The sequence below is a fragment of the Inhella gelatinilytica genome (assembly GCF_016093295.1).
Classification (GTDB): domain Bacteria; phylum Pseudomonadota; class Gammaproteobacteria; order Burkholderiales; family Burkholderiaceae_C; genus Inhella; species Inhella gelatinilytica.
On sequence record NZ_JAEDAL010000002.1, the window covers coordinates 225,179 to 644,753 of the forward strand.

General features: G+C 64.9%; 389 protein-coding genes, 6 tRNA genes, 1 other RNA gene and 1 pseudogene (1 of these 397 only partly in view). 199 read left to right on the forward strand and 198 right to left on the reverse strand.

What is annotated here, in order from left to right:
- The 3 genes in view from purH to dusB are tightly spaced (at most 54 nt apart) and all read right to left on the reverse strand, a layout consistent with a single transcriptional unit that may run on beyond the window.
- A protein-coding gene (gene purH, locus I7X43_RS05920) for a bifunctional phosphoribosylaminoimidazolecarboxamide formyltransferase/IMP cyclohydrolase (protein WP_198100000.1) crosses the window boundary here: on the reverse strand, nucleotides 1–500 show its start. It extends 1,075 nt beyond the left edge of the window; only the first 500 of its 1,575 coding nucleotides appear in the window; its start codon is at nucleotides 498–500; the stop codon falls past the left edge of the window.
- Between the two features lie 54 nt (nucleotides 501–554).
- Nucleotides 555–788 carry a Fis family transcriptional regulator gene (locus tag I7X43_RS05925; RefSeq protein ID WP_198100001.1) on the reverse strand — a complete coding sequence of 78 codons (234 nt, stop codon included), beginning with the start codon at nucleotides 786–788 and terminating at the stop codon, nucleotides 555–557.
- 26 nt (nucleotides 789–814) lie between these two features.
- Nucleotides 815–1,882 carry a tRNA dihydrouridine synthase DusB gene (dusB, locus tag I7X43_RS05930; protein WP_198100002.1) on the reverse strand — a complete coding sequence of 356 codons (1,068 nt, stop codon included), beginning with the start codon at nucleotides 1,880–1,882 and terminating at the stop codon, nucleotides 815–817.
- Nucleotides 1,883–1,970: 88 nt separating this feature from the next.
- Between dusB and I7X43_RS05935 the strand changes: the two genes are divergently transcribed.
- On the forward strand, nucleotides 1,971–2,471 hold the full coding sequence (locus tag I7X43_RS05935) for a YqaA family protein (RefSeq protein ID WP_198100003.1): 501 nt from the start codon (nucleotides 1,971–1,973) through the stop codon (nucleotides 2,469–2,471).
- A 22-nt stretch (nucleotides 2,472–2,493) separates the two neighbouring features.
- On the opposite strand, the gene I7X43_RS05940 is transcribed toward I7X43_RS05935, so the two are convergent.
- On the reverse strand, nucleotides 2,494–3,714 hold the full coding sequence (locus I7X43_RS05940; protein WP_198100004.1) for a TIGR03862 family flavoprotein: 1,221 nt from the start codon (nucleotides 3,712–3,714) through the stop codon (nucleotides 2,494–2,496).
- 111 nt (nucleotides 3,715–3,825) lie between these two features.
- On the opposite strand from I7X43_RS05940, the gene I7X43_RS05945 reads away from it, so the two are divergent.
- A complete protein-coding gene (locus tag I7X43_RS05945) occupies nucleotides 3,826–5,307 on the forward strand; it encodes a carboxypeptidase M32 (protein WP_198100005.1) in 1,482 nt (493 codons plus the stop codon).
- 64 nt (nucleotides 5,308–5,371) lie between these two features.
- On the opposite strand, the gene I7X43_RS05950 is transcribed toward I7X43_RS05945, so the two are convergent.
- From I7X43_RS05950 to I7X43_RS05960, 3 genes are all read right to left on the reverse strand, one after another.
- Nucleotides 5,372–6,256 (reverse strand): amino acid ABC transporter substrate-binding protein, encoded by an 885-nt coding sequence (locus I7X43_RS05950; protein WP_198100006.1) that lies wholly within the window; start codon nucleotides 6,254–6,256, stop codon nucleotides 5,372–5,374.
- Nucleotides 6,257–6,381: 125 nt separating this feature from the next.
- The gene (locus I7X43_RS05955; protein ID WP_198100007.1) at nucleotides 6,382–7,620 is read right to left on the reverse strand and encodes a patatin-like phospholipase family protein; all 1,239 of its coding nucleotides are present in this window, start codon (nucleotides 7,618–7,620) and stop codon (nucleotides 6,382–6,384) included.
- Nucleotides 7,621–7,760: 140 nt separating this feature from the next.
- The gene (locus I7X43_RS05960; protein ID WP_246480211.1) at nucleotides 7,761–8,447 is read right to left on the reverse strand and encodes a phasin family protein; all 687 of its coding nucleotides are present in this window, start codon (nucleotides 8,445–8,447) and stop codon (nucleotides 7,761–7,763) included.
- Between the two features lie 248 nt (nucleotides 8,448–8,695).
- Between I7X43_RS05960 and I7X43_RS05965 the strand changes: the two genes are divergently transcribed.
- The gene (locus tag I7X43_RS05965) at nucleotides 8,696–10,726 is read left to right on the forward strand and encodes an SDR family oxidoreductase (protein ID WP_198100009.1); all 2,031 of its coding nucleotides are present in this window, start codon (nucleotides 8,696–8,698) and stop codon (nucleotides 10,724–10,726) included.
- 65 nt (nucleotides 10,727–10,791) lie between these two features.
- On the forward strand, nucleotides 10,792–11,598 hold the full coding sequence (locus I7X43_RS05970; protein WP_198100010.1) for a substrate-binding periplasmic protein: 807 nt from the start codon (nucleotides 10,792–10,794) through the stop codon (nucleotides 11,596–11,598).
- A 19-nt stretch (nucleotides 11,599–11,617) separates the two neighbouring features.
- On the opposite strand, the gene I7X43_RS05975 is transcribed toward I7X43_RS05970, so the two are convergent.
- Entirely contained in the window at nucleotides 11,618–11,833 is a 216-nt protein-coding gene (locus tag I7X43_RS05975; RefSeq protein ID WP_198100011.1) for a SlyX family protein, read from the reverse strand.
- A gap of 49 nt (nucleotides 11,834–11,882) precedes the next feature.
- Here I7X43_RS05975 and I7X43_RS05980 point away from each other — a divergent pair, with 49 nt between their 5' ends.
- Genes I7X43_RS05980 through I7X43_RS16380 form a run of 5 tightly spaced genes read left to right on the forward strand, consistent with a single transcriptional unit; the run spans nucleotide 11,883 to nucleotide 14,578 of the window.
- Nucleotides 11,883–12,143, forward strand: a complete 261-nt coding sequence (locus I7X43_RS05980; protein WP_198100012.1) for a MoaD/ThiS family protein — start codon at nucleotides 11,883–11,885, stop codon at nucleotides 12,141–12,143.
- A 13-nt stretch (nucleotides 12,144–12,156) separates the two neighbouring features.
- A complete protein-coding gene (locus tag I7X43_RS05985) occupies nucleotides 12,157–13,242 on the forward strand; it encodes a WD40/YVTN/BNR-like repeat-containing protein (RefSeq protein ID WP_198100013.1) in 1,086 nt (361 codons plus the stop codon).
- 8 nt (nucleotides 13,243–13,250) lie between these two features.
- Complete coding sequence (locus I7X43_RS05990) at nucleotides 13,251–13,574, forward strand: TfoX/Sxy family protein (protein ID WP_198100014.1); 324 nt, start codon at nucleotides 13,251–13,253, stop codon at nucleotides 13,572–13,574.
- A 55-nt stretch (nucleotides 13,575–13,629) separates the two neighbouring features.
- Nucleotides 13,630–14,163, forward strand: a complete 534-nt coding sequence (locus I7X43_RS05995; RefSeq protein ID WP_198100015.1) for a GNAT family N-acetyltransferase — start codon at nucleotides 13,630–13,632, stop codon at nucleotides 14,161–14,163.
- A 52-nt stretch (nucleotides 14,164–14,215) separates the two neighbouring features.
- A complete protein-coding gene (locus I7X43_RS16380) occupies nucleotides 14,216–14,578 on the forward strand; it encodes a hypothetical protein (protein WP_246480213.1) in 363 nt (120 codons plus the stop codon).
- Here the strand turns inward: I7X43_RS16380 and I7X43_RS06005 are convergent, their stop codons facing one another.
- From I7X43_RS06005 to gspG, 13 genes are all read right to left on the reverse strand, one after another.
- Nucleotides 14,579–15,178 (reverse strand): UPF0149 family protein, encoded by a 600-nt coding sequence (locus I7X43_RS06005; protein WP_198100016.1) that lies wholly within the window; start codon nucleotides 15,176–15,178, stop codon nucleotides 14,579–14,581.
- Between the two features lie 10 nt (nucleotides 15,179–15,188).
- Entirely contained in the window at nucleotides 15,189–15,980 is a 792-nt protein-coding gene (locus I7X43_RS06010; protein WP_198100017.1) for a type IV pili methyl-accepting chemotaxis transducer N-terminal domain-containing protein, read from the reverse strand.
- Between the two features lie 100 nt (nucleotides 15,981–16,080).
- Complete coding sequence (gene gspF / locus I7X43_RS06015) at nucleotides 16,081–17,295, reverse strand: type II secretion system inner membrane protein GspF (protein ID WP_198100018.1); 1,215 nt, start codon at nucleotides 17,293–17,295, stop codon at nucleotides 16,081–16,083.
- A 19-nt stretch (nucleotides 17,296–17,314) separates the two neighbouring features.
- Nucleotides 17,315–18,736: a type II secretion system ATPase GspE gene (gene gspE, locus I7X43_RS06020; RefSeq protein WP_198100019.1), complete on the reverse strand. Its 1,422-nt coding sequence runs from the start codon at nucleotides 18,734–18,736 to the stop codon at nucleotides 17,315–17,317.
- 164 nt (nucleotides 18,737–18,900) lie between these two features.
- Nucleotides 18,901–21,027: a type II secretion system secretin GspD gene (gene gspD / locus I7X43_RS06025; RefSeq protein ID WP_198100020.1), complete on the reverse strand. Its 2,127-nt coding sequence runs from the start codon at nucleotides 21,025–21,027 to the stop codon at nucleotides 18,901–18,903.
- Nucleotides 21,024–21,866 carry a type II secretion system protein N gene (gene gspN, locus I7X43_RS06030; protein WP_246480215.1) on the reverse strand — a complete coding sequence of 281 codons (843 nt, stop codon included), beginning with the start codon at nucleotides 21,864–21,866 and terminating at the stop codon, nucleotides 21,024–21,026. The genes gspD and gspN overlap by 4 nt, the downstream gene beginning before the upstream one ends.
- The gene (gspM, locus tag I7X43_RS06035; RefSeq protein WP_198100021.1) at nucleotides 21,863–22,393 is read right to left on the reverse strand and encodes a type II secretion system protein GspM; all 531 of its coding nucleotides are present in this window, start codon (nucleotides 22,391–22,393) and stop codon (nucleotides 21,863–21,865) included. Before gspM ends, gspN begins: the two co-directional genes overlap by 4 nt.
- Nucleotides 22,390–23,604 (reverse strand): type II secretion system protein GspL, encoded by a 1,215-nt coding sequence (gspL, locus tag I7X43_RS06040; protein WP_198100022.1) that lies wholly within the window; start codon nucleotides 23,602–23,604, stop codon nucleotides 22,390–22,392. The genes gspM and gspL overlap by 4 nt, the downstream gene beginning before the upstream one ends.
- Nucleotides 23,605–23,632: 28 nt before the next feature.
- Nucleotides 23,633–24,649, reverse strand: coding sequence for a type II secretion system minor pseudopilin GspK (gspK, locus tag I7X43_RS06045; RefSeq protein ID WP_198100023.1), 1,017 nt, complete (start codon nucleotides 24,647–24,649; stop codon nucleotides 23,633–23,635).
- An 8-nt stretch (nucleotides 24,650–24,657) separates the two neighbouring features.
- Nucleotides 24,658–25,272, reverse strand: a complete 615-nt coding sequence (locus tag I7X43_RS06050; RefSeq protein ID WP_198100024.1) for a PulJ/GspJ family protein — start codon at nucleotides 25,270–25,272, stop codon at nucleotides 24,658–24,660.
- Nucleotides 25,269–25,631, reverse strand: coding sequence for a type II secretion system minor pseudopilin GspI (gspI, locus tag I7X43_RS06055; RefSeq protein ID WP_198100025.1), 363 nt, complete (start codon nucleotides 25,629–25,631; stop codon nucleotides 25,269–25,271). The genes I7X43_RS06050 and gspI overlap by 4 nt, the downstream gene beginning before the upstream one ends.
- Nucleotides 25,628–26,095 carry a prepilin-type N-terminal cleavage/methylation domain-containing protein gene (locus I7X43_RS06060; protein ID WP_198100026.1) on the reverse strand — a complete coding sequence of 156 codons (468 nt, stop codon included), beginning with the start codon at nucleotides 26,093–26,095 and terminating at the stop codon, nucleotides 25,628–25,630. Before I7X43_RS06060 ends, gspI begins: the two co-directional genes overlap by 4 nt.
- A 7-nt stretch (nucleotides 26,096–26,102) precedes the next feature.
- Nucleotides 26,103–26,537 carry a type II secretion system major pseudopilin GspG gene (gene gspG, locus I7X43_RS06065; RefSeq protein ID WP_198100027.1) on the reverse strand — a complete coding sequence of 145 codons (435 nt, stop codon included), beginning with the start codon at nucleotides 26,535–26,537 and terminating at the stop codon, nucleotides 26,103–26,105.
- A 57-nt stretch (nucleotides 26,538–26,594) separates the two neighbouring features.
- Here gspG and I7X43_RS06070 point away from each other — a divergent pair, with 57 nt between their 5' ends.
- Nucleotides 26,595–27,233 (forward strand): hypothetical protein, encoded by a 639-nt coding sequence (locus tag I7X43_RS06070; RefSeq protein ID WP_198100028.1) that lies wholly within the window; start codon nucleotides 26,595–26,597, stop codon nucleotides 27,231–27,233.
- Nucleotide 27,234: 1 nt separating this feature from the next.
- Here I7X43_RS06070 and ilvA read toward each other — a convergent pair whose 3' ends face one another.
- Entirely contained in the window at nucleotides 27,235–28,770 is a 1,536-nt protein-coding gene (ilvA, locus tag I7X43_RS06075; RefSeq protein ID WP_198100029.1) for a threonine ammonia-lyase, biosynthetic, read from the reverse strand.
- A 56-nt stretch (nucleotides 28,771–28,826) separates the two neighbouring features.
- Between ilvA and I7X43_RS06080 the strand changes: the two genes are divergently transcribed.
- The 7 genes from I7X43_RS06080 to I7X43_RS06110 all read left to right on the forward strand — a co-directional run bounded on the left by I7X43_RS06080 (nucleotide 28,827) and on the right by I7X43_RS06110 (nucleotide 35,555).
- Entirely contained in the window at nucleotides 28,827–29,252 is a 426-nt protein-coding gene (locus tag I7X43_RS06080) for an OsmC family protein (protein WP_198100030.1), read from the forward strand.
- 112 nt (nucleotides 29,253–29,364) lie between these two features.
- Complete coding sequence (locus I7X43_RS06085; RefSeq protein WP_198100031.1) at nucleotides 29,365–30,366, forward strand: porin; 1,002 nt, start codon at nucleotides 29,365–29,367, stop codon at nucleotides 30,364–30,366.
- 169 nt (nucleotides 30,367–30,535) lie between these two features.
- Nucleotides 30,536–31,600 carry a porin gene (locus I7X43_RS06090; RefSeq protein WP_198100032.1) on the forward strand — a complete coding sequence of 355 codons (1,065 nt, stop codon included), beginning with the start codon at nucleotides 30,536–30,538 and terminating at the stop codon, nucleotides 31,598–31,600.
- Nucleotides 31,601–31,668: 68 nt separating this feature from the next.
- Nucleotides 31,669–32,643 (forward strand): ABC transporter permease, encoded by a 975-nt coding sequence (locus I7X43_RS06095; protein WP_198100033.1) that lies wholly within the window; start codon nucleotides 31,669–31,671, stop codon nucleotides 32,641–32,643.
- Between the two features lie 7 nt (nucleotides 32,644–32,650).
- Nucleotides 32,651–33,580, forward strand: a complete 930-nt coding sequence (locus I7X43_RS06100; RefSeq protein ID WP_198100034.1) for an ABC transporter permease — start codon at nucleotides 32,651–32,653, stop codon at nucleotides 33,578–33,580.
- Nucleotides 33,580–34,566, forward strand: coding sequence for an ABC transporter ATP-binding protein (locus I7X43_RS06105; RefSeq protein ID WP_198100035.1), 987 nt, complete (start codon nucleotides 33,580–33,582; stop codon nucleotides 34,564–34,566). Before I7X43_RS06100 ends, I7X43_RS06105 begins: the two co-directional genes overlap by 1 nt.
- A complete protein-coding gene (locus I7X43_RS06110; RefSeq protein ID WP_198100036.1) occupies nucleotides 34,563–35,555 on the forward strand; it encodes an ABC transporter ATP-binding protein in 993 nt (330 codons plus the stop codon). The genes I7X43_RS06105 and I7X43_RS06110 overlap by 4 nt, the downstream gene beginning before the upstream one ends.
- On the opposite strand, the gene lptM is transcribed toward I7X43_RS06110, so the two are convergent.
- Complete coding sequence (lptM, locus tag I7X43_RS16615) at nucleotides 35,552–35,719, reverse strand: LPS translocon maturation chaperone LptM (RefSeq protein ID WP_375140383.1); 168 nt, start codon at nucleotides 35,717–35,719, stop codon at nucleotides 35,552–35,554. The two genes, I7X43_RS06110 and lptM, sit on opposite strands and share 4 nt — an antisense overlap.
- A 26-nt stretch (nucleotides 35,720–35,745) precedes the next feature.
- On the opposite strand from lptM, the gene cyaY reads away from it, so the two are divergent.
- Complete coding sequence (gene cyaY, locus I7X43_RS06120) at nucleotides 35,746–36,078, forward strand: iron donor protein CyaY (protein ID WP_198100038.1); 333 nt, start codon at nucleotides 35,746–35,748, stop codon at nucleotides 36,076–36,078.
- Here cyaY and I7X43_RS06125 read toward each other — a convergent pair.
- On the reverse strand, nucleotides 36,065–38,413 hold the full coding sequence (locus tag I7X43_RS06125; protein ID WP_198100039.1) for a penicillin-binding protein 1A: 2,349 nt from the start codon (nucleotides 38,411–38,413) through the stop codon (nucleotides 36,065–36,067). The two genes, cyaY and I7X43_RS06125, sit on opposite strands and share 14 nt — an antisense overlap.
- A 202-nt stretch (nucleotides 38,414–38,615) precedes the next feature.
- Between I7X43_RS06125 and I7X43_RS06130 the strand changes: the two genes are divergently transcribed.
- The 18 genes from I7X43_RS06130 (at nucleotide 38,616) to I7X43_RS06215 (ending at nucleotide 61,120) form a co-directional block, all read left to right on the forward strand.
- Nucleotides 38,616–39,695 (forward strand): pilus assembly protein PilM, encoded by a 1,080-nt coding sequence (locus I7X43_RS06130; RefSeq protein WP_198100040.1) that lies wholly within the window; start codon nucleotides 38,616–38,618, stop codon nucleotides 39,693–39,695.
- Nucleotides 39,692–40,297, forward strand: coding sequence for a PilN domain-containing protein (locus I7X43_RS06135; RefSeq protein WP_198100041.1), 606 nt, complete (start codon nucleotides 39,692–39,694; stop codon nucleotides 40,295–40,297). Before I7X43_RS06130 ends, I7X43_RS06135 begins: the two co-directional genes overlap by 4 nt.
- 1 nt (nucleotide 40,298) lies before the next feature.
- Nucleotides 40,299–40,991, forward strand: coding sequence for a type IV pilus inner membrane component PilO (locus I7X43_RS06140; RefSeq protein WP_198100042.1), 693 nt, complete (start codon nucleotides 40,299–40,301; stop codon nucleotides 40,989–40,991).
- The gene (locus I7X43_RS06145; protein WP_198100043.1) at nucleotides 40,988–41,518 is read left to right on the forward strand and encodes a pilus assembly protein PilP; all 531 of its coding nucleotides are present in this window, start codon (nucleotides 40,988–40,990) and stop codon (nucleotides 41,516–41,518) included. The genes I7X43_RS06140 and I7X43_RS06145 overlap by 4 nt, the downstream gene beginning before the upstream one ends.
- Complete coding sequence (locus tag I7X43_RS06150; protein ID WP_198100044.1) at nucleotides 41,515–43,671, forward strand: type IV pilus secretin PilQ; 2,157 nt, start codon at nucleotides 41,515–41,517, stop codon at nucleotides 43,669–43,671. The genes I7X43_RS06145 and I7X43_RS06150 overlap by 4 nt, the downstream gene beginning before the upstream one ends.
- A 15-nt stretch (nucleotides 43,672–43,686) precedes the next feature.
- Nucleotides 43,687–47,151 carry a hypothetical protein gene (locus I7X43_RS06155; RefSeq protein ID WP_198100045.1) on the forward strand — a complete coding sequence of 1,155 codons (3,465 nt, stop codon included), beginning with the start codon at nucleotides 43,687–43,689 and terminating at the stop codon, nucleotides 47,149–47,151.
- A complete protein-coding gene (locus I7X43_RS06160; RefSeq protein ID WP_310737529.1) occupies nucleotides 47,148–47,690 on the forward strand; it encodes a shikimate kinase in 543 nt (180 codons plus the stop codon). The genes I7X43_RS06155 and I7X43_RS06160 overlap by 4 nt, the downstream gene beginning before the upstream one ends.
- 62 nt (nucleotides 47,691–47,752) lie before the next feature.
- Nucleotides 47,753–48,844, forward strand: a complete 1,092-nt coding sequence (gene aroB, locus I7X43_RS06165) for a 3-dehydroquinate synthase (RefSeq protein WP_198100369.1) — start codon at nucleotides 47,753–47,755, stop codon at nucleotides 48,842–48,844.
- Between the two features lies 1 nt (nucleotide 48,845).
- Nucleotides 48,846–49,970 carry a deoxyguanosinetriphosphate triphosphohydrolase gene (locus I7X43_RS06170; protein WP_198100047.1) on the forward strand — a complete coding sequence of 375 codons (1,125 nt, stop codon included), beginning with the start codon at nucleotides 48,846–48,848 and terminating at the stop codon, nucleotides 49,968–49,970.
- 55 nt (nucleotides 49,971–50,025) lie between these two features.
- Nucleotides 50,026–50,718, forward strand: a complete 693-nt coding sequence (locus tag I7X43_RS06175; RefSeq protein ID WP_198100048.1) for an REP-associated tyrosine transposase — start codon at nucleotides 50,026–50,028, stop codon at nucleotides 50,716–50,718.
- Between the two features lie 109 nt (nucleotides 50,719–50,827).
- Entirely contained in the window at nucleotides 50,828–55,627 is a 4,800-nt protein-coding gene (locus tag I7X43_RS06180) for a glutamate synthase-related protein (RefSeq protein ID WP_198100049.1), read from the forward strand.
- Nucleotides 55,628–55,647: 20 nt separating this feature from the next.
- Nucleotides 55,648–57,132 carry a glutamate synthase subunit beta gene (locus I7X43_RS06185; RefSeq protein WP_198100050.1) on the forward strand — a complete coding sequence of 495 codons (1,485 nt, stop codon included), beginning with the start codon at nucleotides 55,648–55,650 and terminating at the stop codon, nucleotides 57,130–57,132.
- Nucleotides 57,133–57,227: 95 nt separating this feature from the next.
- Nucleotides 57,228–58,052, forward strand: coding sequence for an ABC transporter ATP-binding protein (locus tag I7X43_RS06190; protein ID WP_198100051.1), 825 nt, complete (start codon nucleotides 57,228–57,230; stop codon nucleotides 58,050–58,052).
- Nucleotides 58,049–58,834, forward strand: a complete 786-nt coding sequence (gene mlaE / locus I7X43_RS06195) for a lipid asymmetry maintenance ABC transporter permease subunit MlaE (protein ID WP_198100052.1) — start codon at nucleotides 58,049–58,051, stop codon at nucleotides 58,832–58,834. Before I7X43_RS06190 ends, mlaE begins: the two co-directional genes overlap by 4 nt.
- A 17-nt stretch (nucleotides 58,835–58,851) precedes the next feature.
- A complete protein-coding gene (mlaD, locus tag I7X43_RS06200) occupies nucleotides 58,852–59,325 on the forward strand; it encodes an outer membrane lipid asymmetry maintenance protein MlaD (RefSeq protein ID WP_198100053.1) in 474 nt (157 codons plus the stop codon).
- Nucleotides 59,322–60,071: an MlaA family lipoprotein gene (locus I7X43_RS06205; RefSeq protein WP_198100054.1), complete on the forward strand. Its 750-nt coding sequence runs from the start codon at nucleotides 59,322–59,324 to the stop codon at nucleotides 60,069–60,071. Before mlaD ends, I7X43_RS06205 begins: the two co-directional genes overlap by 4 nt.
- An 88-nt stretch (nucleotides 60,072–60,159) precedes the next feature.
- Nucleotides 60,160–60,798, forward strand: a complete 639-nt coding sequence (locus tag I7X43_RS06210; protein ID WP_246480216.1) for an MlaC/ttg2D family ABC transporter substrate-binding protein — start codon at nucleotides 60,160–60,162, stop codon at nucleotides 60,796–60,798.
- A gap of 7 nt (nucleotides 60,799–60,805) precedes the next feature.
- Nucleotides 60,806–61,120 carry an STAS domain-containing protein gene (locus I7X43_RS06215; RefSeq protein WP_198100055.1) on the forward strand — a complete coding sequence of 105 codons (315 nt, stop codon included), beginning with the start codon at nucleotides 60,806–60,808 and terminating at the stop codon, nucleotides 61,118–61,120.
- A 21-nt stretch (nucleotides 61,121–61,141) separates the two neighbouring features.
- Here I7X43_RS06215 and I7X43_RS06220 read toward each other — a convergent pair whose 3' ends face one another.
- The 3 genes from I7X43_RS06220 to I7X43_RS06230 form a co-directional block, all read right to left on the reverse strand.
- Nucleotides 61,142–62,008, reverse strand: a complete 867-nt coding sequence (locus I7X43_RS06220) for a MurR/RpiR family transcriptional regulator (RefSeq protein WP_198100056.1) — start codon at nucleotides 62,006–62,008, stop codon at nucleotides 61,142–61,144.
- Nucleotides 62,008–63,462 carry a glucose-6-phosphate dehydrogenase gene (zwf, locus tag I7X43_RS06225; RefSeq protein ID WP_198100057.1) on the reverse strand — a complete coding sequence of 485 codons (1,455 nt, stop codon included), beginning with the start codon at nucleotides 63,460–63,462 and terminating at the stop codon, nucleotides 62,008–62,010. Before zwf ends, I7X43_RS06220 begins: the two co-directional genes overlap by 1 nt.
- 137 nt (nucleotides 63,463–63,599) lie before the next feature.
- A complete protein-coding gene (locus I7X43_RS06230; protein WP_198100058.1) occupies nucleotides 63,600–65,159 on the reverse strand; it encodes a S8 family serine peptidase in 1,560 nt (519 codons plus the stop codon).
- 240 nt (nucleotides 65,160–65,399) lie between these two features.
- Between I7X43_RS06230 and tal the strand changes: the two genes are divergently transcribed.
- The 3 genes from tal to I7X43_RS06245 are packed head-to-tail and all read left to right on the forward strand — an operon-like array spanning nucleotide 65,400 to nucleotide 68,573.
- Nucleotides 65,400–66,338: a transaldolase gene (gene tal / locus I7X43_RS06235; RefSeq protein WP_198100059.1), complete on the forward strand. Its 939-nt coding sequence runs from the start codon at nucleotides 65,400–65,402 to the stop codon at nucleotides 66,336–66,338.
- Between the two features lie 2 nt (nucleotides 66,339–66,340).
- Nucleotides 66,341–67,945, forward strand: coding sequence for a glucose-6-phosphate isomerase (gene pgi / locus I7X43_RS06240; protein WP_198100371.1), 1,605 nt, complete (start codon nucleotides 66,341–66,343; stop codon nucleotides 67,943–67,945).
- Between the two features lies 1 nt (nucleotide 67,946).
- Nucleotides 67,947–68,573, forward strand: a complete 627-nt coding sequence (locus I7X43_RS06245) for an HAD family hydrolase (protein WP_375140384.1) — start codon at nucleotides 67,947–67,949, stop codon at nucleotides 68,571–68,573.
- A 3-nt stretch (nucleotides 68,574–68,576) separates the two neighbouring features.
- Here the strand turns inward: I7X43_RS06245 and I7X43_RS06250 are convergent, their stop codons facing one another.
- The 8 genes from I7X43_RS06250 to I7X43_RS06285 form a co-directional block, all read right to left on the reverse strand.
- Nucleotides 68,577–68,786, reverse strand: coding sequence for a DNA gyrase inhibitor YacG (locus I7X43_RS06250; RefSeq protein WP_198100061.1), 210 nt, complete (start codon nucleotides 68,784–68,786; stop codon nucleotides 68,577–68,579).
- Nucleotides 68,783–69,535: a cell division protein ZapD gene (zapD, locus tag I7X43_RS06255; protein ID WP_198100062.1), complete on the reverse strand. Its 753-nt coding sequence runs from the start codon at nucleotides 69,533–69,535 to the stop codon at nucleotides 68,783–68,785. Before zapD ends, I7X43_RS06250 begins: the two co-directional genes overlap by 4 nt.
- Nucleotides 69,536–69,549: 14 nt before the next feature.
- Nucleotides 69,550–70,152, reverse strand: coding sequence for a dephospho-CoA kinase (coaE, locus tag I7X43_RS06260; protein WP_198100063.1), 603 nt, complete (start codon nucleotides 70,150–70,152; stop codon nucleotides 69,550–69,552).
- Between the two features lie 4 nt (nucleotides 70,153–70,156).
- The gene (locus I7X43_RS06265; protein WP_198100064.1) at nucleotides 70,157–71,086 is read right to left on the reverse strand and encodes a prepilin peptidase; all 930 of its coding nucleotides are present in this window, start codon (nucleotides 71,084–71,086) and stop codon (nucleotides 70,157–70,159) included.
- Nucleotides 71,087–72,301 carry a type II secretion system F family protein gene (locus I7X43_RS06270; protein WP_198100372.1) on the reverse strand — a complete coding sequence of 405 codons (1,215 nt, stop codon included), beginning with the start codon at nucleotides 72,299–72,301 and terminating at the stop codon, nucleotides 71,087–71,089. It lies immediately after the preceding gene.
- Between the two features lie 33 nt (nucleotides 72,302–72,334).
- Entirely contained in the window at nucleotides 72,335–74,059 is a 1,725-nt protein-coding gene (gene pilB, locus I7X43_RS06275) for a type IV-A pilus assembly ATPase PilB (protein WP_198100065.1), read from the reverse strand.
- A 109-nt stretch (nucleotides 74,060–74,168) separates the two neighbouring features.
- Nucleotides 74,169–74,245, reverse strand: a tRNA-Pro gene (locus tag I7X43_RS06280).
- A 43-nt stretch (nucleotides 74,246–74,288) separates the two neighbouring features.
- Nucleotides 74,289–75,218 carry a polyprenyl synthetase family protein gene (locus tag I7X43_RS06285; RefSeq protein ID WP_198100373.1) on the reverse strand — a complete coding sequence of 310 codons (930 nt, stop codon included), beginning with the start codon at nucleotides 75,216–75,218 and terminating at the stop codon, nucleotides 74,289–74,291.
- A 201-nt stretch (nucleotides 75,219–75,419) separates the two neighbouring features.
- On the opposite strand from I7X43_RS06285, the gene rplU reads away from it, so the two are divergent.
- The 4 genes from rplU (at nucleotide 75,420) to proB (ending at nucleotide 78,346) form a co-directional block, all read left to right on the forward strand.
- The gene (gene rplU / locus I7X43_RS06290) at nucleotides 75,420–75,731 is read left to right on the forward strand and encodes a 50S ribosomal protein L21 (protein WP_198100066.1); all 312 of its coding nucleotides are present in this window, start codon (nucleotides 75,420–75,422) and stop codon (nucleotides 75,729–75,731) included.
- Between the two features lie 26 nt (nucleotides 75,732–75,757).
- On the forward strand, nucleotides 75,758–76,015 hold the full coding sequence (gene rpmA, locus I7X43_RS06295) for a 50S ribosomal protein L27 (protein WP_198100067.1): 258 nt from the start codon (nucleotides 75,758–75,760) through the stop codon (nucleotides 76,013–76,015).
- Nucleotides 76,016–76,151: 136 nt separating this feature from the next.
- Complete coding sequence (cgtA, locus tag I7X43_RS06300) at nucleotides 76,152–77,204, forward strand: Obg family GTPase CgtA (RefSeq protein ID WP_198100068.1); 1,053 nt, start codon at nucleotides 76,152–76,154, stop codon at nucleotides 77,202–77,204.
- On the forward strand, nucleotides 77,201–78,346 hold the full coding sequence (proB, locus tag I7X43_RS06305) for a glutamate 5-kinase (RefSeq protein WP_198100069.1): 1,146 nt from the start codon (nucleotides 77,201–77,203) through the stop codon (nucleotides 78,344–78,346). Before cgtA ends, proB begins: the two co-directional genes overlap by 4 nt.
- Here the strand turns inward: proB and I7X43_RS06310 are convergent.
- Nucleotides 78,294–78,956, reverse strand: coding sequence for an RNA pyrophosphohydrolase (locus I7X43_RS06310; protein WP_198100070.1), 663 nt, complete (start codon nucleotides 78,954–78,956; stop codon nucleotides 78,294–78,296). The genes proB and I7X43_RS06310 overlap by 53 nt on opposite strands.
- 135 nt (nucleotides 78,957–79,091) lie before the next feature.
- Between I7X43_RS06310 and I7X43_RS06315 the strand changes: the two genes are divergently transcribed.
- The 3 genes from I7X43_RS06315 to I7X43_RS06325 are packed head-to-tail and all read left to right on the forward strand — an operon-like array spanning nucleotide 79,092 to nucleotide 82,527.
- A complete protein-coding gene (locus I7X43_RS06315; protein WP_198100071.1) occupies nucleotides 79,092–80,834 on the forward strand; it encodes a proline--tRNA ligase in 1,743 nt (580 codons plus the stop codon).
- Entirely contained in the window at nucleotides 80,831–81,919 is a 1,089-nt protein-coding gene (locus I7X43_RS06320; protein ID WP_198100072.1) for a DUF418 domain-containing protein, read from the forward strand. The genes I7X43_RS06315 and I7X43_RS06320 overlap by 4 nt, the downstream gene beginning before the upstream one ends.
- Nucleotides 81,916–82,527, forward strand: a complete 612-nt coding sequence (locus tag I7X43_RS06325) for a lytic transglycosylase domain-containing protein (RefSeq protein WP_198100073.1) — start codon at nucleotides 81,916–81,918, stop codon at nucleotides 82,525–82,527. Before I7X43_RS06320 ends, I7X43_RS06325 begins: the two co-directional genes overlap by 4 nt.
- Here I7X43_RS06325 and I7X43_RS06330 read toward each other — a convergent pair.
- The 6 genes from I7X43_RS06330 to hemA all read right to left on the reverse strand — a co-directional run bounded on the left by I7X43_RS06330 (nucleotide 82,524) and on the right by hemA (nucleotide 87,211).
- On the reverse strand, nucleotides 82,524–83,105 hold the full coding sequence (locus I7X43_RS06330; protein ID WP_198100074.1) for a UbiX family flavin prenyltransferase: 582 nt from the start codon (nucleotides 83,103–83,105) through the stop codon (nucleotides 82,524–82,526). The genes I7X43_RS06325 and I7X43_RS06330 overlap by 4 nt on opposite strands.
- Nucleotides 83,102–83,413 carry a Grx4 family monothiol glutaredoxin gene (grxD, locus tag I7X43_RS06335; protein WP_198100075.1) on the reverse strand — a complete coding sequence of 104 codons (312 nt, stop codon included), beginning with the start codon at nucleotides 83,411–83,413 and terminating at the stop codon, nucleotides 83,102–83,104. The genes I7X43_RS06330 and grxD overlap by 4 nt, the downstream gene beginning before the upstream one ends.
- A 44-nt stretch (nucleotides 83,414–83,457) precedes the next feature.
- Nucleotides 83,458–83,937, reverse strand: coding sequence for a hypothetical protein (locus I7X43_RS06340; RefSeq protein WP_198100076.1), 480 nt, complete (start codon nucleotides 83,935–83,937; stop codon nucleotides 83,458–83,460).
- A gap of 87 nt (nucleotides 83,938–84,024) precedes the next feature.
- Nucleotides 84,025–84,846 carry a peptide chain release factor N(5)-glutamine methyltransferase gene (gene prmC, locus I7X43_RS06345; protein WP_198100077.1) on the reverse strand — a complete coding sequence of 274 codons (822 nt, stop codon included), beginning with the start codon at nucleotides 84,844–84,846 and terminating at the stop codon, nucleotides 84,025–84,027.
- Entirely contained in the window at nucleotides 84,843–85,928 is a 1,086-nt protein-coding gene (prfA, locus tag I7X43_RS06350) for a peptide chain release factor 1 (RefSeq protein ID WP_198100078.1), read from the reverse strand. Before prfA ends, prmC begins: the two co-directional genes overlap by 4 nt.
- Nucleotides 85,929–85,933: 5 nt before the next feature.
- Nucleotides 85,934–87,211: a glutamyl-tRNA reductase gene (gene hemA, locus I7X43_RS06355; protein ID WP_198100079.1), complete on the reverse strand. Its 1,278-nt coding sequence runs from the start codon at nucleotides 87,209–87,211 to the stop codon at nucleotides 85,934–85,936.
- Between the two features lie 141 nt (nucleotides 87,212–87,352).
- Between hemA and I7X43_RS06360 the strand changes: the two genes are divergently transcribed.
- The 5 genes from I7X43_RS06360 (at nucleotide 87,353) to I7X43_RS06380 (ending at nucleotide 93,219) form a co-directional block, all read left to right on the forward strand.
- Entirely contained in the window at nucleotides 87,353–90,667 is a 3,315-nt protein-coding gene (locus I7X43_RS06360) for a S41 family peptidase (protein WP_198100080.1), read from the forward strand.
- Nucleotides 90,668–90,753: 86 nt separating this feature from the next.
- Complete coding sequence (locus tag I7X43_RS06365; protein ID WP_198100081.1) at nucleotides 90,754–91,665, forward strand: J domain-containing protein; 912 nt, start codon at nucleotides 90,754–90,756, stop codon at nucleotides 91,663–91,665.
- Nucleotides 91,666–91,751: 86 nt separating this feature from the next.
- Complete coding sequence (locus tag I7X43_RS06370; RefSeq protein ID WP_198100082.1) at nucleotides 91,752–92,018, forward strand: hypothetical protein; 267 nt, start codon at nucleotides 91,752–91,754, stop codon at nucleotides 92,016–92,018.
- A complete protein-coding gene (locus tag I7X43_RS06375; protein ID WP_198100083.1) occupies nucleotides 92,015–92,911 on the forward strand; it encodes a J domain-containing protein in 897 nt (298 codons plus the stop codon). Before I7X43_RS06370 ends, I7X43_RS06375 begins: the two co-directional genes overlap by 4 nt.
- A 32-nt stretch (nucleotides 92,912–92,943) precedes the next feature.
- A complete protein-coding gene (locus I7X43_RS06380; protein ID WP_198100084.1) occupies nucleotides 92,944–93,219 on the forward strand; it encodes a hypothetical protein in 276 nt (91 codons plus the stop codon).
- Here I7X43_RS06380 and I7X43_RS06385 read toward each other — a convergent pair.
- The 4 genes from I7X43_RS06385 to I7X43_RS06400 all read right to left on the reverse strand — a co-directional run bounded on the left by I7X43_RS06385 (nucleotide 93,205) and on the right by I7X43_RS06400 (nucleotide 98,496).
- Nucleotides 93,205–94,800: an amidase gene (locus tag I7X43_RS06385; RefSeq protein ID WP_246480217.1), complete on the reverse strand. Its 1,596-nt coding sequence runs from the start codon at nucleotides 94,798–94,800 to the stop codon at nucleotides 93,205–93,207. The genes I7X43_RS06380 and I7X43_RS06385 overlap by 15 nt on opposite strands.
- 165 nt (nucleotides 94,801–94,965) lie before the next feature.
- Entirely contained in the window at nucleotides 94,966–96,576 is a 1,611-nt protein-coding gene (locus I7X43_RS06390) for a GMC family oxidoreductase (RefSeq protein ID WP_198100085.1), read from the reverse strand.
- 7 nt (nucleotides 96,577–96,583) lie between these two features.
- Entirely contained in the window at nucleotides 96,584–97,081 is a 498-nt protein-coding gene (locus I7X43_RS06395; RefSeq protein WP_198100086.1) for a hypothetical protein, read from the reverse strand.
- Complete coding sequence (locus I7X43_RS06400; protein ID WP_198100087.1) at nucleotides 97,081–98,496, reverse strand: coniferyl aldehyde dehydrogenase; 1,416 nt, start codon at nucleotides 98,494–98,496, stop codon at nucleotides 97,081–97,083. Before I7X43_RS06400 ends, I7X43_RS06395 begins: the two co-directional genes overlap by 1 nt.
- Nucleotides 98,497–98,610: 114 nt before the next feature.
- Between I7X43_RS06400 and I7X43_RS06405 the strand changes: the two genes are divergently transcribed.
- Complete coding sequence (locus I7X43_RS06405; protein WP_198100088.1) at nucleotides 98,611–99,651, forward strand: 6-phosphofructokinase; 1,041 nt, start codon at nucleotides 98,611–98,613, stop codon at nucleotides 99,649–99,651.
- Between the two features lie 11 nt (nucleotides 99,652–99,662).
- Here the strand turns inward: I7X43_RS06405 and I7X43_RS06410 are convergent, their stop codons facing one another.
- Nucleotides 99,663–100,181: a hypothetical protein gene (locus tag I7X43_RS06410; protein ID WP_198100089.1), complete on the reverse strand. Its 519-nt coding sequence runs from the start codon at nucleotides 100,179–100,181 to the stop codon at nucleotides 99,663–99,665.
- A 96-nt stretch (nucleotides 100,182–100,277) separates the two neighbouring features.
- Nucleotides 100,278–101,000 (reverse strand): Crp/Fnr family transcriptional regulator, encoded by a 723-nt coding sequence (locus tag I7X43_RS06415; protein ID WP_198100090.1) that lies wholly within the window; start codon nucleotides 100,998–101,000, stop codon nucleotides 100,278–100,280.
- 218 nt (nucleotides 101,001–101,218) lie between these two features.
- On the opposite strand from I7X43_RS06415, the gene I7X43_RS06420 reads away from it, so the two are divergent.
- From I7X43_RS06420 to I7X43_RS06460, 9 genes are all read left to right on the forward strand, one after another.
- Nucleotides 101,219–103,153 (forward strand): AMP-dependent synthetase/ligase, encoded by a 1,935-nt coding sequence (locus tag I7X43_RS06420; RefSeq protein WP_198100091.1) that lies wholly within the window; start codon nucleotides 101,219–101,221, stop codon nucleotides 103,151–103,153.
- Nucleotides 103,154–103,211: 58 nt separating this feature from the next.
- Nucleotides 103,212–103,994, forward strand: coding sequence for an ABC transporter ATP-binding protein (locus I7X43_RS06425; RefSeq protein ID WP_198100092.1), 783 nt, complete (start codon nucleotides 103,212–103,214; stop codon nucleotides 103,992–103,994).
- 83 nt (nucleotides 103,995–104,077) lie between these two features.
- Nucleotides 104,078–105,007, forward strand: coding sequence for a branched-chain amino acid ABC transporter permease (locus I7X43_RS06430; RefSeq protein ID WP_198100093.1), 930 nt, complete (start codon nucleotides 104,078–104,080; stop codon nucleotides 105,005–105,007).
- A gap of 9 nt (nucleotides 105,008–105,016) precedes the next feature.
- Nucleotides 105,017–106,093: a branched-chain amino acid ABC transporter permease gene (locus I7X43_RS06435; protein WP_198100094.1), complete on the forward strand. Its 1,077-nt coding sequence runs from the start codon at nucleotides 105,017–105,019 to the stop codon at nucleotides 106,091–106,093.
- Nucleotides 106,094–106,112: 19 nt separating this feature from the next.
- Nucleotides 106,113–107,432 (forward strand): ABC transporter substrate-binding protein, encoded by a 1,320-nt coding sequence (locus I7X43_RS06440; protein ID WP_198100095.1) that lies wholly within the window; start codon nucleotides 106,113–106,115, stop codon nucleotides 107,430–107,432.
- Nucleotides 107,433–107,447: 15 nt separating this feature from the next.
- Nucleotides 107,448–108,254, forward strand: coding sequence for an ABC transporter ATP-binding protein (locus I7X43_RS06445; protein ID WP_198100096.1), 807 nt, complete (start codon nucleotides 107,448–107,450; stop codon nucleotides 108,252–108,254).
- Nucleotides 108,255–108,264: 10 nt separating this feature from the next.
- Nucleotides 108,265–108,573 carry a hypothetical protein gene (locus I7X43_RS06450; protein ID WP_198100097.1) on the forward strand — a complete coding sequence of 103 codons (309 nt, stop codon included), beginning with the start codon at nucleotides 108,265–108,267 and terminating at the stop codon, nucleotides 108,571–108,573.
- A 28-nt stretch (nucleotides 108,574–108,601) separates the two neighbouring features.
- Nucleotides 108,602–109,825: a phenylacetate--CoA ligase family protein gene (locus I7X43_RS06455; RefSeq protein ID WP_198100098.1), complete on the forward strand. Its 1,224-nt coding sequence runs from the start codon at nucleotides 108,602–108,604 to the stop codon at nucleotides 109,823–109,825.
- Between the two features lie 201 nt (nucleotides 109,826–110,026).
- A complete protein-coding gene (locus I7X43_RS06460; RefSeq protein WP_198100099.1) occupies nucleotides 110,027–110,752 on the forward strand; it encodes a substrate-binding periplasmic protein in 726 nt (241 codons plus the stop codon).
- Here the strand turns inward: I7X43_RS06460 and I7X43_RS06465 are convergent.
- Together I7X43_RS06465 and I7X43_RS06470 are read right to left on the reverse strand one after the other, a co-directional pair.
- Nucleotides 110,749–111,780, reverse strand: a complete 1,032-nt coding sequence (locus tag I7X43_RS06465; RefSeq protein WP_198100100.1) for a GGDEF domain-containing protein — start codon at nucleotides 111,778–111,780, stop codon at nucleotides 110,749–110,751. The genes I7X43_RS06460 and I7X43_RS06465 overlap by 4 nt on opposite strands.
- 41 nt (nucleotides 111,781–111,821) lie before the next feature.
- A complete protein-coding gene (locus tag I7X43_RS06470) occupies nucleotides 111,822–112,355 on the reverse strand; it encodes an NUDIX hydrolase (RefSeq protein WP_198100101.1) in 534 nt (177 codons plus the stop codon).
- Nucleotides 112,356–112,370: 15 nt separating this feature from the next.
- On the opposite strand from I7X43_RS06470, the gene maiA reads away from it, so the two are divergent.
- Nucleotides 112,371–113,021, forward strand: a complete 651-nt coding sequence (gene maiA, locus I7X43_RS06475) for a maleylacetoacetate isomerase (RefSeq protein ID WP_246480218.1) — start codon at nucleotides 112,371–112,373, stop codon at nucleotides 113,019–113,021.
- Nucleotides 113,011–113,769: a purine nucleoside phosphorylase YfiH/LACC1 family protein gene (locus I7X43_RS06480; RefSeq protein ID WP_198100102.1), complete on the forward strand. Its 759-nt coding sequence runs from the start codon at nucleotides 113,011–113,013 to the stop codon at nucleotides 113,767–113,769. The genes maiA and I7X43_RS06480 overlap by 11 nt, the downstream gene beginning before the upstream one ends.
- Here I7X43_RS06480 and I7X43_RS06485 read toward each other — a convergent pair.
- Nucleotides 113,698–113,940 carry a hypothetical protein gene (locus I7X43_RS06485; protein ID WP_198100400.1) on the reverse strand — a complete coding sequence of 81 codons (243 nt, stop codon included), beginning with the start codon at nucleotides 113,938–113,940 and terminating at the stop codon, nucleotides 113,698–113,700. The genes I7X43_RS06480 and I7X43_RS06485 overlap by 72 nt on opposite strands.
- A 50-nt stretch (nucleotides 113,941–113,990) precedes the next feature.
- Between I7X43_RS06485 and phaC the strand changes: the two genes are divergently transcribed.
- From phaC to ntrC, 14 genes are all read left to right on the forward strand, one after another.
- The gene (phaC, locus tag I7X43_RS06490; RefSeq protein WP_246480219.1) at nucleotides 113,991–115,664 is read left to right on the forward strand and encodes a class I poly(R)-hydroxyalkanoic acid synthase; all 1,674 of its coding nucleotides are present in this window, start codon (nucleotides 113,991–113,993) and stop codon (nucleotides 115,662–115,664) included.
- A gap of 92 nt (nucleotides 115,665–115,756) precedes the next feature.
- On the forward strand, nucleotides 115,757–116,494 hold the full coding sequence (gene phbB, locus I7X43_RS06495; protein ID WP_198100104.1) for an acetoacetyl-CoA reductase: 738 nt from the start codon (nucleotides 115,757–115,759) through the stop codon (nucleotides 116,492–116,494).
- A 154-nt stretch (nucleotides 116,495–116,648) separates the two neighbouring features.
- Nucleotides 116,649–117,635 carry a GGDEF domain-containing response regulator gene (locus tag I7X43_RS06500; protein ID WP_198100105.1) on the forward strand — a complete coding sequence of 329 codons (987 nt, stop codon included), beginning with the start codon at nucleotides 116,649–116,651 and terminating at the stop codon, nucleotides 117,633–117,635.
- Nucleotides 117,632–120,034, forward strand: a complete 2,403-nt coding sequence (locus I7X43_RS06505; RefSeq protein ID WP_198100106.1) for a sensor histidine kinase — start codon at nucleotides 117,632–117,634, stop codon at nucleotides 120,032–120,034. The genes I7X43_RS06500 and I7X43_RS06505 overlap by 4 nt, the downstream gene beginning before the upstream one ends.
- Before the next feature lie 48 nt (nucleotides 120,035–120,082).
- Nucleotides 120,083–120,895: a TIGR00266 family protein gene (locus I7X43_RS06510; RefSeq protein ID WP_198100107.1), complete on the forward strand. Its 813-nt coding sequence runs from the start codon at nucleotides 120,083–120,085 to the stop codon at nucleotides 120,893–120,895.
- 43 nt (nucleotides 120,896–120,938) lie between these two features.
- Nucleotides 120,939–121,928 (forward strand): YncE family protein, encoded by a 990-nt coding sequence (locus I7X43_RS06515; protein WP_198100376.1) that lies wholly within the window; start codon nucleotides 120,939–120,941, stop codon nucleotides 121,926–121,928.
- Nucleotides 121,925–122,686, forward strand: coding sequence for a polysaccharide deacetylase family protein (locus I7X43_RS06520; RefSeq protein WP_198100108.1), 762 nt, complete (start codon nucleotides 121,925–121,927; stop codon nucleotides 122,684–122,686). The genes I7X43_RS06515 and I7X43_RS06520 overlap by 4 nt, the downstream gene beginning before the upstream one ends.
- On the forward strand, nucleotides 122,683–123,651 hold the full coding sequence (locus I7X43_RS06525) for a sterol desaturase family protein (protein ID WP_375140387.1): 969 nt from the start codon (nucleotides 122,683–122,685) through the stop codon (nucleotides 123,649–123,651). The genes I7X43_RS06520 and I7X43_RS06525 overlap by 4 nt, the downstream gene beginning before the upstream one ends.
- Entirely contained in the window at nucleotides 123,651–124,493 is an 843-nt protein-coding gene (locus I7X43_RS06530) for an EI24 domain-containing protein (RefSeq protein WP_198100110.1), read from the forward strand. The genes I7X43_RS06525 and I7X43_RS06530 overlap by 1 nt, the downstream gene beginning before the upstream one ends.
- On the forward strand, nucleotides 124,494–125,297 hold the full coding sequence (locus I7X43_RS06535; RefSeq protein WP_198100111.1) for a competence/damage-inducible protein A: 804 nt from the start codon (nucleotides 124,494–124,496) through the stop codon (nucleotides 125,295–125,297).
- A 151-nt stretch (nucleotides 125,298–125,448) separates the two neighbouring features.
- Nucleotides 125,449–126,867 (forward strand): type I glutamate--ammonia ligase, encoded by a 1,419-nt coding sequence (gene glnA / locus I7X43_RS06540; protein WP_198100112.1) that lies wholly within the window; start codon nucleotides 125,449–125,451, stop codon nucleotides 126,865–126,867.
- A 71-nt stretch (nucleotides 126,868–126,938) separates the two neighbouring features.
- Nucleotides 126,939–127,397 (forward strand): hypothetical protein, encoded by a 459-nt coding sequence (locus I7X43_RS06545; protein WP_198100113.1) that lies wholly within the window; start codon nucleotides 126,939–126,941, stop codon nucleotides 127,395–127,397.
- Nucleotides 127,394–128,455, forward strand: a complete 1,062-nt coding sequence (gene glnL / locus I7X43_RS06550; protein WP_198100114.1) for a nitrogen regulation protein NR(II) — start codon at nucleotides 127,394–127,396, stop codon at nucleotides 128,453–128,455. The genes I7X43_RS06545 and glnL overlap by 4 nt, the downstream gene beginning before the upstream one ends.
- Complete coding sequence (gene ntrC / locus I7X43_RS06555) at nucleotides 128,455–129,975, forward strand: nitrogen regulation protein NR(I) (protein WP_198100115.1); 1,521 nt, start codon at nucleotides 128,455–128,457, stop codon at nucleotides 129,973–129,975. The genes glnL and ntrC overlap by 1 nt, the downstream gene beginning before the upstream one ends.
- Here ntrC and I7X43_RS06560 read toward each other — a convergent pair.
- Complete coding sequence (locus I7X43_RS06560) at nucleotides 129,972–130,937, reverse strand: MBL fold metallo-hydrolase (protein ID WP_198100116.1); 966 nt, start codon at nucleotides 130,935–130,937, stop codon at nucleotides 129,972–129,974. The two genes, ntrC and I7X43_RS06560, sit on opposite strands and share 4 nt — an antisense overlap.
- 16 nt (nucleotides 130,938–130,953) lie before the next feature.
- Here I7X43_RS06560 and I7X43_RS06565 point away from each other — a divergent pair, with 16 nt between their 5' ends.
- Entirely contained in the window at nucleotides 130,954–131,481 is a 528-nt protein-coding gene (locus I7X43_RS06565; protein ID WP_198100117.1) for a peptide deformylase, read from the forward strand.
- Nucleotides 131,482–131,554: 73 nt separating this feature from the next.
- Nucleotides 131,555–133,597 (forward strand): DUF6600 domain-containing protein, encoded by a 2,043-nt coding sequence (locus I7X43_RS06570; protein WP_198100118.1) that lies wholly within the window; start codon nucleotides 131,555–131,557, stop codon nucleotides 133,595–133,597.
- On the opposite strand, the gene I7X43_RS06575 is transcribed toward I7X43_RS06570, so the two are convergent.
- Nucleotides 133,598–134,230, reverse strand: a complete 633-nt coding sequence (locus I7X43_RS06575; protein ID WP_198100119.1) for an arylesterase — start codon at nucleotides 134,228–134,230, stop codon at nucleotides 133,598–133,600.
- On the opposite strand from I7X43_RS06575, the gene I7X43_RS06580 reads away from it, so the two are divergent.
- A complete protein-coding gene (locus tag I7X43_RS06580; RefSeq protein ID WP_198100120.1) occupies nucleotides 134,229–134,906 on the forward strand; it encodes an ABC transporter ATP-binding protein in 678 nt (225 codons plus the stop codon). The genes I7X43_RS06575 and I7X43_RS06580 overlap by 2 nt on opposite strands.
- A gap of 67 nt (nucleotides 134,907–134,973) precedes the next feature.
- Here the strand turns inward: I7X43_RS06580 and I7X43_RS06585 are convergent, their stop codons facing one another.
- Genes I7X43_RS06585 through msrB form a run of 4 tightly spaced genes read right to left on the reverse strand, consistent with a single transcriptional unit; the run spans nucleotide 134,974 to nucleotide 137,161 of the window.
- Entirely contained in the window at nucleotides 134,974–135,750 is a 777-nt protein-coding gene (locus I7X43_RS06585) for a peptidylprolyl isomerase (protein WP_198100121.1), read from the reverse strand.
- A gap of 59 nt (nucleotides 135,751–135,809) precedes the next feature.
- On the reverse strand, nucleotides 135,810–136,070 hold the full coding sequence (locus I7X43_RS06590; protein WP_198100122.1) for a BolA family protein: 261 nt from the start codon (nucleotides 136,068–136,070) through the stop codon (nucleotides 135,810–135,812).
- Nucleotides 136,067–136,699: a septation protein A gene (locus tag I7X43_RS06595; protein ID WP_198100123.1), complete on the reverse strand. Its 633-nt coding sequence runs from the start codon at nucleotides 136,697–136,699 to the stop codon at nucleotides 136,067–136,069. The genes I7X43_RS06590 and I7X43_RS06595 overlap by 4 nt, the downstream gene beginning before the upstream one ends.
- 48 nt (nucleotides 136,700–136,747) lie before the next feature.
- The gene (gene msrB, locus I7X43_RS06600) at nucleotides 136,748–137,161 is read right to left on the reverse strand and encodes a peptide-methionine (R)-S-oxide reductase MsrB (RefSeq protein WP_198100124.1); all 414 of its coding nucleotides are present in this window, start codon (nucleotides 137,159–137,161) and stop codon (nucleotides 136,748–136,750) included.
- Between the two features lie 639 nt (nucleotides 137,162–137,800).
- Here msrB and I7X43_RS06605 point away from each other — a divergent pair.
- From I7X43_RS06605 to I7X43_RS06615, 3 genes are all read left to right on the forward strand, one after another.
- Entirely contained in the window at nucleotides 137,801–139,564 is a 1,764-nt protein-coding gene (locus I7X43_RS06605; protein WP_198100125.1) for a S8 family peptidase, read from the forward strand.
- Nucleotides 139,565–139,659: 95 nt separating this feature from the next.
- Complete coding sequence (ubiE, locus tag I7X43_RS06610; protein ID WP_198100126.1) at nucleotides 139,660–140,394, forward strand: bifunctional demethylmenaquinone methyltransferase/2-methoxy-6-polyprenyl-1,4-benzoquinol methylase UbiE; 735 nt, start codon at nucleotides 139,660–139,662, stop codon at nucleotides 140,392–140,394.
- Nucleotides 140,388–141,284 carry a peptidyl-prolyl cis-trans isomerase gene (locus I7X43_RS06615; protein WP_198100127.1) on the forward strand — a complete coding sequence of 299 codons (897 nt, stop codon included), beginning with the start codon at nucleotides 140,388–140,390 and terminating at the stop codon, nucleotides 141,282–141,284. The genes ubiE and I7X43_RS06615 overlap by 7 nt, the downstream gene beginning before the upstream one ends.
- A gap of 6 nt (nucleotides 141,285–141,290) precedes the next feature.
- On the opposite strand, the gene rfbC is transcribed toward I7X43_RS06615, so the two are convergent.
- From rfbC to rfbB, 4 genes are read right to left on the reverse strand one after another with little or no spacing between them, the layout of a single operon-like run.
- The gene (rfbC, locus tag I7X43_RS06620; protein WP_198100128.1) at nucleotides 141,291–141,842 is read right to left on the reverse strand and encodes a dTDP-4-dehydrorhamnose 3,5-epimerase; all 552 of its coding nucleotides are present in this window, start codon (nucleotides 141,840–141,842) and stop codon (nucleotides 141,291–141,293) included.
- Complete coding sequence (gene rfbA / locus I7X43_RS06625; protein WP_198100129.1) at nucleotides 141,839–142,723, reverse strand: glucose-1-phosphate thymidylyltransferase RfbA; 885 nt, start codon at nucleotides 142,721–142,723, stop codon at nucleotides 141,839–141,841. Before rfbA ends, rfbC begins: the two co-directional genes overlap by 4 nt.
- Entirely contained in the window at nucleotides 142,720–143,595 is an 876-nt protein-coding gene (gene rfbD / locus I7X43_RS06630; RefSeq protein WP_198100130.1) for a dTDP-4-dehydrorhamnose reductase, read from the reverse strand. The genes rfbA and rfbD overlap by 4 nt, the downstream gene beginning before the upstream one ends.
- On the reverse strand, nucleotides 143,595–144,650 hold the full coding sequence (rfbB, locus tag I7X43_RS06635; RefSeq protein ID WP_198100131.1) for a dTDP-glucose 4,6-dehydratase: 1,056 nt from the start codon (nucleotides 144,648–144,650) through the stop codon (nucleotides 143,595–143,597). The genes rfbD and rfbB overlap by 1 nt, the downstream gene beginning before the upstream one ends.
- An 89-nt stretch (nucleotides 144,651–144,739) precedes the next feature.
- Between rfbB and I7X43_RS06640 the strand changes: the two genes are divergently transcribed.
- The 12 genes from I7X43_RS06640 (at nucleotide 144,740) to clsB (ending at nucleotide 158,130) form a co-directional block, all read left to right on the forward strand.
- A complete protein-coding gene (locus I7X43_RS06640; protein ID WP_198100132.1) occupies nucleotides 144,740–145,228 on the forward strand; it encodes a hypothetical protein in 489 nt (162 codons plus the stop codon).
- On the forward strand, nucleotides 145,228–146,784 hold the full coding sequence (gene ubiB / locus I7X43_RS06645) for a ubiquinone biosynthesis regulatory protein kinase UbiB (RefSeq protein WP_198100133.1): 1,557 nt from the start codon (nucleotides 145,228–145,230) through the stop codon (nucleotides 146,782–146,784). The genes I7X43_RS06640 and ubiB overlap by 1 nt, the downstream gene beginning before the upstream one ends.
- A gap of 103 nt (nucleotides 146,785–146,887) precedes the next feature.
- Nucleotides 146,888–148,351, forward strand: a complete 1,464-nt coding sequence (locus I7X43_RS06650; RefSeq protein ID WP_198100134.1) for a high affinity choline transporter 1 — start codon at nucleotides 146,888–146,890, stop codon at nucleotides 148,349–148,351.
- A gap of 32 nt (nucleotides 148,352–148,383) precedes the next feature.
- Entirely contained in the window at nucleotides 148,384–148,668 is a 285-nt protein-coding gene (locus tag I7X43_RS06655) for an FmdB family zinc ribbon protein (protein ID WP_198100135.1), read from the forward strand.
- Between the two features lie 17 nt (nucleotides 148,669–148,685).
- Nucleotides 148,686–149,357, forward strand: a complete 672-nt coding sequence (locus I7X43_RS06660) for a DUF502 domain-containing protein (RefSeq protein ID WP_198100377.1) — start codon at nucleotides 148,686–148,688, stop codon at nucleotides 149,355–149,357.
- A 92-nt stretch (nucleotides 149,358–149,449) separates the two neighbouring features.
- Nucleotides 149,450–151,243, forward strand: coding sequence for an aspartate--tRNA ligase (gene aspS / locus I7X43_RS06665; protein WP_198100136.1), 1,794 nt, complete (start codon nucleotides 149,450–149,452; stop codon nucleotides 151,241–151,243).
- A 64-nt stretch (nucleotides 151,244–151,307) separates the two neighbouring features.
- On the forward strand, nucleotides 151,308–152,099 hold the full coding sequence (locus I7X43_RS06670; RefSeq protein WP_198100137.1) for a CsgG/HfaB family protein: 792 nt from the start codon (nucleotides 151,308–151,310) through the stop codon (nucleotides 152,097–152,099).
- A 20-nt stretch (nucleotides 152,100–152,119) separates the two neighbouring features.
- Nucleotides 152,120–152,590 carry a dihydroneopterin triphosphate diphosphatase gene (nudB, locus tag I7X43_RS06675; RefSeq protein WP_198100138.1) on the forward strand — a complete coding sequence of 157 codons (471 nt, stop codon included), beginning with the start codon at nucleotides 152,120–152,122 and terminating at the stop codon, nucleotides 152,588–152,590.
- 98 nt (nucleotides 152,591–152,688) lie between these two features.
- Nucleotides 152,689–155,199 (forward strand): ATP-binding protein, encoded by a 2,511-nt coding sequence (locus tag I7X43_RS06680; protein WP_198100139.1) that lies wholly within the window; start codon nucleotides 152,689–152,691, stop codon nucleotides 155,197–155,199.
- Between the two features lie 26 nt (nucleotides 155,200–155,225).
- Nucleotides 155,226–156,161 carry a diguanylate cyclase gene (locus tag I7X43_RS06685; RefSeq protein WP_198100140.1) on the forward strand — a complete coding sequence of 312 codons (936 nt, stop codon included), beginning with the start codon at nucleotides 155,226–155,228 and terminating at the stop codon, nucleotides 156,159–156,161.
- Nucleotides 156,158–156,901: an endonuclease/exonuclease/phosphatase family protein gene (locus I7X43_RS06690; RefSeq protein ID WP_198100141.1), complete on the forward strand. Its 744-nt coding sequence runs from the start codon at nucleotides 156,158–156,160 to the stop codon at nucleotides 156,899–156,901. The genes I7X43_RS06685 and I7X43_RS06690 overlap by 4 nt, the downstream gene beginning before the upstream one ends.
- Nucleotides 156,898–158,130, forward strand: coding sequence for a cardiolipin synthase ClsB (clsB, locus tag I7X43_RS06695; RefSeq protein ID WP_198100142.1), 1,233 nt, complete (start codon nucleotides 156,898–156,900; stop codon nucleotides 158,128–158,130). Before I7X43_RS06690 ends, clsB begins: the two co-directional genes overlap by 4 nt.
- On the opposite strand, the gene I7X43_RS06700 is transcribed toward clsB, so the two are convergent.
- Genes I7X43_RS06700 through soxR form a run of 4 tightly spaced genes read right to left on the reverse strand, consistent with a single transcriptional unit; the run spans nucleotide 158,124 to nucleotide 161,021 of the window.
- Nucleotides 158,124–159,455 (reverse strand): sensor domain-containing diguanylate cyclase, encoded by a 1,332-nt coding sequence (locus I7X43_RS06700; RefSeq protein WP_198100143.1) that lies wholly within the window; start codon nucleotides 159,453–159,455, stop codon nucleotides 158,124–158,126. The genes clsB and I7X43_RS06700 overlap by 7 nt on opposite strands.
- Nucleotides 159,455–160,093, reverse strand: a complete 639-nt coding sequence (locus I7X43_RS06705; protein ID WP_198100144.1) for a chemotaxis protein CheC — start codon at nucleotides 160,091–160,093, stop codon at nucleotides 159,455–159,457. Before I7X43_RS06705 ends, I7X43_RS06700 begins: the two co-directional genes overlap by 1 nt.
- Nucleotides 160,090–160,452: a response regulator gene (locus I7X43_RS06710; protein WP_198100145.1), complete on the reverse strand. Its 363-nt coding sequence runs from the start codon at nucleotides 160,450–160,452 to the stop codon at nucleotides 160,090–160,092. The genes I7X43_RS06705 and I7X43_RS06710 overlap by 4 nt, the downstream gene beginning before the upstream one ends.
- A gap of 56 nt (nucleotides 160,453–160,508) precedes the next feature.
- A complete protein-coding gene (soxR, locus tag I7X43_RS06715) occupies nucleotides 160,509–161,021 on the reverse strand; it encodes a redox-sensitive transcriptional activator SoxR (RefSeq protein WP_198100146.1) in 513 nt (170 codons plus the stop codon).
- 101 nt (nucleotides 161,022–161,122) lie between these two features.
- Between soxR and I7X43_RS06720 the strand changes: the two genes are divergently transcribed.
- On the forward strand, nucleotides 161,123–162,190 hold the full coding sequence (locus I7X43_RS06720; RefSeq protein WP_198100147.1) for a questin oxidase family protein: 1,068 nt from the start codon (nucleotides 161,123–161,125) through the stop codon (nucleotides 162,188–162,190).
- Between the two features lie 34 nt (nucleotides 162,191–162,224).
- On the opposite strand, the gene hutH is transcribed toward I7X43_RS06720, so the two are convergent.
- Genes hutH through hutU form a run of 3 tightly spaced genes read right to left on the reverse strand, consistent with a single transcriptional unit; the run spans nucleotide 162,225 to nucleotide 166,229 of the window.
- Nucleotides 162,225–163,784 carry a histidine ammonia-lyase gene (gene hutH, locus I7X43_RS06725; protein ID WP_198100148.1) on the reverse strand — a complete coding sequence of 520 codons (1,560 nt, stop codon included), beginning with the start codon at nucleotides 163,782–163,784 and terminating at the stop codon, nucleotides 162,225–162,227.
- Between the two features lie 2 nt (nucleotides 163,785–163,786).
- Nucleotides 163,787–164,518 (reverse strand): type 2 periplasmic-binding domain-containing protein, encoded by a 732-nt coding sequence (locus I7X43_RS06730; RefSeq protein ID WP_198100149.1) that lies wholly within the window; start codon nucleotides 164,516–164,518, stop codon nucleotides 163,787–163,789.
- 37 nt (nucleotides 164,519–164,555) lie between these two features.
- Nucleotides 164,556–166,229, reverse strand: coding sequence for a urocanate hydratase (hutU, locus tag I7X43_RS06735; protein WP_198100150.1), 1,674 nt, complete (start codon nucleotides 166,227–166,229; stop codon nucleotides 164,556–164,558).
- Nucleotides 166,230–166,406: 177 nt separating this feature from the next.
- On the opposite strand from hutU, the gene hutC reads away from it, so the two are divergent.
- The 4 genes from hutC (at nucleotide 166,407) to hutF (ending at nucleotide 171,853) form a co-directional block, all read left to right on the forward strand.
- Nucleotides 166,407–167,096, forward strand: coding sequence for a histidine utilization transcriptional repressor HutC (hutC, locus tag I7X43_RS06740; protein ID WP_198100151.1), 690 nt, complete (start codon nucleotides 166,407–166,409; stop codon nucleotides 167,094–167,096).
- Nucleotides 167,093–168,307 carry an imidazolonepropionase gene (gene hutI, locus I7X43_RS06745; RefSeq protein ID WP_198100152.1) on the forward strand — a complete coding sequence of 405 codons (1,215 nt, stop codon included), beginning with the start codon at nucleotides 167,093–167,095 and terminating at the stop codon, nucleotides 168,305–168,307. Before hutC ends, hutI begins: the two co-directional genes overlap by 4 nt.
- Nucleotides 168,304–169,110: an N-formylglutamate deformylase gene (hutG, locus tag I7X43_RS06750; RefSeq protein ID WP_198100153.1), complete on the forward strand. Its 807-nt coding sequence runs from the start codon at nucleotides 168,304–168,306 to the stop codon at nucleotides 169,108–169,110. Before hutI ends, hutG begins: the two co-directional genes overlap by 4 nt.
- 1,429 nt (nucleotides 169,111–170,539) lie before the next feature.
- Nucleotides 170,540–171,853, forward strand: a complete 1,314-nt coding sequence (hutF, locus tag I7X43_RS06755) for a formimidoylglutamate deiminase (protein ID WP_246480220.1) — start codon at nucleotides 170,540–170,542, stop codon at nucleotides 171,851–171,853.
- A gap of 61 nt (nucleotides 171,854–171,914) precedes the next feature.
- On the opposite strand, the gene I7X43_RS16560 is transcribed toward hutF, so the two are convergent.
- The 7 genes from I7X43_RS16560 to I7X43_RS06790 all read right to left on the reverse strand — a co-directional run bounded on the left by I7X43_RS16560 (nucleotide 171,915) and on the right by I7X43_RS06790 (nucleotide 180,343).
- Entirely contained in the window at nucleotides 171,915–173,474 is a 1,560-nt protein-coding gene (locus I7X43_RS16560) for a methyl-accepting chemotaxis protein (RefSeq protein ID WP_198100154.1), read from the reverse strand.
- A gap of 97 nt (nucleotides 173,475–173,571) precedes the next feature.
- The gene (locus tag I7X43_RS06765) at nucleotides 173,572–175,029 is read right to left on the reverse strand and encodes a S10 family peptidase (protein WP_198100155.1); all 1,458 of its coding nucleotides are present in this window, start codon (nucleotides 175,027–175,029) and stop codon (nucleotides 173,572–173,574) included.
- Between the two features lie 13 nt (nucleotides 175,030–175,042).
- A complete protein-coding gene (gene rocF, locus I7X43_RS06770) occupies nucleotides 175,043–175,966 on the reverse strand; it encodes an arginase (protein WP_375140385.1) in 924 nt (307 codons plus the stop codon).
- Nucleotides 175,967–175,994: 28 nt separating this feature from the next.
- Nucleotides 175,995–176,879: an LOG family protein gene (locus I7X43_RS06775; protein ID WP_198100157.1), complete on the reverse strand. Its 885-nt coding sequence runs from the start codon at nucleotides 176,877–176,879 to the stop codon at nucleotides 175,995–175,997.
- 47 nt (nucleotides 176,880–176,926) lie between these two features.
- Nucleotides 176,927–177,697: a HesA/MoeB/ThiF family protein gene (locus I7X43_RS06780; protein ID WP_198100379.1), complete on the reverse strand. Its 771-nt coding sequence runs from the start codon at nucleotides 177,695–177,697 to the stop codon at nucleotides 176,927–176,929.
- Nucleotides 177,698–177,714: 17 nt separating this feature from the next.
- Nucleotides 177,715–179,151 carry a S41 family peptidase gene (locus I7X43_RS06785; protein WP_198100158.1) on the reverse strand — a complete coding sequence of 479 codons (1,437 nt, stop codon included), beginning with the start codon at nucleotides 179,149–179,151 and terminating at the stop codon, nucleotides 177,715–177,717.
- Nucleotides 179,152–179,266: 115 nt separating this feature from the next.
- Nucleotides 179,267–180,343, reverse strand: a complete 1,077-nt coding sequence (locus I7X43_RS06790; RefSeq protein ID WP_198100159.1) for an ABC transporter ATP-binding protein — start codon at nucleotides 180,341–180,343, stop codon at nucleotides 179,267–179,269.
- Nucleotides 180,344–180,392: 49 nt separating this feature from the next.
- Here I7X43_RS06790 and I7X43_RS06795 point away from each other — a divergent pair, with 49 nt between their 5' ends.
- Nucleotides 180,393–182,024 carry an ABC transporter permease gene (locus tag I7X43_RS06795; protein ID WP_198100160.1) on the forward strand — a complete coding sequence of 544 codons (1,632 nt, stop codon included), beginning with the start codon at nucleotides 180,393–180,395 and terminating at the stop codon, nucleotides 182,022–182,024.
- Nucleotides 182,025–182,045: 21 nt separating this feature from the next.
- Here I7X43_RS06795 and I7X43_RS06800 read toward each other — a convergent pair.
- The 3 genes from I7X43_RS06800 to I7X43_RS06810 form a co-directional block, all read right to left on the reverse strand.
- Nucleotides 182,046–182,120 (reverse strand) — tRNA-Arg (locus I7X43_RS06800).
- 85 nt (nucleotides 182,121–182,205) lie between these two features.
- Nucleotides 182,206–182,303, reverse strand: an RNA gene (gene ffs / locus I7X43_RS06805) — signal recognition particle sRNA small type.
- 39 nt (nucleotides 182,304–182,342) lie between these two features.
- Nucleotides 182,343–183,452, reverse strand: coding sequence for an AIR synthase related protein (locus tag I7X43_RS06810; protein ID WP_198100161.1), 1,110 nt, complete (start codon nucleotides 183,450–183,452; stop codon nucleotides 182,343–182,345).
- A gap of 119 nt (nucleotides 183,453–183,571) precedes the next feature.
- On the opposite strand from I7X43_RS06810, the gene I7X43_RS06815 reads away from it, so the two are divergent.
- Nucleotides 183,572–184,843, forward strand: coding sequence for an HD-GYP domain-containing protein (locus I7X43_RS06815; protein ID WP_246480222.1), 1,272 nt, complete (start codon nucleotides 183,572–183,574; stop codon nucleotides 184,841–184,843).
- A gap of 36 nt (nucleotides 184,844–184,879) precedes the next feature.
- Here the strand turns inward: I7X43_RS06815 and I7X43_RS06820 are convergent, their stop codons facing one another.
- Nucleotides 184,880–186,865 (reverse strand): S46 family peptidase, encoded by a 1,986-nt coding sequence (locus tag I7X43_RS06820; RefSeq protein WP_198100162.1) that lies wholly within the window; start codon nucleotides 186,863–186,865, stop codon nucleotides 184,880–184,882.
- 92 nt (nucleotides 186,866–186,957) lie between these two features.
- Between I7X43_RS06820 and dnaX the strand changes: the two genes are divergently transcribed.
- The 5 genes from dnaX (at nucleotide 186,958) to I7X43_RS06845 (ending at nucleotide 191,531) form a co-directional block, all read left to right on the forward strand.
- Nucleotides 186,958–188,919: a DNA polymerase III subunit gamma/tau gene (gene dnaX, locus I7X43_RS06825; protein ID WP_198100163.1), complete on the forward strand. Its 1,962-nt coding sequence runs from the start codon at nucleotides 186,958–186,960 to the stop codon at nucleotides 188,917–188,919.
- Between the two features lie 13 nt (nucleotides 188,920–188,932).
- On the forward strand, nucleotides 188,933–189,259 hold the full coding sequence (locus I7X43_RS06830; RefSeq protein ID WP_198100164.1) for a YbaB/EbfC family nucleoid-associated protein: 327 nt from the start codon (nucleotides 188,933–188,935) through the stop codon (nucleotides 189,257–189,259).
- Nucleotides 189,260–189,396: 137 nt separating this feature from the next.
- Nucleotides 189,397–189,978, forward strand: a complete 582-nt coding sequence (gene recR, locus I7X43_RS06835; protein ID WP_198100165.1) for a recombination mediator RecR — start codon at nucleotides 189,397–189,399, stop codon at nucleotides 189,976–189,978.
- Between the two features lies 1 nt (nucleotide 189,979).
- Nucleotides 189,980–191,074 (forward strand): hypothetical protein, encoded by a 1,095-nt coding sequence (locus I7X43_RS06840; protein WP_198100166.1) that lies wholly within the window; start codon nucleotides 189,980–189,982, stop codon nucleotides 191,072–191,074.
- Between the two features lie 64 nt (nucleotides 191,075–191,138).
- On the forward strand, nucleotides 191,139–191,531 hold the full coding sequence (locus I7X43_RS06845) for an MAPEG family protein (protein WP_198100167.1): 393 nt from the start codon (nucleotides 191,139–191,141) through the stop codon (nucleotides 191,529–191,531).
- Nucleotides 191,532–191,584: 53 nt separating this feature from the next.
- Here the strand turns inward: I7X43_RS06845 and I7X43_RS06850 are convergent, their stop codons facing one another.
- The 3 genes from I7X43_RS06850 to gloB are packed head-to-tail and all read right to left on the reverse strand — an operon-like array spanning nucleotide 191,585 to nucleotide 194,305.
- A complete protein-coding gene (locus tag I7X43_RS06850; protein ID WP_198100168.1) occupies nucleotides 191,585–191,887 on the reverse strand; it encodes a hypothetical protein in 303 nt (100 codons plus the stop codon).
- Between the two features lie 16 nt (nucleotides 191,888–191,903).
- Nucleotides 191,904–193,508: a transglycosylase SLT domain-containing protein gene (locus I7X43_RS06855; RefSeq protein WP_246480223.1), complete on the reverse strand. Its 1,605-nt coding sequence runs from the start codon at nucleotides 193,506–193,508 to the stop codon at nucleotides 191,904–191,906.
- Nucleotides 193,508–194,305 carry a hydroxyacylglutathione hydrolase gene (gene gloB, locus I7X43_RS06860; protein WP_198100169.1) on the reverse strand — a complete coding sequence of 266 codons (798 nt, stop codon included), beginning with the start codon at nucleotides 194,303–194,305 and terminating at the stop codon, nucleotides 193,508–193,510. The genes I7X43_RS06855 and gloB overlap by 1 nt, the downstream gene beginning before the upstream one ends.
- Nucleotides 194,306–194,345: 40 nt before the next feature.
- Between gloB and I7X43_RS06865 the strand changes: the two genes are divergently transcribed.
- The 5 genes from I7X43_RS06865 to dcd are packed head-to-tail and all read left to right on the forward strand — an operon-like array spanning nucleotide 194,346 to nucleotide 200,293.
- On the forward strand, nucleotides 194,346–195,041 hold the full coding sequence (locus I7X43_RS06865; protein WP_310737531.1) for a class I SAM-dependent methyltransferase: 696 nt from the start codon (nucleotides 194,346–194,348) through the stop codon (nucleotides 195,039–195,041).
- Entirely contained in the window at nucleotides 195,038–195,508 is a 471-nt protein-coding gene (gene rnhA, locus I7X43_RS06870) for a ribonuclease HI (RefSeq protein WP_198100171.1), read from the forward strand. Before I7X43_RS06865 ends, rnhA begins: the two co-directional genes overlap by 4 nt.
- A complete protein-coding gene (locus I7X43_RS06875) occupies nucleotides 195,509–196,636 on the forward strand; it encodes an efflux RND transporter periplasmic adaptor subunit (protein ID WP_198100172.1) in 1,128 nt (375 codons plus the stop codon).
- Between the two features lie 3 nt (nucleotides 196,637–196,639).
- Entirely contained in the window at nucleotides 196,640–199,693 is a 3,054-nt protein-coding gene (locus I7X43_RS06880) for an efflux RND transporter permease subunit (RefSeq protein ID WP_198100173.1), read from the forward strand.
- A gap of 33 nt (nucleotides 199,694–199,726) precedes the next feature.
- On the forward strand, nucleotides 199,727–200,293 hold the full coding sequence (dcd, locus tag I7X43_RS06885) for a dCTP deaminase (protein ID WP_198100174.1): 567 nt from the start codon (nucleotides 199,727–199,729) through the stop codon (nucleotides 200,291–200,293).
- A 33-nt stretch (nucleotides 200,294–200,326) separates the two neighbouring features.
- On the opposite strand, the gene I7X43_RS06890 is transcribed toward dcd, so the two are convergent.
- Nucleotides 200,327–202,210, reverse strand: coding sequence for a hypothetical protein (locus I7X43_RS06890; protein WP_198100175.1), 1,884 nt, complete (start codon nucleotides 202,208–202,210; stop codon nucleotides 200,327–200,329).
- Nucleotides 202,211–202,369: 159 nt separating this feature from the next.
- Here I7X43_RS06890 and I7X43_RS06895 point away from each other — a divergent pair, with 159 nt between their 5' ends.
- Nucleotides 202,370–202,693, forward strand: coding sequence for a hypothetical protein (locus I7X43_RS06895; RefSeq protein WP_198100176.1), 324 nt, complete (start codon nucleotides 202,370–202,372; stop codon nucleotides 202,691–202,693).
- Nucleotides 202,694–202,726: 33 nt separating this feature from the next.
- Here the strand turns inward: I7X43_RS06895 and I7X43_RS06900 are convergent, their stop codons facing one another.
- Nucleotides 202,727–203,197, reverse strand: coding sequence for a glutaredoxin family protein (locus I7X43_RS06900; RefSeq protein ID WP_198100177.1), 471 nt, complete (start codon nucleotides 203,195–203,197; stop codon nucleotides 202,727–202,729).
- Nucleotides 203,198–203,273: 76 nt separating this feature from the next.
- On the opposite strand from I7X43_RS06900, the gene I7X43_RS06905 reads away from it, so the two are divergent.
- The gene (locus tag I7X43_RS06905) at nucleotides 203,274–203,834 is read left to right on the forward strand and encodes a YaeQ family protein (protein ID WP_198100178.1); all 561 of its coding nucleotides are present in this window, start codon (nucleotides 203,274–203,276) and stop codon (nucleotides 203,832–203,834) included.
- Between the two features lie 13 nt (nucleotides 203,835–203,847).
- Here the strand turns inward: I7X43_RS06905 and I7X43_RS06910 are convergent, their stop codons facing one another.
- The 3 genes from I7X43_RS06910 to I7X43_RS06920 are packed head-to-tail and all read right to left on the reverse strand — an operon-like array spanning nucleotide 203,848 to nucleotide 206,619.
- Nucleotides 203,848–204,642, reverse strand: coding sequence for a DUF817 domain-containing protein (locus I7X43_RS06910; protein ID WP_310737532.1), 795 nt, complete (start codon nucleotides 204,640–204,642; stop codon nucleotides 203,848–203,850).
- Nucleotides 204,639–205,814 (reverse strand): alpha-hydroxy acid oxidase, encoded by a 1,176-nt coding sequence (locus tag I7X43_RS06915; RefSeq protein ID WP_198100179.1) that lies wholly within the window; start codon nucleotides 205,812–205,814, stop codon nucleotides 204,639–204,641. The genes I7X43_RS06910 and I7X43_RS06915 overlap by 4 nt, the downstream gene beginning before the upstream one ends.
- Nucleotides 205,815–205,821: 7 nt before the next feature.
- Nucleotides 205,822–206,619 carry a substrate-binding periplasmic protein gene (locus I7X43_RS06920; RefSeq protein WP_198100180.1) on the reverse strand — a complete coding sequence of 266 codons (798 nt, stop codon included), beginning with the start codon at nucleotides 206,617–206,619 and terminating at the stop codon, nucleotides 205,822–205,824.
- Nucleotides 206,620–206,646: 27 nt separating this feature from the next.
- Between I7X43_RS06920 and I7X43_RS06925 the strand changes: the two genes are divergently transcribed.
- On the forward strand, nucleotides 206,647–207,072 hold the full coding sequence (locus tag I7X43_RS06925) for a YbaN family protein (protein ID WP_198100181.1): 426 nt from the start codon (nucleotides 206,647–206,649) through the stop codon (nucleotides 207,070–207,072).
- Here I7X43_RS06925 and I7X43_RS06930 read toward each other — a convergent pair.
- The 4 genes from I7X43_RS06930 to I7X43_RS06945 form a co-directional block, all read right to left on the reverse strand.
- A complete protein-coding gene (locus tag I7X43_RS06930; RefSeq protein WP_198100182.1) occupies nucleotides 207,063–207,809 on the reverse strand; it encodes a substrate-binding periplasmic protein in 747 nt (248 codons plus the stop codon). The two genes, I7X43_RS06925 and I7X43_RS06930, sit on opposite strands and share 10 nt — an antisense overlap.
- The gene (gene serB, locus I7X43_RS06935; RefSeq protein WP_198100183.1) at nucleotides 207,806–208,507 is read right to left on the reverse strand and encodes a phosphoserine phosphatase SerB; all 702 of its coding nucleotides are present in this window, start codon (nucleotides 208,505–208,507) and stop codon (nucleotides 207,806–207,808) included. The genes I7X43_RS06930 and serB overlap by 4 nt, the downstream gene beginning before the upstream one ends.
- On the reverse strand, nucleotides 208,504–211,965 hold the full coding sequence (gene mfd, locus I7X43_RS06940) for a transcription-repair coupling factor (protein WP_198100184.1): 3,462 nt from the start codon (nucleotides 211,963–211,965) through the stop codon (nucleotides 208,504–208,506). Before mfd ends, serB begins: the two co-directional genes overlap by 4 nt.
- A 65-nt stretch (nucleotides 211,966–212,030) precedes the next feature.
- Entirely contained in the window at nucleotides 212,031–212,612 is a 582-nt protein-coding gene (locus tag I7X43_RS06945; protein ID WP_198100185.1) for a peroxidase-related enzyme, read from the reverse strand.
- Nucleotides 212,613–212,689: 77 nt separating this feature from the next.
- Between I7X43_RS06945 and tolB the strand changes: the two genes are divergently transcribed.
- The 6 genes from tolB to I7X43_RS06975 all read left to right on the forward strand — a co-directional run bounded on the left by tolB (nucleotide 212,690) and on the right by I7X43_RS06975 (nucleotide 216,384).
- Nucleotides 212,690–213,958 (forward strand): Tol-Pal system beta propeller repeat protein TolB, encoded by a 1,269-nt coding sequence (gene tolB / locus I7X43_RS06950; RefSeq protein ID WP_198100186.1) that lies wholly within the window; start codon nucleotides 212,690–212,692, stop codon nucleotides 213,956–213,958.
- A 92-nt stretch (nucleotides 213,959–214,050) separates the two neighbouring features.
- The gene (gene pal, locus I7X43_RS06955; RefSeq protein WP_198100187.1) at nucleotides 214,051–214,572 is read left to right on the forward strand and encodes a peptidoglycan-associated lipoprotein Pal; all 522 of its coding nucleotides are present in this window, start codon (nucleotides 214,051–214,053) and stop codon (nucleotides 214,570–214,572) included.
- Between the two features lie 2 nt (nucleotides 214,573–214,574).
- The gene (gene ybgF / locus I7X43_RS06960) at nucleotides 214,575–215,348 is read left to right on the forward strand and encodes a tol-pal system protein YbgF (protein WP_198100188.1); all 774 of its coding nucleotides are present in this window, start codon (nucleotides 214,575–214,577) and stop codon (nucleotides 215,346–215,348) included.
- 23 nt (nucleotides 215,349–215,371) lie between these two features.
- Complete coding sequence (locus tag I7X43_RS06965) at nucleotides 215,372–216,154, forward strand: tRNA threonylcarbamoyladenosine dehydratase (RefSeq protein WP_198100383.1); 783 nt, start codon at nucleotides 215,372–215,374, stop codon at nucleotides 216,152–216,154.
- A gap of 43 nt (nucleotides 216,155–216,197) precedes the next feature.
- Nucleotides 216,198–216,273 (forward strand) — tRNA-Lys (locus tag I7X43_RS06970).
- 35 nt (nucleotides 216,274–216,308) lie between these two features.
- A tRNA-Lys gene (locus I7X43_RS06975) sits at nucleotides 216,309–216,384 on the forward strand.
- 83 nt (nucleotides 216,385–216,467) lie between these two features.
- Here I7X43_RS06975 and I7X43_RS06980 read toward each other — a convergent pair.
- From I7X43_RS06980 to I7X43_RS07040, 13 genes are all read right to left on the reverse strand, one after another.
- Nucleotides 216,468–217,502 (reverse strand): S66 peptidase family protein, encoded by a 1,035-nt coding sequence (locus I7X43_RS06980; protein WP_198100189.1) that lies wholly within the window; start codon nucleotides 217,500–217,502, stop codon nucleotides 216,468–216,470.
- Nucleotides 217,499–218,128, reverse strand: a complete 630-nt coding sequence (locus I7X43_RS06985) for a M15 family metallopeptidase (protein ID WP_198100190.1) — start codon at nucleotides 218,126–218,128, stop codon at nucleotides 217,499–217,501. The genes I7X43_RS06980 and I7X43_RS06985 overlap by 4 nt, the downstream gene beginning before the upstream one ends.
- On the reverse strand, nucleotides 218,125–219,027 hold the full coding sequence (locus I7X43_RS06990; RefSeq protein WP_198100191.1) for a LysR family transcriptional regulator: 903 nt from the start codon (nucleotides 219,025–219,027) through the stop codon (nucleotides 218,125–218,127). The genes I7X43_RS06985 and I7X43_RS06990 overlap by 4 nt, the downstream gene beginning before the upstream one ends.
- Nucleotides 219,024–220,592, reverse strand: a complete 1,569-nt coding sequence (locus I7X43_RS06995; protein WP_198100192.1) for an ABC transporter substrate-binding protein — start codon at nucleotides 220,590–220,592, stop codon at nucleotides 219,024–219,026. The genes I7X43_RS06990 and I7X43_RS06995 overlap by 4 nt, the downstream gene beginning before the upstream one ends.
- Nucleotides 220,593–220,671: 79 nt before the next feature.
- A complete protein-coding gene (locus tag I7X43_RS07000; protein ID WP_198100193.1) occupies nucleotides 220,672–222,126 on the reverse strand; it encodes an NAD-dependent succinate-semialdehyde dehydrogenase in 1,455 nt (484 codons plus the stop codon).
- Nucleotides 222,123–223,430, reverse strand: a complete 1,308-nt coding sequence (gene gabT / locus I7X43_RS07005) for a 4-aminobutyrate--2-oxoglutarate transaminase (RefSeq protein ID WP_198100194.1) — start codon at nucleotides 223,428–223,430, stop codon at nucleotides 222,123–222,125. The genes I7X43_RS07000 and gabT overlap by 4 nt, the downstream gene beginning before the upstream one ends.
- 8 nt (nucleotides 223,431–223,438) lie before the next feature.
- Nucleotides 223,439–224,788 carry an NAD(P)/FAD-dependent oxidoreductase gene (locus I7X43_RS07010; RefSeq protein WP_246480266.1) on the reverse strand — a complete coding sequence of 450 codons (1,350 nt, stop codon included), beginning with the start codon at nucleotides 224,786–224,788 and terminating at the stop codon, nucleotides 223,439–223,441.
- Between the two features lie 117 nt (nucleotides 224,789–224,905).
- Nucleotides 224,906–225,250: a cupin domain-containing protein gene (locus I7X43_RS07015; RefSeq protein ID WP_198100196.1), complete on the reverse strand. Its 345-nt coding sequence runs from the start codon at nucleotides 225,248–225,250 to the stop codon at nucleotides 224,906–224,908.
- A 36-nt stretch (nucleotides 225,251–225,286) separates the two neighbouring features.
- The gene (locus tag I7X43_RS07020; RefSeq protein ID WP_198100197.1) at nucleotides 225,287–226,741 is read right to left on the reverse strand and encodes an aldehyde dehydrogenase family protein; all 1,455 of its coding nucleotides are present in this window, start codon (nucleotides 226,739–226,741) and stop codon (nucleotides 225,287–225,289) included.
- Nucleotides 226,738–227,694, reverse strand: coding sequence for an agmatinase (gene speB / locus I7X43_RS07025; RefSeq protein ID WP_198100198.1), 957 nt, complete (start codon nucleotides 227,692–227,694; stop codon nucleotides 226,738–226,740). The genes I7X43_RS07020 and speB overlap by 4 nt, the downstream gene beginning before the upstream one ends.
- A complete protein-coding gene (locus tag I7X43_RS07030) occupies nucleotides 227,687–229,183 on the reverse strand; it encodes a purine-cytosine permease family protein (RefSeq protein WP_198100199.1) in 1,497 nt (498 codons plus the stop codon). The genes speB and I7X43_RS07030 overlap by 8 nt, the downstream gene beginning before the upstream one ends.
- Nucleotides 229,180–230,466 carry a serine hydrolase domain-containing protein gene (locus tag I7X43_RS07035; protein ID WP_198100200.1) on the reverse strand — a complete coding sequence of 429 codons (1,287 nt, stop codon included), beginning with the start codon at nucleotides 230,464–230,466 and terminating at the stop codon, nucleotides 229,180–229,182. The genes I7X43_RS07030 and I7X43_RS07035 overlap by 4 nt, the downstream gene beginning before the upstream one ends.
- 2 nt (nucleotides 230,467–230,468) lie before the next feature.
- The gene (locus tag I7X43_RS07040; RefSeq protein WP_198100201.1) at nucleotides 230,469–232,865 is read right to left on the reverse strand and encodes a TonB-dependent receptor; all 2,397 of its coding nucleotides are present in this window, start codon (nucleotides 232,863–232,865) and stop codon (nucleotides 230,469–230,471) included.
- 230 nt (nucleotides 232,866–233,095) lie between these two features.
- Here I7X43_RS07040 and I7X43_RS07045 point away from each other — a divergent pair, with 230 nt between their 5' ends.
- Nucleotides 233,096–234,040, forward strand: a complete 945-nt coding sequence (locus tag I7X43_RS07045) for a LysR family transcriptional regulator (protein ID WP_198100202.1) — start codon at nucleotides 233,096–233,098, stop codon at nucleotides 234,038–234,040.
- Here I7X43_RS07045 and I7X43_RS07050 read toward each other — a convergent pair.
- On the reverse strand, nucleotides 234,037–234,948 hold the full coding sequence (locus tag I7X43_RS07050) for an alpha/beta hydrolase (protein WP_198100203.1): 912 nt from the start codon (nucleotides 234,946–234,948) through the stop codon (nucleotides 234,037–234,039). The two genes, I7X43_RS07045 and I7X43_RS07050, sit on opposite strands and share 4 nt — an antisense overlap.
- Nucleotides 234,945–236,045 (reverse strand): glycoside hydrolase family 10-like protein, encoded by a 1,101-nt coding sequence (locus I7X43_RS07055; protein ID WP_198100204.1) that lies wholly within the window; start codon nucleotides 236,043–236,045, stop codon nucleotides 234,945–234,947. Before I7X43_RS07055 ends, I7X43_RS07050 begins: the two co-directional genes overlap by 4 nt.
- 269 nt (nucleotides 236,046–236,314) lie before the next feature.
- On the opposite strand from I7X43_RS07055, the gene I7X43_RS07060 reads away from it, so the two are divergent.
- Nucleotides 236,315–239,161: a TonB-dependent receptor gene (locus I7X43_RS07060; RefSeq protein WP_198100205.1), complete on the forward strand. Its 2,847-nt coding sequence runs from the start codon at nucleotides 236,315–236,317 to the stop codon at nucleotides 239,159–239,161.
- Between the two features lie 103 nt (nucleotides 239,162–239,264).
- On the opposite strand, the gene I7X43_RS07065 is transcribed toward I7X43_RS07060, so the two are convergent.
- From I7X43_RS07065 to I7X43_RS07105, 9 genes are read right to left on the reverse strand one after another with little or no spacing between them, the layout of a single operon-like run.
- A complete protein-coding gene (locus tag I7X43_RS07065; protein WP_198100206.1) occupies nucleotides 239,265–240,128 on the reverse strand; it encodes an aldose 1-epimerase family protein in 864 nt (287 codons plus the stop codon).
- The gene (locus I7X43_RS07070) at nucleotides 240,125–241,153 is read right to left on the reverse strand and encodes an ABC transporter ATP-binding protein (RefSeq protein ID WP_198100207.1); all 1,029 of its coding nucleotides are present in this window, start codon (nucleotides 241,151–241,153) and stop codon (nucleotides 240,125–240,127) included. Before I7X43_RS07070 ends, I7X43_RS07065 begins: the two co-directional genes overlap by 4 nt.
- Nucleotides 241,150–242,664 carry an FAD-dependent oxidoreductase gene (locus I7X43_RS07075; protein WP_198100208.1) on the reverse strand — a complete coding sequence of 505 codons (1,515 nt, stop codon included), beginning with the start codon at nucleotides 242,662–242,664 and terminating at the stop codon, nucleotides 241,150–241,152. Before I7X43_RS07075 ends, I7X43_RS07070 begins: the two co-directional genes overlap by 4 nt.
- On the reverse strand, nucleotides 242,664–244,121 hold the full coding sequence (locus tag I7X43_RS07080; RefSeq protein ID WP_198100209.1) for a DUF4127 family protein: 1,458 nt from the start codon (nucleotides 244,119–244,121) through the stop codon (nucleotides 242,664–242,666). The genes I7X43_RS07075 and I7X43_RS07080 overlap by 1 nt, the downstream gene beginning before the upstream one ends.
- Nucleotides 244,118–246,646: a glycoside hydrolase family 38 N-terminal domain-containing protein gene (locus I7X43_RS07085; RefSeq protein WP_198100210.1), complete on the reverse strand. Its 2,529-nt coding sequence runs from the start codon at nucleotides 246,644–246,646 to the stop codon at nucleotides 244,118–244,120. The genes I7X43_RS07080 and I7X43_RS07085 overlap by 4 nt, the downstream gene beginning before the upstream one ends.
- On the reverse strand, nucleotides 246,643–247,467 hold the full coding sequence (locus I7X43_RS07090) for a carbohydrate ABC transporter permease (RefSeq protein ID WP_198100211.1): 825 nt from the start codon (nucleotides 247,465–247,467) through the stop codon (nucleotides 246,643–246,645). The genes I7X43_RS07085 and I7X43_RS07090 overlap by 4 nt, the downstream gene beginning before the upstream one ends.
- The gene (locus I7X43_RS07095) at nucleotides 247,464–248,324 is read right to left on the reverse strand and encodes a carbohydrate ABC transporter permease (RefSeq protein WP_198100212.1); all 861 of its coding nucleotides are present in this window, start codon (nucleotides 248,322–248,324) and stop codon (nucleotides 247,464–247,466) included. The genes I7X43_RS07090 and I7X43_RS07095 overlap by 4 nt, the downstream gene beginning before the upstream one ends.
- Nucleotides 248,321–249,184, reverse strand: a complete 864-nt coding sequence (locus tag I7X43_RS07100; protein WP_198100213.1) for an ROK family protein — start codon at nucleotides 249,182–249,184, stop codon at nucleotides 248,321–248,323. Before I7X43_RS07100 ends, I7X43_RS07095 begins: the two co-directional genes overlap by 4 nt.
- Nucleotides 249,181–250,338: an ABC transporter substrate-binding protein gene (locus I7X43_RS07105; RefSeq protein WP_198100214.1), complete on the reverse strand. Its 1,158-nt coding sequence runs from the start codon at nucleotides 250,336–250,338 to the stop codon at nucleotides 249,181–249,183. The genes I7X43_RS07100 and I7X43_RS07105 overlap by 4 nt, the downstream gene beginning before the upstream one ends.
- Nucleotides 250,339–250,557: 219 nt before the next feature.
- Here I7X43_RS07105 and I7X43_RS07110 point away from each other — a divergent pair, with 219 nt between their 5' ends.
- From I7X43_RS07110 to I7X43_RS07135, 6 genes are read left to right on the forward strand one after another with little or no spacing between them, the layout of a single operon-like run.
- Entirely contained in the window at nucleotides 250,558–251,292 is a 735-nt protein-coding gene (locus I7X43_RS07110) for a GntR family transcriptional regulator (RefSeq protein ID WP_198100215.1), read from the forward strand.
- On the forward strand, nucleotides 251,289–251,960 hold the full coding sequence (locus I7X43_RS07115) for an N-acetylmannosamine-6-phosphate 2-epimerase (protein WP_198100216.1): 672 nt from the start codon (nucleotides 251,289–251,291) through the stop codon (nucleotides 251,958–251,960). Before I7X43_RS07110 ends, I7X43_RS07115 begins: the two co-directional genes overlap by 4 nt.
- A complete protein-coding gene (locus tag I7X43_RS07120; RefSeq protein WP_198100217.1) occupies nucleotides 251,957–253,201 on the forward strand; it encodes an AGE family epimerase/isomerase in 1,245 nt (414 codons plus the stop codon). The genes I7X43_RS07115 and I7X43_RS07120 overlap by 4 nt, the downstream gene beginning before the upstream one ends.
- Entirely contained in the window at nucleotides 253,198–254,088 is an 891-nt protein-coding gene (locus I7X43_RS07125; RefSeq protein ID WP_198100218.1) for a carbohydrate kinase family protein, read from the forward strand. The genes I7X43_RS07120 and I7X43_RS07125 overlap by 4 nt, the downstream gene beginning before the upstream one ends.
- Nucleotides 254,076–254,900 (forward strand): phosphodiester glycosidase family protein, encoded by an 825-nt coding sequence (locus I7X43_RS07130; RefSeq protein WP_198100219.1) that lies wholly within the window; start codon nucleotides 254,076–254,078, stop codon nucleotides 254,898–254,900. Before I7X43_RS07125 ends, I7X43_RS07130 begins: the two co-directional genes overlap by 13 nt.
- Entirely contained in the window at nucleotides 254,897–256,207 is a 1,311-nt protein-coding gene (locus I7X43_RS07135) for a DUF5009 domain-containing protein (protein WP_198100220.1), read from the forward strand. The genes I7X43_RS07130 and I7X43_RS07135 overlap by 4 nt, the downstream gene beginning before the upstream one ends.
- A gap of 9 nt (nucleotides 256,208–256,216) precedes the next feature.
- Here I7X43_RS07135 and I7X43_RS07140 read toward each other — a convergent pair whose 3' ends face one another.
- The 11 genes from I7X43_RS07140 to I7X43_RS07190 all read right to left on the reverse strand — a co-directional run bounded on the left by I7X43_RS07140 (nucleotide 256,217) and on the right by I7X43_RS07190 (nucleotide 269,588).
- Nucleotides 256,217–257,176 carry a dipeptide ABC transporter ATP-binding protein gene (locus I7X43_RS07140; RefSeq protein ID WP_198100384.1) on the reverse strand — a complete coding sequence of 320 codons (960 nt, stop codon included), beginning with the start codon at nucleotides 257,174–257,176 and terminating at the stop codon, nucleotides 256,217–256,219.
- The gene (locus I7X43_RS07145) at nucleotides 257,176–258,135 is read right to left on the reverse strand and encodes an ABC transporter ATP-binding protein (protein WP_198100221.1); all 960 of its coding nucleotides are present in this window, start codon (nucleotides 258,133–258,135) and stop codon (nucleotides 257,176–257,178) included. Before I7X43_RS07145 ends, I7X43_RS07140 begins: the two co-directional genes overlap by 1 nt.
- On the reverse strand, nucleotides 258,132–258,998 hold the full coding sequence (locus I7X43_RS07150) for an ABC transporter permease subunit (RefSeq protein ID WP_198100222.1): 867 nt from the start codon (nucleotides 258,996–258,998) through the stop codon (nucleotides 258,132–258,134). The genes I7X43_RS07145 and I7X43_RS07150 overlap by 4 nt, the downstream gene beginning before the upstream one ends.
- Nucleotides 258,995–260,002, reverse strand: coding sequence for an ABC transporter permease (locus tag I7X43_RS07155; protein ID WP_198100223.1), 1,008 nt, complete (start codon nucleotides 260,000–260,002; stop codon nucleotides 258,995–258,997). Before I7X43_RS07155 ends, I7X43_RS07150 begins: the two co-directional genes overlap by 4 nt.
- A 9-nt stretch (nucleotides 260,003–260,011) precedes the next feature.
- Nucleotides 260,012–260,851 carry an N-acetylmuramoyl-L-alanine amidase gene (locus I7X43_RS07160; RefSeq protein ID WP_198100224.1) on the reverse strand — a complete coding sequence of 280 codons (840 nt, stop codon included), beginning with the start codon at nucleotides 260,849–260,851 and terminating at the stop codon, nucleotides 260,012–260,014.
- Nucleotides 260,848–261,783: an N-acetylglucosamine kinase gene (locus I7X43_RS07165; RefSeq protein WP_310737533.1), complete on the reverse strand. Its 936-nt coding sequence runs from the start codon at nucleotides 261,781–261,783 to the stop codon at nucleotides 260,848–260,850. The genes I7X43_RS07160 and I7X43_RS07165 overlap by 4 nt, the downstream gene beginning before the upstream one ends.
- Nucleotides 261,780–263,303 (reverse strand): glycoside hydrolase family 10-like protein, encoded by a 1,524-nt coding sequence (locus tag I7X43_RS07170; RefSeq protein WP_198100226.1) that lies wholly within the window; start codon nucleotides 263,301–263,303, stop codon nucleotides 261,780–261,782. The genes I7X43_RS07165 and I7X43_RS07170 overlap by 4 nt, the downstream gene beginning before the upstream one ends.
- On the reverse strand, nucleotides 263,300–264,433 hold the full coding sequence (locus I7X43_RS07175) for an acyltransferase family protein (protein WP_198100227.1): 1,134 nt from the start codon (nucleotides 264,431–264,433) through the stop codon (nucleotides 263,300–263,302). The genes I7X43_RS07170 and I7X43_RS07175 overlap by 4 nt, the downstream gene beginning before the upstream one ends.
- 25 nt (nucleotides 264,434–264,458) lie before the next feature.
- Nucleotides 264,459–265,721, reverse strand: a complete 1,263-nt coding sequence (locus I7X43_RS07180) for an MFS transporter (protein WP_310737534.1) — start codon at nucleotides 265,719–265,721, stop codon at nucleotides 264,459–264,461.
- Nucleotides 265,718–266,602 carry an N-acetylmuramic acid 6-phosphate etherase gene (gene murQ, locus I7X43_RS07185; RefSeq protein WP_198100228.1) on the reverse strand — a complete coding sequence of 295 codons (885 nt, stop codon included), beginning with the start codon at nucleotides 266,600–266,602 and terminating at the stop codon, nucleotides 265,718–265,720. Before murQ ends, I7X43_RS07180 begins: the two co-directional genes overlap by 4 nt.
- A gap of 142 nt (nucleotides 266,603–266,744) precedes the next feature.
- Nucleotides 266,745–269,588: a TonB-dependent receptor plug domain-containing protein gene (locus I7X43_RS07190; protein WP_198100229.1), complete on the reverse strand. Its 2,844-nt coding sequence runs from the start codon at nucleotides 269,586–269,588 to the stop codon at nucleotides 266,745–266,747.
- 218 nt (nucleotides 269,589–269,806) lie between these two features.
- Here I7X43_RS07190 and I7X43_RS07195 point away from each other — a divergent pair, with 218 nt between their 5' ends.
- Both I7X43_RS07195 and dacB read left to right on the forward strand, forming a co-directional pair.
- Complete coding sequence (locus I7X43_RS07195) at nucleotides 269,807–270,739, forward strand: ornithine cyclodeaminase family protein (protein WP_198100230.1); 933 nt, start codon at nucleotides 269,807–269,809, stop codon at nucleotides 270,737–270,739.
- 12 nt (nucleotides 270,740–270,751) lie between these two features.
- Nucleotides 270,752–272,221: a D-alanyl-D-alanine carboxypeptidase/D-alanyl-D-alanine endopeptidase gene (gene dacB / locus I7X43_RS07200; RefSeq protein ID WP_198100231.1), complete on the forward strand. Its 1,470-nt coding sequence runs from the start codon at nucleotides 270,752–270,754 to the stop codon at nucleotides 272,219–272,221.
- Between the two features lie 39 nt (nucleotides 272,222–272,260).
- Here the strand turns inward: dacB and I7X43_RS07205 are convergent, their stop codons facing one another.
- From I7X43_RS07205 to I7X43_RS07215, 3 genes are read right to left on the reverse strand one after another with little or no spacing between them, the layout of a single operon-like run.
- Nucleotides 272,261–273,160: a S66 peptidase family protein gene (locus I7X43_RS07205; protein ID WP_198100232.1), complete on the reverse strand. Its 900-nt coding sequence runs from the start codon at nucleotides 273,158–273,160 to the stop codon at nucleotides 272,261–272,263.
- The gene (locus I7X43_RS07210; RefSeq protein ID WP_198100233.1) at nucleotides 273,157–274,395 is read right to left on the reverse strand and encodes a serine hydrolase; all 1,239 of its coding nucleotides are present in this window, start codon (nucleotides 274,393–274,395) and stop codon (nucleotides 273,157–273,159) included. Before I7X43_RS07210 ends, I7X43_RS07205 begins: the two co-directional genes overlap by 4 nt.
- Nucleotides 274,392–275,642, reverse strand: a complete 1,251-nt coding sequence (locus I7X43_RS07215) for a D-amino acid dehydrogenase (protein ID WP_198100234.1) — start codon at nucleotides 275,640–275,642, stop codon at nucleotides 274,392–274,394. The genes I7X43_RS07210 and I7X43_RS07215 overlap by 4 nt, the downstream gene beginning before the upstream one ends.
- 162 nt (nucleotides 275,643–275,804) lie before the next feature.
- On the opposite strand from I7X43_RS07215, the gene I7X43_RS07220 reads away from it, so the two are divergent.
- From I7X43_RS07220 to I7X43_RS07235, 4 genes are all read left to right on the forward strand, one after another.
- Entirely contained in the window at nucleotides 275,805–276,767 is a 963-nt protein-coding gene (locus I7X43_RS07220) for a M14 family metallopeptidase (RefSeq protein ID WP_198100235.1), read from the forward strand.
- Nucleotides 276,768–276,798: 31 nt separating this feature from the next.
- Nucleotides 276,799–277,218: an Lrp/AsnC family transcriptional regulator gene (locus I7X43_RS07225; protein ID WP_198100236.1), complete on the forward strand. Its 420-nt coding sequence runs from the start codon at nucleotides 276,799–276,801 to the stop codon at nucleotides 277,216–277,218.
- Nucleotides 277,219–277,313: 95 nt separating this feature from the next.
- Nucleotides 277,314–277,565, forward strand: coding sequence for a hypothetical protein (locus tag I7X43_RS07230; RefSeq protein ID WP_246480224.1), 252 nt, complete (start codon nucleotides 277,314–277,316; stop codon nucleotides 277,563–277,565).
- Nucleotides 277,566–277,568: 3 nt separating this feature from the next.
- Nucleotides 277,569–277,949, forward strand: a complete 381-nt coding sequence (locus I7X43_RS07235; protein ID WP_198100237.1) for a type II toxin-antitoxin system death-on-curing family toxin — start codon at nucleotides 277,569–277,571, stop codon at nucleotides 277,947–277,949.
- 69 nt (nucleotides 277,950–278,018) lie between these two features.
- Here I7X43_RS07235 and I7X43_RS07240 read toward each other — a convergent pair whose 3' ends face one another.
- Complete coding sequence (locus I7X43_RS07240; RefSeq protein WP_198100238.1) at nucleotides 278,019–278,228, reverse strand: hypothetical protein; 210 nt, start codon at nucleotides 278,226–278,228, stop codon at nucleotides 278,019–278,021.
- Between the two features lie 172 nt (nucleotides 278,229–278,400).
- On the reverse strand, nucleotides 278,401–279,495 hold the full coding sequence (ocd, locus tag I7X43_RS07245; RefSeq protein ID WP_310737535.1) for an ornithine cyclodeaminase: 1,095 nt from the start codon (nucleotides 279,493–279,495) through the stop codon (nucleotides 278,401–278,403).
- A 234-nt stretch (nucleotides 279,496–279,729) separates the two neighbouring features.
- Here ocd and apbC point away from each other — a divergent pair, with 234 nt between their 5' ends.
- Nucleotides 279,730–280,797: an iron-sulfur cluster carrier protein ApbC gene (apbC, locus tag I7X43_RS07250; RefSeq protein WP_510602461.1), complete on the forward strand. Its 1,068-nt coding sequence runs from the start codon at nucleotides 279,730–279,732 to the stop codon at nucleotides 280,795–280,797.
- 62 nt (nucleotides 280,798–280,859) lie between these two features.
- On the opposite strand, the gene I7X43_RS07255 is transcribed toward apbC, so the two are convergent.
- A complete protein-coding gene (locus tag I7X43_RS07255) occupies nucleotides 280,860–281,213 on the reverse strand; it encodes an Mpo1-like protein (protein ID WP_198100240.1) in 354 nt (117 codons plus the stop codon).
- A 137-nt stretch (nucleotides 281,214–281,350) separates the two neighbouring features.
- Here I7X43_RS07255 and I7X43_RS07260 point away from each other — a divergent pair, with 137 nt between their 5' ends.
- The 3 genes from I7X43_RS07260 to I7X43_RS07270 all read left to right on the forward strand — a co-directional run bounded on the left by I7X43_RS07260 (nucleotide 281,351) and on the right by I7X43_RS07270 (nucleotide 283,545).
- Nucleotides 281,351–281,812 carry a molybdenum cofactor biosynthesis protein MoaE gene (locus tag I7X43_RS07260; protein ID WP_198100241.1) on the forward strand — a complete coding sequence of 154 codons (462 nt, stop codon included), beginning with the start codon at nucleotides 281,351–281,353 and terminating at the stop codon, nucleotides 281,810–281,812.
- Nucleotides 281,809–282,210, forward strand: a complete 402-nt coding sequence (crcB, locus tag I7X43_RS07265; protein WP_198100242.1) for a fluoride efflux transporter CrcB — start codon at nucleotides 281,809–281,811, stop codon at nucleotides 282,208–282,210. Before I7X43_RS07260 ends, crcB begins: the two co-directional genes overlap by 4 nt.
- Nucleotides 282,211–282,297: 87 nt before the next feature.
- Nucleotides 282,298–283,545, forward strand: a complete 1,248-nt coding sequence (locus I7X43_RS07270) for a spore maturation protein (protein WP_198100243.1) — start codon at nucleotides 282,298–282,300, stop codon at nucleotides 283,543–283,545.
- 26 nt (nucleotides 283,546–283,571) lie between these two features.
- Here I7X43_RS07270 and I7X43_RS07275 read toward each other — a convergent pair whose 3' ends face one another.
- Nucleotides 283,572–284,108 carry a hypothetical protein gene (locus I7X43_RS07275; RefSeq protein WP_198100244.1) on the reverse strand — a complete coding sequence of 179 codons (537 nt, stop codon included), beginning with the start codon at nucleotides 284,106–284,108 and terminating at the stop codon, nucleotides 283,572–283,574.
- An 82-nt stretch (nucleotides 284,109–284,190) separates the two neighbouring features.
- Between I7X43_RS07275 and clpB the strand changes: the two genes are divergently transcribed.
- The 4 genes from clpB to I7X43_RS07295 are packed head-to-tail and all read left to right on the forward strand — an operon-like array spanning nucleotide 284,191 to nucleotide 290,364.
- The gene (gene clpB / locus I7X43_RS07280) at nucleotides 284,191–286,782 is read left to right on the forward strand and encodes an ATP-dependent chaperone ClpB (protein WP_198100245.1); all 2,592 of its coding nucleotides are present in this window, start codon (nucleotides 284,191–284,193) and stop codon (nucleotides 286,780–286,782) included.
- A 2-nt stretch (nucleotides 286,783–286,784) separates the two neighbouring features.
- Nucleotides 286,785–287,474 carry a peptidylprolyl isomerase gene (locus I7X43_RS07285; RefSeq protein ID WP_198100246.1) on the forward strand — a complete coding sequence of 230 codons (690 nt, stop codon included), beginning with the start codon at nucleotides 286,785–286,787 and terminating at the stop codon, nucleotides 287,472–287,474.
- A 47-nt stretch (nucleotides 287,475–287,521) separates the two neighbouring features.
- Nucleotides 287,522–289,123, forward strand: a complete 1,602-nt coding sequence (gene nadB / locus I7X43_RS07290) for an L-aspartate oxidase (protein WP_198100247.1) — start codon at nucleotides 287,522–287,524, stop codon at nucleotides 289,121–289,123.
- A gap of 29 nt (nucleotides 289,124–289,152) precedes the next feature.
- A complete protein-coding gene (locus I7X43_RS07295; RefSeq protein WP_198100248.1) occupies nucleotides 289,153–290,364 on the forward strand; it encodes an MFS transporter in 1,212 nt (403 codons plus the stop codon).
- A gap of 18 nt (nucleotides 290,365–290,382) precedes the next feature.
- Here I7X43_RS07295 and I7X43_RS07300 read toward each other — a convergent pair whose 3' ends face one another.
- Complete coding sequence (locus I7X43_RS07300) at nucleotides 290,383–290,889, reverse strand: DUF4124 domain-containing protein (RefSeq protein ID WP_198100249.1); 507 nt, start codon at nucleotides 290,887–290,889, stop codon at nucleotides 290,383–290,385.
- A gap of 108 nt (nucleotides 290,890–290,997) precedes the next feature.
- On the opposite strand from I7X43_RS07300, the gene guaB reads away from it, so the two are divergent.
- The 3 genes from guaB to guaA all read left to right on the forward strand — a co-directional run bounded on the left by guaB (nucleotide 290,998) and on the right by guaA (nucleotide 295,384).
- On the forward strand, nucleotides 290,998–292,464 hold the full coding sequence (guaB, locus tag I7X43_RS07305) for an IMP dehydrogenase (RefSeq protein WP_198100250.1): 1,467 nt from the start codon (nucleotides 290,998–291,000) through the stop codon (nucleotides 292,462–292,464).
- 84 nt (nucleotides 292,465–292,548) lie between these two features.
- Entirely contained in the window at nucleotides 292,549–293,787 is a 1,239-nt protein-coding gene (locus I7X43_RS07310; protein WP_246480225.1) for an MFS transporter, read from the forward strand.
- Entirely contained in the window at nucleotides 293,780–295,384 is a 1,605-nt protein-coding gene (guaA, locus tag I7X43_RS07315; protein ID WP_198100251.1) for a glutamine-hydrolyzing GMP synthase, read from the forward strand. Before I7X43_RS07310 ends, guaA begins: the two co-directional genes overlap by 8 nt.
- A 95-nt stretch (nucleotides 295,385–295,479) precedes the next feature.
- On the opposite strand, the gene I7X43_RS07320 is transcribed toward guaA, so the two are convergent.
- Genes I7X43_RS07320 through I7X43_RS07330 form a run of 3 tightly spaced genes read right to left on the reverse strand, consistent with a single transcriptional unit; the run spans nucleotide 295,480 to nucleotide 300,915 of the window.
- Nucleotides 295,480–298,719 (reverse strand): error-prone DNA polymerase, encoded by a 3,240-nt coding sequence (locus I7X43_RS07320; protein ID WP_198100252.1) that lies wholly within the window; start codon nucleotides 298,717–298,719, stop codon nucleotides 295,480–295,482.
- Nucleotides 298,716–300,050, reverse strand: coding sequence for a Y-family DNA polymerase (locus tag I7X43_RS07325; RefSeq protein ID WP_246480226.1), 1,335 nt, complete (start codon nucleotides 300,048–300,050; stop codon nucleotides 298,716–298,718). The genes I7X43_RS07320 and I7X43_RS07325 overlap by 4 nt, the downstream gene beginning before the upstream one ends.
- Nucleotides 300,022–300,915, reverse strand: coding sequence for an ImuA family protein (locus tag I7X43_RS07330; RefSeq protein WP_198100253.1), 894 nt, complete (start codon nucleotides 300,913–300,915; stop codon nucleotides 300,022–300,024). Before I7X43_RS07330 ends, I7X43_RS07325 begins: the two co-directional genes overlap by 29 nt.
- A gap of 194 nt (nucleotides 300,916–301,109) precedes the next feature.
- Between I7X43_RS07330 and I7X43_RS07335 the strand changes: the two genes are divergently transcribed.
- Nucleotides 301,110–301,586 carry a hypothetical protein gene (locus I7X43_RS07335; RefSeq protein ID WP_198100254.1) on the forward strand — a complete coding sequence of 159 codons (477 nt, stop codon included), beginning with the start codon at nucleotides 301,110–301,112 and terminating at the stop codon, nucleotides 301,584–301,586.
- A gap of 6 nt (nucleotides 301,587–301,592) precedes the next feature.
- Here I7X43_RS07335 and I7X43_RS07340 read toward each other — a convergent pair whose 3' ends face one another.
- Nucleotides 301,593–301,802, reverse strand: coding sequence for a hypothetical protein (locus I7X43_RS07340; RefSeq protein WP_198100255.1), 210 nt, complete (start codon nucleotides 301,800–301,802; stop codon nucleotides 301,593–301,595).
- 72 nt (nucleotides 301,803–301,874) lie between these two features.
- A complete protein-coding gene (locus I7X43_RS07345; RefSeq protein WP_198100256.1) occupies nucleotides 301,875–305,387 on the reverse strand; it encodes a sensor histidine kinase in 3,513 nt (1,170 codons plus the stop codon).
- A 223-nt stretch (nucleotides 305,388–305,610) separates the two neighbouring features.
- Between I7X43_RS07345 and I7X43_RS07350 the strand changes: the two genes are divergently transcribed.
- The 3 genes from I7X43_RS07350 (at nucleotide 305,611) to I7X43_RS07360 (ending at nucleotide 308,030) form a co-directional block, all read left to right on the forward strand.
- Nucleotides 305,611–305,985, forward strand: a complete 375-nt coding sequence (locus I7X43_RS07350; protein ID WP_198100257.1) for a hypothetical protein — start codon at nucleotides 305,611–305,613, stop codon at nucleotides 305,983–305,985.
- A gap of 70 nt (nucleotides 305,986–306,055) precedes the next feature.
- The gene (locus I7X43_RS07355; RefSeq protein WP_198100258.1) at nucleotides 306,056–307,021 is read left to right on the forward strand and encodes a GGDEF domain-containing response regulator; all 966 of its coding nucleotides are present in this window, start codon (nucleotides 306,056–306,058) and stop codon (nucleotides 307,019–307,021) included.
- Nucleotides 307,022–307,046: 25 nt separating this feature from the next.
- Nucleotides 307,047–308,030 carry a GGDEF domain-containing response regulator gene (locus I7X43_RS07360; protein WP_198100259.1) on the forward strand — a complete coding sequence of 328 codons (984 nt, stop codon included), beginning with the start codon at nucleotides 307,047–307,049 and terminating at the stop codon, nucleotides 308,028–308,030.
- A gap of 33 nt (nucleotides 308,031–308,063) precedes the next feature.
- Here I7X43_RS07360 and I7X43_RS07365 read toward each other — a convergent pair whose 3' ends face one another.
- A complete protein-coding gene (locus I7X43_RS07365; protein WP_198100260.1) occupies nucleotides 308,064–311,741 on the reverse strand; it encodes an ExeM/NucH family extracellular endonuclease in 3,678 nt (1,225 codons plus the stop codon).
- A 237-nt stretch (nucleotides 311,742–311,978) separates the two neighbouring features.
- Between I7X43_RS07365 and truD the strand changes: the two genes are divergently transcribed.
- Nucleotides 311,979–313,016: a tRNA pseudouridine(13) synthase TruD gene (gene truD / locus I7X43_RS07370; protein WP_198100261.1), complete on the forward strand. Its 1,038-nt coding sequence runs from the start codon at nucleotides 311,979–311,981 to the stop codon at nucleotides 313,014–313,016.
- A 94-nt stretch (nucleotides 313,017–313,110) separates the two neighbouring features.
- Here the strand turns inward: truD and I7X43_RS07375 are convergent.
- From I7X43_RS07375 to prfB, 5 genes are all read right to left on the reverse strand, one after another.
- Nucleotides 313,111–313,186 (reverse strand) — tRNA-Thr (locus I7X43_RS07375).
- Nucleotides 313,187–313,217: 31 nt separating this feature from the next.
- Entirely contained in the window at nucleotides 313,218–314,240 is a 1,023-nt protein-coding gene (locus I7X43_RS07380; protein WP_198100262.1) for a class 1 fructose-bisphosphatase, read from the reverse strand.
- The gene (pepN, locus tag I7X43_RS07385; protein WP_198100263.1) at nucleotides 314,241–316,904 is read right to left on the reverse strand and encodes an aminopeptidase N; all 2,664 of its coding nucleotides are present in this window, start codon (nucleotides 316,902–316,904) and stop codon (nucleotides 314,241–314,243) included.
- Nucleotides 316,905–316,932: 28 nt separating this feature from the next.
- A complete protein-coding gene (locus I7X43_RS07390; protein ID WP_198100264.1) occupies nucleotides 316,933–317,370 on the reverse strand; it encodes an EamA family transporter in 438 nt (145 codons plus the stop codon).
- Between the two features lie 49 nt (nucleotides 317,371–317,419).
- Nucleotides 317,420–318,524, reverse strand: a protein-coding gene (gene prfB, locus I7X43_RS07395) for a peptide chain release factor 2 (RefSeq protein ID WP_198100265.1) whose coding sequence is annotated in 2 segments (ribosomal slippage) — nucleotides 317,420–318,442 and nucleotides 318,444–318,524 — 1,104 coding nt in all. Because the reading frame shifts where the segments join, the coding sequence is not laid out codon by codon here.
- A gap of 188 nt (nucleotides 318,525–318,712) precedes the next feature.
- On the opposite strand from prfB, the gene I7X43_RS07400 reads away from it, so the two are divergent.
- The 6 genes from I7X43_RS07400 to I7X43_RS07425 all read left to right on the forward strand — a co-directional run bounded on the left by I7X43_RS07400 (nucleotide 318,713) and on the right by I7X43_RS07425 (nucleotide 324,714).
- Entirely contained in the window at nucleotides 318,713–319,009 is a 297-nt protein-coding gene (locus tag I7X43_RS07400; protein ID WP_198100266.1) for a hypothetical protein, read from the forward strand.
- On the forward strand, nucleotides 319,000–319,560 hold the full coding sequence (locus I7X43_RS07405; protein ID WP_198100267.1) for a tetratricopeptide repeat protein: 561 nt from the start codon (nucleotides 319,000–319,002) through the stop codon (nucleotides 319,558–319,560). Before I7X43_RS07400 ends, I7X43_RS07405 begins: the two co-directional genes overlap by 10 nt.
- Nucleotides 319,561–319,616: 56 nt before the next feature.
- Nucleotides 319,617–319,874, forward strand: coding sequence for a DUF4212 domain-containing protein (locus tag I7X43_RS07410; RefSeq protein WP_198100268.1), 258 nt, complete (start codon nucleotides 319,617–319,619; stop codon nucleotides 319,872–319,874).
- A 1-nt stretch (nucleotide 319,875) separates the two neighbouring features.
- Entirely contained in the window at nucleotides 319,876–322,002 is a 2,127-nt protein-coding gene (locus I7X43_RS07415; protein ID WP_198100269.1) for a sodium:solute symporter family protein, read from the forward strand.
- Nucleotides 322,003–322,129: 127 nt separating this feature from the next.
- Entirely contained in the window at nucleotides 322,130–324,025 is a 1,896-nt protein-coding gene (locus I7X43_RS07420; RefSeq protein ID WP_198100270.1) for a DUF294 nucleotidyltransferase-like domain-containing protein, read from the forward strand.
- On the forward strand, nucleotides 324,022–324,714 hold the full coding sequence (locus I7X43_RS07425; protein WP_198100271.1) for a 3'-5' exonuclease: 693 nt from the start codon (nucleotides 324,022–324,024) through the stop codon (nucleotides 324,712–324,714). Before I7X43_RS07420 ends, I7X43_RS07425 begins: the two co-directional genes overlap by 4 nt.
- A 21-nt stretch (nucleotides 324,715–324,735) precedes the next feature.
- Here the strand turns inward: I7X43_RS07425 and I7X43_RS07430 are convergent, their stop codons facing one another.
- Entirely contained in the window at nucleotides 324,736–325,635 is a 900-nt protein-coding gene (locus I7X43_RS07430; protein ID WP_198100272.1) for an alpha/beta fold hydrolase, read from the reverse strand.
- Nucleotides 325,636–325,655: 20 nt separating this feature from the next.
- Complete coding sequence (locus I7X43_RS07435; protein ID WP_198100273.1) at nucleotides 325,656–326,336, reverse strand: hypothetical protein; 681 nt, start codon at nucleotides 326,334–326,336, stop codon at nucleotides 325,656–325,658.
- A 63-nt stretch (nucleotides 326,337–326,399) separates the two neighbouring features.
- On the opposite strand from I7X43_RS07435, the gene I7X43_RS07440 reads away from it, so the two are divergent.
- Genes I7X43_RS07440 through I7X43_RS07450 form a run of 3 tightly spaced genes read left to right on the forward strand, consistent with a single transcriptional unit; the run spans nucleotide 326,400 to nucleotide 327,886 of the window.
- Nucleotides 326,400–326,894, forward strand: coding sequence for an aminoacyl-tRNA deacylase (locus I7X43_RS07440; RefSeq protein WP_198100274.1), 495 nt, complete (start codon nucleotides 326,400–326,402; stop codon nucleotides 326,892–326,894).
- Between the two features lie 6 nt (nucleotides 326,895–326,900).
- Nucleotides 326,901–327,521, forward strand: a complete 621-nt coding sequence (gene plsY / locus I7X43_RS07445) for a glycerol-3-phosphate 1-O-acyltransferase PlsY (protein WP_198100275.1) — start codon at nucleotides 326,901–326,903, stop codon at nucleotides 327,519–327,521.
- A gap of 2 nt (nucleotides 327,522–327,523) precedes the next feature.
- A complete protein-coding gene (locus I7X43_RS07450; protein WP_198100276.1) occupies nucleotides 327,524–327,886 on the forward strand; it encodes a RidA family protein in 363 nt (120 codons plus the stop codon).
- 34 nt (nucleotides 327,887–327,920) lie between these two features.
- Here I7X43_RS07450 and I7X43_RS07455 read toward each other — a convergent pair whose 3' ends face one another.
- Genes I7X43_RS07455 through I7X43_RS07480 form a run of 6 tightly spaced genes read right to left on the reverse strand, consistent with a single transcriptional unit; the run spans nucleotide 327,921 to nucleotide 332,205 of the window.
- Nucleotides 327,921–328,544, reverse strand: coding sequence for an L-threonylcarbamoyladenylate synthase (locus tag I7X43_RS07455; protein WP_198100277.1), 624 nt, complete (start codon nucleotides 328,542–328,544; stop codon nucleotides 327,921–327,923).
- Nucleotides 328,545–328,548: 4 nt separating this feature from the next.
- The gene (locus I7X43_RS07460) at nucleotides 328,549–329,037 is read right to left on the reverse strand and encodes a TlpA family protein disulfide reductase (RefSeq protein ID WP_216860080.1); all 489 of its coding nucleotides are present in this window, start codon (nucleotides 329,035–329,037) and stop codon (nucleotides 328,549–328,551) included.
- A complete protein-coding gene (locus I7X43_RS07465) occupies nucleotides 329,034–329,930 on the reverse strand; it encodes a hypothetical protein (protein ID WP_198100278.1) in 897 nt (298 codons plus the stop codon). The genes I7X43_RS07460 and I7X43_RS07465 overlap by 4 nt, the downstream gene beginning before the upstream one ends.
- A gap of 12 nt (nucleotides 329,931–329,942) precedes the next feature.
- Nucleotides 329,943–330,863 carry an FAD:protein FMN transferase gene (locus I7X43_RS07470; RefSeq protein WP_198100279.1) on the reverse strand — a complete coding sequence of 307 codons (921 nt, stop codon included), beginning with the start codon at nucleotides 330,861–330,863 and terminating at the stop codon, nucleotides 329,943–329,945.
- 6 nt (nucleotides 330,864–330,869) lie between these two features.
- A complete protein-coding gene (locus tag I7X43_RS07475) occupies nucleotides 330,870–331,961 on the reverse strand; it encodes a DUF3570 domain-containing protein (protein ID WP_198100280.1) in 1,092 nt (363 codons plus the stop codon).
- Between the two features lie 7 nt (nucleotides 331,962–331,968).
- Nucleotides 331,969–332,205 (reverse strand): DUF4266 domain-containing protein, encoded by a 237-nt coding sequence (locus I7X43_RS07480; protein WP_198100281.1) that lies wholly within the window; start codon nucleotides 332,203–332,205, stop codon nucleotides 331,969–331,971.
- A gap of 65 nt (nucleotides 332,206–332,270) precedes the next feature.
- Here I7X43_RS07480 and I7X43_RS07485 point away from each other — a divergent pair, with 65 nt between their 5' ends.
- Nucleotides 332,271–332,996 carry a DUF3047 domain-containing protein gene (locus tag I7X43_RS07485; protein WP_198100282.1) on the forward strand — a complete coding sequence of 242 codons (726 nt, stop codon included), beginning with the start codon at nucleotides 332,271–332,273 and terminating at the stop codon, nucleotides 332,994–332,996.
- A gap of 36 nt (nucleotides 332,997–333,032) precedes the next feature.
- On the opposite strand, the gene I7X43_RS07490 is transcribed toward I7X43_RS07485, so the two are convergent.
- Complete coding sequence (locus I7X43_RS07490) at nucleotides 333,033–333,896, reverse strand: 3',5'-nucleoside bisphosphate phosphatase (protein ID WP_198100283.1); 864 nt, start codon at nucleotides 333,894–333,896, stop codon at nucleotides 333,033–333,035.
- 102 nt (nucleotides 333,897–333,998) lie between these two features.
- Here I7X43_RS07490 and I7X43_RS07495 point away from each other — a divergent pair, with 102 nt between their 5' ends.
- Complete coding sequence (locus I7X43_RS07495; RefSeq protein ID WP_246480229.1) at nucleotides 333,999–335,495, forward strand: methyl-accepting chemotaxis protein; 1,497 nt, start codon at nucleotides 333,999–334,001, stop codon at nucleotides 335,493–335,495.
- Here I7X43_RS07495 and recJ read toward each other — a convergent pair.
- Both recJ and I7X43_RS07505 read right to left on the reverse strand, forming a co-directional pair.
- Nucleotides 335,492–337,240, reverse strand: a complete 1,749-nt coding sequence (gene recJ / locus I7X43_RS07500; protein ID WP_198100284.1) for a single-stranded-DNA-specific exonuclease RecJ — start codon at nucleotides 337,238–337,240, stop codon at nucleotides 335,492–335,494. The two genes, I7X43_RS07495 and recJ, sit on opposite strands and share 4 nt — an antisense overlap.
- Nucleotides 337,237–338,106 (reverse strand): hypothetical protein, encoded by an 870-nt coding sequence (locus I7X43_RS07505; RefSeq protein ID WP_198100285.1) that lies wholly within the window; start codon nucleotides 338,104–338,106, stop codon nucleotides 337,237–337,239. Before I7X43_RS07505 ends, recJ begins: the two co-directional genes overlap by 4 nt.
- Before the next feature lie 69 nt (nucleotides 338,107–338,175).
- On the opposite strand from I7X43_RS07505, the gene I7X43_RS07510 reads away from it, so the two are divergent.
- Entirely contained in the window at nucleotides 338,176–338,943 is a 768-nt protein-coding gene (locus tag I7X43_RS07510; protein WP_198100286.1) for a ZIP family metal transporter, read from the forward strand.
- 43 nt (nucleotides 338,944–338,986) lie between these two features.
- Here I7X43_RS07510 and I7X43_RS07515 read toward each other — a convergent pair whose 3' ends face one another.
- From I7X43_RS07515 to I7X43_RS07530, 4 genes are all read right to left on the reverse strand, one after another.
- Nucleotides 338,987–339,421, reverse strand: coding sequence for a universal stress protein (locus I7X43_RS07515; protein ID WP_198100287.1), 435 nt, complete (start codon nucleotides 339,419–339,421; stop codon nucleotides 338,987–338,989).
- Nucleotides 339,422–339,485: 64 nt separating this feature from the next.
- Entirely contained in the window at nucleotides 339,486–340,343 is an 858-nt protein-coding gene (locus I7X43_RS07520; RefSeq protein ID WP_198100288.1) for a sulfurtransferase, read from the reverse strand.
- Nucleotides 340,336–341,286 (reverse strand): DMT family transporter, encoded by a 951-nt coding sequence (locus I7X43_RS07525; protein WP_246480231.1) that lies wholly within the window; start codon nucleotides 341,284–341,286, stop codon nucleotides 340,336–340,338. The genes I7X43_RS07520 and I7X43_RS07525 overlap by 8 nt, the downstream gene beginning before the upstream one ends.
- The gene (locus I7X43_RS07530; protein WP_198100289.1) at nucleotides 341,283–342,401 is read right to left on the reverse strand and encodes an aromatic ring-hydroxylating oxygenase subunit alpha; all 1,119 of its coding nucleotides are present in this window, start codon (nucleotides 342,399–342,401) and stop codon (nucleotides 341,283–341,285) included. The genes I7X43_RS07525 and I7X43_RS07530 overlap by 4 nt, the downstream gene beginning before the upstream one ends.
- Nucleotides 342,402–342,632: 231 nt before the next feature.
- Between I7X43_RS07530 and I7X43_RS07535 the strand changes: the two genes are divergently transcribed.
- Genes I7X43_RS07535 through folE2 form a run of 4 tightly spaced genes read left to right on the forward strand, consistent with a single transcriptional unit; the run spans nucleotide 342,633 to nucleotide 346,426 of the window.
- Nucleotides 342,633–342,869, forward strand: coding sequence for an exodeoxyribonuclease VII small subunit (locus tag I7X43_RS07535; protein ID WP_198100393.1), 237 nt, complete (start codon nucleotides 342,633–342,635; stop codon nucleotides 342,867–342,869).
- Nucleotides 342,866–343,750, forward strand: coding sequence for a polyprenyl synthetase family protein (locus tag I7X43_RS07540; protein WP_198100290.1), 885 nt, complete (start codon nucleotides 342,866–342,868; stop codon nucleotides 343,748–343,750). Before I7X43_RS07535 ends, I7X43_RS07540 begins: the two co-directional genes overlap by 4 nt.
- Before the next feature lie 2 nt (nucleotides 343,751–343,752).
- Nucleotides 343,753–345,621, forward strand: a complete 1,869-nt coding sequence (gene dxs / locus I7X43_RS07545; protein ID WP_198100291.1) for a 1-deoxy-D-xylulose-5-phosphate synthase — start codon at nucleotides 343,753–343,755, stop codon at nucleotides 345,619–345,621.
- Nucleotides 345,622–345,628: 7 nt separating this feature from the next.
- The gene (gene folE2, locus I7X43_RS07550; protein ID WP_198100292.1) at nucleotides 345,629–346,426 is read left to right on the forward strand and encodes a GTP cyclohydrolase FolE2; all 798 of its coding nucleotides are present in this window, start codon (nucleotides 345,629–345,631) and stop codon (nucleotides 346,424–346,426) included.
- Between the two features lie 9 nt (nucleotides 346,427–346,435).
- Here the strand turns inward: folE2 and I7X43_RS07555 are convergent, their stop codons facing one another.
- Nucleotides 346,436–347,074 (reverse strand): LuxR C-terminal-related transcriptional regulator, encoded by a 639-nt coding sequence (locus I7X43_RS07555; RefSeq protein ID WP_198100293.1) that lies wholly within the window; start codon nucleotides 347,072–347,074, stop codon nucleotides 346,436–346,438.
- Here I7X43_RS07555 and I7X43_RS07560 point away from each other — a divergent pair.
- The 5 genes from I7X43_RS07560 to I7X43_RS07580 all read left to right on the forward strand — a co-directional run bounded on the left by I7X43_RS07560 (nucleotide 347,058) and on the right by I7X43_RS07580 (nucleotide 354,607).
- On the forward strand, nucleotides 347,058–348,881 hold the full coding sequence (locus I7X43_RS07560) for a sensor histidine kinase (RefSeq protein WP_198100294.1): 1,824 nt from the start codon (nucleotides 347,058–347,060) through the stop codon (nucleotides 348,879–348,881). The two genes, I7X43_RS07555 and I7X43_RS07560, sit on opposite strands and share 17 nt — an antisense overlap.
- 82 nt (nucleotides 348,882–348,963) lie before the next feature.
- Nucleotides 348,964–350,118 (forward strand): glutamyl-tRNA reductase, encoded by a 1,155-nt coding sequence (locus I7X43_RS07565; protein WP_198100295.1) that lies wholly within the window; start codon nucleotides 348,964–348,966, stop codon nucleotides 350,116–350,118.
- 12 nt (nucleotides 350,119–350,130) lie between these two features.
- The gene (locus I7X43_RS07570) at nucleotides 350,131–352,629 is read left to right on the forward strand and encodes an RND transporter family protein (protein ID WP_198100296.1); all 2,499 of its coding nucleotides are present in this window, start codon (nucleotides 350,131–350,133) and stop codon (nucleotides 352,627–352,629) included.
- A complete protein-coding gene (locus I7X43_RS07575) occupies nucleotides 352,626–353,411 on the forward strand; it encodes an outer membrane lipoprotein-sorting protein (RefSeq protein WP_198100297.1) in 786 nt (261 codons plus the stop codon). Before I7X43_RS07570 ends, I7X43_RS07575 begins: the two co-directional genes overlap by 4 nt.
- A gap of 26 nt (nucleotides 353,412–353,437) precedes the next feature.
- Nucleotides 353,438–354,607 (forward strand): hypothetical protein, encoded by a 1,170-nt coding sequence (locus I7X43_RS07580; RefSeq protein WP_198100298.1) that lies wholly within the window; start codon nucleotides 353,438–353,440, stop codon nucleotides 354,605–354,607.
- On the opposite strand, the gene I7X43_RS07585 is transcribed toward I7X43_RS07580, so the two are convergent.
- Nucleotides 354,577–355,497 carry a LysR family transcriptional regulator gene (locus I7X43_RS07585; protein ID WP_198100299.1) on the reverse strand — a complete coding sequence of 307 codons (921 nt, stop codon included), beginning with the start codon at nucleotides 355,495–355,497 and terminating at the stop codon, nucleotides 354,577–354,579. The two genes, I7X43_RS07580 and I7X43_RS07585, sit on opposite strands and share 31 nt — an antisense overlap.
- An 81-nt stretch (nucleotides 355,498–355,578) precedes the next feature.
- On the opposite strand from I7X43_RS07585, the gene lysA reads away from it, so the two are divergent.
- The 5 genes from lysA (at nucleotide 355,579) to I7X43_RS07610 (ending at nucleotide 360,103) form a co-directional block, all read left to right on the forward strand.
- On the forward strand, nucleotides 355,579–356,850 hold the full coding sequence (lysA, locus tag I7X43_RS07590; protein WP_198100300.1) for a diaminopimelate decarboxylase: 1,272 nt from the start codon (nucleotides 355,579–355,581) through the stop codon (nucleotides 356,848–356,850).
- 99 nt (nucleotides 356,851–356,949) lie between these two features.
- The gene (gene ahpC, locus I7X43_RS07595) at nucleotides 356,950–357,513 is read left to right on the forward strand and encodes an alkyl hydroperoxide reductase subunit C (protein WP_198100301.1); all 564 of its coding nucleotides are present in this window, start codon (nucleotides 356,950–356,952) and stop codon (nucleotides 357,511–357,513) included.
- A gap of 207 nt (nucleotides 357,514–357,720) precedes the next feature.
- Nucleotides 357,721–359,286: an alkyl hydroperoxide reductase subunit F gene (gene ahpF, locus I7X43_RS07600; RefSeq protein WP_198100302.1), complete on the forward strand. Its 1,566-nt coding sequence runs from the start codon at nucleotides 357,721–357,723 to the stop codon at nucleotides 359,284–359,286.
- Nucleotides 359,287–359,392: 106 nt separating this feature from the next.
- Nucleotides 359,393–359,776 carry a hypothetical protein gene (locus tag I7X43_RS07605; protein WP_198100303.1) on the forward strand — a complete coding sequence of 128 codons (384 nt, stop codon included), beginning with the start codon at nucleotides 359,393–359,395 and terminating at the stop codon, nucleotides 359,774–359,776.
- A gap of 90 nt (nucleotides 359,777–359,866) precedes the next feature.
- Nucleotides 359,867–360,103: a hypothetical protein gene (locus I7X43_RS07610; RefSeq protein ID WP_198100304.1), complete on the forward strand. Its 237-nt coding sequence runs from the start codon at nucleotides 359,867–359,869 to the stop codon at nucleotides 360,101–360,103.
- Between the two features lie 26 nt (nucleotides 360,104–360,129).
- On the opposite strand, the gene I7X43_RS07615 is transcribed toward I7X43_RS07610, so the two are convergent.
- The 6 genes from I7X43_RS07615 to I7X43_RS07640 all read right to left on the reverse strand — a co-directional run bounded on the left by I7X43_RS07615 (nucleotide 360,130) and on the right by I7X43_RS07640 (nucleotide 367,687).
- The gene (locus I7X43_RS07615) at nucleotides 360,130–360,753 is read right to left on the reverse strand and encodes a gamma-glutamylcyclotransferase family protein (RefSeq protein ID WP_198100305.1); all 624 of its coding nucleotides are present in this window, start codon (nucleotides 360,751–360,753) and stop codon (nucleotides 360,130–360,132) included.
- Between the two features lie 13 nt (nucleotides 360,754–360,766).
- Complete coding sequence (locus I7X43_RS07620) at nucleotides 360,767–361,255, reverse strand: GNAT family N-acetyltransferase (protein ID WP_246480233.1); 489 nt, start codon at nucleotides 361,253–361,255, stop codon at nucleotides 360,767–360,769.
- The gene (locus tag I7X43_RS07625; RefSeq protein WP_198100306.1) at nucleotides 361,212–364,364 is read right to left on the reverse strand and encodes an efflux RND transporter permease subunit; all 3,153 of its coding nucleotides are present in this window, start codon (nucleotides 364,362–364,364) and stop codon (nucleotides 361,212–361,214) included. The genes I7X43_RS07620 and I7X43_RS07625 overlap by 44 nt, the downstream gene beginning before the upstream one ends.
- Nucleotides 364,361–365,866 carry an efflux RND transporter periplasmic adaptor subunit gene (locus I7X43_RS07630; protein ID WP_198100307.1) on the reverse strand — a complete coding sequence of 502 codons (1,506 nt, stop codon included), beginning with the start codon at nucleotides 365,864–365,866 and terminating at the stop codon, nucleotides 364,361–364,363. The genes I7X43_RS07625 and I7X43_RS07630 overlap by 4 nt, the downstream gene beginning before the upstream one ends.
- The gene (locus I7X43_RS07635) at nucleotides 365,863–367,155 is read right to left on the reverse strand and encodes a TolC family protein (protein WP_198100308.1); all 1,293 of its coding nucleotides are present in this window, start codon (nucleotides 367,153–367,155) and stop codon (nucleotides 365,863–365,865) included. Before I7X43_RS07635 ends, I7X43_RS07630 begins: the two co-directional genes overlap by 4 nt.
- Before the next feature lie 458 nt (nucleotides 367,156–367,613).
- Nucleotides 367,614–367,687 (reverse strand) — tRNA-Gly (locus tag I7X43_RS07640).
- A gap of 124 nt (nucleotides 367,688–367,811) precedes the next feature.
- On the opposite strand from I7X43_RS07640, the gene I7X43_RS07645 reads away from it, so the two are divergent.
- Entirely contained in the window at nucleotides 367,812–369,386 is a 1,575-nt protein-coding gene (locus tag I7X43_RS07645) for a glycerol-3-phosphate dehydrogenase/oxidase (protein ID WP_198100309.1), read from the forward strand.
- Between the two features lie 47 nt (nucleotides 369,387–369,433).
- On the forward strand, nucleotides 369,434–371,935 hold the full coding sequence (locus tag I7X43_RS07650) for an ABC transporter permease (protein ID WP_198100310.1): 2,502 nt from the start codon (nucleotides 369,434–369,436) through the stop codon (nucleotides 371,933–371,935).
- Nucleotides 371,936–371,953: 18 nt separating this feature from the next.
- Here the strand turns inward: I7X43_RS07650 and I7X43_RS07655 are convergent, their stop codons facing one another.
- The 6 genes from I7X43_RS07655 to I7X43_RS07680 form a co-directional block, all read right to left on the reverse strand.
- Nucleotides 371,954–373,765, reverse strand: coding sequence for a methyl-accepting chemotaxis protein (locus I7X43_RS07655; protein WP_198100311.1), 1,812 nt, complete (start codon nucleotides 373,763–373,765; stop codon nucleotides 371,954–371,956).
- 50 nt (nucleotides 373,766–373,815) lie between these two features.
- The gene (locus tag I7X43_RS07660) at nucleotides 373,816–376,002 is read right to left on the reverse strand and encodes a methyl-accepting chemotaxis protein (RefSeq protein WP_198100312.1); all 2,187 of its coding nucleotides are present in this window, start codon (nucleotides 376,000–376,002) and stop codon (nucleotides 373,816–373,818) included.
- Nucleotides 376,003–376,068: 66 nt separating this feature from the next.
- Nucleotides 376,069–376,572 carry a chemotaxis protein CheW gene (locus I7X43_RS07665; protein WP_198100395.1) on the reverse strand — a complete coding sequence of 168 codons (504 nt, stop codon included), beginning with the start codon at nucleotides 376,570–376,572 and terminating at the stop codon, nucleotides 376,069–376,071.
- A 31-nt stretch (nucleotides 376,573–376,603) separates the two neighbouring features.
- A complete protein-coding gene (locus I7X43_RS07670; RefSeq protein WP_198100313.1) occupies nucleotides 376,604–378,754 on the reverse strand; it encodes a chemotaxis protein CheW in 2,151 nt (716 codons plus the stop codon).
- Nucleotides 378,755–378,777: 23 nt separating this feature from the next.
- Nucleotides 378,778–379,140 carry a response regulator gene (locus I7X43_RS07675; protein WP_198100314.1) on the reverse strand — a complete coding sequence of 121 codons (363 nt, stop codon included), beginning with the start codon at nucleotides 379,138–379,140 and terminating at the stop codon, nucleotides 378,778–378,780.
- A gap of 25 nt (nucleotides 379,141–379,165) precedes the next feature.
- On the reverse strand, nucleotides 379,166–379,660 hold the full coding sequence (locus I7X43_RS07680; RefSeq protein WP_246480235.1) for a hypothetical protein: 495 nt from the start codon (nucleotides 379,658–379,660) through the stop codon (nucleotides 379,166–379,168).
- Between the two features lie 194 nt (nucleotides 379,661–379,854).
- Here I7X43_RS07680 and I7X43_RS07685 point away from each other — a divergent pair, with 194 nt between their 5' ends.
- From I7X43_RS07685 to I7X43_RS07705, 5 genes are read left to right on the forward strand one after another with little or no spacing between them, the layout of a single operon-like run.
- Nucleotides 379,855–381,006: a hybrid sensor histidine kinase/response regulator gene (locus tag I7X43_RS07685; RefSeq protein WP_198100315.1), complete on the forward strand. Its 1,152-nt coding sequence runs from the start codon at nucleotides 379,855–379,857 to the stop codon at nucleotides 381,004–381,006.
- Complete coding sequence (locus I7X43_RS07690; protein WP_198100316.1) at nucleotides 381,003–381,641, forward strand: response regulator; 639 nt, start codon at nucleotides 381,003–381,005, stop codon at nucleotides 381,639–381,641. Before I7X43_RS07685 ends, I7X43_RS07690 begins: the two co-directional genes overlap by 4 nt.
- A 5-nt stretch (nucleotides 381,642–381,646) precedes the next feature.
- Nucleotides 381,647–382,897 (forward strand): sensor domain-containing diguanylate cyclase, encoded by a 1,251-nt coding sequence (locus tag I7X43_RS07695; RefSeq protein WP_198100317.1) that lies wholly within the window; start codon nucleotides 381,647–381,649, stop codon nucleotides 382,895–382,897.
- A complete protein-coding gene (locus I7X43_RS07700; RefSeq protein ID WP_198100318.1) occupies nucleotides 382,884–384,845 on the forward strand; it encodes a TonB-dependent receptor plug domain-containing protein in 1,962 nt (653 codons plus the stop codon). Before I7X43_RS07695 ends, I7X43_RS07700 begins: the two co-directional genes overlap by 14 nt.
- Nucleotides 384,827–385,348, forward strand: a complete 522-nt coding sequence (locus I7X43_RS07705; protein WP_198100319.1) for a YfiR family protein — start codon at nucleotides 384,827–384,829, stop codon at nucleotides 385,346–385,348. Before I7X43_RS07700 ends, I7X43_RS07705 begins: the two co-directional genes overlap by 19 nt.
- On the opposite strand, the gene fliR is transcribed toward I7X43_RS07705, so the two are convergent.
- The 13 genes from fliR to fliF all read right to left on the reverse strand — a co-directional run bounded on the left by fliR (nucleotide 385,349) and on the right by fliF (nucleotide 397,103).
- Nucleotides 385,349–386,113 carry a flagellar biosynthetic protein FliR gene (gene fliR / locus I7X43_RS07710; protein WP_198100320.1) on the reverse strand — a complete coding sequence of 255 codons (765 nt, stop codon included), beginning with the start codon at nucleotides 386,111–386,113 and terminating at the stop codon, nucleotides 385,349–385,351.
- A gap of 64 nt (nucleotides 386,114–386,177) precedes the next feature.
- Nucleotides 386,178–386,447: a flagellar biosynthesis protein FliQ gene (gene fliQ, locus I7X43_RS07715; RefSeq protein ID WP_198100321.1), complete on the reverse strand. Its 270-nt coding sequence runs from the start codon at nucleotides 386,445–386,447 to the stop codon at nucleotides 386,178–386,180.
- Between the two features lie 7 nt (nucleotides 386,448–386,454).
- A complete protein-coding gene (gene fliP / locus I7X43_RS07720; RefSeq protein WP_198100322.1) occupies nucleotides 386,455–387,189 on the reverse strand; it encodes a flagellar type III secretion system pore protein FliP in 735 nt (244 codons plus the stop codon).
- On the reverse strand, nucleotides 387,186–387,515 hold the full coding sequence (locus I7X43_RS07725) for a FliO/MopB family protein (RefSeq protein ID WP_198100323.1): 330 nt from the start codon (nucleotides 387,513–387,515) through the stop codon (nucleotides 387,186–387,188). Before I7X43_RS07725 ends, fliP begins: the two co-directional genes overlap by 4 nt.
- Before the next feature lie 66 nt (nucleotides 387,516–387,581).
- A complete protein-coding gene (gene fliN, locus I7X43_RS07730; RefSeq protein ID WP_198100324.1) occupies nucleotides 387,582–388,034 on the reverse strand; it encodes a flagellar motor switch protein FliN in 453 nt (150 codons plus the stop codon).
- Complete coding sequence (gene fliM, locus I7X43_RS07735) at nucleotides 388,024–389,028, reverse strand: flagellar motor switch protein FliM (protein WP_198100325.1); 1,005 nt, start codon at nucleotides 389,026–389,028, stop codon at nucleotides 388,024–388,026. The genes fliN and fliM overlap by 11 nt, the downstream gene beginning before the upstream one ends.
- 12 nt (nucleotides 389,029–389,040) lie before the next feature.
- Nucleotides 389,041–389,643 carry a flagellar basal body-associated FliL family protein gene (locus I7X43_RS07740; RefSeq protein ID WP_198100326.1) on the reverse strand — a complete coding sequence of 201 codons (603 nt, stop codon included), beginning with the start codon at nucleotides 389,641–389,643 and terminating at the stop codon, nucleotides 389,041–389,043.
- Between the two features lie 93 nt (nucleotides 389,644–389,736).
- Entirely contained in the window at nucleotides 389,737–390,303 is a 567-nt protein-coding gene (locus tag I7X43_RS07745) for a flagellar hook-length control protein FliK (protein WP_216860081.1), read from the reverse strand.
- A gap of 1,441 nt (nucleotides 390,304–391,744) precedes the next feature.
- Entirely contained in the window at nucleotides 391,745–392,188 is a 444-nt protein-coding gene (gene fliJ, locus I7X43_RS07750; RefSeq protein ID WP_198100328.1) for a flagellar export protein FliJ, read from the reverse strand.
- Nucleotides 392,189–392,191: 3 nt separating this feature from the next.
- Entirely contained in the window at nucleotides 392,192–393,601 is a 1,410-nt protein-coding gene (gene fliI, locus I7X43_RS07755) for a flagellar protein export ATPase FliI (protein WP_198100329.1), read from the reverse strand.
- Nucleotides 393,598–394,380, reverse strand: coding sequence for a FliH/SctL family protein (locus tag I7X43_RS07760; protein WP_246480237.1), 783 nt, complete (start codon nucleotides 394,378–394,380; stop codon nucleotides 393,598–393,600). The genes fliI and I7X43_RS07760 overlap by 4 nt, the downstream gene beginning before the upstream one ends.
- Before the next feature lie 18 nt (nucleotides 394,381–394,398).
- On the reverse strand, nucleotides 394,399–395,394 hold the full coding sequence (fliG, locus tag I7X43_RS07765; protein WP_198100398.1) for a flagellar motor switch protein FliG: 996 nt from the start codon (nucleotides 395,392–395,394) through the stop codon (nucleotides 394,399–394,401).
- Nucleotides 395,395–395,399: 5 nt separating this feature from the next.
- Nucleotides 395,400–397,103, reverse strand: coding sequence for a flagellar basal-body MS-ring/collar protein FliF (gene fliF / locus I7X43_RS07770; RefSeq protein ID WP_198100330.1), 1,704 nt, complete (start codon nucleotides 397,101–397,103; stop codon nucleotides 395,400–395,402).
- A gap of 167 nt (nucleotides 397,104–397,270) precedes the next feature.
- On the opposite strand from fliF, the gene fliE reads away from it, so the two are divergent.
- Nucleotides 397,271–397,540 (forward strand): flagellar hook-basal body complex protein FliE, encoded by a 270-nt coding sequence (fliE, locus tag I7X43_RS07775; RefSeq protein ID WP_246480275.1) that lies wholly within the window; start codon nucleotides 397,271–397,273, stop codon nucleotides 397,538–397,540.
- Between the two features lie 5 nt (nucleotides 397,541–397,545).
- On the opposite strand, the gene I7X43_RS07780 is transcribed toward fliE, so the two are convergent.
- The 7 genes from I7X43_RS07780 to I7X43_RS07810 form a co-directional block, all read right to left on the reverse strand.
- Complete coding sequence (locus I7X43_RS07780; RefSeq protein WP_198100332.1) at nucleotides 397,546–398,250, reverse strand: flagellar brake protein; 705 nt, start codon at nucleotides 398,248–398,250, stop codon at nucleotides 397,546–397,548.
- Nucleotides 398,251–398,293: 43 nt separating this feature from the next.
- On the reverse strand, nucleotides 398,294–398,593 hold the full coding sequence (locus I7X43_RS07785; RefSeq protein WP_198100333.1) for a flagellar protein FliT: 300 nt from the start codon (nucleotides 398,591–398,593) through the stop codon (nucleotides 398,294–398,296).
- A gap of 19 nt (nucleotides 398,594–398,612) precedes the next feature.
- On the reverse strand, nucleotides 398,613–399,050 hold the full coding sequence (gene fliS, locus I7X43_RS07790; protein WP_198100334.1) for a flagellar export chaperone FliS: 438 nt from the start codon (nucleotides 399,048–399,050) through the stop codon (nucleotides 398,613–398,615).
- 173 nt (nucleotides 399,051–399,223) lie between these two features.
- Nucleotides 399,224–400,663 (reverse strand): flagellar filament capping protein FliD, encoded by a 1,440-nt coding sequence (gene fliD / locus I7X43_RS07795; RefSeq protein ID WP_198100335.1) that lies wholly within the window; start codon nucleotides 400,661–400,663, stop codon nucleotides 399,224–399,226.
- Between the two features lie 111 nt (nucleotides 400,664–400,774).
- On the reverse strand, nucleotides 400,775–401,641 hold the full coding sequence (locus I7X43_RS07800) for a flagellin N-terminal helical domain-containing protein (protein ID WP_198100336.1): 867 nt from the start codon (nucleotides 401,639–401,641) through the stop codon (nucleotides 400,775–400,777).
- 209 nt (nucleotides 401,642–401,850) lie between these two features.
- On the reverse strand, nucleotides 401,851–402,687 hold the full coding sequence (locus I7X43_RS07805; protein ID WP_198100337.1) for a flagellin N-terminal helical domain-containing protein: 837 nt from the start codon (nucleotides 402,685–402,687) through the stop codon (nucleotides 401,851–401,853).
- 285 nt (nucleotides 402,688–402,972) lie between these two features.
- Entirely contained in the window at nucleotides 402,973–403,806 is an 834-nt protein-coding gene (locus I7X43_RS07810) for a flagellin N-terminal helical domain-containing protein (RefSeq protein WP_198100338.1), read from the reverse strand.
- Nucleotides 403,807–404,222: 416 nt separating this feature from the next.
- On the opposite strand from I7X43_RS07810, the gene I7X43_RS07815 reads away from it, so the two are divergent.
- The 13 genes from I7X43_RS07815 (at nucleotide 404,223) to I7X43_RS07875 (ending at nucleotide 416,020) form a co-directional block, all read left to right on the forward strand.
- Entirely contained in the window at nucleotides 404,223–404,723 is a 501-nt protein-coding gene (locus I7X43_RS07815) for a tetratricopeptide repeat protein (protein WP_198100339.1), read from the forward strand.
- 164 nt (nucleotides 404,724–404,887) lie between these two features.
- The gene (gene flhD / locus I7X43_RS07820) at nucleotides 404,888–405,211 is read left to right on the forward strand and encodes a flagellar transcriptional regulator FlhD (RefSeq protein ID WP_198100399.1); all 324 of its coding nucleotides are present in this window, start codon (nucleotides 404,888–404,890) and stop codon (nucleotides 405,209–405,211) included.
- A 10-nt stretch (nucleotides 405,212–405,221) separates the two neighbouring features.
- Entirely contained in the window at nucleotides 405,222–405,758 is a 537-nt protein-coding gene (flhC, locus tag I7X43_RS07825; protein ID WP_198100340.1) for a flagellar transcriptional regulator FlhC, read from the forward strand.
- 147 nt (nucleotides 405,759–405,905) lie between these two features.
- On the forward strand, nucleotides 405,906–406,526 hold the full coding sequence (locus I7X43_RS07830) for a class I SAM-dependent methyltransferase (protein WP_198100341.1): 621 nt from the start codon (nucleotides 405,906–405,908) through the stop codon (nucleotides 406,524–406,526).
- Between the two features lie 83 nt (nucleotides 406,527–406,609).
- Nucleotides 406,610–407,467 (forward strand): flagellar motor stator protein MotA, encoded by an 858-nt coding sequence (gene motA / locus I7X43_RS07835; RefSeq protein ID WP_198100342.1) that lies wholly within the window; start codon nucleotides 406,610–406,612, stop codon nucleotides 407,465–407,467.
- 12 nt (nucleotides 407,468–407,479) lie between these two features.
- A complete protein-coding gene (motB, locus tag I7X43_RS07840; RefSeq protein ID WP_198100343.1) occupies nucleotides 407,480–408,397 on the forward strand; it encodes a flagellar motor protein MotB in 918 nt (305 codons plus the stop codon).
- Nucleotides 408,398–408,415: 18 nt separating this feature from the next.
- Entirely contained in the window at nucleotides 408,416–408,805 is a 390-nt protein-coding gene (gene cheY, locus I7X43_RS07845) for a chemotaxis response regulator CheY (RefSeq protein ID WP_198100344.1), read from the forward strand.
- A gap of 28 nt (nucleotides 408,806–408,833) precedes the next feature.
- A complete protein-coding gene (locus tag I7X43_RS07850; protein ID WP_198100345.1) occupies nucleotides 408,834–409,466 on the forward strand; it encodes a protein phosphatase CheZ in 633 nt (210 codons plus the stop codon).
- Nucleotides 409,467–409,625: 159 nt separating this feature from the next.
- A complete protein-coding gene (locus I7X43_RS07855) occupies nucleotides 409,626–410,789 on the forward strand; it encodes an EscU/YscU/HrcU family type III secretion system export apparatus switch protein (RefSeq protein WP_198100346.1) in 1,164 nt (387 codons plus the stop codon).
- The gene (flhA, locus tag I7X43_RS07860) at nucleotides 410,786–412,873 is read left to right on the forward strand and encodes a flagellar biosynthesis protein FlhA (protein WP_198100347.1); all 2,088 of its coding nucleotides are present in this window, start codon (nucleotides 410,786–410,788) and stop codon (nucleotides 412,871–412,873) included. The genes I7X43_RS07855 and flhA overlap by 4 nt, the downstream gene beginning before the upstream one ends.
- Complete coding sequence (flhF, locus tag I7X43_RS07865) at nucleotides 412,870–414,546, forward strand: flagellar biosynthesis GTPase FlhF (protein ID WP_198100348.1); 1,677 nt, start codon at nucleotides 412,870–412,872, stop codon at nucleotides 414,544–414,546. Before flhA ends, flhF begins: the two co-directional genes overlap by 4 nt.
- Before the next feature lie 8 nt (nucleotides 414,547–414,554).
- Nucleotides 414,555–415,307: a flagellar biosynthesis protein gene (locus I7X43_RS07870; RefSeq protein WP_198100349.1), complete on the forward strand. Its 753-nt coding sequence runs from the start codon at nucleotides 414,555–414,557 to the stop codon at nucleotides 415,305–415,307.
- Nucleotides 415,307–416,020, forward strand: a complete 714-nt coding sequence (locus I7X43_RS07875; RefSeq protein ID WP_198100350.1) for an RNA polymerase sigma factor FliA — start codon at nucleotides 415,307–415,309, stop codon at nucleotides 416,018–416,020. Before I7X43_RS07870 ends, I7X43_RS07875 begins: the two co-directional genes overlap by 1 nt.
- A gap of 58 nt (nucleotides 416,021–416,078) precedes the next feature.
- On the opposite strand, the gene I7X43_RS07880 is transcribed toward I7X43_RS07875, so the two are convergent.
- Both I7X43_RS07880 and I7X43_RS07885 read right to left on the reverse strand, forming a co-directional pair.
- On the reverse strand, nucleotides 416,079–416,603 hold the full coding sequence (locus I7X43_RS07880; RefSeq protein WP_198100351.1) for a SixA phosphatase family protein: 525 nt from the start codon (nucleotides 416,601–416,603) through the stop codon (nucleotides 416,079–416,081).
- Nucleotides 416,604–416,679: 76 nt separating this feature from the next.
- Nucleotides 416,680–417,057, reverse strand: a complete 378-nt coding sequence (locus I7X43_RS07885) for a DUF5329 family protein (protein ID WP_198100352.1) — start codon at nucleotides 417,055–417,057, stop codon at nucleotides 416,680–416,682.
- Between the two features lie 132 nt (nucleotides 417,058–417,189).
- Here I7X43_RS07885 and I7X43_RS07890 point away from each other — a divergent pair, with 132 nt between their 5' ends.
- Nucleotides 417,190–418,164, forward strand: coding sequence for an IS110 family RNA-guided transposase (locus I7X43_RS07890; protein ID WP_198100353.1), 975 nt, complete (start codon nucleotides 417,190–417,192; stop codon nucleotides 418,162–418,164).
- A 20-nt stretch (nucleotides 418,165–418,184) separates the two neighbouring features.
- On the opposite strand, the pseudogene I7X43_RS07895 reads toward I7X43_RS07890, so the two are convergent.
- Together I7X43_RS07895 and I7X43_RS07900 are read right to left on the reverse strand one after the other, a co-directional pair.
- Nucleotides 418,185–419,045: pseudogene (locus I7X43_RS07895) on the reverse strand (IS3 family transposase); the annotation flags it as partial.
- Nucleotides 419,003–419,320, reverse strand: a complete 318-nt coding sequence (locus I7X43_RS07900) for a DUF1153 domain-containing protein (RefSeq protein WP_198100354.1) — start codon at nucleotides 419,318–419,320, stop codon at nucleotides 419,003–419,005. The pseudogene I7X43_RS07895 and the gene I7X43_RS07900, both read right to left, overlap by 43 nt.
- Between the last annotated feature and the right edge of the window lie 255 nt (nucleotides 419,321–419,575).

The window sequence follows — 419,575 nt, forward strand, 5'->3', positions numbered from 1 at the left end:
CGCGTGGTGGCTTGCAGACCGCCGGCCTTGAGCTCCGCCAGCACCTGGGCGTACTGGGCGGCATCCGTCAGCACGGCGACGTCCTTCCAGTTCTTGGCGGCGCTGCGCACCATGGCAGGGCCACCGATGTCGATGTTTTCGATCGCGTCTTCCAGCGTGCAGCCTTCTTTTGCAACGGTGGCCTCAAACGGGTAGAGGTTGACGGCCAGGATATCGATGCGGGTGATGCCGTGCTTTTGCATGGCGGCCACGTGCTCGGGCACGTCGCTGCGCGCCAGCAGGCCGCCGTGGATCTTGGGGTGCAGTGTCTTGACGCGGCCGTCCATCATTTCGGGGAAGCCGGTGTGCTCGGCCACTTCGGTGACGGGCAGACCGTTGTCCATCAAGAGCTTGGCGGTGCCGCCGGTGGAGAGCAGTTTGCAGCCCAGGGCGTGCAGCCCTTGGGCGAATTCGAGGATGCCGGTCTTGTCGGAGACGGACAGCAGGGCGGTCAGGGCCATGGTGATGCGGATGAAGTTGAGGAAAGGGAAGGGGCGCGAGTGGCTTCGCGCGGCTTAGAGCAGTCCGTGATCGGCGAGTTTGCGGCGCAGGGTGTTGCGGTTGATGCCAAGCCATTCGGCGGCGCGGCTTTGGTTGCCATCGCAGCGGGCCATCACCACGTCGAGCAGGGGCTTTTCCACCAGCTTGACCACCATCTCGTGCAGCGAGTGCGGGGTCTCGCCGTCGAGGTCGCGAAAGTAGGCATCGAGGTTCTCGCGCACGCAAGCATCGAGGGGTTTGGGTGTCATCGGGTCTTCTTCTTGTGGGTTCGGGCTCAGGCGCACGCCCGCGCTGGCTCGGGGAGCAGGTCAGGGCTGAGGGGGGCCGTCTCGTTGGCCGCAGGCCAGCGCTCAAACTGCTGCCCCAGGCGATCCAGCGTGCTCTGAAGCCAGGCTTTTTGCGCGGCGCTGGTTTCCAATTGGTTCATCTGTTGGCGCAGGTCTTCGCCGGCGGGCAGGCTTTTGAGCGCCCAGCCAATGTGCTTGCGGGCGCTGCGGGTGCCGGTGAACTCGCCGTACAGGCTGTAGTGCTCGTCCAGGTGTTCGAGCAGCCACGCCAGCACCTCGGGCACGCGGGGCCGCTCACGGTGCTGACCGGTGGCCAGAAAGTGGAGGATGTCGCCAAAGATCCAAGGCTGCCCCTGCGCGGCGCGGCCGATCATCAGGGCGTCGGCGCCGGTGGCGGCCAGTACGGCCCGCGCCTTTTGCGGTGAGTCGATGTCCCCATTGGCGACGACCGGAATGGACAGGGCCTGTTTGACCGCTGCAATCGTGTCGTACTCCGCTTCGCCCCCGTAGCCCTGCTCCCGGGTGCGGCCATGGATGGTGAGCATTTGGATGCCTGCAGCTTCGGCCTTGCGGGCCAAGGAGAGCGCGTTTTTGTGGGCTTGGCACCAGCCGGTGCGCATCTTGAGCGTCACGGGCACAGCACCGGCCGCGTCCACCACCGCATCGACGATGGCCAGGGCCAGGCTTTCGTCCTGCATCAGCGCGGAGCCCGCCCACTTGGTGCAGACCTTCTTGGCTGGACAGCCCATGTTGATGTCAATGATCTGGGCCCCGCGCTCGATGTTGTAGCGCGTGGCCTCGGCCATCTGAGTGGGGTCCACGCCGGCGATCTGCACCGCGATCGGGGCTGATTCACCTTGATGGTCCGCGCGCCGGCTGGTCTTGAGGCTGTTCCACAGGGCCTTCTGGCTGGTCACCATCTCACTGACGGCGTGACCGGCCCCCAAGCGCTTGCACAGTTTGCGAAAGGGGCGGTCCGTCACCCCGGCCATGGGCGCCACGAACAGCCGGTTGGGCAGCGTGTGGGGGCCAAGGGAGAGCGGGGTGGAGAGCAAGGAAGGGCTGCCTAAAAAAAGGGCAACAGTTTACCTGGGTGCCTTTGGTTGCCTGGGCGCGGGCGGAGCCCGTCAGAATGCCGCCACCATGGAAGCTTGGTTCTTGTCCCAACTGCACGCCTTTTTGGCTTGGTTCGCCTTGCCCACGGTGGGCTTGCCGGCCGTGTTTTTGATCGCCCTGGTGTCCGCCACCTTGCTGCCGATGGGTTCGGAGCCGGTGGTGTTCGCCCTCGTCAAGGCCGATCCCAGCCTGTTCTGGCCCGCTGTCTTGGTGGCCACAGCCGGTAACACCCTCGGCGGGGGCATCAGTTGGGCCATGGGCTGGGGGGCTGAGCGCGGCTATGAGCGCTGGCGCCACCACGCGCCGCGCAACCCCCGCCTGCTGCAGTTGATGCAGCGGTTCGGGCCCAAGGCCTGTTTGTTGTCTTGGTTGCCTCTGGTGGGCGACCCGCTGTGTGCCGTCGCGGGCTGGCTGCGCCTGCCGTTTTGGCCTTGCCTGGTTTATATGGCCATAGGCAAGCTGGCCCGCTACGTGTTGATGACGGCGGTTTTGATGGGCTTGTTCCCGGGGGCGCTGTCCACGGGTTGAGCGCGCCTACGCGCAAGCGCGCCTACGCGCAAGCGCGCATCAACCCCGCGGCCGCGGCCCGTCCGGTGGCCAAGCTGGCCGTGAGCAGGTAGCCGCCGGTCGGGGCCTCCCAGTCCAGCATCTCGCCCGCTACGAAGATGCGTGGGCAGGACTTGAGTTGGTACCCCTCGTCCAGCGCGGCCCAGGCCACGCCCCCGGCGGTGCTGATGGCCTCGTCGATGGGGCGCGTTCGCACCAGGGTGAGGGGCAGGGCTTTGAGCGCTTCGGCCAAGCGCGTGGGGTCCTTCACCGCGGGGCCCAGCACTTCGTGCAGCAGGGCGGTCTTGAGCCCCTGCAGCTTGAATTGACTCTTGAGAAAACTCGCGAAGGATTTGCTGCCCACGCCCCGGTGGAGCAGGCTGCGCACCTTTTCGGGCGGGGTTTGCGGGAGCAGATCCAGGTGCAGCGTGGCCGTGCCGTCCCGGGCCAGGGCCTCGCGCAGCGGGCGGCTGGCGGCGTAGACCAAGCTGCCTTCGATGCCGGTGGCGGTCAGCACGAACTCACCCTGCTGGTCAAAGCCTTGGAAGGCGAGCCGAACCGGCTTGATGGGCTGGCCCGCGTGGTGCTGAACCAGGTAGTCGCTCCAACCGCCTTGCACATCAAAACCGCAGTTGGCGGGCTGCAGCGGCGCCACTGCCACGCCGCGTGCGGCGAGCCAGGGCACCCAGGCGCCATCTGACCCCAGGCGCGCCCAGCTGGCGCCGCCCAGGGCGAGGAGGGTGGGCTGGGCCGGCCATTCCACGGGACCCGCAGGGGTGTCAAAGCGCAGATCGCCGGTGTCGGTCCAGCCCCGCCAGCGGTGCCGCATGTGAAAACGCACGCCCTGTTCGCGCAACCGGTGCAACCACGCGCGAAGCAGGGGAGCTGCCTTCATGTCGGTGGGAAACACCCGGCCCGAGGTGCCGACAAAGGTGCTGATGCCCAAATCGGCGGCCCAGGCCCGCAGTGCGTCTGGCCCGAAAGCTTCCAGGGCCGGGTGAAGGGGCTGTGCTCGCGCGCCGAAACGGCTCAGAAAGCGCTCAAAAGGCTCGGAGTGCGTGAGGTTGAGCCCCCCGCGCCCTGCGAGCAGGAATTTGCGGCCCACCGAAGGCATCGCGTCAAAGAGATCCACGGTCCAGCCCGCGGCGCTGAGCACTTCAGCCGCGGCCAGGCCCGCGGGGCCACCGCCAATCACAACGGCGGAATGAGGGGAGGGGCACTGCATGCCTGCATCATCGCCGCGATACAGGCCGCCCATACGCTGCGGCTGGCGGTGACTTCTGCCGCGCCAGGGCGCTGCCCCGAGAATGCGGTTTTCGCCCTCTTGCGCTCCAACATGACTGCTTACACCGAACTGGTTCGCCGCTACCAACGCCTGCACAAGCTCTCGCACCTGCAGAGCATTGCGTCCTGGGACCAACAATCTTTCATGCCACCCAAGGGCAACGAGGCGCGTGCCGCGGCGATGGCGGAGATGGGCGGCTTGCTGCATGAACTGGCCACGGCCCCGGAACTGGCGGGCCTGCTCCAGCAAGCCGAAGGCGAGAGCCTGGGTGACTTCGAACGCGCCTCGGTGCGGGAGATGAAGCGCAGCTGGCGCGCCAGCAATGCCCTGCCGCAGGCCCTGGTGGAGCAACTCAGTCTGGCCACATCGCGCAGCGGCCACGCCTGGCGCGAGCAGCGCAAGGCCAACGATTGGGCCGGGCACCTGCCCAATTTGAAAGAGGTGGTGCGCCTGACGCGCGAAGCGGCGGCCTGCCTGAGCCAAGCCACGGGGCTGTCGAAGTACGACGCGCTGCTCGACCAGTACGAACCCGGCATGCGCAGCAGCGAGATTGCGCGCGTTTTCGGTGACCTGCGCCAGTGGTTGCCCGGCCTGATCAAGGCCGTGCAAACCCAGCAAGCGAACGAAACGGTCATCCAACCCGTGGGCCCCTTCCCCAAGGCGGCGCAGCGCGAGCTGGGCTTGGCGGCCATGAAGCTGATGGGCTTTGACTTCGAGGCGGGGCGTTTGGATGAAAGCGCCCACCCGTTTTGTGGCGGCGTGCCCGAGGATGTGCGCATGACCACGCGCTACAGCGAGGACGACGCCCTGCCCGCACTGATGGGGGTGATCCACGAGACGGGCCATGGCCGCTACGAGCAGAACCTGCCGCGCGAGTGGCTGGGCCTGCCGATCGCCAATGCACGTTCGATGGGCTTGCACGAAAGCCAGTCGCTGAGTTTCGAGATGCAGCTGGGCAGCCATCCGGGCTTTGCGCAGCAGCTGTCGCCCTTGCTGATGAAGCACCTGGGCGCCCAACCTGCGTGGGAGCCCGAAAACCTGCACAAGCTCCTGACCCGCGTGAAGCCCGGCTTCATTCGCGTCGATGCGGACGAGGTCACGTACCCCTGCCACGTGATTCTGCGGTTTGAAATCGAAAAGGCGCTGGTCGAGGGCGAGATCGAGTGCGAGGACATTCCCGACCTGTGGGCGACCAAGATGCAGGAGCTGCTCGGCATCGACACCGTGGGCAACTACCGCAACGGCTGCATGCAGGACGTGCACTGGCCCGAGGGCCTGATTGGCTATTTCCCCTGCTACACGCTGGGGGCCATGTATGCGGCCCAGTGGTTTGCCACCATGCGTCGCGACATCGCTGGGCTGGACGCTGGCATTGCCCGCGGCGAGCTGCAACCGGTGTTCGATTGGCTGCAGGCCAAGGTCTGGAGCCAGGGCTCGCGCTGGGAAACGCCGGAGCTGGTGCAACGCGCCAGCGGCGAAGCGCTCAACCCGGCGCACTTCCAGGCCCACTTGCGGGCGCGCTACCTCGGCTGAGACTGCGGAGCGGCCAACAAGAACGGGCGCCGCGGCGCCCGTTCTTGTTGTGGATTGAACCGCCTCAGTCCGCGATGGCCGACTTCGGGTTGCGCATCTGGGCGCGAAGCAGCAGGCCCGGCTCCAGTTTCAGGTTGACGTTGCGCGGCGGGATGGGGCTCTGGAACCAGCGCTCATAGATCTTCTGGTATTCGCCCGTGACAAAGATCCGACTCAGCTCTTTGTTCACGGCGCGCTGGAAGTCAGCGTCCCCTTTGCGAATCATCAGCGCGTAGGGTTCGACCGACAGCGGCTCGCCCACGATTTCCCAGGCTCGCGGGTTGCGGTCTTGGGCACGAATGCCCACCAGCAACACGTTCCCCAAGGCCCAGGCGTCAGCCTTCCCACTGTTGAGATGCGTGAAGGACTCCGCCTGGTCTTTGGCGTCGAGGGTCTTGTACGCCAACCCTTTGGTGAGCTTGTGTTGGCTCATCACCGCTTTGGCTGTGGTGCCTTGGGTGAAACTCACGGTGCGCTTGTTGATGTCCGGCCAGTCTTTGATGCCAGCGTTGACGCGGGTCATCATCTGCACGCCTGCAAAAAAGATGTGGTGGCTGAAGTTGACGTTGTCGCGGCGCGCCCGGGTGTCCGTGCTGGTGGCGCACTCCAAATCGATCTTGCCGCTGTTCACCGCCTTCTCGGCGTCGTTGGCCGCGACGGGGACGAAGCGCACATTGAGGTTGGCGAGCTTGAGTTCTTGCTTCAAGCCTTGTGCCACGGCGCGGCACAGGTCGATGGAAAGCCCCACCGGATCCCGCTGCCCAGGCACGTTGTAGGAAAACGGCATGGCGTTTTCGCGGTAGCCCACGGTGAGGGTTCCGCCTTGAATTCGAGAAAGGGTTTGCCCTTGAGCGGTGGCGATCAAGAGAAGTCCCAATCCACCGAGCACTTGTTTTTTCAACTCACGCATGTCCAGCCTTTTCCGTGACGGCGCTGCGCGGCGAATGTAGCGTCTCCAATCACCCCCCCAGGGAGGGGGTTGCCCCGATAAGAACCCGAATGTGAACTCTAAAAGGGCCCAGCCCTTTCGCCCCTTTAGGCATTGAGCGAGCCGGATTGCTCGATTCGGCTTTCCAGCAGGTTCAGGACCTGATCGAGTTGCAGGAGTGCGCGCTCGGTCGGGGTGTGGCTGGGGGTATCCCACACCCGCACCAGGACCTGCGTTGGATCCATCAGCCGGTCCACCTGCAGCGTCAGACCATGGCGGGCCAACACCGGCGCCAGTTTGGGGGCTCGGTGCAGCAGGTCGGCGCGGGTGGCTTGATAGGCGTGTTCGGCCAGCTCCCGGCGGTGACGGTAGCTGAACGTGTTGGCCAAAAAGAGCTCCGCGTCACGGTGATCGGGTTCGAAGAACACGATGTCTGTCTTCGGGTGGCTCTTGGTGTAGGCCTTCATCCCCAACTCCAGACGCGAATGGATCAGCGAGCGGAGCATTTGGCTCAGCACCACCGGCATGCCCCCATCAACGAGTTTGGGAATGCGCGGCTTGGCCCGCAGGTGCATGTCCCCGCCGCTCACCTCGTACGGCACGAGCGGGTTGACCATGAAGAGCAAGTCCAAGCCCTCTTCGAGCAACAGGCTGGCATGCACGGTCTTCTTGAGGGCGCCGTCCACCAAAAAATGGCCGTCGATCTCAACGGGGGGATACAGGCCCGGCAGCGCCGCGCTGGCCTGCACGGCGCGGCTGATGGGCACATGGTCCCAGCCCGGACGACCGAAGGCCACGGTTTCGCCCGAGTCCAAATCGGTGGCAACCAGCAGCAGGCGTTTCTTGAGGTCGCGGAAGTCGTCGCTGCGACCCGGACGCTGGAACATATCCCGCAACTGTCTCGCCAGTTGATCGCTGTTCAGCCAGCCCGTGGGCAGGGCCGCGCCGAGCAGCTCCAGCGCTCCCAGGGCCGACCGCTTCTCCACCAAGACGCGCCACAACGCCTCACCGGCCAAGGACGGCAGCTTGTGCAGGCGCCGGCTGAGTTCTTCCCAGTTCGGGTGCAGCAGGACCTTCGGGTCGAAGTGATCGGGGGCTGCGGAGCTGTTCTCAATGAAGCCCGCGCACAGCTGGGAGGGGGTAAGGCCGTTGGCCAAGCAAGAAGCAATGATGCCGCCCGCACTCACGCCGATGTAGCTGGTGCAGTCGGCGAAATCAAGGCCTTCGATGGACTGCTCCAGCGCGCACAGGGCACCGACCTCATAGATGGCACCCAAGGGTCCGCCGCCCGCCAAGGCCAAGCCGATACGGGGGGCAGGTTTGGAGCGTCGGCTTCGAGTCGTCATGAATGCACTGTAGAGCGTGGATGGTGGCCAAGGCCTAGTGACAAGACCTAAACGATAACGCCGTGAAACCGTCCCAGCGAAAGGGTGCGGTTTTCACGGCGCGGTCTGCCCTGCCCAGCTTGGAGTGCCGGGCAATGGACTTAGGCCTGCGGCGCGTCGGCGGCCGGTGCGGCCGTCGGCTTGGCGACCACCGCGGGCTTGGCTGCCTTCTTCACAGTCGCCTTCTTGGCCGGAGCGGCCTTGGCTTCTACGGCTTTCTTAGCCGGCGCGGGCTTGGCGGCCGCCTTCTTCAGCGGAGCCTTTTTGGCGGGCGCTTTGTCAGCGGCTGCCTTTTTGGGTTCTGCCTTGGCAACGGGTTTGGCCGCGGGCTTGGCTGCCGGCTTTTTGGCCACTGTTTGCTTGACCGGCGCGAACCCGACGGCCGTCGACAGTGCGTCGATGCGGGCGATCAGGGCCGAGATGTCCTTGCCGCTGGGCACGCCCAAGCTCTTCAAGGCGCGAGCCACGCGCTCTTCAAAAATCGATTCCAGCTTGTCCCAATGCTGGCCGGCCTTGGCGCCCACTTCCGTGGCCACGCCGGTCATCTTTTCAGCGACCGCGCCAAACTTCTTTTCAGCCAGCGTTTGGGTCTTTTGTTGCAGGGTCATGCCTTCTTTCACCAAGGTGTCAAAGACCTTGGTGCCTTCGCCTTGTGCCTTGCTAAAAGCGGCCAAACCGGCGGCCCAGATTTGCTGCGCCGAATCACGCACGCCTTGCGCCACGTGGCCGTCCAGCAGGGCGGCGGGGTTGAAGCCGTTCATCGGGGCTGCGGCTTTCTTGTTTGCCATCTTCTGCAGTTTCTTGACCATTGAAATCTCCTGACACGGGGGGATCGCCGCAGCACCTACCGCGACGCTGGGCTCACTATAGGCGGCGGCCCTGCGCTTGGGGGGGGCGCTTCCTAGTGTGGGGGCTCTATGCCAAAGCGAAGTTTCCCAGGGGGCAAACCGGGGGGAAACGCGGGCGCACAAGCGCCGTCCGGTGATGACAATGATCCGAAGGTCGAGCGGTTGCGTTCGCGGTACAGGAGGCCTTCATGCGGTATTTCGTAACGGGTGCGACGGGCTTCATCGGCAAGCGCTTGGTCAAGCGCTTGCTGGCCCGGCGGGGCAGCGTGGTGTACTTTTTGATCCGGGAGTCCAGTCGCGACAAACTGGAGTCGCTGTGGGCGTACTGGGGGGTGAGCAAGACGCGCGCCGTGCCAGTGTTTGGGGACCTGACGCGCAAGCGGCTGGGCGTGGAGGCCAGCGCGCTCAAATCTCTGAAAGGCCAGATTGATCACGCGTTTCACTTGGCCGCGGTCTACGACATGACGGCCGATGCGCAGAGCCAGCAAGCCGCCAACATTGAGGGCACCCGGCACTTCCTCGAATTGGCCCAAGCGGTGGAGGCGGGCCATGTTCACCATGTTTCCAGCATCGCCGCGGCGGGGCTCTACGAAGGGGTGTTTCGGGAGGATATGTTTGCGGAGGCCGAAGGGCTGGAGCATCCGTACTTTCAAACCAAACACGAGTCCGAAAAGCTCGTGCGCGACCACTGCAAACGCCCGTGGACGGTGTACCGACCCGCCATGGTGGTGGGGGACTCCCGAACCGGTGAGATGGACAAGATCGATGGCCCCTACTATTTTTTCAAGCCCATCCAGCGTTTGCGCCAGTGGCTGCCGCCCTGGTTTCCCATGGTGGGTTTGGAGGGCGGGCGGATCAACATCGTGCCGGTGGACTTCGTGGTCGCCGCCCTGGACCACCTCAGTCATCAGGTCAAGCGGGGGGGCGGGTGCTACCACCTGGTCGATCCCAAGGGCTATCGGGTGGGCGATGTTTTGGACATTTTGGGGCGGGCGGCCCATGCTCCCAAGATGAATGTTTTTGTAAACGCGGCACTGCTGGGCTTCATTCCGAACCCGATCCGCAAAGGCCTGCTGGCGCTGAGCCCCGTGCGTCGCGTGAAGGACGCCCTGTTGGATGACCTGGGGCTGCCCGAGGACTTGTTGCCGTTCATCAACTACCCCACGCGTTTTGATTGCCGCGAGACACTCAAGGCTCTGGAGGGCAGTGGCATTGAGTGCCCCGACTTGCACGATTACGCCTGGCGCCTGTGGGATTACTGGGAGCGGCATCTCGACCCGGATCTGCACATTGACCGCACGTTGCGCGGCACCGTGGCGGGCAAGGTGGTCCTGGTAACCGGGGGCAGTTCGGGGATCGGTTTGGCCGCTGCGAAGAAGTTCGCCGAGGCGGGTGCCATCACCGTGATTTGCGCGCGTGATGAGGACAAACTCAAGAGCGCTGTGGAGGAAATCGAAGCGACCGCCGGTCGGGGCGCCAAGGTGTTGGCCCGCAGTGCGGACATTGCCAGCGCTGAGAGTTGCGCGGAACTGATCGCCTGGCTCGACGCGGAGTTGGGCGGTGTGGACTTTTTAATCAACAACGCGGGCCGCTCGATCCGACGCGCCATTGAGAACAGCTACGACCGATTCCATGACTTCGAGCGCACCATGCAGCTCAACTACTTCGGTTGCTTGCGGGTCACGCTCGGTCTGCTGCCCGGCATGGTCAAGAAACGCAAGGGCCATGTGGTCAACATCAGCTCCATTGGCGTGCTCACCAATGCCCCGCGATTCTCAGCCTACGTGGCGAGCAAAGCCGCTTTGGATGCCTGGACCCGCTGTGCGGCCAGTGAGTACGCCGATCAAGGCGTGACCTTCACCACCATCAACATGCCCTTGGTGCGCACCCCCATGATCGCGCCCACCCAGATCTACAACAACGTTCCGACGCTCAGCCCCGAGCAGGCGGCCGACATGGTGGCCCAGGCTTGCATCCAAAAACCCGTTCGCATCGCCACGCGACTGGGCAAGACCGGCGAGGTGCTGCACGCGGTGGCGCCGCGCGTGGCGCAAATCGTCATGAACACCAGTTTCCGCATGTTCCCGGACAGCGATGCGGCCCGTGCTGAAGCCCCCGCGGGCCCGGTGTCCAAACTGAAGCGCTTTGCCAAGCCCAAGCCGCAGCTCAGCCCGGAAGCCATGGCCTTGCAACAGATGATGCGTGGCATTCATTTTTAGACCTGACGATGCGCCGGCATGTCTTAACGCTGGGCTTGGTGGCGAGCTGTGGTTGGGCCGGGTCAATGCCCCTGGGGCCCGGGAACTTGGGCCTGATTCGATTTCCCCGGCCGTCGCGCGAATTTGACCCTGCCACCTGGTACCCCCTTCAAGTGCTTCGGGCGGCACTGGAAAGCAGCCGATCGGTCTTCCAGTTGCTGCCCAGTGCTTCGGTGATGGTGCAGTCCCGTACGTTGCTCGAGTTGGCCAATGCCTCGGGGCTCATCGACGTGGGGTGGGGCATGACAAACCTGGAGCGTGAGCGGGCGCTGCTGCCGGTGCGAATCCCCCTGCACAAGGGGCTGTTTGGATGGCGGGTGTTGCTGGTTCGACCGGACAAGGCGGATGCCTTCTCCCAGGTCACCCGGTTGAGTGATTTGAGGCGATTCCGATTGGCCCAAGCGGCCCACTGGCCGGATACGGAAATTCTTCGTGCCAACGGTCTACCGGTCGTGACCTCGTCCCACTACGAGTCTTTGTTCGGGTTGCTGGTCCAGGGGAAAGTGGATGCATTTCCTCGATCAGTTGCCGAGGTGTGGCGGGAAGTGGGTCGGCGAGGGGAGGCGTTGGCGGTGGAGCCCACATTGGCGCTGCATTACCGGGCACCGATTTACTTTTTTGTGCGCCGAGATCGACCTGAACTGGCGGATGCTCTGGAAACCGGTCTGCGGGACATGCAACGCAGTGGTCGCTTCGAGAGGCTGTTCCAGCAGCAGCACGATGCGGATCTGCAACGATCTCAATTGGCAGCACGGCACATCATTGAGTTGGACAACCCGGGCTTGCCGCCCAAGACACCGGTTCACGAGGCCGATCTTTGGTTTCGACCGTAGCCGCACCCAGACGGCAGCATCAATAGTGTGGCGGTCGCTCGTCAGCCTGGGACCCAAGGCTGCTGGGCCGGTCTTGATCGCGCAGCTGCTGTCTCAGGGCCTGCAGCTCGCGTTGTAGGGCGTCGAGCTGGCGCTGCTGCTGCGCGACCACGGTGTTGAGCTGCTCCAGCAGGTCATCGGCAAAGCTGGCCTTGATCTCCAGCTCGGTGACGCGGGCTTCGGTGTCGGAAGTCATGCGGCATTGTCCTGCTTGTCTCAGCAAGAGAAAGCGCCGAGCATGCGGCATGCCCCAGATTGAGTTCACCCCCCAGCTGCGCCGCTTCACTGCCACCCCGAGTGTGGCTTGTGCGGCGCACAGCTTGGGGGCTGCGCTGGAGGCTGCCTTTGCCGTCAACCCGGCGCTGCGCGGCTACGTGCTGGACGACCAAGGGGCGTTGCGTTTTCATGTGGCGGTGTTCGTCGATGGGCGCCGCTGTTTGGACCTGAACCAGCCCTTGCAGCCCGACAGCCGCGTCCACGTGCTGCAGGCGCTCAGTGGCGGCTGAACTGGAGTGAGTCATGACACGAGACGACCGCGCCTGGGTGGCGACCCGCAAAGGCCTGTTTGAACTGCAGCGACAAGGCCCCGACGCCTGGTCGATCGCGCGGGTCAGCTTTCTGGCGGAGCCCGTCAGCATGGTCCTGCCCCCCGATGCCAGCGGCTTCATGCTCGCGGCGCTGAACCTCGGGCACTTTGGCGTCAAGCTGCACGGCAGCGACGACGCCGGGGCGAGCTGGCGGGAGCTGGCTTGCCCCGCCTACCCGGCGCAACCCGAGGAGCCGAAGCAACCCTTCCCCTGGAAGCTCGGTCTGATCTGGAGCCTGGAGCGCGCCGTGGACGGCAGCCTCTGGTGCGGAACCCTGCCCGGCGGCCTGTTCGTCTCACGCGACCGCGGCGCGAGTTGGCAACTGGTGGACCCCCTGTGGAACCTGCCGCAGCGCCTGGAGTGGTTCGGCGGCGGTTACCCCGAGCCCGGCATCCATTCCATTTGCCCGCACCCGCAGGACGCGAACGACCTGCTGGTCGGCATCAGCTGCGGCGGCGTCTGGCGCACGCGGGATGGCGGCGCCAGCTGGAGCGTGCACACCCAGGGCATGCGAGCCGACTTCATGCCGCCCGAGCGCCAGGGCGACCCCAACATTCAGGACCCGCACCGCGTGCAGCGCTGCGCCGCCGCCCCCGACGTGCTGTGGACCCAGCACCACTGCGGCATCTGGCGCAGCGCCGACCACGGGGCTCTGTGGCAGGAACTCAAGCCCGCGCCCTCCAGCTTTGGTTTTGCGGTCGCGGCCCACCCGCAGGACCCCAACACCGCCTGGTTTGCCCCGGCGGTTAAGGACGAGCGCCGCATACCGGTGGACGCCGCCCTCTGCGTCACCCGCACACGCGACGGCGGCCACAGCTTCGAGACCTTGCGCCACGGCCTGCCGCAGCAGCACTGCTACGACCTGGTCTACCGCCACGGCCTGGACGTGAGTGCCGATGGCACCAGCCTGCTGATGGGCAGCACCACCGGCAGCCTGTGGGCCAGTGGCGATGGCGGCGACCGCTGGCAAACTGTTTCGGCGCATTTGCCGCCGATTTATGCGGTCAGATTCGGATGAAGCGGCGCGTGAAAGAACTGGGGCTGAGTCACGAACCCATCGCCAACCCGGGCGGCGCGTTGCACGAGTTGGCGAACCTGGGGCCACGGTCCGCCCAGTGGTTGGTGGCCGCTGGCATTGATTCAGTTTCGGAATTGCGGCGCTTGGGGGCGGTTCATGCCTTCGTGCGCGTGAAGCGGGCCCAGCCCCGGGCGTCGCTGAACTTGCTGTGGGCGTTGGAAGGGGCGCTCACGGGTTTGAATTGGCGTGAAGTGGCGCGCGAGCACCGGACCAGCCTCTTGTTGGCCCTTGATACCGCACAAACCTTGGCGCGGACCGATCATGGCGAGTGAAGGAGCGTGGCCTCGCACGGGGGAACAGCCACGCGGCCCCTGGCTGGAAGTGAATGTGACTGATTTGCCTGCATTGCAGCGTTTCGTCGAAGCCAACCCCCTGTACTTCGAGGTGGTGGAAGGGTTAAAGCCCGGTCCTCAGGCGGCGCAGGATCTGTTTCACGACGCACCGCCGCCGGCCATGCCCTATCGGCAGCGCTGGGTGTTGGGCGTGCCCGATGAGCAGGGGGACTGGGTCGCGGTGGCCGAAATGGTGGCGGACCTGATGGCGGCGGGTGTTTGGCATCTGGGTCTGTTCATCGTTGCCACCGCGCGTCATGGTTCGGGTGACGCGCTGCGGTGGTATGCAGCGTTGGAGGCGTGGGCCCACGCCGCAGGGGCCGACTGGCTGCGATTGGGCGTGGTGCGGGGCAATGTGCGGGCTGAGCGGTTTTGGGAGCGCCGGGGCTACCACGAGCAGCGCGTCCGGTGTGGGCTGGTGATGGGCCAGTGCACCCAAGACGTCCGGGTGATGGTCAAACCCCTGACAGGGCGCCCAGGGTCCGAGTACCTGCGTCGGGTCCCCCGGGATCATCCCGACGCGCCCTGAGGCGTGGGCCGCTAGGCTCGCTCGCTTCCAACCCCCTGCCTGGAGATTTTTCATGTCCATTCGATTGCTGAAACTGGCGGCGCTGTACCTGGTGGTGGCCATCACCCTGGGGCTGGGCATGGGCATGACCGAGAAATTCACCCTCGCTCCGGTCCATGCCCATTTGGGCGTGCTTGGCTGGGTCACGCTGGCGCTGGCCGGCTTGATTTACACCCACTACCCGCAAGCGGCGGGCACCCGGTTGGCCCAGGTTCATTTTTGGCTGCACAACCTGGGGCTCCCGGTGTTCATGGGAGGGCTGGCGCTCTTCTTGTTGGGGAACACCTGGGCCGGCCCGCTGCTGGGCATCGGGTCGACGGTGGTGTGGTTGAGCCTGGTGCTCTTCGCGGTCAACCTGTGGCGATCGCTGCGTTGATCAGTTCGCCGCCAAGGCGAGCACGCACTCTGGCACACGGCGGCTGAGGGCATCCACTTCGGGCAGGTCGGCTCGGCGCTGCCGGTCGGCCTCCGACAACGCCTCGTCATCGGCCCCCAGGAATTGCACGGCCGCCATCAGCTCTTGCCAGGCCGCTTCACCCGTGCGTGCAGACCAGCCGGGCGCGTCGACGGCCATGCCCAAGAGGAAGCCGGCGCACCAGTCCGTTGCATCGACCCTTTCGCCGCGCTCGTCCTCCGCGAGGCTGAGGATGGGCTCCCAGCGCTCGGGGTGGTCGTGCAGATCGGCGTCCAGCGCTCGCAAATGGCGCAAGATGGCCAGCACCGCGCGCTTGCGCTGCTTGCCGCTGGCAAACGGATCGGGCGCGTCGCCACCCCAGATTGGGGGCATCCAAACCTCTGGCGCGACTTGCGCCACGGGTTGAGGGGCCAGCAGCAGGGCGCACAGGTATCCGTCCAGGGCCTCAATGTTCAGCGCGTCACCCCGGGGAAGGTCGGTCAGCGCGTCGTCCAACTCGCCCAGCTCTTCGTCGCTGAGGGGGTCAATCGGGCCGTTGGCTTGGTAGTGCGGCAGTTGCATGGGCAGGTCGTTAAAGCTTGGCGTAGAGCGACGTCACCCCGTCCATCAGTTGCAGGATGCGCTCGCTGGTGGTGAAGACCTCCCCCTGCGCACGGGCATCGGGTTGACCGGCTTTGAGCGAGCGAAGGGCGGCTTCGAAGAACGCATATTGTTGCTCGACCGCTTCCAGCTCGTGGCGAATCGTCTGCGTGTTTTCGCCGGCGGCCTTGAGCTGGGCGTGTGCAGCCTGAAACTCGGTTTGGGCCTGGGTCACCGCGCGGGTCAGCGTATCGCCTTGAACGCCCCAGCTCGCCCCCAGGTAGGCGGCGGCCATGCGCTGGCTCAGCATGCGTTGCCGGCCGGCCAAATTGACGAGGCGACCGACGGCTTTGCCGCTGAGCTGCTCCAGTTGCTCGGTGCCCTGGTGTGCCAGGGACAGGACCTTGCCACTGGCTGCGAGCAGCGCCTCAGCCCCCGCGCGGTTGGGGGCCGACCCCACCAGGGCCAGTTTGTAGGCACTCCACGCGCCGTCGAGCTCGCTGTACGTGGCGCGGGGGGCGCTGGCGGTGGCAAAGGCGCGCAACTCGACCAGTTGCCGATCAAACAGGGCCATTGAGTCGGCCAGCACCTTGTCGGCCTGTTCCTTGCGCACGTTTTGTCCAATGGCCAGCCAAGCCTTGGCGCAACGCTGACTCAGCATGCGCTGGCGGCCCGCCTTGTTGATGGCATCGTTCAGGTCGCGGACCTGGGCTTGGGCTGCAAAGGGCGCAACAAACAAGCCCGCCAGCGGCAGGGCGAAACAGTCACGGCGACGGACAAACATGGGGCCTCCCGGGCGTCTTGGGGTTCAAGAATCCCGGCGACTGTAGGAAGCCTCTCGGTTTTTGACCTTGACCCAGTTCGACCGAATTTGAGGCAAACCCTCAGCGCACGGAGCTTTGCAACTCGATGATGGGCTGCAGCACGGAGAGCACGATCAGCATGACCACGGCGCCCATCACCACGATGAGCAGCGGCTCCAGCAAGGTGGCCGCGGCCAAGGCGCGGCGTTGAACTTCGGCGCCCAATTGCTGACCGGCGCGGCTGAGCATCTCGGGTAGCTTGCCCGTTTGTTCACCCAAGCGGGCAAACATGGCCAACAGGCCCGGAAAGCGTTTCTTCGACCCGAGCGCGGCCCCCAGGGGCGCGCCTTCGCGAATTTGGATGAGTGCATCCAGGGCATCGGCGCGCATGGCACGGTTGGAGAGGGTTTCCGCGGCGGCCTGCAGGGCTTTGAGGATGGGCACTCCCGCGCCGGCCAACATGCCCAGCGTGGCAGCAAAGCGGGCCCCGTTGTAGCCGCGGGCCAAGCGACCGAAGAGGGGCAAACCGAGCCAGGCCGCATCGAAGCGGCGCCGAAAGGCCTCGTCGCGCAACGCCAGGGCCAAGAGGGCCCCGGCTCCCAGCAAGCCCAGCAGCAGCACCCAGCCCCATTGGCGCAAGAAGGCACTCAAGGCCAGCATGAAGACGGTCAAGGCCGGCAGGGCCTTCTTGGTGGTGACGAACGACTGGGCGATCTGCGGCACCACGTACGTGAGCAAGAACGTGACGATCACGACCGCAATCACGCTGACGATCGCGGGGTAGGCCATGGCGCCGATCACTTTGGCACGCAGGGCCTGACGCTCCTCCAAATCATCGGCCAGCGATTCCAAAACGCGGCCCAGCGCGCCGCTGGATTCCCCTGCGGCCACGACACCGCGGTACACGTCGTCAAATTCGTGGGGGGCTTGGCCCAGGGCGCGGGCGAAGCTGGAGCCCGCATTCACCTCAGCCTTGATTTGCGCCATCAACTCGCGCTGTTTGGGGTGCTCGCACTCGTCGGCCAGCGCGGTCAAGGCCCGCTCCAGTGGCAAACCCGCTCCCACCAACCCCGCCAGCTGACGGGTCCACACCGCCAAAGCGGCCCGGTTGAAGGCGCGGCGGCGCCATTGAAGGCCACCGGGTGAGTCTGCCACCTGGGTGACAACCTCGACCCCCAGCGGGGTCAACCCGCGTTCCCGCAACAGGGCGCGGGCGGCGCGCGGGTGGTCGGCCTCAATCAAGCCGGTTTGCATGCGGCCGTCGGCATCCAGGGCTTCAAACTTGTAGGCGGGCATGGTGGCGCGGCGATCCCGGTCAGTCGCGCGTGGCGCGCATCACTTCTTCCAGGCTCGTGATGCCGGCGCGGACCAGACGTTCGCCGTCTTCGCGCATCGAGTGCATGCCTTTGGCGCGGGCCGCGGCCCAGAGTTCCGACTCGGAGGCCTGGTTGTGAATCAGGGTGCGCACCTGGTCATCGGCGACCATCAGTTCATATACGCCGGTGCGGCCCTTGTAGCCCGTGTGGCCGCATTCCGGGCAGCCCACCGGGTGCCAGTGGCCCTGTTCGTCTTGCCGGCGGCAACTCGGGCACAGCTTGCGGACCAAGCGCTGGGCTTGGACCCCCAGCAAGCTGGAACTGAGCAAGAACGGCTCAACCCCCATGTCCGTCAGGCGGGTCACGGCCGAAGGCGCGTCATTGGTGTGCAGCGTGGCCAGCACCAGGTGACCGGTGAGTGAGGCCTGGATGGCGATCTGTGCGGTTTCAAAGTCGCGGATCTCGCCGATCATGATGGCGTCCGGGTCTTGCCGCAAGATGGCGCGCAGGGCCTTGGCAAACGTCAAATCGATCTTGGCGTTCACTTGGGTTTGGCCGATGCCGGGCAACTCGTACTCGATGGGGTCTTCCACCGTTAGCACGTTGGTGGTCGCGGTGTCGATGGTCTGCAGGGCGGCGTACAGCGACGTGGTCTTGCCCGAACCGGTGGGACCCGTCACGAGCACGATGCCGTGCGGCTGCGCGACCAGCTTCTTGAACTGATCCAGCACCGCACCATCCATGCCCAGCGACTCCAAATTGAACTTGGCGTCACTCTTGTCCAGCAGGCGCAGCACCGCCCGTTCGCCGTGCGCCGAGGGCAGGGTGGAGACTCGAACATCGATGGCGCGGCCGCCGATGCGCAGGGAAATGCGTCCGTCCTGGGGCAGGCGCTTTTCGGCAATGTCCAACTCCGCCATGATCTTCAGCCGGGAGATCAGGGCCGCATGCAGCGCGCGATTGGGCTGCACGACCTCTCGCAGCGAGCCGTCGACCCGGAAACGCACCGAACTGCTGCGTTCATAGGGCTCGATGTGGATGTCGCTCGCCCCGTCTTTGGCTGCTTGGGTCAGCAGCGCATTGAGCATGCGGATGATGGGTGCGTCGTTGGCGGCCTCCAGCAGGTCCTCGACGGCTGGCAGGTCTTGCAGCAGTCGGCTCAAATCCACCGCCGACTCCACTTCGCCCACCACAGCGGCGGCGCTGCTCTCGTTGCCGGCGTAGACCGCACTGACCCGGGCGCGCAGGGCCTCCGCCTCCTGCAGTTCGATCCGGTCCAGCGCGTAGAGCCGCTGCACCTCGGCCAGCGCCGCGGCGTCCAGCGGCGCAGCGGCACTCAGAACCAACTCGGAGCCCGTGTCCTCGAGCAGCAGGCCTTTGGCTTTGGCAAAGGCATAGGGCAAGGGGTAGCGAGTGGCCATATCAGTGGCTCCCGGACGCCCGAAGCCACTGAGCGCCTCCGTGGGGGGCTGAGGCCGGACTGGGATGGCCCTGTGGGCCAGGCCTGCCTGCCGAAGAGCCGGGACGCTGGACCGGCGCGGCCTGCAGGGTGGCGGGCGAGAGCGAGATTGGGGGTTGTTTCATATCAGGGCGCCACCGGGCCTGACAAGGGCTTGGTGGCGGCGGGGGGCAGAACGGGCGCGCCGGTATTCGGGAGCACGGCGCTGTCGCTCGGTTGGGCCTTTTGCTGGTGCGCTCGGATCCAGTCGTAGCGGTCCAAGCTGACGCCGGTGGCGTCCGCGGCCGTGCGCAGCACCGTGGGGCGCAAGAAGACCATCAAGTTGGTGCGGACGCGCTTGCGGTTCTCGCTCCTGAAAAGAGCCCCCACCAGGGGGACTTTGGACAAGCCCGGCACGCCATCCAGGCCGTCGGTGTACTCGTCTTTGATCAGGCCACCCAGCACCAGCATGCCGCCATCGTCCACCGTCACCGTGGTTTCGATGGTGTTTTTGTCGGTCACGGGGCCGGTACTGGTGGAGGCCCCGGGCACGACGGAGCTGTTTTCGTGGAACACCACCATGCGGATGGCGCCCCCTTCCCCGATTTGCGCCTTGACGCGCAGGGTCAAACCCACGTCTTTGCGCTCGATCGTTTGGAACGGGTTGATGGAACTGCCCGTCCCCGAACCGGCGTTGGCAAAACTGCCGGTCAGGAACGGCACGTTCTGGCCGACGTGAATCTTGGCTTCTTCGTTGTCTAGCGCCACCAAGTTGGGCGTGGCCAACACATTGGCGCCGGTTTCGGCCTCGAGGAAATTGGCCAGGGCCGCCAGGGTGAATTGCGCGCCCAGCTTGTGGGCAATGCCCAGATTCAGACCCGAGGGGATGGTCACCTGCGAGGTGTTGCCCGTGGCGACGGCGCCGATCAGGTTGACGATGTTGTTGCCGCCCGTGCCGTAGTTGGTGCCCACCAAGCCACCGGTGTTCTTGTCCGTCCCGAACAGGTTTTGCCACTGCACGCCGAACTGTGCCCCTTTGCTGGCATCCACTTTGACAATCATGGCCTCCACGTACACCTGAGCGCGGCGGCCGTCGAGTTGATCGATGACGCCCCGCATTTGGCGGTACAGCGGTTCAGGGGCCGTGATGATCAGGGAGTTGGTCGACGGGTCTGCCTGGATGAAGCCGCCGGTGCTGGGCTGTGCTGACGCGGCCACCGGCGCGGTGGCCGCTGCACTGGCGCCCGTGGTGTTGCCCGGGGCGTTGGAGACCGGCGCCATCGCGGTAGGGGCCCCGGGGATGGTCGTGGGGCCCACCACGGGGCTCACCCCTGTTGAGCTGCCGCTGGCGCTGCTCCCGGCGTTGGCAAAGGCCGCCCGGAGCACCTGCGCCAGTTTGGCGGCATCCGCATTTTTCAGATAAACGACATGAATGCCCCCGTTGGGTTGGGAGGCAGGTCGGTCCAGCTTGGCCACCAGCCCTTTGAGAGCCTCCAACTTGGCCGCGTTGGGCGCGCGCAGAATCAGGGCATTGCTGCGCGGGTCGGCCACCACCGTGGTGGCGGCCGGCGCGCCGGGCGCACCCGGCGTGGCCGTTCCTTCACCCAGCCGCTGCACCAGGGTGGCGATGTCACTGGCCACGGCATGGCGCAGGGGCACGATCTCCACATCGGTGCTGGGCGCGGTGTCCATGGCCGCAATGATCTTGGCCAGGCGCTTGAGGTTGTCGGCGTAGTCGGTGATGACCAGGCTGTTGTTGCCCGGGTTGGCGTTGATGGTGTTGTTGACGTTGATGAGCGGGCGCAACACCGCGACCAGGTTGTTGGCGTTTTCGTGGCGCAGCAGGAAGACCTGGGTGAGGATCTGATCGCCGCGGATCTTGAGCTCATCCACGGCAACCGTGGTGGCTTGCATCTTGGCGTCAGCTTCGGGCACCACCTTGTAGAGCCCGGCCACTTCGATCACGGAGAAACCCAAGCCCCGCAAGGCCGCCTGAAACTGGGCAAAGGCGTCGCTGGCTTTTAACGGCTGCTCCGCGTACAGCGTGATGGCGCCTTTGACCCGCGGATCCACCATCATGCTGCGCCCCAGCATGTTGCCCATGGCGCGCGCCACGGACTCGATTTCCGCGTTGACGAAGTTCAGGGCCACCAAGGTGTCCGGTTTCAGGGCTGGCGTGGGGTTGGCCAAGCTGGGGGCGGCCAGGCTCAAGGCCAAGCTGAGCAGCGAGGCCTGAAGCAGGGGCCGGGGCGTGCGCAGGGTTGCGTTCATCATGATCCGATCGTGATCACCGAGCGCTCGCCTTGGCGGCGCCCAATGATGTTGAGCAAGTTGTTCAAACTGGATTCGGCGCCGGGCGCGGCGCGGGCGTCGCCCTGGAAGCTCAAGTGCCCGGCCAGCCATTGGCCCGAACCTTGAAGCTGTAAAGCGCCGCTGAGTGTGCTGAGTTGAAGGAGTGCTGGGCCCTGTGCCGCTGATTGCACGGTCAACCGGTAGTCCCCCAGGGTGGGCAGCGGTGAAACGGCCGAGGCCATTTGCACGGCGTCCAGTTGCAAGGGGCCAACCCACTGCGTGCCCTGCCCGCTGCGCCACTGCAAGGCGGCACCCGGAGCACTGAGGCGCAGTTCGCCCTGCAGCAGCAGGGTGTTCCACGGGGTGCCCAAGCCTTTGAGCCAGATGGCCGGGATGCGCAGCAGGGGCTCGGGGCTGGCGGGCAGGCTCACGCGCCACTGGCGCCAACCGGGCCGAAATGCCAGGGGCACGAAGCCCGGCGTGTGACCGTCCAGTCGGATGCGCAGCCGGGGTCCGCCCTCCCAACCCCAGCGCCACGACAGGGCGCCGGGCAATTGAGAGGATTCCTGGCTGCCGGCGCCGCCGGTGAGGACGAGACGGGCCTCGCCCTGCCACAGGCTGCCTTGGGTTTCGCTCAGCAGCAGACGCTCCTGCGTGGCCTGACCCACCAGCGGGGCCATCCACGCGGCTGGGGCCTGCCACAACACGGCCAGCCCCGCCCCCAGCGCCAAGCCCAGGCCCGCGGCGCCACGGCTGCGCGCCCCCGCCTCGTTCGCTGGGGCGGGGGATTTGGGGGGCGGGCGCAGGGCCAGGGGGTTCAAGGCTGGCTGCCCAGTTGCAGCAGCAGGCTGCCGTTGTAGCCGCGTGGGCCTCGCTGAAGCTGGGCCTCGACGGGACGGGCGCGCGCGGTGCTGCGAAGGTCCGCCAAGTAGCGGCGCAGCGCTTCGCCCTCGACTTCGCGCAGCACCACGCGGGCTTGGCCACCTTGCAGCTCCACGGTGCTGCCGCTGCCCAATTGCTCGGTGGCCGCTTTGAGGGCTTGTTGAGCTTGCTCCGCCGGAACGGTCGGGCGGCTTCGCAGGACGGCCGCTTCCGCGGCTTGCTCCTGCATCGCCTGCAACTGATGCCGTAGCTGGGCTTGCTGGTTGGGTGCTTGGCGCAGGGTTTTGAAGGCCGGGTTGACGGCCACGCTGACCAGCAGCAACAGACCGAGGGCCGCCAGGGCCACTTGCAGCCCCAGGCGCTCCCGGGGTGCAAGCCGCTGCCAATGGGCTTGCAGGGTTTCAAACCCGGGACGGACCGCGGCGGGGACTGGCCAGCCCAGAAAGCGGAGGGGCGAGGCGTTCATGGTGCAGAGCGCGCTTTGCGCAGGGTGAGTCGTCCAGCCTCGGCGTTCAGGCTCCAGCCCATGCTGGCCAAGCGCTGGCGCATGAGCTCGACCTGAGCGTCGGCCCAACCGGTGGCCGGCCAGCTGAGCTGACCGCTCTCGAAGCTCAACGCTTCCGTGGGGCCGCGGTCTTCGGGCCACGCGGCGGTCGCGGCCGCCATCAGGGCTTCGAAGTCCTGATCCCCCAGCTGCCCGGTCTGGGCGCGGAGCAAATCCATCTCGCGTTGCATCTGCAGGGGCGCATCGGCCACGGCCAGTACCCGCGGAAAGGCCTGCTTGAGGGCCTGCGTTTGAGCGGCCTTCAGACGCTGGACTTCCTGGCGCTGCTGCCACGCCCAGGCGTTGAGCCCCACCAACTGCACGGCGATCAGCGCGGCTACGCCGAGTCGCACCCGCCGCCAGTGGGGTTGCGCGAAGCGATGCGCCCAGTGCCGCAAGCGGCTCAAGCCTTTGACCCGGGGGGCCAGGTCGAACTGCAGCAAGTTCCACCCACTGGCCAGCGCACCGACCAGTTGGGCTTCGCGCGGACTCAAGCTGACGGGTTGGCCGGTGAGCGCTTCCGCGGCAACCGCAGCCTCCGGTTCGGCACGCCAGGTCACCGGGGCGGGCCCTTGACCCTGCAGGGCGGACCAGCTGGCGGCCGGCAGGTGAAGAACGCCTCCGGCGTGGCTGAGCCGAACCAGGGGCTCCCCCGTTTCGCCGACGGTCACCACCGCTTCGACGTCCGCCGTGGGCCAAGCCAGCGGGCAGACCCGGTCTACGAAGCGCTGGGCCGACTCCAAAGCGGCCAGCGGCTGCGACAGGGTTTCGCGGGGTGTGACGCACACCCAGGTGGGTTCGCCGGCCAGCGCCCCGGGCTGCACGGCCAAGTGCAAGCCGTCCGGATCTTCCAGCAAGTGGTCTTCTAAAAGGCCACTCAATGCCGCCCGCCATCGATTGGGCGCGGTCTTGGGCAGGGTGGTGCGGTGAAAACTGCACTGCAAGGGGTGCGGGACCAAGACGGTTTCGTCGGCACGCGGCAGGTTGGCCAGGGTGCTGCGCCCCGTCTGAACGCCCTCCGGGGTGTGCAGCACCCAGGGCCATTCCCCGGCCGGCGAAGGGCCGGACGCAGGGGACGATGCACCGGACGCCAGCCGGGGGCGCAGGGGCAGGGGGATCAGCAGGGTGCTCATGAGCGCTCGGAAATCAGGGCCGCCGATTCTAGGGAGCGCTCAATCGCCCCAGCCCTGGGCTTTCACCGGGGCGGCCCGGCGTCAACGGTGTCAATCGCTCGCGCCACAGGGTGGTCACTTTGTTGTCTTTGCGCTGAACCAGCGAGCGCAGGGTCACGGTGCGGCCGTCCAGGCGCAGCTGCCCTGTCACCCAGAAGTGTTCGGTTCTCCACCCGATGCGCTCGCCCTTGATGGTCTTACTGTCGGTCTGCGCGTTGAATTGGTCTCGGACGTCACCATCGGTGGTCAACGGTTTGATGCGACGCCGTTGAACGACCCCTTCGGCGGTGGCCAGATCCACCTGGGCCACGGCCGCAATCACTTCGCGTGGGGCGGTATTGAGGTTGATGGCGACTTTGGGCTCTTTGCCCGGGGGGAGCATCACCACCCAGGCTTCGAGCGCTTGCACGGCAGAGGGCGGTAGCCCGACCCACCCCAACTGCTGGGCGGTGCGGGGGCGCAGGGCGGCTTCCGTCCCTTCCTCCTGGGCATCCACGCTCACGGCGCGGATCAATTGAACGAGGGCGGTTTCGATCAAATCAGATGGCACGCCGGCGGTTTGACACAGGCGGCGAAAGGTGTTGGCTTCCACGCCGTCAGGTTGCTCTCCCCGCAAGTTGCCCAGGTTGTAGCGGGCCTGCGCATCTTCAATGCGACCGGCCAGAAAGGCCTCGGGCCCGTCGTCGGCGGCCCCGCCGGGCCCGGCCAAAAAGCTGGACAGTCGGGCTTCGGCCAGCGGCACGGCCCACACCTCGCCCAGGTGGTCGGGCCCTTGTCCGCCATTGCTGCGCCCGTCTTCTTGCAGGATGAGGCGGGCCCAGTCCAGGGCGCCCAGCAGCACCCATTCCGCTTGCGCCCGCAAGCGGTCCGCCCCTTCCAGGGCAAGGGCCCGCTGTTGGCGCGCGACCAGCGCAGCGGCCAGGGTCGCCACCAGGGTGACCAGCACCAGGGCGGTGAGCAGCGCAGCGCCCCTTGTGCGGGCCGCGGTTTGCGTCCGGGTACTCATCCTGGCACTCATCCAGCCCCCACCAACACCTGGCGCAATACCGGGCCGCCGGGTTGATTGGGCCCGGGCAGGAAGTCCAATTGCATGCGGACGCCCGTGGGCAGGTCATTGGGGTTTTGCGCCCCGCCACCCCCCCCGGTTGACTGGGCATTGGTCCAGGCGTTGTTAAAGAAAAACGCCATTTGCCACCCTGCAACCCCTTCCAGGGCCACCAAAGACCGGGGGGCCAGGGTGAGCAGTTGTTGGCTGTCTTCCAAGACCTCGCGTAGGGCCTTCATCTGGGTTTGCGGGGCGGAGGCCCAGCGGTGGAGCTTGCCGTCGCCATGCCACCACACCACGATCTGAATGCCCTCGGGCGTGCGGCGGAACAGTCGCAGCGCCGCGCCATCAAAGCGCAGGGCGGGCAACAGGGCAGGGATCTCCTGGATGTTCTCCAGGTCCAGTTGCCATTGGGCCATGACGGTCTGCAACCGGGCCTGGGCCTCCAAGCGCGCCTGGGTGATGTCACGCGTGCGCAGCATGGCGTCCAGGGCGCGCCAGCCGAGGGCACTCATGAGGGCCATGATCAGCAGGGCGACCAAGACCTCGACCAAGGTGAAACCCCGAAGGCCGCTCCGGGTCATCCGTTGCGCCCCATCACCGTGGACAGCCGCAGCAGATTGGGCCGATCGGGCGTGCCCACCACGGCGTCCACCCGGCGGAAGTTGGGATTCGGCGTGGTTTGAACTTCCAGTCGCCCTTGAAATTCGCGCCCCATTTGCAGGCAATTAAAGGCGCTCTCTCCCGTGCCCGGAAACTGGCGGGTGAGTCGCAATTCGACCAAATGGTTCTCTGCACACCATTGCGCTGCGGTCATCAACTCGAATCGCTCGGCGTTGTCAGTGACTGCCCCCGCCGCGCGCATCCCGGCACCCAGCGCCACCGCCACGAGCGTGAGGGCCACCAGCACTTCAATGAGCGTAAAGCCTTGCTGCGATTTCACTGCGGAGCCTCTATCCACTCGCTGGCAAACGGTTTGAGCCCGTCCGTGGCAATTCGCAGTTGTCGATCTCCGCGTCGCAGCCGAACGGCTTGCGCGGGGATCAGGGGTTCGGGCCCCAAGATCAAAGCGGTCGCCTGGCCTTCAATCTGAACCACCGGCGGCTCGTCCGACCAGTGCCGGGGAAGGGTGACCGCGGGCGGCAAGCCCACGAATTTGAAATGGGCGCCATCGCTTTCCCCCAGGGGGCGAGCGCCATCGACCTGGGGTTGCCAGTGAACCGCCAGGGCGTTGGCCCGGGCTTCGGCGCGAGCGATTTCCAGCAAGGTGATCAAGCGTTCGCCTTCGCGCTCCAGTTGGGCCACGCCCGGGTCGCGCAGCGCCAGCGAAACGGCGGCTGTGGCAATGCCAATCAGGGTCATTACCACCAGCAGTTCAATCAGCGTAAAGCCGCGCGGGCGGCGCATGGCCAACTTACTGCCAAGAGCCGATGTCGGCGTTCAACTCTTCGCCGCCGGGCTGCCCGTCGGCACCGAGGCTGAAGACATCCACCTCGCCTTTCAGACCCGGGTTGGCAAATTGATAGGGATTGCCCCAGGGGTCGTTGGGCAATTTGTCCACATACGGACGCCAATTCTTGGGGGCAGGGCCCGACGTGGGTTTTTGCACCAGGGCCTGCAGGCCTTGTTCGGCGGTGGGGTAGCGCAGGTTGTCCAGCTTGTACATCTTCAGGCTCTGCATGAGCTGGGCGATGTCATTGCGGGCGGCGGTGACGCGGGCTTCGTCCGTGCGGCTCAGCACATTGGGCACCACAAGGGCCGCCAGCACCCCGATGATGGTGAGAACCACCAGCAGTTCGATCAGGGTAAAGCCGCGGGACAGGGAGCGCTGGGCAGAGAAAACACGCATATCAAAGGGACGGGGTCAAGCCCAGGAAGAGGGATCGGGTCATGATAATCCGGCCTCATGAATGAACGCATCGCTGCTTTCCTGGTGTGGGGCTTGGTGGGCCTGAGTGCCGGCACCTACGCCCTCAAGCTCTGGCCCCGAGCGCCCGGGGTGGCGGCGCCGCTGCCGGTGGCCGAGCGGGCGGGGCCCGTGTCGCTGGATCGGCTGCTGGGTGCGGCGGCGCCGGAGGCGACGGCGCCCAGCCTGCCGGCTGATGCGCGCTTCCAGTTGCTGGGGTTGGTCGCGGCGCGTGACGTGGCTCGACAGGCGGTGGAAGGCCTCGCGGTCTTGAGTCTGGACGGTCAACCGCCGCGGGCGATCCGGGTGGGGCAGCGCTTGGATGCGGAGTGGCAACTGATGAAGGTTGAGCCCCACGGCGTTCAGTTGGGCCGAGGCGGTGTGGCCCAGGTGCAGTTGCGCTTGGAGCCTCCGGCGGCCGCTGTGCCGGGCAGCTTGCCCCCGGCGCCGGCGCTGTCTCCGGTGATGCCGGAGGCGGCTCCAGCGGTGGGCATTCCCCCGTCCCCTGCGGCGCCTGAGCCGGTGGTGTCCGGCCAACCTGGAGCGCAAGGGGGGCTGGTGAATGGGGCACCAGCGGCAGGTCCCTTACCCGCCGACGCGCCGCCAGGCCGGCGTCACGACGCGAAAGCCCGCCTCTGATTCAGCGGAGAAAGAGCTGGTAGGCCGGGTTGTCGCTTTCATCCCGATAGGGGTAGCCCAGCCCGTCCAAGAACCGCCGGAAGGCGGTGCGTTCCCGCGTGGGCACTTGCACCCCAACCAACACCTTGCCGTAGTCCGCGCCCTGATTGCGGTAATGGAACAGACTGATGTTCCAGCTCGGGTGCATGGCGTCCAGAAAACGCATCAGGGCTCCTGGCCGTTCGGGGAATTCGCAGCGAACCAAGCGTTCGTCCTGTGCCAGGGGGCTGTGTCCGCCCACCAAGTGACGAAGGTGTTGCTTGGCCAGCTCGTCGTGCGTCAGGTCCAGCGCGTCGAACCCATGCTTGCGGAAGGTGTGGAGCAATCGCTCGGCGTCGTCGGGCCGGCTCAGACTGACGCCAACAAAGATGTGGGCTCGGGTCGGATCGGCCATGCGGTAGTTGAACTCGGTCACCGATCGCTTACCGATCAGCCCGCAAAACCGCTTAAAGCTGCCCCGCTCCTCGGGAATGGTCACAGCGAAAAGCGCCTCGCGCTGTTCCCCCACCTCCGCTCGCTCGGCCACGAAGCGCAAGCGATCGAAATTCATGTTGGCGCCACAGGTGATGGCGGCAAAGGTCTGGCCCTTGCAGCCGGTGCTGGCCACGTGGTGCTTGATCGCCGCCACCCCCATGGCTCCCGCGGGTTCGACGATGCTGCGGGTGTCTTCAAAGATGTCCTTGATGGCGGCGCAGACTGCATCGGTGTCGACGCAAATCCAGTCATCCACCAGGCTCTTGGCCACGCGCAGTGTCTCGGCGCCGACTTGCTTGACCGCCGTACCATCGGAAAACAAGCCCACGTCATCGAGCACCACGCGGCGCCCTGCGCGCACAGAACGCAGCATGGCGTCAGAGTCGGTCATTTGCACGCCGATGACGCGGGTTTCGGGTCGTATGGCCTTGACCACAGATGCCACGCCAGCAATCAGGCCCCCGCCGCCCACGGCGACGAAGACGGCATCCAAGGGGCCCTGGTGTTGCTGAAGGATTTCGAGACCCACCGTGCCTTGGCCGGCAATGACGTCCGGGTCATCGAAGGGGTGTACGAAGACCCAATCCTCTTGCGCTTGCAGCCGGACGGCCTCCTGGTAGGCATCGGAGTACGAATCGCCATGCAGAACCACCTCGCCGCCGAGCGCGGACACCGCTTCGCTTTTGACCCGCGGTGTGGTCACCGGCATGACGATGCGAGCTTTGCACCCGAGCTTGCGGGCGGCCAGCGCCACGCCCTGGGCGTGGTTGCCGGCGCTGGCGCAAATGACGCCGCGCGCGAGTTGCTCGGGGTTTAGCTGCGCCATCTTGTTGTAGGCCCCACGCAGCTTGAAGCTGAACACAGGCTGCTGGTCCTCGCGCTTGAGCAGGACCTTGTTGTCCAAGCGCCGGCTGAGCTTGCGCGCCCATTCCAACGGCGTCTGCTTGGCCACCTCGTACACGCGGGCGCGCAGCACGCGTTGCAAATAACTGTCTGCCGGGGGGGTCAACGCGGGGCGTGCCATGAGGTCTTTCCAATCAGCGAAGCGAACCCGAATGATGCCGGTTTAAGCTTCGCCAAATGGAATGCACTGTTCATTGGAATGGACCGGGCAGCATGAGTTTTCATGCTGCGACGGGGAGTGGTCACTGGGTCAGCATGGACGGCAGCCCCGAAGCGGGTGGCCGAAATCTGGCGCCCCGACCGATGGAAATGATGCTGGTGGGGGCCGGCGGCTGCAGCGCGTTTGATGTGGTGCTGATCTTGCAGCGGGGGCGCCACGCCGTCACCGGTTGCGATGTCAAGCTGCAAGGCGAACGGGCGACGACCGACCCCAAGGTGTTCACCGCCATCCATTTGCACTTCCGCGTGCTCGGGAAAGCGGTCCCGGCGGACGCGGTGGAGCGGGCGGTCAAGTTGTCGACGGAAAAATACTGTTCGGCCTTGGCCATGCTTGGGCATACCGCCCAACTGACGACCTCCTGGGAAGTGCAAGAGGCTGTTTGACGCGCCGTTGCCCGCAAGCAACGTGTCATGGAACTGTCATGGGGTTTGTATGGGCTTCTGCTCCAATTCTTCGCATCGGAGCGGTTTGCTCGTTTTTGTTAGGAGTTGATGAATGAAGAAGAACATCTTGACCCTGGCTGCACTGGGCTTGTTCTCGGGTTTGGTGGCGGCGCAGTCGTCTTCGGTGACGTTGTTCGGCAACATCGATGTGAGTGTTCGCAACATCAAGGGCGCGGGTTCGGCCACCTTGGTGCTGGACGAAGGGCGCGCCGCTTCGCGCATCGGTCTGCGTGGCGTTGAAGACCTGGGCGGTGGCATGAAAGCCAGCTTCCATTTGGAATCCGGCCTGAATCCGGACGACGGCACCAGCGGTTCGCCGTTTTGGGGCCGCCGTGCCACGGTCAGTTTATCGGGCGGGTTTGGTGAAGTCCGACTCGGCCGCCACAAGTGGGCTGACCGCCTGATCGTGGACGAATTTGATCCGATGGCCACCAGTGGTGCCGCCAACGTGACGCGTATCTTCTCGGGCCTGGGTTCGGCCACGGGTGTGATCAACCGTGCGGACAACCAAGTGGGCTATGTGCTTCCGCTGTCGGGTGGTTTTTACGGTGGGTTTGACTACGCGTTTGACGAATCCACTGCGCCGGGCAACAAAGGCGCCGTGGGGCGGATCGGCTACAAGTCCGGTGGACTGCACATTGCCGGCGCGTTTGGCGAGCATGGCGTGGGCACCAAATTGAAGAGCTCCACGGTGGGCGCAGCCTATGCCGTGGGCGACCTGTCCCTGACGGGCTTCTTCACCAAGAACAAATACGGCACGGCGGATCAGCGCATCTTCGGCATCGGCGGTGCGGTCAAGATGGGCTCGGGTCGCTTCGTGGTGTCCATTGCCAACGCCAGCGGCAGCGGGACCGACAAGGATGCCAAGTTGTTGGGCATGGGCTACGACTACAGCCTGTCCAAGCGCACCACGCTCTACACGACCCTGGCTCGCATCAACAACGACGGCACGGCCAAGTTCAGTGTGCAGGGCACGCGCTCCTCGGGTGTTGAGGCTCCGGCGGCCGGTGGCACTTCTCGTTCGTTTGACGTGGGTGTTCGCCACTCGTTCTGACCGGGTTGACGGATCCGGTGCAGGCCGCCCCGAGGGGCGGCCTTTTTCTTGATCTGTACGAAGGCTTCTGCACATCGCTGTTGGGGCGACGCGACAGCGCTGTCTGCCACTACAGACGCCTCGCCACAATACGCGGCAGTTTCAGTCCAACCCCATGGAGTTTTTCGACATGAAGAAGGCTTTGTTTGCTTTGTCCACGCTGGCCCTGGCCAGTGCCGGCGCGTTTGCTCAATCCAGCGTCAAGCTGTACGGAATCGTGGACGCCGCGGTGCGTATCGAAACCAATCAGGGCGCTGACAAGAGCTCGGTGACTTCGGTGATCCCCGGCGGTTTGTCGGAGAGTCGCATGGGTCTGGATATCACGGAAGACCTGGGTGGCGGGTATCGGGCCCTGGCCAATATGGAGCACCGCTTCCGCTCTGACGAAGGCGGCCAGGCCGCCACCGAGTTTTGGCGTCAAGCCTGGGTGGGTCTGTTGACCCCCATGGGCCGGGTCACTCTGGGTCGCCAGTACAACGTGCTGTTCGACTTGACGACGGGCAACCATGCCTCCTACCGCTATTCGCCCTACATCGAGAACTTCAAGCCGGAAATTGGCAACTTGCTGAGCGGCCGTCAGAGCAACATGCTCAAGTACGCGCTGACGGCGGGCGGCCTGACCGCTGAGCTGCAGTACAGCGCCAGCGAAAAGGGCACGGTGACGCTGGGCGAGAAGACGACCGGCGGTATGGCGCGTTATGTGATGGGCGGTTTCTCGGTGGGTGCTGGCGTGTTGAACAGCAAGACCACGTCGGGTAAAGATGCCAAGGCCACGGTGCTGGGTGCGTCCTACACCTCGGGTGGCCTCTACCTGAACGTGTCCCGCACCAAGAACAAGTTTGATGCGGCCTACGAATTGGGTAGCGCTTATGCGACGGCGTTCTTCAAAGGCGCCTCGCTGGTGAATGCGGCAACCGCTAAGGACCGCACGATGACCAGCTTCGGGGCCACCTATCAGATCACTCCGCAGTTCAATCTGGGCGCCCAGTACTACGACGTGTCGCAGAACCACTATGGCGCACCCAAGACGGACTACAAGCTGTACTCCATGGTGGGTGACTACGCACTGAGCAAGCGCACGGACTGGTATGTGGAGTACGACCGTGTGAGCATGAGCTCGACCAGCACGATGATTTTTGCCAACGGCGCTCGCAGCCGTAACGGCTACATGACGGGCGTGCGCCACCGTTTCTGATCGGCTTTCTGGCATGATGCGCGGCCGCCTTTGGGCGGCCGTGTTGTTTTTGGATTGCGACGCCGACGATGCTGGTTTTCATCCTTCGCCGATTGATGCAGGCCCTGCTGGTTATGTTGACGGTGGCCTTGATCGCCTTCAGCCTGTTCCAGTTTGTGGGGGACCCGCTGACCAACATGCTGGGTCAAGATGCGACGCCGGAGCAGCGCGAGCAACTGCGCCGCGATCTGGGCCTAGACCGCAGCTTTGCGGTGCAGTTTGTGCACTTTGTCGGCAATGCTGCGCAAGGTGAGTTCGGCTTGTCCCTGCGACAGGGCCGCAAGGTGTCGACCCTGATTGGCGAGGCGTTGCCAGCCACACTGGAGTTGGCGGTTTGTGCGGCGCTGTTGGCGCTGATGGTTGGCGTACCGCTGGGGGTGTACACCGCGTTGAAGCGCGGCAAGGCGCTCTCCCAAGCCATCATGGCGATCTCTTTGGTCGGCGTCTCCCTGCCTAATTTCTTGATGGGCGTGCTTCTGATGATGGTCTTCGCTGTCGGTTTGCAGTGGCTACCGAGTAATGGCCGTGGGGAAGTCCTGCAACTGGGGTTTTGGAGCACGGGTCTGCACAGTTGGGACAGTGCGCGGTACTTGATTCTCCCGGCGGTGACCTTGTCTCTGTTCCAGCTGACCTTGGTGATGCGGCTGGTGCGGGCGGAAATGCTGGAAGTCCTGCGAACGGACTACATCAAATTCGCCCGGGCCAGAGGCTTGGCGGACCGGGTGATCCACTTCCGGCATGCCTTGCGCAACACCCTGGTGCCGGTCATCACGATCGTGGGGCTGCAATTGGGCTCGCTGATTGCCTTCGCCATCGTGACCGAAACGGTCTTCCAGTGGCCCGGTATGGGTCTGCTGTTCATTCAGGCCGTGCAGTTCGCCGACATCCCGGTGATGGCGGCCTACCTTTGCCTGATTTCGCTAATTTTTGTCGTCATCAACCTGGTGGTTGATTTGCTGTACTTCCTGGTGGACCCGCGCCTGCGAGCGCAGGGCGCCCATTGACCCGATCATGAGCGCAGCGAAATCTGAAAGCAGCCGCTGGCAGCGTTTCTTTGCCAGCGATTTGTGGTGGTCCTACACCCGATCACCCGTCACCCTGGGCGCGAGTGCCGTGCTCGCGATTTGCGTGTTTTGCGCCGTTTTTGCCCCGTGGGTCGCGCCGCACAATCCCCTGGATTTGGCCTCGATTGTGCTGATGGACGCCACCCTGCCGCCGGTGTGGATGCCCGAGGGGAGTTCGCAGTACTGGTTGGGCACAGACGGCCAAGGGCGCGACATCCTGTCGGCGCTGTTCTATGGAGCGCGGATTTCACTCTTTATCGGATTGGCGTCGGTCGCGCTGTCGCTGTCGATGGGCGTCACCCTGGGACTACTCGCTGGGTTCTTGGGGGGCAAGATCGACGCCCTGATCATGCGGGTGTGCGACGTCATGCTCTCGTTTCCGTCGATCTTGGTGGCGCTGCTGATCAACGGGGTGGCCAAGACGGTTTTCCCCAATGCCAGCGAGAATTTGGCGTTTGGCGTGTTGATCGTTGCCATTTCGCTGACCGGGTGGGTTCAGTATGCGCGGACGGTACGCGGCTCCACGCTGGTGGAGCGCAACAAGGAGTACGTGCAGGCCGCCCGGCTGGTGGGTGTGGGTAGTTTGCGCATCATGCGCCGCCACGTTCTGCCCAATGTGCTGGGGCCGGTCTTGGTGCTGGCGACGCTGCAGGTGGCCTTGGCCATCATCACGGAGGCGACCTTGTCATTCTTGGGCGTCGGGGTGCCGCCGACCAATCCATCGTTGGGCACCTTGATTCAGCAAGGTAGCCAGTTTTTATATTCCGGCCAGTGGTGGATCACCATCTTTCCGGGGGCCATGTTGGTGCTCATTTCCTTGTCCGTGAACTTGCTGGGCGACTGGCTTCGGGACGCCCTCAATCCTCGGTTGCGTTGATGGATTCGATTCAAGAGCCCTTGTTGCAGGTGCGCGAACTGTGCGTGGAGTTCCCGACACGACATGGCGTTTTGCACGCGCTGGATCGGGTGACGTTTGACATTGCACCGGGTGAAATCCTCGGCGTGGTGGGGGAGTCCGGTGCGGGGAAATCGCTCACGGGTGCCGCCCTCATTGGATTGTTGGAGCCGCCGGGGCGCGTGAGTGGTGGCGAGATTTGGTTTGATGGGCAGCGAATTGATCAGCTGTCCTCTGCCGAGATGCGTCACTTGCGAGGAAAGAAAATTGGCGCGATCTTTCAAGATCCGCTGACGTCCCTGAACCCGCTGTTCACCGTGGGGCAGCAACTCGTCGAAACCATCCAGACCCACTTGCCCCTCGGTGCCGCACAGGCCCGTGCGCGAGCGATTGACCTGTTGCGCCAGACGGGTATTCCGGCGCCTGAAGCCCGCATTGACCAATACCCGCATCAATTCAGTGGCGGCATGCGGCAGCGGGTTGTGATTGCACTGGCTTTGGCGGCCGAACCCAAACTCATCGTGGCCGATGAACCGACGACGGCGCTGGATGTCTCCATTCAGGCGCAGATCATCCAGCTCCTCAAGCGGGTCTGTCGAGACCATGGGGCCGCCGTCATGCTCGTGACGCACGACATGGGCGTCATCGCCGAGACTTGTGATCGGGTGGCGGTGATGTATGCCGGCCGTGTGGTGGAAATTGGGCCTGTGGATCAGGTAATTCATTGCCCGGCTCACCCCTACACCATTGGACTCATGGGCTCCATTCCTGCCGTCGATGAAGATCGCGAACGACTTCAGCAAATTGACGGCGCCATGCCGCGTCTGAACGCCATGCCGCAGGGCTGTGCCTTTCATCCCCGTTGCGCTCAGGCCCTGTCCCGCTGTCGGGAGGCGTTGCCGCCGCTCGTGGAAGTGGGGCAGACGCAAGCGGCCTGCTGGCTGCATCACGCGGAGGGGCGAGCATGAGCGCTCTGGTTGAGGTCAAAGAATTGTCCATGCGGTTTGATGTCTCTCCGCCATGGCTGAATCGGGTTCTGGAGCGCAAGCCCAAGCAGTATGTTCATGCGGTGGATGGCGTTAGTTTTGACATTCCGCGCGGGAAAACCTTGGCGCTGGTGGGCGAGTCGGGCTGCGGCAAAAGCACGGTGGCCCGCCTGCTGGTGGGGCTCTACAACCCGACAGGCGGGACGGTGGCTTTTGATGGGCGCGATACCCGGGAGTGGCTCGGCAGTCAGGATGCAGGCGCTTTGCGGCGCCGGTTCCAGATGATTTTTCAAGACCCCTATGCCAGCTTGAATCCCCGCTGGAAAGTGGGGGCGATCGTTGCTGAGCCCCTGTTGGAGCAAGGCGTTCTGACAAACACAGCCGATGTCGAGGCGCGCGTCGGGGAGCTGCTAACCATGGTGGGCCTCAGCTCGGTGGATGCGGGCAAGTACCCCCACCAGTTCTCCGGCGGGCAGCGCCAGCGTATTTCGATCGCGCGGGCCTTGGCGACGGCGCCGGAATTCCTGGTGTGTGACGAGCCGACCAGTGCGCTGGACGTGTCGGTTCAGGCGCAAGTTCTGAACATCATGAAGGAGCTCCAAGCCCAACGCGGGCTGACCTACCTGTTCATTTCGCACAATCTGGCGGTTGTGCGTCACATGGCGGATCAGGTTGGGGTGATGTACCTTGGGCGCCTCGTCGAGGTCGCCGGCAAGTCGGAACTCTTTGCCCAGCCGCGGCACCCCTATACCCGCATGCTGCTGGACGCCATCCCAGACATTCACATGACCGGGCGGCAACGGGTGGCCGTACAGGGCGAGGTGCCCAATCCGCTCAATCCCCCTTCGGGTTGCAGCTTTCACCCCCGCTGCCCCCATGCGACCGCGCGCTGCAGCGCGGAGCGCCCCGTGCTGCGGCATCAGGGCGGCACTCAAGTGGCCTGCCATGCCATTGAAGAGGGACGGATTTAAGCGCCTTTCGAAGGAGGCTGCTGGGTGGGCGAGCTGCTGGGGGGCTTCAAGGGGCCTTTTTGACCGCATGCCGCAAGACTCAGGGCCAGGCTAAGGGTCATGAGGGAGGTCCATCGAATGGGCCTGTTGGGGCGAGGGCATTGCGCCCGGTAAAACAATTGCATGCCCGCAGTTTAGAGAGGTTCGAACCATGCAAGACGCTGACTACCACCAACGGGCTGAAACGCTGCTGCGTCGTCTGGAGGCCCAGGCGGATGCTTGGTTGCAGGAGGATGACTTGGATGTGGATGCCAGCCGAAATGGCGGCGTGCTGGAATTGACCTTGCCCAATCGCACCAAATTGGTGGTCAACAAACAGCCACCGCTCAGCGAGGTCTGGCTGGCGGCTCAAGCGGGGGGGTTCCACTTTCGGTGGCGGGATGACCAGTGGCGTGACACCAAGTCCGGGGAGCGGTTCGAGCAGGTCTTCTTGGAACACATGAGCCGACAAGCCGGCAGGGCGCTGCAGTTCACGGTTGCTTGAATAAATCGAGCACGCCTTTCTTCTCTTCGGCATTGGCCGGGCTGGGCAGGCTGGGGTCATCGTTTTCGATGCGGGTGACGCCCCGATCGGCCACGAATTCGTCGAAGTACCACTCGCCATTGACGTACACCACGCCCTCGGGAGGGGGAATTTCGGCGACCGCGGTTTGGCGTAGTGCAAATTGCATGAAATCGATCCAAATGGGCAGGGCCAATCCTCCGCCCGTTTCCCGGCTTCCCAGTTTGCGCGGCGTGTCGTATCCCACCCAAACCACGGTGACCAACTCCGGTTGATAACCGGCAAACCAGGCGTCCATGGAGTCATTGGTGGTGCCGGTCTTTCCATACAGATCGGTGCGTTTTAATGCGACTTGGGCTCGGGCCGCCGTTCCAGACCTTGTAACCTCTTGGAGCAAGCTGCTCATGAGGAAGGCATTCCGTGCATCCAGTGTCCGGTTCGCCTCATCCAACGTGACGGGCGGCGCTTCAAAGAGAACCTTGCCATGGTCGTCGACAATTTTCTGAATCAGCGACGACTCAATGCGGTGCCCGCCGTTGGCGAAGACTGAATAGGCTTCGGCCATTTGGAGGGGCGTGACCGATCCCGCTCCCAGGGCCATCGTCAGGTAGGCCGGATGCTTGTTCGCGGGGAACCCGAACCGACCGATCCAGGACTGTGCTTCATGGGTGCCGACGGAGCGGAGCACCCGAATCGACACCATGTTCTTGGACTTGGCCAGCGCCTTGCGCAGCGTCATGGGCCCCTCAAAGGTTCCGTCGTAATTTTTGGGCTCCCAGGGTTGGCTGCCCGTTGTCGTCGCGTCGAAAAACAAGGGAGCATCGTTCACCACGGTCGAAGGCGTAAACCCCCGCTCCAGTGCGGCGGAGTAAATGAACGGCTTGAAGCTGGAGCCGGGTTGACGCCAAGCCTGGGTGACGTGATTGAACTTGTTCTTCGCAAAATCGAAGCCCCCAACCATGGCTCGAATCGCACCCGTACGGGGATCCAAGGAAACGAGCGCGCCTTCGACTTCGGGCACCTGGGTCAACACCCACCCGAGCTTGCCATCGGCGATGACCCGAACCACAGCGCCTCGTCGAATTTGAACCTTGGGGTCGCCCCTCTCTTGTAATCCACTCGCAACGGGTTTGACGCTGTCGCCCGTGAGCGTGAGAACCTCGCCGGTCTGAAGGGACGCGACGACCTTTTTGGGGCTAGCTTCCAAGACCACTGCGGAAAACAGCTCGCCGTTCGCTGGGAAGTCCGCCAGCACCTCGGCAACGCGCGCGTCGACGAGCTTGGGGTCTGCGGGCAGGTCCACATGGGCTTCTGGGCCCCGATAGAACTGACGACGCTCGTACTCCATCAAGCCCTTGCGAAGCGCCTTGTACGCCATCTGCTGCTCGTCGTGGCGGACGCTGAGCGTCACGCTCAAGCCGCGCGAATACAACTCGTCGCCGTAGCGAGACAGCAGCAGCTGTCGGGCTGCCTCGGCGGCGTAATCTGCGCCGGCTTGAGAAGGCGAGGCGGTCCGGATTTTCAGCGTCTCACTCTTGGCCGCCGTGTGCTGCTGCACATTGAGGAAGCCGTTCTCCAGCATGCGATCCAAGATGTACTGCTGGCGAATGCGGGCGCGCTTGGGGTTGGCGATGGGGTTGTAAGCCGAAGGCGCCTTGGGTAGGCCGGCGAGCATGGCGGCCTCGGCGGCTGAAATATGCTTCAGCGGCTTTCCAAAATAGACCTCGCTGGCGGCTGCGAATCCATACGCGCGATGCCCCAGAAAAATCTGGTTCATGTAGATTTCAAGAATCTTGCGTTTGGAGAGCGTTGATTCAATTCGAAGTGCCAGCAGGATTTCGTACAGCTTTCTGGACAGCGTTTTTTCCGAACTCAAGTAGAAATTGCGAGCCACCTGCATCGTGATGGTCGAGGCCCCTTGGCTGCGAGACTCCTGCAAGTTGGCCAGACCGGCTCGGAGGACGCCCCAGTAGTCCACGCCGCCGTGCTGGTAGAAGCGCGCATCTTCAATGGCCAGGATGGCGTCCTGCATGACCTGAGGAATCTCCTCTATGGCCAGATACTGGCGTCGCTCTTCCCCAAATTCAGCCAGCAACTTGCCTTCAGCCGACCAGATACGCAGGGGCTGGTGTGGCCGGTAATCCGAAAGCCCGGAGACGTCCGGCAAGTTGGGATACGCGGTCACCAGAATGAGGGCCGCGCCCAGTCCACATGCCACGATCCCGGCGGCGATCAGACCGGTGAAACCCAGTGCGAACTTTCTCCATCGAGGAATCTGTTCTGATGGGCTCGGGAGGGACGACGGTTTGGAAGGCATATGGGATGAAATTATAGAAACCCCCTGTCTGCGGGGGCAGTGCTGGGTGCCGTCACACGGCGTTACACCCAGGGTCTGGAGCGTACCGCTTGCGCAACGTGGTTAACCCCTGCTTACCGGTTTTTTGACCGGGCCACAAAAGGTTTACTGCTAGCATGCAAGTAAGTTCTTAAGTCCCCGCTTGTGGGGTAAGGGTGAAGGCATGGGAATTTTTGACAGCTTGCTGGGGCGAAAAAGCCCGCCCATGCTGGGCTTGGACATCAGTTCCTCCAGTGTGAAGCTGGTGGAGCTGAGTCAGAACAAGGCTGGCGAGATGGTCCTGGAACGCTTCGCCTCTGAGCCGTTGGAAAAAGGCTGGATCACGGATGGGCACGTCGAAAAGTTCGACGAAGTCGCCGACGCAGTTCGCAAAGTCGTGGCGCGAAGCGGAACCCGCACTCGGCAAGCCGTTTTGGCGATGCCTGCGTCTGCGGTCATCACCAAGCGCATCATGCTGCCCTCTGGGCTTCGCGAGGAAGAAATGGAAGTGCAGGTTGAGGCAGAGGCCAACCAGTACATCCCGTTTTCTCTGGATGAGGTGAGCCTGGACTTCTGCGTTGTGGGCCCCAGCGCCACGTCTGTTGGCGACGTCGAAGTGCTGATCGCTGCATCGCGAAAAGACCGGGTCCAAGACCGGCAAGGGATTGCGGAAAGTGCTGGGCTGAAGCCTGTGATCATGGATGTTGAGTCCCACGCGTCCCGAATGGCCATGGGGCGCCTGATTCAGGCGCTGCCGGACAGTGGCAAGGATGCGCTCATCGCCCTTTTTGAGATTGGTGCGGAGACCACGAGCCTGAAGGTGCTACGCGATGAGGAATTGCTTTATGACCGCGATCAAGCCTTTGGCGGCGGGCAGTTGACCCAATTGATTGCGCGGCAGTACGGACTCTCGTTCGAAGAGGCGGAAACCAAAAAATTGTCCGGCGATTTGCCGGAAGATTACCCAGGTCAAGTGCTGGAGCCCTTCGTTGACAGCCTATCGCAAGAAATTGGGCGTGCTCTGCAGTACTTCTTCACGAGCACGCCGCATCACAAGGTCCACTATGTGATGCTGGCCGGTGGAACGGCCACGCTGCCCGGATTGAAAGACCGCGTGACCGACCTGACTGGATTTGCGTGTATGGTGGTCAATCCATTTGACCGCATGATCATGGGTGCAGGGGTGCGGGAAGGTCGGATTCAACGTGAATCTGCGGCTTATTTGACAGCTTGCGGATTGGCAATGCGGAGGTTCTACGAGTGATCCTCATTAACTTACTTCCCTATCGGGAAGAGCGGCGAAAGTGGCGAAAGCAGGCCTTTTTTGCCGGCCTTGGCTTGTCGCTTGCGGCGGGTGTCGCATTGGGTGCATTGGGCTGGATCCTGCTTCAGTCATTGATTGACCATCAGCAATCGAGAAACGCCTTCTTGACCAGTCAGATCAAGACTCTGGACGAGCAGATCAAGGACATCGCAACGCTGCGCGAGGAAATTGATGCGCTCACCCAACGGCAGAAGGCGGTTGAAGCCCTGCAGGCGGAGCGCAATACCCCTGTTCATCTTCTGAATGAACTGGCGAGGCTGACGCCAGAAGGTGTTTACCTTACGGCCCTGAAGCAAACTGATGGCAGCATCTTGCTTACCGGCTTGGCGCATACGCAAGAGCGAGTTTCTGAATATCTTCGGAATATTGGGCGCGATGCGCAGTGGATCGAAAAGCCCGCTCTGCAGGAGGTCAAACTTACAAACGTGACCACCAATATCAAAGGTTCGAAGCGATTGTTCGAATTTTCGGTAAAAGTTACGTTGAAAGGTGCGCAGGGTGAGTCCGGGGGTGGGGCTGACAAGCAGCCCAAGAAAGGTTGATATGGCGGAGCAAGCGATCAAACCGGATATGGCGAAGCGCCTTCAGAGTGCACTTGAGCAGTTCAAAGGCCTTGACCCCAATAAGCCTGAGAATTGGCCATTGCTGCCAAAACTGGCGGTTGGTGGTTTGCTGGCTTTGTCCACCCTGGTTGGGATTTACTTTCTTGTGCTATCTGACGAACAAGCGCGTCTTGAGTCTGAGATTGCTAACGAAGAAAAATTGAAGGCCGATTTCGTCGCGAAGGCGGCGACTGCGGCGAATCTTCCGGAGTTGCGCAAACAGAAAAGTCAGGTTGAGGAGTACGTTAGTCAGCTTGAAAAGCAGCTTCCGGCGAAGGCGGAAATGGATGCGCTTCTGTCGGACATCAATCAAGCTGGCGTGGGGCGTGGTTTGCAGTTTGAATTGTTTAAGCCTAGCTCGGAGGTCATTAAAGACTACTACGCTGAGCAGCCAATTGCCCTCAAGGTGGCTGGCCGCTATCACGACTTTGGCGCCTTCGTATCCGATGTCTCCAACCTGTCTCGAATTGTTACGCTGCACAATTTTCAGATAGCTCCTTATCAAGCGAAGGACCCTGGTGGGCTGTTGATGATGGAGTCAATTGCCAGAACCTATCGATATCTTGATCCGTCTGAAGTGGCGCAGGCGGCCAAGGCGAAGGCGGCTGCCAAAGCGGCGGGGGCAAAGAAATGAAGCCAAACCGACGATTCCTGCTGTGCGGTGTAACGGTCTTGTTGACTGCCTGCGCATCGGACTTGGATTCCTTGCAGCAGTGGGCTGAGACGGAACGTCGAAATGCCCGACCGACTGTGAAGCCGCTCAGCGCGCCGAAGAAATTTACGCCGCAACCTTACTCCGAGTTATCCGCCGTCGAGCCATTCAGCTTTCAGAAATTGAATGTGGCCAATCAAACAGACGTTGTTCAAGCCAATTCGCCTATTGCTCAGGAGAAAAATCGTCGAGCGGAACCTCTGGAGGCCTATCCGCTCGACTCCATGCACATGGTTGGCAGCATGTACCGGGATGGAGTTCGACAGGCGATTTTGAAGGTTGATAGCTTGCTTTATTACGTCAAGCCGGGAAATTATGTGGGACAAAACTTTGGCCGCATCATGAAAGTGGATGAGGCTGAGATCACGATCCGTGAGATCGTCCAAGATCCCGCCGGGGACTGGGTAGAGCGAATCAGTACGCTGACTCTTCAGGAGGCAGCACGATGAAAACAAAGCAGGAGAACCATGTGAAGCGATGTGCAACTGCGCTGTTGATGGCAGCCTTGACCCTTCCTGGACTGGCTTGGGCGCAAAACGCCATTCGCTCAATTCAAGCCAATCAGCAAGCTGGCTCTGAAATCTTGAGAATTGAATTCGACAAGCCGCTGATCGAGGTTCCCCGGGGATTCACGATGCAGTCACCTGCTCGAATCGCCATCGATCTTCCGGGCGTCGTCAATGGGCTCGGTCGAAATTCTGTCGAAATTGGGCAAGGCAATGTTCAGTCCGCAGCGGTGGCTCAAGGGGCTGATCGAGCGCGCTTGGTCCTGAACCTTCGCCAAGCCTCCGGTTACCGGGCGGAAATCCAAGACAAGGCGCTGATTTTGGTGCTGGATTCGGCGGCCAGTGCTGGTGCGTCGGCTGCCGCCCCAGTTCAGCATTTCGCACCGAGTCAAAACGATGCCGTGCAAGCGCTTCGCGACTTGGACTTCCGCCGCGGTGTGGATGGCGCTGGTCGTGTGGTTGTTGGCTTACCCAGCGCCCAAGTGGGTGTCGACATTCAGCAGCAAGGTCAGCGTTTGGTTCTGGAGTTCCCCAAAACCAACCTGCCTGCCAACCTGCGGAAGCGGTTTGATGTCGTGGACTTCGGAACCCCGATTCAGAGCATGGTTGCATCGCAGCTTAATGACCGCGTGCGAATTGTCGTGGAGCCCAAGGGGGACTGGGAGCATTCGGCGTACCAAAGTGATAACCAGTTTGTTTTGGAGGTTCGTTCGGTAAAGCCAAGCCCTAATAAATTGACGCAGGGATCGGGATTTTCTGGTGAAAAAGTTTCGTTCAATTTCCAGAATATTGAGGTCCGCGCACTGTTGCAAGTTATCGCAGACTTCACCCAGTTCAATGTGGTGACCAGCGATACGGTTACCGGTTCTATCACTCTTCGACTGAAGGATGTGCCTTGGGACCAAGCATTGGAGATTATTCTCCAAGCAAAAGGGCTGGGGTTGCGCAAGAGTGGCAATGTGCTTTGGATTGCTCCTAAGGAAGAGTTGGCAACCCGTGAAAAAGCCGATCTCGAGGCCAAGGCTGCTGTTGCCCAGTTGGAGCCCACGCGAACCCAGGCCTTTGTGTTGAACTACACCAAGGCAGAGGATGTGGCGAAGGGTCTAACGGGAACAGTCGTTAGTGGGGCAGGCGGTTCTAGCACAGGGGCGGATAAGACGGCGAGGGTGCTTTCTTCCCGGGGCAGCGTTCTGTTCGAGCCGCGTACTAATCAGATCTTTGTAACCGATATTGCTTCAAAGTTGGAAGAGGTTCAGGGCCTGATCCAGCGTATTGATATACCAGTTCGGCAGGTTCTTATCGAAGCGCGTATTGTTGAGGCCGATGATAAATTCGGTAAATCCCTTGGCGTGAAGTTGGGTGCATCGGACGCTCGAGGGTTGCAGGGTGGTATTCCTGGATACTCGGTCGGTGGTGGGAATTATTTGACATTTGGTGGAACCTACAGTGGGGTTGGTTATCAAACGGGACAGACAGGTTCTGTCGATTTTGGTAACACGCAGTTCGTTAATCTCCCGGCGACGACTATTAACAATGTTAATGCGGCTTCGATCGCGGCGACGCTATTTAGCGCCTCGGCTAATAGATTTTTGAATCTCGAACTATCGGCTTTGGAGGCTGATGGCAAAGGGAAAATAGTATCGAGTCCTCGTGTCATTACCGCTGACAAGATTAAAGCTTTAATTGAGCAGGGTGAGGAAATTCCCTATCAAACAGCTACTGGATCGGGTGCGACAGCTATTACCTTCAAGAAAGCTGTGTTGAAGTTGGAAGTGACGCCCCAAATCACGCCGGAAGGCGGTGTGATTTTGGATGTGGATGTGAATAAGGATAGTCGCGGGGTTCTAACTCCGGCGGGCTATGCCATCAACAACAAACATGTGAAAACACAAGTTCTAGTGGAGAATGGTGGAACTGTTGTAATTGGTGGGATTTTCACGCAAGAAGAGATTGATTCGGTTAGCAAAGTGCCTGTTCTTGGTGACATTCCGTACATGGGTGCGCTTTTCCGTAATAAGTCTAAACTGGCGAATAAAACGGAGCTCTTGATTTTCCTGACTCCTAAAGTGGTCAGTGATCGAGCCGGTTTGCAGTAATCAAGGGGTAAGGCAATGTTTGGCTTTGTAAGTGCAATGTCTCAGGCTTGGAATCGAGCCGTTGCTTCGATCTTGCTCCTGTCCGGGCTTCTGTTGCTGAGCGCCTGCGGGGGGGGTGGTGGCGCACCGGGGGCGCCGGTCAACGGTGGAGGAGGTGGAACGACACCAGGCACGGATGCGCTGAGCGTTTCTCTGGTGCTAACTTCTTCTTCTGTTTCCCAGGCCAATCCGGCCACTGCAACCGCAACGGTGACGACCGCAGCTGGCGCGCCAGCCAGCGGGGTCTTGGTGAGTTTTGCGGTGGGGGAGGGCGTGGGCAAAGTCAGCGCACCCTCTGGTTTGACGGACGCAAGCGGTCGCACGACTGTGGTTCTGGCGCCATTGACGACCACGTCTGTGGGCGCAGACTTCCTAACCGCAACCATTAAGCAGGGCGACAAGACCTACACAGCCAAAATCGGCTATCAAGTTAATGCAAGTGCGCCGGCTGTCGTGCAAGTGACCTTGGGCTCCAGTACCTTGACGCCCGGTGCTCAGGTGGATGTCATCGCGACGCTCAAATCAAGCGCAGGCGCTCCGATCACGAACACGGTGGTGAACTTCACCTCGACCTTGAAGGCCGTTCAATTGAGTGCGCCGAGTGCGCTCACGAACAGTTTGGGTCAGGCTGTTGTCAAGGCAACGGTGCCCGCCGGAACTTCAGGTGCGGGTTCGATTGGCGCAGCCGCTCTGGTGCAGGGGGCCGATGTCAGCGCCAGTGCGAATTTCCAAACGGGCTCTGCCACTGTTGGCACTCTCAGTCTGGCCCTGCCGGAAGAGTTGGGGTCAGGTCAGTCCATCAACGCAACGGCGACTTTGGTTGATGCCGCTGGGGCGCCAATCAAGGGTGCAGTCATTAATTTCAGAGCCCTGAACGGCATCGCAACGACCGATCGCCCCAGCGATGTCACGACTGCCGCCGGTGTTGCGCAAGCTGCTGTGGTCAAGGCCGCGCCGACGGCTGTCGGCGCGGAGGTTGTGGAAGTCCGCGCCACGGTCGCCGGGGTAGAACTCGTGGCCAGCCGTACATTGCGCGTGACCACGAGCACGACCTCGGCGGCTCGAATCGTGATTCAGATGCCGACGAACCCCGTGACGGCCACGCAGCCGGGCGAGGCCATCGTTACGGTATTTAAAGCGAACGACTTGCGGGCTGCGAATACGGTTGTCAATCTCAGTACCAAATATGACATCGGCAAGGCCAGTCGCATGACCGATTTGACCAACGGTCAAGGGCAAGTGACTGTTCAGCTGCAGGCCAAGAGCTCAACGGCAAGTGGTGCTGACGAGCTCGTGGTTACCTCGGAGGTGGATGGGGTGACGGTGACGGGGAGTGCACCCTTCCGGGTGAACTCCATCGCGGCCGGTACGCTGAACCTGGAGTTGTTGGACATCAATGGCAACAAAACGACCACGGTCACCAGCGGAAGCCCTGCAACGGCACGGGCTGTCTTGCGAACCGATGGCGGTGCCCCGGTGCCCGGTGTGGTGGTGAGCTTCTCTACCCTCTTGGGCTATGGCAGTTTTAGTGCGATGACCGCGTTGACGGATGCCAACGGCGCGGCTGCGGTTCAGCTTCGGCCGGCTACAACCAGTACTTCGGGGGCAGATACCGTGGTCGCTCGCGCCACGCTGAACGGAACCGCATTGGCTGCGAACGCAGGGTTCCAGTTGACGGCGACCAACGTGGCGATCGGCTCGGTGCTGGTGAATCCCGCTTTGCCGGCGCAAGTCGCTGCCTATGGACAAGCCGAAGTCACGGTTAACCTGACGGGAACCGTGCCGGCCGAACCGGTGGTTGTTTCCGCAACCAGCAGTTGTATTGGTGAAGGTAAGGCGACGCTGTTGCCCGCTACGGTTTCGACCACGACGGGAGTCGCTCGGTTTACCTACCGCGATGCGGGTTGCGGGGCCGTGCGAACCACCGACAGTTTGCAGATCAGTGTGGCAGGAACGGCGGCGAATGCCACCGCAACGATTGGTCTGACGTCCCCGGCGGTGTCCGCCATCAACTTCACATCGGCGACGCCGGCTACGATCTATCTGAAGGGCTCCGGATACACCGAGAACTCGACGGTTCGTTTTCAAGTCAAGGATGCCAATGGCAATGGTCTGCCCGCACGTTGCGCCCAATTTGAATTGGTGAGCTTCGCTGGTGGCCTGTTGATGGAAGATGGAACTGCGCCTGTTCGGCGGAAGTCCGACGCCAACGGGGACTTCTTCCTTCGCATCAATTCCGGAACGGTGCCCACGCCGGTTCGGGTGCGGGCGACCCTGGTCAACGATGCGAATGACCAGTGCGGCGGCGGTACGGTGTCGAATATTTCGACTGTGTCCAGTGGGCTTTCTATCGCCGTGGGGCTGCCCTCGCAGTTGAATTTTTCGTTGTCACAACAAGCAATCAATATCGAGGGTTATGACCGCGACGGTACTTCGAACACTTACACCATCATCGCGTCTGACCGTTTGGCCAACCCCGTGCCCCAAGACACGGCGATTAACTTTGTGGCGGAGGGCGGCGGTCAGATTCAACCCACTGGCTTCATCAAGGTCGGGGGCGATGGCCTGGCTCGCGCAACCGTGAATTACGTGAGTTCGGAGCCGCGCCCCCGCGATGGGCGGATCACGATCCTGGCTTATGCCTTGGGCGAAAAGAGCTTCCTGGATTTGAACGGCAATAACCAGTTCGACACGGGCGAGCCCTTCCAGGATCTTGGCGATGTGTTTATCGATCGATTGTTCAACGTTGTGTACACCAGCGGAAACCAAATTTCTGCCGGCTTTAACTCGACCGAAGATCAACTGATTTCCCTGCAGTTGCCCAATGTCGATTACAAGTCCTGCGAAGCACCGGGTTCTTCGTTGCTGTGGCTGAGTACCTCCATCCCGTCCCTGAACACGGGCAGTCGATGTACGGCTTCGATGCGGGCTTACGTCCGACGCGCGACGCAGACCATTCTTTCGACGTCTGCCGCCAATCCAGTGTGGGGGACCCGCCTGCCGCAGGGCAGCTACGTGGATGCGGGTAGTAGTTGCCCGGTTCCGATTACACGATTGACGGGTTATGACGGGAACGAAGTCCCCTCTACCACGACAATCTTCCCGACCGGGACCACAAAGCTGTATGGCCAAGGGGTTGCGGGAGGCCTCTCGTTCCTCGCTGCGGACGCGAATGCCATTGCATTCAATCCGATGGCTGCGGGTACGACCGTTACGGCAAGTGGTACGGAAGGCTTGACGGTGGCGGTTGTGGGCGGATCGCCTGTGCCCAGCACGGGCAGTCCCAGCGGCGTTTACTTAAGTTATAAATTCGACCTGTCAAAAGCGGATGAAGGCGTCGCCACGGTTACGTTGCGCAGCCCTATTACTGGAACAGGCACAACGTTCTCGCAGTTCATCAGCACTCGAGCAGTTCCAACTGGAATGATCAGTTGCCCTTGAAGCTGGCATTGATCGGCCTGCCCGGCAGCGGAAAATCCAGCGTTGCCAAACACCTCGCCCAGCATTACCGCTGGGCGCAGGTGGACACCGATCAGGTATTCGAATCGCGAGTGGGTATGCCTATTCGCGATTTTTTTTCTGCCCACGGCGAAGCGGCCTTTCGAGACTTAGAGACCGAGGTACTTGCTGATTGCCTTCAGCGGCCCGGACCGCTGGTCTTGGCCACAGGTGGTGGGATCGTTTTGCGACCCGAAAATCGGCAGTTGCTGCGCAAGCAATCCTTGGTGTTTTTTCTCAAGCAGCGACCAGAAGAATTGGCGCGTCGGCTGAAAACCGACACCAAGCGGCCGCTGTTGCAAGGCGGTGATGCGTTGGCGAAGCTGCGCGATCTGGCTGGTGTGCGGGATCCGCTTTATCGTCAATCGGCGCATTACACCGTCGAGGCTCAACGGCCCACGGTGGCAGCCGTCGTGCAGTGGATATGTATGCAGCTGGAGTTGGCGGGGCATGCCCCGGTGGCTCCTACACTGGAGCCATGACAGTCCAGCCAACGCGATTCGACTCCCCCCGCCTCTCTGACTTCGATCTGAGCGTGGAGGGCATTCCCCGGCTCGAAGTGGTTTTGGCTGAACGTTCCTATGGGATTGAGATCGGTGCCGGCAGTTGGGCAGAGCGGATTGCTCGTACACCGAACCTGAAGAGCCCGCTGGCGGTGGTGGTGACCAACCCCACGGTACACGCCTTGCACGGTGCGGCGCTGGAGGCCGCCCTCTGGCCCGCTTTCAAGCGCGTGGAGGTTCGCGAAGTCCCCGATGGGGAATCCAGCAAACACTGGCCGTGTGTGAGCTGGCTCTGTGAAGAGCTGGCGTCAATGGGCGCGGGGCGCGACGTCTTGTTGGTTGCGTTGGGTGGCGGGGTGATTGGGGACCTGACGGGTTTCGTGGCGTCGATTTATATGCGCGGCGTCCGTTTTTTACAGGTCCCAACGACCCTCTTGGCGCAGGTGGACTCTTCCGTCGGGGGGAAGACCGGCATTAACTTGCCGCAGGGCAAGAACCTGGTGGGCGCCTTCCATCAGCCCGCTGCCGTTTGGGCGGATTCGACGGTACTCGGCACCCTGCCTGCTCGGGAGTACGCTGCGGGGCTCGCGGAAGTGATCAAGTACGGCCCCATCGCAGACTTGGCATTTTTTGAGTGGCTTGAAGCCAACATGCCACGGTTGGTCGCTCGGGATCCGCAAGCGATCGGCGTTGCGGTGCGACGGAGTTGCGAGATCAAAGCGGCCATTGTGGCCATGGACGAGCGGGAAGACGGCATTCGGGCGGTTCTGAATTTCGGGCACACGTTTGGCCACGGATTGGAGCGGGGTTTGGGCTATGGAGCTTTGCTGCACGGGGAGGCGGTGGGTATTGGCATGTTGATGGCGACTCGGCTGTCGGTGGCGCACTTGGGCTTGGACAATTCGTATCTCGACCGACTTGAACGTCTGCTCGCTGCGGCCGGTTTGCCGACCGAAGTGCAAGGGTGGAGCCCACAGCAATTGCTAGCCTGGATGCGAACGGACAAAAAGGCTGTCGCTGGGGCGATCCGGTACGTGGTGATCCCTAAGTGGGGCGAGGCTGCTCTTGCCAGCGTTGCGGATGAAGCCGTGCTCCAGGTGCTCGATGACACGGTCAGGGCCATGCGGGGCTGAGATGTTGGCCCCTTATGCCTGCGCCCCATCGACCAGTCGGGGCCGCCGCGTTCACGAGTCGCCCGCTGCGGATCGGGATGACTACCAGCGCGACCGCGATCGGATCGTGCATTCGTCGGCCTTTCGACGGTTGGTCTACAAGACCCAGGTCTTTCTCAATCACGAGGGCGATCTATTTCGGACCCGGCTGACGCACTCCTTGGAGGTCGCCCAACTGGCTCGTTCCATGGCACGTAACCTGCGTCTGAACGAGGACCTCACCGAAGCGCTGGCGCTGGCCCATGATTTGGGGCACACGCCGTTTGGGCATGCCGGTCAAGATACGCTGAACGAGTGCATGGCCGACCACGGTGGCTTCGAGCACAACCTCCAAAGCTTGCGCGTGGTGGACTGGCTGGAGCGGCGCTATGCAAAGTTCCCCGGGCTCAATCTGTGTTTTGAGACCCGCGAGGGCATCTTGAAGCACTGCAGCCGGCGCCATGCCGAGGAACTGGAGGTTCTGGAACCCGGGGGTGTCGCCGCGCGCTTCTTGGTACGGCGACAACCCAGTTTGGAGGCGCAGTTGAGCAATTTGGCGGACGAACTTGCCTATTGCGCCCATGACATTGATGACGGCGTCCGATCTGGATTGCTGCCCTTTGACGCCTTGGTGGACCAGCCTTTGCTGGGAGCGTTGATCGAAGACGTTGATCGCGCAGAGGGGACAGCGTTGACACCGAAGGTGCGGCTGTACACCATGCTTCGACGGTTGCTTCAGCGCGGAACTTCGGATCTGGTGAGGGCCACGACCGAGCGGCTGCGTCGGGCGGCTCCCGATTCACTTGAAGCGGTGCGGGACTTGCCGCCGCTGGTTGGCTATTCGCCGGAGTTTGAGCAGGCGCTTCGCACCTTGAAGTCCTTTTTGTTTGCGGCGTTGTATCGGCATCCCGAAGTTGAGGCGCAACGGACTTTGGCCCAGCGTCTGCTCAAGGAACTCTTTGCGCACTATGTGGCGGTGGGCGTGCCTGAACCGCTGGATGCTGACCCGCACCGCGCGGTGGCCGACTATTTGGCGGGGATGACCGACCGCTTCGCCATTCGGGAGCATCGTCGCATCACGGGTGAACGCCTGTTCGTCGTGGATTGAGCAAGCGGGCTGCAAAATGGGGTCGGAGTCAATCTAAGAAGCCCCCATGGCCCGCATGCCCCGTTTGGTTATCCCTGGAGAAGTGCACCATGTCTTGCAGCGGGGGCACAACCGCCAGACGATCTTTCATGACGCGGAGGACGCACAAGCCCTATTGGCCGCGTTGCGAGAGGCAAGTCAACTCCATGATCTGAAGGTCCATGCCTACGCCTTGATGCCGACTCATTTGCATCTGCTCGCCACACCGGGCACGTCCGTAGGTTTGGCTCGCACCATGCAGACCCTGGGTCGGCGGTATGTGGGCCACTTCAATCGACGCCACGGACGCACGGGGACGCTTTGGGAAGGGCGGTTCCGTACCACGGTGATTGAGGCGGCAGCCTTCTTCGAGACGATGATGCTTTACGTGGAGCAGAACCCACTTCGCGGCGGGTTGGTGGAGTGCGCAGGAGACTATCCATGGTCCAGTGCTGCGCACCATCTCGGCCAACGGCGAGACCCCTTGATTGCGGAACATGCCGCATTTTGGGCGTTGGGAAATACACCATTCGACCGTGAACTCAGGGTGCGAAAGGGATTGTTGGCCCCCCAGGACACCCAGGTGCTGGCGCGGGTCCGTCGGCACGTTCACAGCGGGTGGCCCTTGATGACCCCGAGGCAGGCGGCGGTTTGGGAGGCGCAACTGCAGCGTCCCCTCACGCCACAACCCGTCGGACGCCCCCGTCTTGACTCTGTCCCCAATAAATGACGAAGCCACCCTTCGGATGCTGATATTGGCACTCTGACCCCTTTTTGTTTCCGGGGTGTTACGGGAATTCAGGCGCTAGGCTTCAGCCCAATCCGTGTTGGAGCCTTGCATGTCTGCCACCCAAACTATTGAAACCGCGGCCGCTCTCGCCACCGCAACCCTCGATGAACGCCAGGCCTTGGCTGAACAGGGCTTGTATCGTTCCGAGGCTGAAAAGGATGCCTGTGGCGTGGGTTTTGTGGCCCACATCAAGGGCCAGCGTTCGCACAGCATCGTTGAGCAGGGCTTGAAGATCCTTGAAAACCTCGATCACCGGGGGGCCGTGGGCGCGGACAAGCTGATGGGCGATGGGGCCGGTATCCTGATTCAAATCCCGGACGAGTTCTACCGGGCTGAGATGGCATTGCAAGGCGTCACCTTGCCGCCACCTGGCGAGTACGGAGTGGGCATGATCTTCTTGCCCAAAGAGCACGCCTCGCGACTGGCTTGTATCCAAGAACTGGAGCGGGCCGTGAAAGCCGAAGGCCAAGTGCTGCTGGGTTGGCGGGATGTGCCGGTGGATCGGGACATGCCCATGTCGCCCACGGTGCGCGAAAAAGAGCCCATCCTGAAGCAGATCTTCATTGGGCGAGGTCCCGATGTCATCGTGCCAGACGCCTTGGAGCGCAAGCTCTATGTGATCCGCAAGACGGCAAGTTCGGCCATCCAGGCCTTGAAACTGACCCACAGCCGCGAGTACTACGTGCCTTCGATGAGCTGTCGCACCATCATCTACAAGGGTCTCCTGCTGGCTGATCAGGTGGGCACCTATTACAAGGATCTTCAAGATCCCCGCGTGACTTCCGCGTTGGCCTTGGTGCATCAGCGCTTCTCGACCAACACGTTCCCGGAGTGGCCCCTGGCTCACCCCTATCGGATGGTGGCGCACAACGGGGAAATCAATACCGTCAAAGGTAACTTCAATTGGATGCGCGCACGCGAGGGCGTCATGAAGTCACCGGTGCTGGGGGAGGACCTGAAGAAGCTCTATCCCATCAGCATGGAGGGGCAGAGCGACACCGCCATTTTTGACAACGCTTTGGAACTCCTGGTGATGGCGGGCTACCCCTTGGCCCACGCGGCCATGATGATGATTCCGGAGGCCTGGGAACAGCATGAGCTGATGGATGAGCGCCGGCGCGCGTTTTATGAATACCACGCGGCCATGTTGGAGCCCTGGGATGGCCCGGCCGCCATGGTGTTTACGGATGGTCGCCAGATTGGGGCCACGTTGGACCGCAATGGCTTGCGCCCGGCGCGCTACATCGTGACGGACGATGACCTGGTGGTGCTCGCCTCCGAGAGCGGCGTGCTGCCGATTCCAGAAAACCGCATCATTCAAAAGTGGCGCCTGCAGCCAGGCAAGATGTTCCTGATCGATTTCGAGCAGGGGCGCATCATTGAAGACGATGAACTCAAGGCCCAATTGGCCTCCAGTCGCCCGTACCGACAGTGGATTGAGAACGTTCGCATCAAGCTGGACCGAATCGAGGTGGCCCCGACGGGCCCCGCCGAGTTCCCCGACAGCCTCCTTGACCGCCAACAGGCCTTTGGGTACACGCAGGAGGACATCAAATTCCTGCTCAGTCCGATGGCGGCGAATGGGGAGGAGGGCATCGGATCGATGGGGAACGACTCCCCGCTGGCCGTGCTGAGCGACAAGAACAAGCCGCTCTACAACTACTTCAAGCAACTCTTCGCCCAGGTGACCAACCCGCCGATCGATCCGATCCGCGAGGCCATCGTGATGTCACTCAACAGCTTCATTGGCCCCAAGCCCAATCTGCTGGACATCAACGCCATCAATCCGCCGGTTCGCCTGGAAGTGGAGCAGCCGGTTTTGGGCTTCGAGGACATGGCGCGGCTGCGAGAGATCGCTCGCCACACCCATGGCAAGTTCAAGAGCTATGAGCTGGACATCACCTACCCCTTGGCCTGGGGCAAGGAAGGGGTGGAAGCGAAGATTGCCAGCCTGTGCGCCGAAGTGGTGGACGCGCAGCGCAGTGGCCACAACATCATCCTCATCACGGATCGCAAAGCCAGTCGAGATCAGGTGGCCATCCCCGCTTTGTTGGCACTGTCAGCGATCCACCACCACTTGGTCCGTGAGGGGCTGCGCACAACGGTGGGCTTGGTGGTTGAAACCGGGAGTGCGCGCGAGGTCCATCACTTTGCGGTTCTGGCAGGTTTTGGTGCCGAGGCGGTCCACCCCTACCTTGCCCTGGAGACGCTGGTGGGCCTGCACCAGGATCTGCCTGGTTCGCTCAGTGCAGAAAAGGCGCTCTACAACTATACGAAGGCCATCGGCAAGGGGCTGTCCAAGATCATGTCCAAGATGGGCATCAGCACCTACATGTCCTATTGCGGCGCCCAGATCTTCGAGGCCGTCGGCCTTCAAAAGGACCTGGTGGACAAATACTTCCGGGGCACGCCCACGCAGGTGGGCGGAATTGGCATCTTCGAAGTGGCCGAGGAGCAGTTGCGCATGCACCGTGCGGCGTTCGGGGACGATGCGGTCCTGGCGCAGCAGCTGGATGCGGGCGGGGAATACGCCTGGCGGGCCCGTGGAGAGGAGCACATGTGGACGCCCGATGCGATTGCCAAGCTGCAGCACAGCACGCGGGCCAACAGCTACGACACCTACAAGGAGTACGCCCAGATCATCAACGACCAAAGCAAGCGGCACATGACGCTGCGCGGTTTGTTTGAATTCCGGCTGGACCCCAGCAAGGCGATTTCAATCGAAGAGGTCGAGCCGGCCGCCGAGATCGTCAAGCGATTTGCCACGGGCGCCATGTCACTGGGGTCCATCAGCACGGAAGCCCATTCCACGCTGGCCATCGCCATGAACCGCATCGGCGGCAAGAGCAACACGGGCGAGGGGGGCGAAGACCCGGCGCGCTATCGCAATGAGCTCAAGGGGATTCCCATTGCGCAAGGCACCAAGGTCTCTGATGTGATTGGACGCAAGGTGGTGGAGGTTGACTACCCGCTGCGCGCAGGAGACAGCCTTCGGTCCAAGATCAAGCAAGTCGCCTCTGGCCGATTTGGCGTCACCACCGAGTACTTGGTCAGTGCCGATCAAATTCAGATCAAGATGGCTCAGGGGGCCAAGCCGGGCGAGGGCGGGCAGCTGCCTGGCGGGAAAGTCAGCGAATACATCGGTTTCCTGCGCCACTCGGTCCCCGGGGTTGGCCTGATCAGCCCCCCGCCGCACCATGACATCTACTCGATTGAGGATCTGGCGCAGCTCATCCACGATTTGAAGAATGTGAACCCACGGGCGGACATCAGCGTCAAGCTGGTGTCGGAAGTAGGGGTGGGCACGATTGCCGCCGGTGTGGCCAAGTGCAAGGCCGACCATGTGGTGGTCGCGGGTCATGATGGCGGAACGGGCGCTTCACCCTGGAGCTCCATCAAACACGCGGGCACCCCCTGGGAGCTGGGCCTGGCTGAAGCGCAGCAAACGCTGGTGTTGAACCGCTTGCGCAGCCGCATCCGACTGCAAGTCGATGGCCAACTGAAGACGGGCCGCGACGTGGTGATTGGGGCCCTGCTCGGGGCGGATGAGTTTGGCTTCGCCACGGCCCCGCTCGTGGTGACCGGTTGCATCATGATGCGCAAGTGCCATCTCAATACCTGTCCAGTGGGCGTGGCCACGCAAGATCCGACCCTGCGCAAGAAGTTCAGCGGCCAACCCGAACACGTCGTCAACTACTTCTTCTTCATTGCTGACGAGGTGCGGGCGCTGATGGCGCAGTTGGGCGTCAAGAAGTTTGATGACCTGATTGGGCGCGCCGATCTCCTCGATATGAAGAAGGGCATCTCGCACTGGAAGGCGCAGGGCCTGGACTTCGGTCGCGTGTTCCATCAACCCGATGTCCCGCCAGCGGTTTCGCGCTTCCACGTGGAAGCCCAAGATCACGGTTTGCAGCGTGCACTGGATAACAAACTGATCCAGCGGTGCATGCCCGCACTCGAGAACGGCGAGCGGGTCCAGTTCATGGACGATGCCCGCAACGTCAATCGGTCGGTCGGCGCCATGCTCAGCGGCGAGTTGATTCGTCGTCGACCCGAAGGCCTACCCGACCACACCATCTTTATGCAGATGGAGGGGACCGGGGGGCAGAGTTTTGGTGCTTTCCTGGCCAGCGGCATCACGCTGTACCTGATCGGAGACGCCAACGACTACACCGGAAAAGGCCTGTCTGGGGGCCGCGTGGTGGTGCGCCCATCGATTGAGTTCCGAGGCGATGCGGCTCGCAACATCATCGTCGGCAACACCGCGCTTTACGGTGCCACCAATGGCGAGGCTTTCTTCCGCGGCGTGGCCGGCGAGCGCTTCGCCGTCCGCTTGTCGGGTGCGACCGCCGTGGTGGAGGGGACTGGGGACCATGGGTGCGAGTACATGACGGGCGGTACGGTCGTGGTACTGGGCAAGACGGGCCGGAACTTTGCCGCGGGGATGAGCGGCGGGGTGGCCTTTGTGTATGACGAGGATGGCCAGTTCGCCAAACGCTGCAACCCTGCGATGGTGGCACTGGAGCCCGTGTTGGCGCGTGAGGAGCAAGAGGCCGCGGCCGCCACTTGGCACCGCGTCGAGGGGAAAGCCGAGCCCGATGAAGTCATCCTCAAGCGCCTGATTGAAGCCCATCACAAATGGACGGGTTCACTCCGGGCCCGCCAACTGTTGGACCATTGGGCCGACAGTCGGGCCAAGTTCTTCAAAGTGTTTCCCCATGAATACAAGCGGGCGCTGACGGAAATGGCGACCCAGCATCTGCAGCAGGATGCCGCCCACGAAGCGGCTGAGGCCGTGAACAAGGCCAAGGCCTCCAAGACCGGCGCCCTCCGCGCCCCGGCCAAGTAAGCGACGCAAGGAACGAGATCATGGGAAAAGTCACCGGATTCATGGAGTACGGGCGCCTGGAAGAGGGCTACGCCCCGGTCAAGACCCGTCTGAAGAACTGGAAAGAGTTTGTTATTGGTCTGTCCGCGGCAGACAGCAAGACGCAAGCGGCGCGTTGTATGGACTGCGGCACTCCGTTTTGCCACAACGGCTGCCCGATCAACAACGTCATTCCTGACTTCAACGACTTGATCTATCGGGAGCAGTGGCGGCAGGCGCTGGAGGTGCTACACAGCACCAACAACTTTCCTGAATTCACGGGGCGTGTTTGCCCCGCGCCCTGTGAGGCCGCTTGCACGCTCAACGTGAATGACGACGCCGTGGGCATCAAGTCCATCGAACACGCCATCATCGATCGCGGGTGGATGGAGGGCTGGATTCAGCCCCAGGCGGCCACCCACAAGACCGGCAAGAAGGTGGCGGTGGTGGGGTCGGGCCCCGCGGGTCTGGCGGCTGCACAGCAGTTGGCGCGCGCCGGACACGAAGTGACGGTCTTCGAAAAGAACAGTCGAATCGGGGGGTTGCTGCGCTACGGCATCCCCGACTTCAAGATGGAGAAGTCCCACATCGACCGTCGGGTCGAGCAGATGAAAGCCGAAGGGGTGACGTTCCGGACCCAAACGCTGGTCGGGGCGCTTCCCAAAGAAGGGCCGGGGGCCAAAGTCACCAACGATGCGACGGTGGTGGTCTCGCCCGAGCAACTGCAGGCGGAGTTTGATGCCGTGTTGCTGACCGGGGGGGCGGAAACCCCACGCGATTTACCGGCGCCGGGTCGCGACTTGGCCGGAATTCATTTCGCCATGGAATTCCTGCCGCAGCAAAACAAAGTGAACGCGGGCGACAAGCTGAAGGATCAGTTGCGCGCCGAAGGTCAGCACGTGGTGGTGATCGGTGGGGGAGACACGGGATCCGACTGCGTGGGCACGAGCAATCGCCACGGTGCGGCTTCGGTCACGCAGTTTGAGCTCATGCCCCAACCCCCTCAAGTGGAAAACCGACCGCTGACCTGGCCCTATTGGCCGCTCAAGCTTCGGACCAGTTCGAGTCATGACGAAGGCTGTGAGCGAGTGTTCTCGATCGCCACCAAATCCTTCAATCCGGGAACGGGCAAGGACAAAGGGCGAATCAAGAGTCTGACCACGGTGCAATTGGAGTGGCAGGGCAGCAAATTCAAGGAAGTCCCGGGGACTGAGAAAGAGTGGCCCGCCGACTTGGTGCTGCTGGCGATGGGCTTCACGGCGCCCCTACAGACGGTGTTGGACTCCTTTGGCGTGGCCCGCGATGCCCGAGGCAATGCCGCGGCAGCTCCCGACGGAGCACAGGCGTATGCGACCACGGTACCGGGCGTCTTTGTTGCGGGTGACATGCGCCGCGGGCAAAGCTTGGTGGTGTGGGCGATCCGAGAAGGGCGACAGGCGGCTGCGGCCATTCATGCCTCCCTGGTGGGGGGCGGCGCTGCAGCGTAAGGGGTGAGGTTAGGGGTATTCGGGATTGCCCGAATGCCCGGCCATGGGCGTGCAACAATGCACGCCCTTTTGCTTGGGGACGACGGTCGCCGCCTGTGTCAGCTTCTGCCCTGATTGAAATTGACAACGTCACCTTTGGGTATGACGGCGGTCGAACCATTCTCAAAGACCTGAACTTGCGCTTCCTGCGCGGAAAGGTCACGTCGGTTCTGGGCAACTCCGGTTGTGGGAAGACCACGCTCTTGCGTTTGATTGGCGGGGTCCATGCCCCCGATCAAGGGCGGGTGGTTTTTGACGGGGAAGTGATCAATACCCACGACCGTGCACAGCTGTACCGTTTGCGCCGCCGACTGGGCATGTTGTTCCAATTTGGGGCCTTGTTCACCGATTTGACGGTTTTCGACAACGTCGCCTTTCCCCTGCGAGAGATGACCGATTTGCCGGAAAGCATGATCCGCGACTTGGTGCTCATGAAGCTCAATGCTGTGGGCCTTCGCGGTGCGGCGCAGTTGCGTATCAGCGAGGTATCGGGGGGCATGGCGCGACGCATTGCGCTGGCGCGGGCCATTGCGCTGGATCCCGAACTGATCATGTACGACGAGCCCTTCGCGGGTTTGGACCTGATTTCCATGGGGGTCGCGGCGCAGTTGATCCGAACCTTGAACGACGTGACGGGGGCCACCACGCTCTTGATTTCGCACGATGTTCCGGAGTGCATGGCGATCAGCGACTGGGTGGTGCTCATGGCCGAAGGTGGCCGTGTGGTGGCTCAGGGGACGCCCGCCGACATGATGGCGTCGACGGATCCGGAAGTGCGGCAGTTCGTCCGGGGTGAACCCGACGGCCCGGTGAAGTTCCATTACCCCGCGCCCTCCACGGCGCAGGATTTCGGCGTTGCTGGTCGAGGAGCGGCCCGGTGATATCAGCGTTGGCTCACATTGGCGCGCGGGTTCTGAGCAGTCTTCGGGGTTGGGGCCGGGCGGCTGCTTTCTTCCTTGAGCTGCTACTGGCCATTCCACCCGCGCTGCGGCGGCTGGGCTTGATCGTGACGCAGGTTCACGCCATCGGGAACCGGTCGTTGCTGATTATTTTGGCGTCCGGCATGGCCGTGGGATTTGTGCTTGCGCTGCAGATGTACTACGCGTTGGTGACTTATGGTGCGGCGGAATCCCTGGGGTTGGTGGTCAACCTCAGTCTGGTGCGTGAGTTGGGGCCCGTGGTCACCGCATTGCTCTTCGCCGGGCGGGCCGGAACCTCCCTCACGGCGGAAATTGGCCTGATGAAGGCCGGTGAGCAGATCGCTGCACTGGAGTTGATGGCGTTGGATCCGCGCCAGCGGATCTTGGCCCCTCGTTTCTTGGCGGGGGTCATCTCGATGCCCTTGCTTGCAGCGCTGTTCAGTGCGGTCGGGATCCTCGGGGCCTGGCTGGTGGCGGTCGGGCTGATTGGCATCGATCCGGGGAACTTCTGGTCCATCCAGCAAAGCGGCGTTGACGTTTGGCGCGATGTGGGCAACGGCGTGGTCAAGAGCTTTGTGTTCGGCATCATTTGTAGCGCCGTGGCGCTGTATCAAGGCTATGAAACGGAAGCGACGCCCGAAGGCGTCGCCTATGCCACGACGCGCACCGTCGTGATCTCCTCTCTCGCGGTTCTGGGCATGGACTTCATCCTCACCGCGCTGATGTTCACCACCCCTCGGTAAGACATCTCTGAATCCCCATGAATAAACGCAATCTCGAAATCTTGGTGGGGCTGTTCGTTGTGGCGGGCCTCGCCGCCTTGCTCTTCCTGGCGCTGAAAGCCGCCAACCTGGCCAGTTTTCAGAATGGCGACACCTACCGACTGACGGCGCGCTTTGACAACATCGGGGGCCTGAAGGCCCGCGCACCGGTCCGGTCGGCGGGTGTGGTGATCGGCCGAGTCACAGGCATCAGCCTGGATCCCAAAACCTACCAGGGCGTTGTGACCTTGGAGGTGCGCAAAGAGTTTGAGTTTCCCAAGGACAGTTCCGCAAAGATCCTGACGGCGGGGCTGTTGGGGGATCAGTACATCGGCCTGGAGCCGGGTGCGGAGGAAAAATTGCTGGCCCATGGCGATGTCATTAAACAAACACAGTCGGCGGTTGTGCTGGAAAACCTGATTGGTCAGTTCCTCTACAACAAAGCCGCCGAAGGCGGAGGCGATCGCCCATGAGAGCCTATCGCTGGACCTTCGTGGGGATGACGGCGCTAGTGGCAGGCTGCGCCGCGCCGCTGCCCCCTGGGCATCAAGCGCACCCCAAGGACCCCTGGGAGGCCTACAACCGCACGGTGTTTGCGTTCAATGACATCGCAGATGAAACCGTGCTGAAGCCTGCGGCCATGGTGTACGAAAAGGCGGCCCCCACCCCTGTTCGTACCGCGGTGTCGAACTTTTTTGGCAACCTCTCGGATGCTTGGTCCGCGGTGAACTGGGTCTTGCAGGGTGAGCCCCGCCTGGCGATCGAGCAAGGGGCGCGGTTCATTTTCAACAGCACCTTGGGCTTGGCAGGGCTGGCCGATGTGGCCGGCGAGGTCGGCATTGACAAGCGCAGCGCCAACTTTGCGCAGACGCTGGGCAGTTGGGGCGTTGGGCGGGGGCCCTATCTGGTGCTGCCGCTGATGGGGCCATCGACGGTGCGGGACACCGTGGCCCTGCCCATCGATCGCATGGCCCGCTCGTCGGTGTGGTTTGACCACCCCTCTGATCGATTCATGGCTTCCGGCTTGGAATTGGTCAGCCAGCGCGCCAGCTTGCTCCGGGCGGGTGAATTGGTGGAAGGCATTGCTTTGGACAAGTACACCTTCTTTCGGGATGCTTATCTTCAGCGAGCGAATTACAAGAAGCGTCAAAAGGCTGAAGAGGACGACTTTGAGGTGGTGGCACCGACCAAACCTGCTTCAGCGGCTTCGGCGCCTTGAACAGTGCGGGGCCGTGGTTGCCGATGTGCACCCAGCTGCAGGGGCGACCGTTGACCGTCCGATCTTCGGGAAATTAAGAGGAATCTCCATGACAACGAAAAAAGCTTGGATGCGTGGCGCGCTCTCCGTGGGGCTGGCGCTGGTCACCCTGGTTTCGGCCTTTGCGGCCGATAGCAGCACGCCTGATGGCTTGGTCAAAGAGCTGTCGCTTGAAACCCTTGAAGCGGTGAAGGCGGACAAGGCCATCCAGGCTGGCGACGTTCAGCGCATTCAAGCCTTGGTGGAGGCCAAGGTCATGCCTCACGTCAACTTTAAAAAGCTGACAGCCGGGGCTGTGGGCCGCTACTGGCGACAGGCCTCGCCGGAACAACAGGAGCGCTTGCAGAAGGAATTCCGCTTGCTGCTGATTCGCACCTATGCCGGCGCTTTATCCCAAGTGAAAGATCAACAGTTGGCCTTTAAGCCGCTGAAGATGGCACCTGATGAAACCGATGTTGTTGTGAAGACCCAGGTGCGGGGCAAGGGCGACCCGATTCAGCTGGACTATCGGTTGGAGAAGGCCGACAAAGGCTGGCAGATTTATGACATGAATGTCCTGGGCATCTGGCTGGGGGAGCAGTACCGCAGCAGCTTTGCGCAAGAGATCTCGGCCAACGGGATTGATGGACTCATCAAGACGCTGAGCGAGCGCAATCAAAAGGCGATGGCTCAGTCGGCCAAAGGCTGATCGCGTTATGCCCAACAGTTCATTGCGCTTGCCGGCGTCCATGGTTTTGGGCCAGGCCGCTGCGCTTGCGCGTCAGTGGGAATCCTGCCTCGCGGCCGAAGCGGCTGGGGTGACGGCCGCAGCGGGTACGGACGTGCGCCTGAGTGCCGCTGATTTGCAGTCGTTTGATTCTTCAGCTCTGAGTGTCCTGTTGGGCTGTGCCCGAGTTTGCACACAACATGGGCTGGTGCTGCGGATCGAAGACGCCCCCCCCTTGTTGCGCCAACTGGCCCGCATGTATGGCGTCGAAGAGTTGCTGTGGGTGGAGCCCGCACCGCGTTGAGTGGTACGCGGGTTGGCCCGATCAGACGTAGCGCTTTGAGCGCAAATTGCGTTTGATCTCGGCGAGCATGGGGCGCAGTCGCTCGCCCAATTGCAACGCCACGCCCGTGGTCAGGACGTCCACCGCGATCAATTGCAGCAGCCGAGACACCATGGGGCTGTAACGCTCAAAGTCCTCGGGGTGGTCCAGCGCCAGCAGCACGTGAGGGGCTGCTTGGGCCATCTGGGCCAGCGGGGAGCCACTGGCCGTCAGCACGATCAGGGACGCCCCCTTTTTCCGGGCCACTTCGGCAGCATCAATCAGGTCCCGGCTGCGCCCTGAATTCGAAAAGAGCACGGCACAGTCCCCGGGCCCAAGCATGGATGCGCTCATGAGCAGCACATGGCCGTCGGAGCACCAACTGCTGTGAACGCCCAAGCGGAAGAACTTGTGATGCGCATCCTGGGCCACGATGCCGGAATTGCCGACGCCCCAGAACTCGATGCGGCGTCCGTCTTGGCCGGCTTGGGCCAGTCGTTCGATCGCTCGTCCCGTTGCTGGCGCATTGGCGTCGTTGCGGTAGTGCAGCAAGGCGGCGACGGCGTTGTCGACGACTTTGACCAGGACGTCACTGGGCTTGTCATCGGCATCGACCGCGCGGTGCACAAAAGGCACCCCTTCATTGACGCTGCCCGCCAGTTTCAGCTTGAAGTCGGCCAATCCGTCATACCCCACACTGCGGCAGAAACGCACCACTGTGGGCTTGGATACCTGGGCTCGATCCGCCAGCTCACTGACCGGCAGGGTTGCAAACGTGCGGGGTTCGATCAGCAGCAACTTGGCCACGCGCTGCTCGGCGGGGGGGAGTGCTGGCAAGGCGGCTTTGATGCGATCCAGGAGTGCACTCATTACACCTCCTCCGGCCAAGTGAAACCGTCGCGGGCCACGAGGGCACTGGCTGCGGCGGGGCCCCAACTGCCAGCGGCATAGGGGCGGGGTCCTTCGGTATCGCGTGACCAGGCGTCCAGGATGGGCTCCACCCAGCGCCAAGCCTGTTCCTGTTCGTCACTGCGTACAAACAGATTGAGCCGCCCGGCAATGGCGTCGAGCAAGAGGCGCTCATACGCACCCACCCGATCGGCGGCAAACGCCTTGTCGAAATCCAAGTCCAGCGACACCGGGGCCAAGTTCTCGCCGTGGGCGCTGCCCTTGGCCGCCAGCAGCTGCAGTTCAAGCCCGTCTTCGGGCTGCAACTTGATGATGAGGCGGTTGGCCCGTTGCTTGCCGGGGAAGATGGCGTGCGGCACTTGGCGGAAATTCACGACGATTTGAGCGTCGCGCGCCGCGAGGCGTTTGCCGGTCCGCAGGTAGAACGGCACGCCGGCCCAGCGCCAGTTCTGGATCTCCGTTCGCAGTGCGACGAAGGTTTCCGTGGGGCTGTCTGGCGGCACTTGCGACTCGTCGGTGTACCCCCGCACCGCCTTGCCCTCGACATGCCCAGCGCGGTATTGGCCCCGAACCACGTCGCGGGCCACGGACTCGGGCGTAAAGGGCTTGAGTGCGCGCAGCACCTTGAGCTTTTCATCGCGGATGGCGTCGGCATCGCTCGAGGACGGAGGCTCCATCGCCACCATGGTCAGCAGCTGCAACGCATGGTTTTGAATCATGTCGCGCAGGGCGCCGGTGCGGTCGTAGAAGGGGCCTCGCGTTCCAACCCCCAGGCCTTCGGCCAGGGTGATCTGGATGTTGGCGATGCTTTCGCGCCGCCACAGCGGCTCGAAGAGCGCGTTACCAAAGCGCAGCGCCATCAAATTTTGAACCGACGGTTTGCCCAGGTAGTGGTCGATGCGGAAGGCCTGGCTTTCGTTGAAGACCGAGCGCACGACTTGATTGATGGCCTGCGCCGACTCCAGGTCGTGCCCCAGCGGCTTTTCCAGCACCACGCGCACCCGCTCATGGTTGAGGCCTGCCGCGCCCAATTGTTCGCAAATCTGGGTGAAGAGGTGGGGGCTGGTGGCCAGATAGAACACCACGGTGCCGGCTGGGCCCTCAGGGCGGTTCTGCAGCCACTCTTTCAGGTGGGTGTAATGCTCGGGCTGGCTCAAGTCCATGCGGCGGTAGAACACCGCCGCGGCGAAGCGCTCGAACTCCTCGTCGGTGGGGCGTTTGGCCCCTTCCACGTCGCGGAAGCGTTCATGTAACCACGTCCGGTACTGGGCGTCAGATTGCTCGTCGCGGGCCACCGACAAGATGCGGCCCCCCGCGGGCAATTTGCCATGACGAAACGCCTGGAACAGCGCCGGCATCAGCTTGCGCCAGGTCAGGTCGCCCGTGCCACCAAAGAAAACCAAGTCGAAGGACATCGCAAGTGCATGTAATTTTGTTACGGACAAAATCATGCATTGGTTTCTTCGGCGCGTCAATTGGGGGTGGGGCGAACCTGGCTCCTGGAAAAAGAAAAACCCCGCCGGGGCGGGGTTCGGAGCTGGAAGTGAAAGGCTTAGTTGCCGCAGCCCAGGCTCTTGATGCGGTCGTCCGCCGCCTTGGCGCGAATCAGACCAAAGCCGTACTTGGTGTCGCGACCAGCGGTGCCGAGGTCTTCAGCGCTCTTGTTCAGCGAGTTGCGCAACTGAGCGGCCGTGCAGCTCAGGTTGCGGCTCCACACGAGGGCGGCGACGGCCGAGGCGTGCGGCGTGGCCATCGAGGTGCCGTCGTAGTAGGCGTAGTTGGTCGGGGTGACCGCCACCGTTGCCGACTGACCCAGCTGAGCCTTCATGGCCGTGCCGTCTTCCATCGACGCCGTCACCGACGGGATGGTGGTGACGGTGGTGCCCAAGGTGCCGCCGAAAGCGCCGGAGACGTTGTTGTAGACGATGGCGCCCACGCCGCCGCTGTTTTGGCAGTTGCTGACCTTGGTGGCGAAGTCCACGGTGCCGCGCTGAATCAGGCAGACCTTGCCCGTCATGGCGCCGGCTTGAACGGTGTCACCGATGCCAAAGTCGGCCAACGCCCCAGTCCGGGTCGCCAGGGGCGAACCGTCCATGCCACCCGCGGTGTAGCTGGTGCTGCCGACCGTGAGGGCCGACTCACGGCCGCCGCCCATCGGAACGGTCGAGAGAACCCCCACGCCCGGCGCGGCGATCTCAACAGCGCTGTTGTACTGCGAGAAGGTGGCCCACTGCTTGTTCTCGTCCACCGCGGCGACCATCATCACGCTGCTGTAGCCGGCCGGGTAGCTGACCACGGTGTTGCCATCATTGCCGGCTGCGGCCAGGCTCAGGATGCCGCCGCTGTACAGGGTATCAAAGGCGCGTTGCTCGGTCTTGCTCGAACGGCCACCGCCCAGCGACATGCTGATCACGTTGGCGCCCGCGGCCTTGCACTTGTTGGCTGCGGTGGTCAGGCTGGAGGAGTAGGCCCAGCCGGCGGCGCTGAACACCTTGACGATGTGCAGCTTGATCTTCTTGTTGGACATCACGCCCACCACGCCGGTGCCGGCGTTGTTCACGGCGGCAATGGTGCCCGCCACGTGGGTGCCGTGGTGGTTTTCGTCGGTGTACCACCAGCCGGTGCCGCTGTCGTATTCACCGGTCACGTTGGCGCTGCTGTCCAGGTCCGGGTGGCTGCGGTCGTAGCCGGAGTCGATGATACAAATCTTGCGGTTGCCGGCCAGGTCGTCGCTGAGCTGGTCAGCCTGCACCATCTTGATGCCGTAGGGCACTTGTTGGCCCAGGGCGTAGGGGGTGCCGGTCGAGGGGGTCGTCAGCGCCATCGGGTAGCGCTTGGCATCTTCTTCCACATATTCGACGTGCGGGTTGTTCTGCAGGCCCTTCAGGGCTTGAACCGGCACTTCGATGGCCATGGCGTCCATGCCGAAGATTTCATGCTTGATCTGGCCTTTGGCGGCCGCAACAGCGGCTTTCACTGGGGCAGCCCCACCCTTCTTGAAGGACACGATCACGCGAGTCGTGTCGTTCGCAGCATGGGCGGCGCAAGAGAGGGCCAGCACGCCCGCGGTGGTCAGCAAGGTCTGCAGGAAAGTCGGGGTCAAACGCTTCATGGATGGGTTCCGTCGGGTCGGTCGAGGGGAGGTCTGTCCCCCGAATTTGGGTGGGCTCGGCGTTGGGTACGCTGCCGAGTGCGTGGGGGCGGATTGTGAGGAAATGTTTTCGCGCCCCTCCTGGGGACATCCCTAGTTCGAAGGAGGGGAAAACACCTAATTCGCGGTTACATGGGGTTTCGCGTCAATACTGCACGGTTGCGCACAGGGCGCAGGTGCGTTTTGGGGAACTTTTTGACTATGAACCAGCTACAGCAGCTCAAGGCCTTCACCACCGTCGTGGCCGACACGGGCAACTTTCTTCAAATTGCGCAGTTCACCCCTCGGGATGCGACAACAAACCCGTCGTTGATCTTGAAAGCGGTCCAACAGCCCGAATACGCGCCGCTGTTGACTGACACTGTGGCGGCCCATCGCCATGCCCCCCTGGATGAGCAAGTGGACCGTGTTCTGGTGCGGTTTGGCACGGAAATCTTGCGTCACATTCCGGGGCGTGTGTCCACCGAGGTGGACGCGCGCCTTTCGTTCGATCGGGCCGCCACCGTCCAGCGGGCTCGGCGTCTGATGGCGCTCTACGAAGCGCAAGGCGTGGGGCGTGACCGGGTGCTGATCAAGGTGGCGGCAACCTGGGAGGGCATCCAAGCCGCAGCCGAATTGGAGCGGGAGGGCATCCATTGCAATCTGACGCTGCTGTTCGCGTTTTGCCAGGCCGTGGCGTGTGGTGACGCGGGCATCACGCTCATTTCGCCCTTTGTGGGCCGGATTTATGACTGGTACAAGAAATCGGCTGGCAGCTCGTGGGTGGAGCCACAAGGGGTGGACGATCCGGGGGTTCAATCCGTTACCCGGATCTATGCCTATTTCAAGCGGCACGGCATCGCCACCGAGGTGATGGGGGCCAGTTTCCGTAATTTGCAACAAATTCAAGCTTTGGCGGGGTGCGATCTGCTGACCATTTCGCCCGACTTGCTGGCGCAACTGCAGGCAGCGGAGGGGGTTCTGGTGCGGCGGTTGGGGACGGGAGGCGATGCACAGGACCTGGCTCCAGTCCATTTTGACGAGCCGGGCTTCCGTTATGCCTTGAATGCCGACGCGATGGCGACGGAGAAACTGGCCGAGGGCATCCGCTTGTTCGCGGTCGATTCGGCCAAGTTGGACCGCTTGATCGAGGGGGCCTGATGATGGGTCGTGCCGATCAAACGGCGGCGTGGTCCGCGCTCATGGCGCTGCCGCGCGATTTGTCGCTTCGCCAGTTGTTCTTGCAGGATGCCGCTCGTGTGGATCGATGGACGATTTCAGCGCCTGGCGTCCGGGCGGATCTGTCCAAGAACTTGATCGATGAGGCGGTGGCGCAGACCTTGATGGCCTTGGCCCGTGAGCGCGGCGTCGAGGCGCAGCGGGACGCGATGCTGCGCGGCGATGCCATCAATCAAACCGAAGGGCGAGCCGTCCTGCACACGGCGCTGCGCGCTCCCGAGGGGAGCACGACGCCCTTCAATGCGGCGGTGCACGAGGCCCTGGAGGCCATGCTGGCCTTTGCAGAAGAGGTGCGCGCCCGGCCCATTCGGGATGTGGTGCACATGGGTATTGGCGGGAGCGACCTGGGGCCGGCGATGGCCGTGCAAGCCCTCGCGGCTGAGGTCAAGCCAGGACTGCGCTTGCATTTCGTCTCCAACGTCGATGGCCATGATTTGGCCGCGGTGCTGCCCCTGTTGGCCCCCGAGAACACGCTCTTCATCGTGGCCTCGAAGACCTTCACCACGCAAGAAACCTTGGCGAATGCAAGGGCTGCACGCGCTTGGTTCTTGGCTGCTGGGGGCCGGGATGTTGCGGCCCATTTCGCGGCGACCAGCAGCAATGCTGTGGCCGCGGCAGACTTTGGTATTTCACGGGTGTTCGGTTTTTGGGACTGGGTTGGGGGCAGGTATTCGCTGTGGTCGGTGATTGGCCTGCCGCTGGCGATTGCAATCGGTGGCGCGGCCTTTCGTCGATTCCTGGCTGGTGCCCATGCGATGGATCGTCACTTTGCTGAGGCACCGCTGGAGCACAACCTGCCGGTGCAATTGGGCCTCTTGGACGTGTGGTACCGCAACGGCTTGGGCTTCTCGAGTCGTTCCGTCGCCCCCTATCACCAAGGCCTGCGCCGTCTGCCGGCGTACTTGCAGCAGCTTGAAATGGAAAGCAACGGCAAGTCGGTGGATCAAGCGGGGAGGTCCTTGCCCTTTGCAACGTCCCCTGTGGTTTGGGGGGAGGCGGGCACCAACGGGCAGCATGCGTACTTTCAAATGCTGCACCAGGGGACGGATGTGATTCCGGTGGAGTTCCTGTTGGTTCGGGAGCCCAAGTACGCTGTGCAGCCCGAGGGCGAATTGGCTGACTTGTTGGCCGACCAGCATCGCAAGTTGCTGGCCAATGGCTTGGCGCAGGCGCAAGCCTTGATGGAGGGCAAGACCACCGAGCAGGCGTTGGGTGAGGTCGCTCCGACGGCCAATGCGCAGCTGAGTCTGGACGTTCTGGCGCGCCACCGCACCTTTTCTGGAAACCGGCCGTCGACTTTGCTCCTGTTGGACCGACTGGATGCGTTCAGCCTGGGTGCACTGATTGCGCTTTACGAGCACCGAGTTTTTGTCAGTGGGGCGATTTGGGGCATCAACAGCTTTGATCAGTGGGGCGTGGAACTCGGCAAAGCCTTGTGCAGCCAATTGCTCCCGCGGTGGGAGTCTGCCTCGGTCGAAGGCCTCGATCCTTCGACGGCTGCAGGCCTGCAGTGGGCCTGGGGGCGTTGAGGTGACGGCGACCCGACGCGTTGTTTTTGATTTTGGGGGTGTGGTTTTCCGTTGGCGCCCCCGGGCTTTGGTTCAACATGTGTGGCCGCACCGAGCCGAAACTGAAGAGCAACTGCAGCAGACGGTACAGGACCTCTTTCAGTCCTATCAGGGAGATTGGGGGCGCTTTGACCAGGGGCTGATTTCAGAATCGACCTTGATTGAAGACGTCTGCGCGCGCACTGGCTGGGCTCGAGCGGAGATGCAGCAGCTGTTGGATGCGGTGCCAGATGAACTCATTCCGCAGCCGGGTGTGGTCGAGTTGGTGGTGCAGTTAAAGAACTCGGGGGTGCCGTTGTCTTTTTTGTCGAACATGCCCGCGCCACTGGCGGCACTGCTCAAGCGGTGTTACCCGCTGGGTGATTGGTTTGAAACGGGCGTGTTCTCCAGTGACGAAAAACTGTGTAAACCTGACGCCCGGATCTTTGATCGTGCGGTGCAGCGGTTCCATGCACAAGCGGGGGGCTGCTTGCTTGTCGATGACCATCCGATCAATGTGGAAGCAGCGCGAGCCAGCGGCTGGGAAGCGATTCTTTTCACCTCGTCTGAGGCGCTTCAGGGGCAGTTGCGGGAGCGCGGCTTGCTCTGAACCCTAGATAGCTTCTTCCGGCGGCTGGGGCATCACGCCGGTTCCCTCAGCCTCGGGCTCCGGATGAACTTCAATCCGAAAGCGCTCGTTGCCCCAGTCGCCCAAGTCATGTTCGCGACAACGTGCACTGCAAAATGGCCGGTAGGGGTTTGACGGGGCAAACACGGCGAACTGGCCGCATTTTGGGCACGGCACCTCTCGAACGCCGCTCATGAGCACAAGCTCACTTCGAACGAAGCATCATCTTTGAACGGCACCAAGCGATTTTCTTCGACCCGCATGAGTCGAATCGAAATCATCAGTCGGTGACCACTGATTTCCGGTATGACCGCACTCTCCGGCGGGATTCGCAAACGCAACAACTGATGGGCCTTTTGGCCGCTCAAGGTTTGCTGGAAGTGGCCGGCTACAGCGGCGACCTTCTGGGGATGTCCGTTTTGGCGCAGCAACTCCAGAACCAAGCGCACGGCTTGGGCTATCGGTGCGACTGACTGCATCCATGCGAAGAGTTGGGACTGTCGCTCTTCCGGGGCCCGCTGCCGCCATGCGTGGTAGCCGGGCAAATCAAACTCACACGTCCCGCCGGGCACATTCAACCGAGAACGCAGCGTGCTGAGGAATTCGTTCGCGGCCAACTCGCTCCCCGGTTTCCCGGTCAGACCCAGGACACCCTGGGAGGCCGACTCAATCTGACCAATGATTTGGTCAAGCGCACCTTGCGACACGGCAGGATTGCCGCGATAGCTATTGAGCAAGGCTTTTTGGCGATCCAGTTCTTTGACGAGTTCGGCTTTCAGGTCCGAGCGTGCGCACACATCAACGACCTCAAACAACGTTTGAAGCGCAAAGTGGTGGTCCAAGGCCGCTGTTCGCTCAGCCAGTGCTCCCAGTCGCTCAAAGAGGTCTTCAAGCCGCAACAGCGTGCGAATCGTTTCGTTGAGCGGGAATTCGTAAAGCAGCACAAGGGCCCCAGAAATCAGGGGCTGAATTCTTTCACAACCCAACCCCAATTTCGGGCCACGAAGGCCAGTTGTTGGTGCAAGCTTTGAAGGTCATCGGTGTCATTGAAAAGACAGGCATCCGCGACGTTGCGACGCGCTTGGCGTGAGGCTTGAAGGCGGATGACGTCAGCCGCTTGCGTGGGATTCCAGCCCGCGCGGGAGCTCGCGCGACGGATTTGCGTGGCTTCCGAGCAGTCCACGACCAAAACCCGGTCGACGCGGGGTCTCCAGCCGCCCGTCTCCGTCAGCAACGGGACGTCAAAAATCACCCAATCGTGGTTGGCAGCCAATCGATCGGCCTCCTCGGCGATCAGTGGGTGGAGCACCCCTTCCAGGTCGCGTTTCGCTCGGGGATCGACCAGGATCAGGGACCGCATTGCTTGGCGATCCATTCCGTTCTTGGTGCTGACCAGATCGGGCCCGAAGCGGGTTACCAGTTGCGGAAGGGCCGAGCCCCCGGGGCCCGTCAAGCTGTGCGCAAGAGCGTCGGTGTCGATCACCGGGATCGATTGCTGATGCCACCACCGCGCTGCCGTGGATTTCCCGCTGGCAATCCCACCCGTCAAGCCGATGCGCATGACTTCAAGCCCAGCCCATCCACTCCATCACCCGAGGCGCCCCGGCCAACATGACCACCAAGCCGCCGCCGGCCAAAAAAGGGCCAAACGGCACGAAGACGCCTTCTCGCAGGGCCCCGCTGAACTTCATGGTGAGGCCAGCCACAGCCCCAATGGCCGAAGCACCCAAGACGATGGGCAACAGCATTTGGGGACCCAGCCAAGCGCCCAAGGCGGCCAACAGCTTGAAGTCGCCATAGCCCATGCCTTCCTTGCCCGTTGCCAGTTTGAAGATCCAGTAGATCGACCACAACGCAAGGTAGCCTCCCATGGCGCCAAGGAGGGCTGAGTCCAACGGGATCGTCCACCCCAGCCACGCCAGCAACAGGCCCCCCCACAGCAGTGGATAGGTCAAGTCATCCGGCAAAAGGGTCGTGTCCCAGTCGATCAAGGACGCCGCAAGAAGAACCGAAGCAAACGCGCACCAAGCCAGCGCAATGGGTTGCTCATTAAAGCGCCAGGCAATGAGACCGAAAAGCACGCCGGTGCCCAGTTCGACTGCCAGATATCGGACGGGAATCTTGGCGCCACAGTGCGCACACCGGCCCCGAAGGGCCAGCCAGCCCAAGACGGGAATGTTGTCACGCCAACGCAGTCGGGTCTTGCATTGAGGGCAGTGAGAAGCCGGCTGGGCCAATCCGAAGGGCGGTTGCGATTCAAGTGCCGAGAACACCCGTTCCGCTTGGGTCGCAGTCGAGGTGCTTTGTGCCGCCGAAAGGCCCGCGAACTCGGTGATCAGGGGGGCGTTGCTCAGATGGTGGCTCGCTTCTTCCAGCCACCGGCGCTCCAGAACTTTGGGCAGTCGCCAAGCCACGACATTGAGAAAACTCCCAATACAAAAACCCATAGCAGCGGCCACCCAGACTGAAAACGTCAGGTCCGGAAGAAATTCCATTTAAACAACCTGGCCAAGTTTGAAGATCGGTAGATACATCGATACCACGATTCCGCCAATAATAGTACCTAGCACCACGATGATGATCGGCTCCATAAGACTCGATAGTGCCTTTACCATTTCGTCGACCTCGTCTTCGAAAAATTCGGCGGCCTTGCCAAGCATATGGTCGAGTGAGCCGGATTCCTCGCCAATAGCTGACATTTGAAGAACGATCACTGGGAAAATTCCCACTCCCTGCATAGACGCGGTGAGCGAGGTGCCGGTCGACACCTCTTTCTGTATCTTCTGTGTGGCTTCTAGGAAAACCGAATTGCCCGATGCGCCGCCGACCGAATCAAGGGCCTCTACAAGTGGAACCCCGGCAGCGAACATGGTAGATAGAGTTCGCGTCCAACGGGCAACCGCGGATTTGTAAACCAGATCGCCAAAAATCGGCATTTTTAGGAGTAGACGATCCATTGTTCTTTGCATTTTTTCACTTCTTCTCCAGGATTGGAGGAAAAAATAAATACCTCCACCCAGGACCCCAAATATAATATACCAGTAAGTGACGAAAAACTCAGACATACTCATGACGAGCAGGGTTGGGGCGGGCAACTCAGCGCCAAAAGATGTGAAAACCTGCTTGAATGAAGGGATTACAAATATCATGATAATCACAACGACTACAAATGCGACTACCAAAACTGCAATCGGATAAGTTAGCGCGGCCTTGATTTTGTTCTTGATGGCCATGGTTTTTTCTTGATAAATTGCCAATCGATCCAGCAGGGCCTCCAATATCCCGCCAGATTCACCAGCTTCAACCAAGTTGCAATACAGAGCATCAAAATATAGTGGATGCTTTCTGAATGCCGTGGAAAGGCTGGTCCCTGTTTCAACATCTTGGCGGATGTCGTTCAGCAACTTTGTCAAGCGGGGATTGGTTGAGCCTCGGGCGACGATATCGAAAGCCTGAAGCAAAGGCACCCCCGCGCGCATCATGGTGGCCAATTGCCGTGTAAAAACGGCAATGTCTTTCTGCTTAATGGCTTTGCCTGCGCCGCTTTTTTGTTTCTTTATTTTGACGGAAACCAATCCTTTGCGCCGCAATTGAGCGGATACAATCGATTCACTGGCCGCTCGCGTCTCCCCGCGCTGTACTTTTCCGTTGCGATCTTTGCCTTCCCATTCGAAAACATGGTCTGGTGTTTTGGCTGCTGCGGTGGCCATCATTTCTCCGATGATCTAGAACGGATCAAAAATTTACTCGTTGGTGGCTGAGAGGACTTCTTCGAGAGAAGTCACACCGAGGCGAACTTTGTGCAGGCCGGCCTGTCGCAAGTCGCGCACATTTTCGCTCTGAGCCTGTCTGGCGATGTCAAGTGCGGTGCCCGCATTCAGGATGATGGACTGCATGGTTTCCGAAATGGGCATCACTTGGTAAATACCGACCCGTCCTTTGTAACCACTGTTACATGCCGAGCACCCAACTGCTTTGTAGGGCTTCCAGGTTCCATCCAAGTCATGTTCGCTATAACCCGCCTTGAGCATTGCATCATGGGGGTAGTCCGCGGGCTGTTTGCAACTCTCGCAAAGCCGACGTGCGAGACGCTGAGCGGTAATTAAGATGACGCTAGAAGCAATATTGAATGGGGCAACACCCATATTCATTAAGCGCGTCAATGTGGTCGGTGCGTCGTTGGTGTGCAAAGTTGACAGCACCAAGTGGCCAGTTTGTGCGGCCTTGATTGCAATGTCTGCTGTGTCCAGATCACGAATTTCGCCGACCATGATCACATCCGGATCCTGGCGCAGAAATGATTTCAATGCGGCGGCAAATGTCAATCCAGCCTTGTCATTGACGTTGACTTGATTAACGCCCGGCAAGTTGATTTCGGCCGGGTCTTCGACGGTCGAAATGTTGACCCCCGGCTGATTCATGATGTTCAGGCAGGTGTAGAGAGAAACGGTTTTGCCGGATCCAGTGGGGCCTGTCACGAGGATCATGCCGTAGGGCCGATGGACCGCATGCAGCAGTCTATCTTTTTCGACTTTCTCATACCCCAGGGCATCAATGCCCAATTTGGCGGACGAGGGATCCAGAATACGGATCACTATTTTCTCGCCAAAGAGCGTTGGCAGGGTACTGACCCGGAAATCAATGGCTTTCGAGCCAAATTTCAATTTCATGCGCCCATCTTGAGGAACCCGACGCTCGGCAATGTCCATTCTCGAAATAACTTTGATCCGAGAGGCCAGTTTGTCCTTGATGGCAATGGGCGGCTGTGTAATCTCTCTCAATTCCCCATCGACTCGGAACCGGACACGGTAGTGGTACTCATAAGGTTCAAAATGCAAATCAGACGCACGCATGTTGATGGCGTCGATAAGCATTTTCTGAAGAAAGCGAACGATGGGGGCATCTTCGACATCTGTCGTGTCGGAAGATTCTTCTTTCTTTTCGACTTCTTCTTCGGCGATGTCGAAGTCGAAGTCTTCACCGGCAATGGCCTCCAGCGCGTCGTTGGCATTGCTACCGGTGTTTTGTAAATACTTGGAGAGTTTGTCGAACTCAACAATCACCCACTCTGATTGAAGCTGTGTGGCGAAGTTGATCCGTTCTGTAATTTCTTGCTCGGTTGGGTCCGCACCGCCAATGGTGAGGCGATTTCCGCGGCGTCCCAAGGCGACCACTTGGTATTGCTGGGCGAGCTTGGACTCGAGAATGTCCCGTGGCAGCCGGGTCGGATCGACGGCATTGAGATCCAGAAGCGGGATCGCCAGGGCGGTGGACAGAGTCCGCGCCAGTTCGGGGGGGGAAATGGTCCCGGCTGCAATGGCGGTGGCCACAAAGCTCTGCTTCTTCTCGCGAGCTTGCCGGACCAAATCTTCCGCGGCGCGCGCCTGCAGCTTTCCGGCGTTGACCAGAATGCGTGCGGCGCCGGACAGGGCGCCACTGCTTTCGACGGGTGTTTGTTCGGCTTGCATGAATTCCCAATGAGCCCGAGTTTGGGGCAGAGAAACACTGTAAACCGACATTGAGTCGCGCGGGGGTTAACCCGCTGCGTCAGGGTATGGAAGATACCCTGATAAATCCTGGTCGGGGTGAGAGGATTCGAACCTCCGGCCTCTACGTCCCGAACGTAGCGCTCTACCAGGCTAAGCTACACCCCGATTCCGTTCTTTCTTTCGAGGCATTGCACCTCAAATGGGTAACTCAGTTTGTCCTGATCACCGAACGAGCCGAAAATTCTAGCAGACTTTTTGTCCACTTGTTAAGTGGGAGGCGCGAAAGTGCTGTTGATGCGGCTTCCGCCTCGCGGCGTGCCACATCGCGGGTAGCCTGGAGTGCGTTGCTGGCCTTCACGATGGTCACAACGTCATTCAGGCGCTCCACTTCCCCATTCAGGATGGCGTTCCGCAAGAGGCTGGCGTCGCCGGGGCTGCATTCCTCCAGGGCCAAGAGCAGCGGCAGGGTGGGTTTGCCTTCGCGCAAATCGTCACCAACATTTTTCCCGAGTTGTGCGGCATCCCCTTCATAGTCCAAGACGTCGTCGATGAGCTGGAAGGCGGTGCCTAGGCTGCGGCCATAGGCTGCGGCGGCTTCTTCTTGCTCTGCGGAGGCATTCGCGAGGATGGCGCCGAGTCGTGCGCTGGCTTCGAATAGCTTGGCGGTTTTGTAGCGGATGACCTGCAGGTAGCGCTCAATGGTGGTGTCGGGGTCGTGCATGTTCAGCAACTGCAGGACTTCACCTTCGGCGATCACATTGGTGGCGTCGGCAAGCACTTCAAGTACGCGCATCCGTCCACAGGAGACCATCATTTGAAAGGCGCGGGAATACAAAAAGTCGCCGACCAGCACGCTGGCAGCATTGCCGAACAGGGCATTTGCGGTTTGCTTGCCGCGTCGCAATGTGGACTCATCGACCACGTCGTCATGCAGCAACGTGGCGGTGTGAATGAATTCGACCACCGCGGCGAGTTCGTGGCGCTGGTTTTTGGGATCGCCCAGGGCGTTGGCCACCATCAGCAGCAGTTTGGGCCGCATCCGCTTCCCGCCCGCCTGCACGATGTAGTGAGAAATCTGATTGATCAGCGCTACATCCGAGTGCAGTCGCTGGGCAATCAGTCGATCCACAGCTTCCATTTCGGCGCCGAGCGCGGCCAGTGTTTCGGCATGGTCTTCGGCGCTGGGTAGTGGGTGCACGGCGAGGTGGTGGCGGTTAAAAACGAAAATTATAGGGAGGAGCGGGTCCGGGGCCTCGGAGGGCCTAGCGATCAAATCGGCTTTGTGATAGACTAGAAGGCTTCCTGCTCTGGTGCGGGGAGTTCATTTGAGAGGTCTAACATGTACGCGGTCATAAAAACCGGCGGCAAGCAATACAAAGTTGCGGCTGGCGAAAAGATCAAAGTAGAAGCGATTGCTGCGGACGTTGGCCAAGAGATTGTGATCGACCAGGTGTTGGCTGTCGGTAACGGCGCCGAGCTCAAGGTTGGCACGCCCTTGGTTGCGGGTGCAACAGTCAAGGCTACGGTGGTGGCTCATGGCAAGCACGACAAAGTGCGCATCTTCAAGTTGCGTCGTCGCAAGCACTACAAGAAGAGCCAAGGGCATCGTCAACAGTACACCGAGCTGGCCATCAGCGCGGTGAACGGCTGAGCCTTCAGCTAGAACAGGAGTCAGCAATGGCACAGAAAAAAGGCGGCGGCTCAACGCGAAACGGCCGCGATTCAAAGCCCAAGATGCTCGGCGTCAAGGCGTTCGGCGGTCAGATGATTTCGGCCGGCTCGATCATCGTTCGTCAGCGTGGCACCAAGTTCCACCCTGGAACCAACGTCGGCATCGGCAAGGATCACACCTTGTTCGCGCTGGTTGATGGGCAGGTGAGCTTCGCGGTGAAGGGCGAGTTGGGTCGCCATACGGTGTCGATTGTTGCGGCCTGAGTTCAACTGAACCTGCGCCAATCGCACTGAAGCAGAAGGCCCCGCTTGCGGGGCCTTCGTCTTTTTTGCAGCGAGCCCTGACGGGGCGCTGTGCCGTCCTGGCCTAGGATGTCGGACGGCTGCCGGGAGAGAGCCCATGAAATTTGTAGATGAAGTCACCATCGATATCGCTGCCGGCAACGGTGGTGCAGGGTGTGCCAGCTTCCGGCGGGAAAAATTCATTCCGTTTGGCGGTCCGGATGGGGGTGACGGGGGGCGAGGCGGCAGCGTGTATGCCGTCGGAGATCGCAACCTCAACACCTTGATCGACTATCGCTATGCGCGCCGCCACGAAGCCCGCAATGGTGAGGCGGGTCGTGGGTCGGACTGCAACGGCGCAGCGGCAGAAGACATCGTGCTGCGCATGCCGGTTGGCACCATCGTGCGTGACCTGGAGACCGACGAGGTCATTGCGGAGTTGTTGGATCCGGATGAAAAAGTTCTGCTGGCTAAGGGGGGCGACGGCGGTTTCGGCAACTTGCATTTCAAGAGCAGTACCAATCGCGCGCCCCGCCAGAAAACTCCGGGGTGGCCCGGTGAAATCAAGAGCCTCAAGTTGGAACTTCGCGTTCTGGCCGATGTGGGCTTGCTGGGCCAACCGAATGCAGGCAAGTCCACGCTGATTGCGGCGGTCTCCAACGCTCGTCCGAAAATTGCGGACTATCCTTTCACGACCCTGTATCCCAATCTTGGGGTGGTGCGAGTCGGCCCCGAGAAGAGCTTCGTGATGGCCGACATTCCGGGGTTGATCGAAGGGGCTGCCGAAGGCGCGGGATTGGGGCACCAATTTTTGCGTCATTTGCAGCGGACCCGGGTGTTGCTGCATTTGGTTGATTTTGCGCCGCTGGACGAAGGGGTCGACCCCGTGGCCGAGGCCAAAGCCATCGTGGCGGAGCTCAAAAAGTACGACGCCGAGCTCCATGCGAAACCGCGATGGTTGGTGCTCAACAAGGTGGATATGGTGCCGGCCGAAGAGCGCGACGCCAAAGTCAAAGACTTTCTCAAACGTTTCAAGTGGAAGGGGCCGGTCTACGTGATCTCGGGCCTGACCCGTGAAGGCTGCGAAGGCTTGCTTCGCGACCTCTATGACTTCGTGGCCTCCCAAAAGGCGCCTCCGAGCCCTGAATCCGACATCCGATTTGACGCATGAGTCCTTCTTTCCCCCTGCTCGGCGCACGCCGAATCGTCGTCAAGATAGGTTCGAGTCTGGTCACAGACGAGGGGCGGGGGGTGGATGCCGTGGCTATCGCCGACTGGTGTCGGCAGCTCAGCGCTTTGGCGGAGGATGGGATCGAGGCGCTGATTGTTTCCAGTGGCGCCATCGCGGAGGGCATGAAGCGATTGGGCTGGCGCACCCGACCGAAAGAGGTTCATGCCTTGCAGGCTGCTGCAGCGGTCGGGCAAATGGGCCTGGCCCAGATTTACGAAACCAGTCTTCGCGCGCTCGGACGGGCCAGTGCCCAAGTCTTGTTGACCCATGCCGATCTTTCCGATCGAGAGCGCTACCTGAATGCGCGCTCGACTCTGCTGACTCTTTTGGCGCACCGTGTCCTGCCAGTCATCAACGAGAACGACACGGTGGTGAATGACGAGATCAAGTTCGGCGATAACGACACACTGGGGGCCCTGGTCACCAATCTGATCGAAGCCGATTGTTTGGTGATCCTGACGGACCAACGGGGGCTCTACAACGCTGACCCGCGCAAGAACCCCACCGCTGAGCTGATCACCCATGCGCAGGCTGGAGATCCCGAGCTGGCGCGGATGGCCGGGGGGGCGGGGTCGTCTCTCGGTCGGGGGGGCATGCTGACCAAAGTACTGGCGGCAGAGCGCGCAGCGGGTAGCGGTGCCAGCACGGTGATTGCGTATGGCCGTGAACCCAACGTCTTGGTGCGTTTGGCCCGTGGCGAAGCCATTGGTTCGGCCCTGCATGCCGCGGTTCCCAAGCTCGCAGCGCGCAAGCGTTGGATGGCCGACCATTTGCAGCTCAAAGGGCGCGTGGTGGTGGATGCTGGCGCTGCGCGCGCGCTGCTGGGCGGTGGGTGCAGCCTGCTACCGGTTGGGGTCCGCGAAGTGGCCGGTGACTTCCATCGCGGCGATGTCATTGCCATTCTGGACACTGCCGGCATTGAGTTGGCACGCGGTCTGGCCAACTATGCCGCGGCCGAAGCCAGGCTGCTCATGGGCCGGGCCAGCCAAGACATTGAGGGCCTCATCGGCTATGTCGCCGAGCCCGAGCTCATCCATCGGGACAACTTGGTGTTGCTACAGACGGAGATGGCGGCTCCGTAAGCGCAGCATCACCCTGCTGAGCGGCAACATCCTGCGCATGCGCCGAGCGTGCCACTGCGCCGTAGGGTGAACGCGGTGCGCCTTCACGCGGTCGCGGGTCCCGCGACCCTGAACGCAAGAACCGATTGCCGGCTTGCGCGCGTGGCAGAAACCGCGACAGCTCCTGCAGAGCCAATTGGTAAACGCCCCGCTTGAATTCGATGACGGACTCCAGCGGCACCCAGTAATCATTCCAGCGCCAAGCATCGAACTCGGGGTGGTCGGTGGCGCGCAGGTTTAGGTCGGTGTCGTGACCGAGGAGCTGAAGCAAGAACCAGATTTGCTTCTGCCCCCGGTAGTGGCCCCGGGCTTCGCGGCGGATGTAGTGGTCCGGCACCTCGTAGCGCAACCAATCCCGGGTGCGCGCCACGATTCGCACATGCTCACGCAGCAGCCCCACCTCTTCGTGGAGCTCGCGGAACATGGCCTGCTCAGGCGACTCCCCATACTTGATACCGCCTTGGGGGAATTGCCACGAATGGGTTCGGATGCGTTTGCCCCAGAACACCTGATTCTTGTGATTGAGCAGGATGATGCCGACGTTGGGCCTGAAGCCTTCACGGTCGAGCATAATCAACCTCAGATTTTTGAACTGTCCCGATTGTGCCTCTCCAGGCCGCGAAGCGAGGCAGTAGAAACCTGACGCCCCTGACCCCAACCGGGCTTGTCGGCACCCTGCTGGCAAGCCCTTTGTGTTTTGAGCCCCATGAAAGCCAGCCAGTTCCTCATTTCGACCCTGAAAGAAGCCCCCGCAGATGCGGAGATCGTCAGTCACAAGCTGATGATGCGGGCCGGTCTGATCAAGCGCTTGGGGGCTGGCATCTATAACTACATGCCCATGGGCTTGCGGGTGATTCGCAAGGTGGAAAACATCATCCGCGAGGAGATGAACCGTGCCGGCGCGGTTGAGATGCTGATGCCGGTGGTGCAGCCTGCTGAGTTGTGGCAGGAAACCGGCCGCTTCGACAAGATGGGGCCGGAGTTGCTGCGCGTGAAAGATCGCCACGGACGCGACTTCGTCATTCAGCCGACGAGCGAAGAAGTGATCACGGATGTTGCGCGACAGGAACTGCGGTCGTACAAGCAGTTGCCCAAGAATCTGTATCACATCCAAACCAAATTCCGCGACGAGCGCCGGCCCCGCTTCGGGCTGATGCGCGGCCGTGAGTTCACGATGAAGGATGCATATTCCTTTGATCGGGATGCGGAGGCGGCGGGAAAGAGTTATGACGCGATGTTCTCCGCGTACTGCCGCATCTTCGACCGCCTGGGTTTGGAGTACCGCGCGGTGGCGGCTGACACGGGCGCGATTGGGGGCGACCGCTCGCACGAGTTCCAGGTGATTGCCGAGACGGGCGAAGACGCCATCGTCTACTGCCCGACCAGCAGCTACGCGGCCAACATCGAACTGGCGGAGGCGTTGGCCCCCGCGGCGCCGCGTGCGGCCGCCAGCCAAGCCCTGACACTGACGCCGACCCCGGGCAAGAGTACCTGCCCCGACGTGGCGGCCTTGCTCGGCTTGCCGCTGGAACGCACGGTCAAGAGCCTGGTGCTGGCCACCGACACCAAGAACGCAGCGGGGGAAATCACCGCCACCCAGGTCTGGCTGCTGCTGGTGCGCGGCGACCACGACCTGAACGAAGTCAAGGCCGGCAAGGTCGAAGGCCTCAAGGAGGGTTTCCGCTTCGCCACGGTGGCTGAAATTGAAACCCACTTCGGGTGCAAGCCGGGTTATCTCGGCCCCATTGGTCTCCAGGGCGTCAAGATCGTGGCTGACCGCACGGTGGCGGCGATGGGTGACTTTGTTTGCGGCGCCAACCAATGGGATCACCATTACACCGGCGCTAACTGGGGGCGCGACCTGCCGGAGCCGGACCTGGTGGCCGACATTCGCAATGTGCTGGTGGGCGACCCGTCGCCGGACGGCCAGGGCGTGCTGGCTATCCAGCGCGGCATTGAGGTGGGGCATGTTTTCTACCTCGGCAAGAAGTATTCCGAGGCCATGAACGCCACCTTCTTGGCCGATGACGGCAAGCCGCGCCACTTCGAAATGGGCTGTTACGGCATCGGCGTCACGCGATTGCTCGGTGCTGCCATCGAGCAAGGGCACGACGAGCGCGGCATCATTTGGCCAACCAGCATGGCGCCGTTTGAAGTGGTGATCTGTCCGATTGGCATGGACCGCAGCGAATTGGTGCGGGCCGAAGCCTTCAAGCTTTACGAGGCTTTGCAAGCGGCCGGCGTGGACGTACTGCTGGACGACCGCGGCGAGCGTCCGGGCGCCATGTTTGCTGATTGGGAGCTCATCGGGGCGCCCCTGCGCGTGGTATTGGGCGACCGGGGATTGAAAGAGGGGGTGGCCGAGGTGCAAGGGCGGCGGGACGCCCAGGCGGAATCAGTGGCTGTGGATGCGGTGCTCGCGCGGGTGCGCGAGCGTCTTAGCGCTTGAGGGCAAAACCGGCGCGGCGTGAGGCCGCGATCGATGCCCTGCGCGCCTTGGCGCTGCTGCCGGTGGTGGTGGTCAACTTCACCAGCTACGTTAACTTGCCGATGGGTGGGCCCCACTTGCGCCCGGATGGCACCGTGTTGGGGGACCTGGCCAGTGGCGCCGTGGCCGCTTTCTTGCAAGGCAAGGGCTATCCGCTGCTGATGTTCTTGTTCGGATACAGCCTCAGCTTGGCGCTGCGTCACCGTTCGCCGGCACAGGCGCGGCGGCGCTTGTACGGCCTCTTGGCGCTCGGGCTTGGGCATGGTTTCTTGCTGTACATGGGCGACATCCTCAGTGCCTATGCGCTCATCGGCTTGGTGGTACTGCGCTGGGCGCCGCGCCGCTTGCGCTCTGTGGTCCGGGCCACGCAGGTGGCCGGGGGCGTGGCCCTGTTGCTGGCGGGTTTGATGCTGGCGGTTTTCCCGTCGATTCCGGTGGCGCCTTCGTCGCTTTCCCTGGCAGACCATCCCTCCCTGGGCGAGTGGTGGCAAGCCAACGCTTTCGACTATCTGTCTTCTTTGCTGCTGGGTACCTTGTTCCTGGGCCCAGAAGTTTTCGCCTTGATGGGTTTGGGCGTCCTGGCGCAGCGGCTGGGGTGGCTGCGGCACCGTCGCTGGTCCGCGGCTCGCCAGCGTTGTGCGCGCTGGGCGGGGCCGTTGGTCCTGCTGAACTTGGGGGTGGGTGTGGCGGCAGTGACCGCGCTGCAGGCCGATGCGGGGCGTGCCGATGCATGGCTGGTGCCGCTGTCCACCGTACTGGGGCCGCTGAGTTTGTTGAGCTGGGTCAGTTGGTTCGTGCAGCGCTGGCCGCATCGGGGTGCCCCACAAGCGCTGGTTGACGCCGGTCGTCAGACCTTGACGCCCTACTTGTTGAGCTCCGCGGTTGCCGTGGGGGTCTGGACCCAGTTGGGGCTGGGCTGGCGCTTTGGAAATGCGGAGTCGGTGCTTTTCTCCACCCTGCTGTGGGCGGCGCTGATGACCTTGTCTCGCTGGGCGACTCTGCGCCAACGCCGGCTGCCCGCCGAAGCTTGGTTGGTGCGGCGATGAGCGCTGACCGCCGACGCTTCGCCTTGGGGGCTCTGCTGGCGCTGGGCGTGCCCAAGAGCTGGGCCGGGGCCCAGCTCGAAGAGCCGCTGGTCGATGCCGTGCGCTCGGCCCTGAGTGCGGCCATTGCGCAGGCGGCGCCGCCCAAGCCCAAGTTTGAAAAAACGGAAGACCGGTTGGGTTACCTGAACTGGCTGGGCGAGATGAGCGAGCGGCTCAAGAAGCGACTGCCGGAGGCCCAAACGCGGATCGAATTCCTGCAAACCGTTTGGTATGAGAGCCGACGCGCGGGGCTGGAAACCAGCCTGGTCCTGGGGCTCATTCAGGTGGAGAGTGGTTTTCGAAAGTACGCCATCAGCACCGCGGGCGCGCGGGGCTACATGCAGGTCATGCCGTTTTGGGCCCGCGTGATTGGCGATGGGCATGCGGGTCGTCTCTTCCACATGCAGACCAATTTGCGCTTTGGCTGCGTGATCCTGCGCCATTACCTCGATCTGGAACGGGGCGACTTCTTTCTTGCGCTGGGCCGGTACAACGGCAGTCGTGGCAAGCCGGATTACCCCAACTTGGTGTGGGGGGCCCAGCGCCAATGGCGCTGGCCGACGGCTTAATTCGTGGCGGCTTTGAGCCCGCCCCACGCTTGCGGCGAGGCTGACGTGATCCCGCACAGCTGCAAGACGCGCTCCACGCTGTCGTCAATCAGCGCCTGAACCGAGTCGGGCTTCAGGTAGAACGCCGGCAGGGGGGGGAAGACGATGCCACCCATCTCGGTGACGGCCGTCATGTTGCGCAAATGTGCCAAATTGAAGGGGGTTTCGCGCACCATCAGCAGCAAGCGGCGCCGTTCTTTGAGCGTCACATCGGCGGCACGGGTGAGCAAGTTGTCACCAAACCCATGTGCGATGGCGGCCAGGCTCTTCATCGAGCAGGGCGAAACGATCATGGCCGCGGTCGAAAAGCTTCCGCTGGCCACACAGGCCCCGACATCCGCCGGGGCGTAGGCGTGATCCGCCTCGGCTTCGAGCTGCAGACGCGTGAGCCCCAGTTCATGGTGCACATTGAGCACGCCGGCAGGTGTGACGATCAGGTGCGTTTCCAACCCGAGCGAGCGTGCACGTCGCAGCACGCCCAGGCCATAGGCCGCACCGGTCGCGCCGGTGATGCCCACGACCAGGCGCTGAAGGCTCACTGGGTGAGCAACTGTTGCAACTCACCGGATTCGTACATCTCCATCATGATGTCCGAACCGCCGACGAATTCCCCGTTCACATACAGCTGGGGAATGGTGGGCCACTGAGCGTAGTCCTTGATGCCCTGGCGCACGTCGGGATCTTCGAGCACGTTGAAGGTTTCAAAGTTCTGCACGCCACAGGCTTTCAGAATTTGCACGGCACGGCCGGAAAAACCGCACATCGGGAACTGGGCCGAGCCCTTCATGAACAGCATCACGCGGTTGGCTTTGACCATCGCGTCGATGCGCTGCTGCACTGCATCCATGGTGAATCCTTGATTTCCGCCGGGGTGGCGGCTAACCCGAGATTCTAGAAACGATAGAACAGCCCCATCTGCACCATGGGCTGCAGCTGAACACCTCGCCAAGGGGCGTTCAAGCTTGGGGCGAAGCTATCGTCCACACGCCGTAGATTCAGGCCGGCGCCTTGCAGGGCAATGCCCAAATCCGCACTGACCCCCCAGCCCAGGCCGGTGTTGCTATATCCCACGCCCAGATACGGTTGATGGGAAGGGGCTTCAACCCGCAGCCCCGGTCGGAAGTCGTGGCGCGGGACGGGGGCCATCAGGCCGCCACTGAGACGCAGACCTTGTCCGGAGGCGCTGAGGTAGTAGTCCCCCAGCACAGCGGGAGCCAGGAGCCTGGGGGCCTGAGCCAAATCGGTCGAAGGGGCCCAGCCTTGCGCCCGGGCTTGCCAACGCAGATCGGGCTCATGGCCCGGAAGCCGAAGTCCGTCCGCGGCATGGCCATTCAGGGCGGCCATGACCAGAGCCCAGCCGATTGCGCGCATGGTGAACTCCTTGACGGGGTGGGGATGGTCTGATGCTAGCGCGCAGGGCTTCGCCGCGTGTCACAAAAGGCTTCGTTTTGTGGTGCTTTACCGACCGCTGGGCCCGCGGCCGCCGGTGCAGCGACGGATTCCGCTCAAGTCGGTGCGGTGCTGAATGTCGTGGAAACCAGCCTGACGGAGCAATTCGGCCACCGCCTCGGCCTGATCGTGGCCGTGCTCGAGAAGCAACCACCCGCCTGGATTGAGGTGGTGTGGGGCTTGGGCGACCAGAGAGCGAAGGTCATCCAAACCGTCCAGGCCCGAGGTGAGCGCGCTCTGCGGTTCGTGACGCAGCGCCTCCAGGTGAGGGTCCGCTTCGGCGATATAGGGCGGATTGGAGAGGATCAGGTCGAAGCGGCGCCCCAGGACCGGTTCAAACCAGCTGCCGGTTAGCCATTCGACGGGCAGACCCAGATGGGCGCCGTTGGCTCGCGCTTGGTGGATGGCGTCAGCGCTCTGGTCGATCGCGGTGAGGGTCCAGGTGGGGCGACTCGATTTGAGCGCCAGCGCAATGCAACCGCTCCCTGTTCCCAGGTCCAGAACCGCCCCTGTGGGCGGCACCCCGAGCGGCTCTAACGCCCACTCAACCAAGGCTTCGGTGTCCGGGCGCGGCACCAAGGTGGCGGGGCTCACCGCCAACCGCAGCCCGTGAAACTCCTTGTGTCCCACCAAATAGGCCAGCGGCACATCGTCGGCGCGCTGGGCACACAGCTTGCCGAAGGCCTGGGCCTGTTCGGGGCTGAGTAGGTCGGTGTCATGGGCGATGAGCCACTCTCGCGGACGCCCCAGCAAGTGGCCCAGCAGCAACTGGGCGTCCAAGCGCGGGACGCCTTGGGCGGCGGCTTGCCGCAGCGCGTCCTGAAGGGTCACCGGCGGCCCTCTTCCAGCTCGGCGAGCTGGTCAGCGGCTTGGGCGGCTTGCAGGGATTGAATCACCTCGTCCAAATCGCCCTCCATCACCATGGCGAGTTTGTACAGCGTGAGGTTGATGCGGTGGTCCGTGAGGCGGCCTTGCGGGAAGTTGTAGGTGCGGATGCGGTCGCTGCGGTCACCGGTGCCGACCAGACTCTTGCGGGTTGCCGCTTCCTTGGCTTCTCGCGCAATCCGTTCGCGTTCGCGCAAGCGAGCGAGCAGCACGGCCATGGCCTTGGCTTTGTTCCGGTGCTGGCTGCGGTCGTCCTGGCACTCCGCCACGATGCCTGTGGGCAAATGCGTGATGCGGATGGCGGAATCGGTCTTGTTGATGTGCTGGCCCCCGGCGCCACTGGCCCGAAACGTGTCAATCCGCAGCTCGGCGGGGTTGAGCTCCACTTCGGCGGCTTCGCCAGGGTCGGGCAACACGGCGACCGTGCAGGCGCTGGTGTGGATGCGGCCTTGGGCTTCGGTGGCGGGAACGCGCTGCACACGGTGGCCGCCACTTTCGAACTTCAGGCGCCCGTAAGCGCCGTCCCCGTCGATGCGAAACACCGCCTCCTTGTAGCCGCCCAAATCGGACTCATTGGCGCTCATCACCTCCACGCGCCAGCCTTGACGCTCGCAATAGCGCAAGTACATCCGGGCCAAGTCGCCCGCAAACAAGGCCGATTCATCGCCGCCGGTGCCGGCGCGAATCTCCAGCAGGGCTGGGCGCTCGTCGTCCGGGTCTTTAGGGAGCAGGGCAAACTGGAGCTGCTGATGCAGGGCGTCAAGCTCGGCGTTGGCGCTGGCCAGTTCCTCTTGGGCCATCTCCACCATGTCCGGATCTTGGAGCAACTCCTGGGCTGCGTCGCGGTCCCGCTCGCGCTGCAAAAACCGTCGCCATTGCGTGACCAAGGTCGAAACCTCGTTCTGCTCCTTGCCCAGTTTGCGCAGGCGGGCCGGGTCGGCGTGCACGCCGGGGTCCCCGAGCAGGGCGTCCAGTTCAGAGAGTCGCAGTTCCAGTCGCTGGAACTGCTGTCGCAAAGCGTCGCGCATGGGGTTCAGCGTTCGCTGCTGCGCAAAAACAGGCGTTGCAACAAGCGCTCCAACTGCGCCCGGTCCTCACCCTGCGCCGTGTGCAGTTCCACCAGCAAACCGTGCATGAGCTTGTGACTGAACTGGTGGGCAAAACTATCCAGTGCGGCTTCGGGTGAATCGCCCCGGTGCAACTGTCGTCTGGCTTTGGCAAGTGCTTGCTGCCGCCAGTCCTCCATTTGATGCTGCAGCGCCTGGATCAGGGGCACGCTGTGCCGCTGGCTCAGCCATTGGGCAAACGCTTGCACCCCGTGATCCACGATGGCTTCGGCCTGGGCAACCGCGGCTTGGCGCTTGTCGCTGGCGGTTTGCACCAGCGCCGCCAGATCGTCGACGCTGTACAGGTAGGCATCGTCCAGCTCTCCCACGCTTGCTTCAATGTCCCGGGGCACGGCCAAATCCACCAAGAACATGGGGCGGCGTCGGCGGGCTTTCAGCGCTCGCTCCATCATGGGACGCAAGATCAAGGGCAACGGGCTTCCCGTGCAGCTGATCACGGCGTCAAAGAGGTGCAAGTGATCTTCAACTTCGGACAGGGGCAGGGTGCGACCGCCCAAGTTGTGGGCCAGGTGCTCGGCGCGGCTGGCCGTGCGGTTGGCGATGACCAAGCTGGCGGGATGCTGGGCCGCGAAGTGGGTGGCGGCGAGTTGAATCATTTCGCCAGCCCCAATAAACAGCACCTTGATTTGCCGCAGGTCCTCGAATAGCTGCCCCGCCAAACGCACGGCCGCCGCGGCCATGGAGATGGAATGCGCACCGATCTCTGTGCTGGTTCGAACCTCCTTGGCCACTTGAAAGCTGCGCTGGAACAGCTGGTGCAAGGTGGCCCCCAGGGTGCCGGCCGCATCGGCTTCACGCACAGCCTGTTTGAACTGGCCGAGGATTTGGGTTTCGCCCAACACCATGGAATTCAGTCCGGAAGCCACCCGAAACGCATGCCGGGCCGCCTCGCCGTCGGCGTGCAGGTAGGTGTGGGCGACCAATTGCTCATGAGCCAGACCTGCGTGTTCGGCCATCCAATTCAGTGTCAGATGGCTGAGTTCCGCTGCGCCCGCGACGTAAACCTCGGTACGGTTGCAGGTGGACAGCAGGGCCGCCTCGGCAGGGGCACCGGGCAGCGCTGACTGCAGGCGCTTTTGCAGCGTCTGCACGTGAGCGACCAGTTGATCGGGGGAAAACGCCAGCTTTTCACGCAGCGACAACGGGGCGCTTGCATGATTGAGGCCGAGGGTGAAGACGGACATTGGGCTGAATTCTAAATTTCCGCGCCATGCCCGATCTTGATCTGGATCGCGCGCGTTGCAGTCGATGGGCGTGCATGGCCTTCGGCATGGCGGGTCTTCGCTGGTACCGTGGGCGGTTTTGGTTTTCTCGTGGAACGCCCCATGCGCCTGATCCAGACCTTGTGGACCCTTTCGGCCCTGTGTGCCGCTTCCTTGGCTGTGGGGGCCGAAGGTGCAACGCACCTGCTCCGCCAGCCCACGCTGTCAGCCCAGCACGTTGCATTTGTTCATGGCGGCGACCTGTGGGTGGCCCAGCGCGACGGCAGCCAGCCGCGCCGCCTGACGCACCATGCGGCGTCGGAGTTTGCGCCGCGCTTCTCGCCCGACGGCCGCCACCTCGCGTTTTCGGCCAGTTATGACGGCAACACGGATGTGTACGTGATGCCCGTCGAGGGCGGTGAGGCCCGTCGGCTGACCTGGCACCCCGGTGCGGACGTGGTCAACGGGTGGAGCGCCGACGGCAAAGCCGTGCTGTTCGCCAGCAGCCGCGAGGTGCTGAACAGCCGATCAGCCCAGCTTTACGAAGTGCCCCTGACCGGTGGGTTTGAGCGCAAGGTGATGGAGGCCGTCGCGGTTGAAGGGCGCTGGAGCGCCGATGGGCAGCGCCTTGCCTATCGACCCACGCGGGCGGCCCACCTGCCCACCGCGGGTTGGCGCCAGCACCGCGGCGGTTCCACGCCGCCGGTCTGGATCATTGAGCCCAAGACGGGGCGTTGGAGCTCGGTGCCCCACGTCAACGCCAGCGACATCGGCCCGGTCTGGGTGGGCGACGAGGTGGTGTTCATTTCTGACCGCGATGGCGAGGCGCAGGGCGGCGCCAACGGGGCGGCCAACCTGTGGGCCTATCACACCAAGACCCAGGCCTTGCGTCCTCTGACGCGGGAGACGGTGTGGGATGTCAAGTCCGTCGATGCCCAGGGCAACACGCTGATCTATGAGGTGGGCGGCCGCTTGAAGACCCTGGACCTGGCCAGCGGCCGTGAGGCTGAATGGCCCGTGCGCCTGCCCGTGGAAGCCCCGCGCGAGCAGTGGAAGGAGGCCGGCCGCGCGCTCGAAGATGCCCATTTGTCCGCCAGCGGCAAGCGCTTGCTGGTCAGCGCCCGGGGCGAGGTGTTCACCCTCCCCATCAAGGACGGCTCGCCGCGCAACCTGACGCAAACCTCGGGCGTGCGTGAGAAGGACGCGCTCTGGAGCCCCGACGGCCAGCGTATTGCCTACCTCAGCGACGCCCCTGGGCGCCGTCATCAGCTGGTGCTGCGCAGCCAAACGGGCGAGGGTGCGGCGCAAACCGTGGCCCTGCCCGCAGACGATTACTTCAGCCTGCTGGAATGGTCGCCCGACGGCCAACGCCTGCTGCTGCAGGATCAACGCCTGAACCTCTACGCCCTGCAACTGCCTGCCGGCACGCTGACCCGCTTGGCCACCAACCCGCGGCGTGGCAACTTTGGCGCCGTGTTCTCACCCGACAGCCGCTGGGTGGCCTACACCTTGACCGGCGCCAACCACCTGGGTCGGATCTACCTCCATGAGCTGACCAGTCACCAGGTCCATGCGGTGAGCGACCCCTTGGTGCACGCCGAGTCGCCGGTGTTCTCGCGCAAGGGCGACCTGCTGTTCTTCAGTGCCTCCACCAATGCCGGCCCCACGCGCGTGGGCCTGGATATGTCCACGCAGGAGCGCCCGCTGCGCGCTGGCCTGTTCGCTGCCGTGCTGGCGGCAGACGGCAGCTCGCCGCTCTTGCCCAAGGCGGGTGATGAGGAGGCTCACAAGCTCGAGGCGAAGAAGGACGAGCCCAAAAAAGAGGAGGGCAAGAAGGACGACGCGAAAAAGGCGGATGCCAAACCCGACAGCAAGGCGATTCGTATCGATGTCGCAGGTCTGGCGCAGCGCATCGTCGCCCTGCCTGTGGCCGAGCGGGACAACGAGGCCCTGGCCGTGGCGCATGACGGCGCGCTGTGGTTCTTGGACCGACGCCAGCCCGGCATCAGCCGTGAAGCGGGCGAGGCGCCACCCTCGGCTGACCTGTACCGCTTCGACTTTGAAGAGAAGAAGGCCAAGCTGGTGCGGGGGGGCGTGGAGGGCTTTGAGCTCAGCCCCGATGGCAAGAAATTGCTGATCCGGGCCGGTCGCGGCCGTCTGGAAATCGCCGACGCGAACGACAAGGCTGGGGAGGCCAAGGCCATCGACTTGAGTGGTCTGCGTGCCCGCATCGACCCACGGGCCGAGTGGCGCCAGATCTTCGACGAGGTGTGGTGGATGGAGAAGGCCTTCTTCTACGACCCGGCCCTGCATGGCATCGACTGGGCGGCCATCCGCGAGCGCTATCTGCCGCTGCTCGAGCATGTGCGACGCCGGGAGGACCTGAATGAGCTGCTCATCGACATGATGGGGGAGCTGCAGGTGGGCCACAACTACCTGAGCGGCGGCGACCTGCACCGCGAGGCGCCTGTGCCGGTGGGCCTCTTGGGGGCGGACTTTCGCTTCGAAAACGGCCGCTGGCGGATCGCCAAGGTGCACGGCGGCGATGCCTGGAACCCGCAGCTCAAGGCACCCTTGGCCGTTCCGGGCCAGGCCGCGCGCGAAGGGGAGTACCTCTTGGCGGTCAACGCGGTGGAGCTCAGCGGCACGCGCAACCTGTACCAGTTGCTGGAACAGCAGGTTGGGCAGCAGGTCACCCTGACAGTGGCCACGGACCCGGAGGGCAAGAACAGCCGCAAGATTGTGGTCCAGCCCATCGCCAACGAGGGCGCACTTCGCCAGTGGACCTGGGTGGAGCAGAACCGTCAGCGGGTCGAGCAGGCCAGCGGGGGCCGCGTGGGCTACGTTTACCTGCCGGACACTGCGGGCGGCGGCTTCAGCCAGTTCAATCGCCAGTTCTTCGGCCAGAGCGACAAGCAGGCGCTGATCGTGGACGACCGCAAGAACAACGGCGGCCAGGCCGCGAATTACGTGATCGAACTGTTGAACCGGCCGTACTTGGGCGGCTGGAAGGACCGGGACGGCCTGCCCTTCCACACACCGGGGGCTTTCCTCGATGGTCCCAAGGCCATGCTGATCGACCAGGATGCGGGGTCTGGCGGCGACTTCCTGCCCTATGCCTTCAAACGCACCGGCCAAGGCCCGCTGATCGGCACCCGCACCTGGGGGGGGCTGATCGGCATCTCGGCCAACCCGCCGTTGATCGATGGAGGCAGCCTGGCCGTGCCCTTCTTCCGCTTCTATACGCCCGAAGGCGAGTGGCGCATTGAGAACGAGGGCGTGGCGCCGGACATCGAGGTTCAACTGGACCCGGCGGGCGTCAACACGGGGCGCGACAGCCAACTCGAAGCCGCCATTGCCAACGTGTTGGAACGACTGAAGACCTGGAAGCCCCAGCGCCGGAATACCCCACCGGCGCCGTTCAAGCTCGCCCGCTGAGGGCGGGCCGGCGCGGGGGGTGGCGGGCCCAAGGGCTCGCAATAATGGCGCCCGCGCCGGTTCCGGAGCGGATGAAGGTTCAGGGGATGCAGAACAAACCAACACTGTATGAATTGCTGGGGGTGGCCCAGCAGGCCACCATGGCCGAGGTGCGGGCAGCGTTTCGCCAAGCCGTCGAAGCGCTGGAAGCGCAGCGGGCGCAACTGAGCTCACAGGAATTCAACGAACGATTCCAGCTGTTACGAACGGCCCAATCGACACTGACCGACCCCGTGTCGCGGGCGGGTTATGACGCTGACTTGGCCCCCGCAAGCCAGGGTTCGGCCCTGATTTCAGGGCCATCCGAACCGACGTCCCCAGCACCGGGTGCGGCGGCGGCCCGCGCAGATGCCTTGGGTTTGCAGGCGGATGCCCTGTCGCTGCGGGCCGAGGCCTTGTTGGCCCGTGCCCAACTGGAAAGCGGCGCCGCGCGGCGTCCGCCGTTGGGGTGGAGCGACCGCGCCCCCTGGGCACAACGGGCGCTGCGGTTTTTTGCCGTGCTGGGCTTGATGGCCTTGCTGGGATTTGGGTTGAGCCGCTGTTCCCTCATGAATGCTCGGGAACAGATGGCCCAACGCGAGGCTCTGGAAAATCAAGCCGCATTGCAGGACTACTACCAAGCCCATGGTGTGCGGCCCGCCAACATGGATGAACTCCGCCTGCTGGAAGCGGAGCGCCTGCGCAAAGAAAACGCCGAGCGTCAGGTGGCGGCTGAGCAGCGCCGTACCGAGGAGGCTCAACGGCAATGGGAGGTCGAGGCCCAGCGGGCTGGCGAGGAAGCGACCCGTCGGGCGTTGGAAGGGCTGCGGGAGCAGCAGCAGGAAGTGGAGCGCAAGCGGCAGTTGAAGTTTGAGATTGAGCGAGTGGCCCTGGAGCTTCAGTACGTCACCAGCGAAATCGAGCGCCGTCGGCTGGAGTTGCAACTCAAGCAGCTGCGTGAGCGGTTGCAGGCGCCTTGAAACGGCGGGCGAGCCTGGGGCTCCTTGGGCTCCTGTCTTGGCTGCCGTTGGTCGGGTGCGGGGCAGCCTACACGCCGTCGCAATTCGTGGGTCGATGGAAGTCGTCTCGCCTGAGTAGCCCCTTGGTGTTGACGGACAAGGGGGAGTGGGAAATTTTGTCCGACGAGGGCAAGGCGCTGCAATTTGGCTTGTGGCGCTTGGAGGGGGCGCATTTGGTGTGGACGGTGCGGGCTCCGAATGGGGGGCTGACGCACGATCCCACGCCAATCCTGATCGCGGAGCCGGAGCGATTTGCGGTGCGCGAACGCGATGGCAGCGTGACCACCTTTGTGCGTTTGAAAGACCCCGCGTGAACCACTACGACACGCTGGAGGTCAGCCCCAAGGCCAGTCCGGCGGTGTTGCGGGCGGCCTATCGCAGCCTGATGCAGCGCCATCACCCGGACCGGCACGGGGGAGAGCCGACTGCGACCGCTCGGGCAGCGGCGATTGCCGCCGCCTACGAGGTGCTCTCGGACCCCATTCGGCGCGCAGCGTATGACCAGACTTTACTGAACGACCGCTCCCTGCCGCCCGCCGTTTCAAGCGCCAGTCCGGTAACGCCGAATCGGATACGTGAGCCCGTTTCCCCGCGCATAGCCCGAAGCGGGTGGTGGTGGGCCCTTCCGGTGGGGGCGGCGTTGGTGGGGTGGGCCGTATCGAACTGGGGGCCTGCGCCGGATCCGGTCGACGCCTGGTTGGCTTTGCGGCAAGAACTTTCCGCGTCAGGTCTGAGTGAGACCCGGCGCAAAGCATTGTTGGCCCGCAAAGCCGAGTTGCTGCGGGCGTCGCCGACGCTGCAGGGGCGCGCCGAGCACGAGGCACGGCGGGACCGTGAGCAGCGCACCCTGGACCTGCTGTTGACACCGCTGGTCGTGAGGGGGCCCTCCGGCACCTTGACGCTCCCACGCATTCAGGTGGTGCTGGGCAGTTTCGATACCCCTGGGCTGCGGACCCATCTGGCGCAGCACCGTACGGATATCGTGACGGCGGTGCACCAAGCGCTGAGTGCTGTCGACACCGGGCAGGAGGCCACCGGCCCAAGCGAGGCCTTACTCAAAGCGAGAATTCACCAGGCCCTTGAGCGCGCCCTGGGCACGCAGCCCCAAGCCACCTATCCAGACACCTGGTTTGAATCCCCGGGGCGTTATGGCGTGATCGATGTGCTGCTTCCGGAGGTGCCGCGCTTCGTTCCTCGGGCGGGCTAGGTCTTGCACTGAACCAGAACTCGATTGCCTCTATGTCCTTCTTCAACGCGCTGTGGCATGTCGCCAATTTCTTGGCGGCACCGCTTTTTGTTGCCCTGATCTTGGTTCTTGTGGCCAAAGGATTGATGTGGCGCGCGCTATTGGCCCGTGATACCTGGCGCACGCTGTGGTGGCAGAGTGCCCTCGGCGGACTGACTGGCCTGATCGGGGGCTTGGCGATCTGGTCGGTGGAGGGCAAGCTGGCGGTTTGGGGCGCCATGCTGGCGGGTCACGCCGTGCCCCTGGCATATCGCTTAGTCACGCGGTAAGCGGTCGAACCAGGGCAGGGCTTTTTCGAGTTCTGCGCCCAGTTGCAGCAGCAAGCCTTCGCTGCCCGGCGCGCCGTGAAATTGGACGCCCAAAGGCAAGCCCTCGGCGGTCCAGTGCAAGGGCAGGCTGATGGCGGGCGTGCCAGTGACATTGGCCAGTTGCGTGAAGGGCACATGACGCAGGTTGTCGCGGGCGATCTGGTCGATGGCGCTGTCGAGCAGACCCAAACGTGCCAGTACACCGAGTAGCCCCGTGGCGCGCAACCCATTGAGCAGCGCCATCTGCAAAGGGGGCGGGTCCCCCGTGCCATGCGGGACCGGCGGCGAGGCCAGCGTGGGCGTCAGGTACAGGTCGAAGCGGCTGTGGAATCGGCCCAAGGCGCGAGAAAAACCGTTCCATTGCTCCAACGTGCTCACCAGGGCGGCGGCCGACTGGCAGCGGCCCAAGGTGGCCATGATGCGGGTCAGTGGTTCGAAGTCGCGGCGGCGGGCACCACGGGCCACGGCCGTGTCGACGGCTGCCGGAATCAGCGCGAAGTACAGCTGCAAGTAGCTGCGCGCCAAGGCCCCGCCGTCGATGTCAGGGGCCGCTTCGGTGGTCTCGTGGCCCAGCCGCTGCAGCAACTGGACGGTGCGCTGCACGGCTTCGACCGCTTCGCCGTGCACGGGGGTGCCCAGGGGGGAGGCGGTGCTCCAGCCGATGCGCAGGCGGCGCAGCGGCTGTTGCAGTTGGTCCAGGAAGGGCAGGCTCGGTGGCGCGATCTGGAAGGGGTCGCCGGGCTCGGGGCCGCTCAGCACGTCCAGCATGGCGGCGCTGTCGCGAATGCTGCGCGTGATCACGCCCTGGCTGTTGCAACCGAGCCAAACTTCCCCGGCTTGGGGACCCTCGGAAATCCGGCCGCGCGAAGGGCGCAACCCCACCAAGCCGCAGCACGCCGCCGGAATGCGAATTGAACCGCCGCCATCACCGCCGCCGGCCATCGGGACCACGCCGCTGGCCACGGCCGCCGCAGCGCCACCGCTGCTGCCTCCGGGCGTGCGGGCGGGGTCCCAGGGGTTGGAGGTGCGTCCGTAACGGGCCGGGTCGGTCACGCCCTTGAGCGCCAACTCCGGGCTGTTGGTCTTGCCGAAGATCACCAAGCCGGCAGCTTTGCAACGCCGGGTGTAGTGGCTGTCCTCGGCCGCAACCTGGTTGAAGGCCTGGCTGCCCAGCGTGGTGGGCACACCGGCCACGTCGTGCCCGGCGTCTTTGAGCAAAAACGGCACGCCGGCCAAGGGGCCTTGGAGGCCGGCTTGAATCTGCGCGCTGGCTTCTTTCTCCAGCCGGCGGGCGACGGGGTTGAGCTTCGGTTGAACAGCCTTGAGGCGGCTGAGGGCGAGGATCAGCAACTCGGTGGCGTTGCTGCGACCGGCTCGCACCGCATCCGCCAACGCCAGTGCGTCGTGCTGCCGGTAGGTGGGGAAGTCCATCAAGCCGCGTCCGCTTGGAGGCGCCGAGCGTTCTGGCGTTGCATCCGCATGGGGGTCGGACTCGGTCACCAAAGTGGCCGACCAGTCCGAGGCAGGGGTCGTCGTGTTCATGTCAGTGGCGCCCGGCCGTCCGAAGCCACTGAGCGCCCCCCTGGGGGGTGGCGAGCGATAGCGAGACTGGGGGTCGTTTCATGTCAGTGGCGCCCGGCCGTCCGAAGCCACTGAGCGCCCCCCTGGGGGGTGGCGAGCGATAGCGAGACTGGGGGGCGTTTCATGTCATGCCCAGGCTGCCACAGGATGGCCCAGCCGTTCAGCCAAGCCGGTGGCCAGGCGAGCCACCAGTCCGTAGATGGACAGCTGCGGGTTGGCTCCGATGCTGGTGGGAAACAGGCTGCCGTCGTGAATGCTGAGATTGTTCAGTTGCCAATGCTGTCCATTGGTTTGGGTCACCCCATGCTCGGGACTTGAAGACAATGCACAGCCTCCCATCACGTGGGCACTCACGATGCGGGTGCTCAGCGGGCGCAGCTCCAGCGCACCGATCGCCGCTTTCGCGTCGCGCCAGCTTCGGTAGGGCCGGGCGTCCTCGTGAATGGGCTGAACCTCCCGAGCGCCTGCGGCAAACTGAATTTCTGCCATGGTCAAAAAGGCCCGCCGAATACCGTCTTTCAGCGTCGCCGTGATGGGGTAGTCGAGCGTGGGGCTGCCATCGCGGCGCAGCGTCACGTGACCACCCGGACTGTCAGGATGAAAGCCATCGCGCAGCAAGGACAGCAGAACCTGGGTGTGGGGGAACTGCTGCAAAGTCTTCGCTTGTTCCCGACCGAATCCCGCCATGGTGGTGGCCATGATGACGGGGTACAGGGGCGGGGCTTCGAGCTTGAAGCCCAAAGGGCCATCAATGGCCTCGGTTTCGAGGAAGTGGTCGCTGTAGACGGTCTGAGGTGCCCCCGACCAGCCTTCGACGCGTTCTTCAAAGGTGGCGGAGCTGATGACCGTTGGGTGCAGGAAGGTGCGGCGCCCCAACCGCTGGTGCGGGTCGGGGGCGTTGGAGCGCAGCAGCAGCGCTGGCGTGTTGATGGCCCCCCCTGCCAGCACCACGTGGCGCGCCCGCACCACAAAAGCGCCGGGCTTGGGTGCACTGCTCAGATCGACGGGAACGCAATGAAGGGCCTGCACGGTATGGCCGTCATGGGCCAGTCGCTCCACCCGCGTTTGGACCCAGAGTTCAGCGCCGGCGTCCAGGGCCCCAGGCAGGGTGGTGACCAGCATGGACTGTTTGGCGTTGGTGGGGCAGCCCATGCCGCAGCTGCCCAGGTTCCAACAGCCGTGCACATTGCGACGAATCCGCGGCGCGGCCAGCCCCAGCTTCTGGGCTCCGCGGGCGAGGGCTTGGTTGTTGGCGTTGGGCTCGGCCTCCCAATCTTGGATATGGAGTCGCCGCTCGGCCTGTTCGAACCAGGGGGCCATGGTTTGCGCATCCAGGCCTTGCAACCCCAGGCGCTCGCTCCAGTGCTGCAGCGTGGCTGGGGGCGTGCGGAAGCTGCTCGTCCAATTCACCGTGGTGCTGCCCCCGACGCAGCGCCCCTGCAGGATGGTGATGGCCTTGTCCGCGGTCTTGCGCCCCGCGGATTCCTGGTACAGCTGGGGGTAGGCGTCGGCTTCCCGTTGTTTGAAGTCGCGGCTGCTGCGCAGGGGGCCTTCTTCGATGATCAGCACTTTGAGGCCGGCGCGCGCCAGGATCTCGGCCGTCACACCACCACCGGCGCCGCTGCCCACAATGGCCACGTCCACCGTGGTTTCCGCAGGAGGGGCCTTGAAGTCGCCGCCACGAACGGGCCAGCCGCGGGCCAGCCCCGCCTGAATGGGATCGGGAATGCTTGTCATGGCGTGATCAGCCCACCGTTCGGGGGCCGGGGTAGCCCAGGGCCGCCCAGGACTGCGGCTGGGCAAAAAAGGCTGCGCAGTGCAGGTCGCGCAGGGCAAAGTAGACCTGTTGCCGCAGGCCCAAACGGCTGCGACGTAGGCCTTCCAGTTGCTGTTGTAGGGTCGCCAGGTCCAGCGCTTCTAACGGGCGCCATTGACCCAAAACACCCAATCGACCGGGCGCATTCACGAGCAGGCCCATGAGTTGCTGCAGCTCGGCCTGAATGGCGGGGGGGAAGGCGGCGAATAGGCTTTCCAGGTGGTCCAGGTGCTGGTTCAGCGCCTCGTCAGTGTGGGGCAAAGAGCCTTCGAGAACGGCCCGCGCGACCGCCCCCATGGCACGACGGCCCCCGGCGGTGAGGCGTGGGCCCTGTAGGCCCGGCGCCCACAACGCGGCGACGCCCCCCGCAAGCGCGAGCACGGCAGCTGAACCCAGACCCAGTTGGAGGAGGCGGCGGCGTTGCATCAACTGAGCTTTCGCAGCAGGTTCAGGAGACGCGTGAAGCGGGCCCCATAGGGCGGGTAAAACAGGCGAGTTCCCGCCAAACTCGGGTTGTGGAAGACAGGCTTTTCGCATGAAAAGGTCTTGAATCCCCATTCACCGTGATAACTGCCTTGCCCGCTGGCTCCCACGCCACCAAATGGCTGATCTTCTTGACCCAGGTGCCAAATGCAGTCGTTGCTGGTGACTCCTCCGGCGTGGGTTTCGCGCAAGATGCGCTCACGCAGTGCGTCGTCTTTGCCGAAGATGTAGAGCGCCAGCGGGCGGTCATTGCGCTGCACTTGCGCAATGGCCTCGTCAACGCGGTCGTAGGGCAGGATGGGTAGCACGGGGCCAAAAATTTCCTCGCGCAGTAGTGCCATGTCTTCGGTGGCACCCAGCACCACCGTCGGGTGCAATTTGCGCTGAGCCGGGTCCAGCGTTTCGTCGTGGGAACGCAGCAGTTGAGCGCCTTTGTCCTTGGCTTCCTTGAGCAGGCCTTGCAGTCGTGCGTAATGGCGAGGGGCCACGATGGCGGTGTAGTCTGGGTTCTGCGCCAAGGTGGGGTAGTGGCGCCGCATGGCCGCCAAAACGGCTTGGGCCAAGGGCTCAACCTGATGGCGAGGTGCCAGAACATAGTCCGGTGCCACACAGGTCTGCCCGGCATTCAGGAGCTTGGCAAAGGCCACACGTTCGGCTGTTTGGCGCAGATCCGCATCCGCCATCACCACCACTGGGCTTTTTCCACCCAACTCCAGGGTCACCGGGGTGAGATTGGCGGCGGCGGCCTGGGCGACCAATCGCCCAACCGGGGTCGACCCGGTGAAGAACAAGTGGTCAAAGGGCAGCTTGGAAAACGCGGCGGCCACGCTGGCATCGCCCAGAACGACCTGGAATTCATCGGCATCAAAGTGCTCGGCCACGGCCTTGGCCAGTAGCTCCGAGCAGCGGGGGGTCAATTCGCTGGGCTTGAGCAGCACCCGATTGCCCGCCGCCAATGCGGCCACGGCCGGAGCCAGCGCCAGTTGCATGGGGTAGTTCCAGGGCGAAATGATGCCGACCACGCCCTTGGGCTGGGGCATCAGGCGGTTGTGGCCGGGGAAAAAGTGCAGGGCCGTGGGCATGCGCCGCACCCGCATCCAGCGCTTGAGGTGGCGCAGGGCATGCTTGATGGAGGCTTCGACCACGAAAACTTCGGTCAGCAAGGTTTCATGCACGCTGCGGTGACCAAAGTCTTCGCGGATGGCTTGCGCAAAGGCGTCGCTATGCTGGTGGAGCAAGTCTCGCAGGCGGGTCAGGCGGTCGCGGCGCGCGGAATAGCTGGGATAGGGCTCCTGCAAATAGGCCGCACGCAGCTGGTCCAGGCGGGGGCGAAGCGATTCGGAGGGGGAGCTGTCCATGGGAGGCCAAAAAACTGCAAAGGCGCAAGGATGGCACGCTAACCGGACCGGCCCCGGACCAGGGAGCGGGCTTGCCCTGGCTTAGAGTCCCACGTCTACAGAGCGGAGGCATGCATGCGGGTTGGCATCTTGACAGGGGGCGGGGATTGCCCCGGGCTGAATGCGGTGATTCGGGCGGTCACCTTGGCGCTGTTGCACGCCGACGCGGCCACCGAGGTCTGGGGGATTCAGCGCGGCTTCTGGGGCTTGATGGCCGATCGTCTGCAGCCGTTGACGGCGGCCAGCGTGCGCGACTTGCTGGACGAAGGGGGCACGGTGCTGGGGACGCACAACCGCGCCGACCCGTTTGCCTGGCAAGGCCACGATGCCTCGGGGCAGGCACTGGATTGCTTGACGCGACACGGGATTGACGCGCTGGTTGTGATCGGGGGGGATGGGAGCTTGACCATCGGCGACCGGTTTTCCCGCTTGGGGGTTCCGATGGTGGGGGTGCCCAAAACCATTGACAACGACATTGAGCACAACGAGCGGAGTTTTGGATTCGACTCGGCGGTCGCGGTGGTGGCGGAGGCTTTGACGCGCTTGAAAACCACGGCACAGAGTCATCAGCGCGTGATGGTCCTGGAGACCATGGGGCGAAATGCGGGGTGGATTGCCTTGGAGGGGGGCTTGGCCGGCGGCGCCGATGCCATCCTGATTCCCGAGCAACCCTTTGATTTGGATCGATTGACGGCTCGGTTGCAGGCCCGGGTTCAAGAACAGGGCCACGCACTGGTGTGCGTGGCGGAAGGCGCCACACTCAGCGATGGGACGCAGTTTTGGCAGACCGGGAGTGGCGTGGCTCGACTGGGAGGCATCGGTCAGGCACTGACCGATGCGCTGGCGCAGCGCCTGCCGGGAACCGAGGTGCGGGGGACCCTGCTGGGGCACCTGCAGCGGGGTGGCGCGCCCACGGCGTTTGACCGGGTGCTTTCGACCCGCTTTGGGGTGGCGGCGGCCCAAGCGCTGCGCGATGGCGCTTTCGGCCACACGATTGCGCTGCAGGGCGACCGCTGTGTACGGGTGCCCCTGAGTGCGGTGTCGGGTCGGCAGCGACGCGTGCCCCTCGATGACCCGCTCAGCGACTGCGCGCGGGTCCTTGGAGCCTTGGACTGAGGGGCGGGGCTTTACTCGATGCGGCGCACGGTCAGGCGTTGGGTGACGCCTTCGATGTCCATGTAGAAGCCGCTCAAAGCCCCCTTCACGATCTTGACTTGCGGCTCGTGCATGGTCAGGTAGTGGCCCGAACTGCCGTCTGTGACTTCCCACAACTGGCCGTTGGCCAGGCGGAACCGCTGACGGGGTTTCCAACCATCGAACGAGCCCTGAATCCGCGACTGCACCGAACTGGTGTCACCGCCGCGCAGGCCAAAACTCTGCTCGGGGGATGGCGTCGCGGTTGCACTGTGGGGGCTGTCGGCCTTGCCGGGTGACTGGGCACCGGTCCGCGCCACGGGGGCGCCCCACTGCCCGGACCCAGCGGGTGGTCCGGCGATGGCATCAAAGCAAGCCAATCGTTTGGTGGCGTCGGCAATGGCCCGGCAACTGGCCAGTTGGTCGGCCAGAGCGGGGCTTGAAGTGCCCTGGGCGTGGGCAGAAAGTGCCCCCGCGCTGAGCAGCAGGGCAAAGGTCCGGCGGTGTTTCATGTCGCAATGGTAGGGGCTTTGTGCCCCGCAAAGTGTTCCGGATGGGCCCGTGCGAACCTGCTCGTTGTCAGGAAACGAGGATTCACTGCGGGGGTTTCAGTTCACTCGCGTCGGTCGGTGCTGGCGCAGTCCATCCAGACTCAGCACCCGAACCCCGCCGTACTCCACGCGGATGTGCCCCGCATCTTGAAGGTGCTGCAAGGCAACGTTCACGCGCTGGCGGGAGAGCCCGACCAAGTACGCCAGCTCTTGCTGAGTGATGCGCAGCAAACTGCCCACACCTGGGTACAGCTGAGGGTGGAATAAAGCGGCCAGGTTGCGTGCCACGCGGTGGTCGGGATCTTGGCTGCGGTCGGTTTCACGCGCCGCAATGAACTGCCCCAGCCGCTCATTGAGCTGATTGAGCACGTACCGGTTGAAGGCAATCGAGTGCCCCAGCAGGACGTCGAACTGTTCGATGGGGAGGCCCGCCACCACCGAGCGACGCAAGGCCTGAACGTTGTAGCGGTAGCTCTCCCGCTTGAGCAGCGTGCCTTCTCCAAACCACCCGCCGGGGGGAAGTCCCGCAAAGGTCATGGGCGGGGCGCCGGCCAAATCGTCATTGCTCATCTTGAGCAGGCCATCCACCACCCCAAACCAGTAAGTTGCCGCTTTGCCGACGCGGCAGATGCGCTCTCCCGGCTCGGCCTGCGCGATGTGAATGTGGGGTGCAACCAAGTCCTGAAGACCGCGCTCCAGCAGGGGCCACCACGGGATGGCCGTCAACTCGGCAGATTCCGCCGTTCGGGCGCGCTGGCGTAGGGGTTGCAGTTCAGACATGGTGCGACCAATTGGAATGGGGATTGAACGCTGCTGGAGGTTTGCCGGCAAGTTGGGTCAATCCCCGGTGTGCTGCGGCAGGGGCGGTGCCGCGACTTGGGGTTAGTCCTGCCCGGATGAAACCCTTGAAATGTCGCCAATACGACAACATGGCGTCAAAGTCATTCGCACAATGCGCCAACCTGTCCACCTGCTGGGCCAGTCAACGGAGTTAGTGCATGGGAGCTACTTTTCCGCAATTGCTGTTGCACCACGCGGCCACGCGTCCGGCGGCGGCGGCCCTGCGCGAAAAGGATTTGGGCATTTGGCAAACCCTGACCTGGGCCGAGTTGGCCGCGCTGGTCGGGGCGCTGGCGCATGGTTTTGCGGGGGCTGGCTTGAGTCGGGGCCAGCACCTGGTGGTGGTGGGTGAAAACCGACCGCGCTTGTATGCCGCGATGTTGGCCGCACAAGCCCTGGGGGCGATACCCGTTCCGCTCTACCAGGATGCGGTGGCTGAGGAGTTTGTCTTCCCCTTGCAGCTGGCTGAGGTGGGCCACGCGGTGGTGGAGGACCAAGAGCAGTTGGACAAACTGCTGGAGATCCGCCCCCAAGTGCCCGCCCTGCAGCATTTGTGGGTGGATGACCCGCGGGGCCTGCGCCACTATCAAGAGCCTGGCCTGGAGATGCTGGATGCTTTGGTGGCACGTGGCGCGGCGGACCATGCCCACCACCCCGAGTGGTTGAGCGGGCAAGTTGCCCAGACGCGTCCGGATGCTGTGGCCGCGCTATTTTTCACCAGCGGCACCACGGGCAAACCCAAAGGGGTGGTGCACACCCACGCCAGCTTGCTGGATCGGGCGCAGGTGGGCAAGGCTTTCGATGGGCTGACCGAACACGAGGAAGTCTTGGCCTACTTGCCGCCGGCTTGGATTGGCCAGAACATTTTTTCCTTTGCGCAGTGGTTGGCCTGTGGCTATGTGGTCAATTGCCCCGAGTCACCCTCGACGGTGTCCATTGACCTCAAGGAAGTGGGCCCGACGTACTACTTCGCGCCGCCCCGGGTTTTTGAGGGGCTGCTCACCAGCGTGTCGATTCGCATGGAGGACGCCAGCGCCGCCAAGCGCTGGCTCTATGCCCGCTGCATGGCCTGGGCCCGTGAGATCGGGCCCCGCCGCATGGCGGGTGAGTCTTTGGGCTGGGTGGATCGCCTTCGCTATCAGGTGGGAGACTGGCTCATTTATGGTCCCTTGCGCAACGCCTTGGGACTGAGTCGGGTTCGCGTCGCCTACACGGCGGGCGAAGCCATCGGGCCGGACTTGTTCACGTTTTTCCGTTCCATTGGGGTCAACCTCAAACAGCTCTATGGCTCAACAGAGACGGCGGTGTTTGTCTGTCTTCAACCCGACCATGAGGTGAGGGCGGATACGGTGGGTGTGCCCATCGCCGGGGTCGAATTGAAAGTGGCAGAAGGGGGCGAGATTTGGGTTCGATCCGCCGGTCTGCTGCAGGGGTATTACAAGAATCCCGAGGCGACTGCCGAGGTGCTGACCCAGGAAGGTTGGTACCGCACAGGGGACGCCGGTTTCCTGGATGCGCATGGGCACCTGAAGATCATCGACCGGGCCAAAGATGTGGGGCGTTTGGCCACCGGGGCCATGTTCGCCCCGAAGTACATCGAGAACAAGCTGAAGTTCTTCCCGCAAATTAAAGAAGCGGTGGCTTTCGGGGATGGTCGTGATCAGGTCTGCGTGCTGCTGAACATCGACTTTGAGGCCGTGGGGAACTGGGCGGAGCGTCGCGGGTTGCCGTACGCGGGGTATGTGGATTTGGCGGGTAAGCCCGAGGTTTTGGCACTGATGCGCGACTGCGTGGAGCAGGTCAACGCCGACTTGGCAACCGATGAACGTCTGGCAGGCTGTCAGGTCGCCCGGTGTTTGGTGCTGCACAAGGAGTTGGACGCCGATGATGGCGAACTGACCCGCACGCGAAAAGTGCGGCGAGGCTATATCGCCGAAAAATATGCGGTGCTGGTCGATGCGCTCTATGGCGGCAAGTCCGAGCAGCACATTGAGACCCAGGTTCGGTTCGAAGACGGTCGTGTCGGGTCGGTGGCGGCCACGCTCAAAATTTTGGATACCGCCACCTATCCCGTGGTCAAGGGGGCAGCATGAGCACGCCGGGTCGTTCCCAAGTGCGAATCCCGCGGCGCGGGGCGCGGAGGGTAGTCCAATGAGCCGGAACGTGGGGAACGTCGTTCTGGACGTGAAGGGCATTTCGCTCAGTTTTGGCGGGGTGAAGGCGCTCACCAACATCAGTTTTGATGTCCGCGAAGGTGAAGTGCGCGCCATCATTGGCCCGAATGGAGCCGGCAAGAGTTCGATGCTGAATTGCATCAATGGCGTGTATCGGCCCCAGCAAGGCGAAATCACGCTGCGGGGCCAGCATTTCCATGCCATGAATCCGCGCCAAGTCGCGGAGATGGGCATCGCCCGGACCTTCCAAAACCTCGCGCTCTTCAAGGGCATGAGCGTGTTGGACAACATCATGACTGGGCGCAATCTGCGCATGAAGACCGGGTTGCTGGCGCAGGCCCTGCACCTCGGGCCGGCTCGACGCGAAGAGTTGGCGCACCGCGAGCGCGTGGAGCGCATCATCGACTTCCTGGAAATCCAGGCCTGGCGCAAGACCCCCGTGGGTCGTCTGCCCTACGGTCTGCAAAAGCGCGTGGATTTGGGCCGTGCACTGGCCATGGAGCCGCGCCTGCTGCTGCTGGATGAGCCGATGGCGGGCATGAACCTGGAAGAGAAGCAGGACATGTGCCGCTTCATTCTCGACGTCAACGATGAATTTGGGACCACGATCGTGCTGATCGAGCATGACATGGGCGTGGTGATGGACATCTGCGACCGTGTGGTGGTGCTGGACTACGGCAAAAAGATTGGCGACGGCACGCCAGACGACGTTCGGACGAATCCGGAAGTCATTGCCGCTTACCTGGGGGCAGGGCACTGAAATGAAACGACCTCCAGCCTCACTTTCGTTCGTCCCCCACCAAGGGGGCGCTCAGCGGCTTTGGACAGCCAGGCGCCACTGATATGCAGTTCTTTCTCGAAGCCTTGTTCGGCGGCTTGATGGCCGGCATGCTCTATGCGCTGATTGCCCTGGGCTTTGTCCTCATCTTCAAGGCCAGCGGGGTGTTCAATTTCGCGCAAGGCGCCATGGTGCTTTTCGCGGCGCTGGCCATGGCGCGCTTCAGCGAATGGATTCCGCAGTGGACTGGCTTGCAGAGCCTGCTGATGGTTAACCTGTTGGCGATCTTGGGGGCCTTCGCGTTAATGGTGGTGATGGCCTGGGTGGTGGAGCGCTACGTGCTGGGAAAACTGGTCAACCAGGAGCCCATCGCGCTGTTGATGGCGACGCTGGGGATTGCCTACTTCATTGACGGTTTTGGTCAAACGGTGTTCGGCTCGGACATCTACAAGATCGATGTGGGCATGCCCAAGGACCCGATCTTTTTGTTGGAGTCGGTGTTCCCCGGGGGCGTTTTGATCAGCCAGGAGGACTTGATTGCGGCGGGCATCGCAGCGGCCTTGGTCGCGGGTTTGGCCGCGTTCTTTCAGTACACCGGCACGGGTCGCGCCCTGCGGGCCGTGGCCGACGACCACCAAGCGGCGCAGTCTATCGGTATCCCGCTGCAGCGCATCTGGGTGATTGTGTGGAGCGTGGCCGGCTTTGTGGCGCTGGTGGCCGGCATTGTTTGGGGCAGCAAGCTGGGGGTGCAGTTCTCGCTCTCGTTGGTTGCCCTCAAGGCGCTGCCGGTGGTGATCCTCGGCGGGCTGACGTCGGTGCCCGGCGCTATCGTGGGCGGGCTGATCATTGGCGTGGGCGAAAAACTGTCCGAGATCTACTTGGGCCCCATGCTGGGCGGCGGCATCGAGATTTGGTTTGCCTATGTGCTGGCACTCCTGTTCCTGCTGGTGCGTCCGCAGGGCTTGTTCGGCGAAAAGATCATTGATCGGGTTTGAGGGCCTGCCATGCTGTATCGCGAAAACGGCCAGTTCAAAACCTCCTACGCGGCGGACCAGCAGATGCTGCCGATTCGGCAGGATCGATTCGTCTTGCTGGCCTTCCTGGCCTTCGCTTTGGTGGGGGTTCCTCTGCTGGCGGATGAATACCTGCTGCGCGCCATCTTGATCCCCTTTCTGATCCTCAGTTTGGCGGCGCTCGGGTTGAACGTGCTGGTGGGGTATTGCGGCCAGATTAGCCTGGGCTCTGGGGCCTTCATGGCGGTTGGGGCCTATGCGGCTTACAACTTCTTTGCTCGGGTCCCGGAGTTGCCGCTCCCGCTGTCCTTGGTGCTGGGCGGCCTTTGTGCCACGGTGGTGGGCATGCTCTTTGGCTTGCCCTCGCTGCGGATCAAAGGCCTTTATTTGGCCGTGGCCACGCTCGCGGCCCAGTTCTTTGCTGACTGGACGTTCTTGCGCATCAAGTGGTTCACGCTGGACTCGAGTTCAGGCTCGGTCAGTGTGGGCGCGCTCACGGCGTTTGGGCTGCCGGTGCAAACACCGCAACAAAAATACTGGTTCTGCTTGATCTTGGTGATGCTGTTTGCCTTGGCCACCAAGAACTTGGTGCGCGGGCACATCGGCCGCAGCTGGATGGCGATGCGGGACATGGACGTCGCGGCCAGTGTGATTGGCATTCGGCCCATTCACGCCAAGTTGTCGGCCTTCGCCGTCAGTAGCTTCATCATTGGTGTGGCCGGTGCCCTGTGGGGGTTTGTCCACTTGGGGGCGTGGGAGCCCGCTGCCTTCAGCATTGATCGCTCGTTCCAACTGCTGTTCATGATCATCATCGGCGGCCTGGGGTCCATCCTTGGGGCGTTCTTGGGGGCCGCCTTCATCGTCATCTTGCCCATCGCCCTCAACCAAGGCTTGCCCTTGCTCGGCGAGTGGGTTGGGCGGCAGGTGGACACCGCGCTCATCAGCCATGTGGAAACCATGGTGTTTGGCGTGCTCATTGTGTTTTTTCTGATCAAGGAACCCCACGGCTTGGCGCGGCTGTGGGCAACGGCAAAAGAGAAGTTGCGCCTGTGGCCCTTTCCGCATTGAAGCTTCGAAGGAGACATTCATGATGCTCAAGACCCTGGCCGCCGCTGCGCTGGCCACTTCGCTGTCCCTGGCACAGCTTCCGGCTCAGGCTCAGGCCAAGGAGCAGTTCTTCCCGGTGCTGGTGTACCGCACGGGCGCCTACGGGCCCAACGGTGCCCCCTGGGCCAACGGGTATTTGGACTACCTGAAACTGATCAATGCCAATGGGGGCATCAACGGCGTCAAGATCACCTACGAAGAGTGTGAATTTGGCTACGCCACCGATCGCGGGGTGGAGTGCTACGAGCGCCTGAAGGGTAAAGGGGCCACCGTGTTCCAGCCGCTGTCTACCGGCGTGACCTTTGCGCTCACAGAAAAAGCCCCGGTGGACAAAATTCCGCTCATCACTGCCGGCTATGGCCGCAGTGAGAGCCAGGACGGTGGCGTCTTTACGTGGAATTTCCCACTCATCGGCTCGTACTGGATGGCAGCGGACGTGTTGATCCAACACATTGCCAAGAAAGAGGGCGGGTTTGACAAGCTCAAGGGCAAGAAATTCACCCTGGTCTACCACGACAGCCCCTACGGCAAAGAGCCCATCCCCATGCTGACTGAGCGCAGCAAGATGCATGGCTTCGATCTGAACCTCATTCCGGTGGCCCACCCCGGTGTGGAACAGAAATCCGCCTGGCTGCAAATCCGCCAGAACCGCCCCGACTACCTCCTGCTCTGGGGTTGGGGGGTGATGAACACGGCCGCCCTCAAGGAGGCGCAAGCCACCGGCTTCCCGCGCGACAAGATGTTCGGCGTCTGGTGGGCCGGTGCCGAGCCCGATGTGAAGGACGTGGGTGACGGGGCCAAAGGCTACAACGCGCTGACCATGCAACATGGGGTGCACCCTGATGCCAAGGTGGTGCAAGAGATTCTGAACAAGGTACACGCCAAGGGCCAAGGCACAGGGCCGAAGGATGAAGTTGGCCAGGTGCTGTACATGCGCGGCCTGATCTCGTCCATGCTGGCCGTGGAGGGGGTGCGACGCGCCCAGGAGCGCTATGGCAAGGGCAAGGTCATGAGTGGTGAGCAGGTGCGCTGGGGGCTGGAAAACCTCGCCCTGGATCAAAAGAAACTCGATGGTATGGGCTTCGGTGGCGTGATGCGCCCCGTGTCCACCAGCTGTCAGGACCACATGGGCTCGGCCTGGGCGCGGGTTCACACCTGGGATGGCAAGGCCTGGAAGTTCAGCAGTGACTGGTTGCAGGCGGATGAGGCCATCCTCAAGCCCATGGTCAAGCAGGCGGCGGACAAATACGCCGCGGAGAAGAAACTGACCCGCCGCACTCCGGCGGAGTGCCAGAGCTGAGAGTGAGCGCGCCCCATGAGTTCAACCTTGCTGGATGTCAACGGTATCGAGGTCATCTACAACCACGTGATCCTGGTGCTGAAGGGGGTCTCGCTACAGGTGGGCGAGGGGCGCATCGTGGCCCTGCTGGGGGGCAATGGCGCAGGAAAGACGACCACCTTGCGCGCGGTCTCCAACCTTTTGGCCGGCGAGCGGGGGGAGGTCACCAAGGGTCACATTGAGCTGCGGGGCGAGCGCATTGAAAAGCTCACCCCTGCTCAGATGGTGCACCGCGGGGTGGTCCAGGTCATGGAGGGCCGGCATTGCTTTGCGCACCTGACGATCGAGGAAAACTTGCTCACCGGCGCCTACGCGCGCCGGGATGGCAAGGCGGCGGTGAGAGAGTCACTGGACAAGGTGTATGCCTATTTCCCCCGACTCAAAACCCGCCGCACCAGTCAAGCGGCATACACCTCCGGGGGCGAGCAGCAAATGTGCGCGATCGGTCGCGCGCTGATGGCCAACCCGCGCATGGTTCTGCTCGACGAGCCCAGCATGGGCTTGGCGCCGCAAATCGTGGAAGAAGTCTTTGGCATCGTCAAAGACCTGAACCAGAAAGAAGGGGTGACTTTTTTGTTGGCCGAGCAGAACACCACCATGGCCTTGCGTTACGCCGACGATGGTTACATCCTGGAGAACGGTCGCGTGGTCATGGAGGGCAGCGCGGACGCGCTGGCCAACAACGAGGACGTGAAGGAGTTCTACCTGGGGATGGGGGGGGGCGAGCGCAAGAGCTTCCGTGACGTGAAGTCCTACAAGCGACGTAAACGCTGGCTGGCCTGAAGGAGCTCGCATGAGTGAGGGTTCGAACGAAACCTGGGGTTTTGCCCCGCCGCCCTTTCGGGCCGCTGAGGCGCTGGTGAGTCTCAAGCGGGCCCTGCGTGACTTGGGTTTGAGTGAGCGGAAAAACGCCTTTGAATGGGGCGGGAAGCGGGTGCTGGAGTGGGACGCCGGAGAGGTCGAACTGAACATGCGCCTGGCGCGTCGACTGCAGGTCCACACGCCCGAGTGGGATCGCACGGTGCTCAAGAGCGCTGCCGACCAGCGCAAGTGGCTGGACGAAGTGAAAAAGCGACTCGCCCGCTGGCGCGAGGATGAATGAGCTCGATCGACGGAAAAGGGATGCCCGCATGACCTCTGGACACCTGGATGCGCTCGAAGTTCGCGCACCCGAGGAACGACAGGCCCAGCAATTGGAGGCCTTGCGCCGCCTGTTGCGGCAGGTGCAGACGCAGTCTGACTATGGTCGCGAGGTCCTGGCCGGTCGGGATGGGGCTGCGTTGCAGTCCGTGGGCGACTTGGCACGTTGGCCGGTGCTGCGCAAAGCGGACATTGCTGAGCGCCAAAGCCTGCGGCGCCCCTTGGGCGGGTTGGTCCTGGATGGCGGGCGACCGGCCAAAATTTTTCAATCTCCCGGGCCGATCTATGAGCCCGAAGGGCGCGCGCCCGACCCCTGGCGCCTGGCCCGGGCGCTCGTGGCCGCTGGGGTGACTGCTGAGGACTGCGTCCATAACAGCTTTAGTTACCACCTGACCCCGGCCGGGTCCATGCTCGAATCGGCCGCCCTGTCCTTGGGCTGCACCGTGCTGCCCGCGGGGGTGGGGCAGACCGACCTGCAATTGCAAGCCACGCGCGATGTTGGCTGTACCGCGTATGTGGGCACGCCCAGCTTCCTGCGCATTTTGCTGGAGCGGGCGGGCAGTGCGCCGCTGACCTTGCGCAAGGCCCTGGTCAGCGGGGAGGCCTTCCCGGCCTCGCTGCGGGATTGGGTGCGCACTCACGGCATTGAGGCCTACCAGTGCTACGCCACCGCGGACTGCGGTCTGATCGCCTATGAAACGTCTGCCCGGGAGGGGCTGGTGATCGACGAGGGCGTGCTGGTGGAAATCGTGCGGCCGGGCTCGGGCGACCCGGTGCCGGTAGGGGACGTGGGTGAGGTGGTGGTCACACGGCTCGACACCCACTACCCCTTGATTCGCTACGCCACGGGCGACTTGTCGGCCCTGATGCCGGGCCAGAGCCCTTGCGGACGCACCAATCAGCGGCTGCGCGGCTGGTTGGGCCGGGCCGATCAGTCCGCCAAAGTGCGGGGGCTCTTTGTGCACGCGGCCCATGTGCAACAGGTGCGCGAACGCGTGCCCGAGATCACCGGGCGCATGCGCTGGGTGGTCGAGGGTGAATTGGCCAACGACCGTTTTTGCGTCATGGTGGAGACGGAGGCGCCCGCGGGCTTCCTGGGCGACCGGGTGGCGGAGGCGGTGCGTGAGGTGACCAAGCTGCGGGCCGAGGTGCAGTTCGTGCCCAGTCTGCCCAATGACGGGCGGGTGATCGAGGACCGGCGCGCGCCGCAGTAGCGTCCGGCGCCAACGCCGCCGTCAAAGCCGCTAGCATGGGGCACATACCGCCAAGCCCCGCCTGTGCCACCGAACCATGCCCCCCGTTACAGCCTAGAGCCGCTGCTCTGGTTTCGGAGCTTGGGGCGCTGGGTTGTACTGTTGGTGTTGAGTTGGGGTGGCTTGAGCCTGGCTTCTGTACCACCACCCATTCGCTTGTGCATGGCCGAGTCCACGGCGTTGCCGGAGCGGCTCTGGCTGGAGGCCGGGCTGCCGCTGCCTCGCGTCCGGCAACTGGATGTGATGCTGACCCAACTTCTGGCCCAGCGTGCCGGTGTGGCGGTGGAAGCGGAGGTTCTGCCCTGGCGTCGCTGCCTGACGGAAGTCCGCGAAGGGCGCATGCAAGGCATTTTGGGGCTGAGCTACTCCCTGGAGCGGGCGCAATGGGCGCAGTTCCCCATGAAGGGCGGGCAGCTGGATGACCAAGCCCGGGTGTGGTCCGATGCCTACCACTGGTACGTGCGTGCCCTCGAGCCCTGGCGGTGGGAGGCTGGGCTGCTCAAGGGACCGGTTGAGCCGCGTGTTGCGGCCGTTGCGGGGTACTCGGTCGTGAATCATTTGCAGGCTGAAGGGGTGACGGTGGGGACGCAGGTGCCGGGCTCGCCTTCGGCCTTGCGCATGCTGACGTTGAATCGGGTGGACGCGGCGGCGCTTTTGCGCACCGAAGCCGATCCCTTGCTGCGGTCGGAGCCGGACTTGGCGGCCCGAGTGGTGCGCTTGGAGCCGGCCCTGTTGGAGCGCTCGTATCACCTTGCGTTTGCCATTCCCTTTGCGCGTGCCAATGGGCCCCGCGTGAGCAAGCTGTGGGCCGCCTTGCCCCAGTTGCGGGAGTCGTCCGCCTGGAAGGCGGCCGAGGCCCAGGCCAGCTCTCAGCGTCAGGGGCCTTAGAAAAAATCCACGCTGCCGGTTTTCTCGGGCGCGGGGAGCCGACCCGCGCGAACCAAGTCTTCGAAGCAACAGACGCGATTGCGTCCCTCTTGCTTGGCCACATAGACGGCCTTGTCCGCCCGTTCAAACGCCGAATCTGGGGTGTCATCAGGCTGAATGCGGGTGTAGCCCAAACTGACGGTGACATGCCCAACCTGGGGGAACTCATGAGATTGCATGCGTTCGCGGAACTTTTCTAACGCTCGCCGCGCACCTTCGGGTTCGGCGTTGTGCAGCATCAACACAAACTCCTCACCCCCGAAACGAAACACCTTGTCGCTGAAGCGGAAGGATTGACGCATCAGGCGGGCACTCAGTAGCAACACCTCATCGCCGATCAAATGACCAAACTGATCATTAACCCGCTTGAAGTGGTCGATGTCGCTGACAACCAACCAACAGGGGGCATCCCCGCTGGCCCCTCGTTGATCCGCTTCGGCTCCGCTGGCGTCCAGGGGTGAAAACGTCGTGGCCATGGCGACCCGCGCGAAGCCCGCGTCGAAGGTCTTGCGATTCAACAGGCCGGTCAGGGTGTCCCGCTCGTTTTCCGAGACCAAATCGCGGAAGTTGCCGTAAAACCGGAGCAAGCTGAACAAGCGCTTCAGACGCCGTGCGCTCCAGGGGCTGGTCGTGCGCAGCCACAAGACCCCCTGGCCATCCCAATCGTTGAAGAGCGGAAAAGCGGCCCAGGTTCCGGCCTCTGTGGGCTCCCCCTGCTGCCACCGCTGGGTTCGGGCCGCCTCAGCCACGAGGCCCTGTAAACCGGCGGGGCAGGGGGCTGAGACAGCGGACGGCGTGCCGTCACCCCCTGCACCGTGCCACTGCGCGCGAAGTGTCCAGTCGGTTTGAGAATCGGCAGCGGCGCGAACCGAAACCCCCAGTTCCCGCGGGGAGAGGGTGTCGCCCAGGAGAACCACCAAGGCGCGGTCCAACTGTTCCATGTCCCGCACCCGCATCACGGTGGCCAGGTGGTCGACAAGTTCACTCATGGTGGGATGCTATGCGTTTGAAGCGGGCGCGAGGGGAGGGCCTATAGGGTGTCAATCAGCAGAGCGGCCCCCCCACCTTGCTGATGCTCCAACGTCTTGCGAACGGTGCGAAAGGCCAGCGTGTCCCACGGCAGTTGGTCCCAGGCGAACAGCGCCACGTCCAGAGATTCTGGGCCGGGAGCGAAATCCAGATCCAACAAGCGCGCGCGGAAGAACAAGTGCACTTGCCCAATGCGCGGCACACTCAGCACACTGAGCAGGCCGTCCAATGCCACGCGTGCACCGGCTTCTTCCAGGGTTTCGCGCAGCGCCCCTTCCGCCACCGATTCCCCCAGTTCCATGAAGCCGGCGGGCAAGGTCCAGAGTCCCCGCTGCGGTTCGATGGCGCGACGGCACAGCAGCACCCGCCCGTCCGGGGCCAGCGGCAACGTGCCCACCACGTTGGTGGGGTTTTCGTAATGAATTTGGCCGCAGTCGACACAGATGGCGCGTTCCCGGTTGTCCTCGGTGGGGACTCGGTACTGAACCAGGGCCCCGCAGGCGGCGCAGTGACGGTAGCGGCGAAGCGAAAGCATGCGGTCGAGTGTGCCATGCTGTCACCCATGGACCTGAACCTCTACTCCTACTTCCGTTCCTCCGCCAGTTGGCGGGTGCGCATTGCGTTGGCCCTCAAAAACCTGCCTTGTCAGTACCACGGTGTTCACCTGGTCCGGGGTGAACAACTGACACACGCGCAGTTGGGGGCGGCCCATTTGTTGCCTGCGCTGTGGGTGGGCTCCGAGCGCATCACCCAGTCCCTGGCCATCCTGGAGTACTTGGAGGAGGCACACCCCACGCCCGCGCTGCTGCCGCAAGACCCATTTGAGCGGGCCTACGTGCGCTCCTTGGCCTTGGACATCGCCTGCGAAATTCACCCGTTGAACAACTTGCGGGTGCTGAAGTATTTGAAGGCGGAGTTGGCTGTGGACGAGGAGGCCAAGAACGCGTGGTACCGGCACTGGGTCGAAGCCGGGCTGGCCGTGGTGGAAGAGCGCTTGCGTACGGAGGGGCGCAGTGGGCGCTTCTGTTTGGGGGATACCCCCGGCATGGCCGACTGCGTGCTGGTGCCCCAGGTGTTCAACGCCCAGCGCTTTGCGGCTCGGATCGACCACCTGAGCGCGGTCCTGGCGGTGTTTGAAGCCTGTATGGCACTGCCGGCTTTTGCCCAGACGCACCCCAGCCAGGTCCCCGATGCCGAGTGAGGCCACGCTGCTGACGCCTGTCCCGCTGGGGGCTGGCGTCCTGGCCGGATACACGACTCGCGCCGGAGGGGTGAGCGAAGGCGGCTGGGCGAGCTTGAATCTCGGCGCCCATGTGGGGGATCGACCCGAGGCCGTGCAAGAGAACCGGGCGCGCGTGGCCCGCGCGCTGGGGGGGCAGCCCCTGTATTTGGATCAGGTTCACGGGGCCGAGGTCGTGCAGGCGGCGGGCGGCGGTGAGAGCGCCGATGCGCAGTGGTGCACGGCGGCGGGTCCGTGGTTGGCGATTCTGGTGGCCGACTGCTTGCCGGTGTTGTGGGTGGCCCGTGATGCACAAGGGCGGGCCAGGGCCGTGGCGGCTTCTCACGCCGGCTGGCGCGGCTTGGCGGCCGGCGTGCTGGAAAACACGGCCCGAGCTTTGCGTCAGGCCGTTCCGGCTTGCCAGCTTCAGGCCTGGCTCGGTCCGTGTATCGGCCCCGAGGCCTTCGAGGTCGGGGAGCCCGTGCTGCGGGCGTTTGGCGGCGCGCCGGGGCAGGAGCGATCGGGCTTTCGATTCCAAGCCGGTGCAGATGGCAGCCCCCGCTGGCGTGCGGACCTGCAGGCGCTGGCCACAGAGCGATTGACGGCGCTGGGCGTTCAAGCCCTTCAGGCCGAGCCGCGTTGCACCGTCAGTGACGCGTCACGTTTCTTTTCGTTCCGGCGGGACGGCGCCGTGAGTGGCCGCTTCGGCGCGTTCATCCGCCTCACGTAGACGTCGCTTGCGCCCTGGGGTACCCAGGAGGTAGGCCAGCAGGGCGCAGGGCAGCAAACCGTAGCCCACCAGGGTCACGACGGCACCCACGATCGACCCTTGGGGTGATGTGGCTTCGGCCAAGGCCATCAAGACCGTCACAAACAGCCACGCGAACAGGACAAGGTACATTGATTGAATCCCCGCCCCGTCGAGTCGGGGCCCGACGATTGTCCGCAGCCATGAATGCCCATTTCCCCTTTCCTGACTTCGAATCGTTTGCCGCCCCATTGGAGGCTTGGCGCAACATTCAGTTGCCGGCTGAAGCCTGGGCCCGCTTGCAGCAAAGTTACCTGGAGCAGGCCACCGCGTTGTGGAACCACAGCTTGCAGGCGCAGGGTGAGGCGGCCCCGAAATTGGGAGACCGCCGCTTTGCCAATGCGGCATGGTCCGAGGATGCTGGCGCGCAGTTCCTGGCGCAGTTGTACCTGCTGAACGCACGCACGATGTCTGAAATGGCGGATGCGCTCGAGGGGGATGCCAAGACCAAGGCGCGGATTCAGTTCGCCGTCCAGCAAATGGTGGACGCGGCTGCGCCCAGCAATTACTTGGCCCTCAATCCCGAGGCTCAACGACTGGCCCTGGATACCCAGGGGCAGAGCATCGCCAAGGGGTTGCAATTGCTGTGGGCGGATGTGCGCAAGGGCAAGCTCTCGCAGACCGATGACAGCGCCTTTGAGGTGGGGCGCAATGTGGCGACCAGTGTCGGCAGCGTGGTGTACGAAAACGACTTCTTTCAGCTCATTGAGTACGCCCCGCTCACTCCGAAGGTGCACGAGCGCCCGTTTCTGATCGTCCCACCGTGCATCAACAAGTTCTACATCTTGGATTTGCAGCCCGAAAACTCGCTGATCCGTTACGCAGTGGAGAACGGGCACCGCACCTTTGTGGTCAGCTGGCGCAATCCCGATGCCAGCTGCGCCCACTGGACTTGGGACGACCTGATTGAGAACGCGCCCATCCAGGCCCTGTCGGTGGTGCGCGCCATCACCAAAGCCCAACAGGTCAACACGCTTGGCTTTTGCGTGGGGGGCACGATCCTGGCGACGGCCCTGGCGGTTCTGGCTGCCCGGGGCGAACACCCGGCGGCCAGCTTGACCTTGCTCACCACCTTGCTGGACTTCGAGCACACCGGGGTGCTGGACATCTTTGTGGATGAGGCTTCGGTGCGGCTTCGGGAAGCGACGATTGGCGCCTCCGCCCCCAAAGGGCCGGCTCTGCTCAAAGGGGCTGAGCTGGCCCAGACCTTCAGTTTCCTGCGCCCCAATGACTTGGTGTGGAACTATGTGGTCAGCAATTACCTCAAGGGGGAGGCCCCGCCGGCCTTCGACTTGCTGTACTGGAATGGCGACAGCACCAACATGAGTGGGCCGCTGTATTGCTGGTACTTGCGCCACACCTATTTGCAAAACGAACTGAAGGTCCCCGGCCGTCTGACCGTTTGCGGCGAGCCGGTGGACCTGGGCCGTATCGACTGCCCGGTGTATATCTATGGCAGCCGGGAGGACCACATCGTGCCCTGGGAGGCGGCTTACGCCAGCACGCAGTTGTTGCGCGGCGGACCTTCGCGATCGGTTCGTTTCGTGCTGGGCGCCAGCGGTCACATCGCAGGGGTGATCAACCCCGCAGCAAAAAACAAGCGCAGCCATTGGGTGAACGCGGAAGCGTCGTTCCCGGCTCAGGCCCCGCAGTGGCTGGCGACCGCCACTGAAGTGCCCGGCAGTTGGTGGCGGAACTGGTCGGCGTGGTTGGCCGAGCAAGGCGGTGCCCTGAAAACGGCACCCCGACAGGTGGGCAGCAAGGCCTACCCAGCCCTGGAGCCCGCGCCAGGGCGCTACGTCAAGCAACCCGCCTGATCGCGACCTGCGGGAGGATCCGGGGGCATCGCCCTGTCATTTGGGTGTAGGTTTCGGACGGCACAGTTCACGGGTTTTAGTTGGAGAACGTTATGAGTCAAAAAGTTGCGTATGTCACCGGGGGCATGGGGGGCATTGGGACGGCCATTTGTCGCAAGCTGCATGCCATGGGGTTCAAGGTGATCGCCGGTTGTGGCCCCAGCCGCGACCACCAAAAGTGGATCGAAGAGCAAAAGGCGGAGGGCTTCACGTTTTACGCCTCGGCCGGCAATGTGGCGGACTGGGAGTCCACGGTGCAAGCGTTCACCAAGGCTATGGAAGAGCACGGCACGATTGACGTGCTGGTCAACAACGCGGGCATCACCCGCGACCGCATGTTCCTCAAGATGTCGCCCGACGACTGGAAGGCGGTGATCGATACCAACCTCAATTCCATGTTCAACGTCACCAAGCAGGTGGTTCCGGGCATGGTGGAAAAAGGCTGGGGTCGCATCATCCAGATCAGTTCGGTGAACGGCGAAAAGGGTCAAGCGGGGCAAACCAATTATTCGGCAGCCAAGGCCGGTATGCACGGCTTCACCATGGCGCTGGCGCAGGAGTTGGCCAGCAAGGGTGTGACGGTGAACACCGTCAGCCCAGGCTACATCGGCACCGACATGGTGCGCGCCATCAAGCCGGAAGTCCTGGACAAGATCGTGGCCACCATTCCTGTGAAGCGATTGGGGACACCCGAGGAAATCGGCTCCATCGTGGGCTGGCTGGCGGGCGAGGACAGCGGCTTCACCACTGGGGCCGACTTTTCCTGCAACGGCGGTTTGCACATGGGCTAAAGCCCCCGAGGCTTGTTGGGGCGGGGCCCCGGCGGACTTGCGCTGTTGTGCAGGGCCCCGGGGTCTTCCCAATTCTGGAAAGTCCCAACCCACTGCTAGAGTCGACCAAAACACAGGGTGCCAAATACAACAGGGAGGCGCGGTGGAGTCGGTTGTGCTGTGCGTCGACGATGACGCCACCTTGCTACAGTCCCTGCGCGCGCTCTTGGTGAGCCGTTTGGGTGAGGGGCACTGGATCGAGATTGCCGAATCCGGGGCCGAAGCGCTGGAGGTGTGGGAAGACTACACGGCCCGGCGCACGCCCATTGCCTTGGTGATCAGCGACTTCCTCATGCCCGGCATGCGGGGGGATGAGCTGCTGGTTCGCCTGCATCGCAGCGATCCGGCCATGATCAAGGTCTTGCTGACGGGGCAGAGTGACCTCAGCGGGGTGAAGCGCTGCATCAACGAAGCCGGTTTGTATCGCTTCATCGAAAAGCCGTTTGAGGGCGATGACTTGGTGCTGACCACGCAGACAGCGTTGCTGGCCTATGCCCAAGCGCGGCAGATCGAACACCAAAACGAAGTGCTTCGCAGCGCCAACGAGCGCCTGGAGGCCGAGGTGAGTGCCCGCACGGCGCAGCTCCAGGAAAAAAACGTTGAACTGGAGCGCCTGGCTCACACCGATCGCCTGACGGGGCTTTCCAATCGCCATGCGCTGGATCGCGTGCTGCGGGAGGAGGCCGCCCGGGCCCGACGGTTTGATCATCCGTTTTCCGTCATCCTGCTGGACATTGACCACTTCAAGCGCATCAACGATGGCCTGGGCCATGGCGCCGGCGATCAAGTCCTGATCGATGTGGCGAGGGTCTTGACCGCCTGCGTGCGCGAATTGGATGTGGCCGGGCGCTGGGGCGGCGAGGAGTTCTTGCTGGTGTGCCGGGACACCTCGCTGGAGGGGGCGCAGGTGTTGGCCGACAAGCTGCGTGCACGCATTGAAGCGGACATCGTGACGGCCAGTGGCCCAGTGACCGCGAGCCTGGGCGTCACCCAACACGCATCGGGCGAAGAGATCCATGTGCTGCTGGGGCGAGCGGATGGCGCGATGTACCAGGCCAAAGCCTTGGGTCGCAATCGGGTCTGCGTGGCCCCCATGCCGTGAGCGCCCGCCCCAACCGAGGCCCCCGGTGGTTGGCGCGCCGCATCGCCCGACCGGCCGATGAGCGGTTGCGCTGGCCGCAACGGCTGGCGGTGCGCCTAGCAATCTGGATTTTGGTGTTCGGGCTGTTGTTCTCCTTGGTCGCGGCGGGCATTCGAACCTGGATGGCGTGGCACAACCAGTTGCGGGCCATGGAGGCCGAGCTCACGCTGATTGAAGTGGCCTATCAACCCACGTTGACCAAGGCTATCTGGGAGATCGACCGCGAGTCGTTGATGGCCCACTTGCAGGGGGCACTTCGGGTGGATGGCGTGGGGGCAGTGCGACTGCAGTTGGACGATCCCGGAGCCCGCAGTCGGGAAAACGTGCTGCAGTTGGAGCGCCCCGGGTGGCAGCGCTCGACGCTGGCCCCCCATCGAACGGTGGCCCTGAACTATCAGCCCAATGCCCAAGGCCCCAGCACCCGCGTCGGTGTGTTGCAGTTGCTCGGGGACGAGCGCACGCTCTGGAGCCGTTTGCAGGGGGATGCGCTGGATATCTTGATCACCCAGCTTACGCAAACGCTCCTGCTCGCCGCGTTTTTGTTGCTGCTCTTTCGCCGCGAAGTCACCGACCACGTCACCCGCATCGCGCAGCACTTGGTCAGCCTGGGCCCCGATCGGCTGCACATCGCATTGAAACTCGACCGCGCCGAGCGCGCCGATGAGCTGGGGCAATTGGTTGCCGGCGTGAATCAGCTGCAGCAAGGCTTGGCGGACCACCTGGCGCAGAAGGAAAAAATCGAACAAGAGTTGGCATCTCACCGTGACCACTTGCAGGACTTGGTGGAGGCGCGAACGCAGGCGCTGTCGGAAGCCAACTTGGCCTTGGCCGCTTCGGCCAAGACCTTGCAGCAAATGGGGCAGATGGGGCTGGAGCTCACGACCTTTTTGGATCTACAGGCGGTGTGTGTGAAGCTGGGCCACTTCCTGGGCCAGATGATGGACCTGGATGCCTATGGTGTGGCCCTGCTGGTGCCGGAGGGGGATGCGCTGGAGTACATCCACTACGCCGAAGGGGGGGAGGTCGCCACGCCCACCCGCCTGCCGCTGAGCGACACGCGCTGGCTGACCGTGCGCGCTTTTTTGGCAGAAGACGAATTGCTGCTGTTTCACGAGACCGAGGCCAGTGCGGCGCCGCAGCTCCCGGGGCTGGAACGCCGGCCGATTCGTTCGTCTCTGCTGCGCCCTTTGGTGGCCAATGGCCGTCGCATCGGGGTCATTTGCATCCAGAGCTACCGCTTGGAGGCGTTTGGGCAGCGGGAAATTGAGATCTTGCGCTCCACCGCCCCCTATGCGGCGATCGCGCTGGCCAACGCCGCGGCCTATGCGGCGGCCGAGGCGGCCCGCGAGCAAGCCGCCACCGCACTCAAGGACCTGGGGCAGACCCAGGCCCACTTGATTCAGTCAGAAAAGCTGGCCGCCTTGGGGCAGTTGGTGGCGGGGGTGGCGCATGAAATCAACACGCCCTTGGGGGCCGTCAAAGCCAGTGGCGCCAACATCGTGCAGGCCTTGCAGCAGGTTTTGACGCAGTTGCCCTTGGTGTTGACCTGGTTGGACGCCCCGCAGACCTTGTTGTTCCAGCGTCTGGTGGAAGTGGCGCGAGCGACCTCGGGCTTGCTGAGCAGCCGGGAGGAGCGCGAGCGCATTCGCAGCACGCGCCAGGCCCTGGAGCAGGTGGGTTTGGTCGCCGATCAAGGGCGTGCGGCGCAGTTGGTGCACCTACAGATTCACGATCAGTTCGAGCGCTTCTTACCGCTGCTCACGCACGAGCAATCCACGGCGGTGCTGGCTGCGGCGCTCGACCTGGTGACGCTGGCGCGTAATGCCGACCACATCAATGCGGCGGTTGAGCGGGTTGGGAAGATCGTTTTTGCCCTGAAGTCCTACTCGCGCATGGAGCACGGGCAGGCGGCGGTGGCCACAGATCTGGTGGCCAACCTTGAAACCGTGCTCACCATTTACTCGGGGCAGTTCAAGCGGGGCGTCGACTTGCGCCGGGAGTATGGGGAGTTGCCCCCACTGATGTGTTGGCCTGATGAGCTGGGCCAGGTGTGGACCAACCTGATACACAACGCACTGCAGGCCATGGCCTTCAAGGGGCGATTGACCGTGCGCGTGGTTCGCGACGGCGATCAGGCGATGGTTGCCTTCATCGACACGGGGGCAGGCATTGCGCCCGAGGTGCTGCCCCACATCTTCGAGCCGTTTTTCACCACCAAACCCGTGGGAGAGGGCAGCGGTTTGGGTCTGGACATCGTGCGCAAAATCGTCGAGAAGCACGGCGGACAGATCGCCGTGCGCAGCCAGCTCGGCCAGGGAACGTGTTTCGAGGTGCGGCTGCCACTGCCCGCAGGGGCTTGAAGGGCCCGTTAACATCGCCGCCGCTTTAGTTTTTCTGCGGAGATTCCCATGTCGATGGACGTTGTTGATTACGAAATCAAGGGCGCTGAAATGCAATTCGTCGAGGTCGAACTCGACCCCGGCGAGGCCGCCATCGGCGAAGCCGGTTCCTTGATGTTCATGGACGCCGCGATTGGCATGGATGCCGTGTTTGGCGATGGTCGCCAGAACCAGGGCGGCTTTTTCGGCAAGCTGCTTGGGGCGGGAAAACGATTGATCACCGGTGAGTCGCTGTTCACCACGGTGTACACCAACAACGGCGCGGGCAAGCAGCGCGTGGCCTTTGCAGCACCCTACCCGGGCAAGATCATTGCCATGGACCTCAAACAAATGGGCGGCATGGTGATCTGTCAGAAAGACAGCTTCCTGTGCGCGGCGCGGGGGGTTCAGATTGGCATTCACTTTCAGCAAAAACTCTCGGTCGGCTTCTTTGGCGGCGAGGGTTTCATCATGCAGAAACTGGAGGGCGATGGTCTGGCCTTCGTCCATTCCGGGGGAACGGTTGTGAAGCGCACGCTGCAACCCGGGCAGACCTTGCTGGTTGACACGGGCTGTTTGGTGGCCCACACGCCCAATGTGAACTTTGAAATTCAGTACGTGGGCAAGATCAAGACGGCCCTGTTCGGGGGCGAGGGCTTGTTCTTTGCCAAGCTGACCGGGCCAGGCGAGGTCTGGCTGCAAAGTTTGCCGTTCTCGCGCCTGGCCTCGCGGATCTTCGCTGCGGCTCCGCAAATGGGGGGCAGCCGCGAAGAAGGCTCGGTACTGGGTGGGTTCGGCGCCGGCGGCCTTTTGGGTGGCGTGCTGGGCGGCGACGACGAGTAACGAGGGAAGGTGGCGGCCTGCGCATCAGGTGGGCTGCGTGACCATGAAATTTCAGTTGGTTTTGTGGGCGGCCGTGCTGGCTGCCGGGGGCGGGCGGGCGCAGGACGCCAAACCGCCCGTTTTTGTGCTGAATTCCCTGAGCGCCTCCGTCTCGGTGATCGACCGTGATCCCTGGCGGGAGCGCACCCGCATCCCGGTGGGGAAAGAGCCCCACCACCTCTACCTGACACCCGATGAGACCAGTCTCATCGTGGCCAACGCGCGGGCAGATTCCCTGACCTTCATCGACCCCCGCACCGCTCAGGTCCAGCGGGTGGTTTCGGGCATCGCGGATCCCTATCACCTGCGGTTTTCGCCGGACATGAAGTGGTTTGTCACCGCGGCCAACCGACTGAACCATGTGGACCTCTACCGCTGGAAGGGCGTTCACGCCGAGCAGCCCTTTGAACTCGTGAAGCGCATCCCCAGCGGCCGCACACCCAGCCATTTGTTCATTGATAACGCCAGCCGAACGCTGTATGCGTCGATGCAGGACAGCGATGAGTTGTTGGCCGTTGACCTGGCCTCGCAGTCGGTCCTATGGAAAGTACCCGTTGGTAAAACACCGGCGGATATCTACCTGACGCCGGACGAACGCCACCTGTTGGTGGCGCTAACCGGCGCACGTTCCGTTCAAATTTGGCAGTTGCGTGGGGGCGAGCCGCCCAAGCTGGCCGGTCACTTCGATACGGGCGAGGGGGCCCACTCGTTCCGGTCCCTGGGCGACGGCCAGCATGTGTTGGTCAGCAATCGGGCTGGGAACACGATCTCCAAGCTGGATCTCAAGAATTGGACCCTCGTAGAGACCTACCCCGCACCGGATGGCCCCGACGACATGGACTTGCTGACGGATGGGCGAACCTTGCTGGTGACGTCCCGCTGGGCGGGGCGATTGAGCGTGATTGACCGTCAGGAGCGCAAGGTGGTGGCCCAAATCAAAGTGGGGCGATCACCGCACGGGGTCTGGACCTTGGACCACCTGCCGCGCCGATGAGGGCCCGTGCTGCGGCGCTGCTCGTGAGCACAGCCGGCACCGCGGCCGTGGCTGGGTGCGACCGACCGATTTATCTAAGTTTTGACACGGGTCACATGGGAATCGCCGAAGCGGTGGTGGCGGTTTTGGATCGGCATGAGGTGCCGGCCACGTTTTTCTTGGCGGCAGAGCCCACGCAAACGGGCGGACACAGTCTGGACGAGCACTGGATGCCGTTCTGGCGACGCCTGGCTCAGCAAGGCCGACACGACTTTGGCTCGCACACGTGGGAGCATGCCATTTGGGAGCGTGACCTGCCCAACGGCGCCATGCGTTTTCGCCTTCAGGCCGGCGTCCAAGCGCCGCGATGGGCCACTTGGGATGGAGCCGGCTACTGCACGGATCTGCAGCGTGTGGCGGATCGATTCCGGGCCCACACCGGTCAGCCCCTCGCCCCCGTTTTTCGTGCGCCGTGGGGGCTGACCTCGCCGCGCCTGCTGCACCAGGCGGCAGGGTGTGGCTGGACCCACGTGCCGTGGACTCGCGCGCTGGGAGACGACTGGGCCTCCAGTCGTGCGACGAACGCGGAGTTGCTGCGCCAGGCGATCGAACGGATGAAACCCGGGGACATTGTGTTGGCGCACCTGGGCATCTGGAGCCGCCAGCCCCCCTTGCTGCCGGAGGCCCTAGAGCCGTTGATCAGGGGCCTCAAGGCCCGGGGGTTTTGTTTTGCGGCCTTGCGCGATCACCCGCAATACCGCACCGTTTTGAGGCGCTGATGGACCGATTGCTGGAGGCGTTCGACCACGGAGCGGCGGCGATATTCCAGGCCGTGGTGCTTCCGCTGTTGCAGACCCTGGGGGCCGCCTCGGTGGCCGCTGAGGCGTACAACGGAACGGTCTGGCTGTTGGCTGGGGCGTTGCAGTTGGTGCTCATTGCGCTGGGGCTGGGCGCGTTGGAGCGCTGGCGCCCCGTTGAGCACTGGGCCGATGCGCGTGCCGTTCGGATTGACTGGGTTTACACCCTGATTCAGCGACTCGGGCTCTTCAGGTTGCTGCTGTTCTTTACGCTGGATCCGGTGGTGGACGCCGTGGCGGCCCAAGCCCGCCTGTGGGGGTGGCAGCCCTGGCATTTGGAAGGATGGGTTCCGGGGGTCACGGATCGCCCCTGCATTGCCTTTGCGCTGTACCTGGTGGTTTTTGATTTCTTGGGCTATTGGATTCACCGGGCGCAACATGCGTGGGGCTGGTGGTGGGCCTTGCATGCTGTGCACCACAGCCAGCGACAGATGGGCCGCTGGGCCGACAACCGCAATCATTTCTTGGACGATTTCCTCGGGGCGGCGCTTTTTGCCGGAGCGGGTCTGGTGCTCGGGACAGAGCCGGCCCAGTTCATGGCGCTGACCCTGGTCACGCAGACCTTTGAAAGCCTGCAACACGCCAACCTGCGACTGCACTTTGGATTCCTTGAGCGATTTTGGGTCAGCCCTCGGTTCCATCGCCTGCATCACGCCATTGGGGTGGGACATGAGTCGGACGGTCCGGGCACACTGGGGGGGCACAACTTCGGGGTGCTGCTGCCGTGGTGGGACCAAGGGTTCGGTACGGCCCGCTTCGACTCGGCCTACCCCGCCACCGGCATTCGGGATCAACTCCCAGAATGGGGTGGACGAGACTACGGTGCGGGCTTGATGGCCCAGCAATGGCTTGGTTTGCGGCGCCTTTGGCGCGCGTTGAGGATGTGATGCACAACCCTGTTCCGGTACGACGGCCCCACGCCAGTGCCTTGGCCTTGGACTCCGCCTGGCGCGCTGCGGCGTATTGCCTGCATCCGCGGGTGATGGGCTGGTCGTTGTTGCCGCTGGCTTTGGCGGCGGCCAGCACCCTGGTTTTGGGATGGTTTTTTTGGGAGTCCGCGGTGACGGCGGTGCGGGCGTTGCTCGAGGACTGGCACTTGGTGGATGCGGCGCTGCGCTGGGTTGAGCGCTGGGGCGCGAGTGATTGGCGCAGCGTGATCGCGCCGGTGATCACCCTCGCGTTGGCGCTGCCGTTGGTGATGGGACTTTCCATCGTCTTGGTCGCGGCCTTGATGACGCCGGCCCTGACGCGTTTGGTGGCCGAGCGCCGCTTTGCGGGCCTGGAACGTCGCCAGGGCGGGCAATTCTGGCTGGGCGTCTGGGGTTCACTGGGGGCAACGGTGCTGGCGCTGGCGCTGTTGCTGCTGTCCATGCCGTTTTGGCTCCTGCCCCCAGTCGCTCTGGTCGCGCCGCCCTTGATTTGGGGCTGGTTGACCTACCGCGTGTTTGCGTACGACGTGTTGGCGGATCATGCCAGTGCCGAGGAGCGCGGCCTGCTGATGCGGCAACACCGTTGGGTCCTGTGGGGCATGGGGGTGGTGTGCGGCTTTTTGGGGGCGGCACCGGCCCTCGTGTTTGCCTTCGGCATGTTGTCGATCGTGTTGGCGCCTCTGCTGCTGCCGTTCGCCATCTGGCTTTACATGCTGGTTTTCGCGTTTGCGGCTCTGTGGTTTGCGCACTTTGGCTTGGCCGCTTTGCAGCAGTTGCGGGCCGCGCCTGTGGAGATTTGAATGCGCATTGGCTTGATTGTTTTTGGCGATGAATTGCTCTCCGGTAAGCGCCAGGACGCGCACGGGCCCAAGCTCATTGAGCTCTTGGCCGAGCGAGGCCTGGAGTTGGATTGGGCCCGCTATGTTCGCGATGACCGGAGCCAGCAAGCGGCGGCCCTGCGCGCCGCCGCTGCCAGTGGCGATGTGGTTTTTTGCTGCGGTGGGATTGGGGCCACGCCAGACGACCACACGCGGCAAGCCGCGGCCTTGGCGTTGGGACGGCCCCTTCGGCCGCACTTCGAGGCTCAAGCGCTGATCCGCCAGCGAGCTGCGGAAATGGCCCAGGAGCGGGGCGAATCGGTGGTGGCCGATGATCATCCGGACATGCAGCGGCGCCTGGAGATGGGCGTGTTCCCCGAGGGCGCCACGGTGATTCCCAACCCCTACAACCGGGTGGCCGGGTTCTCCATGGGGCGGTTGCACTTTGTTCCCGGGTTTCCGGTGATGGCCCACCCCATGATGGCTTGGGTGCTGGACACCGTGTATGGCTGGCGACCCAAGCCTGTCTCGCTGCGCGAGCGATCGTGCATCGTGCAAGACGCCATGGAGGCGCAACTGACCCCGCTGATGGAGGCCGTGGAGGCCGCATTCGCCCCAGTGAAAGTCTTCAGCCTGCCGAGTGTGGACCACCCCGAATGGGGGCGCTGCATTGAGTTGGGCGTCAAAGCGGGGCGCGATGGTCAGCAGTTGGACGCGGCCTACACCGCATTGCGCCAGGGTTTGATCCAATTTGGTGCAACCATTTGCACCGACTTGGTGCGATAGGTTGTTCGCTGCCCCTGGGCAGTGCGGCCCAGTCTGCCCATAATCGTCGTTTTCCCCAGGGCTGCAGATTGGCACGATCGCTGCATGGAGAGAAATGCCGCAAGCCTGCCGGCTTGCATGACACAACCGCCGTACCCACTGGAGAGTTTGGATGGCCACCAAGACCGTTGCCGATGTGATGAAGATGGTGAAAGAGAACGAGGTCAAGTTTGTTGACTTCCGTTTCACCGACACCCGGGGCAAGGAGCAGCACGTTTCTGTGCCGGTTTCTGCGTTTGATGAGGACAAGTTCAGCAGTGGTCACGCCTTCGACGGTTCGTCGATCGCGGGCTGGAAGGGCATTGAAGCCAGCGACATGCTGCTGATGCCCGATCCCAACACAGCCAATATCGACCCCTTCTTTGAAGAGCCGACGCTGATCTTGACCTGCGACGTCATCGATCCGGCGGACGGCAAGGCGTACGAGCGCGATCCGCGGTCGCTGGCCAAGCGCGCCGAGGCCTACCTGAAGGCCTCCGGCCTGGGGGACACCGCGTTCTTCGGCCCCGAACCCGAGTTCTTCATCTTCGACAGCGTGCGCTGGGGCAATGAAATGTCCGGCTCGTTCTTCAAGATTGAATCGGAAGAAGGCGCCTGGAACTCGTCCAAAGAGTACGAGCACGGCAACAGCGGCTACCGTCCGACGGTCAAGGGCGGTTACTTCCCGGTGCCGCCGGTCGATTCCGGCCAAGACATGCGCTCGGAGATGTGCTTGATCCTGGAGCAGATGGGCATTCCCGTCGAGGTTCACCACCACGAGGTAGCGAACGCCGGTCAGATGGAAATCGGCACCAAGTTCAGCTCGCTGGTGCAGCGCGCGGACTGGACCCAGCTCCAGAAATACATCATCCAAAACGTTGCGCATGCCTACGGCAAGACGGCCACGTTCATGCCCAAGCCCCTGGTCGGCGACAACGGCAGCGGCATGCACGTGCACCAGTCCGTTTGGAAGGACGGCAAGAACCTGTTCGCCGGTGACGGCTACGCCGGTCTGAGCGACTTCGCCCTGTACTACATCGGCGGCATCATCAAGCACGCCCGTGCGCTGAACGCCATCACCAACCCCGGCACCAACAGCTACAAGCGTCTGGTGCCTGGTTTCGAAGCTCCGGTGAAGCTGGCCTATTCCGCCAAGAACCGCTCGGCGTCGATCCGCATTCCGTATGTGGCCAACCCCAAGGGTCGCCGCGTCGAGGCCCGTTTCCCGGACCCCAGTGCCAACCCCTACCTGTGCTTTGCCGCGCTGCTGATGGCCGGCTTGGATGGCGTTGAAAACAAGATCCATCCCGGCGAAGCCGCGACTAAGGACCTGTACCACCTGCCGCCGGAAGAGGACGCAAAGATCCCGACCGTGTGTCACAGCCTGGATCAAGCACTGGAGTACCTGGACAAAGACCGCGCCTTCCTGACCAAGGGCGGCGTGTTCACCGATGCCTACATCGATGCCTACATTGACTTGAAGATGCAGGAGGTCACGCGCTTCCGCATGGCCACCCACCCGGTGGAGTTCGACATGTACTACGCACTGTGATCACTGCGGGGATCTCAGCGTGAAAGGGAGGGCATCGACCCTCCCTTTTTCTTTGCCTCACAATCGAACGCATGAAGCTGCCTCTTTTTGTGCTCCTGTTGGCGACGGGCTCTGCCCAGGCTCAGTCCGTGGTCTACAAGTGCCCGGGGCCGCCGGTGCTCTACACGGATCAGCTCACGCCGAAAGAGGCCAAAGAGAAAGGCTGCACGACCATTGAGGGCGCGTCGGTTTCCGTGGTCAGCCCGCCCAAGCCCAAACCGGTCCCCGCGGCAGAGAAGCGGGAATCCAAGCCGATCGATGAGGCACAGCGTGCACGAGACGGCGAACGCCGCCGCGTGCTGGAGGGCGAGTTGGCGGACGCGGAAGCCAAGCTTGAAGCCCTCAAAAAGGACTACCGTGATGGGGAGCCCGAACGCTACGAGCGCAATCTGGCGCTCTACCAGCAGCGGGTGGCCGAAATGAAGGCGGCGATCACCCGCCAAGAGGCCGACATTCAAGCGCTCAAGCGTGAAATTGCCAAGCTGCCTTGACGCCTGACTTTTCCGCCTTCGACAGCCTGGCCACCCTGGTGCTGGTGGTCGACCCCCCGGGTCGCGTGCTGTTTGCCAACACCGCTTTTGAAGACCAAGTCCGGTTGTCTCGGCGCACCACCCAGGGGCGCTTGGCTGAGGACTGGTTTGCCCGACCGGAGGCTGTGCGCGAAGCCCTCGGAGCCGTGCGGGCCCGACGCTTTGACACCATGCGGTTCGAGGCCCAATTGCTGCGCCCCATTCCGGAAGACCCTCTCGAAGTGTGGGTTCTGGTGTCGGCGGCGGCGGGCGGCAGCGCCCTGGTCTTGGAGTTGGTGGAATCCACCCAGCAGGCCCGACACGAACGTGAGGCTTGGCGGGAAGACCAACAGCGGTCCAGCAAAGAATTGATCCGCAATCTGGCGCATGAAATCAAGAACCCGCTGGGCGGGTTGCGGGGTGCGGCTCAGTTGCTGGCCTTGGAGTTGGGGGGGGCAAGTCCCTTGCTGGAGTACACCCAAGTCATTGTTCATGAAGCCGACCGCCTGCAGCAATTGGTGGATCGACTGCTGGAGCCGCACCGACCGGTTCGGGGGTTTGAGCCCGTCAACATTCATGAGGTCTGTGAGCGAGTTCGCGCCCTGGTTCAGGCCGAGTTCCCTCAGGGGCTGGCGCTGCTGCGAGACTACGACAGCTCCCTGCCCGAGTTCTCGGGGGACCGCGAGCAGTTGATTCAGGCCCTGCTGAACGTGGTTCGAAACGCCGCCCAAGCGCTCGGACCTCAGATTCAAGAAGGCCGCCCCGCGCACATCCGACTGCGCACTCGGGTGGCGCGACAAGTCACGCTCGGCAAGCGCCTTTGCAAGTTGGCCTTGGAATTGCTTGTGGAAGACAACGGCCCCGGCGTACCGCCGGATTTGCGCGATCGGCTTTTCCTCCCCTTGGTGACAGGACGAGCCGATGGCACGGGTCTGGGTCTGCACTTGGCGCAAACCATCGTGCAGGCGCACCAGGGGGCCCTGGTGTGCGACAGTGAACCGGGTCGCACGGTGTTTCGTTTTCTGCTGCCGCTGACCTGATGAAACCCATCTGGATCGTGGACGACGACCCGTCGATCCGCTTTGTGCTGGAAAAGGCTCTCGCCCGTGGCGCCTGGCCCACCCGTAGTTTTGCGAGCGCGGCGCCGGTGCTTGAGGCCCTGGCGGCCGGAGAACGCCCCTCCTTGGTGCTCAGTGACATTCGCATGCCCGGTGAATCGGGCTTGGCGCTGCTGGCTCGCATCAAATCGGAGCACCCCGACCTGCCGGTCATTGTGATGACGGCTTTTTCTGATCTGGACAGTGCCGTGGCCAGCTTCCAGGGGGGCGCGTTCGACCACTTGGCCAAACCCTTTGATGTGGGGCATGCCGTGGCGCTGGTCGAGCGCGCTTTGGCGCAGCAGGTCGATGTGCTGACACCTGAAGAGGCGGCGAGCGCTCCGGAGATGCTGGGGCAAGCTCCCGCCATGCAGGAGCTCTTCCGGGCGATCGGGCGACTCAGCGCGAGCCCGGTCAATGTCCTGATTACGGGGGAAAGCGGCAGCGGCAAGGAACTGGTGGCGCGCGCATTGCATCGCCACAGTCCTCGCGCCCAAGGGCCATTTGTGGCCATCAATACCGCCGCCATCCCCAAAGACCTGCTCGAGAGCGAACTGTTCGGGCATGAGCGGGGGGCGTTTACCGGCGCACAAACCCTGCGCCGGGGGCGGTTCGAGCAGGCGGCCGGGGGCACGCTGTTCCTGGACGAAATTGGGGACATGCCCCTGGAGTTGCAAACCCGTTTGCTGCGGGTGCTCTCTGATGGTCAGTTCTACCGCGTCGGCGGACATGAGCCGCTGAAGGCGCAAGTTCGGGTGATTGCCGCCACGCACCAGCAGTTGGAGCAGCGGGTCAAAGAGGGGGCCTTTCGGGAGGACCTTTTCCACCGCCTCAACGTGATCCGATTGCGGATACCCCCGTTGCGCGAGCGTCGTGAGGACATCCCCTTGCTGGCGCGGGCGTTTTTGGCAAGGAGTGCAGAGCAACTGGGGGGTGAGGCCAAACGGCTGTCCGACGGCGCGCTCGCTCGCTTGCTGGCCTTTGAGTTTCCCGGCAATGTGCGGCAACTGGAAAACCTGTGCCATTGGCTGACCGTCATGGCCCCCAGCCCGGTTGTGACCGAGGCCGACTTGCCGCCCGAGTTTCGCGATCCGAGTGGAGTGGGTCATGATCGCCCCCCGCCTGCAGGCTTGCCGGCGGTGCCGGATGCATTTGCGGGAGCGATTGCCCTTCAGGTCGCCGAGGCGGCCCTGCCATCGGCAGCTGCGGGTTGGGAAGCCCTGCTGCGTCAGGACGTGGAGACCCGCCTGCGTCAAGACCGCACGCCAGTTTGGGACCTGCTGACGGCCCAGTTTGAGCGCACGCTCCTGCTGTGCGCGCTTCAGCACACGGGCGGGGCTCGCATGGAGGCGGCCAAGCGGCTGGGCATTGGACGCAATACCTTGACACGAAAGCTGCAGGAGCTGGGTTTGGACGAGAGCCCGGCGAAATCGTCTACAGCCTTGGATTCCGAGTCGGCCTAGCGCGTCGCCTCGCGCTCTGCCCAGATGGCCAGACCTTGCGCATTGAGGGCCACATCACCGGCCAGGAGATCGGCCAGCTCCCTGTCGCTGTGCTGGCAACCATGGGAGCGCAGGCTCTGGATGTAAAGCGCCAACAAGGCGGAGCGGCGCTCGGAATCGGTGTGCGTACGAGCCGGCCCCCGAGTTAACGCAACCATGTCATCGATGAGTCCGGTCAGCAGGGTGGCCAAACGCTGGGGCTCGGCGACGGGGCCGTAATGGGTCGGAAAGATCCAGGCCGGATTTCGCTCAAGCATCCGCCGGATGGCGGCCTTCATGGCCTCGGGTTCAAACTGAACGGGTGTGGTGGAGGGCAGAGACCAAGGCTTCCCGTCGACATCAAACTCGCGAAACGACATGCCAAAGGTGTCACCGGTAAACCACCCGCGGCTGCGGGCATCCCAAATGCAATGGTGGTGCCGGGCATGTCCCGGGGTGTCGATGAGGACCAAGGGCCGGCCCGCCAATTCGATGATTTGTTCGTCCTGGCTCGCTTGGCAGCGATCCGGCGCGACCGGCTGCAACTCGCCATACGTGCGCCGCATCTCCGCTTCGCCGTACACCGCCAGCGCACCCGCCCACAGTTGGGTGGGGTCCACCAGGTGCCGCAGGCCGCGCGGGTGAACCAGCAGCGTGGCGCAGGGAAGCGCGGCCATGAGTTGGCCCATACCCCCGGCATGGTCCAAGTGCACATGGGTTGGGATGACCCAATCCACGGCATTGCGCGCAACGCCCAGCGCCTCCAGGGCCTCCAGCAGACGTGGGATGGCAGCACGCGGGCCACAGTCGATGAACGCGGCCCGGCCGGCTTCGATGACCAAGTAGGCGGCGTCGTATCGGGGGCGGTAAAACCCCGTGTCGATGGCGTAAATGCCGTGGCCCACGAATTGGGTGTGATCGGGAAGAATGGACGCTGAAGTCATGATGGGAGCGTAGCGGATGACGATTCGAGAAATTCTGAAAATGGGAGATCCGCGGCTCTTGCAGGTGGCCGAACCGCTGCCCGACGCGCTGTTTGGTACGGTCGCGTTGGCCACCCTGATTGAAGACCTGCGCGACACCATGAAAGCGGCCGGTGGCGCCGGGTTGGCGGCGCCCCAAATTGGGGTTTCTTGGCGTGTGGTGCTGTTTGGTTTTGAGCGATTGGCCCGCTATCCCCAGGCAGAACCCGTACCGGAAACCGTGTTAATCAACCCGGAAATCGAAGTGCTGGCCGACGAGGGCCATGAAGAGGGCTGGGAAGGTTGTCTGTCGGTGCCGGGCCTGCGGGGTGTGGTGGAGCGGCCAATGTCCGTTCGGTATCGTGGGCGAGATGCGCAAGGGGCTTGGTTGGAGCGGGAGGCTCGCGGTTTTCACGCGCGGGTGGTGCAGCATGAATGCGACCACTTGGACGGCGTGCTTTACCCCATGAAAGTGCGCGACTTCCGCCGGTTCGGATTCACTGAGGTCCTGTTCCCCGGTACTTGATCGGTGCACCGGACCGGGGCGTGGCGCGTTGGGGTGCCATCGCACGCCTCTTTTGAGCCTTGGAGGGTTCATCATGTCCAAATCCCTGCCCAAACCCCTGCGGGTTTGGTTCTGGTTTCAAGCGTTGCTGCTACTGGCCCTAGTCGCGCCAGCTTGGGCAGATCCCCCCACGCGTGTGCTGCGGGTGACCGAAGTGGGGGGCGAAGCCTGGTGGTTTGACCCGGATCAGCGCGAATGGCAACCCCTGATGCGCAACCAGTCCCTGGCGGAAGGCGACCGGGTGCGGGTGGACGCCCAAGGTCGCGTTGGGCTGCGGGTGGGGGCCAGCAGTTTGTGGCTGAGCGAATCCAGCCAGTTCGAAATTCTGCGTTTTGACGACGAACGCATGGATTTGGCGCTGGACCAGGGGGCGCTGGCCGTGCGCTGGGTGGGGGCTGAGGCGGCGCGCGAAGCGCAAGTGCGCACCCGCGATGGCCGTTTTCTCTTCGAGCAACCCGGCGCCTACCGCATCGACCAGTTGGGTCGCGGCAGTCGTGCGCAAGCCTTTGAGGGGCGGATGCGGTTCGAGGGTCGAGGCAGTGCCGATGCGCCGGTTTGGCTGGATGCGCCGGAGCAGGCTGAACTTTGGTGGGACGGGGGGCCGCGGGCCGAGCGCAGTCGCCTCTTGCGTCATGACGCCTTCGGTCAGTGGTTGGTGAGTGAGCTGGGGTTCGGCCGGGGCGAGCGTGAGAGCGAGCGGGTGGCCTACCGGTACGTGTCTCCCGACTTGACCGGGGCCGATGAGTTGGATCGTCATGGCCGCTGGGAATCGTCGACGGAATACGGATCGGTGTGGATCCCGTTGCGCGTCGAAGTGGGCTGGGCGCCCTATCGCTATGGGCGCTGGCACTGGAGTCGTCATTGGGGCTGGACGTGGGTCGATGACCTGCCCTGGGGCTATGCCACCTCACACTATGGGCGCTGGGTGTATTGGCGCAACCGCTGGTGCTGGTCTCCGGGACACCGGGTTCCTCGCCCTGTTTTCGCCCCGGCGCTGGTCGCTTGGGTGGGCTCTGGCAACGTGTCGGTTGGTGTGAGCTTGGGCAGTCGCTGGGCTCCGCCCGTGGCCTGGGTTCCTCTGGCCCCCCGGGAGGTCTATGTGCCGTGGTACCGACACAGCCCGGACTATTGGCGCCGTTTCAATCCGGGCGTCGAACATCGCCCGCACCGCCCTCACGAGCCGGTGGTTCCCATTCATCGCCATGTTCCGGGGGCCGTGAGTGCCTTTGATGAGCGGCCCGAAGGCCGCGGCCGTGGGGAGGGCCTGGGCCGCCCGATCGCGGTTCGTGACGAGCAGGTCGTACGGGAGCTGGCACCGCTGCAGCATGGGCCGGCGCATGGGGGTCCGATGCCTCAGCGCCCTGCCCAGTCAGCGGATGAGTGGCAACGCCCGCAGAACCCAGGGCGTTGGAGTCGCGATCCGCGCGACGGGAACGAGGCCCGCGACAGCCGACTCGGACGAGAAGGCCGTGACCCCGTCGCGCCGACGGTGCCCCGGGTACCGCTGCCGGGTGGACGCCGTGACGACGACGGGACGGAGCGTGAGCGTCCCACCGTTCGCCCTGCGCCGCGCCCGGAGGTCCGGAGCGATCCCCGAGAAGCACGGGGCGACTTCGTTCGCCCGGATCCCCGTTTGGAGGATACGCGCCCGGACATGCGCCGGGATGCGCGCCCAGAAACCCCCCGAGTCGAGCCTCGATTTGAGGCTCAGCCCCTGCCGCTGCCGCAGCGGTCCCGTGTCGATGAGCCCCTCGCGCCGGCGCCGAATTCCAGCCCGGCTCCATTGTGGGGTGGTTCGGCCCGTGAACGCGCCGAACGCAACGAGCAACGCCCGGAGCAACGTTTGGAGCGGACTGAACGCCAGGATCGATTCGAGCGACCGGAGCGTGATATGGACCGGCCTCGCAGCGCGCCAGAGCCTCGTTTCGAAGCTCCGCGTTCAGAGCCGCGACGAGTCGACGGGCCCACTCGAATGGACCCGCCGCGTGTCGAGCGCCCCGAGACCCGCCGCGAAGCGCCGGAGCGCAAAGAAAAAGACAAGGAGCGTGAGGACAAACGTCGCGAACGCGAACGCTGACTACAAGAATTTCTGTAAGACGGCCCACACGGTGTCACACATCACGGGGTGGGCTTTTGCGAGAGGGTGAATCCGGTCGGCCTGAAACCACGCGTCGGCATTCGGTTGGTCCGCGACCCCAGCGAGCAAGAACGGCACCCACGCAACCTTTTCTTCGCGGGCCAGCTCGCCAAACAAGGCGGCGAAATCCTGGGTGTAACGACTGCCGTAATTGGGTGGCACCTGCATGCCAATCAACACAGCCTGAGCACCGGCCGCACGGACCGCGCGAATCATCTGGCGAAGATTGTCCCGGGTGTGGCTCAGTGGCAGTCCGCGTAGCGCATCGTTGCCCCCGAGCTCAATCAAAACGTGGGTGGGGCGCTGTTGGGTTAGCAAAGCGGGCAAACGGCTGCGCCCCCCGGCCGTGGTGTCGCCACTGATGCTGGCATTGAAGACCGTGGTGCCGGGGCGTTCGCGCTCAAGGCGGCGCTCCAGCAGTCGCACCCATCCGCTGCCCTGGGCGATGCCATATTCGGCCGAAAGGCTGTCGCCGACCACCACCACATGCCGGCGCTTGGGCAGAGCCCCTTGGGCACCAGTGACCGCGATCAGGCCGCTACAGTGGGCCATCCAGTTTCGCCGATTCACCATGTCCGATCCCACTCTGTTGGAAGTTCAAGCCCTGACCAAGCGTGTCCCTGACGCCCAGGGCGAATTGACGATTCTGCATGAGCTCTCGTTCCAGGTTCCCGCGCGCACCACACTGGCCATCGTCGGGGCATCGGGCTCGGGCAAGAGCACGCTCTTGAGCTTGTTGGCGGGTTTGGACTCACCCAGTGGGGGACAGGTTCGGGTGGCGGGGCAGGCCTTGTTCGAACTCGATGAGGACCAACGGGCGGCCGTGCGTGGCCAGCACATGGGTTTCGTTTTTCAGAACTTTCAGTTGCTGCCGCACCTGACCGCGCTGGAAAACGTCATGTTGCCCTTGGAGTTGAGGGGAGTTCGCGATGCAGCCGAGCAGGCACGTCAAATGCTGGTGCGCGTGGGTTTGGAGGAGCGATTGACCCACCGGCCCCGGGTGTTGTCCGGCGGCGAGCAGCAGCGAGTCGCGCTGGCGCGGGCCTTTGTGGTGCGCCCGCAGTTGTTGCTGGCGGATGAACCCACCGGCAGCTTGGATGCGGCCACCGGCGCCCGGATCATCGACCTGATGTTTTCGCTGAACGAGTCGGAAGGTACGACGCTGATCCTTGTGACCCACGAAGCCTCGTTGGCCGCGCGGTGTGCGCGTCAGTTACGTCTTGAGGGCGGTCGACTGGTCTCGCATTGAGGCTGTCGCCGGGGCTCCACCCAGAAAAAAACCGCCCGAGGGCGGTTTTTTCATGGTGTCCGGGGGGTCAGTCGAACTTGTAATCGGTCTTGGCGCCGTCGAACAACTTCTTTTGAAACTCGGCCCAGCGCATTTGTTGCAGGCGCTGCAGAACCTGTCCCTTCACATCAGCAAAAGGCGGGAACTGGGCCTCACGGGTGTCGTCCAAGCGAATCACGTGGTAGCCGAACTGGCTCTTCACCGGGTTCTGGGTCAACTCGCCTTTCTTCAGGGCGATCATGGCTTGGCTGAACTCGGGCACGTAGCTGTTGGGGTTGGCCCAGTCCAAGTCACCGCCCCGAGCCGCCGAGCCCGGGTCCTTGCTCTTGCTGGCCAGGTCTTCGAACTTGGTGCCACCATTGAGTTTCTTGATGATGTCGATGGCTTCGGCTTCCGTTTCCACCAAGATGTGGCGTGCGCGGTATTCCATACCGGCTTGCGCCGCCTTGACCTTGTTGTACTCGGCTTCGGCGTCGGCGTCAGTCACCGGACTGGTCTTGGCCACGGCGGTTTGCAGTTCGCGCATCATGATGGCTTGGCGAGCCAGTTCCATCTGAGCCTTGAAATCGGCACTGGCGGGGATGCCGCGGCGCTCGGCTTCTTGGATCAGTACTTCACGGCGCACCACCTCGTCCTTGGCTTGCTTTTCAAGCTCAGGGGTGCGGGGCTGACCGTTCTTGGTCACTTGCTGGATCAGGGCTTCTGCACGGGCCTTGGGCACGGGCTTGCCGTTAACCGTGGTGATGTTCTGGGCTTGAGCAGCGAAAGAGGCCGACAGCAGCAGAGCGAGCAAAGACAATTTCATGGGAACAGTCTCAACACACCGCGCCCAAATAAGCGCGAGAGGGGTCAAAAAAGAAGGCCTCAGTCCTCGTTGGGGGCCAGGGCCAGAAGATTCAGCGCATGGATGCGCTGGGCGGGCAAAGAGCCCAAAGCATCATAAATGAGGCGGTGGCGCGCCACGCGGCTCAGTCCCGTAAAGCGCGGGCTCACCACCCGGAGCTTGTAATGGCCCCCTTCTTTGGCGCCCGCGTGCCCCGCGTGGGCTGCGCTGTCATCGATCAATTCGAACGTTGTGGCGTCCAGGGCGACGCGCAGGGGCTCAGCCCATGGGGGAAGACTCATGATTGGGGGTCCGAAGGGGTATCAGGCAAGTGGCGCGAGAGGTATAGGCCCTGCGCCAGGGTGAAGATCAGGAACAAACCCGTGGCGCCAAAAACCTTGAAGTTCGCCCAGGTCGACGTGTCGAATTGGTACGCCACGACGAGGTTCAGTGCGCCCATGGCACTGAAGAAACCGATCCAGGCCCAGAGCAGGCGGTTCCACACCGCATCGGGTAGGGTTAGATCCTTCAGCATGGCGCGGAGCGGATGGAGTCTGAAAAAGGTCACACTGATCCAGAACCCCAACGCCATGGCCCAATACAGTCCTGTGGGCTTCCACTTGATAAACGTTTCGCTGCGAAAGTAAACGGTGAGCGCACCCAAAACCAAGACCAAAGCCAGGCTGATCCAGAGCATGGTGTCGATTTTTTCGCGGCGGAGTTTGAGCACCAGCACCTGAATCAGGGTCCCCAGAACCACCGCGACGGTGGCCAACAACACCGGAGCTTCCGTGGCGCCCACTTGGCCCCCCACCACGATCCAGCCCAGCGCCTGGCTGGCCCAAAGTGCCGCCTGCTCACGGTGGGCTTCAGCCGTCTTGAAGACCACAAAAAAGAGCGCCAGGGGAAAGAAGTCCAGCAAGAGTTTCATCGTGCGCACCAAAAAGGCCGGCATCGCCGGCCTTTTTGGCCTGTGGGGTCAGGGGGAGGGGTCAAATTTTAAAGCGGCCGAGTTGATGCAGTAGCGCTCCCCCGTGGGAGCCGGGCCATCGTCGAAGACATGGCCCAGGTGGCTGCCACAGCGTGCGCAGCGGACTTCGATTCGATGCATGCCATGGCTGAGGTCTTCGATGCGCTCAATTTGAACGCCCGGTGCGGCCTCAAAAAAACTGGGCCATCCGCAGCCCGCGTCAAATTTGTCGGCGGACCGAAACAGGCTGGATCCGCAGCCCACGCAGCGATAGTCTCCGCGAGCCCAATGGTTCCAAAAAGCTCCGGTGAACGCGCGCTCGGTCGCCCCTTCGCGGGTGACCGCGTAGGCTCTGGGGTCGAGTTGACGTCGCCAGTCGACATCACTCTGGGTGAATGGGTATTCGTGGCGTTCGGGTTTCATGGTGAGTGGGCGGTGGGGGGGGAAGCCGGAGAGCGGAAGGGTCTGCCGAACCTCGCGTCACCCGGACAGACGCGGGAGGTGATCACAGCGGGGTCATATGGGACATGGATCAGATCACATTCGACCGTAACCAACTGCCAAAGAGGACACCCGAAAGGGGGTTGGTCTCGACGAGTAGAGGCCGGGCAAGCCCTCGGTCGAATTGGTCGCAAACCCGCTTAGGCCCGCTGGTTTGTGGCAGTGCGCTCGGGCAACCTCAATGCGCTAACCCCAAATTATGAGCAACATGGGTTGATGGGGCGCGTCGAGGTGCTCAGGGCCTTGTGCCGGCGCCTTGGCGGAACCCCCTAAATGAGTGTCGGAAATTCCCTGTTGGGGAACGTCCGGATCATTTTGTTACCGGTGGTTACGCCAAAAGAAGGATTGACATCCTAGACTGCGACCCACTTTGAAACAGGCGAACCCTGAATTGAAGTGAGGCCTGACGCAAGCCTTCAGTGACCGATCGGCGCGCCTGGATGGGCGTTGGTTTGGGAGCGCGGTGGCCCAGCCACCCATTGTGCAGTGTGTCGGTATTCCCGTTCCGCAGTCTGCCACGCCCCGACCCCGGGGCATTCCGTGATTTTCCTGGAGCATTGAATGTCCATTTCGAAGAAGGCCCCGAAGCGGGCCCTGTTGTCCTTGGCGGCCACCCTGGCCACGCTCGCCCATGCGGGCGGTACGGACTTGCAAACCGTGTCGGCTCAAAACACGACCGACCGTTTGATCGTCAAGTACAAGGACGGTCGCACGGACGTGCGCGCAGCCAACTCGCAAGGCGTGGCCATGCGGGCTGCTGCCGAGCGCGGCCTGGGTATGAGTGAATTGAAGACCAACGGCCTCGGCGCCAAGGTCTTCAAGCTGAACAAGAACGCGTCGGTGGCTGACCTGCGAGCCATGGCCGCGCAGATGATGGCCGAGGACGCCGACATCGAGTACGCCGAACCCGATCGCCGCATGTTTGCCTTGATGACCCCGAACGACACGGACTTCAGCAAGCTCTGGGGAATGGGCTCGGGCAACGGGGGCATTCGCGCCACCACCGCCTGGGACAAAGCCACGGGCGCGGGCGTGACCGTGGCCGTGATCGACACCGGCATCCGCACCCACACCGACCTGACGGGTCAGGTCGTGGCCGGCTACGACATGATCAATGACACGGCCGTGGCCAACGACGGCAATGGCCGCGACAGCGACCCGGCCGACCCCGGCGACTGGATCGCTGCGGGCGAATGCGGAACGGGCTCGCCCGCCAGCAACAGCAGCTGGCACGGCACCCACGTGGCCGGCACCATCGCCGCCAAGGGCAACAACAGTGCGGGCGTGATCGGTGTGGCCTTCAACGCCAAGATCCAGCCGCTTCGCGTGCTGGGCAAGTGCGGCGGCTACACCTCGGACATCGCCGACGCCATGATTTGGGCGTCGGGCGGCACCGTCTCCGGCGTGCCGGCCAATGCCACGCCCTCCAAGGTGTTGAACCTCAGTCTGGGCGGCAGCGGGGCTTGCGACACCACCAGCCAAAATGCCATCAACAGCGCCCGTTCGCGTGGTGCCACAGTGGTGGTGGCGGCGGGTAACGACAACATGAATGTCAGCAACGCCAGCCCGGCCAACTGCTCCGGCGTGATCGCCGTGGCCGCCGTGGGCCCGACCGGCGGCCGTGCCTCGTATTCCAACTACGGCACGCTGATCGACGTGGCGGCCCCGGGCGGTGAAATGAGCACGGGTTCGGCCAACGGTATCTACTCGACGCTGAACGCTGGCACCAAGGCACCGGGCACCGAGAACTACGCCTACTACCAGGGCACCTCGATGGCCACCCCGCACGTCGCCGGTGTGGCGGCGCTGCTGTACGAAAAGAAGCCCACCATCACCCCGGATGAGGTGGAGAGCACGCTGAAGACCACGGCGCGCGCCTTCCCGGCCACCTGCAGCGGCTGCGGCACCGGCATCATCAATGCCGACGCGGCGGTGACGGCGGTGATGGGCGGCGGCACGACGCCGCCTCCGGCCACCACGATGAACGAAACCGAGTCGAATAACACGACCGGTACGGCCAACCTGGTGTCGACCAGCGGCATCACCGTGAACGGCAGCCTGTCCTCGACCACCGACACGGATTACTTCCGCGTCAACCTGCCGGCGGGCAAGACGCTGACCTCGGTGCTGAACGGCGGTACCAAGGACTATGACTTGTATGTCTACAACAGCGCGGGGACGCAGATTGGTTCCAGCACCAATGGCGCCGGTTCGACCGACACCGTCAGCGTGACCAACACGGGCACCACGACGATTGCGCGCTATGTTCGGGTTAAGTACTACAGCGGTGGTACGGGCACCTACACCTTGAAGCTGACCTGGTAAGCCTTTGGGTGGCCAGGAAAGAGCCCCGCCTCGGCGGGGCTCTTTTTTTTGCGCCGACTACACTGACGACCCCGTTTTTTCGGGGTGGATGAATCATGAGCAGCAAGACGCATTTCGGTTTTCAGCAGGTGGATGAGCAAGACAAGGCGCGCCGTGTGCGCAGCGTCTTTGACTCGGTGGCGTCGCGTTACGACCTGATGAACGACATGATGTCCGCCGGTGCTCATCGGGCCTGGAAGGCCTATGCCGTGGCGGTTGCGGGTCTCAAAGGCGGCGAGAGGGTGCTGGACATTGCTGCGGGGACCGGGGACTTGACCCGAGCCTTTGCCCGCCGGGTGGGGCCGCGCGGTTTGGTGCTGCACAGCGACATCAATGAAGCCATGCTGCGCACCGGACGGGACCGTCTGCTGGACGACGGCGTGTTGACCCCCAGCCTGTTGGCCGATGCTGAAGCTCTCCCTTTTGCTTCGGGCCAGTTCGATTTGGTGAGTGTGGCCTTTGGCCTGCGGAACATGACGCACAAAGAGCAGGCCTTGGCGGAGATGAATCGCGTGCTCAAACCCGGCGGGCGCCTGATGGTTTTGGAATTCTCCAAAGTGGTCGCCCCGCTGCAAAAAGCTTATGACTGGTACAGCTTCGAGGTGCTGCCCCGCCTGGGTCAGTGGATTGCGGGCGATGCCGAGAGTTATCGCTACCTCGCGGAGTCGATTCGCATGCACCCGGATGCTCCCACGCTCAAGGGCATGATGAAAACCGTCGGTTTCGGTCATGTGGATGTGCACCGGCTGACAGGGGGCGTGGTGGCGCTTCACGTTGGCGTGAAGTGCTGAGGCAACGCGCTGCCCTGCGACCCTCGGGCTGGGTGCTCGCGGGCTTGCTGGCGCTCGGCGCCTGCCAGCCCAAGGCGCCCTCGGATGCCGTGATGGTGGTGAACCACGAGGTGTTGACCCAGAGCGATGTTGCGATTGAGCGGACGCTGTGGCCGGCTTCCACCGAACGTCAGGCGCTGGACCAAGCGATTGACCGGCGTTTGGCCGCCCAACGCGCGGTGAGCTTGGGTTTGCATCGTGAACCCTGGGTGCTGGAGCGACTGGAGGCGGTGCGTGCCGAGGTGTTGCGTCAAGCGCTGCGGGAGACCGTGGAGGCCGAAGTGCCCACGTTGGCGCCAGGGGCGGTGCAGGCCCTGTACGACGCCCACCCGGCGCTGTATGCCCAGCGGCGTTTGTACAACTTGCGCCGCTTGGACCTGGAGCTGCCTTCGGAGCGCCGCTCGGCGGTGCAGAGCAAAGTCCTCGCCGCCAAGCACTTGCCCGAACTCATGACGGCGTTGAAGTCGGAGCGGGTCAAGGTACAAGCGCACCAACTCGTGGCCACGGGCCCTGAGTTGCCGGAGAAATTGCGGAACGCGCTGGCCACACTGGCCGAAGAAGGGCGGCACTTGGTGCCGACGGCCAAAGGGCTTGAGGTGTGGTGGGTGGTTAGTGCGCGTGCACAGCCCATCAGCTTGGAGCGAGCCCGACCGCAGATTGAAGCGCAGCTCATCGAGCGATGGCGCAAAGCCCGCTGGCAACAGGAACTGGCCAACCTGCGGGCCACGGCCACCCTTCAGCCGCTGCAGGCCCCAGCGGCCCCAGCGGCAATTCCCGCGACCCGAGAGCCCTCGACCCCAATGAAGGGATTGCCCCCCTCATCGCAGCCCGGCGCGATCGAAACCTACTGATCGGCCTCAGGCCAACGGGGTCATTGCCCGGAGGGACTCCCCCCGCAAATCTTTCTCTGCCAACTGCGGCGGCTGGCCGACCTCCGGCCAGGTGATGCCGATGTCCGGGTCGTCCCAGCGCACGCAGCCTTCGGCGTGCGGGGCGTAGTAATCCGTGGCCTTGTACAGAAAGTCGGCGGACTCGCTCAGGGTCAGAAAGCCGTGACCAAAACCGGGCGGAATCCACAACTGACGGTGGTTGTCGCCACTGAGCTCGACCCCCACCCATTGCCCAAATGTGCCGCTGCCGGCGCGCAGGTCCACCGCCACGTCGAAAACCCGGCCGGCAACGCAGCGAACCAACTTGCCTTGGGCGTGCGGGCTGCGCTGATAGTGCAGGCCGCGCAGCACGCCCTGGGTGCTGCGGCTGTGGTTGTCTTGGACGAAGCGCACGTCGGCGCCGACGGCGGCATTGAAACGGGCCGCGTTCCAGCTTTCCAGGAAGAAGCCGCGAGCGTCGCCAAAGACCTTGGGTTCCAGGATCAGGACGCCGGGCAGGTGGGTTTGAATGACGTTCATGGGTGCTGGCGGGTGAGGCCCTGTAGGTATTGGCCGTACTGCGTTTTGGCCAGCGGTGCGGCCAGCCGCAGCAGTTGTTCGCTGTCGATCCAGCGTTGGGCGTGGGCGATTTCTTCCGGGCACGAGACTTTGAGCCCTTGGCGCTTCTCCAGCGTGGCGATGAACTGCCCGGCCTCAAGCAGGCTGTCGTGCGTCCCCGTATCCAGCCACGCGTAGCCCCGACCCATGATGGAGACATGCAACTGCTGTTGCGCCAAATACCGCGCATTCAGATCGGTGATTTCGAGCTCGCCCCGTGGGCTGGGCTTCAAGTCCGCCGCCAAGTCACAAACCTGGGTGTCGTAGAAATAGAGCCCCGTCACGGCGTAGTGGCTCTTGGGTTGCTGGGGCTTTTCCTCGATCGACACGGCACGCTGTTGGCCGTCAAACGCCACCACACCATACCGCTCGGGGTCGGTGACGTGGTACGCAAAGACCGAAGCGCCCGTCTGGCGGGCATCCGCCTCTTTCAGCAAGACCGGTAGGTCGTGCCCGTAAAAGATGTTGTCGCCCAGCACCAGGCTGGACGGCGAGCGGCCAATGAAGTCGCGCCCAATCAGGAAGGCCTGCGCCAAACCATCAGGGCTGGGCTGCACGGCGTACTGAATGGTCATGCCCCACTGCGAGCCATCGCCCAAGAGCTGGCTGAATCGGGGGGTGTCTTGGGGTGTTGAGATGAGCAGCACGTCCCGAATCCCCGCCAGCATCAGGGTGCTCAGCGGGTAATAGACCATGGGCTTGTCGTACACCGGCAGCAATTGCTTGCTGACGGCCAGCGTGGCCGGGTGCAGGCGGGTGCCAGCGCCGCCGGCGAGGATGATGCCCTTGCGCGAAGTCGTCATGTCAGGATCTCGGTCAACAGGCGCCGCACCCCTTGCTCCCAAGGGGGTAAACGCAGGCCAAAAGTGGATTCAAAGCGGCGACAGTCCAGGCGCGAATTCAGTGGACGCGGGGCCGGTGTGGGGTACTCGGCGCTGGGGATGCCCTGTACCTCGCTGCACTGCAAGGCTTGGCCCTGGGCCTTGGCCAAGTCGATGACCCAGCGCGCGTACTCGGCCCAGTTGGTTTCGCCCGCTGCACAGCAGTGGTAGGTGCCCCCGACCTCGGGACGAAGCAGCAAGCTGCGCAGGGCATGGGCCGCGCAGTCGGCCAGCAGTTCGGCGCCGGTGGGCGCGCCCACCTGGTCGTTCACCACACGCAATGCCGGGCGCTCTGCAGCCAAGCGCAGCATGGTTTTGGCGAAGTTGCCGCCCCGGGCGGCATAGACCCAGGAGGTGCGCAGGATCAAATGCGCGCAGCCGCTGGCGCGAATGGCATCCTCACCCGCCAGCTTGGTCCGCCCATAGACGGACAAGGGCCCGGTGGCCGCCGTTTCATCTCGCGGTGCGCACCCGCTGCCGTCAAAAACATAGTCGGTGCTGTAGTGCAGCAGCGCCGCGCCCGTGTGGGCCGCCCATTGCGCCAAGCGACCGGGGGTTTCGGCGTTGATTTGCCGCGCCAAGTTGGCGTCTGATTCGGCCTTGTCGACCGCCGTGTAGGCGGCGGCATTCACGATGACGCGCGGGGCGAGGGCCTGAAGGCGCGACAGCAACGCGTCGGGTTGAGCCAAATCGCCGAGTTCGCGATTCCAGGCGTGCAACTCACCCAAGGGGGCCAGCGCACGCTGCAGCTCCCAACCGACTTGGCCGTTCGCCCCCAAGAGCAGGATCTTCATTACGCGTACTGCTTTTCCATCCAATCACGGTAGGCGCCACTTTGCACGCGCGCCACCCAAGCGGGGTGATCCAGGTACCACTGCACGGTCTTGCGGATCCCGGTTTCGAAGGTTTCTGCCGGCCGCCAGCCGAGCTCCCGTTCGATCTTTCGGGCATCAATGGCATAGCGGCGGTCGTGGCCCGGGCGGTCCTTCACGTAGGTGATCAGGCGGGCGTATGGTCCTTCGCTGCTCGGCCGCAATTCGTCCAGCAGGGCGCAAACGGTCCTGACGATGTCGAGGTTCGCCTTCTCGTTCCAGCCCCCAACGTTGTAGGTTTCACCCACTCGCCCGCGGGCGAGTACGGCGCGAATGGCGCTGCAATGGTCTTTGACGTACAGCCAATCGCGGATCTGCTGACCGTCGCCATAGACGGGAAGGGGCTTGCCGGCCAGCGCGTTGACGATCATCAGCGGGATCAGTTTCTCGGGGAAGTGGAACGGGCCGTAGTTGTTGCTGCAGTTGGTGGTGAGTACGGGCAACCCGTAGGTGTGATGCCAGGCGCGCACCAAATGGTCGCTGGCGGCCTTGCTGGCGCTGTAGGGGCTGTTGGGCTCGAACGGATGGGTTTCGGTGAACGCCGGGGCATCCGGCGTCAAACTGCCGTACACCTCATCGGTGCTGACATGCAGGAAGCGAAAGTCGCTGCGAACATCCTCCCCCAACCGGGTCCAGTAGGCGCGGGCCGCTTCGAGCAAGGTGAACGTGCCCTCAACATTGGTCTTGATGAACGCACCGGGACCGTGGATGGAGCGGTCGACGTGGCTCTCCGCCGCGAAATGAACGATGGCGCGCGGCTGATGGGTGTCCAGGAGTTGATCGAGGAGGGCCCGGTCGGCGATGTCGCCGTGCACGAAATGGTGACGCTCGTTCCCCGCCAGGCTGGCGAGGTTGTCGCGGTTCCCTGCGTAGGTCAGTGCGTCCAGCGTGATGACCTTTTCGGCGGTCTGGGCAGCCCAGTCCAGCACAAAGTTGCTGCCAATGAAGCCGGCGCCGCCGGTGACCAAAATCGTCATGAAGTCGGGGAACGGCCCGCACGGCCGTTGCGAAAGAGCGCGAACGAAGCGCGCATCGTAGCGCCGGGGCCTCCCTAGAATCCCCTCCCATGCTGATTCAATCCCTTGCCCCCGCTCTCCAGGAACAATTGATCCTCTGGCTCAACCACGTGACCAGCCGCGAACCGGTGGCCATGGGCAAGCTCAAAGACTTTGTGGGCCGGCGCTTGGCGGTGTCGGTCGGCGGGGCGCCAGCGTGGGCGCCCAGCCTGCCGGATTTGCATGTGCGGATCACCCCCGCCGGTTTGTTCGAACGCATCGAGCCCCATGAGCCAGGGGAGCCCGCGCTGTGCATTGAGGTGGACGCCTCCAACCCCCTGCAGAGTGCCTTCGCGATGATCAAAGGGCAGCGCGAGGGCATCTCGGTTCGCGGCGACGCCGCCCTGGCCGGGGTGGTGAATTGGCTGTTTGACAACCTCCGCTGGGATCCGGCCGACGATGTGGCCCAGTTTGTTGGGCCCGCACCCGCCCACATGTTGGAACAAATGGCCACGCAGGTGCGGGCGGCTGTGCAGAGTTTTCTGCAGCGGCGTCCTTGATGCGTCGCTTGTTGCGTCTTGCGCTGATCGTCTGGACGGTTCTGCGCTTCGGTCTGGATGACCTGGCCCTTTCGGGTTTCCAAGGGCATCGCAAGGCCCGGTGGCTGCGCGGACTGATGGGCTTGGGGCGTAGTTGGGATCAGCCGCGGGGCGTTCGCTTGCGGTTGGCCCTTGAGCGTTTAGGCCCCATCTTCGTGAAGTTTGGGCAGGTGTTGTCGACGCGACGAGACCTGGTGCCTTTGGACATCGCCGAGGAATTGGCCAAGTTACAGGACCGGGTTCCGCCCTTTCCGGCCGCGCAAAGCCAGCGCCTGATTGAGCGGGCTTTTGGCCGGCCGGTGGAGGCCCTGTTTGCGCGCTTCGACCCCGAGCCCGTAGCGTCGGCATCCATTGCGCAAGTTCACTTCGCACAGTTGCACGACGGTCGTGAAGTGGCAGTCAAAGTGCTGCGCCCCGGCATGCTGGACATCATTGAGGATGATCTGGCTCTGCTGCGCATAGTGGCGGCCTGGGTGGAGCGTCTGAGTGCGGATGGGCGGCGCCTCAAGCCCCGCGAGGTTGTGGCCGAGTTCGACATGTACTTGCATGACGAACTGGACTTGGTGCGCGAAGCCGCCAATGCCGCCCAGTTGCGCCGCAACATGGAAGGCTTGGATCTGGTGCTGGTGCCCGAAATGGTGTGGGACCTGTGCACCACGGAGGTGCTGGTCATGGAGCGCATGCACGGGTTGCCGATCAGCCGGGTGGACGTGTTGCGAGACGCCGGCGTGGACATCAAGAAGCTGGCCCGAGACGGTGTGACCATCTTCTTCACCCAGGTCTTCCGCGATGGCTTCTTCCACGCCGACATGCACCCGGGCAATATTTTGGTGAGCGTGGAGCCGGCCACCTTCCAGCGCTACGTGGCCTTGGATTTCGGCATCGTCGGTACGCTGTCCGAGACCGACAAGGACTATCTGGCGCAGAACTTTGTCGCCTTCTTCCGTCGAGACTACAAGCGCGTGGCGGAATTGCATGTGGAGTCTGGCTGGGTGCCGGCCGAAACGCGGGTCGATGCGCTGGAGGCGGCGATCCGTACCGTCTGTGAGCCCCAGTTCGAGAAGCCGCTGAAGGACATCTCGTTGGGCCAGGTGCTGCTGCGGCTTTTTCAAACTTCACGCCGATTTAACGTGGAGATTCAGCCGCAACTGGTCTTGCTGCAAAAGACCTTGCTCAATGTGGAAGGGCTGGGGCGCCAACTGGATCCCGATTTGGACCTGTGGGCCACGGCCAAGCCCTTCCTGGAGCGCTGGATGGACGAGCAAGTCGGCGCCCGAGCCTTGGCGCGGGTCCTGCGCAAAGAGGCGCCACGCTTGGCGCAGTTCCTGCCGGAGTTGCCCCGCCTGCTGCATGACGCACTCAAAGCTCAAGCTCAGGGGCAGGGCCAGGCCGAGCAACAGGCCTTGATCCGCGAACTGCGTCGCACGAACCGGGTCCTGCAGTCCGCGTTGTGGGCCGGCGCGGGTTTCGTGGCCGGCATGGCCGTGGCGGCTTTGGCCCTGCGGTTTTGGGGCTGAGGGTCTAAACGGGGGCTCGAATCCGGTTGACGGTCCCATAATTCGGCCGCGCCGCGCGGACCCGAGGTCCCCGCGGCGCTTGTTCGTCTCTTTGTCGCACGCCATGAACACCACGCTGATCGTTTTTGTCGTCCTTTATCTGCTGGGCACCCTGGCCATTGGGGCTTGGGCGGGTACCCGCATCAAGAACACGGCGGATTTCGCCATCGCGGGCCGCAGCTTGCCGTTGGTGATGGTGATCACGACCACCTTCGCCACCTGGTTTGGGGCAGAAACGGTGATGGGCATTCCCGCCAAGTTCGTGCAAGGCGGGCTGGGGGCGATCGTGGAAGACCCGTTTGGGGCCGGTACCTGCTTGATCCTGGTCGGGCTTTTTTTCGCGGCCAAGCTGTACCAAAAGAACCTGCTGACGATTGGCGACTTCTACCGCCAGCGCTACGGCAAGGGTGTCGAAGTGTTTTGCTCCGCGGCCATCATCTTGAGTTATCTGGGATGGGTGGCGGCGCAGATCACGGCGTTGGGTCTGGTCTTCAATGTGTTGACCGGTGGCGCCATGAGCGACACCACGGGGATGATCGTGGGCACCCTGGCGGTGCTGATCTATGTGGTGATCGGCGGTTTCCTGGCCGTGGCGTGGACCGATTTCATCCAGATGATTGTGCTGGTTGTGGGCCTGTCGATCATTGCGGTGTTCTCCGCGGACTTGGCTGGCGGGGCGGACAAGGTGATTGACCTGGCCACCAACAAAGACTTGTGGACCTTCCTGCCGCCGCCGACCTTCACCGACGTGGCCATGTTCATCGGTGCGGCGCTCACTATGATGTTGGGGTCCATTCCGCAGCAAGACGTGTTTCAACGGGTCATGTCGGCCAAGGATGCCAAGACCGCTCAGCGGGGTGCGGTGATCGGCGGGGCGAGCTACATCTTGTTTGCTTTTGTCCCCATGTTCATCGTGACGGCGGCCGTGGTGGTGATGGGCGATGAGGCGCTGGCCCTGGCCAAGGACGACTACCAGCGCGTGCTGCCGGCATTCATCATGGGCAAGATGCCCCTGATCATGCAAATCTTGTTCTTTGGCGCTCTGCTTTCGGCCATCAAGAGCACGTCTTCGGCCACGCTGTTGGCCCCCTCCACCAGTTTTGTGGAAAACATTTTGAAGCAGCTGCGGCCGGGCATGAGCGACAAGCAGCAGTTGCGGGCCATGCGGTGGACGCTGATTGTTTTCGCGGGTTTGGTGCTCGCCTACGCCATTGCCATGAAGGGCACGCCCATCTTTGATTTGGTGTCCTCCGCGTACCAAGTGACCCTGGTGGGCGCCTTCATTCCCTTGGTGTTCGGCTTGTATTGGTCCAAGGCGAGCACGCAAGGGGCGATCTTCTCGTTGGTCGCGGGCGTGGGGACCTGGATTGTTTTCATGCCCCAAGTCACCACCTGGGGTGAGGCCTTCCCGGGGCAGTTGGCGGGCTTGCTCGCCGCGCTCCTGGGCATGCTGGTGGGCTCGCTGGCGCCGCAATGGCTGACCAACCGGCACGAGCACGTCAACCACCACTTGCAGCCGCACCCTTAAAATAGCCGGTTTGCTCGGTTTAGGGTTTTCCCATGCCCATCTATGCCTACCGCTGCAGCGCCTGTGGCCATGCCAAGGATGTGCTGCAAAAACTGTCGGATGCCCCGCTGTCGACCTGCCCGTCGTGCGGCGCAGAAGCGTTTGCCAAACAGCTCACGGCTGCAGGTTTTCAACTCAAAGGTTCGGGTTGGTACGCGACCGACTTCAAGGGGTCGACTTCGACGCCTGCCGCGAGCCCGTCAGCTGAAACGGCCAGTGCACCGGCTCCAGCGACCGCAGGCTGCGGCAGCGCGTGCAGCGGTTCGGGCTGTCACTGAGGAATGTGGTGTCCACCCTGCGCAAATACCTGATTGCCGGCCTCTTGGTCTGGTTGCCCCTGGCCATCACGGTCTGGGTGCTGCATGCTGTGTTGGGCATGATGGATGGCATTTTTGCCACCGTGGTGGGGGCCGCCGCCAAGGTGCTGCCGCCGTGGGGGGATGCGCTCCGGGGGCTGCGTGAGATTCCCGGCCTGGGCGTGTTGGTGCTGCTGCTGCTGCTCCTGGCCACGGGCGTATTCGTCGCCAATTTCTTCGGACAGTGGTGGCTGAAGCAATGGGATGCGTTGATGCATCGCATTCCCATCGTCAAGAGCATTTACAGCTCGGTCAAGCAAGTCAGCGACACCCTGTTCTCCAGCAAGGGCAATGCTTTCCGCGAGGCCGTCTTGGTCGAATATCCGCGCCCCGGGGCCTGGACGATCGCCTTTGTGACCGGAACCCCGGCCGCCGAAGTGGCGCCGCTGTTGGGGGATGGCAGTGAGCACGTCTCCCTGTACGTGCCGACGACCCCGAACCCGACCTCGGGTTTCTTTTTGATGGTGCCCAAGAGCCAATTGAGGCCCTTGGCGATGAGCGTGGATGCGGCGCTCAAACACATCATTTCCATGGGGGTGGTGGCGCCGAATGCCGCCTCCCAGGCCCCGGCGGCAGCGGCAGCGCCGAGCGACCCCAATCCGATCGGCTGAGCCCGCCGGCGTCGGGTTCAGCCAGGGTCATCGCCATTCCCCTTTTTTGATTGAGTGACGGTCAGCCGAGAGGCCTGACCAGGAGCAAAGCAATGCGTACGAGCTACTGTGGTGATGTGAGTGAAGCCCTCTTGGGCCAAGAAGTGACCTTGATGGGCTGGGCCCACCGTCGTCGTGACCATGGCGGGGTGATCTTTATCGATTTGCGCGACCGCCAGGGTCTGGTGCAGATCGTGTGCGACCCGGATCGCGCCGAAATGTTCAAAACGGCCGAAGGCGTTCGCAACGAGTTCTGCCTGCAGGTCAAGGGCAAGGTGCGGGCCCGCCCGGCAGGCACCGAAAACAGCAACCTGGTGAGCGGCAAGATTGAAGTGCTGTGCCATGAACTGGTGGTGCTGAACCCCTCGGTGACGCCGCCGTTCCAGCTCGACGATGAGAACCTGAGCGAGACCACGCGCCTCACGCACCGTGTGCTGGACCTGCGCCGCCCCGCGATGCAAAAGAACATGATGCTCCGCTACCGCGTGGCCATGGAGGTGCGCAAGTTCTTGGATGAGCACGGCTTCATCGACATCGAAACGCCGATGCTGACCAAGAGCACCCCCGAAGGCGCCCGCGATTATCTGGTGCCCAGCCGCGTGCATGACGGCATGTTCTTTGCCCTGCCGCAGAGCCCCCAGCTCTTCAAACAGCTCTTGATGGTGGCCGGTTTCGACCGTTACTACCAGATCACCAAGTGCTTCCGCGACGAAGACCTGCGGGCCGACCGCCAGCCCGAGTTCACCCAAATCGATATTGAGACCTCCTTCCTGACGGAAGAAGAGATCCGCTCGATGTTCGAGGGCATGATCCGCCACGTCTTCCGCAAAGCCATGGATGTGGAACTGGGCGACTACCCGGTGATGAAGTACGCCGACGCGATGCATCGCTTTGGTTCGGACAAGCCCGACCTGCGCGTGAAGCTCGAGTTCACCGAGCTGACCGACTGCATGGCCGATGTGGACTTCAAGGTCTTCAGCGGCCCGGCCACCACCCCGGGCGGCCGTGTTGTGGCGCTGCGCGTGCCCGGCGGCGCGGAGATGAGCCGCGGCGAGATCGACGCGTACACCGAGTTTGTCAAGATCTACGGGGCCAAGGGCCTAGCCTGGGTCAAGGTCAACGAAGTGGCCAAGGGCCGTGACGGCCTGCAATCCCCCATCGTGAAGAACCTGCACGACGCGGCGATTGCCGAGGTGCTCAAGCGCACCGGCGCGCAGGATGGCGACATCCTCTTCTTCGGCGCGGACAAGGCCAAGGTGGTGAACGACGCCATTGGCGCCTTGCGCTTGAAGGTGGGCCACAGCGAATTCGCCAAGGCCAAGGGCCTCTTCGAAGACCGCTGGGCCCCGCTCTGGGTGGTGGACTTCCCGATGTTCGAGTTCGATGACGAAGGCAATCGCTGGAACGCCGTGCACCACCCGTTCACGGCGCCCAAGGATGGGCACGAGGACCTGATGACCACCAACCCGGGCGCCTGCATTGCCAAGGGTTACGACATGGTCCTGAACGGCTGGGAACTGGGCGGCGGTTCGGTGCGGATCCACCGCGCCGACGTGCAAGCCAAGGTATTCGCTGCATTGAACATCAGTGAAGAAGACCAGCGCATCAAGTTCGGCTTCCTGTTGGATGCACTGCAGTACGGCGCGCCCCCGCATGGTGGCCTGGCCTTTGGTCTGGACCGTCTGGTGACGCTCATGACCAAGGCCGAGTCGATTCGCGACGTGATTGCCTTCCCGAAGACCCAGCGCGCCCAGTGCCTGTTGACCGGCGCACCCAGCAACGTGGACGAAAAGCAGTTGCGCGAACTGCACATCCGTTTGCGCAACGCGGCGGCCGCGGCGGCTTGATGCCTCCATCGTCTCCCTCAGGGCAGCTTCGGCTGCCCTTTTTTTTGACTGCGTAACAAATCGTATGAAACACGTCTTGATGTTGGTCCTGCCGCTGGCGCTGATTGGCTGCGGGAAGCAGGGGGCCGAACTGGGGCAGGGGGGATCCCTTGTGACGGGGTCTGGGGGGCCGGCGGGCGCACACAACGCTGCCAAGGAGTTGATGAAGTGCGAGTCCCCTGTGGCCACCCTGGCCCTGGTGGAGAACCCCAACGGTTATGTCTATGGTGGGGCCCGCGGATTGCCGGAAACCCCCTTACCGTTGGTGCGCTTGTTGGCCCAGCAAAGTGGCTGCTTTCGCGTGGTGGACCGGAACATGGGCTTGAAGCAAATCGTGCAGGAGCACGAACTCAAAGAGTCCGGGCTCTTGCGCAAGCAGGGCAGTACCGTGGCCAAAGGCAAGGGGTACGAAGCCCAGTACATGTTGACCCCCTCCTTGACTTTCAGCGAGATGGAGGCGGGGCGCCAGATGGGGGGAGTGCTGAGCCAAATTCCGGTGCTGCGCAATTTCGTGGGCGCCGCCGAGCAGATCAAACTCAAAGAAGCGCAGGTGACCTTGCTGCTGGTGGACAGCGAGACCACCGAGCAAGTGGCCGCCGCCACGGGCTCGGTCCGTGTCACGGACTTGGGGGTGGGCGGTCTCATGGTCGGCAAGCTCGGTGGTGCCGCTGGGGCGGGGTGGGCCAACAGCAATGAAGGCAAGGTCATTGCGGCTGCCTTCTTGGATGCCCACAACCAGTTGGTCCATCAAGTGCGGGAATTGGCGGCGAAGGACCTTCCCCCCGAGGTTGCCACCCGCGGCAAGAAGGGTCACTGACACGCGCGGTATAAGCCGACATGCCCTACAAAATTCCCGAATCGGTGCTGGTGGTGATTCACACCCCGGACCTGCAAGTGCTCCTGATCGAACGGGCCGATGCGCCGGGCTTCTGGCAGTCGGTGACGGGATCCAAGGAAGCCCTCGATGAAGACTGGCTGATGACGGCGCGCCGTGAAGTAGCAGAGGAGACCGGCATTCAGACTGGCGACCTGACCGATTGGGCACTGGAAAACCGGTATGAGATTTACCCCCGGTGGGCGCATCGGTACGCTCCGGGCGTGACCCACAACCTCGAGCGCGTGTTGGCGCTGTGCGTCCCCGAGGGCACGCGGGTGCAATTGAATCCGAGAGAGCACTTGCGCTATCGGTGGCAGGCTTGGCGAGAGGCCGCGGATGCCTGCTTCTCTCCCTCCAATGCCGAGGCGATCTTGCAGCTGCCGCAGCGAACCGGCCTGAAAGACCCGGGCTGTTCCCGTCACTGCGGGTGAAGAGGTCCGGCGAAGATTGAGGGATGTCCGCCGATTCGCCTCGTCCTTCCCCTTTGCTTGAGCACGCCGCTAGATTGGCGGGGCTGGGCGGATGGTCAGTGACTTGGCCTGCGGGACGCTTTGACTGGACCGACGAAACCGCGGCTCTTTTCGAATTCCCTACGGCAGACGCGCCCCCTACCTTGCCGGAGTGGCTGGGTCTGTTTTCGCCGGATGCTCAGTTGAGTCTGCACGCGGCGTTGGACCAAGCCCAGCGGCGCGGCCAGGGTTTCGACATGCTGGTGAATGCCCTGACGCACAAGGATCGTCGGTTGCGCTTGCGGGTGGTGGGTGAAGTCCTGTCGTCGGGAGGGCGTCCGGTTGGGGTACGCGGATCTGTTCAAGATACGGGGCGGGACCCGGTTGCCGCTCCAGCTGGCCCTTTGGGAAGCGGTCTGGCTCGAGAGGCTCTTGACGCACTCAGTGTGGTGCTCGCTCACTATGACCCGCAGGGGCGTTTGCGTTTTTGCAACGAAGCCTTTCGAGCGCAATGGCCAGCCCTGGCGGAATATTTGGAGCCTGGCTGCTCCCTTCGCGCGCTGCTCACGGAAGTGGCCGAACGGGGCTGGGTGCCTTTGGCCGCAGGGCGGGAGTTGATGTGGGTCGAAGCGCAGCAGGCTTTATGGGGCGCTTCGGCCGAGTCGACAGATTGGCATTTGGGCGATGGTCGTGTTTGGCGCTGGAGCCAGCGCCGCTTGAGTGATGGCAGTTTTATCCGCATGGGTCTGGACCTGACGGAGTGGCTCCAGGCCAGCGCCCATGCCCAGCAAGCGGCTCAAGCGCGGACCCGCTTCATGGCCCAGATGAGCCATGAAATTCGCAACCCCTTGCACGCGATTCAGGGATGGCTGACCTTGTTGGCCCGTTCCGGCTTGGCCGCTCGGCAACAAGCGCACGTGAGCCACGCCCAGGCGGCCACCCATGGTTTGATGGAGTTGGTGAACGACACCCTGGATCTGACACGGATGGAGTCGGGTTCGCTGGGCCTGGAGCGTCGCCCCTTTGCGCTGCGTCCGTTGTTGCAGGAATTGGGCGCCTTGATCCAAGCCGCCATCGGCAGCAAGCCCGTGGCGTGCGCCGTGGTGGTGGACCCCGAAGTGCCCGAGGCGCTCGTGGGCGACGCCCTGCGTTTGCGCCAAATCGTCCTGAACCTGGGCAGCAATGCCGCGAAGTTCACGTCGACCGGTCGGATCGACCTCCGCGTGGCAGTGCGCGCCCGGTCGGCGTCGGGGTGTCGATTGGCCTTCGAGGTGGAGGACACCGGTCGGGGCATTCCTGCAGAAGATCAAGCCCGCATCTTCTTGGGCTTCCAACAAGGGGATCGCGCCACCGCGCGGGAATTTGGGGGCAGTGGGCTGGGCCTGGCCATCAGCCACCACTTGGTCGGGCAAATGGGTGGACAGTTGCTGGTCCAAAGCCAAGTCGGGGTCGGGAGTCGATTTTTCTTCGAACTGGACTTTCCTGTGGCGGCGTCCTTGGCAAGCCCAGTGTCCCGGGTGTCGACCGTCAGCGCCGGACCGCCCAGCGGGCCCGGACCCTTGCGCGGTTTGCGCCTGCTGGTGGCCGACGACCATGGGGCCAACCGCCAGGTAATGACGGAGTTGCTGGAGCAGGAGGGCGCGTGGGTTCAGGCGGTGCGAGATGGCTCGGAGGTCTTGGCCGCATTCGACGGGGCGACGGCGAGCGATCGGCCCTGGGATGCGCTCATTCTGGATATTCAGATGCCGGGGTTGGACGGGCTGCAGGTCACCCAAGCGTTGCGGGGGTTGGGCGTGGCATTGCCCATCGTGGGATTGACGGCTCAGAGCAGCGAGTCCCAACGCGAGGCGGCCTTGGCAGCGGGCATGGACCTTTGTTTGACCAAACCGGTGGCTTGGCAATCGTTGCGTGACCGGTTGGCGCACGTGTGCGGGCGGGGGCTAACCGCCGATTCGCCGCCTGCGGAGCGAACCCAGCGCGCGGCGAGTGGCACCGACGGCGACGGGCTGACGGAAGCGACGCGGCGCGCGGGTGTGAACTGGACGGCAGGGCTGGCGCGGCTGGGCGGGCAGTCCGCGCTCTATCGGCGCTACCTCACCGCCTTCATTCAGGACTTTGAAGCAGCGGCGCCGAACGACGGGCCGGAGTGGCGCCGGCGGGTGCATGCGCTGCAGGGCAACGCTGCCACCTTGGGGGCCGAAACCGTGGCGCAGGCCTTGGGCGCCGCGGTGGCGGCCTCGGGCGCTTTGCCGGTGCCCGAGGCGTGGTCGCAGATTCAGGCCGCCTTCGCCCCGTATCGCCCCGGTCTGATCGCCCTGGCCCACACCCTGCAAGGAATGCCGCCCGGCCGTTCAACGGTGGAGGCGGTGGAGAACGACCCGCAGGACGACGGCCTATGGGGTGACGGGCTGCGGGGCTTGCTGAGCTTGCTCGAGCAGTCGGACGCGGCGGCCGTGGAGGCGCTGGAACACCTCAAACCGGTGGCCCGCGGGCGTAAGCTGGACGACTTGGAAACGCTGGTCCATGACTTTGACTTTGCCGCCGCTGCCCAGTGGGTGCGCGACCGGCTGGCGGGTGGATGCACCGACTGAACGAACGACTTCGACGAATTGCTTGCATGAGCCGCGAACCCGATTCAACCCTTGATGCCCCGCGCCCGCGCCTGCTGGTGGTGGACGATCAGCCCCTGAATATCCAGGCGCTTTATCGCCTCTTTGCGGGGGACCACCAAGTGTTCACGGCCACGACCGCGGCGCAGGCTCTGAAGGTGGCGAACGATCAGCGACCGGATTTGATTCTGCTGGACCTCGAACTGCCCGACGATGACGGGCTCAGCGTGTGTCGCCAACTCAAGGCACAGGAAGGGACCCGCGACATCCCCGTCATTTTTGTGACGGCGCATGGCAACGTGGAGGTGGAGACCGTTGGCCTAGAAGCTGGGGCCGTTGACTTCATTCACAAACCCATCCACCCCCCGATGGTCCGCGCTCGCGTGCGCACCCATTTGACCCTCAAGCACCAGGCCGACGCGCTGCGGCGGATGGCCTTCATTGATGGGCTCACGGGCTTGCACAACCGCCGGGCGTTGGATGAACGCCTGCAAGTTGAATTGCGACACGCCGCGCGGCAAGGGGATTCGGTGGCGGTGGCCTTGGTCGACGTCGATCACTTCAAGCGCTACAACGACCAGTACGGGCATTTGGCGGGGGACGAGGCCCTGCGCCAAGTGGCAGCGGCCTTGCAGCGTTCCATGCTGCGCCCCGTGGACATGGCGGCCCGCTATGGCGGCGAGGAAATGGTGTGTTTGTTGCCGCAAACGGAAGCGCAGGGAGCGCAGGCCGTGGGCGAGCGCTTGAGAGCAGCGGTCGAGGCCTTGGCCCTGCCGCATCCCCAGTCGTCTGCGGCCCCCGTGCTGACCATCAGCGTGGGTGTGGCGGCCGGGCGCGGCCGGGTGGATGGTGACCCCACAGCACTCCTCCAAGCCGCGGATCAGGCGTTGTATGAGGCCAAGCGGATGGGCCGCAATCGGGTGGTGGTGGCGGAGGGCGCATGAGGCGGCTGCGCTTGGCGACGTACAACATCCACAAGGGCGTGGGCGGCGTGGGGCCCGCCAGCCGCCTCCACATTCACAGTTTGCGGGACGGGGTGCGCGACTTGGACGCCGACTTGGTGGCGCTGCAAGAAGTTCGGGCGTATCACGATGGTCATGCGCGGCGCTTTGCGCGCCAAGGGTGGCCGGAGGCGCCCCAAGCCGAGTACCTGGCGCCCGAGGGGTTCGCCGTGGCGTACCGCAGCAACGCCTTCACGCGGGGGGGGGAGCACGGCAATGCCCTGCTGTCTCGCTGGCCCATCTTGCAGGTCAACCAACACGATGTTTCAGACCACCGACTGGAGCAACGGGGCTTGTTGCATAGCCTGGTGGATTGGAACGGGTTGGCGCTGCATGTGGTGGTGGTGCATTTGGGCTTGCTGGCCGCCAGCCGCTTGCGGCAGATTCAGCGTTTGGGGCACTACCTGGAGCGTGAGGTGCCCCGTGAGGCGCCGGTTTTGGTGGCGGGGGACTTCAATGATTGGAGTGAACGCCTGGATCCGCCCATGCACCGGTTGGGGCTGCAGCGGGCGCATTGGAATGGCGAGCGAAGGGCCACCTTTCCGGCGCGGGTTCCTTTGTTTGCGTTGGATCGGGTGTATGTGCGCGGATTGCGGTGTTGTGCCACCCACGTGCCCCAGGGGCGTCCGTGGGTGCACATGAGTGATCACTTGCCCCTGGTGGTGGAGTTGGAGGGGCTTTGAACGCCGCTGTCGAACCCGTACCGGCGGTCAGGCTGTTGCAGGGCGGGCGCGAACTCTTTCCCGCCCTGATTGACGCCATGGACCGGGCGCACCACGACGTTTGGTTCGCCAGCTACATCGTGCACACCGATGCGGTATCACTGGGCGTGGTGCAGGCCATGCGGCGAGCCGCAAAACGCGGTGTGCGGGTGCGCGTTGTGGTCGATGGCTTTGGGTCCCGCCACGCGCTCGGGTGGTGGCAGGCGCAGTTAAAAGACACGGGGGTTGCCCTGGCCGTCTTCCGCCCCCTGGACCGCTGGTGGCATTGGTTTCAACCGGGGCAGCTGCGGCGCTTGCACCAAAAACTGTGCGTCGTGGACGCCGCGGTGGCCTTTGTGGGCGGCATCAATCTCATTGACGATCACACGGACCTCTCGCATGGAGCGCTGGAGCGCCCACGGCTGGACTTTGCCGTGGCGCTGGAGGGCGAGGTGGTGCCAACGGTGAGCGCCGTTGTCCGGCGTGTGTGGCTCCGGGCCTGGTTGGGGCGCGAGTGGGCGGACGAATTGCGGGGCTTTTTGGCGTCGCCCCAGTGGTCGGTTCGCGCGCGAGGCTGGATGACACAGTGGTGGCAGGGTCAGGGGCGACCCGACGATCGGGCTCCGACCCCGGTGACGGGGCCCCGGTTGGTGGTTCGCGACAACCTGCGCCACCGCCATGCGATTGAGCGGGAATACTGGTCCGCCATAGAGCAGGCCCAAGCGCGCATCGAATTGATTTGCCCCTACTTCTATCCCAGCGCGCGATTGCTTCGGGCGCTGGGTCGGGCCGCACGGCGGGGGGTGCGGATTCGCCTGCTGTTGCAAGGACGCGTGGACTACGCCGTGGCGGCCTGGGCCGCCCAGGCGCTGTATGGGGCATTAATGGCTCGGGGCATCGAGGTCTACGAGTATCACGAAGCTTTTTTGCATGCCAAAGTGGCCTTGGTGGACCAGCAATGGGTCACGGTGGGCAGCAGCAACCTGGACCCCACCTCCTTGTTGCTGAACTTGGAGGCCAATGTGGTGGTGCGGGATGCGGCCGTAAACCACCAAGTGCATGAGGCCTTTGAGCGGGCGCTCACTGGTGCTCAGCCCGTCCCTGCGCATCGGATCGGGGGCGGGGTGGGGGCTTGGTTGCGCCGTGCAGCGGTGGCGTGGCTGGCCCAGGTGTATTTGCGCTTGGCCGGGGGGCGGGGCAGCCGTTACTGAGCGGTGGAATCCGCGCGGCGCTTGTCCTTGCGCACCTGTTTGTGGGCGTACATGCGCTCGTCGGCCAAGATCAACAAACCCTTGGCATCAGGGCTGTCATGGGGATAACAGGCCATGCCCCAGGAGCACCCGACCCGCAGCTGCTTGTCACCGTAGCGCAGGGGCTCTGACAGCGCGGTCGCCATCTTGCCCATAACCTTGTCCACTTGCTCCTGGGTGGGGCTGTCAGAGAGCACCAACACGAACTCATCACCGGCCAGCCGCGCCACCACGTCTTCGCCGCGAACGGTTCGCCGCATGCGCTGTGCCAAACCCTGGAGCAGGGCGTCTCCAGCGGCGTGGCCATGCTCGTCGTTGATTTGCTTGAAGCCGTCCAAGTCCATGAAGATAACCGGCACCACGTGGCCCAGTGTCTTGGCTGCGGCCAGGGCCCCTTCCAGGCGTTGCATCAGCTTTTCCCGGTTGGGCAGTCCGGTGAGCGGGTCGTGCAGGGCGCGGTGCTCCAGCCGCTGGGCCCGGCGGTAAAGCTCGGTCACATCCACCAGACTGGCCAAGACCCCAAAACGCTCGCCATCCAGGTTGGTCAGGGGGCAGGCTTCCACTTGGATCCAGCGCTCCGGCTCTCCCGGAGCGGCCAGATTGATGTCCCGTTGAATGGGCTCGGAGGTCGACGGCAGTTGTCGCCACACCGAGTCAAAGGCGAGGGCGGCGGCTGCGGGCATCAGAGACGACCAGTGACGGCCCAGCACGCCCCCTTGGGCCCCATTCCACAGGGCCAAAAAGCGGTCATTGCAGTAGAGCAGGTGGCCTTGCAAGTCGGTTTCGAGCAAGGCCACGGGGGCCAGGCGGGCCACCTCCCGCAAGCGGGCCGATTGCCGTTTGAGCTCATCCTGGGCCCGGCGCAGTTCGCCCAGGTCCATGCTCAGCCGCAGGGCTTGCTGTTTGAGCAAGCTTTCCCGCCGCGTGACCTCGCTCAGGTCGCGCACCGTGACGACGCAGCCTGCCTGCCCGGCCCAGTGGGCGGGCTCCACCGCCACGGCTTGCTGAAGCCGCTCGCTGCGATCACCGCGACGTGGCCACAAGGGCAGTGGGGTGGGGTGAAACGCATGCGACAACAAACTCGCGCGCCCCGAACGCAAGGCCAGCTCCACGCTCTTGAGCAACTTGGGGCTGATGCCGTTGCCAAAGGCCTCCTCCAGCGTTAAGCCGCAGGGGTCGCCTTCTACGCAGGCGGCCTCGCGCAGCCAGCGGTTCATTACCCCAATGCGCCCTTGCGCGTCCAGCCACAAAACACCGCTGTCCAGGTGATCCAGCAAATCCAGCATCAAGCGCCCGCATCCAGCCCGAAGTAAGCCCGTACCCGCTGCACCATCAGATCCAGGGAGGGCAGGTCCATCAGGAACAGCACATAGCCGGTGATGTTTTGCGACTGCAAGCTCAGCCCGATGCGCACCACCAGCACCACCCCGTCCTCTTCCTGTTGGGGGAAGAGTTGGGCCGCGGGCGACTGGGCCACTTCCGGTAGGCCGCCGACCAACTCGGAGCCCAGGATGGTGGCCAGCGTGTTCATGCAGCCGTTGATGATGATGTTGCCCATCTCACCCAGGGCGTCCTGCTCCAACTCGGTGATTTGGTCCAGGGGCATCTCTGCTTCCCCCAGCATGCGGCGCACGATGTCCAACCCGCTGGTTTCGCTGAAGACCAGCCACGCCTCGGTGTTCAGGCTTTGGTCGCGGGTGTGGAAGGCCTGGGTGATGGCGGTCAAGCGTTCACTCAGCCCGGGGATGGATAAATCCCCCAGTTGGCTGACCAAGTCGGCTCGTGCCACCACCTGCACATGGGGCACGGTGATGCGAATTTCCTCCTGCACCAGTTCCGAGAAACTGGCGGCGGCCTCACCCAAGGCCATGTTGAAGGCTTCACCCAGCGCATCGCGCTCCAACTCTCCCAGTTCGATGCTCATGGTGTCAGCAGCTTCAAGATGTCGTCGATGACTTCACTCTTGGCCGGCTTGCGAAAGAGCGGCACGCCCAACGCGTCGGCCTTGGCCCGTGTCGCTTCCTGAACGTTGGCGGTCAGGATGGCCATCTTGATCGGGGAGCCCGCCGCGCGCAGGCGCTCGGCCACTTCCAGTCCGGTGATGCCGGGCATGTTGATGTCCAAAACCGCCAGGTCCGGGGTCGAGGTCGAGGCGTGCTCCAGCGCGCTGGCGCCGTCACCGGCCTCAAGAATTTCCACGTCCGGTAGGCGGTTGCGAATGAGTCCCGCAATCACCGTGCGGGATACCTTGCTGTCGTCGGCAATCAGGATGCGCATCACCATGGAGGTTCAGGTACAGAAGTCGGTCCAACGCTGAGCGTAGCACCGCCACAGGGCGGTCAGCTTCGGTGATTGGGCGCCCCCCGATTGCGGGCGCCCGCCGCGGACTCGGAAGACCCTTGCGTCGACTCAGGCAGCAAGCGCGCCCCGCAGCCGGTGGCGGCGGCGCTGTCCTGCGGGTTGTAGAGCTGGCAGCGCTTGAGCGACAGGCAGCCGCAGCCGATGCAGTTGTCGAGTTGATCGCGCAGATCGGTCAGCGCTTGAATGCGGGCGTCGATCAGCGGACGCCAAGCCTTGGAAATGTGCGCCCAGTCTTGGGCATCGGGCGTGCGGGCCTGCGGCAATTGGCCGAGGGTGAGGCGGATCGCCTCCAGGCTCAGCCCCAGGTTTTGGGCGATGCGAATGAAGGCGATGCGGCGCAGGTCGGCGCGGGCGTAAAGCCGTTGCCCACCGCTGCTGCGCTGACTTTGCAGCAAGCCCTGGTCCTCGTAGTAGCGCAGGGTGCTGGCGGGCACGCCGCTGCGGCGCGCCACTTCGCCAATCAACAGGGGGTCGGAGGTCTTCAGGGGCATCGTGGTGTTCGGTTCAGGGTCAGAAGCTCAGCCCCTTGACTTCAAGTTCGCTTGAACTTGCATCATGCACTTTCCTGTTGAATGCAATCAAGGCCTTTTTCATGTTCACGACGCTCGAAACCCCGGCCCACGCGCCCCAATCTGCCGCTGCGCTGCACCTGCTGCTGACACAAGGGGCCGTGTTCGCGGCGGTCTACGACGATGGAATGGCCAACCATTTGCCCATGACCCTGCACGCGGCCAGTGCGCTGGGGGCCGGGGCCGAGCGGCTGCAGGCGCAGTGGGACCACGATGCGCCGCGCCTGGAGCCTTTGCATGCTTTGTCAGCCGCGGGCGGTTTGACCGACGCCACCTGGAGGCAAGCGCTGGGCCGCCGTGACCAGGAGGCGGATCTGCGGGCGTACTTCCTCCGTGCGCTGCAAGAGCAGGGGCTGGAGGCGGTGCTGCGCGCGGCGGTTCCAACCTTGATGGTGGGGTGGCACGCCCATGCCTTCCATGGCCTGATTCGCTTGGGCCACGCCGTGGAAGGGGGCACGCCCCTGGAGTTGGGTGCGGCGCTGGCGGCCTGGGCCAGCGAGTGGGAGCGTCTGGCCGAACCGCAAGTCCCGGCCAAGGACCTGTGGGGGTTGGACGCGTGGATGGCGCAGTGGCTGCCAGAGTTGCCCAGCTGGACGAGCGCGGCCCCCTTGATCCAGTTGCGGATGCGCGAGGCCCAGCCCACGGCGATTTACCAGCGCTGGGCCGACGCCCTGGCGCCGCAGTCGTCGGTGCCTGCGTTGCGCGACCGACTGATCGAGGCCGCGTGCGGCCTCTACCTGCAAAGCCGCAACTTCACCGTGTTGCACATGATCACAGCCCTGCGCGCGCTGCGGGTCGTCCAGGCGTGGGTGCCAGACACGCCCCAGGTGCAGCGTGCGATCGGGCGCGGGGCGCTGGCGGCCGCTTTGGCGGCGCGATGGCCCCTGCCGGGGCGGGGCGTTCCCGAAGCGCTGCGCGAAGCCACAGTCCCCGAATGGCCGCAGTTGCGGGCGCTGGCCTTGGCGCAATGGGACGAACACGTGATCAAGCTGGTCCATGCCTGTGACCAGGAGGACCACCTGCGCCCGCGTCCGCACTGGCGGATGGCGGCGGCGCTGGCGCTGGGTTGCTTCGACGGGGCGCGGGGCTGAACCCGCCGCACCCCGTCGCGGGGCCTACCGAGGATCAGCCAAACACGCGCAGCGCGCCCGCGCTGCGTGCCAGGGTGGCCAGGGCGCCGGTTTGCACCATCGCAAAGGCCGCCTCAATGTCCGGCGCCAGGTAGTGGTCGGTGTTCATAGCCGGTGCCTGGGCGCGCAGCGTGGCGTGGGCGGATTCGAGAGCGGTCGAGCTCTTCAGCGGGCGCAGGAACTCAAAACCCTGGCAGGCCGCCAGCCACTCGATGGCGACGATGTTGCCCGTGTTGTCCAGCATGTTGGCCAGGCGTCGTGCGCCGAAGGTGGCCATGGAGACATGGTCTTCCTGGTTGGCGCTGGTGGGCAGGCTGTCCACGCTGGCCGGGTGGGCCAGGCTCTTGTTCTCGCTGGCCAGGGCCGCCGCGGTCACGTGCGCAATCATGAAGCCGCTGTTCAGGCCGGCGTTCTCGGTCAGGAAGGCCGGCAGGCGCGAGACACCGGTGTCGATCAGCATGGCGATGCGGCGCTCGGCGATGGCGCCAACTTCGGCGATGGCCACGGCCAGCGCGTCAGCGGCCAGGGCCACGGGCTCGGCGTGGAAGTTGCCGCCGCTGATCATGGTGGCGCTGCCGTCCTTGTCGGCAAACACCAGCGGGTTGTCGGTCACGGCGTTGGCCTCGCGCAGCAGCACGTCGCGCACGTAGCGGGCTTGGTCCAGGCAGGCGCCCATGACCTGGGGCTGGCAGCGCAGGCAGTAGGGGTCTTGCACGCGGTCATCGCCCTCGGCGTGGCTGGCGCGGATGGCGCTGCCCTTGAGCAGCTCTCGGTACACCGCGGCCACCTCGATTTGGCCCGGCTGGCCGCGCACGGCGTGGATGCGGGGGTCGAACGGGCCGTCGCTGCCGCGCGCGGCGTCCAGGCTCAGGGCGCCACTGACCACCGCCGAGGCGTAGATCACCTCAAAGCGCAGCAGGCCATCCAGCGCCAAGGCGGTGCTGGTTTGGGTGCCATTGATCAGGGCCAGGCCTTCCTTGGCGGCCAATTGCAGGGGCTTGAGGCCGGCGGCGGCCAGCACCTCGGCGGCAGGCTTGCGTTGGCCATCGACCAGCATCTCGCCTTCGCCCATCAGGGCCAGCGTCATGTGCGACAGCGGCGCCAGGTCGCCTGAGGCGCCCACCGAGCCCTGGCAGGGCACGTAGGGGGTCAGGCCGGCGTTGAAGACGTCCAAGAGCGCCTGCACCACCTCGCGGCGCACGCCCGAGACGCCACGGGCCAGCGAGGCCAGCTTGGTGGCCAGCATCAGGCGCAGCACGCGCTCGTTCATGGGGGCGCCCACGCCAACGCAGTGCGAACGGATCAGGTTGCGTTGCAGGGTGTCGAGCTCGTCCTTGGCGATGCGCTTGCTCGCGAGCTTGCCAAAGCCGGTGTTGACGCCGTAGACGGCGGCATCGCCTGCGGCGGCCTTTTGCACCACGGCCGCGCCGCGTTCAATGTCGTCCCAGGCTTCTGCCCCGAGTTCCAGGCGAACCCCGCCTTGCTGGATTTGGCGCAGTTGGTCGAGGGTTAGGGCTCCTGGGCGAATGACGAGAGTAGAGAGCGAGAGATTCATGTTTACTTTCCAGAAAATTGGTCGAGTTGGGTTTTCAGCAACTCGGCTTCGGCCTGCTGCCGGATGTGGTCAAGTTCCCCAGATTCCCGCATCTGCCGAATGATCTGATTGAGGCGGGGGGCCAGCTTGGCGTGCTTCGGATGCAGGTAGTGGTACAGATCCAGTTTGGCCAGGTCCGTCGAACTTTCAATGTCTTGCCAGCCGTTCTTGGCGATTAGGTACTTTCCGTTAATGCCGGTGTCCAGGGCCACGTCGAAACGACTCCCCAGCAACATGCGGAACATTTGTAGGGGTTCATTGGTCAAGGTGACCGAGGGGTGTTCCAACGTAAGTTCACTCGAATGCGCGACCCCCCGTATCGCACCGACGCTGTAATGAACGAGGTCTTTGCGATCTTTGATGCTGGCTGCACGAACTCTCAACCAAAACGCCTGGCTGGTCAGTTGGTAGTAGGGCGTCTCCACCCGCACCAAGCTCGGATTGCGGTCGCCATAGGCGGCGATCCGCGCCACTTCACCGTCGCGCTGACCGGACAGGGTCTCCAGGTTGGCGCGCGCGGGAGGAAGCGGCTCAACCTTGGCCTGCAACCCCGCCTTGGCGTAGATCGCGCGCAACATGGTGGCGGCCACCCACTGTTCTGCGAGCCGTTCATTGGCGGCCAGGCGCAAGGGTTGCGCTTGGCTCGATCCACAAGCGAGCATCAAGAGGCCAATCCAGAGGGCAAAGACACGCATGACCATCCCCGTCGACGAAATGACCGCTGATTCGAACTCAAATTGAAGGCAGGTTCAATCCGCGTTCGTGTGCGCAGGTCTTGGCAATCTCGTAGCCGGCGTCGGCATGGCGCATCACGCCAGTGCCGGGGTCGTTCCACAGCACGCGCTTGAGGCGCTCGGCGGCCTCGGGCGTGCCGTCGGCCACGATCACCACGCCGCTGTGCTGGCTGTAGCCCATGCCCACGCCGCCGCCGTGGTGCAGGCTGACCCAGGTGGCGCCGCCGGCGGTGTTGAGCATGGCGTTGAGCAACGGCCAGTCGCTCACGGCATCCGAGCCGTCCATCATGGACTCGGTCTCGCGGTTGGGGCTGGCGACCGAGCCGCAGTCCAGGTGGTCGCGGCCGATCACGATCGGGGCCTTCAGTTCGCCCTTGGCCACCATCTCGTTGAAGGCCAGGCCGGCCAGATGGCGCTGGCCCAGGCCCAGCCAGCAGATGCGCGCCGGCAGGCCCTGGAAGGCAATGCGTTCGGCCGCCATGTCCAGCCAGCGGTGCACGCGGGCCTCTTCGGGGAAGAGTTCTTTGATCTTGGCGTCGGTCTTGGCGATGTCCTCGGGGTCGCCGGAGAGGGCCACCCAGCGGAAGGGGCCGCGGCCCTCGCAGAACTGCGGGCGCACGTAGGCGGGCACGAAGCCGGGGAAGTCAAAGGCGTTCTTCACGCCCTGATCCAGTGCGACCTGACGGATGTTGTTGCCGTAGTCCACGGTCGGGATGCCCATGGCCTGGAAGTCCAACATGGCCTGTACGTGCACGGCGCAGCCGCGGGCGGCGGCGGTCTTCAGGTCGGCGTGTTGGCTGGCGTCAAGCGCGGCGGCTTGCCATTGCTCCACGGTCCAGCCGATCGGCAGGTAGCCGTTGATCAGGTCGTGCGCCGAGGTCTGGTCGGTCACGATGTCCGGCTTGATCGCGGTGCCCGCCTTGGCGCGCTTGACCAGTTCCGGCAGGATTTCGGCGGCGTTGCCGAGCAGGGCGATCGAGACCGCCTTCCTCTCGGCGGTGTACTTGGCGATGCGGGCCAGCGCGTCGTCCAAGTCCGTGGCCTGCTCGTCCACGTAGCGGGTCTTGAGGCGGAAGTCGATGCGCGACTGCTGGCACTCGATGGTTAGCGAACACGCCCCAGCAAAGGTGGCGGCCAGCGGTTGTGCGCCGCCCATGCCACCCAAGCCCGCGGTCAGCACCCAGCGGCCGGCGAGCGAACCGCCGTAGTGCTGGCGGCCGGCCTCTGCAAAGGTTTCATAAGTGCCCTGCACGATGCCCTGGGTGCCGATGTAGATCCAGCTGCCGGCCGTCATCTGGCCGTACATCATCAGGCCCTTGCGGTCCAGCTCGTTGAAGTGCTCCCAGGTGGCCCAGTGCGGCACCAGGTTGGAGTTGGCCAGCAGCACGCGCGGCGCATTCGGGTGCGTGGGGAACACGCCGACAGGCTTGCCACTCTGGATCAGCAGGGTCTGGTCGTTGTCCAGCGTCTTGAGGCTCTCGAGGATGCGGTCAAACGCCTCCCAATTGCGCGCGGCCTTGCCGATGCCGCCGTACACCACCAGGTCCTCCGGGCGCTCGGCCACCTCGGGGTCCAGGTTGTTCTGGATCATGCGGTAGGCGGCTTCGGTCAGCCAGTTCTTGCAGGTGAGCGAGGGGCCACGTGGGGCACGGACAACGCGGGAAGTGGACATGGAGGATCTCCAAGCGATGGAATAACGCCATCGTAAGTTGTCTAGACAAGTTGCGTCAAGGGGTTGCACAATGCAGCCATGGCAAATCACGAGACAGAACCGCGGACGAATGCGCCGGGCCGTTCCCAAGCTTTCGTACCCCCTCGGGTGGCGGCGGCACAGCCGCCTGGGGGCGCCATGTATCTAGTCGTGCAGGCCCACCTGCGCGATGGCATCAAGAGCGGTCACTGGACGGTGGGCGATCGCCTGCCCAGTGAGGCCGAGTTGGTGGCGCAATTTGGCGTCAGCCGCATGACGGTCAACCGCGCGCTGCGCGAATTGGAGCAAGAGGGTCTGATCCGCCGCCAGCAGGGTGCGGGCAGCTTCGTGGCACCGTTGGAGCGTGTGGCCGGCACCCTGGTGATCCGCGACATCCATGAGGAGATCGCCGCGCGCGGCCACCGCCACGAGGCCGAGATCCTGCAGATGGGCGAGCGCCGCGCTCGCCGGGGTGAGGCGCAGCTGCTGGGCCTGGAAACGGGCGTGCGCCTGTTTTACAGCCACATCCTGCACCGCGAGAACGGCCTGCCGCTGCAGCTGGAGGAGCGCCTGGTCAACCCGGCCTGCGCGCCCGACTACTTGGCCCAGGACTTCAAGCTGTTCACCCCCACCGCCTACTTGCTGCAGGTGGCGCCGTTGACCGGCGCGCAATATCAGATCGAGGCCGCCGCCGCCAACACTGAGCAGGCCGCCGCCCTCGGGCTGCAGCCGGGCGACCCCTGCCTGGTGATCGAGCGCGTGAGCCGCAGCCCCAGCGGCACCGTGACCTGGGTGCGCCTGGTGCACCCCGGCGCCCGCCATGTCCTGACCGGGAGCTTTGACGCATGAAAGAACTGACGCTATGGCGCGAGGCGCGCCTCGCCACCCTGTCCGGCCATGAGCCCTGGGGGGCGATTGAAGACGGTGCCCTGCTCACGCAAGGTGAGCAGATCACCTGGGTCGGCCGCCTGAGCGAGCTGCCCCGTGACGCCGCCGTCGCGCAGGAGCACTCGCTGCACGGTGCGTGGGTCACGCCGGGCCTGATCGACGCCCACACCCACCTGGTCTACGGCGGCCTGCGGGCGCACGAGTTTGAGCTGCGCCTGGAAGGCGCCAGCTACGAGGCCATCGCCCGCGCGGGCGGCGGCATCCGCTCCACCGTGGCGCACACCCGCGCGGCATCCGAGGACGCGCTGCTGGCCCCGGCGGCCAAGCGCCTGGCCGCGCTCAAGGCCGAGGGTCTGACGACGATCGAGATCAAGTCCGGCTATGGCCTGAGCCGCGAGCACGAGGCCAAGATGCTGCGCGTGGCGCGCCGCCTGGCAGGGCAGGGCGTGCAGGTGCGCACCACCTACCTGGGCCTGCACGCGATCCCGCCGGAGTTTGAAGGCCGGGCGGATGACTACGTGGCGGCCTGCTGCGACGACCTGCCGAGCCTGCATGCCGAAGGTCTGGTCGATGCCGTCGATGCCTTCTGCGAAAACATCGGCTTCACTCCCGCGCAGGTGGAGCGCGTGTTCCAGCAGGCGCGTGCCCTGGGCCTGCCCGTCAAGCTGCACGCTGAGCAGTTGAGCGACCAAGGGGGCAGCCAGCTCACGGCGCGTTTTGGCGGACTGAGTGCTGACCACCTGGAGTGGCTGAGCGCTGAAGGCGTGGCCTCCATGGCCGCCGCCGGCACCGTGGCCATGCTGCTACCGGGCGCCTACCACTGCCTGCGTGAGACCAAGCTGCCGCCCATCCCGCTGCTTCGGGACGCAGGCGTACCGATGGCGCTGTCCACCGACCACAACCCCGGCACCTCGCCGGTGCTCTCGCTCTTGGCCGTGATGCAGTTGGCCTGCATCCATTTCCGCATGACGCCGGAAGAAGCGCTGCGCGGCCTCACCCTGCACGCCGCGCGCGCCCTGGGCCTGAGCGATCGCGGCCAATTGCTCGCCGGCCAGCGCGCCGACTTCTGCGTCTGGGACGTGGACCACCCGCGCGAGCTCAGCTACTGGCTGGGCGGGCGCCCCTTGATCAATCGTGTGTTTGGCGGTGTGCCGGACCGGGAGTTGGCATGAGTGAAGTCTTTACGCTGCGGCAGGGCACGCGCCCGCTGCTGATCAGCCTGCCCCACGTGGGTTTCGAGATCCCGGTGGATCAGCACCCCCGCTACATCGACAAGGCGCTCACCAGCGCCGACACCGACTGGCACCTGGAGCGGCTGTACCGCCCCATCGCCGAGCGGCTGGGCGCGAGCCTCTTGGTGCCGCGTTTCTCGCGCTATTTGATCGACCTCAACCGCCCCGACAACGACGCGCCCATGTACCCCGGCGCCAGCAACACCGAGCTCTGCCCCACCCGCGATTTCGAAGGCCAGCCGCTGTACCGGCCCGGGCAGGAGCCCGACGCCGCCGAGCGCCAGCGCCGCCTCGACACCTATTGGCGGCCGTATCACCAAGCGCTGCGCGGCGAGTTGGACCGGCTGAAAGCCGCGCATGGCGTGGCCTTGCTGTGGGATGGGCATTCGATTGAATCGGAGCTCCCCTGGCTGTTTGAAGGCCGCCTGCCCGACCTGAACCTGGGCAGCGCCAACGGCGCCAGTTGCGGTGCCGCGTTGCGTTCGGCAGTCGCCGCGGTGCTCGAAGGACAAACGCGCTACACGCAGGTGGTGGACGGCCGTTTCAAGGGCGGCCACATCACGCGCCACTACGGCCAGCCCGAGCAGGGCGTCCATGCGCTGCAAATGGAGATGGTGCAGGCGATTTACATGCTGGAGGACAAGGCCCATGTGGCGCCGCGGCCGTACTTGGAAGACCGTGCAGCGGAGTTGGCGCCTGTGTTGGAGACGATGTTGTCGGCCTACTTGGGTGCAGCTCGGTGATTGAACTGCCGTGCCTTGAGCCCGCAGGGGCTTCACCCCTGCACCCGACCCGCATTTCTTTGCTGCGCCAAAGAAACGCGGGGCAAAGAAAGGCGCTTGAATACCCGCCTTCGGTCTCGGACCTTCAGGCGATGGCACGGCTGGCTCAGCCTGACACCTTCCCTCCTTTGACTGCCCATGCCAGGACTCCGAAGGCGCCGGACTTCGCCGGCGTCCTTGGCACCGAGGCCTTCTGGCATCGAGCGGCGAAGGACAGAGCCCGGGAGTGCTTCGAGGCGATGCGGCTGCGACCTGTGCCGACTCTTTAAATTAAAGACCTGCCCCGAGTCTCTCTAAGGCCTGAACTTGGAGCCGGAACCGGGGGGCAGACCCTTGTACCCCCTCCTTGCCCCGAAATGGCAACGGCCTGAGCCGTGCCCAGGCCGTTGCGGAAACCCGATGAAAGTGGATACTTTCCAGCGTGATTCTTTAGTGGCCTCACCGCGCGGTGAAGTGAGCGGCTAAGGCACGGGAGCCGAGCCGTTACCTAGCCCGATCTGCCACGAGATAGATACACCAGCTAAGGTTTCCGGGCTGTGCGTACCTCACCTCTGACCATTTCAATGCAATTAGCCAGTCATTGACGATCGGCGAACCTCCCGCGTTGCTAGACCAGACACGTACGGGGTAGCTCGTGGAATAGGCACCATCCTCGTCGTCGTAACGCGAGGGTCTGTCTCCACTTTCAAGAATTTCATATTTTGTCGGTGCAAAGAACTCTTGCTCAAAGCGTACTGAACTTGCGCACCAGTTGGAGCCTAGACTTCCGCCCTTGATTACCCGATCAAGGTGGCTTGTCAGCGAGGCGTGAGAGCTGGAGGTCGGCTTCAAGGCGCGATCGTGTTTTGGCTTGGAAGGAGCGGAGGCGCAGGCAGCAAGAGCAAGTACCGAAACAATGGGCCAGAGGGTTAAGTAGCGCAACTGAGTTCCTTTTTGTTAAGGGTAAGAACGGCAAGTAATTTAACAATGCTGCGCGACTGACCTACTCGGGGATTTACTAATGGTTGGATTTTTGTGTCCTTCTCGGTGTCCACTTCTCGGGGTCAGGCCTTTAATTTGAATCTCAGGCCAGCAACCCGACTAAGCCAAGGTTTTGCCGATTGATTGCGCCCCATCCAAGAACATTGCATTCGGGCTTTGGTCTTCGATGCGCGGCGGTCGAAGGCCTCGGTGCCAAGGACGCCGGCGAAGTCCGGCGCCTTCGGAGTCCTGGCCTCAGAAGGCAGCGGAGGGCGGGTGTCAGGATGAGTTGGCCGTGCCATCGCCTGAAGGTCCGAGACCGAAGGCGGGTATTGAAGCAACTTTCTTTGGTCACTTTCTTTGGCGCAGCAAAGAAAGTGACCCGCCAGCCGGGGCGGAATCCCGGCGGCCTCTTGATGAGTAATCCAGCATGACCATGCAACAAAAACTCTGGACCCCTTACGCCTGGCTCAACGGCCGCTGGCAAGACAACGTCCTTCTCGAAATCGACAGCGCCGGCCGCTGGCAAGCCATCACGCCGGGCGTTCCGCAACCGGCGGATGCCCGGGCGCTCAAGGGCCCGGTGCTGCCACCCCTGGTGGACGCCCACAGCCACGCCTTCCAGCGCGCCATGGCCGGCCTCGCCGAAACGCGCGACAGCGACAGCGACGACTTCTGGAGCTGGCGGGAGGCCATGTACGGGGTGGCGCTGAGCATCCAGCCGGACGAGCTCAAGAGCGTGGCGACGCGGCTTTACAAAGAGCTGCTGCGCGGGGGCTACACACAGGTGTGCGAGTTCCACTACCTGCAGCATCAGCCCGATGGAAAGCCGTACGAGGATGAGCTGGCCTTGACCTGGGCGCTGGTGGAAGCCGCCCAGGACGCGGGCATTGGCCTGACGATGTTGCCGGTGCTCTACGCCCACCAGGGCTTTGGGGTGAAGGGCTTGAAGGACACGCAGCGCCGCTTCAAGACCGATGCCGATTGGGTGTTCCACGCCCAGCGGCGCATCAATGCTCAAGCCAGTGCCACGCTGAACGCCGGCGTGGCTTTTCACTCGCTGCGCGGGGCACACGCCGAGGATATCTCGGCGCTGATGAAACGCTTGGGGGAGGCCGACCTGCCCATCCACATCCACGCCGCCGAGCAAACGGGCGAGGTGCGCGATTGCGTGGCCCAGACGGGCATGCGGCCCATCGAGTGGCTGTGCAAGGCGCAGGGTTTGGATGCGCGCTGGCAGCTGGTGCACGCCACGCACGCAGAAGCCTTCGAGGTGGAGTTGTTGGCGCAGCAGGGCGCGGGCGTGGTGATCTGCCCGACGACCGAGGCCAACCTGGGCGACGGCCTGGCACCGCTCGCCGGCTACCTGGATGCCGGTGTGCCGTTGACGGTGGGCAGTGACTCCGAAGTGGGGCGCGAGTGGCGCGAGGAGCTGCGCTGGTTGGAGTACGGCCAGCGCCTGGTCAAACGCCAGCGCAATGTGGCCAGCCAGCCTGGCAAGCAGGCGAGCAGCGCGGCACGGTTGTTCGACGCCATGCTGGCCGGTAGCGCCCGCGCAGCGGGCTTCGCGCAATGGGGTTTGCAGGCGGGGGCACGGGCCGATTGGCTGGTGCTGGACCCGGCTGCCGAGGGGCTGGAAGGCGTGCCGCTGGCGCGCCGGCTGGACGCCCTGGTGTTTGCCAGCGCCGGGCCGCTGTGGGCCGAGATCGGGGTGGCCGGGCGGGTGGTAACGCCGGCGCCCTGAAAGCCCGCTTGTCCGTCAGCCCTCGATGGGGCGGCTCGTCCGGGACCAGCGCCTCGCGCCGTCAGGCGCTGCGCAGCCTGAAGACCATCACCGCGCGACTGAGTTCGTCGGCCTGCTGCCGCAGGCTGGCGGCTGCCGCCGCTGACTCTTCCACCAGCGCCGCGTTTTGTTGCGTCATTTCGTCAAGTTGCGAAATCGACTGACCGATTTGATTGATGCCGGCGCTTTGCTCGGACGTGGCGTTACTGATCTCGGACACGATGGCGCTGACCCGGTCGATGGAGGCATTGATCTCGGCCATGGTTTGGCCCGCGCGCTGAACGAGTGCCGATCCGCTGTCCACCGCTTCGCCGCTAGAGACGATCAGGGATTTGATTTCTTTGGCCGCTTCGGCGCTGCGCTGGGCCAGGGTGCGAACCTCGCCGGCCACCACCGCGAACCCCCGCCCTTGCTCGCCCGCGCGGGCGGCCTCGACTGCGGCGTTCAACGCCAGGATGTTGGTCTGGAAGGCGATGCCGTCGATGACGGAAATGATGTCGCTGATCTTGTTGGAAGACGCGCTGATGCGCCCCATGGTTTCGACCACTTGGGTGACCACTTGCCCGCCGCGCTGGGCCACCTCGGCCGATTCGCGGGCCAACTGATTGGCTTGACGGGCGGACTCGGCGTTGTGATTGACGCTGGCCGTCAGTTCATCCATGGCGGATGCCGTGGACTGCAGGTTGGAGGCTGCTTGCTCGGTGCGGGTGCTCAGGTCTTGGCTGCCGGCCGCCACCTCTTGTGCGGCCGTGGCGATGCTTTCGGTGTTGCTGCGCACGTTACCGACCACGTCCAGCAGGGACTCCTGCATGGACTGCACCCCCCGCATCAATGCGGCCGCCTCGTCCGTTCCACGGGCCTCCACGGGTTCGCTCAAGTCACGCTGTGCAATGCGCTCGGTGGCCCGCATGACCTCTGAAAGTGGGGCCAAGATCGAGCGCAAATTGAAGGCGGTGTAAACGCCGATGACGGCAATGCCTCCCACCAGAATCAGCAGCAAATCTCGGCGTACTTGTGCGGCCCGGTCTTTGAGTGTCGCTACTTCTTCGGCCGAGTGCTTATCGATGAGCGTAGTGAGCTCGCCGAGTTCCTTGTCGATAGCCCGAACGGGGGCCTTGATAGGTTCTGTCGCCTTGTTGGCGCTGACCGTGTCTGTGAACTCACCTTTCGCAACGCGCTCGCCAATGCCCTCGAATCCCTGGCGATAGGCCTGCAGTTGCTCGGCGATCTTGAGGGGCATGGCTTTGGCATCTGGGGCGATGTCGAGTGCCGCAATGGCCTTGAGGCCCTTGTCAACCTTCTCGTAGGTCTCACTCCAATCCTTGCGGTATTTTTCGACAGCTTTGGGATTGTCGAAATTGATGAGCAGGTCTTTCTCATACCGCCTGAGATTGCCAACACCGGCACGAACCCCGGCCAGTTGGGTTAGGGACTCCACGTCGTTGTCGATGTAGTGAGAGAACTTGTTGGTGGCCTGGGTGAGGCCCCAAAGTCCATCGCCGCCCACCACCACCATGCCGAGCATGGCCAGACCGGCCAAAAAGTAGAGTCGAGCTTTGATCGAGTACTGTCGCAAGTCCACACCGTTCTCCTAAATGGGCTTGAAGCCAACGCAATCTTCCCAAAGCTCCAACGCTATGCCACCCCGTTGAATTGGGGGCGGGTGAACCCTAATCGGGCTAGCTCACAAAGGCCCTCAGGTTCTGCGCCAGCCGCTCGCGCGATTCGGCGTGCACGTACATCATGTGCCCGGCGGGGAAGTGTTCGACCTGAATCTGCGGCCGCAGGTGCGGGCGCAGGCCCATGTGGGCCAGGCTGTGCAGCGCGGCCCCCGGCGGGGTGGCGAGGTCCAGGTCCCCACACACCACCAGCACGCGCAACTCCGGCTGGTGGTGCAGGGCTTGGCGCAGCAGGTCGCTGGTGTTCAGGTATTGGTTTTCAATGCCCTTCCAGCCCCACGTTTTGTAGAGCGGGGCCAGCAGGTGGTAGGGCGCGTCGCCGCTCCACCCAAGCTGTTCCTTGAGGATGCGCTGCATGCCGACGCGATAAGCGCCGGCCAGGTTGGTGTAGCTCGGGTCGTCTTCGGCCTTCTCCCCGGCATCGTCTAGGTCATGGCCGACAAAACGGCTGTCGAGCCGGCCGACGACCTCCCCGCGATCGCGCAGCAGTTCTTTGAAAAAGCGCTCGTCGGTGACGCGCAGTCGGCAGCGTTCCACAAACGCGGCTTCCAGCCCGGTCAATTGGGCGTACTGCTGCGCCACCTTGCGCTGCTGGGCGCCTGCGAGTCGGTCGCCCAAGAGCAGGGCCTGCGCATAGGGGCCGAGCGCGAAGTTTTCGGCCTCACGCACGACCTCTTGCAGGGTCAGGGCCTGTAGTTTGGGCGAGAGCTTGTGGTGGTACCACGCGGTGGCCGCGTAGGTGGGGAAGAAGGTGATGTGCGGCAAGTCGTTGCCGCGGTCAAAGGCAAAGGTTTGGAAGTCCATGGCGGGGGAGACCAGGACCACGCCATTGAGCATCAGCTCGCACTTTTCCTGCAATTGACGCGCCAGAGCAGCCGCCCGGGTGCTGCCGTAGCTTTCGCCCAGCAGGTATTTGGCGCTGCCCCAGCGGCCCTCACGGCTCAGGTACAGGCGCATGAACTCGGCAATGGCGTCCAAGTCCCGTTGGTAGTCATGGAACTCGGTCTCTTTTTGCCCTTCGGCCATGCGCGAGTGGCCGGTGCCCACCGGGTCGATGAACACCAGGTCGGCGTGGGTCAGCAGCGTGTCGGCATTGGCTTCGAGGGCATAGGGCGGTGCGCCGCAGTAGCCCATGTCATCGGACACCACGCGCTGGGGCCCGAGCAGGCCCAGGTGCAGCCACACGCTGCTCGAGCCCGGCCCGCCGTTGAGCGCAAACACCAGCGGACGGTTGGGCTCCGAGTCGATCAGTGTGTAGGCCGTGAAAAACACCTGGGCGCGCAGCGGCTCGCCCTGTCGGACCCCGTCTTTGAGCTCGGGCTCGCGCAGCGGCAGCAGGCCGGCCACGGCCCGGTAGCGCAACGTGCGGCCGCCCACTGTCAGCTCATGTTCGCGCTCGACGCGCTGTTCGACCAGGGCTGGCGCCGCCGTGGGCGCAGGGGCTGCAGAAGGGGTCACGCTGTCGCTCATCTCAGGCCTTTCGCATCAGGGTGCTCTTGCCAAAGAGCGATTCGATCAAATCCACGGCCAGCAGGGCCGTGCGGTTCTTTTCGTCCAGCGCGGGGTTGAGCTCCATGACATCCAGCGAGGCCAGGCGCCCGGTGTCTGCAATCATTTCCATGCAGAGCTGGGCTTCACGATACGTGGGGCCGCCGGGGACGGTGGTGCCCACGCCGGGGGCGATGGCCGGGTCCAGGAAATCCACGTCGAAACTGACATGCAGGTGCGTGTTGGCGTCCATCGTGGCCAGGGCCAGTTCCATGCTCTGGCGCATGCCTTGCTCGTCGATGTAGCGCATGTCAAAGACTTCGAGCTCTTGCTCGTGCACAAAACGGCGTTCGCCTTCGTCCACGCTGCGAATGCCAATTTGGCGCACCCACTTGGGGCTGATCGCTGGGCTTTGCTCCGAGAAGCCACCAATGCGCACCAACTCGGGGGCGCCGAAGCCGCACAGGGTCGCCACGGGCATGCCGTGGATGTTGCCGCTGGGGGTCAGGGCCGAGGTGTTGAAGTCGGCGTGCGCATCCAGCCACAGGATGCGCAGCTTCTTGCCCGCCGCGCGGCAGTGGCGCGCCACCGCGCTGATGGACCCGATGCCCAGGCAGTGGTCGCCTCCCAGCAGGATGGGCATGCGGCCCGCCTGCAATTCGGCGTAGACCCCGTCGTGCACCGCTTGGTTCCAGGCCACCACTTCGCTCAGGTGGCGGTAGCCGTCCACGGGGGGCAGCCAGGGGTTGTGGGGGCCGCTGAGGTTGCCGCAATCCTTCACGTCCACGCCCCGGGCCTGCAAGGCCGGGCCAATGCCGGCCACCCGCAAGGCTTCAGGCCCCATGGAAGCACCTCGCGCGCCGGCACCGATGTCGGTCGGAGCGCCAATCAAAGAAACGGAACGCATCGCAGTCATACCCACAGTCTCCAAAGTCTCAAACCGGGCATTGCGCCCCGGCGGTCAAGTCGTATTCGTGTTGCAGCACAGCCCAGGCTTCTTCAGCCGAGTCGACGAAGCGGAACAGTTTGTCATCGCCCTCGCTGATCATGCCGGTCTCGATCAGGGCCTCGAAGTTCAGAACCTTTTCCCAGAACGCACGGCCGAACATCAGCACTGGGCGCTGGCGGCACTTGCCAGTTTGAATCAAGGTGAGGGCTTCAAACAGCTCGTCCAAGGTGCCAAACCCCCCGGGAAAGCACACCAATGCCACCGATCGCATCAGGAAATGCATCTTGCGCATCGCAAAGTAGTGGAAGCGGAAGCAGAGCTCGGGCGTGATGTACGGGTTGGGGTATTGCTCGTGGGGCAGCACGATGTTCAAACCGATGCTCTTGCCTCCGGCCTCATAAGCACCGCGGTTGCCCGCTTCCATGATGCCGGGGCCCCCGCCGGTCACCACATAAATGGGCGTGTCACAGCGCTGGGTTTCGCGCGTCACGATTTCGGCCAGTCGGCGCGCTTCCTCGTAATAGGCGCTCATGGCCAGGGCGTTTTCCGCCCGTTTTTCTCCTGCGGGGTCGCGGGCAGCTTGGGCCGCCGCCAATTCGGCCCGCGCTTTGTCGGGGGCGGGAATGCGCGCGCTGCCGAACATCACCAGCGTGGCCTCAATGCCTTGCTCCTGCTGAACCAACTCGGGCTTGAGCAACTCCAATTGCATGCGCACGGGGCGCAGCTCATCGCGAAGCAGGAAGCCGGGGTCCGCAAAAGCCAGTCGGTAGGTGTCCGCCTCAGCCAGTCGATCCAGCGGGGGGGGCGCCAAGCGCAACTCTTCTTCGGCGCTGGGGAAATTGCGTTCCTTGAGGTCACGACGGGGCGACATGGCGGTACTCCTGCAGTTCAACCCCAAGGGGGCGACCTGAGCATAGATCAGGGGTGGGCGGTGCTGGCCCGATGGGGTGCGCACACCGGACAGTTGGCGCTGGCTTGAACGCCCACCTGGTCGGTTTGACAGTTTTGTCCATCAAAAAGCCACAAGCGACCGGCCAAGCCACTGCGCAAACCGGCCAAGAGCTTGAGGGCCTCAGCCGCCTGAAGGGTGCCCGCAATCCCCACCAGCGGTGCAAAAACGCCCTGCGTGGCGCAATGGGTGTCTTGCACGGGGGCCTCGGGGGGAAACAAGCAGGCATAGCACGGGCACTGGGCTGCGGCCGGGTCGTAGACCGATGCCTGGGCATCCCAACCCACGCCGGCCGCCCACACCAGGGGTTTGCCGGCGGCCACGCAGGCGGCATTCACCGCTTGACGGGTGCGAAAGTTGTCGCTGCAGTCCAGCACCACCTGGGCATGTGCCACCCACTGCGGCAGGTTCTGGGCATCGGCCCGGGTGTGCAGGGCGGTGACGCGCAAATCCGGGTTGAGGGCGTGGATCGCGCTCTGTGCCGAGCCCACCTTGCTCCACCCCACCCGGGCGTCGGCGTGGGCGATTTGCCGCTGCAGGTTGCTGAGTTCGACCGTATCGGGGTCAACGACGGTGATGTGCCCCACCCCTGCGCTGGCCAAGTAAAGCAGCGCTGGGGAGCCCAGACCGCCGGCCCCAATCACGAGGGCGTGGCTGCCCAGCACGCGCTCCTGGGCTTCGACCCCCCATTCGTTCAGCAGCAGGTGCCGCGCGTAGCGCAGCAACTGGGTGTCCGTCAGCTCGGCTGGAGCGCCACTCACTTCGCGGCTTGCGGCGCTTCGGCCTTACGTTCCAGGGGGGCTTTGGACACCACCACGGGCTTGCCCTTGAGCTGATTCAGCGCTTGCTGCAAGGGCCAGTCGGCGTCGCCGCCGAACTCCGGCAGGGGCTTGAGCGGCTCGGTGCGCTTGGCAAGCTCTTCCTCAAGGCGGCGACGCTCGGCTTCGCGGGCCTTGGTCTCCTCGGACTCGGCAGCGGTGTTGCTGCTGCTGAGGTGCTTTTCCAGGTCCGCTTCCCGCGTGCGCAGGGCCCCAATGATGTTGCCTTCGGCGGTCTCGTCGATGGCGACGTCCGGAACGATGCCTTTGGCCTGAATCGAACGGCCACTGGGCGTGTAGTAGCGCGCCGTTGTTAACTTGACGGCGGTGTCGGGGCTGAGTTGCCGGACGGTCTGGACCGAACCTTTGCCAAAGGTCTGGGCCCCCATGATGGTGGCGCGCTTGTGGTCTTGCAGTGCGCCCGCCACGATTTCACTGGCCGAGGCCGACCCCTCATTGACCAACACCACCAGCGGGACGGTCTTCAGGGCGGGTGGCAGCTTGCGGATGAAGTCGGCGCCGCGACGGGCATAGTGTTCAGGAGTGGCGCGGTAGCTGAACCGGGACTCCGGCAACTGGCCGTTGGTGGACACCACCTCCACCCCTGAGGGCAAGAACGCGGCGCTGACCGCAATGGCCCCTTCGAGCACGCCGCCCGGGTCACTGCGCAGGTCCAGCACCAAGCCCTTCAGCTTCGGGTCTTGGGCGTACAACTCGCCCAGTTTCTTGGCGAAATCCTCGACGGTGCGTTCTTGAAAGGCCGAAATGCGCACCCAGCCGTAGCCCGGCTCAACCATCTTGGCGCGCACGGACTGCATGCGGATTTCTTCGCGCACGATGGTGACCGGGAAGCTGCGGCTTTCTGCCTTGCGGAAGACGCTCAGATTGACTTTGGTGGCGGGCTCGCCGCGCATCCGCTTGACCGCCTGTTCCAGCGTGAGCCCCTTGACGGGCGTGTCGTCAATGCGGGTGATGAGGTCGCCGCTCTTGAGGCCCGCCCGGAAGGCTGGGGAGCCTTCAATCGGCGAGACGATGCGCACCAACCCGTCTTCCATGCCGATTTCAATGCCCACCCCGACAAACTTGCCCGAGGTGCCTTCTTTGAACTCGGCAAACGACTTTTTGTCAAAAAACACGGAATGCGGGTCCAGCCCCGTCACCATGCCCGAAATGGCGTCGTTGATGAGCTTCTTCTCATCCACGGCCTCGACATATTCCGCTTTGACCAGGCCAAACACGGCCGCCAGTTGTTGCAGCTCTTCCAAGGGCAGGCCGCCCTGCGTGGCGCGGGCGTTGGCACTCAATTGAAGCGTGGCCAGCGCCCCGGCGACGGCGCCGACGCTGATCCAACCAAAAACCTTTAATTTGGCGCCCATGGCGTCCCTTTCTCCGCGGCGCAGGGGCCGCAAACTGCTGCAGGTTCAGTATAGGCAGTGGCTACATGCGCACCGCCCGAACACAGGGGCGAACCTGGGGCCAATTACACGCCATTCAAGCTGGGGTGGCGAAGGTCACCACATGGTCGACCTGGGTGCGGATGCCGATCCACTCGCCCACGTGGTGGTTGTGGTGAGAGGGCACGGTGGCCACTAGGCGCGTGCCATCTTGGAGGCGCAGGGTGTACAGGAATTCCGCACCGCGGAAAACCTTGTGCTCAATACAGGCTTGGACGGGGGCGTCATCGTCGTGCACCACGTCGTCGGCCCGGAGCAAGACTTCGCAGCGGCCATCGGGGTAGGCACTGGGCACCGGGCAGTCTTGCGCGTTGTCCAGCAGGCCCAACGCCGTGCGGACTTGCGCCCCGTGCTCGCCCTCCAAGTGACCGGGTAAGAACACGCCATGGCCGATGAAGCGCGCCACAAACCGGGTGGCGGGCCGGTGGTAGACGGTATAGGGCTCGTCCCACTGCTCCAGATGGCCGGACTGCATGACGCCCACGCGGTCACCGATGGCAAACGCTTCGGCCTGGTCGTGGGTGACAAAGAGGGCGGTGGTGTGGCTGGCTTTCAGGATGGCACGCAAGTCTTGGGACAGCGACTCCCGCAAATCCACATCCAAGCTCGAAAAGGGTTCGTCGAGCAAGAGCAAGGCGGGCGCGGGCGCCAAGGCCCGGGCCAAGGCCACCCGCTGCTGCTGCCCCCCCGAAAGCTGGTGCGGCATGCGCTTGTGGGCATGCTCCAGCCCCACCAGAGCCAGCATTTCATCCACGCGGGCTTGGCGCGGCGCCGGGGGCAGGTGGCGCAGGCCAAACGCGACGTTGTCGGCCACGCTCAAGTGGGGGAAGAGGGCGAAGTCTTGAAAAACCAAGCCCACACGACGGTCCTCGGGCGGCCGATGGACGTTCTGGCTGGCGACGGCCAGAGCCTCGCCGCCCAAGTGAATACTGCCGCTGTGCAGGCGCTCCAGGCCGGCAATGGCCCGCAACAACGAGGTCTTGCCACAGCCCGACGGGCCAATGAGCACCCCAATTTCGCCTCGGCCCAAGCGCAGCGACGCGTTTTGAACTGCCGCGACGGCGCCCCCCTTGTGGGTGTACTGCAGATTGACTTGATCCAGCGTCAGAAACATGCGGCCATGATAATGACTGGATGCAAATGCACCTTGTTCTCATTTGTTGATGCAGCGCACACTGGGTTGGATTTGGGCCGCGGTGGGTCTGGGCTTGGCCTTGCCCGTCCTGACGGTCATGGGCGCCTGGGCGAGCTTGGACGCGGCGGGTTGGGCTCAGTGGCGCCACTTGGCGGACACGGTGCTGTGGGGGTATTTGAGCCAGTCCACGCTCTTGACGGTCGGTGTGGCCGCGGGCTCGGTGGCCCTGGGGGGCGGTGCGGCCGCGCTGGTGAGTTTGTTTCGGTTCCCGGGGCGCCGCTGGTGGGATGTGGCGCTGCTCTTGCCGATGGCCATGCCGGCCTACGTGGCGGCTTATGCGTACACCGATGCGCTGCAATTCAGCGGGCCGGTCCAGGTGGCGCTGCGTCAGCAATTGGGACTGCAAGGGGCACTGTGGGGCGATGTGCGCAGCCTGCCAGGCGCCATGTTGCTTTTCAGCGTGTGTCTTTACCCCTATGTCTACCTGCTCACGCGAACGGCGCTGTCGGAGCGTGCGGGCCCGTTGATGGAGGCGGCTCGGCTGTTGGGTGCGGGCGTGTGGCGGCGCATGGCCACCGTGGCGCTGCCGCTGGCGCGACCTGCCTTGGTGGCCGGTATGGCACTGGCGCTGATGGAAACGCTGGCGGATTACGGGGTAGGCAGCTACTTCGGGCTCAGCACCCTGACCACCGGCGTGTACAAGGCCTGGCTGGTGCAGGGCGACCGGTTGGCTGCGGCCCAACTGGCATCCCTCTTGCTGCTTGCGGTCAGCCTCTTTTTGGCGCTGGAGCAGCGCGCGCAAGCGCAGTTGCGGTTTGCGGGCCCCCGGGCCCAGAGTCGGGCCGAAGATTCAGCCCAGGGCCTGACCCTCTTGCGTGGGCACCGCGCCTGGCTTGCCAATGCCCTGTGCGCGCTGCCGGTCACACTGGGATTCTTCTTGCCCGCCGGTTGGTTGGCCCGCATGGCCTGGCAAAGCCATGTTTCGGGCGAAGGGGCTCAGGCCTGGGCTCGCTACCCCGAATGGGCCTTGACCAGCTTGAAACTCGCGCTGCTGGCGGCCGTGTTGACGGTGGCGTTGGCTGTGGCCCTGGCGGTGTCGCGCCGCCTGCAAACCGATCCGGCGGCCCTGCCGACGCGGCTGATGTCGGCGGTCAATCGGCTGCTTGGCCTGGGCTACGCCGTCCCCGGAGCCGTGATCGCCGTGGGCCTGCTGCTGCCCATTGGCTGGGTGCAGACCGTGTGGCCCCAGGCGGCTCCGCTCATGACGGGGACGGCGCTCGGGCTGCTGTGGGCCTACACCGTTCGCTTTGGCGGTGTGGCCTTGCAGTCCATTGACGCGGGGTTCGCCCGCATTCCAGGCAGTTTGGACGAAAGTGCCCGCATGCTGGGGGCTTCCAACTGGCGCTTGGCGCGCGAGGTGCACGCACCGCTGCTGTCTCGCGCCACACTGGCTGCCGCGTTGCTGGTGTTTGTGGACGTCATGAAGGAGCTGCCCGCAACCCTGGTACTGCGCCCCTTTGACAGCGATACGCTGGCCGTGGTCGCCTACCAGCTGGCACGGGATGAGCGATTGGCCGAAGCCGCCGCGCCCGCGCTCGCCATCGTGGCCGTCGGGCTGGTGCCAGTGGCCCTGCTGTGGCGCGCCATGCGATTCAAGTGACGATGCGGGCCTGGGGGTTGTTGGCCCCGCCAGCAGGAATCGAACCTGCATCTGACCCTTAGGAGGGGTCCGTTCTATCCATTGAACTATGGCGAGCGATCGGGCGGTCGGCCCGGAAGCGGCAAAGCCCGGGTGGACCGGGCTTTGAGCGGGCCAGCCGCACGGGGCGGTGGCAAGGTGGGTTGACGAGCCTTACCCCCGGCACTGGTTGCAACGCTGAGGGCTGCTTGGTTCCCCACCTGACCCGGTTGGGCGCGCTCCCATGCGGGGAGGCCCGTCAGCGCGCATTCTATGCGGAGAGCGTGCTGCTTTTGCCGCTCAGCGCAGTTGCAGGTCGGCGTCGGAAAACTCGATGCCCAGCGGCTCGATGAGCAGGCGCTTGGCCCCCGCTTCGACTTGGCCGGCGTGCCATGCGGCGATGCCGCAGTCCTGCGCGACCTTGACCACCGCCTCAGCTTGCGCGGCCGGCACGAAGAGGGCAAAGCCCGCGCCCATGTTGAGCGTGGAGTAGGCCTCGCGGTCATCCAGGTGGCACTCCCGCTGCATGAAGCGCAGCACCGGCGGCACGGGGGGGACGGTGTGGATGCGGTAGGTCAGTTGGCCCGGGTGACGCAACAGTTTGCGCCAGCCGTGGCCGGTGACGTTCGCGCTGTAGTGCACGGTCAGCCCTGCCTTAAACAACGCCTCGGTGACGGGCGAGTACAGCGGCGTGGGGGCCAGCAAGGCGGCGCCGTAGGTCAGGCCCGGCTCAATCTCGGTCAAGTAGCCCTGGGGCAGGCGCTCCGCCAGCTTGCGTGCCAGCGATAAGCCATTGGCATGGATGCCGCTGGCGGCCAGCAGCACGATGGCGTCGCCGGCGCCCAATCGGTCGCCCACCGACAGTCGGCTTTTGGGGTTGATGAGGCCGGTGCAAGAGGCGGCCAGGTCGATGCGATCGTTCTCCACGATGCCAGCCAGCGCTGGGGTCTCACCGCCACCCCAGGCCACGCCGCAGGTGTCACACGCGGCCTTCCAGCCGGCCACCAGGGCCTGGGCACGCGGGGCATTGCCAAACCAGTCGCTGCCGCCGGCGGCCCAATAGGCTTGCACCACCAGCGGCGTCGCGCCCACGGTGATCAAGTCGTTCACCGCCATGGCGATGGTGTCCTGGGCAATCGCGTCGTAATGGCTTTGGCCGGTGAGGCGCGCCATTTCATCGGCGACCAGGGTCTTGGTGCCCAAGCATTCCACGATCGAGGCCATGTAGAAGGGGCCCACATCCACCACGTAGGCCGACTCGCCGCGCGAGGCCTGCACCTCGCTGAACCCATGGCCGGCGAGTTGCGCGGCGGTACTGGCGGCCGCGCGCTGGGCGCTCACCTTCAGGGGGTCGATCAGGTCGTAATTGACGCCGGCTTGGTCGTAGGTGAGGGGCGTGGTTTGGCTCATGGGCGTGCAGGGGCGTGTGCGCGAAAACCCGCGATTGTCTCAGGCGCCGCTGGTGCCGGCCGCGCGGCGCGGCGTCTCGGGCATTCCCGCGGCGGGTCACCCTCGGCTATCCTGGTTTCATGCACCCGCTTCTGGTCATGAACCGCTTCAATCGCCGAGCCGCAGCCCGCATCGCGGGGGTGACCGTGCTTTTGGTCGCGATCGTGGCACCGTTGGCGTGGTGGGTTGCGCGGGCCAACGCTGAAAGCGAAGTGGTGTCCTTGGCGGTGGAGGAGTCCAACCGGTTGTTGCGCCACTATGGCGCGGCCGACTGGTCCGCGGCCAACGCGGCCGTGGCCGCTCAGGTGGCGGTGATGAACTTGTCGGGCGGGTTTTTTGACATTGCCGAGATCTACGACGCTGGCGGAGCCAAACTCGCCGAATCCCTGACGCCGCTGGGCGAATCGGTTGAAAAACTGATGCCAAACCACGGCAGGCCGGCCTATGCAGCGGCCTCGTACGAAAGCCTCACGGTCGGGGCCGATCATTGGGCTTTGCGGGTGTTCATCCCGTTGCGCTCGCCCACGTCGCAGCAGCTCAGTGGTTACTTTGAAGGCGTCCGCATCGTGCCCGCCTGGCAGCGCCAAAGTGTTCAGGCCGCAGCCGTGAAGTTGGCGGCGATCGTGGGCTTGAGTGCGTTGCTGTGCGGCGCGGCCATCTACCCCATCGTGGTCACCTTGTCGGCTGAGAACGAACGCAAGACGCTGGAGGTGTTGGACTCGCATATTTCCATGATGGAGGCCCTGGGGCGTGCCATCGCCAAGCGGGACTCCGACACGGGCGCGCACAACTACCGGGTGGCCTGGATTGCGGCCCGTATTGGGGAGGAGTTTGGGCTGACCGGGAGTGCGATGCAGGCGTTGATTGCGGGCAGCTTCTTGCACGATGTCGGCAAGATCGGCATTGCCGATGCCATCTTGCTGAAGCCGGCGCGCTTGGATGACGCAGAAATGGCCCTGATGCGCACCCATGTCAGCCAGGGCGAGGAAATCGTGACGGGCATGGGGTGGCTGGATGGCGCCAACGAAGTGGTTGCGGGCCACCACGAAAAGTGGGATGGCACGGGCTACCCACGGCGCCTGGCGGGGGAGGCCATTCCACTGTCGGCGCGCATCTTTGCGGTGGCCGATGTGTTCGATGCCCTCTCGTCCAAGCGGCCCTACAAAGAGCCCTTGCCCTTTGGTCAAGTGATGCAGATCCTGCGCCAGGACTCGGGCCGCCACTTCGACCCGGCGGTGATGGCGGTTTTTGAGCGCCTGTCGGAAGAAATCGGACAGGCCCTCCAAGGCAGCACGGAACACAGCGCCCGACAGCTGCTCGAAGCGCAAATCCGCAAACACTTTGCCCAGTGAGGGCAGGTCGCCCAGGCGTGGGCCCGTGTGTGGGGGTTACAGCCCCAACTCTTGGGCCAAGTGAGCGGCGGCGTAAAGCTGTCGCAGCGCCACGCGAATGGCCGCCTGGTGAACCACGGTCGCCCGGTTGCCCCGCTCGTCGAAGGCAAAGCGTCCGGCCAGAGAGTCGAGATTGCCATCAAACACCACCCCCACCCAGTCGCCGTCTGCGTTGACCGCGGGCGAGCCGGAATTGCCTCCAATGATGTCGGCGGTGCAGATGAAGTTCAGGGGGGTTGAACCCGGCAGGTCGCGTCGCAGGGCGGCCAGTCGGGGCGCCAAGTCAAAGGGGGGCTTGCCTCCAAACCCATCATGGCGGGCCCACAAGCCATCCAAGGTCGTGAACCAAGGTTGGCGCTGTCCGCCGCTCACAACCTCCGCGACGCGGCCGAAAGACAGTCGTAGGGTGCCCGTGGCATCGGGCGGGCTGCCGTCGCCCAGGACCTTCCAGCGGGCCTGGGCCAGCGCATCGGCATTGGTGCGCAAGGGCTGGGTGACCTCCCGGGCATAGGCTTCGAGCACGGCGCGGCGCAGCGGATGCAACGCGCGGGCCAGCTGAATGAGGGGGTCGGCCACGCGCCCGAACTCGGCGGGCTTCAGGGCCAGCCAGCGGGCTCGTTGTTTGGCATCGCCCACCTGCGTGCCAGCCAGCCAGGCCTTCGCGGCCGCCTGCGCGGTGGGGTGGGGGCCCAACAGGGCCCGCACGAACGGGTCGGTGGCACCAAGGGCGGTGTGGGCGCGTTCGATGAAGGCCGTTAGGCGAAGCGTTTCCAGTTCGGCGTGAAACGGGTGGGGGGCACGCAGTTCCTCGGCGAGCTGGGAGGCGGTCGCGCCGTCATACGTTTCCAAGCGCTGGGCCGCCGGCCTTGCGGCCTCGGCCTGCAGTGCGGCGAGGGTGAGGGCATCGTCCAGCGCGGTGTTGTATTGGGGCTTCATGGCCAACAGCTCGCGGATCAGGCGTTGCTGTGCGCGAGCGGCTTGTTCGGCCACTTGCCAGGGGGCGTCCGATTCCGCTCGACGGCGCAACAGACCTTCCTCCTTTACCTTGGCTTCCCAAATTTCGAGATCTTTCAGCGCGGACCATTCCCCCCGTTTCGCTTTCAAGCCGTTTTCCAGCCCATTGATGGGTTCCAGCGCTTGGCGAGCCGACTCGGCATTGCGCGCGGCATAGCGGTGCAGCACGGCCTGTTCGTGCTCGGCGGTGGTGATTTCCGCGGGCAGTTGGGCATCGCGCAAAGCGGTGAGTTGGGCCACCGTGAGCAATCGATCGGTGCGCCAAGGATGGCCCGGCACAAAGATCGCGTCGCCGAGCTTGGGGTTTTGAGCGGCCGGTCGCAGCCACTGCGCAGGCCGCCAGGGCTGCCCTTGGTGGTAAACACGCAGCAAGGCGAAGTCGAACGCAAAGCGCGGATAAGCAAAGTTGTCGTCATCGCCACCGAAATTGGCCGCCTGCGTCTCCGGCGCCATCACCAAGCGCAAATCGGTGAAACGCAGGTAGCGGTACTGCTGCTGCACCGCGCCACCATAAAGGGACACCAGTTCGCAGTGCTGCCCTTTGGGGCACTCGGCTTCCAGTTTTTGCAGCGCAGCACGTCGCCCGACGCTGTCGCTGGGCAACTCAACCGTCTGAATATCGAGCAGCAAGCGGGCGGTCATGCCCGGGCAGGGACGTTCATCCCTTCGTTCAGCGGCCACAAACCCTGCTGCGGCGAGATCGTTCTGGGCCGTGCTCAAGCGGTCGATGCAGTCGCTCACGACGTGGTGGTTGGTCAGCACCAGCCCGTCCTTGGACACAAAGCTGCCCGAGGCGCCGTCGAGGTTCAACGCCGCGCCTTGCAATTTGGCAACCCAGGCGGACGATGCTGGTTGCCCCAAATGGTCGGCCAGCGCTCGGTGGGGCAAGCGATCCAGGGGCCACATGCCATCGGCGGCATGAGCTGACGTCACCACGGACAACACAAGGGGCAGGGCGCGTAACAGCATGATGTGATCGGTACAACAGCAAGACGATCAGCATAGCCAGCCCCGACCCGGTGGCGCCTGCCTAGAATCCCGCCCTTACTTTCCGCACAGCCATGAGCGCACGAGTCCTCGCCCGCCACTACCGTCCGCGCCGCTTTTCTGAGCTGGTTGGGCAGGAACACGTCACCCAGGCGCTGGGCCACGCGCTGGCAACCGGGCGGCTGCACCATGCCTATTTGTTCACGGGCACGCGGGGCGTGGGCAAGACCACGGTTTCGCGGATCTTGGCCAAGGCGCTCAATTGCCAAGGCCCGGATGGCCAAGGGGGGGTGACAGCGGAGCCCTGCGGGGTGTGCGCGGCTTGCCGCGACATCGACGCCGGTCGCTTTGTGGATTACGTGGAACTCGACGCGGCCAGCAATCGGGGCGTGGAAGAGATTTCGCAGCTGCTCGATCAAGCCGTTTACAAGCCGGTTGTGGGCCGCACCAAGGTCTACATGATCGACGAAGTGCACATGCTCAGCACCCATGCCTTCAACGCCATGTTGAAGACGCTGGAGGAGCCGCCGGAGTACCTGAAGTTCGTGCTGGCTACGACGGATCCCCAAAAGGTCCCGGTGACCGTGTTGAGTCGCTGCCTGCAATTCAATTTGCGACCGCTGCCTCCCGCCCTGGTCGCGCAGCACTTGGGCACTGTGCTGGGGGCCGAGGGCATTGCCAGTGAGGCGGGGGCCTTGCGCTTGCTGGGGCGAGCTGCCCGCGGTTCGATGCGCGATGCCCTGTCCCTTACCGACCAAGCCATCGCCTATGGGGGCGGGCAGGTCGCGGAAAGCCAGGTCTTGGCCATGCTGGGTTCCACGCCCCGTGCTCAGGCGTTGCAGTTGCTGGAGGCGCTGGCCGGGGGCGATGCCCTGGCCTTGGTCCAGGGCGTCGACGGGTTGCGCTCGGCCGGGCACCACGCGCCCGGGGCGCTGGATGAATTGGCTCGCTGGCTGCAACTGATTGCGTTGGCCCAAGCCGCTCCGCAGGCGCTGGATGGCCAAGACCCCGACACCCCGGAGGCCCAGCGCTTGGCTGAAGCCTGGCCTGCCGACCTGCTGCAACTGGCGTATTCGCTCCTGCTCCAGGGGCGGGCCGAACTTCCGCTCAGCGCCGACGAGCACGCGGGGCTGCTGATGTTGCTCTTGCGCGTGTTGGCGTTCCGTCCGGCAGGCGACGGGCCCGCGCCCAGCGCCGCGGCCTTCAAGCGCAGCGAGCTCGCGGCCCGACTCAATGTGCCGGTACCAGCTGCGGCAGCCCAGGCGCCAGCCCCGGCGGCATCGGCCCCGGCGGTAACGGCGCACCGCCCGGTGGAACCCATCACGCCGGTTCAGCCCGTGCGGGTGCCGGAACCGGTTTCACCCGCATTGCCAACGCGTCCGGTGGCCCCGCGCCCCAGTCCGCCGCCTGCGGCGCCTCAAAGTGCTGCGCCGGTTCCGGCCGGGTCGGCGCAAGATGAGCCGCCGCCCTGGGTGGACCTACCGCCCCAGGACGAAGAAGGACCGAGTGCCGCGATGGAAGCGGAGCTTCCGGTGGATTTGGATCGGGCCGCGCCGGCGTTGGACGGGGCTCCGGCCGCTCCGGCTCCGGCGGCGCTGCAGCGCTCAGCCGCGGGCGATGGGGCTCCAGCCCTGGTGCCCACGCCGCTGGGCGCCGCCTGGGCGGCCCTGGTGGCGGATCTGCCCATCACCGCGTTGGCCCGTACCCTGGCCCTGCAGGCGCAATGTTTGCGTCTGGAGCAAGAAAGTTTGCCGTGGGTGGTTCACCTCCAAGTGACGACCGAGGCACTGGGCATGGCCCCCGGCCCTGCCAAACTGGAAGCCGCCCTGGCTGAAAAGGCGGGCGGGGTGGTGCAGCTGACCGTGGGCGTCGGCCCGGTGCAAGACAGCCCCGCGCTGCGTGACGCGGCAGCCAAGGCCGAGCGACAGCGCCAGGCCGAAAGCGACGTGGCCGAATCCCCTGAATTTGCGGCGCTCAAGCGCCATTTCGAAACCGCGCGCATCGTGCCTGGCTCGGTGCGCCCGCTGGATAGTTAAGAAGGACCCCATCATGATGAAGAACCAACTGGCCGGCTTGATGAAGCAAGCCCAGGCCATGCAAGACAACCTCAAGCGCGCGCAAGAAGAACTGGGCAGCATCGAGGTCGAGGGTCAGAGTGGCGCCGGTCTGGTCAAGGTCACCATGACCTGCAAGCATGACGTGCGCCGTGTGCAGATCGACCCCAGCCTGCTGGCGGACGACAAAGACATGCTGGAAGACCTGGTGGCCGCCGCCTTCAACGACGCCGTGCGCCGCGCGGCTGAAACGAGCGAGGCGAAGATGTCCAAGCTGACCGCCGGCCTGCCGTTGCCCCCGGGCATGAAATTCCCCTTTTAAGTCATTGGTCTGCCTACTGCGCCGCCCGATTTGGCGCCTGCAGTGCTCACCGCACGCCAGTGCGGTTCCGCGCTTCGACGCCAACTCGGGCCGCTCGCTACGGCATCCCAACGACTTAAACCGATCCAAGGGTTTTAATGGCCGCGCTCGATCAGCTTGTTGAAGCCCTGCGGCGCCTGCCGGGGGTGGGGCCCAAGAGTGCCCAGCGCATGGCCTACCACCTGCTGCAGCACGACCGCGCGGGCGCGCAGCAACTCATCGCGGGGCTGACCGAGGCCTTGGCACGGGTGCAGACCTGCACGCGCTGCCATGGGTTTTCGGAGGCGCCGGTGTGCGCCGTGTGCAGCGATGGCACGCGCGATCTCGGCTTGCTCGCCGTGGTCGAAAGCCCTGCCGACCAGGCGGTGCTGGAGCGCAGCGGCAGCTACCGCGGTTACTACTTCGTGCTGGGCGGACGGGTCAGCCCCCTCGATGGCCGGGGCCCCAAGGACATCGGCGGCGAGGCCCTGATCGCGCGGGCCCTGGACGGCGGGGTGCGCGAGGTCATCCTGGCCACCAGCTTCACCGCCGAGGGCGAGGCCACCGCCTATTTGCTGGGTGAGGCGCTGAAGTCCCGCGGCCTGTCCGTCACCCGGCTCGCCCGCGGCGTGCCCGTGGGCAGCGAACTGGAATTCGTCGACCTGGGCACCCTGGCCCACGCCCTGGCGGATCGGCGCTGAGATGCGGGCCCTGCGCTGGCGCCGTTGGTTGATCGCGGCGGGATTTGTGGCCTTGCTGCTGATCACGATTGCCGTCGTGCTTGGCCCCGCTACCCCCGAGGACCGGGCGGCGTATGCGCCCAAGCCGGTCTGGTCGGTGGAGCCGGCTGCAGCCGCTACGCCCGCCGCTGCGGCCAGCGCGGCAAATACCAGTACCGAAACACCCGCTGTGCGTTGGCGCGAGGCCTACCGCCGCAACTACAGCCTGACGCTGCGCCAGCGGGTGCATCAGGCGCGGGTGAGTGGGGCGTTGCAGGACATCGTTGCCACCTACCAGATGGCGCGGGAGTGTGACGATCAGGCGCAGTTTGCAACCCTCGCCATCCGCTCAGGGTCGTCCTATGCCGAACTCGCCAAAGGGTGGACGGCTGCTCAGCGGGAGCGAGTTCAGCGATATGTTGAGCGATGTGAGGGTGCGAGGGAGGCGCGAAAGGGGGAGTTCCGTCTGCTAGATGCCGGCCCGGACTCGAAGGCGGCAGTGCTGCTGATTCGAGTATTTCGGGGGCAGACCCTGAAAGCGGAGGAGCGATTGGCGGCGATCGCGTTTGCGCAGTCGCAAGGGTCGGCAGCGCTGCTTGCGGGGGTAATGCCTCACGTCTGGACGGTTCCGTTTGACTGGATCGGTTGGTCCAGCAGTACCTTGCTTGAGGGGCAAGCCGACGACGCCATGTTGCACAAGGCGTTGGCGCTTGCGGCCTGCCAAGAGATCGGGAACTGCGAGCAGGCGGCGCAGGAAAATTTCCTCTGCGTAGGCGGCATTGGCTGTGTGGACGACGAGCGCCGGTGGGCGGAGACCCACCTGTTGGCCAGCGCCCATTTGAGGGTGAAAGTTTTTCAACCGCACGATTTGGAGGACTGGGCTCGGCGATTTGAGAACCTCGAGCGCTGGATGGTTGCTCAGGGGCTGAGTCCCGCGCAAATACGCGAGATGCGTCGCTACGTTCTTCCCGGCTGCCGCACCACCGAATGCCTGCAACAGCGCTGGGCCGAGGCCCAGGCCTTCGTGGCGGCTTTGATCTCAGGCAAGCACAAGCCCGGCCAACCCTGGCCCCCCTGAGGCGCAAAGGGGCTTGTGGCCTGGTGCGATCATCCGCAGCTTTCCACTCCAGCCGGAACCGCCCATGACCACGTTGGCCAACCTGTGCATCCTTGCCGCCTGCGCCTTGCCGGTGATTTGCGGCGGTATCGCCAAATCACCGGGCTTTGGCAAGCGCCGCCGCGACGGCGGCTATGACAACCACGACCCGCGCGCCTGGTTGGCCAAGCAGACGGGGCGCAGCGCGCGCGCCAATGCGGCGCAGGCCAACGGGTTCGAGGCCTTGCCGCTGTTCATCGCCGGCGTGCTGGTGGCCCAGCAGGCGCAGGCCCCGCAAGCCACGGTCGATGCCCTGGCCGCCGCCTTTGTGGCGGCCCGGGTGGGCTACATCGCCTGCTACCTGACGGACCGCGCGCTGGCGCGCAGCATCGTGTGGTCGGTGGGCGTGGGCCTGAGCGTGGCGCTGTTTTTCGTTTAACGGAATGGCGTGATGTCGCCGACGCATTTGCGGTAGCGTTGCGCCGACTTGCGTCAGGTCTGACCCTCATCTGGACCGTAAAACGAGTGCCCCATATTGCGAGCGCGTAACCAAGCCCAGACTGTTGACGGCTCAATGGATTCGACCGTCAGGATTGGCGGACCACCAGAGTTATTTGCGACACATTCACGTTTGAGCCATTCCTTCTGAACCGAGGCGCATGCTGCTTCGATGGCTTTCTTGTTGTCCGCGGCCCGAACGATTCGAGTTGTGTAGAAGCCGACGATGTCCCATTTCGGGTCTTCGCCGGAAATCCGCACGCCGTCGCCGTGCAACAAAACCTGGAAGTAGGGCATAGGCTACTGTTGCCTCTCAGCCCTTGACCTTGGCGCGCTGGGTCGTGGCCTTGGTCTGGGTGACTTTGGCGGGGCGGGTCTTGGCCTTGGCGGGGGCTTTGGGCTTGGCGCTGGCCACCGTCTTCTTGGCTGGGGCGAGGTAGGCCGTCAGCTGGGTCCCCGTTTTGAGGCGTGTGGTCAGGCTCAGCTTGTTCCAGTCGGCCATCTGGGCGGGCGTGACGCCGTGACGGCGCGCCACGGTGCTCAGCGTGTCCCCCGCGCGCACCGTCACTTTGGTGGCCACCCGAGCCGGCGCATCGGGTGCCAGGGCCAAGGCCGCGGTGTCGGCCAGGTGCTCAGAGACATCGTGGTCACGCTGGGCTGTGCGCGGCACGAGCAGGGTCGAGCCGGCCTTGATGTTCATGCGCGGCGGGATGCGGTTGATCTCACGCAGCTCGGCCTCGCTCATGCCGGCCCACTTGGCGGCCTCGGCGGGCTTCATGGTCTTGGGCAGTTGCAACGCGGTCCAACTGGCTTTGGGGCCGGTGTAATCGGCCAGGGCGCCGACGAAGCGCTCGGCGTTCTCATAAGGCAAGAGCACTTGAGGGGATGCCGCAGCCAAGATCAGAGGCTTGTTCATCTGCGGGTTGAACTGACGGAAGCGCTCGGGCGTCAGGCCGGCCAATTGCGCCGCCAATTCCACATCCAGGTCACCCGCGATGTTGACACTCAAAAAGTAAGGATGGTTGGCCAACGGGGGGAGCTGGACACCAAAACCGTCGGGACGCAGAACCAGGTTTTTCACCGCCTGCAATTTCGGCAGGTAGTCGGCCGTTTCGTTGGGCATCTTCATCAGCGCGTACTGGCGCGGTTTGCGCTGGCGTTCCAGCTGCTTGAGCGCCCGGTCCACGTTGCCCATGCCCCAGTTGTAGGCGGCCAGCGCCAACTGCCAGTCGCCGTCGTACCGTCGCCCCAGCTGGGCCAGGTAGTCCAACGCCGCGCGGGTGCTGGCCAGCACGTCTCGCCGGTCGTCCCGGAATAGGTTCTGTTTGAGCGAAAAGTCTTTGCCCGTGGCGCTCATGAACTGCCACATGCCCACGGCCTTGGCGTGGCTTTGGCTTTCCGGGTTGAAGGCCGATTCGATGAACGGCAAGAGGGCCAGTTCCATCGGCAGCTCACGCTTTTCCACCTCCTGAACGATGTGGAACAGGTAGCGGCTGCCGCGCTCGAGCATGCGGTCCACATAGTCCGGCCGCTTGGCGTAGAAAGTCTCCCACTTGTCGACCCGTGGGCCGTCCAAGTTATCGAGCACCAATCGCGCTCGCAAGCGTTGCCACAGGTCTTGCTGGGCCTCGGGGGACTGAAAGTCCACCATGGGTTGGTCAGGGTTCAAGTCATCCACCGCACGGGCGGCGGCCTGCTCCAAGGCCTGAGGCGTCAGCGGCAAGGCCGGTAGGGCCTCGGCCACCCCGGATGGGGTCGCGGAGGCTGCCCCAGCAGGATCCAGCGGCTGGCCCCAGTAGCGGCTGGGGCTGCTGACGTCGGCCGGACCTGGGCCGGGTGCTGCGCAAGCGCCGAGCAGCAGGGCCAGACCGAGGGCGAGGGGGGTTGGGCGCTCCAGGGCGCCGCGCAGAGCGTTCATCAAAACTGGTTCTTCCACTGGCGGAGTGCGGTAAAGACGGCCACAGGTTCGTCCGATTCCGCAGGTGCAGGGGCCCGAAGTTGGGCGGCGGTGCGAACCGTGGCATCACGGCTGCGCAAGAAAGGGTTGGTGGCGCATTCCAGCGCCAGGGTTGACGGCAGCGTGGGCGCGCCGGCGGCCCGTTGCGCCAAAGCAGACGCCAGGCGGGCTTCAACGGCACGGGAGGCGGGGTCTACGGCCTGCGCGAAACGCAGGTTGGCGACTGTGTATTCATGGGCCGGGCAGACGCGGGTTTCGGGGGGAAGGCTGGCCAGCCGCTCCAGCGAGTTCAACATGTGCGCGGGAGTGCCCTCAAACAGCCGCCCACAGCCGGCGCCGAACAGCGTGTCGCCACAGAACAGAACGGGGGGCTGCGCCTGCACGACGTAGGCAACGTGGCCCCACGTGTGGCCGGGGACGGCCAGGACGTCGACGGGGTGACCGAGCAGGTGCAGGCGGTCGCCGTCGCGCACGGGCGCGGTGACCCCTGCGATCGCCTCGGCGCTGGGGCCAAAAACGGGCAGATCCGCTCCAGCATCAGCCTTCAGATCGGCCAAACCCCCATGGTGATCGCCGTGATGGTGCGTCACTAGAATGGCCCGCAGAGTCAGGCTCAAGGCCTGTAACGCGTTGCGCAGCGGGGCCGCTTCACCCGGGTCCACGGCCAGGGCATTGCGGCCGTCGTGCAACAACCAGATGTAGTTGTCCGCCAAGGCGGGGACCGGAATCAGCGAAAGCACGGGGTGTGGCGGAGCCATGACAGCGCAGGAGGACGCTATTTTAGGAGTTGCCTCCTGGTTGGAGTCACCCCGAGGTCGCTACCTGCTGGCCTGGGAACAAGCGCGCTTGGATCAAGCGGTCGCGGATTTGTTTGGTTTTCATGCGGTCCAGCTGGGTTGGCCCGCCCTGGAGGGGTTGCGCGCGAACCGCATGCCCAACCGGTGGTTGGCAGACGAATCGGCGGGTGACCTGCACTGTTCCTTCGATGCGCTGCCTTTTTCCAATGACAGCTTGGACCTGTTGGTGCTGCCGCACACCCTGGAAACCGCACCGGATCCGCATCACCGTTTGGCGGAGGCGGCGCGCGTGCTGCGGCCAGAGGGACGCCTGCTCTTGTTGGGGCTGAACCCCGCCAGCCTGTGGGGGTTGCACCCCCAGCAGTGGCGTGACAACCGTGCCACCGGGCGCGAACGCATTGGGTATCGCCGATTGCGGGATTGGCTGCGACTGCTCAGTTTTGATGTCACCCAAGCGCAGTTTGGCTGCTACCGTCCGCCCTGGTCACGCGCGCCGTGGTTGGAGGCTTGGCAGTTCATGGACCGCCACGGCCCCACCTGGTGGCCCGTTTTTGGGGCGGTTTATTTCATTCAGGCTGTTAAGCGCGTGCACGGCATGCGCTTGGTGGGCTTGGCTCGGTCGGGCCCCGGACGGCGTCCGGCGGCGGCAGTCGCCTTGCCCAGCCGCTCTTCACGCGAAGGAATCCGCAAATCATGAATGCCACGGTCGCGATCAAAAAGCCGGAGGTGACGCTGTACACCGATGGGGCCTGCAAGGGCAACCCGGGCCCAGGGGGCTGGGGCGTGTGGATGATTGCCGGCGGTCACCAAAAGGAGATGTTCGGCGGCTCCCCGTCCACCACCAACAACCAGATGGAGATGACGGCGGTGATCGAAGCCCTGGCCGCACTCAAACGCAGTTGCAAGATCCAGCTGTACACCGACAGCGAGTACGTGCTCAAGGGCATGACCGAGTGGCTGCCAGGATGGGTGCGCCGTGGGTGGAAGACGGCCGCGGGGGCGCCCGTAAAGAATCAAGAGTTGTGGTTGCGCCTGGCCGGGTTGGCCGCGCTGCATGAAATCAAATGGCACTGGGTGAAGGGCCATGCGGGCCACGAGGGCAATGAGCGGGCCGATGAATTGGCCAACCGGGGCGTGGAATTGGCCCTAAAAGGTGGGAAATAAATGAAGCGAGTGGTGTGGGCGCTGGGCGCCGTGGTGGTGGTGGCGGGTGTGTGGGCTCAATCGAGTGGGCCGTCGGCTGCGCCCAAGGCTGCCGGTGGTGGCGCGGGAGCGGGGGCGGGCAAGGCACCCCCGCCTGCAGCCGTCGAAGTGGCTTCGGTGCGCCGTGACGATGCCCTGGAGGCCGCGCAAGCGGTAGGCAGCCTGCGGGCCCAGCAGACCACGATGCTGCGACCGGAAGTGCAGGGCCGCATCGTCAAGCTGGCCATCAAAGACGGTCAGAAGGTCAGCGCGGGCGCTGTCCTCGTGCAATTGGACGACTCGGTGGTTCGAGCCCAACTTCAGCAGGCGCAGGCGCAGGCCGCGACGGCGCAAAGCCAGGTGCGGCGGCAAGAGGAGTTGCAGGCGCAGGGTTTTGTGAGCCCGAGTGCTGTGGAGCAGGCGCAGATGGCGGCTCAAGTGGCGCAAGCGCAGGTGGCCCTGGCCCAGGCGCAGGTCCAGCGCTATCAGGTTCGGGCCCCGTTTGCGGGGGTGGCGGGTATTCGTTTGGTCAGCGTGGGCGATTACGTCAAAGAAGGCGCGGACTTGGTGGGCCTGGAGGACACCCGTCGCTTCTACGCCGATTTCCGTGTGGCCGAGCAGTTGGCCGGGCGTCTGAAGGTGGGCCAACCGGTCCAAGTCACCGTCGATGCCCTGCCAGGACAGCCGCTGGCGGCGCTCGTCGAAGCGGTCGACACGCAAGCCGATGCCAATGGGCGGGCGCTGCTGGTTCGCGCGCGACTGACCCAGACCAAAGCTGGGTTGCGCACCGGGCTGTTTGTTCGGGTGGCTTTGGAACTGGGGCGCCGCGAGGCGGCCCTTTGGGTGCCCGAAGAAGCCCTGGTCCCCCAAGGGGGCAAGCTGTTTGTGTACCGGGTGGTGGGGGCCGAGGCGCATCGGGTTCCCGTGAAAGTGGGCGCACGCAAGCCGGGCTGGGTCGAGCTGCTCGAGGGCGTGCAGGCCGGTGATCAAGTCGTGAGTGCCGGGCAGCAGCGGCTGCGGGGCGACAAGGCGCCGATCAAACCCGTGGATCTCCAGTCACTGGGCTCGGCGCCCAAAGCAGCGGCCAAGGCCAGCAACGGAAAGCCTTGATCTATGCAGTTGGCTGAAATTTCCATTCGCCGGCCGGTTTTGGCCGTCGTCATGTCCTTGTTGATCGTCCTGATCGGTGCGGTGTCGTTCAAGCAGCTGAGCTTGCGCGAATACCCCCGCATCGATGAGCCGGTGGTGACCGTCTCCACGCGATTGGCGGGCGCCAGCTCGGAAGTGATCGAAAGTCAGGTCAGCAAAGTGCTGGAAGACTCCATCGCGGGGATTGACGGCGTCGAGCAACTGACCAGCATTTCGCGCAGCGAGCGCAGTCAGATCACCGTTCGGTTTGTTTTGACCAAACAGCCCGATGACGCGGCGGCGGAAGTGCGGGATCGGGTCGCGCGTGTGCGCGCCCGCTTGCCCAGCGCGGCCGATGAGCCGACGATTTCCAAAGTCGAGGCCGACGCTTCGCCCATGATTCGGATTGCGTTCAAGTCCACCACCTATGACCCCATGCAGGTGACGGACATCGTCAGCCGCTTGGTGCGCCCGCGCCTGCAGACCGTGCCCGGTGTGGCCGACGTGGAGATCAACGGCGAGCGGCGCTACGCGATGCGGGTGTGGATTGACGCAGACCGTCTGGCGGCCTATCGGCTGACGGTGCAGGACGTGGAAGACGCGCTGCGCCGCCAGAACCTGGAGGTGCCGGCCGGGCGGATCGAGAGCGAGCAGCGCGAATTCAATGTGACCGCGCGCACCGATCTCAACACCGTGCCCCAGTTTGAAGAAGTGGTGGTGGCCCAGCGCAATGGGGCGGTGGTGCGGTTGCGCGATGTGGCGCGGGTGGAGGAGTCCGCGGCGGACGAGCGCTCGCGTGTGCGCCTGAATGGCGTGCCCTCGGTCGGTGTGGGGGTGATCAAACAGGCTACCGCCAACCCGCTGGAAGTCAGTGCGGGTGTGCAAAAAATCCTGCCCCAGATCCAGGCCGAGTTGCCCGAGGGTATCGAGCCCGAGTTGGCCGCCGATAGCTCCATCTTCATTGAGCGGTCGGTGCAGTCGGTGTACCGAACCATCGCCGAGGCGGTGGTGCTGGTGGCGCTGGTGGTGTTCGTGTTCTTGCGGACCCTGCGCGCCTCGATCATTCCCCTGGTCACGATTCCGGTGAGTTTGATCGGTAGCTTTGCGCTCATCAGTCTGGCGGGCTTCACGCTCAATACGCTGACCTTGCTGGCCCTGGTGTTGGCCATCGGATTGGTGGTGGACGACGCCATCGTGGTGCTGGAAAACATCTACCGCCACATCGAAGAGGGGATGACCCCGTTTCAGGCGGCCATCAAGGGCAGCCGCGAGATCGGGTTTGCAGTCATTGCCATGACCTTGACGCTGGCGGCGGTGTTTGCCCCCCTGGCCTTTACGCCGGGGCGCACGGGGCGCCTTTTCACCGAATTTGCGCTGACGCTGGCCGGCGCCGTCGTGGTGTCGGGTTTTGTGGCGCTCACGCTCACACCGATGATGTGCAGCGTCTTGCTGAAAGCCCATCAGCCTGGTCGCTTCGAGCGCTTCATCGAAGCGGCCTTGCAGGGGCTGGACCACGGCTATCGCCGGGCGCTGGGTTTCAGCTTGCGTCATCGCTGGGGGGTTCTGGTGGTGATGGTGGCCAGCGGCATCGCCAGCTGGTGGCTGTGGAGCAGCGCCCAGCGGGAGCTGGCGCCCATTGAAGACCGGGGTGTCATCATCATGCCGGTGTCGGCGCCGGACGGGGCGACGCTGCAGTACACGGCGCGCTACCTGGATGCCGTGGCGGCGTTGGGCAATCAATACCCGGAATTGGAGCGAGCCTTTGCCTTCATTGGCGGCGGGCAGGTCAGCAGCGGCATGACCATTCTTCGCTTGGTGGACTGGGACCAGCGCACGCGTAGCACGCGCGACATTGCGCAGCACCTGCAGCCCCAAATCGCCCAGTTGCCGGGGGTGACGGCGTTTCCCATCACGCCGCCCAGCCTGGGCCAAGGCTTCCGCGAGCGCCCGTTGTCCTATGTGCTGATCGCCAATGACAGCTGGGGCAACCTGGGCAAAGTGACGCAGGCCTTTTTGGCCGAAATGGCCAAAACCCCCGGTTTTGTTCAGCCCGATTCCGACTTGCGGCTGAACAAGCCGGAACTGGTGCTGGAGGTGGACCGGGACCGCGCGCAAGACGCCGGGGTGAGCGTGGACCAAGTGGCGCGGGCGATCGAGACCTTGCTGGGCAGCCGCAATGTCACCCGCTACAAGCGGGAGGCCGAACAGTACGACGTGATGGTGCAGCTGGACGGGGCCGCCCGCACCACGCCGGACCAAATCGAACGCCTCTTTGTCCGGGGCCGGGGCGACGCGATGATTCCGCTGCGCAGCTTGGTTCAGGTGCGCGAGACGGTCAGCCCCCGTGAGCTGAACCATTTCAACCAACGCCGGGCGGTGGTCATCACCGCCAACCTGGCCCCCGACTTCGCACTGGGCCAGGCGCTGACCGAGATGGACCGCATCGCCAAACAGGTGCTGCCGCCCGGGTACGCCACGGACGTCACCGGCGTGAGCCGTGAATTCCGGGCATCGAGCGGCGCCTTGAACACGGTGTTTGCGCTCGCGGTGTTGTTCATCTTCTTGGTGCTGGCGGCGCAGTTTGAGAGTTTCATCGACCCCTTCATCATCCTGATGGCCGTGCCGCTCTCCCTGGTGGGGGCGCTGCTGGCGCTTAAGCTATCGGGCGGTACGCTCAACACCTTCAGCCAGATTGGCTTGATCACCTTGGTGGGCTTGATCACCAAGCACGGCATCTTGATTGTGGAGTTCAGCAATCAGCTGCGGCGCGAAGGCTTGGCCTTGCAAGACGCGGTGCTGCAAGCCAGCGTCCACCGCTTGCGGCCCATCTTGATGACCACGGGCGCCATGGTGCTGGGGGCGTTGCCCTTGGCCCTGGCGCATGGGGCGGGGGCTGAAAGCCGGCAGCCCATCGGTTGGGTGATCGTGGGCGGCATGAGCCTGGGCACGGTGCTGACCCTGTTCGTGGTGCCCACCCTCGTGAGCTTGATGGCGCGCAAACGCGTGCCCGGCCCCAAGACCGAAGCGGCCCTGCCCTGAGACAATGCGCGCCCCTGACCGGAGCACCCAGCCATGACGATCAAGAGCGACAAGTGGATCCGCCGCATGGCGGAACAGCACGGAATGATTGAACCCTTCGAGCCCGGGCAGGTGCGCGAGGTCAATGGCCGGCGCATCGTGAGCTACGGCACCAGCTCTTACGGCTACGACATCCGCTGCGCGCCGGAGTTCAAAGTGTTCACCAACGTGTACAGCACCGTGGTGGACCCCAAGGCGTTTGACGAAAAGAGCTTCGTCAACATCGAATCCGACGTGTGCATCATTCCGCCCAACAGCTTTGCGCTGGCCCGCACCGTCGAGTACTTCCGCATCCCGCGCAATGTGCTCACCATTTGCTTGGGCAAGAGCACTTACGCGCGCTGCGGCATCATCGTGAACGTCACCCCCTTCGAGCCCGAATGGGAGGGCCATGTGACGCTGGAGTTCAGCAACACCACGCCGCTGCCCGCCAAGATTTACGCTGGCGAGGGTTGCGCCCAGGTGCTGTTCTTTGAGTCCGACGAAGTGTGCGAAACGAGCTACCGCGACCGGGGCGGTAAGTACCAAGGGCAAAAGGGCGTCACCCTGCCCAAGACTTGAGCGCGATGGGCCCGGGCCTGTTGCCCAGGCGGATCACACCTTGACCAGATAACGGCTGTAGTGTCGGCGCCCCTGGCCGTCGGCGGCTTCCAGCCACACCTCCGCCACGGTGCGCGTGGGCACGGCCCCAAAGGCGGGGATCGCGGCCTGCGTCGCCCCCGGCTCCACCACCACCTCCTGGCGCAACACGCCATTGGAGTAGCGCAAGAGCGCGCGAACCCGGAGCACTCGCAAGTCCGGTTGGGCTGCCGCCCAAGTGCTCCATTTCACCGTGACGCCCTGCATGAGCTGCGTCAGGGCCAGCGGCGCCTCGGTCGAAAGGCCTTCCAGCACCGGGTGCCGGGCGGTGGTTGGCTCCAGTTCCATCGAAGTGGGCAAGTAGCTTTGCGCGGTTTCGGCCCCACCGACGGTGGAATAGCCGGCGCGAAAGAGGGCGCCTCGTACTGCATCGGCACCCCCCAGCCAGCCAATCGTGCCGGGCGTCAGCCATTGATCGCTGGGCCCCCCGGTGGGGATCACCGAGACGGCACCGACGGGGGCCACGCACAACAGCGTTTGCTGGCAGGTGGCCAAGGGCAGGGCGAAGCCGATGGCGGTCTGTACCGTAGCTGAGCTGATTCCAGACGGTTGTCCCGTCAGCCGGACTTCAACACCCTTGCCGGGTGTGGTCCCCGCACTGGCATCAACCGTGCCGTCGAACAGGTAGTGTTGGGCGCTGAAGGGCACAACGGCAAAGCCGACTCCCTTGCCGTTGCCCACCAGGGACCAGCGTTTGGTGGTGGCGCTGTAGGTGGCGGCATTGATCAGGCGTTCTTGGACCTTGCCACTGCGGTCGGTGACCGCGCTGGCCACCGCGACTCGCAGGCAATTGCCTTTGGTGATGACTTCGTCCAGGCAGCCCAAGATCTGCAAAGGCCCCAGTTGCAGCCCGCGGTTGTTCCAGGCCAGCAGCAAATTGGCCAGATCGGCCAAGGTTCGGCCCTCATGCTGGGTGTAGCCCGTCAGCGCGGTGCTGCCGCTGAAGGTGGTGGCGCTGGCGCCCGTTTGGGCCAGCAGCGGGTTGAGCGTGGTCACGATGCCGTCCAGCGTGGTGGCAGGTGGCAAGACGGTGGCCGCCGCACTCGTGACCACCGCCGTCGTGGTGACGGCACTGGCCGGCACCCCGGTCGAACCCTTGGCGAGCTCGGTTTTTGCCGTGCTCAGCTTGACTTCCACCTCTGCCGCCGGACTGGGGACAAATTTGCTCGCCAGTGCGAGCTTGCCACTCTCGCGGTCGATCCACACGCGGGTGGATTCGAGCAGCAGGTCGGCGCTGCTCTTGCTGGTGGCAAATCCGGCATCGCTGATCAGGTCCAGCTTGCTGGCGTCGGTGATCTTGACGTCGGTGAGCGGCGACTTCAGCAAGCTCTTTAGGAAGGTGGCGGCATCGGCCACCCGCTTGCCGGCGTCGACCAGGCCGGCATCGGCGGCTTTGGCGAACGAAGGAGCCGGGTCATCGCCCAGCGCCAACGCTGTAACCGCCTGAGTCAGCGGTGTCAGGTGAACGGTCGTCGTGGCGCTGTTCGCCGCAGTGGGCACCAGCGTGTGGAACAGGACGGGCAGCCCGGCCGCGTCGACACCTTGGGCCTGCAGGAGCAAAGGCAGTGCGGGACTGGCGGCCGGTAACGTCAGGCGATAGCTGCCATCCACCGCATTGGCCGTGACTTTGCCCAGCGCCACGCCTTTGGCGTCCACGACGCTCACGGTCGCGCCCCCGACGGGCGCACCCACCGACACCACGCCCGAAAGAATGGGCGGCGTGGGGGGCGGCGCGCTGGCGCTGGAGCCGGGTGGGGTGGCCGCTTCACCGTCGCCCTTGCCGCCACATGCGCTCAGAAGGGCGAAAACCAGCAGGGGCAGGGTGAGAGAGCAACGCATGGTGGCGACGGCAATCAGGGTGAACGACGCGCCGATTGTCGAAAGGGGGGCGCGGCCTCAGGACGCAATCAACGGGGTGAAACCCCTGCAGGAAATTGGCCGGCAATTCCCTGCTTTTTCCGGCTCAAGTTTGACGGCCAGCGCGGCAGCATCCTGACCATGGTCATCGATCTCCTCTCCCAAGCCGCTGCACCGGACGCTGATGCGCCGGGTGCTCCGTGGTTCGACGCGCGGCTGGACGGGCTGTTCAGCCTGGGTGGGCTGGGGGCGCCGGCCAGTTTGAATGAACTGCAGCGCTTTGCTCGACTGATGCAAACGCAGGGCCAAGGGGTCGAGGCGACCCGCATGCTTTTTGATGCGCCCTATGCGCACACCTTGCTGCAAAACGGCCGCAACAGCGCCTGTGCTCCCCTTGCGGAAATGGCCGAAGCGCTCTACCAGCGCTACCAAAACGCTGGGCAGTGGCTCGGGTTGGTGAATTGAGCGTTTCCGCCAGCGTCGTGGACGGGCGCCGCCTTAACGGCGAAAGGCAGAGAAGAACTCGTCGTACGACGCGGCGGTAAATCCTGCTGTGGAGCGGTCTCCCGCCACCAGGTAGGGCACGGCTTTGCTGCCGGGTCGAACGCGCCGGTACTCCAGGGCCCCATCTGGATTTTCGGTGTCGATTTCCAGGAAGGGAATCCGATTCGCGAATAGGTAGGCCCGGGCTTGGCGGCAGTAGCCACACCATTGCGTGGTGTACAGACGCACCATCCCGAGCGCCGGCCCTGGGCTGTCCGGTTTCTTGTCCGCCGCCTTTCCAACTGCACCGGGCGGTGTTGCGGAGGGCGGCGCGACCTTGAGGTGCAGTTGGCTGGGCTTGCTGCCATCGGTTGGAGGCTTGTCGCTGTAAATCACTCGCCCATCCGGGCCGATGGATTTGTACAGCGGTTGCGCAGCGGTGGGCATGGCGGCGCAGGCGAGCGCCAGTAGGGCGATGCGAATCATGGGATTGATTGTGGATGAGGCAATCGTGCCCTGTGCACAGGGTTTCGAGATCTGTTTGCGCCGCGACAATGTCCGCATGGCCCTCAAATCCACTGTGTACAAGGCGGCGCTCGGCGTGGCCGACATCGACCACGGCTACTACGCCGACCACAACCTGACGCTGGCGCGTCACCCCAGCGAGACGGACGAACGCATGATGGTGCGCCTCGTGGCGCTGGCCTTGCATGCCCATGAGCTGCAAACGCGCTGCAACGGTGACGCCACGCTCAGCTTTGGGGCAGGGCTGTGTGACCCCGACGACCCGGATGTGGTGCTGACGGACTTCACCGGCGCCAAGCGGCTGTGGATCGAGGTCGGTCAGCCCGATGACAAGGCGCTTAGTAAGGCGTGCAGCAAGGCCGAGAGCGTGGTGGTTTACGCCTATGGCCCCACGGCCGAGGTCTGGTGGAAGGGCATTGAGAGCAAGCTCACGCGCATGGACAAGCTGCAGGTCTGGCGGCTGCCTCATGCCGCCATGGCCGGGCTGACTGCCTTGGCCGAGCGCAGCATGCAACTGCAAGCCACGATTCAGGAAGGCCACCTGATGCTGACCGGCGGCACCGGGTCGGCCGAGATCGAGGCGCAGCGCTGGCGTTGAACCTTGGCGCCCGTTACTCGGGGATGTGGATGCGCGCCTTGATGTGTTTGAGCTGCACCACCAGGGTGAAGCTCATGATCACCAACAGCGTCCAGGCGCTCCATTTGCTCATGTGCACCCGGGCCCAGGCGCCCAGTTGATGGGGATAGGCCCAGAGGCCGAAGAAGGTGCCCAGGTTCTCGGCCAGCCAGATGAAGAAGCCGATCAGCACGAAGGCGAGCACCAGCGGCATGCGGTAGTCCCGCTCGCGCGGGCGAAACACCACCGTGGTGCGGGCATAGAGGCCCAAGGCAAAGGCGGCCAGCACCCAGCGGTAGTCGCCGATCGCATGCTGGGTAAAGAAGTTCAGGTACAGGGCACCTGCCGCCAGGCCCGCCAGCCCGTAGGGCGGGTGGTGGCGCACGCGCAGGTCAAAGAGCCGCCACGCCTGGATGATGTAGCTGCCCACGGCGGCGTACATGAAGCCCGAAAACAGCGGCACGCCCCAGAGCTTGGTGTAGGCGAAGTCGGGGTAGCTCCAGGAGCGGATGGCGGCCGAGGTTTTGAACACTTCGAGCGCAAAGCCCAGCAGGTGAAACAGCGTGATGGCCTTGAGCTCGTCCCAGGTTTCACGGCCGCTCCACACCAAATGGGCCTGCACCAGCAAGGCCCAGATCAGCAGCACGTCGTATCGCGGCACTCCCAGGAGCCCCTCGCGCGGCACGGCAAACACGGCCACGAAGAACAGGAAGGCGAACCAGCAGGCCTGGGCTTCTTTGAGCGTGAAGGCGGCGAAATCCCGCGCCCACTCGGCGCCTGAGGCCCTCACGCGCCCGGTGCCTGGGCCCAGGCGGGCAGGGCGTGCGCCGCCAGCACGCCGCGGTCCACGTCGGCCAGGCGGGTCTTGCCGCAAAAGGCCATGGTCAGGTCCAATTCCCGCTCGATGATCTCCAAGCAGCGCGTGACCCCCGCCTCGCCCATCGCCCCCAGGCCATAGAGGAAGGCGCGGCCGATGTAGGTGCCGCGGGCCCCCAGCGCCCAGGCCTTCAGCACGTCCTGGCCGCTGCGGATGCCGCCGTCCACATGGACCTCGATGTCTCGCCCCACGGCCTGAACGATGCGCGGCAGCACCGCGATGCTGCTCTCGGCCCCGTCCAGTTGCCGCCCCCCGTGGTTGGAGACGATGAGCGCGTCGGCGCCACTGGCGACCGCCAGGCGGGCGTCCTCCTCATCCAAGATGCCCTTGAGGATGAGCTTGCCGCCCCAGCGCTTTTTGATCCATTCCACGTCGCCCCAGTTCAGCGCCGGGTCGAATTGTTCGGCCGTCCACGAGGCGAGGCTGGTGGTGTTGCTCACGCCTTTGGCATGGCCCACGATGTTGCCAAAGCCCCGTCGCGGCGTGCGCGCCAGGCCCCAGCACCAGCGCGGCTTGGTGGCCAGGTTGATCAAGTTGGCCAGCGTCGGTTTGGGGGGCGAGGACAGCCCGTTCTTGAGGTCCTTGTGGCGCTGACCGAGGATTTGCAGGTCCAGCGTCAGCACCAAGGCACTGCACTGGGCCGCCTTGGCGCGGTCGATCAGGGCCTCGACGAAGGCGCGGTCCTTCATGACGTACAGCTGAAACCAAAAAGGTTTTTCGGTGGCCGACCGGACGTCCTCGATGGAGCAGATGCTCATGGTGGAGAGCGTGAAGGGCACACCAAAGCGCTCGGCGGCACGCGCGGCCAGCATCTCGCCGTCGGCATGTTGCATGCCGGTCAGGCCGGTGGGCGCCAGGGCCACGGGCATGCGCACGGGCTGCCCCACCAGGCTCGCCGCCACGCTGCGGTTTTCCAGGTTGACGGCCACGCGCTGGCGCAGCTTGAGCGCCTGAAAGTCGGCCTCGTTGGCCCGGTAGGTGGACTCGGTCCAACTGCCCGCGTCGGCGTAGTCATAGAACATGCGCGGCACGCGGCGCTGGGCGAGACGACGCAGGTCTTCGATGCAGGTGATGACGGCGCTCATGGGCAGTTCAGGGGGTGAGGCCGTAAACGGCCAGGATGCGGGCCCACTCGCCGCTGTCGACCAGGGCTTGCAGGGCGGTCTGAAGGGTGGCGAGACGCAGGGGGGATCGGGGGGACAGCGCGCATGGGGCTGCGTAGCGGGTCAAGACCCATTCTTCGCGCAGCGGTTGCCCTTGCCGAATGGCTTCGCGCAGCACCAGGCGGTCGGTCACGGCGTAATCCATTCGCCCCATGGCGAGCTTGTTCAGATTGGCTTCCATGGTGGGCGCGTCGTCGCGTTTGAAGTCGCTGCCCAGCGCGGCTTCCACTTCGGCGTATCGATAGCCCAGGACCGTTCCCACGGACCGCTGGCGCAGGGCCAGCAAAGAACTCAGCGGGGCGGCGCTCGCACGGGCCGCCACCACGTCGGCGTTGGGAATGAGCGGCCTGGTGAATTGAAAATCGCTCCCGATCCACTCGGGGCGTGTGTAGCACAACAGGTCGCCTTCGCCATTGCGCAGGGCCGCGGGCGCACGCTTGCTGGGCAGCACCAGATACCGCGCTTGCAGCCCCATTCGCCGGGCCAGGGCGTCGCCCAGGTCTTTGACCAAGCCGCCCACCAAGGCACCCTCTTCAAAACGCGACAGGGGCGCCGTGTGATTGGAGGCCGCCACGAAAACGACGATGTTGGGCTCGCGCGCAACGCTCTCGGACAGGGGTGCCAGTGCGGCCAACACAGTCAAAACCTGTGCGGCGGCAAGCCACAGGCCCCGTCCGGTGCGTCGATACGTCCACTCCATGGTGAGGTAGTGTGCCGCACTCGTCACGCGCTCGTGGAGTGCGAAGATCCTTCCATGCGCGATTCGTTGCCCGATACGTCGTCCGACTGGACCTGGGCTCGGCCCCTGTGGTTGCTGGCGGGGTGGGCCTGCACGCTCTTGGGCATTGCGGGCGTGATCCTGCCCCTGCTCCCGGGTGTTCCGTTCCTGCTGCTGGCGGCCTTCTGCTTTTCCAAGGGCAGCCCGCGGTGGGAGGCGTGGCTGGTAGCGCATCCCCAGCTTGGGCCCTATGTGTTGGACTGGCGGCGCTACGGGGTGATCCCCCGGCGGGCCAAGACCACAGCCTGGGCCATGATGAGCCTGGGGGTGGCACTGGCCGCTTGGCGTGCGCCGTGGTGGGCCGCCCTGTGCGCGGGCATTACCTGCTTGTCGGTCGCGCTGTGGATGCGGGCGCAGCCCGAGGCGCCGCCGCCCCTCACCCGGCCCAGCGATCAGCGATAGGTGGACAGGATGCGATCGATCTCGCCCTCGCGTACCAGGGCGGCCAGATGGGTTTGCACCTGCTGAAAGTCCAGGCTTGAGCGCTTGGATTGCGCGCACTGGGTGGTGTACTGCCGCAGCACCAGCACGGAGCGAATCTTGGTCTGTGGGTTGTGGCGCAAGTAGTGCCGCAACGGCAATTCTTCGACGATGGCGTAGCCCATGCGCCCGAGCGCCAGTTTGGCCAAGTTGCTGCGGGTGTCGGGCGCGTCAAACCGTTCAAACGGCAGGTCTTGATTGGGCTGGGCCAGCAAGTGGTTGTAGCGGTAGCCCAGCACGGTTCCCACCCGTCGGCCGGCGAGGTCCTCGAACCGGTTGATGGGCGGCGCATCGTCTCGTGCTGCCACCACTTCCGCCACGGGAATCACCGGGCCTGTCCAAAGCAAGTCGCCATCCAGCCAGCCCGGCAGCACGTAGCACACCAGATCGGCTTCACCGCTGTTCAGGGCCTCGCTCACGCGCTTGCCCGGCATGGGCAGGAAGCGGGCTTCACGCCCCATGCGTCGGGCCAGGGCTTCACCCACATCCTTGAGCACACCGCCCCGCAATTGCCGACTCTCAATCAGGACCAAGGGTTCGATCAAGTTGGTGGGCGTTACAAACACCATGGCCGGCGCTGCGGCGCGGGGGGCGCAGCAGGCCATGACGAGCGCGGCACCCGTCAGCCCTCGTGCCAGCGTTCGGAACCGGGCCATCATGGGACGAAAACCTCCAGCAAGCGGTCCAGCCCGCCCGATTCGATCGAGACCTTGGCCTGCGCTCGCACGGCGGGTTTGGCGTGGTAGGCCACCGACAGGCCGGCGACCCCCATCATCAGCAGGTCGTTGGCACCATCGCCCACGGCAATCGCTTGATCGGGGGCACAGTCCAAGCTCTCGCAGGCCTGCAGCACAAACCGACGCTTCTCCTCAGCGTCCACCACATCGCCCCAGCTTTGCGCCACCACCCGGCCCGTGAGCCGGCCGTCGACGATTTCCAGTTCATTGGCGCGCACCCAGTCCATGGCGAGCTCGGCCGCCACGTGACGCGTGAAGGGCGTAAAACCGCCGGACACCAAGCCCAGCTTGAGGCCCGCGCTTTTGAGGGCGGCGCACAACTCGCGGGCGCCGGGGTTCAGCTGCAGCCGCTCGCGCAACACCCGCTCCAGGAGGCTGGCCGGCTGGCCCGCGAGGAGCGCCAAGCGCCGGCTCAAAGAGTCCCGGAAGCTGGTGATTTCACCTCGCATGGCCGCCTCGGTGATGGCCGCAACTTGGTCGCCGATGCCGGCGAGCAAGGCGATCTCGTCAATGCACTCGATCGCGATCAGCGTCGAGTCCATGTCGAACGCCGCCAAGCGGAAGTGCGAGAGGCGCGGGCGATCGCCGCGCAGGATCAAACCCGGGGACAGTTCAGTCATGCAGGAGTCTCTATCTTGGGTGGACCAATCAGGCGCAGCACCTCGCGCACACACTGCGCGCGATCCGCCGGATCGGACAGCGACTTGTCAATTCTGAGCTTGTCGTTGCCGACCAGTTTGATGCTGGGGTTTTTTTGGACCAACTGGATCACTTTGAGCGCCTCAATCGGTGGGTTGGGGCGGAACAGCACGTTGATGACGCCCGGGGCCGCGTCGATGCGGCTGACGCCGTAGGGCTGGGCCAAGACGCGCAGGCGGTGGGTGTCAAAGAGGGTCTGGCCTTGCGCCGGCAGGGTGCCGAACCGGTCGGTGATTTCTTCGAGCAGGGCGTCGATGTGTTCCGCCTTGCTGGCGCTGGCCAGGCGCTTGTACAGCGACAAGCGGGTTTGCACGTCGCCGCAGTACGCATCAGGCAAAAGGGCCGGGGCGAAGAGGTTGATCTCGGTCACGGCCGCCAGCGGGTTGGCGAGGTCGGGCTCGCGTCCGCTCTTGAGCGCCCGCACGGCCTCGGCCAGCATGTCGTGGTAGAGCTGGTAGCCCACCTCCATCATGTTGCCGCTCTGCTTTTCGCCCAGCACCTCGCCGGCGCCGCGAATCTCCAGGTCGTGCATGGCCAGATAGAAGCCACTGCCCAGTTCTTCCATCGCCTGAATGGCGTCCAGCCGCTGCTGGGCTTGCTTGGTCAGGCCCTCCAGGTCCGGCACCATCAGGTAGGCATAGGCTTGGTGGTGGCTGCGGCCCACGCGGCCGCGCAATTGGTGCAGCTGGGCCAGGCCGAATTTGTCGGCGCGGGCGATGACGATGGTGTTGGCCGTGGGCACGTCGATGCCGGTCTCGATGATGGTCGAGCACAGCAGCAGGTTGTGGCGCTGGGCCACGAAATCGCGCATCACGCGCTCCAACTCGCGCTCGGGCATCTGACCGTGGGCCACGGCGATGCGCGCCTCGGGGATCAGGGCCTCCAGGTCTTGACGGCGGTTCTCGATGGTCTCGACCTCGTTGTGGAGGAAGTAGACCTGGCCGCCGCGCTTCAATTCGCGCAGCACCGCCTCACGGATCACGCCCTTGCCCTCGGCGCGCACAAAGGTCTTGATCGCCAAGCGGCGCTGGGGTGCGGTGGCAATCACCGACAGGTCGCGCAACCCCTCCATCGCCATCCCCAGCGTGCGCGGGATGGGTGTGGCGGTGAGTGTGAGCACATCCACCTCGGAGCGCAGGGCCTTCATGGCCTCTTTGTGGCGCACGCCAAAGCGGTGTTCTTCGTCGATGATGACCAGCCCCAAGCGGGCGAACTTGGTGTCCGGGCTGAGCAGCTTGTGCGTGCCCACCACGATGTCGATCGTGCCGTTTTCCAAGCCTTCCTGCGCGGCCTTGATCTCCTTGGCGGTGCGGAAGCGGCTCATCTCGGCCACCTTGACTGGCCATTGGCTGAAGCGGTCGGTGATGTTTTGCGCATGCTGCTCGGCCAGCAACGTGGTGGGCGCCAGCACCGCCACTTGCTTGCCGCCCATCACGGCCACGAAGGCCGCGCGCAGGGCGACCTCGGTCTTGCCGAAGCCCACGTCGCCGCACACCAGCCGGTCCATCGGTCGCGGGCTGATCAGGTCCTGCACCACCGCGTGGATGGCCGCGCGCTGATCGGGCGTCTCCTCAAAGCCAAAGCTCGCGGCAAAGGCCTCGTAGTCGTGCGCGCTGTAGCGGAAGGCATGGCCCTCGCGGGCGGCGCGGCGGGCGTAGAGGTTGAGCAACTCGGCGGCCGTGTCGCGCACCTGCTCGGCGGCCTTGCGTTTGGCCTTTTCCCATTGGCCTGACCCCAAGCGGTGCAGGGGCGCCTCTTCGGCGCTGACGCCGGTGTAGCGCTGGATCAAGTGTAGTTGCGCCACCGGCACGTAGAGCACCGCGTCGTCCGCATAGGTCAGGTGCAGGAACTCGGAATTCCCCTGGCCCAGGTCCATGTGCTTGAGACCCTGGTAGCGCCCGATGCCGTGGCTGACGTGCACGACCGGGTCGCCGACCTTGAGCTCGCTGAGGTCCTTGATCAGCGCATCGACGTTGCTCGCCTGCTCCTGACGCCGGCGGCGGCGCGTGGTGGGCGCGGTGGCGAATAGCTCGGTTTCGGTGAGCAACTGCAACTCACGGCCGGCCTCGCGCCAGAAGAAACCTTCCGCCAGGGGCGCGGCCATCAGCGCAAACTTTTCCCCGGACTCGTCGAACTCCTGCAGGCTCTTGAAGGAGGGTGCGTCGAGCTTGTGCTCGCGCAGCAGGTCCAAGAGGCTCTCGCGCCGGCCGTCGCTTTCGGCCAGCAGCAACACCTTGTGCGGTGTGGTGTCCAGATGCCGCCCGAGCTTGGCCAGCGGCTCTTGGGCGCCGCGCTCAATGCTGAGGTCGGGCAGCGGCCGCGCGTAATCGACGGCTTCACGCTGATTCAGTGTCAGCACCGCTAGCGGGTGCGTACTGGCAAACAGCTCCTCGGGTCGCAAGAAGATCTGCTCCGGCGGCAGGATGGGCCGCTCGGGGTCGTGCGACAGCAAGCGATGGCGGTCGCGGGTGTCTTGCCAGAACCGCTGCAGGGCCTCGTCTACGTTGCCCAGCAGGGCCACGGCGGCGGTCTTGCCGAGGTAGTCGAAGAAGGTGGCGGTTTGCTCAAAGAACAGCGGGAGGTAGTACTCAATGCCCGCGCCCGCCAGGCCCTCGCCCATGTCCTTGTAGAGCCGCGCCTTGCTGGGGTCGCCGTCCAGGTGCTCGCGCCAACGGCCGCGGAAGAGCTGCCGCGAGCCCTCGTTGAGCGGGAATTCGCGCCCCGGCAGCAGCCGAACCTCGGGTACAGGGTAGAGGCTGCGCTGGCTGTCGGGGTCGAACACGCGGATGGAGTCGATCTCGTCGCCAAACAGGTCCACCCGGTAGGGCACGGGCGAGCCCATGGGGTAGAGATCGATCAGGCTGCCGCGTACCGCGTACTCACCCGGGCTGATCACTTGGCTGACGTTCTGGTAGCCCGCCAAAGTCAGTTGGCTGCGGAAGGCGGCCTCGTCCAGGGCCTGCCCCTTCTTGAAGTGGAAGGTCGTGCCCGCCAAGAAGCTGGGCGGTGCCAAGCGGGTCAGCGCCGTGGTGGCGGGCAGCAGCACCACGTCGATTTCGCGCTGCTCACGTGGCCGCCCTTGGGATTGCAGCAACTGCCACAGCGTGGCCAGGCGCTCTGAAATCAGGTCGTGGTGGGGGCTGAAGCGATCCCAAGGCAAGGTCTCCCAGTCTGGGAAGACGGCGACCCGCAGCCCCGGTGCGAAAAAGGGCAGCTCGGCCTCCAGTCGCTGCGCGTCGCCGGGTTCCGCGCATACCACGGCGGTCACATGCTGGTTTTGGCTCTGGCAGAACCGCGCCAGCAGCAGCGCGTCGGCGGAGCCATGGGGCCGCGGCGCTTGGTGGCGTTTGCCCAGCGCAATCGAAGGGAGAAGGGTCATCGCAGGAGCAGAAATGGCAACAGCCCCGGGCGGGGCTCCTGCATTCTCTCAGGCACTCAGCCTGGCTAGCCCTTGACCTTGGGCACGCGCCCCATGAGGTAGAACTCGTCGTTGGGCATCAGCGAAATGGTGTTGGCGATCCGATTGCTCATGCCAAAGAGGCCGACGATGCTGGTGATGTCCCAGGCGTCCTCGTCGTCGAGGCCGGCGGCGTGCAGGGCGGCGTAGTCGGCCTCGCAGATGGATTGGGCGTCCAGGCAGACTTTCATCGCAAACGCGAGCATCGCGGCTTGGCGGGGGCTGACCTCGGCCTTGAGCGGGTTGGTGGCGAGTTGATCCGCTAGGCGCGGCGCCTTGGCATAGATGCGCAGGATGGCGCCATGCGCCACCACGCAGTAGAGGCAGCGGTTGGCACCGCTGGTGGCCACGATGATCATTTCCTTCTCGGCCTTGCTGAGGCCGCCCTCGCGCAGCAGCAAGGCGTCGTGGTAGGCCAGGAAGGCGCGCAGCTCGTCGGGGCGGCGCGCCAATGCCAGGAAGACGTTGGGCACGAAACCGGCCTTGTCCTGCACCTCGAGGATGCGGGTGCGCAGGTCGTCGGGCAGCGTGGCCACGTCGGGCACGGGGTAGCGGCAAATGGCGGTCATGTAACGATTCCTTTCGTCATGCATTGTTCCCAAGCGGCACAATCCCGCGCGTTTTGCTTTGTGTAGGTGAAGACGCAATGAAGCGCCGTGTTGTATTGGGGTCTTTGGGCTCCTTGGGGGCCCTGGCCCTGCCCGCGTGGGGCCAGTTCCGGGTGGAAATTTCCGGCGTGGGTGCGACGCAAATGCCGGTGGCCATTGCGGAATTTCGGGATGAACAAAAAACGGGTGTGGCCGCCATCGTGCGCGCGGACCTGGAGCGCAGCGGTCAGTTCAAGCTGATCGAGGCGGGTAGCACGCCCGTGACAGAGCTCAGCAGCCCCGCGTTTGCAGACTGGCGCACCGCGCAAGCCGACGCCCTGGTTGGGGGCTCGGTGACCCGTTTGGCCGATGGACGGCTGGATGTGCGATTCCGCCTGTGGGACGTGGTGACCGGCAAGGACTTGGGCGGAGAGAGCCAGGTTGTGGTGGCCGAGGACATTCGACTGGCCGCCCATCGCGTGGCCGACGCGATCTACCAAAAACTGACGGGTGAGCGCGGCGTGTTTTCGACGCGTTTGGCCTATGTCACCAAGGCGGGCCGACAGTACGCGCTGCGCATTGCCGACGCGGACGGTGAGGGTGGCCAGGTGGCCGTGACCAGCCCCGAACCCATTATTTCGCCCGCCTGGGCGCCGGACGGCCGCACGGTCGCTTACGTGAGCTTCCACACGGGCAAGCCGGTCGTTTATCTGCAGGACCTGGCCACGGGTTCGCGCTTGGTGTTGGCGGATTTCCGGGGCAGCAACAGCGCGCCGGCCTTTTCGCCCGATGGCCGTCGGGTGGTGGTGTCGCTGTCGCGAGAGGGGGGCACCCAACTCTTTGTGATCAACCGCGACGGTTCGGGCCTGAAGCGCTTGGCGCAGAGCCTGGCCATCGATACCGAAGCCACCTTCAGCGCCGACGGCAGCAAGATTTACTTCGTCAGCGACCGGGGCGGCGGCCCGCAGATTTACCGCATGCCGTCGGAGGGCGGGAGCGCCGAGCGCGTGACGTTTAACAGCCCTTACAGCGTGAGCCCGACGCTGAGCCCCGACGGCAAGTCAATGGCCTTTGTTTCGCGACTGGATGGGGCGTTCAAGGTCTGTGTCATGGACCTCTCCAACGGGGGCGCGGTTCGGGTCATCAGCGACACCGTCGAGGACGAGTCGCCGAGCTTCGCGCCCAATGGCAAGCTCTTGGTGTACGCCACCCGCAGCCAGGGCAAGGATGTGCTGATGACGTCCACCCTGGACGGGCGAGTGAAAGCCAAACTGGTGGTCACCAGCGCGGATGTGCGCGAGCCGGCTTGGGGACCCTTCACCCGATAAGAATGCTGGGTTTGGGGGATCGGCGACAATAGCAGGTTTTCCGCGGGCCGCAAGGCCCATTCCCTAGACTATTCCTCGTACGAGAGATCGAAATGAACACGACCCGTTTCGCCCTGGCCGCCGTGGCCGCCGCTGTGCTGGCTGGTTGCAGCACCACCAAGCTGGAAGAGCCCACCAAGGCTCCCGTGGTGGAAGCCAAGCCCCAACCCGCTACGCCGGCCCAGCCTGTTGCTGAAACCAAGGTTGCGACGGTCGATCTGGCGACCGAGCAGCGCAATGCCGTGGCCGACAAGCGCGTCATTTACTTTGACTTCGACAGCTATGTGGTCAAGGACGAGTTCCGCCCGGCCGTGCAAGCCCATGCCAAGCGTCTGAACTTGATCAAGACCCAGAAGGTCAGCCTGGAAGGTCACGCCGACCAGCGCGGCAGCCGTGAATACAACCTAGCCCTGGGCCAAAAGCGCGCTGAAGCTGTGCTGCAACAGCTGACGTTGCAAGGCGTGGCCGCTGCTCAAGCCGAGCCGGTCAGCTTCGGCAAAGAGCGTCCGGCCGCTGAAGGCACGGGCGAAGCCGTGTGGGCCAAGAACCGCCGCGTTGAAGTCAAGGACAAGTGAGCATGAACCTGCGCGCCTCGACCTTCGCTCTAACGATCGCCCTGGCCCTCGCGGGCTTCGGCGGGGCCGCCCAAGCGGCCTTGTTCTCTGACGATGAGGCGCGCAAGGCCATCCTCGACCTGCGCGCCAAGGTGGCGCAGCTTGAGGAAGCGCAGAAAAAGCAGGGGGCCGAGCAGGACGAACAGCTCGCCACCCTGCGCCGCAGCCTGATGGATCTGATCAATCAGAACCAGATGCTGCGCAGCGAGTTGGCGCGCCTGCAAGGTGCCAACGAGCAGTTGGTGCGGGATCTGGCGGACACCCAGCGCCGCCTGGCCGACCAGCTGCAGAGCTTCGATGGGCGATTGAAGCCCCTGGAGCCGCAAAAAATCAGCCTCGACGGCAAAGAATTCAAGGTCGAGCCCGAAGAGCAGCGCCAGTACGAGGCGGCCATGGGCTTGTTGCGTCGGGGGGATTTCGACGATGCCAGCAAGGCGTTTGAATTCTTCTTGAAGCGCTACAGCGTCAGCGGCTACACCGACATCGTTCGGTTCTGGCTGGGCAATGCCCAGTATGGTCAGCGGGCTTACAAAGAGGCCATGGGCACGTTCCGCGAGTTCCTGAAGGGCAGCCCGCAGCATCCTCGCGTGGCCGAGGCGCTGCTGGCGGTGGCCAATTGCCAAGCGGAAACCAAAGACATCAAAGGCGCCCGCAAGACTTTAGATGACCTGATCAAAGCTCACCCCGGCACTGAAGCCGCGCAAGCGGCCAAAGAGCGCCGCGCCAGTTTGAAGTGAGCGCGGGCCCTGAACTGGGCCCGATGGCGGCCTTGGGGGCAGACACCGAACGGCGATTTGGGGGGCTGCGCCGCCTCTATGGGGACGCGGGCTACGACCGCCTCAGGCAGTTGCGTGCGGCTGTTGTGGGTTTGGGGGGCGTTGGGTCTTGGGCCGCTGAAGCGCTGGCCCGCTCGGGCATTGCGCAATTGGTTCTGATCGATCTGGATCATGTGGCCGAGTCCAACATCAACCGGCAGGTTCAGGCGGTGGGGCAGACCGTTGGGCTGCACAAAGGCGAGGCACTCAAGCAGCGGATCGCCGATATCCACCCTGACTGCGATGTGCAGGTCCTCGATGCTTTTGTAGAAGCGGACAACTGGCCCGGTCTGATCGCAGGTTTGAACCTGGATGGCGTCATTGACGCTTGCGACCAGGTTCGCGCCAAGGCGGCGCTTGCGGCCTGGGCACGGCGTGAGCGTCTAGCTTTTGTCACCGTTGGGGCGGCTGGGGGCAAGCAGCGCCCAGAGCTTTTGGACGTGGCCGATCTGTCCGACACCACCCACGATCCGCTTCTGGCTTCTTTGCGAGCTCGTCTGCGGCGTGAGCATGGCGCGCCCCGGCAGGGTCGCATCCAGGTGCGGGCGGTGTTCTCGCGGGAGTCGGTTCAGCGGCCGGAGCAAAACGGCCCCAACTGCGCGGTGGATGGCACATTGAACTGCGCTGGTTACGGATCCAGCGTCATGGTGACCGCCTCGTTCGGTCTGGCGGCCAGTGCCGAGTGGGTGCGCTTGGCTTTGCAGCAAAAAGCTTCGACGCTCGCTTGATCCCTAGGGGAAACCTGGCTATACTGCTGGGCTTTCCTGGTTCGGGTCGTTAGCTCAGTCGGTAGAGCAGCGGACTTTTAATCCGTTGGTCGCAGGTTCGAATCCTGCACGACCCACCACCCTTGCTTTCGGGCGAGGGCCGCGGAAAATTCGGGGGCTCTTAGCTCAGTTGGTAGAGCAGCGGACTCTTAATCCGTTGGTCGTAGGTTCGAATCCTACAGGGCCCACCAAAGATCCAATGAATCAAGCACTTAGCGGCGCGAGCCCTGGGTGCTTTTTTCATTTCTGATGGGCTCCAGCCCTGGTGGCGGAGCTAGACGACGCTGGGCTCCAGCAGTTGCAGCGTTCCGGCTGCAGCATCTATCTCGGCCAGGGCTCCGACGGGCACGGTGAACTTGCGCCGGATGTGGCCGATCATGGCGCCTCGGTAAACGGGTACGTTTAGGGGCAGGAAGTACTCGTCGAATAACTCGTCCAGCGTCAGGGCGCCAAAGCCTTCGCCGGGCTCACATTTGGTGAACTGCCCGATCACCACGCCGGCGACTTGGTTCAGGGCACCGGTCAAGCGCAGGGTCGAGAGCATGCGGTCGACGCGATAGATGTACTCGTTGATCTCTTCAAGAAAAAGGATGGCGCCATGAAACCTTGGCCAGTACGCCGAGCCGGCCATGGCGGTGAGTACGGCCAGGTTGCCACCGATGAGCCGACCGCGCGCCTTACCTGGGCGCAGCGTTTGAATCCGATCGCCGGTTTGGACCAGATGGTCGCCGAGTTCGCCGGTGGGGTTTTTGAGCAGCGGGAGGCTGCCCTGCATCACCAACGCCTTGAAGTGATCGACGCTGAACGCATTCCACTGCGACAGGGCCGTTGGGCTGTGAAACGTGATCAAACCGGTTTGCTGATGGATGCCGTTGACCAGGGCGGTCAGGTCTGAAAAACCACCCAAAAACTTGGGGGTGCGGCGAATCTGGTCGTAGTCAATGGCCGGCAGGATGCGAGTCCCGCCGCTGCCGCCCGTGAGGGCGATCAGGCCGTGCACCGTGTCGTCGGCAAAGAAGCGGTTGATGTCCTCCACCCGTTGTGCATCGGTGCCCGCCAAATGGCCGTGGCGCGCGCGAACGTGTTGACCGTGTCGAACCTTGAACCCGAGGGCCTGAAGCGCTTCGGTCGCAATTTGCACCGGTTCTCGCTCGTAAGTGGCGTGGGCGGGGCTGATCAGTCCGACGGTGTCACCCGCTTTGAGGCGCGGTGCTCGCAGCAAGGCGGGCGGGGTCGAGGCCGCAGTGCTGAGGGGCAGACTGGCTGCGGCGGTGAGGGCGAGTGCGGAGCGGCGAGAGAGGAGGCTCATAGAACGCGAGGCAAAGTGGCGCGCACTTGCGTGCGGTCGCCGAAATCGAAATGCCACCACTCTGTGGTGATGCCGTGAAAACCCGCTTGGCGCAGGGCGGCCCGCAGCCAACCCCGGGCTTGTAGATGCTCCAGTCGCAACCGCCCCTGCGCCAACAACTCGGCTTCGAACTCGGGGTGCGAGATTGCATCCATTTCATCAAAGGAGGAGCCCATGTCGATCTCGGCGCCGGCCTCGTCTAGCAATGTGACATCCACGGCCATGCCGAAGCTGTGAATCGAGCCTCGTTCCGGGTGCGCCAAGTACAGGGCCAGTGGCGTACCGGCGAGCTCGGCATACAAAGCCTCTTGGACCCGCTGGGGGCGCAGCGCGTCCAGTACCCTCAAGCGCCAGCCCGGTTTGTGCCCGGCCAGCCACAGGGCGGCTTGTTCCAACGCATCGGCAGCTTCACGACGCAGCCAGGCGCAGTCCAGACCGCCGTATACGGCGCGGCCGACAAAGTTGTCGCGGCTGGCGTAGCGGAGGTCGAGGTCGATCATCGGCAGGCTCAGCAGCGACCGAAAGTCGGGGTGCCCTGGAATGTCCTCGCAGAGCAGGCCAGCCGGCGGGGCCGAGGACGCGGTCATACGCCGAGGGTGGCCAGCCGCAAGCGGGTGACATCCGCGATTTGCTTGACCAAGCGGCGGCCGACCTGGGGCAGTGGGGCATTGGCAGCGGTCAGCAGCATCAGCTGCACGGGACTGCTGGCCTTGAGGGGGCGGACCTTGACCCGGCTGCGGTCCGCCGCAGCGGCCGTGAAGGGGTCCACGATGCTCAAGCCCAGCCCGGCCTCGACCAGCGAGCGTGCCAGCTGATAGGTCTGTACGGTGAACCGACTGGCGGGCTCCATGCCGCTGGCCGCGAAGGCGGCCATGACCAAGCTGCCCAAGGGGTCGTCCTCGGCCATGGCGATGAGCTCGGTTTGGATGTCTGCCAAGGCCAGGGGACCGTCCCCCCGGGCTTCGGGACTGGCCAACGGACACAGGGCCATCAGCGGCCCGCTGGCCAGCACCTCGGCCTGGATGCCAGGGTGACGGGGGTCTTGCAGCGAGAGGGCGAGGTCGGCCTCGCCCACGAGCAGGCTGCTGACGATTTCACGGGTGTGGTGGGTGCCCAACCGGCAGCGGTTGTTGGGGTAGGACTTGGACCACGCCGTCATGGCCGCGGGCAGCACCGAAGCGCCCAGGGCGGGGGTTGCAATCACCCGCAGCTCTTCGGACTCGCCCGCCTTCAGGCTGGCAGCGAGTCGACGAATGCTGATCAGGTCGCGGTTGAGTTTGTCGACCTCAATGAACAAGCGGTGCGCTTCGGGTGTGGGCACCAGCTTGCCTTTGACGCGGTCGAACAGCGGCAACCCCAGCTGCAGTTCGGCGTGCTGCAGCACCTTGGTGACGGCCGGCTGGGAGATGTGCAGCACGTGCGCTGCGCCGCTGATGGAGCCGGCCTGCATGATGGCGTGGAAGACCTCAATGTGCCGCAGTCTCATTCTCTGTACACCCCTTCAAAGTCAACGCTGCCGTTGGGCGCCATGGTGAATCCTTGGACGTCGCTGCGCACTGGAATGTAGATCGTCGAATGCGCCAGGGTGATCCATGGGCGTTCGCGTTTGAAGAGGGCTTGGGCCTCTTCATAAAGACGGTTTCGCGCTGCGGGGTCGGTCGTGCGACGGGCTTCGTCGATCAGGCGCTCAAAGTCCGGATGGCAAAACTTGACGCCCGTCTTGTTGGCCGCGCAACTCAGGTTGGGGGTCAAAAAGTCATCGGCATCGCCGCTGTCGCCACTCCAGCCGCTCATGTAGATGTCGTGCTCCCCGTTGTTGGCGCGCTTGAGGTACTCACCCCACTCATAGGTCTTGATGCGGGCCCGCACGCCGATACGGGCCCAATCGTGCTGAATCAACTGCGCCAGGAGTTGCCCATTGGGGTTGGTGGGCCGCGCCACGGGCAGGGCCCACAAGTCCAACTCAAAACCCTCACCCAGCCCCGCCTGAGTCAGCAACTGGCGTGCCCGTTCAGGGTTGAACTCGTTCTTCAGCGCGTGGTTGTAGCCCGGAATGGACGGCGGGAAGGCACTGACCGCCTGGAGGGCATCGCCGCGCGGAAAGATGGCCTTGAAGATGGCGTCGCGGTCGATGGCGATATCCAGGGCTTCTCGCACGCGACGGTCACTGAGCCGCGGGCGCTTCAGATTGAAGGCCAGGTAGGAAATGTTCAGCGCCTGAATCTTTTCCAACCGAACCTGCGGGCGAGCGCGAACGGAGGTGACATCCACATCCCGGATGGGGCTGGTGACCTGGCACTCCCCCGCAATCAGTTTCTGCACCCGCACCGCAGGCTCGCGACTGATGCTGTAGAGCAGGGCTTCGGTGCGTTGTCGCCCGCCCCAATAGCCGGGGTGGGCTTGCATGCGCACCACATGATCCTTTTCGTAGCGCCGGAACTGGTACGGGCCGGTTCCCACGGGCAGACGATTGATTTGGGAAGCCTTTCCCTCTCGCAGTAGCTGGGCGGCGTACTCGGCGGACTGAATGCCGGCAAACGACATCGCAAAGGTGCTCAGGAAGGTGACGTTGGGTTCGCGCAGGGTGAAGCGAACGCGATGAGCGTCCAGCTTTTCGATGCGGGCGATCTGCCGCGCCAGCCCCAAGGCTTGCGGATAGATGAAGTTGGCGGGGAACGCCTGGTTGTAGGGGTGCTGAGGATCGATGAAGCGCTGATACGTGAACAGCACGTCGTCTGCGTTCAAGGCCCGCGAGGGGGTAAACCAGTCGGTGCGATGAAACGCCACCCCTGGCCTCAGCGTGAAGGTGAAGACCGTGGCGTCCGACGACACCTCCCATCCGGTCGCCAACTTGGGAACCAACTGCGTGCCGCCGCGCTGAAAGCCCAGCAGCCCTTGAAACATTTGGTTGTTGACGTTGCTGGTGCTGGTGCTGTCCCACAGCCCCGGGTCGAACCCCTCAGGGCTGGCATCCGTGCAATAGACCAGGGGTTTGGCGGCCTGGGCGGTGACGGCCAGTACCGCGAAAAAGACGACGAGCAAAACGCGCATGGTGCTGATTGTGGTCAAGGCCATTTGCGCCCCGCGTGCCATCTCGGCTTAGTCGCATAACCATGGGTTATGCTTTCCTTCAAAGACCCGCCAGCGCCATGTACTTGGTCGTCAAATAGTCGTCAATGCCTTGACGCCCGCCCTCGCGCCCCAAGCCCGATTGCTTGACGCCGCCGAAGGGCGCGACCTCAGTCGAGATGAGCCCAGTGTTGACGCCGACCATGCCGGCTTCCAACGCTTCCCCGACGCGGAAGATGCGGCCAATGTCGCGGCTGTACAGGTAAGCGGCGAGGCCGACCTCGGTGTCGTTGGATCGGGCAATGGCTTCATCCTCGCTGGTAAATCGGAGCAGCGGGGCGACCGGGCCGAAGGTCTCCTCGCGGGCTATCACCATGTCGGGTTGCACATCGACCAAGACGGTGGGGGTGTAGAAATTGCCGCCCAACGCGTGGCGCTTCCCGCCGGTGAGCAGGCGGGCGCCGCGCGCCAGCGCGTCGTCGACTTGATGCTGCACTTTGGCCAGTGCCACGGCGTTGATCAAGGGCCCTTGCTGAACGCCTGAGTGCAGACCGTTGCCCACCACCAATCGCTCGCTGGCCTCGCGCAGGCGGTCGGCGAATTCGTCGTACACGCCGGTCTGCACGAAGAATCGGTTGCTGCAGACGCAGGTTTGGCCGGCGTTGCGGTACTTGCTGGCCAGGGCGCCTTCGACGGCGGCATCCAGGTCGGCGTCGTCAAAGACGATAAAGGGGGCGAGGCCGCCGAGCTCCAGTGACAGTTTCTTGATCGTCGAGGCAGACTGAGCGAATAGCAGCCGCCCCACGGGGGTAGAGCCAGTGAAGCTGAGCTTGCGCACGGTGGGGTGGGCGCACAGTTCGGCGCCGATGGCGCGGGGCTCGCCGGTCAGAACCTGCAACAGACCGGGGGGCAAGCCGACCTCTTCGGTCAGTAGGCCCAGGGCCAGAGCGGTGAAGGGTGTGCTTTCGGCGGGCTTGACGATGATGGGGTTGCCTGCGGCCAGCGCCGGGGCGACTTTGCGCGCCATCATGGCCAGCGGGAAGTTCCAAGGCGTAATGGCGGCGCAGACGCCGATGGGTTCGCGGAAGACAAGCAGCCGGCGATCGGCACTTGGGGTGGGGATGGTTTCGCCATACACGCGTTTGCCTTCTTCGGCGTACCAGTCGAGGTAGGCAGCGGCGTAGGCGACCTCGCTGCGGGCTTCGGCCAGGGGCTTGCCCTGTTCGCGGGTGATGAGGGTGGCGAGTTCGTCGCTACGCGTGAGCATCAGTTGCCCGAGTTGGCGCAGCAGGTGGCCGCGATCGCGTGCGGTGCGGCGGCGCCAGGCTGGCCAAGCGCGGGCGGCGGCGTCGATGGCGCGGCGCGTTTCGGCTGCGCCCATCAAGGGCACGTGGCCCAGGCGTTGGCCGGTGGCGGGGTCGTGGACATCAAAGGTTTGGCCGTCGTCAGCCTGGACCCAATGGCCGTCGAGCAGGGCGGCTTCGCGCAGCAGCGCCAAGGGGGCGGGGGTGCTCATGCGGCTCTTAGTGCGTCAGCCAAAATGCCCATCGCTTCGTCGAAGACGGCGTCGGGCGTGGTCAGGGGGTGCAGGAAGCGGATGACGTTGCCGTGGCTGCCGCAACTGAGCAGGATCAGGCCGCGCTGCAGGGCCGCGGCTTGGACGCGGCGGGTAAAAGCGGCGTCGGGTTCGCCGGTGTCGGGCGCGCGGAACTCCGCCGCGAGCATGCTGCCCAAGCCGCGCACCTCGGCCAGTTGGGGCACGTGGGGCTGGAGCGTGCTCAACTGGGCGCGCAGACGCTGCCCGAGTTGGTCGGCGCGCTCGCACAGGCCTTCGTCGGCAATGACGTCGAGCACGGCATGGGCGGCAGCCACGGCCAGGGGGTTGCCGGCGTAGGTGCCGCCCAAGCCGCCGGGTTCAGCGGCGTCCATCACGGTGCTGCGCCCACACACGCCGGATAGGGGCAGGCCGCCGGCCAGGCTCTTGGCAAAGCAAATCAGGTCGACGGGTACGTCGTGGTGTTGGGTGGCGAACCAGCGGCCAGTTCGGGCAAAGCCGGTTTGGATTTCGTCAGCGATGAGGAGGATGCCGTGCTCGTTGGCCAGCTCGCGCAGGCCGCGCATGAAGGTTTCGGGGGCGGGCCGGAAGCCGCCCTCGCCTTGCACGGGTTCGACGATGAAGGCGGCCACTCGGGCGGGGTCGATGCTGGCCTTGAACAGCATTTTGAGACCGCGCAGGGCGTGCTCGGTGTCGACACCATCGATGGAACTGGGGAAGGGCGCGTGGAGAACCTCAGCCGGGAAGGGGCCGAAGCCGCGCTTGTAGGGCAGAACCTTTCCCGTAAGGGCCATGCCCATGTGGGTGCGGCCGTGGAATCCGCCATCGAAGGCGATCACACCGCTGCGTCCGGTTGCGGCGCGGGCAATCTTGATGGCGTTTTCTACCGCCTCAGCGCCGGTGGTGAAGAAGGCCGTTTTCTTCGGCCCTTCAATGGGCGTGAGGGCGTTGATGCGTTCGGCCAGGCTCACGTAGCTGGCGTAGGGAACGACCTGGTAGGCCGTGTGATGGAACTGGTCGAGCTGGGCTTGCAGGGCCGCCTGCACGCGTGGGTGGCGATGGCCGGTGTTGAGCACGGCGATCCCACTGGCGAAGTCAATGAAGCGGCGGCCTTCGATGTCCCAGAGTTCGGCGTTGAGTGCGCGTGCCGCAAAGAAGGGTTCCAGTACCGCCACGCCGCGCGGGGTGGCGGCCTGGCGACGGGCCAGCCAGTCGGCATTGCGGGTCTGGGGACTGACGGGGGAGGTTGGGGCGACGGGAGTCATGGTGAGGCTCACATGGGAAAGCCAAGGGCTTTGATGGCTTGAATCCAGGCGCGTTTCCAGCCGCCTTCGGCATCAGCACCATCAAAGGCATGGAAGGTGATTCGCGCGCCCAACCAGCGCAGCGGCTCGGGCGGGATCCACGTGGGGCTGAGACAGGCAATGTCGAGCTGACGCTCGGGACCGGGGTGGTCGAGCAGCATGTTCAGGCCCATGCGTGCACCGAAGCGGCTGGCACCGATGCCGAAGCCGGTGTAGCCGGCTACGAACACGGCCTTGCCGCCCAGGTAGGGTTTGGCAAAAACTGAGCCGCGTGAGCAGTAATCGATGGGACCACCCCAGGCGTGAGAAAACTGCACGTCGTGAAGCTGCGGGAAGGTGCGGTAGAAAGCCTGCGCCAACCGGTGGTAGGTGGCGATTTGAGCGTCCTCGGGCGGGTTGGGGTCGCCGTTGTAGTGGTAGCTGACCAGGCCGCCAAAGATGATGCGGTTGTCGCGCGTGAGGCGGAAGTAGTTCAGTTGCGTGCGGGTGTCGTAGATACCCTGTCGCTGCGCCCAGCCGATGCGGGCCATTTGGTCGGCGCTGAGTGGTTCGGTGGCCAGCACGTGGTCGCGCACGGCCGCGACGCGGCGCTGGATGTCGCGCACGCCGATGTGGGCGGTGCCGCTGCCCAGCAGCACGCGGGGCGTCACGATGCGACCGCCGGGGGTGGTCACTTCGACGGTGGCGCCGCGGTCGCGCAGGCGCATCAGCGGTGTCATTTCGTGCAGCCGCACGCCGAGCTGCAGGGCCACGCGTCGCAGGCCCCAGGCCAGCTTGGCCGGGTGTACGGTGCCACTGCGCTCGCGCGACCACAGGGCGCCAGCGAAAAGGGGCGAGCGGATTTGTTCGGCCAGTTGCGCACGGTCGAGCCATTCGACCTGGTGGCCATAGCGGCGGTGCAGCTCGTAGTCGTCCCGCAGGGCGGCGAGGTGGGCGTCATCTACCGCCACAGTCATCTCGCCGCTCCACTCGATGTCGGCGTCGATGCCGTAGCGCACGAGTGTGGCCTCAAAGCCGTCAAGATTGTCGCGACCGAATGCCTCGAGTTGCTCGATGTCTTGCGGGAACACGCGCACGGCGTTGGGCAGGCCGTGCATGATGGACGTGGAAATGATCCCGCCCGCGCGGCCCGAGGCTCCATGGCCGACACGCCCCGCCTCGATGAGCACAACATCCAGATTCGGGTTTTGCTCCTTGGCTTGGATGGCCGCCCACAAGCCGGTGAACCCGCCACCGACCACCAGCAGGTCGGCGCGGGTGTTCTGTCGAAGCGGTTCGGTCGGCGGCGGGGCGTCAGGGCTGTCGAGCCAGTACGGCATCAGCCGCGTGCTGCGGAAGGCCTTGCTCAGGCAGGGGCGATCGATCGGCTGCCGGGCAAGAGGCGGGAGGGCCTGGATCGTGCGGGTCATGGGGAGGGCAGGATTGAAGAAGGGAAGTCAGGCCGGGTCCAGCAGCACGTAGAGTTTTTTGGCGTCTTGCAGCGTTTCCCAGCGCCCGCCAAAACCGGCGGGCAGGAGGTAGGCGTCGCCAGCGCGGAACTCAATGCGGCCGCCTTGCAGGTCGGTCAGCGCGATGTGGCCCTCGGCCAGCCAGACCACCTCGTCGGAGGATGTGGCCGGAAAATCGACTGCCCCGACGCGCCCTTCCCACCAGCCCACGGTGAAGCCGCTGGCTTTGCCGCGCGCGGCACACCAGTCTTCTTCGTCCATGCCGTAGTTCAGCACCGCGTGCGCGCCGACGCCGCGACCCAGGCGCACGATGTCGCCAATCAATTTGCTCACGGTAAAAAGTCCTTCAGAGTGGGTAAGAGTTGACGATCAGGCGGGTCCCTCGAACACGGCGTGGCGAAGTTCTTGGTACGCGCGCAGGCCTTCGAGGCCCAATTCGCGGCCGATGCCGCTGGCCCCCAGGCCACCCCAGCAGACCTGCGGGAAAATCAATTGCGGTGTGTTAACCCACACCAGCCCGGCGCGCAGCTCGCGTTCGAAGTGGGCGGCGGCAGTGGCGTCGCGCGTCAAGACGGTCGCCACCAAGCCGTAGGGCGTGGCGTTGGCCGCGGCGATGAGGTCACCGTCGCTGGCGCAGGCTTGCACGCAGGCCACGGGGCCGAAGATTTCTTCCTGCCACAGTGGGTTGTCGCTGTCTGTGAGGGTGTACAGCTCGGGCGCCATGAAGCAGCCGGCGGCGTCGGCAGCGTTGTGCACCCGGCCGCTAGCCAGGCGCGTAGCGCCGGCTGCGCGGCCGCGCTTGACGAGGGCTTGCACGCGCTCGCGCTGCGCGGCGCTGATCAGGGGGCCCAGCGCGCAGCCCTCAGCCTCCGGCGGGCCGGCCTGCAGTGCGCCGATCGCGGCGGACAGGGCGGTGACCAACTCGGCGTACCGGTGCTGGTGCACCAGGATGCGCGAGGTGGCAGAGCACATCTGGCCGGCGTTGGTGAAGGCACCGGCCAACGCCAGCTCGACGGCTTGCGCCAGGTCGGCGTCTTCGCGAACGATGAGTGCGGACTTGCCGCCCAACTCCAGGGTTAGGCGCTTGAAATGCTCCGCCGCGGCGCGCATGACCTGCCGCCCGACAGCGGTGCTGCCCGTGAACGAGACTTTGTCCACGCCCGGGTGGGCGACCAGGGCGCCGCCCACGGCCGCGCCACCACCCACCAGGTTCACGACCCCGTCGGGCAGGCCCACGCGTTCTATGAGGTCCAGCAACGCATGCTCGGCCGGCGCGGTCAGCTCCGAGGGTTTGAGCACCACGGTGCAGCCGGCGGCCAAGGCGGGGGCGAGTTTCCAGGCCGTGGTCACCATGGGAAAGTTCCAGGGCACGACCAGCGCGGCCACGCCCACGGCTTCCCAACGTTTCTGGCCACGCAGATCGGCCCGTGGGAGCGTGACTGCTTCGGTGGCGAAAGCCTCGCCGCTCTCGCACAGGCCTGCGTAGTAGATCAAGCAGGCGACCACATCGTCCAGGTCGAGTTCGGCCTCAAGGCGGGGCTTTCCATTGACGCGCATCTGGAGCGCGATCAACACTGCATGTTCGCCCCGCACCTGCTGGGCGATGGCGCGCAGCCAAGCCGCGCGCTGGGTGGGGGCCGTGGCCCGCCAGGCGGGCGCTGCTGTGCGCGCCGCAGCCACTGCAGCGTCGATCTGCTCGGCCGTCGCCCAGTCTTGGTAGGCCAGCAGCGCGCCATCACAGGCGCTGAGTACCGGTGTGTGCGTGTCGCTCTGGTAGTGCTTGCGGCCCAAGCGGGCGCTGGGCAGGTGGGGGGTGGCGCTCATCGGTACACCACGCCCGGCATGACGCAGAGCATTTCGTAGGCCAGGTTGGCGGCCACCAGAGCGGTGGTGCCGGCTGGGTCGTAGGGGGGCGAGACCTCCACCACGTCGGCCCCGACCAGGTTCAGGCCGCGCAGGCCGCGAATGATCTCCAGTGCCTGCATGACGCTGAGCCCGCCAATCTCCGGCGTGCCGGTGCCGGGCGCAAACGAAGGGTCCAGGCCGTCAATGTCAAAACTCAGGTACAGCGGGGCGTCGCCCACCCGTGCGCGTACCTCGGCCATCAGCGGCACCAATGAGCGGTGCCAGCAGTCCTCGGCCGGCACCACGGTGAAACCCTGCTGTCGACACCAGTCGAAATCCTCGGCGCTGTAGCCGGTGCCGCGCAGGCCGATCTGGGTCACCCGCTCGCATTGCAGCAAGCCCTCTTCGACCGCCCGACGAAACGGCGTTCCGTGGGCAATTTCCTCGCCAAACATGGTGTCGTTGACGTCCGCATGGGCGTCCACATGCACCACGGCCAAACGGCCATACCGCGCCTTGAGCGCACGCAGGATGGGCCAGGCGATGGTGTGATCCCCGCCCAGCGTAATGGGCCGACAACCCGTGGCGACGATGTCGGTGAAGGCCACCTCGATGCGGCGTACCGAGTCCTTCAAGTCGTAGGGGTTCGTGGCCACGTCACCCAGGTCGGCCACTTGCAGCGAGTCGAAGGGTGCGGCGCGCGTGGCCATGTTGTAGGGGCGCAGCAGCACCGACTCGGCGCGGATCTGCCGCGGGCCGAACCGGGTGCCGGCACGGTTGGAGGTGCCGATGTCCAGCGGTACGCCGACGAAGCCGACGTCCAGGCCTTGGGCGCCGGTGGCCAGGGGCAGGCGCATCATGGTGGCGATGCCGCCAAAGCGGGGCATGACGTTGCCGCCTAGCGGTTGGTTGAAGGCAGGGCGTTCAGTCATGGCGGGGAAGACGGTTTTGGGGCCGAGGGTCTTGGTGCCGACGCAGTCCGTGGCCCAGGGGGCCCTGCACCTGATCGGACTCGGGGTAGCCCCACAACAGCAGCAGGTAGACGGTGGCGCCGCTGAGCAGCGAGGTCGGCGCGCTGAGGTCCATGCCGCCCGCCCAGGCGCTCAGCGGCCCAGTGAACTTTCCGGGCACCTGGGCGAAGAGCAGGCCCACCGTGCTGCCCACGGTCCACGCGGCCAGTGCGCGCAGGTTCCAGCCCCGAGAGAACCAATACTGTCCCCCCCGGACGCGACGGCTCAGCGCCTGCAACTCATCGGGCAAATAATGGCCACGCCGCGCCCAGTAGCCAATGACCATGACGGCCAGCCAGGGGCAACTGAAGGCACCGATCAGTGCGGCAAAGGCGGCCACGCTTTCGACCAGATTCAGGACAAAGCGCCCAACGAAGATCACCGCGACGGCCAGCAGGCCGACCATCAGCGTGGCGCGGGCGCGATTGAGGTGGCGGGTGAACAGGTTGGCCAGGTCCAGGCCCGTGCCATACAGCGCGGTGGTGCCGGTGGCGATGCCACCGATAAGGGCGATCAGGCACAGGGGCAGCAGGAACCAGGCCGGTGAAATGGCGATCAAACCGCCCATGTAGTCGCCGGTGGCCACCACTTCGGGCGCTGTGGTGGCCATGATGGCCGCGGTGAACAAACCGAACAGCAAAGGCAACAGGGTGGCGGCCTGCGCGAGCAACACGGCGGCCATTAGGCGTCGGCGGGGTGTGGCTAGCGGCACATAGCGGCCCCAGTCGCCCAGGGTGGCGGAGAAAGACAGCGGGTTGCTGGCGGCGACGGTGGCTGTGGCGACGAACGCCGCCCACCAGCCGGCGTCGCCACGCTGCACGCTGCCTGCATAGCTCAGGTCGATCTGGGAGCCGAAGGCCATCAGGGCGACCCCGAAGAGCAGGGTGGTGGCCAGGACGGCCACGCGGTTGAACCACAGCATCAGCTGAAAGCCGTAGATGCAGATGGCAACGACGATGGCTGCCATCAGGGTGTAGGCCGCGCTCTGAGTCAGCGCGTTCACGGGCAGGCCCGCCAGGGCATGGGCGCCGCCGACCAGAGCATCACCGGAGCTCCACACCGCCAACGAGAAAAAGACGATGGCCGTGAGCAGCAGCTGCCCCGAGCCGATCAGCCGGCCATAGACACCGAAATGCGCGGTCGACGACACTGGGTCGTTGGTGCCGTTGCGTGGGCCGAACAGGCTCATGGGTGCCAGCGCGCAACTGCCAGCGAGCAAACCCAGCAGCAGCGCCCACAGGCCGTCCTGAACCGACAAGCCGACGAAGACCGGAAAGCTGCCCAGCACCGAGGTGGCAAAGGTGTTACAGCCCCCAAACAGCAGGCGGAACAAATCCAGCGGGCGCGCGTGACGCTCCGCCGCCGGGATCGCTTCGGCGCTGTGGGTTTCGAACGCGAGGGCCCCGCTCATGCCAGGGTCCTGGGCAGTTTCTCGGGCAGCGTGTCCAGCAGGACTTCCAGAATCCGTTCCTCCCAGTGGCTGAAGCTGGAGTGCCGTCCGGCGGCGTGCTCAAGGGATTGGCTGGTTCCATTGAGGGCGTACATCAAGGCCCAGCCCGGCTGACCGGCGCGCTGCGGTTGGAAAATCAGACCGGAAAGCAACCCGTAGGCTTCGCCCAGGTGCCCCCAGGCCTGCCAGCCACCTTGGCTGTGTAGGCGGTCGCCGCCCTGCGCGGTGCGCTGGTCGGTGAAGCGTTGCAGGCCCACGCCCCAGCTTTGAAAAATTCCTCCCATCGTGTCGGCGGCGTCTCCCGGCGTCTGGGTCCAACTGGCTTGCAGCAAACTGTCGAAGAGCGGCTCCGGGATCAGGTCGTGACCCTTCCAGCGACCGCGCTGGGTGAGCAGTTGGGCGATCTGACCGAGCTCTGGCAAAGAGATGCGCAGGCCGCCTTGTGGGCCAAAGACGGTGCCGTTGTCACCGGGGCGCTGCTCGCCTTGCGCTCGCAGCGGGCAGGCGGCGCCGGTGGGCCCGGGTTCATCGGCCTGCGCTACCCACTGTCTGTCGACTTGGCGGTAGAGCGTGGCGAGCGGGCTGCGCTGCGCCGGAGACACGGCGCAAGGGTCGTAGTAAGGGTGGATGCCCAGGGGCGTGAAGAGCCAGTGCTGCATCAGGCGATCGAAACGCTGGTTGCAGGCGGCCTCCATGGCCGTGGCCAGAACGCCAAAGGCGAAGTTGCAGTAAGAAAACCGGGTGCCGGGCCGGTTGGCGTGCCAGTGCGCCGGGTTGGCAATCGCGGCGCGTAGCGCTGCGGTGCTGGGTTGCCGGGGTTGCTCTGGGTCCCGCAGGCCGGTCTGGTGGTTGAGCAGCAGGCGAGCCGTGATGGGTACATCAGGGTGCGCTGGATGCTGCAGGCCGCCCGGGATCCATGGCGCCAGATCGGCGTCCAGATCCAGCTTGCCAGCGGCATGCAAGCGCGCCATCACCAGCGCGACGGCCAGCTTGGAAACGGACGCAATGCGAAACCGGGTGTCGCGGTGCAGCGCCGTGCGCTGCCACTGCTGCCAGCCGAACTGCGCGGCATACACCGCCCGAGCCCCGACCTGCAAGCGCACCGACAGGCCCATCAAGGGCGCATCCGGGTCTTGCACCACGGCCCGCAGGCGCGTGTCCACATCAGGCCGCGAGGCCAGAGCGGACAACGGCCACGCCGGTACGGGCAGGGCAGCGAGTAGGTGGCGCCGACGCAGGCTCATGGTCAGAAACGCCAGCCCAGGTTCAGGCCGACGGTGCGCGGCGTCAGGTAGACAGCGCGCAGACCCACACGACTGGCCACGGCGGATGTGCCCTGGAAGGACACCAGCTCGCGCTCGTTCGTGAGGTTGTCCACCCACAGGCTCAGGTTCCAGTTGCCTTGGCTCAGGCCCACGCTGCCGCGGTAGGTGGTGTAGCTCTTGTACTCAAAGGGCTTGTCGTCGGGGTGGTCGCCGCGATCGCTGGCCTTGACGCCCACGTAACGGGCGCCCAGGCTGGCGCTGATGGCGTGGCCGGCCCATTCGCCACGCCAGCTCGCCCGCAGCGTGTGCTTCCACGGCGCGGAGCCACCAAGCTTGCCACCCTTGGTGTAGGTGCGGCACTCGGAGTTGTTGGCGTAGAGACAGACCTCCTTGGTGTCGTCCCACTCGCCGCGCGTGTAGGTGCTGGCCATGCCCAGCTCGATGCTGGAGACCGGCTTCCAGCGCGCCTGGAATTCAAAGCCCTCGCTGCGCGCATCGGGACCATTGGTGGTGCCCCAAACCGGGAACCCGTCGATGTCCTGGCTGAAGTAAGTCTGCGGGTCTTTCCAGAGGATGCGGTAGGCATTGGCCTGCACGTAGAGCTGACGGTCCAGGAGGTAGCCCTTGGCGCCGATCTCCAAGTTGTCGGTGCTGTCTGAAGCGTAGCCGCGCACAGACGGATTAACTTCCTTGTTGCCCACGCCGCGGAAGCCGTTGGCGCCGCCGCGACGGAAGCCCTGGCTGAACGTGGCGTAGCCCAGCAGGTCGTCGGTGAACTGGTAGCTGGCGTTGAGCTTGAAGTAACTCTTTCCGGACTCTTTTTCGGTGTTCTTGATCTGGCCGGTCACGAGGTCGAAGGCGTAGTCCTCGACTTGGGTCGAAGCCTGGTCTTCATAGGCGAACAGGCGCGCGCCGGCGGTGAGTGTGAGCCGCTCGATGCCCGCCCAACTCAGCTCGCCGAAGAGGGCCGACTCCTTGTACTGGCTGCCCAGGTTCTCCATGTAGCCCTCGCCGGCGCGGGTGCTGCGCGTGGGCAGGGTCGGCAGCCATTCGCTGAACTGGTTGCTCTTCTCCTGGTCGGAGAAGTAGACGCCCGCAATCCAACTGAACACACCGGGGTCCGACACCACGCGGGTTTCGTGCGTCCAGCCCTTGTTGCGGTTGTCGTAGGTGATAAAGGCCGTATTGCCGCTCCAGCTCGACGAGCCCAGGCGGTAGCGCGAATAGCCCAGGTCCCCATAGAAGAACGAGCCCGTTGCCAAGTAATCCGCCTGGCCGACGCGGGTGTCCTGATAGGTGGCGGTGCTGCTGTGCAGACGACCGATGCCAGCCAGTCGCCAGTCGAGATCAAAGCTGGTGAGCGAAATCTTGCGATCCGTGAACTCCGGATAGGGTGACAGCACGGTCTGTTGGTCCCAAGTCGGCGCCGCTAGGTAGCGTGCGGGCGAGCCGCTGGCCGGGTTGAGTTGCGCACCGCTGGTGCCATGGGCCGTGCCGTCTTGCCAGGTGTGCGTCAGGCGCAATTCCAGATCCGGGGTGGCCTGCCACAACAGCGAGGCGCGGGCCGTCTTGGCCTTGTACCAATCGTCGTTTTCGTACAGCACCTGGCCGGCGTCGGGCTTGGCGGTGATGGATGAGGTGAGCGTTGGGGGCTTGCCCGCGAACCGGTCGGTGAAGCCGCCGTCATCCAGGTTGGCGAGCGAGACCCGCAGGGCCACGTCTTCTCCCAGCGGCACGTTGAGCATCAGGTCGGTGTCGCTGGACAAAGCGCCGCCTTTGACCTGCGACAGGCCGGCGTTGATGCGGCCCTCGAAAGCCCCCAGCTTGGGCTTGTTGGTGATGTAACGCACCGTGCCCCCCAGGGCTCCCCCGCCATACAAGGTGCCTTGTGGCCCCAGCAGGGTTTCGACGCGGGCGATGTCCTTGATGCGAATGCCGACCATCGGCAGCGGCGTGTCGTCCAGGTAAGTGGACAGGGTGCTGCGGGCGAACCACTCAATGTTGTTGGCGCTGACCGAGCTGACGTTCAGGCCGCGCACGGTCACCGAGTCAGTGAAGCGCGCGCTGTTGGGAGGCGCCTCGATGGCGGGGCTGGCCTGGATGAGTTTCTTCAGGTCGGTAATGCCCTCGTCGCGCAGGGCCTGCTCGCCGATGGCCGTCACGTTGTAGGGAAGCCGGTGAGCCAGTTCGCGGCGCTTGCTGGAGGTCACGACGATGGCCTCAAGCTTGGTGGTCTTGGTTTCTTGAGTGGCCTCCTTCTTCTCGGACTCTGCTCTGGCGCCTGGGGCGGGCGCCGTCTGCGCCAGGACCGGCAATTGAATCCATCCGGCCAGTAGCAGGGACAGGGCGACGGGGCTGGGCTTGGGACACACGCGCATGCAAAAGCTCCTCGGTTCAGTAGGGGGAGGCCGCGCGACCGGATGCAAACTCCAGGCGGCTGGCTTGGCTGCAAGGCTAGGGGTTTGAAATTTCCTAATTGGAAAAATACTCTTGCCCGCCCTGTGCCGACTGGTAGCCCTGGCGGCGATTTGAAACTGGGGTTGGCGCTCGGGTAAACACTAGTTGAAAAACCAAAGCTTCCGCGGAAATTTCGACGCAACATGACGCCATGAGTGTTGAGCTGAATCCCTTGCTTATCTTGCTTGAATTGCAACAAGCGGGCGCGTTGGCGGCGGCCGCGGCACGCCTGCGTACCACCTCGTCGGCCTTGTCCAAACAGATTCGTGCGCTCGAGCGCCAGGCGGGCCAAGAATTGGTGGAGCATGGCTCCAAACCCTTGCGTTTGACCGAGGCCGGGCGGGCCTATGCTCTGGCTGCGCGGCAGATGCGTGAACACCTGCGTCAGGCCCAGGACCAAAGCGCTGCCCTGCGGCAGCAACTGGGCGGTACCCTACGCGTAGCGGCCAGCTTCATGCTCGGACATGCCGTACTGGCCGACTACGCCGTGGACTTTCGGCGCCGGCACCCCCAGGTGGCGCTGGATCTGGTGCTTCGGGATGACGACCCCGACCCGGTGGCCGAGCAGTTCGACGTCGTGTTGCGTCACGACCAAGGCCCCAGCGCGGACCTCGTGGCCCGGGCCCTGGGTGCCAATCGCGTGCGCCTGTGTGGGGCGCCGGCCTACTTCGAGCGCATGGGAAAACCTCAAAAGCCGGAGGACCTCGCGGACCACCCCTGCCTGATTTTTCACTGCGAGGGGCTGGATAGCCGTTGGCGCTTTGTCAACGGGCCGCGCATCGTGGTGGTGGTGCCGCAGGGCCCCGTCACCTGCAACAGTGACGAGTTGCTGCTTGCGCCGCTGCGGGCCGGTGAAGGGCTGCTGCCCTGTTTTGACTGGGTGGTGGCGCGGGATCTGCGCGAAGGCCGCCTGCAGACCTGCCTGGACGACTGGCGTTTCGAGTGCGAAGCCTGGGGCGCTCAGGAGCTGTGGGCCGTCTACCCCAAGGGCAAACGCGGCCAGCCCAAGATCAAGGCCTTTATCGATGGACTGGCGGAGGTTCTCGCGCAGTTGAATGCAGGGTTGGTGCGCGCTCCCGTCTGGCTGGGTCGTTAAGGCGCGACACCCACCCCGTGATGGGTAAGGAAGTCGCGGGTGCGGGCCATGACCTCGACCATTTGCGCGCGGCTGAACCCGTGCTTGGCGCCAGGGATGGGTACCAATTGCGCCGGTCGATTCTGGGCTGCCAGGGCTTGATGCAGCTGCTGGGCCTGATCGAATGGCACGATGTCGTCGGCATCGCCGTGAAAGCTCAAGATGGGCGGGGTGTGCGGGCCCACGAGGTTGACCGGCGAGAGCTCCCGCGCCAGCCCGTCACGTTGGGCATCGGGCAGGCTGCCGAACCATTCGATGGCATAGCCCCGGCCGGCGGTACCGGGTTCCAGTAGGGCCGGCAGGTTGGTGATGCCCATCAGGTTGACGATGGCGGCCACCTGAACGGGCGCCTGTTCGCCGGAACGCCAGCGCCCGGGGCCGTTCATGGCACAAGCCCGGTCGAAGCGGTTGGGCACGGGCTGCATGCCGGCGGCCAAGGCCAGATGCCCGCCCGCCGAGCCGCCGGTGAGCACGATGCGCGTGCGGTCCAACCCGAGCTCGCTGGCCCGCTCCGCCAGCCAGCGAACTGCGCAGCGCACGTCTTCGACAGCGGCTGGGGCGGTGGCTTGGCGCGCCAAGCGGTACGACACATTGGCCGCGGCCCAACCCATCTGCAGCCAGGGCAGCAAGCGCAGATTGGCCACTTCACGCGCGCCGCTCACCCAGCCGCCGCCGTGGACCCAGATCACCAGTGGCCGAGGCCGTTTGCGGTCCAAGGGCAGGTAGAGATCGAGCTTCAGGTCTTCGCCGCTGGCTTGGTGGTAGATCACGCCTGGGCGCACTTCGATGTCCACGCCGCTGCCGTCGGCCCAGTCGCTGGCGTTCACCCTGGCACTCAGTAGCGCGAGCGTGAGCAGGACGGCCCTCATGGCTTGTAGGCCTGTTTCAGTACGGCAGCGCGGTCGGCCACACCCGTGCTGTGAAACAGCACCTCGCCTGCAAACCCCGCGGTCCGGTTGGCGGTCAGCCACTGTTGCAGCAGCGAGGGGCTGGGGATGGTGTTGGGCCCCAGCGCCAGCAGCAGGCCGGGGAAGACGCGCTGCTGCTGACCCTCCGGAATGTGGGCTTTGGTTTCGGCCAACAAGCGTTCGTAGGACGCGCCGTCGCGGCGATAGAGCTGGGGCAGCAATTCGTCCACCAGGCCGGCTCGCATCCACGCTGGCCAGTCCTGCAGGTACTCGTGCAACGCCCAAGGGTAGGGGCTGGGGGAGAGGCTCAGCACCGCATCGGTCCGCACCGCTTTGAGCGCCGCTCGAAACCGTGCCAGAAAGGCCGTCAGTTGATCCGCTCGCCACTGCAGCCAGGCGGGGTCTTGATCGGCTGGCAGGGGCTGGCCGGGGCGCCATCCAAATTCCTGGAGCACCGCTGGGTGGTACCCGGCGCTGGCGGGCAGTGCGGGTAGGCGGTCGTCCCCCTGGACGCCGGTGAGCTTGGGGTAGCGCTGCAGCAGTTCGACGCTGAGGTCAATCAGCAGCTGCTGAACCTCGGGGTCAAAGGCATTCATCCAATGGAATCCGTTTTTGACCACCGGCTTCCCGTCGCGCTGACGAGCTGTCCATTCGGGCTTGAATTGAAGCAGCCCCGGTTGCTGGCCCGGACGGAAATGGGAGGCAAAGCCGAACTCCAGCCAGGCGATGACGCGCAGCCCCAGGGGTTCGGCTTCTTCAAGCAACTCCTGCATCACGTCGCGCTCACCCAGGCTCTCCAGCTGGCGCACACCGGTAATCTGGGCCATGCGTGCCGAAGGGTAGAGCGTTCGTCCGGGCAGCAGCATGACCGCGTAGACGCTGTTCAAGCCCGCGGCCTTGAAGGTTTTCAGCTCGGCGCGTATGGCGTCGCGGCTGGACCAAAACGGGTTGTGCTGAGGCCCGGCCACCCACACGCCCCGCACGGGCTCGGCTGCGTGGGCGTGGGAGCAGGCGGTTACGAGCGCGAACAAAACGCTTGACAGGCGAAAGAGGTTCATGGCGTGAACATGGATTAATGCAGACCATTGGACTACATGATTTTGCTTTTGGTCTATTGGTTGTGGCTCCTACTTGAGCGCATTGCGATGTGGCTATGGTGCATAACCGCAGGCAATTGCCTAGGGGGAGCGGCGAAATTTCAGATGTTTTGCTGGGGGAGAGAGTTAGGGTTGGTCTTGAGGAAATCGGTCTATTGGTATGAACAATGGTCTACGTTGTCGGCGCAGCCCTGCGCCATTTTTTTAGCCGTATTGAATCAGGAGCCCGCATGCCAACCCTCCGTCTCACTCCGATAGCCGCAGCCGCCTCGCTGGCGTTGCTTCATTCCTTGGCACTTGCGCAGACCGCCCCAGCCAAAAAAGACGAACCCAAGGAGTTGGAGCAGGTGGTGGTGACGGGCATCCGCGCCTCGCTCGAGGCCAGCCTGAGCGCCAAGAAGAAGGCCGCAACCAACGTCGAGGTCCTCACGGCAGAAGACGTGGGCAAGATGCCGGACAAGAACATTGCTGACTCGCTGGCGCGCCTGCCAGGCTTGAACATGCAGTTCGGCGGCGCCCTGGCGATGGACGAGGCCGAGCGCATCGCCATCCGCGGCTCCAGCCCCAACCTGAACCTGACCACGCTGAACGGCCATGCTTTGTCCAGCGGTGATTGGCACGTGGGCGACCAGGGCAGCTCGGGCCGCTCGGTCGGCTTCGGTCTGATGCCCTCGCACCTGATCGGCAAGGCCGTGGTCTACAAGACCGGCCAGGCGGACATCACCGAGGGTGGCATTGCAGGCACGGTGGACATCCAATTCCGCAAGCCCTTTGACATGAAGAAGGGCCTGTCGGCCCATGTGTCGTTGGGCGTGGTGAACGCCACGCTGCCCGGCACGACGGACCCGCAAGGTTCGGCCCTGCTGTCCTGGAGCAATGCTGACCGCAGCTTCGGCGCCCTGGTGCAGGTCTATCGCGAAAAGCGCCACTTGCGCCGCGACGGCCAAGAGACCTTCAGCTTCAATAACGTGGCGGCCAACTCGGCCGCGGGTCTGGCCAACCCGGCGCTGGTGGGCAAGCGCCTGCCGGGTAGCCTGAACTCGGCCCTGTTTGAGGGCGTGCGCGACCGCGAAGGCGGCGCCCTGGGCTTGCAGCTCAAGCCCACGCGAAACAGCGAGCTGAATGTGAGCGCCTTCCGCTCCACGCTGAAGGCCGACAACTACAACAGCTCGGCGTTCGCCCTGCCCGGTACCTTGGTCAACCAAGGCGCCAACGGCTATTTGATTCAGAACCCGGTGATCGAAGGCGACGTGATCACTAAGGCCACGCTGGTGCGTAACCCGGCTTCACCGGCCACGTTCAACGTGGTGGGGATGCAGTTCGACCACAACCAACGCCAGGGTGCGACGTCGCTGAGCCAGTTCGTCGATGTGGACGGCCGGATCGATGTCACCGACCGTCTCACCCTCAAAGGCCGCGTCGGCACCACCAAGGGCAGCGGCGTCACGAACGCCCAGCCCAGCCTGACGTTTGGCTTGCTGAACCCGGCGCGGTTCGACTACCAAATCAACACCACGCGGCCGACGGATTACGGGTTCAGCACCAGCACGGGTGCGCCAGTGAACCTCGGTGCCACCAACAGCTTCTCCCAGTTGTCGAACACGGGTGCCCAGGTGGCCTCGAAGGACCAGGAACAGTACTTGCACCTGGACGGTGAGTGGCGCGGGGAGTGGGGTTTCTTCAACACCCTGAAGTTCGGTGCGCGCTCGGCCGAGCACACGCGTTCCTATGACGTGGTGGCGCCGCGCTGGAACGCACAAGACCGCAATGGCGCCCCCGTGTCGCCCTCGCCGTTCTTCAGTGTGACCGGCGGCCTGCTGGTGGATCGCGGCCCGGTGGTGGGCGGCGTGCAGCAGCCCCCCATCGTGGCGCCGGGTCAGTTGCCGGTTCCGGCGACGGCCTACCCGAGTGATTTTGCGGCCGGCCTGAATGCCAATTTCCCGCGTGAGCTGTTCCGTTTTGATCCGGCCCAGATCAGTGCCTTCGCGAGCCAGTTTGTCTACTGGGATCCGGTCTATGGCAAGACCTGGACCAGCGGCTACACCGTGAAGGAAGACAACCGCGCCCTGTACCTGATGGGCGAGTTCGAGAGCGGCCGCCTCAGCGGCAACGTGGGCCTGCGCATGGCGCAAACCAAGTTGGACTCGTTGTCGTACCAGGCGCTGCCAGCAAGCGGCGCGAACTCCTGTGCACCGTTGGCACCTTGCGCTGTTCCAGACGCCATCGTCGGCTCGGTGTTTGCCACTTACCTGCCACAGCGCGTGCAAACCGACCGCAATACGGGCTTGCCCAGCCTGAACCTGCGTTACGACGCGGGTGGTGGCCACATCTGGCGTGCCAGCGCCAGCCGCACGCTGGGCCGTGCCAATTACAACGAGTTGGCCGGCGCGGTGAGCCTGAACAACACCTTGCTCACGGGCAGCTCGGGTAATCCGAACCTCAAACCCATCACGGCGAACAACGCCGACTTGTCCTACGCCTGGTACTTCAAACCGCGTGCTTACGTGATGGCGGCGCTGTTCTCGCAGGAACTGAAGGACTACGTGAAGGCGGGTACCTCGCAGGTGGAGTACTTCAACACCTCGACCAACTCCCCTTCCATCTACACGGTGACCAGCCGCGTGGGCAAGAAGGCGTCGGTTGCGGGCATGGAAGCCGCCTTGGACATGCCCTTGGGCGCTGGGTTTGGTTTTGGCCTGAATGGCACCTACGTCGATGCCCAAGATGAAGACGGCTCGCCGCTGCTCGGGACCAGCAAAGTCACAAAAAACGCCACTTTGTGGTTTGAGAACAAGCGGTTCTCGGCGCGCTTGGCCTGGAACCACCGTTCGGACTACGCCATCGGCTTCGTCGGCAATGGCACCAACACGCCCAACAACGGCGTGCATTACTACAAGGGTTCGGGCTCGATCTCTGCCTCAGCCACCTGGCAGATCAACGACCAGCTCAGCCTGACGCTGGATGGCAACAACTTGAATGACCCGGTTCGCCACACCTACTTCATCACCGAGAACGCGCCGGGCTACTGGCACCAAAGCGGCAAGCAGTACTTCCTGACACTGCGCGGCAAGCTGTAAGCGGCCTCGGTCTGCTTCGCGACGCCCGGCCTCGGCCGGGCTTTTTTATTGACGGTCGCGGGATCGAAGCTGGCAAGGTGGAAGCGGTCCATTGCCGCCAGGGTCAAAGCCGGATGAAGAGTGCCCGCGCCCAGGTTTCGTCGGGGGGTAAGTGCTGTACCTGCGGCTTGTCCAGAAGGGCCGCTGGCGCGTGGGCATCGTCATCGTGACCCCACCAAGGCTCGATGCACACATAACTCGCGCTGGGCCGTGCCCACAGGCCCAGATGCGCCATGCCGTCCACTCCGACGCATTCCACGGCGAGGTGCTGGCGGCCGTGCCGCAGCAGCGCCACCCGACGGGAGCGCGGGCGCTTGACGATCAGTGCGTCACGCGCAAAGGTGTCGGGCCGTAGGTCCAGTCGGCCCGGCGCGCTCCAGGTGAAGGCCTCGGCCGTCGCCGCCAGCAAGGCGTCGGGGCCCGGGGTCAGGCGCCAGACCTCGTCGGCTTCCGCCTGGTCGAATTGCAAGGCCCAATGGCTGAGCGGCCCCGGTAGCGCAAAGCCCGGGTGGGCCCCCAGCGCAAATGGCAGCGTTTCCTCCCCCCGGTTCCAGACCTCCACGGCGATGGCCAGGCCATCGTCGTGCAGCATGTAGCCAATGCGCAGCCGAAAGGCGAAGGGATAGACCTCGCGGGTGAACGCGTCGTCCGCAGCTTCTAGCCAGACGGAATCGACCTGCAGCCGGACGACGCGAAAGTCCAACCCCGAGGCGAAGCCGTGGATCGGCATCCGGTAATGTTTACCCCCATGCGTGAAGCCGCCAGCGCGAAGCCGTCCAACGAAGGGGAAGAGCCAGGGCGCGTGCTGACCCCAAACCGCTGGGTCGGCCTGCCACAACAGCTCCTCGTCGCGGCGGCGCAGGCTTTGCAGCTCAGCGCCGCGAGAGCTGATGCGGGCGCTGCAGTGGCCGTGTCGAAGTTCAATCACTTGTCGGCGCTGACGCGAAGGCCTTGCGCGTCAAAGCCGTACACCCAGCCGGGCTGGGGTTGCACGGCCAGCTGCTCACCCACGTTGACACGCAGGTCACCCGGCAGTTGCAGGCACAGGCGGCCGAGTTGACGGGTTTCGGCGTAGAGATAGCTCAGGGGTCCTAGACGCTCTACATGCAGGACACGCGCTGGTACGGCATCCGGTTCTCCAAGGTTCACGCAGTGCCAGTGTTCGGGTCGTACCCCCAGTTGCACCGCGCCGGCGGGGGCGCGGGTGGGCAGGGCTGCGGCGGGGAAAAAATTGATCGCCGGCGAGCCGATGAAGCCGGCCACAAAGGCATTGGCCGGGTTGCGGTACAGGTCCAGCGGCGCGCCGACCTGCTCGATGCGCCCATCGCGCAGCACCACGATCCGGTCGGCCAGCGTCATGGCCTCGACCTGGTCGTGGGTGACGTAGATCATCGAACTGCCCAGCTCGCGGTGCAGAGCCGCCAGCTCCACGCGCATGTGCAGGCGCAGCTCGGCGTCCAGGTTGCTGAGCGGTTCATCAAACAAGAAGGCGCGAGGCTGCTGCACCAGGGCGCGGCCAATGGCCACGCGCTGGCACTGCCCCCCACTGAGCTCGCCGGGCTTGCGCTGCAGAAAGGGTTCGAGCTTGAGCGTGCGCACGGCGCGCTCCAGTTTGACGGCGATCTCCGCCGCAGACAGGCCGCGCATGCGCATACCGAACGACAAGTTTTGCGCCACGGTCATGTGCGGGTAAAGCGCGTAGCTTTGAAAGACCATGGCGAGCTGGCGCTCGCTGGGATGGGCACGGGTGCAGTCGTGTCCGTCGATCAGCACTTGACCGGATTCGGCGGCTTCCAGACCGGCAATGACGCGCAGCAGCGTGCTTTTGCCGCAACCCGAGGGGCCGACGAAGACCAGAAACTCGCCCTCGTCTAGCACCAGGTCGATGCCTTTTAGGATGTCGGTGGCGCCAAAGGATTTGCGCAGACCGCGCAGTTCAATCACGGGTTTCATAGCAGGGCAATCAAGTCGGGGTCCCACTCCGTGGGGATGCCCACCGCCTGCAGCCGTTCCTGCAAGGCCCGCACGGCCAGCGGGTCGTCGTGCAGCGCGCGCGGGTGGCGGCCGGTTCGCAGGGCTTGGCTGGCGATGAGCCCGGCCACTTCGCCCACCATCCATTCGGTGGGGTGCACCCGGGTGCTGGCGGCGGCCAGGTGGGTGGCGGAGATGTTCTTGCACGCCGGCAGCAAGTTGTCGATCTCGGGGCTGATGAAGCAGCCAAGGGGCAGGACGTAGGGCCTACTTTTGGCGTTGAGACCGTGGCCGCTGACCACGGTGGGGTGGATGTCCAGGTTGTACCAAGCGATCCCGACGGAGCGCGGGTGGTGCATGGGCTCCAGCGAGCCCGTGGCCAGCAGAACTTGGGTCAGCGTGCTCAGGCCGATCAGGCGGCGCGATTCGCGCACATAGACGGCCTGGGCCAAGCCGTCGGGCGTACCGGTGATGTCGGGCGCCGGCTGCAGTTCTGGGTAGCCCCGGCCGTCGGCCTCGGTCTGCAGCCAATGCAAAAAGCACAGGCTGAGCTCTCGGGCAGCGGTACCCACGGCCTCTGGACTCTCGGGGCCGTCCAGCAGCGGGACCGCGGCGTAGTCGTTTTGCGCCCAGTTGACGAGGGAGACCTCTTCCCGTTCGTCTTGCCATTGGTGGCCGGCAACGATGCGGCGGTAGCGCCACCAATCCAAGGTTGCACCGTCGGCGAAGAAGGGCAGATGTGCCACCGCGCCAGGCTGACTGCCGGGCAGGGCGTCGCTGAAGAGCTTGTGGCCGTAGTGCGGCACCACGTAGGCGCGCCAGTGCTCGTAATGGGGCGGGCGCTGGACCACCGGCCCGGGCGTGGTTTGGCGGCGCAGCGCCAGTACCCAGGTGACGGGCTGTTGGTCGAGCGGTTCGGCCCGGGCGGGTGCCAACGGCTCGGCCCAGTCGGCCTGTGCCTCCTTCCCCAGCCGATAGGGAAGGCCCGCCAGCCGCAGCAACTCCCCGGTTTCGGTGGCGTCCAGCACATAGGCAGCGCTCACTTGCTGGCCGGCAATGGTGAGTGAGTGAATGCGGCGATCCTCGCGCTGCACCGCTTGGGCCTCGCCGGCCATCAACTGCAGATGCCCGCTGTCGATGTGGGGCTGCAGCAGCTCGCGCAGGTAGGCATGGGCTGCGGCGGGCTCGATGCACAGTCGCGAAACCCAGCCGTCACCGGGGTTGCAGCCCTCGGTTAGCGCGGCTCGGTCCTGAAAGCCGGCTTGGGCGCGGTAATGTGCGTGCATCGCGTTGCGAAAGGCGCGGTAGCTGGCCGTGCAGCCGCCGTGCTCGATCAAGCGGTGCTCGTCGGGTGGCACGGCTTGGCTGGTGAGTTGGCCGCCGATCCAGGGGTGCTGGGTCACGAGGACGGCCGTGTGGCCCTGACTGCAAGCGGTGTGCGCGGCCAGCACGCCCCCCAGGCTGTCACCGACGATGAGGAGGTCGGTTTTCATTAGCGACAAACCTCCAGGCCGATCTCGAAACTGCGCGCCCAGGGCAGCCAGGCGCGCTGGATTCGCTGCACAAAGCCCTGGCGCTGCAGCCAGGCGTTGCCGACGGTCAGCATCAGGCTCTCAGCGGCGACGGCCAGCGCGGCCGGGGGCGTGTCTTGCTCATTTTGTGTGGCACGCAGCCGCTGACGCAGATCGGCCTGCCAAACCAGGTCTTCGGCCAGCCGAAGAGCCACTACGTCTTGGTTTTCAGAGGTGCTCCAGCGCCCGCGCGCCAAAACCAGTTGAGCCAGCAGACTGCCCATGCGATTGCTGGAGGTATTCCAGCCTGCGTAGCCCGCAAGCGCGGGCAAGGGTAGGTGGTCCGCCAATTCGGCCACAAAGTGCGGGTCACCGCCGTTGGCGTGGGCATCGTCGGCCACGGCGACTGGCAGCTGGGTGATGCAAGCCCAGGCGGCTGCATCCACCCCCGGTCGCTGGGGCAGGGGCTTGCGCATCGCCCAGTCGCCCTGGTCCAGACCCTGGGTGTGGAGCAGCAGCATCAATTCGGCATCGTGCTCAACCGCCACCGCGCCCACGGCCCGCAGTTGCGCTGCCAGGGCCAGTGGCAGGGGCCGGTCTTCGTACAACGGCATCAGCCGCTGCCAGTGCGCGGAATCGGTGGGTTGCACGGCGATGCGCAGCGGCGCATCGCCCCGCAGCTGGCCCACGGCCCAAGCACATAGCGTGTGCATGACTTCATCCGCGCCGGCGTAGACCAGCACCCGATCGCCCAAGCCGCGCGCCGCCACCTCGGCCTGCAGGGCACGGCGCTCAGCGATGTTGAAGCCGTACTCGGCGGTGTCGTCTTGGGGGAGGATCAATCGGTCGATCACGCCGGCTTCCACCAGGTCCAACGTGGCCCGGTTGAGGGCGAAATTGCGCGCCCGGGTGGCGAGGTAATCGGCACGAATGGCCTCGGGCACGCGGGCGGCCGCCGATTCGCCTTGCGCCCGGCTCTGGATGTCCCCCGTCTGTTCATACCGGTCGGTGTGGAAGCTCCAGGCCCAGAGGTCGCTGCCATACGGGTTCCAGTAGGGCTTCTCCTCATCGGCGACGCAGTTGTTGGAGATACGCATCGTGGCAGCAAACGCCACCAGCGGCACCCCCGGTTTTTTGAGCTCGCCCAGCAGGGCAAGTCGCTTGCGCAATGTGGCTTCGTCGTCGTCGATGAACCGGCTGGGGATCAGGCCGCCGTAGACCAGCATGTCCAGGCTGAGTACCCAGGCATCAGCCTGCTCGCGTTGGTGCCGCAGCCAATGCGCCAGATCGTCGCGGTCAGCGGGCAAGCGGAAGTTCCCCAGGTCCTGCACGGCGGGGCAACGCAGTTCAAAACCCGGGGCAAGGGCGACCAATTGCTGCACCTGAGCGCGCACCACGGGGCGGCCGTCCACCGGCAATCCGATGAGGGTGTGCGTCATGCGGCACTCCGGTAGGTCGCAATCTGGTGGGGCAACACCTCGCCTTCGCCGCCGTCGCGGGCCCATCCGGGCAGAGCACCGGGCAGCGGCGTGTCCAGCACGTTCCACAGGCGCAGTTCCAGCTCGTCGCCGATGCGACGCAGGCTGCTGGGGATTAGCCTCGCGTCGGGCAGGGCCAGGGGCTCGCGCCAGGCAGGCTGGCGATGGCCAGGCAGAGCCAGGAGTGGGCGTCGGCGCCGCAGACTGGTTTGCAGTAGCGTGTCGGGCGCGAGGCCGGCATCCAGCGCGAATGCAAAGCTGGTGCCTTCGAAGTGATTGCGTTGCGCGTCCGGCGTCGCCAGGTCGGGGCCGGCACCGGCGCCACGGGTGACGAGGTCGCGCCGCGACAGCCAGCCGACCGCTCGCTGTAGGGTCATGGCCAGTGCCTGACTGCCATCGGGCATGGCGACGATCTCAAACTCTTGCAGGCCGCGGTGCGCGACCGCGATGGCGCCGGCCTGCACGGCGCTCAAGGACGGGTTGACGACGATCTCGGTCTCGCGCTGCTTCGTCGCCTCGGCTGGGTAGTCGGCCAGGCGCACCGGCCGGCGCGTCCAGTGGAAGGCGGTGTCGGCGGCGCTTTCGCTCAGCCGCTCGCCAGCGGCAAAGACCAGGCGGGTACGCTGGTCCTCGGCGCAGCCGAAATGGCGGATCTGCGCCTCGACCCAGGGCTGACCCCGGCATAGCAGCAGGCTGAGGCTGCCGCGCACCTTGAGCTCGCGCTCGTGCGGGCCTTGGCGGCCTTCGTCCAGGCTACGCGCCTGCTGGTACTGGAAGTCCAGTTCCAGCCAGGTGAAGGGACCGCTGCGACGCAGCCAGCGCGGCTGGAATTGCGGATGCCAGCGGCGATCGGCATGCGGCGGCGGCGCGAAGTTGTAGCTGTCGCCGGCGTCGAGCTCGGTGTGGAGCAGGATCTGCATCCGCCCGGCCTCGGTTTGCCAGAACAGGCGACCGGCGGGGTCGCAGCTCAAACTAGCGGCGCCGAGCTCCAGGTTCAGCGCCTGCGCTTCGAGCAGCTCGGCGGCCTGCAAGCAGGCCGACCCGGCCGCAGTGGGCGCACAGGCCTGCAGACGCAGGGCCTGTGCCGCCATGCCTTGCAGCGGCAGGCCCAAGCGCAGACCCAGGCGGTGGCCGATAACGGGTTCGGGGAAATCGTCTAGCGGTGAACGCAGCTCGCGATGCGGCTGCAGGTCCAGCCAATGCAAGGGCAGCGGATTGCCCTCGGCGTCGAGAACGCGAACCGCCTCGGGGATCGGGCCTTGCAGGAACAGCTCTAGCGCCTGCCAGCCTTCCCGAGCCAGCGGCAGGGGATTGAAGAGCGTGAATTGCGTGTCGTCGGCGAACACGCTCGCCCCTTCGCCCTCGTGCTGCAGCGGCGTCTGCAAGCCGGCTTCGTGCAGCGCTCGGCCGCGCAGGCTGGCCAGGCGTTGATCGAGCTGCTGGAAGCGGCTCTCCATCTCGGTGTGCACCTCGTCCACGCTGCAGCCGCAGATCGAGTCATGCGCCTGCTGCTGGATCAGCAGCTTCCAGCTCTGCTCGATGGCGCGCGCCGGCGGCCTGACACCTTGAAGCCAGGCCCAGAGCGGCTCGGTCTCGCCAAGCAGCCTGTCTTCCAGGCGCTGATGCGCCTCCTTCAGGTAGCGGCGCGTGGACAGCACATCGGGTAGCACAAAACTCTGCGCGTTGTCGCGCAGTTCGCCCTGCAGGGTCGGACGCTGCACATCGCCGATGGCCTCCAGATGCTGCTGCAGGCCCTCCTGCACGAGCTCATAGCGGTCCTGGTTGGCGTTGAAGGCCGCCATGCGCTCGGCGAGCTGCCCATGCGGTGTGAGGTGGTCGCCCCCCTGGGTCAGCAGCAGCTTGCCGCTGAGCGAGCGAGGTGCGATGGACTCCAGGTACTGGGTGAGCGCGCCCTGCCAGTCCGGCACATTCAGCGGATGCTGGTAATAACCTTGAGTCAGATAGATCGCATCGACTGCCGAGCCATCCGGCGCCGCCCAGCGAAATTCGGCATGGCGCAGATTCACGCCACGCCAGGTCACGACCGAACCCACGCCGTGCTGGCGCAGCAGTTGTGGCATTTGCGCAATGTGGCCAAAGCTGTCGGGCAGGTAGCCAACCCTCTGGCAACAGCCGTATCCGTTGGCCAGGCGCATGCCAAGTTCCAGGTTGCGCCACAGGGACTCGCCGCTGACCAGGAACTCATCCGCCATCACGTACCAGGGGCCCAGCGCGATGCGCCCAGCTCGTGTGTGCGCAAGTACGCGTTCGGCCAGCGCGGGCTCGGCTTCAAGTAGCAGATCTTCCAGCGCGACCACCTGGCCGTCGAACAGGAAATGCTGCAGGCGGCCGTCATCGAGTTGGTCGCAGATGCGCGTCATGACCGCTAGTAAACGGCTGGCAAAGGTCTGCTGTGGGAAGTACCACTCGCGGTCCCAGTGCGTCTGCATGACGACCGAAACCCGGTAGGGCGTGGGTAGGGTCATTGCTTTACGGCGCCCTTGAGGGCCCCATCGATGAAAAATCGTTGACTCAGCGCGAACATCGCCAGCACCGGGATCAGGGAGAAGATCGCGCCCGCGGCGACCAGGCGCCAGTCCAGCGAGAGCAAGCCCGCCAACCGGTTTACACCTAGCGGGAGCGTGAAGCGCGCCGGGTCATCGGTCAGGATCAGCGGCCAGAGGAAGTCGCCCCACGCCGCGATAAAGGTGAACACCGCCAGCGTAGCCAGTTGCGGTCGCACCAGGGGCAGGCACACATAAGCCCAAATGCGCCAGCGGCCCACGCCCTCCATCACTGCAGCCTCTTCCAGCGCCTTGGGGATGCTGTCAAACGCCTGGCGCATCAACAGCACCCCAAAGGCCGTGCAGGCGTGCGGCAGAACCAGCCCGAGCACGGTGTTGCGCAGTCCGAGCGTCAGTGCCAGTTGGTAGACAGGGATCATCAACAGCTGAAAGGGCAGCATCATGCTGGCCAATAGCGCGCCAAATACCAGGGGCTTGGACCGGAACTCCAGTCGTGCCAGCGCGTAGCCGGCCATCGACGCGAAGCAGGCATTGCACAACACCGCCAGCACCGCCACCGCCAGGCTGTTGCCCAGATAGCTGAACATGGGCTGGCTGTCCAGCACGCGTTCGAAGTTTTGCAGCGTGGGGGTTGCCGGCACCCACTGCGGCGGGTTCGCAAACAGCAGGTCGGCCGGTCCCTTTAATGCCGTTGACAGCAACCACAGGAAGGGCCCGATGGTGAACAACCCCCAGGCGCACAGGGCGAGATAGCGCGGCCAGTGGCGCAGCAGGCGGCTCATGCTTTTTTCTTTAGCAGTCGAAGCTGCACCAAACTCAGGCACAGGGTGATGACGAACAGCGCCATGCCCGCAGCGCTGGCCAGACCCATCTCGAACTCGACGAAGGCGGTTTCGTAGATGAAATACACCAGGGTCTTGGAGGCCGCCATGGGCCCGCCCTGGGTCATCACGTAGATCTCTTCAAAAACCTTCATGGCCGCGATCGAGGACATCACGGCCACGATGGCCATGGAGGGCCGCAGCAGCGGCACCGTGATGTGCCAGAACTGCTGCCACGCGTTGACGCCTTCGAGTTGCGCCACCTCATAGAGGCTGCGCGGAATGCCCTGCAACCCGGCCAGGTAGATGACCATGTAGTAGCCCATGCCGCTCCAAAGCGTTACCGCCATCACCGCAAACAGGGCTGTATCGGGGTTGGTCAGAAAAGCGATGGGCATGTCCACCAACCCGAGTGCCATCAGCGCGTAGTTGAGCAGGCCCCTCTCTTCGTAGACCCACTTCCAGATCAGCCCCGAGATGACCAACGACGTCACCACCGGTAAGTAGAAGAGTGCCCGAAAGAACTTGATGCCAGGCAACCTTGCGTTCACTCCCACGGCCAGCACGATGGGCAAAAACACCAGCAGCGGCACCACAACGACCAAGTACAGGAGGCTGTTTCTCAGCGAGGCCCAGAAGAACGGGTCGGCGCCCAGCCGAGCGTAGTTGGACAGCCCGACAAAGTGGGTCGGACCGATCATGTTGTAGTCGGTGAATGACAGCCACAGCGCTTGAGCTGCGGGATAAAGCACCAGGCCACCCAAAAGGCTGCAGGCGGGCAGCAGGAACAGCAAGGGCACCCAGGGTTGCTCTCTCATGCCGCCTCCGTGAATGCCAGATGCGCCGCGCCTAGCAGACCCGCGCGGGCGCCGAGCTCTGCAGGCTTGACCTCAAGGGGCAAGGCGTCCAGCAGCGGCTGCAAGAGCGGCCACCAAGCGGTGCGCGCCTCGATCAGGCCGCCGCCAATCAGAACGCGGCCGGGGTCCAGAAGCCAGTGCAGATTGTGTAGAGCCAGTGCCAGGTGTCCTACCCAGGTCTGCAGGGCGCTTTGCGCGCGGGTGTCGCCCTGCTGCACGCGTGCCAGCACCTCGTGGCCGTTGGCGGCGCTGCCGTGCAATCGGGCCAGGCCGGTGCCAGAGAGCAGAGCTTCCAGCGGCAGGCGCTGCCCTTCGTGTAGCACTTCGGTGCGTCCCAGGTGGCCGGCCAGGTGACCCCTGCCGGTGTGCAGCCGACCGTTGATTAACAAGCCGGCACCCAGTCCTGTGCCCAGGGTCATCAGGGCGCCGTGATCGCACTCGCGCAGGCCACCCAGCCACCTTTCGCCCAGCAGGGCGGCGTGCACATCGTTGCGTGCGGCCAGCGGCAAGCCCAATTCGGCCAAGGCGGGATAGAGGGCCGTGCCCTTCCAGCCTGGCAGGGCGTCGGTGGCGTCCAGAACCCGCGCCGCGCTTGGGTCGATCACCCCAGCCAGGGAAAGGCCCAGGGCTTGCGGCTGTGCGTCGCCGCGAGCTTCGATCAGCAGGGTCTTAAGGGTTGCGAGCACGGCGGCGGCCCCTTGCTGAGCGGGCGTCGTGCCTTGCGCTAGGCGAAGCAGTTGGCCTGTCGAGTCCACCAGGGCGGCGCGCGTCGACGTGCCGCCGAGGTCGGCGGCGAGCACGCAAGTGGGGGGCGTGCTCATGGCGCGGCGCAGCCCAGCAGAGCAGCCCATTGGCGGCCGGCGGCCTGCAGTGCGGCTTGCGGTGATTGGCGCCCCAGCATTTGCGCCTGCAATTGCAGCGTGTAGGCATTGCGCAGCTTGCTGTAGGCGCGCATGGGGGGCACCAGCACGGCGCCGCGCAGTGCGGTGGCGGCAGAAAGCGCGCGGGCCCGATCGCTCAGCTCAGTGCTGGCGGGCGTGGTGGATAAAAACGGGTCGTCGTAGCTGGCGCGGGTTGAGGGCAGGACCGGCACAGTCTGGGCAAAGCGCAGTTGGTTTTCGGCGTTGCTCACGAACGCGGCGAATTCAAAGGCCGCTGCGCGTTGGCGTGAGGCCGTGGGCACGGCCAGATTCATCAGGGCCAGGTTGGGCGCCACGCCCGCGCCTGCCAGCGGTGGCGCGAGGTCGATCTGCTCGTACAAGGCGGCGTTGCTGGTCTTGATGAAGCGCAGGAACTGCATGCCGGTGGAGACCATCGCCAGCTCGCCGGCGACGAACAGCTCCACGGCTTTGCGGTGCCCCTCGGTCACCACGTTGCGTGGCACGTACCGGCGCTGGTAGAGCTCGCGATAGAAATCAAAAGCCGCTGCGCCTTTTTCGTTGACGAAACCTGGACACCCTTTGGCGTCCAAAAGTGGGGTTCCAAATGACACCAGGGTCTCCAGAGGGTGAGCCCCATCCAGCGCTGGAAAGTACGCGTGCATGCCATGGGCTGCAAACTTGGGTGCCACGGCCAGGAGCTCCGCTGGGCTGCGCGGCACTTCGGTGACACCGGCCTTTTGCAGCAGTCCGCGGTGAACCAGCGTCAGATTGGTCGTCAGGTACCAGGGCAAGGCGAAGCTTTTGCCCGCCAGCCGGTTGCCGGCCCAGGCGGCGGGCAAGTAGGACTGCACGACGGCGGGCGGCAGGTGTGCCTCGGGGTCTGCCAGCGCCCCGAATTCGGCCAACTTGGCGGCGAATTGCGGATTCAGGTTGACGACGTCCGGCGCCTGCCCGGCGGCAATAGCGGTCAACACCTTGCGTTCCATCTCGGACCAGGGCAGGTCGCGCCACTGCACGCGCTGGCCCGGGTGCTGGGCCTCGTAGCGTTCGATCAGACCCCGCACGTAGCTGTCCAGATGCGGCGACAGTTGCATGGTCCAAAACTCAAGGGTTTGGCCCTGTGCCAGGGTTGACAACAGTGAGAGGAGAGGGGTGGCGAGCGACTTCATTTTTCCCGGCACCATAGCCGAACTTGCGTTCTGGATCAAGCAATGGTCTACTAAATGGTATTGTTATTTCCGTATGAGACTGGCTATATGTGGTTGCTATGACTCAGGTAATATCCTGGAAAATAGACCAATAAGGTACCGAACATGGCTTCCGAGCGTGCCCTGAAACGACAGCAGTTGAAGGACCAGTTGCTGAACCTGGTGCAGCAACACACGGGGGGGCGGCTGCCGCCCGAGCGGGAGCTTTCCGAGCGGTTTTCGGTGGCTCGTGAAACCTTGCGCCGCTGCCTGCGGGAACTGGAGCAGGCCGGGCTTTTGGAGCGCAAACAGGGCGCTGGCACGTTCGTGAGTGGCCAGCCGGTGATCAAGCAGTTACAGCTCATGAGTTTCAGCGAGGACATGCGCGAGCGCGGTCTGACGCCGTCCAGCGAGGTGCTGTCGATCCTGGAGCTGGGCGCCAACGCCAAACTGGCCCAGAAGCTCAAACTCACGCCGGGCGCGGCCCTGATCGAGATTCGTCGTCTGCGCTGCGCCAATGACGAACCGATGGCGCTGGAGACGGTGTATCTGGTCAAAAGCCGTGTGCCGCTGATCGATGCCCAGCAGCTCAAGAACGGGTCGCTTTACGAGCTGCTGCAGCAGGCCGGCATCACCATCCGCAGCGCAGTACAGCAGGTGCAGGCCACGGTGTTGAGCGAGGACGAGGCGGACCTGCTCGAAGTGCCGCCGTTTTCACCGGCGCTGCTGGTGGAGCGCCTGGTGCTGAGCCAGACGGGCGAGATGGTGGAGTTCGCCTGCACCCTGTACCGGGCCGACCGTTACCGCTTTGAAGTCAGCGTGCTGCGTGCCCCGCAGCGCGCCTTGGGAGATGACGTTTGACACGGCAAGAACTGGACGAACGCCTACGCGGTGGGCTGGTGGTGAGCTGCCAGCCGGTGGACAACGGCCCTTTGGACCACGATGAGGTGGTGGCGCGGCTGGCCGAGGCGGCTCTGGCGGGCGGCGCGCGCGCGCTGCGCATTGAAGGCGCTGCGCGCCTGGCCCACGTGCGGCGGCGCCTACCAGGCGCGTTGCTGATTGGCATCGTCAAGCGCGATTTGGCGGATAGCGCTGTGCGCATCACCCCGCTGCTGGCTGACGTGCAAGCCTTGGCCGACGCGGGGGCAGATGTGATCGCCGTGGACGGCACGGCACGCGAGCGTCCGGTTCCCGTGGTCGACCTGCTGCGGGCCATTCATGCGCGCGGCGCGCTGGCCATGGCCGACTGCGCCACGCGCGAGGACGGCGACACCGCTGCGGCGCTGGGGTTCGAGATCATCGGCACCACGCTGAGCGGCTACACCGGGGGGCCAGTCCCCGCGGAGCCCGACTGGACGCTGTTGCAGGCCCTCAGCGCGCACCACCCGCGCGTGATGGCCGAAGGGCGGGTCAACACGCCGGCCCAGGTGGCACAGGCCCGGGCGCTGGGCGCATGGGCGGTCACTGTCGGCACGGCCATCACGCGCACGGAGCTGGTCACCCACGCCTTCGTCGAGGCTTGCGCATGACCCCGAACTTCTGGGCCCCCGCCTTTTTGCAGGCGCACATTCGCCACACGCTGGCCTTCTACGCGCCGGTAGCGCTGGATCCGACGGGGGGCTTCTTCCATTTCTTCAAGGACGATGGCACGGTCTACGACCGCCGCCAGCGCCATCTGGTGAGCAGCACGCGCTTCGTCTTCAACCACGCCATGGCCTATCGCGCGTTTGGCGACCCCGAGGACCAGCGCCGCGCCGCGCACGGCCTGGCCTATGTGCGGGAGGTGCACCGCCAGCCCGGCGGAGGCTATGCCTGGTTGCTCGATCACGAAACGCGGCACGTGCTGGACCCGACGAACCACTGCTACGGCCTGGCCTTTGTGCTGCTGGCCCTTGCCCAGGCCGCGCTGGCCGGCGTGGCGGGCGCGCCAGAGGGCATTGCCGAGACCTTTGAGTTGATGGAGCACCGCTTTTGGGAGCCCCAGCACGGGCTCTACGCCGACGAAGCCGATGCCGACTGGCGCCTGAGCCCCTACCGGGGCCAGAACGCCAACATGCACAGCTGCGAGGCCCTGCTGACAGCGCATGAGGCCACCGGCGAGGCCCGCTACCTCGACCGTGCCGCCCTGCTGGCCCACAACATCTGCGTGCGGCAAGCCGAACGCTGCGGGGGGTCGATCTGGGAACACTACGACACGAACTGGCAGCCCGACTGGAGCTACAACCGCCACGACCCCGCCAACCTGTTCCGCCCCTGGAGCTACCAGGTTGGCCATCTCACTGAATGGGCCAAGCTGCTGCTCATCCTGCACCGCGCACAGCCGCAAGCCTGGCTGGTGCCGCGCGCCATCGAACTCTTCGACGAAGCCTGGGCCAAGGGCTGGGATGCCAAGCACGGTGGCCTGGTTTATGGCTTCGGGCAAGACGGCAAGGTCTGCGACGCCGACAAGTACTTTTGGGTGCAGGCCGAAAGTTTTGCCGCCGCCGCCTTGTTGGCTCAAGCCACGGGCGAGGACCGCTTCCTCCGCGCGTACGAGCAGATCTGGGCCTACAGCTGGCAGCACTTTGTCGATCATGAGCACGGGGCCTGGTTTCGCATCCTGAGCCCCGACAACCGCAAGCTCAGCGACGAAAAATCGCCAGCGGGCAAGACCGACTACCACACCATGGGCGCCTGCCACGAGGTGCTGCTGGCGCTGAACGAGGAGCCCCAGTCGCCGGCGCCTCGCTCGCTCGCTCCGGAGCGGCCCTTTGCAAGGCGCCGGCTGTGAGCCCGCAGTTCATCAGCTTTGGCGAGGCCCTGACAGACCTCGTCACCACCGGCGGCCAGGGCTTCCAAGCCCTGCCTGGAGGGGCGGGCTGGAATGTGGCCCGGGCCTGTGCGGCGCTCGGGCTGCGGTCGGCCTGGGCGGGTTGTTTGAGCCTTGATTCCTTCGGTGACGCGCTGTGGCAGGCCAGTGAACAGGCCGGGTTGGACACCCGCTTCATCCGCCGGGTTGAGGCCGCGCCCCTGCTGGCCGTGGTGGACCAACTCGACCCCCCGAATTACTTTTTTATTGGTGCCAGTGCCGCCGATCTGGCCTTCGACCCGACCGCCTTGCCCGCCCTCACGGGCCTGCAGTGGGCGCAATTCGGCGGTATCAGCCTGGTGCGCGAGCCCCTGGGAACACGGCTTGAGGCGTGGGCCGACCAGCTGAAGCAGCAGGGCGTGCGGCTGGCTTTCGACCCCAACCACCGGGCGCTGATGGGCGCCCAGGACCTGCCGCGTCTGCTGCGCTTCATTGAGCGCGCTGACGTCATCAAGCTCAGTGACGAGGACCTGCGCGGCTACTTTCCCCACGACGACCCGTCCTTGGCCCTGCAGCGCCTGCGGGCGCGCAACCCGCAGGCGACCTGGCTCTACACCCGGGGCGCCGACGGGGCCACGCTGCTGAGCCCCGCGGTTGAACTGCACGCCCCGGCGTGGCCAGTGCGTGTGGTGGATACCGTGGGCGCAGGCGATGCCAGCCTGGCGGGCTTGCTGCGGGCCTTGGTGGACGGCGAGCCGCCTGCGCGCCAGTTGGCGTTCGCCGTGGCCAATGCGGCCCTGGCGTGTGCGGGCGTGGGCGCCGTGGCCCCGTCGCGCGCGCAATTGGAGGCGGCGCTGTGTGGCCGTTGACCGGGGGCGGTCGGGCTGCGCTGGAGCGGGGCCTCAAGCAGGTTGCGGTGCTGGTGGCGGTGCTGGGTCTGGCGGGTTGCGTTACTCCGCGAGTCGCACCCCCCGCAGGGTGGCAGGCCGGGCCACCGCTGGCGCCCGGCCTCAGCCAATGGCGGGCCGAGCCCGGGATGCTGGCCGTGAAAGTGGACTTGCGCCAACGGCGCCTTCGCTTGAGCGCCTACGCCGAGCGCGGGAGGGTGCTGGACGCCTTCGAGGGTGCGGGCACCGCGCTTGCGGCTGTCAATGTCAGCTTCTTTGATCGCCGCTTTCAGGCGCGCGGCCACACCGTCAGTCAGGGGCAGGCCTGGCCCGAGCCGCTGAGCCCTCAAACCAGTCCGCTGCTGGCCTGTCAGGGTGAGGGGGCGACTCAGCGCTGCACCCTGGACGTAGACCCGCCTTTTGAGTTCCCCAGCACCGCGCACACAGTGCTGGGGGGGACGCCCTGGCTGCTGCGGGATGGCCAACCCCGCACCGCGGCGGACGATGCGAAGTGCGCCGCCCTGTGCGCCGCTCCCCACCCGCGCACGGCCCTGGGCTTGAGCGCCGACGGCCAGACACTCGTCCTGTTGCTGGTCGAGGGCCGTCGCGCGGGCGTGCCCGGCCTCAGCCTGGCGGAAACGGCACGCCATTTGCGCGAATTGGGTGCTTGGCAGGGACTGAATCTGGATGGCGGGGGCTCCAGCAGCCTGTTGCTGCACGGTGTGTCGGTGATGCAACGCCCTGCCAACGAGCCCCAGTTGCGCCGTATCGCCAATGCACTGCTGATCGAATGAGCCCCGCAGCCCCGTTTCACCCGCCCCGTGATTCGGCGCTGGATGCCCTGCGCGGTCTGGCGGTGTTCGGCATGGTACTCAGCGGCAGCGTGGGCTTTGGAGCCCAGGCGGGCTTGCCCGCCTGGATGTACCACGTCCAGGTGCCGCCGCCCTTGCACAAGTTCGACGGCTCGATTCCCGGTATTTCCTGGGTCGATTTGGTCTTTCCCATGTTCTTGTTTGCGCTCGGCGCGGCGCTGCCGTTGGCGCTGCGCGGGCAAACCGGGGTGGCAGTCGCTTGGACGGCCGTGCGTCGGGGCGCCCTGCTGCTCTTTTTGGCGCTGGTGACTCACCAGTTCAAAAACCAGGGCCTGCTCTCGCTGGCGGCTTTCGGGCTGCTTGGGTTGATGCTGGTGCGCCGGGTGCCATATTGGGGTCGTGTGCTGGCCGGGGTGGCCGTCTTGGGCCTGTGGAGCCACCTCGGCATCACGACGAAAAACGACATCATCCTTGCGGTGCTGGCCGTCATGGCCTGCGTGGGCACGTTGATCTGGGGCGTGACCCGGGTTGGCAGTGGCCGTGAGCCTTGGCGCTGGGCCTTGCTGGTGGCGGTGGTCGCTGTCATGCTGGCTCCGCCCACGGCCTGGACGCGCGGACTGCAGGCGACCCCGGCCCCCTGGGCCTACCAGTTCGTGTTTTTGAAGTACCTGCTGATCGTGGTGCCCGGTATGGCCGTGGGCGAGGGCTTGCTGCGTGTGGGGCGGGACGCGTGCGGGTGCAGCGCTGCGGCGGGCGTCGACCGGCTGCTACCGAGCATTGCGCTGACGTTGGTGTGCAGCAACTTGACACTCCTCTACCTGCGTGAGAGCGGGTGGAACTTTGCACTCAGCGCGGCCCTGCTGGCCTGGGGGGCCGTGCGGGTACGGCGCGAGGAAGGGTTTGTGTCCCAAGCCTGGTCGCTCGCCGCGGGCCTGCTGATGCTGGGTTTGTTGCTAGAGCCGCTGCAGGGCGGCATCCGCAAAGATCCATCGACCTTTAGCTATCTGGTGGTGACGGCAGCGCTGAGCCTGCTGCTGCTGCTCGCGCTCCAGGGTGTGCGCGGGCCGCTGCGGGAGGGGCTGGCCGGTCTGGGTCGAAACCCCTTGCTCGCCTACGTTGTGGGCAGCCTGTGTCTGTTGCCGCTGTTGCACCTCGGTGGTCTGCATGCGGCCTGGACGGGCCTGGCGGCGGGCCCCGCCCTCTCGCTGCTCAAGGGGTTGTTGTTCACGGTTGCCGGGGTGCTGCTGACTCTGGGCGCAAACCGCCTGGGCTGGGTCTGGCGCGCCTAAGCGGCGCAGTCAGACGACGTGGCAGGCCACCTGCCGCCCGGCCACCTCGCGCAGCGCGGGCTGCTCGGCGGCGCAGCGGGGTTGCGCTTGCGGGCAGCGCGGGTGGAAGGGGCAGCCGCTGGGCGGGTTCAAGGGGCTGGGCAATTCGCCCTGCAGGTGAATGCGCGCGCTGCGTTCGCGCGGGCTGAGCGAGGGGGTGGCGCTCATCAAGGCCTGGGTGTACGGGTGCAGCGGCTGGGCGAACACTGTCTTCTTGGGGCCCAGCTCGACGGTGCGCCCCAGGTACATCACCATCACGTCATCGGCCACATGCTCCACCACGCTCAGGTTGTGGGAGATGAAGACGTAGGCAGTGCCGGTTTGCTCCTGCAAGTCCATAAAGAGGTTCAGGATCTGCGCCTGAATGGAGACATCCAGGGCGGAGACGGGCTCGTCTGCCACCACCAGAGCGGGCTTGAGCATCATGGCGCGGGCGATGGCCACCCGCTGGCGCTGACCGCCGCTGAACATGTGTGGGTAGCGCGCGGCGTGCTCAGGGCGCAGGCCGACCTGGGTGAGCGCGGCCGCCACCCGCTCCTGGCGCTCGGCCTGGGTGAGCTGGGTGTGCAGCAGCAGCGGTTCAGCCAACGTGCGCCCAATGCTATGGCGGGGGTTCAGGCTCGCGTAGGGGTTTTGGAACACCATCTGCACACGGGGACGCAGGGCGTGACGGCGTGCCGGTGCCAGCGTGCTCAGGTCGTTTCCCTCAAAGCGCAGCGTGCCTCCGCTGGGGGTTTCGATGAGCGTGAGTTGGCGCGCCAAGGTGCTTTTCCCGCAGCCGGACTCGCCCACCACGGCCAGGGTGCGGCTTGGGGCGAGCTGAAAGCTGACGCTGGCCAATGCCTGCACGGTTTGGCGGCGTCCGAACCACCCCTGGCGCACGGTGTAGTGGCGCGCCAGCTGCTCGGCTTGAAGAAGGGGGGTGTCTATCACGTGGGGTGGGCGTTCGTGGGTTCAGGGAAAAAACAGCGCACTTGATGGACCAGCGGGGGGCGCTCGGTCCCGCACCTGGCTTGGGCTCGGGGGCAGCGGGGCGCCAACAGGCAACCCAAGGGGCGGTCGGTCACGCCGGGCACGATGCCAGGCAACGCCGAGAGGCGGCGGGCGCCGCGGTTGTGCTCGGGCAGGGCGGCAAGCAAGGCCTGGGTGTATGGGTGGCGGGGGTGCTCGAACAAGTCGGGCACGGCGCCGGATTCGATCAATTGACCGGCGTACATCACCGCCACCCGTTGCGCCAACTCGGCCACCACCGCCAAGTCGTGAGTGATCAAGATCAAGGCCATGCCGTGCTCGCGCTGTAGGCGTTGGAGCAGGTCCAGGATCTGGGCTTGGATCGTCACATCCAGCGCCGTGGTGGGCTCGTCCGCGATCAACAACTTCGGATGGCAGGCAATGGCCATGGCGATCATGACGCGTTGGTTCATGCCGCCGCTCAGCTCATGGGGGTAGGCCTTCAGCCGGTTCACCGCATCTGGGATCTCCACCTGTTGCAGCAACTCAAGCGCCCGGTGGCGCGCTTGGGCGCCGCGCAGCCCGAGGTGGTGACGCAGCACCTCTTCGATCTGAAAGCCCACGGTATAGCTGGGGTTCAAGGCGGTGAGGGCGTCTTGGAACACCATGGCCACGTCCCGGCCCACGACGCGGCGGCGCTCTGCCGGCGGCAAGGCCAAGAGGTCGCGTCCGCCAAAGCGCAGGGTTTCGGCCCGGACCTCGCCGGGAGCGGCGATCAGGCCCATCAAGGCCATCATGCTGACGGACTTGCCCGAACCGGACTCGCCCACCAGGCCGAGGACCTCGCCGGGCTGCACATGTAGGCTCAACTCGTCGACGGCTTGGAAGGCTCCGAAGCGAACCGAGAGTCGATGGAGGTCCAGCAGCGGCGCGGTCATTGCAGTTTCTTCAGCTTGGGGTCCAGGGCGTCGCGCAGGCCGTCGCCCATCAGGTTCACGGCCAGCACGGCCACCAGAATCGTCAAACCCGGCAGGGTGACCACCCAGCCCGCGCGCTGGATGTAGTCGCGCGCGCTGGACAGCATGCTGCCCCATTCGGGCGTGGGCGCCTGCACCCCGAGGCCCAGGAAGCCCAAGCCCGCTGCCGCCAGCAAGGCCGTAGAAAAGCCCAGTGAGGCGTTGACGATCAGGGGCGCCATGCAGTTGGGCAGGACATGGATGAGCATTTGCCGCCCGGTTCCCGCCCCGGTGACCTGCGCCGCAACGACATAGTCTTTGGCCAATTCGCTCAGCGCTGCGGCACGGGTGAGGCGCACGTAGCTGGGAAGGGCGCCGATCGCGATGGCCAGGGCCGTATTGACCAATCCCGGGCCAAGGATGGTGATCACGCAGATGGCCAGCAAGAGACCGGGCAGCGCGAGCAGGATGTCCATGGCCCGCATGATCAATGGGCCGAGGCTTCGACCGTAAAACGCGGCCAGCAGGCCGAGCAAGACGCCCGGAACCACCGACAGCACCACGGCCGCAAGGGCCAGACCCAGCGACAGGCGCCCGCCGTACAGCAGGCGCGACAGCAGGTCGCGCCCCAACTCGTCCGTGCCGAGCCAAAACTGCGAGCTTCCACCTTCGCTCCACGCGGGCGGCGTGAGCAGGTGCGCGCGGTATTGCTCAATGGGGCTGTGCGGGGCCAACCACGGGGCCAGCACGGCGGCCCCGGCCAGCAGGGTGAAAACGATCAAGGCAACCAGGGCCCCACGGTTGGCCGAGAAGCCCCCCCAAAACTCACGCAAGGGGCTTTTCATGCGGGGCCTCTCAGTCGGGGATTGACCCAGGTGTTGAGCACATCCACCAGCAAGTTGACGGCGATGAAAGTGAGCGCCGTGACCAAGATCCCCGCCTGAACGACGGGATAGTCCCGGCGCGCGATGGCATCGATGAGCCACTTGCCGATGCCGGGCCAGGAAAAGATGGTTTCCGTCAGCACCGCACCCGCCAACAGGCTGCCCGTTTGCAGGCCGACCACCGTGAGGACGGGAATCAGGGCGTTGCGCAGGCCATGGACCCAGAGCACCCGCTGAGGGCTCAGGCCTTTTGCGCGCGCGGTGCGGATGTAGTCTTCGCGCAGCACTTCGAGCAGGCTGGAGCGCGTCATGCGCGCCACCACGGCCAGGCTGGAGGTGCCCAGAACCACGGCCGGCAAGAGCAGATGGAGCAGCGCACTGCGGAAGGCCCCCGCCTCGCCGCTGAGCAGGCTGTCGATGAGCATGAAGCCGGTGAGCCGCTCGACCTCGTACTCCACCGCGATGCGCCCCGACACCGGCGTCCACCCGAGGTCGACCGAAAAGAACATGATGAGGATGAGCCCCCACCAGAATACGGGCATGGAGTAGCCGGCGGTGGCCAGGCCCATGACCCCTTGATCCAGCCAAGAGCCCCGCTTGAGGGCCGCCGCCATACCCAGCACCAGGCCCAGGCCGACGGCCAGCACCAGTGCAAAGGCGGCCAGCTCCAGCGTGGCCGGAAAGAGCACGGCAAATTCTTGCGACACCGGCGAGCGGCTGACCATGCTGGTGCCCAGGTCACCCTGAAGCACCTGCCCCAGGTAATTCAGGTACTGCTGCCACAGCGGCTGGTCCAGGCCGAGTTGCTTCATCAGCGCGGCATGGGTGGCCGGGTCCAAGCGCCGTTCGCCCATCATGACTTCGATGGGGTCGCCCGGGATCAATCGGATCAGCCCGAAGGCCACCAGCGTGATGCCCAGCACTGTGGGCAGCAAGAGCGCCAGTTTTTGCAGGAACCACCGCATGGCCGTGCCTTAGAAACGACTGGTGTAGGGCGCACGCTCGGGCGGTCGGGCGAACTTCAGGCCGTCGGGCCGGGTGCAGGCATCCAGTAGGGCGGCCGTCTCGGCGTCGGCCACCCCGTCATGTCGGGCGGGGCGGTAGCGCATTTGAAAGGCAATCAGTTGATCCCGGGTGTAGGCGTCGTCTTCGCCACTGCGGCTGGCCGCGAACCCATGCTCGGCCAGCTTGTTTTGAAACCAAGCGATATCGGGCAGTTGCTGCTCGTAGCGCAGCTTGAGTTGCGCCACCAGGGCCTCATCGGGCCAGGGAATGAGGCCCGCTTGGGCCAACTGGCGCCAGGGGAACAAGGGGCCGGGGTCTTGTTTGCTGCGCGGCTGGATCTCCCCGTGGCCCACCACGCGATCGGGGCGAATCTTGTGGCGGTCCATGATGTCGCGGGACAACGCAATCACGGCGTCAATCTGTTCCTGTGGAAACGGGGCAAAGTCCCAGGTTCCATCGGGATTCTTGCGGCCGCCGCGGTTAACGATTTCGATGCCGATGGAACTGGCATTGAGCTGGCTGTGACCCTTCCAGTAGCTGGGCCCGGCGTGCCAAGCGCGCTGGCTTTCGTCCACCAGGCGGTAAATACGCGGCGGGGATTCGCTCACCAGGTAATGACTGGAAACGGGCGCACGGCTCGGTTCGGTCAAGGTCTTCAAGGAACTGTTGAAGTCGCCCACGGTGTAGTGCATCACGAGGAACAGCACCCGGCTGTCCTGGTTCTTTGAGGTGTGCGTGGTGTCAATGTGCAGGCCGGCGCAACCGGTCAACGTGAGGCCCGCGAGGGCGCAGAGCAAGAATCGTTTCATCGGAATCGCAGCAGGGTGTGGGCCAACTGGGCGGCCGTGGTGTGGGCTTGCAGTTGCCCACTGCGCAGGGGCAAGGTGGGGGGCAAGGCTTCTTGCAAACCGTCCAGCACCAGGGGGTGCAACAGCAGGGCACGCCCGGCCGCCAAGACGGGTTTGGGACCGAAGCGGTGGCTGAGCGCCAGCGCCAGCCGGGCCAACTGGCCGCCCGCTTGACGCAACAGCGCTCGGGCTTGGGGGTCTTCGGGGGCGGCGGCGGCGACGGCCAGGGCCAAGCGCCCCACGGCGCCGCGATCACCTGCGTACATGAACTGTCGGGAGCGGGCCCAATCGGAGCCGCCCAGATGGTCAAAGACATGGCGCGCAAGGGGAGAGTTCATCCAACTCCCTGGGGCTTCATCTTCGCGCCGCCAAATCGCGGCCAAGGCTTCGCGGGCAATCCAGAACCCACCCCCCTCGTCGCCCAGTAAATAGCCCCGGCCGCCCGCGCGGTGGAGGACCCCGGGGGCGTCCAGGTGCACGGCAATCGCGCCGGTGCCCGCATAGACCAGATAGCCCTCGGCTGGTGCAAAGGCCGCTCGGTACGCAATGTCCATGTCGCTGTGGCAGGCCACGCGGCCGATGGGCAGGGCCAGCGCCTCGGCGAGGGCTTGGTTCAAGGCTTGGGCCGCCGGCCCTTCGGGCTCCGCCACGCCCGTGATGCCGCCATACACCGCCGCTGCCTGCCCATGGATGGCCAAGGCCTGCGAGAGTTCTCGCAAAGCCAACTGAAGTTGGGCGCGCTTGCTGGGGTCGGCCAACATCAGGCCACTGAGGGGCGCCACCTCGCCTTCGGCACACAAACGGCCCTGAGGGTCGACCGCCGCCCAGCGGGTGTGAGTACCGCCGGCATCCAATCCAATGGCCAGCGGGCGCGGCGCGGCGGCGGTGCTCACCACCGGATCCACCCCTGGCGTGGCCCTTCAATTCCAGTTGGGCTCAGCGCGCAGGCGACCAGCGCCTCGGCGGACTCGGGCCACTCGAACGGCCCGGCGCCCTGAAGCTGGCCCCGCCATTGCCCGCCTTCCCGCCACCACAGCCAGCGGCGCAGCGGGCCTTCCTCGGCACCGCGCAACTGCCAGCGCACAGTGCCCGTCAGATCGTGCACCCGTTCCAGGCTGAGCGCGCTGGGGGGCTGATCCGAGAGCCACGGCAGAACAGGGGGAACGGCTGCCTGGGTATACGTTTTCGCCTTCAAATGATCGGCGATGCCGCGTCGATTCTGCTTGAGGGCCACCCAACTGAAGTGCACGTGCCCCCCATCGGGGACGGCAGCGCGCGTGAGCGCGATCTGCCCAGCAACCTCGTCTGGCATCCAGCCGCGGGTGTCCCCAGCGGACTGCAATTCGGCCCCGGCCGGGCCTTCAGTGATGCGGCTGGTGTAGAGACCTGGCCAAATGGGGCGCCCCAAGGGGTTCAGTCGCATCCAGCCCTGCAACAAGGGGCCAAAGGCTTGGGCCGTCTGGGCACGCGGCCAGTAGAGCTGGGGGACCAAGTAGTCCAGCCAGCCCTTTGCGAGCCACAGTTCGACATCGGCATACAGCTTGTCGTACTGGCTGAAGCCCTGAATGCCCGGTGGGCGTTCGCTGGGTTTCATCAGACCGAAAGGGCTGATCCCCAGCCGGGCCGTGGGCCGCACTTCTCGGATGAGATGGAATAGGTTCTCCACCAACTGGTTGACGTTGCGGCGTCGCCAGTCGGCTTTTTCGAGTCCGCCGCCATAAGTCGCAAAGCTGGCTTCGTCCGGGAAGTCCACCTCCTGCCCATTCGCGTCTTTCTCGGGGTAGGGGTAAAAATAATCGTCGATGTGAACGCCGTCCACGGCGTACCGGCTGAGGACGTCACGAAAGACCGCCAAGGTGTGCGCCACTGCACCCGGCTCGCCGGGGTCGATCCACAGTTGCTTGCCATAGCGTTTGACCCATTGAGGCTGCGTCTGCGACAGATGGTCTGGGGCCTGTGCACTTTGCGCCCCCGATTGGCGGGCTCGGTAGGGGTTGAACCAGGCATGCAGCTCCAAGCCCGCCGCGTGAGCTTGCTCAATCCAAACCGCCAGGGGGTCGTAACCGGGGTCCCCCCCTTGTGTTCCCGTGAGGTACTCGCTCCACGGTTCTCGTCGGCTCGCGTAGAGCGCATCGGCGCTGGTTCGAACCTGAAGAATCAAGGCGTTCAACCCCAGGTCTCGTGCTTGGCGAACCGTGGCACGAATTTCTGCCAGCTGCGTTTCACGATCCAGTCCTTTGCGGCTGGGCCAATCGATGTTGGCGACCGTCGCCACCCAGGCCGCCCGGAATTCGCGCGGTAGGGCAGGGGCCATCAAATCGGAGGCCACCCGCACCTGAGGAACCGGGCTCTCCAGGACCGCGCAACCGGGCAGAAGAACGGGGGCTGAGAGCAGCAACGAGCGGCGTTTCATACCTTGATGACCCAACCCCGGCGCGCCATCCCGGCTGCCAGCCCGTAAAAGAGGAGCACAAAGCCCAGCGCAAACGCAAGCGACGCGTTCACCGGGGCCAAGCCCGTGGCTTGAAGGGCGCCATAAATCCAGGCTTTCAAGCTCTGGCCCCCGGGTTTCCAAAAGGCCAGCATCTTGGCCACCAGACCACTGGCGACGAACAAAAAGAGGGCATTCAAACCGAAGTCCACGAGTGGCCGCAATCGAACCGCCCAGGCCTGCCGCTGCTGGGCATCAGGCTGGGCATCCAGCAGCCAATGGCACCCCCCAAACACCAAGCAGGCCCATCCCGCCATGGCCAGAACATAGGCGGGGGTCCACAGGGCTTTGTTGATGGGCATCGTCCAGGCCGCAACCACCTCACCGGCCCACAGGAGCGCCAGACCGCCGACAAACAGCCACGCGGTCTTTTCCCCCGCAGGGCTCGACGTGGCCAAGCGCTGTCCGACCAGCAAGCCCGCAATCTGGCTGACCACCGCGGGCAGGGTACTGAGCAGGCCCTCAGGATCCCACGTCTTGGCTTGGGCCCATAAATGCCCGTCCATCAGCAGACGGTCCACGTAGGAGGCCACGTCCTGCCCCTTTTCAAGGGAGCCGGTGCGCACCACCCCGTCCGCGCCGGGAACGGCGATGCCCATCATGATGGCCGTGTAGATCATCAACAGAGCCAGGCCCACCCCCGCCTGGCCCCGCCACCCCAAATAAACCGCCAGTGGGGCGGCGAACATCGTGCACAAGCCCAAACGCTGCAGCACGCCCGGCCAGCGCAGGGCCTCCCAATCAAAGGCGGGAATGGCATTGAGCAGCAGGCCGATCAACACAATCAGGGCGCCTCGGCGAACCGTGGCCAGGGTGAGCTTGAGCTTGTCGTCCCCCAGCGCCGCGCGCCGGGACAGGCTCAGCGTCATCGAGATGCCGCTGATGAAGACAAAGAACGGAAAAATCCAGTCCGTAAAGGTCCAGCCATGCCACGCCGCGTGCAAGAGCGGGGCATAGACATGGCCCCAGTCGCCGGGGTTGTTGACCAGCAGCATCGCGGCAATCGTGAAACCGCGAAAGGCATCCAGGGAAAGCAGGCGTTGTGACGTCATGCGGGCATCTTGCGGGGCTGAGCCTTCACGCTTTTTTTCCAAAGCCTTCGGGAATGCTGAGGAGCGCGGTCATCGCAAAGGAGGGCAGGGTCGCCAGCAACACCCAAGCAAAAAACCAGAGGTAGCCCCACTGGTCCTGAAGCCACCCGCTCCACATGCCCGGAACCATCATGCCCAGGGCCATGAACCCAGTACACAGGGCGTAATGGGCGGTCTTGTGGGGGCCGTCCGCCACCAAAATCATCACCATCAGGTACGCCGTGAACCCGAGCCCATAGCCGAATTGCTCCACCGCCAGGGCACTGCTGACGATCCACAGATTGCTGGGCTGCGACCACGCCATGGCCAGGAACACGACATTGGGCACGTGCATGGCCAGAATCAGCGGCCACAAGGCTCGCTTGAGTCCGAACCGCGAAATCACCCAGCCCCCCAGGAGCCCACCCAGGGTGAGGGCAGAAAGCCCTACCGTTCCATAGGCGATGCCCACCTGCTGGGTGGTCAACCCCAGGCCACCCTCCGCAACCGGATCCAGCAAGAAGGGCGTGGCCAGTTTGAGCAGCTGCGCCTCGGGAAAGCGGTACAGCAGCAAAAAACCGACGATGACGAGGATGGCGGGCTTGCGGAAAAAGTCCGCAAACACCCGCATCGATTCGCCCCAGAAGCCCTGTTGACGCGGGGCTGGGCGGTCGGTGGCCGGCTGTGGAAGGGCCCAGAGGTGGACGAGCGCCACCACCACAAAAAGGCCTGCCAGCAACAACATGACCGTGGCCCAGGCGCTTTGGGCGTTGCCGTTGCGTTCGGTCAGCCAGCCTGCCAGATACACCAGTCCGCCTTGGCCGGCGATGTTGGCCAGGCGGTAGAAGGCCGAGCGCACCCCCACAAACGCGGCTTGCTCGTGGGTTTTCAGGGCCAGGAGGTAAAAGCCATCGGCCGCGATGTCATGCGAGGCCGAGGCGAAGGCCATCAGCCACAGCACGGCCAGGGACATCTGAAAGAACGAATGGAGGGGCAAGGTCAACGCCACACCCGCCAATGCCGCACCAATCAGGAACTGCAAGCCCACAATCCAGCGCCGCTTGGTGCCCAGCAGTTCGACGAGGGGGCTCCACAAGGGCTTGATGACCCAGGGCAAGTAAAGCCAGCTTGTGTACAGCGCGATGTCGATGTTGGACAGACCCAGGTTCTTGTACATGACGACCGACAGGGTCATCACCGTGACATAGGGCAAGGCCTGCAACAGGTACAGGCTGGGGATCCAGGCCCAGGGGCTGCGGACCGCGCTCACGGGGCGTCCAGCGCGGCGCGCAGGTGGCCTGCGTGTTGGGCCAACAGGGCGGTCGCGTCGGCGGCATTGAGTTGCTTACCAAGCATCAGCACCGCCAGCTTGACATGCCCATGGGCGGCCGCCAACGCGGCCTCTGCGGCCTCCAAGGGGGCGCCGCTGGCCCGCTGGGTGAGTGAGAGTGCGCGTTTGCGCAGCTTCGCGTTGGTGGCCTGCAGGTCCACCATGAGATTGCCGTGCACTTTGTTCAAACGCACCATCAGACAGCTGGACAAGGTGTTCAGGGCGATTTTCTGTGCTGTACCGGCCTTCAGTCGGGTGCTGCCAGAAATCACCTCTGGGCCCGTGTCCAGCACGATGCCAATGTCGGCCGCCGCTGCGACGGGCGCGCCCGGGTTGTTGGCCAGGCCCAGGGTGAGGGCCCCGGCCGCCTGCGCGGCTTTTAGGCCTCCCAGCACATAGGGCGTGCCGCCACTGGCCGCTACGCCGATCACCACGTCGTTCGTGGTGGGGGCCAAAGCTTGAACATCGCGCTCGCCTTGCTCAGCGTCGTCTTCCGCACCTTCCACGGCTTTGAACAGTGCCGGTGGGCCACCAGCGATGAGCCCGAGGGCGCGCTCAGGGGGCCAGGAAAAAGTGGGCAGCAACTCCACGCCATCCAGGATGCCCAGGCGGCCGGAGGTGCCGGCGCCGACGTAGATCAGCCGCCCGCCCGCCTGCAGACGTGGCGCGGCCGCATCGACCGCCCGGGCCAAGTCGTCCGCTACGGCTTCGACGGCCCGCACGGCCTCGTACTGGTCTTCTACGAAGGTCCGCACCAGTTTGTCGGCTGCGTAAGTGTCCAGCGCGCCATGTAAGGGGCTGGGGGTTTCGGTTCGAAGCATGTCGGGCGGAATGGGGCGCTTTGGATCTGCCACTCTAAAGAGAGACCGGCCCCACGACCAATGCTGGCGGGGGCCGGTGGCATAACCAGGGCTTATCGACAAGACCTGCGGCACCGAGACCGAGTGCCGCAGGGTCTCAGGTTTAGCGCAGATCCCAACGGGCGGACAGGCTCCACACGCGGCCACGCGGATCGGCCACCCGTGGATCCCAACCTGCACCGATCACGCCGTCCACGTTGTGCCAGGTGAAGGGCGGCTGGCGATCAAACAGGTTAAGGATGCTCCCAGTGATCGTGACCCCCTTGATCCCACTATATGAACCCACCAAGTTCATCGTCGTGTACGACGCGATTTGACGCTTGGTGGGCGTCAGCGCGGTGTAGCCGCTGCGATCCTCGTCTTCGTAGTCGTCGCGATAGTTCAGCGACAGCGTGCTGGCCCACGGGCCATTGCGAACGCCCACGCTGGCGTTCACGCGCCAGGGAAGGTACAGGTTGGTGTTGGTCCATTTGCCGACGTACTCCACCATGGGGGCGCTCTTCAGCAGGCGCTCTTGGTGGCTGAGCATCTTGGTGCCGCCGAATGACCAGTTGATGCGACTGCCCAGGGCCTCCGTTTGGTATTGCATGCCGAAGTCGATGCCCTTGGTTTCGCTACTCGCAGCGTTGACCCAGCCCGCTTGAACGTACTGCACGACACCCGTCGCTGGGTCGCGCACGAAGTTGTCTTTGAACAAGTCGTAGTTTTGGATCATGTTCGTCACGCTGAGCTGACGAATCCGGTCATCCATCTTGACTTGCCAGTAGTCCGCAAAGGCCTGGAAATCACGGGTGGGGGCGAACACAAAGCCGAGTGTGGCCTGCTTGGAGGTTTCCGGCGTCAAGTCTGGGTTACCGCCTTGGCGGTAGGGCAGACCGGAGCGGTTGCACTGGGTGGCGTCTTTGGGGGCTGCCGTGTCAGCGCAGAGCACGGGGTCACGGTAGGCGCCCGTGAGTTGCAGCTCGACCTGGCCCAGCTTGATTTGCTGCGGCGTGGGGGCTCGGAAGCCGGTGTTCGTGGAGCCGCGAATCATCAGGCTTTGGGTGGGCGTGAAGCGAAACGCCGCCTTCGGATTGGTGGTGCCGCCGATGGACTCGTACTCGTCATGGCGGGCCTGCAGCGTCAACTCCAAGTTCTTCAGCGGGCGAACCAGCAACTCTCCGAATACGGCGCCAATGGCTCGGCTGAGCTTGGGCGAACTGGCGTTGCCCGCGCAGCCCATGACCGAATTGGGCAGGGCGGCATTCGCGGGGGTGAAGCTGCTGACACAGGTGTAGGTCTGTGTGCCGGAGAAGGCATAGCTCTCTTCGCGGGCATTCAGACCCAGGGCGAAGTCCAGATCGCCTGCCATGAAGGTGCCCAAGTTGCCCGAAATCTTGGCATCGGCCTGCTTGACCGAGGTCTCGCCACCAAAGATGCGCCCCCGCACTTGCATGTCTTCGATGGCCTTCAGGGTCGTGGCGGATTGCGTTTGACCCGGCAACAGGAAGGGGTTGTATTGGCCCGAGGACAGCAACGCGATCAGCTTGTTCGTATCGGCATAGCCTTGCTGCAGCAGCGTGGACGACTCCGAGCTGCCATAGCCCAGACCGATGTCGTAATCAAAGCGCCCGATTTGACCTTCCAGCGTCGCCTGCACGCGCAAGTTGTCGGTGCGATTGGTGTTCTTGCGGAAGCCCCAATCGATCATGTTGAGGCGGTAGGCGATGGGCTTGGTGGGGTCAAATTGGGCGGCGCCAACCAAGTCCCGCAGGTTCAAGTAGTAGGGGCCATTGACCGGGTAATTGGTCACCGCATTGGAACTGGTGCTGAACTGGAACGGGGCGTATTCGCCATCCACTTCCGTCCGCGAGGCGACCAACTCCAGGGAAGCCGTGTGGCCGCCCAGGTCAAACGTGCCTTTGAGCAAGGCGTTGGTCGCGTCTTTGGGCGCCGTCAACATGAACATGCGTCCATAGTCCCGGGTGCAGCGGTACTTGGAGTTGGCATTGGTGTAGCCGAACTTGTCCCAAATCGTGGTGTTGGGCGCCAGGGGGACGGTGTAAGGCAGCGTTTCACACTGTCCACGGATCGCCAGCAGGTTCAGGTTGGTGTACTTGGTCGTGTCCGTGGTGCCCACCACCGTGCCGGCGCTGGTCAGCGCGGTGCCAGCGGAGGCAATGATGTTGGCGTGGGCCGAGCTGGTGGAGTCCGGTGTCAGGTACATATCCGGTTGGTAGCCAGTCGCCCAGGGGCGGTCAATGCCGCGCAGAATCTTGTCGCTGTCGACCGTCAGCGTCGCCATCAGGTTGTAGCCGTTCTTGTCGAGGTCACCCACACCGCCCGTGGCACTGAGGCGCGACCGCTGGCCGCCCCCATCGGCCTCTGGCGTGCTGTAACTGCCGCGCAGAGCCAAGCCCTGGAAGTTGGAGCGCGTGATGAAGTTGATCACCCCACCGATGGCGTCCGTGCCGTACAGCGCCGAGGCGCCGTCCTTCAGTGTTTCGACCCGTTCAATCGCATCCATGGGAATGGAGTTCAAGTCCACCGAGCCGCCGCTCATGCCGTGGGTCGCCACCCGGCGACCATTCAGCAGCACCAAGGTGCCGGTGGGCCCCAGGCCGCGCAGGTTGGCGTGGCTGGCGCCGCCGGTTAGGCGGTCCTGATCCGCGCCAAACACGGTGTTGGTGGACACCGGGTTGTTGGCCCCCGCCACGTTGGCGCTGAGCAGATTGATCAGGCCTTCGGCGCTGGACACCCCCAATTGCTCGATTTGTGAGCGATTCAGCGTTTCCACCGGAAGCGCGGCCTGGTCGGCCAGTCGCTTGATGCTCGACCCTGTCACCACCACGCGTTCCAGCTTCTTGGTGTCTTTGTTTTTGTCGTCCGCCTTGGGCGCCGTTTGCGCCAAGGGGGCAGACATGATCCCAAGCAAAGCCAAGCCGGCGGCGATGGGGGTGAGTTTCATGGAGGCTCCTCTGGAAAGATGCAGTTGACGCTCGGGAAACGAGCAGATGCCGAATCATCACCACAACCCCGCCTGGGGCTACAGAGGGGGCACCCTGTTTTGTGGCGCCAAAGCGATCAAGCTTTGGTGGAAATTCATAACTTTTTGGAATTGGTATTCCGGGCCAATGGCCACCCTTTACGCAATGGAATGCGTTGGCGGCGGTGGCGGCTGGCACGATGCCCGCTTTTGCTCCGGGGGTGGGTGTGAAGGTGTTGAGCGATTTCGAAGTGGCGTCTCGATTGAACTTCCCCGACGCGTTTGAAGTGCTGCAGGCGGCGTTTGAGCAGCTGGGGCGGGGCGAGGCGGCGGTGTTGCCGCGCAGTCGCGCAGTGCTGGCGGGTACGGATGGGGCGGCGCTCATGGTGTCGGCAATGGGGGCGATGTTGCCGCAGGTTTTGGGCACCAAGGTCTACGCCACGCGCAATGGTCAGTTTGACTTTGTCATCTCGCTGTTCGATACCGCCACCGGCAAGACCTTGGGCAGCTTGCAGGCCAACGCGCTCACGGAGGTTCGCACCGCCGCTTGTACGGCCGTGGCTGTGCGGTCGCTGGCCCACCCTGAGGCCCGTACGGCGGCCATTTTTGGCAGCGGCGTTCAGGCGTGGGCCCACGCCCGCGCCCTGGCGGCGCTCGGGCGATTCGACGCGTTGTGGGTGGCGGCTCGCACCGACGGCGAGGCGGTCGCCCAGCGCTGGTCCGAGGCCCTGGCGCTGCCCGTTCGTGCCGTCTCGCCGCGTGAAGCCGCGGCAGCGCCGGTGGTGCTCACCTGTACCCGCGCGACGGAGCCCCTCTTTGACGGTAACTGGGTGCAGCCCGGCGCGCTGGTGGCGGCCATCGGCTCCAGCAAGCCGGTGGCCCGCGAGGTCGATGACCGCTTGATAGAGCGCGCGCGCTGGGTGCTGGTGGAGCACGAAGGCTGCGCCCGCACCGAGGCTGGTGATTTGGTGCGCGCTGCCGCGGGCGTGTTGCGCCCCGACCGTGTCGTGGAACTGGGCCAATGGCTGGTGACGCCCCGGGCGCGTGAGGCGGAGGACATCGTGCTGTACAAGAGCGTCGGCATTGGGCTAGCGGATGTAGCGCTGGCGTGGCACGCGCTGCAGCGCGACTGACAAGGAGTGGCCTTGAAAACACATAGGTCTGTGGCGGGGGTGCTCGGGGCGGTGGCACTGGTGCTCAGCGGTTGTGCGTCGGTGCCCGAGCGGGTGGGGTTGCCGGTGGCGGTGCACACGGTGATGGCCGACAAGGGCCTGCCGGTCGACAGCCTGGCCGTGGTGGCCTACCCGCTGGACGACCGCTCAAGGGGGCTGCGGGTACAGGCGGGCCGACTGATGTCGCCGGGTTCAACCCTGAAGCTCGTCACGGCCGTGGTGGCGCTCGAAACCCTGGGCCCCAATGCACGGGCCGCTACCGAACTTCGGGTTTTGCACCCCCCCAACGATCAGGGCGTGTTGGCCACGCCGCTCTACGTGCGCGGGCTGGGGTCGGCCGACCTGGGGTACGGTGAGCTGCATCAGTTGCTGCGCGAGCTTCGGGAGCAGGGCGTGCGCGTGTTGCAGGGCGGTGTGGTGTTGGACCGCAGCGCCTTCCGGCCCGAACGCTTCGACCTCGGGCTGGCGCCTTTTGATGAAGCCCCGGAGTTTCCGTACAACGTGATTCCTGACGCCCTGCAATTGGCCGGCAGTCTGCAGCGACTGGAACTGAGCAGTGAAGGCTCCGAAGGGCTGCGGGCCCGCCTAAGCCCTGCCCTGCCGGGGATTGCGGTGGACGTCGCCCAGATCACCTTGGTGGCCCGCAATTGCTCAGATTGGGAAGACGGCTGGAGGCTCCCTGAGGTCGTGCCAGGAGCGGGTGAGTCCGTCACCGTTCGCTTGAAGGGAGCCTTTCCAAGAGACTGCAAGGTCAGTCAGCTCTTGCAACTCGTGGACCGGCAGGTGCTGTGGGAGAAGGCCTTGCGTCAGTTCTGGAAGGAATTGGGCGGCGAGTGGCCTGACGACGCGCCGGTTCAGCAGGGCGTCACGCCGCAAGAGTCGACCGTGCTGGCTCGCCACGTGGAACGCCCGCTGGCGGAGGTGGTGCGCGGCCTGATGAAGCGCAGTGACAACGCGCAGACCCGCTTGCTCTACTTGCGCCTGGGGTCGGCGCGCGCACAAGGGGATGAATCCACGCAGGCGGCTGCAGCGCGTGCGGTGCAGGACTGGTTTGAGCGCCGTGGTTTGAATGCCCAGGGCCTGGTTCTGGATAACGGATCGGGGCTGTCGCGCAGCGAGCGGGTCTCCGTCACCCAGTTGGCCGATTTATTGCAGGCTGTGTGGACGGAGCAGCGGCACTTGCCCGAGTTGCTGACCAGCCTGCCGGTGGCGGGTGAAGACGGCACGATGGGCCGGCGTCTCAAGGGCAGCGCGGCGCAAGGGCGCGCGCGCCTGAAAACGGGCACCCTGCGCGACGCCGTGGGATTGGCCGGCTATGTGTGGGACCAGCGCGGACGGCCGTGGGTGATGGCGGCCCTCGTCAACCACGACAGCCCCAACTTGCCGGAACGCGGCCGTGCGGTACTCGATGCGGTGGCCGAGTGGATCGCGCGGCAGCCCTGATCGCAGCCCGCGGTCCACACGGCGAAGGCCGGCGGGGGCTTACGGCCAGCGCAAGGTCCGATGGTGGACGTCCAATGTCAGCCGCACCCCGATGGGCAAGGGCCAGTTGGGCTGCCCGTGGCCGCTCGGCCACCCGGCCAGCACGGGTTTGCCCAGCGGGTGCAGGTGGGCAGCCAAAACCGCGGTGGCATCCGGGGCCTCGCTGAAACGGCCCACCACGAAGCCCGCGGCGGCGTCCAAATGGCCCGCCAAACGCAACTGGGTGAGGAATCGATCCACGCGATAGGGCTCTTCGCCGATGTCTTCAAAGAACAGCAAGGCCCCCCGTGGGTCGGGCAAGGTGCCCGTTCCCAGTCCCGAAGCCCAGACCGCCAAGTTGCCGCCCAGCAGGGGACCGCAGACCTCCCGGTCGGCCACGCCCCGGCGACTCAACGGATGCAACTCGGGGCTCTGTCGGTGCCAGCCAGGCCCGCAGCCCGAACGAAGTGCGGCGCCCAGTCGGTCCCGGTCGTCTTCGCCACCCGGCTGCCCCCAATCGGAGGCGGGCATGGGGGCATGCCAGCCGGCCAGACCTTCTTGCGCCCACAAGGCCAGCAGCGTGGTGATGTCGCTGTAGCCGATCAGGGGTTTGGGATGGCTGCGCAAAAGCTCCCGGTCCATGCGATCCACCACGCGCAGGCAGCCGTAACCCCCGCGCAGGCACAGCAGGGCGTCCACTTCGGGATCGAGCAGGGCGGCGTGCACATCGGCCACGCGCTGCGCATCGCTGGCGGCCAGAAACCCCAACTCCGCTGGGCCCGCGCAGCCCGGAAAAATCTTGGCGCGGTAGCCCAGTGCCGCCACCTGAGCGGGCACAGCTTCCAGTGCTCCTGCTTTGGGTGGGCCAGCTGGCGCGATGACCCCCAGACAAGCGCCGGGTTCCAGGGCACGGATCGTCATGGCCGAGCCTCCCCGGGGCGCGACTCATGGAGCCGCTGCATCAGTCGGTCCACTTCGGCGCCCAGTTTCGCCAACTGCTTGGGGCCGCAGGCCAGCGGGTGGTGGGCATATCGCGTGCCCAAATTGCTCAGAAAGGCCACGATGTAATGCCGCCCCAGTGGCTGGATTGACCGGACGATGCCGGCGTCTGACGCGTAGTTTTCGGTGTTTCCAATCTTGTGGGCGAACCGCACGGACGGCGTTGGGCTTTGCGGCCCAGACGGGGCGGGCCACTGGTGCTCACCCGCCACCCAGTTCCCATCGGGCTGGCACCAACGGCGGTTCAGCTCACTGGGGAGTCCGGCGGGTTGACCGGGGACGGCCGCCAGCGTGCCGCTGCTGAGAATCGTGTCCAAGCCCTGCTCGCGCAGACCGGCCAGCACGGCGTCGCGGCCTTCGGCGTGAAGCCGCGGCGCTTCTGCGTCCAGCCAGGGCGCTGGCGGTGCGTCGGGGTCCAGCCACCACAGCAGGCGGGCGGTGTCCCACGCCGTCATGTGAATCTGGCCCACGCCCGCGCCGGCTGCATTCCCCCAGCCGCCATCGGGCTGGGTGTTGTGCAACCGCAGCGTCGGCAGGCCCAGCCGATCCAACAGCGCCTGCACTTCGTTGTGGACCTCGCGCCCCGCGGAGCGGCGAATCATGCCCGCATGGTGCAGCCAGGCCACCAGGGCCGAGGTGGCGTGGTTGCAACTCACGGCCAGCATGTCGAATTGCCAGTCGCGCAGGGCCCGGGCCTGCCCTTGGTAACTCCAGGCCTCGTCCCAGTCGCCCCGCTGCTGCTGGCAAGCCCAGGCCACCCCCACCGCCACCATCAGTTTGAGCAGGGAGGCAGGGTAGGGCGCTCGCATCGCCGCGCCTTGACCCCAGAGCCTGTGCCGGGGCAAGGTGCTCCAGTCGCTGGCCGGCAGCCAGGCCACCGAAACCCCTTGTGCGTCTTGGACGTCGGCCAAGAACTCCACGCCTTGCACTGGGCCGAAAGTGGCGGGCAGTGTGGCGATCAAGCCCTCGGGCTGATCGCGCGAGAACAGCACATTGGCTGCAACCGGTGCCTGTCCGGGAACAAAGCCCACAACCGCAAGGTCCAAGCTCGGAAAGTGGCGCAGCGGGCTCCCACCGGCGAGCGGGTCGCCGATGGCACCGAAGTTCAAGTCTTGAATGGCGCGGCGCAAGCCGTCAGCCAGTTCTTGGGCGTTCATGCGGCCTGCAGTGTCAACCCATCGAGCGGTAGCGGGCTCGTGCGGCCGGAGACCAGTTCCGCCACGATGCGGGCCGAGGCGAAGGCAAACGTAAAGCCCAGTGCCCCGTGGCCCACGTTCAGCCACAAACCGGGCACCGGGCTGGCGCCCAAGATGGGTGTGCCGCCCGGGGTGGCGGGCCGCAAACCGGCCCAGGGGCGAGCGTTGTCGTAGTCCGCGGCAAAGGGAAACAGACTGCGCACATTGCGATGCAGTGCGGCAATGCGCTTGGGACTGATGGCCTCGTTTTCCCCCACCAAGTCCACCATCGCGGCGACCCGCAACTCCGAGCCGATGCGTGCGTACAAGGTTTTGCGCTCGAAGTCGGTCACGCTCACTTCGGGCGGTCGGTGTTGGGCGGTGATGGGCGCCGTCAGGCTGTAGCCCTTCAGCGGATACAGCGGCAGGTCGATGCCCAAGGGCGCCGCCAGGGCGCGGCTTTGCAGTCCGGCCGCCAGCACCACCGCATCCGCACCGACAAAGCCCGCGTCGGTGTGGACCCCGCGGGTGCGCCCATCACGCAACCCCAAGCGGTCGACGTGGGCACACAGACGGCCGACAAAGCGCGGGTGGCGCTGCAAACGCGCCGCCAACGCCTGCGTGACGCGTTGGCAGTCGGCCACGGCCTCACCCGGCGTGAACACCCCGCCCGCCAATTGTTCGGCGCCCGTGGCCAGAGCGGGCTCCAACGCCACGCAAGCGGCGCGGTCCAGCGCCTGCTCCGGCCCGCCGGGTTGCAGGCGGCTGCGGACGCTCAGAAATTCGCCCGCATTACGGTACACCACCAGCTTGCCGGGGCTGCGCAGGGCGATGCTCTCTGGATCCAGATCGAGCGACAAGTCGCCAAACGCCAGCTTGCTGTAGGCACCCAGAGCCAGCAAGCGTTGAGTGGTGGAGCGGTTCACCGAGCCTCGGCATTTGGAGAGGAAGCGCAGGAGCCACTGCCATTGATGTCGGTCCGCCTCCGGCCGGAACTGCAGGGGCCCATCCGGGTCCATCAACCACTTCAAGGCCTTGAAGGGCACGCCCGCATCTGCCAGGGGTGACACATAGCGGTAGCTCAGTTGGCCGCCATTGGCCTGACTGGCCCCTTGCGCCCATTGCGCATGGCGCTCCAACAAGGTGACGTGATGGCCGGCCTCGACCAGAGCCCAGGCCGTGGTCACGCCGATCACCCCTCCGCCCACCACCAGCACCTGTTGGCCCATCGTCGATCACTTTAAAAATCCAGAGCCTTGAGCCTACGAGAAGGCACCCTGCTCGACCAATGAATGCAAGCGCACGGGGCATAACCGGCTCACATGTGTGAGGGCGAAAAGGACAGCTGCCTGCCCCGCTTTGTGGCGTGGGTGCGATGGCACACTGCGCCCATGCAGAGCTTCCAGTTCACCCGTTTTGAGAGCCCCGCGCCGGGCCCCCGCCTCATCGTCACCGGGGCCGTGCACGGCAACGAGGTCTGCGGCACGCTCGCCATCCGCCGCCTGATCGGCGAGTTCGAGCGCGGCGAGCGCCAGTTGCAGGCCGGGCGCGTCACCTTCGTACCCGTGACCAACCCCAAGGCCTACGAAAAGGGCGAGCGCAACGGCGACCGCAACCTCAACCGCCGCCTGCGCCCCACCACCGACCCCCAGCAGTACGAAGACCACATCGCCAACTGGCTGTGCCCGCTGCTGGCTGATCATGAGGTGCTGCTGGACCTGCACAGCTTCCAAGCCCAAGGCCAGCCCTTCGTGATGGTGGGCCCCGAGAACAACGCGGACGCCCTGCAACCCTTCCAGCATGCTGCCAAGGAACTGGCCTTGGCCAAGGTGCTGGGCGTGCAGCGCGGCGTGGACGGCTGGCTGCAAACCTATGCCGACGGCGTGCACCGGCGCCGCGCCTGGGCCGCCGCCCTGGCGCCCGAAGTGGCCGCCACCGTGGACCTGGACGAAGCCTATGGCGTGGGCACCACCGAACAAATGCGCGCCCTGGGCGGCTGGGCCCTGACGCTGGAGTGCGGCCAGCACGCCGACCCCCAAGCGCCCGAGGTGGCCTACCGCGCCATCGTCAACACGCTGCTCCACCTGGGCCTGATCGCCGGCGAGGCGCCGCCCGTGCAAAGCATGGCGGGCCTGAGCCTCGTCCACGTGCGCGACAAAGCCCACGCGGACGACCAATTCATCAAGCCCTGGGTCAGCTTTGACCGCGTGCGCGCTGGCGAGCTCATCGGCCACGGCCAGGACGGTGAAGCCGTCTACGCCGAGCACGATGGCGCCATCGTCTTCCCCAACCCCAAGGCGCGCGCCGGGCAGGAGTGGTTCTACCTGGCGCGCGACACCGACCGCTTCCGTTGAGCGGCTGAAAGCCGGAGAGGCTGAACCGACCGTGGACGAACTCGACCGCCAACTCATCGCCCTGCTGCGCAAGGACGCCCGCATGAGCGTGGCCACCCTGGCCAGCAAGCTCAGCGTCTCGCGCGGTACCGTTACCAACCGCCTGCGCAAGCTGGAGGACGAGCAGGTCATCGTCGGCTACACCGTGCGCCTCAAACCCGAGGCCGAGCCCGACTACATCCGCGCCTGGATGGGCGTGCTCGTCGAAGGCAACCAAACCCGCGCCGTCACCGCCGCCCTGCTGGGCGAACCCGCCGTGCAGTCCCTGCACGACACCAACGGCCGCTGGGACCTGCTGGCCGAACTCCGCGCCGAGTCCATGGCCGAACTCTCCAAAGTGCTGGAGCGCGTGCGGCTGATCAAAGGTATTGCCAACACCGAAACCAATATCTTGTTGGCGACGTTTCGGTGAGCAGGCTGCCCCGCATCGTGGGGCGGCGGGAGTGGGATTGACGGGGTGAGACGGTTCGGTAATTGCCAAAGCTTGATTTATCATGAAGCATCAAGATGAATCATGACGACGAGGCCGCGATGGGTGCTGTCCGCGAAAAGTTTTCGTCCCAAGCGGCGCCCGATGTGCTGGCTGCGCTGCGCCAGATTGCCGAAAGCCAAGGGCGCCAATTCCAGGCTGTGCTGGATGAAGCCCTGCGCGATTACATTGACCGGCAGCAAAAGGAGCGCCCGCGTCGCCATGTGATGGCGGCGTTCGCGGCCAGCTTGGACGAATTCGACAGCCTGTATCGCGAGTTGGCCAAGTAAGCCGTGCCGCGTGATTTCCTGACCGTGGCCGATGTGCTGGCCCTGCACGCAGTGTTGATGCAGCGGTACGGCGGCGCCCTGGGCCTGCGCGACCCCGGCGCGCTGGAGGCCGCGCTCTTTCGGCCGCAGACGGGGTATTACGACGACATCGTGGCGGAAGCGGCCGCCCTGATGGAAAGCCTAGCCATCAACCATCCGTTCGTGGACGGCAACAAGCGCATCGCCTTTGCAGCAGCCGATGTGTTCTTGCGGGTCAACGGCTGGCGCTTGCAACGCGCACCCCTGCAAATCCACGCCGAGATGCTGAATATGTTCGAGACTGGAAGCTTTGACATTGCCCACCTGGAGCCGTGGCTACGCTCGTTTGCTGCCGAGTCGAGCTGAATGAGAGTCTTTACAACCCCAGCCTGGCACTTTATTACTGTGTAGTCATGAGGGAGCCCCGCAGATCCCTCAGCGCGGGTGCCGGCGCTGCCACCAGCGGCGGTGCGGGTGGGGCACGACGAGGACAGGGGCCGGGATGACGACGCGGACCTCAGGCCTGGGGTAGGGGTCGTAGCGGTCCGACTGCGCGTAGCGATATGGCAGCACCACGCAGCCGGTGAGCGCGGCGCTGGCCGCGAGGGCGAGCGCAGCCCGCGTGATGCCGAACAAGGGGGTCATGTTGAACTCCATCCGCCCAAGCCGGGCGGTCCGGCGTTAACGGGCGGGGGCCGCCGCGAGGTTGACGCGGGCTGGGCCATCGGCGGGCGCGATGGGGAGCAGTGGGCCTGTTCGGCGCAACAAAAAAGGGGCTGAAGCCCCTTGTTGTTGTCCCTGACGGGTGTTGTGGCGGTCAGGCGGCCAGGGCCAAGTGGGCGGGGCGGGTCTTGAGCAGGCCGAACAGGTCTTTTGGGTTTTCGTTGTTCGGCACCAGCTCGATGGGCTGGCCGATGCCCAGTTCCTCGGCAGCGTCTTTCATGAAGGCCAGCGCAGCAAAGTCTTCGAGGGCGAAGCCAACGGAGTCGAACACGGTGACTTGGGCATCGCTCACGCGGCCCGACGCCTGGCCGGTCAGGACCCGCCAGAACTCGGTCACCGGGAAGTCGGCGGGCATTTGCTGCATGTCGCCTTCGATGCGCGACTGCGGTTCGAATTCACAGAACACGCTGCCCATCTCCAGCACGCCGCGGTGCAGTTCGGTCTTGCCCGGGCAGTCGCCGCCCACGCCGTTGACGTGCATGCCGGGCTCAATCATGTCCGGCGTGATGATGGTGGCGTTGGTCTTGTCCGCGGTGACGGTGGTGATGATGTCCACGCCCTTGACGGCCTCGGCGGTGCTGGCGCACACGGTGAGCGTCAGCCCTTGGCCCTGCAGGTTGGCGACCAGCTTGGCGGTGGCGGCCGGGTCCACGTCAAAGAGGCGCAGTTCGCGGACGCCGACGATGTCGCGGAAGGCCAGGGCCTGGAACTCGGCCTGGGCGCCATTGCCAATCAGCGCCATGCGGCGGCTGTTCGGGCGGGCCAGCACCCTGGCGGCCAGGGCCGAGGTGGCGGCGGTGCGGATGGCGGTGGTCAGCGTCAGCTCGGAAAGGAAGAGCGGGGCGCCGGTGGGCACGTCGGCCAGCACGCCAAAGGCCATCACGGTGGGCAGACCAAAGCGGGTGTTCTTGGGGTGGCCGTTGACGTACTTGAAGCTGAATTGTTGGTCGTCAGCGATGGGCATCAGCTCAATCACGCCGTCCTGCGAGTGGCAGGCGACGCGAGCGCTCTTGTCGAACGATTCCCAGCGGCGGAACTCGCGTTCGATGCGGTCGGCAATGCCGGTCAGGCAGGCCGACAGGCCTTTGCGCTGGATGAGCTGCACCATGTCGGACACGCTGACAAAGGTGGTTTGCAGGCGGCGGGCGGTGGTGGTGGTGCTCATGATGCTGAGGGCTTGTGCTGACATGGATGCCAGTGTCGCGAGACGCCGTGTTAATCGAAAGCGTAGAAATTGCTACAAAACATAAGGCTTGAACATCAAAACGGTAGATAAAAATATCGAAATGCTCAAAATCAGGGATTTCACGGAGAGCCCACGGCGGGCTCGGGGGCACTCGGGGCGGCGCAGCGCTGGCCGAAACCCGGCGCCTACACTCCCGCCCCGTTTGGCCGCTGATGGCCCGCCCGCAGGAACATGACCATGACCACGCCCCGTGAACAAGCCGCCTGGGACCGCCTCGCCACCCTGATCGACCCCGGCACCGGCCAGAGCTGGGTCGCCAGCAAGCAAGTGCAGTCCGTCCAAGAAACGGACGGACGCTTGGTGGTGGCGCTGACGCTGGGCTACCCGGCGGCCAGTCAGTGGCCGGCGCTGCAGGCCGAACTGACCGCCGCCCTTGGCGCGGACGAGGTGCGCCTGAGCACCCGCGTGGTGGCCCATGCCGTGCAGCGGGGGCTGGAGTTGATCCCCGGTGTCAAAAACCTGATCGTGGTGGGGTCAGGCAAGGGCGGGGTGGGCAAAAGCACCACCGCGGCCAACCTGGCGCTGGCCTTGCAGGCCGAAGGGGCGCGCGTGGGCTTGCTGGATGCTGACATTTACGGCCCTTCGGTGCCGACGATGCTGGGCGCCCAGGGCCAGCCCTCCAGCCCGGACGGCAAGAGCATGGAGCCCTTGAGCGCGCATGGCCTGCAACTGATGTCCATCGGCTTCTTGGTGGCGCAAGACCAGGCCACCATCTGGCGTGGGCCCATGGCCACCCAAGCGCTGGAGCAACTGCTGCGCCAAACCCGCTGGGACGATTTGGATTACCTGGTGGTGGACCTGCCGCCTGGAACGGGCGACATTCAGCTGACCCTGGCCCAGCGGGTGCCGGTGACGGGCGCGGTGATCGTCACCACGCCGCAGGACGTAGCCCTGCTGGACGCCCGCAAGGCCGCTCGCATGTTTGAGAAGGTCAGCGTGCCCATGCTGGGCCTGGTGGAGAACATGTCGGTGTTCTGCTGCCCGAATTGCGGTCACAGTGAGCCCATCTTTGGGGCCGACGGCGGCAAACGCCTGGCCGAAGAATTGGGCCTGCCCTTCCTGGGCGAGTTGCCGCTGCTGCGCCGCGTGCGGGAGCTCAGCGACGCCGGCATGCCGCCGGTGGTGGCCGAGCCGGCCAGCGAGGTGGCCCAGCGCTACCGCGCGCTGGCGCGCCAGGTCGGCGCGGCGGTGGCCCAACTGGGCAAGGACTATTCAAGCAAGCTGCCCAAGGTGGTCAAGGCCTAAGAAGCCGCGGGCAGGGCCGCCGCGGCGCGTTGCATGGCTGCGGGGTTTTGACGCTGCTTTGTCTACAGCGCCATGTCGCGCAGGCGGCGCGGGCCGGCGCGGTGTTCCACCTCGCTCCACAGCGCCTGCGCCCAACCCAACTGATGCGCGGCCTGCAGCCCGACGAAGACGGGGGCGAGCGCCCAGTTGATCCAGCCCAGGGCGGGGCGCCGCCCTTCGTACCAGTGGCCCACGGCTTGCAGCAGAAAACCCGACGCGGCACTGGCTACCGCCCACCCCGTATAGGCCCAGTCCAGGAGCAACAAGCTGATCCCCATCATCACCATGGGCACGCCCCAGCAGTGCAGCACGATGTTGCGGGGGTCGCGGTGGGCCGCGGCGTAGCGGATCAGGGGAGGCTGGTGATGAAAGTGCATGGCTCACCTCTGGAAGGAGGGAATGGGCCGATTGTGCAGCGAAGGGGAGCCCCGTGGGGTGCCACAATTTCTCGCATGAGCGCGTCGGACCGTTTCCAAGCGCGAATCCCGGCGCGCATGGCGCGGAGGAAATCCCATTGAGCGTTCACATTTGCGATCAGCCCCTGGATTTGAGCGAAGCCTGGCGTCAGGCCGTGGCGGCTGACGTGGGGGCCATCGCCAGTTTCCTGGGCGTGGTGCGGGACGCGCCGGGCGGCGGCCTACAAGCCTTGGAGTTGGAACACTACCCCGGCATGACCGAGGCGTGCATCCGGCGCATGGTTGACGAGGCGCGACAGCGCTTCGCCCTGACCCATGCGGAGATTTGGCACCGGGTGGGGCGCTTGCCGGTGGGGGAGCCCATCGTCTACGTGCTGACCGCCAGTCCGCACCGCCAAGCCAGTCTGGACGGTTGCGCGTTCTTGATTGACTACCTCAAGACGCAAGCCCCGTTTTGGAAGAAAGAACATGGCCCGTGGGGTGCGGAGTGGGTGGATGCGCGCGAGGCCGACGATGCCGCCCTGGCCCGCTGGGGCCTGAACCTGAGCAACGCGGCATGAGCGCGCCCCTCGCGCTGCATACCGGGGTGGCGGGCCTGGCGGTTTTTTTGGGGGCGGGCAGCGGCGCACTCCTGCGCTGGGGCTTGGCGCTGGCGTGGAACCGGCCTGGCGCGGCGTGGCCCTGGGGCACCGTGGCGGCCAACGGCCTGGGCGGCTTGTTGATTGGGGTGCTGCTGGGGTGGTTGGCCCAAAGGCCGGAGATGAGCCCGTTGTGGCGTTTGGCACTCGGGACCGGGTTCCTGGGCGGGTTGACGACGTTTTCGACCTTCTCGGCCGAGGTGGTGAACCTCCTGCAGCAGGGAGATTGGGCGGCGGGCTTGGGGCTCGCGGCCCTGCACCTGCTGGGCTCGCTGCTGCTCACCGCGCTGGGCTTCGTGCTGGCCGCCCGTTGGGCTTAAAGCCGAACGCGCAGACCCAACCGCGTCTTATGGGCGCTGGCGTTTCCGCGATGGGCGGTGAGCGGCCCGCGCTCTACAGTGCCGCCCATGGTTCTCAATGCAATCTGGGCCGCCTTCATCCTGGTGGGCTTCGTTGTCGCGCTGATCAAGCTGTTTCAGGGCGACGTCACCATCTTTACCAAGATCCTCACGGGGCTCTTCGACACGGCCAAGACGGGTTTTGATATCTCGCTGGGGCTGGTTGGCGTCATGAGCCTGTGGCTGGGCATCATGAAGATTGGCGAGCGGGCTGGCTTGATCACGCTGTTTGCGCGCGCGCTCGACCCGCTGTTCCGGCGCATCTTTCCGGACATCCCCCGGGGGCACCCGGCCAGCGGCAGTATGGTGATGAACTTCAGCGCCAACATGCTGGGCCTGGACAACGCCGCCACGCCGCTGGGCCTCAAGGCCATGCGCGAGTTGCAGGAGATCAACCCCGACAAGGAGGTGGCCAGCAACCCCATGATCATGTTCCTGGTGCTGAACACGGCGGGGGTGACCTTGATCCCCACCTCGGTGATCGCCATCCGGCAGAGCATGGCGGCCAGTCAGGGCCTGACGAATTTCAATGCGGCGGACATCTTCCTGCCCACGCTGATTGCCACCTTCGTGTCGTTCTGCGCGGCGCTGATCGTGGTGGCGCGCCTGCAGCGCATCCCCTTGCTCAATGCGCCCATGGCCGCCTTTTTTCTGGGCTTCGGCGGGCTGATGGCGGGGCTTTACGCGTGGCTCGCCGGCCTGCCCGCTGCGGAGGTGGCCCGCACCATCGGCCTGATTGGCAGCTTGGTGATCGTGGGCGTCATTGCGCTCTTTGTGGCTGTGGGCGTGCTGCGGCGCGTCAACGTCTACGAGGCGTTTGTCGACGGCGCCAAGGACGGATTCCAGGTGGCGGTGACCATCATTCCCTACCTGATCGCCATCCTGGTGGCGATCTCGGTGTTTCGCACCACCGGGGGCATGGATTACCTCGTGGGCGCAGTGGGCTCGGTCGTGGGGGCGTTGGGCTTCAACACCGACTGGGTTGCGGCCCTTCCCGTGGGCTTGATGCGCCCGCTCTCCGGCAGTGGGGCCCGGGGCTTGATGGTGGACGTGATGACGACCTACGGAGTCAACTCATTCCAGGGCACACTGGCCTGCATCATCCAGGGCTCGACCGAGACCACTTTTTACGTGTTGGCGGTCTATTTCGGCAGCGTCAACATCCGCAACACGCGCTACGCCCTGGCCTGCGGACTCTTTGCTGACTTCGTCGCCCTGGTGGCGGCGATTGCCGTGGCCTATGCGTTCTTCCACTGAGCGGCGGGACGCACGGGCCCGCAGCCTCAGTTGAGCAAACGGCTGGGGGCCGGCACCGCCGGTGCGGCCTGGGTGGCGGCGGCGGGCGGGTCCTCGATGCCCCACTCCGATTCACGCAGGGCCTTGAGCATGAGCTCGCGCACCGCGGTCACCATGGACTGGGCCAGTTGCAGGCCGAGCTTGCGGCCTTGCGCGTCCAACACGCTGAAGCCCAATTGACCGGGTTGCATCTGCATTTGCACCTCATGGGCCAGCAGCGGCAGCGGGCCCAGCGGCTGCTCCAGATTGCTTTCGTCAAACGGGGTCTTGAAGTCGGATTTCTTCAAGTTTTCGGCCCGCGCGGATTCCACCAGCATCTCCCGGGCTTCGGGGTGCAGGGTGGCCTGCGAGGCCAGGGCGGCGGAGCTGATCTTTGCCAGGCTGTCATTGAAGGCCGGCCACAGGCGAATGGCCAAGCGACGGGTGATCCACACCGGGTACAACTGGTTCTGCCGGCTGCGGATTCGCATCAGGAGCCGGTCTTCATTGCGGTCGTAGACGACCGAGATCTGGTGAATATCCATGGCGCCATTCTCGCAAGGGCAGCGAAAAGGGGCTTGAAACCGGCGAAGACTGCCCCATGTCGGGATCAGGAGGAGTTCAACCATGCGCCCTGACAAGTTCACGACCCGTCTGCAAGAAGCCCTGGCCGACGCCCAGAGCTTGGCCGTTACCCGCGGCAACCCCTACATCGAGCCCGCCCACCTGCTCGCCGCCATGCTGGCGCAGCCGGATGGGCCGCGGGCGTTGCTGGAGCGCGCCTCGGTCAAGGTGCCGGCCCTCAAAGGCGCGGTGGAAGGGCTGCTGAGCGGCTTGCCGCAAGTGGAAGGGGGCGACCAAGGGGTGCAGCCGGGGCGGGACCTGATTGCGCTGCTGCAAGGTGCCGAACGCGAGGCGGCCAAGCAGGGGGACCAATACATCGCCAGCGAAATGGTGCTGCTGGCCCTGGCCGATGGCAAGACCGATCTGGCGGGGGTGGCGCGCGGCCATGGGCTGAACCGCGCGGCCCTGGAGGCAGCGCTCAAAGCCGTGCGCGGCAGCGACAAGGTCGACAACCCCGAGGCCGAAGGCCAGCGCGAGGCGCTGAAGAAATACACGCTGGACCTCACCGAGCGCGCCGCCCAGGGCAAGTTGGACCCCGTGATTGGCCGCGACGACGAGATTCGCCGGGCCATTCAGGTGCTGCAGCGCCGCAGCAAGAACAACCCGGTGCTGATTGGCGAACCCGGCGTGGGCAAGACGGCCATCGTCGAGGGCTTGGCGCAGCGCATTCATGCGGGGGAGGTGCCCGACTCCCTGCGCAACAAGCGCGTGTTGGTGCTGGACATGGCTGGGCTGCTGGCGGGGGCCAAGTTCCGCGGCGAGTTCGAAGAGCGGCTCAAGAGCGTGCTGAAAGAAGTCGCGCAGGAGGAGGGCCGCGTCATCCTCTTTATCGACGAAATCCACACCATGGTGGGTGCCGGCAAGGCGGAGGGCGCCATCGACGCCGGCAACATGCTCAAGCCTGCGCTGGCCCGCGGCGAGCTGCACTGCATCGGCGCCACCACGCTGGACGAGTACCGCAAGTACGTCGAAAAAGACGCCGCCCTGGAGCGCCGCTTCCAGAAGGTGCTGGTCGACGAGCCCAGCGTGGAGCAAACCATCGCCATCCTGCGCGGTTTGCAGGAAAAGTACGAGGTGCACCATGGGGTGGAGATCACCGACCCGGCCATCGTGGCGGCGGCCGAGCTCTCGCACCGCTACATCACCGACCGCTTCCTGCCCGACAAGGCCATTGACCTGATCGACGAGGCCGCGGCCAAGATCAAGATCGAAATCGACTCCAAGCCCGAGGCCATGGACAAGCTGGACCGCCGGCTGATCCAGCTCAAGATCGAGCGCGAGGCCGTCAAGAAGGAGAAGGACGAGGCCTCGCAAAAGCGCCTGGCCCTGATCGCCGAGGAAATCACCAAGCTCGAGCGCGAGGTGGCCGACCTGGAAGAGGTCTGGAAGGCCGAAAAGGCCCAAGCCCAAGGCTCGGCCCACGTGAAGGAAGAGATCGAACGCACCAAGGTGCAGATCGAAGACCTCAAGCGCAAGGGCGATTTGGCCAAGGTGGCCGAGCTGCAGTACGGCAAGCTACCCGAACTGGAGAAGCGCTTGGCCGCGGCGCAGGCCCAAGAGGGCCAGGCCACCGCGAGCGCCAAGCCCAAGCTGCTGCGCACCCTGGTGGGGGCCGAGGAGATCGCCGAAGTTGTGGCGCGGGCCACGGGCATCCCCGTTTCGAAGCTGATGCAGGGCGAGCGCGACAAGCTTTTGCAGATGGAAGACAAGCTGCACCAGCGCGTGGTGGGCCAGGAGGAGGCCTTGGTGGCCGTCGCCGATGCCATTCGTCGCTCGCGCGCCGGCCTCTCCGACCCCAACCGCCCGCTGGGCTCGTTCCTGTTCTTGGGCCCCACGGGCGTGGGCAAGACCGAGCTGTGCAAGGCCCTGGCGGAGTTCTTGTTCGACAGTGCGGACCACATGGTGCGCATCGACATGAGCGAGTTCATGGAGAAGCACTCGGTCAGCCGCCTGATCGGCGCGCCCCCGGGCTATGTCGGGTATGACGAGGGTGGTTACCTCACCGAGGCTGTGCGCCGCAAGCCCTACTCAGTGCTGCTGCTGGACGAGGTCGAAAAGGCCCACCCGGACGTGTTCAACGTGCTGCTGCAGGTGCTCGACGACGGTCGTCTGACCGACGGCCAGGGCCGCACGGTGGACTTCAAGAACACCGTCATCGTCATGACCAGCAACCTGGGCTCCCAGCACATCATGGCGCTGGCCGGCCAGGGCGAGGAGGTGATCCGCGAGGCGGTGATGCACGAGGTGAAGGCGCACTTCCGGCCCGAGTTCTTGAACCGCATCGACGAGACCGTGGTCTTCCACGCCCTGGGGCAGGAGCACATCAAGTCGATTGCTCGCATTCAACTGCGCCACCTGGAGCAGCGCCTGGCGCAGCAGGAGATGAAGCTGGAGGTGAGCGAGGCAGCCTTGGACGAACTGGCCAAAGTGGGCTTTGACCCGGTGTTTGGGGCCCGGCCGCTGAAGCGTGCCATTCAGCAGCGCATCGAGAACCCCGTGGCCAAGCTGATCCTGCAAGGCAAGTTCGGCCCCAAGGACATCGTGCCGGTGAACGTCGAAGCGGGCGAGTTCCGCTTCGAGCGGGTGGTTCATTGACCATGGGGTTGTTGCGGCGAGAAGCCCTCAAACACGCTGCCCTGAGCGCAGGGGCGTGCACGGTGCTGGGCCGGGTGGCACTCGCAGCGCCCCAATCCACCACCCCGCCCGCTAAAACGGCCTCACATGCGGCCTTCCGCCCCGCCCCCCGTGAGATGTGGGTACGGGTGGAGACGGAGCTCGGGGCTTTCGTGGTGGCGCTGTACCCCGACTGGGCACCGCTCACAGTGGCGAACTTCCTGGCCTATGTGGAGGCCAAGGCGCTAGATGGTGCCTCGGTATACCGCATCGTGACGCGAAAGAATCAGCCTGCGGGTCCGCCCCAGATTGAGGTGGTGCAGTGGGGCATCAATGCCCCGCCGGGGCGTCGCCCCTTGCGGCCTCCCGTCGCGCACGAAAGCACGCAGCAAACAGGGCTGAGGCACTTGGACGGCACCCTTTCCATGGCGCGCCTGGCGGTCGGGAGCGCCAGCTCGGAGTTCTTTATCTGCGTAGGCGACCAACCGGAGCTGGATTACGGCGGACGTCGCCAGCCCGATGGCCAAGGCTTCGCGGCCTTTGGTCGGGTGGTCCAAGGCATGGAGGTGGTGCGGGCTTTGCATGCCCGGGGCGGGGCCGAACAGTTCCTGCCCCAGCCCCTGCTGGTGCGGCGGGTGCGGCGGGTGAACGATCCCCAGCCTTCGAATTCCTGAGCGCGAGCTTGCTCGAATCGACGGGGGCACCCGCCACAATCGCGGGCATGACTGCTGCTGTCGCTGAAACTCCCGTGGTCATCGTTGGGGCCGGTTTGGCTGGCCTTACGGTGGCATTGCATCTGGCCGACCACATGCCCGTCTGGGTCCTGGCTAAACGCCAATTGGGCGAGGCGGCCACCGCCTGGGCCCAAGGTGGCATCGTTGGTGTGCTGGGCAGTGACGACTCCATCGACAGCCACGTGCGGGATACGGCCGATGCGGGAGCGGGGCTGGTGGACGAGGCCACGGCCCGATTCATTGCCGAGCGCAGTGCTGACGCGGTCACTTGGTTGCTCGACCAGGGCGTGCCCTTCACCCCGGATACCGAAGGCCCGCTGGGCCTGCACCTTACCCGCGAAGGGGGCCACGCCGTGCGCCGTATTGCGCATGCGGCGGACGCCACCGGCAAGGCCATCCACGAAGCCCTGCTGGCCAAGGCCCTTGCCCACCCCAATATCCAATTGCGGGAGCGCTGGATGGCGGTGGACTTGATCACCAGCCGCCACCTCAAGCGCGATGAACCCACGCGCTGCTATGGCGTGTACGCGCTCAATATTGATGCGGGGCGTGTGGAAACGGTGACGGCGCGAGCGGTGGTGCTCGCCACGGGGGGCGCGGGCAAGGTTTATCGCTACACGACCAATCCGGATACCGCCACGGGTGACGGCGTGGCGATGGCGTGGCGTGCCGGGTGCCGGGTGGCCAACATGGAATTCATCCAATTCCACCCGACCTGTCTTTACCACCCCCAGGAACGCAGCTTCCTCATTACGGAGGCGCTGCGCGGGGAGGGCGGGCACCTGAAACTGCCCAACGGGCACCGTTTCATGCCCGACCACGACGAGCGCGCGGAATTGGCCCCGCGTGACATCGTGGCCCGCGCCATTGACTTCGAGATGAAGAAGCACGGCGTGGACCACGTGTGGCTCGATGCCCGGCATTTGGGGGAGGACTTCCTGAAGGGCCACTTCCCGACCATTCACGCCCGTTGCCTGCAGCTGGGTATTGATATCGCTCGGCAAATGATCCCGGTGGTGCCCGCGGTGCATTTCACCTGCGGGGGTGTGGTGACCGATTTGGACGGTCGTGCGGACTTGCCCGGCCTCTTTGCTGTGGGCGAAACCGGGTACACCGGGTTGCATGGGGCAAATCGATTGGCCAGCAACAGCCTGCTGGAATGTGTGGTGCTCGGTCGCACGTGCGCGGCGCGGATTGGACGGGACATCCCCTCCCCCGTCCCGGCCTTGCCGGCTTGGGACGAAAGTCAGGTCCACAACGCCGATGAGCAGGTGGTCATCGCCCACAACTGGGACGAGTTGCGCCTCCTGATGTGGAACTACGTGGGCATCGTGCGGACCACCAAACGCTTGGAGCGGGCGCTGCACCGCATCGAGTTGTTGCGGGCCGAAACCCTGGAGTACTACGCCAACTTTCGGGTCACCCGCGACTTGCTGGAATTGCGCAATCTGGTCGATTGCGCCGAGTTGATCGTGCGTTCTGCTCTGATGCGCCATGAGAGCCGCGGTTTGCACTACAGCCGCGATTTTCCGGAGACCCTGCCGGTGAGTTTCCCCACCTTGCTGATCCCGCCCACACGGCGCGCCTGATTATTGGGCCGTTCGGCCCGGCCTTGCCCATGACGACTCTTGCTCTGTCCCCGGACGCTCAGCGCCGCGCCGATTGGTCCACCATTTCCTGGGTTGGCCTGGCCCACGGGACAAGCCATTTTTTTCACTTGCTGCTGCCGCCTTTGTTCCCGGTCTTCGCCCAAAGCTTTGGGCTGAGTTGGGCCCAGATGGGGCTGCTGGTGACCGTTTTTTATGCGGTTTCGGGGGTGGGGCAGGCGATTTCCGGGTTCTGGGTGGATCGTCTCGGGGCCCGGCCCGCGCTGATCGCCGCCATGGGGTTCTTTGCCTTGGGTGCGTTGGCTGCGGGCTTGGCGCAGGGGTACGGCGGGCTGGTGCTGGCCGCTGCGTTGGCGGGCTTGGGCAATGCACCCATGCACCCCGCGGATTTTTCAATCCTGAACCAGCGGGTGGACCGCGCGCGCCTCGGGCATGCGTACTCCGTCCATGGCATCAGCGGGAACTTGGGCTGGTCCCTGATGCCGGTGCTGGCGGCCAGTGTGTTGGCTGCGGGTTGGCACTGGCGGTGGGTCTATGCCGTGGCGGCCCTGTGGGCGCTGCTCATGATGGCGGCCCTGGTCGGCCAGCGTGAGGCGCTGCGCACGGAGCCCGTGCGGCGGGCGGCGGCAGGCCCCGCCGAGCCCCACCCCTTTGCGTTTCTGCGGCTGCCGTCCATCTGGTTGTGCTTTTCGTTCTTTCTATTCACCACGGCAGCCTTGGCGGCCCTTCAGAGTTTTGCGCCCGCTGCCCTGGCGGCGCTGCACAAACAAGACGCGGCCACGCTCAGCCTGGTGGTGACGGCCTACATGCTGTGCAGCGCCCTGGGCATGGTGCTCGGCGGCTTTTGGGTTGGGCGCTCCCAGCGCTTGGAGCGCCACATTGCGTGGGCGCTCAGTGGCGCCGCCCTGCTGCTCGTGTTGGCCATGGTGCCCGGTCTGCCCTTGGGCGGGGCCATGGCGCTGGTGGCGCTTGCGGGGCTGGGCACCGGTTTGGCGGGGCCGTCGCGGGACTTATTGGTCAAACAATCCGCCCCACCGGGTGCGACGGGGCGGGTGGTCGGAACGGTGTACTCCGGCCTGGATTTGGGCTTCGCTGTGGCGGCTCCGCTGGCGGGCGCCTTGCTGGATGCCGGATGGCCTCGGGGCCTGTTTGGCTTTGCCGCTGCGGCTTTGCTGCTGGCGCTGGCAGCTGCGCAACTGGTCAGGCGATGGACGCCCCGCTGACCGCCGCGCGGGGGTGGCTCATTGGCATTCGGCGGCGATGACCGCCTTCATTTTTTGGATTTCGGCGGCACGCGCCGGGTCATCCAAGATCGTTCGCTCGCCCTTGTCGTTGGTCTGCGAGATGCGCGCCCCCGACTCCAACAACGTCAACTGCTGACGGGCGCGGCTGCAGTTTTCAGCCCGCACCGCAGCGTTTTGCCGCTCTTCTTCTTTGAGGCGCGCTTCGGTTTGGGGCGACATGTTGGGCTTGGATTCCGCCTTCTTGGTCGGCGGCGCGCTGGCGCCTCCCTGCGGGCTTGATGCCTTCTCCCCGTAGGTTTGCAGCTTCACGGCGGTGCGCGCCCCAAACGGGCGAGCCAGGATGTCTTTTTCGGGGATGGAAGCGGGCGGCGGGCGGTCGCTGTACTGCACATTGCCGTTGGCGTCGCGCCACTTCCACTGCCCCTGCTGCGCATGCGCTGAAACCGCTGCCCAGCTGCACAGGGCCACGAGACAAACCGTACGAAGCAAAGAAGGCTGAGCCATGGCGATCAAGGCAAGATGAAATCCGGACTGAGTGTAGGCCGATTGCCCGGCTTCAGGGATTGCCCGTAGAGCTTTCTATAATCCCACTTTGCGTCTGGAGTCTTTCCCATGCGCCTTCTTGGCAAAGCCCTGACCTTCGACGATGTGTTGTTGGTCCCCGCGTTCTCTACGGTGTTGCCGCGTGACACCGATCTTTCCACCCAGTTGACCCGGCGGATTCGCATCAATCTGCCCATTGTGTCCGCCGCCATGGACACCGTGACCGAGGCCCGCCTCGCCATTGCCATCGCCCAGGAGGGCGGCATTGGCATCGTGCACAAAAACCTGCCCGCAGCCGCGCAGGCGGCTGAGGTGGCCCGGGTCAAGCGTTACGAATCGGGTGTGCTGCGCGACCCCATCACCATTGGCCCTGAGGTCAAAGTGCATGAAGTGCTGGCCCTGAGCCAACAGCACGGCGTGAGTGGCTTCCCAGTGGTGGAAGGTAAAAAGGTCGTGGGCATCGTCACGGGCCGTGACCTGCGCTTTGAGTCGCGCATGGACGTGGCGGTGCGCGAAATCATGACGCCCGCCGAACGCCTGGTCACGGTGCGCGAAGGGGTGTCGCTGGCCGAAGCCAAGGCCTTGCTGCAAAAGCACCGCCTGGAGCGGCTGGTGGTGATAAACGATGCGTTTGAACTGCGTGGGTTGATCACGGTGAAGGACATCACCAAGCAAACCAGCTTCCCCAACGCCGCGCGGGATGACCACGGCAAGCTGCGCGTCGGCGCCGCTGTGGGCTTTGGCGAGGACAGCGAAGAGCGCATTGAGCGCCTGGTCAAGGCTGGGGTCGACGTCATCATCGTGGACACCGCCCATGGTCACAGCGCTGGCGTGCTGGACAAGGTGCGTTGGGTCAAGCAGAACTTCCCCAGCATCGATGTCATCGGCGGCAACATCGCCACTGGCGCCGCCGCCAAGGCCTTGGCCGAGGCCGGGGCGGATGGTGTGAAAGTGGGCATTGGCCCTGGCTCCATTTGCACCACCCGCATCGTGGCGGGGGTTGGCGTGCCGCAGATCACCGCCATTGACAACGTGGCCTCGGCGCTTCGCGGCTCGGGCGTGCCGGTCATTGCGGACGGCGGTGTGCGCTTCTCGGGCGACCTGGCCAAGGCCATTGCGGCCGGAGCCGACTGCGTCATGATGGGAGGTGCCTTCGCCGGCACCGAGGAAGCGCCGGGCGACTTGATCCTCTATCAAGGTCGCTCTTACAAGGCCTACCGGGGCATGGGCTCGCTGGGGGCCATGGCCAAAGGCAGCGCCGATCGCTACTTCCAAGAGGGTGGCAACAACCCCAACACCAGCAAGCTCGTGCCTGAGGGCATTGAAGGCCAAGTGCCGTACAAGGGCTCGGTGGTGCAGGTGCTGTTCCAAATGGCCGGTGGTTTGAAGGCGTCGATGCACTACTGCGGCTGCGCCTCGATTGCCGACATGCAGAAAAAGGCGGAGTTTGTTGAGATCACGTCGGCGGGCATGCGCGAAAGCCATGTCCACGATGTGCAGATCACCAAAGAGGCCCCGAACTACCGGGCCGAGTGATCGACTGAAGTGTGTGCAAGGCGGGGCCAGTCCCCGCCTTGTGCTTTTGCGGAGATCGGCTCCGCGGACTCGTTGGACCGCTGCATGCGCAACGCCAAAGCCAGCATGGCTTTTATCTTTGCCACCGTGTTGATCGACATGATCAGCATCGGGCTGATCATTCCGGTGTTGCCGGTGATTGCCGGCAGTTTTTCGAGCACGCAGGCCGAGCACGCCCAGGCCTACCTGCTGGTGGCCGGGGCGTTTGGGCTGGCCAACTTTTTGGGCTCGCCCATCCTTGGGGCCTTGTCGGACCAATACGGTCGCCGCCCCGTGTTGTTGCTGGGCTTCCTCGGCTTGGCCCTGAGCTTTTTTGTGACGGCCAGCGCCACGGCGCTGTGGATGCTGGTGGCGGTGCGCTTGGTCAGCGGTGCGATGCAGGCCAATGTGTCGGTGGCGAATGCCTATGTGGCGGACATCACGCCGCCGGCGGAGCGGGCCAAACGGTTCGGGCTCCTGGGAGCCGCCTTCGGGATAGGGTTCGTGCTCGGCCCGGCAACGGGCGGGCTTCTGGGGTCCATTGACTTGCGGCTGCCCTTCTGGGTGGCGGGCAGCTTGGCGCTGGTGAACTTGGCGTACGGCTACTTCGTGCTGCCCGAATCGCTGCCGCTGGACAAGCGCCGCCCTTTTGACTGGCGCACCGCCAATCCGATCAGCAGCCTCAAGAAACTGGCCGAGCTCAAGGGCGTCGGGGTGCTGGTGGTGGTGATTGGTTTTTCAGCCCTGGCGCAATTCATTCTGCACAGCAGTTGGGTTCTCTTCACCGCCTTCAAGTTTGGCTGGGGCCCGCGGGAGAACGGCTGGTCCTTGTTCGCCGTGGGCATGATGTCCGTCATCGTGCAGGGTTGGCTGTTGCCCAAATTGCTGCGACGTTTCCCCACACCCCGCCTGGTGGTGCTCGCTTTGGTGTCGAGCACCGTCACCTATCTGGGCTGGGCCCTCGCACCCCACGCTTGGATGCTGGTGGCGCTGATTGTTCTCAACGTCTTTGGCTACGCCGCCACCGCCGCGATTCAAAGCATCATCTCCAACAGCGTCGACGCCACGCGCCAAGGTGCCACCATGGGCGCCGTGTCGGGTCTGAACAGTCTGATGGCGGTGCTGGGCCCGCTGATTGGCCCTGGCCTCCTGACCCTGGTGGCGGACCTGCCCCAGGGCGACTGGCGCATTGGTGCCCCGTTCTTGCTCTGCGCGGCCTTGCAGGCCGTTGCGCTTTACTTTGCCCTGGCCTATCAGCGCCAGCACCCGATCTCCGCATTGCCTCAAGGGAACTCCCATGCATGACAAGGTCCTGATCCTCGACTTCGGCTCCCAAGTCACCCAGCTCATTGCCCGCCGCGTGCGCGAGGCGCAGGTGTATTGCGAGATTCACCCGAACGACGTGTCTGACGACTTCATCCGTCAGTTCAACCCGAAGGCCATCATCCTCAGCGGCAGTCACGCGTCCACCTATGAGGACCACGAGCTGCGTGCGCCGGCCCAGGTGTGGGTGCAGGGCGTGCCCGTTCTGGGCATTTGCTACGGCATGCAGACCATGGCGGTGCAACTGGGCGGGCAGGTGAGCTGGAGCGACACGCGCGAGTTCGGCTACGCCGAGGTGCGCGCCCATGGCCACACCCAACTGCTCAGCGGCATCGAGGACTTCGCCACGGCAGAGGGCCACGGCATGCTCAAGGTGTGGATGAGCCACGGCGACAAGGTGACGGCCCTGCCGGCTGGATTCAAGCTCATGGCCAGCACCCCCAGTTGCCCCATTGCGGGCATGGCGGATGAAACCCGGCACTTTTACGCCGTGCAGTTCCACCCCGAAGTGACCCACACCGTCAAAGGGGAGGCCATGCTGCGGCGCTTTGTGCGCGACATCGCCGGCTGCCGAGGCGATTGGCAGATGGGCAGCTACATCGACGAGGCAGTGGCCAAGATTCGTGAGCAGGTGGGGGACGAAGAGGTCATCCTGGGGCTTTCTGGCGGGGTGGACTCCTCCGTGGCGGCCGCGCTCATCCACCGGGCCATTGGCGATCAGCTGACCTGCGTGTTCGTCGATCACGGCCTCTTGCGCCTGAACGAAGGCGACATGGTCATGGGCATGTTTGAAGGCCAGCTCCACGCCCATGTGGTGCGCGTCGATGCCAGCGAGCTCTTCCTCAAAGAATTGGCCGGCGTGACCGACCCTGAGCAAAAGCGCAAGATCATCGGCCGCCTGTTCGTGGATGTGTTCAAAGCCGAGGCCGAGAAGCTCAAGGCGGGCGACAAGGGCCACAAGGGCGCCCAATGGCTGGCCCAGGGCACCATCTACCCGGATGTGGTGGAAAGCGGCGGCACCAAGACCAAGAAAGCCACGACGATCAAGAGCCACCACAACGTGGGCGGCCTGCCCGAGCAGTTGGGCCTGAAGCTCTTGGAGCCGCTGCGCGAACTCTTCAAGGATGAAGTGCGTGGCCTGGGCGTGGCCTTGGGGCTGCCGCACAGCATGGTCTACCGCCACCCGTTCCCTGGCCCCGGCCTGGGGGTGCGCATCTTGGGTGAGGTCAAGAAGGAGTACGCCGACCTGTTGCGCCGTGCCGATGCCATCTTCATCGAAGAGCTGCGCAACTGCACGGACCCGGCCACCGGCAAGACTTGGTACGACCTGACGAGCCAGGCCTTCACCGTGTTCTTGCCCGTCAAGAGCGTGGGCGTGATGGGCGACGGCCGCACCTATGACTACGTGGTGGCCCTGCGCGCCGTACAGACCAGCGATTTCATGACCGCCGACTGGGCCGAGCTGCCCTACGGCCTGCTGAAGAAAACCAGCTCCCGCATCATCAACGAAGTGCGCGGCATCAACCGGGTCACTTACGACGTGTCGAGCAAGCCACCCGCCACGATCGAGTGGGAGTGATGCGGACGAGAAACGGTCCTGAGGACCGTTTCTCGCCTCATCACTCCGAGCGGCATGCAAGCCGCGAGGTGGGGGTGATCTAGGCAGGCCACCCCTCAATGAAAGTCCCGGCTCCCCAGATCCAAACGCCCCAGCCAAGGGCTGAGGTCGTCAAAACGCTGGGCCAACAGATGGGCGACGCCATCGCGCTGCTGCCACAGGCCGTGCACGGCCAGCAAGCGGGCGTGGATCAGGGTGCGGCGGTGCTCGGCGTAGACCTGGGGCCAGACGATGACTTGCACGGTGCCGGTCTCGTCCTCCAGGCTGATGAACAGCGTGCCCTTGGCGGTCTGTGGGCGCTGGCGCACCGTGACCAGTCCGCAGGCTGAGACGCGGCGGCGGTTGGGGGTTTGGCGCAGCACCTGGGCGCTGCGCAGACCGCGGGCGTCCAGGCGAGTGCGCAACAGGGCCAAGGGGTGGTGACGCAGACTCAGGCCCAACGCGGCGTAATCCCACAACACGGCCTCGCCATCGGGTTCGGCGGGCAGCTCCAGGGTTTCATCCGGCGGCAGGCTGCCGGTGAGCAGGGGGGGCAGGCGGCGCAGCCCGCTGGCCTGCCAGACCTGCTGGCGCCGGTGGCCGGCCAGGGAGGCCAGGGCATCGGCTGCAGCCAGCTGCTGCAACTCGTGGCGATCCAACTGCGCGCGCAGGGCCAGGTCCTGGGGGTGGGCGAAGGGCCGCCCCAGGGCCTCGCGGGCTTGCACGATGCGTGTGGCCGCCAGCGTACTCAAACCGTGCACGCGATCCAGCCCCAAACGCACGGCCGGCTGGGCCTGGCCGGGGCGGGCCTCCAGGGTGCTGGCCACCTGGCTGTGGCTGACGTCCACCGGTCGCACCTCAACGTCGTGGCGCCGCGCGTCCTGCACCAACTGGTCAGGGCTGTAAAAGCCCAGGGGCTGCGAGTTGAGCAGGGCGCACAAAAAGGCGGCGGGTTCGTGGCGCTTGAGCCAGCAGCTCGCATAGGTCAGCAGGGCAAAGCTGGCCGCGTGGGATTCGGGGAAACCGTAGGAGGCAAAGCCCTGAATCTGGCGAAAGATGGCCTCGGCGAAGTCGTCGGCATAACCACGTTGGCGCATGCCGCTCAGGATGCGGGCGTGAAAACGGGCCAGGTCACCGGGGCGCTTCCAGGCGGCCATGGCGCGGCGCAGTTGATCCGCCTCGCCCGGCGTGAAGCCGGCGGCGATCATGGCCACCTGCATCACCTGCTCCTGGAAAATGGGGATGCCGCAGGTGCGCTCCAGGGCCACTTTCAGGGCCTCACTGGGGTAGACGATGTCTTCAGGGCGTTTGGCGCGGTTGCTCAGGTAGGGGTGCACCATGCCGCCCTCGATGGGCCCGGGGCGCACGATGGCGACCTCGATGACCAGGTCGTAGAAACTGCGGGGCTTGAGGCGCGGCAGCATGGACATCTGCGCCCGGCTCTCGATCTGGAACGTGCCCACGGTGTCGGCGGCGCAAATCATGTCGTAGGTGGCACGGTCGCCCTCGGGGATGCTGGCCAGATCGAGGGGCTGGCCGCGCAGCTTGCGCACCAGATCAAAACAGCGTCGCAGCGCCGACAGCATGCCCAGCGCCAGCACGTCCACTTTGAGCAGGCCCAGGGCATCCAGATCGTCCTTGTCCCACTCGATGACGGTGCGGTCCGCCATGCTGGCGTTCTCGATGGGCACGACCCGGGACAGTGGCCCCTGCGTGAGCACGAAGCCCCCCACATGCTGGCTGAGGTGGCGGGGCATGTCCTCCAGTTGGCGCGCCAGGTGGATGAGCTGCTGGAGGCGGGGGTCGCTCAGATTCAGACCCAGTTCGGCCTCCAGCGGGGCCATGCGGTCGGGGGCGAACAGGGTGTCGCCCCAGCGGTGATGCTCCTTGGCCAACGCCTCCACCCAGGCCTCGGGCAGGGCCAGCGCCTTGCCGACGTCGCGGATGGCGCTGCGTGCCCGGTAGCGGATGACCACGGCCGTGAGGGCTGCGCGCTCTCGGCCGTACTTGGCGTAGAGGTACTGGATGACTTCTTCGCGGCGCTCGTGCTCGAAATCCACGTCGATATCGGGCGGCTCATTGCGTTCGCGGCTGATGAAACGCTCGAACAGCAACGTGCTGCGTGCAGGGTCCACCGCCGTGATGAACAGGGCAAAGCACACCACGCTGTTGGCGGCCGAGCCCCGGCCCTGACACAGGATGCCGCGCGAGCGGGCGAACTGCACGATGTCGGCCACGGTGAGGAAGTAATGCTCGTACCCCAGCTCCTCGATGAGGTTCAGCTCATGCTCGGCCTGGGTCACCCAGCGGGGGTCGGGGCCGTTGGGCCAACGGCGCCACAGGCCCGTGTGAGTGAGCTGGCGCAGGTGGGCGATGGCCGTGCACCCCGGCGGCACCCCCTCCGAGGGGTATTCATGGCGCAACTCATCGAGGGAGAAATGACAGCGCTCGGCCACCTTCAACGTGGCCGCCAGCAGGTCGGCCGGGTAGATCTGGGCCAGCAGAACCCGGCTACGCAGGTGGCGTTCGGCGTGGGGCTGGAGGGCAAAGCCGCACTCGGTCACGGGGCGCCCCAGACGGATGGCGCACATCACATCCTGCAAAGGCTTGCGGGAGCGGACATGGAAGTGCACATCGCCGCAGGCCACCAGGGGCAGGGTGCTCTGGGCGGAGACCTGACGCAAGCGCTGCAGCCAGCGTTCATCGCCCAGCTCGCGCAGCAGGTTCACCCCCAACCAGGCGCGGCCTGCGGCCTGCTGCTGCAGCCATTGGGCCTGCTGCAGCAGGGCCGCGTCACGGGTGCGCGGATCGGGTACCAGGATCAGCACGCAGCCGGGCAAGGGGTTGCGCAAGCCCGGGTGCGACCAGGGCAGGCGGTAGCGCCCTTTGATGGGCGAGGCCCGGCGCAGATCGGTGATGAATTGGCTGAGCTGACCATAGCCCTCGCGCTGGCAGGCCAAGGCCACCAGGGTGAAGGCGGGCGGGGTGTCGGCGTCGGCTTCGTCGTCATGCACGGCAAATTGGCTGCCCAAGATGAGGTGGGGCAGCTCCAGTTCCGGGTCGCGCTCGGGCGCCCGCTCCCGCCATTCGGCCACCAGGCGTTTGAGCGCCACATGCGCGCGCACCACGCCGGCCAGCGAGCATTCATCCGTCAGCGCCAGCGCGGCATAGCCCTGGGCCTGGGCGCGCTGCACCAACTCCTCCGGGGCGGAGGCGCCGCGCAGAAAGCTGAAGTGGCTCCGGCATTGCAACTCGGCATAGGCGGTGGGGGTTTGCTGCCCCAGTTGGGGCGGGAACCCGGCGGGGGCGGGTTTCATGCAAAGACCCCTTGCAAATACCACTGGGGCGCATACAGCGTGCGCCGATCCAGGTAGATCCACAGCAGGCCCGCGCGGGGGCTGTGCGCCAGGTAGTAGTCGCGCCGCGCCGCGGCGGCTTCGGGCGCGGTGGCGCTGCTCCACCAGCCCGTGGCCAGCCGCTGCGGGCCGGCCAGCAGGCGCAGCGGGCCCTGGTACTGCGGCTGATCTTGGCGCACCACCAGACGCAGGGGCGGGTCGATCAGCCAACTGGGCTGCGCGCTGGGGGGATAGGCGGCGCCGTCGTCGAGTGGCACCGGGGCCTGCGGGCGCGGGCCACAAGGCTGCCAGTGCTGCATGCATTCGGGGCGGTGGTCGGCGCGCAGCAGGGGCTCGCGCACGCACTGCGCCCCCAGCCGCGCCCCCAGCCGCTCCAACAACTGGTGCAAGGGTTCGTGGGCGCGGTCCTCCTCGAGCTCGGGAAAAAGGGCGTTGCTGGCCTCGGCCAGGGCTTGCACCTCGTCGGCCTGGAGACGCAAGCCATCGACAGGGGCGGCCAGGGGGGTCTGCATCAGGCGTTCGGCCAACAAGGTCTGCAGATGGGGCAGGTGGCGCGTGGGTTCGGCGGTGGCCACGGTGATGCCGCCGCCTGTGCCGCTGGATCGCGGGCGCAGGGCGTCGTGCTGCCAGGCCAGGCTGAAGCGCAGCACCCCCATCTGGCGGGCGGCCAACCAGGCCTCCATCTGCCGCAGCAGGGGCTGGGCATGGGCCAGCAGGGCCTGCGCTTGCTCCACGCGCCAGGGCAACTCAATCTGTGCTGAAAAGGTCTCGGGCACGACCTCCCAGGTCTGGGGCTGCTGCGCATCGACGGCGGGGTCATAGGCCTGATCCAGTGCGTCCAGCAATTCCGGGCCGAAACGCTGCGCCAGGGCCTTGCGGGGCAGCGCCCGCACCTGGCCCAGGTGGCGGCAGCCCAGGCGCTCCAGCATGGGCTGGTGGGGCTGGGCGGCGTCCAGCACCCGCAGCGGCAGGCGATCCAGCAACGGGGGCAGGGCGCGTGTGATTCCGTTCACGAGGCCCCCCCGCGCCAGCGCCAGGGCTCCCAGCCGGGTGGGCGCCCAGGCCAGGGTCTGCACCTCGAAATCGGCGCGGGCCTGGCCCTGCACCCGGGTGTGCAGGGCCTTCAGGCCGCCAAACAGGCGCAGGCTGGCGCCCAGCTCCACCAACACGGCCTCGCTCTGGCGGCACACGCGAGGGCTGAAACGCAGCGCCCACCAGGCCAGGCGTTGCAGATGGGGGGGCAGGGCGGCATTCCGGTGGGGGCTACACAGCGCCAACCAATGCGGTTTCATGGGGCACCCCCAGGGCATGGGCGTGAACGTGGGCGGTGAGCGGGGTGCTCACGCCCGGTCCGACTTGGCGCATGCGGGGCGTCAGCACGGGGGCCAAAGCGTCGGGCAAGGAGGGCAGGGCAAACCAATCCGTCTGCGGCGGGCCGCGCCGCTTGATGATGCGCAGGTGCACGGCCCACGGCGCGGTGCTGCGAACCTGCACGCGCAGCGGGGCGGCCGAGGCCTGTGCGGCAGCACTCAAGGGGCGGATCAAGAAGACCGGGGCCGGCGAGGCCAAGGCGGCGATCTGCAGGCGGCGCAGCTGTTCGGGGCGCAGGTCGGGCAACCAAGCCACCACGGCGGCTGCAGCCTGGGCTCGCACGGCCTGTTCTACGGCCCACAATGTTTGCCGCGCGTCGCTGGGCGCTACCCAAATCCAGCGCCAACCCGTCAAGCCCTGGGCCATCAGCCCAGGCAGGTGCGGCCGGTGCGGGGGGTTGATGAGCAACACCGGGGGCGGATGGCCCTTGCGGGTGTGGGGCCGGTGTGTGGTGGGCGCCTTGGGTGCCAAAGGCCGCGGCGCTGGGGTGGCTTGGCCCTGAAAGGCCGGGGCCAGCAAGCGCCATTCGCAGCTGCCGGGGGTTTCCATCAGCAGCTCGCACACCATGTGGGTGGGCCAGCCGCCCCCGGGCAACTCGGCATCCAGGGCGGCAAAGCCGCTGGGCCAGCAGGGGGCGGGGTGGCTGCGCAACTGGGTGGCGCGCCACAGCCGGGGGTCGTCCTGCCAGGGGTCGGACGTGAGTGCTCGAACGGGCCGTGGCGCCTGCGTGCCCGGTGCGGCCCAGGTCGGCCGCACGGCGGTGGGGGAGGCGGGTTGGGCGGACATCGGCGTTTCTCAATGGGCGGTGGCGGCCGCTGTGGGGGGGGGTAACAAAGCTGTGTATTTATACAGTATTTGATTGCCCAGCCTCAACCCTTGCGCGTCCAGACCGGGGCCGTGCGGGGGGTACACGGCTCAAGGTGGCGGGCCAGTAAGCCCGCATTGACAAGGCGTGCCGGGGGCGAGGAGGATGCACCGACATGTCCACCGCCGACGACCTGATCGACTCCGCCACCTTTGAGCGTCCGGGCGCCTTCCCCGCGCATGGGCGGTTTCGGGCGCGCCTGCTCCAAGGGTTGCTGCACTGGGAAAACGAAGGCCCGTTCAACGCGGAGGCGCTGCGGTGCTACGCACAGGCACGGGACGCGGCCTATGCCCGCTGGGGGGCTCAGATGTCCCGTGTGGGCGGCGTGGTGACCTGGCGCGACAGTGTGCTCATGTCGCCCGAAGCGTTTGAGATCTACACCCAGGGTTTTGAGTCTTTTTTGGCCCGCGGCTCGCGTTTGCGGGCCGTGGCCTGGGTGGCTGCCCCTGCCGTCGAGGGGTTGCCCTTCATGGTGGAGCGCTTCGCCAAACTATTCAGCCAACACGGCGTGGCCTTTCGGCTGTTTGAGCAGATCGAACCCGCCACGGATTGGGTGCGGGCCGAGTTGGCGTCCCCGGGCCCGGAGGCCTGAAGGGCGTCAGCCGCGCTCGGGCGTTGGCCCCGGGGGGGCGACGTAGGCCCCCGGACGCCGTGGGCTCTTGCGCCGGTCGGCGCCGCCAGCCTGCAACCACTCGTGGAAGTCCGAGTCCTGCACGTCCAGGCCGTCGAGTTGGGCGCGGGTGGTGTCCTGGACGCGGCGAAATTCACCGGCGAGCAGGGATTCGAGGGGGCTGCGATTGGCTTTCATGGCATCGCACTGTGCCGAGCCCGTCCGTGCCTGACCAACCCCCCAAAAGGGGGCCTTCAATTGGGGGGGCCGTCAGCCCGCGCGCCCGCGCTGGGGGGGCTCGGCCAGCAGCGCCTCAAAGAGCCCCTCGTTCTCCGTCTCGATGGCCGCCAAGAGCCGTGCCTTCCAGGCGTCGATGCCGGGGCTGGAGGGGAAGTCCGGGCGGTCGAGCACGCCGCGCAAGTCCGTGTAGCGGTAGATCGGCAGCGGGCGCAGGGCGGCCACCCAGGGGGCGAGGCGTGCGCGTTCGTCCGCGTCGAGCTCCGGCGTGGAGAGATCCGTCACCGTGGTGTGGGTCATGGTGCCTGTGCCCGTGCTGTGTTCCGCGGGCAGGCCCTCGGCCGTCAGCGGCGCGGTGGCGGGCAGCGTGAACCAGAAGGTTGATCCATTGCCGACCTCCGACACCACGCCGATCTGACCGCCGTGCGCCTGCACCGCCAGCTGGCAGAAGCTCAGCCCCAGGCCGGTGGAGCGCACCTGGCCCGAGTCGCGCGCGTTGTGCTGGCCGAAGCGCGCAAACACGGCGTCCAGCCGGTCGGCGGGGATGCCCTCGCCGCTGTCCTGCACCGCCACGCGCACCTGCTCGTGGCCCTCGGTGCCCTCAGGGGCCGCGCTGAGCACGATGCGCCCGTTGGTCGGCGTGTACTTCACCGCATTGGTCAGCAGGTTCACCAGCACGCGCTCCAGCATCTCGGCGTCGCCGCGCACGCCCAGGCTGGGCGGCACGTCCAGCGTCAGCGTCAGGTTCTTGCGCTCGGCCAACAGGCGCACCTGCTCCACCGCTTGCGCGGCCAGCGGCGCGAGGGCCAGCGGCCGCGTGTCCAGCACCACCTGCGTGTCCTCGAACTTCTGCACGTCCAGGATGTTCAGCACCAGGTTCAGCATCTGCCGCGAGGACTGGCGCAGCTGCGCCAGGCGCGACATCAGCGAGGGCGAATCCAAGGTGTTCAGGATGATGGAGAGCGGGTTCTTCAGGTCGTGGACGATCATCCCCATCATCTGGCGCTTGAAGCCGTCCAGCGCCACCAGCTGCGCGTTGGCGCTGCGCAGCGCTTCGGTGCGCTCGGCCACCGTGGTCTCCAGCGCAGCCTTTTGCGCCAGCAGCCGGCGCAGGCGCCAGCGCAGCAGGCCCCAGCCCAGCAGCCCCAGCAGCAGCGCGTAGGCCGCGTAGGCCCAGACGGTGCGGTACCACGGCGGCAGCACACGGAAGGTGTAGCTCGCCTCCTGGCCCACGGTGTCGTAGAGGTTCTTGGCCCGCACGCGGAACACGTAGCGGCCCTCCCGCAGGTTGTTGACGTCCTTGTAGCTCTCGGCGCTCCAGTTGGACCAGTCGGCATCGCTGCCCTCCAGCTTGACCTGGAAGCGGTTGGCGGCTTCGCCGTCGAAGCTGGGCGCGGCGAACTCAAAGCGCAGCGCGTTTTCGGCGTAGGGCAGCTCCAGGGCGGCGGCGTTGCCATGCCCGCCAAACAGCACGCGGCCATTTGCCCCGGTCACCCGGCTCAGCAGCGTGGCAAACGGCGGGGATTCCGAGCGGGCCTGCCGGCCGTCGTAGCGGAACACGCCATCGCCCACGCCAAACCAGGCCACTCCGTCGCCATCGGCATGGATGCTGAAGGTCTCCTGCCCCGTCAGCGCGCGCAGGGGGCGGGCGTTCCACTGCGGCACGCCCTGGGCGTCGGGGCGGATCAAGCCCGTCTCCTTCAGGCCCGTGGCCGGGTCTTCTGTGTAAGCCCACAGGCCGTTCGCCGGGTCGTCGTGCAGCACATAGACCGTGCGCGGTGTGGCGAAGAGGGCGGCGTAGCGCGGGTCCGGCGCCAGGCGGTTGGTGCCGGGCTCGAAGCGGTAAATGCCGGCGCTGGTGGCAAAGGCCGGCTGCCCGCCCACGGCGAACACCAGGTTGTAGTTCAGGCTGGGCAGGCCATGCTCGGTGCCATAGCGGGTGACGGGCAGCTCGCCCAGTGTGCCGTCCGCGCGCAGGCCGGACAGATCCAGCCGCAACAGGCCGCTGTTGTAGGTGCCGGCCCAGAGCCGGCCCTCGGCGTCTTCCACCAGGGTGCGCACCGAGTCCTTCAGGCCCGGCACCCGCCCGGCATCGCGCCAGCGCTGGCCGTCGAAGTGCAGCAGGGCGATGCCTTCTTCGACGCCCACCACCACCCAGCCGGGGTGGTCGCGCGGGGCGGCCAAGGCCTTGGCTCCATAAACGTCCAGGATGAGGGTTCGGCGTTCACCCTGCAGGGCGTGCACACCAAACGCCCCGGCCGCCAGCAAGGTGTCGCCCACCGATAGGAAATCGCCCGTTTGCTTATGGGTTTGCTGCCCAGTCTCTGCCCAGGCTTGCAGACGGGGCAGGACTCCGGGCTGCAAGCCGTAGGCCCCCTGCGAGGTGCCGAGCTGTAGTTGACCCCGGTGGCGGTGCAGCTTCTCGACGGTGTTGTCGATCCCGTGGCGTGCATCCAGGCGGCTCAGCGGATCGGCGACACCCAGGCGCGTCAGCCCGTTGCCTTGGGCCAACCACAAACCCCCATCGCGGTCCAGCAGGCTGGCGGCCACGCTGGCGTCGGCCAGGCCCTCGGCCTTGCCCCAGCGGGCCTGCAAGCGGCCCTGGGCGTCCAGCAGGTACACGCCGCCCTTGAGCGTGCCCACCACCAGCCGCCCATCGGCCAGGCGCAGCAGGCTCTTGCCCTGGATGCCATCGGCGCGCAAGGCGGCATCCACGTCGGTGCTCCACGATACGAACTCACCTTGTACGTAACGGAGGAAGCCGTGGTCTGGGTTGTGGAGCAACAGGTGGGGGTGTGGCGTGTCACCGCTCGGCAAGGCGACGAGCCCGAGCCGTGTGGAGTTGTGGAAACGCTCCCCACCTGGCAAAAGGGTCAGTCGGTCCCCTTGCAGTTGGAGCAGGCCACGTCCAGCCTCGATCACGTAGGTGCCGTTCGCGCTCCCAGCGGCAACACCGAAGTGCTGCGCGGGGGTCCAGTGTTGGAAGCGGCCCTCCTGCCAACGCAGCAGCCTTTGCGGGCTGGAGAACACCACGCCCTCGGGCGTGACCAGGGTGGCCCAAACGTCGGCAAAGCCGCGCGCTTCGGCCGGCAGTTGATCGAGCAGCGAGACGTAGCGCAGCTGCCCATCGCCCCCTGGGGCCAGGTAGCCCACCTCGCCCACCGCGCCCACGTACACGCGGCCGCTGGCATCCACCGCCAGCGAGCGCACCGCAGACTGGTTGGCAACGGGGGTGAGGCGCCAGCGCTGGCCGTCAAAGTGCAGCACGCCGCGGTTGTTGCCCACGTAGATGGCGCCGTCCGGCCCCTGGGCCAGGGCCCAGTTCTGGCCGTCGGCCCCGTAATCGGCGGGGCGGAAAGTGCGCAGCAGCGGCATGCCGGCTTCGAGCGGCGGGGCCAGGGGTGCCTGCGCGGCAGGGGCCGCGCTGCCGGCGGCAGGGGCGGGCGGGGCTTTGGCGCTGGGGGCGGCGTGAACCGCAAGGCCCCAAGCGAGCAGCACGGTGCCCAGGCCAGCGCACAGGCCGCGGGGGAACAGGGGGTGGGTCATGCTGGGCCTCCGGGAGGGGGGTGCGGGCCGAGGGCGCCGGGGTCAAACCGGCGCAGAACGGGCGCAGAACGGGCGCGCGAGCATAGCGGCCGTGGGTCGGGCGCGGGGTGGGCGTTTTCCGGGGTCTCCACCAAGGGATGAGCGCCGGCGTTTGCCCTATCGTCGCGGGCTTCGCCCCGATGTGCCCCAGGCACCGGGGGCGCTCCCAACCCCGATCTGCATCATGAGCAATCCCAACACCACCATCAGCATCGTGTCCGTCGCAGTGGCCAACGCGGGCACGGTCAACCTCACGTACTCCACCGGCACCAACGCCCCGGCCAACAACAACGGCAACGTGAAGGAGCAAGACGGCCAGGGCGCCGCCCAGGTCACCTACACCTCGGCCGTTGCCGGCTGGACGGTGTGCGGGTACACGGTGAGTGGCGCCGTGCCGTCGGACATGACCATCACCACGGCGGGCAACAGCGTGCTCATCGTGGACCGGGCGACGGCCACCACCCAGGAGCAACTGAACTTCTGCCTCCAAGTGAAGAATGCCCAGGGCCAGGTGTACACCAGCACCGATCCGACTGTTGTCAACGAGCCTCCCAAATGATCTAAACCTTTAGTGATCGGCGGGTGCATAGTGCCGCGTGCCCGCTGACCCAGCCCATTCGGGAGTGACCATGCCGCAAATCCTGGTGGTGGACGATGAGATCGAGCACCTGAACGCCATTTCCGAGCTGCTGCAAGCGGGGGGCTACCAGGTGCTGCGCACCAGCCGTTCGGAGCGCGCGCTGGCGATTGCCCAGGGCAGCCAGCCGGACTTGATCATCACCGACTGGGACATGCCGGTGCTGACCGGCATTGAGCTGATTCGTCAGCTGAAGGCGCAAGCGGACACGCGGGACATCCCCGTGATCATGTGCACGGGCTCCATGACCTCGTCGGAGAACCTGGACACGGCGTTGGAGGCCGGCGCGGTGGACTACGTGCGCAAGCCCGCCGAGCCGTTGGAGCTGCGGGCTCGCGTGCGCTCCATGTTGCAGCTGTCGGCCTCGTACCGGCAGATCAAGGCCAACGAGCAGGCGCTGGCGCGGCAGAACGAGCTGTTGAGCCAGCAAAAAGAGGCGCTGCACGTCGCGGCCACGACGGACCGGCTCACCGGCGTTCACAACCGCGCCTACCTGATGGACCACCTGGCGCGCGAGTTCAGCAACAGCGCGCGCTATGGCCATGCCTTCAGCTGCCTGCTGATGGACATCGACCACTTCAAGTCGTTCAACGACCAGCACGGCCACTTGATTGGCGACGCGGTGCTGCAGCACACGGCCCAGATGCTGGCCGGCAAGATCCGCCGCGGCGATGTGCTGGCGCGCTACGGTGGCGAGGAGTTTGTGGTGCTGCTGCCTGGCACGGCGGCCCCCGCAGCCGCGGTGCTGGCGGAAAGTCTGCGCGCGGCGGTGGCCGAATCGGTGTGTGTGCAGGGCGCGCTGCACCTGCAAGTGAACGTCAGCATCGGCGTGGCGGACAATCAACAGGGTCAACCGGCCAGCGAGTCGGCGCTGCTCAAGCACGCCGACGAGGCGCTGTACGCCGCCAAACGCCAAGGCCGCAATCGCGTGGTGGTGTTCGGGGAGCCGGGCGACTGAGTTCCCTTGGGCTTCGTGGACGGGTATGCAGCAGGTCTTGGTGGTCGATGATGAACTGGCGCACTTGAATGCGCTGAGCGAGCTGCTGCAGGCCGCGGGCTACGAGGTGCTGCGCACCCGCCAGCCGGAACGCGCGCTTGCCATCGCCGAGAGCGCGGGGCCCGATCTCATCATCACGGACTGGGACATGCCGGGCCTCTCGGGCGTGGCGCTGATCCAGCAACTCAAGGCGCACCCAGCGACGCGCGACATCCCGGTGATCATGTGCACTGGCAAGATGACCTCGTCGGAAAGCCTGGAGACCGCGCTGGGGGCTGGCGCGGTGGACTATGTGCGCAAACCGGTGGACCCCATCGAACTGCGGGCCCGCGTGCGCTCCATGCTGCAACTCTCGGCCTCGCACCGCGCGCTGCTGGCCAAAGAGGAGGCGCTGACGCGACAGAACGCACAGCTCCGCGAGCTCAACGCGCTGCTGGACCGACAAAAGCGAGCGCTGCACGAGGCCGCCACCGTCGACCGCTTGACCGGCCTGTTCAACCGCGACTACCTGATGGAGCAACTGAGCCGGGAATTCAGCAACGCGCAGCGCTACGGCCATCCCTTCAGTTGCTTGGTGATCGACGTCGACCACTTCAAGTCCTTCAACGACCGCCATGGGCATTTGGTGGGCGATGTGGTGCTGCGCGACACCGCACAGCTCCTGCTGCGCCACACCCGGCGGGGGGATGTGCTGGGGCGCTTTGGCGGCGAGGAGTTTGTGGTGCTGCTCCCGGGCACCCCGGCCCTAAAGGCCGCCGCCCTGGCGGACGTGTTGCGCGGCGCCGTCGCCCAGGCGGTGTACGACACCGGCGAAGAGCGTTTGCAAGTCACCGTCAGTGTTGGGGTGGCGGACAACCGGGTGGGCGAGCCGCCCAACGAGATGGCCCTGCTCAAGCACGCCGACGAGGCCCTCTATGCCGCCAAGCGTCAGGGCCGGGATCGCGTAGTGCGGTACACGCCGGGGGGCTGACGCCAAAACGGTGAAAAGGCGTAGCCGCCCGACTCATCCCCCCACCAACGGCCAGAAGCACGGTTGGGTGCCCCAGTTGTAGGTGGCCGCCAGTCCGTTCTGCGCCACCCCCATCAGGTCCAGTTGGGCCGAGGTTGCGGCATCCAGCGCCATGGCCTCAATCGCCGCTGCCCAGCCCGTCTGGCTGCTCTGGCCCCCGTTCGCATCCATGATGGCGTAGAGCTGCGCCGCAGTCTTGGTCGTGCCCGGGGTGTTGGCCAAGAGCGTGGCCACCAGCTCTTGCGCGGTCTTCTCGGGCCGGAAGATCAACGCCACCTTGCACAAGTCGTTCAGCGTGTAGGCGTACTCGTTCGTGTAGAAGCTCAAGCCCGCTGCAAAGAGCTCCGGCACGTTGTAGATGGCCGGGTTCCACAGCACAAAGGCAACACGGGCCACTTCTTCAGCCCGCTGTCCGAAGCCAATGACCCGGTCTTGGAAGACCAGCAGCTCAATGCTGTTCAGGCTGTCGATGCCGTCCGCCCCGTTGTTCTTGTGGCTGACGGTGATTTCCATCGTTCCGGGCTTGCGAGCGATTTGGTAGTCACTGAACTTGCCGCTGAACTCCGCGCGGTCGATCCCGCTGCCGCCACTGATGGTGTCGTTGCCCCCGGCGCCTTTGAAGACTTCGCCGGGTAGGTTGTCCGGGCCGTCCAAGCCGGTGAAAGTGTCGGCTGCACTGCTGCCACGAATGGCTTCGATGCCGCTGAGGCTCAAGGTGGCACTGCCCAGGGTGCCGATGCCGGTCTTGAGGTTCAAACTGGCCGCTGTGCTGCCGCCAATGAAGGCAATGTCAAAGCCCGCGCCGCCGTCCAGGGTGTCGCTTCCAGAGTCGCTCACCAAGAGGTCGTTCCCCTCACCGCCGTCCAGCACATCGTGACCGGGCCCGCCCTCCAATCGGTCCGCCCCGCTGCCGCCCATGAGGGTGTCATCGTCCGCAGTGCCCAGTAGCACGTCGTCCATCGCGGTGCCCGTGCGCAGCACGCCCTTGCGGGTGAGTTGCAAGCCAATAACCACGGGGTCGTGGTCGGAGGAGCGGTAGGGGTCTGGCGCATAGAGGCTTTGCAGCTGCGCCGGAGATTTGGACTCGACGTTGTAGTCCAGGCTGGCCGACTCGTCGGCATTGAGGTGCCAGATGGCTGCGCCCGTCACTTGGCGGGCCAGGCTCTGGGTGGCCAGCGCGTGGTCCAGCGCGCCCCACTGGCCGTCGAAGGCGTAGGAGTAGGACGTGCCGCCCTCCAGAGGGAGGAGGTCGTCCGCCGTACCCACCCGGTTGTCAGCCCCCGCGACGAGGGCGCGCAAGGGGTCCTCTTGCGCGTAGGCGTTGAGATCGCCCAGGAGCAGGAAGTCGGGGTCGCCCGACTGGGTGGGGTCGGTCGCCAGCCAGTCGGCCAGGGTTTCGGCCGCTCGGGTGCGGGTTCCATTGCTCAGCCCCTGGCCGTCCCCGAGGTCGCTGTCGCCCACGCCCCCGGCCGAGGTGCCTTTGGACTTGAGGTGGTTCACCACCGCCGTAAACCGGGCCCCATTGCTCAGGGCTTCAAAGGTTTGAGCCAAGCTGGGCCGCTGTACGGTGGAGTTAAAGCCCCCGCCATCCGGGTCCACGAAGCTGGAATCCAGAATGGCCGCGGCCCCCACCGGGCGTACGGCGGCGGGTTTGTAGAGGATTCCCACCGCAATGGCGTCCGACCCGATCTGGGGCAGGCCGGGGTTGATGAAGGTGTAGGTTCCGGCGCCGGCTTGCTGATTCATGGCGTCAACCAGGGCCTGGATGGCGCTGGTGGCGCCGTAGCCGTCGTTTTCGAGTTCGATCAGCCCCACCACATCGGCCCCGAGCCCCAGGATGGCACTGACGATCTTGTCGCGCTGGCGCTGGAACTCGGTCAGGCTGTCCGCGCCGCGGGCGGTCGGAAACCCCGTGCCGGCGCCATCGCCGTTGAAGAAATTCAGGACGTTGAAGGACGCCACTTTCAAGGTGCCGCCCACGTCCGGCACGGCGGTACGCGGGTTGTCCCCCTGGAAACTGACCGGCGCCGTGGGTTGCAGACGGTAGTGGCCGAGATCGCCGCTGGCGTACCGGTCATCCAAGATGCCGATCAGCCCGCTCACGGTATCGCCGCCGCGCAGCGGGTTGACGGCGGAGAAAGGCTCGCCATTGCGCCCGTACAGCACGGTGGCCGGAAAGCGCGAGGTGCTGCCATCGTCGACCACCAAAGTTCGCAAGGCGATTTCGCTTTGATAGGCGGCAAATCCTTCGATGCTGGGCGCGTTGAACTGGGTGTAGGTGTCCAGTCGTGCGTCCGTGCCGGGTTGGTTGCTGGGCCCCGACGAAGACAGGAGCACTTCCCCATACTCGCTCAAGCCCTCCAGCCCCGTGACGGTCAGGGCATCCGGGATCACGACACGCATGCCTTCGAGGGCTTCCAGCTGCGCCAACGAGGCCACCGGGAATCGGAGGACTTGCGGCGCCGGCAACGGCCCGCCAGTGCTGAGAACGGTGATGGACGTGACATCACTCAGGCGGGTCAAGCTGCTGGAGCCCGAGATGAGTTCCGAGACTTTGCCCTCCACCCGCACCCGGTCGCCCGGGGCAACGGCCACCTGTAGGCCGCCTTCCGAGATGAAGAGCCCCTCCGAGGTCGCAGGATCCGCGTCCCAATCGGCGGCATCCTCCTGGACGTAAAAGCCGTTCAGGCCCCCGCTTTGGAAGTCGCCCACCACGATGGCTTCGATGACCACGACTTGCCCCACCAGGCTGGACTGCGCGCCCGAGCCCTGAATGGCCGAAATTCTGAGAGGAGCCCCCGGCGGGGGCATGTCGTTGTCAGCAAGCGAGACGGTGGCGGAGGCGGTCGCCCCCACGCTGTAGTCCGCACCGGGCTGCAGATTCAAGGTCAGTGTTTCGGTGCCCTCCAGGAGGGTGTCGTCGACCGGAACGACGGACACGTCTACAAAGCTCTGACCCGCCTCGAAGCGGGCGCTGAGACTGAGTTTGGGGCCGTAGTCCGCTTCGGAGGCGGATCCTGAGAGGCCGTAGGCCACGGTCAGCGGCGCACTGAGATCTCCGCTGCGCGTGATTCGAAACGTACCCGGGGCGCCGCCGGCCTCTGCGGCCAGCGCCAGCAGGGCCGAAACCGTGACCGTGATGCCCGAGGGCGGGGGCGGCGGTGCGGCCGCGTACTGGCCCAGGTCGCTAAAGGCGTCGGTCGCAAAGCCTTCCCACTCCAGGCTGGGATCAAAGCTGTCACTGGAGGCGGTGTCGCCTTGGGTCACGGTGGGCTTGCGCCGCAAGGTGTTGTCGGCCGTGCTGACCAGGTCGGTCCCCCATTGGCTGCCCGGATCGACGCCCACGGTGCCAATCGAGTCGATCACCGTGCCCGACCCCTTGACCAGCTCGATGGCGTCATCCCCGTTGAACCAGCCAAACGAGACGGTTTGGTTCGGCGTCAGCCCCAGAACAGCCTCGGCGTGGGCCAGCACAAAAACGCCCCCCGGCGGGATGATGCCAACCAGTGGGATGGTCAGGCCGGCTGTCGTTGAGCCATTGAAGTAGACCTTGATGGCATACCCGCCCGCGGCCAAGTCAATGGCGGCCCCGGTGCCGTTGAAAAACTCTAAGGCCTTGTTGTTGCCCGAGCCCTCAACGTACTCGCTAATGATCAGATCGGTGTAGCTCACGGTTTCATTCCAAGGGGGTGATGCAGTCTCGGCTCTGGCCGGTGCCCGGAAGCCGGGGGCACAGCGGCCGCGCAGCCGACATGGCGCGCGACGGGGGGGGGTGGCCGCGACGCCCGGATTCTGGCAGTGGGGGGGTCAAAGCGCGACGCCGCCCCTAGATGTCGCCCACAATTCGGCCTCCTTCAGGTCGGGCGGGGCCGCCGGCCTCGCCTGACAACTGATGCCCTCCGACTGCCCATGACCCCCGCGCAAACTTCAGCCCTGCCTTCGTGGCCCCACGCCCATCCCGCCAGCGGCGCCCACGGCACGTTGAAACGCCTCAACGAGGATTTCATCGTGACCGAGCTGCCGCTGCAGTTGCCCTCGGGTGCGGGCGAGCACCTGTGGCTGGAGGTTGAAAAAAACGGGGCCAACACGACCTTCGTCGCCGAGCGGCTGGCCGAAGCCGCGGGCGTGAACGCCTGGGATGTGGGCTATGCCGGCCTCAAGGACCGCTACGCCATCACCCGCCAGTGGTTCAGCCTGTACTTACCCAAGGGAGACACGCCCGACCTGACGCAGCTTCAGCACCCCGAGTTCAAGGTGTTGAGCCAAAACCGGCATGTCAAAAAGCTGCGCCCGGGCGATCTGCAAGGCAACCACTTCCGCATCGTGCTGCGCGACGTCACCGGCGACCGCGCGGCGATTGAGTCCAACCTGAAGGCCGTGGCGGCCCAGGGGGTGCCCAATTACTTCGGCGCCCAGCGCTTTGGCCATGATGGCGGCAACGTCGAGCAAGGCCGGGCGATGCTGGCGCGCGAGATCCGCGTTCGGAATCCGAAGAAGAAGGGCCTCTACCTGTCGGCGGTCCGATCCTTTGTCTTCAACGAGGTGCTGGCGCTGCGCATCCAGCAAGGACTCTGGGGCAAGACGCTGACCGGCGACGTGATGGACGAAGGCGGCCGCCCCACCGGCCCGCTGTGGGGCCGAGGTCGGGTGACGACCACTGACGAGGCGCAGGCGCTGGAAAGGGGTGTTGCGGCCATTCATGCCACGTTGTGCGACGGCCTGGAGCACGCGGGTTTGGCTCAGGAGCGCCGCGCACTGGTGGCGAGCCCGATGGCGATGGCTTGGGAATGGCCCCAGGCCGATCAGCTGCTGCTCACGTTCTTTCTGCCCGCGGGCAACTACGCCACGTCGGTACTGAACGAAATCCTCCACACCACGGAGCCCGAACGCCACAGCGAGGGCGAGTCGGGAACGGGGGAATGCGGAGGCGAGCAGGGGCCTGGCTAGGCTGGGCGATGTTCATGGGCCGCCACTGCGGCCCACGGTTGGAAAACAAAAAGGGCCTGACCGAAGTCAAGCCCTTGATGCGTATGGAGTTTTGTGGTGCCGGCAAGAGGAGTCGAACCCCCGACCTTCGCATTACGAATGCGCTGCTCTACCAACTGAGCTATGCCGGCACGCGGCGAAGTCCAAGATTATGTCAGAGTTTTAGCCGTTTTGTGAAGGGGCTTCGAGGTGGTACGCGGTCACCCGCTCGACCTCGTTCTTGGAGCCCAGCACCACGGCCACGCGTTCGTGCAGCTTGGTGGGGGTGAGGTCGAGGATGCGCTGGCGCGCATTGGTGGCCGCACCGCCGGCCTGCTCAACGATGAAGGCCATGGGATTGGCTTCGTACATGAGGCGCAGCTTGCCGGCTTTGCCCGGTTCGCGCTTGTCCCAGGGGTACATGAAGATGCCGCCGCGGGTCAGGATGCGGTGCACGTCCGCCACCATGCTGGCAATCCAGCGCATGTTGAAGTTCTTGCCGCGTGGGCCTTCTTCACCGGCCAAGCATTCGTCTATGTAACGCTTCACCGGGGTGTCCCAGTGGCGCATGTTCGACATGTTGATGGCGAACTCTTTGGTGTCGGCCGGGATCTTGACGTTGTCCTCGGTCAGCACCCACGAGCCCATCTCACGGTCCAGCGTGAACATGGCCACGCCGTCGCCCACGGTGAGCACCAAGGTGGTCTGCGGGCCATAGATGCAGTAACCGGCCGCGGCTTGCTGCTTGCCCGGCTGCAGAAAGTCTTCTTCGCTGACGCCGCGGTGGTTGTTGACCTTGCGCAGCACCGAGAAGATGGTGCCGATGCTGACATTTACGTCGATGTTGGACGAGCCGTCGAGCGGGTCGAACAGCAGCAGGTACTCGCCCTGTGGGAAGCGGTTGGGCACGAGGTGGATGGAGTCCATTTCCTCGGAGGCCATGGCGGCCAGGTGGCCGCCCCACTCGTTGGCTTCGATCAGCACCTCGTTGGCGATGATGTCCAGCTTCTTTTGCACTTCGCCCTGGACGTTCTCGCTGTCGGCGCTGCCCAGCACGTCGCCGAGTGCGCCCTTGTTGACGCTAATGGCAATGCGCTTGCAGGCGCGCGCCACCACTTCGATCAACAGGCGCAACTGCGGCGGAATGCTGTTGTTCGCTCGTTGCTGCTCGACCAGGTATTGGGTCAGGCTGATGCGTTGTCCCATTCAGGCCTCCAGGGCTTTGGTGACGATTTCGCGCACGTCGTTGGACAAGGTGGGACGCTCGGAAAGGCGTTTGAGGGCTTCTTGGGCCGCGCTGCGGAAGGGCTCGGCCAGCGTGGACCAGCGGTCCATGGCGCGGGCCAGTCGGGCGGCCACTTGCGGATTGATGGCGTCCAAAGCCGCCACTTGATCGGCCCACAGCACATAACCCCCGGCATCCGTGCGGTGGAAGGCGCCGGGGTTCAGGTTGCAGAACTGCACCAGCAGGCTGCGGGCGCGGTTCGGGTTCTTGAGCGTGAAGTCCGGGTGCTGCAACAGCTTTTTGACGCGCTCGAACACCTTGCCGTCGCGTTCCGCCGTGCGGGCCTGCAGCATGAACCACTTGTCCACCACCAGCGCGTCGTGGGCGAACTGCTCGTGGAAGTGGGTGAGCGCAGCATCGGCCAAGCCGGCGTGGGCCTGCACCAGGGCGGACAGGGCACCGAAGCGCTCGGTCATGTTGGTGGCGTCCTTGACCTGCTGGTAGGCCTTGCCCGGCCACACCGGGTCAGCCAGCATGGCCGAGCCGCGCACCAGCAGGGCCAGCGCCAGGTTGGCCAGCGCCCGCCGGCCAGCGTCCTCGGCTGTGGGGCGGTAGCCGCCCTCGACCTGGTGCGCCTCAAAGGCCCAAGCCCAGTCGTCGCGCAGGGCCAGGGCGAGCTGGTCCCAGGCGGCTTCCACCGCGTTGTGGATGGCCTGTGGGTCGACCACCGGCAGTTGCTCGGCGATGTACGCCGCTTCCGGCAGGCGCAGGGCCTCGGCCTTGAAGGCGGGATCGAGCTGCGGGTCGCGCAGCACGGCGCGCATGGCGTCCAGGAAGCCGATGTCCAACTCCAGCGCTTGACCCGATTGCACGGCATCCAGGAGGCGGCGCAGGGCCAAACGCTGGCTGGCTTCCCAGCGATTGAAGGCGTCGGCGTCGTGACGCAAGAGCGTCAGCCGTTCGGCGTCGGTGAGGCCGTCGTCGAGCAGCACCGGTGCGGAGAAGCCGCGCAGCAGCGAGGGCACAGGTTGGCTGCTGACCTCGGTGAAGGTGAAGCTCTGCTCGGCTTGTTCCAGCAGCAGCACGGTTTCCAGTGCACCGACGCTGGCTTGGCCAGCGAGGTTCAGCGGCAGGGCGTGGCCCTCGGCGCCCACCAAGCCCATGCGGACGGGAATGAGCTGCGGCGCTGCGCCTTCGCCGGCCTTGGGATTGCGCTGGGTCAGCGTTAGCGTGTAGGTTTGGGCGGCGGCGTCGTAGTGGCCGCGGGCGGTGACCTGCGGCGTGCCCGGCTGGCTGTACCAGCGTTTGAACGCGTCCAGACGGGAGGCCAGGGCGGAGTCCGGGTTGGCGTCGGCCATGGCCTGGGCGAAATCGTCACAGGTCACGGCCTGACCATCGTGGCGCTCGAAATACAGCGCCATGCCCTGAGCGAAGCCCTCGCGGCCGAGCAGGGTTTGGTACAGGCCCACCACCTCGGCGCCCTTTTCATAGACGGTGGCGGTGTAGAAGTTGTTGATCTCGGTGTAGCTGTCCGGGCGCACCGAGTGCGCCATGGTGCCGGCGTCTTCCGGGAATTGCATCGTGCGCAGGTTGCGCACCTGTTGGATGCGCTGCACGGCGCGGGCGCTGGGGCTGCCGGCCATGTCCATGCTGAACTCGCGGTCGCGGAAGACGGTCAGGCCTTCCTTGAGCGAGAGCTGGAACCAGTCGCGACAGGTGACGCGGTTGCCGGTCCAGTTGTGGAAATACTCGTGCGCCACGATGGCTTCCACGCGCTGGAAGTCCGCATCGGTTTGGGTGGCGGGCGAGCAGAGCAGGGCGCTGGTGTTGAAGATGTTCAGGCCCTTGTTCTCCATCGCGCCCATGTTGAAGTCGGACACGCCGACGATCATGAAGCGCTCCAGGTCCAGCGGCAGCTTGAAGCGCGCTTCGTCCCAGATCATGGAGGCGATCAGCGAGTTCATCGCGTGCTCGGTCTTGTCCAGGTCACCCCGGCGCACATAGACCTGCAGCAAGTGCTCCTTGCCTGAGCGGGTGACCACGCGCTGCTCGCGTGCGACCAAGTCCGCCGCCACCACGGCGAAGAGGTAGCTGGGCTTGGGGAAGGGGTCGTGCCACTTGGCGAAGTGTTTGCCCCCGTCCAGATCGCCTTGTTCGACCAAGTTGCCGTTGGAGAGCAGGATGGGGTACTTGGCCTTGTCCGCGCGCAGCAGCACGGTATAGACCGCCATCACGTCCGGGCGGTCGAGGAAATAGGTGATGCGACGGAAGCCCTCGGCCTCGCACTGCGTGAAGAAGCCGCCGCCCGAGGTGTACAGGCCGGAGAGGGCCGTGTTCTTTTCCGGGCAGCAGGTGTTGCGGATGACGAGCTCAAAGTCGCGGTCCGGCGCGTCGATGTGCAGCAGATTGCCGTCTTGGCGGAAGCTTACGGGCTCGCCGTCGATCATCACGCGCAGCGGGGTCAATTCTTCGCCGTGCAGCACCAAGGCGCCGTGAGCCTGGGTGGCGTTGCGCTTGACCGCCATCTTGCTGGTGATCAGCGTCTTGGCCGGGTCGAGGTCCAGCGTCAGGTCGACGGTGGCGATCCAGTAGGTCGGTGCCTGGTAGTCCAGGCGGTGGATGACTGGGGCAGTGCCTTCACGCATGGGAGGTCCTTGTCAGAGTGGGCGGCCCTCAGGCCGCGGAGCGCGACATCAAGGCGATGCCGCTCAGGCACAGGGCTAGCCCGGCCAGTTGGGTAAGGGAGAGGCGCTCTTGGAACAGCAGCCAGCCCATCACGAGCAAGCTGGCTGTCACCACGGAAGCCGTCAAAACAAAAGCACTGTTCAGGCTCGCACCGGCGCGGTAGGCGAGCAAAAAGCCCAGTTCGATGAGCACGATGGCCAGCGCCACCCCCCAGACCGACGCGTTCAGTTGACCCACGGACTCACGCAGGGACTGTTGCAGCGGGAACAGAAGGAACAGCGGCAGGCTCAAGAGGGCGGCCACAGCGTAGAAGGCCATCAGCGACAGCACCGGGTGGGCGCTTGCGCTGAGGGACTTCTGCATCAGGTGGTACAGGACCTGCCCCCCGATGGCAACGGCCATGGCCAGTGCATAGCCCACTTTCATGGGCTCACTCCCAGCGGAGCGGCAGCCAATGAAGGCGAGCGAGCCATCGTCACACGCCCTGCTTCAAAGATTCGGTGATGAAGGCGTCCAAGTCGCCATCCAGCACCTTTTGGGTGTTGGAAATTTCGACGTTGGTGCGCAAATCTTTGATGCGGCTCTGGTCCAGCACGTACGAACGGATTTGGTGACCCCAACCCACATCGGTCTTGGAGTCTTCCAGCTTCTGCTGCTCGGCCATGCGTTTTTTCATTTCGTGGTCGTACAGCCGCGAACGCAAACGGCGCCACGCCACGTCGCGGTTGCTGTGCTGGCTGCGGCTGTCTTGGCACTGGACCACGATGCCCGTGGGAACGTGCGTCAAGCGCACGGCCGAGTCGGTCTTGTTGATGTGCTGACCGCCGGCCCCGCTGGCGCGGTAGGTGTCCGTGCGCACATCGGCCGGGTTGATGTCGATCTCAATCGAGTCATCAATTTCCGGGTAAACAAACAGCGAGGCAAAGCTGGTGTGGCGACCGCCCGAGCTATCGAACGGCGATTTGCGAACCAAGCGGTGCACGCCCGACTCCGTGCGCAGCAGGCCAAAGGCGTATTCCCCCTCCACCTTGATGGTGGCGCTTTTGATGCCGGCCACGTCGCCCGGGGTTTCGTCTTCCAGCGTGGCCTTGAAGCCCTTGCGCTCGCAGTACTTCAGGTACTGACGCAACAACATGCTGGCCCAGTCGTTGGCCTCGGTGCCCCCGGCGCCCGCCTGGATGTCGATGAAGCAGTTGCTGGGGTCGGCCGGGTTGTTGAACATCCGGCGGAATTCCAGCTCCTCGACTGTGGAAGTCAGCTTGGCGGTTTCGCCTTCCAAGGTTTCGATGGAGTCGAAATCGTCTTCAGCCTTGGCCATCTCGAAGAGTTCGAGGTTGTCGCCCAGGTTGGCTTCCAGGTGATTGATGGTTTCGACCACGCGGTCGAGTTCGCGCTTTTCCTTGCCCAGTTCCTGAGCGCGCTTGGGCTCGTTCCAGACAGCGGGGTTTTCGAGGGCGGCGTTGACCTCGTTCAGGCGAAGGGCTTTGCGGTCGTAGTCAAAGATACCCCCGAAGCGCGTCGGTGCGCGCGCGGAGGTCATTGATCAACGTGCCCAAGGCATTGATGCGTTCGGCGTCCATGGTGTCGTCGGGTGGTTGAGGCCGGAAAAAAGCTGCACAGGCGTGCGGTCCGGGCCTTTGGAAGGCGCCGATTCTCGCACGGGCATCCTCCGGGAAAGCCCTGCTGGGGGCATTCCCGGTTTGGCGGGTTTTGTCAGAAAGCTGTAAGCGCTTCGAGAGGACCATGCGACATCGCGATGGAGACCTGAATGCTTCTGACGATTACGGCCATCAAGTTGGTGACGGAAATTGCGCTGCTCGCCCTGGTGGGGCGCTGGTTGCTTGGCGTGTTGGCCGGAGCCAAGCGAGAGGGCAACTTCTTCTACCAAACCTTGGGGGCGATGACCCGCCCGTTTGAAAAGCTGACGCGATGGATCAGCCCCAAGCAGGTGTTGGACCGTCACATCCCGTTGGCCGCGGGGGTGCTGCTGTTGTCCACCTGGCTGATCAGCACGCTGCTCAAGATTCAAACCTGCCTGCAAGTGGGAGTGGAACTGTGCCGTTGATCATTCGTTTGCAGTTGTGGTGGTGGCTGACGCTGGGTCGGCGGGCGCCCGCACTCCGGTTGCTGGATCAGGTGCTGGCACAGCGTCCCAATCTGGCGGAGGCCTTGGCCACGCGCGCCCACTTGCGCGCCGAAGCGGGGGATCGGGCCGCGGCTGTGGCCGACCTGACGCGCCTGACGCAGATTCAGCCCCATCAAGCGCCGGGGTGGTTCAACTTGGGTTTTTTGCAAGAGGCGCAAGGCCTGGCGCATGCGGCGGCGGATTCGCTGCAGCGCGCTGTGACTCTGGACCCCAAGATGGACCGGGCGTGGTACGGCCTGGGTTTGGCCCTGCTGCAGCTCGGTCGGACCGAGGAGGCGGTGCAGGCGTTTAAGCGCAACACCGAGTTGCAGCCCTTGAGCCCCTACGGCTGGACCCAGCTGGCTCGGGCCTATGCCCGGCAGTCTCAAGACCGGGACGTGCAGCGGGTGTTGTCGCACCTAGAGAACTTCGAACCGGGCGTGGCCGAAGCGCTGCGCCGTGAGCTGATTTCCAACCCGCCGGCCCCCTGAAGGGCTGGTTCTTTTGCCCCGCAAGGGCTCACGCAGTACCGAAGCCGAGGAGAACCATGCAGTTAACCGAAAAGCATCGCCAGTACTGGCAGAAGAACCTGCGGGTGACCGCGGTTCTGCTGGTCATCTGGTTCGTCGTGACCTATGTGGTCTCGTACTTTGCACGTGATCTGAGTTTCAATTTCTTTGGCTGGCCCTTCAGCTTTTGGATGGGGGCGCAGGGCTCTCTCATCATTTACGTGGCGATCATTTGGTTCTACGCGAACTACATGAACAAGCTCGATCACGAACACGGCGTGGCCGAGGAGGAATGACATGGCTGGCATGACTCCGGGGGCCGCGACCGGCTCCTCCTCCAAAGCCGCCAACGCGGCGTTCAAGAAGCAACTCAACAAGATCTACGCCTGGTACGCCGGCGGTTTCGTCACATTTGTGATCTTGCTGGCCATCGCCGAGCAGATGGGCCTGTCGCGCAGTGGCATTGGCCTGACCTTCTTGGCGGCCACGGTGCTGCTGTACGCCGGCATTGGCTTCATGAGCCGCACGAGCGATGCGAGCGAGTATTACGTCGCAGGCCGGCGCGTGCCCGCGGTGTACAACGGCATGGCCACGGGCGCGGACTGGATGTCCGCCGCCAGCTTCATCGGCATGGCCGGCACGCTGTACCTGGGTGGGTATGGCGGTTTGGCGTTCATCATGGGCTGGACGGGGGGCTACTGTCTGGTGGCGCTCTTTTTGGCGCCCTACATGCGCAAGTTCGGTCAGTTCACCATCCCCGATTTTCTGGGCGCGCGCTATGAGGGCAATTTGCCTCGAGCCTTGGGGGTTTTGGCGGCCATCTTGTGCTCCTTCACCTACGTGGTGGCGCAGATCTATGGCGTGGGCCTGATCACGGCGCGGCTGACCGGTTTGGAATTCACGGTCGGGATCTTCGCTGGCTTGGCGGGCATCTTGGTGTGCTCGTTCTTGGGTGGCATGCGCGCGGTGACCTGGACCCAGGTGGCCCAGTACATCATCCTGATCATTGCTTACATGATCCCCGTGGCCTGGCTGTCGGTGAAGCAAACGGGCATTCCCATTCCGCAAGCCGTGTATGGCTATCAGCTGGAGAAGGTGACCGCCAAGGAAGCCCAGATCAAGGCGGACCCGAAGGAGCAGGAGGTCATTGAGATCTTCAAGAAGAAGGCCGCAGAATTTGACGCCAAGCTCAAGGACATTCCCACGGCCCTGGCCGCGGACCGCAAGGCCGCCGAGGACAAACTGGCCGCGCTGAAGGCGGAGAACGGCCCCGTGGCGGACATCCAGACGGCAGAAAAGGCGCTGGCTGCCGTGCCCAAGGACGAGGCCGCGGCCAAAGAAGCCTGGGCCAAAGCCAAGAAGGCAAATGAGGACCGGGCCAAACCGCTGGCGGGCATGCCGGCCCATGCGGCGCAGTTCAAAGGCGACCCGAACGGTGATGCCAAGGCCCAGGAAGCCTTCAACGTGGACCGCCGCAACTTCCTGGCCCTGGTGTTCTGCTTGATGGTGGGCACGGCCGCGCTGCCGCACATCCTGATGCGCTACTACACCACGCCCTCGGTGAAGGAGGCGCGGGAGTCGGTCACCTGGTCGCTGTTCTTCATTTTCCTGCTGTACTTCACCGCGCCAGCTTTGGCGGTGTTGGTCAAGTTCGAGGTGTTCAACAACCTCGTGGGCACACCGTTTGATCAACTGCCGGCTTGGATTGCCTCGTGGGCCAAGGTCGACCCGACGCTGTTGTCCGTCGCGGACATCAACAAGGACGGCATCTTCCAACTCGGGGAAATGAAGATCGGTGGGGACATCATCGTGCTGGCCACGCCGGAGATCGGTGGGCTGCCCTATGTGATCTCGGGCATGGTGGCCGCCGGGGGCTTGGCGGCGGCGCTGTCCACGGCCGATGGCTTGCTGCTGACCATCGCCAACGCGCTGTCGCACGACGTCTATTACAAGATGATCGACCCGAATGCCTCGACGGCGCGGCGCGTCACCATCTCCAAGATCCTGCTCTTGGTGGTGGCCCTCTTGGCGGCGGCAGTGGCGGCGCAAAAGCCAGCCGACATCCTGTTCTTGGTTTCGGCGGCGTTTAGCTTTGCGGCGGCGGCCTTCTTCCCAGCCTTGGTTCTGGGGGTGTTCTGGAAGCGGGCCAACAAGTGGGGCGCTTGCGCGGGCATCGTGGCGGGCCTCGGGATCACCTTCTATTACATGGTGACGACCCAGGCCTGGCTGCGCGGCGTGTTCGGGGTGACCAGCCCGATCGAACTCTGGTGGGGCATTCAACCCATCAGTGCCGGTCTGTTCGGTGTGCCGCTCGGGTTCGCCGTCATCATCCTGGTCAGCCTGATCACCCCAGCCCCGAAGAAAGAGACTCAAGAGCTGGTGGAGCACGTGCGCTACCCCGACTTGAAGCTCGGCAAGGGCTAAGGGCTCACGCTCGATGAAAGAGCCCGGCAGTGCCGGGCTCTTTTCTTGGGCGGGATGTTTGGTTTGGCGCAAGGCGCATGACAGCCCGCCAGGGCACCATGGCGTGATCGGATCCAAAGGAAGTGGCATGGCGGTGTCCCCATCCAACAGTCGACCTTCCCCCCATTTGCTGGCGCAGGAGATGGCGCTCTGGCGCCGCCACCACCCCTTTGATGCAATGACCCCCGAGGCGCTACGGCGCCTGGTGGAGTCGGCCGAGGGGCTCTACTTCGCCCCGGGTGAAACCTTGACCGCACCGGGCCGGGGCCCCGCTCAACACCTGTATGTGGTCAAAAGTGGCCTCGTGAGCGCGCAGCGCGGGCTCGCGGAGTTGGCGGGAGGCTGGCAATACGAGTCGGGCGACTGTTTCCCCATGGCCGCCTTGATGCAGGGGCGCGAAGTCACGGCCACCTACACAGCAGAAAACGACGTGTTTGTCTGGCGCGTTCCGGCCGAGGTGGTGCGCGAAGTGGCGGGTGTCAGCCCACCCCTGGCAGCGCACCTGAGTGAACGGGTGCTGCAACTCATCAGCCTGGCCAGCCGTGAACAGGCTCGCCAGGCTTCCCAAGCGGCTTTGGCTGAGCAGTCGATGGAACGGCGCCTGGGCGATCTCATGCGCCCCAGCCCCCTTTCTGTTTCCCCCGATACCCCATTGGAGTTGGCGCTCAAGGCCATGGCGAGTCGGCGGGTGGGCTCGGTGCTCGTGGTGGATACGGAGCAGCACCCTTTGGGCATTCTGACCCGTGACGACCTGCTCGAACGCATCACCCTGCCGCAGCGGTCACTGGCCACCCCGATCTCGAAGGTGATGAGTGCGCCGCTGAAGACGCTGACCGTCGAGCATACAGCCCAGGACGCTGCACTGATGATGAGCCGTTTCACCCTGCGCCATGTGCCGGTGGTGCAGGACGGGCGTTTGGTGGGCATCGTGTCGGAGCGAGATTTGTTTGCGCTGTCGCGAATGTCGGTGCAGCGCATTGGCGCTGACCTGCGCAATGCGCACGAAGTGGCGGAGTTGGTGGACTTGGCCCCGCGCATCCGGGAGTTGGCCAAAAATCTTGGGGCGCAAGGGGTGGGGGCGCGCACGCTGACGGCCTTGATTGCGCATCTGAACGATCTCCTCACCGAGCGCTTGGTGGCCATCCACGCCGAACATCTGGGGCTCGACTTGAGCCAAGCCGCTTGGCTGGCTTTTGGCAGCGAGGGGCGGGGCGAGCAAACCATCGCCACCGACCAAGACAACGGCATCGTTTTTCAGAGCGCCGACCCCGAAGCCGACCGGCCGCGCTGGTTGGCCTTGGGTCAGGCGGTCTGTGCCAGTTTGGAAGCCTGCGGTTTTCCGCTGTGCAAAGGGGGCGTCATGGCCTCCAACCCAGAGTGCTGTCGCTCGGTCGAGGAATGGTGTGACCGTTTCCAGTCCTGGTTGGCCCGCGGTACGCCCGAGGAGTTGCTCGCCGCGTCCATCTACTTTGACGCACGGGCGTTAGCCGGTGCCACGGCGTTGGCCGATCCGCTTCGCGCCATTGCGCGTGGTCCGGTTTCTGCTCGCTTCCTGCACCTGCTCACCGAAGCGGCGCTGCGCGGCAAGGTGCCGCTCTCCTGGCGCGGTGCCTTGGACCCCCAGACTGTCAGGGGTCAAGAGGGGCTGGATCTCAAGGCGGGTGGCACGGCGGTGTTTGTGGAGTCCGGGCGCATCATGGCCTTGGCTCACGGTTTGGAACACCTGGGCACCCGCGAGCGGTTGATCCACGCGGGAGAGTTGATGCAGGTTGCAGCCCCGGAGCGTGAGGGCTGGAACGCTGCCTTTGAGTTTCTGCAAAGCTTGCGCATGCGCATTCAGCTGGAGGCGCCGGCCGATCCGGACAACCCCAATTGGGTGCCCATGAGCCAGCTCAACGACCTGGATCGCCGCACCCTGCGGGTGTCGCTGCGGGTGGCCCAGCGGCTGCAGCAGCGGCTGCAAATGGACTTTCTCAAATCATGAGGGGGTGGGGGCTGCGCTGGTTCAGCGATTGGCAGGCTCAGCGACGTGCCGAGCAGGCGGCGGCGCGGGCTGAGCGCTGGGTCGTGATCGATGTCGAGACCAGTGGGCTGGACATGGTGAATGACCGGCTGATTGCGGTCGCGGCCACGGGGGTGCAGTGGATCGACGGCCAACCGGTGCTGCGCGTTGCCGACACCTTTGAGATGGTGCTCAAGGCGCCCGACGGCCTGGTGTTGGACGAAGTGGCTCGCCGCAACATCCTGCTGCATGGCATTGGTCGCGGAGAGCAGGGCGGCGGCGCGGATGCTGAGGTGGCTCTCCGAGCGCTTCGCGAGTTTGTCGCAGGCGCGCCGTGCCTGGCCTTTCATGCCGCTTTCGATGCAGGCATGCTGGATCGCGAATGGCGGCGGCAGTCGGGTGCGGCGTGGCCCGAACCCTGGCTGGATTTGGCGGTGCTGGCCCGCCTCCTGGTTCCCGAGTGGAACAGCCGGCGGACTTTGGATGACTGGCTGGAAGCCTACGGACTGGCGGCGGCGCAGCGACACCGCGCCAGCAGCGATGCGTGGGTGACCGCCGAGTTGTTGCAGTGCCTGTGGCCGGTGTGGCGGGAGCGGGCCGCGGGCCGTTCACCTTGGCGCGTGGCGCAAGAGTTGATCCGGGCGCGACGGTGGTTGACGCAGGCGGGCTGATCCCTGCCTGTTGGGGCGCTGTCAGCGGGGTTTGACACCTTCCCAAAACGCTTGAAGTACGTTGGCCAAGCCTTCGGGGTCGTCGTGGTGCAGCATGTGGCCGGTACCCATCAAGCGCGTGCGTTCCAGACGCGGAATGTGGGCCAAGCGAGCGTCCAGTTCGGCGCGGGGGAAGTGGGCCCCCCAGTACGCGGCCAGGCTGTCGTCCTCGCCCTCGACAAACAGCGTGGGCGCCTGAATGCGGGCCCAGCACGCCAGCACCTCGCTGCTGCGGTAGAGCTGGGCGTGCGGGCGCTTGTGGGCGGGGTCGGCGCACAGCACCCGGCGGCCGTCCTCGCGCTCGGCACTCCACTGGCCGGCCAACCACGCCGCGCGGTCGGGCGTCAGGCGCGGGTTGTTGCGTTGCAGCCGGGCGGCCACCGCGGCCTGATCGGGGTAGGGGGCCAGCTGGGTCGGCTCCCGCAGGGCGTCCAGCCAGCGGGCCAGGCGATCCGGGGCTTGCGTGGCCGGCATGTCGGGCAAGCCAAAGCCCTCCAAATTCACCAGCGTCTGCACCCGCGCAGGCCGCACGCCGGCGTACAGCGTGGCGGCGTTGGCCCCCATGCTGTGCCCCACCAGGTCCACCGCAGTGCCCGGTGCAATATGGTCCAACCACGCGTCCAAGTCGCCCAAGTAGTCGTAAAACCAATAGGCATCCTGGCCCGACCAAGCCGACTGCCCGTAGCCCCGCCAGTCCAGGGCCCAAACCGGTTGCTCGGTGTTCAGGGCATCGACCAAGAACTGAAACGAGGCGGCCACATCCATCCAGCCGTGCAGCAGCACGAGGGGGCGCCCCTGACCGGGCCAGTGCAAGGCGTGCTGACGCAGGCCGCGGACGGTGAGAAAGACGGAAGTCGCGGGCCGCGTGGGGGTGTAAGTCATGGGGGGGGTCTCGTACGGGCTCAGCGGGGGCGCGCGTGCTGCAGCGCCGAACCCGGCTTGTCATCGAAGCAGTTTCCCCCATGGGCGATGCCGCTTTGCAGGTGCGGGTCCATGGGGACGAGAGCATTGGCCCGGTTGGGCAGGGTGCGGGTGCAGCGTCCGTCGGGATAGCGGGTCATGGTGCCGCCATCGGCGAGTTGGATGACTTCCGCTTGATTGGCCATGCGCCGCGCCAAGGCCTCCGTGGCGCTGTAGCGGGGGCTGTTGGCGCGCGGGTCGTGCACCGCCTGCTGGGCGGGGCTGAGGCGCTCCTCGGCCTTCCAGGTTTTGGGCAGGGCCAGATTGAGCGGGGCTGAGGCGGGTTCGCTGGTGGCTGAAGCGGCTGCTTCCGGCAGGGCAGCGACACTTAGAGCGCCTTGGCCGGCGTCGCGGGCCGGACTTGGGCGCTGACGGGCTGCAGTCTCCAGGCGCCAGAGCCCATCATGGATGTTCACAAAGGGTTGAATGGTGAGGTCGGCTGAGCTCGAACGACGTTGTGCATGGGGCGGCTGGGGCCCTAGCGCCTCTAACTGAAGGCTCACCACCATCGGTGGCCCGGGCGGATAGGCCCGTTTCCAGGTCAGCAGCCCGTAGCCCAGCCCCAGGTGCAACGCCAGCACCGCGAGTGCGAACGCAAGGTTTCGGCGGGTGTTTGAAGACAAGGGCAAAAACGGGGAGGGGAGCCAACGAAAGCGCCGCATTGTGCGGCCGCGACAATGGGGCCCATGAGCAAGAAGACCGCCCATGTGAGTGCCACGCCGGCCACGGACTGGTTGAGGGAGCGCAGCGTCCCGTTCACGGAACATCCCTACGACTATGTGGAACACGGCGGGACCGCCGAGTCCGCCAAACAACTGGGGGTGGCGGAGCATGCCGTCGTCAAGACCCTGGTGATGCAGGACGAAGATGCCAAGCCCTTGGTCGTGCTGATGCACGGCGACCGCCAGGTGAGCCTCAAAGAGTTGGCGCGCCAGATTCCCTGCAAAAAAGTCGAGCCCTGCAAGCCGGAGGTCGCTCAACGCCACAGCGGCTACCAAGTCGGCGGCACGTCGCCATTTGGCTTTCGCAAGGCCGTTCCGGTTTATGTTCAGCAAAGCATCCTGACGCTGCCGCGAATTTGCATCAATGGGGGCCGTCGCGGATTTTTGGTCGGAATCGACCCCCAAGTGTTGGTCGGTGTGCTGGGCGCCCGACCGGTGGATTGCGCTTCGCCACAATAAGCCCCCATGAACTCTTCGCTTTCTATCTGGGCTGCCGTGCTGGCAGCGTATCTGGTGGGGTCGCTTTCCTTCGCCGTCCTGTTCAGCCGCTTGATGGGCTTGGCCGATCCCCGCAGTTACGGCTCCGGAAACCCCGGGGCCACCAACGTGCTGCGCAGCGGCAACAAAGTGGCCGCGGTGTTGACCCTGGTGTTCGACGCGCTCAAGGGCTATGGCCCCGTGCTCGCGGTCCTGGTCTGGGGCGGACGTTGGGGCCTGGGTGAGGGCACGGCGGCCCTGGTCGGCCTGGCCGCGTTCTTGGGCCATCTGTGGCCGGTGTTCTTCAAATTTCAGGGGGGCAAGGGCGTGGCCACGGCGGCCGGTGTCATCTTTGCCTTGAACCCCGTGTTGGGCGTGGCCACCTTGGCCACGTTTGCCATCTTGGTTTACTTCACGCGCTGGGTGTCGCTGGGTTCCATTGCCGCCGCGCTATTTGCTCCGTTTTACGAGGCCTTGATTTGGGGCATGGGCCCCTATGTTGGGGCAACGGCGATGATGGGGTTGCTGCTGGTGTGGCGGCATGAGGCCAACATCAAGCGCCTGATGGCCGGCACAGAGAGCCGCATCGGGCAGAAGAAAGGCAAGTGAACATGAACGGTGCAGTGCAGCGCGTTGGAATGGCGACGCGGTACAGCGAAGCCGCCATTCACCAGGGCGTGGTTTATCTGGCCGGCCAGGTACCCGAGACGACGATTGGGCACGATATTGAGGCGCAAACGGCCGAGGTGCTGGCGCTGATCGATGCCTTGCTGCAGCAATGTGGCTCCAGTCGCGCCCACCTGCTGCGGGTGGAAATCTACCTGGCCGATCTGGCCGACTATGACGGGCTCAATCGCGTGTGGGATGCCTGGGTGCTGCCTGGTTTTGCGCCGCCCCGGGCGTGCGTCGAGGCGCGCTTGGCGCGCCCGGGCTACCGCGTCGAAATGATCGTGACGGCGGCCCAAGCGGTGTGATGCCCCGGGTCCGCCCCGGCTTGGACGCCCCGACTTAAAAACCCAAACGCGCCGGATCACCCCGGCCGGTGCGGATCAGGATGGGGTCCCCGTCCGTGAGGTCGACCACGGTGGTGGGCTCTCGCGGGCAGGCGCCGTTGCTGACGATGGCGTCCAGCACCGAGCCAAAACGCTCGCTGATCTCGTCGGCGTCGTTCAGCGGCTCCGTCTCTCCCGGCGGGATCAGCGTGGTGGCCAACAGCGGCTGACCCAATTCGGCCAACAGGCCTTGGGTGACGGTGCACTCAGGCACCCGCAAGCCCACCGTGCGGCGGCTGGGATGGGAGAGGCGCCGTGGCACTTCCTTGGTGGCCGGCAGGATGAACGTGTAGGCCCCGGGCGTCACGCTCTTGAGCAGGCGGTACTGCTTGTTGTCCACCAGGGCGTAGGTGGCGAGTTCGGAGAGATCGCGGCACAGCAAGGTCAGGTGGTGTCGGTCGTCCACCCCCCGCACGCGGCGCAGCCGTTCGGCAGCCGCCTTGTCATCCAAGTGGCACACGAGGGCGTAGCTGGAATCGGTGGGAATGGCCGCCAACCCGCCTTTGTGCAGCAACTGGGCGGCTTGCTTGAGCAGGCGGGGCTGGGGGTTGTCGGGGTGGACGTCAAAAAGGAGGGCCATGCCCTCATTGTCGGGGCAAGGCTTCTACGATGCGCCGCTCCAACTCGGGGGCCTCGTCCAATCGAAACCCGCGGTGCTGCCACAGCAAGCGCCCGTTCGCGTCGATCAAGGCGGAGCTGGGCATACCCTTGACCCCAAAGCGTTTGGCCCCCTCACCGCTGGCGTCAAAGGCCACGCCGAAGGCTGCGGGCGTGCGGGCCAGGAAGGCGTCGGCATCGGCGCGCCGTTCATCCAGATTCAGTGCCAGCACTTGCAGCCCCCGCGCTTGATGGTTGGCTTGTAGGCGGGCCATCCAGGGAAAGGACAAGCGGCAAGGCCCACACCAGCTGGCCCAAAAATCGAGGTAAACCACGCGGCCACGCAAGTCCGAAAGACGACCGATGGGCAAGTTGGCCTGCGGCAGGGCAATATCGGGCGCCAGCGTTCCCGGCTCCAAGGCGGCCGCCGAGGCTGTGCCGGCGGCCGCGAGCACGCAAAAGGCCCGGCGCTTCATCCGCTGTAGGCCAAGCCGTTGAGCTGCAGACCCACGAAATCAATCTGGGCCAAATTCAGTGTGTGATCCGAAGCCAATATGCCCAAATTCGCCCTGGTCAGACTACCTGAGTCCAGAAGATTGACGAACACAGAAGACTCCTCTGCGGTTGGGGGGCGTCCCACCACGTTAGTCCATAAAAGTGCCACAACGTCCGTGTTGGTTGCGGCCGGTCCCAGTTTGAACTCCAATGCGATCTGCACAAGATTGGTGTACCGCGTCACCAGGTCACCCGTCATGCCGTCAATGATGTCAAGCCCGATGCGAACGAAGTCTTTGTAGCCTACTGACGCTGCCCCAAAGACCGCGCCCAAAATCTTGGCCACCACCCCGGCATTGCCATCCAGATCCAGGGCCCAGCGCTGGTCCGTGAAGTGCAGGCGCTCAATATTTTTGAGTGAGGTGGTGCTGGTGCCCGCCGTGGCCGTGACGGTCCAGTCTGTGGCGCCATGGGCGAGCAAAAAATTGCCCCGGGTGTTGCCAAAACTGACCGAATCCACGCCCTCCAGGCCGTCAATGGACTGCACACCACTGGCGGCGGTGAACGCATCATTGCCCGCACTGCCGGTCAACCATCCCGTGGGAAACAGGTCGCTCACTCGGACCGCGTCGGCGCCATTGGCGAATTTCAGCACCTCCACGTTGTACAGGGTGGCCTGCATTCCACCCCCGCTGGCCCCCGACACCGTGTCGACTTGAATGGAGCCGTCCAGGTTGCGGGTGATGATGAAGTAGCTGCGCGGTTGAATGCCGAAAGACACCGTGTCCGTGCCGGCCAACCCATCGATGGTGTAGCGCCCGTTCTCCACAATGGTCCAGGTGTCGTCTCGTGAAGTACCGCGGTAGGTGGCCATGGCCGTCTCCTCTCAGGAATCTGTATGTAAGTGGGTTTGGCCGTTGGCGTCAATGGCTAGAAAGGGCAAACCGGTGGCGCGCAAAAAGGGCAGGGCAGCCTCTTCCTTCAGAAGGGCCAGCGTGCTGATGGCGCCGGCCGTCACGGCTTGCGGGGCCAGCACGCTCACCGACTGCCAGTGCCGCACCGGCCAACCGGTCTTGGGGTTCAGGATGTGGCAATAGCGCACGCCGTTGTGCTCAAAAAACCGCTCGTAATCACCGCTGGTGGCCAAGCCGCCGCCCTCAAGCGGCAGCGTGGCACTGAGTTGTCCGTCTAGGCGCGGATGCTGGATGCCAATTTGCCAAGGGCTGCCATCGGGTTTGGGGCCGAGCACCCGCATATCCCCTCCGAGGTTGACGTAGCCCGAGCGGGCGCCGCACTGCATCAGCAGAACGGCCGCTCGGTCGGCCGCGTACTCCTTGCCAAAGCCGCCAAAGTCGAGTTCCATGCCGACTTCGGGCAAACGCACCGAGTGCCCTTTGCGCTCCACACGCTCCCATCCAATGCGAGCCAGTAATGGCGGCAGTTCGTCCTCATGGGGCCGGCGCCCCGCCCGGAAATCCCAGGCTTGGCGCAAGACGCCTGAGGTGGGGTCAAAGAGCCCATCGCTGTCTTGCACGAGTGTGTCCGCGAACGTCAGCAGCGTCAGCGTCTCGTCGTCTGCCTCCACGGCTGCCCGCCCGGCTTGTCGATTGAGCTCGACGACCCAACTGCCCTCGCGATACCGTGAATACTTGTGTTCAATGCGCTGCACCTCTGCCGCGGCTTGCGCCATCCAAATCTGCGCGACCGCGGCCGCACACCCGCCCAGCACCATTTCGCCCCAGCCGCCCATCGCGGCGAAGCGATGGCGCTGCAGGTCTTCAGCAGGCAAGGGGAAGGCTGGACGCATGGCCATTCAGAAGGTGCGGGTCAGGCCCCATTGCCAGCTTCGAGCGGTGAGCGGGGCCAAATGCAGACTGCCCGGACCGCCCACGTGCCAGGCCCCGCGCTGCTCGTAGTGTTCGAATTTGAGGTCGGTGCCCCAGTCGGGGTTGATTTGCCAGCCCACTTTGAGCCCGGCGGTCACGGCACCGAAGGCCGACAGCCGTTGGTCCAGCGAACTGAAACGCCAGTCCTCCGGCGGTTGGGTGGCAAAGGGTGCCGCTGCCGGGTCTACTTCGACATAAAAGCGGGCGGCCGTCTGGCTGTAAAGGCGCAAGGCCGGCGTGAGACTCCACCCTCCGCCAAGGGACTTCTCCAGTTCCCAGCTCAGGGTGTGGGCCTGGATGCCAAAACTGTCGCGATAGAACCGATAAGCCAACCGCGACGTGCTTTCCCAGTCGGGCAGGTGATCGTTGCGGCGAACGAGCACCCGCGTGGCACGACGCTGTTCGGGGCGAACATCGAACAGCTTGTAAGGATCAGATAGAAAGCCCTCGGCGCGGTTGTGCCCCACGCTCAGTTGAACCAAGCTGCGGGGGGTGAGCACTTGGGTGATGCCCAGGTGCAGGTCGATCATCTGTTTCTTGCCACCCGCCAAACCCACAACGGCGGGTTGGATGTCGTCCCAACTGCGTCCGATGCCCCAGGCCAGGCTGCGGTTGCGATCCTCAGTGCTCCAGGTCCCCGACAGTGAGAGGCCTTGGGAGCGGTAGTCGGCTTCGTGCGAGGCCGCACCGGTTAGCGTCAGAGCGGCATTTTCGAACGCATGACTGAGGCTGAGGTCCCCAGCGCGGCGGGTGTCGCGCAAGGGGGTCAGGGCGCGGGTGTGAAACTGGGGCGAGGCCCCCGAGATCGCGTCATGGATGAAGGAGGCCCCCAGGCTCCACCGTCCGCCGATGGGGGTGGTGAGCTGAAAACTCGGGGCACGCACGGACACCCGGTCGGCCCCGGGCTGGCGATCGGCATAGTCCAGCACACGCACGCTCACCTGACCTTGTTCACTGGTCGGCTCTGCCGCAATGGGCAGCGCCGCGAGCAGTGCGGCAGCCGCGAGGATCCGATCCACTCCGCTCTTAGTTGCAGCCACAGCCCGAAGCCCCCACACCGGCGCGCCCGGAGGCACCTTCACGGCTGGCGTAGATGTGTTCCGCCAGACCGGCTTCTTGCGCATGGCCCTCCAGCGCCATGCTGCGCTGGGCCAAATGGCCCTTTTCCCACGCCTGAACCGGGACGACGCTGCATCCGGCGGACAGGATCGCCACGCCAACCAGCCCCGTTGTTCGCCGGACAATCTGATTCCACGTGCGCATGGTGGGCTCCGTAGTGGCAAGGCGTTCATCATCTCAAAACAGTGTTTCTGGTGTGTAAAAGCGAGATGAAGTCTGTCAATTTGTTTGGGTCTTTGAGCCTGGCGCCGGGCTTGACGCGCCGCAGCGCCCTGGCGCTCGGCGCTGCCTTGACCGGTTGCGCGACCCCCGCGCCCCCCGCCAAGGAGGCCGAGGGGTGGCAAGAGGTCCCCCTGCCGGGTAAGCGTCGTAATCAATACCGGCGGGTCCAGAAAGAGGGCCGGGTGGCTTGGGAAGCGCAGTCCGAGCGTGCGGCCAGCCTGTGGCGGCGCCCTGTGGCAGAAACCGAGGCGCACCCCACTTGGGTGAGCTTCTCGTGGTGGGTGGATCGGCTGCTGCCCGCCTCGGATGTCCGTGAGTCGGACCGTGAAGATGCCGTGGCCCGTGTCATCCTCGGCTTCGATGGGGATCGCGATCGGCTCAGTGCGCGCAATCGGGGGCTCTTTGACTTGGCGGAGTTGCTGACGGGCGAGGCGCCGCCCTTCGCCACGCTGATGTACGTCTGGGACCGCGAGGCGCCGCTCGACTCGGTGGTGGTCAATGGTCGCAGTGACCGCATCCGAAAAATCGTGGTCGACAGCGGGTCGGCTCAATTGGGCCGGTGGCGGGACCACCGCCGTGACGTGGTGACGGATTTCGAACGGGCCTACGGCGAGGCTCCCGGCCCCCTGCGTTTTGTGGCGGTGATGTCCGACAGCGACAACACCCAGGGTCGAGTTCGAGCTTGGTACGGTCCGGTTCGCTGGGGCGTTTAAGTTGCCCTGAACGAAGCGACTCGCAGCGGCGTGGCTTTATTGCACCCGGTCCGCGAGCGCCATCCACACCGGGTTGAGACGTCCAGACAGCGCGGGCAGACTGCCCAACTCGGTGCGACTTTCGGTGGGTGAGTGGAAGTCACTGCCGCGTGAGGCGAGGAGGCCAAACTCCAACGCCATGTCGGCATAGCGGAGCATCTCCGCCTCGGAGTGGCTGCCGGTCACGACCTCTACGCCCAGGCCACCATGGGCCTTGAACTCGCTGAAGAGGGCGAATTCTTCGGTCGGTGTGAAGTCATAACGGGCCGGATGTGCAATGACGGCCAGCCCCCCGGACTCTCGAATCCAGCGGATGGCATCGCCGAGCGCCGCCCACCGGTGGGGCACGAAGCCCGGTTTGCCCTCTTTGAGAAAACGCCGGAACACCTCCCCCACATCGCTGCAGTGGCCGCTTTCCACCAGGAAGCGGGCAAAGTGGGTGCGCGAGATGAGCTCTGGGTTGCCCACGTGTTTGAGTGCGCCTTCAAAGGCGCCCGGAATACCGACCGCGGCCAAACTGGCGGCCATGTCGCGCGCCCGCCGCTCGCGGCCCCCGCGGGTTTGGCGCAGGCCTTCGATGAGTCGGGGATCGGTTTCATCCACGCCCAGGCCGACGATGTGGACGACTTGGCCCGCAAAGCTGACCGAGATCTCCACGCCCGCCAAGAACCCCATGCCCAGCGCCTGGGCTGCGGTGCGGGCTTGTCCGATACCCGCCACTTCGTCGTGATCGGTGAGTGCCCAGACCTCGACGCCGTTCAGGGCCGCTCGCTCTGCCAGTGATGGGGGGCTCAACGTGCCATCGCTGAAGGTGGAGTGGCAGTGCAGGTCGGCGTTGGTCAGGGCGTGAAGCGCAGGCATCTGCGAATTATCAAAGGGTCAGCGGGCAGGATTTCACGACCTCCGTCCAAGGAAGGAGACTGCGCCGCACTACAGTCTTGGGCGCTCAGAGTAGAGGAAACGATGCGAGATCTCAGCATTCGCTTGCGGTTGTGGTCGGTGATTGCGGCTTTTGCCGTGGTGATCTTGATTGGTTCGGCGATGGGCCTGACCGGCACCTATTTGGGAACGGCCTCCACGGCCGAGATCTACCAGGAGCGGACGTTGCCCATGGCCGCGGTCGCCCGACAGCAAGCTGCGGCCTTGGAGGCCCAATCGCAGCTTCAGACTGCACTCGAGCGCCCGGACGCTGCCTCGGGCTTTGAGACGGCCCTGGCTGGACTGGAAGCGTCCACCAAGGGCGTGAAGCTGCCCCCCAGCCTGACATCGGCCCATGAGCGGCTGCACCGAGAAGGCGCTGAACCTCTCAAGGCCGCCCTCAAGGCCGGGGATGCAGACGGTGCCCGGGCCGCGGCTTCGGGCCCCTGGGCCTCGGCGCTTGCCGGTCTGCGCGAGCAGCAATCTCAGGCCAGTCAGCGCTGGGCGGCCGAGGCCAAGGCCACGCAAGACCTTGCGCAGTGGCGGTTCCGCACCATGGTGTGGGTGGTGGTCGTGGGGGTCGCGATCGCATTCGCTGCGGTGGGCTGGTACGGCCGGTGGCTCTTGCAGTCCATTACCAAGCCTCTGAATCAAGCGGTTCGCTTGGCCGAAGCGGTGGCCGCCGGTGACCTGACGACGGAAGTTGACAGCCGGGGCCGCAACGAAGTCGCGCAACTGATGCAAGCCCTGGAGCGCATGAACGCCAATTTGGGCCACATCGTGTCGCAAGTGCGCCAAGTTGCCGACAGCATCGCCACTGGTTCGTCGGAAATTGCCAGCGGCAATGCCGACCTGTCGCAGCGCACCGAGGCGCAGGCCAGCAACCTTCAGCAGACCGCTTCCGCGATGGAGGAGTTGCAAGGGACCGTGCGTCAGAACGCGCAAGCTTCGAATCAAGCCAACTCGCTGGCGGGCAGCGCCCGCAGTGCGGCGACGGAAGGTGGGGCACTCATGGCGCGAGTTGTGGACACCATGCAGGGCATCACCCAGAGCTCGCGAAAGATCGCGGACATCGTGGGTCTGATTGATGGCGTGGCCTTCCAGACCAACATCCTGGCGCTGAACGCGGCCGTCGAGGCGGCCCGTGCGGGCGAGGCCGGGCGCGGTTTTGCCGTGGTGGCCGGTGAGGTGCGCATGCTGGCGCAGCGCTCCGCTGAAGCGGCGCGCGAAATCAAGACCCTGATCGAGCAGTCCGTGGAGACCGTGGAATCGGGCAGTCAGCAGGTGAACGAAGCCGGCCGCTCCATGGGTGACATCGTGCAGCGCGTTCAACAGGTGGGCGATTTGATTGGCGAAATCAGCGTGGCCTCTCACGAACAAAACCAAGGCATTGAGCGGGTCAGTGCCTCGGTGGTGGAGCTGGATCAGGTCACCCAAGCCAATGCGGCCTTGGTGGAAGAAAGCGCGGCCGCCGCCGAAAGCCTGCGCAACCAGGCGGGCCAGTTGGTGGCGCTGGTCAGCGCGTTCAAAGTTCGAACCTAGTCGGTCTCGGCCTCGATCAACAACTGCAGTCGCGTCTGACCCTGGTAGGTGTTGCGGCTGAGGCGGTACGCCAAGCGAGGGTGGCGCGTTGACAGGGGGTCATCTCGACGGAACCACATGGCGTCCCATTCGGTGGCGCCGGAGGGGACGCGCAAACGAAGCTTGAGGTGACCACTGCCGACAACCCGTTGGTCGCGCACCTCAAAGTGATCGAGGAACAAGGGGGGCTCAAACCCTTGCCCCCAGACCTGTTGCTCCAGAGTCTCCGTCAGCGCAAGCGTTAACTCGTCCGCAGCAAGCCCGCCGTCGTGCAGCAGTTCCCGCTGCAACTGAGGGGGTGTAAGCCAGGCCTCGGCCACGGTCATCAGCGCGGCGCCCAGACGGGCCACACCTTCAGGTCCGCATTGCAGCGTGCATCCTGCGGCCATGGCGTGCCCGCCAAACTTGGCGAGCAATTCGGGCTCCTGCTTGGCCACCCAGTCCAACGCATCCCGAAGATGAAAGCCCGGGATGGAGCGCCCCGAACCCTTGATGCGTCCATCGGCGCCCCGCGCGAAGACAAAGCAGGGCCGGTGCAGTGCGTCCTTGAGTCGACCCGCCAGGATGCCCACGACGCCCTCATGAAACGCTTCATCAAACAGCGCCAAGGCGGGTGGTGGCGGGCCCACCGGCAAGACCCGAGCCAGCAGGGCTTGCGCCTGTTCTTGCATCTGGGATTCCACGGCTCGCCGTTCGCCATTGATATGGTCCAACTGCAGGGCCAGGTCATGGGCGCGTTGTGGATCGTCGGTGCGTAGACACTCAATGCCCAGGCGCATGTCGGCCAGCCGGCCAGCCGCATTGATCCGTGGGCCCAATGCAAACCCAAAGTCTTGGCTGCTGGCTTGTCGAGCGTCTCGTCCGGCCACTTGAAAAAGGGCGCGCAAGCCCGGCTGCATCTGTCCTGCACGGATGCGGCGCAATCCCTGGGCCACCAGGCGCCGGTTGTTGGCGTCCAGGCGCACCACATCGGCGACCGTTCCCAGGGCCACCAAATCCAGAAGGCCATCCAGCTTGGGCTGCTCACCCGAAGACCAGACGCCTCGGTTTCGCAGCGCGGCGCGCAAGGCCAGCAGCAAGTAGAAGGCCACACCCACCCCGGCCAAGGCTTTACTGGGAAAGTCGCAGTCGGGCTGGTTGGGGTTGACGATGGCGTCAGCAGCAGGGAGTTGAATCAGCCCGGCCGCGTCCACCGCACACAGGTGGTGGTCGGTCACGATAACAACGAGCCCATGACCCTTGGCGTAAGCCACGCCCTCCAAACTGGCGATGCCGTTGTCCACCGTGATCAGCACGTCGGCTCCTTGCGCCAGGGCTAGGTCGACGATGCTGGGCGTTAGACCATAGCCATGCACTGCGCGGTCGGGTACGACGTAATCCAAGGATTCGGACGGCGCGCCAAGCAGGGCCAGGCCGCGAAGCAAGGTGGCGCACGCGGTCGCGCCGTCACAGTCATAGTCCGCCACCACACAGAGGCGGCGTTGCTCCTGAATGGCAGTGGCGAGCAGGTCGGCCGCCTTGGCAATCCCTTTGAGCTGGTCCGGTCGATGAAGTTGGGCCAGTTCTGGATTCAGTTCGGCGGCGTCGCGTACCCCGCGTGCGGCGAAAAGCCGCGCCAGCAGCGGCGGGACGCCCTGCTGCTCTAAGGCCCACGCGGCGCGGGGCTGGGATTCACGCGCCCGAACGCGGAGGCGGTGCGTGCTCATGGGTTGTGTACCTCCAAGGCCTCAACTTGGCTTTGTGCCCAAGTCGCCGGTCGTTGGGGCCACCCCAAACGGGCCAAACCCCGCCGCCACGCCGAACCCGGTATCCAGCTGTGGGCGCGTGCGCCTCCTGCCAGGGTTAGCTGGACGGTCTGGCCAGCCCGCCAGGCCGATTCCAGCTCGGCGATCGGCCCTGCATCCAGTTCGTCACCGGGACAGGGGTCGACCCAGAGCCGCGCCTCGGGGGGCAGCGGGGCCGGTGAGCCCACCTCAGGGCTGACGCCCCACATCCAGAGCGAATGAATGGCCTGGTCCCCCCGCTCAATGCGACTTTGATTTATGGGGTGCTGGTGCAGACTCATCTGGATTTCGTTCTGCAGGCGACGCAACCAGCGCTCTTGTGGAAGCCACGGGGTCAAGGCTCGATGTTGAATTCGCTCGAGGCTCGCGACCCTCAAGTCAGCCAGTTGGGCATGCCCCACCAAAAATTCCCCTTGGCCGAGGGGCTCGAGTCTCCATCCCGCTCCCTCCGTGAACAGGGGGGCGATCACGGCCAAGAGTGCGTGGGCGTCTTCGGAAGAGAGAGCGGGCAGAGCATGGGCGTGGGCTTGTTGGGCGTCCAACTCCAAGTGAAGCGGGGAAAGAACGGCCCAGGGTCCTTGCCCATGCAGCCCGCGCTCTGAAGCCAACCAGCCCGCGGGTGAGGGTTCGGGGACGCCCCGGAGGTGGGCCACCACGCGCTCAAAGGGGGTGTACAACGCTTCAGCCTCCCCGCCCACTTCGGTGCTCAGACGGCTCCACTGGGTTAATAGACGCGTCAAACGAGGACCGGGCGTCAGCCCGGGGGCACAGGCAATCAGGCAATGCATGGGGGGATTATCCGAAGCCAGCGCCTGCGACAATCGCGCCCCTTCATCTGTCCCTGTGGCCCTGCCTCCATGACCCTGACGTTCATCCTGCTTGCGACCCTGATTGGTGGCGTGTTGTCAGTGCTGGTCGCGGCCGGGTTGTCAACGGCGTTGCTGTCGCGTGTGGTGCCGCACCTGGTGAGCCTGTCGACTGGCGTGCTGCTGGGGACCGCGCTGGGCCACGTCTTGCCGGAAGCCTTTGAAGGCGCAGCCTCCACCCATGCGCTGTTTTTGACCTTGCTGGGCGGCTTGCTGTTCTTTTTCTTGCTGGAAAAGGTGGAGTTGTACCGTCACACCCACCACCACGAAGGGGATGGTCATGCGCATCACCATCACTTCGACCGAGACCAAGCGGGGCGCGGTGGCTTGGCGGTGCTGGTGGGTGACAGCGTGCACAACTTCTGCGATGGGGTCTTGATCGCCGCGGCGTTCCTGACCGACCCTCATTTGGGCTGGATGACCGCCTTGGCCGCCATCGCTCATGAAATTCCCCAGGAAGTGGGGGACTACTTGGTGCTGCTGAACGCCGGGTTCACGCGGGCGCGGGCGCTGGCCTACAACTTGTTGTCGGGGCTTGCGGCCGTGCTGGGTGGCGTGTTGGGTTACTACCTGATCCAGCCGTTTTCGGCGCTGTTGCCCTACCTGATGGTGGTGGCCGCCTCCTGCTTTGTCTATGTGGCCGTGGCCGACTTGATTCCCCAGTTGCAACGCCGCCTGCCGTGGCGCGCCACCGCCTCGCAGTTGCTCTGGCTGGCTGTGGGCTTGGCGGCGACGTTCGCCCTGCCAAATGGTCACTGAGGGCCACTGAGGGCCGCCCAGCCGGGGTGGCGTAACGCGTGCCTTAGCGCACGACCAGCACTGGAATCTTGCTGTGCGTGAGGACCTTTTGGGTTTCACTGCCCAGAAGGAGGGCGGAAACGCCGCGGCGACCGTGGCTGGCCATGACGATCAGGTCGGCCTTGAGGCGCTCAGCATGGTCGACGATGGAACGCCACGGCTGGGTGCCTTCGACGCTGCTGGATTCACAGCGCACGCCGGCGGCCATCGCCACGCGCTGGACCTCCAGCAAACGCTCGTTGGCGACGCGCAACTCCGCATCCAGGTGCTCTTGCGGGCTGATGGGCTGGGTTTCAGCCAGGGGGCTGTAGGGATAGGGCTCGGTGACCGTGAGCGCATACAACTGGCTACCCAAGCGTTGCGCCAATTCCACTGCCTGCTGAACCGCCAAGGCCGTGATTTCCGAACCATCCGTTGTAACCAAAATGCGTGCGTACATAGGCCAATCCTCCAGTGAGCCGGCGCAGTGTGCCGCGTGAGTTGACCGCGCGCTTTGCGGTTCGTCAACCCATCGCTACGGGCCGCCGCGGGTCCCGGCACCACTCACTCCAGGAGCCGGGGTAGAGCACGCCCTCGCCCAGCCCGGCGAGGGCTTGACTGAAGAGGTTGTGGCAAGCGGTCACGCCCGATCCGCACTGGTGCACGGTGGCGCCGTTCACCGCCCCGTGCTGCACCCATTCGGCTCGCAGCTGTGCGGCGGGCTTGAAGCGACCATCGGCCTGCAAGTTCAGACCGAAGGGGCGATTCACGGCCCCCGGGATGTGCCCCGGTTGTGCGTCCAAGGGTTCCACTTCACCTCGGTAGCGCTCTGGCCCCCGGGCATCGACAAGCAGCACGGCACCCAGTTGCGCTTGCACCTGGTCGGCCGTCGTCGTTCGCATGCCCTCAGGCGGCAAGCTGAGGGGCACGGGTGCGGCCTGCGGCATGGCAGTCTCCCGCGCGGAATCACCGCCGGCGGCCAGCCAGGCCCCCCACCCGCCATTGAGCAGCTGGATCTGGGTTTCACCCAGCCACCGCAGCATCCACCAGAGTCGCGCGGCATACATCCCGCCTTGGGCGTCATAAGCCACGACCGGTCGACCCGGCTGCCAGCCCAAGCCGGCGAGGCGGGCCGCAAAGTCTTCGCGGGTGGGTAGTGGATGCCGTCCTCGGAAGTGGCCATCCACATCCTTGGGTCCGCTCAGGTCCTCATCCAGGTGCAGGTAAAAGGCGCCGGGGATGTGGCCCTGCGCAAAGGACTCCCGCCCACTGGCCGGGTTGCTTAACTCGAACCGACAGTCCAGGACCAAGGGGGGATGGGGCCCGCGCAGGGTTTCGCGCAGGGCGCTGGCTTCAATCAACACGGGCGTGAGGTCATTCATTGTGCAAATCCGAGGGCAGGGTGCGTGAAGTTTGCTGGGTCCTGAGGGCGGTGGCGGTCCACCCTGCGCCGATGATGAGGGCAATGCCCAGTGTCGCGATCCAACCGGGTTGTTCGCCAAACATCCACCAGCCGAGCAGGGCAGAAAACACGATGCCGCTGTAGTTCAAGCTGGCATTGACCAGCACTTTGCCGTGTGTGTAGGCGGAGGTCATGAGGATTTGCGCGACCGAGGCCGTCAGCCCCACTGCGGCCAGGAGTGCAAAACTCTCCAACGTCCAGGCGCGGAGCTCGGTCGTGGAGGGCACGATGCCCATGAGCGCGCCCCCGGCACCTGTGCCGGCCAGGGAAAAGTAAAACACCACGCGCAGCTCGGGCTCGCCGGCGCGCCCCAGGGCGGTTACCTGCAGGTAGGCCACGGCGGCCAGCACCCCCGAGGCGAGCCCGGCCAGGGCCCAAGGCCATTGATTGCGTTCAAACGTGGGCTGAAGGACCAAGGCCACGCCCACAAACCCCACCAGCACGGTGGCGAGCAGTCGCGGATCCAGGCGCGACGCACCCATCAACACAGCGCCACCGAGCAGAAAAAGCGCCATCCAAATGGCGCTCATTTGGTTGAGGGTCATCGCTGTGGCCAGGGGCAGGCCCGAGATGGCCCAAAACCACAAACACAGCGCGGCCACGCCAATGGTGCCGCGCCACAGGTGCATCCCGGGAAGCTTGGTGCGCAGGGGCACCCGCTGGTGCCGGGCCAGCGCAGCGATCAGGAGGACCCCGATGAGCCCGCGCCCCGCCACGATTTCTGCGGCGCTGAAATGCGCACTGGCCAGCTTGACGCACAAACCCATCAAGCTGAACAACAGCGTGGCCCCCAGCATGCGCAGCGCGCTGGAGGCCAGCAAAAAGCGCCCCGAAGGGCGCTGGTTGTTGGACGCGCGGTTCAAAGGGCCATCTTGGCGCGATACCACTCATGGAAGTGCTTCATGCCATCTTCCATGGGCGTCTGGTAGGGCCCCACTTCGTTGTCGCCCCGGGCAAAGAGGGCCTTGCGGCCGGCATCCATGCGCTCGCCGATCTCGTCGTCTTCGATGCAGGTTTCCATGTAGGCCGCTTGCTGGGCTTCCACGAATTCCCGTTCGAAGGCGGCAATTTCTTCGGGGTAGAAAAACTCCACCACGTTCAGCGTCTTTTCTGGGCCCATCGGGTACAGGTTGGAGACCACGAGCACATGGGGGTACCACTCGACCATGAGGGTCGGGTAGTAGGTCAACCAGATGGCGCCTTGCTGCGGCGGCTGGCCGCCCCGGAACTTCAGCAACTGGTCGTGCCACTGGCTGTACACCTTGGAGCCGGCCTTTCGACCCACAGCCAAGTTGGCATTGACGCCCACCGTTTGCACCGAGAACTCGCCACCCCACTGCCAAGCCAAGTCGTCGCAAGTGACGAAATTGCCCAAGCCGGGGTGGAACGGCCCCACGTGGTAGTCCTCCAGGTAGACCTCGATGAAGGTCTTCCAGTTGTAGTTGCAGGTGTGCATTTCGACTTTGTCGAGCACATAGCCGCTGAAGTCCAGATCCTTCAGCACCTGGAGCGAATTCAAGTCCGCGCCGATGTCGCGACCGTTGTCCTCAAACAGCAGGCCATTCCATTCCCGCAAGTTCCACTTGTTTAGGTTTAAACAAGGGTCTTCGGGAAAGTGCGGCGCGCCCACCAAATCACCCTGCAGTCCATAGGTCCAGCGGTGCAGCGGGCAAACGATGTTGGCGCCGCTGTTGCCTCGGCCTTTCAACATCACCGCCTGGCGGTGTCGGCAAATATTGGAAATCAGTTGGATGCCATCGTGTCCGCGCACGAGCGCGCGGCCTTCACCTTCCTGAGCCAAGGCGAAGTAATCCCCCACTTCGGGCACGGCCAACTTGTGCCCGACGTAACGGGGTCCAGGCCGGATGATGCGCTCCATCTCGCGCTCATACAGCGCTTGATCGAAGTAAGCAGAAACGTGAAGCTGAGTGGTGCTACTGTTTTTCAGCGCCCCGATGGCCAGGCTCAGATCCGACATGATCCAAGGGTTCCTCCAAGACACCCGTTCCGCGCGCAGTCTGCGCCGCTGAACGTACAAAACCCGGCAAAAGCCGGGCAGGCATGCCCGCTGGGAAGCGGCGGGCGGGACCGACGATTCTACCAATCCGGGGGAACCCGAGGGGCAGGGGGCCGGGAGGAGGCCTGTCTAACTGTGGGGCTGAGCCCCCGAACCTACAATCGCCCGCTTTTGTCTGAGTCTGGCTCGTTCATGCCCAAGAGCGTCAAGCCCACCCCCCCCGCGAGCTTTGAAGCGGCCCTGACCGAGTTGGAACAACTGGTCGGCAGTCTGGAGTCGGGGGCCCTGCCGCTGGATCAACTGCTAACCGGTTACCAACGCGGTTCGGACCTGCTTGCCTATTGTCGAGAACGCTTGGAGGCGGTCGAGCAGCAAGTCAAAGTGCTGGAAGACGGCAGCCTCAAGCCCTGGCGAGAGGAATCCGCATGAGCGCGGACTTTCAAACCTGGGCGCAAACGGAGCGGGCCCGATGTGAGCAGCTGCTGGATGCCTGGGTGCGTGCGGATGCACCGGCCGGGCTCGGTGAGGCCATGCGCTACGGGGTGCTGGGGGGCGGCAAGCGCCTGCGTCCCTTGCTCGCGCTGGCAGCCTGCGAGGCCGTGGGGGGCGACCGCGGTGCTGCGGAGCGAGCTGCTGTGGCGGTGGAACTCATCCATGCGTACTCCCTGATCCACGATGACATGCCCTGCATGGACAACGATGTGCTGCGCCGCGGCAAGCCGACGGTCCATGTCGCTTTCGGCGAGGCCCAGGCCATGCTCGCGGGCGACGCCATGCAGGCCCTGGCGTTCGAAGTGTTGACGCCCGAAACTGGCGTGGAGCCGGCACTGCAGGCCCAGCTCTGCCGCCTGCTGGCGCGAGCCTCGGGCTATGCCGGCATGGCGGGCGGTCAGGCCATCGATTTGGCGGCCACCGGCCAGACGCTCAATGAGGCGGAGTTGCAGGCCATGCACCGGCTCAAGACCGGCGCCCTGCTGGAGGCCAGCGTGCTCATGGGCGCTGCCTGTGGCCAGACCCCTGCGGCACAGTGGCAGGCGCTGCAAACCTACGGCCAGGCCTTGGGGCTGGCCTTCCAGGTGGTGGACGACATCTTGGACGTCACCCAAGACAGCGCCACGCTGGGCAAGACAGCTGGCAAGGATGGCGAGGCCAACAAACCGACGTATGTGAGTGTGCTCGGGCTGGAGGCGTCGCGCCGCTTTGCCGATCGACTGCACGCGCAGGCGCTCGAAGCCCTGGCGCGCACCCCGGATCTGGCGGTGCGCCGCCTGCGTGAGCTGGCCGATGTGGTCGTGGCGCGAGAACATTGAACATGGACAGCTTGCTCAACACCATTCACAGCCCGGCCGATTTGAAGGCCTTGAGCCGGGCCGACCTGCACCGCTTGGCCGACGAATTGCGCCAATACGTGGTCGATTCCGTTTCCAAGACGGGCGGTCACTTTTCGAGCAACCTCGGCACGGTCGAGCTGACGATTGCGCTGCACGCGGTGTTTGACACCCCGCGCGACCGCATCGTGTGGGACGTGGGCCACCAGACCTACCCGCACAAGATTCTGACCGGGCGGCGTGAGCGCATGCACACGCTGCGCCAGTTCGGGGGCTTGTCCGGCTTCCCGCGCCGGGATGAAAGCGAGTACGACACCTTTGGCACGGCACACAGCAGCACCAGCATTTCCGCCGCCCACGGCATGGCCATGGCGGCCAAGCTCAAGGGCGAGGAGCGCCGTGCGATTGCCGTGATCGGCGATGGGGCCATGACTGCGGGTATGGCCTTCGAAGCCTTGAACAACGCGGGCGTGGCCCATGGGGGCCTGATGGGCGATTTGCTCGTCATCCTCAACGACAACGACATGTCGATCAGCCCGCCGGTGGGGGCGCTGAACAAGTACCTCAGTCGTCTCATGAGCGGCCGGCTCTACGACGACGTGCGCGAAGGGGCCAAGGCGGTGCTGAAGAACACGCCGCTTTATGAGTTTGCGCGCCGCTTTGAAGAGCACACCAAGGGCATGTTTGTGCCCGGCACCATCTTTGAGGAGTTTGGCTTCAACTACGTCGGTCCGATCGACGGGCATGACCTTGACGCCTTGATCCCAACGCTGGAGAACCTCAAGCACCGCAAGGGCCCGCAGTTCCTGCACGTGATCACCAAGAAGGGTCAGGGCTACAAACTGGCCGAAGCCGACCCGGTGAAGTACCACGGCCCGTCGCCCTTTGACCCCGTGAAGGGCATCGAGGCGCCGGCCAAAGCGCCCAAGACCAGCTTCACCCAGGTTTTCGGCAGCTGGTTGTGCGATCAAGCCGAGGCCGACCCCCAATTGGTTGCCATCACCCCCGCCATGCGCGAGGGCTCCGGCATGGTGGAGTTTCACAAGCGCTACCCGACGCGCTACTTTGATGTGGGGATTGCCGAGCAGCACGCGGTGACCTTCGCCGCCGGCCTGGCCTGCGAGGGGCTCAAGCCCGTGGTGGCGATCTATTCAACCTTTCTGCAGCGGGCCTACGACCAACTCATCCACGATGTGGCGCTGCAGGATTTGGACGTTTTGTTCGCGCTGGATCGCGCGGGCCTGGTGGGGGCCGATGGGGCGACCCACGCCGGCAACTACGACATCGCCTTCACGCGTTGCATCCCGAAAATGGCCGTGCTGACCCCGGCCGACGAGCGGGAGTGCCGCCAATTGCTGTCCACGGGCTACCAACACCGCGGCCCGGTCACCGTACGCTACCCGCGCGGGGCCGGGTGCGGCGCCGACCCCGGCCGGGATCTCGCGGTCCTGCCCTGGGGCCGGGGCGAGCAGCGCCGTGCGGGCCAGGGCGGCATCGCGATCCTGGCGTTTGGCACCTTGCTCTACCCAGCGCTGCAGGCGGCTGAACGCCTGGATGCCACGGTGGCCAATATGCGGTTCGTGAAGCCACTGGACACCGAGCTGGTCGAGCAGCTGGCGCGTGAGCACCGTCTGCTCGTGACCGTCGAGGACGGCTGCGTGATGGGTGGCGCCGGCAGCGCGGTGCTGGAGCACCTGCAGCAGGTCGGCCTGACCGTGCCGGTGCTGCAGTTGGGCCTGCCCGATGCCTTCGTCGAACACGGGGACCCGGCGCTGCTGATGGCGCGCTGCGGCCTGGATGCCGAGGGGTTGGAGCGCCAGATCCGGGCGCGCTGGGCCCGTCTGAATGGATAAACGCTTGATGAGCCCGACGCCCTTGCACCATCCCATCCCCGACACGCAAAGCGAGCGCGATGAGCGCCACTTGGCCATTCAGCAGGTGGGCGTCAAACGCGTGCGCTTTCCGCTGCAGCTCAAACTGGGTGCCCAGATGCAGGGCACGGTGGGGGAATGGTCCCTGGATGTGGCCCTGCCCGCCGAGAAAAAGGGCACGCACATGTCGCGCTTCGTGGCATGGCTGGAAGCGGGGGCCGATTTGGCCTTCGATGCCGCCCTGCTGCGGGCCCGCCATGTCGACATGCTGAACCTCCTGGGGGCCGTCAGTGGGCGCAGCGAGGTGAGCTTCACGTTCTTCATCAAGAAGCGGGCGCCGGTGTCGGGCATTGAGAGCCGGCTGGACCACCAGGCGCGCTGGATCGTCGAGACCGATGCCCAAGGGCACACGCGGCTGTGGCAAGAAGTGGCGGTGCCGGTCAAGTCGCTGTGCCCTTGCTCCAAGGAAATCAGTGATTACGGCGCTCACAACCAGCGCTCGCTGGTCACGATTCGGGCGGAGCTGCTGGGGGACGACCTGCCGTTCGCGCAGCAGGTGCGTTTTGCCGAGGAGTCGGCCTCCAGCGAGTTGTGGCCGCTGCTCAAGCGCGCGGACGAGAAGTGGGTCACCGAGCGGGCCTACGAGAACCCCCGTTTTGTCGAAGACCTGGTGCGTGAAGTGGCGCTGCGCTTGAACAAAGAGCCCCGTATCGGGCACTACCGCGTTGAAGTGGAGAACTTCGAGTCGATTCACGCGCACTCGGCGTTTGCGGTCATCGAGCGCTGAGGGCAGGCCTCACTCGAATAGCCGCAAGTCGCGCACCTTGCCCACCAGCTGGGCCGCGCTGCTGACCTGCATCTTGCGCATCAGGTTCTCGCGGTGTTTGTCCACGGTCTTGGGCGAGAGGTGCAGGTGCTCGGCCATCTGCGCGTTGCTTTGACCTTCGCAAATCATCCGGGTGATTTGCAGCTCGCGGGGAGTGAGTGCCAATTGGGTGGTGTCGGCCGCCCTTTGTACGCCCGGCTCGATGACGTGCTCGCCGCGCAAGACGCGCTTGAGGGCTTCAATGAGGTCGGTGCCACTGCCGGCCTTGGGCAGCACCCCGTGGAGGCCCAGATCCACCAGCTGTCGCAACACCACCGGCGATTGCGCCCCGGTGAGGGCCACGATGCGCAGGGCGGGGTGGCGCTGCTTCAGCCAGGCCGCCAGGGCCGCGCTGTCGCCGCCGGGCATGTGGTAGTCCAGCAGCAGCAGGTCGGGTTGGTGTTCGGCCACCAGGGCTTGAAGGGTTTCCAGCGTGGCCGTCTCCGCCACAATTTGCCACCCGGGCTCCAGGCCCAGCAAGAGTTTGAGGCCCTCCCGAAACATGACATGGTCGTCCGCCAGCAGCAGTCGTACCGTCGCAGTGGGGGCGCTGGTGCGCGTCATCGTCATGCTGATGCTGGGGTTGGCGGGGGCGCTGGGATTCTATGGAGGATGGGCGCAGGCGGCCCCGCAGACAGGGGTCTGTACCGCAGCGCTTGAATCCCAAACCCTGGCGGCGTGCGGCCGCTCCGAGCGCCCAGAGTGGGGCGCGGTGCACGGGCGTTGGCTGCGTATTGACCTGGAGGCCCAGCAGGCCCTGGAGCGACGATTGGCGCTGGGGGTGCCGGACGTGGAGCACCTGGCCCTGTGGATCGAGCATCCCGGGGCGGCACCGCGCCGGCTCCTGGAGCTGGATGCCGGCGCGGCGTATTCGGACCGGCCCATCCAAGCCCCTCGGTTGGCGCTGCCCGTGCCCCTGCAGCCGGGCTTGCAGACCCTGTGGCTGAACTATCGGGTCCATGCCGAGGGGGTGCTGCAGCCGCGTCTACTCAGCCCCGATGCCGAACGGGCCCGACAAGGCCGGGTGGACCTGATCAACGGCCTGCTGTTCGGCGTGTTGTTGAGCCTGGCGGTGCTGGTGTTGGTGATGAGCCGGGTGGCGCCCGGGGCGGCGTACCGCGCCTATGGGGCCTATGGCCTGGTCTTGCTCACCGGTGTGGGGTCGCTCCTGCAGACCGAAGGGTATGCCTTCGCCGCGCTGTGGCCCCAGGCCGCGGGCTGGAACCAGGTGGCCCCGCGGGTCCTGGGCATGTTGGGTCTGGTGGCCCATGCCTTTTTTGCGCTGCGTTTCCTGCAGTTGCCCCGGTCGCAACCTCGAGTGGCTCTTGCCCATCAGGTCTGGATGGCGCTGGCCTTGCTGGCCTTGTACCCCGACGTTCACGACACCTGGGCTGTGGCCCTGGCGCTGGCCTATGTGCCCTTGGCGCTGGGGGCCGCCTGGCGGGCCTGGCGCCAGGGTCTCGCGGGGACGGCGCTCTACGGCCTGGGCGTTCTGAACCTCATGGTGTGGACCGTGGTGCTCTTTGGCCTGGGCGTGCTGGGGCGCAACCCGTTGCCGGCGCTGGACTTCATCGAGTTCCCCAAGATTGGTTTGGCGTTGGAAGCTGCGTTTCTGTCCGCGGCCCTGGTGCAGCGGGCGCGCGAGCAGGCCCAGCGCCTGGCCGAGCAGCGCATGCGCCGCCTAGCCGAGGCGGAGGAATTGGCCGAGGCGGAGTCGCAGCGCCGCGCCGCACTGGAGTTGGCGCAGCGGCAGGGCTTGCGCTTGGCTGGGGCCAGCCACGACATCTCGCAGCCTCTGGCGTCGCTGCGCTTTGCCATCGAGGCGCTCAAGCGGACCGACGCCCCGACGGCCATTGCCCAGCACCTGGACCGCACGGTGGCCTATGCCCAAACCCTGCTGGGCGATTTGATTGAGCAAACCCGGGCGGAGCTGCCACCCACGCCCGATCGGCTCTCGGTGGCGGCTTGGCTTGAGGAAGTGGCCGCGGGTCACCACGCCGCGGCGTCAGCCCGTGGCCTGCAGCTTCGGGTGCGCGCACCGGGTGGCAGCTTGCAGGGCTCGCAGCTCATCCTCGCGCGCATCTTGCACAACCTTGTGGGGAATGCCGTGCGCTACACCCAGCGCGGGGGCGTGCTCCTGGCCGCACGCCGGCGCAGCGGCGGCTGGTGGCTGCAGGTTTGGGACACCGGGCCCGGTCTGACGGCCGCGCAATTGGACCGACTGCAGCGCCCCTTTGAGCGGGGCGACACCGAACACCCGGGCTACGGCCTCGGGCTCTTCATCGTCAAGGGCTTGTGTGCGCAGTGCGGCTACGACTTCCAGGTGATCAGCCGCCCCGGGCGCGGTTCCCGGTTTGCAGTCTGGGTGCCGGACTGAGGCGACCAAGGGCAGCGATTCAACCCACGATTACGGTGGATACCGTATCGGCTTGAAGGGGGGTGATTTCTAGCATGGCTGCATGCTGAAACACCTTCTCCCCCACCCGGCCACGCTTTGGCGGGCCGCCCTTCACGTCAGCCATGGGGCACGCCATTGGCGCGCGCTGAGCTCGCAGCCGCGGCTGGACGTGGTTTTCATCACCAACGTGCGCGACGAGGCCGAGCGGCAGCGCTTTTTTGCCGTCCCGCAGCTGCGCGAGCAGCATGCCAGTGGGCCGCGGGTGTCCCTGCAGGGCATTGAGGCGCAAGTGCGCGGCTTCAACATCACAGCCGCCGAGCTGCTCACCCGCGACGGCCGCAAGTTGGCGCGTGAGCTGTTCATCGACTGCGTGCGCTGGGCGCAAGAGCAGGGGGCGCGCGTGGTGCTGCTGGCGGCCTCGACCAAACGGCTGTTCGGGCGGGATGGCGGCGAGCTCAAAGCGATGTTCCCGGAGCTGGTGTTCACCATCGGTGACAACGGCACGGCCTGGCTGCTGGCGCAGGATGCCGAACGGGCCCTGAAGCTGTGTGCTCAAGCGCGCCCCCGCATCCTCGTCGTGGCGCCTTATGGGATTCTGGGCCGCGCGGTTTCGGCCCACTTGGCCGGCCTGGGCCATGACGTCGTCGGGTGGGGCCCGACGGACAAGCTGCTGGCCGATTGGTCGGCTGAGAGCGGCCTGCCGGCCCGCAATCGCCTGGCGGACATCGGTCCCGTGGACTTGGTGATCACCTGCAGCCACAGCCCTGAAGCCCAGCTCACCGCCGAACGCCTGCGGGGCCTGCGCCGCGGTTCGGGCTCCCTGGTGGTGGTGGACGTGTCGGAGCCTGCCAATGTCGAGCCCGCGGCGCTGGCTGCTTGCCAGGACTGGGTGCTGCGGCAGGACGCGGGCAACGCGCACGCGGCGGGCTTGCGCTACGGCCTGGGCCCCTTGGGCTGGCGGCGCCTTCACCTGTCGCGTGGCACGGTGTTCGGCTGCTTCGCCGAAGCCATGGCGCTGCACCACACGATTTTCCGGCGTCATTCGAGCCTGGCCCTGCGCCGAGATTGGTTTGAGGTCTCGGCCTTCAATCAGTTTGTGGTGGCCGAAGCCTTTGCTGAGCTGGGCGTGGGCTTGCCCGCGCCGCATTGCTTTGGGCGCCCGCTGGGCCTGGAGCCGCGGCTGTCGGTGGCGGCATCCCCCTTGGCCCGCGCCTAAGGAGCTCAGTCCATGGCCCATTCTTTGTTTCAGTCGCGGCGCATGGCCGCCGTGCTCTGCGCCCTGGCTCTGTTGCTCACGGGTTTCTTCGCGGTGCTCAACCTGCGGGTGCCGTCGGCCGGCATCGTGCAGGACGCCCTGCTCGACACAGACAACCGCTACGCCCGCTGGGATGCCGAAGCGCGAGACCGCAGCTTCGTCAACCAGGGCGAAGCCCTCAGCCTGGTGCTGAGCTTTCCGCAGGGCATGGACCGGGCGGCCCTGGATCAGGTGCTGCGGCTGACCGACGAGGCCCAGGCCCTGTTCCCCGAGGGCAGGGTGTGGAGCCTGGCGCGCAACGCCGTCGACTACCAGGCCGACGGGGCCACGCTGCGCAGCGAACCTTGGCTCAGCGCGGCGCGCCTGGCCCGGACCGACTTTGACCTGGCGGCTTGGCGTGCCGGTGTTGCGGCCGACCGCAGCGTCCTCGGCACCCTGGTGGGTCCGGCGTTTGACCACACGCAGATCCTCGTGTTTCTGCCTGCCGACTATGACGAGCAGGGCGTGGTGGACCGGATCGCCGAGCACCTGGAGCAGCGCAGCATCTCCAAGCTGGAGTGGTTGCTCTGGAAGGGGGACATTCAACCGGTTGCCGCGTATGCCAATGTCTCCTTGGGCGGTTGGTCTGTGGCGCGCGGCTTGATGCACTACGCGCTGATTTCGGACGTGATGCGCTACTCCACGCTCGGCCTGCTGCTGGCCACGCTGGCGGCGGTGTTCTCGCTGGGGTCCTGGCGCCAGGCGCTGCAGGTCAGTGGCTTGATCCTGATTTCCTTTGTGGTGGCACGGGGCTCCATCACCTTGATGGCGGACTGGGGGCTGCGCTTCTGGGGGCACCCGGTGTATGAGCGCGTGTACTTCCTGCTCGTGATGTCGGCCTTGATCGTTTCGGGCTTGTCGCTGTTCGTCCGCGCGTTTGAGGCCTTCAACGAGCAATGGCGCGCGGACCCCGAGGCCGATGCCGCCGAACTCTGGCGCCGCGTGCGTCCGCAGCAGGCCCGCTTCAACGTGGTGATTGCCATTGCTGTGCTGAACTTCGCCACCCTGCCGCAAATTGGCATTCGGGGGCTGCTGGAGGTGGGCGTGCTCAGTGCCATCGGCTTGCTGACCCAGCGCTTGATGGTCTCGACCCTCCTGCCGGCGATGCATGTGTGGCTGGGCGGACGGCCGCAAGAGTTGGCGGGGCGCTGGCCCGGCATGCAGGCCTATCAACGGGCGGTCCGGCGGGTGCCGCGCATGGCTTACGCGCTGCTGCAGCGCCTGGGCCCGCAGCGGGGGCTGGCGCTGGCCCTCGGGCTCACGGGGCTGAGCCTGGCGGCGGCTCTGGGGGTGGTGGTGCACGATGCCCGTCACCCCGCCGAAGCCCGCTGGATTGCCGTGCAGGAGCGCCCCATCGACTACCTGCCCGGCACCATCGTGGACCGGGCCCGCCACCTGCTCAATCGCCCGGATGGCTTGGGCTTTGCCCGCCTGAACTTCCTGGCCCAGCCCAGCGGTGGCGGTGAGGTGACCGACCCGCAGTTTTTGGCCGATGTGGCCGCGCTGCAGCGCCGCATGGCCATGCTGCCGGGAGCCCTGCCGGTGCGTTCGGTGCTGGACAAGCTTGCCGAGGTGCAGGCCAAGACGGAGGGGCTACCCCTGGTGGGCGATGGGCTGGGTGCGTTGCCCGCCAGCACGGCGCAAGCCCACGAGCAGTTGCAACTGATTCGCTGGGACTTCGCCGACGCGGCCTTGGCGGACTATTTCTGGGCCCGCGATGGCGTGGTGGTCTTCGCCGCCCACGCGGCAGACAACTCGCGCGACCTGCGGCAGTTTGCCGACGCCGTGATGCAGCTGGCCCAGGCGGAGTTTCCGCGTCTGCGGGTGTTGCCCTTTGGGCGGTTGCACACCTATCACCAGACCGACGAGTACATCAGCCAAGGCAAGCCGCTGAACGTGCTGCTCTCGTTCCCGCTGGTGCTGGGCATTTGCTGGTTCTGGTTGGTGTGGGCTCAGCGAGGGGGCTCTGCCGGCTCGCAGCTGTCGCCTTGGCGCGGAGCGCTGGCGCTTTGCCTGCCGTTTGTGTTCGCCTACGCCCTGGTGATCGTGGTGATGGCCCTGTTTGGCTTGCCCTTGGACCAAGCCACGGCCTGCGCCACCGCCTTGGGCATCAACGCGGCGGTGGACTTCGGCTTTTACTTGCTGGAAGACTTCCGCCAAGCCCTGGCCCAGCGGGGGGATGCAGAGGCCGCGCTTCACGAGGCGCTGGCCGAGCGGGGGCAGGTCACGGTGATTGACGCCAAGCTCAACACCGTGTGCTTCAGCCTGCTGTTGATGTCCAGCTTTGTGCCCATCCAACGCCTCGGTCTTCTGCTCATCTTGCTGCTGTTGGCCTGCGCCTTTGGCGTGCTCTTCTTGATGACGGGCGTGCTGCGCCACTGCGTGCGTCGCCGCGCGTCCGCCCCCCAAACCCAACCGGAGCTGAGCGCATGAGCGGTCTTGTTTCCCTATCGACTGGCGGCACCAGCCGCCGCCAAGCGGTGCTGACCCTCGCCGTCTTGACGGGCCCTTGCGCCTGGGCCCGCGACGCGGACGATGCCCTGGGCACGGTGCGCGACCTGTGGGCGCGCTACCGCCTGGGTGTTGAGACCGAGCAGGAAACGGTGCGCGTGCGTGTTGAGCGGGAGGGGCAAGCGCCCGAGCTCAAGCGCTTGCAGCGCAGCCTGCGCTTTCGTCCCGATGGCGGCTTCATCGTGCTGGTTCGCTTCCTGGAGCCGGCGTTGGACAAGGGCCTGAGCCTGCTGATCGAACAGTCGCCCGGCAAGCCCGCGCTCATGGCGCTGCGCATGCCCAGTTGGCCGCAGGCCCGGCGTATCGCGGGGGATCGCGAGGCGCGCAGCTTCGGGGGCACGGACCTGACGTTTGAGGACAACCGTCAATTGCTGGGCGAGGCCGTGGCGGACTGGCAGTACCGCGCGCTGGAGGGCGGGCGCATCGAAGCCCAGCCGCGCGCGGGCACCGCCAGCGGTTATGGGCGTCGGGTGTTGCAGGTGACGGCCGAAGGGGGCTTGGCCCAAGTGGATTACTTCGACGCGGCGGGGCGCTGGCTCAAAACGCAGCGCCAGGACGGTCTTCAGGTGGGGCCGGGCGGGCGCTGGCGCGCGGACCGGGTGGTGGTGAGCGTGGCCGGCGGGCGAAGCCTGTTTGAGGTCGAGCAGCGCCAGTTTGGCTTGAACCTGACCGAGGCTTGGTTTCAGGCCCAGCTGGCCGCATGAACGCGCTGCGTTGGAGGCCTTGGGGGATGAGCGTCGCCCTGGCCTTGGGGCTCCCGGGTTCGGTGCTGGCTCAAGGACTCAGCGCTCCCCAGATGGAGGCGCTGGCCTTGTGGGCGCCGTCAGGCCAGCGCGAAGCGGGCCTGCGGGCCCAGTGGGAGTGGGAGACGAACGCGCAGGACGGGTCGAACCAGTCCTGGGTCCGCCAAGCCCGGCTGCGGGTGGATGCTCAGGCCCGGCAGGGGCAGGGGACGGGGCTGCGTTTGGGTGAAGTTTGGCTTCAGGGGGAAGCAGTCGGAGCTGGCGCGCCGAGAGCCGGCGGCTCGTGGCAGTGGCGACTGGGGCGGCAGGTGTGGGCCTGGGCCTTGACGGACACGGTCAGCCCTGGGGATCTCGTCAACCCGCGCGATGCCACCGACCCGACGCGCCCCGTGCACCGCGCCCTGTGGGGCGGCACCGTGCGCTGGCAGTCCGGGGCCGCCGAGCTGGAGGCGCTGCTGGCTCGCTCGGAGGCTGCACCGCTGCCCCACGGGGCCTGGGCGATGCCCCTTCCCCCCGGGCTGGTGTGGGCGCAACCGGCTTCGCCGGGCGGCTTGCTGGCCCTGCGCGCTCGCTGGCGCACGGCCGAAGGGGCCGAGTGGCGCTGGGTGGCCGCCCACGGGCCCAGCGTGGCGCCGGTCTTGAGCGCGACGCCCAATGGCTTGCAGGCGTGGCAGCCGCGCCAGCACAGCCTGGTGCTGCAGGCCCTGCGGCCGCTGGATGGCCAGAGCTTCATCCGGGCGGAACTGGCGCGCTTTTGGAAGGGGGCGAACGGCGAGTCGGGCGGGGCAGCGTTCACCCAGTGGGTGCTGAGCGTGGACCGCGAATGGGCCTGGGGTGAGGGCAGCGTTTACGGGCTCTTGCAGTGGCAGGACAGCCGCGGCGAGCGGTCGAGCCTCGGCCCCGACCTGCGCCGGGCTTTGGATGGCCAGTGGCTGGGGCGCCTGCAATGGCGCGGGGATGATGGGCGCCAACTGCAGTTGGAAGCCGTGGGGCGCCGCGGCGAGAGCCTGCTGCGGATTGCTTGGATTCAGTCCTGGGCGGGGCAGTGGGAAACCGAAGCGGGGTGGCAGGCTGTAGAGGGGCGCTCTGGGCAGTTCTGGCACGCCTGGGCGGTCAACGATGGCGCCTATGTGCGCCTGCGTTGGCGGGGCGCCTGAGGCGGCTCCTGGAGTGTCGCCCGCAGCGCCGCCTCAAACGGGGCGGCCAGCCGGTGGCGCGGGCGTTGCAGCGGGCGCAGGAGCGTCAAGCGAAAGGGCAAGGTCCAGTCCAAAGGCCGCGCGACCAGCTCCGGGCCGGCGCAGGCCCGTGCAGTGAACGGGTTGACGATGGACAGACCCAAGCCGGCCGCCACCAGGGCGCATACCGCTACCGCGCTGTGGGTTTGCAGCCGCAGCACGCGCGCGACGCCTGCGGCCGCAAACGCGGCGTCGATCTGACGCCGGTAGGGGTCGTCATCCGCCAAGCTGATGAAGGGTTGCCCCCCGAAGTCGGTCAGGCTCAGGCGCGCACGCTGGGCCAAGGGGTGGTGTGCCGGCAGCACGGCCAATTCCGCCGTTTCGGAGAGCGGCTCGCTTTCGCAGCCGGGCGGGGGCTGCACCTGTTCCGTGAGAGCCACATCAAAGCGTTGGGCGGCCATGGCCTCCACCAGAGACATGCCCTCGGCAGGTGTGAGGTCGACGTGCGCTTCGGGGTGCTCCAGGGCGAACCTTTTGAGCACTGCGGGCACCAGGGCGTGGGCCAGCGCGGGTTGGGCCAGCACCTGCAGGGGCTGGGCTTCGGCTTGCGCCAGCGCCAGGGCCCGCGATTGCACGGCCGCCAGCCCTTGGTAGTGCTGCTGCACTACTTCAAACAGGCTGTGGGCAGCGGCGGTGGCCCGCAATCGCCCCCCAGTGCGCTCAAAGAGGGCGTAGCCCAGTTGCTGCTCCATGCGGGCGAGCTCACGGCTGAGCGTGGGTTGGCTGCTGTTCAGGGCCTGGGCTGCGGCACTCACGCCCCCCGCTTGCATCAAGGCGCGAAACACGTCGATCTGGCGGTGGGTCATGGGCATGCTCTCAGCATATCCAAAATGGATTGACAGGCAAAAAATAAGTATTGGACTGAATGGATTGGGCGGCGCATGCTCGCAGCCATGAACACACTGGATCTCTCACCTCGCACCCTCCAGACCCTGGCCCACACCCATGGCACCCCGCTGTGGGTGATGGATGCCCCCACCATTCGACGGCAGGTCGAGCGGTTGCGGGCCTTTGACGCCATCCGCTACGCCCAAAAAGCCAATCCCAACACCCATGTGTTGCGCCTGATGCGCAGCCTGGGCGTCAAGGTGGATGCCGTCAGTCGAGGCGAAGCCCTGCGCGCGCTGGCCGCTGGCTACTGCGGAGGGGCCGCCCGCGCTCCGCTGGCGGAGGCCGCAGCGGCGGAGATCGTTTACACCGCCGACCTGCTCGACCGCGAAAGCCTGGACTTCGTGGTGCAGCAGGGCTTGGTGGTGAATTGCGGCTCCCTGGACATGCTGCATCAGCTCGGGGCGCGCAGCCCGGGCCACGCGGTCTGGCTGCGGCTGAACCCGGGTTTTGGCCACGGCCACAGCCGTAAAACCAACACCGGTGGGGAGGGCAGCAAGCACGGGATTTGGCACACCCAATTGGCTGAAGCCTTGGCGGTGATCCGAGCAACGGGCTTGCGCCTGTTGGGGCTGCACATGCACATCGGATCGGGGGTGGACTATGGCCATTTGGCGCAAGTCGGGGCCGCCATGCTGGCGGCGTTGACGGTGGTCCACGCGGCCGGGATGGACGTTCACGCCGTGTCTGCGGGCGGCGGCTTGTCCATTCCGTACCGCGCGGGCGACCCGGCGGTCGATACCGATCACTACTTTGCCTGCTGGGATGCACCCCGCCGCGCCGCGGAGGCCTTGTTTGGCCACCCGCTGCACCTGGAAATCGAGCCGGGCCGGTTCTTGGTGGCCGAGGCGGGGTGCCTGCTGACCGAGGTCCGCGCCGTCAAGCGTCAGGGCGCGGTGGACTATGTGCTGGTGGATGCCGGCTTTAACGAGTTGATGCGCCCGGCGATGTACGGCGCGCACCACGGCCTGCGTTTGATCCCGGCGGACGAGCGCAGCGCGGGCGCGCTCCAGCCCACTGTGGTGGCAGGTCCGCTCTGTGAAAGCGGCGATGTCTTCACGCAGGGTGAAGGCGGCGAGTTGCGCCCGCAACCCCTGCCGCCGGCGGTGGTGGGGGATCTGCTGGTGGTCGATCACACGGGGGCCTATGGCAGCGCCATGAGCAGCAACTACAACAGTCGCCCGCTGGCCGCCGAGGTGCTGGTGGACGGGGCGACGGCCCGACTCATCCGCCGTCGCCAAAGCGTGGAGGAGCTGCTGGCGCTGGAGGCGGTTTGATCGCCTTTTCCGATGGCGGTCATTTAATTAATCAAAACTAACGAGTGCGTGCAGTCGATACAGTTCACTCCATACCAACCCACCCCTGAGGAGTGATTCATGTCCCTGATCAACACCACCGTGGCCCCGTTCAAGGCCGATGCTTTCCACAACGGCCAGTTCGTGACCGTGTCCGACGAAAGCCTGAAGGGCAAGTGGTCGGTGCTGGTGTTCATGCCCGCAGCCTTCACCTTCAACTGCCCGACCGAAGTGGAAGACGCCGCTGAGCACTATGCCGAGTTCCAAAAGCTGGGCGCCGAGATCTACATCGTCACCACCGACACGCACTTCGCGCACAAGGTGTGGCACGAGACCAGCCCGGCCGTGGGCAAGGCCAAGTTCCCGCTGGTGGGTGACCCGACCCACGCGCTGACGAACGCCTTTGGCGTGCACATCCCGGAAGAAGGCTTGGCCTTGCGCGGCACCTTCGTGATCAACCCCGAAGGTCAGATCAAGACCGCCGAAGTGCACGACAACGCCATCGCCCGTGACATGAAGGAGACCCTGCGCAAACTCAAGGCCGCCCAGTTCGTCGCCACCCACCCCGGTCAAGTGTGCCCGGCCAAGTGGGACACGGGTGCCAAGACGATCACGCCCTCTCTCGACCTGGTCGGCAAGATCTAAAGCACGGATCAGCCGACTGCGCGGGCCGATCTTGGGCCTGCGGTGCTCGCCGTACGGGAGTACGGCTGTGCGCTGCAGAGCCAACCTCGACCCGCTCGCGACGGCTGCTCTCGCGCTTTTTCTGATGCTTTTGCTTTTGAATTTTCATCAGCACGCGGCCTCATGATTGGGGCTGCTGGCTGAGCTCGCCTCAACCGGACGCCCACCATGCTCGACGCCGCCCTGAAAACCCAGCTCCAGGCCTATCTGGAGCGCGTGACGCAGCCTTTTGAGATCGTCGCCACGCTCGACGACTCGGGCAGCAGCCAGGAGATGCTGGCGCTGCTGCAGGACATCGCTGCGATGTCCGACAAGATTCAGCTCCGCACCGACGGCCAGGACGCCCGGCGCCCCTCGTTCAGCTTGCAGCGCCAGGGCACGGCGATGAACCTGCGCTTTGCGGCGATTCCCCTGGGCCATGAGTTCACCTCTCTGGTGCTGGCGCTCCTGTGGGTGGGCGGGCATCCGCCCAAGGTGGCGCCTGCGGTGATTGAGCAGATCCAGGCCTTGGACGGCGACTATCGCTTCGAGGTCTATATGTCCCTGAGCTGCCACAACTGCCCGGATGTGGTGCAGGCGCTTAGCTTGATGGCGGTGCTGAACCCGCGGGTGCAGACCACCGTCATCGACGGCGCCCTGTACGAGGCCGAGGTCACGGCCCGCAACGTGATGGCCGTGCCCTGTGTCGTGCTCAATGGTGAGATCTGGGGCGCGGGCAAGATGGCGCTCGAAGAGATCGTGGCCAAGCTGGACACCGGTGCCCAAGCCCGTGAGGCGGCCCTGCTCAGCGCCAAGGCCCCGTACGACGTGCTCATCGTGGGGGGCGGGCCCGCTGGCGCGGCGGCTGCGGTCTATGCCGCGCGCAAAGGCATTCGCACGGGGGTGGCGGCCGAGCGTTTCGGTGGCCAGGTCAACGACACGCTGGCGATCGAGAACTACATCTCGGTTCTGGAGACTGATGGCCCCAAGTTCGCGGCGGCGCTGGAAGCCCATGTCAAAGCCTATGACGTGGACGTCATGAACTTGCAGCGTGCCGACAAGCTGGTGCCCGCAGCCGAGCCTGGGGGCTTGATCGAGGTGCAACTCGCCAGCGGAGCGACGCTCAAGAGCAAGACGGTCATCCTCTCCACCGGTGCGCGCTGGCGCAATGTCAACGTGCCGGGCGAGCAGGAGTACAAAAATAAGGGGGTGGCTTACTGTCCGCACTGCGATGGCCCCTTGTTCAAGGGCAAGGATGTGGCCGTGATCGGGGGCGGCAACTCCGGCGTGGAGGCCGCCATCGACCTGGCCGGCGTCGTGCGTCACGTCACCGTGTTCGAGTTCATGCCGGAGCTCAAGGCCGATGCCGTGCTGGTCAAGAAGCTCAAGAGCCTGCCCAACGTCACCGTGCACACCCACGCGCAGACGATGGAGATCACCGGCGCGGACGGCAAGGTCAATGGCCTGCGCTACAAGGACCGCAAGACCGAGGCCGAGCACCTCGTGCCGCTGCAGGGGGTTTTCGTTCAGATCGGTCTGGTGCCCAACACCGAATGGCTCAAAGGCACGGTGGAACTGAGCCGATTTGGCGAAGTCGTCGTGGACGCCAAGGGGGCGACTTCGGTGCCCGGCGTGTTCGCTGCGGGGGACTGCACGACGGTGCCCTTCAAGCAAATCGTCATTGCGGCCGGTGACGGCGCCAAGGCAGCGCTGGGTGCGTTTGATGCGCTCATGCGGATGCCGGTGGGCACCTGAGGGTTCTGGAGCCCCCCAACTGGGGGCCACGGACTCCCCCTTTTGTGGGATGTCCGCGCAGTTACAAGCTGTTTCAATCGGTTCACGCAACACGCAGGGGGTTTGCATGAACGACTGGCAACTGGCGCCGCTGATGGCCGGACTGACGGTGGGGCTCGCTTTTGGTGGCGGTGTGGTGGCCCTCTGGGCGGAGCGGCGGCGCCGGGCTTGGCGGTCATTTGCCCAACGCGCCGAGCAGGCGCGTCAGCATTTGCTTCAGCAAAACACCCAAGCCCGCAAGCAAGTGGAATTGGTGCAAGCCGAGCTGAATGCGGCCCGCCACCTGTTGGCGGTCCACTCCGCGCAGACCGGTCAGTCGCGTTTCCCCGACGGCGCGGCGACCCCAGGGCGTACAGAGCCAGCCGGCCCCGTTATTGGGTACCTGCAAACGGATTTGGAGCGCAGCGCGGATGGGTTCGCCTCCACACAAGTCGTTTGGCGTGCGCATTGATGGGTGATGCGGAAGGCGGGCCGGACGTGGCCTCGCGTCCAGTGGCCCACCTAACATGCTCGCAATCCTGTTTTTCCATAGACTGCGCGCATGAAACCTTATGACATTGAGCTGCAACGACTGAAATCCATTCGCCATGACAAGGGCATGGTGGAGGTGAGCGTCGACGCCCTGGTGGCTGCGCGGCCGCTGCGCGACGAAGGCGCCTCGACGTCCGTGTTACGCCTGCCCGTGGAGCACGCCCGCACGCTGCTGATCTTGCTCAAGCAAAACCTCGCCGAATTGGACAAGCTCCAGCCGCGCAGCCGGCGTTCCGGCCGCGCCTGAGGCGCTCGGCCCCGGGCTGGCGGGCTTCAGCCCTCTGCGCGCCGGTGGTGGAACGACCCGCAGCCCAATTCCGCCAGCAAGCGGTCGATCGTGTCCTGATGGGGCACCTCGAGCAAGCGGCGCGGATAGCGGGGTGCGGCGCGGTCATCCACCCAGTGCCGGTTCCAGCCGCGGGTGGTGGCAATGAACTCCCGCGCAAAGTCTTCTCCCAGGTGCGGGAACTCTTCCAGGCAGGCCGTCAAGATGACGTCCAGGTACGACTGGGCGATGGGGCACTCGGGTGTGGGTTGGCCCGGATGGTCGGCCACATAGGCCATCACCGGCCCCGGGTGCGGTAAGGCCAGGGGTTGGTGCGTCTGCGGGTCCAGCACGGCCGATGGCGTCAGCGTGAAGCGTGTGTAGCCCGCCTCGCGCGCGTCCAGTCGCTCCAGTTGGGCCGGGCTGACGGCGAACACCACGCCGCTGCAGTCGCTCTCAGGAGCTACGCGCAGACTCACGGCCGTCATGCCGCGCACGGGAGCTGCCGTGCTCCATTCGCGCTGCACCCCGCGCACCCGCGCAGCGAAGGCCGCGCCATGCGGCCCGATGGTCAGCGCGCGACTGGCGGGCAGCAGCAGGCTGCCGTAGCCAAAGATCCAAGTCGTGGGCATGGCGCCGGGGGCTTCAGAGCTCCAAGGTCATGAACACGCTGTAGGGGTCCAAGGCGTAGTCCCCGAACGGTCCACATTCTTTGAATCCGGCGCTGGCGTAGAGCTGGTGGGCGGCTCCGAACGTCTCGGCGGGGCCGGTTTCCAAACTCAAACGCGTGTAGCCGCGCCGCCGGGCCTCGGCCACGATGTGGTTCAGCACCGCCCGGCCGGCGCCCTGGCGGCGCGCGGCGCTGGGCGTGCGCATGGATTTGATTTCTCCATGCTGAGCATCCAAAGCCTTGAGTGCGCCGCACCCCACGAGCACCCCGTCCACGCGGGCCGACCAAAACGTAATGTCCGGCCGCTTGAGCTTGCTCACGTCCAGCGCGTGCACGCTTTCGGGCGGAGAGAGTTCGTACATGTGACGCAAATGCTCTTCCAAGAGGGCGTAGACGTCGGGGCGGGCGGGGTCGTCGATCTCAATCTGCATGGGGCGGCGCTGGGCGGGGGTGTTGGGCGGCATTCTGATTCATCCACCAAAACGCCGCCGGCAGCACAAAGAGCGACAGCAGCGGGGCCGTCACCATGCCGCCCACCATGGGGGCGGCGATACGGCTCATGACCTCGGAGCCGGTGCCGCTGCCCAGCAGAATGGGCAGCAGGCCGGCCAGGATGACGGCCACCGTCATGGCCTTGGGGCGTACGCGCTGCACGGCGCCGTCCATGATGGCGTCGTGCAGGGCTTCCACGGTATGCAAGCCCTGGCGCTGCCGCTCCGCCCAGGCGTTCTTCAGGTAGAGCAGCATGATGACGCCGAACTCCGCCGCCACGCCGGCCAGGGCGATGAAACCCACCCCGGTGGCGATGGACTGGTGATAGCCGAGCAGGTAGAGGAACCAAAAGCCGCCCACCAGTGCGAAGGGCAGGGTCGCCATGATGAGCAGGGCCTCGCGGGCATTGCCAAAGCAGAGCACCAGGAGCACAAAGATGATGGCCAGCGTGGCCGGAACCACCACCTGGAGGCGGGCGTTGGCGCGCTCCAGGAACTCGAACTGGCCGGAGTAAGCCAGGCTCATGCCGGGCTCCAGCTGGACCTGCTCGGCCACAGCGCGGCGCAGGTCTTGCGCCACGGCGGCCAGGTCGCGCCCGCGCACGTCCACAAACACCCAGCCCGAAGGGCGGGCGTTTTCGCTCTTGATCATGGGCGGGCCGTCGGCCACGGCCACGCGCGCCACCGCGCCCAGGGTCAGGCGCTGGCCCATGTCGGTGAGCAGCGGCAGGTTGCGCACGCGCTCCTCGGTGTCGCGCCACTCACGCGGGTAGCGCACGCTGAGGGGAAAGCGGGCGCGGCCCTCTACCGTTTCGCCTGCCATCTCGCCGCCGATCAGGCTGGCCACCACCGAATGCACCTGGGCGACGCTCAGTCCGTAGCGGGCAGCCGCTGCGCGGTCCACGTCGATGTCCAGGTAGCGCCCGCCGGTCAAGCGTTCGGCCAGGGCCGAGCTCACGCCCGGCACGCCCTTGGCGACTTGCTCCACCCGCTGGGCCACGCGCTCGATGGCGGCGAGCCGGTCGCCCATCACCTTGACGCCAATGGGGCTCTTGATGCCGGTGGCCAGCATGTCGATGCGGTTGCGGATCGGGGGCACCCAGAGGTTGGCGAGCCCGGGCACCTTGACGGCCTGATCCAGCTCGTCGATCAGCTTCTCGGGCGTCATGCCCGGCCGCCATTCCTCCCGAGGTTTGAGCCGGATGGTGGTCTCAAACATCTCCAGCGGCGCGGGGTCGGTGGCGGTTTCGGCCCGGCCGGCCTTGCCGGAGACGCTGAGCACCTCGGGCACGGTTTTGATCATGCGGTTGGTCTGCTGCAAGAGCGCCGAGGCCTTCTGGGCCGACAGGCCGGGCAGGGCGGTGGGCATGTAGAGCAAGTCGCCCTCGTCCAGCGGTGGCAGGAATTCGCCCCCCAGGCGGGAGAGCGGCCACAGCAGGCTCAGCAGCACCAAGGCGGCCACGGCCAGCGTGGTCTTGGGCCAGTGCAGAACGGCCGTCAGCGCAGGGCGGTAGACCGCGATCAGGGCCCGGTTCAGCGGGTTGCGGCCCTCGTCGGGGATGCGCCCGCGAATCCAATACCCCATCAGCACCGGCACCAGGGTCACGGCCAGCCCAGCCGCCGCCGCCATGGCATAGGTCTTGGTGAAGGCCAGTGGGCCGAAGAGCCGCCCCTCCTGCGCCTGCAGAGTGAACACCGGCACGAAGGAGAGGGTGATGATGAGCAGCGAGAAAAAGAGCGCCGGGCCCACCTCCACGGCCGCGTCGCCCATCAAGCGCCAACGCGCCTCGCCCGCCAAAGTTTCGCCGGGGTGGCGGTGCTGCCAGGCTTCCAGGTGTTTGTGGGCGTTTTCAATCATCACCACCGCGGCGTCCACCATGGCGCCAATGGCGATGGCGATCCCGCCGAGCGACATGATGTTGGCGTTCAGGCCTTGGGCGTGCATGACGATGAAGGCCGCGCCGATGCCCAGCGGCAGCGAGACGATGGCCACAAAAGCCGAGCGCACATGCCACAGGAAGAGCGCGCACACGGCGGCCACGACCAGGAACTCCTCCACCAACTTGTTGCGCAGGTTGGCGATGGCGCGGTCGATGAGCTGGCTGCGGTCGTAGGTGGTCACCACCTCCACGCCGGCTGGCAGCGAGGGCTTGAGCTCGCTCAGCCGCGCCTGCACGGCGGCAATCGTGTCGCGAGCGTTTTTGCCCGAGCGCAGCAGCACCACGCCGCCCACGGCCTCGCCCTGGCCGTCCAGCTCGGCAATGCCGCGCCGCATCTCGGGGCCGTGTTGCACCGTGGCGATGTCGCCCAGCAGCACGGGGGCGCGGCCGGCGAGCTTGATCGGAATGCCGCGCACCTCGTCCAGGTTCTTCAAGTAGCCGCTGGCGCGCACCATGAGCTCGGTCTCGCCCAACTCCAACACGCCGCCGCCGGTTTCCTGGTTGGACTGGCGCAGGGCCTCTATGGCCTGTTCGTGGCTGACGCCCAGCGCGGCCATGCGCACCGGGTTCAGCACCACTTGGGTTTGGCGCACCATGCCACCCACGGTGGCGACCTCGGCCACATTGGGCAGGGCTTTGAGCTCGTAGCGCAGCCAGCTGTCTTGCAAGGCGCGCAGCTGGGCCAGGTCCAGCTGGCCGCTGCGGTCCACCAGCGCGTACTGGTAGACCCAGCCCACGCCTGTGGCATCGGGGCCGATGGCCGTGCGCGCTTGGGGCGGCAGGCGACCCTGGATTTGATTCAGTGTCTCCAGCACCCGGGAGCGGGCCCAGTACAGGTCGGTGCCGTCCTCAAACAGCACGTAGATGAAGCTGTCGCCAAAGAACGAGAACCCGCGCACGCTCTTGGCACCGGGGGTGGACATCAGCGTGGTGGCCAGCGGGTAGGTGACTTGGTTTTCCACCAACTGCGGCGCCTGGCCGGGCCAGGTGGTGCGCAGAATCACCTGCACGTCCGAGAGATCGGGCAGGGCGTCCACCGCCGTGTGGCGCACGGCCAGCACGCTCCAGGCCAGCAGGCCCACGGTGGCCAACAGCACCAAGAAGCGGTTGACGACGGACCAGCGAATGAGGGCGGCGATCATGGGTGGCCTCCTGGCGTGGTGGTGGCCTTGGGCTTTTCCAGCTTCTCCAGTTTTTGCACCGTGAGGCCGTCGTTGCCTTGGCTGACCTGGATGCGCACCTTGTCCCCCACCTTCAAGCCATGGGCCACATGGGCGTTGGCCAGCGGGAAGGGCATGGTCATGCCGCCCATCTTGAGCGTCGGGAACGGGCCGTGTGCGAGGGTGACTTCCAGACCGTCGAGGGCCTCGATCACGCCCTCGCTGGCGTGCAGCACGGGGCCCGCCGCACTGGCAGTTGCACGGGCGGGCGCGGCTTGAAGGCCGGCCAGATTGGCCTCGGAGTCGATCAAGAACTGTCCGCTGGCCACCACCTGCTGGCCGACGCCGAGCCCGCTGCGGATGCGGGTCAGGGGGCCCACTTCGCCCGCCAGCGTCACTTCGACGGGGCGGAAGCGGCCTTCGCCCTCGGACACCATCACCAGGGAGCGCTGGCCGGTGCGAATCACCGCCTCGGTGGGCACGGCGGGCAGGGCCTCACCGGCGCCCGCTGTCGATTGCACGTGCGCCTGGGCGGTGAAGCCCGGGCGCAGCTTGCCGCCGGGGTTGGGCAGCTCCACGCGGGCGCGCAGGCTGCGCGAGGCCTCGTCCAAGGCCGGTAGCAGGGACGTGACGGTGCCCTTGACGGGCTGGCCGGGCCGTGCGGTGAATTCCGCGTGCACGCTTTGCCCCACCTGAATCTGGGCCGCCTGGGCCTCGGGAACGGTCAGCTCCAGCCACACGCGGCCAAGGCCCTGGATTTTGGCCAGCGTGGCGCCCGCCATCAGGCTCATGCCGGCGCGCACGTCCAACTCTTGAATCAAGCCGCCGCGCGGGGCGCGCAGGGTGAGGCGGGCACGCACCTGGCCCGTTTGCTGCAGCTCGCGAATCTGCGTCTCGGGCAAGCCCGTGAGGCGCAGGCGGTTCAGCGCGGCTTCGGCCAACTCGGGCTGGGTGCGCAGGCTCAAAAACTCTTGCTGCGCGGCCGCCCATTCGGGCACCAACAGCTCGGCCAGGGGCTGGCCCTCGTGCACCACGTCGCCGGGCGCCAGCGGCCAGACCTTCTCCACAAACCCGGCCACGCGGGTCTGGACCACCGCGACGTCGCGCTGGTCAAAGCCCAGCGCCCCATGCAGCACCCACTCGGCTGCGGCGGGGGCGCTGGTGACGGGCGCGAGCCGCAGGCCCAGGTTTTGGCTCACGCGCGGGTCAATGCGCACGGTGCCGCCCTCGACCTCGTCGGCGTACTTGGGCACCAGCTCCATATCCATGAAAGGCGATCGGCCGGGCTTGTCGAACTTCGTCGCCGGGGCCATGGGGTCGTACCAGTACAGCACTTTGCGTTCAGTGCTGGCCGCTGCGGCGGGGGCTGTTGCGCTGGCACTGGGGTGATTGCCGCTGGGCTTGACCGACCAGCGACCGGCCAAAACGCCGGCACCGACCAGCGCCACAGCCAACAGGGTCAGGGGAAGGGGGTGGCGCATCATGGTTGGGCTCCAGTCCATTCGCGGGTCAGCATCAAGCGGGCTGCCCATTGGTCGCGCTCGCTCTCCAGAGCGAGGGCCTTGAGTTCGGCTTCCAAAAGCTCGCGGCGGGCGCTCAGTACCGCACGGAGTGGGCCGTTGCCGCTGCGGTAGGCATCCAAGGCGATCTGGCTGCGTTGCTGTGCGAGCGGCAGGGCCTCGTCGCGTTGGCGCCTGAGCGCAGTGTGGGCCCGCTGTTGCTCGGCCAGGCCCATGGCCAGCTCGGCCTCGTGTTCTCGCCGCATCGCGTCGAGGTCCGCTGCGGTGGCACGCAGCAGCGCTTCGCGGGCGCGCACTTGAGCATCCTGACGGTTGCGCGGGAAGAGGGGCAGGTCCAGGCTGACCATGATCGAAACCATGTCGTCATAGGCCGGCCCACGCTTTTGGAGGACGACTTCCACGCTCCAGTCGGGCTTGCGCATGGCGTCGGCCTCGCGCCGTTCGGCCTGGGCCTCGGCCTGCATCGCGCTGGCGGCCCGCAGCTCAGGGTGGTCGGCCAGGGTGCCGTGCAAGGTGTCGGCGTTTGGCGTCCACGTCGGCGGCGGGCCGGACAGTTCGGCGTCGGCGGCTGCTCCAATCCAGCGCTTGAGGGTAGCGTGGGCCACGGCGCGCTGGGCGTGCAGTTCGTCGCGCCGCTCAGCCAGCATCAAGGCTTCGCGCCTCGGCATGAGCGCGTCTTCCACCATCGCCCGACCGGCGGCCAGCTGCGCTTGCGTGGTTTGAAGCAGCAAGTGGTTCTCGGCTTCGAGCTTTTCCAGCGCGCTGAGCTGGCGTTCCAGGTGGTGGCGTTGCAACCACGCCAGGGCCACCTCGCGCTGGGCCAGGACGCGAGCCGATTGCAGTTCCGCCTGGGTCCGCAGGGTTTGGGCGTCGGCCCTGTCGCGCCAGGCGGCGCGCTTGGCGGCGTTGGGCAGTTCCTGCATGACGCCAATGCGGCGCATGGTCATGCTGTCGCGCGTCAAGGCGAAGCGATCCATGCCGTTGATCGGCAGGTTCTCGATGCCGAAGCGGAGCTGCGGGTCGGGCCGCTCGCCCGCACTGAGGGCTGCCGCGCGCGCGGCATCCAGGCGCGCTTGGGCGGCGATCAGCGTCGGGGGGTGGTGCAGGGCTTGTTCCAGCGCCTGGGCAAAGCTCAGGCCGGGGGAGGCCAGCGAAGACGCCCCGGCCTGGAGGGGGGCGAGCACGACGGCCGCGAGGGCATAGGAGGGCGCCCACCGCCACAAGCGGAGGCGCAAAAACGACAGGGGTGACATGGGAACTCCCGCAAACCGGCGTTCTCAGACGCCGACCGCCCGGCCGCTCAGGGCCTGGCACCAGACAAGGTTGGGGCTTAGGCGTGGCGCGGAGGGCGCCAAAGCGAAGACGGCGCGCCGTCGGTAGCCGCTTCAGGTCGTGGCTGAGGGACCCCATGCGCCGCAGGGGCGTGTGCCGCGGGACTCAACCCACTCGGCAGTGCGATTGGCGTGGCCGGGCACTTTTGGGCACAAGCACTCCTGCTCGCGTGGGCGCCGTCAGCGCAGCAATCGGGAACGGAGTCCGGCGCATCGACCGCCATGCCCGCGTCTTGGCTGTGCATGGGACAGGGGGCGGGAAGGACGTTCAACGCAGCCCAACTCGACGCGGGCAGGGCCAACATCAAGAGCCAGGTGAGGAGAACGCGTAGCAGCTTCACGCGCTAATTGGAAACCAAAAGTCTCGAGAGAGGAAGCGCTGGAGCGGGTGATGGGAATCGAACCCACGTATCAAGCTTGGGAAGCTGGCGTTCTACCATTGAACTACACCCGCGTGAGGCCGCGCATGTTACGGGAGTTTTGGCCGTTTTTGCCTGCGTGCGGCCAAATAGGCGGCCGTCGCCCCAGGTCAGGGCTTTGCGACACACTAGAGCCCCGCGTAGCTCTTGGATGCTTGCATGAAGACCCGCTCCGAACGACTCCAAGCCCTATGCGATGCACCGCCGCTTGACTTGGTGGTGGTCGGAGGCGGGGCGACGGGTGCCGGCGTGGCCCTGGACGCGGCAGCGCGCGGCTACGCCGTTGCCCTGCTGGAGGCGGATGATTTCGCCAAAGGGACGAGTTCCCGTGCGACCAAGTTGGTGCACGGCGGCGTCCGGTATCTGGCCCAGGGGCAGTTGGGTTTGGTGCGCGAGGCCCTGCGTGAGCGGCGAACCCTGCTGGCCAATGCGCCGCATCTGGCCAGCCCGTTGCGCTTTGTGCTGCCGGCCTACCGCCCCTGGCAAGTCCCTTTTTTTGGCCTGGGCTTGATGGCCTACGACCTGCTGGCCGGGCGCTCGGCCTTGGGGCGCACGCGATGGTTGGGCCGCACGGCAACCCAAAAGGCGTTGCCCGGAGTGAATCCCAACGGGCTGTGGGGGGGCATTCAGTATTGGGATGCGCAGTTTGACGATGCCCGGTTGGCCCTGGCACTGGCTCGCTCGGCTGAGCGGGCGGGCGCCTTGGTACTCAATCACTGCCCCGTGGAAGGGCTGCGTTGGCAGGCGGACAAAGTGGCGGGGGTGGTAGCGGTGGAGGCAGAGACCGGCTCGCGGTTGACGCTGAACACCCGATGCGTGATCAACGCCACCGGCGTGTGGGTCGACGACTTGCGCGAGCGCGACCATCAAGGCCGACCGCCCGAGCCCCTGGTTACGGTCAGCCAAGGCGTGCACTTGGTCGTCGATCGCCAATTTCTGCCGTCAGAGCAGGCCCTTTTGGTGCCCAAAACCGAGGATGGCCGGGTACTTTTTGCCGTGCCGTGGATGGGACGGGTGATCTTGGGCACCACCGACACGCCGCGCCGCGACAAGCCCTTGGAGCCGCAAGCGTTCGACGAGGAGATTGAGTTCATCTTGCGCGAAGCGGGGCGGGTCTTGGTGCACCCCCCCGGCCGCAGCGATGTCCTGAGCGTGTGGGCTGGTCTGAGACCGTTGGCTCGCCCCAATTCCGGTCCGGGCAACCCGACCGGAACGGGTGGCATCAGTCGCGAGCACCACATCGAAGTGCGACCCAGTGGCTTGGTCAGCGTGACGGGGGGCAAGTGGACCACCTATCGCGCGATGGCGGAAGACGTCCTGTCGGCGTGTATGGCGGGCGGTTGGCTCGACCGGCGCCCGGGGGGCGTGACCGCGCAGTGGCCGCTTGTCGGCGCGCAACCCTTGCAGCGCCCCTTGCACCAGATTCAGGGGCTGGCGCGCTATGGCAGCGAAATCGAGCAGGTGCAGTCCCTGCCTGGAGCGGATCGGTGGCTGCACCCCGAGTTGAGTGAGGCGATGGTGCGGTTTGCGGCGCGCTGGGAAATGGCCCGAACGGTCGAAGACGTGTTGGCTCGGCGGGTGCGCTTGCTCTTCTTGGATGCGCGTGCAGCGTTGGCGGTGGCAGAACCCGTTGCGGACTTGCTCCGGGAGGAAACCGGTGTCGATCCCCAGTTGGATGCATTTCGTGCCCTGGCACACGGCTATTGCCTTACGGATACCGTCGCACCCGAATGATGCTCGCCAGCTGACTCTTCGCTTCGACACCTCGATTGAATGGCCAAATGAACACACTGCACTGGGCTTGGCAGCGCATGCTGCGCGATATCCGATCGGGGGTGCTGAGGTTGCTTGCGCTGGGCATGGTGCTGGCCGTGGCCGCCGTGGCCTCGGTGACCTTGCTCACGGCCCGCATCGACGCCGGGATGGTCCGGGATGCCGCGCAGCTGCTGGGCGGCGATGTGGTGATCGCCAGTGATCAGCCTGTGCAGCCCGCGTGGCAGACCGAAGCGGCTGGTCTGGGGTTGGGGCAAACGGAGACCCTGGCCTTCCCGTCGATGGCCCGTGCTCGGGACGATCAGGGGGGGGCAACGCGTCTGGTGGCCGTGAAGGCGGTGGACCGCCAGTACCCCCTGCGGGGGAGGTTGCGTCTGGTTGACGGACGAACTGTGGGCGGGCCCGACCCCGGAACGGTCTGGGTGGATCCTGCGGTCCTGGACGCCCTGCAATTGCACGTGGGGGATCGAGTGGGCCTGGGGGACGTCGAGCTTCTCGTGGCCGGGGTGATCGAGCAGGAACCGGACCGAGGCGCCGGTTTCTTGAACTTTGCCCCCCGGGTGATGATGGCGCGTGCGGACGTGGCCGCTTCGAACCTGGTTCAGGCCAACAGCCGGGTGGGCTATCGGTGGGCCCTGGTGGCGTCGCTGGATCAAGCGGACACCTTGCGCAGCTGGCAGGCTGAGCTGAAAGCGCGATTGGAGCGGGGCGAATGGCGGGGCGCGCGGTTGGAGAATTTGGAAGGCGGACGGCCTGAACTGCAACAGGCGCTGGGTCGCGGCACCCAGTTTTTCGGTTTGGTGTCGCTGCTCGCCGCCCTGCTGGCGACGCTGGGCGTTGCACTGGCTGCGCGCGAGTACGCCCTGCAACAGGTCAATGAAAGTGCCCTGCTGCGGGTGCTGGGGCAAAGCAGTCGGACGTTGGCTTGGGCCTACACCCTGGAGTTGCTGCTGGTCGGCACCGCGGCGTGTCTGGTGGGGCTGCTCGCGGGGTGGCTGGCCCAACAGGGGTTGGTGCTGGCGCTCCGTGGATTGCTTCCAAGCGAGTTGCCGCTGGCGAATTGGCGCAGCGCGTTGTTGCCGATGGGTTTGGGGTTGACCGTCCTGCTGGCGTTTGGCTTGCCCCCGGTGTTGCGACTGGCCCGTGTGAGTCCCATGCAAATTTTGCGCCGTGGTCAAGGTTTGCGCACAACGCCGACAGCTGTCGGCGTGGCGGTGCTGGGCGGGGCGGGCTTTGTTGGCCTGCTGGCCGCTGTGGCGGGACAGAGAACCGTCGCGCTGGTGATTTTGGGTGGGTTCGCGATCGCACTGGGCGTGTTCGCAGCGGTGGCTGCGCTGGTGTGGCAGGGACTCAAACGGCTCGCCCGGTCCGCCAGCGGATCGGTCACGCTCCGTCTGGTCGCCCGGCAGGGGGCGGCCAGACCGGGCATGGCGCTGATGCAAGTGGCCGCATTGGGAACGGGCCTGCTGGCGCTGACGCTATTGGCCACGGTGCGGACGAACTTGATGGAAAGTTGGCGGGCCTCGGGTCCGAGTCTGGGGCCGGACCGTTTTGTCATCAATCTCCAGTCGGATCAGTTGCCGGCCTTTCGCCTGGCGCTGGAGTCGGCCGGTGTGAAACCCATCGACCTGGCGCCGACCTATCGTGGGCGCTTGGTGGCCATCAACGGAAAGGGCGTTTCGGACTGGAGGCTCCCGAACGAGCGCGGGCGCCGCTTGGCCGAGCGCGAGTTCAACCTGAGTCACGCCGCAGCGGTGCCAGAGCACAACCAGGCCCTCGAGGGGGCCTGGACGGGTGAGGGTCTCAGTGTGGAGGAGGGGCTTGCCCGGGATTTGGGGCTCAAGGTCGGCGATTGGCTCGCTTTTGACATGGCGGGAGAACGGGTCGAAGCGCAAGTCATCCAGTTTCGTCGGGTGGAGTGGTCCTCGATGCGGCTGAACTTTTTTGTGCTGTTTCAGCGCAGCCCCCAGCCCGAGCCTCCTACCACCTGGCTCGCGACGTTTCGAGCCCCGCCGGACCGCAGCCTGGATCGGCAGCTGGTGGCGGCATTCCCGAACCTGACGGTGGTGGATGTGTCGGCCCAGCTGGCCCAAGTCCAGACCGTGTTGGACCAAGTGACCTTGGCCATTGAAGGCCTGAGCTTGTTTACCCTCGCGGCAGGGGCGACGGTTTTGGTCGGGGCGCTGCGCGCCACGCGCGAGGCGAGGGTTCGGGACTTCGCCTTGATGCGTGCCATGGGCGCCAGCAATCGGCTCCTGCAGCGGGTTCAGCGGTTCGAATTGTTGGGGCTTGGGACGCTGGCTGGGGCGCTCGCGGGGGCGCTTTCGCTGGGGGTGAGCGCGGTACTGGCGACGACGGTCCTGGAGTTGAACTGGCGGCCCCAGTTGTGGATTCCTGTGGCCACTGCGGGGGCCGGCGCGCTGTTGGCCTGGGGGGTGGGCAGCTGGACGCTGCGCAGTGTTTTGCAGCGCCCTGTGGTCACCACGCTGCGCGCAGCGACGGTGGAGTGACCGACCGCGAGCGTCTGGCTAGCGGTGGCGTTGGCCCACCTTAAAAACGGAAATGATTTCGCTCAAGCGGTGGGCTTGCTCTTTCAGGCTTTCCGCCGCTGCGGCCGACTCCTCGACCAACGCGGCGTTTTGCTGCGTGGCTTGGTCCAGTTGCACCATGGTGGTGTTGACGCTGGCGATGCCGTGACTTTGCTCCCCCGCTGCGGCGGTAATTTCTCCAATGATGTCGGACACCCGCTGCACGCCGGAGACGATTTCCTCCATCGTCACGCCGGCCTCCTGAACCAGTTTGGAGCCCGCCTCGACCCGCTCGACACTGGCGCCTATCAAACTCTTGATTTCTTTGGCGGCTTCGGCAGAGCGGCCGGCCAGCGACCGCACTTCGCCGGCCACAACTGCAAAGCCGCGACCCTGCTCACCGGCTCGGGCGGCTTCGACCGCCGCATTGAGCGCCAAGATGTTGGTTTGGAAGGCGATGCCGTCGATCACGCCAATGATGTCGTGAATCTTGCGGGAACTGGTGTGGATGTCGTCCATGGTGGCGACCACCTGATTCACGACAGCGCCTCCCTTTTGAGCCGAGGTGGCCGCGGCACTGGCCAGCTGATTGGCCGTGGTGGCCGCGTCGGCCGTGTGTCGCACGGCGGCGGTCAGGCCATCCATGGACGAGGTGGCTTGCTGCAAATTCGAGGCCGTTTGTTCCGTGCGCCGCGACAGGTCCTGCGCGCCGGTGGCAATTTCGCTGGAGGCCACGCCCATTGACCCCGTGGCGCTGTGAACGTCCTGCAGGATGCCTTGAAGCTTGCCCACGAAGTCGTTGAAGCCTTGCGCAATGTGGGCCACTTCATCGTTGCCGCTGTCCGGCAGTCGACGGGTCAAATCTCCACCCCCAGCGGAGATGTCTTGCATGGCATCCCGCACCCGCTCGAGGCCCGTAAACAGACGGCGCACGACGCTGGCAATGAGGAAACCGGCCAACGCAATCATCACCACGGCCACGCCGATGGCCTTCCACAGCAGCGAGCGCAGCGGCGCCAAGGCTTCAGACGCATCGGCTGCCACAACCAGCGTCCACGGGGTCCCTGCAACCGGGGCGCTGCGAAACAACAGGGACTGATCTGCGCTGTGAGCTTCTAACCAACCCTGGTCGGCCCCTGCAGCTTTCAAGCCCGCGACGGTCAGCTCGGGCGCCACATTCGTCGCAGGTTGAAGAATCACTTTGGGATTGGCATGCGCCATGACCCGCCCGTCAGCTGCGACCAAGAAAGCGAAGCCAGACGGCGTGGGTCGAATGCCTTTGAGAATGGACACCACACCCGTCATGAATACATCGGACGCGATGACGGCCTTGGTTTCGGTGCCTTCTTTGACCGCGTAGGCGAAGGTGACGACGGGCTGCTGGGTGGCGGTATCCAGGTAGGGCTCGGTGAGGACCACCTCCGAAGCGGCGGCGGCGAGCTTGTACCAGGGGCGGGCGGTCGGGTCGAAATCGGCGGGCAGGTTTTCGTCCTTGTGCATCAGCATGCGCTTATCGGCGTGGCCGATGTAGGCGAAGTCCAAGCTGCCGGAGATGGCGGCCTGAACCAAGGGCGGGCGAGGGTTCTCTAAAGCCACCGCGGGCTGAAGTGACTTCAAGATATTGCCCTGCACCGTGGCCCAGCCGCCGATGGATTGGGCTTGCCCCCGAGCCACTTCATTCAGCCGCGCCAGGGTTTGGGCCTGCACATGGCTGCGGGCATCAAAGTAGCTGGCCAACGTGGCAGCCAAGAGGGCCAACAGCACGACACCGGTACACAAGGCGAGCAAACGCTTCTGCAAACTGGACTGCATCGAGAGTCTCCTGGCGTGCCGTTCACGCCCTGGGTTGGGGTGCTGGCGACTTAGAAGGTCTCCCAGTCGTCATCCGCAGGCGGTGGGGCCGGCCTGGCGGCCGGAGCGGGGGGGGGCTTGGGCGCAGCGGCCTTCGGCGCAGCGGCGGGACGAAGGGTGGGTGCGGGGGAGGGGGGGCGGGGGCTTGTGGCGCTGCCCGCCCCCGGGGTGGACTTGGGCGCCGGGGTGCGGGCCTTGGTCATTGCAGGGGGTTTGAGCGAGGGCGAGGGCGCCTTGATTGGGGAGGTACCCACGCCCTTGCTCATCCCGGGCGAATCGGTGCCCGTCCGGAAGATGGCAATGGCCTCCACCAAGCGTTGGGCCTGATCGCGCAGGCTTTCGGCGGCCGCAGCAGACTCCTCCACCAGGGCTGCGTTTTGCTGCGTCATCTGATCCAGTTGCACCACGGATTGATTGACCTGCGAAATGCCGTCGCTTTGTTCTGTGGAGGCGGCGGCAATATCGCCAATGATGTCCGAGACCCGCTGCACGCCAGAGACGATGTCATTCATGGCGGAACCGGCGTCTTGAACCAGCCGAGCCCCGGTTTCGACCTTTTCAACGCTGGTGTTAATCAGCGTCTTGATCTCTTTGGCGGCTTCGGCGCTGCGGCCGGCCAGGGTTCGGACCTCGCCAGCCACCACCGCAAAGCCCCGCCCTTGTTCGCCGGCGCGTGCGGCTTCGACCGCTGCGTTCAGCGCCAGGATGTTGGTTTGGAAGGCAATGCCGTCAATCACGCCAATGATGTCGCTGATCTTGCGCGAGCTGGCGCTGATTTCGTCCATGGTTTGCACCACCTGCCCCACCACCGACCCGCCCCGGGCGGCTGCGGTCGAGGTGTCGCTCACCAACTGTTGGGCCACCCGCGCCGAATCGGCGGTTTGCCGCACGGTGCCGGTCAGGTGCTCCATGGAACCGGCGGCCGCCTGCAGATTGGACGCGGTCTGTTCCGTGCGTTGGCTCAAGTCTTGGTTGCCGGTTGCGATTTCACGGCTGGCCACGCCGATGGAGTCGACTGAGTGGCGCACCGTGCCGATCGTGTTGGCCAGATGGGCGCGCATGGATTCAGTGTCTCGAATGAGCTGCCCGATTTCATCTTGACGGGAGCTGGTGACGGACTGAGACAGGTCGCCGTTGGAAACGGCGTCCATGGCGGCTGAGAGCTTGGCCATGGGCTGGGCCACCCAGCGGCTGACGAGCCAGAACAGGCCAAATCCGAGCGCGAGCGTGGCCGCCACCAAAAGTCCCCAGAACGGCAACAGGATGGACCAGTTCTGGGCCATGGCTTCGCTGCGTTTGACTTGGGCGACGACCAAGACGCCCGCGGCCTTGCTGGCGTGGGCAACGCCGAAATACCCGCCGCCGCCATGCCCCAGCATCTCGGGCAAATCATCAATAACGGTTTGGTGAGCCTCGGGGTCGATGGCTGCCAACGCCTTGGCCAGCGCGGGTGACACGTCGGCCACTTTCTTGCCGCGGGCTGTCGGGTGCGCGTAGAAGCGGGAATTGGCGGCATCCTGTGCGTTTTGTACGACCGCCACACCGCCGCTGTCGAAGAAGTGAATGTCTTTGACCATCTGGCCCAGGGCGTTGTTGAAAACGTCCAAATCAAACCCGACCGACAGGATGCCGATGACCTTGCCGTCTTCACCCTTGAGCGGCTCGTAGTGCACCATGAAGGCCCGGTCTTGCAGAAGTTCTGGTGCGGAATAGGCTTGACCCGCGAGCGCCGCTGCGCGGGCAGGGTGGGTTCCCAGGGCGCCGCCCAGTTCGCGTCCGCCGTCGGCCTTCTTGACCGAGGTCGTGATGCGAACGAAGTCATCCCCCTTGCGCACAAAGCCCTGCGCAACACCCCCTGTGGTGTTGGCAAATTTGTCCACCGCGCTGTAGTTCTCGTTCAGCTTGGGACCCCAATCGCGCAGTTCGCCCGTCTCTTCATTGAGCTGGAACTGCGGCCCGAATTCCTGACGGAATGAGCCATAGCTGCGCTTGACCAAGGCCCGGGCGGTGTCGTTGATGGCCGTGATGGTGTCTTCCATGGCCTGACCGCGATCGGACGCCCAGGTTTCGACGGCGCGGTTGGCATTGCGCATCAGCAGCAAGCTGAGCAGCACACTGGTCAAGAACAACACGGCGGCAACCGCACCGATGCCAATGAGGGTGACGCGTCGTGCGAGGGTGGATTGGGTGTTTGCCATACAGATCTAAAAAATCGGGGGCCCCAAGGCCCCCATATTCACTCCATGTGGAGATGGAGGCAAGTGTCAGGCGATGCTTTCCATCAGGCCCATGTCGGCGCTGCTCATCAAACCCTCGATGTCCATCAAGATCAGCATGCGATCGGTCACCGTGGCGATGCCGGTGATGTAGCTGGTGTTGACGGCGGCCGCCGTCATTTCGGGGGCGGGCCGTATCTGATCGCGGCTCAGTTCGAGCACATCGGACACCGAGTCCACCACCGCGCCCACCACCCGATTGCGCACATTCAGCACGATGACCACCGTGAACGCATTGACCTCGGCGCTGGCGCAATGCAGCTTGACGCGCAAGTCCACGATGGGAACGATGACCCCGCGCAGATTCACCACGCCCTTGATGAAATCGGGGGCGTTGGCGATCCGCGTGGGCTGTTCGTACGAACGGATTTCCTGAACCTTCAGGATGTCCATACCGTACTCTTCGGTACCCAGCCGGAAGGTGAGGTACTCACCGGTTGCGGCGAGGCGCGACTGTGCCGGTGCCGTCATGGCGTTGGCGGGAGCTTGCATCAAATTCATGGGGCACCCTGAGGGTTTGAGATTAGTGACGTGACTTGCGAACCAGGGCGCCGATGTCCAGGATCAAGGCCACTCGGCCATCCCCCATGATGGTGGCGCCCGAGACGTCGTGAACCTTGCGGTAGTTGGCCTCCAGGTTTTTCACCACGACCTGCTGCTGACCCAGCAACTCGTCCACCAGCAGGGCCACACGCCCCCCTTCGGCTTCGACCACGACCATGATGGTGGAAACATGCTCGAAGTCAAAGCGTGGAACGTCGAACACCTTCTCAAGTTCAATCACCGGCATGAACTCGTCCCGCACCTCGACCACGCGGCCAGAACCGGCCACTGTCTTGATGGTGTCGGCCTTGACTTGGAAGCTTTCGACAACCGAGGACAGCGGCAAGATGTATACCTCGTCTCCCACCCCCACGCTCATGCCGTCCATGATGGCCAAGGTCAGAGGCAGGCGCACCGAGACTTTCATCCCGTAGCCCTCGGCCGAGTCGATTTCGACATGCCCTCCCAGGGAGGTGATGTTCTTTTTCACCACATCCATGCCCACGCCTCGACCGGACACATCCGTGACTTGATCGGCCGTTGAAAAACCAGGCGCGAAGATGAGATTCCAGACGTCGGAATCGCTCATGCCCTCGTGCGCATCAATGCCCTTTTCCTGGGCTTTGCTGATCAGCTTCTGGCGGTTTAACCCCCGCCCATCATCGCGAACCTCGATGACGATGCTGCCGCCTTGGTGGCTGGCCACCAGGGTGATCGTGCCGTGTTCGGGCTTGCCTTTGGCCAGACGGTCCGCAGGCGATTCAATGCCGTGATCGCAACTGTTGCGCACCAAGTGGGTCAGCGGGTCGGTGATCTTCTCGACCAGGCTCTTGTCCAACTCGGTGGCTTCCCCTTGGGTGACCAGTTCCACTTTCTTGCCCAGCTTGGCGGCGAGGTCCCGCAGCATGCGGGGGAAACGGTTGAACACGACCGACATGGGAATCATGCGGATCGACATCACCGCTTCTTGGAGGTCGCGGGTGTTGCGCTCCAAGTCGGCCAGGCCCGAGGTGAGCTGCTGGTATAGCCCCGGGTCCACGTTGCGGCTGTTTTGCGCCAGCATGGCTTGGGTGATCACCAACTCACCCACCAGGTTGATGAGCTGGTCCACCTTTTCGATCGAGACCCGCAGCGTGCTTTGGTCGGTGCCGCCCGCGGCAGGCTTGGGGGCTGCGGCGGCGGGTTTGGCCGTCGGAACCACGGCCGTTGCTGGCTTGGCGGCTTCTGCTGCGGGGGCGGCCGCGGCTGCCGGGGCGGCCACTTCGGGCGCGCCCGGGGCATCGTCGAAAAATCCGTAGCCCAGATCTTCTTGCTTTTGCGGCTTTTCTTCTTTGGGCGCCCCCGGCGCCCCCGAATAAAAGCCGTAGCCGGGACCGATGGGACTCAACTTCACCTGTTCGCGCGCTACGTGGAAGGTGAACAGGTCCAGCAATTCGTTGTCGCTGCTGGTCGTGGTGACCTTGAAGCGTCGCATGCCGTCGGCGGCCTGACCGCCATCGAGCATTTCGATGGTCCCGAGGTCCGTGATTTCTTTGAACAACTCGACCAGGTTGTCGGCCTGAGCGGGATTGCTCAGCGGACCGACCACCAATTCCAGCTGTCTCGGGCCTCCCGCCGTCGGGGCCGCCGCGGGGGTGGGCGCGGCGGCCGGAGCCGCGGCAGGCGCTGCCCGGGGTGCGGGGGCGGGGGCCGCGCCGCCTTCCAATGTGCCCCCGTCGACCAGAGTGCGAATGGACGCGACGAGCCCCTCGCTTTCGACCGGCTCGCTGCTCGTGCCCGCATGACGGCCGAGCAGGCCCCGCAGGGCGTCACCCGACTGCAGCAGGATGTCCACCATCTGGGTGGTGGGCTGCAACTCATGGCGCCGCAGTTTGTCCAGCAGCGTCTCCATGATGTGGGTGAGCTCCGCCACATCCGAAAAACCAAAGGTGGCAGCACCGCCTTTGATGGAGTGCGCACAGCGGAAGATGGCGTTGAGTTCTTCGTCATCGGCCGCTTCGACATTCACATTGAGCAGCAATTGCTCCATGTTGTCGAGGTTCTCGCCCGCCTCTTCAAAGAAGACTTGGTAGAACTGGCTGAGGTCAATGCCTGCGCCGAGGTTGGCACCTTCGTTGGTCATTTCACCCATGGAGGCTCCCGGTCACACGTCGATTAGCGAATCACTTTACCGATCACTTCGATCAGCTTGGCGGGATCGAAGGGCTTGACCAACCAGCCTGTTGCGCCGGCGGCACGGCCGGCTTGTTTCATGGCGTCGCTGGATTCGGTGGTCAGGATCAGGATGGGCGTGGTCTTGAATTTGGGGTTTTCGCGCAACTTCTTGACCAAACTGATGCCATCCATGCGCGGCATGTTTTGGTCCGTCAGCACCAAGTCGAAATCTCGTTGGGAGGCCTTTTCCCAGGCGTCTTGACCGTCGACAGCTTCCACCACGTTGAAGCCAGCGTTCTTCAGGGTGAAGGCGACCATCTGGCGCATCGAGGCGGAATCGTCCACCGCAAGGATTGAGTGCATCGTGTGCTCTCCGTTTTCTACAGACTTAGAACAATTCGACGGAGCCGGCATCGACTTCGTCTTGGGTTACGGGGTTCGGGCGGTTGGGGGCTTCGATTACCAAAGCTTCGCCGTCCTCATCATCGGTGCCAAAGGCTTCACGGGCCAGTTTGTCAGCGCAGGCCCGAAGACGCTGACTGGTGTGAGCGATCAGCTGCGTTGACATGTCTTGGAACTGCAAAGCGGTTACGGCACCCGCTACATATTGAAGCGCTTGGGCGAATTCTCCGGGCGATAAGGGCTGGCCCTGGGACACACGCTGTGCCAACGATTGGATTTCTCCCGATGCGCCAAAGAAATTCACGGAGAGCGCCTCGCCAGCGTCATCCAGCAGACGCTGCAAGCGCTCCAGATCATTGGTGACGGACATCAGGTGATCCTGGATTTCAGCCGCAGCCAGCAGCGTGAAGCGGGCCTCGCCGGCGGACGCGCCAAACGCTTCTGCATCGAGCGGGGCGTCCGATGGATCGTTTCCCTGCATGGGGCCTCCAGTGGAGCGGTTAAACACGACCGCAGAGCGGTTCACTGAAGGCTAGCCTACTCGAAGCCGCGCGGACATTCACCGTTTCTTGCCTAGGGTAATCCCTTTTGGCTGCGCCAGATACCACAGGCACTTTGCCGGGTGTCGCAAAAGGGTTGCCGCGGCATACTCGGCCGATGGCTTTATTGGAGCAAATGCAGGGGATCCCGGACACGGCTGAAGGGCTCGGAGCGCAACCGGGCTTGACGGTCTTGCATGTCGAGGACTCTGAACTCGATCATTTGATGATCCAGGCCCTGGTTCGACAGTCGGGCGTTGCCGTGCACTGGACTCGCGTGGAGACGCGCGATGCATTTGAGCAGGCCTTGACGCAGCCATGGGATGCCGTGGTGTGCGATTACCAACTGCCCGATACCAGTGGATTGGAGTTGTTGCAGCGCTTGCGTGCGCAGGATCAAGTGTTGCCTTTCATCCTGGTCTCGGGGGAGATTGGTGAGGAAGTCGCGGTAGCCGCCATGAAGGAGGGGGCCTCGGACTATTTGCTCAAAGGCCATCTGGCCCGCCTCGGGGTGGCGTTGCAGCAGGCCGTGCGGGCTGCTCACGCCGAACGGTCGCGGCGTGCCGCCGATCAAGCGCTGCGCAAGTCCACTCGTCAGTTGCAGGAACTCACGGCGCATTTGCAGCAGCGCATTGAAGCGGAGCGGGCGGCACTGGCTCGCGAACTGCATGATGATGTGGGCAGTGCCTTAACCGCCCTGAAGTTTGAACTGGCGGGGATTCAACGCCACGCGGCTGACGATGCGCAGCGACGACGCAGCCAGCGGGCGATTGAAACCCTCACCATGGCCATGGAGGCCAGTCGCCGCCTGATGGCGGATTTGCGCCCGCCCATCCTGCAGGAGGGGGTGGTGGCGGCCTTGCAGTGGTTGGTGCAGGATTTCGAACGTCGGCATGCCATTGCGATTCAATGTGAGGGCTTGGTGGACGATCCAACGGTCGGCTCCGAGTTGTCTCTGGTGATCTACCGTTTCGTCCAAGAGGCCTTGCACAACGTGGCCAAGCACGCGCAGGCGACTCAAGTTCGCGTCGAACTGCATCAAAGCTCTGGCGTCTTGGGGGTGGAGGTTCATGACAATGGCCGGGGCATGGAGGCGGATGCCGCCGACCGGCCGGGTCACTTTGGGCTTCGCGGGCTGCAAGAGCGGGCCGCGAGTGTGGGAGGTTGGGTGGATTTGAGTTCACGTCCCGGACACGGGGTTCAGTTGGTGTTGTCCATTCCACGGGATGGCAATTGGGAGCTGCGGGGTTCGGAAGACGCCGCGTGGTGGGCGGAGGACGGCGCATGATTCGCGTGCTGTTGTGTGACGACCATGCCTTGATTCGGCGCGGCATGCGCGATACCTTGGTGGACGCCGGGGACATCGATGTGGTGGGCGAAGTAAGCGACTACGGCAGTTTGCGCGAGTGGTTGCGTACGGGGTCGCGCCCTGACGTGTTGCTGTTGGACATCAACCTGCCCGGTCGAAGCGGATTGGATGTACTGCACGTGTTCAAGGACGAACCGGACGCCCCGCGGACCTTGGTGGTGTCGATGTACCCGGAAGAGCAATACGCCATTCGCTGCTTGCGGGGCGGTGCCTTTGGTTATGTGAACAAGGGTGGGGACCCGGCGGAGTTGGTGCAGGCTGTGCGCATGGTGGCGCAAGGGCGCAAGTACGTGACGCCTGAGATCGCCCAAATGCTAGTGGAGAACCTGACGGCGCCCCAGCCGGAGCAGGCGCATCAAAAGCTCTCCGACCGCGAATTGCAGACCTTGGTCTTGATCGCCTCCGGCAAGCGACTGTCGGACATTGCCGAAGAATTGGTGCTCAGCCCCAAGACGGTCAGCGTGTATCGCGCCCGGGTGCTCGAAAAACTCGGGCTGTCCAACAACTCTGAGCTGACGGTGTACGCGATCCGGCAGGGGTTGGTTCAAGGCTGACCACCATGGGCCGCTTTACCCAACACTCCCTGGTTCGGCGCTTGACGCGCCTGAACCTGGCGGTGATGGCAGGGGCCCTGGCGCTGAGTTTTCTGCTTACTCAAGCCTGGGTTTTTTTGTTGGCCCGGCAGCGCCAGCAAGAGGCCACGGAAGCGGCGGCTGGCGTGATGGCACAGAACGTTGCGCCCATGCTGGCGTTCGAGGACTCGCGCGCAGCACAAGCCCTGCTGGACGAGTTGGTCAGTCGCCGGGGCGCGGATTTGATGGCGGTTACGGTCCAGGACCGAGCCGGTCGCGTGTATGCCCAGTGGCAGCGCACCCGGGCGCCAGCGCACCCCAGTTGGTTGCCTGGGTTTGGTCAGTCCTACGAACGGCGCATGCCGGTGATGGTGCAAGGCGAGCGGCTGGGTGAATTGGTATGGGTTGAAAGCCTGCAAGGCCTGGAGCGGGTGATGTTGCGCATCTGGCTGGGCAGTTTGGCCTTGTTTGGTGCGACCGGGGCGTTGGCCATCGCGGCCCTGAGAGCCGTCCAGCGGCGGGCGCTATCGCCCCTCATTGCCTTGACAGATCTCACCGAGCAAGTGGCCCAATCGCAGGATTACAGCTTGCGAGCCCCCGTGGTGCGGCAGGACGAGGTGGGGCGACTGGCAGGGCGCGTCAATGAAATGCTGGGTCGCATCGAGGCTTGGCATGCCGATTTGCGCGCTCAGCTGGAGCACGAGCAACGAGCGGGGCATGAGCTCCACCGCCTGGCCCACCGCGATCACCTAACCGGGTTGCCCAATCGCTTGTCATTCGACTTGGAATTGGAGCGCCATGTGGTGCATGTGCAGCAAGGTGGCTATGAACTGGGCCTGATGTTCATCGACCTGGATCACTTCAAAGCCATCAACGATGTTCTGGGCCATGACGCTGGCGATGAGGTGCTGGTGGAGGTGACCCAGCGGATGCATCATTCGCTTCGGGTCAGCGACACCTTGTTCCGGCTGGGGGGCGATGAGTTCGCCCTGCTGATCGCACCCTTGGGCAGCGAACCCTCGATGGAGCATTTGGCAGAGCGGCTCATCCAGGCGGTGGGAGAACCGTTGTCGATTCGTGGACGGGTGATGCCGCTGGGGGCAAGTGTGGGTGGGGCCATTGCGCCGCGTCATGGCCGCGACGCGGCGACCCTGCTGCGTTGCGCGGATGCCGCCATGTACGAAGCCAAAGCGGCAGGCAAGCACTGTTTTCGGATGGCGCGACATGACAACGATTAGGGCGCGATTCGCTTGGAGTCTGGTCCTGGGGCTGGCAGCTCAGGTTGCAGCAGCGCAAGACAGTGGGCCATCGCTGGAGGACTTGCTGCGTCAGGAGCCAGATCGCCCCAGCGCCGATGTCGCCGTGAGCACGGCAGCGCGCCTGGCGCAAAGCAGCGCACAAGCGCCTGGCGTGACCCGGGTCGTCACCCGGCAAGACATTCAACGGCTGGGTCTTCGCACCTTGGCCGATGTGCTGCGTCTCTTCCCGGGTTTGTATTTGGCCCAGGACGACCTGTTTACGCAGATGGGCGTCCGTGGGATCGGCCGACCAGGAGACCTGAACGCACGGATTCTGTTCTTGCTCGATGGCCTGCGCCTGAACGAAAACATTTATGACGCGGGGCAGGTCGACGAAGACTTTGTGGTCGACGTCAGCGAGATCGAGCGCGTGGAGTTCACCTCGGGGTCGGGGTCGGCGCTGTACGGCAACAACGCCTTCTTGGGGGTGGTGCAAGTCTTTACCCGGCGGGCCGATCCGTCCGCAGCCGTGCGGGTTCGATGGCGTTGGGATGGCCCGCAGCGCTTCACCACCCACCTGAGTGCCGGACACCGGCTGGACTCCGGTGCGGAATGGGGGTTCTCCGCCACGCGGATGCGTGCGCGCAGACAAGAACTCTTCGACGCCCTGCCGGCCTACGCCGTGGCGGATCAACAGCGCCTGAACGAGGATCGGGCGGACAAACTGAACCTGCGTTGGATTCAGGGGGGCCTGCGGGCACGCTTGGGCGCCGTGGACCGCATCAAAGGTTTTCCGGTCGAGTTGGGCATATCCGTCCCGGCGGGTTTGGCCCAGGCTGTGGATCGCACCCGCATTCATTGGGGACAGGTGCAATGGGAGCAGCCGCTGGGTGACAGCGCCTGGCTTCAGTTGGGCGCTGCGCGTCAACAGTTGCTTTACCGATACGACGAGCCGTTTCAGAGTCGCAGTGGGCGCAAGGGGGTTTTTCGATTCGAAACCCTGGGCCTGTGGGACTTGGTGGAGGCTCGGGCGGGCGGCGCGTGGACGGATCAGCACGAATGGATGCTGGGGGTGGAAGGGCAAAACGACCGGATGCAACGGATCCGGTACTTTGTTCTGGGCGACGACGACAGCGCGGACGACGCGCGCCATCAGCGTTGGGGCTTTTGGGTCCAGGACGTTTGGCGCCAAAGTGACAACCAGCGTTGGGTTCTGGGCTGGCGAGCGGATCGGCTGCAGGGGCAAGGGTGGCGCACCCATCCCCGGGTCGCCTACGTGTGGTCACCCGCGGAGGGCCGGCAACTCAAGCTGAGCTATGGCGGCGCGTTCCGGGCGCCCAATCGGTCGGAAAGCCTGCACAACAGTTCTCAGGATTTGGCACCGCCGCCGGCAGAACGGGTTCGAAGCCTGGAGCTGGCGTGGGAAGCCCCGCTGGGCGAACGCTGGCGCGGGCGATGGGTGGTGTACGGCGGGCGCGTTCGCAACCTCATCGATGCCGGGCCGGACGACGCCTATTACAGCGCCAGTCCTCCCGTGCGCAGCCGTGGTTTGGAATGGGAAGTGGAGGGCCGTTGGCGGGGCGGAGCCAGTGTGCAGGCCAGCGTGGCGGTGCAGCAGTCTCGCTACGCGGGGGGGGAGCGTTTGAGCAACAGCCCGACCGCTTTGGCACGCCTTCGGTTTTCTTTGCCGCTGGGTGAGGCGTGGCGCCTCTCGGTCCACGGTGAGGCGGTGGGGGCGCGGCGTGTCGATGACGAACGGATCGCCGGCTATGGCGTGTGGCATGCGAACGTCGTCTGGCACGTGGAACCGCAATGGGATGTGTTCCTTGGCGTTCGGAACCTGGCGGACCGGCGCTACTGGGATGCACCGGCGGTTTCAGGGGGTGCGCCCATTGAACAGCACGGGCGTCAGGCCCACATGGGGGTGGAATGGCGCTTCCGTCCCTGAGCTGTCGGGCCTTGAGTCTGAGCCTCCTGCTGTGCCTCGCGGGCGGCGGGGCGGGTGCCGCATCGGAAGAGGAATTGCGGGCGGCCTTTGTGTACCGCTTTGCCCAGTTTACGCAGTGGCCGTCAGCACTGGGGGACCTCGTGGTGTGTGGCGCGCGCTTGGGTGAGACGGAAGAGCCCCTGCGGCGCTTGGACGGTCGAGCCCTCGGGGCCGCCACGGTTCGGTATCGGCGGGTCGAGTCGCCGCGGGAAGCCAGCACACAGTGTCAGGTGCTGGTGCTGGGCCACTCCGACGTGGCCGCGTTGCGCCACTGGGTTCAGGGCTTGGGCTCCGCCTCGGTGCTTGTGGTTGGCTTAAGCGCGGAATCGTGGCGGGCCGGGGCCTCCATTGCCCTGCTGACCGAACCCCATGGCTTGGCGTTCAGCGTGAATCAAAGCGAAGCCCAGCGACGGGGCCTGCAGGTGTCGGCCCAGGTCTTGAAGCTGGCGCGCGAAGTGCGCTGATCAGGCAAAGGCGGCAAGCAGGCGCGCCAGGGTTTGTTCCAATGGGGTCTGCATCAGGGGCAGGGTGGCGACCAAACCCAGCAGGCCCACTGTGACGGTGAGCGGGAAGCCCACCGCAAACACGTGAATTTGCGGCGCCACGCGGGAGATCACGCCCAGCGCCAGATTGACGAAGAGCAACAGGGCGACGACTGGCAGGGCGATCCACAGCCCTGCGCGAAAGATCTCTGCCCCCCACGATTGCGGTGAGGCCAGGCGCAGAAACGCAAACGGCTCCTGCCCGACTGGGAAAACATGAAAGCTCTGGGCCAGCGCCTGGATCAGCAGCAAGTGCCCGTTCGTGGCGATGAAGAGAAACGCCACCAGGGTGCCGAAAAATCGGGCGGTGGCCGTACCCTGCATGCCGGTGCCCGGATCGAAAAAGCCAGCGAAGTTCAGGCCCATCTGCAAGCCCACGATTTCGCCTGCGAATTCCAGCGTTGCAAACACCAGGCGGACGGCAAATCCCATGGAGAGGCCGATCAAGAGCTGTTGGGTGATCAACAGCACCAGCAGCGAGGGGCTGTCCAGCGGCAGCACCGGCATGGGTGGAAGCGAGGCTTGGCTGGCGAGAGCAAAGAACAGGGACAAACCGATGCGCAGGGGGATGGGGACGGCGCGTTGGCTGAACAGGGGCATGCCGGACAGCAAAGCCAGGCAGCGCAAAAAGGGCCAGAGCAGCGGGTTGAGCCAAGCCAGGATCTGGGCTTCGGTGAACCCAATCATGACCAACTCGGGCGGCAACGGTCGGGCTGACGAGCAGCGGCGCGGCAATCGCGGGCCATGGCCGTTACCCGACGGCGCTGGGGATCATTTTCAGGACCCGCTGGATGTACTCGACCAGTGTGGTGAGCATCCAGGGGCCGGCAGCGGCCAGTGTGGCCATGGCCGCCAGCACTTTCGGAACGAAGGAAAGCGTGGCTTCGTTGATCTGTGTCGCGGCTTGCAAAACGGACACCGCAACCCCCACCACCAAGACCACGGTCAGCAGCGGCGCTGCCACGGTCAGCAACATCCACAAGGCTTGCTGACTGAAGGTGAAAACTTGTTGAGCGTCCATGGTGCGGCTAGGTTTGGAAGGAGGCGGCCAGCGAACCGATGAGCAGGTTCCAGCCATCGGCCAACACAAACAACATCAGCTTGAAAGGCAAGGCCACCAAAACGGGGGACAGCATCATCATCCCGAGGCTCATCAGCACGCTGGCGACGATCATGTCGATCACCAAAAAGGGAATGAAGATCAAGAAGCCAATCTGAAATGCGGTCTTCAACTCGCTGGTCACAAACGCTGGGACCAGCACTGTGAAGGGAACTTGGTCGGGTTTGATGTTGGGGCTGACCTTGCCCAATCTGGAAAAGAGCGCCAGATCACTCTGCCGGGTCTGCTTGAGCATGAAGGCCCGCATGGGTGCTTGGGCCTTGTCCAGTGCTTCAGGGAAGGCGATTTGGCCGCTGGAGTAGGGCTCCCAGGCCTCCTTGTAGACCCGATCCAAGGTCGGGCTCATCACAAAGAACGTCAGGAACAGTGACAAACCAATGATGACTTGATTGGGCGGTGCCGACTGCGTGCCCAGCGCCTGACGCATCAGGGACAGCACGATGACGATGCGTGTGAACCCGGTCATCATCAAAATGACCGCGGGCAGGAAACCCAGCGCGGTGAAGAACAGCAGGGTTTGAATGGGTACGGAATAACTCGTGCCGCTGCTGCCCTGGCCGATGAGCAGGGGCAAATTCGCGTTTTGCGCCCAGGCGTTTGCGCTGAGCCCCAGCAGGATGAGAGCCGCTGGCCACTTCCTCATGGCTGGCCCCCTCGGGCTCGCGCCAGCAGTTGACCGAAAGTGGGCGGGGCTTCGCTGGGGGAGGGGGCCTCGCCGGGCTTGAGCTCCTGCAGCAGCTGAATGGACTGGGGCGTGACGCCCAGCAGCAGGTGACGAACCTGCTCGCCCTCACCGATCGCGACGGTGATGAGCTTTTGCTGCGGCCCCAGCGCCAGCACGCCCACCATGCGCAATCCGCTGCCGCCGTGCAGGCGACCCATGGGGCTGCGTTTGAACATCCACAGGGCCAGCGGAATGACCGCCAACACCAGCAGAAACCACAGTGCGGGAGCGAAGGAATTGCCCATGACGCCGATTCTTGGCGTCACAGACCGGGGGCAATCGCCGGGAATGCGGGGCATTGCCCCCCTTCTTCAGGCCTTTGAAAGGCGTCGCATGCGCTCGCTGGGCGTGACGATGTCGGTCAATCGAATCCCAAACTTGTCGTTCACCACCACCACTTCGCCTTGAGCGATCAGGTAACCATTGACCAGCACGTCCATGGGCTCGCCGGCCAACGCATCCAGTTCCACCACGGAGCCTTGCGCCAATTGCAGGATGTTCTTGATCGGGATTCGTGTACGACCCAGTTCAACGGTGAGCTGAACGGGGATGTCCAGAATCATGTTGATGTCGTTGCCCGTGCTGGGGAGCGACGTGGGGGCGAAGTTGTTGAAGCTTGCCGGAGCGACTTGCTCCGGCTGCGTTTGCACTTCGTCGGCGACGGCGGGGGGCGCGGCCGAAGACTCTGCCAGCGCGGCGGCCCACTCGGCGGCCAAGGCGTCCTGATCGTCGGCGGGTGTGCTTGCGAAATCGTCAGTTGTCATTGCGTACCCCCAGCCAGGTTTGATCGGCCCCGGTCAACATTTCTTGGATCTTCACGGCATAGCGGTTGTTGCTGGTGCCGTAGTGGCAGTCGAACACCGGCACCCCGTCGACTTTGGCCTTGATCATGGACTCCAAATCCAGTTCGATGAAGTCGCCGGGTTTGAAGGCCAGCAGTTGCTCAATCGTTGCCGGTGCGGTGCCCAGTTCGGCCACCAACTCCACTTCGGCCGCTTGGATCTGAGTCTTGAGCAAATTGATCCAACGACGATCGGGCTCGGTGCTGTCACCTTGCGTGGTGCTGTAGAGCACGTCGCGAATGGGTTCCAGCGTGGAGTAGGGAATGCAGAAATAGATGGTGCCGGTGGTTTCGCCCACTTCCAGCGTGAAGCTGCTGGAGACCACGATCTCGCTGGGGGTAGCGATGGTGGCGAACTGCGGTTGCATCTCGCTGCGCTGGTACTCCAGTTCAAGCGGGTAGATGCCGCGCCAGGCCTTGTGATATTCCGCGCAAATGACTTCGACCAAGCGCAAGATCACACGCTGTTCGGTTGGCGAAAAGTCCCGGCCCTCAATCCGCGCATGGAACTTGCCAATGCCACCAAAGAGCGAGTCGATCACCGCGAACACCAGGGTGGGGTCGCAAACAATCAGCCCATTGCCGCGCAGGGGCTTGACCGACATGATGTTGAAGTTCGTCGGCACCACAATTTCACGCAGGAAGTGGCTGTACTTCTGCACCTTGATGCCGCCAATGGCGACTTCTGGGCTCTTGCGGATGAAATTGAACAAGCCGACGCGAATATTGCGGGCGAAGCGTTCGTTGATGATTTCCATCGTGGGCATGCGCCCACGGACGATTCGCTCTTGGCTGGCGAGGTTGTACTCGCGTATGCCACCCTCTGGAACTTCTTCCTCTTCGAGCTTCTGGCTTTCCCCCGTGATGCCTTGAAGCAGGGCATCGACTTCGTCTTGCGACAGGATCTGCTGGTTCATCTTTGACCCCCGTTACTGCACGATGAACTGGGAAAAGTGAACATTGCTGACGGGCAGGGCCAAGGGCGCCTTCTTCTTTTTCTTCTTCTTTTTCTTGGCCGTATCGGTGTCTTCTTCGCTCGCCTCGTCCAGGTCGACCTCATAGCCCAGCGGTCGAACGGCTTCGCGTTGGATCTCTTTTTGCAGGCGCTCCTTGCCCTCGCTGCTCAGCAAATCCGCCGCGCTCTTGCGCGACAAAACCATCAAGACACCCGACCGAACGGAAGGCAGGTAGCCCTTGAGGGTGTCGGCCGTCTTCTGGTCGACGACCTCCAAACTGATGCCAATTTGGGCATACCGATCCACGTCTTGATCGGTCAAATTGACCGTGAAGGGTTCCAGGGGCATGTAAACCGGTGGTGTGCCCGGTTTGGCCTTGGCGACTTCGACCTGGGGTGCATGGTCATCCACCGCCTCTTCACCATCCTCGTCCGCCTTGGGCTTTTTCTTCAGCAGCATGAGCGCCGCTCCGCCGCCAACCGCGACCAAGAGCACCACGATCACCAGGATCATGATGAGTTTCTTTTTGCCGCCTCCAGCCGGTGCAGCCGCTTCTGCCGCTTCTGCCTTGGCCATGGGTTCTCCTCGTGTGGGTCCAAAACGGGTGTTGCCCGAGTTTCGATTATTGGTCGCGCCTGCTGGATTGAATCGGTCAATCTGGCTGGGGATTTAGGCGTAAAGGTCCAGCAGACCGTGTTGCCGCTGCCTAGCGGACGGGTTGGCCCCTTCGTTGGGGGCGGGCGGGGTGAAGTGTGACCGCGGCTGGAACTCCGGTTTGCCGGACGGTTGATCGCCCCGGCCGCCCCGCACGTCGGTCTGACCGAGTTGCAAGCCCTCACGCTGCAAAGCCTGTTGGAGCTCCGGCACGCTGGATTGCAGGGCCTCGCGGGTTTCTGACTGGGTCGCATGGAGCATCACGTGGGCTTCCTGACCATCGATGCGGATGTGCACTTCCACGGGGCCCAACTCGGCGGGGTTGAGGTGCAACTGGGCGTGCTGCACACCGTCGGCCGCCCAGGTACTGACTTGGCTGCCCAATTCGGCGCCAAATTGAGGGCTCCAGGGAGAGGCCGTCAAGGCGGCCTGAACTGGGGCTGGGGCCCCGGACGTGAGCACGGTGGGGCTCGACATCAGCGCGGAAACCGGGAGGGCCGGCAGGGGGCTCGGGCCGGCCTCGCGGTCCGCCGTTTGACGGATGCGGCGGAACCCCTCAGCGGTTTCCAACGCGGCGCTCAAGGTGCTGACCGCTGACATCGCGGCCGTAGGGAGGGCGGAAGGGTTGTGATGGGCCGCCATCCGTTCGGTAGGGAGTTCCACGCGCGGGGAACCGGGGCGCTCGAAGGCGGCGTTGCCGGGCGCGGGGGTGGGCCGCGGGGGGCCTTCGCCACTCCCAGGGTTGAAGGCCCTGGCGTCTATGCCAAGCCCTTCCCCTGCGGTAACCGCTGGGTTGATTTCAGGGGATGACGCCGGCGCCTCAGGGCCGGGCAGCGTGGTCGGGTTCGGGGCCTTGGCCGCGGCCGTGAGCGCTCCAGGACGGGGGCCGAGACCGGGCGCGGAGCCTGTTCCGAACGGCCGCCCCGCCCCCTTGACGGGTGGCTCTGCCATGGGCGGGATTGGCGCCCCGGCGAATTCGCCCAGGGCCGGTTGCGCATCCGTGAGGTTGGTGCCCACTGCGCGGCCCGCGGCCGCCGGGTGGTCGCTTCTGGCACGGGTCGCCGCCACTGTGGGGCCCAGGGACGGATGCGCCGCAGACGGTCGTTCCGAGGTGAGGCCCACCGACCGGAGCGAAAGACCCGCGGCGGCGACACCGGGTTCAGTGGGAGAGACGGGTTGAAATGGCGCCTGAGGGCTCACCGGAGCGCCCAGGGCACCGTGGAGGTCGGGCCCCGGGACCCCGGCGGGTGCGGTCAGTGGCTGCGTCGGCGGCAAGTCGGGTCGCGAGCGCGGTCCGCTCTCGACGTCGGCGCCCTGCGTAATTGGTTCGCCTGAAGCCCCGAGGCTCGACCCGGCGAGTTGAAGGGGTGTTGGCGTTTCCTCGGCCGACGTCGCTACGTCAGGTATCCAGCGATCGGCCAAGACGTGGCTCGCGCCGCCGCCAGCCTTCCACGGGGATTTGGTTTGAATTCCTGCGCGGCCCAAGCCTTCGCCGGGGTTCGGGTGGGGCGAGGCCTTGACGTTGCGTTCGGGCCGTTCGCCTGTCTGGGTGGGGAGCGTCGAGCTGAACGGGAGAGAGTGGTCCGGGTTGGACGGCACTTTGGCGAATTCAGGGGGTTGAGACCACGCCGAAGGAACGGGCATGAGTGCCGACGCACTTTGGGCCGAAGGCTGCTCAGGTTGGCGCTCCCCAGAGGTCGCCAACAGCCGGGCCAGGGGTGATTCGGTGGACGAAGTCCAGTCCGCAGTCGGGTCTTTCACCTCGGCGATCACAGGGAGCGGCCCCGGTACCGTGTCAGCCGCTTGGGGCGGGGCTGTTTCTGTCGCCGACAGGGGCTGAAGCGCCGCGGCAGAGGACTCCGCCCCAGGTGTTGCCCCGTCGCCGCCCTCCAGTTGAGCCGCCAATACCTCGGCGAAAAGCGGGCCGTCGCTCAGGCCGTCGGCACTGCCCGTTCCCGTTGGGGCGGCGAGGAAATCGAAGGCGGATGGAGGGGCAATGACAGGGGCCATGGAAGCCTCGCGGTTAGGGGGTGAGCGACCGGTGCGCCCGGGCCGCCCATTCGTCGTTCAATTTCTGGTCTTGCCGTTGCGCGATTTGCAAGGCCTCGGACTGGCGGCGCTCGATCAATTTCTTGAGGGAGGCCACGCGAAGCTCCCGTTGCTGTAGGGCGTCGCGCGTCGCGTTCCAACGGGACTCCAAGACCTGGATCAGCTGCCCCTGCTGTCCCAGGGCCTGACTCAGCCGCTCAGCGAAGCTGTGGACACACTGAAAAGTCTCGATCCCTACACCGTTCTGGGCCTCGCCGATCCAGCGTTGCTGGTAGCTGGCGCGGTACTGCACCAAATCGTCCGCTTGGCTCTGAGCGCGTGCAAGCGCGGCTTGGGCCTCGCCATGGGCCGCAAGCGCGGCATCCCGTTCGCGCTCGGCGTGTTCCAGCAGCAGGGCAAGGGTGTTCGAGGTGCTCATGACTTAGACCTTGATCACCGCACCCAGTTGGGCGACGGCCTGACCCAGTGACGCCGGACTGTGCATGTCCTGCTGAAGGAAATGCGCCATGTCGTTGTGGAGACGAACGGCCGCATCCAGATCGGGGTCGTGACCCGGCGCGTAAGCGCCCAACTGAATGAGGTCGCGCGCCTTGTTGTACTTGGCCAGCAACTGCCGGAAGCGGCGGGCTTGTTCCAAGTGTTCTCCCGGCGTAACGGCCGGCATGACGCGACTGATGGAGCGTTCCACATCGATCGCTGGGTAGTGCCCCGCCTCGGCCAACTCGCGGCTGAGCACGATGTGTCCGTCCAAAATGCCCCGCGCTGCATCGGCGATGGGGTCTTGCTGGTCGTCGCCCTCACTCAGCACCGTGTAGAACGCGGTGATGGACCCGCCGCCCGGCACGCTATTGCCACTTCGTTCCACCAATTGCGGCAGCTTGGCGAAACAAGAAGGGGGGTAGCCCTTGGTGGCCGGGGGCTCGCCGATGGCCAGGGCGATTTCACGCTGAGCCTGGGCATAGCGGGTGAGACTGTCCATCAGCAGCAGCACGTGTTGCCCGCGGTCGCGGAAGTGCTCAGCAATCGCCGTGGCGTAGGCGGCGCCTTGCAGGCGCACCAGGGGCGGCGCATCGGCGGGAGCGGCCACGACCACCGAACGGTCCAGCCCCTCTTGTTCCAGGATGTCTTCGATGAACTCTTTGACCTCACGGCCCCGCTCGCCGATGAGCCCGACCACGATGACGTCTGCAGCCGTGTAGCGAGCCATCATGCCCAGCAACACCGATTTGCCGACCCCAGTGCCCGCAAACAGGCCGATGCGCTGACCGCGCCCGACGGTCAGCAGGGCGTTGATGGCCCGTACACCCGTGTCCAGGGGCGTGCGAACGGGGTCACGATCCATGGCATTGATGGGCCGGCGGGCCATGGGCTCACGGACGACAGGGTGCAGTGGGCCCAAGCGATCCATGGGGTGGCCATGGGCGTCGACCACGCGCCCCAGCAGCCCTTCGCCCATGGGCAAGTGCAGGCCGCGGTCGGCATCGCGCCGCCACGGGTGACGCGGCTCCCCCAAGCGTGGCGGGCGGGGGGGCGTGTTTCTGGGCCGGACTCGGGCTCCACTGGAGAGGCCATGGAGTTCGTCGGTCGGCATCAAAAACGCGCGGTCGCCATGAAAACCCACCACTTCCGCGCGCGCAGGGCGGTCACCGGGCCGGGCCTCCGGCATCTGAATGTCGCAGAGCGAACCGACGGGAACTTGCACACCGCTGGCCTCCAGCACCAAGCCGGCCACGCGGGTAAGTTTGCCCGCGGCTTCAAAAGGCAAGGGGTCTGCCGCGTGGCGCTCCAGGTCGCTAAGGAAGTGCTGCCAGCGATTCAGGCGCTCCGTCATGGTGCATCCAATGCGTTCGGCTCTTCTGGGGCATCGGTCTCGCTGCTCCAGGCACTGGACACGCCCACTTGGGCCGCCACTTGTTTCCAGCGCTGGGCCACGAAGGCGTCCACGCTCCCGAGGTCGGATTCAACGCGGCAGTCGCCGCGGTGAAGGCTGGCGTCCGCCAACAGGTGGGCCCCGCGCGCTTTCAGGACGTCCGCCGCACCCTCCTGAACCAAGGGCAGGTCGTCAGGGTGGACAAAGAGGCGAACGTGGCGGGCACTCAGCATCAAGGCGTCCAGGGCGTCATGTGCCACTTTGGCGATGTGCTCAGGGTGCTGGCGCAACTCTTCGCGAACGATTTGCCGCGCCAACTCCACGGCAGTGCGGGTCAGCGCCTCGGCCATTTGCGATTCCAAGTCGGCGAAGGCCTGATCAAAGCTGCGAACCAGGGCACCCACCTGGGCCGCAACTTGGCGGGCATGGCTCTGCTTGAAAGCCTCGGCACTGGCTTGGCCGTCGCGCAGGCCATCCTGATAGCCCGCCTGGCGGGCGGCCGCCAGAATTTCCCGGGGGTCGGGCGGCGGGGGGGGGGGCGGGGTTTCAACTTTGGGCGCCGGAGCGCTGATGGGGGGGCGTGCCGGAGCCTCGCCCCCCAAGGAGTCCGGGCGCCAGGCTTGCACACCCTCCAACTCCTCGCGCGGGATGAACCGCCCGTAGCTGGGTTTGGCGCCGGTGCCCGGGGGGGGCGGCACGTTGGGGAAGGACTTGGCGTTCATGGTGCTGAAGGATGACATGGCGAGCCCCCAATCCCATTACAGGAATTGGTCGTCCCCTCCGGTGGCCAACACGATCTGACCTTCGTCCACCAAGCGGCGCACGATCTTGAGCATTTCCTTTTGCTCGGCCTCGACTTCGGACAGGCGCACCGGGCCGCGCGAATCCAAGTCTTCGCGCAGGGTTTCGGCCGCGCGGCTGGACATGTTGCGGAAGATCTTTTCCCGCAAATCCGGATTGGCCCCCTTGAGCGCCAGCACCAACGACTCGCTTTGCACTTCTTTGAGCAGGGATTGGATGCCCTTGTCGTCGATCTTTTCCAGGTCGTCGAAGGTGAACATGTTGTCCATGACCTTCTGTGCCAAGTCGGAGTCCAACTCGCGGATGTAGTCCAGCGCCGAGGCCTCGGTGGCACTGCCCATCATGTTGATGATTTCGGCCGCGGCCTTGACACCGCCCAGGCTGCTCTTCTTCATGCGGTCGCCGCCGGCCAGGATCTGGCTCATGACCTCATTCAGGTCCTTGAGCGCCGTGGGCTGCACACCGTCCAACGTGGCAATACGGATCAACACCTCATTGCGCTGCCGCTCGGTCCACAGTTTCAGGACGGAGGCCACTTGATCGAAGTCCAGATGGGCCAGGATGGCGGCCACGATCTGTGGGTGCTCGTTGCGCAGCAGTTCGGCCACAGAGCCGGGGTCCATCCATTTCAGACTTTCAATGGACGACACGTCGCTGCCTTGCAGGATGCGGTCGAGCAGCAGGTTGGCCTTGTCTTCGCCCAGGGCCTTGCGCAACACCTGGCGCACGTACTCATCGGTGTCGCTCACCAGCATGCTTTGCTGGTCGGCCACCTTATCGAACTGGCCCAGCACATCGTCCACGCGAGCCCGGGGCACGACCTTGAGCTTGGCAATGGTTTCGCCGAGTTTTTGAACTTCCTTGGGCTGCAAGTGCTTGAATACCTCGGAGGCTTCCTCTTCACCCAGGCACATCAGCAAGATGGCGGCGTCTTCTACGCCCTTGTCGTCCATGCCGCTCATATCGTGGGCTCCTCACCGTTGATCCAGGCCCGCACGATGTTGGCCACGGCCAAGGGGTTGTCTTTGGCCATGGCGCGGGCGCGTTGCAGCTTGGTTTGATCGAGCGGCGTTTCCAGACGCGGCATGGCTTCCACCGGCGCCGGAAGGACGGCTTGTTCCCCCACCACCTCAGACAGCGTTGCTCCGGGCTTCGCTGTTGGGCCTTCGACCTCAACTGGGGGCGGGTAGGCCGCGCGCAGCGCAGGACGCACCATGCCAAACACGATGATGAGGGCCACGAGCACCAAGGCAGCGGGCACGGCGCCAAAGCCAATGGCTTCGCGCACGATGGGCTGCTGCCACAGCGGGGTGTCCACGGTTTCCACCTTGGGTTGCACGAAGGGGCTGCTCACAACCTGCAGCGAGTCGCCGCGCTGCTCGACAAAGCCCACGGCTTCCCGCACCAAGGCGGTGATGCGATCCATCTCCGCCTGCGGCAAGGCTTCGGTGGTGGTTTTTCCCTTGGCGTCGGTTTTGCTGCGGTGGTTCAGGACCACGGCGGCGGTGAGGCGTTTGACCGTGCCGGTCGCCAGACGGGTGACTTTTACCGTCTTGTCGACCTCGTAGTTGCGGGTTTCGTCCCGCCGACTGCTGGTGTTGCCGCTGCCGCCCTGCTGAGCGGCCTGCAAGGGCCCGCTGGCACCGGTCACGGGCGCGGTCGCCTGTACCGGCGGCTGGTTGGACGAGGCGCCCGGAACGCCCGTGGGGGGTTGCACGTTCGTGTTCTGGCTCTCGTTCACCACGTGGCTGCGAAGGGTTTGCTGGGCGGTGTTGCCCTGATTGGGCGCATACGCTTCGCTGGTTTGCTCGCTCTGAGAGAAGTCGATATCCGCGGTCACCGTGGTGCGGAAATTCTCCCGTCCCACCAGGGGTTCCAGCAGCGCCTGAATGCGGGTGGCCAGGCTGTGTTCCAGGTTTTGCTTGTAGAGCATCTGCTGGGCGTCCATGCCCAACGCGCCCTGGCCGTCTTCGTTGTTGGACAGCAGCTTGCCCGTTTGATCCAACACACTCACGGCCTTGGGGTTGAGCTCGGGAACCGAGGCCGAAACCAAATGGATGATGCCGGCGATTTGGTTGCGATCCAAGTTGCGACCCCCTCGCACATGCAGCATGACCGAAGCGCTGGGCTTTTGCTGCTCGCGGAAGAAGCCCGTCTGCTGGGGAATGGCCAAGTGAACGCGGGCGTCGGCCACGTCGGCCAGCGCGGTGATGGTTCGGGTCAATTCACCTTCCAAGGCGCGCTGGAAGTTCAGGCGTTCGTTGAATTGCGTTTGCCCGATCGACGGTTTGTCCAATAACTCAAAGCCCACCAAACTGCCCTTGGGCAGGCCATTGCTCGCCAGCTTCATGCGCAGGTCGTACACCTGGGAAGCAGGCACCAGAATGGTCCCGCCCGGCTCGCTGCGGTAGTTAACCTGCATTTGGGCCAGCTGGGCAATGACGGCGCCCCCGTCCTTGTCGGACAGACCCGTGAAAAGGGGCCGGTAGTCGGCCGTCCCGGTGCGGGTGCCCAGCAAGGCGATGACCGCAACCAGCAGGAGCAGGCCCAGGAAAAGGCCCAACTGGTTGCGGCGCGGCAGCGCCTTCAGTCGGTCGGCAAAACCGGGCTCGGTGCCAAGTGCCACGGGAGTGGCGGCCGTCGGGGCGAGGGTGGTCTCCATAGCTGCCGATTTTTTGGGATCTGCCCCTTAAGTAGGCGCCAAACAGGCCGATAAAGCCAGCCCTTTTGCAGGCTTAGGAGCGTGTGGCGGGGCCTAACCTCTCGCCCATCATGAATCCGGTCCAGCTCAAGCCCTTCGACTTTGCCGCCGCCGTGCAGCGTGCGGGGATGAAGCTGCCTGCCAGCGCGCCGACGGCTGCCTCCGCGGTTCAAGGCGGTAGTTTTTCAGAGGCCATGACCACCGCGTTGAAATCCGTGAGCCAGCAACAGTTGCAGGCCTCACAGCTTCAGCGCGAGTTGCAGTTGGACAACCCGACGGTGAGTTTGGAGGAGACCATGGTGGCCATGCAAAAGGCCCAGGTCGGGTTCCAAGCCGTCCTGCAAGTGCGCAATCGCTTGGTGTCGGCCTACTCCGACATCATGAACATGCAGGTTTGATCGCGCTAGCGTGGCAAATTGCGCTGACGGCGCTGAAGCTGATTCAAGTACAGCGCCAGTTGCCGCTCACCCTCCGGGGGCAGGGTCACGAAGGTGCAACCCACGCGAACATGCTCCCGCTCCACACGCACATGCTGGACTTGCAGCGTGACCGGAATGCGGTGCTCAAGCCCCATTTCCAATTCAAGCCCCGTGAGCAAGGCGCCAGGCGCCGGCTTTTCGCAGGAGTCGGGCCAGTGCAAGGCAATACCGCCCGCGCTCAGGTCAAAGGTCCGCACGCGCAGTGGCAGTGCGCCCACACGGGGCATCAACAGTCGGGGGTGGTGCAGGCTGGCGGGCTGAACCCGAAACGTTTGCCGACGCTGGTGTCGCCGCAACTCTGACGGCAGCGCAACGCGCAGGGCAGGCAATCCGCCGGTTTCCACCAGCGAACGTTCGGCGGGCAGTTCGAAGTCCATTTGCACGCCGCCCTGGTGGGCGACGGCGTGTACCGGACCCTGCAACAGCCAAGGCGGGGCACTCAAGGTCAGGCCCGGAAGTCTCAAATCCCAGTTGTGCAACTCGGGCCGCACTTGCACGGGGAGCAGCTCGAGAGTGGGTCCGCTCGGGGCGATCAAGCGGACGAGCGTTTCGCGCTCCACCAACTCCTGCAGCCAGGCGGCAATTTCTCGCGGGTGCTGAAGGCTCAAGGCGGGGGCGGTTAGCGTCATGAAGTCGGTCGTCCTGCCCCAGGGCGACCTCCCTGGGGGGGCGTCAGTGTACGGTTTGGCCCCGGTGCTGGGCTTTGAGCCCCAACTCATCCATCCAGGGCTCGGCCAGCTGCCGAATCTCTGCGTCGTTGAGCAAGATGCGCTGCATGATCTTGGCCTTGAGCGGCGCTTCGGACGCGGTGAGGGATTGGGAGTCAGCCGCCGATTTCAGTTGCGAAATCAGCACGGCGCAGGCCCCCTCCATGCGCACCACCTCGTCCCAGTCGCCCACTCGGGCGGCCTGCAACATCTGAGCGCTGGCCTGTTCGATGGCTTCGTAATAGCTGAGCAGTTGCGTGTTCATGGCGATTGAATGCAAGGGGTTAAGCGGCCACGCGGCGGGTCTCAACTTGGGGGGCAATGGCCGACCAAGCATCGCGAACGGGCTCCAATAGCAGGCGCACCTCCTGAAGGGCGGCTCCATCGTCTCGCGCGTTGGCTTGAACCAGGCGCAGACTGGCGTAGCTGTACAGCTCGTGGAGCTGACGGGCCAATTCACCGCCGGCTTCCAGATCCAGCCCGGCCTTGAGGCCTTCGTCCAAGATGCGCACGGCGCGACTGAGTGCGTGGGCTTTGAGTTCGCGCTGCTGGGCTTCGAGCGCACCTTGGGCCTGTGCCAGGGCGGTGAACAAGCCTTCGAAGAGCATGGCGATCAGCCGGTGCGGGCTGGCGCTGTGCACCTCGGTTTCCAGCCCGACGCGGCTGTAGACGTTGTTGGGGCGCTGGTGACGGGAAGCAAAGGGGGATGCGGTGCCGTACATGGTGGTGTCCTGCGTATGACAGGTTTTCGGCGAGGTCTCGATCAACTTGAGTCCATCAAAGCGGCGGAATGCTGGGTTCTGGACGCCTATTTCAGGACAAGTGGCTCGGTCTGGCAAGTCCAACAAAAACGCCCACATTCAAGTGGGCGTTTTTGTCGGGTACACGCGGGGACTTACAGCTTGGACAACTGCTGATTCAAGTAGGACGACACGCCTTGCATCCGGCTCATGCTGCCATCCAGTGCGGTGTACTGGGCACGCAAACGGCGCTCAGCCAAGGCCACCCGGCGCTCCAACTCGGTCTCACGTTTGTCGTTGGTCGAGATGCGATCCTGCAGCCCCTTTTGGCGGTTCGTGAGGCGCCCGTCCGTGGACAGCAGGGCGTCGGCCATTTCCCGCAAACGGAGGGCCAAGCCGTTGTTGGCGCTGTTGCCAGCATCTTCACCGCTGAGCAGGGCCTTCAAATCGGTGGCTTTGGCCACGGCGGCGTCCAGCTTCGTGTCGTTGACTTTGAGTGACCCGTCACTGCTGGGGTCCAATCCGATCTCGGCAAACCGCGTCAGCGTGCCGCCCAGCGTGCTGGTACTGCCCGCCAGGTTGCGCATTTGGTTGATCAAGGACACCACGGTGCTGTCCCCCTGCAGCGGCCCTGCCGTTTTTGTGGCGGCGTCGTAGCGGCTTTGATCGCGCAGCAGTTTCAGGGTGTCGTTGTAGGCGGCCGCGAAGTCGGTAACGGCCTTCTTGATGGCCGCCTTGTCCTGGCCCACCGTGATGGTGATGGGGTCCGCACTGGTCTTGCTGAGCGTGAAACTCACGCCTTCGATGGCCGAGCTGATGGTGTTGCTGGCGGATTCGATGTCCACCCCTTCGATCGTGGCCTGCGCATTGACGGCCGTCTGTTTGATCGAGCCGGTGTTGACGGGGCTGAGTGTGCTGCGGTCGTAGGCGAAAGCCGACAGGCCAGTGCCATCGGTGGAATTGCCATCGTCGTCCGCCACGGTGACGCGGAACGCATTGGCGGCGCCGGGGTCCACGCCTCGCATGACCAGACGAGACCCATTGGCGTCGGTCACCACGCTGGCCACGATGCCCAGCTTCATGGCATTGATCTTGTCGCGCACCTTGTCCAACTGGTCATCCCCCGAAATCACGGGGATGACCAGGGAGGTTCGGGCCGGATCGGCGTCGAAATTCACCTCCCCGAGGTTGTTGGTCGTGTAGGTGCCGAAATCAATGGTGATGGTGCCCGTTCCCGTGCTGGATCCCGTGGGCTGCGCGGCGGAGGCCAGGCTCTGCGCCGCGGCCAAACGGGTCACAGTCACCCCATAGCTGCCGGCGGCCGTTCCGTTGACAGCACTGGCGCTCACGGCGGCCGCATTGGTGCTGCTGGTGGAAACCGCCCCGAACGTGTCCGCTCGCGTGAGTTTGCTGGCGGCATCCCGAAGGGCCGACAGGCTGGATTGCAGCTTGCCGTAGGCCGACAACTGGGTTTTGAGCCCGTCGGTGCGCTTTTGAAGCTGCTGGATGGGGGCGCGCTCGACCGAAACCAGCTTGCTGATCAGGGACTCGACATCCAGGCCGCTGCCGATGCCGGCGGAAGTAATACTGGCCATGGTGGAACTCCTCAACTCTCCTACAAATGCAAAGGGCGAACATCCCGATGGAGGTTCGCCCTAGGCACTTCGACCGGTTCCGGGGGAACTTTAGGCCGGTTTGAGACTTTTTTATCCGCGCAGCAGTTGCAGGACTTGCTGAGGCAACTGGTTGGCCTGCGCCACCATCGCCGTACCCGCTTGCTGCAAGATGTTGGCGCGGCTGAGATTGGAGGTTTCTTGGGCGTAATCCGCGTCCATGATCCGGCTGCGCGCCGCCATTTGGTTCTCGTGGGCGATTTGCAAATTCGCAATCACGGCTTCAAAGCGATTTTGCTGGGCCCCCAGCGTGGCGCGTTCGGAATTGATCAGGTCCAGCGCCGAATCGATGCCGTTGATGACCCCGGCCAGCATGCCGTTGTCTGCAGCCGCGCCGATGATCATGCGGCCATTGCCTTGGTTGTCGGTACCCGCCACCGTGGTTACCGTTCCATTCACCGAGAGGTCGGTGGTGGTGAAGTCAATGGTGTCGTTGGCGGTGGTGTTGGCGCCAATCTGGAAGATTTGCGTTCCCGCCGCCTGCGCCAAGATGGCCTTGCCGTTAAATGTGGTGCCCTGGACGATGCGCTGGATTTCTTTGGCCAGCTCGCCAAACTCTTTGTCCAGCGAATCTTTGTCGCTGTCGGAGTTGGTGGCATTGCGGGCCTGCACCGTCAATTCCCGCATGCGCTGCAGGTTTTCCGTGACCTTGGCCAAGGCGCCTTCGGCAACCTGCGCCAACGAAATGCCGTCATTGGCATTGCGAATGGCGACGGCCATGCCCCGAGCCTGCGCATACATGCGCTCGGCAATGGCCATGCCGGCGGCGTCGTCCTTGGCGGAGTTCACGCGCAAGCCGGAAGACAGTCGCTGAGTGGCCGTCATCAGCGAGCTCTGCGACATGTTCAGATTGCGCTGCGCATTGAGCGAGGCAATGTTGGTGTTGATGATCTGAGGCATGAGCGCACTCCTTGCGTCGGGGTCGCCGCACCCGCGGCGGGAACGGCCGACTCAAAGGTCGACGCGTTGACGCAGATTTTTGGAGCGCTCGCTGCACCGCAATCGGTGGAAAAGGCCGAGGTTTCCGGTGCAATCCGAAACCGAGAAACGTCCCGCCCACACCCTGGCGGGACGTCTTGTGCCTTCGTTTCGCGTCAGCGGAGAGGGGCTTAGCCGCGCAATAGCGTCAGCACGCCCTGCGGCATGGCATTGGCCTGAGCAATCATGGAGTTGCCGGCCTGCTGCAGGATGTTGGCGCGGCTCAGGTTCGCCGTTTCGACTGCGAAGTCCGCATCGACGATGCGGCTGCGCGCAGCGGTTTGGTTTTCGTGCGCCACCATCAAGTTGCTGATGACCGCTTCGAAGCGGTTTTGCGTGGCCCCGTAAACGGCTCGTTCCCCGTTGACCTTGTTCAGGGCGAGGTCAATGTTGTCGATCACCGTCTTGAGGGCGGCCACGTCTCCCGTGAGGTTGGAGCCGGTGACGGCTTGAATGTCAACGTCCGCCGAAAAGTCCGACGTGGTGACGATGATTTCGTCGTTGCCGGTCGTGTTGGCACCGATTTGGAACAGGAGGGCTCCCGCATCTGCGCCCACGATGGCTTTGCCGTTAAACGTCGTGCCGGCCAGTACGCGGCCAATCTCGGAGCCCAATTGTTGGTACTCCTTGTCCAGCGAAGCCTTGTCGGCATCGGTGTTGGTGGCGTTGCGCGCTTGCACCGCCAATTCGCGCATGCGCTGCAGGGCATCGCCCACTTTGGACAGGGCCCCTTCGGCCACTTGTGCCATGGAGATGCCGTCGTTGGCATTGCGGATGGCTACCGCCATGCCGCGCGCCTGGGCATTCATGCGCTCGGAAATGGCGAGACCGGCGGCGTCGTCCTTGGCGGAGTTGACGCGCAGTCCCGAAGACAGGCGCTGGGTGCTGACCAGCAAGGAAGCCTGGCTGGTGGCGGTGTTTCGCTGCGCGTTCAGCGAAGCGATGTTGGTGTTGATGATGGCAGGCATGACGCTTTCCTCTCAAGTGAAGGCCGAAGGAACTGCAAAGCGGGTGATGCGAAATGCAGCATCCGGTAGGCAGGTTTTCGACGCAGAGGAGAGCGACTTAAGCCGCAAGTCCGCCAGCGATCCCTTGAAATGACCGCCGTCTTCCCCCTAATAAAAGGGTTAGGGTTCGGACGGGGTCAGGGAGGTCCTTGTGCTGGAGGGCTCCGACTCGCCGGTTCAGGCGCCGGCGGCGCCCGGGCCGCCGGTTGACCGGCCTCGCCAGAGATCAGCGAAGCCGGCCAGGCGTCATCGAAGCAGTGAGAGCACCTGCTGGGGCATGGCGTTCGCCTGCGCGATCATCGACGTGCCCGCTTGTTGCAGGATCTGGGCGCGCGACAGGTTCGCCGTTTCCACGGCGAAGTCGGCGTCGGTAATCCGGCTGCGGGCGGCGGCTTGGTTTTCCGACGACACCATCAGGTTGCTGATCACGGCATCGAAGCGGTTCTGCACGGCACCGTAGGTGGCGCGCTCGCCGTTCACCGTGCCGAGCGCGGTATCGATGTTGTCAATCACCGTGGCCAAGGCGGTGGCGTCACCGGTGAGGTTGCCGCCGGTCACTGCCGTGATGTTGGCGTTGCCGGTGAAGTCCGTCGTGGTGACGGTGATGATGTCGTTGGCCGTGGTGTTGGCGCCGACCTGGAACACCTTATCCCCAGCGTTGGCGCCGACGATGGCCTGACCATTAAAGGTCGTTCCGCCCAGCACGCGGCCGATTTCCGCCCCAAGTTGCTGGTATTCCTTGTCCAGCGACTGTTTGTCGGCATCGGTGTTGGTGGCATTGCGGGCCTGGACTGCCAGTTCACGCATGCGCTGCAGCGCATCGCCCACTTTGGAGAGCGCGCCTTCCGCCGTTTGGGCCAGCGAGATGCCGTCATTGGCATTGCGGATGGCCACATTCATGCCCCGAACTTGGGCATTCATGCGCTCCGAAATGGCCAGACCGGCGGCGTCATCCTTCGCGGAGTTGACGCGCAGACCCGAGGAGAGCCGCTGAACAGCAACCGTCAAGGCTTGCTGGCTTGAGGCTGCATTGCGCTGGGCGTTCAGCGAGGTGATGTTGGTATTGATAACTGCGGGCATGGTGCGTTCCTTTCAGTAATGAACAGGGCCCGGCTGGGCCGCAAGTGGAGGTTGCCCCCCGCTCCGGCGGCCTTTGGGCGTTCCGCGCCGACCTTTCGGTGTGGCTTGGGCGTCCCTGGGGCTGGGTCTGCCGGGCAACGAGATCCGTCACCAGATCCGTTGGATGCTGTATCGGAATGCCGCCGGAAAAACTTTAGGACGACTTGTCAAGAGGGGGGATCTTTTGAAAAGAGGGGGTGAAAGCGGCCATATTTCCGCCCCTGTTTCTTGAGGGTAAGCAGTGGGGCAATGGCGGTTCATTTCAGCGGCTTGCGGCGGGCCCATCTGCCTAAAGTCAGCTGCAATTCGTCCGACGCGCGCTGGCGCGCAGTGCTTCCTCATTGGGCGGATTTCTGCTCATCCCACAGGAGTGCCCAATGTCTCTCGCAACTGTCCAACCCAACGAACTGGCCCGCACCATGGCCGCGACAGGCGTGGTGCCCATGCCCGGCCAGTCCATGAACGAAGCCGTGGCTCTGTTGGCTGCGGCCCGCAACGCCGCGTACGCCGAAGCGGCCCGAGGTCGGCTGGGGCAAGGGGTTTCCCTGATTCTTCGGGCCATGGAATGCCAACCCATGAGCTTTGAATTGCAGAGCGACATGGCGGCGCTGTTGCTGTCGGCCGGCGAGTTGGCGCATGCGGTGTCCTATGCCCGCGCGGCGCTGCGCACGCAGCCCAAACACGGGCCGAGCCTGTATGCCCTGGGTTTTGCGCTGTCGGGCTTGGGCGAGGCCGAGGAGGCCGCGCGCACCTTGCGTCGCATCCTGCGGGGCGCCGCCCGAGCCTCGCTGCTGGCCGAGGCGCCGGAATTGCTCCCCTTGGTCAAGGCGGAATTGGGTCGCATTCAGCGCTTGCAGCGTCGGTCCCCTCGGGGGTGAGGCGGCGGCCCTGACCGGTGTGTCAGATTTTTTCTGACAGGCCACCCTGGTTTTGACGGACGTCGAGCTTGGAATGGGGCTGATTTCCCCATCTGCTCTGGGTTTTCAGAATTCGCTCCATGGCATCGCAACCCAGCGGTGCCGCCCCCAACAAGGAGCGAGCCGTGAACACCGAGCAAATCCTGGCTGAAATTCGCGAAACGAATCTTTCTTACCTGATGCTGGCTCAGGGCCTGATTCGCGCGGATCGCGAACAGGCCCTGTACCGCCTGGGCGTTTCCGAGGAAGTGGCTGACCTGCTGGCCCAACTCTCGCCGGCGCAGGTCATGAAGCTGGCCGGTTCGAGCACGCTCCTGTGCCGCTTCCGCATGGAAGACGATTTGGTGTGGAACCTGCTGACCAGTAACCACAAGCCCACGGTCAACGAGCAATCGTCCAAGCTGCATGCCTCGATCTTGATGGCGGGCCGCCACTCCGAAGCCCTGTAAGGAGATCACCATGCCCCGCGTCAAGAGCATCCTTTCCGAAGCCAAGCAAATCGAACGCGCGGTCACGCTCATCCAGTTGGGGGCGCGTCTGCAGGTGTTGGAGTCGGAAACCGACCTCAGCTATGAGCGCCTGCTGCGTCTGTACAAAGAGGTGTCGGGCCGCTCGCCGTCAAAAGGCCAGCTCCCGTTCTCCACGGACTGGTTCATGACCTGGCAGCCCAATATTCATGCCTCGCTGTTCCTGAACATCCACGAGTACCTGAACAAGGCAGCCGCGTTGGATGAAATTGACACGGTGATCAAGGCGTACAAGCTGTACTTGGAACATGCTCAGGCGCAAAGCATCGAGCCGCTGCTGTCGGTCACCCGGGCCTGGCGACTGGTCAAGTTCATCGACAATGGCATGCTGACGCTGACGCCGTGCGCCAAGTGCGGTGGGCACTTCGTGACCCATCCCCACGAGATCTCGCGGCACTATGTTTGTGGTCTGTGCAATCCGCCTGCGCGAGCCGGCAAAGGCCGTGGCGCCGAGCCCTTGGCGCATTGATTGATCCACCGCCCCTTGCTGGGCATTGCCCCTGCTGTCTCCTTGTCCTGGAATCCGCCCATTTCCATTTGGCCCTTTTCGGCGCTGTTGGCCTGGGCTGCGGCATGGGTTGTTGGGGTGAGCGTAGGGGGGGCATGGGGGGCGGCGTTGGCCGGATTGACCTGCGCCGGTTTGGCGGGGTTGCATCGCCGACCGGCTCGCCGGTGGATTACGTTATTGGGCTTGCCGGTGGCCTATGGCTTGGTGAGTGCCGCGATCCCCGCGTGGATTTGGCTGCTGAGTGCGGTGCTGATACTCGTGCTGTATCCCCCCAACCGATGGGGCGAAGCGCCGCTCTATTTGACGCCCGCTTCGGCGCTGTCCGGAGTCGGGTTGCAACTTCAACTTCCCTCGGGCGGGCGGGGGTTGGACGCCGGGTGCGGCAGTGGAGCCGGACTGCGCGCCTTGCGCCGTGAGTGGCCTCAGTTGGTGTGGTCCGGAACAGAGGCCAGCGCTCTGTTGGCGCAGTGGACCCGGTGGCGCTGCCCGTGGGCGACCATTCGTTGTGGCGATTTGTGGCTGGACGACTGGCGCAGCGAAACGCTGGTTTATGTGTTCCTGCGCCCCGAATCGATGGAAAAGGTGCGAGAAAAAGCCCGCGCCGAGCTTCAGCCGGGCGCCTGCCTGCTCAGCTTGGATTTTCCGCTGCCCGATGTGAAACCCAGCGCCAGTTGGCCTGCGGGTGGGCGGCACCGGCTGTATCTTTATCGCGCCGAAGCCTTGAATTGAGACGGCCAAGGGGGCTGTTTGTGCCGCGATCGGCGTGCGATTGCTTGCACAATGGGGCGGTCCATCGCTTCCTTTAGCGCCCCATGTTCGTCATCATCGGCTGGGTTCTTATGCTGATTTGCGTGTTCGGTGTGTTCATCGTTCACGGAGGCAACATCAGTGTTATTTTGAAAGCGCTCCCCTTTGAGATGACCACCATCTTCGGGGCGGCTATTGGCGCTTTCTTGGCTAACAACCAAATGCCCGTTGTCAAAGCGGCAGCGGCGGGGGTCGGCCTGTGCTTTAAAGGCAGCAAATACACCAAAGACCGGTACATGGAATTGCTGGCGCTGCTGTATGACATCCTCCAGAAAGCGCGCAAAGAAGGCCTGATGTCCATCGAGAAAGACGTCGAGGACCCGCACAACTCCCCCCTGTTTCAAAAATATCCGAATGTGGGCCACGACCACCATGTGACCGAGTTCGTCACGGACTACCTTCGCATGATGGTGAGCGGCAACCTCAATGCCCATGAGATTGAGGCGCTCATGGATGCCGAGATTGAGACCCACCACCACGAAGCCCACGCGCCGGTGGCCGCCCTGCAGCGGCTGGCGGGTGGCTTGCCCGCCTTCGGGATCGTGGCGGCTGTCTTGGGTGTGGTGAACACCATGGGCTCTGTGGGGCAGCCGCCCGCGGTGTTGGGGGGCATGATTGGTTCCGCGCTGGTTGGAACCTTTCTCGGGATCTTTTTGGCCTATGGCATGGCTGAGCCTCTGGCTGGCTTGCTGGAACAGAAGTTGGATGAGGCCGGCAAGGAGTTGGTCTGCATCAAGACCACGCTCCTGGCCTCAATGCAGGGCTATGCCCCCCAAGTGGCCATCGAGTTCGGTCGCAAGGTTCTGTACAGCAACGTGCGTCCGACCTTCGTGGAGTTGGAAGCGCACGTGAAGAAGAAGTAAGGGTGGTCCGCCATGGCCGGCGATACCAAAAAACTCCAGCCCATCATTGTCAAGAAGATCAAGAAGGGCGGTCACGGGGCTCATGGCGGTGCATGGAAGATCGCCTACGCCGACTTCGTGACCGCCATGATGGCGTTCTTCTTGTTGATGTGGCTGCTGGGCTCAACCACCGAGGGCGACAAGAAGGGCATTGCGGACTACTTCAGCTCGCCACTCAAGATTGCGATGTTCGGTGGGTCGGGCTCGGGTGATGCCTCTTCCGTCGTGAAGGGAGGAGGCAAAGACCTGTCGCGAGAAACCGGTCAGGTCAAGGAAGGCGAGACCGAAGCCAAGAAGAAGTTGTACAACCTAAAGGCGCTGAAAGAAGAGCAGCGTCGTGCGGAGCGCTCGCGCCTGGAAGAGTTGAAGAAGAAGGTCGAAGAGAAAATTTCTCAAAGCGCAGGGTTGGCCTCTTTGGGCGGGCAGATCAAGCTAGACATGACCAAAGAGGGGCTGCGAATTCAAATCGTCGACCAGGGCAATCGGCCGATGTTCGATTCCGGCTCGGCGGTGGTGAAGCCCTACATGCGCGAGCTGTTGCAAGAACTCGGCGCGGTGCTGGCGGAGGTGCCCAATCGCCTGACCATTGAGGGGCACACGGATGCGCAAGCCTTCGCCGGGGGAACACGCGGCTACAGCAACTGGGAATTGAGCGCCGATCGCGCCAATGCGTCACGTCGAGACTTGGTGGCTGGGGGTTTGCCCGAGGCGCGAATGTTGCGCGTTCAGGGCCTGGCTTCGAGTAAGCTTCTTGACGCCCAAGCCCCGGAAAGCCCTGTGAACCGCCGGATCAGCATCATCGTGATGAACCGGGACGCCGAGGACGCGGTATTGAAAAACTTGAGCGACGAGGAAGAGCCCCCGAGCCCTCCGGCGTCGACGCCTGAATGAGACTGGAAGGATTGACCCATGAGCAGTGACATGCGGTTTCTGATCGTTGACGACTTCTCCACCATGCGCCGCATCGTGCGGGGCCTGCTCAAAGAGATTGGCTACACCAATGCGGAAGAAGCGGAAGACGGTGCTGAAGCTTTGACTTTGTTGCGTGCCTCGAAGTTTGATTTCGTGGTCAGCGACATCAACATGCCCAACATGACGGGCTTTGAGCTGCTCAAGGCCATCAAGGAAGACGCCAACCTCAAGCACCTGCCGGTGCTGATGGTCACCGCCGAAGCCCGCAAAGAAGATATCGTCCTGGCCGCCCAAACCGGGGCTGCAGGCTACATCGTCAAGCCATTCACCAAGGCCACGCTCGAAGAGAAGGTCCAGAAGATCATTCAAAAGATGCAAGGCGCCTGAGCCTTCTTCTTCAACACGGAGAAAAACCATGGAGATGGAAGAGCTCGCCAAACTGGCCCAGGGCCAGGCGCTGACGGTGGACCCAGCGGTGTTTCAGCAGCTGGGCACGATCACCCGTCTGCTGCACGACACCATGGAGCAACTGGGCGTTATGCCCAAATTGCAGGTGGCGACCGACGGATTGCCCGATGCGCGCAGCCGCCTGACTTACATCGCCGACAAGACGGCCAATGCCGCCAACAAGGTGCTGAACTCGGTCGATCAAGCCAAGCATGAGCACGAAGCCATCGCTTCGGCGACCCGTGAGTTGGCGGCCAAACTCACGGCCGATCCCGTTCGCGCGGTAGCCAGTGGGGCGGTCATGAACTTCGTGACGGAGGTTGAGGGCAAGACGGCCAAAATCGACCAGCACCTGACCGACATCATGATGGCCCAGGACTTCCATGACCTGACGGGCCAGGTGGTGAAGAAGGTGGTCCAACTGACCAGTGACCTGGAGGACAGCTTGGTGAAGCTGCTGGTGCAGGTGGTGCCGCCCGATCAGCGCGAAAAGGTGAGCCAGGAAGTGCTTCAGGGCCCCGTGGTGAACCCGGAGGGTCGTGTGGACGTGGTCCAGAACCAGAGCGAAGTGGACGATCTGTTGGCCTCGCTGGGCTTCTAAGACGCGCGCGGCGCGGGAAGACGCCAGACGGGAGGCTGTGGCCTCCCGTTTGCATTTCGGGAACTGGGCGGTTTTCCCCGGCCTTTTCTCGCTCAAGTTTGCAGGGCACCTCAGAAGAATGGACGGACCCGGTTGGCATGACGCCGCCGGGCTCCTTCCATGGCTGAAAAAGACGCCCACGACCACAACTTACCGGCCTCACAGCGCAAGATCCGAAAGGCGCGTGAGGAAGGCCAACTGCCGCGCTCGCGGGACTTGGCCCATGCCATGGTGCTGGTAGCCCTGGCTGGGCTGGCTTGGGCGTGGCTGCCGGGGGCTGCGCAGCAGTGGCGTCAATGGATGGCCGAGGGCCTGCATTTCAATGCTCAGACCCTCAGCCACCCGGCGGTGATGCAGCAAACATTGGCCGAGACGGGTGTGCATTTGGCCCAGACGATCGGGTTCATCGGTACCGTGATTGGCGGTGCCGCCGTGGCGTCGCAATTGGCTTTGGGCGGCTGGAACTTCACGCTCAAAGCCCTGGGGCCGCGCTGGAACTTGCTCGACCCCATCAGCGGCATCGGGCGCTTGTTTTCCGGGCAAAACGCGGGTACGGCGCTGAAGGCGGTTCTGCTGGCGCTGCTTTTGGGGGCCGTCGCGGTGGGGGTGCTGAACCAGCGCTTGGAGCGGTACATCGAGTTGATGGCCGTACCCCTTGAACAAGCCATCGGGCAAGTCGGTCAGGTGCTGCTGGGGGGGCTGATGGCGTTGGTCGTGGCCTTGGTGGCTTACGCGGCGCTGGATGTGCCCTTGCAGCGTCAGTTGTACCTGCGCCGCCTGCGCATGAGTCGCGTCGAAGTCAAGCAGGAACACAAAGAAACCGAGGGCTCACCGGAAGTCAAACAGCGCCAGCGCGCCCGCATGCGCGAGCTCACCCGCCAACGCATGATGGCGGCCGTGCCCAAGGCCGACTTGGTCGTGATGAACCCCACCCACTACGCCGTGGCCTTGAAGTACGACGAAACGAAAGATGCCGCCCCGCGCGTGGTGGCCAAAGGGGCCGATCTGCTGGCCCTGCGCATTCGCGATGTGGCCAAGGACCACAAAGTGCCAGTGCTCCAAGCGCCAGCCCTGGCCCGTGCGTTGTTTGCCCACGCCAAGCTGGATCGCGAAGTGCCCATGAGCTTGTTCTCTGCCGTGGCCCAAGTGCTCGCCTGGCTCTACCAGGTTCGCAATGCTCAGCCGGGCCGTGAGCCGCCCGCGCCCAACCCGACCGTGCCGCAGGGCCTGGACCCGCACGAAGCGGACGCGCAACCGCATGAAGATGATGAGGCGCTGACATGATCGACTGGATGCAAAAGCTGCAGGCGTGGCTGGGCCCCCATGGTCGGGTCCTGGCCGCCCTGGGGGCGCCAATTGCCGTGCTCTTGGTGCTGACCATGATGGTCCTGCCCCTGCCACCCTTTGTGCTGGACTTGTTCTTCACCCTCAACATCGCCATGGCGTTGATGGTGATGATGGTGGCCGCGCACATGATCCGGCCGCTGGACTTCGCCGCCTTCCCGACGGTCCTGCTGCTCACCACGCTGATGCGCCTGTCGTTGAACGTGGCCTCGACCCGAGTGGTGCTGCTTGAAGGCCACACGGGCCCCGGCGCGGCGGGGCAGGTCATCGAGAGCTTTGGCCACTTCCTGATCGGCGGCAATTTCGCGGTCGGTCTGATCGTGTTTGCCATTCTGGTGGTGATCAACTTCATTGTGGTCACCAAGGGTTCTGAGCGGATCGCGGAGGTCAGCGCCCGCTTCACCCTGGACGCCTTGCCGGGCAAGCAAATGGCGGTGGATGCCGACCTCTCTGCCGGTCTGATCGATGAAAAAGAGGCCAAGCGTCGGCGGGCCGAGCTCGGGGACGAGGCGGACTTTTTTGGCTCCATGGACGGTGCCAGCAAGTTTGTGCGGGGCGATGCCGTGGCCGGCATCCTCATCCTGGTGATCAACATCGTGGGCGGTTTTGCCATCGGCATCTTTCAGCACGGCCTGTCGGTCGGCAGTGCAGCCGACAGCTACATCTTGTTGGCCGTCGGCGACGCCTTGGTGGCGCAGATTCCCGGCTTGCTGATTTCCGTGGCGGCCGCCATGGTGGTGTCGCGCGTGGGCAAGGACCGCGACATCAGCACCATGATCGGCGCGCAAATGTTTGGCAGCTGGCGCTCGCTGTTCGTCACGGCCGGGGTGGTCGGCGTCTTGGGCCTGATCCCGGGCATGCCGCACACGGTGTTCCTGATGATGGCCGCCGCCCTTGCCAGTTTGGGCTGGTGGCTGCGCGAAAAGGAGCGGCTGGCCAAGGCCGCCCCGCCGCCCCCGGAAGTCAAACCCACCTCGCCCGATGGCGAGGCCACCTGGGACGATCTCTTGCCGGTCGACACCTTGGGCTTGGAGGTGGGCTACCGCCTGATCACCCTGGTGGACAAGACCCGAGACGGCGATTTGCTCACCCGCATCAAGGGCGTGCGCAAGAAGTTCGCCCAAGAAGTCGGCTTCCTGCCCCCGGCGGTGCACATCCGCGACAACCTGGAGCTGCGGCCCAGCCAATACCGCCTCTTGCTGCGCGGCGCCGTGGTCGGGGAGGGCGAGGCCTATCCGGGGCTTTGGTTGGCCATCAACCCGGGGCACGCGACCACCCGCTTGCCGGGTACCCAGACGACGGATCCCGCCTTTGGGCTGCCGGCGGTGTGGATCGACGAAAAGCAGAGGGAATCCGCACAAATGGCGGGTTACACGGTCGTTGATTGTTCGACTGTGATTGCCACCCATCTTTCACACTTGATGCAAGTCCATGCAGCCAAGCTGCTGGGCCGGGTCGAGACGCAGGCGCTGGTGGAGCACCTGACCAAGCTCGCGCCCAAGCTGATGGAAGACGTGGTGCCCAAGATGATTGCCCTGCCGATGCTGCAACGCGTGCTGCAAGCCCTGCTGGACGAGGGTGTGCACATCCGCGACATGCGCTCCATCGTCGAAGCCTTGGCCGAACACGCGCCCACCGTGCCCGACCCGCTGGAGTTGGCCCGGCGGGTGCGGGTCCACTTGGCGCCGGCCATCGTGCAGCAAATCTATGGGCCCACCAAAGAGCTGGACGTCATTGCGCTCGACCCTGAGTTGGAACGACTCATCGTTCAGGCGCTCACCAGCCCCCACGGGCAAGCCCTGGACCCCGGTGTGGCCGATCAACTGGCCCGCCGTGCCGCTGAAACCAGCACCCAGCAAGAAGAGCGCGGCGTGCCCGCCTGTTTGCTGGTGCCCGATTTGATTCGTGCGCCCCTGGCGCGCTTGCTCCGCCGTGCGGCACCTCGCCTGAAGGTGTTGTCGCACAGCGAAGTGCCTGAAACCCACTCGATCCGTATTGGTTCCGTCATCGGAGGTGCCGCATGAACATGAAGCGCTTTACCGCCGCCACCACCCGCGAGGCCATGAACCTTGTGCGTGCGGCCTACGGGGATGACGCCATCGTGCTCGCGACCAAGCCTTGCCCCGAGGGCATTGAGGTGCTGGCGATGGAGCCCGAAGGCCTGGCCAAGATCCAAGACCGCGCTGCTCGCGAGCAAGGGCCGGGTTCCAGCGTCAAGCAAGACGTGAACACCCTCGGCATGAGCACCTTGTCCTTCCAGGACTACGTGCGCGAGCGCATGCTGCGCCGCCGCAAGGCCGAAATGCAAGGACGTCCGGACCCCGAGCCCGCGCCCAAGCTGCAGCGCGCGCCAGAAAGCGATGTGGAGCGTGCGCGCCGGGCGCAGGCGCAGATCCAGGCCATGCGTGCCCAGCGCATTGAGCCCTCCGCACTGGGCCAGGCTGCCGGCGCCGCAGAACGCTCCCCGGCTGCCGCGCCGAGTTCAGGCAGCCCCCGAACCGCCACCCAGCGCTGGGCCGCCGCCCAGTTGCGGGTCGAACCCGAGCTGGCCCCAGAACGGTCCGCCGTTCGTGCCCAAGCGGCTCAAGCTGCTCAGGCGGCTCCGACGCGTCCCCAGGCGCCCCGCCGGGCGGTGCCACCGGACGCTGCTGCCGCCATTGAGCTGACGCCCGCCTCGGCCCCGCTGCGGCGCAGCCCTCCGGTGCTAAGAGATGAGGTGGCCGCGCCCGCGCAGCCGCTGCAGGACTGGGGTGACTACGGCGCCAAGGCCTCGCGCAACGAGCGCGAGCGCGCCGACGTGATGCGCGAGCTGCAAGACATGAAGGGGCTGATCGAGCAGCGCTTCGGGGCCCTGGCCTTCATGGAGAAGCTGCAGCGTCAGCCCGTTCAAGCGCGCTTGGCCCAGCACCTGCTCCAGGCCGGATTTTCGCCCGCCTTGTCGCGCAAGCTCGTCGAAGCCTGCCCCAACTCCTTCGTGGCGGGGGCGGACGAGCGGCAGTGGGCTGCCGCCGTTCTGGCCCGCAATTTGCAGGTGGCGCCCACCGCGCTGGAAGACCGCCAAGGCGTTTTTGCCTTGATCGGCTCCACCGGCGTGGGCAAAACGACCAGCACCGCCAAGATCGCCGCGACTTTTGCCGCGCGCCATGGCGCCTCCCAGCTCGGGCTCATCACGCTGGACGCCTACCGCCTCGGCGCCCATGAGCAGTTGCGCGCCTACGGCCGCATCTTGGGCGTGCCTGTGCACACGGCGCATGATCGGGCCTCGCTGGACGATCTGCTCGACCTGTTGGCCAACAAAAAAATGGTGCTCATCGACACCGCCGGCATGGCCCAGCACGACACGCGGACCCGCGAACTGCTGGACATGCTCTCGCACCCCTCCATTCGCAAGCTGCTGGTCGTCAACGCCAGCGCACAAGGCGAAACCCTGGACGACGTGGTCGGTGCCTGGCAAGCCAAAACTTGCGAGGGCGTGGTGCTCAGCAAGGTGGATGAAGCCGTGCGCTTGGGCCCGGCGCTCGACACCCTGATTCGCCACCGCCTGGTGCTGCAAGCCGTGGCCAACGGCCAGCGTGTGCCGGAGGACTGGGTTCGCCTTTCCGCCGACGACCTGCTCCAGTTGGCCTTCAAGCCGCGCGCCGCCAGTGCCTGGAGCCAAGACACCCAAGAACTGCAACTGCTGTTCGCTGCCCACTGAGTACCACCATGGCCCAGCTCCACACCGACCAAGCCGCGGGCTTGCGGCGCCTGTTCCGGGCGGCCGAGGGCGGGCTGGTGCCGGTGGTCGCCCCCAGCACGTGGGACGGGGCCGAGACTTTGCTGGACGCCTTGGTGGGCGCCTACTTGGAACGCGGCCTGCACGTCCTGGTGGTGGACGCCAGCGCCGCCGCCAAACCCGCGTCGGAGTTGGTGCGGGTGCGCCTGGAAGCCTGCATTGAGCCCCTCTCGGCCGATGTGAACTATCTGGAAGCCCGGGGGTTGATTGGCCACTTCCTGGACGCCACCGGTGCGGCCAGCGCCTTGCTGCCCGCGTTGCGCCAAGCCTGCCCTCAGGCCGACGTCATCCTGCTGTTCGCCCCCGTTGCTGAATTGGCTCGCGTGCTCACCGGTGGGCACCCCTGCCGGCCTATCGTCATGGTCGACCTCCAGCCCGAACATCTGACGGAGGCTTACTCCGCCATGAAATGGCTGCAGCAGCGAGCCGGCTGCGGCGTGTTTGGCCTGCTGGTGGCCGGGCCCGCGCGGTTGGCGCTGGTGCGCCGCATGGTGGAGCAGCTGACCCACTGTGCGGAACGCTTCTTGGGCGCCGCGCTGCCGGCTTGGGCGGCGGTGGACCCCAAAGAGGGCGTGAAGGCCACACCGAGTGCGGAATTGCGCCGTTTGGCTCGTGACAGTCTGCAGATCGAGCCTCAGAACAGGCATCATGCACGCTTAGAACCCGTGCCCGTTTTGACCTGATGTACACCGCCAAAGGCAAACTCGATACCAACGCGCTGCTCAAGCAGTACAGCCCCCTGGTGCGCCGCTTGGCCCACCAAATGATGGCCCGGCTGCCCGCCAACGTGGAGTTGGACGATTTGATCCAGGTCGGCATGATCGGTTTGGCCGATGCCATGACCCGATTCGACATCACCCAGGGCGTCCAGTTCGAAACCTTTGCGACCCAGCGCATTCGCGGCGCCATGCTGGATGAGCTGCGGGGGGGCGATTGGCTCAGTCGCGGCACCCGGCGCCAGCAGCGCGAACTGGAAGACGCCCTGCACAAAGCCGAGCAGCGCCATGGCCGGGTGCCCACCGAAAGCGAGATTGCCGCCGTTATGGGCGTGAGCCTCGCCGAATACCAGGACATGCTGGGCCGTGCGCGCGGCACGCAACTGGTTTATTTGGAAGACATTGGCGGTGGTGAGGATGGCGACGACTACCTGGACCGTCACGTGGCCGACCCCGCCAACAACCCCGTCGCCCAACTGGCCGACCACCGCATGCGCCAGGCCCTCATCGAGGCCATCAAGGTGCTGCCCGAGCGCGAGGCCTATGTCATGAGCATGTACTACGAGCACGACATGAACCTCAAGGAAATTGCGGCCGTGCTCAAAGTGACCGAAAGCCGCGTCTGCCAGCTTCACAGCCAGGCCATTGCGCGGTTGCGCGTGCGGCTGCGCGAGCACTGAACCCGGCGGTGCGGCCCGCCCGTACCTCAGGGCCCTCAATCCGCCCCTGGGGCTCGGCTTACTGGCAGCCCGCCGCGGCAGCCGCGTCGGGTTTTCCAAACTTGAGCTGAAGCGCGGGCGCGTTCGGGCTGAGGACGAACAGGTTCGAGAAGCTGGTCTCGCAAAGCGGGCTCGGCTTGCTGCCGGACAGGGCTGCCACGATTTCGGTCACGGTATTGCTATGTCCGACGACCAGCACTGCTCCCGACGCCTGACGCACCGCTGCGGCCACCTCGGCGATGTGCGCGGGCAGCTCGCCCCGGCGAACCGGGATGATCGTTGGCGCAAGGCCCCGCTTCTTGGCCAGCGGAGCCGCCGTTTCTTGGGTGCGCCGATAGGCTGTCGTAACGATGGCCGTTACGTTGGCCGCCTGCAGCATCTCAGCCAGAAGCTCCGCCCGTGCCACGCCCTCCGGCGACAGGGGCGGGTCGTCCCTTGGCTCCGCCGCCCGCTCGGCATGGCGGACAACGATGACTTGTGTCGGCTCCGCCGCCGCGTACAGGGCCTGGAGCGTGAGCAGGAGCAGGGCGAGGGGTTTCAGCATCGGCGTCAAGTCGCTGGATGTTGCTGGCAATCAGTGGGGAAGCCCTTGTAGTTAGACGGCTGCGTGGAATAAGAACTCACGACTTGCCCTTACCGCCGGCGGCTCGAATGACACCAAGCTGCTTGGTGAGCCACATCTGGCTCGCTACGGGTGCCTCACCGCCGCATTTGACTTGATATGACTTGCCAGACGAGCTGCTCTTTGCAGCAGCAAGCTCAATGAATTGCTCGGCTGACTGGACCGTGCTCTTGCCCTCGATGTACTCCAGTTTGCGAAGCAAGTGATCTTTGGCTGCGGCTCCGCTGTACCAGGAGCCGTTGCGATTGAACTCACAACCCGAGGCCTGCAGCTTGGAGAGCAACAGATCAATCTCGGCGCGCACTGGCGCAGCGGTTGGGGTTGCCACGGCCAGACTGCAGGCGAGTGAAGCCAAGACAGAGGTGAGTAGACGCATTTCGATGAACTGTGCCGTCTAGCGAATGAAAGGGACTTCCCCGTCCCGAGCTAGCCGCGGTGAGCGGCAAACGGCAACAAGTGCCACGATGGGGTTGCGAAATCTCATCCATTCACTCTGAAGGGGAAGTCCATGGCCATTGTCTGCGTCGGCATCGATCTCGCGAAGAACGTATTTGCCCTGCATGGGGTGGATGAAGCGGGCAAGCCCGCGCTGGTGCGGCCCACGGTGCCACGCGCGAAGCTGCTGGAGGCCATCGCCGCGCTGCCGCCATGCCTCGTCGCCATGGAAGCCTGCTCGGGCGCCCACCACTGGGCGCGCGAGTTCCAAGCCTTGGGCCACACCGTCAAGCTCATCGCCCCGAAGTTTGTGATTCCGTACCGGCTCTCGGGTAAGCGTGGCAAGAACGATGCCGCAGACGCCGCAGCCATCTGCGAAGCCGCCCAACGCCCCAGCATGCGCTTCGTGCCCGCCAAGAGCCTGGAGCAGCAGGGGCAGCTGTGCTTGCACCGGGTGCGACAAGGCTTCATCGAACAGCGCACTGCATTGATCAACCGCATTCGGGGCCTGCTCAGTGAGTTCGGCATCGTCTTGCCCTTGAAGGCCGCAACCGTGCGGCGAGAAGCCCTCTTGCACCTGGAAGACCTGCCCGGATGGGCCAACCTGGCCGTGGGGGATTGCCTGAGCGAAGTTGGGCGGCTGGACGAGCGCGTCCACGAGTACGACCGTCACTTGGCGCACTTGGCCCGCGAGAACGAAGCGGCCAAGCGGTTGATGCGCCTCTCGGGTGTCGGCGAAACCACCGCCACCGCGCTCACTGCGGCCATCGGCAACGGCCACGACTTCCAGTGCGGGCGCCAGTTTGCAGCGTGGCTGGGGCTCACGCCGGGCCAATACAGCTCGGGCGGCAAGACGCGGCTGGGGCGCATCACCAAAGCAGGTGACGCCTATCTGCGCAGCCTCCTGGTGCTGGGCGCGCGGGCTGTGCTGGCGGCGGCCAAGAACAAGACCGACCCGATCAGTCGCTGGGTGCGAAACGTCGAAGAGCGGCGCGGCTATTGGAAGGCGGTGGTGGCCATGGCGGCCAAGAACGCGCGGCTGTATTGACCCAGCACTTTCTGCTCAGGTCAGGCCGCTTTGGCAAAGGCCTCGGCGGGGGTTTGCATGTATAAAGCCTGGTGGGGCCTCTCGTGGTTGTAGAAGTTGATCCAGTCGCCAATGGCGCGGCTGGCGTGCTGCAGGGTCTCGAAGCGAGTGCGGTGCACGCACTGCTCCTTGAGGGTGCGAATCACCCGCTCGACCATGCCGTTTTGCTCGGGGCTGTAGGGTGTGATGAACTCCTGCTGCAGGCCATAGCTCTTGGCCAGCCCGGTGTACTTCCGGCTCGTAAAGACCAAGCCGTTGTCGCTGCGCAGCAGGAACGGTTCCTTGACCTTGCCCAGGCAGCCAAAGCGCGCGATCAAGGCCTGCTCCAGGGCGGCCTCGGCTGTCTTGCTTTTGCCGCTTCGGCTCAGGTGCCAGCCCAGCAGTTCCCGGGTGTGACAGTCGATCACCAGGGCCAACGTGCACCAGCCATCGCGTCCGGCCCAAATCCTGCACAAGTCCGTGGACCAGCGTTCGTTGGGCGCCTTGGCCACTGAGGGCAAGGCCTGGATTCGCGGACGCTGGCCTCGTGGGCGCTTGCGAACCTGCCAGCCCTTGAGCTGGAAGATGCGCTGCACGGTGTTCTTGTTCATGCCCAGCAGGTGTGCCACGGTGCGATAGCCGAAGCTGGGGTTCGCTTCGATCATGGCTTTGACGGGCTCCACGAGCTTGTCCTGCAGCTTGGGCTCGCCCTTGGTGGGGCGGTAGTAGCAGGTTCGGCGAGGAACTCCGAACCAGTCGCACAGCTTGACCAGGCTGACCTGAACACCGTCTTGGAGTAGTCCCTTCTGGAGCGCGACGATCATTTCTCGTCCTCGTTGCCCAGCAGGGACGCCAGCTTTTTTCTGGCGCGCAGCTCCAGCATGGCTTCGCCGTAGGCCTCTTGCAGCTCGCGCAGTTGGCGCTCGTACTGCTCTTTGACTTCCAGCGGCTTGGTGCGCAGTGCGTTTTCCATGCCGCGCTTGCCCTCTTCGACCCAAGCCTCGACTTCCGAGGGCGGGAGATCAAAGGCGCGGCTGGCCTCGGCCACGGTGGTCTTGCCTTGAATGATGTCCAGCACCAGCGCCGTCTTGCGCTTGGCGGTCCACCGTTTGATTTCGTCTTCCATCAGAGTGCTCATGTCGTCTTCCTTTCGACAGTAACACCTGAGCAGGATTTCACTGGGTCAATACACGTCTTCCATCAGAGTGCTCATGTCGTCTTCCTTTCGACAGTAACACCTGAGCAGGATTTCACTGGGTCAATACACGGCTGGCCTGGGCCGCGCTGGCCAAGGGCGACGCCTTCAAGCTCGCGGTCTGAACCGCACAGAGCCACCCGATCCACCCCGGCAACCGGAGACTGCAACCCTCAAACATTCCGCCGCGTGACCGGC

Coding starts and splice junctions, on each gene's coding strand:
- I7X43_RS05925 (WP_198100001.1), bottom strand. CDS start 788: ATGACACCCAAACCCCTCGATGCTTGCGTGCGCGAGAACCTCGATGCC.
- I7X43_RS05935 (WP_198100003.1), top strand. CDS start 1,971: ATGGAAGCTTGGTTCTTGTCCCAACTGCACGCCTTTTTGGCTTGGTTC.
- I7X43_RS05940 (WP_198100004.1), bottom strand. CDS start 3,714: ATGCAGTGCCCCTCCCCTCATTCCGCCGTTGTGATTGGCGGTGGCCCC.
- I7X43_RS05945 (WP_198100005.1), top strand. CDS start 3,826: ATGACTGCTTACACCGAACTGGTTCGCCGCTACCAACGCCTGCACAAG.
- I7X43_RS05950 (WP_198100006.1), bottom strand. CDS start 6,256: ATGCGTGAGTTGAAAAAACAAGTGCTCGGTGGATTGGGACTTCTCTTG.
- I7X43_RS05955 (WP_198100007.1), bottom strand. CDS start 7,620: ATGACGACTCGAAGCCGACGCTCCAAACCTGCCCCCCGTATCGGCTTG.
- I7X43_RS05960 (WP_246480211.1), bottom strand. CDS start 8,447: ATGGCAAACAAGAAAGCCGCAGCCCCGATGAACGGCTTCAACCCCGCC.
- I7X43_RS05965 (WP_198100009.1), top strand. CDS start 8,696: ATGCGGTATTTCGTAACGGGTGCGACGGGCTTCATCGGCAAGCGCTTG.
- I7X43_RS05970 (WP_198100010.1), top strand. CDS start 10,792: ATGCCCCTGGGGCCCGGGAACTTGGGCCTGATTCGATTTCCCCGGCCG.
- I7X43_RS05975 (WP_198100011.1), bottom strand. CDS start 11,833: ATGACTTCCGACACCGAAGCCCGCGTCACCGAGCTGGAGATCAAGGCC.
- I7X43_RS05980 (WP_198100012.1), top strand. CDS start 11,883: ATGCCCCAGATTGAGTTCACCCCCCAGCTGCGCCGCTTCACTGCCACC.
- I7X43_RS05985 (WP_198100013.1), top strand. CDS start 12,157: ATGACACGAGACGACCGCGCCTGGGTGGCGACCCGCAAAGGCCTGTTT.
- I7X43_RS16380 (WP_246480213.1), top strand. CDS start 14,216: ATGTCCATTCGATTGCTGAAACTGGCGGCGCTGTACCTGGTGGTGGCC.
- I7X43_RS06005 (WP_198100016.1), bottom strand. CDS start 15,178: ATGCAACTGCCGCACTACCAAGCCAACGGCCCGATTGACCCCCTCAGC.
- I7X43_RS06010 (WP_198100017.1), bottom strand. CDS start 15,980: ATGTTTGTCCGTCGCCGTGACTGTTTCGCCCTGCCGCTGGCGGGCTTG.
- gspF (WP_198100018.1), bottom strand. CDS start 17,295: ATGCCCGCCTACAAGTTTGAAGCCCTGGATGCCGACGGCCGCATGCAA.
- gspE (WP_198100019.1), bottom strand. CDS start 18,736: ATGGCCACTCGCTACCCCTTGCCCTATGCCTTTGCCAAAGCCAAAGGC.
- gspD (WP_198100020.1), bottom strand. CDS start 21,027: ATGATGAACGCAACCCTGCGCACGCCCCGGCCCCTGCTTCAGGCCTCG.
- gspM (WP_198100021.1), bottom strand. CDS start 22,393: ATGAACGCCTCGCCCCTCCGCTTTCTGGGCTGGCCAGTCCCCGCCGCG.
- gspL (WP_198100022.1), bottom strand. CDS start 23,604: ATGAGCACCCTGCTGATCCCCCTGCCCCTGCGCCCCCGGCTGGCGTCC.
- gspK (WP_198100023.1), bottom strand. CDS start 24,649: ATGAGTACCCGGACGCAAACCGCGGCCCGCACAAGGGGCGCTGCGCTG.
- I7X43_RS06050 (WP_198100024.1), bottom strand. CDS start 25,272: ATGACCCGGAGCGGCCTTCGGGGTTTCACCTTGGTCGAGGTCTTGGTC.
- I7X43_RS06060 (WP_198100026.1), bottom strand. CDS start 26,095: ATGCGCCGCCCGCGCGGCTTTACGCTGATTGAACTGCTGGTGGTAATG.
- gspG (WP_198100027.1), bottom strand. CDS start 26,537: ATGCGTGTTTTCTCTGCCCAGCGCTCCCTGTCCCGCGGCTTTACCCTG.
- I7X43_RS06070 (WP_198100028.1), top strand. CDS start 26,595: ATGAATGAACGCATCGCTGCTTTCCTGGTGTGGGGCTTGGTGGGCCTG.
- ilvA (WP_198100029.1), bottom strand. CDS start 28,770: ATGGCACGCCCCGCGTTGACCCCCCCGGCAGACAGTTATTTGCAACGC.
- I7X43_RS06080 (WP_198100030.1), top strand. CDS start 28,827: ATGGAATGCACTGTTCATTGGAATGGACCGGGCAGCATGAGTTTTCAT.
- I7X43_RS06085 (WP_198100031.1), top strand. CDS start 29,365: ATGAAGAAGAACATCTTGACCCTGGCTGCACTGGGCTTGTTCTCGGGT.
- I7X43_RS06090 (WP_198100032.1), top strand. CDS start 30,536: ATGAAGAAGGCTTTGTTTGCTTTGTCCACGCTGGCCCTGGCCAGTGCC.
- I7X43_RS06095 (WP_198100033.1), top strand. CDS start 31,669: ATGCTGGTTTTCATCCTTCGCCGATTGATGCAGGCCCTGCTGGTTATG.
- I7X43_RS06100 (WP_198100034.1), top strand. CDS start 32,651: ATGAGCGCAGCGAAATCTGAAAGCAGCCGCTGGCAGCGTTTCTTTGCC.
- I7X43_RS06105 (WP_198100035.1), top strand. CDS start 33,580: ATGGATTCGATTCAAGAGCCCTTGTTGCAGGTGCGCGAACTGTGCGTG.
- I7X43_RS06110 (WP_198100036.1), top strand. CDS start 34,563: ATGAGCGCTCTGGTTGAGGTCAAAGAATTGTCCATGCGGTTTGATGTC.
- lptM (WP_375140383.1), bottom strand. CDS start 35,719: ATGCAATTGTTTTACCGGGCGCAATGCCCTCGCCCCAACAGGCCCATT.
- cyaY (WP_198100038.1), top strand. CDS start 35,746: ATGCAAGACGCTGACTACCACCAACGGGCTGAAACGCTGCTGCGTCGT.
- I7X43_RS06125 (WP_198100039.1), bottom strand. CDS start 38,413: ATGCCTTCCAAACCGTCGTCCCTCCCGAGCCCATCAGAACAGATTCCT.
- I7X43_RS06130 (WP_198100040.1), top strand. CDS start 38,616: ATGGGAATTTTTGACAGCTTGCTGGGGCGAAAAAGCCCGCCCATGCTG.
- I7X43_RS06140 (WP_198100042.1), top strand. CDS start 40,299: ATGGCGGAGCAAGCGATCAAACCGGATATGGCGAAGCGCCTTCAGAGT.
- I7X43_RS06145 (WP_198100043.1), top strand. CDS start 40,988: ATGAAGCCAAACCGACGATTCCTGCTGTGCGGTGTAACGGTCTTGTTG.
- I7X43_RS06150 (WP_198100044.1), top strand. CDS start 41,515: ATGAAAACAAAGCAGGAGAACCATGTGAAGCGATGTGCAACTGCGCTG.
- I7X43_RS06155 (WP_198100045.1), top strand. CDS start 43,687: ATGTTTGGCTTTGTAAGTGCAATGTCTCAGGCTTGGAATCGAGCCGTT.
- I7X43_RS06170 (WP_198100047.1), top strand. CDS start 48,846: ATGTTGGCCCCTTATGCCTGCGCCCCATCGACCAGTCGGGGCCGCCGC.
- I7X43_RS06175 (WP_198100048.1), top strand. CDS start 50,026: ATGCCCCGTTTGGTTATCCCTGGAGAAGTGCACCATGTCTTGCAGCGG.
- I7X43_RS06180 (WP_198100049.1), top strand. CDS start 50,828: ATGTCTGCCACCCAAACTATTGAAACCGCGGCCGCTCTCGCCACCGCA.
- I7X43_RS06185 (WP_198100050.1), top strand. CDS start 55,648: ATGGGAAAAGTCACCGGATTCATGGAGTACGGGCGCCTGGAAGAGGGC.
- mlaD (WP_198100053.1), top strand. CDS start 58,852: ATGAATAAACGCAATCTCGAAATCTTGGTGGGGCTGTTCGTTGTGGCG.
- I7X43_RS06205 (WP_198100054.1), top strand. CDS start 59,322: ATGAGAGCCTATCGCTGGACCTTCGTGGGGATGACGGCGCTAGTGGCA.
- I7X43_RS06210 (WP_246480216.1), top strand. CDS start 60,160: ATGACAACGAAAAAAGCTTGGATGCGTGGCGCGCTCTCCGTGGGGCTG.
- I7X43_RS06215 (WP_198100055.1), top strand. CDS start 60,806: ATGCCCAACAGTTCATTGCGCTTGCCGGCGTCCATGGTTTTGGGCCAG.
- I7X43_RS06220 (WP_198100056.1), bottom strand. CDS start 62,008: ATGAGTGCACTCCTGGATCGCATCAAAGCCGCCTTGCCAGCACTCCCC.
- zwf (WP_198100057.1), bottom strand. CDS start 63,462: ATGTCCTTCGACTTGGTTTTCTTTGGTGGCACGGGCGACCTGACCTGG.
- I7X43_RS06230 (WP_198100058.1), bottom strand. CDS start 65,159: ATGAAGCGTTTGACCCCGACTTTCCTGCAGACCTTGCTGACCACCGCG.
- tal (WP_198100059.1), top strand. CDS start 65,400: ATGAACCAGCTACAGCAGCTCAAGGCCTTCACCACCGTCGTGGCCGAC.
- pgi (WP_198100371.1), top strand. CDS start 66,341: ATGGGTCGTGCCGATCAAACGGCGGCGTGGTCCGCGCTCATGGCGCTG.
- I7X43_RS06250 (WP_198100061.1), bottom strand. CDS start 68,786: ATGAGCGGCGTTCGAGAGGTGCCGTGCCCAAAATGCGGCCAGTTCGCC.
- coaE (WP_198100063.1), bottom strand. CDS start 70,152: ATGCGCATCGGCTTGACGGGTGGGATTGCCAGCGGGAAATCCACGGCA.
- I7X43_RS06265 (WP_198100064.1), bottom strand. CDS start 71,086: ATGGAATTTCTTCCGGACCTGACGTTTTCAGTCTGGGTGGCCGCTGCT.
- I7X43_RS06270 (WP_198100372.1), bottom strand. CDS start 72,301: ATGGCCACCGCAGCAGCCAAAACACCAGACCATGTTTTCGAATGGGAA.
- pilB (WP_198100065.1), bottom strand. CDS start 74,059: ATGCAAGCCGAACAAACACCCGTCGAAAGCAGTGGCGCCCTGTCCGGC.
- I7X43_RS06285 (WP_198100373.1), bottom strand. CDS start 75,218: ATGGAAGCTGTGGATCGACTGATTGCCCAGCGACTGCACTCGGATGTA.
- rplU (WP_198100066.1), top strand. CDS start 75,420: ATGTACGCGGTCATAAAAACCGGCGGCAAGCAATACAAAGTTGCGGCT.
- rpmA (WP_198100067.1), top strand. CDS start 75,758: ATGGCACAGAAAAAAGGCGGCGGCTCAACGCGAAACGGCCGCGATTCA.
- cgtA (WP_198100068.1), top strand. CDS start 76,152: ATGAAATTTGTAGATGAAGTCACCATCGATATCGCTGCCGGCAACGGT.
- proB (WP_198100069.1), top strand. CDS start 77,201: ATGAGTCCTTCTTTCCCCCTGCTCGGCGCACGCCGAATCGTCGTCAAG.
- I7X43_RS06310 (WP_198100070.1), bottom strand. CDS start 78,956: ATGCTCGACCGTGAAGGCTTCAGGCCCAACGTCGGCATCATCCTGCTC.
- I7X43_RS06315 (WP_198100071.1), top strand. CDS start 79,092: ATGAAAGCCAGCCAGTTCCTCATTTCGACCCTGAAAGAAGCCCCCGCA.
- I7X43_RS06325 (WP_198100073.1), top strand. CDS start 81,916: ATGAGCGCTGACCGCCGACGCTTCGCCTTGGGGGCTCTGCTGGCGCTG.
- grxD (WP_198100075.1), bottom strand. CDS start 83,413: ATGGATGCAGTGCAGCAGCGCATCGACGCGATGGTCAAAGCCAACCGC.
- I7X43_RS06340 (WP_198100076.1), bottom strand. CDS start 83,937: ATGCGCGCAATCGGCTGGGCTCTGGTCATGGCCGCCCTGAATGGCCAT.
- prfA (WP_198100078.1), bottom strand. CDS start 85,928: ATGCGCGACGCTTTGCGACAGCAGTTCCAGCGACTGGAACTGCGACTC.
- hemA (WP_198100079.1), bottom strand. CDS start 87,211: ATGTCCGTCTTCACCCTCGGCCTCAATCATGCAAGCGCCCCGTTGTCG.
- I7X43_RS06360 (WP_198100080.1), top strand. CDS start 87,353: ATGCGCCTGATCCAGACCTTGTGGACCCTTTCGGCCCTGTGTGCCGCT.
- I7X43_RS06365 (WP_198100081.1), top strand. CDS start 90,754: ATGCAGAACAAACCAACACTGTATGAATTGCTGGGGGTGGCCCAGCAG.
- I7X43_RS06380 (WP_198100084.1), top strand. CDS start 92,944: ATGTCCTTCTTCAACGCGCTGTGGCATGTCGCCAATTTCTTGGCGGCA.
- I7X43_RS06385 (WP_246480217.1), bottom strand. CDS start 94,800: ATGAACACGACGACCCCTGCCTCGGACTGGTCGGCCACTTTGGTGACC.
- I7X43_RS06390 (WP_198100085.1), bottom strand. CDS start 96,576: ATGACAAGCATTCCCGATCCCATTCAGGCGGGGCTGGCCCGCGGCTGG.
- I7X43_RS06395 (WP_198100086.1), bottom strand. CDS start 97,081: ATGCAACGCCGCCGCCTCCTCCAACTGGGTCTGGGTTCAGCTGCCGTG.
- I7X43_RS06400 (WP_198100087.1), bottom strand. CDS start 98,496: ATGGACAGCTCCCCCTCCGAATCGCTTCGCCCCCGCCTGGACCAGCTG.
- I7X43_RS06405 (WP_198100088.1), top strand. CDS start 98,611: ATGCGGGTTGGCATCTTGACAGGGGGCGGGGATTGCCCCGGGCTGAAT.
- I7X43_RS06410 (WP_198100089.1), bottom strand. CDS start 100,181: ATGAAACACCGCCGGACCTTTGCCCTGCTGCTCAGCGCGGGGGCACTT.
- I7X43_RS06415 (WP_198100090.1), bottom strand. CDS start 101,000: ATGTCTGAACTGCAACCCCTACGCCAGCGCGCCCGAACGGCGGAATCT.
- I7X43_RS06420 (WP_198100091.1), top strand. CDS start 101,219: ATGGGAGCTACTTTTCCGCAATTGCTGTTGCACCACGCGGCCACGCGT.
- I7X43_RS06425 (WP_198100092.1), top strand. CDS start 103,212: ATGAGCCGGAACGTGGGGAACGTCGTTCTGGACGTGAAGGGCATTTCG.
- I7X43_RS06430 (WP_198100093.1), top strand. CDS start 104,078: ATGCAGTTCTTTCTCGAAGCCTTGTTCGGCGGCTTGATGGCCGGCATG.
- I7X43_RS06435 (WP_198100094.1), top strand. CDS start 105,017: ATGCTGTATCGCGAAAACGGCCAGTTCAAAACCTCCTACGCGGCGGAC.
- I7X43_RS06440 (WP_198100095.1), top strand. CDS start 106,113: ATGATGCTCAAGACCCTGGCCGCCGCTGCGCTGGCCACTTCGCTGTCC.
- I7X43_RS06445 (WP_198100096.1), top strand. CDS start 107,448: ATGAGTTCAACCTTGCTGGATGTCAACGGTATCGAGGTCATCTACAAC.
- I7X43_RS06450 (WP_198100097.1), top strand. CDS start 108,265: ATGAGTGAGGGTTCGAACGAAACCTGGGGTTTTGCCCCGCCGCCCTTT.
- I7X43_RS06455 (WP_198100098.1), top strand. CDS start 108,602: ATGACCTCTGGACACCTGGATGCGCTCGAAGTTCGCGCACCCGAGGAA.
- I7X43_RS06460 (WP_198100099.1), top strand. CDS start 110,027: ATGGCCGAGTCCACGGCGTTGCCGGAGCGGCTCTGGCTGGAGGCCGGG.
- I7X43_RS06465 (WP_198100100.1), bottom strand. CDS start 111,780: ATGAGTGAACTTGTCGACCACCTGGCCACCGTGATGCGGGTGCGGGAC.
- I7X43_RS06470 (WP_198100101.1), bottom strand. CDS start 112,355: ATGCTTTCGCTTCGCCGCTACCGTCACTGCGCCGCCTGCGGGGCCCTG.
- maiA (WP_246480218.1), top strand. CDS start 112,371: ATGCTGTCACCCATGGACCTGAACCTCTACTCCTACTTCCGTTCCTCC.
- I7X43_RS06480 (WP_198100102.1), top strand. CDS start 113,011: ATGCCGAGTGAGGCCACGCTGCTGACGCCTGTCCCGCTGGGGGCTGGC.
- I7X43_RS06485 (WP_198100400.1), bottom strand. CDS start 113,940: ATGTACCTTGTCCTGTTCGCGTGGCTGTTTGTGACGGTCTTGATGGCC.
- phaC (WP_246480219.1), top strand. CDS start 113,991: ATGAATGCCCATTTCCCCTTTCCTGACTTCGAATCGTTTGCCGCCCCA.
- phbB (WP_198100104.1), top strand. CDS start 115,757: ATGAGTCAAAAAGTTGCGTATGTCACCGGGGGCATGGGGGGCATTGGG.
- I7X43_RS06510 (WP_198100107.1), top strand. CDS start 120,083: ATGTCGATGGACGTTGTTGATTACGAAATCAAGGGCGCTGAAATGCAA.
- I7X43_RS06515 (WP_198100376.1), top strand. CDS start 120,939: ATGAAATTTCAGTTGGTTTTGTGGGCGGCCGTGCTGGCTGCCGGGGGC.
- I7X43_RS06520 (WP_198100108.1), top strand. CDS start 121,925: ATGAGGGCCCGTGCTGCGGCGCTGCTCGTGAGCACAGCCGGCACCGCG.
- I7X43_RS06530 (WP_198100110.1), top strand. CDS start 123,651: ATGCACAACCCTGTTCCGGTACGACGGCCCCACGCCAGTGCCTTGGCC.
- I7X43_RS06535 (WP_198100111.1), top strand. CDS start 124,494: ATGCGCATTGGCTTGATTGTTTTTGGCGATGAATTGCTCTCCGGTAAG.
- glnA (WP_198100112.1), top strand. CDS start 125,449: ATGGCCACCAAGACCGTTGCCGATGTGATGAAGATGGTGAAAGAGAAC.
- I7X43_RS06545 (WP_198100113.1), top strand. CDS start 126,939: ATGAAGCTGCCTCTTTTTGTGCTCCTGTTGGCGACGGGCTCTGCCCAG.
- ntrC (WP_198100115.1), top strand. CDS start 128,455: ATGAAACCCATCTGGATCGTGGACGACGACCCGTCGATCCGCTTTGTG.
- I7X43_RS06560 (WP_198100116.1), bottom strand. CDS start 130,937: ATGACTTCAGCGTCCATTCTTCCCGATCACACCCAATTCGTGGGCCAC.
- I7X43_RS06565 (WP_198100117.1), top strand. CDS start 130,954: ATGACGATTCGAGAAATTCTGAAAATGGGAGATCCGCGGCTCTTGCAG.
- I7X43_RS06570 (WP_198100118.1), top strand. CDS start 131,555: ATGTCCAAATCCCTGCCCAAACCCCTGCGGGTTTGGTTCTGGTTTCAA.
- I7X43_RS06580 (WP_198100120.1), top strand. CDS start 134,229: ATGTCCGATCCCACTCTGTTGGAAGTTCAAGCCCTGACCAAGCGTGTC.
- I7X43_RS06575 (WP_198100119.1), bottom strand. CDS start 134,230: ATGGTGAATCGGCGAAACTGGATGGCCCACTGTAGCGGCCTGATCGCG.
- I7X43_RS06585 (WP_198100121.1), bottom strand. CDS start 135,750: ATGAAATTGTCTTTGCTCGCTCTGCTGCTGTCGGCCTCTTTCGCTGCT.
- I7X43_RS06590 (WP_198100122.1), bottom strand. CDS start 136,070: ATGAGTCTTCCCCCATGGGCTGAGCCCCTGCGCGTCGCCCTGGACGCC.
- I7X43_RS06595 (WP_198100123.1), bottom strand. CDS start 136,699: ATGAAACTCTTGCTGGACTTCTTTCCCCTGGCGCTCTTTTTTGTGGTC.
- msrB (WP_198100124.1), bottom strand. CDS start 137,161: ATGAAACCCGAACGCCACGAATACCCATTCACCCAGAGTGATGTCGAC.
- I7X43_RS06605 (WP_198100125.1), top strand. CDS start 137,801: ATGTCCATTTCGAAGAAGGCCCCGAAGCGGGCCCTGTTGTCCTTGGCG.
- ubiE (WP_198100126.1), top strand. CDS start 139,660: ATGAGCAGCAAGACGCATTTCGGTTTTCAGCAGGTGGATGAGCAAGAC.
- rfbC (WP_198100128.1), bottom strand. CDS start 141,842: ATGAACGTCATTCAAACCCACCTGCCCGGCGTCCTGATCCTGGAACCC.
- rfbA (WP_198100129.1), bottom strand. CDS start 142,723: ATGACGACTTCGCGCAAGGGCATCATCCTCGCCGGCGGCGCTGGCACC.
- rfbD (WP_198100130.1), bottom strand. CDS start 143,595: ATGAAGATCCTGCTCTTGGGGGCGAACGGCCAAGTCGGTTGGGAGCTG.
- rfbB (WP_198100131.1), bottom strand. CDS start 144,650: ATGACGATTTTGGTCACCGGCGGCGCCGGCTTCATTGGCAGCAACTTT.
- I7X43_RS06640 (WP_198100132.1), top strand. CDS start 144,740: ATGCTGATTCAATCCCTTGCCCCCGCTCTCCAGGAACAATTGATCCTC.
- ubiB (WP_198100133.1), top strand. CDS start 145,228: ATGCGTCGCTTGTTGCGTCTTGCGCTGATCGTCTGGACGGTTCTGCGC.
- I7X43_RS06650 (WP_198100134.1), top strand. CDS start 146,888: ATGAACACCACGCTGATCGTTTTTGTCGTCCTTTATCTGCTGGGCACC.
- I7X43_RS06655 (WP_198100135.1), top strand. CDS start 148,384: ATGCCCATCTATGCCTACCGCTGCAGCGCCTGTGGCCATGCCAAGGAT.
- aspS (WP_198100136.1), top strand. CDS start 149,450: ATGCGTACGAGCTACTGTGGTGATGTGAGTGAAGCCCTCTTGGGCCAA.
- I7X43_RS06670 (WP_198100137.1), top strand. CDS start 151,308: ATGAAACACGTCTTGATGTTGGTCCTGCCGCTGGCGCTGATTGGCTGC.
- nudB (WP_198100138.1), top strand. CDS start 152,120: ATGCCCTACAAAATTCCCGAATCGGTGCTGGTGGTGATTCACACCCCG.
- I7X43_RS06685 (WP_198100140.1), top strand. CDS start 155,226: ATGAGCCGCGAACCCGATTCAACCCTTGATGCCCCGCGCCCGCGCCTG.
- I7X43_RS06690 (WP_198100141.1), top strand. CDS start 156,158: ATGAGGCGGCTGCGCTTGGCGACGTACAACATCCACAAGGGCGTGGGC.
- I7X43_RS06700 (WP_198100143.1), bottom strand. CDS start 159,455: ATGCTGGATTTGCTGGATCACCTGGACAGCGGTGTTTTGTGGCTGGAC.
- I7X43_RS06705 (WP_198100144.1), bottom strand. CDS start 160,093: ATGAGCATCGAACTGGGAGAGTTGGAGCGCGATGCGCTGGGTGAAGCC.
- I7X43_RS06710 (WP_198100145.1), bottom strand. CDS start 160,452: ATGGTGATGCGCATCCTGATTGCCGACGACAGCAAGGTATCCCGCACG.
- soxR (WP_198100146.1), bottom strand. CDS start 161,021: ATGCCCCTGAAGACCTCCGACCCCCTGTTGATTGGCGAAGTGGCGCGC.
- I7X43_RS06720 (WP_198100147.1), top strand. CDS start 161,123: ATGTTCACGACGCTCGAAACCCCGGCCCACGCGCCCCAATCTGCCGCT.
- hutH (WP_198100148.1), bottom strand. CDS start 163,784: ATGAATCTCTCGCTCTCTACTCTCGTCATTCGCCCAGGAGCCCTAACC.
- I7X43_RS06730 (WP_198100149.1), bottom strand. CDS start 164,518: ATGCGTGTCTTTGCCCTCTGGATTGGCCTCTTGATGCTCGCTTGTGGA.
- hutU (WP_198100150.1), bottom strand. CDS start 166,229: ATGTCCACTTCCCGCGTTGTCCGTGCCCCACGTGGCCCCTCGCTCACC.
- hutC (WP_198100151.1), top strand. CDS start 166,407: ATGTATCTAGTCGTGCAGGCCCACCTGCGCGATGGCATCAAGAGCGGT.
- hutI (WP_198100152.1), top strand. CDS start 167,093: ATGAAAGAACTGACGCTATGGCGCGAGGCGCGCCTCGCCACCCTGTCC.
- hutG (WP_198100153.1), top strand. CDS start 168,304: ATGAGTGAAGTCTTTACGCTGCGGCAGGGCACGCGCCCGCTGCTGATC.
- hutF (WP_246480220.1), top strand. CDS start 170,540: ATGACCATGCAACAAAAACTCTGGACCCCTTACGCCTGGCTCAACGGC.
- rocF (WP_375140385.1), bottom strand. CDS start 175,966: ATGCGTTCCGTTTCTTTGATTGGCGCTCCGACCGACATCGGTGCCGGC.
- I7X43_RS06775 (WP_198100157.1), bottom strand. CDS start 176,879: ATGTCGCCCCGTCGTGACCTCAAGGAACGCAATTTCCCCAGCGCCGAA.
- I7X43_RS06785 (WP_198100158.1), bottom strand. CDS start 179,151: ATGGGCGCCAAATTAAAGGTTTTTGGTTGGATCAGCGTCGGCGCCGTC.
- I7X43_RS06790 (WP_198100159.1), bottom strand. CDS start 180,343: ATGTTTCTGACGCTGGATCAAGTCAATCTGCAGTACACCCACAAGGGG.
- I7X43_RS06795 (WP_198100160.1), top strand. CDS start 180,393: ATGCAGCGCACACTGGGTTGGATTTGGGCCGCGGTGGGTCTGGGCTTG.
- I7X43_RS06810 (WP_198100161.1), bottom strand. CDS start 183,452: ATGAGCCAAACCACGCCCCTCACCTACGACCAAGCCGGCGTCAATTAC.
- I7X43_RS06815 (WP_246480222.1), top strand. CDS start 183,572: ATGCACCCGCTTCTGGTCATGAACCGCTTCAATCGCCGAGCCGCAGCC.
- I7X43_RS06820 (WP_198100162.1), bottom strand. CDS start 186,865: ATGCTGTTACGCGCCCTGCCCCTTGTGTTGTCCGTGGTGACGTCAGCT.
- dnaX (WP_198100163.1), top strand. CDS start 186,958: ATGAGCGCACGAGTCCTCGCCCGCCACTACCGTCCGCGCCGCTTTTCT.
- I7X43_RS06830 (WP_198100164.1), top strand. CDS start 188,933: ATGATGAAGAACCAACTGGCCGGCTTGATGAAGCAAGCCCAGGCCATG.
- recR (WP_198100165.1), top strand. CDS start 189,397: ATGGCCGCGCTCGATCAGCTTGTTGAAGCCCTGCGGCGCCTGCCGGGG.
- I7X43_RS06840 (WP_198100166.1), top strand. CDS start 189,980: ATGCGGGCCCTGCGCTGGCGCCGTTGGTTGATCGCGGCGGGATTTGTG.
- I7X43_RS06845 (WP_198100167.1), top strand. CDS start 191,139: ATGACCACGTTGGCCAACCTGTGCATCCTTGCCGCCTGCGCCTTGCCG.
- I7X43_RS06850 (WP_198100168.1), bottom strand. CDS start 191,887: ATGCCCTACTTCCAGGTTTTGTTGCACGGCGACGGCGTGCGGATTTCC.
- I7X43_RS06855 (WP_246480223.1), bottom strand. CDS start 193,508: ATGAACGCTCTGCGCGGCGCCCTGGAGCGCCCAACCCCCCTCGCCCTC.
- gloB (WP_198100169.1), bottom strand. CDS start 194,305: ATGGCTCCGCCACACCCCGTGCTTTCGCTGATTCCGGTCCCCGCCTTG.
- rnhA (WP_198100171.1), top strand. CDS start 195,038: ATGAATGCCACGGTCGCGATCAAAAAGCCGGAGGTGACGCTGTACACC.
- I7X43_RS06875 (WP_198100172.1), top strand. CDS start 195,509: ATGAAGCGAGTGGTGTGGGCGCTGGGCGCCGTGGTGGTGGTGGCGGGT.
- I7X43_RS06880 (WP_198100173.1), top strand. CDS start 196,640: ATGCAGTTGGCTGAAATTTCCATTCGCCGGCCGGTTTTGGCCGTCGTC.
- dcd (WP_198100174.1), top strand. CDS start 199,727: ATGACGATCAAGAGCGACAAGTGGATCCGCCGCATGGCGGAACAGCAC.
- I7X43_RS06890 (WP_198100175.1), bottom strand. CDS start 202,210: ATGCGTTGCTCTCTCACCCTGCCCCTGCTGGTTTTCGCCCTTCTGAGC.
- I7X43_RS06895 (WP_198100176.1), top strand. CDS start 202,370: ATGGTCATCGATCTCCTCTCCCAAGCCGCTGCACCGGACGCTGATGCG.
- I7X43_RS06900 (WP_198100177.1), bottom strand. CDS start 203,197: ATGATTCGCATCGCCCTACTGGCGCTCGCCTGCGCCGCCATGCCCACC.
- I7X43_RS06905 (WP_198100178.1), top strand. CDS start 203,274: ATGGCCCTCAAATCCACTGTGTACAAGGCGGCGCTCGGCGTGGCCGAC.
- I7X43_RS06915 (WP_198100179.1), bottom strand. CDS start 205,814: ATGAGCGCCGTCATCACCTGCATCGAAGACCTGCGTCGTCTCGCCCAG.
- I7X43_RS06925 (WP_198100181.1), top strand. CDS start 206,647: ATGCGCGATTCGTTGCCCGATACGTCGTCCGACTGGACCTGGGCTCGG.
- I7X43_RS06930 (WP_198100182.1), bottom strand. CDS start 207,809: ATGATGGCCCGGTTCCGAACGCTGGCACGAGGGCTGACGGGTGCCGCG.
- serB (WP_198100183.1), bottom strand. CDS start 208,507: ATGACTGAACTGTCCCCGGGTTTGATCCTGCGCGGCGATCGCCCGCGC.
- mfd (WP_198100184.1), bottom strand. CDS start 211,965: ATGACCCTTCTCCCTTCGATTGCGCTGGGCAAACGCCACCAAGCGCCG.
- I7X43_RS06945 (WP_198100185.1), bottom strand. CDS start 212,612: ATGACCGCCATTTGCCGCTACCCCGTGCCCGACGTGGCCACGCTGCCC.
- tolB (WP_198100186.1), top strand. CDS start 212,690: ATGAAGCGCCGTGTTGTATTGGGGTCTTTGGGCTCCTTGGGGGCCCTG.
- pal (WP_198100187.1), top strand. CDS start 214,051: ATGAACACGACCCGTTTCGCCCTGGCCGCCGTGGCCGCCGCTGTGCTG.
- ybgF (WP_198100188.1), top strand. CDS start 214,575: ATGAACCTGCGCGCCTCGACCTTCGCTCTAACGATCGCCCTGGCCCTC.
- I7X43_RS06965 (WP_198100383.1), top strand. CDS start 215,372: ATGGCGGCCTTGGGGGCAGACACCGAACGGCGATTTGGGGGGCTGCGC.
- I7X43_RS06980 (WP_198100189.1), bottom strand. CDS start 217,502: ATGAGCCTCCTCTCTCGCCGCTCCGCACTCGCCCTCACCGCCGCAGCC.
- I7X43_RS06985 (WP_198100190.1), bottom strand. CDS start 218,128: ATGACCGCGTCCTCGGCCCCGCCGGCTGGCCTGCTCTGCGAGGACATT.
- I7X43_RS06990 (WP_198100191.1), bottom strand. CDS start 219,027: ATGAGACTGCGGCACATTGAGGTCTTCCACGCCATCATGCAGGCCGGC.
- I7X43_RS06995 (WP_198100192.1), bottom strand. CDS start 220,592: ATGCGCGTTTTGCTCGTCGTCTTTTTCGCGGTACTGGCCGTCACCGCC.
- I7X43_RS07000 (WP_198100193.1), bottom strand. CDS start 222,126: ATGAGCACCCCCGCCCCCTTGGCGCTGCTGCGCGAAGCCGCCCTGCTC.
- gabT (WP_198100194.1), bottom strand. CDS start 223,430: ATGACTCCCGTCGCCCCAACCTCCCCCGTCAGTCCCCAGACCCGCAAT.
- I7X43_RS07010 (WP_246480266.1), bottom strand. CDS start 224,788: ATGCCGTACTGGCTCGACAGCCCTGACGCCCCGCCGCCGACCGAACCG.
- I7X43_RS07020 (WP_198100197.1), bottom strand. CDS start 226,741: ATGAGCGCCACCCCCCACCTGCCCAGCGCCCGCTTGGGCCGCAAGCAC.
- speB (WP_198100198.1), bottom strand. CDS start 227,694: ATGACTGAACGCCCTGCCTTCAACCAACCGCTAGGCGGCAACGTCATG.
- I7X43_RS07030 (WP_198100199.1), bottom strand. CDS start 229,183: ATGAGCGGGGCCCTCGCGTTCGAAACCCACAGCGCCGAAGCGATCCCG.
- I7X43_RS07035 (WP_198100200.1), bottom strand. CDS start 230,466: ATGAGCCTGCGTCGGCGCCACCTACTCGCTGCCCTGCCCGTACCGGCG.
- I7X43_RS07040 (WP_198100201.1), bottom strand. CDS start 232,865: ATGCGCGTGTGTCCCAAGCCCAGCCCCGTCGCCCTGTCCCTGCTACTG.
- I7X43_RS07045 (WP_198100202.1), top strand. CDS start 233,096: ATGAGTGTTGAGCTGAATCCCTTGCTTATCTTGCTTGAATTGCAACAA.
- I7X43_RS07050 (WP_198100203.1), bottom strand. CDS start 234,948: ATGAGGGCCGTCCTGCTCACGCTCGCGCTACTGAGTGCCAGGGTGAAC.
- I7X43_RS07055 (WP_198100204.1), bottom strand. CDS start 236,045: ATGAACCTCTTTCGCCTGTCAAGCGTTTTGTTCGCGCTCGTAACCGCC.
- I7X43_RS07060 (WP_198100205.1), top strand. CDS start 236,315: ATGCCAACCCTCCGTCTCACTCCGATAGCCGCAGCCGCCTCGCTGGCG.
- I7X43_RS07070 (WP_198100207.1), bottom strand. CDS start 241,153: ATGAAACCCGTGATTGAACTGCGCGGTCTGCGCAAATCCTTTGGCGCC.
- I7X43_RS07075 (WP_198100208.1), bottom strand. CDS start 242,664: ATGAAAACCGACCTCCTCATCGTCGGTGACAGCCTGGGGGGCGTGCTG.
- I7X43_RS07080 (WP_198100209.1), bottom strand. CDS start 244,121: ATGACGCACACCCTCATCGGATTGCCGGTGGACGGCCGCCCCGTGGTG.
- I7X43_RS07085 (WP_198100210.1), bottom strand. CDS start 246,646: ATGACCCTACCCACGCCCTACCGGGTTTCGGTCGTCATGCAGACGCAC.
- I7X43_RS07090 (WP_198100211.1), bottom strand. CDS start 247,467: ATGAGCCGCCTGCTGCGCCACTGGCCGCGCTATCTCGCCCTGTGCGCC.
- I7X43_RS07095 (WP_198100212.1), bottom strand. CDS start 248,324: ATGAGAGAGCAACCCTGGGTGCCCTTGCTGTTCCTGCTGCCCGCCTGC.
- I7X43_RS07100 (WP_198100213.1), bottom strand. CDS start 249,184: ATGAGCACGCCCCCCACTTGCGTGCTCGCCGCCGACCTCGGCGGCACG.
- I7X43_RS07105 (WP_198100214.1), bottom strand. CDS start 250,338: ATGCAACTGTCGCCGCATCTGGACAGCTACGTGCGGGGTCTGATCGAA.
- I7X43_RS07110 (WP_198100215.1), top strand. CDS start 250,558: ATGGCTTCCGAGCGTGCCCTGAAACGACAGCAGTTGAAGGACCAGTTG.
- I7X43_RS07120 (WP_198100217.1), top strand. CDS start 251,957: ATGACCCCGAACTTCTGGGCCCCCGCCTTTTTGCAGGCGCACATTCGC.
- I7X43_RS07135 (WP_198100220.1), top strand. CDS start 254,897: ATGAGCCCCGCAGCCCCGTTTCACCCGCCCCGTGATTCGGCGCTGGAT.
- I7X43_RS07145 (WP_198100221.1), bottom strand. CDS start 258,135: ATGACCGCGCCGCTGCTGGACCTCCATCGACTCTCGGTTCGCTTCGGA.
- I7X43_RS07150 (WP_198100222.1), bottom strand. CDS start 258,998: ATGAAAAGCCCCTTGCGTGAGTTTTGGGGGGGCTTCTCGGCCAACCGT.
- I7X43_RS07155 (WP_198100223.1), bottom strand. CDS start 260,002: ATGCGGTGGTTCCTGCAAAAACTGGCGCTCTTGCTGCCCACAGTGCTG.
- I7X43_RS07160 (WP_198100224.1), bottom strand. CDS start 260,851: ATGAAACGATTCTTGCTCTGCGCCCTCGCGGGCCTCACGTTGACCGGT.
- I7X43_RS07170 (WP_198100226.1), bottom strand. CDS start 263,303: ATGAAACGCCGCTCGTTGCTGCTCTCAGCCCCCGTTCTTCTGCCCGGT.
- I7X43_RS07175 (WP_198100227.1), bottom strand. CDS start 264,433: ATGACGTCACAACGCCTGCTTTCCCTGGATGCCTTTCGCGGTTTCACG.
- murQ (WP_198100228.1), bottom strand. CDS start 266,602: ATGCTTCGAACCGAAACCCCCAGCCCCTTACATGGCGCGCTGGACACT.
- I7X43_RS07190 (WP_198100229.1), bottom strand. CDS start 269,588: ATGAAACTCACCCCCATCGCCGCCGGCTTGGCTTTGCTTGGGATCATG.
- I7X43_RS07195 (WP_198100230.1), top strand. CDS start 269,807: ATGCCCGCTTTTGCTCCGGGGGTGGGTGTGAAGGTGTTGAGCGATTTC.
- I7X43_RS07205 (WP_198100232.1), bottom strand. CDS start 273,160: ATGACGATCCGTGCCCTGGAACCCGGCGCTTGTCTGGGGGTCATCGCG.
- I7X43_RS07210 (WP_198100233.1), bottom strand. CDS start 274,395: ATGAACGCCCAAGAACTGGCTGACGGCTTGCGCCGCGCCATTCAAGAC.
- I7X43_RS07215 (WP_198100234.1), bottom strand. CDS start 275,642: ATGGGCCAACAGGTGCTGGTGGTGGGCGGAGGGGTGATCGGCGTGACC.
- I7X43_RS07220 (WP_198100235.1), top strand. CDS start 275,805: ATGCAGAGCTTCCAGTTCACCCGTTTTGAGAGCCCCGCGCCGGGCCCC.
- I7X43_RS07230 (WP_246480224.1), top strand. CDS start 277,314: ATGAATCATGACGACGAGGCCGCGATGGGTGCTGTCCGCGAAAAGTTT.
- I7X43_RS07240 (WP_198100238.1), bottom strand. CDS start 278,228: ATGACCCCCTTGTTCGGCATCACGCGGGCTGCGCTCGCCCTCGCGGCC.
- ocd (WP_310737535.1), bottom strand. CDS start 279,495: ATGTCAGCACAAGCCCTCAGCATCATGAGCACCACCACCACCGCCCGC.
- apbC (WP_510602461.1), top strand. CDS start 279,730: ATGACCACGCCCCGTGAACAAGCCGCCTGGGACCGCCTCGCCACCCTG.
- I7X43_RS07255 (WP_198100240.1), bottom strand. CDS start 281,213: ATGCACTTTCATCACCAGCCTCCCCTGATCCGCTACGCCGCGGCCCAC.
- crcB (WP_198100242.1), top strand. CDS start 281,809: ATGAGCGCGCCCCTCGCGCTGCATACCGGGGTGGCGGGCCTGGCGGTT.
- I7X43_RS07270 (WP_198100243.1), top strand. CDS start 282,298: ATGGTTCTCAATGCAATCTGGGCCGCCTTCATCCTGGTGGGCTTCGTT.
- I7X43_RS07275 (WP_198100244.1), bottom strand. CDS start 284,108: ATGGATATTCACCAGATCTCGGTCGTCTACGACCGCAATGAAGACCGG.
- clpB (WP_198100245.1), top strand. CDS start 284,191: ATGCGCCCTGACAAGTTCACGACCCGTCTGCAAGAAGCCCTGGCCGAC.
- I7X43_RS07285 (WP_198100246.1), top strand. CDS start 286,785: ATGGGGTTGTTGCGGCGAGAAGCCCTCAAACACGCTGCCCTGAGCGCA.
- nadB (WP_198100247.1), top strand. CDS start 287,522: ATGACTGCTGCTGTCGCTGAAACTCCCGTGGTCATCGTTGGGGCCGGT.
- I7X43_RS07295 (WP_198100248.1), top strand. CDS start 289,153: ATGACGACTCTTGCTCTGTCCCCGGACGCTCAGCGCCGCGCCGATTGG.
- I7X43_RS07300 (WP_198100249.1), bottom strand. CDS start 290,889: ATGGCTCAGCCTTCTTTGCTTCGTACGGTTTGTCTCGTGGCCCTGTGC.
- guaB (WP_198100250.1), top strand. CDS start 290,998: ATGCGCCTTCTTGGCAAAGCCCTGACCTTCGACGATGTGTTGTTGGTC.
- I7X43_RS07310 (WP_246480225.1), top strand. CDS start 292,549: ATGCGCAACGCCAAAGCCAGCATGGCTTTTATCTTTGCCACCGTGTTG.
- guaA (WP_198100251.1), top strand. CDS start 293,780: ATGCATGACAAGGTCCTGATCCTCGACTTCGGCTCCCAAGTCACCCAG.
- I7X43_RS07320 (WP_198100252.1), bottom strand. CDS start 298,719: ATGAAACCCGCCCCCGCCGGGTTCCCGCCCCAACTGGGGCAGCAAACC.
- I7X43_RS07325 (WP_246480226.1), bottom strand. CDS start 300,050: ATGAAACCGCATTGGTTGGCGCTGTGTAGCCCCCACCGGAATGCCGCC.
- I7X43_RS07330 (WP_198100253.1), bottom strand. CDS start 300,915: ATGTCCGCCCAACCCGCCTCCCCCACCGCCGTGCGGCCGACCTGGGCC.
- I7X43_RS07335 (WP_198100254.1), top strand. CDS start 301,110: ATGTCCACCGCCGACGACCTGATCGACTCCGCCACCTTTGAGCGTCCG.
- I7X43_RS07340 (WP_198100255.1), bottom strand. CDS start 301,802: ATGAAAGCCAATCGCAGCCCCCTCGAATCCCTGCTCGCCGGTGAATTT.
- I7X43_RS07345 (WP_198100256.1), bottom strand. CDS start 305,387: ATGACCCACCCCCTGTTCCCCCGCGGCCTGTGCGCTGGCCTGGGCACC.
- I7X43_RS07350 (WP_198100257.1), top strand. CDS start 305,611: ATGAGCAATCCCAACACCACCATCAGCATCGTGTCCGTCGCAGTGGCC.
- I7X43_RS07355 (WP_198100258.1), top strand. CDS start 306,056: ATGCCGCAAATCCTGGTGGTGGACGATGAGATCGAGCACCTGAACGCC.
- I7X43_RS07360 (WP_198100259.1), top strand. CDS start 307,047: ATGCAGCAGGTCTTGGTGGTCGATGATGAACTGGCGCACTTGAATGCG.
- truD (WP_198100261.1), top strand. CDS start 311,979: ATGACCCCCGCGCAAACTTCAGCCCTGCCTTCGTGGCCCCACGCCCAT.
- I7X43_RS07380 (WP_198100262.1), bottom strand. CDS start 314,240: ATGGGACAACGCATCAGCCTGACCCAATACCTGGTCGAGCAGCAACGA.
- pepN (WP_198100263.1), bottom strand. CDS start 316,904: ATGCGTGAAGGCACTGCCCCAGTCATCCACCGCCTGGACTACCAGGCA.
- I7X43_RS07390 (WP_198100264.1), bottom strand. CDS start 317,370: ATGAAAGTGGGCTATGCACTGGCCATGGCCGTTGCCATCGGGGGGCAG.
- I7X43_RS07400 (WP_198100266.1), top strand. CDS start 318,713: ATGCTTCTGACGATTACGGCCATCAAGTTGGTGACGGAAATTGCGCTG.
- I7X43_RS07410 (WP_198100268.1), top strand. CDS start 319,617: ATGCAGTTAACCGAAAAGCATCGCCAGTACTGGCAGAAGAACCTGCGG.
- I7X43_RS07415 (WP_198100269.1), top strand. CDS start 319,876: ATGGCTGGCATGACTCCGGGGGCCGCGACCGGCTCCTCCTCCAAAGCC.
- I7X43_RS07420 (WP_198100270.1), top strand. CDS start 322,130: ATGGCGGTGTCCCCATCCAACAGTCGACCTTCCCCCCATTTGCTGGCG.
- I7X43_RS07425 (WP_198100271.1), top strand. CDS start 324,022: ATGAGGGGGTGGGGGCTGCGCTGGTTCAGCGATTGGCAGGCTCAGCGA.
- I7X43_RS07430 (WP_198100272.1), bottom strand. CDS start 325,635: ATGACTTACACCCCCACGCGGCCCGCGACTTCCGTCTTTCTCACCGTC.
- I7X43_RS07440 (WP_198100274.1), top strand. CDS start 326,400: ATGAGCAAGAAGACCGCCCATGTGAGTGCCACGCCGGCCACGGACTGG.
- plsY (WP_198100275.1), top strand. CDS start 326,901: ATGAACTCTTCGCTTTCTATCTGGGCTGCCGTGCTGGCAGCGTATCTG.
- I7X43_RS07450 (WP_198100276.1), top strand. CDS start 327,524: ATGAACGGTGCAGTGCAGCGCGTTGGAATGGCGACGCGGTACAGCGAA.
- I7X43_RS07455 (WP_198100277.1), bottom strand. CDS start 328,544: ATGGCCCTCCTTTTTGACGTCCACCCCGACAACCCCCAGCCCCGCCTG.
- I7X43_RS07460 (WP_216860080.1), bottom strand. CDS start 329,037: ATGAAGCGCCGGGCCTTTTGCGTGCTCGCGGCCGCCGGCACAGCCTCG.
- I7X43_RS07465 (WP_198100278.1), bottom strand. CDS start 329,930: ATGGCCACCTACCGCGGTACTTCACGAGACGACACCTGGACCATTGTG.
- I7X43_RS07470 (WP_198100279.1), bottom strand. CDS start 330,863: ATGCGTCCAGCCTTCCCCTTGCCTGCTGAAGACCTGCAGCGCCATCGC.
- I7X43_RS07480 (WP_198100281.1), bottom strand. CDS start 332,205: ATGCGCACGTGGAATCAGATTGTCCGGCGAACAACGGGGCTGGTTGGC.
- I7X43_RS07485 (WP_198100282.1), top strand. CDS start 332,271: ATGAAGTCTGTCAATTTGTTTGGGTCTTTGAGCCTGGCGCCGGGCTTG.
- I7X43_RS07490 (WP_198100283.1), bottom strand. CDS start 333,896: ATGCCTGCGCTTCACGCCCTGACCAACGCCGACCTGCACTGCCACTCC.
- I7X43_RS07495 (WP_246480229.1), top strand. CDS start 333,999: ATGCGAGATCTCAGCATTCGCTTGCGGTTGTGGTCGGTGATTGCGGCT.
- recJ (WP_198100284.1), bottom strand. CDS start 337,240: ATGAGCACGCACCGCCTCCGCGTTCGGGCGCGTGAATCCCAGCCCCGC.
- I7X43_RS07505 (WP_198100285.1), bottom strand. CDS start 338,106: ATGCATTGCCTGATTGCCTGTGCCCCCGGGCTGACGCCCGGTCCTCGT.
- I7X43_RS07510 (WP_198100286.1), top strand. CDS start 338,176: ATGACCCTGACGTTCATCCTGCTTGCGACCCTGATTGGTGGCGTGTTG.
- I7X43_RS07515 (WP_198100287.1), bottom strand. CDS start 339,421: ATGTACGCACGCATTTTGGTTACAACGGATGGTTCGGAAATCACGGCC.
- I7X43_RS07520 (WP_198100288.1), bottom strand. CDS start 340,343: ATGAATGACCTCACGCCCGTGTTGATTGAAGCCAGCGCCCTGCGCGAA.
- I7X43_RS07530 (WP_198100289.1), bottom strand. CDS start 342,401: ATGTCGGATCTGAGCCTGGCCATCGGGGCGCTGAAAAACAGTAGCACC.
- I7X43_RS07535 (WP_198100393.1), top strand. CDS start 342,633: ATGCCCAAGAGCGTCAAGCCCACCCCCCCCGCGAGCTTTGAAGCGGCC.
- I7X43_RS07540 (WP_198100290.1), top strand. CDS start 342,866: ATGAGCGCGGACTTTCAAACCTGGGCGCAAACGGAGCGGGCCCGATGT.
- dxs (WP_198100291.1), top strand. CDS start 343,753: ATGGACAGCTTGCTCAACACCATTCACAGCCCGGCCGATTTGAAGGCC.
- folE2 (WP_198100292.1), top strand. CDS start 345,629: ATGAGCCCGACGCCCTTGCACCATCCCATCCCCGACACGCAAAGCGAG.
- I7X43_RS07555 (WP_198100293.1), bottom strand. CDS start 347,074: ATGACGATGACGCGCACCAGCGCCCCCACTGCGACGGTACGACTGCTG.
- I7X43_RS07565 (WP_198100295.1), top strand. CDS start 348,964: ATGCTGAAACACCTTCTCCCCCACCCGGCCACGCTTTGGCGGGCCGCC.
- I7X43_RS07570 (WP_198100296.1), top strand. CDS start 350,131: ATGGCCCATTCTTTGTTTCAGTCGCGGCGCATGGCCGCCGTGCTCTGC.
- I7X43_RS07575 (WP_198100297.1), top strand. CDS start 352,626: ATGAGCGGTCTTGTTTCCCTATCGACTGGCGGCACCAGCCGCCGCCAA.
- I7X43_RS07580 (WP_198100298.1), top strand. CDS start 353,438: ATGAGCGTCGCCCTGGCCTTGGGGCTCCCGGGTTCGGTGCTGGCTCAA.
- I7X43_RS07585 (WP_198100299.1), bottom strand. CDS start 355,497: ATGCCCATGACCCACCGCCAGATCGACGTGTTTCGCGCCTTGATGCAA.
- lysA (WP_198100300.1), top strand. CDS start 355,579: ATGAACACACTGGATCTCTCACCTCGCACCCTCCAGACCCTGGCCCAC.
- ahpC (WP_198100301.1), top strand. CDS start 356,950: ATGTCCCTGATCAACACCACCGTGGCCCCGTTCAAGGCCGATGCTTTC.
- ahpF (WP_198100302.1), top strand. CDS start 357,721: ATGCTCGACGCCGCCCTGAAAACCCAGCTCCAGGCCTATCTGGAGCGC.
- I7X43_RS07605 (WP_198100303.1), top strand. CDS start 359,393: ATGAACGACTGGCAACTGGCGCCGCTGATGGCCGGACTGACGGTGGGG.
- I7X43_RS07610 (WP_198100304.1), top strand. CDS start 359,867: ATGAAACCTTATGACATTGAGCTGCAACGACTGAAATCCATTCGCCAT.
- I7X43_RS07615 (WP_198100305.1), bottom strand. CDS start 360,753: ATGCCCACGACTTGGATCTTTGGCTACGGCAGCCTGCTGCTGCCCGCC.
- I7X43_RS07620 (WP_246480233.1), bottom strand. CDS start 361,255: ATGCCGCCCAACACCCCCGCCCAGCGCCGCCCCATGCAGATTGAGATC.
- I7X43_RS07625 (WP_198100306.1), bottom strand. CDS start 364,364: ATGATCGCCGCCCTCATTCGCTGGTCCGTCGTCAACCGCTTCTTGGTG.
- I7X43_RS07630 (WP_198100307.1), bottom strand. CDS start 365,866: ATGATGCGCCACCCCCTTCCCCTGACCCTGTTGGCTGTGGCGCTGGTC.
- I7X43_RS07635 (WP_198100308.1), bottom strand. CDS start 367,155: ATGTCACCCCTGTCGTTTTTGCGCCTCCGCTTGTGGCGGTGGGCGCCC.
- I7X43_RS07645 (WP_198100309.1), top strand. CDS start 367,812: ATGAAGACCCGCTCCGAACGACTCCAAGCCCTATGCGATGCACCGCCG.
- I7X43_RS07650 (WP_198100310.1), top strand. CDS start 369,434: ATGAACACACTGCACTGGGCTTGGCAGCGCATGCTGCGCGATATCCGA.
- I7X43_RS07655 (WP_198100311.1), bottom strand. CDS start 373,765: ATGCAGTCCAGTTTGCAGAAGCGTTTGCTCGCCTTGTGTACCGGTGTC.
- I7X43_RS07660 (WP_198100312.1), bottom strand. CDS start 376,002: ATGGCAAACACCCAATCCACCCTCGCACGACGCGTCACCCTCATTGGC.
- I7X43_RS07665 (WP_198100395.1), bottom strand. CDS start 376,572: ATGCAAGCTCCCGCCAACGCCATGACGGCACCGGCACAGTCGCGCCTC.
- I7X43_RS07670 (WP_198100313.1), bottom strand. CDS start 378,754: ATGGGTGAAATGACCAACGAAGGTGCCAACCTCGGCGCAGGCATTGAC.
- I7X43_RS07675 (WP_198100314.1), bottom strand. CDS start 379,140: ATGCACTCAATCCTTGCGGTGGACGATTCCGCCTCGATGCGCCAGATG.
- I7X43_RS07680 (WP_246480235.1), bottom strand. CDS start 379,660: ATGCAGGGAAACGATCCATCGGACGCCCCGCTCGATGCAGAAGCGTTT.
- I7X43_RS07685 (WP_198100315.1), top strand. CDS start 379,855: ATGCAGGGGATCCCGGACACGGCTGAAGGGCTCGGAGCGCAACCGGGC.
- I7X43_RS07690 (WP_198100316.1), top strand. CDS start 381,003: ATGATTCGCGTGCTGTTGTGTGACGACCATGCCTTGATTCGGCGCGGC.
- I7X43_RS07695 (WP_198100317.1), top strand. CDS start 381,647: ATGGGCCGCTTTACCCAACACTCCCTGGTTCGGCGCTTGACGCGCCTG.
- I7X43_RS07700 (WP_198100318.1), top strand. CDS start 382,884: ATGACAACGATTAGGGCGCGATTCGCTTGGAGTCTGGTCCTGGGGCTG.
- I7X43_RS07705 (WP_198100319.1), top strand. CDS start 384,827: ATGGCGCTTCCGTCCCTGAGCTGTCGGGCCTTGAGTCTGAGCCTCCTG.
- fliR (WP_198100320.1), bottom strand. CDS start 386,113: ATGATTGGGTTCACCGAAGCCCAGATCCTGGCTTGGCTCAACCCGCTG.
- fliQ (WP_198100321.1), bottom strand. CDS start 386,447: ATGGACGCTCAACAAGTTTTCACCTTCAGTCAGCAAGCCTTGTGGATG.
- fliP (WP_198100322.1), bottom strand. CDS start 387,189: ATGAGGAAGTGGCCAGCGGCTCTCATCCTGCTGGGGCTCAGCGCAAAC.
- I7X43_RS07725 (WP_198100323.1), bottom strand. CDS start 387,515: ATGGGCAATTCCTTCGCTCCCGCACTGTGGTTTCTGCTGGTGTTGGCG.
- fliN (WP_198100324.1), bottom strand. CDS start 388,034: ATGACAACTGACGATTTCGCAAGCACACCCGCCGACGATCAGGACGCC.
- fliM (WP_198100325.1), bottom strand. CDS start 389,028: ATGAACCAGCAGATCCTGTCGCAAGACGAAGTCGATGCCCTGCTTCAA.
- I7X43_RS07740 (WP_198100326.1), bottom strand. CDS start 389,643: ATGGCCAAGGCAGAAGCGGCAGAAGCGGCTGCACCGGCTGGAGGCGGC.
- fliJ (WP_198100328.1), bottom strand. CDS start 392,188: ATGAGCACCTCGAACACCCTTGCCCTGCTGCTGGAACACGCCGAGCGC.
- fliI (WP_198100329.1), bottom strand. CDS start 393,601: ATGACGGAGCGCCTGAATCGCTGGCAGCACTTCCTTAGCGACCTGGAG.
- I7X43_RS07760 (WP_246480237.1), bottom strand. CDS start 394,380: ATGTCATCCTTCAGCACCATGAACGCCAAGTCCTTCCCCAACGTGCCG.
- fliG (WP_198100398.1), bottom strand. CDS start 395,394: ATGGACGACAAGGGCGTAGAAGACGCCGCCATCTTGCTGATGTGCCTG.
- fliF (WP_198100330.1), bottom strand. CDS start 397,103: ATGGAGACCACCCTCGCCCCGACGGCCGCCACTCCCGTGGCACTTGGC.
- fliE (WP_246480275.1), top strand. CDS start 397,271: ATGAAGCTGCCTGCCAGCGCGCCGACGGCTGCCTCCGCGGTTCAAGGC.
- I7X43_RS07780 (WP_198100332.1), bottom strand. CDS start 398,250: ATGACGCTAACCGCCCCCGCCTTGAGCCTTCAGCACCCGCGAGAAATT.
- I7X43_RS07785 (WP_198100333.1), bottom strand. CDS start 398,593: ATGAACACGCAACTGCTCAGCTATTACGAAGCCATCGAACAGGCCAGC.
- fliS (WP_198100334.1), bottom strand. CDS start 399,050: ATGTACGGCACCGCATCCCCCTTTGCTTCCCGTCACCAGCGCCCCAAC.
- fliD (WP_198100335.1), bottom strand. CDS start 400,663: ATGGCCAGTATTACTTCCGCCGGCATCGGCAGCGGCCTGGATGTCGAG.
- I7X43_RS07800 (WP_198100336.1), bottom strand. CDS start 401,641: ATGCCTCAGATCATCAACACCAACATTGCCTCGCTCAATGCGCAGCGC.
- I7X43_RS07805 (WP_198100337.1), bottom strand. CDS start 402,687: ATGCCTGCCATCATCAACACCAACATCGCTTCGCTGAACGCGCAGCGA.
- I7X43_RS07810 (WP_198100338.1), bottom strand. CDS start 403,806: ATGCCCGCAGTTATCAATACCAACATCACCTCGCTGAACGCCCAGCGC.
- I7X43_RS07815 (WP_198100339.1), top strand. CDS start 404,223: ATGTCTCTCGCAACTGTCCAACCCAACGAACTGGCCCGCACCATGGCC.
- flhC (WP_198100340.1), top strand. CDS start 405,222: ATGCCCCGCGTCAAGAGCATCCTTTCCGAAGCCAAGCAAATCGAACGC.
- motA (WP_198100342.1), top strand. CDS start 406,610: ATGTTCGTCATCATCGGCTGGGTTCTTATGCTGATTTGCGTGTTCGGT.
- motB (WP_198100343.1), top strand. CDS start 407,480: ATGGCCGGCGATACCAAAAAACTCCAGCCCATCATTGTCAAGAAGATC.
- cheY (WP_198100344.1), top strand. CDS start 408,416: ATGAGCAGTGACATGCGGTTTCTGATCGTTGACGACTTCTCCACCATG.
- I7X43_RS07850 (WP_198100345.1), top strand. CDS start 408,834: ATGGAGATGGAAGAGCTCGCCAAACTGGCCCAGGGCCAGGCGCTGACG.
- I7X43_RS07855 (WP_198100346.1), top strand. CDS start 409,626: ATGGCTGAAAAAGACGCCCACGACCACAACTTACCGGCCTCACAGCGC.
- flhA (WP_198100347.1), top strand. CDS start 410,786: ATGATCGACTGGATGCAAAAGCTGCAGGCGTGGCTGGGCCCCCATGGT.
- flhF (WP_198100348.1), top strand. CDS start 412,870: ATGAACATGAAGCGCTTTACCGCCGCCACCACCCGCGAGGCCATGAAC.
- I7X43_RS07870 (WP_198100349.1), top strand. CDS start 414,555: ATGGCCCAGCTCCACACCGACCAAGCCGCGGGCTTGCGGCGCCTGTTC.
- I7X43_RS07875 (WP_198100350.1), top strand. CDS start 415,307: ATGTACACCGCCAAAGGCAAACTCGATACCAACGCGCTGCTCAAGCAG.
- I7X43_RS07880 (WP_198100351.1), bottom strand. CDS start 416,603: ATGCTGAAACCCCTCGCCCTGCTCCTGCTCACGCTCCAGGCCCTGTAC.
- I7X43_RS07885 (WP_198100352.1), bottom strand. CDS start 417,057: ATGCGTCTACTCACCTCTGTCTTGGCTTCACTCGCCTGCAGTCTGGCC.
- I7X43_RS07890 (WP_198100353.1), top strand. CDS start 417,190: ATGGCCATTGTCTGCGTCGGCATCGATCTCGCGAAGAACGTATTTGCC.
- I7X43_RS07900 (WP_198100354.1), bottom strand. CDS start 419,320: ATGAGCACTCTGATGGAAGACGAAATCAAACGGTGGACCGCCAAGCGC.